This is a genomic window from Pseudomonas sp. KBN10P06128, from assembly GCF_037574945.1.
Lineage (GTDB): Bacteria > Pseudomonadota > Gammaproteobacteria > Pseudomonadales > Pseudomonadaceae > Pseudomonas > Pseudomonas aeruginosa.
Genome location: NZ_JBBELR010000001.1, coordinates 1 through 458,156, shown reverse-complemented (window position 1 = coordinate 458,156; position 458,156 = coordinate 1). Strand labels below are relative to the sequence as shown.

Annotated in this window: 406 protein-coding genes, 1 tRNA gene and 6 pseudogenes (1 of these 413 running past the window's edge); 194 read left to right on the top strand and 219 right to left on the bottom strand. The window is 65.7% G+C overall.

Annotation, left to right across the window (positions count from 1 at the left end; all coding sequences use genetic code 11):
• On the top strand, positions 1-900 hold the 3' portion of the coding sequence (locus VQ065_RS02070) for a glycerophosphodiester phosphodiesterase (protein ID WP_003084425.1). It extends 252 nt beyond the left edge of the window; the window shows 900 of its 1,152 coding nt (coding positions 253-1,152); its start codon lies beyond the left edge, outside the window; it ends in the stop codon at positions 898-900.
• 36 nt (positions 901-936) lie between these two features.
• Here the strand turns inward: VQ065_RS02070 and VQ065_RS02065 are convergent, their stop codons facing one another.
• Entirely contained in the window at positions 937-1,299 is a 363-nt protein-coding gene (locus tag VQ065_RS02065; protein ID WP_003084423.1) for a hypothetical protein, read from the bottom strand.
• A gap of 191 nt (positions 1,300-1,490) precedes the next feature.
• Here VQ065_RS02065 and VQ065_RS02060 point away from each other — a divergent pair, with 191 nt between their 5' ends.
• Genes VQ065_RS02060 through VQ065_RS02050 form a run of 3 tightly spaced genes read left to right on the top strand, consistent with a single transcriptional unit; the run spans position 1,491 to position 5,080 of the window.
• Positions 1,491-2,876, top strand: a complete 1,386-nt coding sequence (locus VQ065_RS02060) for a DUF2868 domain-containing protein (RefSeq protein ID WP_023094310.1) — start codon at positions 1,491-1,493, stop codon at positions 2,874-2,876.
• Complete coding sequence (locus VQ065_RS02055; RefSeq protein ID WP_003110589.1) at positions 2,869-4,248, top strand: GTPase/DUF3482 domain-containing protein; 1,380 nt, start codon at positions 2,869-2,871, stop codon at positions 4,246-4,248. Before VQ065_RS02060 ends, VQ065_RS02055 begins: the two co-directional genes overlap by 8 nt.
• A gap of 34 nt (positions 4,249-4,282) precedes the next feature.
• Entirely contained in the window at positions 4,283-5,080 is a 798-nt protein-coding gene (locus VQ065_RS02050) for an FkbM family methyltransferase (protein WP_003084414.1), read from the top strand.
• 26 nt (positions 5,081-5,106) lie between these two features.
• Here VQ065_RS02050 and VQ065_RS02045 read toward each other — a convergent pair whose 3' ends face one another.
• From VQ065_RS02045 to VQ065_RS02035, 3 genes are all read right to left on the bottom strand, one after another.
• The gene (locus tag VQ065_RS02045; protein ID WP_003084412.1) at positions 5,107-5,901 is read right to left on the bottom strand and encodes a thymidylate synthase; all 795 of its coding nucleotides are present in this window, start codon (positions 5,899-5,901) and stop codon (positions 5,107-5,109) included.
• A gap of 205 nt (positions 5,902-6,106) precedes the next feature.
• The gene (gene lgt / locus VQ065_RS02040) at positions 6,107-6,907 is read right to left on the bottom strand and encodes a prolipoprotein diacylglyceryl transferase (protein WP_003084409.1); all 801 of its coding nucleotides are present in this window, start codon (positions 6,905-6,907) and stop codon (positions 6,107-6,109) included.
• Between the two features lie 9 nt (positions 6,908-6,916).
• Positions 6,917-7,720 (bottom strand): sulfite exporter TauE/SafE family protein, encoded by an 804-nt coding sequence (locus VQ065_RS02035; protein WP_003084408.1) that lies wholly within the window; start codon positions 7,718-7,720, stop codon positions 6,917-6,919.
• 121 nt (positions 7,721-7,841) lie between these two features.
• Here VQ065_RS02035 and VQ065_RS02030 point away from each other — a divergent pair, with 121 nt between their 5' ends.
• A complete protein-coding gene (locus VQ065_RS02030) occupies positions 7,842-8,597 on the top strand; it encodes an NRDE family protein (protein ID WP_003084407.1) in 756 nt (251 codons plus the stop codon).
• A 3-nt stretch (positions 8,598-8,600) separates the two neighbouring features.
• On the opposite strand, the gene VQ065_RS02025 is transcribed toward VQ065_RS02030, so the two are convergent.
• The 3 genes from VQ065_RS02025 to VQ065_RS02015 all read right to left on the bottom strand — a co-directional run bounded on the left by VQ065_RS02025 (position 8,601) and on the right by VQ065_RS02015 (position 12,538).
• Entirely contained in the window at positions 8,601-9,638 is a 1,038-nt protein-coding gene (locus VQ065_RS02025; RefSeq protein ID WP_003084406.1) for a sensor domain-containing diguanylate cyclase, read from the bottom strand.
• A 118-nt stretch (positions 9,639-9,756) separates the two neighbouring features.
• Positions 9,757-12,036: a phosphoenolpyruvate--protein phosphotransferase gene (gene ptsP, locus VQ065_RS02020; protein WP_340080334.1), complete on the bottom strand. Its 2,280-nt coding sequence runs from the start codon at positions 12,034-12,036 to the stop codon at positions 9,757-9,759.
• A 22-nt stretch (positions 12,037-12,058) separates the two neighbouring features.
• A complete protein-coding gene (locus tag VQ065_RS02015; protein WP_003084400.1) occupies positions 12,059-12,538 on the bottom strand; it encodes an RNA pyrophosphohydrolase in 480 nt (159 codons plus the stop codon).
• Between the two features lie 203 nt (positions 12,539-12,741).
• Here VQ065_RS02015 and VQ065_RS02010 point away from each other — a divergent pair, with 203 nt between their 5' ends.
• Positions 12,742-13,395, top strand: coding sequence for an HAD family hydrolase (locus VQ065_RS02010; protein WP_340080333.1), 654 nt, complete (start codon positions 12,742-12,744; stop codon positions 13,393-13,395).
• A gap of 49 nt (positions 13,396-13,444) precedes the next feature.
• On the top strand, positions 13,445-14,686 hold the full coding sequence (locus tag VQ065_RS02005; RefSeq protein ID WP_023092297.1) for an MFS transporter: 1,242 nt from the start codon (positions 13,445-13,447) through the stop codon (positions 14,684-14,686).
• Here the strand turns inward: VQ065_RS02005 and VQ065_RS02000 are convergent.
• The 4 genes from VQ065_RS02000 to ilvA form a co-directional block, all read right to left on the bottom strand.
• Positions 14,659-15,126, bottom strand: coding sequence for a DUF2269 family protein (locus tag VQ065_RS02000; protein WP_003084393.1), 468 nt, complete (start codon positions 15,124-15,126; stop codon positions 14,659-14,661). The genes VQ065_RS02005 and VQ065_RS02000 overlap by 28 nt on opposite strands.
• Positions 15,123-16,394, bottom strand: coding sequence for an SDR family oxidoreductase (locus tag VQ065_RS01995; protein WP_003084391.1), 1,272 nt, complete (start codon positions 16,392-16,394; stop codon positions 15,123-15,125). Before VQ065_RS01995 ends, VQ065_RS02000 begins: the two co-directional genes overlap by 4 nt.
• Positions 16,395-16,444: 50 nt before the next feature.
• Positions 16,445-16,912: a DUF2269 domain-containing protein gene (locus tag VQ065_RS01990; RefSeq protein ID WP_003084389.1), complete on the bottom strand. Its 468-nt coding sequence runs from the start codon at positions 16,910-16,912 to the stop codon at positions 16,445-16,447.
• Between the two features lie 119 nt (positions 16,913-17,031).
• Positions 17,032-18,570 (bottom strand): threonine ammonia-lyase, biosynthetic, encoded by a 1,539-nt coding sequence (ilvA, locus tag VQ065_RS01985; RefSeq protein WP_071534610.1) that lies wholly within the window; start codon positions 18,568-18,570, stop codon positions 17,032-17,034.
• Positions 18,571-18,804: 234 nt separating this feature from the next.
• Between ilvA and rpiA the strand changes: the two genes are divergently transcribed.
• Both rpiA and VQ065_RS01975 read left to right on the top strand, forming a co-directional pair.
• On the top strand, positions 18,805-19,476 hold the full coding sequence (gene rpiA / locus VQ065_RS01980; RefSeq protein WP_003084386.1) for a ribose-5-phosphate isomerase RpiA: 672 nt from the start codon (positions 18,805-18,807) through the stop codon (positions 19,474-19,476).
• Positions 19,477-19,598: 122 nt separating this feature from the next.
• A complete protein-coding gene (locus VQ065_RS01975) occupies positions 19,599-19,931 on the top strand; it encodes a YegP family protein (protein WP_003084383.1) in 333 nt (110 codons plus the stop codon).
• Between the two features lie 42 nt (positions 19,932-19,973).
• Here the strand turns inward: VQ065_RS01975 and VQ065_RS01970 are convergent, their stop codons facing one another.
• The gene (locus VQ065_RS01970; protein ID WP_003084381.1) at positions 19,974-20,699 is read right to left on the bottom strand and encodes a CatB-related O-acetyltransferase; all 726 of its coding nucleotides are present in this window, start codon (positions 20,697-20,699) and stop codon (positions 19,974-19,976) included.
• A gap of 289 nt (positions 20,700-20,988) precedes the next feature.
• Here VQ065_RS01970 and VQ065_RS01965 point away from each other — a divergent pair, with 289 nt between their 5' ends.
• Positions 20,989-22,932, top strand: coding sequence for an autotransporter outer membrane beta-barrel domain-containing protein (locus tag VQ065_RS01965; RefSeq protein ID WP_003084377.1), 1,944 nt, complete (start codon positions 20,989-20,991; stop codon positions 22,930-22,932).
• Positions 22,933-22,970: 38 nt separating this feature from the next.
• On the opposite strand, the gene VQ065_RS01960 is transcribed toward VQ065_RS01965, so the two are convergent.
• A complete protein-coding gene (locus tag VQ065_RS01960) occupies positions 22,971-23,936 on the bottom strand; it encodes an SdiA-regulated domain-containing protein (RefSeq protein WP_004364984.1) in 966 nt (321 codons plus the stop codon).
• Positions 23,937-24,263: 327 nt separating this feature from the next.
• On the opposite strand from VQ065_RS01960, the gene VQ065_RS01955 reads away from it, so the two are divergent.
• The 6 genes from VQ065_RS01955 (at position 24,264) to aphB (ending at position 30,980) form a co-directional block, all read left to right on the top strand.
• Positions 24,264-25,313, top strand: coding sequence for an ABC transporter ATP-binding protein (locus VQ065_RS01955; RefSeq protein WP_003084371.1), 1,050 nt, complete (start codon positions 24,264-24,266; stop codon positions 25,311-25,313).
• A complete protein-coding gene (locus VQ065_RS01950) occupies positions 25,310-26,239 on the top strand; it encodes an ABC transporter permease (protein ID WP_003084369.1) in 930 nt (309 codons plus the stop codon). Before VQ065_RS01955 ends, VQ065_RS01950 begins: the two co-directional genes overlap by 4 nt.
• Positions 26,236-27,024 carry an ABC transporter permease gene (locus VQ065_RS01945; RefSeq protein WP_003084366.1) on the top strand — a complete coding sequence of 263 codons (789 nt, stop codon included), beginning with the start codon at positions 26,236-26,238 and terminating at the stop codon, positions 27,022-27,024. The genes VQ065_RS01950 and VQ065_RS01945 overlap by 4 nt, the downstream gene beginning before the upstream one ends.
• A 47-nt stretch (positions 27,025-27,071) precedes the next feature.
• A complete protein-coding gene (locus tag VQ065_RS01940; RefSeq protein ID WP_003084365.1) occupies positions 27,072-28,115 on the top strand; it encodes an ABC transporter substrate-binding protein in 1,044 nt (347 codons plus the stop codon).
• 420 nt (positions 28,116-28,535) lie between these two features.
• On the top strand, positions 28,536-29,930 hold the full coding sequence (locus tag VQ065_RS01935) for an APC family permease (RefSeq protein WP_003084361.1): 1,395 nt from the start codon (positions 28,536-28,538) through the stop codon (positions 29,928-29,930).
• A 15-nt stretch (positions 29,931-29,945) separates the two neighbouring features.
• Entirely contained in the window at positions 29,946-30,980 is a 1,035-nt protein-coding gene (gene aphB / locus VQ065_RS01930; protein WP_003084359.1) for an acetylpolyamine amidohydrolase AphB, read from the top strand.
• Positions 30,981-31,060: 80 nt separating this feature from the next.
• On the opposite strand, the gene VQ065_RS01925 is transcribed toward aphB, so the two are convergent.
• From VQ065_RS01925 to VQ065_RS01910, 4 genes are all read right to left on the bottom strand, one after another.
• Positions 31,061-31,411 carry a NirD/YgiW/YdeI family stress tolerance protein gene (locus VQ065_RS01925; protein ID WP_003084357.1) on the bottom strand — a complete coding sequence of 117 codons (351 nt, stop codon included), beginning with the start codon at positions 31,409-31,411 and terminating at the stop codon, positions 31,061-31,063.
• Between the two features lie 83 nt (positions 31,412-31,494).
• Positions 31,495-32,484 (bottom strand): SdiA-regulated domain-containing protein, encoded by a 990-nt coding sequence (locus VQ065_RS01920; RefSeq protein ID WP_023656935.1) that lies wholly within the window; start codon positions 32,482-32,484, stop codon positions 31,495-31,497.
• A 98-nt stretch (positions 32,485-32,582) separates the two neighbouring features.
• Positions 32,583-33,248 carry a fumarylacetoacetate hydrolase family protein gene (locus VQ065_RS01915; RefSeq protein ID WP_003084353.1) on the bottom strand — a complete coding sequence of 222 codons (666 nt, stop codon included), beginning with the start codon at positions 33,246-33,248 and terminating at the stop codon, positions 32,583-32,585.
• Between the two features lie 91 nt (positions 33,249-33,339).
• Positions 33,340-34,734, bottom strand: coding sequence for an FAD-binding oxidoreductase (locus VQ065_RS01910; RefSeq protein ID WP_003084351.1), 1,395 nt, complete (start codon positions 34,732-34,734; stop codon positions 33,340-33,342).
• A 203-nt stretch (positions 34,735-34,937) separates the two neighbouring features.
• Here VQ065_RS01910 and serA point away from each other — a divergent pair, with 203 nt between their 5' ends.
• Positions 34,938-36,167, top strand: coding sequence for a phosphoglycerate dehydrogenase (gene serA / locus VQ065_RS01905; RefSeq protein ID WP_003084348.1), 1,230 nt, complete (start codon positions 34,938-34,940; stop codon positions 36,165-36,167).
• Positions 36,168-36,224: 57 nt separating this feature from the next.
• On the opposite strand, the gene VQ065_RS01900 is transcribed toward serA, so the two are convergent.
• Positions 36,225-36,662, bottom strand: a complete 438-nt coding sequence (locus VQ065_RS01900; protein WP_003084345.1) for a DUF4399 domain-containing protein — start codon at positions 36,660-36,662, stop codon at positions 36,225-36,227.
• A 292-nt stretch (positions 36,663-36,954) separates the two neighbouring features.
• Between VQ065_RS01900 and VQ065_RS01895 the strand changes: the two genes are divergently transcribed.
• On the top strand, positions 36,955-37,725 hold the full coding sequence (locus VQ065_RS01895) for a cystine ABC transporter substrate-binding protein (protein ID WP_003084341.1): 771 nt from the start codon (positions 36,955-36,957) through the stop codon (positions 37,723-37,725).
• Positions 37,726-37,796: 71 nt separating this feature from the next.
• Positions 37,797-38,489: an amino acid ABC transporter permease gene (locus VQ065_RS01890; protein ID WP_003084339.1), complete on the top strand. Its 693-nt coding sequence runs from the start codon at positions 37,797-37,799 to the stop codon at positions 38,487-38,489.
• 4 nt (positions 38,490-38,493) lie between these two features.
• Here the strand turns inward: VQ065_RS01890 and VQ065_RS01885 are convergent, their stop codons facing one another.
• Positions 38,494-38,988: a DUF523 domain-containing protein gene (locus tag VQ065_RS01885; protein WP_003084333.1), complete on the bottom strand. Its 495-nt coding sequence runs from the start codon at positions 38,986-38,988 to the stop codon at positions 38,494-38,496.
• A 265-nt stretch (positions 38,989-39,253) separates the two neighbouring features.
• On the opposite strand from VQ065_RS01885, the gene VQ065_RS01880 reads away from it, so the two are divergent.
• Positions 39,254-39,808, top strand: coding sequence for a DUF6160 family protein (locus VQ065_RS01880; protein ID WP_003084327.1), 555 nt, complete (start codon positions 39,254-39,256; stop codon positions 39,806-39,808).
• A gap of 21 nt (positions 39,809-39,829) precedes the next feature.
• Here the strand turns inward: VQ065_RS01880 and VQ065_RS01875 are convergent, their stop codons facing one another.
• Positions 39,830-40,528: a 2OG-Fe(II) oxygenase gene (locus VQ065_RS01875; RefSeq protein WP_023656933.1), complete on the bottom strand. Its 699-nt coding sequence runs from the start codon at positions 40,526-40,528 to the stop codon at positions 39,830-39,832.
• A 48-nt stretch (positions 40,529-40,576) separates the two neighbouring features.
• Between VQ065_RS01875 and VQ065_RS01870 the strand changes: the two genes are divergently transcribed.
• Positions 40,577-41,329: a hypothetical protein gene (locus tag VQ065_RS01870; protein WP_003084320.1), complete on the top strand. Its 753-nt coding sequence runs from the start codon at positions 40,577-40,579 to the stop codon at positions 41,327-41,329.
• A 19-nt stretch (positions 41,330-41,348) separates the two neighbouring features.
• On the opposite strand, the gene VQ065_RS01865 is transcribed toward VQ065_RS01870, so the two are convergent.
• Positions 41,349-42,290 carry an alpha/beta hydrolase gene (locus VQ065_RS01865; RefSeq protein WP_003084318.1) on the bottom strand — a complete coding sequence of 314 codons (942 nt, stop codon included), beginning with the start codon at positions 42,288-42,290 and terminating at the stop codon, positions 41,349-41,351.
• Positions 42,291-42,366: 76 nt separating this feature from the next.
• On the opposite strand from VQ065_RS01865, the gene VQ065_RS01860 reads away from it, so the two are divergent.
• Together VQ065_RS01860 and VQ065_RS01855 are read left to right on the top strand one after the other, a co-directional pair.
• Positions 42,367-42,978: a DUF6436 domain-containing protein gene (locus tag VQ065_RS01860; RefSeq protein ID WP_023098425.1), complete on the top strand. Its 612-nt coding sequence runs from the start codon at positions 42,367-42,369 to the stop codon at positions 42,976-42,978.
• Positions 42,979-43,082: 104 nt separating this feature from the next.
• Positions 43,083-43,586, top strand: coding sequence for a hypothetical protein (locus tag VQ065_RS01855; RefSeq protein ID WP_003084314.1), 504 nt, complete (start codon positions 43,083-43,085; stop codon positions 43,584-43,586).
• On the opposite strand, the gene VQ065_RS01850 is transcribed toward VQ065_RS01855, so the two are convergent.
• A complete protein-coding gene (locus tag VQ065_RS01850) occupies positions 43,565-44,617 on the bottom strand; it encodes an AraC family transcriptional regulator (protein WP_003084312.1) in 1,053 nt (350 codons plus the stop codon). The genes VQ065_RS01855 and VQ065_RS01850 overlap by 22 nt on opposite strands.
• A gap of 110 nt (positions 44,618-44,727) precedes the next feature.
• Here VQ065_RS01850 and hacB point away from each other — a divergent pair, with 110 nt between their 5' ends.
• Positions 44,728-47,115 carry an N-acylhomoserine lactone acylase HacB gene (gene hacB / locus VQ065_RS01845; RefSeq protein WP_003084308.1) on the top strand — a complete coding sequence of 796 codons (2,388 nt, stop codon included), beginning with the start codon at positions 44,728-44,730 and terminating at the stop codon, positions 47,113-47,115.
• Positions 47,116-47,292: 177 nt separating this feature from the next.
• Here hacB and VQ065_RS01840 read toward each other — a convergent pair whose 3' ends face one another.
• The 8 genes from VQ065_RS01840 to VQ065_RS01805 all read right to left on the bottom strand — a co-directional run bounded on the left by VQ065_RS01840 (position 47,293) and on the right by VQ065_RS01805 (position 56,684).
• The gene (locus VQ065_RS01840; RefSeq protein ID WP_003084307.1) at positions 47,293-48,162 is read right to left on the bottom strand and encodes an ABC transporter permease subunit; all 870 of its coding nucleotides are present in this window, start codon (positions 48,160-48,162) and stop codon (positions 47,293-47,295) included.
• A gap of 82 nt (positions 48,163-48,244) precedes the next feature.
• A complete protein-coding gene (locus VQ065_RS01835; protein ID WP_003121722.1) occupies positions 48,245-49,126 on the bottom strand; it encodes an ABC transporter permease subunit in 882 nt (293 codons plus the stop codon).
• A 26-nt stretch (positions 49,127-49,152) separates the two neighbouring features.
• Positions 49,153-50,307 (bottom strand): polyamine ABC transporter ATP-binding protein, encoded by a 1,155-nt coding sequence (potA, locus tag VQ065_RS01830; protein ID WP_003084303.1) that lies wholly within the window; start codon positions 50,305-50,307, stop codon positions 49,153-49,155.
• Positions 50,308-50,361: 54 nt separating this feature from the next.
• A complete protein-coding gene (gene spuE, locus VQ065_RS01825) occupies positions 50,362-51,459 on the bottom strand; it encodes a spermidine-binding protein SpuE (RefSeq protein WP_003084301.1) in 1,098 nt (365 codons plus the stop codon).
• Between the two features lie 418 nt (positions 51,460-51,877).
• Complete coding sequence (spuD, locus tag VQ065_RS01820) at positions 51,878-52,981, bottom strand: putrescine-binding protein SpuD (protein WP_003084299.1); 1,104 nt, start codon at positions 52,979-52,981, stop codon at positions 51,878-51,880.
• Between the two features lie 115 nt (positions 52,982-53,096).
• Positions 53,097-54,467 carry a putrescine--pyruvate aminotransferase gene (spuC, locus tag VQ065_RS01815; protein WP_003084297.1) on the bottom strand — a complete coding sequence of 457 codons (1,371 nt, stop codon included), beginning with the start codon at positions 54,465-54,467 and terminating at the stop codon, positions 53,097-53,099.
• A 65-nt stretch (positions 54,468-54,532) separates the two neighbouring features.
• Positions 54,533-55,891 (bottom strand): glutamine synthetase family protein, encoded by a 1,359-nt coding sequence (locus VQ065_RS01810; RefSeq protein WP_003084290.1) that lies wholly within the window; start codon positions 55,889-55,891, stop codon positions 54,533-54,535.
• 40 nt (positions 55,892-55,931) lie between these two features.
• On the bottom strand, positions 55,932-56,684 hold the full coding sequence (locus tag VQ065_RS01805) for a gamma-glutamyl-gamma-aminobutyrate hydrolase family protein (protein ID WP_003084285.1): 753 nt from the start codon (positions 56,682-56,684) through the stop codon (positions 55,932-55,934).
• Between the two features lie 278 nt (positions 56,685-56,962).
• On the opposite strand from VQ065_RS01805, the gene VQ065_RS01800 reads away from it, so the two are divergent.
• From VQ065_RS01800 to aguA, 5 genes are all read left to right on the top strand, one after another.
• Positions 56,963-58,339, top strand: coding sequence for a glutamine synthetase family protein (locus tag VQ065_RS01800; protein ID WP_003112937.1), 1,377 nt, complete (start codon positions 56,963-56,965; stop codon positions 58,337-58,339).
• A 255-nt stretch (positions 58,340-58,594) separates the two neighbouring features.
• Positions 58,595-59,656: a polyamine ABC transporter substrate-binding protein gene (locus tag VQ065_RS01795; RefSeq protein ID WP_003084273.1), complete on the top strand. Its 1,062-nt coding sequence runs from the start codon at positions 58,595-58,597 to the stop codon at positions 59,654-59,656.
• Between the two features lie 60 nt (positions 59,657-59,716).
• Positions 59,717-60,382: a TetR/AcrR family transcriptional regulator gene (locus VQ065_RS01790; RefSeq protein WP_003084271.1), complete on the top strand. Its 666-nt coding sequence runs from the start codon at positions 59,717-59,719 to the stop codon at positions 60,380-60,382.
• 162 nt (positions 60,383-60,544) lie between these two features.
• The gene (aguB, locus tag VQ065_RS01785; RefSeq protein WP_003084270.1) at positions 60,545-61,423 is read left to right on the top strand and encodes an N-carbamoylputrescine amidase; all 879 of its coding nucleotides are present in this window, start codon (positions 60,545-60,547) and stop codon (positions 61,421-61,423) included.
• Positions 61,424-61,508: 85 nt separating this feature from the next.
• Complete coding sequence (gene aguA, locus VQ065_RS01780; protein WP_003084267.1) at positions 61,509-62,615, top strand: agmatine deiminase; 1,107 nt, start codon at positions 61,509-61,511, stop codon at positions 62,613-62,615.
• 134 nt (positions 62,616-62,749) lie between these two features.
• Here the strand turns inward: aguA and VQ065_RS01775 are convergent, their stop codons facing one another.
• From VQ065_RS01775 to desA, 6 genes are all read right to left on the bottom strand, one after another.
• A complete protein-coding gene (locus VQ065_RS01775) occupies positions 62,750-64,132 on the bottom strand; it encodes an OprD family porin (protein ID WP_003084265.1) in 1,383 nt (460 codons plus the stop codon).
• A gap of 614 nt (positions 64,133-64,746) precedes the next feature.
• Positions 64,747-65,718: a GGDEF domain-containing protein gene (locus tag VQ065_RS01770; protein ID WP_003084261.1), complete on the bottom strand. Its 972-nt coding sequence runs from the start codon at positions 65,716-65,718 to the stop codon at positions 64,747-64,749.
• Positions 65,719-65,830: 112 nt separating this feature from the next.
• The gene (locus tag VQ065_RS01765) at positions 65,831-66,793 is read right to left on the bottom strand and encodes a LysR family transcriptional regulator (protein ID WP_009315018.1); all 963 of its coding nucleotides are present in this window, start codon (positions 66,791-66,793) and stop codon (positions 65,831-65,833) included.
• A 52-nt stretch (positions 66,794-66,845) separates the two neighbouring features.
• Positions 66,846-67,802: an agmatinase gene (speB, locus tag VQ065_RS01760; protein ID WP_003084256.1), complete on the bottom strand. Its 957-nt coding sequence runs from the start codon at positions 67,800-67,802 to the stop codon at positions 66,846-66,848.
• 55 nt (positions 67,803-67,857) lie between these two features.
• Entirely contained in the window at positions 67,858-69,243 is a 1,386-nt protein-coding gene (locus VQ065_RS01755) for a sodium:solute symporter (RefSeq protein WP_003084254.1), read from the bottom strand.
• 228 nt (positions 69,244-69,471) lie between these two features.
• Positions 69,472-70,650: a delta-9 fatty acid desaturase DesA gene (desA, locus tag VQ065_RS01750; protein ID WP_340080330.1), complete on the bottom strand. Its 1,179-nt coding sequence runs from the start codon at positions 70,648-70,650 to the stop codon at positions 69,472-69,474.
• A 171-nt stretch (positions 70,651-70,821) separates the two neighbouring features.
• Between desA and VQ065_RS01745 the strand changes: the two genes are divergently transcribed.
• The 6 genes from VQ065_RS01745 (at position 70,822) to VQ065_RS01720 (ending at position 77,478) form a co-directional block, all read left to right on the top strand.
• Positions 70,822-73,104 carry a putative bifunctional diguanylate cyclase/phosphodiesterase gene (locus VQ065_RS01745; RefSeq protein ID WP_003084250.1) on the top strand — a complete coding sequence of 761 codons (2,283 nt, stop codon included), beginning with the start codon at positions 70,822-70,824 and terminating at the stop codon, positions 73,102-73,104.
• A gap of 163 nt (positions 73,105-73,267) precedes the next feature.
• A complete protein-coding gene (gene oscA, locus VQ065_RS01740) occupies positions 73,268-73,450 on the top strand; it encodes a sulfur starvation response protein OscA (protein ID WP_003084246.1) in 183 nt (60 codons plus the stop codon).
• 176 nt (positions 73,451-73,626) lie between these two features.
• Complete coding sequence (locus tag VQ065_RS01735) at positions 73,627-74,625, top strand: sulfate ABC transporter substrate-binding protein (protein WP_003084243.1); 999 nt, start codon at positions 73,627-73,629, stop codon at positions 74,623-74,625.
• A 161-nt stretch (positions 74,626-74,786) separates the two neighbouring features.
• Positions 74,787-75,605 (top strand): sulfate ABC transporter permease subunit CysT, encoded by an 819-nt coding sequence (gene cysT, locus VQ065_RS01730; RefSeq protein WP_003084241.1) that lies wholly within the window; start codon positions 74,787-74,789, stop codon positions 75,603-75,605.
• Positions 75,606-75,615: 10 nt separating this feature from the next.
• The gene (gene cysW, locus VQ065_RS01725; RefSeq protein ID WP_003084239.1) at positions 75,616-76,485 is read left to right on the top strand and encodes a sulfate ABC transporter permease subunit CysW; all 870 of its coding nucleotides are present in this window, start codon (positions 75,616-75,618) and stop codon (positions 76,483-76,485) included.
• 3 nt (positions 76,486-76,488) lie between these two features.
• Complete coding sequence (locus tag VQ065_RS01720; RefSeq protein WP_003084237.1) at positions 76,489-77,478, top strand: sulfate/molybdate ABC transporter ATP-binding protein; 990 nt, start codon at positions 76,489-76,491, stop codon at positions 77,476-77,478.
• Positions 77,479-77,491: 13 nt separating this feature from the next.
• On the opposite strand, the gene VQ065_RS01715 is transcribed toward VQ065_RS01720, so the two are convergent.
• Positions 77,492-78,190, bottom strand: a complete 699-nt coding sequence (locus VQ065_RS01715) for an ArsR/SmtB family transcription factor (protein ID WP_003112933.1) — start codon at positions 78,188-78,190, stop codon at positions 77,492-77,494.
• Between the two features lie 93 nt (positions 78,191-78,283).
• Between VQ065_RS01715 and VQ065_RS01710 the strand changes: the two genes are divergently transcribed.
• Positions 78,284-79,036 carry a sulfite exporter TauE/SafE family protein gene (locus VQ065_RS01710; RefSeq protein WP_014603496.1) on the top strand — a complete coding sequence of 251 codons (753 nt, stop codon included), beginning with the start codon at positions 78,284-78,286 and terminating at the stop codon, positions 79,034-79,036.
• 171 nt (positions 79,037-79,207) lie between these two features.
• The gene (locus VQ065_RS01705) at positions 79,208-79,966 is read left to right on the top strand and encodes a M48 family metallopeptidase (RefSeq protein ID WP_003084230.1); all 759 of its coding nucleotides are present in this window, start codon (positions 79,208-79,210) and stop codon (positions 79,964-79,966) included.
• A gap of 39 nt (positions 79,967-80,005) precedes the next feature.
• Here VQ065_RS01705 and VQ065_RS01700 read toward each other — a convergent pair whose 3' ends face one another.
• A complete protein-coding gene (locus tag VQ065_RS01700) occupies positions 80,006-80,521 on the bottom strand; it encodes an Mpo1 family 2-hydroxy fatty acid dioxygenase (protein WP_003084225.1) in 516 nt (171 codons plus the stop codon).
• Between the two features lie 75 nt (positions 80,522-80,596).
• Between VQ065_RS01700 and VQ065_RS01695 the strand changes: the two genes are divergently transcribed.
• The 4 genes from VQ065_RS01695 (at position 80,597) to VQ065_RS01680 (ending at position 84,521) form a co-directional block, all read left to right on the top strand.
• Positions 80,597-81,283 carry a Crp/Fnr family transcriptional regulator gene (locus VQ065_RS01695; RefSeq protein ID WP_003084223.1) on the top strand — a complete coding sequence of 229 codons (687 nt, stop codon included), beginning with the start codon at positions 80,597-80,599 and terminating at the stop codon, positions 81,281-81,283.
• Between the two features lie 108 nt (positions 81,284-81,391).
• Positions 81,392-82,162: a hypothetical protein gene (locus tag VQ065_RS01690; RefSeq protein ID WP_003084221.1), complete on the top strand. Its 771-nt coding sequence runs from the start codon at positions 81,392-81,394 to the stop codon at positions 82,160-82,162.
• A gap of 162 nt (positions 82,163-82,324) precedes the next feature.
• Positions 82,325-83,539, top strand: coding sequence for a cyanate transporter (locus tag VQ065_RS01685; RefSeq protein WP_023094307.1), 1,215 nt, complete (start codon positions 82,325-82,327; stop codon positions 83,537-83,539).
• A 49-nt stretch (positions 83,540-83,588) separates the two neighbouring features.
• Complete coding sequence (locus VQ065_RS01680) at positions 83,589-84,521, top strand: LysR family transcriptional regulator (protein ID WP_003084217.1); 933 nt, start codon at positions 83,589-83,591, stop codon at positions 84,519-84,521.
• Here the strand turns inward: VQ065_RS01680 and VQ065_RS01675 are convergent.
• From VQ065_RS01675 to VQ065_RS01665, 3 genes are read right to left on the bottom strand one after another with little or no spacing between them, the layout of a single operon-like run.
• Positions 84,518-84,802, bottom strand: coding sequence for an antibiotic biosynthesis monooxygenase family protein (locus VQ065_RS01675; protein WP_003084214.1), 285 nt, complete (start codon positions 84,800-84,802; stop codon positions 84,518-84,520). The genes VQ065_RS01680 and VQ065_RS01675 overlap by 4 nt on opposite strands.
• Before the next feature lie 33 nt (positions 84,803-84,835).
• Positions 84,836-85,243 (bottom strand): cupin domain-containing protein, encoded by a 408-nt coding sequence (locus tag VQ065_RS01670; protein ID WP_003084212.1) that lies wholly within the window; start codon positions 85,241-85,243, stop codon positions 84,836-84,838.
• An 11-nt stretch (positions 85,244-85,254) separates the two neighbouring features.
• Positions 85,255-85,692: a carboxymuconolactone decarboxylase family protein gene (locus tag VQ065_RS01665; protein WP_003084211.1), complete on the bottom strand. Its 438-nt coding sequence runs from the start codon at positions 85,690-85,692 to the stop codon at positions 85,255-85,257.
• A 126-nt stretch (positions 85,693-85,818) separates the two neighbouring features.
• Here VQ065_RS01665 and pdxR point away from each other — a divergent pair, with 126 nt between their 5' ends.
• Positions 85,819-87,240: a MocR-like pyridoxine biosynthesis transcription factor PdxR gene (gene pdxR, locus VQ065_RS01660; protein WP_003084208.1), complete on the top strand. Its 1,422-nt coding sequence runs from the start codon at positions 85,819-85,821 to the stop codon at positions 87,238-87,240.
• A gap of 170 nt (positions 87,241-87,410) precedes the next feature.
• Here pdxR and VQ065_RS01655 read toward each other — a convergent pair whose 3' ends face one another.
• The 3 genes from VQ065_RS01655 to gabD all read right to left on the bottom strand — a co-directional run bounded on the left by VQ065_RS01655 (position 87,411) and on the right by gabD (position 91,904).
• On the bottom strand, positions 87,411-88,610 hold the full coding sequence (locus tag VQ065_RS01655) for an HDOD domain-containing protein (RefSeq protein WP_003084206.1): 1,200 nt from the start codon (positions 88,608-88,610) through the stop codon (positions 87,411-87,413).
• Between the two features lie 317 nt (positions 88,611-88,927).
• Positions 88,928-90,208, bottom strand: a complete 1,281-nt coding sequence (gabT, locus tag VQ065_RS01650; protein ID WP_003084201.1) for a 4-aminobutyrate--2-oxoglutarate transaminase — start codon at positions 90,206-90,208, stop codon at positions 88,928-88,930.
• Between the two features lie 244 nt (positions 90,209-90,452).
• Positions 90,453-91,904 (bottom strand): NADP-dependent succinate-semialdehyde dehydrogenase, encoded by a 1,452-nt coding sequence (gene gabD, locus VQ065_RS01645; RefSeq protein WP_003084198.1) that lies wholly within the window; start codon positions 91,902-91,904, stop codon positions 90,453-90,455.
• Positions 91,905-92,636: 732 nt separating this feature from the next.
• On the opposite strand from gabD, the gene VQ065_RS01640 reads away from it, so the two are divergent.
• Positions 92,637-92,713: transfer RNA gene (locus VQ065_RS01640), tRNA-Arg, on the top strand.
• 293 nt (positions 92,714-93,006) lie between these two features.
• Here VQ065_RS01640 and VQ065_RS01635 read toward each other — a convergent pair.
• From VQ065_RS01635 to VQ065_RS01625, 3 genes are read right to left on the bottom strand one after another with little or no spacing between them, the layout of a single operon-like run.
• Positions 93,007-93,291 carry a hypothetical protein gene (locus tag VQ065_RS01635; protein ID WP_003084193.1) on the bottom strand — a complete coding sequence of 95 codons (285 nt, stop codon included), beginning with the start codon at positions 93,289-93,291 and terminating at the stop codon, positions 93,007-93,009.
• Between the two features lie 11 nt (positions 93,292-93,302).
• On the bottom strand, positions 93,303-94,463 hold the full coding sequence (locus VQ065_RS01630; protein WP_003084192.1) for an Arm DNA-binding domain-containing protein: 1,161 nt from the start codon (positions 94,461-94,463) through the stop codon (positions 93,303-93,305).
• The gene (locus VQ065_RS01625) at positions 94,456-94,689 is read right to left on the bottom strand and encodes a hypothetical protein (RefSeq protein ID WP_023103849.1); all 234 of its coding nucleotides are present in this window, start codon (positions 94,687-94,689) and stop codon (positions 94,456-94,458) included. The genes VQ065_RS01630 and VQ065_RS01625 overlap by 8 nt, the downstream gene beginning before the upstream one ends.
• 148 nt (positions 94,690-94,837) lie before the next feature.
• Here VQ065_RS01625 and VQ065_RS01620 point away from each other — a divergent pair, with 148 nt between their 5' ends.
• Positions 94,838-95,050 (top strand): helix-turn-helix domain-containing protein, encoded by a 213-nt coding sequence (locus VQ065_RS01620; protein ID WP_003292745.1) that lies wholly within the window; start codon positions 94,838-94,840, stop codon positions 95,048-95,050.
• Between the two features lie 17 nt (positions 95,051-95,067).
• Here the strand turns inward: VQ065_RS01620 and VQ065_RS01615 are convergent, their stop codons facing one another.
• From VQ065_RS01615 to VQ065_RS01605, 3 genes are all read right to left on the bottom strand, one after another.
• Positions 95,068-98,127 (bottom strand): tyrosine-type recombinase/integrase, encoded by a 3,060-nt coding sequence (locus VQ065_RS01615; protein WP_014603493.1) that lies wholly within the window; start codon positions 98,125-98,127, stop codon positions 95,068-95,070.
• A 68-nt stretch (positions 98,128-98,195) separates the two neighbouring features.
• Positions 98,196-100,643, bottom strand: coding sequence for a hypothetical protein (locus tag VQ065_RS01610; protein WP_003084184.1), 2,448 nt, complete (start codon positions 100,641-100,643; stop codon positions 98,196-98,198).
• Positions 100,640-101,107, bottom strand: a complete 468-nt coding sequence (locus VQ065_RS01605) for a hypothetical protein (RefSeq protein ID WP_071536258.1) — start codon at positions 101,105-101,107, stop codon at positions 100,640-100,642. Before VQ065_RS01605 ends, VQ065_RS01610 begins: the two co-directional genes overlap by 4 nt.
• 404 nt (positions 101,108-101,511) lie before the next feature.
• Between VQ065_RS01605 and VQ065_RS01600 the strand changes: the two genes are divergently transcribed.
• Positions 101,512-102,060: a hypothetical protein gene (locus VQ065_RS01600; protein ID WP_003084180.1), complete on the top strand. Its 549-nt coding sequence runs from the start codon at positions 101,512-101,514 to the stop codon at positions 102,058-102,060.
• A 121-nt stretch (positions 102,061-102,181) separates the two neighbouring features.
• On the opposite strand, the gene VQ065_RS01595 is transcribed toward VQ065_RS01600, so the two are convergent.
• The 3 genes from VQ065_RS01595 to VQ065_RS01585 all read right to left on the bottom strand — a co-directional run bounded on the left by VQ065_RS01595 (position 102,182) and on the right by VQ065_RS01585 (position 103,391).
• Positions 102,182-102,784, bottom strand: coding sequence for a DUF6088 family protein (locus VQ065_RS01595; protein WP_023103847.1), 603 nt, complete (start codon positions 102,782-102,784; stop codon positions 102,182-102,184).
• 2 nt (positions 102,785-102,786) lie between these two features.
• Positions 102,787-103,050 carry a BPSL0761 family protein gene (locus tag VQ065_RS01590; protein ID WP_003084177.1) on the bottom strand — a complete coding sequence of 88 codons (264 nt, stop codon included), beginning with the start codon at positions 103,048-103,050 and terminating at the stop codon, positions 102,787-102,789.
• A 158-nt stretch (positions 103,051-103,208) separates the two neighbouring features.
• On the bottom strand, positions 103,209-103,391 hold the full coding sequence (locus VQ065_RS01585) for a hypothetical protein (protein ID WP_023103846.1): 183 nt from the start codon (positions 103,389-103,391) through the stop codon (positions 103,209-103,211).
• Positions 103,392-103,807: 416 nt separating this feature from the next.
• On the opposite strand from VQ065_RS01585, the gene VQ065_RS01580 reads away from it, so the two are divergent.
• The 11 genes from VQ065_RS01580 to VQ065_RS01530 all read left to right on the top strand — a co-directional run bounded on the left by VQ065_RS01580 (position 103,808) and on the right by VQ065_RS01530 (position 117,556).
• Positions 103,808-104,089 (top strand): hypothetical protein, encoded by a 282-nt coding sequence (locus VQ065_RS01580; RefSeq protein ID WP_003084165.1) that lies wholly within the window; start codon positions 103,808-103,810, stop codon positions 104,087-104,089.
• Entirely contained in the window at positions 104,037-104,705 is a 669-nt protein-coding gene (locus VQ065_RS01575; protein WP_225526240.1) for a restriction endonuclease subunit S, read from the top strand. The genes VQ065_RS01580 and VQ065_RS01575 overlap by 53 nt, the downstream gene beginning before the upstream one ends.
• A 3-nt stretch (positions 104,706-104,708) precedes the next feature.
• On the top strand, positions 104,709-106,232 hold the full coding sequence (locus VQ065_RS01570) for a type I restriction-modification system subunit M (RefSeq protein WP_003084161.1): 1,524 nt from the start codon (positions 104,709-104,711) through the stop codon (positions 106,230-106,232).
• Positions 106,222-107,430 (top strand): restriction endonuclease subunit S, encoded by a 1,209-nt coding sequence (locus VQ065_RS01565; RefSeq protein WP_071536259.1) that lies wholly within the window; start codon positions 106,222-106,224, stop codon positions 107,428-107,430. The genes VQ065_RS01570 and VQ065_RS01565 overlap by 11 nt, the downstream gene beginning before the upstream one ends.
• Positions 107,430-108,266 carry an HAD family hydrolase gene (locus VQ065_RS01560; RefSeq protein ID WP_003084157.1) on the top strand — a complete coding sequence of 279 codons (837 nt, stop codon included), beginning with the start codon at positions 107,430-107,432 and terminating at the stop codon, positions 108,264-108,266. The genes VQ065_RS01565 and VQ065_RS01560 overlap by 1 nt, the downstream gene beginning before the upstream one ends.
• 1 nt (position 108,267) lies before the next feature.
• Complete coding sequence (locus tag VQ065_RS01555; RefSeq protein ID WP_003084155.1) at positions 108,268-109,272, top strand: virulence RhuM family protein; 1,005 nt, start codon at positions 108,268-108,270, stop codon at positions 109,270-109,272.
• 36 nt (positions 109,273-109,308) lie between these two features.
• A complete protein-coding gene (locus VQ065_RS01550; RefSeq protein ID WP_003084153.1) occupies positions 109,309-110,403 on the top strand; it encodes a PD-(D/E)XK nuclease family protein in 1,095 nt (364 codons plus the stop codon).
• Between the two features lie 82 nt (positions 110,404-110,485).
• The gene (locus tag VQ065_RS01545; RefSeq protein WP_003084152.1) at positions 110,486-112,021 is read left to right on the top strand and encodes an AAA family ATPase; all 1,536 of its coding nucleotides are present in this window, start codon (positions 110,486-110,488) and stop codon (positions 112,019-112,021) included.
• Entirely contained in the window at positions 112,012-113,511 is a 1,500-nt protein-coding gene (locus VQ065_RS01540) for a VWA domain-containing protein (protein WP_003084150.1), read from the top strand. Before VQ065_RS01545 ends, VQ065_RS01540 begins: the two co-directional genes overlap by 10 nt.
• On the top strand, positions 113,508-116,783 hold the full coding sequence (locus VQ065_RS01535) for a type I restriction endonuclease subunit R (RefSeq protein WP_003084148.1): 3,276 nt from the start codon (positions 113,508-113,510) through the stop codon (positions 116,781-116,783). Before VQ065_RS01540 ends, VQ065_RS01535 begins: the two co-directional genes overlap by 4 nt.
• Positions 116,780-117,556, top strand: a complete 777-nt coding sequence (locus VQ065_RS01530; protein WP_023103842.1) for a M48 family metallopeptidase — start codon at positions 116,780-116,782, stop codon at positions 117,554-117,556. Before VQ065_RS01535 ends, VQ065_RS01530 begins: the two co-directional genes overlap by 4 nt.
• A gap of 175 nt (positions 117,557-117,731) precedes the next feature.
• Here the strand turns inward: VQ065_RS01530 and VQ065_RS01525 are convergent, their stop codons facing one another.
• Positions 117,732-118,553: a hypothetical protein gene (locus VQ065_RS01525; RefSeq protein ID WP_003084143.1), complete on the bottom strand. Its 822-nt coding sequence runs from the start codon at positions 118,551-118,553 to the stop codon at positions 117,732-117,734.
• Between the two features lie 445 nt (positions 118,554-118,998).
• On the opposite strand from VQ065_RS01525, the gene VQ065_RS01520 reads away from it, so the two are divergent.
• Positions 118,999-119,232, top strand: a complete 234-nt coding sequence (locus VQ065_RS01520) for a helix-turn-helix domain-containing protein (protein ID WP_023103841.1) — start codon at positions 118,999-119,001, stop codon at positions 119,230-119,232.
• Between the two features lie 118 nt (positions 119,233-119,350).
• On the opposite strand, the gene VQ065_RS01515 is transcribed toward VQ065_RS01520, so the two are convergent.
• From VQ065_RS01515 to VQ065_RS01500, 4 genes are read right to left on the bottom strand one after another with little or no spacing between them, the layout of a single operon-like run.
• Positions 119,351-120,541 carry a Wadjet anti-phage system protein JetD domain-containing protein gene (locus VQ065_RS01515; protein ID WP_227342185.1) on the bottom strand — a complete coding sequence of 397 codons (1,191 nt, stop codon included), beginning with the start codon at positions 120,539-120,541 and terminating at the stop codon, positions 119,351-119,353.
• On the bottom strand, positions 120,492-123,797 hold the full coding sequence (locus VQ065_RS01510; RefSeq protein ID WP_023103839.1) for an ATP-binding protein: 3,306 nt from the start codon (positions 123,795-123,797) through the stop codon (positions 120,492-120,494). Before VQ065_RS01510 ends, VQ065_RS01515 begins: the two co-directional genes overlap by 50 nt.
• The gene (locus VQ065_RS01505; protein ID WP_014603489.1) at positions 123,794-124,543 is read right to left on the bottom strand and encodes a DUF4194 domain-containing protein; all 750 of its coding nucleotides are present in this window, start codon (positions 124,541-124,543) and stop codon (positions 123,794-123,796) included. Before VQ065_RS01505 ends, VQ065_RS01510 begins: the two co-directional genes overlap by 4 nt.
• Before the next feature lie 2 nt (positions 124,544-124,545).
• Complete coding sequence (locus VQ065_RS01500; RefSeq protein WP_071536260.1) at positions 124,546-126,045, bottom strand: DUF3375 domain-containing protein; 1,500 nt, start codon at positions 126,043-126,045, stop codon at positions 124,546-124,548.
• A gap of 644 nt (positions 126,046-126,689) precedes the next feature.
• On the opposite strand from VQ065_RS01500, the gene VQ065_RS01495 reads away from it, so the two are divergent.
• From VQ065_RS01495 to VQ065_RS01460, 8 genes and pseudogenes are all read left to right on the top strand, one after another.
• Positions 126,690-126,935, top strand: coding sequence for a hypothetical protein (locus tag VQ065_RS01495; protein ID WP_023103838.1), 246 nt, complete (start codon positions 126,690-126,692; stop codon positions 126,933-126,935).
• Positions 126,936-128,111: 1,176 nt separating this feature from the next.
• A protein-coding gene (locus VQ065_RS01490) for an IS3-like element IS222 family transposase (RefSeq protein WP_340080329.1) occupies positions 128,112-129,274 on the top strand; the annotation gives its coding sequence in 2 pieces (ribosomal slippage) (positions 128,112-128,367 and positions 128,367-129,274; 1,164 coding nt in all).
• Between the two features lie 677 nt (positions 129,275-129,951).
• Positions 129,952-130,470, top strand: coding sequence for an Hcp family type VI secretion system effector (locus tag VQ065_RS01485; RefSeq protein ID WP_003083317.1), 519 nt, complete (start codon positions 129,952-129,954; stop codon positions 130,468-130,470).
• A 179-nt stretch (positions 130,471-130,649) separates the two neighbouring features.
• Positions 130,650-133,709 (top strand): type VI secretion system Vgr family protein, encoded by a 3,060-nt coding sequence (locus tag VQ065_RS01480; protein WP_014603488.1) that lies wholly within the window; start codon positions 130,650-130,652, stop codon positions 133,707-133,709.
• A gap of 3 nt (positions 133,710-133,712) precedes the next feature.
• Positions 133,713-134,210 (top strand): hypothetical protein, encoded by a 498-nt coding sequence (locus VQ065_RS01475; RefSeq protein WP_003084126.1) that lies wholly within the window; start codon positions 133,713-133,715, stop codon positions 134,208-134,210.
• Entirely contained in the window at positions 134,207-136,357 is a 2,151-nt protein-coding gene (locus VQ065_RS01470; RefSeq protein WP_003084124.1) for a T6SS effector phospholipase Tle3 domain-containing protein, read from the top strand. Before VQ065_RS01475 ends, VQ065_RS01470 begins: the two co-directional genes overlap by 4 nt.
• Positions 136,357-137,949, top strand: coding sequence for a type VI lipase adapter Tla3 domain-containing protein (locus tag VQ065_RS01465; protein ID WP_023656924.1), 1,593 nt, complete (start codon positions 136,357-136,359; stop codon positions 137,947-137,949). Before VQ065_RS01470 ends, VQ065_RS01465 begins: the two co-directional genes overlap by 1 nt.
• Before the next feature lie 41 nt (positions 137,950-137,990).
• Positions 137,991-138,769 (top strand): annotated as a pseudogene (locus tag VQ065_RS01460) (IS3 family transposase); the annotation flags it as partial.
• 29 nt (positions 138,770-138,798) lie between these two features.
• On the opposite strand, the gene VQ065_RS01455 reads toward VQ065_RS01460, so the two are convergent.
• A protein-coding gene (locus tag VQ065_RS01455; RefSeq protein WP_087819173.1) for an IS3-like element ISPa32 family transposase occupies positions 138,799-139,937 on the bottom strand; the annotation gives its coding sequence in 2 pieces (ribosomal slippage) (positions 138,799-139,688 and positions 139,688-139,937; 1,140 coding nt in all).
• Between the two features lie 63 nt (positions 139,938-140,000).
• On the opposite strand from VQ065_RS01455, the pseudogene VQ065_RS01450 reads away from it, so the two are divergent.
• The 9 genes and pseudogenes from VQ065_RS01450 to VQ065_RS01410 all read left to right on the top strand — a co-directional run.
• Positions 140,001-140,375 (top strand): annotated as a pseudogene (locus VQ065_RS01450) (transposase); the annotation flags it as partial.
• 262 nt (positions 140,376-140,637) lie between these two features.
• Complete coding sequence (locus VQ065_RS01445; protein WP_003084116.1) at positions 140,638-141,570, top strand: hypothetical protein; 933 nt, start codon at positions 140,638-140,640, stop codon at positions 141,568-141,570.
• 163 nt (positions 141,571-141,733) lie between these two features.
• Entirely contained in the window at positions 141,734-142,420 is a 687-nt protein-coding gene (locus VQ065_RS01440; RefSeq protein ID WP_003106170.1) for a YoaK family protein, read from the top strand.
• Between the two features lie 120 nt (positions 142,421-142,540).
• Positions 142,541-144,031: a UbiD family decarboxylase HudA gene (gene hudA, locus VQ065_RS01435; RefSeq protein WP_003084112.1), complete on the top strand. Its 1,491-nt coding sequence runs from the start codon at positions 142,541-142,543 to the stop codon at positions 144,029-144,031.
• A gap of 40 nt (positions 144,032-144,071) precedes the next feature.
• Positions 144,072-144,548: a MarR family winged helix-turn-helix transcriptional regulator gene (locus VQ065_RS01430; RefSeq protein ID WP_003118626.1), complete on the top strand. Its 477-nt coding sequence runs from the start codon at positions 144,072-144,074 to the stop codon at positions 144,546-144,548.
• Between the two features lie 91 nt (positions 144,549-144,639).
• The gene (locus tag VQ065_RS01425) at positions 144,640-144,927 is read left to right on the top strand and encodes a hypothetical protein (protein ID WP_021263260.1); all 288 of its coding nucleotides are present in this window, start codon (positions 144,640-144,642) and stop codon (positions 144,925-144,927) included.
• A gap of 267 nt (positions 144,928-145,194) precedes the next feature.
• Positions 145,195-145,836, top strand: a complete 642-nt coding sequence (locus VQ065_RS01420; protein WP_003084105.1) for a suppressor of fused domain protein — start codon at positions 145,195-145,197, stop codon at positions 145,834-145,836.
• Positions 145,837-146,000: 164 nt separating this feature from the next.
• Positions 146,001-146,435, top strand: a complete 435-nt coding sequence (locus VQ065_RS01415; protein ID WP_003084101.1) for a CBS domain-containing protein — start codon at positions 146,001-146,003, stop codon at positions 146,433-146,435.
• 77 nt (positions 146,436-146,512) lie between these two features.
• A complete protein-coding gene (locus VQ065_RS01410; protein ID WP_003084100.1) occupies positions 146,513-146,959 on the top strand; it encodes a GNAT family N-acetyltransferase in 447 nt (148 codons plus the stop codon).
• On the opposite strand, the gene VQ065_RS01405 is transcribed toward VQ065_RS01410, so the two are convergent.
• Positions 146,956-147,822, bottom strand: coding sequence for a helix-turn-helix domain-containing protein (locus tag VQ065_RS01405; RefSeq protein ID WP_003084097.1), 867 nt, complete (start codon positions 147,820-147,822; stop codon positions 146,956-146,958). The genes VQ065_RS01410 and VQ065_RS01405 overlap by 4 nt on opposite strands.
• A 177-nt stretch (positions 147,823-147,999) precedes the next feature.
• Here VQ065_RS01405 and pobA point away from each other — a divergent pair, with 177 nt between their 5' ends.
• The 4 genes from pobA (at position 148,000) to VQ065_RS01385 (ending at position 152,278) form a co-directional block, all read left to right on the top strand.
• Complete coding sequence (gene pobA, locus VQ065_RS01400; RefSeq protein WP_003084095.1) at positions 148,000-149,184, top strand: 4-hydroxybenzoate 3-monooxygenase; 1,185 nt, start codon at positions 148,000-148,002, stop codon at positions 149,182-149,184.
• Between the two features lie 174 nt (positions 149,185-149,358).
• The gene (locus tag VQ065_RS01395) at positions 149,359-150,864 is read left to right on the top strand and encodes an MDR family MFS transporter (RefSeq protein WP_003084091.1); all 1,506 of its coding nucleotides are present in this window, start codon (positions 149,359-149,361) and stop codon (positions 150,862-150,864) included.
• 116 nt (positions 150,865-150,980) lie between these two features.
• Complete coding sequence (gene aroQ / locus VQ065_RS01390; protein ID WP_003084089.1) at positions 150,981-151,427, top strand: type II 3-dehydroquinate dehydratase; 447 nt, start codon at positions 150,981-150,983, stop codon at positions 151,425-151,427.
• Entirely contained in the window at positions 151,424-152,278 is an 855-nt protein-coding gene (locus tag VQ065_RS01385) for a shikimate dehydrogenase (protein ID WP_023098421.1), read from the top strand. The genes aroQ and VQ065_RS01385 overlap by 4 nt, the downstream gene beginning before the upstream one ends.
• A gap of 39 nt (positions 152,279-152,317) precedes the next feature.
• On the opposite strand, the gene VQ065_RS01380 is transcribed toward VQ065_RS01385, so the two are convergent.
• Both VQ065_RS01380 and quiC read right to left on the bottom strand, forming a co-directional pair.
• Positions 152,318-152,986, bottom strand: coding sequence for a TetR/AcrR family transcriptional regulator (locus VQ065_RS01380; RefSeq protein WP_003133062.1), 669 nt, complete (start codon positions 152,984-152,986; stop codon positions 152,318-152,320).
• 92 nt (positions 152,987-153,078) lie between these two features.
• Positions 153,079-154,983: a 3-dehydroshikimate dehydratase QuiC gene (quiC, locus tag VQ065_RS01375; RefSeq protein WP_003084086.1), complete on the bottom strand. Its 1,905-nt coding sequence runs from the start codon at positions 154,981-154,983 to the stop codon at positions 153,079-153,081.
• Between the two features lie 546 nt (positions 154,984-155,529).
• Between quiC and VQ065_RS01370 the strand changes: the two genes are divergently transcribed.
• The gene (locus tag VQ065_RS01370; protein ID WP_003084085.1) at positions 155,530-156,855 is read left to right on the top strand and encodes an MFS transporter; all 1,326 of its coding nucleotides are present in this window, start codon (positions 155,530-155,532) and stop codon (positions 156,853-156,855) included.
• Positions 156,856-156,920: 65 nt separating this feature from the next.
• The gene (locus VQ065_RS01365) at positions 156,921-158,171 is read left to right on the top strand and encodes an OprD family porin (protein ID WP_003084084.1); all 1,251 of its coding nucleotides are present in this window, start codon (positions 156,921-156,923) and stop codon (positions 158,169-158,171) included.
• 25 nt (positions 158,172-158,196) lie between these two features.
• Here VQ065_RS01365 and VQ065_RS01360 read toward each other — a convergent pair whose 3' ends face one another.
• The 4 genes from VQ065_RS01360 to VQ065_RS01345 all read right to left on the bottom strand — a co-directional run bounded on the left by VQ065_RS01360 (position 158,197) and on the right by VQ065_RS01345 (position 162,129).
• Positions 158,197-159,075, bottom strand: coding sequence for a DMT family transporter (locus VQ065_RS01360; RefSeq protein ID WP_003084083.1), 879 nt, complete (start codon positions 159,073-159,075; stop codon positions 158,197-158,199).
• Positions 159,076-159,224: 149 nt separating this feature from the next.
• Positions 159,225-160,040, bottom strand: a complete 816-nt coding sequence (locus tag VQ065_RS01355; protein ID WP_003084082.1) for a sugar phosphate isomerase/epimerase family protein — start codon at positions 160,038-160,040, stop codon at positions 159,225-159,227.
• 22 nt (positions 160,041-160,062) lie between these two features.
• Positions 160,063-161,106: a Gfo/Idh/MocA family protein gene (locus VQ065_RS01350; protein WP_003084081.1), complete on the bottom strand. Its 1,044-nt coding sequence runs from the start codon at positions 161,104-161,106 to the stop codon at positions 160,063-160,065.
• A 243-nt stretch (positions 161,107-161,349) separates the two neighbouring features.
• Positions 161,350-162,129, bottom strand: coding sequence for an IclR family transcriptional regulator (locus tag VQ065_RS01345; protein WP_003084079.1), 780 nt, complete (start codon positions 162,127-162,129; stop codon positions 161,350-161,352).
• A 305-nt stretch (positions 162,130-162,434) separates the two neighbouring features.
• On the opposite strand from VQ065_RS01345, the gene VQ065_RS01340 reads away from it, so the two are divergent.
• Positions 162,435-163,781 (top strand): MFS transporter, encoded by a 1,347-nt coding sequence (locus tag VQ065_RS01340; protein ID WP_003084077.1) that lies wholly within the window; start codon positions 162,435-162,437, stop codon positions 163,779-163,781.
• Positions 163,782-164,021: 240 nt separating this feature from the next.
• Here VQ065_RS01340 and VQ065_RS01335 read toward each other — a convergent pair whose 3' ends face one another.
• From VQ065_RS01335 to VQ065_RS01290, 10 genes are all read right to left on the bottom strand, one after another.
• Positions 164,022-164,855 (bottom strand): hypothetical protein, encoded by an 834-nt coding sequence (locus tag VQ065_RS01335; protein ID WP_003084075.1) that lies wholly within the window; start codon positions 164,853-164,855, stop codon positions 164,022-164,024.
• Between the two features lie 190 nt (positions 164,856-165,045).
• A complete protein-coding gene (locus VQ065_RS01330) occupies positions 165,046-165,987 on the bottom strand; it encodes a LysR family transcriptional regulator (RefSeq protein ID WP_003084073.1) in 942 nt (313 codons plus the stop codon).
• Positions 165,988-166,114: 127 nt separating this feature from the next.
• Positions 166,115-166,516 (bottom strand): 4-carboxymuconolactone decarboxylase, encoded by a 402-nt coding sequence (gene pcaC / locus VQ065_RS01325; protein WP_003084072.1) that lies wholly within the window; start codon positions 166,514-166,516, stop codon positions 166,115-166,117.
• A gap of 10 nt (positions 166,517-166,526) precedes the next feature.
• A complete protein-coding gene (gene pcaD / locus VQ065_RS01320; protein WP_003084070.1) occupies positions 166,527-167,318 on the bottom strand; it encodes a 3-oxoadipate enol-lactonase in 792 nt (263 codons plus the stop codon).
• Between the two features lie 14 nt (positions 167,319-167,332).
• The gene (locus VQ065_RS01315; protein WP_003110232.1) at positions 167,333-168,712 is read right to left on the bottom strand and encodes a 3-carboxy-cis,cis-muconate cycloisomerase; all 1,380 of its coding nucleotides are present in this window, start codon (positions 168,710-168,712) and stop codon (positions 167,333-167,335) included.
• Positions 168,713-168,734: 22 nt separating this feature from the next.
• Positions 168,735-170,033: an MFS family transporter gene (locus tag VQ065_RS01310; RefSeq protein WP_003084066.1), complete on the bottom strand. Its 1,299-nt coding sequence runs from the start codon at positions 170,031-170,033 to the stop codon at positions 168,735-168,737.
• A 149-nt stretch (positions 170,034-170,182) separates the two neighbouring features.
• The gene (gene pcaF / locus VQ065_RS01305) at positions 170,183-171,388 is read right to left on the bottom strand and encodes a 3-oxoadipyl-CoA thiolase (RefSeq protein ID WP_003084064.1); all 1,206 of its coding nucleotides are present in this window, start codon (positions 171,386-171,388) and stop codon (positions 170,183-170,185) included.
• Positions 171,385-172,167 (bottom strand): CoA-transferase subunit beta, encoded by a 783-nt coding sequence (locus tag VQ065_RS01300; RefSeq protein WP_003084062.1) that lies wholly within the window; start codon positions 172,165-172,167, stop codon positions 171,385-171,387. Before VQ065_RS01300 ends, pcaF begins: the two co-directional genes overlap by 4 nt.
• Positions 172,164-173,015, bottom strand: a complete 852-nt coding sequence (locus VQ065_RS01295) for a CoA transferase subunit A (protein WP_003084060.1) — start codon at positions 173,013-173,015, stop codon at positions 172,164-172,166. The genes VQ065_RS01300 and VQ065_RS01295 overlap by 4 nt, the downstream gene beginning before the upstream one ends.
• Before the next feature lie 150 nt (positions 173,016-173,165).
• Positions 173,166-173,705, bottom strand: a complete 540-nt coding sequence (locus tag VQ065_RS01290) for a helix-turn-helix domain-containing protein (RefSeq protein ID WP_003084057.1) — start codon at positions 173,703-173,705, stop codon at positions 173,166-173,168.
• A gap of 154 nt (positions 173,706-173,859) precedes the next feature.
• On the opposite strand from VQ065_RS01290, the gene VQ065_RS01285 reads away from it, so the two are divergent.
• Together VQ065_RS01285 and VQ065_RS01280 are read left to right on the top strand one after the other, a co-directional pair.
• Positions 173,860-174,642 carry an aldolase gene (locus tag VQ065_RS01285; protein WP_003084054.1) on the top strand — a complete coding sequence of 261 codons (783 nt, stop codon included), beginning with the start codon at positions 173,860-173,862 and terminating at the stop codon, positions 174,640-174,642.
• 59 nt (positions 174,643-174,701) lie between these two features.
• A complete protein-coding gene (locus VQ065_RS01280) occupies positions 174,702-175,583 on the top strand; it encodes a dihydrodipicolinate synthase family protein (RefSeq protein ID WP_003084052.1) in 882 nt (293 codons plus the stop codon).
• A gap of 77 nt (positions 175,584-175,660) precedes the next feature.
• Here VQ065_RS01280 and VQ065_RS01275 read toward each other — a convergent pair whose 3' ends face one another.
• The 4 genes from VQ065_RS01275 to VQ065_RS01260 form a co-directional block, all read right to left on the bottom strand.
• Positions 175,661-176,719, bottom strand: coding sequence for an ABC transporter substrate-binding protein (locus tag VQ065_RS01275; protein WP_003084049.1), 1,059 nt, complete (start codon positions 176,717-176,719; stop codon positions 175,661-175,663).
• 163 nt (positions 176,720-176,882) lie between these two features.
• Positions 176,883-178,265, bottom strand: coding sequence for an aspartate aminotransferase family protein (locus VQ065_RS01270; RefSeq protein WP_003084047.1), 1,383 nt, complete (start codon positions 178,263-178,265; stop codon positions 176,883-176,885).
• Between the two features lie 30 nt (positions 178,266-178,295).
• Positions 178,296-179,729 carry an APC family permease gene (locus tag VQ065_RS01265; RefSeq protein WP_003084045.1) on the bottom strand — a complete coding sequence of 478 codons (1,434 nt, stop codon included), beginning with the start codon at positions 179,727-179,729 and terminating at the stop codon, positions 178,296-178,298.
• A gap of 57 nt (positions 179,730-179,786) precedes the next feature.
• Entirely contained in the window at positions 179,787-181,277 is a 1,491-nt protein-coding gene (locus VQ065_RS01260; protein WP_003084042.1) for an aldehyde dehydrogenase, read from the bottom strand.
• 350 nt (positions 181,278-181,627) lie between these two features.
• Between VQ065_RS01260 and VQ065_RS01255 the strand changes: the two genes are divergently transcribed.
• Together VQ065_RS01255 and VQ065_RS01250 are read left to right on the top strand one after the other, a co-directional pair.
• Entirely contained in the window at positions 181,628-182,548 is a 921-nt protein-coding gene (locus VQ065_RS01255; protein WP_003084035.1) for a LysR substrate-binding domain-containing protein, read from the top strand.
• 337 nt (positions 182,549-182,885) lie between these two features.
• Positions 182,886-183,815 (top strand): LysR family transcriptional regulator, encoded by a 930-nt coding sequence (locus VQ065_RS01250; RefSeq protein ID WP_003084019.1) that lies wholly within the window; start codon positions 182,886-182,888, stop codon positions 183,813-183,815.
• A gap of 84 nt (positions 183,816-183,899) precedes the next feature.
• Here VQ065_RS01250 and madM read toward each other — a convergent pair whose 3' ends face one another.
• The 10 genes from madM to VQ065_RS01200 all read right to left on the bottom strand — a co-directional run bounded on the left by madM (position 183,900) and on the right by VQ065_RS01200 (position 191,965).
• Positions 183,900-184,664 carry a malonate transporter subunit MadM gene (madM, locus tag VQ065_RS01245; protein WP_003084016.1) on the bottom strand — a complete coding sequence of 255 codons (765 nt, stop codon included), beginning with the start codon at positions 184,662-184,664 and terminating at the stop codon, positions 183,900-183,902.
• Positions 184,665-184,669: 5 nt separating this feature from the next.
• On the bottom strand, positions 184,670-185,074 hold the full coding sequence (gene madL, locus VQ065_RS01240) for a malonate transporter subunit MadL (protein ID WP_003084010.1): 405 nt from the start codon (positions 185,072-185,074) through the stop codon (positions 184,670-184,672).
• 56 nt (positions 185,075-185,130) lie between these two features.
• Positions 185,131-186,063 (bottom strand): malonate decarboxylase subunit epsilon, encoded by a 933-nt coding sequence (gene mdcH / locus VQ065_RS01235; protein ID WP_014603485.1) that lies wholly within the window; start codon positions 186,061-186,063, stop codon positions 185,131-185,133.
• Positions 186,060-186,752 (bottom strand): malonate decarboxylase holo-ACP synthase, encoded by a 693-nt coding sequence (locus tag VQ065_RS01230; RefSeq protein ID WP_023098420.1) that lies wholly within the window; start codon positions 186,750-186,752, stop codon positions 186,060-186,062. The genes mdcH and VQ065_RS01230 overlap by 4 nt, the downstream gene beginning before the upstream one ends.
• Positions 186,753-186,767: 15 nt before the next feature.
• Positions 186,768-187,574, bottom strand: coding sequence for a biotin-independent malonate decarboxylase subunit gamma (gene mdcE, locus VQ065_RS01225; RefSeq protein ID WP_014603482.1), 807 nt, complete (start codon positions 187,572-187,574; stop codon positions 186,768-186,770).
• Positions 187,571-188,434: a biotin-independent malonate decarboxylase subunit beta gene (locus VQ065_RS01220; protein WP_003084003.1), complete on the bottom strand. Its 864-nt coding sequence runs from the start codon at positions 188,432-188,434 to the stop codon at positions 187,571-187,573. Before VQ065_RS01220 ends, mdcE begins: the two co-directional genes overlap by 4 nt.
• Positions 188,427-188,726: a malonate decarboxylase subunit delta gene (locus tag VQ065_RS01215; protein ID WP_003084001.1), complete on the bottom strand. Its 300-nt coding sequence runs from the start codon at positions 188,724-188,726 to the stop codon at positions 188,427-188,429. The genes VQ065_RS01220 and VQ065_RS01215 overlap by 8 nt, the downstream gene beginning before the upstream one ends.
• 1 nt (position 188,727) lies before the next feature.
• Positions 188,728-189,609 (bottom strand): triphosphoribosyl-dephospho-CoA synthase, encoded by an 882-nt coding sequence (locus VQ065_RS01210; protein WP_014603481.1) that lies wholly within the window; start codon positions 189,607-189,609, stop codon positions 188,728-188,730.
• Entirely contained in the window at positions 189,609-191,273 is a 1,665-nt protein-coding gene (gene mdcA, locus VQ065_RS01205; protein WP_003083990.1) for a malonate decarboxylase subunit alpha, read from the bottom strand. The genes VQ065_RS01210 and mdcA overlap by 1 nt, the downstream gene beginning before the upstream one ends.
• A gap of 110 nt (positions 191,274-191,383) precedes the next feature.
• Entirely contained in the window at positions 191,384-191,965 is a 582-nt protein-coding gene (locus tag VQ065_RS01200) for an alpha/beta hydrolase (protein WP_003106176.1), read from the bottom strand.
• Positions 191,966-192,180: 215 nt separating this feature from the next.
• Between VQ065_RS01200 and VQ065_RS01195 the strand changes: the two genes are divergently transcribed.
• A complete protein-coding gene (locus VQ065_RS01195) occupies positions 192,181-192,393 on the top strand; it encodes a DUF3079 domain-containing protein (protein WP_003111981.1) in 213 nt (70 codons plus the stop codon).
• A 180-nt stretch (positions 192,394-192,573) separates the two neighbouring features.
• Here VQ065_RS01195 and VQ065_RS01190 read toward each other — a convergent pair whose 3' ends face one another.
• The 9 genes from VQ065_RS01190 to VQ065_RS01150 all read right to left on the bottom strand — a co-directional run bounded on the left by VQ065_RS01190 (position 192,574) and on the right by VQ065_RS01150 (position 202,748).
• Entirely contained in the window at positions 192,574-192,975 is a 402-nt protein-coding gene (locus VQ065_RS01190) for an ExbD/TolR family protein (RefSeq protein WP_003083981.1), read from the bottom strand.
• 1 nt (position 192,976) lies between these two features.
• The gene (locus tag VQ065_RS01185) at positions 192,977-193,696 is read right to left on the bottom strand and encodes a MotA/TolQ/ExbB proton channel family protein (protein ID WP_003083979.1); all 720 of its coding nucleotides are present in this window, start codon (positions 193,694-193,696) and stop codon (positions 192,977-192,979) included.
• 28 nt (positions 193,697-193,724) lie between these two features.
• Complete coding sequence (locus VQ065_RS01180) at positions 193,725-194,537, bottom strand: energy transducer TonB (RefSeq protein ID WP_014603480.1); 813 nt, start codon at positions 194,535-194,537, stop codon at positions 193,725-193,727.
• 343 nt (positions 194,538-194,880) lie between these two features.
• Positions 194,881-196,317 (bottom strand): NAD(P)(+) transhydrogenase (Re/Si-specific) subunit beta, encoded by a 1,437-nt coding sequence (locus VQ065_RS01175; protein ID WP_003083975.1) that lies wholly within the window; start codon positions 196,315-196,317, stop codon positions 194,881-194,883.
• Positions 196,317-196,625 carry an NAD(P) transhydrogenase subunit alpha gene (locus tag VQ065_RS01170; RefSeq protein ID WP_003083974.1) on the bottom strand — a complete coding sequence of 103 codons (309 nt, stop codon included), beginning with the start codon at positions 196,623-196,625 and terminating at the stop codon, positions 196,317-196,319. The genes VQ065_RS01175 and VQ065_RS01170 overlap by 1 nt, the downstream gene beginning before the upstream one ends.
• Positions 196,626-196,700: 75 nt before the next feature.
• Positions 196,701-197,819, bottom strand: a complete 1,119-nt coding sequence (locus VQ065_RS01165) for a Re/Si-specific NAD(P)(+) transhydrogenase subunit alpha (RefSeq protein WP_003083972.1) — start codon at positions 197,817-197,819, stop codon at positions 196,701-196,703.
• A gap of 646 nt (positions 197,820-198,465) precedes the next feature.
• Positions 198,466-199,365: a TauD/TfdA dioxygenase family protein gene (locus tag VQ065_RS01160; RefSeq protein ID WP_014603479.1), complete on the bottom strand. Its 900-nt coding sequence runs from the start codon at positions 199,363-199,365 to the stop codon at positions 198,466-198,468.
• A gap of 67 nt (positions 199,366-199,432) precedes the next feature.
• Positions 199,433-200,335, bottom strand: a complete 903-nt coding sequence (locus tag VQ065_RS01155) for a TauD/TfdA dioxygenase family protein (protein WP_014603478.1) — start codon at positions 200,333-200,335, stop codon at positions 199,433-199,435.
• Positions 200,336-200,375: 40 nt separating this feature from the next.
• Complete coding sequence (locus VQ065_RS01150; protein ID WP_003083968.1) at positions 200,376-202,748, bottom strand: TonB-dependent receptor; 2,373 nt, start codon at positions 202,746-202,748, stop codon at positions 200,376-200,378.
• Positions 202,749-203,098: 350 nt separating this feature from the next.
• Between VQ065_RS01150 and VQ065_RS01145 the strand changes: the two genes are divergently transcribed.
• Positions 203,099-204,016, top strand: a complete 918-nt coding sequence (locus tag VQ065_RS01145; RefSeq protein ID WP_003083964.1) for a LysR family transcriptional regulator — start codon at positions 203,099-203,101, stop codon at positions 204,014-204,016.
• A 23-nt stretch (positions 204,017-204,039) separates the two neighbouring features.
• On the opposite strand, the gene VQ065_RS01140 is transcribed toward VQ065_RS01145, so the two are convergent.
• A complete protein-coding gene (locus VQ065_RS01140) occupies positions 204,040-204,765 on the bottom strand; it encodes an acid phosphatase (protein ID WP_003083962.1) in 726 nt (241 codons plus the stop codon).
• Positions 204,766-205,012: 247 nt separating this feature from the next.
• Here VQ065_RS01140 and VQ065_RS01135 point away from each other — a divergent pair, with 247 nt between their 5' ends.
• Complete coding sequence (locus VQ065_RS01135; protein WP_003083961.1) at positions 205,013-206,371, top strand: OprD family porin; 1,359 nt, start codon at positions 205,013-205,015, stop codon at positions 206,369-206,371.
• 37 nt (positions 206,372-206,408) lie between these two features.
• Here the strand turns inward: VQ065_RS01135 and VQ065_RS01130 are convergent, their stop codons facing one another.
• From VQ065_RS01130 to VQ065_RS01120, 3 genes are all read right to left on the bottom strand, one after another.
• Positions 206,409-207,290 carry an AEC family transporter gene (locus tag VQ065_RS01130; protein WP_003083960.1) on the bottom strand — a complete coding sequence of 294 codons (882 nt, stop codon included), beginning with the start codon at positions 207,288-207,290 and terminating at the stop codon, positions 206,409-206,411.
• Positions 207,287-208,102 (bottom strand): TauD/TfdA family dioxygenase, encoded by an 816-nt coding sequence (locus VQ065_RS01125; protein WP_003083959.1) that lies wholly within the window; start codon positions 208,100-208,102, stop codon positions 207,287-207,289. The genes VQ065_RS01130 and VQ065_RS01125 overlap by 4 nt, the downstream gene beginning before the upstream one ends.
• A 417-nt stretch (positions 208,103-208,519) precedes the next feature.
• Positions 208,520-209,581 carry an ABC transporter substrate-binding protein gene (locus VQ065_RS01120; RefSeq protein ID WP_003083958.1) on the bottom strand — a complete coding sequence of 354 codons (1,062 nt, stop codon included), beginning with the start codon at positions 209,579-209,581 and terminating at the stop codon, positions 208,520-208,522.
• A gap of 267 nt (positions 209,582-209,848) precedes the next feature.
• Between VQ065_RS01120 and VQ065_RS01115 the strand changes: the two genes are divergently transcribed.
• From VQ065_RS01115 to atsA, 3 genes are all read left to right on the top strand, one after another.
• Positions 209,849-211,465, top strand: coding sequence for an ABC transporter permease (locus VQ065_RS01115; RefSeq protein ID WP_003083957.1), 1,617 nt, complete (start codon positions 209,849-209,851; stop codon positions 211,463-211,465).
• The gene (locus tag VQ065_RS01110) at positions 211,462-212,301 is read left to right on the top strand and encodes an ABC transporter ATP-binding protein (protein WP_003083956.1); all 840 of its coding nucleotides are present in this window, start codon (positions 211,462-211,464) and stop codon (positions 212,299-212,301) included. Before VQ065_RS01115 ends, VQ065_RS01110 begins: the two co-directional genes overlap by 4 nt.
• Positions 212,302-212,388: 87 nt before the next feature.
• On the top strand, positions 212,389-213,999 hold the full coding sequence (gene atsA / locus VQ065_RS01105; RefSeq protein ID WP_003083954.1) for an arylsulfatase AtsA: 1,611 nt from the start codon (positions 212,389-212,391) through the stop codon (positions 213,997-213,999).
• Between the two features lie 99 nt (positions 214,000-214,098).
• On the opposite strand, the gene VQ065_RS01100 is transcribed toward atsA, so the two are convergent.
• Positions 214,099-214,851, bottom strand: a complete 753-nt coding sequence (locus VQ065_RS01100) for a 3-oxoacyl-ACP reductase family protein (protein ID WP_003083953.1) — start codon at positions 214,849-214,851, stop codon at positions 214,099-214,101.
• A 116-nt stretch (positions 214,852-214,967) separates the two neighbouring features.
• Here VQ065_RS01100 and VQ065_RS01095 point away from each other — a divergent pair, with 116 nt between their 5' ends.
• From VQ065_RS01095 to siaD, 13 genes are all read left to right on the top strand, one after another.
• Complete coding sequence (locus VQ065_RS01095; RefSeq protein WP_003083951.1) at positions 214,968-215,900, top strand: LysR family transcriptional regulator; 933 nt, start codon at positions 214,968-214,970, stop codon at positions 215,898-215,900.
• 178 nt (positions 215,901-216,078) lie between these two features.
• Positions 216,079-217,263, top strand: a complete 1,185-nt coding sequence (cttP, locus tag VQ065_RS01090; RefSeq protein WP_404936268.1) for a trichloroethylene chemotactic transducer CttP — start codon at positions 216,079-216,081, stop codon at positions 217,261-217,263.
• Positions 217,264-217,460: 197 nt separating this feature from the next.
• A complete protein-coding gene (locus tag VQ065_RS01085) occupies positions 217,461-217,826 on the top strand; it encodes a response regulator (RefSeq protein WP_003083943.1) in 366 nt (121 codons plus the stop codon).
• Between the two features lie 27 nt (positions 217,827-217,853).
• Entirely contained in the window at positions 217,854-219,782 is a 1,929-nt protein-coding gene (locus VQ065_RS01080) for a chemotaxis protein CheA (RefSeq protein WP_014603476.1), read from the top strand.
• The gene (locus tag VQ065_RS01075) at positions 219,769-220,254 is read left to right on the top strand and encodes a chemotaxis protein CheW (RefSeq protein ID WP_003083938.1); all 486 of its coding nucleotides are present in this window, start codon (positions 219,769-219,771) and stop codon (positions 220,252-220,254) included. The genes VQ065_RS01080 and VQ065_RS01075 overlap by 14 nt, the downstream gene beginning before the upstream one ends.
• 35 nt (positions 220,255-220,289) lie before the next feature.
• Complete coding sequence (aer2, locus tag VQ065_RS01070; protein ID WP_003123817.1) at positions 220,290-222,329, top strand: aerotaxis transducer Aer2; 2,040 nt, start codon at positions 220,290-220,292, stop codon at positions 222,327-222,329.
• Between the two features lie 69 nt (positions 222,330-222,398).
• Positions 222,399-223,241: a CheR family methyltransferase gene (locus VQ065_RS01065; protein ID WP_003083930.1), complete on the top strand. Its 843-nt coding sequence runs from the start codon at positions 222,399-222,401 to the stop codon at positions 223,239-223,241.
• A gap of 5 nt (positions 223,242-223,246) precedes the next feature.
• On the top strand, positions 223,247-223,849 hold the full coding sequence (gene cheD, locus VQ065_RS01060; protein WP_003083926.1) for a chemoreceptor glutamine deamidase CheD: 603 nt from the start codon (positions 223,247-223,249) through the stop codon (positions 223,847-223,849).
• Between the two features lie 19 nt (positions 223,850-223,868).
• The gene (locus VQ065_RS01055; RefSeq protein WP_003083922.1) at positions 223,869-224,918 is read left to right on the top strand and encodes a protein-glutamate methylesterase/protein-glutamine glutaminase; all 1,050 of its coding nucleotides are present in this window, start codon (positions 223,869-223,871) and stop codon (positions 224,916-224,918) included.
• A 262-nt stretch (positions 224,919-225,180) separates the two neighbouring features.
• On the top strand, positions 225,181-227,172 hold the full coding sequence (gene siaA / locus VQ065_RS01050) for a biofilm regulation protein phosphatase SiaA (RefSeq protein WP_003083920.1): 1,992 nt from the start codon (positions 225,181-225,183) through the stop codon (positions 227,170-227,172).
• A gap of 8 nt (positions 227,173-227,180) precedes the next feature.
• The gene (gene siaB, locus VQ065_RS01045; RefSeq protein ID WP_003083916.1) at positions 227,181-227,723 is read left to right on the top strand and encodes a biofilm formation regulator kinase SiaB; all 543 of its coding nucleotides are present in this window, start codon (positions 227,181-227,183) and stop codon (positions 227,721-227,723) included.
• 26 nt (positions 227,724-227,749) lie between these two features.
• Positions 227,750-228,130: a biofilm formation regulator SiaD modulator protein SiaC gene (gene siaC, locus VQ065_RS01040; RefSeq protein ID WP_003083913.1), complete on the top strand. Its 381-nt coding sequence runs from the start codon at positions 227,750-227,752 to the stop codon at positions 228,128-228,130.
• A gap of 6 nt (positions 228,131-228,136) precedes the next feature.
• The gene (siaD, locus tag VQ065_RS01035; protein WP_003083910.1) at positions 228,137-228,964 is read left to right on the top strand and encodes a biofilm formation regulator diguanylate cyclase SiaD; all 828 of its coding nucleotides are present in this window, start codon (positions 228,137-228,139) and stop codon (positions 228,962-228,964) included.
• A gap of 6 nt (positions 228,965-228,970) precedes the next feature.
• Here siaD and VQ065_RS01030 read toward each other — a convergent pair whose 3' ends face one another.
• The 4 genes from VQ065_RS01030 to VQ065_RS01015 form a co-directional block, all read right to left on the bottom strand.
• The gene (locus VQ065_RS01030) at positions 228,971-229,561 is read right to left on the bottom strand and encodes an IMPACT family protein (RefSeq protein WP_003083907.1); all 591 of its coding nucleotides are present in this window, start codon (positions 229,559-229,561) and stop codon (positions 228,971-228,973) included.
• A gap of 5 nt (positions 229,562-229,566) precedes the next feature.
• A complete protein-coding gene (locus VQ065_RS01025; protein ID WP_003083903.1) occupies positions 229,567-230,232 on the bottom strand; it encodes a TetR/AcrR family transcriptional regulator in 666 nt (221 codons plus the stop codon).
• A gap of 92 nt (positions 230,233-230,324) precedes the next feature.
• Complete coding sequence (locus tag VQ065_RS01020) at positions 230,325-231,731, bottom strand: uracil-xanthine permease family protein (RefSeq protein ID WP_003083900.1); 1,407 nt, start codon at positions 231,729-231,731, stop codon at positions 230,325-230,327.
• A 241-nt stretch (positions 231,732-231,972) separates the two neighbouring features.
• On the bottom strand, positions 231,973-232,809 hold the full coding sequence (locus VQ065_RS01015) for an outer membrane protein OmpK (RefSeq protein WP_003083898.1): 837 nt from the start codon (positions 232,807-232,809) through the stop codon (positions 231,973-231,975).
• Positions 232,810-232,877: 68 nt separating this feature from the next.
• Between VQ065_RS01015 and VQ065_RS01010 the strand changes: the two genes are divergently transcribed.
• The gene (locus VQ065_RS01010) at positions 232,878-233,135 is read left to right on the top strand and encodes a hypothetical protein (protein ID WP_123788637.1); all 258 of its coding nucleotides are present in this window, start codon (positions 232,878-232,880) and stop codon (positions 233,133-233,135) included.
• A gap of 345 nt (positions 233,136-233,480) precedes the next feature.
• Here VQ065_RS01010 and VQ065_RS01005 read toward each other — a convergent pair whose 3' ends face one another.
• Positions 233,481-235,097 carry a gamma-glutamyltransferase family protein gene (locus VQ065_RS01005; protein ID WP_014603475.1) on the bottom strand — a complete coding sequence of 539 codons (1,617 nt, stop codon included), beginning with the start codon at positions 235,095-235,097 and terminating at the stop codon, positions 233,481-233,483.
• Between the two features lie 77 nt (positions 235,098-235,174).
• On the opposite strand from VQ065_RS01005, the gene VQ065_RS01000 reads away from it, so the two are divergent.
• On the top strand, positions 235,175-235,972 hold the full coding sequence (locus tag VQ065_RS01000) for an AraC family transcriptional regulator (protein WP_003083886.1): 798 nt from the start codon (positions 235,175-235,177) through the stop codon (positions 235,970-235,972).
• A gap of 28 nt (positions 235,973-236,000) precedes the next feature.
• On the opposite strand, the gene VQ065_RS00995 is transcribed toward VQ065_RS01000, so the two are convergent.
• From VQ065_RS00995 to VQ065_RS00920, 16 genes are all read right to left on the bottom strand, one after another.
• Positions 236,001-237,335, bottom strand: coding sequence for an OprD family porin (locus tag VQ065_RS00995; protein WP_003083884.1), 1,335 nt, complete (start codon positions 237,333-237,335; stop codon positions 236,001-236,003).
• Between the two features lie 586 nt (positions 237,336-237,921).
• A complete protein-coding gene (locus VQ065_RS00990; RefSeq protein WP_003083879.1) occupies positions 237,922-238,107 on the bottom strand; it encodes a hypothetical protein in 186 nt (61 codons plus the stop codon).
• Positions 238,108-238,222: 115 nt separating this feature from the next.
• Positions 238,223-239,161: a LysR family transcriptional regulator gene (locus VQ065_RS00985; protein ID WP_003083876.1), complete on the bottom strand. Its 939-nt coding sequence runs from the start codon at positions 239,159-239,161 to the stop codon at positions 238,223-238,225.
• 198 nt (positions 239,162-239,359) lie between these two features.
• A complete protein-coding gene (triC, locus tag VQ065_RS00980; RefSeq protein ID WP_003083874.1) occupies positions 239,360-242,407 on the bottom strand; it encodes a triclosan efflux RND transporter permease subunit TriC in 3,048 nt (1,015 codons plus the stop codon).
• A complete protein-coding gene (gene triB / locus VQ065_RS00975) occupies positions 242,404-243,474 on the bottom strand; it encodes a triclosan efflux RND transporter adaptor protein TriB (protein WP_003083872.1) in 1,071 nt (356 codons plus the stop codon). The genes triC and triB overlap by 4 nt, the downstream gene beginning before the upstream one ends.
• Complete coding sequence (gene triA, locus VQ065_RS00970) at positions 243,471-244,622, bottom strand: triclosan efflux RND transporter adaptor protein TriA (RefSeq protein ID WP_003128363.1); 1,152 nt, start codon at positions 244,620-244,622, stop codon at positions 243,471-243,473. The genes triB and triA overlap by 4 nt, the downstream gene beginning before the upstream one ends.
• Before the next feature lie 152 nt (positions 244,623-244,774).
• Positions 244,775-245,614, bottom strand: a complete 840-nt coding sequence (locus VQ065_RS00965) for an IclR family transcriptional regulator domain-containing protein (protein WP_003083866.1) — start codon at positions 245,612-245,614, stop codon at positions 244,775-244,777.
• 215 nt (positions 245,615-245,829) lie between these two features.
• Positions 245,830-246,435, bottom strand: a complete 606-nt coding sequence (pcaG, locus tag VQ065_RS00960) for a protocatechuate 3,4-dioxygenase subunit alpha (protein WP_014603473.1) — start codon at positions 246,433-246,435, stop codon at positions 245,830-245,832.
• A gap of 10 nt (positions 246,436-246,445) precedes the next feature.
• Positions 246,446-247,165, bottom strand: coding sequence for a protocatechuate 3,4-dioxygenase subunit beta (gene pcaH, locus VQ065_RS00955; protein WP_003102187.1), 720 nt, complete (start codon positions 247,163-247,165; stop codon positions 246,446-246,448).
• Positions 247,166-247,299: 134 nt separating this feature from the next.
• Positions 247,300-248,217 (bottom strand): pca operon transcription factor PcaQ, encoded by a 918-nt coding sequence (pcaQ, locus tag VQ065_RS00950; protein ID WP_003083859.1) that lies wholly within the window; start codon positions 248,215-248,217, stop codon positions 247,300-247,302.
• 272 nt (positions 248,218-248,489) lie between these two features.
• Positions 248,490-250,877 carry a TonB-dependent siderophore receptor gene (locus VQ065_RS00945; protein ID WP_003083856.1) on the bottom strand — a complete coding sequence of 796 codons (2,388 nt, stop codon included), beginning with the start codon at positions 250,875-250,877 and terminating at the stop codon, positions 248,490-248,492.
• Between the two features lie 146 nt (positions 250,878-251,023).
• Positions 251,024-252,019 carry a FecR family protein gene (locus tag VQ065_RS00940; protein WP_023098419.1) on the bottom strand — a complete coding sequence of 332 codons (996 nt, stop codon included), beginning with the start codon at positions 252,017-252,019 and terminating at the stop codon, positions 251,024-251,026.
• Complete coding sequence (locus tag VQ065_RS00935) at positions 252,016-252,561, bottom strand: RNA polymerase sigma factor (RefSeq protein ID WP_003112642.1); 546 nt, start codon at positions 252,559-252,561, stop codon at positions 252,016-252,018. The genes VQ065_RS00940 and VQ065_RS00935 overlap by 4 nt, the downstream gene beginning before the upstream one ends.
• A gap of 196 nt (positions 252,562-252,757) precedes the next feature.
• Complete coding sequence (locus VQ065_RS00930; protein ID WP_003083850.1) at positions 252,758-253,708, bottom strand: adenosine deaminase; 951 nt, start codon at positions 253,706-253,708, stop codon at positions 252,758-252,760.
• A 104-nt stretch (positions 253,709-253,812) separates the two neighbouring features.
• Positions 253,813-254,775: an isopenicillin N synthase family dioxygenase gene (locus tag VQ065_RS00925; protein WP_003083846.1), complete on the bottom strand. Its 963-nt coding sequence runs from the start codon at positions 254,773-254,775 to the stop codon at positions 253,813-253,815.
• A gap of 72 nt (positions 254,776-254,847) precedes the next feature.
• Positions 254,848-255,945, bottom strand: coding sequence for a BMP family ABC transporter substrate-binding protein (locus tag VQ065_RS00920; protein ID WP_003083844.1), 1,098 nt, complete (start codon positions 255,943-255,945; stop codon positions 254,848-254,850).
• 238 nt (positions 255,946-256,183) lie between these two features.
• Here VQ065_RS00920 and VQ065_RS00915 point away from each other — a divergent pair, with 238 nt between their 5' ends.
• The 3 genes from VQ065_RS00915 to VQ065_RS00905 all read left to right on the top strand — a co-directional run bounded on the left by VQ065_RS00915 (position 256,184) and on the right by VQ065_RS00905 (position 258,361).
• A complete protein-coding gene (locus tag VQ065_RS00915) occupies positions 256,184-256,702 on the top strand; it encodes a nucleoside 2-deoxyribosyltransferase (protein ID WP_003083842.1) in 519 nt (172 codons plus the stop codon).
• 149 nt (positions 256,703-256,851) lie between these two features.
• Positions 256,852-257,478, top strand: a complete 627-nt coding sequence (locus tag VQ065_RS00910; protein ID WP_003083840.1) for a nucleoside 2-deoxyribosyltransferase — start codon at positions 256,852-256,854, stop codon at positions 257,476-257,478.
• Positions 257,479-257,512: 34 nt separating this feature from the next.
• Positions 257,513-258,361 (top strand): nucleoside-specific channel-forming Tsx family protein, encoded by an 849-nt coding sequence (locus VQ065_RS00905; RefSeq protein ID WP_003083838.1) that lies wholly within the window; start codon positions 257,513-257,515, stop codon positions 258,359-258,361.
• 36 nt (positions 258,362-258,397) lie between these two features.
• On the opposite strand, the gene VQ065_RS00900 is transcribed toward VQ065_RS00905, so the two are convergent.
• Positions 258,398-259,450: a nucleoside hydrolase gene (locus tag VQ065_RS00900; RefSeq protein WP_003083836.1), complete on the bottom strand. Its 1,053-nt coding sequence runs from the start codon at positions 259,448-259,450 to the stop codon at positions 258,398-258,400.
• A gap of 106 nt (positions 259,451-259,556) precedes the next feature.
• Positions 259,557-260,906 carry an 8-oxoguanine deaminase gene (locus tag VQ065_RS00895; protein WP_003083834.1) on the bottom strand — a complete coding sequence of 450 codons (1,350 nt, stop codon included), beginning with the start codon at positions 260,904-260,906 and terminating at the stop codon, positions 259,557-259,559.
• Between the two features lie 454 nt (positions 260,907-261,360).
• Here VQ065_RS00895 and ppk2 point away from each other — a divergent pair, with 454 nt between their 5' ends.
• A complete protein-coding gene (ppk2, locus tag VQ065_RS00890; RefSeq protein ID WP_003128346.1) occupies positions 261,361-262,257 on the top strand; it encodes a polyphosphate kinase 2 in 897 nt (298 codons plus the stop codon).
• 79 nt (positions 262,258-262,336) lie between these two features.
• Here ppk2 and ahpF read toward each other — a convergent pair whose 3' ends face one another.
• From ahpF to VQ065_RS00865, 5 genes are all read right to left on the bottom strand, one after another.
• Positions 262,337-263,902, bottom strand: a complete 1,566-nt coding sequence (ahpF, locus tag VQ065_RS00885) for an alkyl hydroperoxide reductase subunit F (protein WP_003083830.1) — start codon at positions 263,900-263,902, stop codon at positions 262,337-262,339.
• Positions 263,903-264,046: 144 nt separating this feature from the next.
• Positions 264,047-264,610, bottom strand: a complete 564-nt coding sequence (gene ahpC / locus VQ065_RS00880; RefSeq protein WP_003083828.1) for an alkyl hydroperoxide reductase subunit C — start codon at positions 264,608-264,610, stop codon at positions 264,047-264,049.
• A gap of 164 nt (positions 264,611-264,774) precedes the next feature.
• Complete coding sequence (locus VQ065_RS00875) at positions 264,775-265,701, bottom strand: ABC transporter permease (RefSeq protein ID WP_003083821.1); 927 nt, start codon at positions 265,699-265,701, stop codon at positions 264,775-264,777.
• 22 nt (positions 265,702-265,723) lie between these two features.
• The gene (locus tag VQ065_RS00870; RefSeq protein ID WP_003083816.1) at positions 265,724-266,821 is read right to left on the bottom strand and encodes an ABC transporter permease; all 1,098 of its coding nucleotides are present in this window, start codon (positions 266,819-266,821) and stop codon (positions 265,724-265,726) included.
• The gene (locus VQ065_RS00865; RefSeq protein ID WP_014603469.1) at positions 266,821-268,392 is read right to left on the bottom strand and encodes an ABC transporter ATP-binding protein; all 1,572 of its coding nucleotides are present in this window, start codon (positions 268,390-268,392) and stop codon (positions 266,821-266,823) included. The genes VQ065_RS00870 and VQ065_RS00865 overlap by 1 nt, the downstream gene beginning before the upstream one ends.
• Positions 268,393-269,502: 1,110 nt before the next feature.
• Between VQ065_RS00865 and guaD the strand changes: the two genes are divergently transcribed.
• Positions 269,503-270,873, top strand: a complete 1,371-nt coding sequence (gene guaD, locus VQ065_RS00860) for a guanine deaminase (protein WP_003128340.1) — start codon at positions 269,503-269,505, stop codon at positions 270,871-270,873.
• 113 nt (positions 270,874-270,986) lie between these two features.
• Here the strand turns inward: guaD and bauR are convergent, their stop codons facing one another.
• Positions 270,987-271,904 (bottom strand): HTH-type transcriptional activator BauR, encoded by a 918-nt coding sequence (gene bauR, locus VQ065_RS00855; protein WP_003083805.1) that lies wholly within the window; start codon positions 271,902-271,904, stop codon positions 270,987-270,989.
• 134 nt (positions 271,905-272,038) lie between these two features.
• Here bauR and bauA point away from each other — a divergent pair, with 134 nt between their 5' ends.
• From bauA to gabP, 4 genes are all read left to right on the top strand, one after another.
• A complete protein-coding gene (gene bauA, locus VQ065_RS00850) occupies positions 272,039-273,385 on the top strand; it encodes a beta-alanine--pyruvate aminotransferase (RefSeq protein WP_003083801.1) in 1,347 nt (448 codons plus the stop codon).
• Positions 273,385-273,672, top strand: coding sequence for a beta-alanine degradation protein BauB (bauB, locus tag VQ065_RS00845; RefSeq protein WP_003083790.1), 288 nt, complete (start codon positions 273,385-273,387; stop codon positions 273,670-273,672). Before bauA ends, bauB begins: the two co-directional genes overlap by 1 nt.
• 83 nt (positions 273,673-273,755) lie before the next feature.
• On the top strand, positions 273,756-275,249 hold the full coding sequence (locus VQ065_RS00840) for a CoA-acylating methylmalonate-semialdehyde dehydrogenase (protein ID WP_003083788.1): 1,494 nt from the start codon (positions 273,756-273,758) through the stop codon (positions 275,247-275,249).
• A gap of 168 nt (positions 275,250-275,417) precedes the next feature.
• Positions 275,418-276,845, top strand: a complete 1,428-nt coding sequence (gene gabP / locus VQ065_RS00835) for a GABA permease (RefSeq protein WP_003083784.1) — start codon at positions 275,418-275,420, stop codon at positions 276,843-276,845.
• 81 nt (positions 276,846-276,926) lie between these two features.
• On the opposite strand, the gene VQ065_RS00830 is transcribed toward gabP, so the two are convergent.
• Together VQ065_RS00830 and VQ065_RS00825 are read right to left on the bottom strand one after the other, a co-directional pair.
• The gene (locus tag VQ065_RS00830) at positions 276,927-277,268 is read right to left on the bottom strand and encodes a zinc ribbon domain-containing protein YjdM (RefSeq protein ID WP_014603467.1); all 342 of its coding nucleotides are present in this window, start codon (positions 277,266-277,268) and stop codon (positions 276,927-276,929) included.
• A 72-nt stretch (positions 277,269-277,340) separates the two neighbouring features.
• Positions 277,341-277,841: an LEA type 2 family protein gene (locus tag VQ065_RS00825; RefSeq protein ID WP_003083778.1), complete on the bottom strand. Its 501-nt coding sequence runs from the start codon at positions 277,839-277,841 to the stop codon at positions 277,341-277,343.
• A gap of 100 nt (positions 277,842-277,941) precedes the next feature.
• On the opposite strand from VQ065_RS00825, the gene VQ065_RS00820 reads away from it, so the two are divergent.
• The 4 genes from VQ065_RS00820 to VQ065_RS00805 all read left to right on the top strand — a co-directional run bounded on the left by VQ065_RS00820 (position 277,942) and on the right by VQ065_RS00805 (position 280,451).
• On the top strand, positions 277,942-278,562 hold the full coding sequence (locus tag VQ065_RS00820; RefSeq protein WP_003101226.1) for a hypothetical protein: 621 nt from the start codon (positions 277,942-277,944) through the stop codon (positions 278,560-278,562).
• Between the two features lie 175 nt (positions 278,563-278,737).
• Positions 278,738-278,965: a CopG family ribbon-helix-helix protein gene (locus tag VQ065_RS00815; protein ID WP_003083775.1), complete on the top strand. Its 228-nt coding sequence runs from the start codon at positions 278,738-278,740 to the stop codon at positions 278,963-278,965.
• On the top strand, positions 278,962-279,243 hold the full coding sequence (gene parE, locus VQ065_RS00810) for a type II toxin-antitoxin system toxin ParE (RefSeq protein WP_003083773.1): 282 nt from the start codon (positions 278,962-278,964) through the stop codon (positions 279,241-279,243). Before VQ065_RS00815 ends, parE begins: the two co-directional genes overlap by 4 nt.
• 299 nt (positions 279,244-279,542) lie before the next feature.
• Positions 279,543-280,451: a LysR family transcriptional regulator gene (locus VQ065_RS00805; protein WP_003083769.1), complete on the top strand. Its 909-nt coding sequence runs from the start codon at positions 279,543-279,545 to the stop codon at positions 280,449-280,451.
• Positions 280,452-280,482: 31 nt separating this feature from the next.
• On the opposite strand, the gene VQ065_RS00800 is transcribed toward VQ065_RS00805, so the two are convergent.
• The 7 genes from VQ065_RS00800 to VQ065_RS00770 all read right to left on the bottom strand — a co-directional run bounded on the left by VQ065_RS00800 (position 280,483) and on the right by VQ065_RS00770 (position 286,292).
• Positions 280,483-280,893: an aegerolysin family protein gene (locus VQ065_RS00800; protein ID WP_003110659.1), complete on the bottom strand. Its 411-nt coding sequence runs from the start codon at positions 280,891-280,893 to the stop codon at positions 280,483-280,485.
• 179 nt (positions 280,894-281,072) lie between these two features.
• Positions 281,073-281,807, bottom strand: coding sequence for a GntR family transcriptional regulator (locus VQ065_RS00795; protein ID WP_003083764.1), 735 nt, complete (start codon positions 281,805-281,807; stop codon positions 281,073-281,075).
• 100 nt (positions 281,808-281,907) lie between these two features.
• Positions 281,908-282,594 (bottom strand): FadR/GntR family transcriptional regulator, encoded by a 687-nt coding sequence (locus VQ065_RS00790; RefSeq protein WP_003083762.1) that lies wholly within the window; start codon positions 282,592-282,594, stop codon positions 281,908-281,910.
• Between the two features lie 48 nt (positions 282,595-282,642).
• Entirely contained in the window at positions 282,643-283,992 is a 1,350-nt protein-coding gene (locus VQ065_RS00785; RefSeq protein ID WP_003137006.1) for a C4-dicarboxylate transporter DctA, read from the bottom strand.
• A 229-nt stretch (positions 283,993-284,221) separates the two neighbouring features.
• Positions 284,222-284,809 carry a 2-hydroxychromene-2-carboxylate isomerase gene (locus tag VQ065_RS00780; protein ID WP_003083757.1) on the bottom strand — a complete coding sequence of 196 codons (588 nt, stop codon included), beginning with the start codon at positions 284,807-284,809 and terminating at the stop codon, positions 284,222-284,224.
• Between the two features lie 24 nt (positions 284,810-284,833).
• Entirely contained in the window at positions 284,834-285,562 is a 729-nt protein-coding gene (locus tag VQ065_RS00775) for an SDR family oxidoreductase (RefSeq protein ID WP_003083755.1), read from the bottom strand.
• 256 nt (positions 285,563-285,818) lie between these two features.
• Positions 285,819-286,292, bottom strand: coding sequence for a winged helix-turn-helix transcriptional regulator (locus VQ065_RS00770; RefSeq protein ID WP_003083753.1), 474 nt, complete (start codon positions 286,290-286,292; stop codon positions 285,819-285,821).
• Positions 286,293-286,423: 131 nt separating this feature from the next.
• Here VQ065_RS00770 and VQ065_RS00765 point away from each other — a divergent pair, with 131 nt between their 5' ends.
• The gene (locus tag VQ065_RS00765; RefSeq protein ID WP_003083750.1) at positions 286,424-286,876 is read left to right on the top strand and encodes a GNAT family N-acetyltransferase; all 453 of its coding nucleotides are present in this window, start codon (positions 286,424-286,426) and stop codon (positions 286,874-286,876) included.
• 39 nt (positions 286,877-286,915) lie between these two features.
• Here VQ065_RS00765 and senC read toward each other — a convergent pair whose 3' ends face one another.
• The 5 genes from senC to VQ065_RS00740 form a co-directional block, all read right to left on the bottom strand.
• Positions 286,916-287,551 carry a cytochrome c oxidase copper chaperone SenC gene (gene senC / locus VQ065_RS00760; RefSeq protein WP_003083748.1) on the bottom strand — a complete coding sequence of 212 codons (636 nt, stop codon included), beginning with the start codon at positions 287,549-287,551 and terminating at the stop codon, positions 286,916-286,918.
• A 25-nt stretch (positions 287,552-287,576) separates the two neighbouring features.
• Positions 287,577-288,491 carry a heme o synthase gene (gene cyoE, locus VQ065_RS00755; RefSeq protein ID WP_003083746.1) on the bottom strand — a complete coding sequence of 305 codons (915 nt, stop codon included), beginning with the start codon at positions 288,489-288,491 and terminating at the stop codon, positions 287,577-287,579.
• 25 nt (positions 288,492-288,516) lie between these two features.
• Positions 288,517-289,590: a COX15/CtaA family protein gene (locus VQ065_RS00750; protein WP_003083742.1), complete on the bottom strand. Its 1,074-nt coding sequence runs from the start codon at positions 289,588-289,590 to the stop codon at positions 288,517-288,519.
• A gap of 64 nt (positions 289,591-289,654) precedes the next feature.
• On the bottom strand, positions 289,655-290,233 hold the full coding sequence (locus VQ065_RS00745) for a hypothetical protein (RefSeq protein WP_003083738.1): 579 nt from the start codon (positions 290,231-290,233) through the stop codon (positions 289,655-289,657).
• On the bottom strand, positions 290,208-291,002 hold the full coding sequence (locus VQ065_RS00740; RefSeq protein ID WP_023098417.1) for an SURF1 family protein: 795 nt from the start codon (positions 291,000-291,002) through the stop codon (positions 290,208-290,210). The genes VQ065_RS00745 and VQ065_RS00740 overlap by 26 nt, the downstream gene beginning before the upstream one ends.
• 15 nt (positions 291,003-291,017) lie before the next feature.
• On the opposite strand from VQ065_RS00740, the gene VQ065_RS00735 reads away from it, so the two are divergent.
• Positions 291,018-291,227 (top strand): twin transmembrane helix small protein, encoded by a 210-nt coding sequence (locus VQ065_RS00735; RefSeq protein WP_003083732.1) that lies wholly within the window; start codon positions 291,018-291,020, stop codon positions 291,225-291,227.
• A gap of 15 nt (positions 291,228-291,242) precedes the next feature.
• Here VQ065_RS00735 and VQ065_RS00730 read toward each other — a convergent pair whose 3' ends face one another.
• From VQ065_RS00730 to coxB, 4 genes are read right to left on the bottom strand one after another with little or no spacing between them, the layout of a single operon-like run.
• Positions 291,243-292,130, bottom strand: a complete 888-nt coding sequence (locus VQ065_RS00730; RefSeq protein ID WP_003083728.1) for a cytochrome c oxidase subunit 3 — start codon at positions 292,128-292,130, stop codon at positions 291,243-291,245.
• A gap of 10 nt (positions 292,131-292,140) precedes the next feature.
• Positions 292,141-292,695, bottom strand: a complete 555-nt coding sequence (locus VQ065_RS00725; RefSeq protein ID WP_003083725.1) for a cytochrome c oxidase assembly protein — start codon at positions 292,693-292,695, stop codon at positions 292,141-292,143.
• 10 nt (positions 292,696-292,705) lie between these two features.
• Positions 292,706-294,298, bottom strand: a complete 1,593-nt coding sequence (ctaD, locus tag VQ065_RS00720) for a cytochrome c oxidase subunit I (protein WP_003083723.1) — start codon at positions 294,296-294,298, stop codon at positions 292,706-292,708.
• Between the two features lie 9 nt (positions 294,299-294,307).
• Complete coding sequence (gene coxB, locus VQ065_RS00715) at positions 294,308-295,432, bottom strand: cytochrome c oxidase subunit II (protein WP_003101203.1); 1,125 nt, start codon at positions 295,430-295,432, stop codon at positions 294,308-294,310.
• 371 nt (positions 295,433-295,803) lie between these two features.
• On the opposite strand from coxB, the gene VQ065_RS00710 reads away from it, so the two are divergent.
• On the top strand, positions 295,804-296,442 hold the full coding sequence (locus tag VQ065_RS00710; protein ID WP_003083705.1) for a hypothetical protein: 639 nt from the start codon (positions 295,804-295,806) through the stop codon (positions 296,440-296,442).
• On the opposite strand, the gene VQ065_RS00705 is transcribed toward VQ065_RS00710, so the two are convergent.
• The 9 genes from VQ065_RS00705 to vgrG1b form a co-directional block, all read right to left on the bottom strand.
• Positions 296,429-298,000 (bottom strand): SulP family inorganic anion transporter, encoded by a 1,572-nt coding sequence (locus tag VQ065_RS00705; RefSeq protein WP_003083703.1) that lies wholly within the window; start codon positions 297,998-298,000, stop codon positions 296,429-296,431. The two genes, VQ065_RS00710 and VQ065_RS00705, sit on opposite strands and share 14 nt — an antisense overlap.
• A 210-nt stretch (positions 298,001-298,210) precedes the next feature.
• The gene (locus tag VQ065_RS00700) at positions 298,211-298,939 is read right to left on the bottom strand and encodes a carbonic anhydrase (RefSeq protein WP_003083701.1); all 729 of its coding nucleotides are present in this window, start codon (positions 298,937-298,939) and stop codon (positions 298,211-298,213) included.
• A gap of 375 nt (positions 298,940-299,314) precedes the next feature.
• On the bottom strand, positions 299,315-300,562 hold the full coding sequence (locus VQ065_RS00695; RefSeq protein ID WP_023098416.1) for a TIGR02270 family protein: 1,248 nt from the start codon (positions 300,560-300,562) through the stop codon (positions 299,315-299,317).
• Positions 300,544-301,464, bottom strand: a complete 921-nt coding sequence (tsi7, locus tag VQ065_RS00690) for a type IV secretion system immunity protein Tsi7 (protein WP_003083699.1) — start codon at positions 301,462-301,464, stop codon at positions 300,544-300,546. The genes VQ065_RS00695 and tsi7 overlap by 19 nt, the downstream gene beginning before the upstream one ends.
• 21 nt (positions 301,465-301,485) lie before the next feature.
• A complete protein-coding gene (gene tse7 / locus VQ065_RS00685) occupies positions 301,486-302,646 on the bottom strand; it encodes a type VI secretion system effector Dnase Tse7 (RefSeq protein WP_003083698.1) in 1,161 nt (386 codons plus the stop codon).
• On the bottom strand, positions 302,646-303,683 hold the full coding sequence (locus tag VQ065_RS00680; RefSeq protein WP_003083697.1) for a 3-oxoacyl-ACP synthase: 1,038 nt from the start codon (positions 303,681-303,683) through the stop codon (positions 302,646-302,648). The genes tse7 and VQ065_RS00680 overlap by 1 nt, the downstream gene beginning before the upstream one ends.
• Positions 303,680-304,792 (bottom strand): DUF2169 family type VI secretion system accessory protein, encoded by a 1,113-nt coding sequence (locus tag VQ065_RS00675; RefSeq protein WP_003083696.1) that lies wholly within the window; start codon positions 304,790-304,792, stop codon positions 303,680-303,682. Before VQ065_RS00675 ends, VQ065_RS00680 begins: the two co-directional genes overlap by 4 nt.
• A gap of 16 nt (positions 304,793-304,808) precedes the next feature.
• Positions 304,809-305,258 carry a DUF6484 domain-containing protein gene (locus tag VQ065_RS00670; protein WP_003083695.1) on the bottom strand — a complete coding sequence of 150 codons (450 nt, stop codon included), beginning with the start codon at positions 305,256-305,258 and terminating at the stop codon, positions 304,809-304,811.
• 27 nt (positions 305,259-305,285) lie between these two features.
• The gene (gene vgrG1b, locus VQ065_RS00665) at positions 305,286-307,511 is read right to left on the bottom strand and encodes a type VI secretion system spike protein VgrG1b (protein WP_014603464.1); all 2,226 of its coding nucleotides are present in this window, start codon (positions 307,509-307,511) and stop codon (positions 305,286-305,288) included.
• 253 nt (positions 307,512-307,764) lie between these two features.
• Here vgrG1b and eagT6 point away from each other — a divergent pair, with 253 nt between their 5' ends.
• From eagT6 to VQ065_RS00645, 4 genes are read left to right on the top strand one after another with little or no spacing between them, the layout of a single operon-like run.
• Complete coding sequence (gene eagT6 / locus VQ065_RS00660; RefSeq protein ID WP_003083692.1) at positions 307,765-308,199, top strand: type VI secretion system effector EagT6; 435 nt, start codon at positions 307,765-307,767, stop codon at positions 308,197-308,199.
• A gap of 15 nt (positions 308,200-308,214) precedes the next feature.
• Positions 308,215-309,597, top strand: coding sequence for a T6SS effector (p)ppApp synthetase Tas1 (gene tas1, locus VQ065_RS00655; protein WP_003083691.1), 1,383 nt, complete (start codon positions 308,215-308,217; stop codon positions 309,595-309,597).
• A complete protein-coding gene (gene tis1 / locus VQ065_RS00650; protein WP_003083689.1) occupies positions 309,587-309,820 on the top strand; it encodes a T6SS immunity factor Tis1 in 234 nt (77 codons plus the stop codon). Before tas1 ends, tis1 begins: the two co-directional genes overlap by 11 nt.
• Positions 309,821-309,832: 12 nt before the next feature.
• Positions 309,833-310,117: an immunity protein Tsi6 family protein gene (locus tag VQ065_RS00645; protein ID WP_003111794.1), complete on the top strand. Its 285-nt coding sequence runs from the start codon at positions 309,833-309,835 to the stop codon at positions 310,115-310,117.
• A gap of 114 nt (positions 310,118-310,231) precedes the next feature.
• Here the strand turns inward: VQ065_RS00645 and vgrG1a are convergent, their stop codons facing one another.
• The 10 genes from vgrG1a to tssA all read right to left on the bottom strand — a co-directional run bounded on the left by vgrG1a (position 310,232) and on the right by tssA (position 323,015).
• A complete protein-coding gene (vgrG1a, locus tag VQ065_RS00640; protein ID WP_073660211.1) occupies positions 310,232-312,163 on the bottom strand; it encodes a type VI secretion system spike protein VgrG1a in 1,932 nt (643 codons plus the stop codon).
• 46 nt (positions 312,164-312,209) lie between these two features.
• Positions 312,210-314,918, bottom strand: coding sequence for a type VI secretion system ATPase TssH (tssH, locus tag VQ065_RS00635; RefSeq protein ID WP_003083682.1), 2,709 nt, complete (start codon positions 314,916-314,918; stop codon positions 312,210-312,212).
• Entirely contained in the window at positions 314,911-315,957 is a 1,047-nt protein-coding gene (tssG, locus tag VQ065_RS00630; protein ID WP_003083679.1) for a type VI secretion system baseplate subunit TssG, read from the bottom strand. The genes tssH and tssG overlap by 8 nt, the downstream gene beginning before the upstream one ends.
• Positions 315,921-317,780 carry a type VI secretion system baseplate subunit TssF gene (gene tssF / locus VQ065_RS00625; RefSeq protein ID WP_003083676.1) on the bottom strand — a complete coding sequence of 620 codons (1,860 nt, stop codon included), beginning with the start codon at positions 317,778-317,780 and terminating at the stop codon, positions 315,921-315,923. Before tssF ends, tssG begins: the two co-directional genes overlap by 37 nt.
• Complete coding sequence (gene tssE, locus VQ065_RS00620) at positions 317,777-318,286, bottom strand: type VI secretion system baseplate subunit TssE (protein WP_003083674.1); 510 nt, start codon at positions 318,284-318,286, stop codon at positions 317,777-317,779. The genes tssF and tssE overlap by 4 nt, the downstream gene beginning before the upstream one ends.
• 1 nt (position 318,287) lies before the next feature.
• Positions 318,288-319,133 (bottom strand): type VI secretion system accessory protein TagJ, encoded by an 846-nt coding sequence (tagJ, locus tag VQ065_RS00615; protein WP_003119488.1) that lies wholly within the window; start codon positions 319,131-319,133, stop codon positions 318,288-318,290.
• A 167-nt stretch (positions 319,134-319,300) separates the two neighbouring features.
• Positions 319,301-319,789 carry a type VI secretion system receptor/chaperone Hcp gene (hcp, locus tag VQ065_RS00610; protein ID WP_003083670.1) on the bottom strand — a complete coding sequence of 163 codons (489 nt, stop codon included), beginning with the start codon at positions 319,787-319,789 and terminating at the stop codon, positions 319,301-319,303.
• A gap of 75 nt (positions 319,790-319,864) precedes the next feature.
• Positions 319,865-321,361 carry a type VI secretion system contractile sheath large subunit gene (gene tssC / locus VQ065_RS00605; RefSeq protein ID WP_003083668.1) on the bottom strand — a complete coding sequence of 499 codons (1,497 nt, stop codon included), beginning with the start codon at positions 321,359-321,361 and terminating at the stop codon, positions 319,865-319,867.
• A 12-nt stretch (positions 321,362-321,373) separates the two neighbouring features.
• Complete coding sequence (gene tssB / locus VQ065_RS00600) at positions 321,374-321,892, bottom strand: type VI secretion system contractile sheath small subunit (RefSeq protein WP_003083666.1); 519 nt, start codon at positions 321,890-321,892, stop codon at positions 321,374-321,376.
• A gap of 88 nt (positions 321,893-321,980) precedes the next feature.
• Complete coding sequence (gene tssA / locus VQ065_RS00595) at positions 321,981-323,015, bottom strand: type VI secretion system protein TssA (RefSeq protein ID WP_003083664.1); 1,035 nt, start codon at positions 323,013-323,015, stop codon at positions 321,981-321,983.
• A 367-nt stretch (positions 323,016-323,382) separates the two neighbouring features.
• Between tssA and tagH the strand changes: the two genes are divergently transcribed.
• The 12 genes from tagH (at position 323,383) to tagQ (ending at position 340,720) form a co-directional block, all read left to right on the top strand.
• On the top strand, positions 323,383-324,858 hold the full coding sequence (gene tagH / locus VQ065_RS00590) for a type VI secretion system-associated FHA domain protein TagH (protein ID WP_034021140.1): 1,476 nt from the start codon (positions 323,383-323,385) through the stop codon (positions 324,856-324,858).
• Positions 324,859-324,902: 44 nt separating this feature from the next.
• The gene (tssJ, locus tag VQ065_RS00585; protein WP_003083660.1) at positions 324,903-325,367 is read left to right on the top strand and encodes a type VI secretion system lipoprotein TssJ; all 465 of its coding nucleotides are present in this window, start codon (positions 324,903-324,905) and stop codon (positions 325,365-325,367) included.
• A 15-nt stretch (positions 325,368-325,382) separates the two neighbouring features.
• Positions 325,383-326,717: a type VI secretion system baseplate subunit TssK gene (gene tssK / locus VQ065_RS00580; RefSeq protein ID WP_003115052.1), complete on the top strand. Its 1,335-nt coding sequence runs from the start codon at positions 325,383-325,385 to the stop codon at positions 326,715-326,717.
• Between the two features lie 6 nt (positions 326,718-326,723).
• Positions 326,724-328,073 (top strand): DotU family type VI secretion system protein, encoded by a 1,350-nt coding sequence (locus tag VQ065_RS00575; protein ID WP_014603461.1) that lies wholly within the window; start codon positions 326,724-326,726, stop codon positions 328,071-328,073.
• Positions 328,070-331,603, top strand: coding sequence for a type VI secretion system membrane subunit TssM (gene tssM / locus VQ065_RS00570; RefSeq protein WP_003083648.1), 3,534 nt, complete (start codon positions 328,070-328,072; stop codon positions 331,601-331,603). The genes VQ065_RS00575 and tssM overlap by 4 nt, the downstream gene beginning before the upstream one ends.
• Positions 331,600-332,280, top strand: coding sequence for a type VI secretion system-associated protein TagF (tagF, locus tag VQ065_RS00565; RefSeq protein ID WP_003083642.1), 681 nt, complete (start codon positions 331,600-331,602; stop codon positions 332,278-332,280). Before tssM ends, tagF begins: the two co-directional genes overlap by 4 nt.
• Positions 332,281-332,289: 9 nt before the next feature.
• Complete coding sequence (gene pppA / locus VQ065_RS00560; RefSeq protein ID WP_003083639.1) at positions 332,290-333,018, top strand: serine/threonine phosphatase PppA; 729 nt, start codon at positions 332,290-332,292, stop codon at positions 333,016-333,018.
• A gap of 7 nt (positions 333,019-333,025) precedes the next feature.
• The gene (gene ppkA, locus VQ065_RS00555) at positions 333,026-336,124 is read left to right on the top strand and encodes a serine/threonine protein kinase PpkA (protein WP_014603460.1); all 3,099 of its coding nucleotides are present in this window, start codon (positions 333,026-333,028) and stop codon (positions 336,122-336,124) included.
• Complete coding sequence (tagT, locus tag VQ065_RS00550; protein WP_003136959.1) at positions 336,121-336,840, top strand: type IV secretion associated ABC transporter ATP-binding protein TagT; 720 nt, start codon at positions 336,121-336,123, stop codon at positions 336,838-336,840. The genes ppkA and tagT overlap by 4 nt, the downstream gene beginning before the upstream one ends.
• Entirely contained in the window at positions 336,840-338,039 is a 1,200-nt protein-coding gene (gene tagS / locus VQ065_RS00545) for a type IV secretion associated ABC transporter permease TagS (RefSeq protein WP_003083634.1), read from the top strand. The genes tagT and tagS overlap by 1 nt, the downstream gene beginning before the upstream one ends.
• Positions 338,032-339,744 (top strand): type VI secretion system-associated regulator TagR, encoded by a 1,713-nt coding sequence (gene tagR / locus VQ065_RS00540; RefSeq protein ID WP_003083632.1) that lies wholly within the window; start codon positions 338,032-338,034, stop codon positions 339,742-339,744. The genes tagS and tagR overlap by 8 nt, the downstream gene beginning before the upstream one ends.
• 61 nt (positions 339,745-339,805) lie before the next feature.
• Positions 339,806-340,720, top strand: coding sequence for a type VI secretion system-associated lipoprotein TagQ (gene tagQ, locus VQ065_RS00535; protein ID WP_003083630.1), 915 nt, complete (start codon positions 339,806-339,808; stop codon positions 340,718-340,720).
• 229 nt (positions 340,721-340,949) lie between these two features.
• On the opposite strand, the gene VQ065_RS00530 is transcribed toward tagQ, so the two are convergent.
• The 3 genes from VQ065_RS00530 to prlC form a co-directional block, all read right to left on the bottom strand.
• Complete coding sequence (locus tag VQ065_RS00530) at positions 340,950-342,008, bottom strand: PA0069 family radical SAM protein (RefSeq protein ID WP_003083628.1); 1,059 nt, start codon at positions 342,006-342,008, stop codon at positions 340,950-340,952.
• An 88-nt stretch (positions 342,009-342,096) separates the two neighbouring features.
• Positions 342,097-342,372 carry a YheV family putative zinc ribbon protein gene (locus VQ065_RS00525; protein WP_003083624.1) on the bottom strand — a complete coding sequence of 92 codons (276 nt, stop codon included), beginning with the start codon at positions 342,370-342,372 and terminating at the stop codon, positions 342,097-342,099.
• Positions 342,369-344,414: an oligopeptidase A gene (prlC, locus tag VQ065_RS00520; protein WP_003083621.1), complete on the bottom strand. Its 2,046-nt coding sequence runs from the start codon at positions 344,412-344,414 to the stop codon at positions 342,369-342,371. The genes VQ065_RS00525 and prlC overlap by 4 nt, the downstream gene beginning before the upstream one ends.
• A gap of 77 nt (positions 344,415-344,491) precedes the next feature.
• Between prlC and VQ065_RS00515 the strand changes: the two genes are divergently transcribed.
• The 3 genes from VQ065_RS00515 to VQ065_RS00505 are packed head-to-tail and all read left to right on the top strand — an operon-like array spanning position 344,492 to position 346,708.
• Entirely contained in the window at positions 344,492-345,034 is a 543-nt protein-coding gene (locus VQ065_RS00515) for a gamma carbonic anhydrase family protein (protein ID WP_003083618.1), read from the top strand.
• On the top strand, positions 345,027-345,692 hold the full coding sequence (locus VQ065_RS00510; RefSeq protein WP_003083616.1) for an HAD family hydrolase: 666 nt from the start codon (positions 345,027-345,029) through the stop codon (positions 345,690-345,692). The genes VQ065_RS00515 and VQ065_RS00510 overlap by 8 nt, the downstream gene beginning before the upstream one ends.
• A 32-nt stretch (positions 345,693-345,724) precedes the next feature.
• Positions 345,725-346,708: a hypothetical protein gene (locus VQ065_RS00505; RefSeq protein ID WP_003114660.1), complete on the top strand. Its 984-nt coding sequence runs from the start codon at positions 345,725-345,727 to the stop codon at positions 346,706-346,708.
• Between the two features lie 7 nt (positions 346,709-346,715).
• On the opposite strand, the gene VQ065_RS00500 is transcribed toward VQ065_RS00505, so the two are convergent.
• Positions 346,716-347,843, bottom strand: a complete 1,128-nt coding sequence (locus tag VQ065_RS00500; RefSeq protein ID WP_003118564.1) for an aminopeptidase — start codon at positions 347,841-347,843, stop codon at positions 346,716-346,718.
• Positions 347,844-347,934: 91 nt separating this feature from the next.
• On the opposite strand from VQ065_RS00500, the gene VQ065_RS00495 reads away from it, so the two are divergent.
• Together VQ065_RS00495 and VQ065_RS00490 are read left to right on the top strand one after the other, a co-directional pair.
• Positions 347,935-348,351, top strand: coding sequence for a PA0061/PA0062 family lipoprotein (locus VQ065_RS00495; RefSeq protein ID WP_003083614.1), 417 nt, complete (start codon positions 347,935-347,937; stop codon positions 348,349-348,351).
• Between the two features lie 56 nt (positions 348,352-348,407).
• Positions 348,408-348,845: a PA0061/PA0062 family lipoprotein gene (locus VQ065_RS00490; RefSeq protein ID WP_003083612.1), complete on the top strand. Its 438-nt coding sequence runs from the start codon at positions 348,408-348,410 to the stop codon at positions 348,843-348,845.
• A gap of 11 nt (positions 348,846-348,856) precedes the next feature.
• Here VQ065_RS00490 and VQ065_RS00485 read toward each other — a convergent pair whose 3' ends face one another.
• The 4 genes from VQ065_RS00485 to VQ065_RS00470 all read right to left on the bottom strand — a co-directional run bounded on the left by VQ065_RS00485 (position 348,857) and on the right by VQ065_RS00470 (position 351,394).
• Positions 348,857-349,090 (bottom strand): DUF1161 domain-containing protein, encoded by a 234-nt coding sequence (locus VQ065_RS00485; RefSeq protein WP_003083610.1) that lies wholly within the window; start codon positions 349,088-349,090, stop codon positions 348,857-348,859.
• 110 nt (positions 349,091-349,200) lie between these two features.
• Positions 349,201-349,656, bottom strand: a complete 456-nt coding sequence (locus tag VQ065_RS00480) for an OsmC family protein (RefSeq protein ID WP_003118563.1) — start codon at positions 349,654-349,656, stop codon at positions 349,201-349,203.
• 83 nt (positions 349,657-349,739) lie between these two features.
• The gene (gene dsbM, locus VQ065_RS00475; RefSeq protein WP_003083601.1) at positions 349,740-350,444 is read right to left on the bottom strand and encodes a disulfide reductase DsbM; all 705 of its coding nucleotides are present in this window, start codon (positions 350,442-350,444) and stop codon (positions 349,740-349,742) included.
• Positions 350,445-350,506: 62 nt separating this feature from the next.
• Positions 350,507-351,394, bottom strand: a complete 888-nt coding sequence (locus VQ065_RS00470; RefSeq protein ID WP_003083599.1) for an MBL fold metallo-hydrolase — start codon at positions 351,392-351,394, stop codon at positions 350,507-350,509.
• 107 nt (positions 351,395-351,501) lie between these two features.
• Between VQ065_RS00470 and osaR the strand changes: the two genes are divergently transcribed.
• From osaR to VQ065_RS00450, 4 genes are all read left to right on the top strand, one after another.
• The gene (gene osaR, locus VQ065_RS00465; RefSeq protein WP_003083596.1) at positions 351,502-352,422 is read left to right on the top strand and encodes an oxidative stress response transcriptional regulator OsaR; all 921 of its coding nucleotides are present in this window, start codon (positions 351,502-351,504) and stop codon (positions 352,420-352,422) included.
• Positions 352,423-352,487: 65 nt separating this feature from the next.
• Positions 352,488-352,994, top strand: coding sequence for a DUF1993 domain-containing protein (locus VQ065_RS00460; RefSeq protein WP_003083593.1), 507 nt, complete (start codon positions 352,488-352,490; stop codon positions 352,992-352,994).
• Positions 352,995-353,032: 38 nt separating this feature from the next.
• The gene (locus VQ065_RS00455) at positions 353,033-353,581 is read left to right on the top strand and encodes an RNA 2'-phosphotransferase (protein ID WP_003083590.1); all 549 of its coding nucleotides are present in this window, start codon (positions 353,033-353,035) and stop codon (positions 353,579-353,581) included.
• 207 nt (positions 353,582-353,788) lie between these two features.
• Positions 353,789-354,217, top strand: coding sequence for a cupin domain-containing protein (locus tag VQ065_RS00450; RefSeq protein WP_003083588.1), 429 nt, complete (start codon positions 353,789-353,791; stop codon positions 354,215-354,217).
• Positions 354,218-354,269: 52 nt separating this feature from the next.
• Here the strand turns inward: VQ065_RS00450 and asnB are convergent, their stop codons facing one another.
• The 3 genes from asnB to VQ065_RS00435 all read right to left on the bottom strand — a co-directional run bounded on the left by asnB (position 354,270) and on the right by VQ065_RS00435 (position 357,064).
• Positions 354,270-356,102, bottom strand: coding sequence for an asparagine synthase (glutamine-hydrolyzing) (asnB, locus tag VQ065_RS00445; RefSeq protein ID WP_003083586.1), 1,833 nt, complete (start codon positions 356,100-356,102; stop codon positions 354,270-354,272).
• 622 nt (positions 356,103-356,724) lie between these two features.
• A complete protein-coding gene (locus tag VQ065_RS00440; RefSeq protein ID WP_003083584.1) occupies positions 356,725-356,862 on the bottom strand; it encodes a PA0050 family protein in 138 nt (45 codons plus the stop codon).
• A gap of 61 nt (positions 356,863-356,923) precedes the next feature.
• Entirely contained in the window at positions 356,924-357,064 is a 141-nt protein-coding gene (locus VQ065_RS00435; RefSeq protein ID WP_003083582.1) for a PA0050 family protein, read from the bottom strand.
• A gap of 609 nt (positions 357,065-357,673) precedes the next feature.
• Here VQ065_RS00435 and VQ065_RS00430 point away from each other — a divergent pair.
• Positions 357,674-359,335: a hypothetical protein gene (locus tag VQ065_RS00430; protein ID WP_014603458.1), complete on the top strand. Its 1,662-nt coding sequence runs from the start codon at positions 357,674-357,676 to the stop codon at positions 359,333-359,335.
• A gap of 281 nt (positions 359,336-359,616) precedes the next feature.
• Complete coding sequence (locus VQ065_RS00425; RefSeq protein WP_003083575.1) at positions 359,617-360,000, top strand: helix-turn-helix domain-containing protein; 384 nt, start codon at positions 359,617-359,619, stop codon at positions 359,998-360,000.
• Positions 360,001-360,014: 14 nt separating this feature from the next.
• Here the strand turns inward: VQ065_RS00425 and VQ065_RS00420 are convergent, their stop codons facing one another.
• From VQ065_RS00420 to exoT, 4 genes are all read right to left on the bottom strand, one after another.
• Positions 360,015-360,680 carry a DUF799 domain-containing protein gene (locus VQ065_RS00420; protein WP_003083573.1) on the bottom strand — a complete coding sequence of 222 codons (666 nt, stop codon included), beginning with the start codon at positions 360,678-360,680 and terminating at the stop codon, positions 360,015-360,017.
• Positions 360,677-361,030 (bottom strand): DUF4810 domain-containing protein, encoded by a 354-nt coding sequence (locus VQ065_RS00415; protein ID WP_003083569.1) that lies wholly within the window; start codon positions 361,028-361,030, stop codon positions 360,677-360,679. The genes VQ065_RS00420 and VQ065_RS00415 overlap by 4 nt, the downstream gene beginning before the upstream one ends.
• A gap of 30 nt (positions 361,031-361,060) precedes the next feature.
• Positions 361,061-361,747 carry a CsgG/HfaB family protein gene (locus VQ065_RS00410; RefSeq protein WP_003083559.1) on the bottom strand — a complete coding sequence of 229 codons (687 nt, stop codon included), beginning with the start codon at positions 361,745-361,747 and terminating at the stop codon, positions 361,061-361,063.
• Between the two features lie 495 nt (positions 361,748-362,242).
• Positions 362,243-363,616, bottom strand: a complete 1,374-nt coding sequence (gene exoT / locus VQ065_RS00405; RefSeq protein ID WP_003083555.1) for a T3SS effector bifunctional cytotoxin exoenzyme T — start codon at positions 363,614-363,616, stop codon at positions 362,243-362,245.
• Positions 363,617-363,779: 163 nt separating this feature from the next.
• On the opposite strand from exoT, the pseudogene VQ065_RS00400 reads away from it, so the two are divergent.
• Positions 363,780-365,188: pseudogene (locus tag VQ065_RS00400) on the top strand (MgtC/SapB family protein).
• Positions 365,189-365,452: 264 nt separating this feature from the next.
• On the opposite strand, the gene VQ065_RS00395 reads toward VQ065_RS00400, so the two are convergent.
• Positions 365,453-365,848, bottom strand: coding sequence for a hypothetical protein (locus tag VQ065_RS00395; protein ID WP_003083536.1), 396 nt, complete (start codon positions 365,846-365,848; stop codon positions 365,453-365,455).
• A gap of 179 nt (positions 365,849-366,027) precedes the next feature.
• A pseudogene (locus VQ065_RS00390) lies at positions 366,028-366,225 on the bottom strand (transposase); the annotation flags it as partial.
• 266 nt (positions 366,226-366,491) lie between these two features.
• On the opposite strand from VQ065_RS00390, the gene VQ065_RS00385 reads away from it, so the two are divergent.
• A protein-coding gene (locus tag VQ065_RS00385; RefSeq protein ID WP_086937300.1) for an IS3-like element IS222 family transposase occupies positions 366,492-367,654 on the top strand; the annotation gives its coding sequence in 2 pieces (ribosomal slippage) (positions 366,492-366,747 and positions 366,747-367,654; 1,164 coding nt in all).
• A 1,407-nt stretch (positions 367,655-369,061) separates the two neighbouring features.
• Here the strand turns inward: VQ065_RS00385 and VQ065_RS00375 are convergent.
• The 8 genes and pseudogenes from VQ065_RS00375 to trpI form a co-directional block, all read right to left on the bottom strand.
• Positions 369,062-371,137, bottom strand: a pseudogene (locus tag VQ065_RS00375) (DUF637 domain-containing protein); the annotation flags it as partial.
• Between the two features lie 241 nt (positions 371,138-371,378).
• On the bottom strand, positions 371,379-371,732 hold the full coding sequence (locus tag VQ065_RS00370) for a hypothetical protein (RefSeq protein ID WP_223193934.1): 354 nt from the start codon (positions 371,730-371,732) through the stop codon (positions 371,379-371,381).
• A 316-nt stretch (positions 371,733-372,048) separates the two neighbouring features.
• Complete coding sequence (locus tag VQ065_RS00365) at positions 372,049-372,450, bottom strand: DUF6911 family protein (protein WP_123788640.1); 402 nt, start codon at positions 372,448-372,450, stop codon at positions 372,049-372,051.
• Entirely contained in the window at positions 372,447-384,062 is an 11,616-nt protein-coding gene (locus VQ065_RS00360; RefSeq protein WP_034024234.1) for a two-partner secretion domain-containing protein, read from the bottom strand. The genes VQ065_RS00365 and VQ065_RS00360 overlap by 4 nt, the downstream gene beginning before the upstream one ends.
• 112 nt (positions 384,063-384,174) lie before the next feature.
• Positions 384,175-385,863 (bottom strand): two-partner secretion system transporter TpsB2, encoded by a 1,689-nt coding sequence (gene tpsB2, locus VQ065_RS00355; protein WP_014603455.1) that lies wholly within the window; start codon positions 385,861-385,863, stop codon positions 384,175-384,177.
• Between the two features lie 297 nt (positions 385,864-386,160).
• Complete coding sequence (locus tag VQ065_RS00350) at positions 386,161-386,388, bottom strand: DUF1161 domain-containing protein (protein ID WP_003097347.1); 228 nt, start codon at positions 386,386-386,388, stop codon at positions 386,161-386,163.
• Positions 386,389-386,571: 183 nt separating this feature from the next.
• Complete coding sequence (locus VQ065_RS00345; protein WP_003097345.1) at positions 386,572-386,787, bottom strand: dodecin; 216 nt, start codon at positions 386,785-386,787, stop codon at positions 386,572-386,574.
• Positions 386,788-386,887: 100 nt separating this feature from the next.
• Complete coding sequence (trpI, locus tag VQ065_RS00340; protein WP_003097343.1) at positions 386,888-387,775, bottom strand: trpBA operon transcriptional activator TrpI; 888 nt, start codon at positions 387,773-387,775, stop codon at positions 386,888-386,890.
• A gap of 103 nt (positions 387,776-387,878) precedes the next feature.
• On the opposite strand from trpI, the gene trpB reads away from it, so the two are divergent.
• The 4 genes from trpB (at position 387,879) to VQ065_RS00320 (ending at position 391,072) form a co-directional block, all read left to right on the top strand.
• Complete coding sequence (gene trpB / locus VQ065_RS00335) at positions 387,879-389,087, top strand: tryptophan synthase subunit beta (RefSeq protein ID WP_340080320.1); 1,209 nt, start codon at positions 387,879-387,881, stop codon at positions 389,085-389,087.
• Positions 389,084-389,890 (top strand): tryptophan synthase subunit alpha, encoded by an 807-nt coding sequence (gene trpA / locus VQ065_RS00330; RefSeq protein ID WP_003097337.1) that lies wholly within the window; start codon positions 389,084-389,086, stop codon positions 389,888-389,890. Before trpB ends, trpA begins: the two co-directional genes overlap by 4 nt.
• Before the next feature lie 185 nt (positions 389,891-390,075).
• Complete coding sequence (locus tag VQ065_RS00325; RefSeq protein ID WP_003111192.1) at positions 390,076-390,699, top strand: response regulator transcription factor; 624 nt, start codon at positions 390,076-390,078, stop codon at positions 390,697-390,699.
• Positions 390,700-390,706: 7 nt separating this feature from the next.
• Positions 390,707-391,072 (top strand): Hpt domain-containing protein, encoded by a 366-nt coding sequence (locus tag VQ065_RS00320; protein ID WP_003097330.1) that lies wholly within the window; start codon positions 390,707-390,709, stop codon positions 391,070-391,072.
• Here VQ065_RS00320 and VQ065_RS00315 read toward each other — a convergent pair.
• Both VQ065_RS00315 and VQ065_RS00310 read right to left on the bottom strand, forming a co-directional pair.
• Positions 391,051-391,428, bottom strand: a complete 378-nt coding sequence (locus VQ065_RS00315) for a DOPA 4,5-dioxygenase family protein (protein ID WP_003097328.1) — start codon at positions 391,426-391,428, stop codon at positions 391,051-391,053. The two genes, VQ065_RS00320 and VQ065_RS00315, sit on opposite strands and share 22 nt — an antisense overlap.
• 10 nt (positions 391,429-391,438) lie before the next feature.
• Positions 391,439-392,353, bottom strand: coding sequence for a choline sulfate utilization transcriptional regulator (locus VQ065_RS00310; protein ID WP_003122286.1), 915 nt, complete (start codon positions 392,351-392,353; stop codon positions 391,439-391,441).
• A 112-nt stretch (positions 392,354-392,465) separates the two neighbouring features.
• Between VQ065_RS00310 and betC the strand changes: the two genes are divergently transcribed.
• Genes betC through VQ065_RS00295 form a run of 3 tightly spaced genes read left to right on the top strand, consistent with a single transcriptional unit; the run spans position 392,466 to position 396,475 of the window.
• Positions 392,466-393,977, top strand: coding sequence for a choline-sulfatase (betC, locus tag VQ065_RS00305; protein WP_003097323.1), 1,512 nt, complete (start codon positions 392,466-392,468; stop codon positions 393,975-393,977).
• A gap of 16 nt (positions 393,978-393,993) precedes the next feature.
• On the top strand, positions 393,994-394,917 hold the full coding sequence (locus tag VQ065_RS00300; protein WP_003097322.1) for a choline ABC transporter substrate-binding protein: 924 nt from the start codon (positions 393,994-393,996) through the stop codon (positions 394,915-394,917).
• A 4-nt stretch (positions 394,918-394,921) separates the two neighbouring features.
• Positions 394,922-396,475, top strand: a complete 1,554-nt coding sequence (locus VQ065_RS00295) for a SulP family inorganic anion transporter (protein ID WP_003097320.1) — start codon at positions 394,922-394,924, stop codon at positions 396,473-396,475.
• Positions 396,476-396,478: 3 nt separating this feature from the next.
• Here VQ065_RS00295 and VQ065_RS00290 read toward each other — a convergent pair whose 3' ends face one another.
• From VQ065_RS00290 to hemF, 5 genes are all read right to left on the bottom strand, one after another.
• A complete protein-coding gene (locus tag VQ065_RS00290; RefSeq protein ID WP_003097318.1) occupies positions 396,479-397,081 on the bottom strand; it encodes a hypothetical protein in 603 nt (200 codons plus the stop codon).
• Positions 397,078-398,364 carry a peptidylprolyl isomerase gene (locus VQ065_RS00285; RefSeq protein WP_003097317.1) on the bottom strand — a complete coding sequence of 429 codons (1,287 nt, stop codon included), beginning with the start codon at positions 398,362-398,364 and terminating at the stop codon, positions 397,078-397,080. The genes VQ065_RS00290 and VQ065_RS00285 overlap by 4 nt, the downstream gene beginning before the upstream one ends.
• Positions 398,345-399,331, bottom strand: coding sequence for a phospholipase (locus VQ065_RS00280; protein WP_003097316.1), 987 nt, complete (start codon positions 399,329-399,331; stop codon positions 398,345-398,347). Before VQ065_RS00280 ends, VQ065_RS00285 begins: the two co-directional genes overlap by 20 nt.
• A gap of 110 nt (positions 399,332-399,441) precedes the next feature.
• Positions 399,442-400,266, bottom strand: coding sequence for a shikimate dehydrogenase (aroE, locus tag VQ065_RS00275; RefSeq protein WP_003097314.1), 825 nt, complete (start codon positions 400,264-400,266; stop codon positions 399,442-399,444).
• Between the two features lie 57 nt (positions 400,267-400,323).
• The gene (gene hemF, locus VQ065_RS00270; protein ID WP_003097311.1) at positions 400,324-401,241 is read right to left on the bottom strand and encodes an oxygen-dependent coproporphyrinogen oxidase; all 918 of its coding nucleotides are present in this window, start codon (positions 401,239-401,241) and stop codon (positions 400,324-400,326) included.
• 190 nt (positions 401,242-401,431) lie between these two features.
• Between hemF and VQ065_RS00265 the strand changes: the two genes are divergently transcribed.
• Positions 401,432-402,409: an NADPH:quinone reductase gene (locus tag VQ065_RS00265; RefSeq protein WP_003097303.1), complete on the top strand. Its 978-nt coding sequence runs from the start codon at positions 401,432-401,434 to the stop codon at positions 402,407-402,409.
• 9 nt (positions 402,410-402,418) lie between these two features.
• Here VQ065_RS00265 and VQ065_RS00260 read toward each other — a convergent pair whose 3' ends face one another.
• From VQ065_RS00260 to VQ065_RS00250, 3 genes are all read right to left on the bottom strand, one after another.
• Positions 402,419-402,976: an L-threonylcarbamoyladenylate synthase gene (locus tag VQ065_RS00260; RefSeq protein ID WP_003097300.1), complete on the bottom strand. Its 558-nt coding sequence runs from the start codon at positions 402,974-402,976 to the stop codon at positions 402,419-402,421.
• A gap of 40 nt (positions 402,977-403,016) precedes the next feature.
• Positions 403,017-404,105, bottom strand: a complete 1,089-nt coding sequence (gene dprA / locus VQ065_RS00255; protein ID WP_014602326.1) for a DNA-processing protein DprA — start codon at positions 404,103-404,105, stop codon at positions 403,017-403,019.
• Positions 404,106-404,239: 134 nt separating this feature from the next.
• The gene (locus VQ065_RS00250) at positions 404,240-405,265 is read right to left on the bottom strand and encodes a LysM peptidoglycan-binding domain-containing protein (protein ID WP_003097294.1); all 1,026 of its coding nucleotides are present in this window, start codon (positions 405,263-405,265) and stop codon (positions 404,240-404,242) included.
• Between the two features lie 138 nt (positions 405,266-405,403).
• On the opposite strand from VQ065_RS00250, the gene def reads away from it, so the two are divergent.
• The 6 genes from def (at position 405,404) to VQ065_RS00220 (ending at position 410,663) form a co-directional block, all read left to right on the top strand.
• Positions 405,404-405,910 carry a peptide deformylase gene (gene def, locus VQ065_RS00245; protein WP_003097293.1) on the top strand — a complete coding sequence of 169 codons (507 nt, stop codon included), beginning with the start codon at positions 405,404-405,406 and terminating at the stop codon, positions 405,908-405,910.
• 54 nt (positions 405,911-405,964) lie between these two features.
• On the top strand, positions 405,965-406,909 hold the full coding sequence (gene fmt / locus VQ065_RS00240) for a methionyl-tRNA formyltransferase (protein WP_023098410.1): 945 nt from the start codon (positions 405,965-405,967) through the stop codon (positions 406,907-406,909).
• Complete coding sequence (gene rsmB, locus VQ065_RS00235; RefSeq protein ID WP_014603454.1) at positions 406,906-408,210, top strand: 16S rRNA (cytosine(967)-C(5))-methyltransferase RsmB; 1,305 nt, start codon at positions 406,906-406,908, stop codon at positions 408,208-408,210. Before fmt ends, rsmB begins: the two co-directional genes overlap by 4 nt.
• Before the next feature lie 26 nt (positions 408,211-408,236).
• Positions 408,237-409,610, top strand: coding sequence for a Trk system potassium transporter TrkA (gene trkA / locus VQ065_RS00230; protein ID WP_003097289.1), 1,374 nt, complete (start codon positions 408,237-408,239; stop codon positions 409,608-409,610).
• Positions 409,611-409,758: 148 nt separating this feature from the next.
• Positions 409,759-410,076 carry a tetratricopeptide repeat protein gene (locus VQ065_RS00225; protein ID WP_003097288.1) on the top strand — a complete coding sequence of 106 codons (318 nt, stop codon included), beginning with the start codon at positions 409,759-409,761 and terminating at the stop codon, positions 410,074-410,076.
• Positions 410,077-410,390: 314 nt separating this feature from the next.
• Positions 410,391-410,663 carry a hypothetical protein gene (locus VQ065_RS00220; protein ID WP_009316072.1) on the top strand — a complete coding sequence of 91 codons (273 nt, stop codon included), beginning with the start codon at positions 410,391-410,393 and terminating at the stop codon, positions 410,661-410,663.
• Between the two features lie 61 nt (positions 410,664-410,724).
• On the opposite strand, the gene VQ065_RS00215 is transcribed toward VQ065_RS00220, so the two are convergent.
• The 4 genes from VQ065_RS00215 to VQ065_RS00200 form a co-directional block, all read right to left on the bottom strand.
• The gene (locus VQ065_RS00215) at positions 410,725-411,378 is read right to left on the bottom strand and encodes a 7-cyano-7-deazaguanine/7-aminomethyl-7-deazaguanine transporter (protein WP_003097286.1); all 654 of its coding nucleotides are present in this window, start codon (positions 411,376-411,378) and stop codon (positions 410,725-410,727) included.
• Positions 411,379-411,524: 146 nt separating this feature from the next.
• The gene (locus VQ065_RS00210) at positions 411,525-411,791 is read right to left on the bottom strand and encodes a PilZ domain-containing protein (RefSeq protein ID WP_003114645.1); all 267 of its coding nucleotides are present in this window, start codon (positions 411,789-411,791) and stop codon (positions 411,525-411,527) included.
• Between the two features lie 84 nt (positions 411,792-411,875).
• Positions 411,876-412,763 (bottom strand): lysophospholipid acyltransferase, encoded by an 888-nt coding sequence (locus tag VQ065_RS00205; protein WP_003097282.1) that lies wholly within the window; start codon positions 412,761-412,763, stop codon positions 411,876-411,878.
• Positions 412,764-412,907: 144 nt separating this feature from the next.
• Positions 412,908-413,459 carry a DNA-3-methyladenine glycosylase I gene (locus tag VQ065_RS00200; RefSeq protein ID WP_003097280.1) on the bottom strand — a complete coding sequence of 184 codons (552 nt, stop codon included), beginning with the start codon at positions 413,457-413,459 and terminating at the stop codon, positions 412,908-412,910.
• Between the two features lie 104 nt (positions 413,460-413,563).
• Here VQ065_RS00200 and glyQ point away from each other — a divergent pair, with 104 nt between their 5' ends.
• Together glyQ and glyS are read left to right on the top strand one after the other, a co-directional pair.
• Positions 413,564-414,511: a glycine--tRNA ligase subunit alpha gene (gene glyQ / locus VQ065_RS00195; RefSeq protein ID WP_003097276.1), complete on the top strand. Its 948-nt coding sequence runs from the start codon at positions 413,564-413,566 to the stop codon at positions 414,509-414,511.
• The gene (gene glyS, locus VQ065_RS00190) at positions 414,511-416,565 is read left to right on the top strand and encodes a glycine--tRNA ligase subunit beta (protein ID WP_030047954.1); all 2,055 of its coding nucleotides are present in this window, start codon (positions 414,511-414,513) and stop codon (positions 416,563-416,565) included. Before glyQ ends, glyS begins: the two co-directional genes overlap by 1 nt.
• A 56-nt stretch (positions 416,566-416,621) precedes the next feature.
• Here the strand turns inward: glyS and VQ065_RS00185 are convergent, their stop codons facing one another.
• Entirely contained in the window at positions 416,622-418,328 is a 1,707-nt protein-coding gene (locus VQ065_RS00185; RefSeq protein ID WP_003097272.1) for a di-heme-cytochrome C peroxidase, read from the bottom strand.
• 331 nt (positions 418,329-418,659) lie between these two features.
• Here VQ065_RS00185 and gmhB point away from each other — a divergent pair, with 331 nt between their 5' ends.
• Positions 418,660-419,196 (top strand): D-glycero-beta-D-manno-heptose 1,7-bisphosphate 7-phosphatase, encoded by a 537-nt coding sequence (gene gmhB / locus VQ065_RS00180; protein WP_023092222.1) that lies wholly within the window; start codon positions 418,660-418,662, stop codon positions 419,194-419,196.
• Positions 419,197-419,207: 11 nt separating this feature from the next.
• A complete protein-coding gene (locus tag VQ065_RS00175) occupies positions 419,208-419,981 on the top strand; it encodes a lysophospholipid acyltransferase family protein (RefSeq protein WP_003097269.1) in 774 nt (257 codons plus the stop codon).
• A 379-nt stretch (positions 419,982-420,360) separates the two neighbouring features.
• Here VQ065_RS00175 and gyrB read toward each other — a convergent pair whose 3' ends face one another.
• The 4 genes and pseudogenes from gyrB to dnaA all read right to left on the bottom strand — a co-directional run bounded on the left by gyrB (position 420,361) and on the right by dnaA (position 426,573).
• Positions 420,361-422,781, bottom strand: a complete 2,421-nt coding sequence (gyrB, locus tag VQ065_RS00170) for a DNA topoisomerase (ATP-hydrolyzing) subunit B (RefSeq protein WP_003097268.1) — start codon at positions 422,779-422,781, stop codon at positions 420,361-420,363.
• A 3-nt stretch (positions 422,782-422,784) separates the two neighbouring features.
• A pseudogene (gene recF / locus VQ065_RS00165) lies at positions 422,785-423,887 on the bottom strand (DNA replication/repair protein RecF).
• 9 nt (positions 423,888-423,896) lie between these two features.
• Positions 423,897-425,000: a DNA polymerase III subunit beta gene (gene dnaN, locus VQ065_RS00160; protein ID WP_003097262.1), complete on the bottom strand. Its 1,104-nt coding sequence runs from the start codon at positions 424,998-425,000 to the stop codon at positions 423,897-423,899.
• A 28-nt stretch (positions 425,001-425,028) separates the two neighbouring features.
• Entirely contained in the window at positions 425,029-426,573 is a 1,545-nt protein-coding gene (gene dnaA / locus VQ065_RS00155) for a chromosomal replication initiator protein DnaA (protein WP_003109151.1), read from the bottom strand.
• A 525-nt stretch (positions 426,574-427,098) separates the two neighbouring features.
• Between dnaA and rpmH the strand changes: the two genes are divergently transcribed.
• From rpmH to VQ065_RS00035, 24 genes are all read left to right on the top strand, one after another.
• The gene (gene rpmH, locus VQ065_RS00150; RefSeq protein WP_003100258.1) at positions 427,099-427,233 is read left to right on the top strand and encodes a 50S ribosomal protein L34; all 135 of its coding nucleotides are present in this window, start codon (positions 427,099-427,101) and stop codon (positions 427,231-427,233) included.
• Between the two features lie 14 nt (positions 427,234-427,247).
• Positions 427,248-427,655 (top strand): ribonuclease P protein component, encoded by a 408-nt coding sequence (rnpA, locus tag VQ065_RS00145; protein WP_014604144.1) that lies wholly within the window; start codon positions 427,248-427,250, stop codon positions 427,653-427,655.
• Positions 427,656-427,895: 240 nt separating this feature from the next.
• Positions 427,896-429,632, top strand: coding sequence for a membrane protein insertase YidC (gene yidC / locus VQ065_RS00140; protein WP_003097255.1), 1,737 nt, complete (start codon positions 427,896-427,898; stop codon positions 429,630-429,632).
• A 70-nt stretch (positions 429,633-429,702) separates the two neighbouring features.
• Complete coding sequence (gene mnmE, locus VQ065_RS00135) at positions 429,703-431,070, top strand: tRNA uridine-5-carboxymethylaminomethyl(34) synthesis GTPase MnmE (protein WP_003097253.1); 1,368 nt, start codon at positions 429,703-429,705, stop codon at positions 431,068-431,070.
• A 494-nt stretch (positions 431,071-431,564) separates the two neighbouring features.
• Positions 431,565-431,789, top strand: coding sequence for a hypothetical protein (locus tag VQ065_RS00130; protein WP_003097251.1), 225 nt, complete (start codon positions 431,565-431,567; stop codon positions 431,787-431,789).
• A 473-nt stretch (positions 431,790-432,262) separates the two neighbouring features.
• Positions 432,263-434,155, top strand: a complete 1,893-nt coding sequence (gene mnmG / locus VQ065_RS00125) for a tRNA uridine-5-carboxymethylaminomethyl(34) synthesis enzyme MnmG (RefSeq protein ID WP_003100244.1) — start codon at positions 432,263-432,265, stop codon at positions 434,153-434,155.
• Positions 434,155-434,799: a 16S rRNA (guanine(527)-N(7))-methyltransferase RsmG gene (gene rsmG / locus VQ065_RS00120; RefSeq protein WP_003097245.1), complete on the top strand. Its 645-nt coding sequence runs from the start codon at positions 434,155-434,157 to the stop codon at positions 434,797-434,799. Before mnmG ends, rsmG begins: the two co-directional genes overlap by 1 nt.
• 18 nt (positions 434,800-434,817) lie before the next feature.
• Positions 434,818-435,606, top strand: coding sequence for a chromosome partitioning protein Soj (gene soj / locus VQ065_RS00115; RefSeq protein WP_003097243.1), 789 nt, complete (start codon positions 434,818-434,820; stop codon positions 435,604-435,606).
• Positions 435,607-435,615: 9 nt separating this feature from the next.
• Positions 435,616-436,488, top strand: coding sequence for a ParB/RepB/Spo0J family partition protein (locus tag VQ065_RS00110; RefSeq protein ID WP_003097241.1), 873 nt, complete (start codon positions 435,616-435,618; stop codon positions 436,486-436,488).
• Between the two features lie 163 nt (positions 436,489-436,651).
• Positions 436,652-437,032 (top strand): F0F1 ATP synthase subunit I, encoded by a 381-nt coding sequence (locus tag VQ065_RS00105; RefSeq protein ID WP_003097239.1) that lies wholly within the window; start codon positions 436,652-436,654, stop codon positions 437,030-437,032.
• 16 nt (positions 437,033-437,048) lie between these two features.
• Positions 437,049-437,918, top strand: coding sequence for a F0F1 ATP synthase subunit A (atpB, locus tag VQ065_RS00100; protein ID WP_003097238.1), 870 nt, complete (start codon positions 437,049-437,051; stop codon positions 437,916-437,918).
• Between the two features lie 49 nt (positions 437,919-437,967).
• Positions 437,968-438,225 carry a F0F1 ATP synthase subunit C gene (gene atpE / locus VQ065_RS00095; RefSeq protein WP_003097235.1) on the top strand — a complete coding sequence of 86 codons (258 nt, stop codon included), beginning with the start codon at positions 437,968-437,970 and terminating at the stop codon, positions 438,223-438,225.
• Positions 438,226-438,282: 57 nt separating this feature from the next.
• Positions 438,283-438,753 (top strand): F0F1 ATP synthase subunit B, encoded by a 471-nt coding sequence (locus VQ065_RS00090; RefSeq protein WP_003100235.1) that lies wholly within the window; start codon positions 438,283-438,285, stop codon positions 438,751-438,753.
• An 11-nt stretch (positions 438,754-438,764) separates the two neighbouring features.
• A complete protein-coding gene (locus tag VQ065_RS00085) occupies positions 438,765-439,301 on the top strand; it encodes a F0F1 ATP synthase subunit delta (protein WP_003097135.1) in 537 nt (178 codons plus the stop codon).
• Positions 439,302-439,319: 18 nt separating this feature from the next.
• A complete protein-coding gene (gene atpA / locus VQ065_RS00080) occupies positions 439,320-440,864 on the top strand; it encodes a F0F1 ATP synthase subunit alpha (RefSeq protein WP_003097134.1) in 1,545 nt (514 codons plus the stop codon).
• Positions 440,865-440,914: 50 nt separating this feature from the next.
• Positions 440,915-441,775, top strand: coding sequence for a F0F1 ATP synthase subunit gamma (gene atpG / locus VQ065_RS00075; RefSeq protein ID WP_003097132.1), 861 nt, complete (start codon positions 440,915-440,917; stop codon positions 441,773-441,775).
• Positions 441,776-441,805: 30 nt separating this feature from the next.
• Complete coding sequence (atpD, locus tag VQ065_RS00070; RefSeq protein ID WP_003097130.1) at positions 441,806-443,182, top strand: F0F1 ATP synthase subunit beta; 1,377 nt, start codon at positions 441,806-441,808, stop codon at positions 443,180-443,182.
• A 41-nt stretch (positions 443,183-443,223) separates the two neighbouring features.
• Positions 443,224-443,649, top strand: a complete 426-nt coding sequence (locus VQ065_RS00065; RefSeq protein WP_003097128.1) for a F0F1 ATP synthase subunit epsilon — start codon at positions 443,224-443,226, stop codon at positions 443,647-443,649.
• Positions 443,650-443,769: 120 nt separating this feature from the next.
• A complete protein-coding gene (gene glmU, locus VQ065_RS00060) occupies positions 443,770-445,134 on the top strand; it encodes a bifunctional UDP-N-acetylglucosamine diphosphorylase/glucosamine-1-phosphate N-acetyltransferase GlmU (protein ID WP_003097126.1) in 1,365 nt (454 codons plus the stop codon).
• A 13-nt stretch (positions 445,135-445,147) separates the two neighbouring features.
• Positions 445,148-445,657 (top strand): M23 family metallopeptidase, encoded by a 510-nt coding sequence (locus tag VQ065_RS00055; RefSeq protein WP_003097125.1) that lies wholly within the window; start codon positions 445,148-445,150, stop codon positions 445,655-445,657.
• 67 nt (positions 445,658-445,724) lie between these two features.
• Entirely contained in the window at positions 445,725-446,498 is a 774-nt protein-coding gene (locus VQ065_RS00050) for a DeoR/GlpR family DNA-binding transcription regulator (RefSeq protein WP_003097123.1), read from the top strand.
• 15 nt (positions 446,499-446,513) lie between these two features.
• Positions 446,514-448,349 (top strand): glutamine--fructose-6-phosphate transaminase (isomerizing), encoded by a 1,836-nt coding sequence (gene glmS, locus VQ065_RS00045; RefSeq protein ID WP_003097120.1) that lies wholly within the window; start codon positions 446,514-446,516, stop codon positions 448,347-448,349.
• A gap of 265 nt (positions 448,350-448,614) precedes the next feature.
• The gene (locus tag VQ065_RS00040; protein ID WP_023098923.1) at positions 448,615-449,526 is read left to right on the top strand and encodes a TnsA endonuclease N-terminal domain-containing protein; all 912 of its coding nucleotides are present in this window, start codon (positions 448,615-448,617) and stop codon (positions 449,524-449,526) included.
• Between the two features lie 31 nt (positions 449,527-449,557).
• Positions 449,558-450,088 carry a hypothetical protein gene (locus tag VQ065_RS00035; protein ID WP_153570782.1) on the top strand — a complete coding sequence of 177 codons (531 nt, stop codon included), beginning with the start codon at positions 449,558-449,560 and terminating at the stop codon, positions 450,086-450,088.
• Here VQ065_RS00035 and VQ065_RS00030 read toward each other — a convergent pair.
• Positions 450,063-451,225, bottom strand: a protein-coding gene (locus VQ065_RS00030) for an IS3-like element IS222 family transposase (protein ID WP_100814929.1) whose coding sequence is annotated in 2 segments (ribosomal slippage) — positions 450,063-450,970 and positions 450,970-451,225 — 1,164 coding nt in all. Because the reading frame shifts where the segments join, the coding sequence is not laid out codon by codon here. The two genes, VQ065_RS00035 and VQ065_RS00030, sit on opposite strands and share 26 nt — an antisense overlap.
• A 447-nt stretch (positions 451,226-451,672) precedes the next feature.
• Between VQ065_RS00030 and VQ065_RS00025 the strand changes: the two genes are divergently transcribed.
• Positions 451,673-452,689 (top strand): hypothetical protein, encoded by a 1,017-nt coding sequence (locus VQ065_RS00025; RefSeq protein WP_023098921.1) that lies wholly within the window; start codon positions 451,673-451,675, stop codon positions 452,687-452,689.
• On the opposite strand, the gene VQ065_RS00020 is transcribed toward VQ065_RS00025, so the two are convergent.
• The 4 genes from VQ065_RS00020 to VQ065_RS00005 form a co-directional block, all read right to left on the bottom strand.
• A complete protein-coding gene (locus tag VQ065_RS00020; protein ID WP_023098920.1) occupies positions 452,686-453,048 on the bottom strand; it encodes a hypothetical protein in 363 nt (120 codons plus the stop codon). The genes VQ065_RS00025 and VQ065_RS00020 overlap by 4 nt on opposite strands.
• A gap of 186 nt (positions 453,049-453,234) precedes the next feature.
• On the bottom strand, positions 453,235-456,045 hold the full coding sequence (locus tag VQ065_RS00015; protein ID WP_003097112.1) for a DEAD/DEAH box helicase: 2,811 nt from the start codon (positions 456,043-456,045) through the stop codon (positions 453,235-453,237).
• On the bottom strand, positions 456,042-456,806 hold the full coding sequence (locus VQ065_RS00010) for a hypothetical protein (protein ID WP_003097111.1): 765 nt from the start codon (positions 456,804-456,806) through the stop codon (positions 456,042-456,044). Before VQ065_RS00010 ends, VQ065_RS00015 begins: the two co-directional genes overlap by 4 nt.
• Before the next feature lie 430 nt (positions 456,807-457,236).
• The coding region (locus VQ065_RS00005) for an MFS transporter (RefSeq protein WP_340080318.1) at positions 457,237-458,156 on the bottom strand (920 nt) is incomplete at its 5' end.

The following is a 458,156-nucleotide window of genomic DNA, read 5'->3' as shown; positions in this document are numbered from 1 at the left end:
TACGTCGAGCCGGACCTGGTGATGACCCGCGACGGCAAGCTGGTCGCCCGCCACGACAACGAGCTGGGCCTGACCACCGATGTCGCCCAGCACCCGGAATTCGCCGACCGCAAGCGCACGCAGAAAGTCGACGGAGTGGAACTCACCGGCTGGTTCAGCGAAGACTTCACCCTCGCCGAACTGAAGACCCTGCGCGCCATCGAGCGCATCCCCACGATCCGCCCGGGCAATGCGCGCCTGGACGGCACCTTCGAGATCCCCACCCTGCAGGAGATCATCGACCTGGTGAAAAGCCTGCAAATCAGCCAGCAACGCACCATCGGCCTGTACCCCGAGATCAAGCACGGCACCCACTTCCAGCGCCTCGGCCTGGCCATGGAACGCCCGCTGGTGAAGACCCTGCACCGCAACGGCTACCTCGGTCCGCGCGCGCCGGTATTCATCCAGTCCTTCGAGGTGAACAACCTGAAGGAACTCAAGCGCCTCACCGGCATCCGCCTGGTCCAGCTCTACGGCAGCGGCCAGCCCTACGACCAGCAGGCCAGCGGCGGCAGCCTGACCTACGCCGAGATGGCCACCGCCAAGGGCCTGCGCCAGGTGGCGCGCTACGCCTACGGGGTCGGTCCGGACAAGAGCTACGTGATTCCCCGCGATGCCAACGGCAACCTCGGCCAGCCGACCCGCTTCGTCGGCGACGCCCACGCCGCCGGGCTGAAGGTGCATCCCTACACCTTCCGCGCGGAAAACAGCTTCCTTCCGGCGGAGTTCCGCAGCGCCGACGGCAACCCGCAGTCGCGCGGCGACCTGGCCGGCGAGATCAGGGCCTACCTCGACGCCGGCATCGACGGCCTGTTCAGCGACCAGCCGGACGTCGCCGTGCGCCTGCGCGAGCAGCGCTGACGCAGCCCGACCGGCGCTCGTACGCGGGCGCCGGCCTCATGGACACTCGATGTAGCCGTCGAAGGGCTGTGCCTTGCCCTTCTCCAGCGCCTGCCGCCTGATGTTCCGGCAGATCCGCCGATCGCGCTCGTGCATGGCGTCGATCGACGGGTTGCCGGTGGGTTCCACGCCCTTGTGGTCCTTGACGCCAAAGGTCACCAAGGGCTGCTCCGGCTCCACCCGGAAGCGCGACGGCGTTTCCTTCTCCTCCTTGCGCGACGGCGGATCCGCCGCCAGGGTCGGCAACTGGTCGGCCTGCACGCCATAGCGTTGCAGCAAGGAGCCATCGGGCAACTCGTCGGCCAGCGCGCCCGCCATCCCCAGCAACAGCGCCAGGGGGTATCGGCGTACTACCTTCATCTCAGTGTTCCTCTCGCTACCGGCGCCGAACGCTTTCGCCACGGCGCCAGTCAAAATCCCACACCCCGCCGCCAGCCGGCTGGCAAGCCAGCATGAGCCGCCGGGGCGCTTTTTGCTATGTTTGGCGCTGATCAGACGCCGTTGGCCGGGCACGATTCACGCTCGGCAGGGAAATCGACACAGGAGGTGACTTGAGTCACACGACGCATCCCGGCCTCGACGCCCTCTGGCTGACCGAGGCCGTTCGCCTGCGCGAGGAGCAGGCCGGTCCGCTGGAAGACAGCGAGGCGCTTCGCCAGGCGCTGGCCCAGGGCGGTTCCCTGCCGCGCCGTATTCTCACCCGCGCCCACTGGCTGGGCCGCCGCGAGGGCCTGCTGGACGCCCAGCGGACCTGGCGCCAGGGTTCGCGGCTGGCGCTGGCCCTGCTGCTGGTGCTGGCCCTGGCCAGCGGCGCCGGACTGGCCTTCGCCGCGCTTGGCGACGGCCAGCGCCCGGTCAACGTGTTCTGGGCGCTGGCCAGCCTCCTCGGCCTGCACCTGCTGACCCTGCTCGGCTGGGCCCTCGGCCTGCTCGCCGGCGGCGAGGCCGCGGGCGCGCTCGGCCGGCTCTGGCTGTGGCTCAGCGGCAAGCTGGCGCGCGATGCCCGCGCCGCGCACCTGGCGCCGGCGCTATTGGTCCTGCTCGGCCGGCGCCGGCTGGCGCGCTGGGGCCTCGGCGCGCTGGTCCACGGGCTCTGGCTGCTCGGCCTGCTGACCGCGCTGGCCATGCTCCTCGGCCTGCTGGCGACCCGCCGCTACGGTTTCGTCTGGGAAACCACCATTCTCGGCAGCGATACCTTCATCGCCCTTACCCAGGCGCTCGGCGCCCTGCCGGCGTTGCTTGGCTTCCCGTTGCCGGACGCCGAGCTGATCCGCGCCAGCGGCGACGCCGCCCTGGCCAGCGAAGCCGCGCGGCACGCCTGGGCCGGCTGGCTGGTAGGCGTACTGCTGGTCTATGGGGTCCTGCCGCGCGCGCTGCTCGGTCTGTTCTGCCTGTGGCGCTGGAAACGCGGCCTGGCCGACCTCGACCTGGACCTCGACGACCCAGGCTACAGCCTGCTGCGCGAACGCTTGATGCCGGCCAGCGAACGCCTCGGCGTCAGCGACGCGGCGCCGGACTGGCTACCGGAGCCGCAGGGCGGCCAGTCCGGCCAGGAAGCCGCCGGAGCGGTGCTGGTGGCGGTGGAGCTGGACGATCGCCGGCCCTGGCCGCCGAAGCTCGCCGAAGGCGTCGCCGACGCCGGCATCCTCGACGACGGCCAGCAGCGCCGTCGCCTGCTCGAACAACTGACCCGCTACCCGCCGGCGCGCCTGGCCATCGCCTGCGACCCGCGTCGCTCGCCGGACCGCGGCACCCTGGCACTGCTCGGCGAACTCGCCCGCTGCGCCGCCAGCACCCGCATCTGGCTGCTCCAGGCTCCGCCCGGCGAAGCGCTCGACAGCGACCGCCTGGGTGACTGGCACGCCGCCCTGGAACGCCTGCAACTGCCGCACGGCGAGACCTCGCCGCTGGCCTGGCTGGAGACCGGCCATGACTGAGCCGCTGATCCTGGCCGTGGTCGGCCACACCAATACCGGCAAGACCTCGCTGCTGCGCACCCTGACCCGCGACCGCGGATTCGGCGAAGTCTCCCATCGCCCCAGCACCACCCGCCACGTCGAGGGCGCCAGGCTGTCGGTGGACGGCGAAGCGCTGCTGGAACTCTACGACACGCCCGGCCTGGAAGACGCCATCGCCCTGCTCGACTACCTGGACGCCCTGGAGCGCCCCGGCGAGCGTCTCGATGGCCCGGAACGCATGGCGCGGTTGCTGGACAGCAACGAAGCGCGCGGGCGTTTCGAACAGGAAGCCAAGGTGGTCCGCCAGTTGCTCGCCTCCGACGCCGGGCTCTACGTGATCGACGCCCGCGAACCGGTGCTGGCCAAGTATCGCGACGAACTGGCGGTGCTCGCCGGCTGCGGCCGGCCGCTGCTGCCGGTGCTGAACTTCGTCGCCAGCCCGCAGCATCGCGAGGAGGAGTGGCGCACCGCCCTCGCTCGCCTGGGCCTGCACGCCCTGGTGCGTTTCGACAGCGTGGCGCCGCCGCTAGACGGCGAACGGCGCCTCTACGAGAGCCTGGCGCTGCTGCTGGAGCGCGCCCGGCCGCAACTCGACCGGCTGATCGCCGACCATGAGACCCAGGCCGCCGCGCGCCTGCGCGCCGGGCAACGGCTGATCGCCGAATTGCTGGTCGACGTCGCCGCCTGTCGGCGCCTGGTGCCCGGCGGCGAAAGCGCCGTGCAGGAAGCCACCCGCGACCTGCACCAGCAGGTGCGCAAGCGCGAGCAGGCCTGCGTGGAAGCGTTGCTGCGGCTCTACGCCTTCGCCAGGGACGACGCCCGCGCCGCCGACCTGCCGCTGCTCGACGGCCGCTGGGGCGACGATCTGTTCAATCCGGAGACCCTGCGCCAACTCGGTATCCGCCTCGGCGGCGGGGTTGCGGCCGGTGCCGCGGCCGGCGCCGGCATCGACCTGCTGGTGGGCGGCGTCACCCTTGGCGCCGCCGCCGCCCTCGGCGCTCTCGCTGGCGGCGCCTGGCAGACCGTCGGGCACTACGGTTCGCGCCTGCTCGGCAAGCTCAAGGGCGCCCGCGAGCTGACCGTCAACGACGCCGTGCTGCGCTTGCTTGCGCTGCGCCAACGGCAGCTCCTGGCAGCCCTGCAAACGCGCGGCCACGCGGCGATCGAGGCGATCCGCCTGGAGACCCCGGAGGACAAGCAGTGGCGCGAAGGCAAGCTGCCGGAAGCACTGCGCAAGGCGCGCGCGCATCCGGAGTGGTCGTCGCTGAACGGCAGGCGGGTGGGCGGCAGCGACCGCCAGGAACAGATCGACGCGCTGGCCGAATTGCTGGAGAGCGGACGCGGGGAATGACAGACTGGGCGACGATCGCCCAAGAGGTAGGCCCATGCCCTTCGTTTCCTACGCGCAGAACCTGGAAGACGTCCGACTCTGGCGGGCCCTGAAACTCTTCCCCAGGGGGTTCTACATCGACGTCGGCGCCAACCACCCGCGGATCGACTCGGTCACCCTGGCGTTCTACGAGCGCGGCTGGCGCGGCATCAACATCGAACCGCTGCCCCACCTGCACCGCGAGCTGGAGCGGGAACGGCCGGAAGACCTCAACCTGAACCTCGCCATTGGCGAGCGCGAAGGCCGCGCCACGCTCTACGAGATGGCCGCCTCGGGTCTCTCCACCCTGGACCCCGAGCTAGCCCGCCAGCGCCAGGCCGAGGGCTGCACGGCCACTCCGCGCGAAGTGATGGTCAGCACCCTGGACGCGATCTGCGCGGCCCATGTCGAAGGGCCGATCCACTTCCTCAAGATCGACGTCGAAGGGCTGGAAGGCGCGGTGCTCCGCGGCCTCGACCTGAACCGCTGGCGCCCGTGGCTGATCCTCGCGGAAACTCCGTTCGACCACGACCCCGAGTGGAAAGCGCCGCTGCTCGCCGCGGGCTACCGTTTCGTCCACTTCGACGGCCTTAACGGCTATTACCTGGCGGAGGAACAGGCCCGCCTGGAAGGCGCCTTCGCGCTACCGCCGAACCTGCTGGACGACTTCCAGCTCTGCCATGGCCACGCCATGAGCCATCCGGTCGCACCGCTGGAGCAGGCCCTGGAGCAGGCGCTGCAACGCGCAGAAGATGCGGAGCGGGCTTTGCGGGACTGGCGCGCGCTTCCCTGGTACCGCCGCCTGTTCGGTTGAGCGGAGCCGACGGCTCCGCCGAAGGGTCAGACCGCGACCGGTGCCTTGATGTGCGGATGGGCCTCGTAGCCGACCAGCTCGAAGTCCTCGAAGCGGAAGTCGAACAGATCCTTCACCTCGGGATTCAGCTTCATGCTCGGCAACGGCAGCGGCTCGCGGGTCAACTGCAGGTCGGCCTGCTCCAGGTGGTTGGCGTACAGGTGGCAATCGCCGCCGGTCCAGATGAACTCGCCCGGCTGCAGGCCGGCGACCTGCGCCACCATCAGGGTCAGCAGGGCATAGCTGGCGATGTTGAAGGGTACGCCGAGGAAGATGTCCGCCGAACGCTGGTAGAGCTGGCAGCTGAGCTTGCCGTCGGCGACGTAGAACTGGAACAGCGCGTGGCAGGGCGGCAGGGCCATCTCGTCGATCAGCGCCGGGTTCCAGGCGGAGACGATCAGCCGGCGCGAGTCCGGATTCTTCTTCAGCATCGCCATCAGGTGGGCGATCTGGTCGATGTGGCGGCCGTCCGGCGCCGGCCAGGAGCGCCACTGGTAGCCATACACCGGGCCGAGGTCGCCGTTCTCGTCGGCCCACTCGTCCCAGATCGAGACGCCGTGCTCCTTGAGGTAGGCGATATTGGTGGAGCCCTTGAGGAACCACAGCAGCTCGTGGACGATCGACTTGAGGTGGCACTTCTTGGTGGTCACCAGGGGGAAGCCCGCGGCCAGGTCGAAGCGCATCTGGTGGCCGAACACGCTATAGGTGCCGGTGCCGGTGCGGTCGCTCTTGAAGGTGCCGTGCTCGCGCACGTGGCGCATCAGGTCGAGGTACTGTTTCATCGGAGGCTCGGATCGATATCGGTGCGGCGCCGACGTGGCGGCTCCCACCGAGGGATGACAGAAGGATGGCCAAGTCTACGGCGACGGGGCCGGCATCGCCAGTTCGGCGCGACCGGCGCAAGCCATGCGCGCCCTGGCGCGGAAAGCCGGCTGCCCGGAGCGGATGACGCCTGCGACGTTATCCGCCCCGGGCACGAAAAGCGGCTCAGGCCGCCTTCGGCTGCGCCGCGTCGCGGCGGTAGGCCCAGACCATCAGGGCAATGCCGGCCAGCACCATCGGTACGCAGAGCACCTGGCCCATGGTCAGCCACCCCCAGGCGAGGTAGCCGAGCTGGGCATCCGGCACGCGGACGAACTCGACGACGAAGCGGAAGATCCCGTAGCACAGCACGAACAGGCCGGAGACCGAGGCGGTCGGCCGGGGCTTGCGGGTGAACAGCCAGAGGATGACGAACAGCGCCACGCCTTCCAGGGCGAACTGGTACAGCTGCGAGGGATGCCGCGGCAGCGGGCCACCGTTGGGGAAGACCATGGCCCAGGGCACATCGCTGACCTTGCCCCACAGCTCCGAGTTGATGAAGTTGCCGATGCGCCCGGCGCCCAGGCCGATGGGCACCAGCGGGGCGATGAAGTCCATCAGCTGGAAGAAGCTCTTGCCATGGCGCTTGCCGAACCACCAGACCGCCAGCATCACGCCGAGCAGGCCGCCATGGAAGGACATGCCGCCTTTCCAGACCTCGAAGATCAGCGTCGGGTTGGCGATGTACTCGTCCAGGTTGTAGAACAGCACGTAGCCCAGGCGGCCACCGAGGATCACGCCGCAGGCGACCCAGAAGACCAGGTCGGAAAGGCGCTCCTTGGTCCAGGTCGGGTCGAAGCGCTTCATCCGGCGCGACGCCAGCAGCCAGGCGCCGCCGATCCCGATCAGGTACATCAGCCCGTACCAGTGGATCTTCAGCGGGCCGACGGCCAGCGCAACCGGATCGATCTGGGGATACGTCAGCATCGATAACTCCTACGACAGAAAAGCGAGATCGGGGGTCAGGAAACTTATGCCCACGCTGAACAGCAGCAGGGCGAACAGTCGCTTGAGTACGCGCGGCGACAAACGATGCGCCAGACGCGCGCCGAAGCGGGCGAACAGCATACTGGTGGCGGCGATGCCGACCAACGCCGGCAGATAGACGTAGCCCAGGCTCCACTCCGGCAACTGCGGGTTGTGCCAGCCGACCGCGATGAACGACAGGGCGCCGGAAATGGCGATAGGCAGGCCACAGGCCGAGGAAGTCGCCACCGCCTGCTGCATCGGCACGCTGCGCCAACTGAGGAAAGGCACGGTCAGCGAACCGCCGCCGATGCCGAAGATCGCCGAGGCCCAGCCGATCACCGCGCCGGCCAGGGTCAGGCCGCCCTTGCCGGGCACCTCGCGATTGCCCTTGGGCTTGAGGTCGAGGACCATCTGCAAAGCGACCAGGATGGCGAACACCCCGATTATCTTCTGTAACAGCGGCCCCTTGATCTGCGCCGCGGTCAGCGCGCCGAGGGCGCTGCCGACGAGGATGCCGAGGGTCATCCAGGCGAACACCGGCCAGCGCACCGCGCCGCGCCGATGGTGTTCGAGAATGGAATTGATCGAAGTGAAGACGATGGTCGCCAGGGAGGTGCCGACCGCCATCTGGGTCAGGACGTCGCCGCCGAAACCGTGCGCGGTGAAGCTGAAGACCAGCGCCGGGACGATGATCAGGCCGCCGCCGACGCCGAACAGTCCGGCCAGCACGCCGGCACAGGCGCCCAGCACGATATAGAGGAGAAACTCCATGCACGCCCCCGTTGGAAAGCCGGCATGGTAACGGAATTGCGCGCCGCGCGGCAGGCGTCGTGCTTGAACGGCGATGGCGGATGCCTTTAGCCTGACGGCCAGCCCATCCCAAGGATCGCGCATGTGCCTGATCGTCTTCGCCTGGCAACCGGGGCACGCCCTGCCGCTGCTGGTCGCCGCCAACCGTGACGAATTCTATGCCCGCCCGAGCCTGCCGCTGGCGGCCTGGGAGGACGCCGAGGGGGTATTCGCCGGACGCGACCTGGAGGCCGGCGGCACCTGGCTGGGGCTCGGCCCGGCCGGCCGTTTCGCCGCCCTGACCAACGTCCGCGATCCGTCGCAGGCTCTCGGCAAGCGCTCCCGTGGCGAACTGGTGGCGGACTTCCTGCGCGGCGGCGGCAACCCGGCCGACTACCTGGCGCAGGTCGCCGGGCGCGCTGCGGACTATTCCGGCTTCAACCTGCTCATTGGCGATCGCCATCAGCTCTGGCACTACAACCCCCGCGTAGGGCCACCGCGCCTGCTGCCGGCGGGGGTCTACGGGCTGTCCAACGCGGCCCTCGATACGCCCTGGCCGAAGCTGCTCAAGGCTCGCGCCGCCCTCGCCGAGCGGCTTGCCGAGCCGCATCCGCAGGCCCTGCTGGAGCTGCTGGCCGACGCAGCGCCGGCCGCCGACAGCCAGTTGCCGGATACCGGCGTGGGTCTGGCCACGGAACGTCTGCTCTCCAGCGTGTTCATCGCCAGCCCGAGCTACGGCACTCGCGCCAGCAGCGTCGTACGGGTACACGCCGACGGCACGCGGGAGATGATCGAGCGCAGCTTCGGGCCGTCCGGCGCCCGGCTCGGCGAGGTCAGCCTGGTGCTGCCGCCAGGCTGACCTTCAGCAACAGGCCACGCAATCGCGACGCTGCTTGGCCCGATAGAGGGCGTCGTCCACCCGGCACAGCAGCAGGTCGAGGGTCTCGCCATCGTTCAGCACGCCGACGCCGAAGCTGGCGGTCAACCGCTCGCCCATCTCGAAGGACTGCGAGCGAACCCGCTGGCGCAGGCGTTCGGCCAAGGCCGCCGCAGCCTCCAGGCCGGTTTCCGGAAGCAGCAGGATGAACTCCTCGCCGCCCCAGCGCGCCAGCACGTCGACCTCGCGCAGCTCGCTGGCGACCAGGCGGCCGAAGGCGACCAGCACGCGATCGCCGGTGGAGTGGCCGAACAGGTCGTTGATCCGCTTGAAGTGATCGACATCGATCATCACCAGTGCCGTCGCGCGTCCATGGCGCTGCCGGCGCATCCATTCATGGTGCAGGCACTGCTCGAACTTGCGCCGGTTGTACAGCTCGGTGAGCGGATCGATTTCGCTCAGGCGCTGGGCCTCGGCCATCTTCGAGGCCAGCGCCTGGTTGACCCGGTGCAGCGCCTCGGTGCGCTCGGCCACCAGGTCCTCGAGACGCCGGTTCCAGTCGAACAGTTCCTCGTTGCGCTGCTGCAACTCCAGCTCGACCAGCTTGCGCTGATGGATCTCGTGGTGCGCACCGATCATCCGCCGTGGCTCGCCGCGCTCGTCGAACTCGACGAAACGCCCGCGATCGCTGATCCACAGGTAATCCCCGCTGTAGGTGCGGCAGCGGTATTCCTCGCAGTATTCCGGGCTTTCGCCGTCGAGGTAGGCCTGGAAGCTGGCCATCACCCGCGGATAGTCCTCGGGATGGATGATGTTCTTCCAGGTCTCCACGCTCTCCGGCAGGCTATGTGGCGGATAGCCGAGCATCAGGTACCAGCCGGCGCTGCGGCTGACCTGGTTGGTCGCGATGTTCCAGTCCCAGATCCCGTCGCTGACGATCTCCAGGGCATATCGCAGGGTTTTCTCAAGGTCTTCGCGTGACAGCGGAAGAAGACCTGGCGGCTTCGACGCCCGTTCGTCCATTTTGCGGCAATCCCTCGCACGTTCGACTGGCCAGTGGCCTCTACCGAATGGCAGGCAGTCTATACGCTTGCGGGGAAAGCGTAAGCGCCGCACGACGAAGCGTCCGGCGCGCGGGAAATCAGGGCTGGACGGTAGCCGCCGGGTTGATCACGCGACCCAGGCCGAGGTTGCGCAACGCCAGGTGCAGCGAGCTGTGGATGACCTGCGGGTTGTCGAAGGTGAGCAACTGGCCGAGCAGGTCCCGGGCCTTGTCCAGGGTGATCTGGCGCAGCAGCCACTTCACCTTGGGCAGGTTGGTGGCGTTCATCGACAGGCTGTCGAAGCCCATCGCCATCAGCAGCACGGCAGCCGCGGGATCGCCGGCCATCTCGCCGCAGATGCTCACCGGCTTGCCTTCCAGGTGGGCATCGTCGACCACCTTCTTCAACGCATGCAGCACGGCCGGATGCATGTAGTCGTAGAGGTCGGCGACCCGCGGATTGTTGCGGTCGACCGCCAGCAGGTACTGGGTCAGGTCGTTCGAACCGACCGAAAGGAAGTCGACCTGGCGGGCCAGCTCGCGGGTCTGGTACACGGCGGCGGGAATCTCGACCATCATGCCGATGGGCGGCATGGCGATGTCCACGCCCTCGTCGCGCACCTCGCCCCAGGCGCGGTGGATCAGGTGCAGGGCCTCTTCCAGCTCGTGGGTGCCGGAGATCATCGGCAGCAGGATGCGCAGGTTGTCCAGTCCTTCGCTGGCCTTGAGCATGGCGCGGGTCTGGACCAGGAAGATCTCCGGGTGGTCGAGGGTGACGCGGATGCCGCGCCAGCCGAGGAACGGGTTGTCTTCCTTGATCGGGAAGTAGGACAGCGCCTTGTCGCCGCCGATATCCAGGGTGCGCATGGTCACCGGCAGCGGGTGGAAGGCACTGAGCTGCTCGCGGTAGATCGCCAGCTGTTCCTTCTCGCTGGGGAAGCGGTCGTTGATCATGAACGGCACTTCGGTGCGGTACAGGCCCACGCCCTCGGCGCCACGCTCCTGGGCGCGGGCGACATCGGCGAGCAGGCCGGTGTTGACCCAGAGCGGCATGCGGTGGCCGTCGAGGGTCTCGCAGGGCAGCTCGCGCAGGGCCGCCAGGCCCTTGCTCAGCTCGCGCTCCTCGGCGACCACGTCGCTGTACTGGCGCACCAGCTCGGCGGAGGGGTTGGTGTAGACCTCGCCGTGGTAGCCATCGACGATCAGGTCGATGCCGTCGACCTTGGAGTACGGCAGGTCGACCGCCCCCATCACCGTGGGGATGCCCATGGCACGGGCGAGGATCGCCACGTGCGAGTTGCCCGAGCCGAGCACCGAGACCAGGCCAACCAGGCGCCCTTCCGGCACCTCGCCGAGCATCGCCGGCGACAGCTCCTCGCTGACGATGATGGTCTGTTCCGGGTAGGTCAGGTTCTGCTTGCGTTCTTCCTGGAGGTAGGCGAGCAGGCGGCGACCGATGTCCTTGACGTCGGAGGCGCGCTCGCGGAGATAGGCGTCGTCCATCAGCTCAAAGCGCTGCACGTGCTCCATCACCACCTGGCGCAGGGCGCCCTGGGCCCACTGGCCGGTACGGATGATGCGCTTGACCTCGTTGCCGATGGAGGCATCGTCGAGCATCATCAGGTAGACGTCGAACAGCGCGCGTTCTTCCTTGCGCAACTGGCTGGCGAGCTTGCTCGACAGCGCGCGCATGTCGGCGCGAACGCCCTCCAGGGCCTGCTTGAACAGGGCGATCTCGGCGTCGATGTCGTCGACCTGCTTGTCCGGCACCACTTCCAGGTCGGCCGGCGGCAACACCACCACCGCCTTGCCCACCCCGACCCCGGGGGCGCCGGGCACGCCGACGAACTTGGCTTCCTGGATGCCCTTGCCGAGCTTGCCCAGGCCGCGGATCGAACCGGTCGCCTCGGCATGCGCGATGACCCCGGCGAGCTGAGCGCTCATGGTGACGAGGAAGGCCTCCTCGCCTTCGTCGAACTGGCGGCGCTCCTTCTGCTGCACCACCAGCACCCCCATCACCCGCCGATGGTGGATGATCGGCGCGCCGAGGAACGACGCGTAGCGCTCCTCGCCGGTCTCGGCGAAATAGCGGTAGCGCGGGTGGGCGGCGGCGTTCTCCAGGTTGAGCGGCTCCTCGCGGGTGCCGACCAGGCCGACCAGGCCTTCGCTGGGGGCCATGCTGACCTTGCCGATGGAACGCTTGTTGAGGCCTTCGGTGGCCATCAGGACGAAACGCTGGGTCTCGGTGTCGAGCAGGTACACCGAGCAGACCTGGGTACCCATGGCTTCCTTGACCCGCTGCACGATGATGCCCAGCGCCGCCTTCAGATCCTTGGCGGAGTTCACTTCCTGGACGATCTTGCGCAGCGTGTTGAGCATGCTCGGGGCCTTGTCTCCGTGTTCAGTCCCGCGCCAGAAGGCGCGGGGCCAGTTCCTTCAGGGCGCGGCGGTAGACCTCGCGCTTGAAGGTCACCACCTGTCCCAGGGGGTACCAGTAACTCACCCAGCGCCAGCCGTCGAACTCGGGCTTGCTGGTGATATCCATGCGCACGCGCGCCTCGTCGGACATCAGCCGCAGCAGGAACCATTTCTGCTTCTGGCCGATGCACAGCGGCTGGCTGTGGGTCCGCACCAGGCGCTGCGGCAAACGGTAGCGCAGCCAGCCGCGGGTGCAGGCCAGGATGCGCACGTCCCCGGCCTCCAGCCCGACTTCTTCGTTCAATTCGCGATACAGCGCCTCTTCCGGCGTTTCGCGATCATTGATGCCTCCCTGCGGGAACTGCCAGGCTTCCTGATTGATACGCCGCGCCCACAGCACCTGCCCCGCCTCGTTGGCGAGAATGATGCCGACATTCGGGCGAAAACCATCGGAATCGATCACGCTGGGACATCCTCGAAATCGCATGTGCCCGCATTGTTCCATAAAGCTTGTGATAGCGGCAACGCGCGGCTTTGCGACTCGTGCGGGGAGGATACAGGGCCGGCAAAAGCCGGTAGGCTAGGGGTTTTCCCAAGGCCCGGTGGGAGCCTTCGCAAAAGGCTCTCGCGGCCCTCCCGCCACCCGCCAACCGATGGAGTCACCCCGTGCGTCTGGCCCTTTTCGATCTCGACAACACCCTGCTCGCCGGCGACAGCGACCATAGCTGGGGCGAATGGCTGTGCCAGCGCGGCCTGGTCGACGCCGCCGAATACCAGGCGCGCAACGACGCCTTCTATGCCGACTACGTGGCCGGCAAGCTCGACGTCCTTGCCTACCAGGCCTTCACCCAGGCGATCCTCGGTCGCACCGAGATGGCCCAGCTGGAAACCTGGCACCGCCAATTCATGCAGAAAGTGATCGAGCCGATCGTGCTGGCCAAGGGCGAGGCGCTGCTCGCCGAGCACCGCGCCGCCGGCGACCGGCTGGTGATCATCACCGCCACCAACCGCTTCGTCACCGGTCCGATCGCCGAACGACTCGGGGTGGAGACCCTGATTGCCACCGAGTGCGAGATGCGCGACGGCCGCTACACCGGGCAGACCTTCGACGTGCCCTGCTTCCAGGGCGGCAAGGTGGTTCGCCTGCAACGCTGGCTCGACGAGAACGGCCTGAACCTGGAAGGCGCCAGCTTCTATAGCGACTCGCTGAACGACCTGCCGCTGCTGGAGAAGGTCAGCCGGCCGGTGGCCGTCGACCCCGATCCGCGCCTGCGCGCCGAGGCGGAAAAACGCGGCTGGCCGATCATTTCCCTGCGTTGACCCACTGACAAGTGCGCCGTCCGACGGGCGGCGCCACGGCGGACCCAGGATGCCCCACACCGCCCCCACTCCCGGCTCGCTGCGGCCGGTCGTGATCGTCGCCCTGGTCACCGCGCTATGCCTGGCCGGCGATTCGATGCTTTATATCGCCCTGCCGATCTACTGGCACGAGGTCGGCCTGGAGGCGCTCTGGCAGGTCGGCGTGCTACTGTCGATCAACCGCCTGATCCGCCTGCCCTTCAATCCGCTGATCGGCCGCCTGTACAAGCACCTGGCACTGAAGACCGGCCTGCTCCTGGCGGTCGTCATCGGCGTGTTGAGCACCGCCGGCTACGGCCTGGCCAGCGGTTTCCTGGCCTGGGTGCTGCTGCGCGGACTGTGGGGGATCGGCTGGTCGTTCTTCCGCATCGGCGGGCTCTCGGCGGTGGTCTACTGCGCCGCCGACCACCAGCGCGGCCGCGCCATGGGCCTGTACAACGGCCTCTACCGCCTGGGCAGCCTGGTCGGCATGCTGCTCGGTGGGCTGCTGGTGCCGGTCCTCGGCCTGCCGGCGCTGGCGCTGTCCTTCGCGTTCCTGGCACTGCTCGGCCTGCCGCTGCTGGCGAAGGGTTTCGACCTGCCGGAGAGTCCCGCCGGACATGCGCGGACCTCCGCCGCAACGGCATCCACCAGCGTCGCCAGGCGCCCGCCGCCGCGCGGCCTGGTGATCCTCAGCGGCTTCGCCACCGCGCTCCTGATCCAGGGCGTACTCGCCGCCACCCTGAGCGCCCTGATCGCCCGCAGCTTCGGCACCGAGGTCAGCCTGCTCGGCCTGGCGCTCAGCGCCGCCGGCCTCTCCGGGATCATCCAGGCCCTGCGCTGGTCCTGGGAGCCCTGGCTGGCCGGGCGCTTCGGTGCCTGGTCGGATGGCCCGCGCGGGCGTCGGCGCTTCTACGTGGCGGCGCTACTGGTCGGCGCAATGGGCTTCGGCCTGCTTTCCAGCAGGCTGCCCATTCTCGCCTGGCTGGCCATCGCCCTGCTGGTGATGCTGGTCGCCACCGCCCTCACCACCCTGACCGACGCCCTCGCCGCCGACGTCGCCCGCGCCGGCGACGTGGTCGGCTTCATGACCCGCTACTCCATCGTCCAGGACCTCGGTGCCGCGCTGGGCCCGGCCCTGGCCTTCCTCCTGCTGGAGCGGCCCGGCGGCTTCGCCTGGTTGTACTGGGGCGGCTCCCTGGCGTTCCTGGTCCTGGCGTTGCTCTGGTTGCGCCGAGCGGACTCTCAGACCGGCTTGTTGACCATCAGGTAGAAGATGACCATGAAGGCGATGAAGGCCGGCCAGCCGAGGATGAACCAGGCGTTCATGTAGCGGTACGCCAGCGGTTCGATGGGCCGCGCCTCGCGCAAGGCCGCCTCGGCCATGTCGCGTACGCGGATCTGCAACCACACCACCGGTAGCCAGCAGAGCCCGGCGAACACGTAGAGGCCCAGGCTCCACAGCAACCAGCCCTGGGCCAGCGACCAGCCGGCGACATGCACCATGGCCAGGCCGCTGAGCGGCTGGAACACCGCGGTGGTGGCGATGAACAGCCAGTCGGCGGTGACCAGGTGGCGGAAGGTCACTGCGATCACCGGCAACTGCCCGCTGCGCCAGGCACGCAGGGCGTAGTAGGCCGACCCCAGGCCGGTGCCGAAAAGAATGGTCGAGGAAAGGATATGCAGGGTCTTCAGCAGCAGGTAAAGGTTCATCCACGGGCCTCCCTGGCTCTAGGTTCGTCGCCCAGCAGCCAGAGCGTGGCCACCATCAGCACGATGTTCTTGCCGACCGCCATGTAGGGGTCGTACCAGTAATGCGGCAGGATCAGGCTGATCGCCAGGCTGTAGCCAAGCATCAGCCAGAACTGCGCCAGCAGCGCGCGCCGACGCCAGCGGCGGAGCAGCAGGCCGACGCCGAGCGCGCCGTCGAGCAAGGCCCCGGCGATCACCGCCAGGCTCGCCGGCCAGCCGTGGATGCCGGCCTCGCCGAGGATCCGCAGGCCCCAGCCGTAACCCGGCCCCAGGCAGGCGACCAGGGTGCCCAGCCAGATCAGCACCAGGGCCGCCAGCATCAGCGGCCGCATCAGAGCCGCCAGGCTGCGTGCCGCCTGCGGCCAGCCGAGCAGCCGACTGGCCAGCGGCGCGCAACGATAGCCGCAGGCCTCATCGAGGAGTGCCGGGTCGGCCAGGTTGTCGTGGCGCACCAGCTTCAGCATCGATGGACTCAGTGTCCGCCAGCCAGCACGCCGGCCAAGCCCGCCCAACGCATCGAGAAGCGCCGCGGGCGGCACCACATAGCGGCCGCGCGGCCAACCCTGGGCGCGGCGCAGCTCGTCCAGCAGCTCGCCCTGGGTCAGCGCCTGCGGACCCACCAGCGGAATCACCTGCGCCCGCTCCGGCCAGCAGCGCAGCAAGGCCAGCACCGCGCCGACCAGGTCCTCGACATGCAGCGGTTGCAGGCGCGCGCGATTGTCCAGCAAGGGAATCAGCGGTAGCGGCGACAGGCGTTCCAGCCAGGCGCTGCTGGCGCCGCCCGGCCCCAGCAGCAGGGACGGGCGCAGCACCAGCGCCGGGATGCCCAGTTCCAGCAGGTGGCGGTCGGCCGCCGCCTTGCTGGCGAGGAAGGCCACGTCCGGGTGCGCACCGGCGCCCAGCGCGGAAATCTGCAGGACCTTCGCCCCATGGGCCGCAGCGAGGTCGAAGAGTGCTCGCGCGCCGCTGTCCTGGACGCGAGCCATGCTCGCCTCGTCGAGGCTCATGGTGCCGGCGGCGTTGATCAGCAGGTCGACCCCGGCGGGCCAGGCGAAGCTGTCCGGCCTTTCCGCAAGCCGCTCCAGGTCGAGCGCCAGCCAGCGTACGCCGGCAGGCGCATCGACCGGCGGGCGGCGCGCGGTGAGGAGCAGTTCGTGTCCGGCGGCGAGCAGCGCCGGGAGCAGGTGCCGCCCGACGAAACCTCCCGCGCCTACCAGCAGAATACGCATGCGTTCCTACAGAACCGGCGAAGGCCGGTGAAGTCCATTTCGTTGGCGTTTCAGAGCGGCTTGCTGACCATCAGTACCGCCACCGCGATGAAGCTGGCCGCACCGAGCAGGGCCATGACCAAGCCCACCTTGATCTCGCGCAGGGTCTGCTCGCCCAGCGCGGCCCCCGCCGTCTCGGCGGCGCCGGCCTGGTGCTGGACCCGCGCCAGGCGACCGGCGAGGACCAGCCAGAAGATGCAGCCGAGCAGATAGAGGCAGGCGCCGAACAGCAGCCAGCTCTGGCCCAACGGCCAGCCGGCCAGGTGCACCAGCCACCAGCCGCTGACCGGCAGGGCCAGCAGGCTGAGCCCCAGCAGCGGCCAGCCGATCAGGCGGACCCGCTTGAAACCGCGCGCGATCCGCGCCGCGTCGCCCGTCCGCCAGCTGCGCCAGGCGTAGAACGCCAGGCCGAGCAGGCCGCCGAACAGCAGCACGGTGGCGACTCCGTGGAGAATCTTGATCTGGAGAAAATGTTCCATCAGCGCATCCTTGTCCGTGTTCCCGGCCCGTTTGAGGGGCCGGGGGCGGGCTCAGTTCCCGAGGAAGGAGATCACCTGCCCGTGAAGCTTAGCAGCCCGTGTCGGCGAGCCGCCGCGGGTCAGCCGAGGAACAGCTGGTAGGCCGGGTTGGCGGTCTCGTCCCAGTACGGATAGCCGATCGCCTCCAGGGTCTGCGGGATCAGGTGGCGCTCGTCTTCCGGCACCTGCAACCCGGCCACCACCCGGCCGTCGGCCGCGCCATGGTTACGGTAGTGGAACATCGAGATGTTCCAGCGCCCGCCGAGCTTGGTGAGGAAGTTGAACAGCGCGCCGGGCCGCTCGGGGAATTCGAAGCGGAACACCATCTCGTCGCTGACTTTCACCGCATGACCGCCGACCATGTGGCGGATGTGCAGCTTGGCCAGTTCGTTGTCGGTCAGGTCGAGGACCGGGAAGCCCTTCTCGCGCAGATAGGCCACCAGCGCCTCGCGCGGGTCGTTTTCCGGGTGGGTCTGCACGCCGACGAAGATGTGCGCCTCGCTGCCGCTGTGGTAGCGATAGTTGAACTCGGTGATCTGGCGCTTGCCGACCGCCTCGCAGAAGGCCTTGAAGCTGCCCGGCCGCTCGGGAATGGTCACCGCGATGATCGCTTCGCGGCGCTCGCCCAGTTCGGCGCGTTCGGCGACATGCCGCAGGCGATCGAAGTTGACGTTGGCGCCGGAGTCGATCGCCACCAGGGTCTGCCCCTCGGCGCGCTCGCGCTCGACGTACTTCTTGATCCCGGCCACCGCCAGCGCGCCGGCCGGCTCGGTGATCGAGCGGGTGTCGTCGTAGATGTCCTTGATCGCCGCACAGATCTCGTCGGTGCTGACGGTGATCACTTCGTCGACGTGGTCCTTGCAGATGTCGAAGGTGTGCTGGCCGATCTGTGCCACCGCCACGCCGTCGGCGAACAGCCCGACCTGGCCCAGCACCACCCGCTCGCCGGCGGCCATGGCCGCCTGCAGGCAGTTCGACTCGTCCGGCTCGACGCCGATCACCTTGATCTCCGGACGCAGGTACTTGACGTAGGCGGCGATGCCGGCGACCAGTCCGCCACCGCCCACCGGGACGAAGATCGCATCGAGGCGGCCGGGCTGCTGGCGGAGGATCTCCATGGCCACGGTGCCCTGGCCGGCGATGGTGTCCGGATCGTCGTAGGGATGGACGAAGGTGTAGCCCTTCTCGTCGACCAGCTTCAGCGCGTGGGCCAGCGCCTCGGGGAAGGCGTCGCCGTGCAGCACCGCCTTGGCGCCGTGGGCGCGCACCGCCTGGACCTTGATCTCGGGGGTGGTCTTGGGCATCACGATGACCGCCCTGATCCCCTGCCGCTTGGCCGCCAGGGCCAGGCCCTGGGCGTGGTTGCCGGCCGAGGCGGCGATCACCCCGCGGGCCTTATCCTCCTCGGTGAGCTGCGCGACCTTGTTGTAGGCGCCGCGGATCTTGAAGGAAAACACCGGCTGCAGGTCCTCGCGCTTGAGCAGGACCTGGTTGCCGAGGCGTTCGGACAACTGGCGGGCGGGTTGCAGGGGCGTTTCCACCGCGACGTCGTAGACGCGCGAGGTGAGGATCTTCTTGACGTATTGTTCGAGCATCGGAGGCGGTTCGGCGGACTTCACGGAAGCCCGGAGTCTACTCCAGGCCCGCCGGGCGGACTACCGGCGCGCCGCAGGAAAACACCGCGACTGCCGGTCATCCGGGGCAAGACCGGAGGACGCCAGGCCGCTATAATTCGTCCCTTCGTATCGCAGCGGCACAGGACGTGCCGGAAACCCGCCGGGCCGCCCCGGCCGCGCGCACCCTCCGCCTGCGCCGCCGGGACGGCCGGCCAGGCAACCAGACAGGCACCCGGGATGAACCAGGATCAGCTCAAGCAGGCAGTGGCACAGGCCGCCGTCGACCACATTCTTCCGCACCTCGACAGCAAGAGCATCGTCGGCGTCGGCACAGGCTCCACCGCCAACTTCTTCATCGATGCCCTGGCCCGCCACAAGGCCGAGTTCGACGGCGCAGTGGCCAGTTCGGAGGCCACCGCCAAGCGCCTGAAGGAACATGGCATCCCGGTCTACGAGCTGAACACGGTCAGCGAGCTGGAGTTCTACGTCGACGGCGCCGACGAAAGCAACGAGCGCCTGGAGCTGATCAAGGGCGGCGGTGCCGCGCTGACCCGCGAGAAGATCGTCGCCGCGGTGGCCAAGACCTTCATCTGCATCGCCGATGCCAGCAAGCTGGTACCCATCCTCGGCCAGTTCCCGCTGCCGGTGGAGGTCATCCCGATGGCTCGCAGCCACGTCGCCCGCCAACTGGTGAAGCTCGGCGGCGATCCGGTCTACCGCGAAGGCGTGCTGACCGACAACGGCAATATCATCCTCGACGTGCACAACCTGCGCATCGACAGCCCGGTGGAACTGGAAGAGAAGATCAACGCCATCGTCGGCGTGGTCACCAACGGCCTGTTCGCCGCCCGCCCGGCCGACCTGCTGCTGCTCGGCACCGCCGACGGCGTCAAGACCCTCAAGGCCTGAGCCCGCTCGCCCCAGGCCGATGACCGGTGCGGGGCGACACTGCAACAAAAGTGGCTACGCTGTGTCTCAGCAGACGGCTGGTCCGTTGCGATCCGCCGCACCCCGTGAACAAGGAGCTAGACATGGCAGCCAAATTCCATCTGAAGAAAGCGAAAGACGGCCAGTTCCACTTCAACCTGCATGCCGCCAACGGCGAGATCATTCTCACCAGCGAACTGTACAAGGCCAAGGACTCGGCGCTCGGCGGCATCGAGTCGGTGCGCAAGAACTCCCAGCGCGACGGTGCCTTCGAGGTCAAGCCGGCCAACAACGGCAAGTTCCACTTCGTGCTCAAGGCCACCAATGGCCAGGTCGTCGGCCAGAGCCAGCTCTATGCCAGCCAGGCCAGCGCCGAAGCCGGCGTGCAGTCGGTGAAGCGCGCAGCGCCGGAAGCCGGCCTCAGCGACGAAAGCTGATCCAGCCCTGGCCGCCGTCGACGCCGGCGGCGGCTGCGGGCCTCAGGACAGCCATTCGATGGCGAACGGCTTGTGCCGGATGCGCAAGCGCCGCGCCTCCTGGCGCGCCTGCGGCGGCCGACGCTCCAGCGCCTCGACGCAGGCCTGCGGATCGTCCAGCGGCAATTCGCCGAGCACGTCCAGCGGCAACTCCCACCAGCGACTCGCCAGCAGTCGCTCGATCAGCTCCGGCGCGAAGCGATAGCGGAGCACCCGCGCCGGCGAACCCGCCACCACCGCGTAGGGCGGCACGTCGCGATTGACCAGCGATTGCGCGCCGATCACCGCGCCGGTGCCGATCTCCACCCCATCGAGGATCAGCGCGTCGCGCCCGATCCATACATCGTGGCCGATCCGCGCCGGGGTCGCTTCGCGCTCGGGCTGCAACGGCTTGCGCAACAGCTTCGGATTGGCGGTGAAGGCGTGGGTGCTCAGCCAGTGCATTGGATGCGAGCGGCGCGGCTGGCCGATCACCACCCCGGTGGCGATCGAGCAGAAGCGGCCGATGCTGGCCACCTCCAAGAACTCGCAGCCGCTGACCACGTCGGTATAGGCGCCGACCTCCAGTGCTGGCGAGTGGATCTTCGCCTTGCCCAGCTTCACGTTCGGCTCCAGCGTCACCTGCGTGCCGTCGCGCAGCGTCTCGACCCCGCTGGCCATGCGGCAACCGTGACGTGCCAGGGCCTTCTTCAGGCGACGGTTGAGCAGGGCTTCGCGGAAAATGTTCATGCGACGGGTATCCAGGAGATCGGCAGGGCGAGCACTGTAAATCGACCGCTCGCGGTTACCAAGCCCCGAAACGGGAAGTCACGCCCCAGTAGCGGCCATCGCCGGTAACACTACGTCCAGCACGAAGCTTCCTGCCCATCGCCAGGAGCGACGCTTCTTACAACCTGGCGACACCGCAGGTCGCCCAGGCGTCAATTCGTGCTCCAGGGACATGAAACGGTCCGCATCCTGCTTTCCGCGGCGCGAGCATCATTCGATGCACCATCGTACCGACACAGAGGAAAGTGCCGTGTTCAAACCATTAGCTGTCGCTGTAGGCCTGGGATGTGCTGCGCTGTCGTTGGGTGCCAACGCCTACCAATACGGGGAATACGCCGGGGAGACCCTGGAGCGCCTGATCACCGACTACCCGGGCCGCTATCGCGGCACCGCCAGCTTCGCCGGTGCCAGCGAACTGATGCAGTCGCGCCTGGGCTTCGGCTACCAGACCAGTCGCCAGGACTTCACCTGGGCCGGCAACCGCAGTTCGCAGAACGTCATCGCCTCGGCGCCCGGCAGCAGCGGGAAGTTCCTGGTACTCGGCGCGCACTACGACACCTACTACGGTCGCCCGACCCTGCAGGGCCTGGACGATAACGCCTCGGGCGCGGCGGTGCTCACCGAGATCGCCCGCAACCTCGGCGGCATCGCCCTGGAGAACGGCCTCGAGGTGGTCGGTTTCGGCGCCGAGGAGGAAGGCCTGCGCGGTTCGCGTGCCTACGTCGAGTCCCTCGACGCCAGCCAGCGCGCCAACCTGCAGGGAATGATCAACCTCGACAGCCTGGTCACCGGCGACAAGATGTACGCCCATGCCGGCTCCAACAGCGTGTCCAGCCCGGCCCTCGGCGCCTACCGCGAACAGATCCTGCGCATCGCCCGCGAGCTGGACATCCCGCTGTTCACCAACCCCGGCCTGAACGCCGAATACCCGGCGGGTACCGGCTGCTGCAGCGACGGCGAAAGCTTCAACGGGATGGACATCCCGGTGTTGTTCATCGAGGCGACCAACTGGGAACTGGGCGACCTGGACGGCTACGAGCAGACCGACAACCCGGCGATTCCCGGCGGCTCAACCTGGCACGACCCGGCCGAGGACAACAAGGAAGTACTGACCAACGCCCTCGGCCAGGAGCGCATCGAGCAACGCATGCGCGACTTTTCCCGCCTGCTGACGCGCCTGGTGCTGGAGCTGACCAACGCCGACCTGCTGGCCTCCACCGCCTCCGGCGGCGCCCTGGCGCGGCAGATGGAAGACCAGTTGCAGCGCCAGCACCAGGCACTGACCCGCCTGCACGACCGCCGCTGGCTGACCCTGCTCGGCAGCAACCGGCCGGTAGGCAGCTTCGACGGCGAGGTGGGCGCGGAGGGCGAGGTCTCGCCGGACAGCGGTTTCGACATGCCTGGCGATCCGGAGTCCAGGCGTGCCGGCGTGCATCTGCTCGGCGACTACCGCTACAGCGAGGCCCTGACCCTCGGCGGCAGCCTGGCCTTCCAGCGCAGCCGCGACAAGCTGGACCATGGCGGGCGCATCGAGGGCGACACCTGGCAGCTCGGCCTGTTCGGCCTGTACAACGACGGCGGTCCGGAATGGCTGGCCGGCGAGCTGAACCTCGGGCATACCCGCTACGACAGCAAGCGTTCGGTCTACCTCCAGGCCGCCGGCGGGCCGGTGCTGCTCGACCAGCGTCTGTCGGGCGACACCTCGGCCTGGCCCTGGGGCGCCCGGCTGGAAGGCGGCTATGACTTCAGCTTCGGCGAACTGCGGAGCGGGCCGCTGGCCGGTCTCGACTACATGCGCTACCGCATCGACGACTTCCGCGAGGACGAGGCCCTGCGTACCGCACTCGGCTACGAGAAGCAGGACTACGACTCGCTGGAGGCGAGCCTCGGATGGCGCCTGCGCGGCGAGCTGGCGCTGGGTGCGAGAATGCGCCTGCAACCCTACGCCAGCCTGCGCTGGGTCCGCGAGCTGGCGGACGGACGCCTGGAGGACATGGACCTGACCAGCCGCGGCGACGGGCGTGTCCGGGTCGCCGACATGGGCGGCGTGGACAAGGATTTCGGCCGCGCCCAGCTTGGCGCGCAACTGGCGATCACCGAGCAGCTCGGGGTCTTCGCCGAAGCCAACAGCCGCTTCGCCCACAGCGAAGGCAACCAGGCGGGCTATTCGCTCGGGGTGAACTGGCAGTTCTGAGCGGGCCAGGGGACGCTCCTGCCGTCCCCGCAGCCGCGTCAGGGCTGCGCCGGCTCGTCCTTGCTGAACACGTAGAACAGGTTCGGCTCGCTGACCAGGTAGAGCACGCCACGGTCGTCCATCGCCACGCCCTCGGCCTGCGGCACGCTGCGCTTCAGGCCGTGCATGCCGCGCAGCAGCGACAGGGTGCTGACCGGCTCGCCGTCGGTGTCCAGCTCGACTACCAGACGCGACTCGTCGGACAACGCCAGCAGGTGCCCGGTGCCCTCGTCGAACTGCAGGCTGGACAGGTCGCGGACGAACAGGCGCTTGTCGCGCCCGGGGTCGTCCACCACGTGCACGGCGAACGGTTTGTCCGCCTGGGTGTGGGGGAAACCGTGGATCTCGTAGATGCGCACCGGGTCGCGCTCCTTGGCGACGAACAGGCGCTTGCCCTCGGCGTCGTAGGCCAGCCCCTCGAAACCCTTGTTGCCGTTGAGGCCGATACCCAGCGAAAGCTGCTGGGCATCGGCAGCGTCGATGAAGCGCGTATCGTCCTCCAGGCGCACCTTGACCAGGCGTTGCTGGCGCTCGTCGGTGATCACGTAGACACCGCGGCTGATGTACTCGATGGCCTCGGCGTCGCCGAAGCCGGTCAGCGGGATGGTCCGCAGTACCTTGCCCTGCAAGGACAGCTCGATGATCTGCGCCGGCTGGTTGGTCACGGTGAACAGGGTGCGCCGGTCGGGATCGAAGGTCAGCGCGGAAACGTCGTCGTTCAACCCCTCGATGGGCTGCGCCTCGATCCGCACGCGGTAGTCCGGCAGCCATATCGAGCGCTCTTTCCAGGCATCGGCGTGACGCCACTCCTGGACAGCGAACCAGGCCCGGTCGAAGACGCGGAAGCTCTGGCCGAGAAGGACCAGCGCGGTCAGCGCGACCAGCAGGACGGCCAGCAGCAGACGGCGAGGCGTAAAAGCTCGGGACATGGAAAACGGCTCGGGAGTTTGGGCGTGGATAGTCATAGCATAGAGCCTGTACGCTGTATGGAAACGGGCTGCGCCCGACCTTTCCTACGCAAGCTACGGCTCCAGGCTGAAGCCAAGCTTAAAGTCAGCCAGCCGCCCGGGCGACTCGGACAGGTCCGAGTTTCCTGTCCGAAAGAGACGACAAGAGAGCATCCGCAGTCTTCTTCCAGCGCCACCAGATTGGCCTGTTCGATCCCTTATTGGCCGCATCTATCGTTCTGCGCCCGCGGCGCCCCGGTCATTATCGAACCGCAGCAGGTGAAGCGGGCCCCAGAAACCGCAAAACCTCAACAATAACAACTGCTTGACTGCATGGAATTCAGCATGACCAGCGCGATAGCCATCGAGCGGATCTGCATGGAATTCGGTACCCCCGGCCAAGGCCTGAAGGCCCTTGACGATGTGTCCCTGGATATCCACGCCAACGAATTCTTCACCCTCCTCGGCCCTTCCGGCTGCGGCAAGACCACCCTCCTCCGCCTCATCGCCGGTTTCGAACAACCCAGCTCCGGCAGCATCCGCCTCTATGGCGAACGCATGGAAGGCCTGCCGCCGTTCCGCCGCCCGGTCAACACGGTGTTCCAGAGTTATGCGCTGTTCCCGCACATGAGCGTCGCCGAGAACATCGGCTTCGGCCTGGAGATGCAGGGCCGCCCGCGCAGCGAGATCGACGCCACGGTGAGCCGCATGCTCGACCTGGTGAAGCTGCCGGAGGTCGGCAAGCGCCGCGCCGACCAGTTGTCCGGTGGCCAGCAGCAACGCATCGCCCTGGCCCGCGCGCTGGCCAGCCGGCCCAAGGTGCTGCTGCTCGACGAGTCGCTGTCGGCGCTGGACCTGAAGCTGCGCAAGGAAATGCAGATCGAGCTGAAGCGCCTGCAGCACGAGACCGGGATCACCTTCATCTTCGTCACCCACGACCAGGAGGAAGCGCTGACCATGTCCGACCGCATCGCGGTGATGAGCAAGGGCAAGGTGTTGCAGGTCGGCACACCCAGCGACATCTACGAGGCGCCGCTGAACCGGGCGGTCGCCGACTTCATCGGCGAAACCAACTTCCTCGAGGGCCAGGCCGACGCCGACGGCGTGCGCCTGGCGGACGGCCAGCGGCTGGCCGCGACGACCCCGGGCAGCGGCGCGGTGACCCTGGCGATCCGCCCGGAGCGCACCGAACTGGCCGCCGACGGCCAGTTGGAAGGCGTGCTGGAAAACGTCGTCTATGTCGGCACCGATACCGTCTACCACCTGAACGTGGCCGGCCAGCCGGGCTTCCGCGTGCGCCAGCAGAACCGCGACGGCGCACGCTGCCCGCACAGTCCGGGGGCGAAGGTGCGGGTGCGGGTTCCCGCCGCCGCCATCCGGGTGCTCGCCGAATGAGCGCCACCGGCCGACCTTCCGCGCAACAGTCGGCCGAACGCCGGCAACTGCGTCGGCGCCTGCTGCTGAGCAGCCCGGCGATGCTGATGCTGGTGCTGTTCCTGGTGATCCCGCTAGGCATCATGTTCGCCGTGTCGATCCAGCAGTCCGGCGACTACGGCGGGGTGAAGTGGGGCCAGCACAGCCTGGAGGCCTACCTCAATTTCCTCTGGGAACGCGACCTGGACGACAGCCTGGTGTTCAACGCCGACTACCTGGGCATCTTCCAGCGCTCGTTCTGGCTGTCGCTGCTGACCACCCTCGGCTGCCTGGCACTCGGCTTCCCCACCGCGCTGTACCTGGCGTTGCAGCCGGAACGCCGGCGCAACCTGCTGCTGTTCCTGGTCACCGTGCCGTTCTGGACCAACCTGCTGGTGCGGGTCTACGCCTGGATCCTGCTGCTGCGCAACGGCGGGCTGGTGGACGCCGGCCTGCAAGGCATCGGCCTGACCGACACCGGGCTGGGGCTGCTCTATACCGATAACGCGGTGATCATCGGCCTCCTTTATACCTACCTGCCGTTCATGGTGCTGCCGATCTACACCAGCCTGGAAAAGATGGACTGGCGCCTGGTGGAGGCGGCATTCGACCTCGGCGCCAACCGCTGGAAAGCGCTGCGCCGGGTGATCGTGCCGCTGGCGATGCCGGGGATAGTCGCCGGCTGCATCCTGGTATTCATCCCGGCCCTGGGCAGCTACATCATTCCGGAATTGCTCGGCGGCGGTAAGGCGCTGATGATCGGCAACCTGATCCAGCTGCAATTCGGTACCGCGCACAACTGGCCCTTCGGCGCCGCCCTTTCGTTCGCCCTGCTGGCCTTCGTCCTGCTGGCGATGCTGATCCACAACCTGCGCTTCCGGGCCAACGCCGGCGGAGGCCAGCCATGAACGGCCGCAATCCACTCTGGACCTTCAGCGGAGTGCGCCAGGCCGCCTGGCTGTTCTTCGCCTTCCTCTACATCCCGATCCTGGTGCTGGTAGCGCTCAGCTTCAACAGCGGCCAGTCGGCGACGCTCTGGGAGAGCTTCAGCCTGAAATGGTACGCGGTGGTGGCCAACGATCCGGAAATCCTCCGCGCGGCGAAGAACTCGCTGATCGTCGCCACCCTCGCCACCCTGGCCTCGACCGTCCTGGCCACCCTCGCCGCGCTGGGCATGCGTGGTCGCGCCTTCCGCGGACAGACCCTGATGAACGGCGTGCTCGGCCTGCCGCTGCTGGTGCCGGAGATCGTCACCGCGGTGGCGACCCTGATGTTCTTCTCCTTCATCGGCCTGAAGCTGTCGCTGTTCACCATCCTCATCGCCCACATCGTGTTCTGCATCCCCTTCGCCTACCTGCCGATCCGCGCCCGCCTGGAGGGCCTGGACCCGCGCCTGGCGGAGGCCGCCGCCGACCTCTACGCCTCGCCGTGGAAGGCCTTCTGGAAAATCACCCTGCCGCTGCTGATGCCCGGCGTGCTGTCCGGGGCGATGCTCGCGTTCATCATCTCGATGGACGATTTCGTCATCACCTATTTCGTCGCCGGCGCCGGCGCAACCACCCTGCCGGTGTACATCTTCAGCTCCATCCGCATGGGCATATCCCCGAAGATCAATGCGATTTCATCGATCATCCTCATGATTTCCATCGCCTTCGTCGCCCTGTCGTACTACCTCGGCCAACGCCGCCGCTGAGAATCTGCCTCCACGAAGAAAAAACAGAAGATCGCCAGGAGTCCACCATGACCTACCGCACACCGCTCACCCTGCTCTTCGCCGCCGGTCTAGCCCTGGGCGGCCAGGCTCGCGCCGAAGGCACCCTGCACTTCGCCAACTGGTCGGACTACTACCCGCCGGAGTTGCTGAAGAAGTTCGAGAAGGACACCGGGATCAAGGCCACCCTCGACGCCTACGACAGCAACGAGACGCTGCTGGCCAAGCTCAAGGCCGGTGGCGGCGCCTACGACGTGGTGGTGCCGTCGGACAGCTTCATAGAGATTTTCGTCAAGGAGGGGCTGCTGCAAAAGCTCGACAAGAGCCAGTTGCCGAGCCTGGGCAATCTGAAGGAAAACTTCCGGACCCTTGGCTTCGATCCCGGCCACGACTACAGCATTCCCTATCTCTGGGGCACCACCGGCTACAGCTACGATACGGCGAAGGTGCCGGGCGGCAGGCTGGAAGAAAGCTGGAAGCCGTTCTTCGAACCACCAGCCGAGCTGAAAGGCAAGGTGGTGGCGCTGAACTCCATCGAGGAACTGTTCATTCCCGCCACCTACTACCTCGGCATCGACGAATGCACCGAGGACGCCAGGGAAGCGCAGAAGGTCCTCGACCTGCTGCTCAGGCAAAAGCCGGCGCTGGCCATGTACAACAGCGACGGCACCATCGAGCGCATGGCCGCCGGCGAGGTCGCCATGCACCAGCAGTGGAACGGCGCCTTCCACCGCGCCCACGCCCAACGCGCCAGCCTCGAATACGTCTATCCGAAGGAAGGCATCCGGCTGTTCATCGACAACTTCGCGATTCCGCGCGACGCCAGCAACGTCAAGGAAGCCCACGTCTTCATCGACTGGATGATGCGCCCGGAGAACATCGCCGCCGCCTCCAACTTCGCCAAGTACAACAACGCCATCGTCGGCTCGGAGAAATTCATGGAGAAGGCACTGTTCGACGACCCGGCGATCAACACTCCGCAGGACAAGCTCGACCGCCTGAAGCCATTCAAGCTCTGCTCGCCGAAAGCCCTGGCGCTGCGCAGCAAGGTCTGGACCAAGCTTAAGAAATGATCGACGCGGCGCTGGCGGCCAGCTCGCGCCAGCGCTGGCCGGCCAGCCAGTTTGGCCATTTCGATCCCTTTTTGACCGTCTACAGGGTTCTCCCCGGCGAAACCGGATTGCTAGAGTCGAACCGCGCCCTCCTCGAGGGGTCGCCCGGAGCCGCGGAAACGGCGCCGGCAGAGCCCAAGGGAACCTCGCGACCGCGAGCTAGAAATCCAACAAGAACGCTTCCTGAGAACGCCATGAACACTATCGACGCCCCAACGCCCGTGCCCGCACACGCCGCGTGCCCTCTCGTCACTGCCATTTCCACCGACCCGGCGGAAACCCCAGCGGTTTTCCACTAGCCCGTCCATTCACCCGGCGCAGGAAAGGTCCGCCCAAGCGGCCGCCTGCGGGATCGATACGGCATTTCGCGAGGAGCGGAACATGGCCAGCGAACGCAACAACGGCATCCTCATCGGCGGCAAGCGCCCCGAGTACGTCCACAGCGCCCAGGGCACCGGCCTGCGGCGCATCCTCGGGCTTCCCGCCCTGGTCTTCTTCGGGCTGGTCTACATGGTTCCGCTGACCATGTTCACCACCTACGGGGTAGTCACCGAGATCACCGGCGGTCGTACCGCCAGCGCCTACCTGATCACCCTGGCGGCGATGCTCTTCACCGCCTTTTCCTACAGCTTCATGGTGAAGAAATATCCCATCGCCGGCTCGGCCTATTCCTATACCAGCCTCAGCTTCGGCCCCTGCGTCGGCTTCCTCGCCGGCTGGTCGCTGCTGCTCGACTACCTGTTCCTGCCGATGATCAACTACCTGCTCATCGGCCTGTTCCTCAACATCGCCTTCCCGATGGTGCCGGCCTGGGTCTTCGTGCTCACGGCGATCGGCCTGGTCACCGTACTCAACGTGATCGGCATCAGCTCGGTGGCCGGCATGAGCAACGTGATCGTCGGCGCCCAGTTCGTCTTCGCCGTGGTGTTCATCGCCATGGCGGTCAAGCACCTGGCCGGCATCCCCTCGCTGGACCTGAGCCTGCCCTTCGTCGGCGACGGCAGCCAGCCGGGCTTCGCCCCGTTGATGGCCGGCGCGGCGGTGCTGTGCCTGTCGTTCCTCGGCTTCGACGCGGTCTCGACCCTGGCCGAGGAAACCCGCGACCCGCAACGCGACATCCCGCGCGCCATCGTCATCACCACGGTCGGCGCCGGCCTGCTGTTCACCGTGCTGGCGGTCTTCAGCCAACTGGTGTTCCCCGGCAGCGTATTCCAGGACGCCGAGTCGGCGGCCAACGAAGTGATGCTGGCGGCCGGCGGCAAGTTCCTCGCCAGCTTCTTCACCGCCGCCTACGTCGCCGGCGCCGCCGGCTCGGCACTGGCCTCGCAGGCCTCGGTGTCGCGCATCCTCTACAGCATGGGCCGCGACGGCATCCTGCCGCGGCGCGTGTTCGGCAGCCTCTCGGAGCGCTTCAAGACGCCAGTGATCGCGATCCTGGTGGTCTCGGTGATTTCCCTGCTGGCGGTGGTCATCGACCTCACCACCCTGGCCTCGATGATCAGCTTCGGCGCGCTGGTGGCGTTCTCCGCGGTGAACCTGGCGGTGATCCGCAGCTACCTGCTGCTCGACGGCCGCCGCGCCCCGCGCGACCTGCTGCGCTACGGGCTGGTGCCGGCCATCGGCCTGGGCCTGACCCTGTGGCTGTGGACCAGCCTCTCGGCGCTGACCCTGGTGATCGGCCTGACCTGGTTCGCCGCCGGCCTCGCCTACCTGGCGTTGCATACCGGCGGTTTCCGCCGCAAGGCGCCGACCGTGACCTTCTCCGAACAGAACTGAGCCCGGGAGCCCGACATGCTGACCATCTACAGCGACGACCATCGCCTGCACCACGGCCGGCACGAACTGATCGGCGGCCAGTTCACCCCCTGCTTCGAAAAACCCAGCCGCGCCGACATGGTCCTCGACTGCGTGAAGGCCGTCGGCCTCGGCGAAGTCCGCGCACCGCGCGACTTCGGCCTGGAACCGATCCGCCGGGTGCACAGCGAGGGTTTCGTGCGTTTCCTGCAGAACGCCTGGCAGGACTGGCTGGCCACCGGCCGCAGCCACGACATGCTGCCGATCGCCTGGCCGACCCGGCGCCTGCGGCAGACGGAGCCGGACAACATCGACGGTCGCCTCGGCTACTACTCCTTCGACGCCGGCGCGCCGATCACCGCCGGGACCTGGCAGGCGATCACCAGTTCGGCCAACGTCGCTCTCAGCGGCCAGTCCGAACTCGCCAACGGCGCGCGCTCGGTATTTTCGCTCTGTCGCCCGCCGGGCCACCACGCCGCGGCCGACTACATGGGCGGCTATTGCTTCTTCAACAATGCCGCCATCGCCGCCCAGGCCTTCCTCGACCGGGGCGCCGGGCGGGTGGCAATCCTCGACGTCGACTACCACCATGGCAACGGCACCCAGGACATCTTCTACGACCGCGCCGATGTGCTGTTCACCTCGATCCACGGCGATCCGCGCTTCGAATACCCCTATTTCCTCGGCTACGCCGACGAGAAGGGCAACGGCGTCGGCACCGGCTACAACTTCAACTACCCACTGGCGGCCGGCAGCGACTGGGCGACCTGGAGCCAGGCGCTGCAGGCGGCGATCCGGCAGATCCAGGCCTATGCGGCGGACGTCCTGATCGTTTCCCTGGGGGTGGATACCTTCAAGGAGGACCCGATTTCCCAGTTCCGCCTGGACAGCCCCGACTACCTGCGCATGGGCGAAGCCATCGGCAAGCTCGGCCTGGCCACGCTGTTCGTGATGGAGGGAGGCTACGCGGTGGAGGAAATCGGGATCAACGCGGTGAACGTGCTACAGGGTTTCGAAGGGGTTCACCGGTAAGCCCACCCGCAACTTCGCCCGGTCGGAACGCGAAACGGCCCGCCTCCCGGAAGAGAGGCGGGCCGTTTCGATTCAGGGCCTTACTTGATCACTTCGACGAACTCGACGTCGATCTCGCGGCCGACCAGGTCGCGGTCGACTTCGCCGGTCAGCTTGACCCGGGTCTTGTCGTTGATTTCCATCGGCGGGAAGTCTTCGTCGTCGATCTCGACCTTCATGCTGCCGGTGGCGTCGCGGAACTCGTAGATGTCGCCCTTGATGCGCTTGACGATGGTGCCCTGGAGGACCACCGGGGTGTCGTCGGCAGCTTCCAGCGCGGCCTTCACCGTGGTGGTGGTCGGGGTAGCGCCCGGGCCGGTATAGCCGGCGGCCAGGGTGACGGTGGAGAACAGGCCGATGGCAGCGATGAGGGGCAGGTGACGAAGTTTCATGGGTAACGCCTCGTAGTTGGTTTCGATGGGTCCAGGCTACGAAGCCTTGCTGAAACCAGGCTTAATCGGCGCTTAAGCGAAGCTTAATCGGCATCGCTGGTGGCCAGGCGCTCGCCGCTCTTCTTGCGGAACACGTAGAACAGGTTCGGCTCGCTGACCATGTAGATGGTGCCCTCGTCGTCGATGGCCACCCCTTCGGCGCGCGGGATCTTGCTGTCCAGGCCGTTGAAGCCGCCGAGCAGGCTGATGAAGCTGACCGGCTCGCCCTTCTCGTCCAGCTCCAGCAGCAGATGCGATTCGGCCGACAGCACCAGCGTATGCCCGGTACGCGGGTCGACGCTGAGCGCCGAGACGTTGCGCATGTAAAGGTCGTCGCTCGGTAGCGCGGTCATCGCCCCGCTCAGGCTCGGCCCGCCGTCGCTCTTCCAGCTGAACAGGGTCATCGGATCGCGCTCCTTGCTCAGCAACAGACGCTGCTGGCGCGGATCCCAGGCAATGCCCTCGAAGCCCTTGTTCTTCTTGCCGATATTGCCCAGCGGGAATTCGGCCAGGCTCTTGGTGCTCAGCTCGGCGGTCTGCGGGTCGACATGGAAGATGGTCAGGGTATTGCGGCGCTCGTCGGTCACTGCGACGTTGCCGTTCTCCAGCACCGCCACGCCTTCGGGATTGCTCAGGCCGAGCAGCGGGATGGTGCGCAGCACGTCGCCGGTGAGCGACAGCTCCACCAGCAGCGGCCGCTTGCCGGTAACGGTGAACAGGGTCCTGGTTGCCGGGTTGTAGGCCAGGTCCGAGGTTTCGTCCTCTTCCAGGCCCTGCAACGGCTTGGCGTCGATCACCACCCGATAGCCCGGCAGCCAGATGCTTTCGTCGCGCAGCTGCTGGCTGGCCTGGCTTTCCTTCCACCACAGGCCGGCGCGATCGTCCCAATGCATGACGATGGTCAGCACCACGCCGACGAGCACGACGAACGCCGGCAGCAGCCAGCGGAAACGGGGAAGCTTGGAGGCAAGGGACATGGGCGAGGCTCGACTGTTTGGCCAGGTGTTTTCTTGGGCGTCGCCATGAAAGGGCATTGCCCCCAGCCTGTCAATCGAAGCGTCGGCCAGCCGACCGACAGTCGCTTCCGCTGCCGGCGCTAGGGAAGTCGGCCGCCCCCGGCGGCCGCAGCGGTTCAGAGCACGCGGGTCTCGAAACGGCTGGCGCCCGGCAATTCGAGCAGCAACTCGTCGCCGCTGTTCAGCGGCCCGACCCCGGACGGCGTGCCGGTCAGCACCACATCGCCGGCCTGTAGCGAGAAATGCCCGGCGATGTGCTGGATCAGCGGCACGATCGGATTGAGCATGTCGCGGCTGTTGCCGTCCTGGCGCACCTCGCCGTTGATGGTCAGGCGGATGCCGATGTCGGTCGGGTCGGGAAACTGGTCGGCGTTCACGAACGGCGACAGCACGCCGGCGCCATCGAAGCTCTTTGCCAGCTCCCAGGGCAGGCCCTTTTCCTTCAGTTTCGCCTGGACCTCGCGCAAGGTCAGGTCCAGCGCCGGCGCATAGCCGGAGATCGCGTCGAGGACCTCCTCGCGGCTCGGCTTGCGCGACAGCGGCTTGCCGATCAGCACGGCGATTTCCGCCTCGTAGTGTACCGAGCCGCGCTCCTGCGGCAGGCTCAGCCCGCCGCTCACCGGCACCACGCAGGAGCCGGGCTTGATGAACAGCAGCGGCTCGGTGGGAACCGGGTTGTTCAGTTCCTTGGCATGCTCGGCGTAGTTGCGCCCGACGCAGACCAGCTTGCCCAGGGGGAAGTGGATCGGGGTGCCGTCGATATATTGATGCTGGTAACTCATTTACCGACTCCTGAACGGGTGGAAAGGCATCCGTGGCGCCCGCCACAGACGAGAAGGGCCGGATGACCGGCCCTCTGCGTTGCGAAACCTGCTACTCGGCGAAGATCTTGCCGGGATTCATGATCCCGTTGGGGTCGAACACCGCCTTCAGTGCCTTCATATAGGCAATTTCGGTTTCCGAGCGGGTGTAGGTCAAGTAGTCGCGCTTGGTCATGCCCACGCCATGCTCGGCGGAAATCGAGCCGTTGTACTTCTCGACGGTCTCGAACACCCACTTGTTGACGGTCGCGCACCTGGCGAAGAACTCGTCCTTGCCGAGGTTTTCCGGCTTGAGGATGTTCAGGTGCAGGTTGCCGTCGCCGATGTGGCCGAACCACACCACCTCGAAGTCCGGGTAGTTGGCCTCGACGATGGCGTCGATGTCCTTGAGGAAGGCGGGCACCCGGGAAACCGTGACCGAGATGTCGTTCTTGTACGGCGTCCAGTGGGAGATGGTCTCGGAGATGTACTCGCGCAGCTTCCACAGGTTCTGCAACTGCTGCTCGCTCTGGCTCATCACCCCGTCCAGCACCCAGCCCTGCTCGACGCAGTGCTCGAAGGTGGCCAGCGCCTCGTTGGCGACTTCCTCGGTGGTCGCCTCGAACTCCAGCAGGGCGTAGAACGGGCAGTCGGTTTCGAACGCCCGTGGTACATCGCCACGGGCCAGGACCTTGGCCAGGGCCTTGTCGGAGAAGAACTCGAAGGCGGTCAGGTCGAGCTTGCTCTGGAAGGCATGCAGCACCGGCATGATCGAGTCGAAGTCGGGCGTGCCGAGGACCATAGCGGTGAGGTTCTTCGGCGTGCGCTCCAGGCGCATGGTCGCCTCGACCACGAAGCCCAGGGTACCTTCGGCGCCGATGAACAGCTGGCGCATGTCGTAGCCGGTGGCGTTCTTGATCAGGTCCTTGTTCAGCTCGAGCAGGTCGCCCTTGCCGGTGACGACCTTCATCCCGGCCACCCAGTTACGGGTCATGCCGTAGCGAATGACCTTGATCCCGCCGGCATTGGTGCCGATATTGCCGCCGATCTGGCTGGAACCGGAAGAAGCGAAGTCAACCGGGTAGTACAGGCCGTTTTCCTCGGCGAAGGTCTGCAGTTGCTTGGTAACCACGCCGGGCTGGCAGACCACGGTGCGGTCGAAGGCATTGAAGTCGAGGATCCGGTTCATGTAGTCGAAGGCCACCACGACTTCGCCGTTGGCCGCCACGGCCGCGGCGGAGAGCCCGGTACGGCCGCCCGACGGGACCAGACCGACCTTGTGCTGGTTGGCCCAGCGGACGATCGCCTGGACCTGCTCGACGCTCTTGGGGAACACGATGGCCAGCGGCGCAGGGGCGAAATGCTTGGTCCAGTCCTTGCCGTAGGCGTCCAGGGAGGCGGCGTCGTCGAGCAGCTTGCCAGGCTCGACCAGGGGCTTGAGCGATTCGATCAGGGCTTCGCGGGTCATTCGGGAACTCTCAAATGATTCATGGTCGCCCTGAGAACAACTCAGGTCGCAACCGGGCAAGGAAAAGGGAGAACATGCTAGCATACGCCCCCCGCGCTTAGTGCCTCTGGGCGCCGAGTTGCGGGTGCCGGCCAGCGCCGGCCGGACCCGCTTCGCGCAGTTCGCTTTCCAGCCACTTCCTCCGGGACAACAGGTTTACGCAGATGAGCAAGACCTCTCTCGACAAGAGCAAGATCAAGTTCCTTCTTCTCGAAGGTGTCCACCAGAACGCCGTGGACACGCTGAAGGCCGCCGGCTACACCAACATCGAGTACCTCAAGACCGCGCTTTCCGGCGATGAGCTGAAGGAAAGGATCGCCGATGCGCACTTCATCGGCATTCGCTCCCGCACCCAGCTGACCGAAGAGGTCTTCGACTGCGCGAAGAAACTGATCGCGGTCGGCTGCTTCTGCATCGGCACCAACCAGGTCGACCTCAACGCCGCTCGCGAACGCGGTATCGCCGTGTTCAACGCGCCCTACTCGAACACCCGCTCTGTGGCTGAGCTGGTACTGGCCGAGGCGATCCTGCTGCTGCGCGGCATCCCGGAAAAGAACGCTTCCTGCCATCGCGGCGGCTGGATCAAGAGCGCGGCGAACTCCTTCGAGATCCGTGGCAAGAAGCTCGGCATCGTCGGCTACGGTTCGATCGGCACCCAGCTCTCGGTACTCGCCGAGGCCCTGGGCATGCAGGTGTTCTTCTACGACACCGTGACCAAGCTGCCGCTGGGCAACGCGGTGCAGATCGGCAGCCTGCACGAGCTGCTGGGCATGTCCGACATCGTCTCGCTGCACGTTCCCGAACTGCCCTCCACCCAGTGGATGATCGGCGAGAAGGAAATCCGCGCGATGAAGAAGGGCGGCATCCTGATCAACGCCGCGCGCGGCACCGTGGTCGAGCTGGACCACCTGGCCGCCGCGATCAAGGATGAGCACCTGATCGGCGCCGCCATCGACGTGTTCCCGGTCGAGCCGAAATCCAACGACGAGGAATTCGCCAGCCCGCTGCGTGGCCTGGACCGGGTGATCCTGACCCCGCACATCGGCGGCTCCACCGCCGAGGCACAGGCCAACATCGGCCTGGAAGTGGCGGAGAAGCTGGTCAAGTACAGCGACAACGGCACCTCGGTGTCCTCGGTCAACTTCCCCGAAGTGGCCCTGCCGTCGCACCCGGGCAAGCACCGCCTGCTGCACATCCACGCCAACATCCCCGGCGTGATGAGCGAGATCAACAAGGTCTTCGCCGACAACGGCATCAACGTTTCCGGCCAGTACCTGCAAACCAACGATAAGGTCGGCTACGTGGTGATCGACGTCGACGCCGAGTACTCCGACCTGGCCCTGGAGAAACTCCAGCAGGTCAACGGCACCATCCGTAGCCGCGTGCTGTTCTAAGGCAGCGTCCGGCGGAAAGGAAAAAGGAGGCCCAGCGGCCTCCTTTTTTCGTTTCCGTCACTTGACGGTAACGGTGATCTTCTCCGACTCCACGGTCGGCTCCAGCGGCACGTGGTTCTTGTCGCCCACCAGCAGTTGCAGGGTGTGCTTGCCCGGCGGCAGGGTGATCTCGGTTTCGGTCTGGCCCTTGCCGAAGTGGCGGATGTTGTCGGTCATCGGCAGCGGCAGGTTCATCGCCGGCTGCTCCTTCAGGTCCACCAGCAGGTGATGGTGGCCGGTATCCGGCATGTCGACGCCGGCCGGCGCCACGCCCATGCCTTTCAGGCCGAATTTCACGGTGAAGGTCTTGTCGACGGTTGCACCATCGGCCGGCGTGATGAAATACACTTTCGCCCCTTCGGGCGCCTTCGTCCGGGGCAGGTCGGCAGCCATCAGGCTGGCGGATGCGCCGAACATCAGGGCGGCTAGACCGAGGCAAGGCAATGTCACTCTCATGGGAGTCTCCTGTTTTCACTTCCGTTAGCACCCGGGAAACGCCACTGGACGGAATTTCCCCGGCACTCTTCGTGCCTTCCGAATCAGGGAAAGGCATCGCTGGCACAGCGATTTCCACTGCGAAGCCCGTGTTAGAGCGGCGCTCGCGCACATAATCCGGGTCAATGCCCGCAACCCCTGGAAAGACCGCATGCAACCCAGTAGGTTCGCGATTGTCCAGGACGCGGGCCCGGCTAAGCTGAACGAACAGCATAGGCCCGACCGACGTTCATTCCCACCCGAGGAGTACTACATGCGATTTCTGCCCCGCCTGCTGATGCTGGTATCCCTGGCCGCTCCGCTGGCCCATGCCGAGCTGCTCGACGACGTCCACCAGCGCGGCGCCCTGCGCATCGCCCTGGAGGGCACCTATCCGCCGTTCAACTTCAAGCAGGGCGGCAAGCTCACCGGCTTCGAGACCGAACTGGGCGAACTGCTGGCCGCCGAGCTGGAGGTCAAGCCGGAATTCGTCACCACCGAATGGAGCGGCATCCTCGCCGGCCTGCAGAGCGGCAAGTACGACATCGCGCTGAACCAGGTCTCGGTGAACGAGCAGCGGCGCAAGGTCTTCGACTTCAGCGAGCCGTACACCATCTCCAGCGCCCAGTTGATCGTGCGCGCCGACGACACCCGCCAGTTCAGGTCGCTGGAAGACCTCAAGGGCCTCAAGCTCGGCGTCGGCCAGGGCACCAACTACGCCGACCTGGCGAAGTCGGTGGCCGGCGTCAACGTGCGCACCTATCCGGGCGCCCCGGAATACCTGCAGGACCTGGCCAGCAAACGCATCGACGCGGCGCTCAACGACCGCCTGCTGATCCCCTTCGCCATCCGCGAGGCCAAGCTGCCGGTCAAGCCCGGCGCGGCGGTGGGACCGGTGGCGAACATGGCGATTCCCTACCGGAAGAACAATCCGAAGTTCGGCGAGGCGCTGAATGCGGCGCTGGAGAAGATCAAGGCCGACGGCCGCTTCGCCAAGCTCTCGGAAAAGTGGTTCGGCCTGGACGTCAGCCAGCCGCCGAAGTGAGTTCTCGCCCGAACGGGGGAAGCGGCCGCGTCCGAGGGACGCGGCCGTCGTGTTTGTCGATGGAGGGTTGAATGAATTCGCTGCAGAAATTGCTCGAATGGCTCGCCAACCTGGTCGAGCTGCTCGGGATGGCCTGGCCCTTCCTGCTCCAGGGCGCGATGTATACCGTGCTGTTCGCCGCGGTATCGATGGTCCTGGGCCTGATCCTCGGCTTCAGCGTCGCGGTGGTCCGGGTGACCAAGGTGCCGGTGGTCTCGCAGATCGCCGCGGTCTACGTCAGCGCCTTCCGCGGGACGCCACTGCTGGTGCAGATCTTCGTCCTGTACTACGGGCTGCCGAGCGTCGGCATCGAGTTCACCCCGGTCACCGCGGGCATCCTGGCGCTGACCCTGAATGTCGCGGCCTATCTCTCGGAGTCCATGCGCGGGGCGATCCTCGGCATCGACAAGGGACAATGGGAAGCCGGGCTCTCGGTCGGCCTGACCTGGGGCCAGACCCTGTGGAACATCATCACTCCGCAGGCCCTGCGCCTGGCGGTGCCGAGCCTGTCGAACAGCCTGATCAGCCTGATCAAGGACACTTCGCTGATCTCCGTGATCACCGTGACCGAGCTGATGCTGGCGACCAAGGAGGTCATCGCCGAGACCTTCCAGCCGCTGCCGCTCTATCTCGCTGCCGCCGGGATCTACTGGCTGCTTTCGGCGCTCTTCGAGCGTGTGCAGAAAGCCCTGGAGAACCGCCTGACCGCGCCGCTGCGGCGCTGAGCGTTCAGCCGCCGGCGTCGAGGCCGGCCAGGCAGACCGCGGCGCGGTCCAGCTCGTCTTCGTTGAAGACCAGCACGCCCATGCGCTTGAGGGCGGCGGCGGTCACGCCCTCGCCGGCGACCCGGCTGCCGTTGAAGCGCCCGTCGTAGTTCTCCAGGTTGCCGCAGGAAGGACTGCGCGCCTTGAGCACGGCCATCCGGATGTCATGGCGGCGGACCAGCTCCACTGCCGCCTCCGCACCCAGCAGGAATGCTTCGCTGACATCCTCGCCGTCGACGGTGAAGACCCGGTTCAGCCGGTCCAGCACTTCGCCGCCCTGGCCGCCGGGGATCTCCGCTGGCGGGCGGGGCGTCGGCAGGCCGCCGGCGACCTCCGGGCAAAGGGCGACGATCCGCCCCTGCGCATGCCAGCGCGAGAGCAGGTCGAACGGGCCATGGCTGCCACCGTCGTAGCGCACCAGGTGGCCCAGCAGGCAACGGCTGACCAGAACCTTCTGCATGGATGCTCCACCCCTTTGACAGGCACACAGAGTAGCCTGCCGCTCACCGATGGTCACGCCCGGTAACAGTAGCCGGGAAGCACCGGGGAAACCCGCCCTCGACCCAACCGGAGTTAGGCCTCGCGGTAGCGCTCCAGCGCCCGTATGGCGGGGACCAGGGCTATTTCTTGCCGATCCTTAGGATAGAACTGCGGGCGGCCCATGGCGAACCTCCGCCGCCCCGAGCAGACTGGCTTCCCGCGCAACCGCGAAGGACCCGCCCGTCATGCTCCCGACCCGCTCGCTTCTACCGTTTTTCCTGGCCCCCGCGCTGCTCGCCAGCGCTGCCAGCCAGGCGGCCATGGAGGCCCTGGACAACGACAGTCTCAGCCAGGTCACCGGCCAGGCCGGCATCAGCCTGCGCCTGGACCTGCGCGCCGGCGCGGCCAGGGTCGCCTGGGTGGACGACGGCGGCAGCCTCTCGCTGCGCAACCTGGTGATCGACAACGGCTGCGTGAAGGCCGGCGACTGCCCGGACGGGCGCGGCGGCAACATCCCCCTGGGCGCCGCCCAGCTCGGCCTGAGCCTGCCGATCTTCGGCGTCGAGCAGCCGACCCTGGCACTGGACGTGACCACCGGCAGCGGCGGCGGGCAGCAACTGGCGATCAGCCTGCCGGACCTCGCCACCATCAACGACCAGTTGATCGCCAGCGGCCTGCCGGCGCAGCGCATCCGCCTGCGGGTGGCCAGCGACCTGTACATCGGCGACAACTCGATCGGCCGCATCGAACTGCGCGACATCACCGACCTGCGCGGCACGATCAAGGTCTGGGGTCACTGAGGCGGCGACCCCGCCGAGGGTTCAGGAGAGTTGCAGGAGGGATTCGTTGCGCCGGCGGAACCAGCCGGTCAGCGACAGCCGGTCGCGGCTGGCGGGCAGGACTTCGTGCTCGGTGCCGGCGGACATGAACACCACCAGGCTACCGCCCGTCGGCTGGATATCCACCTGCCGCTGCGGCAGGTGCAGGCGCAGCGCGCCGCCATGCTCGGGCAACCAGGCATCGTTGAGGTAGAGAACCGCGGAGACGGTGCGTGCGTCGTCGTCGCGGAAACGATCGACATGCTTCTGGTAATAGGCGCCCGGCGGGTACAGCGCGAAGTGGCACTCGAAATCCTCGAGGCCGAGGAACAGCGAGGCGTTGAGCGCCTGGCGCAAGCTGTCCATCACCCCCAGGTATTCGTCGCAGGCCGCGGATTCTCCGGGCTCCAGCCATTGCGTGAGGTCGCCGCGGATGCCTTCGCGGATCACCTGGCCGTCGCCGCGACCGATCGCCGCCGGGGTCAGGTCGCCCGCGACCGCACGGATGCGGCACTCTTCGGCCAATCTGGTGGTCAGACGCTCAGGCATGAAGATGCTCTGGTGCGACCAGCCCTGGTCGACCAGTTCATCGACGATGCGATGCAGGAGTGGATGATTGACGTTGATGTGCATTGTCCATTGTAGCGTGCCGCCCCGGTGTCTCGACAAGCGGTCCGCCGCATGTCGACAATAGCGCCCCATGGACGGCACCACCCGAACGACGAGGCTTTCGCCGCCAAAGGAGTATCAATGCGCGCTTTGCTCGCCTTCGCTTTACTGCTGGTTGGTCTGCCCGCCCTGGCCGACCCTTATCAACGCCTGTACCAGGCCGCTGGCTGGCCCGACCAGCGCGCGCATTTCAGCGATGCCCTGGACGCGGCGCAGAAGCGCTACCAGGACAAGCTGCCACCCGCGCTCTACCAGACCCTGGTGGACAACAGCAATCGCCGCTTCGCCCCGGCCGAAGTTGACCAGCGCGCCCTCAACGGCCTGCGCGAGAACCTGCCGGACAGCGCCAGCCCGCTGAATTTCTTCGAGTCGCCGCTGGGACGCAAGGTGGTCGCCGCCGAGGTGCTCGCCACCCGCCGCGACCAGTTGCTCCAGCACAGCAACGGCCTGCCGCGGCAGACCGCCAGCGAGCCACGCCGGGCCCTGGTCAAGCGCCTGGCCCAGGTCCTTCCGGCCCGAGAGGCCGGTGCGGAAGTCAGCCTGGCCCTGGCCGGGGTCGCCGCCGACAGCCTCAGCCAGATGCTTCCGGGCCTCCCCGGCCTGCTTGGCGGCGGACAGACCGGCCAGTTGCTGGAAGGCCAGCGCCAGCGCCTGGTGCAGCAGATCGGCGCGGACCTGGAGAACACCCTGCTGTATGTCTACCGCGATCTCTCCGACGCGGAACTCACCCAGTACGTGAACTTCGCCGAGTCGCCGGCCGGCCGCAGCTACTACCAGGCGGCCCTGGCCGCGCTGAAAGCCGGCCTGGCGGTGGACCAGGCGGTCGCCCCCTGATCGCCGCGGGGCCTGGAACTCAGGCCCCCAGCGCGTCGCTCAGGAAATCGAAATAGCGCCGCCGCAGCCCCTCGCTTTCGTTCGCCAGGTGATGGCGCGCCTCTTCCAGCAACAGTATCCGCGGCTCGTCGAATTTCTCCCGCAGCACCTTCAGGCCATGGCGCCAGTCCACCGTCTCGTCGGACTCGCCCTGCACCACCAGGGGGCTCAGGGCACGCCGAGGCGCCCGCTCGATGCGCGGCACCCAGCGGGTCAGCGCGCCGACCCAGGCGGTCGGCAGGGTGCGTGGCTGCAACGGATCGTGCTCGCGGAGGAAGTCGAGGAACTGCGGATCGCTGGAGTTCTCCGAGAAGCGCCGCGGGATCGAGTCGACGAAGGGGCTCAGCAGGCGGTAGCTGAGCTTCGACCAGCCCCAGGCGCGCGGGCGCACCAGCGGCGCCAGGAGAATCGTCTCGCCCAGCTCGGGACGTTCGCCGCCGTGCAGCAGGTAGTCCAGCAGGATCGCCCCACCAGTGCTTTGTCCGCAGAGGTGCCAGGGCGCCGCCAGGTCGAGTTCGGCAGCCTGGCCCAGCAGGCCCTTGAACACCGCCTGGTATTCGGCGAAGTCGCGGATGCTGGCCCGCTCGCCTTCGGACAGGCCATGCCCCGGCAGGTCGCAGGCGAGCACCGAGAAGCCCATGCCCAGCGCCCAGTCGACTACGTGCCGATACAGTCCCATGTGGTCGTAATAGCCATGCATCAGCAACAGGCTGCCGCGCGCCTCCGGCAGCAGCCAGGCCTGCACCGCCAGGCGGCGCCCGTCGACCGCCATGCTGCCGAGCCGCGCTTGCAGGCGCGGATGGCGGGAGCGCAGGTCCAGGCCGTAGTAGGCCTGGTAGGCGAGGACGGCGGCGTCCGCCTCGGCCGCGGCCAAGGGTCGCAGGTGCTGGCGCAGGTAATCGGGGTTGAAGGCTTCTGACATCGGCGGTTCCGGGCTGCAATCTATTCGTGGCCGGGCCACGGGCGAAACCCAGGGATATTCAGCTGCGCGCGAACACATGGCAAGCTTGGCACCCGTTTTCCGTGTGAATGCCATGACTCCCCGCCGCAAGACGCTCCTCGTCAGCCTGGTCGGCCTGCTCTGGGCCGGCGGCCTGCTCGCCGCCTACTGGTGGTTCGAGATCCGCTACATCCGCCCGTTCAGCGAGCAGACCACCCTGTTCTCCGGCGACAGCCTGCGCCTGCCGGCCGAGCTGGCCGGGCCGGGGGCGATCCGCCTGGTGCATTTCTGGGACCCGGCCTGCCCCTGCAACGTCGGCAACCAGCAGCACCTCGGCGAGCTGATCGAACGCTTCGCCGGCAAGGGCGTGGAGTTCCATGTCCTGCAGAAGCCTGGCAGCCAGGGCCGCCTGCCGGACAACCTGGTCGCCCTGCGCCCCCTCGCCGGTCTGCCCGGTTCCGAGCAGTTGCCGGCCAGCCCGGCCGTGGCGATCTGGGACCGCGACGGCCGCCTGGCCTACTTCGGCCCCTATAGCGAGGGCGCGGTATGCACCTCCAGCAACAGCTTCATCGAACCGATCCTCGAAGCGCTGCTGCAGGGACGTCCGGTGGATGCCACCCATACCCTCGCCGTGGGTTGCTACTGCCCCTGGACCCCGGAAAAAGGCTGACCTGGCTCAACACCGGGCCTTCCGGAGGGGGCGCCGGAAGGCGTAGCGGCTACACTGCCCGGGTCGGCCCACGAGGGGCCGTTGCCGAACCAAGGAGTCGCTGCATGTCCCTACGTCCCACCCTCGCCCTGCTCGCCCTCGTCAGCCTGCCGCTGATGGCCGCCCAGAACGACCCTCAGCCCAGCAGCAAGGAACTGATGAAGGAGCACCAGGCGCAGATCCAGAACGACCTGGCCGACGTCGACTACAAGCGCAAGCGCATCGTCGAGGCCAACATGAACCTCACCGACCAGGAAGGCGAGAAGTTCTGGCCGATCTACAACACCTACCGCACCGAGTCGGACAAGCTCAGCAAGGAAACCCTCAAGCTCCTGCTCGACTACGCCCAGGCCTACAACAGCGGCAACGTCAGCGACGACCAGGCGAGCACGCTGATCGAGCGTGTCGACGACCTCCAGGAGGACCGTCTGGAACTGCGCGACAAGTACGTCAAGCGCATCGCCAAGAACGTCTCGCCCAAGCGCGCCATGCGCTTCCTGCAGATCGAGATCCAGCTCGACGCCATCGCCACCCTGGAGATCGGCCGTCAGGTACCGCTGGTCGAGTAACCCTTTTCCCGCTTCGCCAGCCGCGCCCTGTATTGCTCCGGGGGCGCGGCGTGCCAGCGGCGAAAGGCCCGGTAGAACGGCGACAGCTCGGCGAACCCGCAAGCCTTGGCCACCTCGCGGATGGCGCGACCGGCCAACAGCATCTCGCTCGCCCGCTGCCGACGAACCTCATCGCGAACCTGCCGGAAACTCGCTCCGCCAGCGGCCAGCGCACGCTGCAAGGCGCCGCTGCCAAGACCCAGCTCCGCCGCGCACTGGCGCAAGCCATAGCCCTCCCCGAGGCGCAGCTCGATCAGGTAGCGCACGCGATTGAGCAAGCGGTTCTCGCTGAGTTCGCGGGTCTGTTCTTCCGCGTGGCGGGTCAGCACGCCATGCATGTCCGGATTGGCGTTGCGCGAAGGACGCCGCAGCAAGGCGGCGGAAAACACCAGGGCATCGTGCGGCCGCGAGAACAGCGGCAGCCTGCCGAACAACCGGCGGTGTTCGCCCAGCCGCGGCGGGGCTCGGTGGCGGAACTCGATGCGCTCGGCGACGAACTCGTCGTCGCTGATCAGCGCCAGCAGCTTGAGGAACAGCAGCATCAGGCATTCGATCTGCTGGCGCAGCGAGGCATAGCCCAGGTAGTTGATGTCGAGGATCAGCCTTGCCGTTTCCCCTTCGACCTCGAGGCGCGCGGCGAAACCGCCGGAGAGAATGTGCTGGAAACGCACGAAGCTGCGCAGCGCCTCCTCCAGGTCGCGCGCGGACAGCAGCAGGTAGCCGACCACATCGAGCAGGCGCGGCTTCATTGCCTCGCCCAGGTGCAGGCCGATGTCGGCATCGCCGGTCACCGCCGCCAGCTCGGTCCAGAACAACGGGGCGTTGTCATGCACCAGGCGGCCGCCCAGGGTCGGCGGCGGCAGCGGGATACGCCGGTAGACGCTGCGGTAGACGCGGGTGGGGTCGAGCCCGAGGGCGTCCAGGGCTTCATACAACAGACGCCGCAACGTGGCGGAATGGGTCAGGGGGCTGGTAGACGGGTCGTCCTGCATGGCGGCTCCTCGCGATTGACCAAAGACTTCCAGGGTCCGAGCATTCGGTCAATGCCGCGGGCCGGCGGCATCCGCAGAATGCTCGGCACTACAACAAGGAGAAAGGATCGATGAAACGCACCCTGACCGTGATCGCCGTGGCGGTCGCCGCCGCGGCTGCCGGCGGCGCCTGGTACCTCCATGCCAAGCAGCCGCTCCGCAACGGCTCGCTCGCCCTGGCCCACCTGCAGGCGCCGGTCGACGTGCGCTACGACGAGCGCGGGGTTCCGCACCTGTATGCGCAGAACCAGACCGACCTCTACCGCGCCCTCGGCTACGTGCACGCCCAGGACCGCCTGTTCCAGATGGAAATGCTGCGGCGCCTGGCGCGCGGCGAGCTGGCCGAAGTGCTCGGACCCAAGCTGGTGGATACCGACCGTCTGTTCCGCACTCTGCGCATCCGCGACCACGCCGCCGAATACAGCGCCCGCCAGGACAAGCAGTCGCAGCCCTGGAAAGTGCTGGAGGCCTACCTGGACGGGGTCAACCAGTTCCAGGAAAACAACCCGGCGCCGCTCGAATTCGATCTGCTGGGCATACCCAGGCGTCCCTTCACCCCCGAAGATACCCTGAGCATCGCCGGCTACATGGCCTACAGCTTCGCCGCCGCCTTCCGCACCGAGCCGGTGCTGACCTACATCCGCGACGAACTGGGCAGCGACTACCTGCGCATCTTCGATCTCGACTGGCATCCGCAGGGCGTGCTGACGCCCTCCGGCGCACTGGGCGCCGGCGACTGGAAGGACCTCGGCGCCCTCGCCCGTCTCAGCCAGCAGGCCCTGGAGGACGCCGGCCTGCCGCAGTTCGAGGGCAGCAACGCCTGGGTCGTCGCCGGCAGCCGCACCGCCAGCGGCAAGCCCCTGCTGGCCGGCGACCCGCATATCCGCTTCGCCGCGCCGGCGGTATGGTACGAGGCCCAGCTGAGCGCGCCCGGCTTCGAACTCTATGGCCACCACCAGGCGCTCAACCCCTTCGCCTCGCTGGGCCACAACCGTGCGTTCGGCTGGAGCCTGACGATGTTCCAGAACGACGACCTCGACCTGATCGCCGAGAAGGTCAACCCGGACAACCCCAACCAGGTCTGGTACCAGGGCAAATGGGTCGACCTGCAGAGCGAGGAGCAGGAAATCGCGGTCAAGGGCGCTGCGCCGGTGAAGCTCACCCTGCGCCGCTCGCCCCACGGTCCGATCGTCAACGACGCGCTCGGCGCCAGCTCCGGCAAGACCCCGATCGCCATGTGGTGGGCTTTCCTCGAGACCGAGAACCCGGTGCTCGACGCCTTCTACCAGCTGAATCGCGCCGATACCCTGGCCAAGGCCCGCGCGGCGGCCTCGAAGATCCATTCGCCAGGACTCAACCTGGTCTGGGCCAATGCCGCCGGCGATATCGGCTGGTGGGCCTCGGCGGCCCTGCCGAAGCGGCCGGAGGGAGTGAACCCGAGCTTCATCCTCGACGGCAGCAAGGGCGAGGCGGACAAGTCCGGCTTCTATCCGTTCGCCGACAACCCGCAGGAGGAAAACCCGGCGCGCGGCTACATCGTCTCCGCCAACTTCCAGCCGGTCCCGGCCAATGGCCGGCCGATTCCCGGCTACTACAACCTGGCGGACCGCGGCCAGTGGCTGGATACCCAACTGGCCGACCGCGGCACCAAATGGAACCTGGACAACAGCCGCGCGCTGCAACTCGGCAATCGCACCGGCTACGCGCCGCGCCTGCTCGCACCCTTGCTGCCGGTCCTGCGCGAGGTGGTCGACGACGCCGAAGGCAAGCGCCTGGTCGAGCAACTGGCGGCCTGGAAGGGCGACTACCCGGTCGACTCGACCGCCGCCACGCTGTTCAACCAGTTGCTGTTCCAGATTGCCGAGGGCGCCTTGCACGACGAACTGGGCGATGCCTTCTTCGACAGCCTGATCGCCACCCGCGCCATCGACAGCGCGCTGCCTCGGCTGGCTGGCGACGCCGACTCGCCCTGGTGGGACGACCGCCGCACAGAACGCCGGGAAACCCGCGCGGATATCGTCAGGGCCGCCTGGAACGCCTCCCTCGCGCATCTGCGCGGCACCCTCGGCAACGACCCGTCCGGCTGGCTGTGGGGCAAGGCGCATACCCTGACCCACGAGCACGCCCTGGGCCAGCAAGCGCTGCTCAAGCGCCTTCTCAACGTCGGTCCGTTCGCCGCCCCCGGCACCCACGAGGTACCGAACAACCTGTCGGCGAAGATCGGCCCGGCCCCCTGGGCGGTCACCTACGGTCCATCGACCCGGCGCCTGGTGGACTTCGCCGACCCGACCCACAGCCTCGGCATCAACCCGGTCGGGCAGAGCGGCGTGCCCTTCGACGGCCACTACGACGACCAGGCCGAGGCCTACATCGAGGGCCACTACCTGCCGCAGCACTACGAGGAAAACGAGGTGAAGGCTAACAGCAAGGGCGTGCTGGTGCTGGAACCGAAGCGCTGAGCCGGCCGGCGTGGGGTCGGGCGAGTAGCCGCATGGTGGTTGTCCGCCGGGTACAACGGGGTATCGGCGGATAACGCCTCGGGCGTCGCCCTACGGAGCGTAGCCAGGCATTTCCCGCCACCGACGCGCCAATGAAAAAGGCCACCCGCAGGTGGCCTTTTCTTTTCGGCGGAGGGCTCAGGCCGGGGTCGGCGAGCCTTTCTGCCAGTCGGTCGCGGTCTCTTCCATCGCCTGCTGGATCGCCCGGCGACGCCGCTCCTCGGCCTGGCGGGTGAAGTACCAGGCGAAGAAGGTGAACAGCGAAACGCTCAGCAGGATCAGGCTGGCCACCGCGTTGATCTCCGGCTTCACGCCCAGGCGTACCGCCGAGAACACTTCCATCGGCAAGGTGGTCGAGCCGGGTCCGGAGACGAAGCTGGCCAGTACCAGGTCGTCCAGCGACAGGGCGAAGGACATCATGCCGCCCGCCGCCAGCGAGGGCGCGATCATCGGGATGGTGATCAGCAGGAACACCTTCCAGGGCTTGGCGCCCAGGTCCATCGCCGCTTCCTCGATCGACAGGTCGAGTTCACGCAGGCGCGCCGACACCACCACCGCCACATAGGACGAGCAGAAGCTGGTGTGGGCGATCCAGATGGTCACGATACCCCGTTCCTGCGGCCAGCCGATCAGTTGCGCCATGGCCACGAACAACAGCAGCAGCGACAGGCCGGTGATCACTTCCGGCATCACCAGCGGCGCGGTGACCATGCCGCCGAACAGCGTACGACCGCGGAAGCGCGGGATGCGGGTGAGGACGAAGGCCGCCAGGGTGCCGAGGAGCACCGAGGAGAACGCCGTATAGAAGGCGATCTCCAGGGAGCGGCCGACCGAACTGACCAGTTGGGTGTTGTCCAGCAGGCCGACGTACCACTTCACCGACCAGCCGCCCCACACCGTCACCAGCTTGGAGGCGTTGAACGAATAGATCACCAGGATCAGCATCGGCAGGTAGATGAAGAGCAGGCCGACGATCAGCATGACGTTGGAGAAATTCCAGCGCTTCATACCTTGCCCTCCAGTTCTTTGGCCACGCTTCTGGATGGAGAGCCTGTTGAACGGGATACGGAGCGGGATACGCTGTGCTGGCTCATACCTTGCCCTCCAGTTCTTTGGCCTGGTTCTTGTTGAACAGGATGATCGGGATGATCAGGATCGCCAGCATTACCACCGCCAGGGCGGACGCCACCGGCCAGTCGCGGTTGTTGAAGAACTCCTGCCAGAGCACCTTGCCGATCATCAGGGTCTCGGGGCCGCCGAGCAGTTCCGGGATGACGAACTCGCCCACCGCCGGGATGAACACCAGCATGCAGCCGGCGATGATGCCGTTCTTCGACAGCGGCACGGTGATCTTCCAGAAGCTGGTGAAGTTGCGCGCGCCCAGGTCGGAAGCGGCCTCCAGCAGGCTCGGGTCGTGCTTCACCAGGTTGGCGTAGAGCGGCAGGATCATGAACGGCAGGTAGGAATAGACGATGCCGATGTACACCGCGATGTTGGTGTTGAGGATGGTCAGCGGCTCGCTGATGAGCCCCAGCCCCATCAGTACGCTGTTGAGCAGGCCGTTGTTGGAAAGGATGCCCATCCAGGCATAGACCCGGATCAGGATCGCCGTCCAGGTCGGCATCATGATCAGCAGCAGCAGGACGGTCTGCGAGGACTGGCTGGAGCGGGCGATGGCGTAGGCCATCGGGTAGCCCACCAGCAGGCAGATCAGGGTACTGATGAAGGCCATCTTCAGCGAGCCGAGGTAGGCATCGATGTAGAGCGGGTCATCGGTCAGCATCAGGTAGTTGCCGAGGTTGAGGAGCACCTGCAACTGCTGGTCCGCGTAGGCGAAGATCTCGGTGTAGGGCGGGATGGCTACGTCCGCTTCCGCCAGGCTGATCTTCAGCACGATGGCGAAGGGCAGCAGGAAGAACAGGAAGAGCCACAGGAACGGCACCCCGATGACCGCATGCCGCCCGGTGGGCATGCGCTTTTTCAGGCTGTTGGCGAATTTCATGACTGCAGTACCACGCCGCTGTCGTCGTACCAGCTGATGTACACCGACTGGTCCCAGGTCGGCCGGGCGACGTGGCGCTCGGCGTTGGCCATGAAGGCCTGGACGATCATCCCGGAGGCCAGCTTGATGTAGTACACCGAGTGGCCGCCAAGGTAGGCGATGTCGTAGACGGTGCCCTGGGCCCAGTTGTGCCCGGCGTGTTCCAGGTTGTCCGGCTTCTGCGCGCTGATCATCACTTTCTCCGGCCGCAGCGCGTAGGTGATGCGCTTGTCCTCGGCGCGGGTGCTGATGCCGTGGCCGATGTAGATCGGGTTCTCCAGCTGCGGGCAGGCGATCACCGCATGGTCCTGCACGTCCTCCACCAGCACGCCGTCGAACAGGTTGACGTTGCCGATGAACTCGCAGACCAGGCGGCTCGCCGGGGTCTCGTAGATGTCCATCGGGCTGCCGATCTGCTCGATGCAGCCCAGGTGCATGATGGCGATGCGCTGGGCCATGGTCATGGCCTCTTCCTGGTCGTGGGTCACCATCACGCAGGTCACGCCGACGCGCTCGATGATCTCCACCAGTTCCAGTTGCATCTGCGAGCGCAGCTTCTTGTCCAGCGCGCCCATCGGCTCGTCGAGCAGCAGCAGCTTCGGCCGCTTGGCCAGCGAACGGGCCAGGGCCACCCGCTGGCGCTGGCCGCCGGAGAGCTGGTGCGGCTTGCGCTTGGCGTACTGGGTCATGTGCACCAGCTTGAGCATCTCGGCCACGCGCTCGTCGATCTCGGCCTTGGGCAGGCCGTCCTGCTTGAGGCCGAAGGCGATGTTCTGCGCCACGCTCATGTGCGGGAACAGCGCATAGGACTGGAACATCATGTTGATCGGCCGCTCGTAGGGCGGCAGGTCGGTGATGTCCTGGCCATCGAGGAAGATCCGCCCCTCGGTGGGCCGCTCGAAACCGGCGAGCATGCGCAACAGGGTGGATTTACCCGAGCCGGAGCCGCCGAGCAGGGCGAAGATCTCGCCCTTGTTGATGGTCAGGGACACGGTGTCCACCGCCAGCGTCTCGTCGAACTGCTTGGTTACCCGGTCGATCTTTACCAGCACCTCTTTCGGCTGCTGGTTGCCCTCTAGGGCTTTCTTGTAGGCACCGGAGGCTATCGCCATTACCACAACTCCCAAGTCGTTGAGCCCGGTCACGCTACCGGGCGGAATTTGAACTTATTTGCCGGTCTTGATCCGGGTCCAGGTACGGGTCTGCAGGCGCAGCACCTTGGCCGGCAACACGGCGGAAACGTAGAGCTTGTCGAGCACGGCCTGCGGCGGATACACCTCCTCGCTGTCGCTGACGCTCTTGTCCATCAGCGGGCGGGCCCCCGGTATCGCGTTGGCGTAGCCGACATAGTCGCTGACCTTGGCGATCACCTCCGGACGCAGCAGGTAGTCGATGAACGCGTAGGCGTTATCGGCGGCCTTGGCATCGGCGGGAATCGCCATCAGGTCGAACCACAGGTTGGCGCCTTCCTTGGGAATCACGTACTGGATGTCGATGCCCTTGCCGGCCTCTTCGGCGCGGGCAGCGGCCTGGAAGACGTCCCCGGAATAGCCGAAGGCGACGCAGATGTTGCCGTTGGCCAGGTCGGAGATGTACTTGGAGGAGTGGAAGTAGCTGACGTAGGGGCGAACCTTGGTCAGGACTTCCTCGGCCTTCTTGTAGTCCTTCGGGTCGTGGGTGTTGGGGTCCAGCCCCAGGTAGTTGAGGGCGGCGGGCAGCATCTCGTCGCCGCTGTCCATGAAGGCTACGCCGCACTTGGCGAGCTTCTTCATGTTCTCCGGCTCGAAGAGGATGGCCCAGGAGTCGATCGGCTGGTCACCGAGGACTTCCTTGACCTTGGCCACGTTGTAACCGATGCCGTTGGTGCCCCACAGGTAGGGAACCGCGTACTGGTTGCCCGGGTCGCTGACCTCCAGCTGCTTGAGCAGCGCCGGATCGAGGTTCTTCCAGTTCGGCAGCTTGCTCTTGTCCAGCTTCTGGAAGGCACCGGCCTGGATCTGCTTGCCGAGGAAGTTGTTCGACGGCACCACGATGTCGTAACCGGAGTGGCCGGAGACCAGCTTGCCCTCGAGGGTCTCGTTGGAGTCGAAGACGTCGTAGCTGACGTCGATCCCGCTCTCCTTGGTGAAGTCCTTGAGGGTGGTGGGAGCGATGTAATCGGTCCAGTTATAGATGTGCAGGCTCTTCTTCTCCGCCTGCACGGGGCCCGCGATCGCCGTAGCCAGAGCGGCTACCAGCAGTGTCTTGCCAATGGAATGTTGCATGTCCGACTCCTGTTCCGGGCCTTTTCACGGCAGCACCCTGCCTGTTCGACCCGTGTTCTTCAAGTGCCGATGTAAGCCCAGATCACTCGGGTTTCATGACAACCCGACGATTCCGCCGGGAAACATGAGTGAGCTGGGTTCCCTACCGGCGTGTTGGTTTCAGGTTTTCCGGGCCCTCGGCCCCGGTGCGAGCGACACGACCGGCCCCGGCGCGGCAGATTGGCGCAGCGCCCATGGCAGCGTCTTCGTCGTCGATACTGCGTCCGGTCGTCGGGCCCCCAGGAGGAAGCGTCTGGACGAACGGGCAAAAGAGTCGAACCTCTTCGCAGGGGAGCGTGGCCGGAGGAAACCCGGCCGCGTTCCGGTTCTCTCGTGCCGGAGCGCCGGCGGCTTCAGGCGCCGCCGGGCTCCTCGCGGATCACTTGCCGGACTTGATCTTGGTCCAGCTGCGGGTCATCGCCCGCTGGGTCTTGGCCGGCAGGTCGGGGAAGGTATACAGCTTCTTCATGACCTCTTCGCTCGGGTAGATGCCCGGGTCGTTGCGGATCGCCTCGGACACCAGCGGGGTGGCCGCCGCGTTGCCGTTGGGGAACTGAACCACGTCGGTGATCTCGGCCATGATTTCCGGCTTCATCAGGAAGTTGACGAAGGCCAGGGCGCCCTCGGTGTTCTCGGCGTCCTTGGGAATGGCGACCATGTCGAAGAAGCTGCCGGCGCCTTCCTTGGGAATGTTGTACTTGACGGTGACCTTGTTCTTCGCCTCTTCGGCGCGGGACTTGGCCTGGTAGATGTCGCCGGAGTAGCCGATGGCGACGCAGATGTTGCCGTTGGCCAGGTCGGAAATGTACTTCGACGAGTGGAAGTAGGTGACGTAGGGACGGATCTTCAGGAACAGCTCTTCGGCCGCCTTGAGTTCCTTGGGATTGTCGGTGTCCGGCTTGTAGCCGAGATAGTGCAGGGCCGCCGGGAGAATCTCGGTCGGCGAGTCGAGGAAGCTGACGCCGCACTGCTTCAGCTTCTGGATGTTCTCCGGCTTGAATACCAGGTCCCAGGAATCCACCGGCGCATTGTCGCCGAAGGCCGCCTTGACCTTGTCCGGGTTGTAGCCGATGCCGATGGTGCCCCACATGTAGGGAATCGCATGCTCGTTGCCCGGGTCGCTGACTTCCAGGGTGTGCATCAGGTCCTTGTTCAGGTTCTTCCAGTTCGGCAGCTTGGACTTGTCGAGCTTCTGGTAGACCCCGGCCTTGATCTGCTTGGCGAGGAAGGAGTTGGACGGCACCACCACGTCGTACCCGGACTTGCCCGCCAGCAACTTGGCTTCCAGCACTTCGTTGCTGTCGTAGACGTCGTAGACGACCTTGATCCCGGTTTCCTTGGTGAACTTCTCCAGGGTGTCCGGCGCGATGTAGTCGGACCAGTTGTAGACGTGCAGTACCTTGTTGTCCGCAGCCTGCGCCATACCGGCCACAGAGCCCGCCAAGGTCAGGGCGAGCAGGGTCTTACCGAAACGTTTCATCATGCGGGGTAGCTCCATTTTTGTTGAAGTATCCGGGCGGTGGCGCAACCGATCGCGTCACCACCCGGTGAGCCTGGCCAACGCACTGGCGCAGTCTGGCAAAAGTCCGCTCAGGGACTCAAGCCAGGACGGCGGCGGCGGTCTGATCGAGGCACTTGCGCGCCAGGGTGATCAACTCATCGATCTGCGACGGATCGATCACCAGCGGCGGCGAGATAATCATAGTGTCGCCCACCGCGCGCATGATCAAACCGTTGCGGAAACAATGTTCCCGGCACAGCATCCCGACGCCCTTGTCGGTGAAACGCTCGCGGGTCTTCTTGTTCTTGACCAGCTCCAGGGCGGCGACCATGCCGACCCCGCGCGCTTCGCCCACCAACGGGTGGTCGGCCAGCTCCTGCCAGCGTTTCTGCAAATACGGTGCCGTTTCCGCCTTCACCTTCTCGATGATCTTCTCTTCGCGCAGGATGCGGATGTTCTCCAGGGCCACGGCGGCCGCCACCGGGTGACCGGAATAGGTGAAGCCGTGGTAGAACTCGCCGCCCTGGTTGAGCACTTCGACGATCTCGTCGCGCACCACCACCCCGCCCATGGGGATGTAGCCGGAGGTGAGGCCCTTGGCGATCGGCATCAGGTCCGGGGCGTTGCCGTAGTACTGGCTGCCGAACCACTCGCCGGTACGGCCGAAGCCGCAGATCACTTCGTCGGCGATGAACAGGATGTCGTACTTGGCGAGGATCTCGCGGATCTTCGGCCAGTAGGTGTCCGGCGGGACGATCACGCCGCCGGCGCCCTGGATCGGCTCGGCGATGAAGGCGGCGACGTTTTCCTCGCCCACTTCGAGAATCTTCTTCTCCAGCTGCTCGGCGGCCCAGACGCCGAATTCGTCCGGCGACATGTCGCCGCCCTCGCCGTACCAGTAGGGCTGGGCGATGTGGACGATGCCCGGGATGGGGAAATCACCCTGCTCATGCAACGCCTTCATGCCGCCCAGGCTGACGCCGGCGACGGTGGAGCCGTGGTAGCCGTTCCAGCGGCCGATCACCACTTTCTTCTGCGGCTGGCCCTTGGTCGCCCAATAGTGGCGGACCATACGCAGCACGGTGTCGTTGGCCTCGGAGCCGGAGCCGGTGAAGAACACGTGGTTCATGCCTTCCGGAGCGACGTCGGCGATCGCCTTGGCCAGCTCGACCACCGGCGGGTGGGCGGTCTGGAAGAACAGGTTGTAGAACGGCAACTCGCGCATCTGCCGGGTGGCGGCCTGGACCAGCTCCTCGCGGCCGTAGCCGACGTTGACGCACCAGAGGCCGGCCATCGCATCGAGGATCTTGTTGCCCTCGCTGTCCCAGATATAGACGCCTTCGGCCTTGGTGATGATCCGCGCGCCCTTCTCGTTCAACTGCTTGTAGTCGGTGAACGGCGGCAGATGGTGGTCGCGGCTCAACGCCTGCCACTCACGGGTCTTGGCGTTGGTGATTTGGCTGTTCATGTCACACCTCTTCTATTCAAGACTGTCCGGGAGCGGCGGACCACGCCGGCCGCCCCCGGTCAGGATCAAACGGAAAGCAGGAGGAATTCCCGCTCCCAGGAGCTGATTACCCGCTTGAAATTCTCGTGCTCCGCACGCTTCACCGCGACGTAGCCGCTGATGAACTTGCTGCCGAGATACTGCTCGAGGGGCTTGCAGTTCTCCATGCGCTCCAGCGCCGCTTCGATCGTCAGCGGCAGGCGCAGGTTGCGGCGTTCATAGCCGCGACCTTTGACCTGGGCGCTCGGCTTGATGCCTTCGACCATGCCGATGTAGCCGCACAGCAGGCTGGCAGCCAGCGCCAGGTAAGGGTTGGCGTCGGCGCCGGCGAGACGGTTCTCGACCCGGCGGTTCTCCGGGCTGGAGTCCGGCACGCGCAGGCCGACGGTACGGTTCTCTTCGCCCCACTCGACGTTCACCGGCGCCGAGGTATCGGGCAGGAAGCGGCGGAACGAGTTCACGTTGGGCGCGAACAGCGGCAGCACTTCCGGGATGAACTTCTGCAGGCCGCCGATATGGTGCAGGAACAGCTCGCTCATGGTGCCGTCGGCATTGGAGAAGATGTTCTTGCCGGTCTTCACGTCGACGATGCTCTGGTGCAGGTGCATCGCGCTGCCCGGCTCGCCGGTCATCGGCTTGGCCATGAAGGTCGCGGCGACGTTGTGCTTGAGCGCGGCCTCGCGCATGGTGCGCTTGAACACCAGGATCTGGTCGGCCAGGTCGAGGGCGTCGCCATGACGGAAGTTGATCTCCATCTGCGCGGTGCCTTCCTCGTGGATCAGCGTATCCAGGTCAAGGCCCTGGGCCTCGCACCAGTCGTACATGTCCTCGAACAGCGGGTCGAACTCGTTGGCGGCGTCGATGGAGAACGACTGACGCCCGGTTTCCTGGCGTCCGGAGCGGCCCACCGGGGCCTGCAACGGATAGTCGGGGTCGTCGCTGCGCTTGGTCAGGTAGAACTCCATCTCTGGCGCCACGATCGGCCGCCAGCCCTTGTCGGCATACATCTTCAACACGCGCTTGAGGATGTTGCGCGGCGACAGCTCGATGGGATTGCCGAGCTTGTCGAAGGTGTCGTGGATCACCATCGCGGTGGGCTCGATGGCCCAGGGGACGAGGAACACGGCATTCTCGTCCGGGCGGCAGACCATATCGATGTCGGCCGGGTCGAGCAGGTCGTAGTAAATGTCGTCTTCCACGTAGTCGCCGGTGACGGTCTGCAGCAGAACGCTCTCCGGCAGGCGCATGCCCTTTTCCGCGATGAATTTGTTGGTCGGCGAGATCTTGCCGCGGGCGATGCCTGTCAGATCGGAAATCAGGCATTCCACTTCGGTGATCTTGCGTTCCTTCAGCCAGCTGGTCAGCTGGTCTAACTTGGTAGTCATAAAGACCTCAGGGTTGAGAGTCCGGCCCCAACAGCCGGACTCAACGTTGCCCCGCCCTCTTGCCGCAGGCCTTACCGAAAGCCTGGAAGATAGCGAGATAGTTGGGGTTCGTCAGAACCTGCCACTCCGGGTGCCATTGCACACCAAGAGCGAAGGCTTTTGCACCTTCTACGGAGATGGCTTCGACCAACCCGTCAGGCGCCAGTGCTTCTACTCGAAGGCCCGGCGCCAGACGATCAACGCCCTGGCCATGGATGGAATTGACCTGGAACTCGCTCGGCAAGCCGATACCGGCGAGCACTCCGCCCGGCTGCACATGCATGGCATGGCGCGGCGCGTACTGAACCTCGAGCGGCTGGTCGGCCGGCTCGCGGTGGTCCATGAAGGTTCCGACCTCGTGCACCTTCTGGTGCAGGCTGCCGCCGAAAGCCACGTTCATTTCCTGGAAACCGCGGCAGATGCCGAGGACCGGAATGCCGGCGTCGATGGCGGCGCGGACCAGCGGCAGCGTGGTGGCGTCGCGGTCGGAGTCGTGGAGGGTGCCGGGCTCGCTCGCCGGTCCACTATAATGACGGGGCTCGACGTTCGACGGCGAGCCAGTGAAGAGCAAGCCGTCGACGCTGTCCAGCAGGGCTGCCTGGTCGATCGACTCGCCCAGCGCAGGAATGATCAGCGGGAGACCGCCAGCGCCGTTGACGACGGCACGCAGATATTTGTCGCCGGCAATGTGGTAGGGATGAAGACCGATCTGCTTGGTGCAGGCGGTGACGCCGATTAACGGCAGGCGAGACATGAGACACCCGTTGTTTGTAGATGTTATGGGGTTTGGCCGAGCTTAGCGTTGTTCATTTTTTTACACAATAGGCCTGTAAAAAATTGAACACGCACTCCTGAACACCCTTCGACGCGAGGTTTTTTTCGGCTTTTCGTCCGGCGAAAATGCCCTGAAAACGGCCTCAACGCCCCACAAGAGGGCGTTTTTGGCGGCTATTGACATCCCACAGGCTTTCGGATTGACTCATAGCCTACCCCCCGCATGATTGAAATTTTTAACAAAAAAGGTGTTGCATCATGTCGGTACCCCAGCGTGCCGTTCAGCTCACTGAACCGAGCGAGTTCCTCAAGGAACATCCCGAGGTCCAGTTCGTCGACCTCCTTATTGCAGACATGAATGGCGTGGTTCGCGGCAAGCGGATCGAACGCAACAGTCTGAACAAAGTCTTCGAAAAAGGTATCAATCTCCCCGCTTCCCTGTTCGCCCTCGATATCACCGGCTCCACCGTAGAGAGTACCGGCCTGGGTCTCGACATCGGCGACGCCGACCGGATCTGTTACCCGATCCCCGGCACCCTCTCCATGGAACCCTGGCAGAAGCGCCCGACCGCGCAGTTGCTGATGACCATGCACGAACTGGAAGGCGAGCCGTTCTTCGCCGACCCCCGCGAAGTCCTGCGCCAGGTGGTGGCCAGGTTCACCGAGATGGAACTGACCATCGTCGCCGCCTTCGAGCTGGAGTTCTACCTGATCGACCAGGAGAACGTGAACGGCCGGCCGCAGCCGCCACGCTCGCCGATCTCCGGCAAGCGTCCGCAGTCGGTGCAGGTGTACTCCATCGACGACCTCGACGAATACGTCGAGTGCCTCCAGGACATCATCGACGGCGCCCGCGCCCAGGGCATCCCGGCCGACGCCATCGTCGCCGAATCCGCACCGGCGCAGTTCGAGGTCAACCTCAACCACGTCAACGACGCCCTCAAGGCCTGCGACCACGCGGTGCTGCTCAAGCGCCTGGTCAAGAACATCGCCTACGACCACGAGATGGACACCACCTTCATGGCCAAGCCCTATCCGGGCCAGGCCGGGAACGGACTGCACGTGCATATCTCGCTGCTCGACAAGCACGGCAACAACATCTTCACCAGCGAGGATCCCGAGCAGAACGCCGCATTGCGCCATGCGATCGGCGGTGTGCTCGAGACCCTGCCGGCCTCCATGGCCTTCCTCTGCCCGAACGTCAACTCCTACCGCCGCTTCGGTTCGCAGTTCTACGTGCCGAACGCGCCGAGCTGGGGCCTGGACAACCGCACCGTGGCCCTGCGCGTGCCCACCGGCAGCCCGGACGCGGTGCGCCTGGAGCACCGCGTGGCCGGCGCCGACGCCAACCCCTACCTGCTACTGGCAGCGGTGCTGGCAGGCGTTCATCACGGGCTGACCAACAAGGTCGAGCCGGGCGCGCCGATCGAAGGCAACTCCTACGAGCAGATGGAGCCGAGCCTGCCGAACAACCTGCGCGACGCCCTGCGCGAGCTGGACGAAAGCGAGATCATGGCGAAGTACATCGACCCGAAGTACATCGACATCTTCGTCGCCTGCAAGGAAAGCGAGCTGGAGGAGTTCGAGCACTCGATCTCCGACCTCGAGTACAACTGGTACCTGCATACCGTCTGAGGTAGCGGTATCGGCGCGCCGGCTCCGGACCAGCGCCGTACGCAGCGAAATCCGGGGCGGTTTCGCAGACACTCAACGCGGGGGCGTCTGTGTCTGGGAAACCGCCCCGGTCCTTTTCTCGGAACCGGGAAATGTGCGCCACGGCACAGCCTGCCGCCACGCCTCCCGCCAGACTCGATGCTGGCCTGCATCAATGCCGCTGCCGCGTGGCTCCGGCACCATCGTCCGCTCCGTTCCGTCCAGCGAGAAGATTCCATGCCCCGCCTTTCCGTCCTGCTGTTCCTCGCCCTCGCACCCTGGCTGGCCCAAGCCGAGGAGACCCTGCGCGTCTACAACTGGAACGACTACATCGACCCGCAGGTGCTCGAGTCCTTCCAGAAGGACACCGGCATCCGCGTCGAATACCACACCTTCGCCACCGCCGAGGAACTGGACAAGGCGCTGCGCAGTGGCGAGGCGATCGACGTCGCCGTCCCCTCCCACGACACCCTGCCGGCCCTGCTGAAGGACAACCTGCTGCGGCCGCTGGACTTCACCCAGTTGCCCAACCGCAGCCATCTCGACCGTCAATTGCTGAGCAAACTGGCCGCGGTCGACCCTGACAACCGCCACGCCGTCCCCTATCTATGGGGTGCCGTAGGCCTGGCCATCAATACCCCGCAGGCCGAAGCCGCCTATGGCGGGCCGCTGCCCAACAGCTGGAGCCTGCTGTTCGACGCCAGCCAGAGCCAGCGCCTGAAAAGCTGCGGCATCAGCCTGCTGGACGCGCCGGACGAAACCCTGGCGATCCTCCTCAACTACCAGGGCCGCAACCTCGGTCGTACCGCTCCGAGCCAGGTACGCCGCGCCGCCGAGGCGCTGCACGGACTGCGACCGAACCTGCGCTACGTCGACAGCGAGCGCTACATCGCCGACCTCGAAGGCGGTCGCCTCTGCCTGGCCATGGCCTGGGTCGGCGACGCCCTGCGCGCGGCCAAGGCGGGCCAGCCGGTAAGTTTCGAGGTACCGCAGGAAGGCTCGGTGCTGTTCATCGACAACCTGGTGATTCCGGCCAGCGCCCAGCATCCACGACAGGCGCACCGCTTCATCGACTACCTGATGCAACCGAAGATCGCCGCACAGATCACCGCCGCCACCCTCTACCCCAGCGGCAACGCCGACGCCGCCGGCTTCCTCGATCCCGCCCTGCGCCAGCAACCCGGCCTGTATCCGGACCGCGACACCAGCCGCCGCCTGTTCGCCCTGGAAACGCCGCCGGAAAAACTCCGGCCGGTGGTCGACGAGATCTGGAAGGCCTTCCGCGGCGCCAGCCACTGAGCGGCTTGCCCCGGTCGCGTGAGCTGGCGTCCAATAGCCGCTCACGCCCGGAGACCCGCCATGCAGCCCACCTCGTCCATCCGCAAGCCCCGCGCCAGCAGCCAGGCCCGGATCGCCGCGATCCTCGACGCCGCTCGCGGCCTGCTCGCCGACGAAGGCATCGGCGGCCTGACCATCTATAGCGTGGCCGAACGCGCGGAAATGCCGCCATCGTCGGTCTACCACTTCTTCCCCAGCGTGCCGGCCCTGCTCCAGGGGCTGACCGGCGAGGTCCACGCCGCCTTCCGCGCGTGCCTCGAACAGCCGGTGGACCATGCAGGCCTGCGCTGCTGGCGCGACCTGTCGCGGATCGTCGAGGAGCGCATGCTGGCGGTCTACGCCCGCGACGCGGCGGCCCGCCAACTGATTCTCGCCAGCCACGGCCTGGCCGAAGTCACCCAGGCCGATCGCCAACATGACGTGCAACTCGGCCAGGCCATGCGCGCCCTGTTCGAGCGGCATTTCCTGCTGCCTCCGCTGCCGACCGATATCGAGATCTTCAGCCTGGCCATGGAGCTAGGCGATCGCGTCTACGCATTGTCGGTCCAGCGTCACGGGATCATCGACGCACGCCTGGCGGAAGAAGGCATGCGGGTGTTCGACGCCTACCTGGGGCTCTACCTGCCGCCGATCCTGGAAAAGCGTAGCGAACCATTAACCGGATTTATATCCGATTTAAATCGATAGAAAATCCATAAAACTCCCTTAAACCGCTTCACAGTCCGATTTTTATCGGATATAAATCCGCCCATCACTCGATCGGGCGCGACACCCCGTTCCCGCCCGCCCGACCCACAACCGGCCGCCGCCAAGCCCGGCAGCCATCCGAGCCAGCACACGAGGTGTTCCATGACCCGCAACGTCACCGTCGCCGCCACCCAGATGGCCTGCTCCTGGGATCGTCCGGCGAACATCGCCCGCGCCGAGAAACTGGTGCGCCAGGCCGCCGCCAGGGGTGCGCAGATCATCCTGATCCAGGAACTGTTCGAGACCCCCTACTTCTGCCAGAAGCCGAACCCGGACTACCTGCAGCTGGCCACCACGGTCGAGGAGAACGCCGCCATCGCCCACTTCCAGGCCCTCGCCCGGGAGTTGCAGGTGGTATTGCCGATCAGCTTCTTCGAACGCGCCGGGCGCGCCCGCTTCAACAGCATCGCGGTCATCGACGCCGATGGCGGCAACCTCGGGGTCTACCGCAAGAGCCACATCCCGGACGGCCCGGGCTACCACGAGAAGTACTATTTCAATCCGGGCGACACCGGCTTCAAGGTCTGGCAGACCCGCTACGCACGGATCGGCGTCGGTATCTGCTGGGACCAGTGGTTCCCCGAATCGGCGCGCAGCATGGCGTTGCTCGGCGCGGAACTCCTGTTCTACCCGACCGCCATCGGTAGCGAACCGCACGACGCCAGTATCAGCTCGCGCGATCACTGGCAGCGCGTGCAGCAAGGCCATGCCGGGGCCAACCTGATGCCGCTGGTGGCTTCCAACCGCATCGGCCGCGAGGAGCAGGACGGCTACGACATCACCTTCTATGGTTCTTCGTTCATCGCCGACCCGTTCGGCGAGAAAGTCGAGGAGCTGAACCACACCGAGGAAGGTATCCTTGTCCACACCTTCGACCTCGATGCGCTGGAGCGCACCCGCAGCGCCTGGGGCGTGTTCCGCGACCGCCGGCCGAACCTCTACGGTCCGCTGAAGACCCTGGACGGCTCGCTGGAGTCCTGAGGCCTCGGGAAACGATCCGCGCGGGGACGCCCCGCGCATTCCGCGCCGGCGTCCGCCGCGCATAGCAACGATTTCAGGAGCAGCGATGAGCAATCCGACCAGCACCCCACGCGCCGACGGCTTCCGCATGCCCGCCGAATGGGAACCCCACGAGCAGACCTGGATGGTCTGGCCGGAACGCCCGGACAACTGGCGCAACGGCGGCAAGCCGGCCCAGGCGGCCTTCACCGCGGTGGCCAAGGCCATCGCGCGCTTCGAGCCGGTCACCGTCTGCGCCAGCGCCGGGCAGTACGAGAACGCGCGCGCGCGCCTCGACGACGGCAACATCCGCGTCGTGGAAATCAGCAGCGACGATGCCTGGGTCCGCGACACCGGCCCAACCTTCGTCATCGACGACAAGGGCGATGTACGCGGCGTCGACTGGGGCTTCAACGCCTGGGGTGGCTTCGAAGGCGGCCTGTACTTCCCCTGGCAGCGCGACGACCAGGTGGCACGCAAGATCCTCGAGATCGAACGGCGCGCCCGCTACCGCACCGACGACTTCGTCCTCGAGGGCGGCTCGATCCACGTCGACGGCGAAGGCACGCTGATCACCACCGAGGAATGCCTGCTCAACCACAACCGCAACCCGCACCTGAGCCAGGCGGAGATCGAGCGGACCCTGCGCGACTACCTTGCGGTGGACAGCATCATCTGGCTGCCGAACGGCCTCTACAACGACGAGACCGACGGCCACGTCGACAACTTCTGCTGCTACGTGCGTCCCGGCGAGGTGCTGCTGGCCTGGACCGACGACCAGGACGACCCGAACTACCTGCGCTGCCAGGCCGCCCTCCGCGTGCTGGAAGAAAGCCGCGACGCCAAGGGACGCAAGCTGGTGGTGCACAAGATGCCGATCCCCGGCCCGCTGTACGCGACCCAGGAAGAGTGCGACGGCGTGGATATCGTCGAGGGCAGCCAGCCGCGCGATCCCTCCATTCGCCTGGCCGGCTCCTACGTGAACTTCCTGATCGTCAACGGCGGCATCGTCGCGCCAAGCTTCGACGATCCCAAGGACGCCGAGGCCAGGGCGATCCTCCAGCGGGTGTTCCCCGAGCACGAGGTGGTGATGGTCCCGGGGCGCGAGATCCTCCTCGGCGGCGGCAACATCCATTGCATCACCCAGCAGCAACCAGCGCCGCGCAAGGCCTGACGGGCATCCCCCAGGGCGGATGGCCAGCCGCGGCGCTGTTCGCGCTGGCCGGCACGGCACGCCGAGTGGCGCCCTGAATGAAAAAAGCCCGCGTCCTCCAGGAGGACGCGGGCTTTTTCCTGTCCGGCCGGAGCTTACAGCAGCGGCAGGGTGTAGCTGACGATCAGGCGGTTTTCGTCCTGGTCGCGCTGGTTGTTGCTCGAACCGGCGGCCGGCAGGCCGCTGCGGAAGGAGGCGTTCTTCCAGGTGAAGCCCAGGCCCTTGAAGGTGCCGTCCGGGATCACGTAGGCCAGGGAGATATCGCGTTCCCACTCGCTCTGGTCGCCGCGGGCGGTCTTGATCTTGTCGCCGCTCAGGTAAATGGTGTTGAAGGTCAGGCCCGGCACGCCGACGGTGGCGAAGTCGTAGCCGTAGCGGACCTGCCAGGTGCGCTCGCCGGCACGCTGGAACTTGCCGATCTGCACGTCGGTGATCAGGTACGCGGTGGAACCTTCGCCATCGCCACGGTTCAGGAACGGGAAGTCACTGTCGCCGTTGAGGATCTGGTAGCCGGCGCCGATGCTGTGGCCGCTGACGGTATAGGTGAAGAGGCCGCTGAAGGCGCGGTTGTCGACTTCGCCCTTGGTCACGCCGCTGCCGTAGTAGCCGCTGCTGACGTAGCCGTCGGCACGGCCGGAACGGCTGCCGTTCTTGCCGTCGGAGCTGCTGTCGAAGGCGCGCAGGTCGGTCTTCAGGACGCCCGGGCCAATCTGCCAGTTGTGGATCAGGCCGAGGAAGTGCTGCTTGTAGAAGTCGTCCAGGTTGCCGTAGTAGTACTGCAGGGTCAGGTCCTTGTTGACCTTGTAGTCGCCACCCGCGTAGTAGAACTTGTTGCTGTCGCGCGAGCTGGCGCTGCTGCCGTTGGCGCCGGCGATGCTCAGGCTGCGGTTGTCGGTGGAGTTACGGCCCTTGGAGTGCTCCAGTTGGCCGGCAACCAGGGTGAAGTCCTTGAGATCGGTCGAGGTGACCTGGCCGCCCTCGAAGGTGACCGGCAGCAGGCGGCCGTCGTTGTAGGTGACCACCGGCAGCTTCGGCTGCAGGGTGCCGTAGCGGAACTCGGTGTTGGATACCTTGGCCTTGGCGGTCAGGCCCAGGCTGGCGAAGTCGTGCACCGGCTCACCGTTGCTTTCCAGCGGGAACACGGTGCCCGGCTGGCGGTCCAGGCCGCTCTTGCCGGCACGGCCGCCGCCGTCCAGGCGCACGCCGAGCAGGCCCAGCGCGTCGACGCCGAAGCCGACGGTGCCCTGGGTGAAGCCCGACTGGTAATTCAGGATGAAGCCCTGGCCCCACTCTTCCTGCTTGCTCGGCGAGGCGGTGCCATTGCGGTTGTCGGTATTGATGTAGAAGTTGCGCAGGGTCAGCGATGCCTTGCTGTCCTCGATGAAACCGGCGGCGACCGCCTGTTGCGCCAGGGCACCGAGGGTACCGGCAGTGATGGCCAGGGCCAGTCGTGACTTGTTGATCTTGCGACTCTTCATTGGTCTTTTCCCCATTGGTATTGCTAATTGTCTTCCGGTCGGGGGAAGTGGAACGCGTGGGCCCGACCGGTCGTTGAAACACTGAGCGCCGTACCATCCCGGAAGATGGCGCGCGCGAAACTCGGCATTCGATGGATCAGGAAACGGCGCAACCCGCGACGATGGAACGACGGGGCAGGCAAGCAGGCAGGGAGGCAGCGAACGGAAGCGTGTGCATGGGTGTACTCGTGTCTTGTTATTGTGCGGCGGGTGTCTCGACCCACCGCCAGTGAAGGCAATTTGTAAGCCAATCTTTCCATCGGGCTCCGCCTTCGCGTCCTCTCGGGCTTCCTGCCCTTCTCCCGGCTGACGGGGCCGGAGGGTATCGGCAGAAAACCGCCTATTACAGCTTCCTTTCTGGCGAGTTACCGCCACGTTTCAGAAAATCGTTATCTCCTGCGCTTTATAGCGCGTGGGTAATAAACAGTAAAATATCCGCAATAAACCTAAAAAGAATTAATTATTCGCATTTAATAGCTTTAAGGAATATTGTACCGCAGCCGCAGCCTGCCGGTCGCCTCCCCAAAGAGGTATTCCGTGGCGCCGTCGACAAAACGGACACGTTTGCCCAGCGGTCAGCCCACGACGATGCAGTCCTTGCCCTGGCGCTTGGCCGAGTACATCGCGGCGTCGGCCCGGCTGTAGAGGGCACCGAGCCCCTCGTCATCAGCCTGGAGGACCGTCAGGCCCTGGCTGACGGTGATCCCGAAGCTTTGTTCGCCCTCCTGGAAGCGCAGGCGTTGCACCTCGCGCTGCAGGCGTTCGCCGATCTGTCGCGCGGTCTGCTCGTCGCAGCCGGGCAGCAGCACGGCGAACTCCTCGCCGCCGATCCGCCCGAACAGGTCGCCACGGCGCAACGCGGCACTGCCGCTCTGGGCGATACGCTGGAGGACCTGGTCGCCGACCTGGTGGCCGAAGCGGTCGTTGATCTTCTTGAAGTCATCGACGTCCAGCAGCAGGAACGCCAACGGTATCCCCTCGCGGCGACACTCCTTGAAGGCCGCCTCGGCACTGTCGAAGAAATAGCGACGGTTGCTGCTCTGGGTCAGCACGTCGGTGGTGGCCAACCGTTGCAGCTCGCTCTCCATGTGCTTCTTGTCGGTGATGTCCTCGGCGATACCCACCACCATCAGCGGCAGTCCCGCCTCGCCCTGGCGACTGACGAAGCACTTGTCGTTGAGCCAGCGGACCTCGCCGTCGCCGCGCACGATGCGGTATTCGCGTTGTTCCACGGCGCCACGTTCGAGCACCTGCAGCAGGCTGCTGTCGGCGTAGTCGAGGTCGTCCGGGTAGATGCTGTTGCGCCACTCCTCGTAGTCCGCCAGCAGCAGCGCCGCGGAACGGCCGAAGATTTTCTCGTAGGCGGGGCTGACGTAGACCATCCGCCGGTTCTGCCAGTCGTAGGCCCAGAGCACCGAGTTGACGCTGGCCAGCAAGGCGCTGAAGAGTTGCTCGCGCTCCTTCAGCCGGGCCACTTCGGCACGGCTGTGCAGCAAGGCCAGCGCGGCCTCCTGCGGGTCTTCGGGAATGCCGGTTAGGTCGTCCATGGATCGTCGCTCTGCTCGCGGAACGGGTTCGACCGCCAACTTAGCGCAGGGGTCGCGGCGATACAGAAATGCCCGCCGAACGGCAGGGAAAGGCTCCAGCCAGTGCGCTCGATCACAATTGCCGAGCGATGCCGTTCGTATTCGCCGGAGCCTGCACGCCCAATTGTTTCTGCGCCTCGAACAGCGAGCGCAGGAACAGGGTCAGGGTCGGTCGTTCTTCGTGTCCCTGGCGGGTAATGCAATGGAATTCCGAGTCGTAGGCCAGTTGCCGTGGCCGGATCGCCCGCATGCGCCCTTCGGCGACCCAGGTGGCGGCATAGTGCGTCGGCAGGTAGCCGATGTAGGTGCCGCTGAAGACCAGGGTAGCGATGGCCTCCATGGTGTAGGCGTCGGTTCCCTGGTTGAAGCGCAGGTCGTGCGGGCGGTGGTTTTCCGCCATGTAGCCGCGGCCGACATAGTCGGCCGCGCAGATCTCGCCCAGCGTCGGCTCGTCGTCCGCCCGGGCGAAGAAGGGGTGCGCGCTGCCGCAATAGAGGTTCTGCTCCTCGCGGAACAGGGGTTGGTAGTAGAGCCCGGACAACCGGTGGTGAAAGGCCCCCACCGCCAGTTGCAGGCGCTCTTCCAGCACCGCGTGTTCGAGTTCGTCGGGACGCCGCGTGTGCAGCTTGAGCAGCACCTCCGGGGCGCGCTGGCGAAACAGCCGGATGGCCAGCGGCAACGGCAGGCAATGCTGGCCGATGACGCCATCGACGCAGCCCAGGTGCAACGCCTCGCGATCGCGCCCGCCGAGGCCGCGGACCTGCTCGCGGAAACGGGCGATGTCGCTGAACAGGCCGAGCGCGGCGTCGTAGAGTTCCTGTCCCTCCTCGGTCAACTGGAAACCGCCATTGCCGCGCCGGCACAGGGAATAGCCCAGGCGCACCTCCAAGTCGCGCACCAGCACGCTCAGGCGCGACAGGCTGGTGTTCAGGCGCGCCTGGGCGGCAGTGAAGCCGCCGGCCTCGACGATGGCGCAGAAGGTGCGCAGCATGCGCAGGTCGATGTCGTTGAGGTTGCCCAGCATTCCCGCCCCCATGGCGTTCGGTCCGCCTTCGTTATAGCGCCAAAGCCGGGCCGGCGGAACGCCGTCAGGCGCTTCGCGCGGCCGACTCGGCAAGCAGGCAGAGCAGCTCGAACATTATGGTCGCCCCCACCAGCGCCGTGGCGCCGCCGACATCGAACGGCGGCGAGACTTCCACCACGTCGGCGCCGACCAGGTCCAGCCCGCGCAGGCCGCGGACCAGCTGCTGGGCCTGGAGGCTGGTCATGCCGCCGATCTCCGGGGTGCCGGTGCCGGGCGCGAAGGCCGGGTCGAGCACGTCGACGTCGAAACTCACATAGGTCGGCCCGGCGCCCACCACCCGCCGCGCTTCGGCCAGGGTCGCCTCGACGCCCAGTTCGACGAACTCCTCCATGTGGATCACGCGGATGCCGCACTCGCGGGCGAAAGCGTCGTCGTCCGGCGAATACACCGAGCCGCGGATGCCGATCTGCACCGTGCGCAGCGGATCGAGCAGGCCTTCCTCGATGGCTCGGCGGAATGGCGTGCCGTGGGTGTAGGGGTTGTCGCCGAAGTAGCGGTCGTTGGTATCGGAATGCGCATCGAAATGCACCATGCCCAGCGGCCGCTCGCGACCCAGGGCGCGAAAGATCGGCAGGGTCACCAGGTGGTCGCCACCGACCGACAGCGGCAGGGTACCGGCGGCATGGACCTGGCGATAGAAGCCTTCGATGCGGCGCAGCGAATCGAGCAGGTCGATGGGATTCACCGGCGCGTCGCCGAGATCGCCGACCCGCACCAGGTCGTAGGGCGCGATGCGGCTGACGTGATGCACCTTGCGCATCAGGCTGGACAGGTTGCGCACCTCGCGCGGGCCATGGCGGGCACCGGCGCGGTTGGTGGTGCCGCCGTCCCAGGGCACGCCGATCAGGCCGACCTGCAGCGCCGCCGGGTCGGTGAACGCCGGCAGGCGCATGAAGGTCGGGATACCGGCGAAGCGGGGAATCTCGGCGGCGTCGAGGGGCTGCGGATGGTCGTTCGACATGGAGCGTCTCCGTGTGGTGGGAAGAAAGCACCGGGCGCCGCCCGGCGCCGTGGGTTCATTCCGGCTGGGCTCGCAGGCTGGCGGCAGGACGGGTGGCCAGGCTGACCGCGACGAAGGTCGCCAGGCTGGCCAGCAGGCCGTAGACGATCGGCGAGTTGGCGAGCAGGCCGTCGCGGGCCATGCAGGCGATCACCGCCAGGCAACCGGCGACGATGCTGGCGATCGCTCCCTGCGGACTGGCCCGACGCCACAGCAGCGCGCCGACGATCGGCACCAGCAGGCCGCCGACCAGCAGGTTGTAGGCGATGCTCAGGGCCGCGATGACGTCGTTGACCAGGCACGCCAGGACCAGCATCGCCACCCCCATCAGCAGGGTGATGCAACGGCTCAGGCGGATGTCGCTGGTGGTACCGGGGCGCAGGAAGCGCGCATAGATGTCTTCCTGCAGCACGGTGGCCGCCGCCAGCAGGCACCCGCTGGCGGTGGACATGATCGCCGACAGTGCGGCCGCCACCTCCAGGCCGCGCAGGCCCGGCGCCAGTACCTCGCGGGTGATCTCGGCGTAGGCGTTCTCCGGCACCGCCAGGTCCGGCAGGAGGACCCGCGCCGCCGCGCCGATCAGCGCGCAGGCGGCGCCGTAGAGCATGCAGTAGACGCCGGCACCAAGCCCGGCGTAGCGCACCACCGTCTCGCTGCGCGCGGTGAACACCCGCTGCCAGATGTCCTGGCCGATCAGCGCGCCGAAGAAGTACAGGAGGAAGTAGGTGAGGATGGTATCCAGGCCGATGTGGCCGAGGTCGAAGAAGCCCGCCGGCAGCACCTCCTGCATGCGCGCCAGGCCACCGGCGCCGTCGATCGACAACGGCAGCAGGACCAGGAAGATACCGACGGTCTTGATCACGAACTGGATGATGTCGGTCAGCGTAAGGGACCACATGCCGCCGATCACCGAATAGACGATGACGATCCCGCCACCGCAGAGGATCGCCGGGATCCGCGGGATGCCGAATACCACCTCGGTGACCGAGCCGATGGCGATGGTCGCGGTGACCGCCACCATCAGGTCGTAGGCGACCATGACCACCCCGCCGATCAGGCGCGAGGAGGCCTGGTAGCGCTGCTCCAGCACCTGGGTCACGGTGAACACCCGCAGGCGCGCGATCTGCCGCGAGAACACCAGGCTGAGGACGATGATCCCCAGGCCGAGCATGAACACCAGCCACAAGCCGGACAGGCCGAACTGGTAGCCGAGCTTGACCGTACCGATGGTCGACGCGCCGCCGAGCACCACCGCGGCCATGGTTCCCAGGTAGAGGCCGGGGCCGAGGCGGCGTCCGGCGACGAGGAAATCGCTCTGGCTCTTCGCCTTGCGCATTCCGTACCAGCCCAGGCCCAGCATGGCCAGGGCGTAGACCAGCATGATCAGGTAATCCAGCAACATCGCCCGCGCTCCTTTTCTTGTTGTTCTGCGTGACGCCCGGCGTGGCGCCTGGGCACGCAGAAGATAGGCCGGGCGCCGCCCGGGCTGAATCCCGGATCGGGCAAGTCGACTTGCGGAGGAAGAGAAGTATCGGCGGGGCGTCGCATTGGCGACGCCGAAACGCAACGCGCCGGCAGGAGCCGGCGCGTTGCAGAGGCGGCTGACGCACCCGCGAGGGCGCGTCAGGCGTCAGGCGGGACGCAGCGAGTAGGTCTTCAGTTGCGCGGCGAACTCCTTCAACGACTGGATACCGCTGGCTTCCGCCTCATGCACCCAGTCCTTGATCGCCGCCAGCATGTCGTGGCCGTTGGCGCTGGTCTTGGCCCAGATCTGCTGCAACGCCAGGCGCTTCTCGTAGATCACCTTCAGCGCCTGGCTGTGGGCGAGCATCGAGTCGATGCGCACGTGGTGGCGGTCCTGCAGCAGGCTGGTCTCGCGCGACAGCAGGCGCTTGGCGCGGCGGAACAGGTGGCGCACCGACTCGTCGGCCTTGGCCACTTCCTGTTTGACCAGCGGCGCGATCACCAGCTTGCGGTACTGCGCCATGATCTGGAAGCGGTTGTTGAGGATCGCCATGGCGGTATCCATGTCCAGGCTGTGCTTGCCTTCGACCCGATGGGCGATCGGCGCAACCCGGGCGACCCTGGCCAGGCGCAGGAAACTGAACAGCTTGATCCAGGCCCAGCCCAGGTCGAATTCCCACTTCTTCACCGACAGCTTGGCCGAGTTCGGGTAGGTGTGGTGGTTGTTGTGCAGCTCTTCGCCACCGATGAGGATGCCCCAGGGCACCAGGTTGGTGGCGGCGTCGCGGCATTCGAAGTTGCGATAGCCGACCGCGTGGCCGAGGCCGTTGACCACGCCGGCGGCCCAGAACGGAATCCATGCCATCTGCACGGCCCAGACGGTCAGGCCAAGGGCGCCGAACAGGGCCAGGTCGATGAGCGCCATCAGCACCACGCCGCCGATCGGGAAGCGCGAGTAGAGATTGCGCTCGATCCAGTCGTCCGGGCAGTTCTTGCCGTAGATGCGCAGGGTGTCCTGGTTCTTCGCCTCGGCCTTGTACAGCTCCGCGCCTGCGCGCAGGACGGTGAACAGGCCCTTGTGCACCGGGCTGTGCGGATCCTCGACGGTCTCGCACTTGGCATGGTGCTTACGGTGGATCGCGGTCCATTCGCGCGTGTTCATCCCTGTGGTCAACCACAACCAGAAACGGAAGAAGTGCTGCAACGCAGGGTGCAGGTCGAGTGCACGGTGGGCGAAATAGCGATGCAGGTAGACGGTCACGCTGACGATGGTGATATGCGTCAGCACCAGGGTAACTGCCACCAGTTGCCAGGGCGACAGGTCGAGAAAACCGTTGAACCACATAGGCGGTACTGAACCTCGGGGGGATTTGGGAGTGATGAGGGCCTTGTCTGACAAAACCTGGGGGCATTATCACCAAGCGGCTGGGGATTACCATCCGTTCTTTTAGATATGAACAGGGCCGGATGGCCATCATTTATACTGCCCGGCCAATAATTGCCCACTGAAAATCCCATGAGCCCCCGCCTGAGTGCCCTTCGCCTGAGCCTGGCTTATCTCGCAATCGCCATCGCCTGGGCGTTCCTGAGCGATCATTTGTTACAAAACCAGGTCCAGGACCACGACCAGCTGGTGTTCTGGATGACCGCCAAGCGGCTGTTCTTCTTCGCCGCAACCGGCCTGCTCCTGTACCTCTACCTGGTACGCCAATTCCGCCGCAAGGCCCAGGCCTACGACGAACTGCACGGCAGCGAGCAGCGCCTGAACCGTGCCCTGGAAGCGGTGCGCGACGGTCTCTGGGATTGGGACCTGGTGACCGACCGGATGTTCGTCTCGCCGGGCTACGCCGCGCTGATCGGCCTCGCTCCGGAGGAACTCGGCGACCCCATCGAGACCTGGAAGAAGCGCCTGCACCCGGAAGAGTACGCCACCGTGCTGGAGGCCCACCGCAACCACCTGCAGGGCCTGACCGACAATCTCGACCACATCTACCGCCTGCGCCACAAGGACGGCGACTACCGCTGGATCCACTCGCGCGGCCGGGTCCTCCGCGACGCCCTGGGCAAGCCGCTGCACTACACCGGCGTGGCCCGCGACATCACCCTGCAGCGGCTCAAGGAAGACCACCTGCGCCAGGCCGCGGCGGTATTCGACAGCACCCGCGAGGGCGTTCTGGTCACCGATGCCCAGGCGGTGATCGTGCACGTCAACCCTTCCTTCGAGCGCATCACCGGCTACCGTTCCGAGGACGTGCTCGGCAAGACCCCGGCGATCCTCCGCTCCGGCCGCCAGGACCAAGCGTTCTACCAGCGCCTGTGGCTGGCCCTGCGCGAGCAGGACGTCTGGAGCGGAGAGATCTGGAACCGTCGCAAGAGCGGCGAGATCTACCCGCAGTGGCTGCACATCCGCGCGGTGCGCAACGACCAGGGCCAACTGACCCACTACGTCGGGGTGTTCTCCGACCTGAGCAGCATCAAGCGCTCGGAGAACGAGCTGGACTTCCTCGCCCACCACGACTCGCTGACCGGCCTGCCCAACCGCGTGCTGCTGCGCGAGCGCATCGAGCAGGCGCTGGAGAACGGCAAGGACCGGACGGTGGCCGGGGCCCTGCTGCTGATCGACCTCGACCACTTCAAGCACATCAACGACAGCCTCGGCCATACAACTGGCGACATGCTCCTCAAGGAGGTCAGCAAGCGCCTGCAACACCAGCTCGACGAGCGCTGCCTGCTGTCGCGACTGGGCGGCGACGAATTCGCCATCCTCGTCGAGAACGACGACCCGGAAGCCGTCGCGCGACTCTCGCAGCGCATCCTCGACGGTTTCAACGCGCCGTTCGACATCCACTGCCAGCCGATCTATATCAGCGCAAGCCTCGGTGTCAGCCTCTACCCGGAAGACGCCAGCGACGTCGACCACCTGATGCAACACGCCGACGCCGCGCTGTTCCAGGCCAAGGACAGCGGGCGTAACGCCTACGCCTTCTACACCCGCGTGCTGACCGCCCGGGCCCGCGCCCATGTCCAGGTGGAATCGGCCCTGCGCCATGCGCTGGAGCACGACGAACTGCGCGTCCACTACCAGCCGGTGCACGACCTGGCCAGCGGGCGGATCGTCGGCGTCGAGTCGCTGGTGCGCTGGCAGCATCCCGAGCGCGGCCTGGTGCCGCCAGGCGAGTTCGTCCCGGTGGCGGAGGAATGCGGGCTGATCGCCGCGCTGGACAACTGGGTGCTCAAGCGTGCCTGCCGGCAGATGCGCGAGTGGCAACAGCGCGGTGTCGAGCTGGAGTTCGTCGCGGTCAACGTCTCCAGCCGGCTGTTCAACCGCGGCGGCCTGGAAGAAAGGATCGCCAATGCCCTGGAAGAGTCCGGGCTGGAGCCCCGCTACCTGGAGCTGGAAGTCACCGAAAGCGCGGTGATGGAGGACTTCGAGCAGTCCCTCAACCTGCTCTGCCGCCTGCGTATCCTCGGCGTGAACCTGGCCATCGACGACTTCGGCACCGGCTATTCCTCGCTGATGCGCCTCAAGCGGCTGCCGGTGCACAAGCTGAAGATCGACCAGGGCTTCGTCGCCGGCCTGCCCGGCGCGGTGGACGACGCCGCGATCGCCCGGGCGATCGTTGCCCTGGCGCAAAGCATGGGCCTGCGGGTGGTTGCCGAGGGTATCGAGCACCAGGACCAGGCGCTGTTCCTGCGCGAACATGGCTGCGACTTCGGCCAAGGCTACTGGTACGGACGGCCGCAACCGGCGGAAGCGCTGCGCTTCGACCTGCCGCCCGTGGCGTTGCCGGAAGACTGAGCCTGGCGGCGAAGCCGGGCCGCTTCGCCGTCTTATAACCACTTTACCTATAAAGATTCTTAAACAATATTTTTAAGAATATTGCCCACTGCTTACTATGCGCCTCACGCCGCCTCCACTTCGTCGAGCAACGCGGCACCTCGAGCCACAGGAGCAGAGACCCATGAGCGCAACCCTCAGAAGCCTGGATGGCCAGGACGAAGCCACCATCCTGCGTGAAATCCAGAGTGCCCTGCGCGGCCTGCGCTTCGGCGCCGTCGAGATCACCGTGCACAACGGCCAGGTGGTGCAGATCGAGCGCAAGGAAAAATTCCGTCTGCAGCAACCGGCCGTCAAGCAGGCCTGAAGCACACGACCCGACTGGACCACCGGAGGCGTCTCGCCATGAACATCCGTTCGATACCCCATCCGCACCGGTACTGCAGCTGTCGGCCGCGAATGCGCGCCTGACGCCCCGTGTTCCCGTCGTTCCGCCAACACCCCATTAGAACAATCGAAACAGCACACACCTAGGAGCTGCACATGTCCCTTCGTCGTTTCGCCCTGGCCGCACTCGCCAGCGCCCTGGTCTCCGGCCCGGTTGCCGCAGCCACGCAACTGCTGAACGTTTCCTACGACCCGACCCGCGAGCTGTACCAGGCCTACAACGCGGCCTTCATCAAGCACTGGAAGGCCCAGGGCGGCGAGGACCTGACCGTCCAGCAGTCCCACGGCGGCTCCGGCAAGCAGGCCCGCGCGGTGATCGACGGGCTCAAGGCCGACGTGGTGACCCTGGCCCTGGCCGGCGACATCGACGAACTGCACAAGCTCGGCAAGCTGCTGCCGGCCGACTGGCAGGCACGCCTGCCGGACAACAGCACCCCCTACACCTCGACCATCGTGTTCCTGGTGCGCAAGGGCAACCCCAAGGGCATCAAGGACTGGGGCGACCTGACCAAGGAAGGCGTGGAAGTCATCACGCCGAACCCGAAGACCTCCGGCGGCGCGCGCTGGAACTTCCTCGCCGCCTGGGCCTGGGCGAAGAAGCAGTACGGCAGCGACGAGAAGGCCAAGGACTACGTGCAGGCGCTGTACAAGCACGTACCGGTACTCGACACCGGCGCCCGCGGCTCGACCATCACCTTCGTCAACAACCAGATCGGCGACGTGCTGCTGGCCTGGGAGAACGAGGCGTTCCTGGCGAAGAAGGAACAGGGCGGGGAAAACTTCGAGATCGTCGTACCCTCCATCTCCATCCTCGCCGAACCGCCGGTCGCGGTGGTCGACAAGGTGGTCGAGAAGAAAGGCACCCGCAAGGTCGCCGAGGCCTACCTGCAATACCTGTACAGCGAGGAAGGCCAGCGCATCGCCGCGCAGAACTTCTACCGGCCGCGCAACCAGAAGGTCGCCGCCGAGTTCGCCACGCAGTTCCCGAAACTGAACCTGGTCACCGTCGACTCCGATTTCGGCGGCTGGAAGACGGCCCAGCCGAAGTTCTTCAACGACGGGGGCATCTTCGACCAGATCTACCAGGCGCAATGATCGCGACGGCAGACCCGTCGCCCGAACCACGGCCCCTCTCCCAGACCCTCTCCCGGACGGGCGAGGGGGCTAGCAGGCCCGGTCCCGTACCGGGCCCACTGCCGGAAGGAACCGGCACCGGGAGAGCCACCAAGCGTTCCAACGCAGAGTAAGGACAGAACATGTCACGACGCATTTCCCCGGTCATACCCGGCTTCGGGCTGACCCTGGGATACACCCTGGTGTACCTCAGCCTGCTGGTCCTGATCCCGCTGGGGGCCATGTTCCTCAAGACCACCCAGCTCAGCTGGGAGCAATTCTGGGCCATCATCAGCGCGCCGCGGGTGCTCGCCGCGCTCAAGCTGAGCTTCGGCACCGCGCTCGCCGCCGCCGTGCTCAACGGCTTGATCGGCACGCTGCTGGCCTGGGTCCTGGTGCGCTACGAATTCCCCGGACGGAAGATCATCGATGCCATGATCGACCTGCCCTTCGCCCTGCCCACCGCCGTCGCCGGTATCGCCCTCACCGCGCTCTATGCGCCGGCCGGCCTGGTCGGCCAGTTCGCCAGCGACCTCGGCTTCAAGATCGCCTATACCCCCCTGGGGATCACCCTGGCGCTGACCTTCGTGACCCTGCCGTTCGTGGTCCGCACGGTGCAGCCGGTGCTCGCCGACATTCCCAAGGAAGTCGAGGAAGCCGCCGCCTGCCTCGGCGCCAGGCCGCTGCAGGTGTTCCGCCATATCCTCGTGCCGGCGCTGCTGCCGGCCTGGCTGACCGGTTTCGCCCTGGCCTTCGCCCGGGGCGTCGGCGAATACGGCTCGGTGATCTTCATCGCCGGCAACATGCCGATGAAGACCGAGATCCTGCCGCTGCTGATCATGGTCAAGCTGGACCAGTACGACTACACCGGCGCCACCGCCATCGGCGTGCTGATGCTGGTGGTGTCCTTCATCCTGCTGCTGCTGATCAACCTGCTGCAGCGCCGCATCGAAACCCCGTAAGGAGGGCGCCATGTCCAGTGCAAGCATTTCCGCTGCCACCGCCAGCGCCTCCCGCCGCGGCAACGCCGGCGGCCGCCTGGCCCTGATCGTCCTGGCCTGGCTGGTCTTCGCCCTGTTCCTCCTGCTGCCGCTCTACGTGGTCCTGAGCGAGGCGCTGAAGCAGGGTTTCGGCACCTTCTTCGAGGCGATCCTCGAACCCGACGCGCTGGCCGCGCTGAAGCTGACCCTGATCGCGGTGGCCATCTCGGTGCCGCTCAACCTGCTGTTCGGCGTCGCCGCCGCCTGGTGCGTGAGCAAGTTCGAGTTTCGCGGCAAGAGCATCCTGGTGACCCTGATCGACCTGCCGTTCTCGGTCTCGCCGGTGATCGCCGGCCTGATCTACGTGCTGTTGTTCGGCGCCCAGGGCTACTTCGGCGAATGGCTGAGCGACCACGACATCCAGATCGTCTTCGCGGTGCCCGGCATCGTCCTGGCGACCCTCTTCGTCACCGTGCCCTTCGTCGCCCGCGAACTGATCCCGCTGATGCAGGAACAGGGCACCCAGGAAGAGGAGGCCGCCCGCCTGCTCGGCGCCAACGGCTGGCAGATGTTCTGGCACGTGACCCTGCCGAACATCAAGTGGGGCCTGATCTACGGCGTGGTGCTCTGCACCGCCCGGGCGATGGGCGAGTTCGGCGCGGTGTCGGTGGTTTCCGGACACATCCGCGGCGTCACCAACACCCTGCCGCTGCACGTCGAGATCCTCTACAACGAATACAACCATGTCGCCGCCTTCAGCGTCGCCAGCCTGTTGCTGCTGATGGCGCTGGTCATCCTTCTGCTCAAGCAGTGGAGCGAATCCCGCATGTCCCGACTGAAAAGCAATGCTGACGAGGAATGAACCATGAGCATCGAAATCCGTAACGTCAGCAAGAACTTCAACGCCTTCAAGGCCCTGGACGACATCAACCTGGACATCCAGAGCGGCGAGCTGGTGGCCCTGCTCGGCCCCTCCGGGTGCGGCAAGACCACCCTGCTGCGGATCATCGCCGGGCTGGAAACCCCGGACGCCGGCAACATCGTGTTCCATGGCGAGGACGTCTCGCAGCACGACGTGCGCGACCGCAACGTCGGCTTCGTCTTCCAGCACTACGCGCTGTTCCGCCACATGACGGTGTTCGACAACGTCGCCTTCGGCCTGCGCATGAAGCCCAAGGGCGAGCGGCCGGGCGAGTCCGCGATCAAGGCCAAGGTCCACGAGCTGCTCAACATGGTGCAGCTCGACTGGCTCGCCGACCGCTATCCCGAGCAGCTCTCCGGTGGCCAGCGGCAGCGTATCGCCCTGGCCCGCGCGCTGGCGGTGGAGCCGAAGATCCTGCTCCTCGACGAACCCTTCGGCGCCCTCGACGCCAAGGTGCGCAAGGAGCTGCGCCGCTGGCTGGCGCGCCTGCACGAGGAGATCAACCTGACCTCGGTGTTCGTCACCCACGACCAGGAAGAGGCGATGGAAGTGGCCGACCGCATCGTGGTGATGAACAAGGGCGTGATCGAGCAGATCGGCTCGCCCGGCGAGGTTTACGAGAACCCGGCCAGCGATTTCGTCTACCACTTCCTCGGCGACTCCAACCGCCTGCAACTGGGCAACGACCAGCACCTGCTGTTCCGCCCCCACGAAGTGTCGCTGTCGCGTTCCGCGGTGGCCGAGCACCGCGCCGCCGAGGTCCGCGACATCCGTCCGCTGGGGGCGATCACCCGGGTAACGCTGAAGGTCGACGGCCAGGACGAACTGATCGAAGCCGAAGTGGTGAAGGACCACGACAGCCTGGCCGGCCTGGCCCGCGGCGAGACCCTCTACTTCAAGCCGAAGGCCTTCCAGCCGGTGGCCAATCTCTGATCCCGCGGCGGGTTCAGCCCGCCGTGCGCTCCGCCAGGCCGCGCAGTCCCGCGCGGCCCTTCGACGACACCTGCAACGCCCGCGAGCCGTCCTGCGGCCGCAACCAGCCCTGGCGCAGACAGGCCTCCAGCAACGCCGCCCCCAGCGCGCCGCCGAGGTGCGGCTTGCGTTCGCTCCAGTCGGGGCAGGCGCAGGCGAACTGCCGACGGCGGCGGCGGACCTCCGCCAGGTCGATCCCCAACCCGGCCAGCCCGGCCTCGCCGGTCGCGCTCAGGCGCAGCGTCCTGCCCTCCTGCTCGATCCAGCCGGCATCCAGCATCCGTGCGAACACACCGACCGCGAGTTCGCCGGCCAGGTGGTCGTAGCAGGTCCGCGCCTCGCGCAACGCCGACGGCGTGCCGTGGCTCGGCGGCAGGCTGCGCCGCTGCGGCTGCAGGGCCAGGGAGGCGCTGGCCAGCGCTTCCACCGCCTGTCCCACTTCGGGCCCGGCCAGGCGATAGAAGCGATTGCGCCCGCGCGCCTCCAGGCTCAGCACGCCGCCCTCGACCAGCCGTCCCAGGTGGCCGCTGGCGGAGGACGGCGAGACGCCCGCCAGCAGCGCCAGCTCGCTGGCCGGGCGGGCGCTGCCATCCATCAGTGCCCAGATCATCTGCGCGCGGCCGGGATCGGCGAGCAGCGCCGCCAGCGAACTGAAGCCGGGATTGAATTGCATGCTTCACCTCCGGATGAAACATTGCCTGTCGACGACGAGAGATACTGGCCGCCATCGCCCGTTCGCGCCAGCCCGAGACAAGGAAGAACCCGCATGTCCGTCGACCTCCACGCCCTGATCCCGCTGATCGCCCTCACCTTCCTTCTCGCTGGCTTCGTCAAGGGCGTGGTCGGCCTGGGCCTGCCGACGGTCTCGGTGGGCCTGCTCGGCCTGGCCATGCCGCCGATGCAGGCGGCGGCGCTGCTGATCGTACCGTCGATGGTGACCAACCTCTGGCAGCTCGCCTGCGGCCCGCGCTTCCTCGGCTTGATGAAGCGCCTGGCCGGCCTGCTGCTCGGGGTGGTCGTGGGCACCCTGCTGGTCGGCGCATGGCTCGGCGGCGACGCGCCAAGGCAGGCCACCGGCGTGCTCGGCCTGGCCCTGGCGGCCTACGCGCTGCTCGGCCTGGCCGCGATCCCGCTGCACCTGCCGGCACGCCACGAGCCCTGGGCCGGCCCGCTGGTCGGGCTGGCGACCGGCGCGCTGACCGCAGTCACCGGGGTTTTCGTGATTCCCGCGGTGCCCTACCTGGGAGCCCTAGGATTGCAGCGCGACGAACTGGTCCAGGCCCTCGGCCTGTCGTTCAGCGCCTCGACCCTGGCCCTGGCGGTCACTCTCGGCGTGCATGGCGACCTGCTCGAACCGCAGATGCTCGGTGCCTCGCTGCTGACCCTGGTCCCGGCGCTGGGCGGGATGCTCCTCGGCCAGTGGCTGCGCCAGCGGATCAGCGCGGCGCTGTTCAGGCGCTGCTTCTTCGTCGGTCTCCTGCTGCTCGGCGCCGACCTCGCCTGGCGCGGTTTCCACTGACGCCAGGGACGCATTGCGCACCCGCCAGGGCGGGCCTGCGGCCTTCGCGGGACTTCCGACGAACGGCACAAGCCGCTATCATCCGCCGCCGCGCGACCCCCACCGGGCGCGCGGCACCGGGCGGAACACGCCCGTCCGGCACGGAACGCCACCTATCGCAAGGAGCACACGATGAAGACCCGTCTTTCCCTTTCCGCCCTGGCCCTCGCCTGCGCCACCCTGGCCGGCTGCCAGAACCTGCCCCAGGGGGACCTCATGCAGCACGGCATGATGGCGGTGAAGGCTGCAACCCTGAGCGACGCCGAGGTCCGCCAGGTCGCCGACCAGGCCTGCGCCGAGTCCGACCAGCAGAACCGCATCGCCCCGGCCAACAGCAAGTACGGCCAGCGCCTGGACAAGATCGCCAAGGCCCTGGGCGACCAGATCGACGGCGTGCCGGTGAACTACAAGGTCTACCTCACCGAGGAGGTCAACGCCTGGGCCATGGCCAACGGCTGCATCCGCGTCTACAGCGGGCTCATGGAGCTGATGAGCGACAACGAGATCGAAGGCGTGCTCGGCCACGAGATGGGCCACGTCGCCCTCGGCCACACCCGCAAGGCCGCCCAGACCGCCTACGCGGCCGCCGCGGTGCGCGGCGCCGCCGGCGCCTCGAAGAGCGGCGCGCTGGCCGCCCTGTCCGGCTCCCAGCTGGGCGAACTCACCGAATCGCTGGTCAACGCGCAGTTCTCCCAGTCCCAGGAATCCGACGCCGACGATTTCTCCTACGAGCTACTGAAGAAGCGCGGAGTGAACACCCAGGGCCTGGTCACCGCCTTCGAGAAGCTGGCCAAGCTGGGCGGCGGCGACAGCAGCATGTTCGATTCGCACCCGGGCTCCCAGGCCCGCGCCGATCACATCCGCCAGCGCATCGCTGCGGATCGCAAGTAACGCTCCCGCCCCGGTCTCCCGCGCTCGCGGGAGACCTTCTCACGCCGCCCGCTTGTGCTCGCGAATGCAGGTCGGGCCGGCGCGCTCCTCGACCTCGCGCTGCACGTCGCCGCGCAGCCCCAGCAGAAAGGCCAGTTCCGCCAGCACGAAGAGCGGACCGACGATCAACCCGCTGAGATCGTCGACGAAGGCCGGCTTGCGCCCTTCGTAGTAATGACCGACGAACTGGATGATCCAGCCGACCACGAACAGGCCGACGCCCCAGCCCAGCCAGGCCGCGGTAGTCCCCGCCGCCAATTGCGCAGCGCCCCACACCGTCAGCGCCAGCAGCGCCGTCATGGCCGCGCCGAAGCGCAGGTCCAGGCGCAGGTAGAACAGCGCCGCGGCGAGCGCCAGCAGCAGCGCCGGAGACAGGCCGAACCCCAGCGCCGGCCGCGCCAGCAACACGGCGATGGAGAGGACGATCATCGGAATGCCGATGAAATGGCTGAAGATGTTGCGCCGGTCGCGGTGGTAGGCGGCGTATTGCGCAAGGTGATCGACTAGGGTTTTCATTGTTGTGGTCTCACGCCAGGGTTCTCGCATCATCGCGCCGCCCCGGTTTTCCACTCTGTCAGCTAGACGACAAACATGAACGAGCGTACCGACTACCGTTCGCAACTCCAGGCCGACCGCTGGTTCCAGGGTTTGCCGGAGGCCTTGCAGACGCACCTGCTGGCACTCGCCCAACCGCGCCAGTTGCCGCCGGGCCAGCGCCTGTTCGCCCGCGGCGACGCGCCCTGCGGACTGTACTGCGTGGTCGAGGGCGCGATCCGTATCAGCGCGGTCAGCGAGAACGGCAAGGAGGCGCTGCTGATCCTGGTGGAAGCACCGCACTGGTTCGGCGAGATCGCCCTGTTCGACGGCCAGGCGCGCACCCACGACGCCTACGCCGAAGGCCACACCCAGCTACTCCAGGTACCGCAGGCGGCGCTGCTCGAACTGCTTCGCCGCGAGCCGCATTACTGGCGCGACATGGCCCTGCTGATGAGCCACAAGCTGCGCCTGGCATTCATCGCCCTGGAAGAGATGGCCCTGCTGCCGGCCGCGCAACGCCTGGCGCGGCGCCTGCTGATGCTCGCCGAGGGCTACGACAACAGCCGCAGCCGGCAGGTCCTGCACCTGCCGCAGGAACAGCTGGCATTGATGCTGTCGCTGTCGCGGCAGACCACCAACCAGATCCTCAAGGACCTCGAAGCCCAGGGCATCCTCCAGCTCAGCTACGGCGGCATCGAGATCCTCGACCTCGCCGGCCTGCGCGCGGCCACCCACGGCTGAGCGCGAATCACACTTTCGAACGCTTGCAGGCGCGCCATGGCCGGCTACCGTGTGCAGGGCACCTGCCCTCGGTGCGGATATCCATAACGACAACAACAGGATCTCCCCATGCTCCGTCCCGCGCTTCCCGCTGTCCTCTGTCTTTGCTGCCTGTTGCTGGCGCTGCCGGCGCGTGCCGCCCTAGACGACCAGCAACGCGCCCTGCAACAACTGCAGGTCCAGGCCTGTCGCGCGGTGGGCAGCCTGTTGCTGCTGCGCGGCGAGGGCTTCCAGGAACAGCACGCGGCGCAACTGGAGAAGGATCTCGCCAGCCTCGACCGCGCGCTCGCCGCCGCCCCCGAGGGGGTGCTCCTGCGGCAAGGCGAAAGGGCGCTGGTGGCGCGCATCCGTGAAGGCGCGGCCTACGGCCCCCGCGAGGAGGACCTGCCCTGGCGCTACCCGCAGCAACTGAGCCGCGCCCTGCGTGACTTCCTCAACCTGGTGGAACGCCAGGTGCCGCCGCCCCCGCCAGGCCAGCCCCTGCCGCTCTGGCAGTTGCCGGTGCGGGTCGAGTACCTGTCCCTGCAATACCTGGCGCGCGCCTACCTGGGCGGGCTGGAGATTGCCCGCGAACAGCCCCGGGACTATCTCGGCCAGGACGAGAGCGTGCTGGTCCCGCTGATCGACCGGCGCATCGCCCTGCTGGTGGCGCAAAGCGCCAACCCGGCTGGACTGAAGAAACTGGAAAACCGCTGGGAGTACCTGAGCCAGGCCCTGCGCGACCTGAACAGCAAGAGCAGCGCGCTGGTCAGCGCTTCCGGCAGGCCCTGGGCGCCGATCATCGTCGACCGCCACGCGCGGGCCCTGAGCGAAAGCCTGATGCGCTTGAGTGCGGAGTGAGGCCACGCGCCGCACGGGGCGGATAACCTCGCCACTCGCCACGCTGCGCCAGCGTCCGCCCCGACTCCCTGGCCAGCGCATTTTTTCGAATCCGCCCTGCGGATTTTGATTTGCCGCCACGCCCTGGCGCAGGCGCAATGGTGCTCCCGAAAGGAGATCGCCATGCCCACTGCCACCCCACCCGGCCGCACCCTCTGGCTGATGGCCGCCATCGTCCTGGTCGGCCTCAACCTGCGGCCCTCCATGGCCGCCGTCGGCCCACTGCTGAACGCCATGCGCGGCGAGATCGCGCTCAGCTTCGGCGACGTCTCGCTGCTGACCGCCCTGCCGGTGCTGACCCTCGGCCTCGGCATGTTCTTCGGCCTGGGCATCGCCCGCCGCGTCGGCGAGTGGCGTTCGGTGGCCCTCGCCCTGCTGCTGATCGGCGCCGCCAGCGCCCTGCGCCTGGGCAGCCGAGGCCTGCCCGACCTGCTCGGCAGCGCCATGCTCGCCGGCCTCGGCATCGCCCTGATCCAGGCGCTGATGCCGGCCCTGATCAAGGCCCGTTTCGGCGCGCGCACGCCGCTCTGCATGGGGCTCTATGTCACCGCCATCATGGCTGGCGCGGCGCTGTCCGCCAGCGCCGCGCCGACCCTGGCGGAGCACGCCGGCTGGCGGCTCGGCCTCGGTGCCTGGGCGGCGCTCGCCGCGCTCGCGCTGCTGGCCTGGTGGCTGCAACCCGGCACCCGCCTGCGCCTGCCCGCCGCGCAGCCCGGCAGGAGCCTCCTGCGCTATCCGCGGACCTGGCTGCTGGTCCTGTTCTTCGGCCTCGGCACGGCCTGCTACACCTGCGTGCTGGCCTGGCTCGCGCCCTATTACCTGGAGCAGGGCTGGAGCGCCCAGGAATCCGGGCTGCTGCTCGGTTTCCTGACGGCCATGGAGGTGCTCTCCGGGTTGCTCGCGCCGGCCCTGGCCAGCCGCTCGCGGGATCGCCGCCCGGTGCTGGTCGGGCTAACGGCGCTGATGCTGGCCGGCTTCCTCGGCCTCGCCTGGGCGCCGGCCAGCCTGCCGCTGCTCTGGGCGCTGTGCCTCGGACTGGGCATCGGCGGGCTGTTCCCCATGGGCTTGATCGTCTGCCTCGACCACTTCGACGCGCCGCAACGCGCCGGTCAACTGGCTGCCCTGGTACAAGGCGCCGGCTACCTGATCGCCGGGGTCTCGCCGTGGATCGCCGGGCTGCTGCGCGACAGCCTCGGCAGCTTCACCGGCGCCTGGCTCGGACTGACCGCGGTGGCGGCGCTGCTGCTGGGACTGGGTCTGCGCTTCGACCCACGGCGCTATGCGGCACTGTTCGCCGAGCGGCAGGCGCGAGGCGTCGGCGCCGAAAGCTTGCGCTGAGGAAGGGGACGGGTTCTGATGGCGCTCCCGACGCCGTCAGGACGCCCCGATGCTGATCGCCAACGGCCTGCGCAAGGTCGACATGCAGGACCTGCTGGTCTTCCTCCAGGTCCACCAACGACAGAACCTCGTCGAGGTCGCCGAACACCTGAGCCTCAGCCCGTCGACGGTCAGCTACTGCCTGAAGAAGCTGCGCCAGGCCTTCGACGACGAGCTGTTCATCGCCACCCGCGGCGGCATGCAGCCGACCCACAAGAGTCGCGCCATGCTGCCCCATGTGGAGGAAATGCTTGCCCGCATAAACGCCTGTCACGCCGCCCAGGGCAGCTTCGACCCGCGTGGCGAGCCGCGTACCTTTACCCTCTGCGCGCCGGAATACGTCGAGCTGCTGATCCTTCCGGCACTCCTGCGACGGCTCGCCGCCAACGGCCCGAGGATCGGCCTGGACATCCGCCGCCTGGGTCCCGAACTGCCCACCGAAGCATTGCTCGACGGCCAGGTCGACCTGGTCTTCGACTTCGGTCCCGAGTACCACCGACCGGCACCGGAGCTACAGGCGCTCGCCCTGTTCAGCGACGAACTGCTCTGCGTGCAGGATCGTGCCCAGCCGCGCCACGAGCGCCTGGAACTGGACGAGTTCTGCCGGCGCCGCTTCGTCTTCCCGACCCCGCTCGACGCCAGCAACGCCAACCTGGTGGACACGTGGCTGCGACGCCAGGACCGCAGCCGCGAAGTCGCCGCGCGCGCCAACAGCTACGTCGCCGCCCTGCAACTGCTGTCGGGCAGCGACTTCGTGCTGATGCTGCCGCGACGTATCCACGCGCTGCTCGACGATGGCCGCCATCGCGCCTGCCTCGCACCGTCAGGGCTGCCGCCGTTCGCCCTGCACCTGTCATGGAGCCGTGCCGCCGACCAGGACCCGGCGAACCTCTGGCTGCGCGAACAGGTGCTGATCGTCTGCGCCGAGCTGGGTTTGCTCTAGCCTGCGTCATCCTGCACTTCGAGGCTCGCCGCCAGGGAGCGCCAGAGCACTTCGGCGAATACCTGCTGGATGCCGCCGGCCAGGTAGTCGAACATCTGCTGCGCTTCCCGCCACTGGCTGCACACCAGCCAGAGATCCGGCTCGAGGGCGTCCCTGCGCACCTGGTACTCCTGGCAACCCGGCGCCTCCAGCCCCGGTTCGACCAGTTGTTGCAGGCGCAGGCCAAGCCGTTCCGACTGACCGTTGCGCGCGCGAATACGGATGACCTGGCTGGCGCTCATGACGGACGCTCCTTCGGACGAACGAGCGACGCCTCAGTGGGCGCCGCGCTCCAGTGGCTTGAGGATCGGGTCGCCCTCCTTGAGCAACTCCCAGACCAGCAACTTGGCAGGCTTCATCGGATCGGGATTGCGTGCCAGCAGGTGCGGCACGTTCGCCGGCTCGTACCAGCTCTGGCCCACCGTGTAGGTCTCCACCGGGCCGCCTTCCAGTTGCGTCTGCACGGTGCCTTCGAGCACGTAGACGAACACCGAGCCGGGATGCACATGGGGCGCGGAGACCTGGCCGGGCTTGAACGACACCGTCAGCATCAACCCACGATGGCCGGGAATCTCGGCCAGGGCCTGGTCGCGCAGGGTTTCCACCTTCTCCGCAGCATGGGCGCTGGCCAGCGTCGGCAGCGCGGCGAGCAGCAGGCAGGCGATCGATCGATTGGCCTTCATCGCCGCCCACCTCACTCCGGTTGCATGCCCATGCCGACGCCGAAGCGGTTCCAGGCGTTGATGGCCGAGACCGCCAGGGTCAGTTCGGCGATCTCCTTGTCGTCGAAGTGCTCGCGCAGTTCGTCGAGCAGGCCGTGCGGCAACGGCCCCTGACTGAGGCGGGCGAGTTGCTCGGTCCAGGCCAGGGCGGCGCGCTCGCGCGGGGTGAAGTAGGGGGTTTCCTGCCAGACGCAGAGCGCTTGCAGACGCTGCTCGGTCTCGCCGGCCTTGCGCGCGTCGTTGGCATGCATGTTCACGCAGTAGGCGCAACCGTTGATCTGCGAAGTGCGCAGGTAGACCAGTTCGATCAGCGGGCGTTCCAGGCCGGCCTTGGCCAGGGCCTTTTCCAGGCCGAGCATGGCGGCATAGGCGTCGGGGGAGGCTTTGGCCCATTCGAGGCGGGTGGTCATGGCGAATCTCCTTGGCTGATTGGCAGCCGCGAGAGTGGAAAGCGGCGCGGCATGGGGTAACACTAAGCCTGCCTTTGGCTTCCACGAAGAGCCAATTACCAGAAATACCAGGTAGCCAATTTCGCCATGGAACTGCAACTGATCCTCGACGGCCGCCACGACCTGGTCGGCCAGCTCTATCGCCAGCTGCGCGACGCGATCCTCCACGGTCGCCTGGCCACCGGCGATCGCCTGCCAGCCACGCGCTACCTTGCCGAACGCCTGGAAGTGTCGCGCAAGACCGTCAGCGAAGCCTACGAGCGCCTCACCAGCGAGGGCTTCCTCGAAGGCCGGGTCGGCAGCGGCACCTTCGTCGCCCGCGGGCCCGCCGGGGAAGCGCCGCCGCAGCGCGCCGACGGTCCGCTGCGGCCGGCCGCGCGCTGGGCACGCATCGAACCGCAGTCCGGTCTGATGGACCAGCGAGCACCGCTCCGCTACAGCTTCGCCGGCGGCACGACCGACAAGCGCCGCTTTCCCTTCGATACCTGGCGTACCTGCGTGCTCCAGGCGCTACGCCTGCAACAGCGCTCGCCGGCGTTCTACAAGGAAACCGAAGGCGACCCCGAACTGCGCCTGGCGATCTCCCGCTACCTGGCGATCAACCGCGCCGTGCAGTGCGACTGGAACGCCCTGATGGTCACCCAGGGCGCCCAGCAGGGACTCGACCTGCTGGCCCGGGTGATGCTCGACCCCGGCGACCTGGCGGTGGTCGAGGAACCCGGTTATCCGCCGGCCCGCGCCAGCCTGCTGGCCACCGGCGCCGAGGTGCGCGGAGTGCCGGTGGACGCCGAGGGGCTGCGCGTCGACCTGCTGCCGGACAACGCCAAGCTGGTCTACGTCACCCCGTCGCACCAGTTCCCGCTGGGCATGCCGATGAGCCTGGAGCGGCGCCTGCAGTTGCTGGACTGGGCGCAGCGCCACCGGGCGCTGATCATCGAGGACGACTACGACAGCGAGTACCGCTTCGACGGGCGTTCGCTGGAGTCGCTGCGCAGCCTCGACCGGAACGGCCAGGTGGCCTACCTCGGGACCTTTTCCAAGACCCTCTTCCCCGAGCTGCGCCTCGGCTACCTGCTGCCGCCGGCAAGCCTGCGCGAAGCGGTGCTGGCGGCGCGCAAGCTGGTCGACCGGCACAGCGAGACCTTGCAGCAACGCGCCCTCGCGCTGTTCATCCAGCGCGGCGACTTCGCCCGCCATACGCGCCGCCTGCAACGCGAATACGCCCAGCGTCGCCGGCGCCTGCTGGGACGCCTGCACGGCGACCTGAGCCCCTGGCTCGAAGCGCTGCCGGCGGTGGCCGGGATCCACCTCGCGGCGCGCTGTCGCGAACCGCTGGATGTGCTGCGCATCGCCCGTCATTTGCGCCAGCAAGGCCTGGAGGTCGGCACCCTGCCGCCCTTCTACGCGGAAACCCCGGCACAGGCCGGCTTCCTCTTCGGCTTCGGCTGCATCGAACGGGACGACATCGACCCGGCGTTGGACCTGTTGCGCGCCGAGCTGCGGCGCTAGGCGCGCTTCCGCCCATCCACGGCCGGCAACTCGGCGGCGCGCAGGTAGGTGCCGATCTCCCCGGCCAGAGGCTCGATTGCAACCGCGCCCCATGCCCAGCGGCGCATGACGCACCGCGTTATCCGCCCTACTGGAGGCGCCGCCCCTTGCAAAGGCCCGGCGAGGACGGCTCAGGGCTGCAGCAGTTTCGCCAGTCGTTCGCCGTCCAGCCCGAGCATGCGGGCAGCCTTGCTCTCGGCCAGTTGCTCCGCGTCGTCCTCGGGCAGGCTGGCGGCCTGGGTCGCCAGGCTGAGGATCAGCTCTTCGCGGGAAAGCACGCCACCGAACTGGTACGCAGCAGCGATCAGCCGGCGCAGCTCCAGCGGCAGCCGCCAACGCGCCCGCAGGGCCGAGCCGAAGCTGGCGCCGAAACGCCCCAGCAGCTCGTCGAGGCGCGCCTCGTCCAGCGCGCCGCCGCCATCGCACCAATCCTGCAATGTCCGCAGCAGCGCCAGGTCGCCCAGGCGATGCAGCAGCCCTGCGGTATAGCAGCGCTCGACGTCCGCGCCGAGGGCGTCGGCCAGTTCCCAGGCGATGTCCGCGCAACGTTGCGAAAGATCCCAGAAGTGCATGGCGCGCTCGGCCAGCAGCGGCTCGCCGAGCTGGATGGCCCGCTGCAGACTGAAACCGAGCACCAGGTTCAGGCTGTGCCCGAGTCCCAGCCGCCGCAGGGCCTGGCCCAGGGTCTGGCAGGCCGGACCGACGTGCCGGGCGGCGCTGTTGGCGGCGGCGATCAGGCCAGCGGTGATCTGCGGGTCGCGACCGAACTCATCCTCCAGCACGCGCAGCGGATGCTCCTCGGCGCTCAGGCAACGATCGCTGGCGGCACGCACGTCGGCCAGCAACGGCGCCCCCTCCGCGGAGTCGCGCGCGCGTTCGAGGAAAGCCTCCAGGTTCTCGCCCGCGTCCCGCTCCGGCAGCGGACAGGCGACCACTTCGTCGCCCTTCAGCAACAACCCTCGCAGGCGTTGCATCAGGTTCTCGGCCTGGAACGGCTTCACCAGGTAGGCGGTCGGCGCCAGTGCCACGGCGGCGCGCACGCTGGCCTGGTCGGCGCGGTCGCTGATCAGGATGAACGGCTGCTCGGCGACCGAGCGGCGCAGGCGCGCTTCGCGCAGCAGCTCGAAGCCATCCACCTGCGGCAGGTTCAGCTCGGCCAGGATCAACGCGAAGCGCCGGCGCCGGCAATGCGCCAGCGCTTCTCCGCCATCGCCGCAGAGGACCAGCCGGGCATCGCAACGCACGCCGAGGACCAGTTGGCCAAGCAAGTCGCGACTCCAGGGGTCCGGGTCGGCAATCAGGATGACGGGGGCCTTTTTCGCGGCACTCATGGCGTTCCTCTTCGAACCTGGCGAACCGAGCGGGACGCACCAGGCATGACAGGCGGGCACAACACGGCCCGCGGGCACACAAGGGTATGACGGGCGAACACGGTGCGCCTCTAGGACCTGTCCTAATCGCCTCGAACGGTACGACCGGAGGAATGCGGGAGGATTCGTATGCGCCAGGCGCCCAAGGGTAACAGGGGAAAACCGTTCGTCGGGCGTTTCGCGGAAAACCCTGGCAGAAAAAAGAGGCTTCCGTTTCCGTGAAGCCTCTGAAAGAAAGGCCCGCGCGGGCCTCGGGGGTATCGCTTTGCCGGTGAAGCTTAAGCGAGTTCGTCGAAGCACTCGGCCAGGATGGCCAGGCCCTTCTCCAGTTGCGCGTCGGGGATGGTGACGGGCATGAGGAAGCGGATGACGTTGTAGTAGGTGCCGCAGGAGAGCAGGATCAGGCCCTTCTCGCGCGCACGGACGACGATCTTGCTGACCAGCTCGGCGGCCGGCTTGTGGGTATCGCCGCCCTCGAACAGCTCGATGGCCACCATCGAACCCAGGCCACGAACGTCGCCGATCACCTTGTGCTTGGCCTGGATCTCGCGCAGGCCGGCCTTGAGGCGCTCGCCGAGGGCTTGCGAACGTTCCAGCAGCTTCTCTTCCTCGAACACCTTCAGCACGGCCAGGGCCGCGGCGCAGGCGATCGGGCTGCCGGCATAGGTGCCGCCCAGGCCGCCGGGCGCGATGGCGTCCATGATCTCGGCCTTGCCGGCCACGCCGGAGATCGGGAAGCCGCCGCCGACCGACTTGGCAAAGGTGGTCAGGTCAGGAACGATGCCCAGTTGCTCGGTAGCGAAGAAGGTGCCGGTACGGCCGGCGCCGGTCTGCACTTCGTCGGCGATCAGCAGGATGCCGTGCTGGTCGCAAAGGGCGCGCAGGCGCTGCATGAAGGACTTGGAGTTGACGTAGAAGCCACCCTCGCCCTGCACCGGCTCGATGATGATCGCGGCGATGTCCTGGGGCTGGGCATCGTTCTTGAAGATGCGCTCGATGCTGGCGATGGAGTCGTCCTCGCTCACGCCGTGCAGTTCGCAGGGCGCCAGGGCGCGGAAGATGCCGCCCGGCATCAGGCCCATGCCGGCGGAGTACGGGACCACCTTGCCGGTCAGGCCCAGGGTCATCATGGTGCGGCCGTGGTAGGCGCCGGTGAAGGCGATCACGCCAGCGCGACCGGTGGCGGCGCGGGCGATCTTGACGGCGTTCTCGACGGCTTCGGAGCCGGAGGTGACCAGCAGGGTCTTCTTCGGGAAGTCGCCCGGCACGCGCTTGGCGATTTCCTCGGCCAGCTCGATGTAGGGTTCGTAGGCCAGCACCTGGAAGCAGGTGTGGGACAGCTTGCCCAGTTGCTCCTGGACCGCGGCGATCACCTTCGGATGCAGGTGGCCGGTGTTCAGCACGGCGATGCCGCCGGCGAAGTCGATGTACTCGCGGCCTTCCACGTCCCAGACGGTGGAGTTCTCGGCGCGCTCGGCGACGACCGGGTGGATCTGGCCCACGCCGCGGGGTACCGCGGCCTGGCGACGCTTCAGCAGGGATTCGTTGGTCTTGCTCATGGCTTCCTCAGTGGCCGCTCATCGGGTCGGCCGGGTCAAAGGATGAAGGCGGGAAGGAAGCTCCCCAAGGCAGCATGCGATGATCGACTGCCTCGGGACTTGCAGGCCCGCCAGGGCTCGGAGCCGCTTCGCGATCGGCGACCGCGACTCCCGGTTCGTCCGGTGCCACCACCGGCAACGTCGACACCGGACGGCGCAGCTCTTGCCTGCCGTCCGGCCCCTCCGGATGCGTTTCTCGCCGGACTCAGATACCGCCCAGGCAGAGGTACTTGATCTCGAGGTAGTCCTCGATCCCGTACTTGGAGCCTTCGCGGCCCAGGCCCGAGGCCTTGATGCCGCCGAACGGCGCCACTTCGTTGGAGATCAGGCCGGTGTTGATGCCGACCATGCCGTACTCCAGTTGCTCGGCGACGCGGAACACGCGGGCCAGGTCGCGGGCGTAGAAGTAGGACGCCAGGCCGAACTCGGTGTCGTTGGACATGGCGATGACCTCGGCCTCGTCCTTGAAGCGGAACACCGGCGCCAGCGGGCCGAAAGTCTCGTCCTTGGACACCAGGGCGTTCTTCGGCACGTCGACCAGGATGGTCGGCTCGAAGAAGGTGCCGCCGAGGGCGTGCGGCTTGCCGCCGGAAACCACCTTGGCGCCCTTGGAGACCGCGTCGGCGATGTGTTCCTCGACCTTGGTCACGGCCTTGGCGTCGATCAGCGGACCGGTGGTCACGCCGGCTTCCAGGCCGTTGCCGATGTTCAGCTTGGCCACGGCGGCCTTCAGCTTGTCGACGAAGGCGTCGTACACGCCGTCCTGCACGTACAGGCGGTTGGCGCAGACGCAGGTCTGGCCGTTGTTGCGGTACTTGGAAATCAGCGCGCCCTCGACGGCGGCGTCCAGGTCGGCGTCGTCGAACACGATGAACGGCGCGTTGCCGCCCAGCTCCAGGGACACCTTCTTGATGTCCTGGGCGCACTCGGCCATCAGTTGGCGGCCGATTTCGGTGGAACCGGTGAAGGTCAGCTTGCGCACGATCGGGTTGCTGGTCAGCTCGCCGCCGACTTCGCCGGCGCTACCGGTGACCACGCTGAACACGCCCTTCGGAATGCCGGCGCGCTCTGCCAGCTCGGCCAGGGCCAGGGCGGAATACGGGGTCTGCGAAGCAGGCTTGAGCACCATGGTACAGCCGGCGGCCAGGGCCGGGCCGGCCTTGCGGGTGATCATCGCCGAGGGGAAGTTCCACGGCGTGATGGCCGCGGTCACACCGATCGGCTGCTTGATCACGATGATGCGCTTGTCCGGCTGGTGGCCGGGAATGGTGTCGCCGTAGATGCGCTTGGCTTCTTCGCCGAACCATTCGAGGAAGGAGGCGGCGTAGGCGATCTCGCCCTTGGCCTCGGCCAGCGGCTTGCCCTGCTCGATGGTCATCAGGCGGGCCAGGTCGTCCTGGTTCTCGATCATCAGGTCGAACCAGCGGCGCAGCTTGTTGGCGCGCTCCTTGGCGGTCAGCGCGCGCCAGGCCGGCAGGGCCTTGTCGGCAGCCTCGATGGCGCGGCGGGTCTCGGCGGCGCCCATCTTCGGCACGCTGCCGATGATCTCGCCGGTGGCCGGGTTGTTCACCTTGATGGTCTGGCCGTTGTCGGCATCCACCCAGGCGCCATCGACGTAGGCTTGTTGACGGAACAGCTTGGCATCTTTGAGTTGCATGACCTGTCTCCTTCGAGGAATGCCGTGAGCAGCGGGTCTACCTCGACTACCCCGCGTGCCTGGTTGTCTGGTTCGGTTGTAACCGGAAAGTGTTGCCTGCTGGTTATTCGAAAGGGCCAGCGCCCCGGTGTTCCATTTCCTGCGCCCTGTGCCAGCGGCGTCGCCGTTACCGGCCGGCCACCGTGCGCAACGGGCGGACGCGGACGAACGCGACCGCCGACAGGCGTCGGGGAGGATACGAAAGACTCGTGCGGGAAAGGGATTGCGGACGAAACGCCACGCCGGCACCACGGCGGCCCGGCAGCGCGAAAGGCCGGACGAGCGACGGGCAGGTCAGAAAGAGGTCATTCCAGGGGCACGCGGCCGGCTGAACTGATGCCAATTCCCCGGTCTCCTGTTGTTGTGGCTTTGGGGGCGTTTGAAATCTCAAACGAATCCTAGGGCCACCACTGACAAAGGGCAATACCCCGTTCGATAAAATCAACGAAAGTCGGAAAATTCTGCTGCTTTGCTGAGCACATCCTCGACGGACGGTCGTTTTCGTTCGAAATCACGAACGTACGCACATGGAATGGACTCCCGCCGACGAGATGCGTATGATTGCTGCCTGCCGCGCGAGCCGCGGCGCTGCATCCGTAGCTCAGCTGGATAGAGTACTGCCCTCCGAAGGCAGTGATCATCGAGTTGAGAAGGGTGCAGGCTAGTGGTCAAATAGTTCGCCGCAACACATACGCACCTGTAGCTCAGCTGGATAGAGTATTGCCCTCCGAAGGCAAGGGTCGTGGGTTCGAATCCCGCCAGGTGCGCCATATCCTCTTGATTCAATGGCCTTTTTTCTAAGGCTTCGCCGCTTCCGCTACTGAATCGGTACCCTCCAGCAAAATTCCCTTGATGCCAGCCCTCAGGCTGCGATGAGCACTGCCCTCAGTGTCATATAGCGGCGGCTTTTCAGGCTGTGCCAATTCTGTGCCCAAAGCGTGCCGCATGGTGAGATGGCATGCCGGTTACTTCGCAGAGATTGAGTATTAGCCACAATCAGGCACAACTCCCAACCCATCTGAAAGCATCTAAGCAGAAGGGGCCTTTCGGCCCCTTCGTTGCTTCAGTTGTTGAGCATGCTCTCCAGTTTTTCAATCAGGAAGTCCAGCGGGCTGCGCCCCTCCAACCGTTTCTCGAAGACCTCATTACGGTGATAGGCGACCCAGGTATCGAGAGCCTGACGGTTATTCTTCTCGTAGCCGGAGCCAAGGATGCAGACCAGTTCATTGCCGTTGGGGCTTTCGAGGTAGTGGCTCATGGCAGAGGCTAAATGCTTCAAGTACTGGTGTTCACGAGCTTCCATCGCCGGATGCAGGTGCGTGACATTGCTGTGCTTGATCAGTTTCATGTAAGTACTCCTCACGCCTTCAAATTGGCTTGGATCAGATTGTCGAAGGCGCTTCCGTCACGTCGGGTCAAGTTAGGTACGTAGCGCGAGTAGACGCGGAACAGCATCTCTGTAGTTGTGTGGCCCATCTGCCGGGCAATCCACTCCGGGTTTTCGCCTGCAGCCAGCCAAAGGGTCGCAGCCGTATGGCGGGTCTGGTAAGGGCGTCGCTGGCGCAGTCCCAGATGACGAAGCAGCGGAAACCACACCCTGTTGTTGATGTTGCGGTACGAAAAAGGCGTACCTTCCCGAGAACAGAAGACGAACTGACCACTCCCCGTCTTCTTCTGCTGATCGAGCAGGGCCTTGTACACCGGGCCAGACATGTCGATTTCGCGTTGCGAGCCGTCATTCTTCGTGTAGTCGAGCCGGCCACCGACCCAAGTTTCGCGGATAAGGATTTGCCGCCTCTGAAAGTCGACGAATTTCCACTGCAGGCCGTCGACTTCTCCCGTGCGCATCCCGGTGAAGAAGCGCACTGTGTAGTAGTTGCGGAAGTCCTCGCGCACGGCACCGAGAATCTGCAGAACTTCATCCAGGGTGAACGGCTCCACATCGGTCTTGGGAACCTTCAGCGATTTGATGTTGAGGTACGGTGAAGTAAACTCGAACCGGTCAGCCGCCTCACTAAGGATCATGCGCAATGGCGTCATGATGTGGTTGATTCGCGTCGCTGACAGAGCCTGCCCCTTCAGCCCGGGAACTTTGCCGAGTGCCGAGCGGAAGGACAGGATTTCTGCCTTGGTGATGGCGCTGACCTCTTGCCTGCCGAATGTTGGTAGCAGGTATTTATCAAGGGTCTGACGTACCGTCGTTGTATGTGTGTCGCGCCACTCCACACGCTTTTCGTCGAACCAGCGTTCGGCGAAGTCCCTAAATGGTGGAGTCTTCAATATCGCGCAGCCAGCCCGCAGTCTTGCGAACTCCTGAACCTTGCTGCTTTGCGGAAAGTAAGTGGCATAGTCGAAGCTTCCCAGCGTGATTTCTGCCTCAATGCGTTCAAGGATTTTCTCCAGCTTTTTTCGGTTGGCCGGCGTATCAGGCAGCGTGGTTTGCTCACGGCAGCGTTTGTCCAGATAAGTGAAGTCGAAGAACAACTTCTCGTTGTCGGCACGGGCACGAATCTTACCCATGGCAAATGCCTCCGCCGGCCATAGGTATCAAACTGGAGGTGCGGGAATACTTCTGCATGTCCTTTTCGATAGCTTCCCAAATGAACAGGATCTTTCGACCACCAAACGGGCGGAAGTAATGGATGCCTTCGAGCAGTACCGAGTCCTTCAGGCGGTTACGGATGGTGCGCACGTCGTACTTCATACGCGTGGCCAGCTCCTCGGTGGTCAGATAGGTGTGAGACATAGCAATGCCCTCTCTGCTAAATTGAACGACAGCGGATTCTTATGAGCTCCTGAGAGCCCATAATGATCTCCTGCAGATCAATATAACGCTCATTTTGGGCTTTGCAAGCACAAAATGATCTCTAGAAGATCATTTTTGGGAGATTGAGATGGTCAAGTGCCATTTATCTCGCCTACTCGGTGAGCGGAAATTGAAGATAAGTGACGTGGTTAGGGACACGGGGATCAACCGCGGAACCCTCACGCGGCTCTATCACGAGACCGCGCAACGGGTGGAGCTCAAGGACTTGGAGACGATCTGCCAGTACCTGAACTGCCAGGTAGGGGATTTGCTGGAACTGCAGGATGATCCGGAGGGCTGAATGCCCTCCGGACTTTGTCAGCCACGGAAATGCCAGTCGATGGAGGCCATCAGCATCAAGTAGCGCAAGGCGGCGCCGGAGTGATGGTTCTGCCTTGCCTCACCCTTCAGCTCAAGCTTCGCCCTTATACCCAAATGTAGATTCGCTACATCGTTACTCTCCGGCGCGTGCTGACTGAACGACCGGCGAGTGCTCCCGAGCTGCTGACGCCAGTAGGACTTGGTCGTCTTCGGCTTGTTAGCGTCGTAGACGATCAGCTCGATAGATCGAGCCGGAATACCTATAGCACTCAGCAGCCACAGATAGTCCTGTGCATGGTCCTCGTCACGGTTACGCTGGAATCGCAGCGTGGTTTCAGTCATCCAACAGCGCTCAACAAAATCATCAATCACGCGCTGGGCGCGTTCGCTGTCGGGGCCTTCGAGCAGGTCGTAGAGGCGCTGCGCATACTCGGCCACAGCCTCACGCCCACCATGCTTTGGAGGCGAGGGCAACAGCGACAGATACGACGAACCTTCTGCATACAGAGCAGGTTGCAGCCTGTGTTTAGGGCTTGAGCTGCTTGCTCCCGGTCGCTGTTGCATATCGCGGATACAGCGTGCCCGCTCAAGCATCATTTCACGCGCCTCGGCAGAAAACTCGACCCAGTCGAGATTGACCGCTCGACCTGTCTGCTCGGCATATGAGGCATACGCCAGCATCGACTCGATAGCCAGAATTCGCCCAATCGCCCAGTTCTGCTCCACCTGTTCAGCCTGGCCTCGACTCGCCTTCTTCCGAGCACGCTTACGCTCCTTCAGGGGTCTAATGCGACCGATGATGTCGAGTAGCACGCCGCACTCAGCTGAAATGCCTTCACGGGGCTCAGTGCTCATGGTGGGTTGGCTTACCTCGGCTATCTTGGCGACGTTTGCGGCGTTGAATATCCAGTTCTGGGGATTCCATTGCCACATCATTGCCATGATCTGAGGCAGGCTATGGACGTAGTGCAACAGTGTGGTTTTTGGGCTGCCATGCCCGAGGATGGCACTGACAATATGGACGATTCGCCGGGTGGGGCCCTCTACAGGCAACATCGCCTTACGCAACCTGAGGTCATCTCTGAGCCAGCGAGTGGTAAGGGGCAGATCTTTGAAAACCAGCTCTGGTGATAGCGCATTCTGCGCACCCATCAACTTGAGCAAAAACCACGTGGCGCAGGAATGGCGCAGGTGATGGTAATGCAGGAACTCGGAACCCGTGACTGCTCGCATGCAGTCATGTAGAGCTGGGAACAGGCAGCTCTCGCTGACCCACTGAGTTCTCAGCTGTGGGATGCAGAACAGGAATTCCGACGTTGAATTTTGGCTTTCTTCCTGCTGCCGCTCTCGATACCAGTCGATCAGCAATGTGAGCTCATCGGGCTCAAGCAGCTCACGCAGCGGCAAACTCCGAACCGCATTCTGGGTTTTCAACCCACGCTGTGCATGGGGGCGAATGAGCAGGTCAACGGGCAGCTCTATTCTGGCCTGTTCATCTTTAGATAGCCTGCGCATATGCGATTGCCGAGCTTGAATATGCGCGCACTCCGCTGCTGAAAATTCGGGCAGATGCAAATCACGTAGGCGAAGCTTTAGAGCCTCGTTACGCCGCAATCCCAACCGGAACCCCAAGATCAACAAAAGCCTCGCAGCCGTCACCAGACGTGGCGTTCGCAGCTCAAGCCCGCATGTGCCGAGCGCCTGCATAACCAATTGGTACTGCTCCTCGCTGATAATGCGAGCATCTACCCTGGTCACACCTTTGCCGATGCCTAGGATTGAGTAGGGGCTGATTGTCGGGTAGTTGTAACGACGCTGCAGAAACGTGTGAAACTCCTGGACTGCCTTGGCCAGGGTGCGCCGTTTGCTATCTGTGGCCTGAGCATCCAGTGCGGATTCATACACAAGTTCGAGCGCGTCAATTTCGAGCTCGAAGATGCTTATGCCATCTAACCGAGAGGAAAGTGCTGCGCCTAGTACTTGGGTATATCGCTTTATCGTGCTTCGCCCAATACTGTGGCCGTATGCGGAGGCGCCACCCAGCATGTAGGCAAGCCAACTCTGGATTAGGCCGGGAAGTTCTCCATGAGACTCCGCTTGCAAAGGGCTCTCTATGGGCAGGTTGTCCCGGATCCGATCGCGCAGTTCCTCCAGCCATGCGGGTGGGTCAGGGTTATCCTCAGTTACATCCGAAACAGATTCATCGTCATAAGTCCCCGCAGGGTCCTCGAGATCATCTAGGCCGAGAATATTGCCCCAAGATGAGGGGCGCAGTGACTGCGAGACAAAACCCTTGCGGCATGCAAAATTCACCAGCACCTGCGGCAGCCGCAACTGCATTTGCATCCTTAGAAAATCAAACAGGTCGCTGGGATTCTCTGGATGATACTGTTCAGGTACCTCAACCTTCTTCAGGAATGCACAGACACAGCGCATGTGCCAATTTCTACGCTTTAGTTTGCCGGTGCTTTTTTGAACATCATCCACGCAGCGTATCAACAGAGCCAGCGTTGCCGGATCAGGGAACCACTGCCGAAATTCAGCGACGGCATTGCCGCGGATCGATAGCGGCAGACGTATCTCGGGAATTCCCGCTACCCAATCGATGCTGTCTGGCGTCGTGCTGAGCATGGCATTCAGCTGAGCCACATCGAGCAATCCGCCGTTGTAGGCCGCACTCATTAGTAGCAGACCAATGCGCTCATCCGTGCTGAGCGCATCGATATCCAGTTTCAGACCCTGCTGCAGGGCGTGAATCAGTTGGCTGCTGCGTTGAATTCGCTCAGCCGTGTAGACGTCAGGATTGATCGGGTTTGCTGCACGCCTGACGGCAATGGCTATTCGTGCCAGCGGAAATCCTGGGATTTGGTCCCGGACTCGCTGAGTGATGCTGCGCAGTACGTTGCGCAACGTGTGATTTGTGCCGAGCTGTGCCTCCAGTTCACGGACGTGCGTCGTCGAGATCCCGGATATGGCGCATTCACCCAACAGCCATTTGCCGAACGCCGTCCCGGACTTCTCGGCAATCGATTTCAGAAGCGCCCGCATCTCGGGCATCCATTCCGGCTCATGAGGCCGAGCCGACCAGATAACACTGCCCTGTTGATCGTTTAGACGGGGCAGATTCATTCTGTCACCCACTGGCTGCTTAGAGCCGACCAGCCAAGCTCCCTGAGTAGTGGGGTAATCCACTCATCTAGAACCTTGGCGTATACCGCAGGGCAGAACGTCGAATAGGCGTCCTGAGGCTCCTCACCCCTGAGCCAGTGCCCCATGAACGCAGCCAGCGCTTCTGAAGGACAGCCCCGCTCCGTGAGTTCCGTGCGGATGAATTTCCGGTGGGCATTGACTCGATGCGTGGTGTAGCCAGATACCAGCCCCATCTGGTCGTAGATATTGCCCGGGGTAATCTCAGCGCGGCGCACTCCAGCCTGGCCAATCTGCAGGAAAAACCCCCGCGACCACTGATGATCCTCCTCATCCTGTGGCAGATAACCAATGAATTGTCGGCTGATAGAAGCGCAATGCGCGAAGTAGCTTGTTATTTGCCGCCTCAACATCGGCGGCATGCAAATCAGCCGACTCATATGACGATCGCCAGAATCCTTGTCTGACAGCGCGCCCATGCCCAACACAGAATCAAACTCGCCGATGAGCATCAGAGGGTTGCGGACCGCCCTACAGGAAGTGACCAACATAAACATTTGCACTGTCCAGAGGGTGAAACAGTTGTGCCAAGCGACCATCTCGCTGAGACGCCCGTTCGTTTTCCTCCTCAAGACCCTGGCCATTGCACTGACATTGCTCTCAATGGTTGTAGGCAGCAGGCAATGAGTTGCTCCCAACCCACCCTGTTGGTCTGCATTTAGGTTGACATGTTCATATGCGAGACCAGCACAGGCATAAACCTGCGTCAGCACTCTTACCAGTGAGGTGGTGTAAATTTTGCGAAGGTGACAGGCATCGAGCTGCAGGTAATAGCGCGGGGTTTGCGCCGAGGGGATTTCAACGCCAGACAGCATGGATGCTGCTGCTACATCCTGAGTATCAGCGACTATCTGGTGGAACAAATAACTGCGCAATTTGGTTCGCGTATAGCGTCGGTCGTCTTCACCCAATTCCAGTAGCAGTGCTTTGATCTCGGCGTCCAGCTGCTCAGTTTGATACGTGAATACCTGGTTGGCAGAGCGAGGAAATGCCTTGAGCAGCTGCTTTACCAACCGGGCACTACCCGCAAGATCGGGCAATAGAATTCGCAGCAGCGAGACTCGGACACCCGAGGAGGCCTGCCAACGATCGTCGCCAGCGAGGTCTGGGCGTCTGACGACCATACTGAACTGCACCGAATCCCCGAGGATCAATGCCAGACCATCGGCGTCATCTGTCTCATCATCAACGATGGATAACTGGACGACCTGCGTCATCGACTGGCCCAGCCACAGACTGATATGCAGAGCAACTATTCCTTCCATTCTGAGCTGAATTCGAGCTAAATCTTTCGGGCAGGAAAGCTCTTGCAGGCACGAGTGGAATAGGTCGCTAGCGCCAAACAACAAATTCCGCAACTCCTTCAGCGTGAGCTGGTTATATGAAAACGGCAGGAACTGTCGGCTGCGGACAATATGCGCCTCGACATTTTGTTGGCCCAGCAGATCAGCAACATACGGCCGCTCAAAGCCGTCATCATCCAGTACCCAAATCTCGGTTGATGGGCTCATTTCTCCGGGCGCCAGATCACCTTCAACAGTATCCGTATGTCCCCCCAGAATGTCGTAGTGACCGGGTAGCTGGTCAGGATCATCGGGGTCACCCAAGACAAATCCGCGAGGATCCTCTGTGATGTAATGGATTAGATCTGGCTGGTCATCTTGCTTGCGTTTACCTCGATAACCGCCACCGCCACCACCAGTTCGCGGCGAATCGCCGTTGCAATAACGTACGAGCCGGGCGATAGCAGCAAAACTCTTGGCGTTACCTGAACTCGATTTACTAGGCAAAAAAACCCGGCAGCTCGCCACGAACTCTTCAGTAGTGCCCCAAATTTTTAGTTCGAGGGGAATTGTGAAGAACCGCAATCCGCAAAGTTTGCTTATCTCCAGGTAAACGCGGTATCGCTGATCTACGTGGCGATCTGTAGGGGTTTTCTGAGTTGCGACGAGCACCTGCGCGAGTAGCCGCTCGTAATCCTGTCCATTCTCGTAGTCTCTCAATATGTGCAGAAAAGAGGCATAGGGGAATCCAAAAATTTTTACACCTCGCTGGCTGACAGGATTCCTTGCCGACATTTTGTTTCCCATCCAAAACTGCTCGCCTAAAAGCACTCGGATATTGGGTTGGCGGGATAGGGAAATGAGCCATCTGCAGGCCTCATGCAAAACGACGTCATCAGCGCTATCAAGACCAATGGGCAGGCCAACACTGCATGCGCGGAGCACTCGTAGGAGCTGATCAATCGCACGTGGCAAGTCAATGAGTTCAGGATGAGCACCAAGCAGATTGAGGATTTCGCCGATAACTCGAGGTGACTGCCCCTGCTCCGAGGCGAGGTTAAGCAGAATTTCACGCTTGCTCATTTCTCACCCCCACAGCCCTTAAGCGGTTTTACTCCGATCAGCCGAGATAGATGGGCGTGGCTGCGATATTCGTGAGGCCACTGCTCCGCTGCAGATTCTATATGCGCATATAAATCGCGTACCTGCTGTGGCGTAATCTGAGCCAGGGCAGGCGCAACTAGGCGCTCAATCAGCACGAGTTGGTAGGCGCAATCCTTGATTCGCCCCCTCGACCATTCAATGCACTGCACCGGTGTTTCTGGATCCATATATGTTTTTAGCCATCGATACAGCGTCGTCTGGCCGATACAGAGCGCATCCGGCCTACTGACGACCAACGGGTAGAGCATATTGATGCGCACGGCCATAGCCTTGGGGATCAGTGCCTCATCTGGAACCCCTACAGGAGCTAGATCCAGATCTCGCTCAATACGAGAAAATTCGGGATGCACTCCTTGGATGTCGCGTAATTTGATCGTCAACATGACGCCTCTCTCTAGTGATATGACTACTAGACAATGCGAGGCGCGAGCCCCCGATTAAGGCGAGAGAATTGGACTGTGACGAAATTTTTTGTTCGCTAATTGACGTGGTGACTGACCTCTTTGCCAACGGCCGCTTTTGCTAATTCCGCGCATGCGCGGAAAATCGCCGAACACACTGCAACGATGCCATCAAAGAAAGCACTGAAATTTCCGCGCATGCGCGGGTTTAGCTAGCAAATGGGCTTCGCTGAACCCGTAATCAGAAGGGCGCCGTACACGCCGAAGAAATGGAGCGATATCAAATCCCGACTGCATCAACCTGAAAATCAGGGGTAGTCCGACCGCACTCTGAATACGAGGTCAGGCAAAACTGTCTGACTACATCTCGTTTTAGGAGCACGCATATGGGTGATTGGAAGGCATGCATCGGAAAGATGAGCGACCGCGAAGTAGCGCGGCGCTTTGGTCTTGGAGCGAGCAGTGTCCGGCGCTACCGCCACTCAATTGGCATTCCTGAGTTTCACCCAGAAGACATTGAGCTGCCGACTGAGCTGATTGAGCAACTCGCTACAAGAACGAACTATCAACTGGCACAAGAATTCGGAGTTTCCATCAAGCGCATCAAGCGAAAGCGAGGTGAGCTGAGAATCCAGGAGCCCAAGACTGCCCGCGAACGCTTCAAACCCCTTGAGGACATCTGGACCAATGAAGCCATTGCCATGCTCGGGAAGATGCCGGATACCGAGGTCGCTGATCGTCTGGATATCAGCAACTTTCCAGTCAAAAAGAAACGTCACGAGCTTGGAATACAGGCATACAAACGTCCGTTACCAGAAATAACACCTGAAATTGCATCTGCGTTTGGTGTCGTTTCCGACGCCGAGCTTGCACGCCAGCTGGGTGTATCAGTGAATTACATCCGCAAAGCGCGGATCAAGGCGAGCCAGCAATAAAACGCAGACTCGCTTCAAAGCAGATAACACGGGCAGTCAGATCAGATGGCTGACTGCCAACTAACCACGAAGTTAGACTTTAAACCGAGTACGGACGGCCTCACCACCTGATGCGCAGGGCTCATTCAGCTAGCGCCACGCGCATCCATTTGGGCATATTGCAGTCCCACAAGGTGGCCAGCTCTCCGGGGTGGAGTGTTGCTTTAATCGCATCGATGCACTCCTGAGTAGCGCCATCTTTTCCGAGATAATGAAGAGCACTGATAGCCATCCCGACCCTGGTTCCTGCGCACTGCATGACCATCGGAGCAGCATGCACGAGCCTGATCTCGGCCTTCTCTATAAATAGAGATCGACTGGGGCCGCTGGTGTAATAGATAGGTATGACCGGTATCTGTGTGCTTAGCCCGAATCGCCTCACTGCATCAGCACCGTGAATCTGCAGCCTCCAGCGACTCTGCCTGGCAATCAGACTCAGCAAGTCCCAAGGCCCAGGACGACGAACCCGGCCGGTGTATTGGCTGGTTTTCGGCCGCATGTAGATGCCACGGTACACGCGCACAAGCTCACCGCGAAGAACCAGTTGGGCGACTGCCTTGGAGATGGCCGAGCTCGAACCAAGCTCAGCAAGACACCTGATGCTGAAAGGCCTCCCCCTGGGCAGACGCTTAACACGCTGCGTGACGAGGTGAGATACCGACTGTTCAGAGTGGGAGCGGGGCATCGCTATTGTGTCGAATCCAGCGAAGAGCAGAGCAGTGGCTGGTGGAAGGCGATCACTCGTTGTCGGTATTCGTCTTCAAGCGCTTCGTTTACCAGGCATTCCTCAAGGCGTCCCAGCGAGAAAACCTGGGCCGTAGAGGGATAGTGCCTGAGCAGGCTTTTCGCATAGCTGCGGATATCCTGCGGTAACCCCGTATGACGAGATAGCTCACGCAGAAACTCCTCAGTTTTGATGATGGCGCGGGTTCTTTCATAAGGAAGGGTCATTCTCGCTATCTCCTGATCATGAACTCAAAGACCCGGGCTGCTGACTCGCCAGCGCCCGCCACCAAGCACGCAGTTAGCGTGTAATGCCAACCAGTGTTTGCCGAGCAGAAAACTGCGAAGCCTGCAGTCTTGGGAGATCCCATGCAGACCAATCCGGGTCAGTGTGCACGATCATGGCTGCGCTCAGTCTTGGCCTCCTGCCGTTCCATCCACTTGGCCAGGCCCCATATCGTGGTTCCCAGCGCCAGCAGCAGCCAAAGCAACCATTGCGGAATTTGATATTGGGCGCTCAGCCAGAGGCCTGTACCACCACAAAGCATCACCACGAAAAACCATCTCATCAGCGTGCGTCCCCGATTACTTACGAGACACACGGTAACTCGATGTTCCGCTGCGCTAACGCAGATGCAGCAAATTTCGTCAGATCCCAGGCTGGGAAATGAGGACGGCACGCTTGCGGGTATGGCGCTGCTTTGCGTGCCCCGAGTCATCTCGCTGTGGGTGAGGGGGATCGGGCCGCACGCTAACGACTAGGTCAGACGAGGCGACGGCAAAAGCGGAAAGAAGAGGACGCACCGCTGACCCAAGCAAGAACTCCATAGAGATCCTACTGCATAAAAATATTGACGGCAGCAGCAAGCTAGGCGATATTGATCTCGCCTCATCTCAGTACGAGCTGTACGGAGAGAAAAATGAGGTGCGGCAGGTTGCAGCCTGCCGCGATTGCAATAACTGACCCGTTAGGAGAGCTAAAGCTATGAAACTGTACCAAATCGCCTATGACCTGCGTAAGCAGCGTAACTACCAAGGCCTGTATGACCGCATCAAAGCCTATGGCACTTGGTGCCACGCCCTGGAGTCCACCTGGATCATCGCCACGCAACAGTCTGCAGCCCAGGTTAGAGATAACCTCCGGTCCGCAATGGACGCTGACGACGGCCTGCTGGTGACCCGGCTGCAGGGAGACGCCGCCTGGTTTGGGCTGGATGCCGAAAAAACTCAGTGGCTACAAAATCAGTATCAGCGCTGCGAAGCCTGATGAACGCCTGCGCCAAGGATGGCGCTTCTACCCAGAGTTACTTATGCCAAACCCGTCATTCAAATTGAGCGATGTGGCCGATGTCCGTTCCGGATACACCTTCCGCGGCGCGTTGGAGCATGACCCTGCTGGTGATATCCGTGTTCTGCAGATCAAGGATCTGCGTCAAAGCTCGGCCATTGAGCCGGACACGCTAACGGCCATCAGCTGGGATGCGCGCACCTCACCGCCGCTGCTCCAATCAGGCGACATCGCGGTGATCGCCCGTGGCGATAACAACAAGGCTGCTCTCTTCACGGGGCAGCAACCGGTTGTTGCCACCAGCCAGTTCTTTATTGTCAGCACAAAAAAACAGGATGTCTTACCCGAATACCTGTGCTGGCTCATCAATCTGCCTCAAAGCCAGCGAAGCCTTGAGCGCAGCGGCAGTGCGATTCAGGCCATCAGCAAAGCGTCCTTGCTGGATATGAGGATTCCCCTTCCGCCACTCGCCACTCAGCAGAAGCTGATTGCTCTGCAAGCGCTATGGGACGAAGAGGATGAGCTGATCGCACGCCTGCAAACCAACAGAGAGCAAATGCTGCAAGGCATTTACCAGCACCTTATTAAGGATTGAGCCATGAGCGACAAAGTAAACCAGGACGACATCAACAAGGCGCTGTGGGCTGCCTGCGATACCTTCCGCGGCACCATCAGTGCGGACACCTATAAAGATTTCATCCTCACCATGCTGTTCCTCAAGTACATCAGCGATGTCTGGCAGGACCACTACGACAGCTACAGGATGGAATACGGCGATGAGCCGGAACTGATCGAGGAGATGCTCAAGAACGAGCGTTTCGTGTTACCGCGCAATGCCAGCTTCTATGCCCTTTACGATCGACGTTATGAGCCGGGCAATGGCGAGCGCATCGATCAGGCACTGCATTCCATCGAGGAAGCTAATGGCACCAAGCTCAAGGATGCCGGCAAGAGCGTGTTCCAGGACATCTCCTTCAACACCGACAAGCTGGGCGAGGAGAAGCAGAAGAACACCATCCTGCGCCACCTGCTCGAAGACTTCGCCCGTGAAGAGCTCGACCTCAAACCATCCCGCGTCGGCAGCCTGGACGTGATTGGCAACGCCTACGAGTACCTGATCAAAAACTTCGCCGCCAGCGGCGGGCAGAAAGCTGGTGAGTTCTACACCCCACCGGAAGTTTCCGAGCTAATCGCCGAGCTGCTCGACCCGCAACCGGGCGACAGCATCTGCGACCCGGCCTGCGGCTCGGCATCGCTGCTGATGAAGTGCGGGCGCAAGGTGCGCGAGCATCACAACAGCAAGCAATACGCCCTCTACGGCCAGGAAGCCATCGGCTCCACTTGGTCGCTGGCGAAGATGAACATGTTTCTCCACGGCGAGGACAACCACAAGATTGAGTGGGGTGACACCCTGCGTAACCCCAAGCTGCTCGATACCAATGGGCAACTGCTGAAATTCGATATCGTCACCGCCAACCCGCCTTTCTCACTCGACAAGTGGGGCCATGACGAAGCCGAGCACGATCAGTTTGGGCGCTTCAAACGCGGCATTCCGCCGAAAACCAAAGGTGACTTCGCCTTTATCCTGCACATGATCGAAACCCTGAAGGCCAAGACCGGGCGCATGGCAGTGATCGTGCCTCACGGCGTGCTGTTCCGCGGCTCCAGCGAGGGCAAGATTCGCCAGAAGTTGATCGAAGAAAATCTGCTGGATGCCGTGATCGGCCTACCGGAGAAGCTCTTCTACGGCACCGGCATCCCCGCTGCGATCTTGGTTTTCAGCAAAGCCAAGACTGATGAAAACGTGCTGTTTATCGACGCCAGTCGTGATTTTAAATCCGGTAAAAACCAAAACGTGCTGGGTGAAGAGCAGATTAATAATATCCTGCTCACCTACCGCCATCGCATCAATTCGGACAAATATAGCCATCGCGCCAGTCTACAAGAAATCCGCGACAACGATTACAACCTGAATATCCCACGCTATGTGGATACATTTGAGGAAGAAAAAGAAGTCAACCTGATGGCTGTTCGTAAAGAGCGCGCGCAACTTAAAGCAAAGTTAGCGGAACTGGAAATCGCCATGGACACTTACCTAAGGGAGCTGGGTTATGATGCCTGAAGGGTGGAGAAATGAGCGATTCGGAAACATAGCCACCTTTAGAAATGGCCTCAACTTTACACGAGGTGATACTGGTGAGGCGGTTAAAATAGTCGGAGTTAAAGATTTTAAAGATCTCTCTGAGCTGAGGAGCACTACGGACCTTGAGGTTATTAGAATTTCTTCAAACTTGAGTCCCGATGACCTGCTGCAGGATGGGGATCTGTTGTTTGTCCGGTCGAACGGCAATAAAGACCTCATAGGAAGGTGCCTCTACTTCTCCAAGGTTAGCGAACGCTTATCGTTCTCTGGGTTTACTATTCGCGGCAGAGTTAATAAAGATAAAATTTATCCTGAGTATGCCTCATTTCTGACTAGATCAGAAATGATTAAGAGGCAGTTCTCCGAAAGCGGCGGAGGTACAAATATCTCCAACCTCAGCCAGCAAATTTTGGGTGATATTGCCTTTAGATTGCCGCCTCTTGCCGAGCAAAAAAAGATCGCTGAAATTTTATCCACTTGGGATCAAGCCATAACGACTAGTGAGCAGCTACTCGAAAACAACAAACAGCAGAAGAAATCGCTGATACAACAACTTTTGAGTGGCAAGAAACGCCTGCCTGGCTTTTCGACGAAATGGCGAGATATTAGGCTTGGTGAGGCCTTCCAAGAGCGCGTGGAAATTGGATTTATCAAGCTACCTTTGCTCTCAATTACCGCGGAGGAAGGGGTTATTGACCGTGATGAAACTGGCCGCAAGGACACATCAAAATCCGACAAATCTAAGTATCTGCGCATCTGCCCCGGCGATATCGGCTACAACACCATGCGTATGTGGCAGGGCGTTTCTGGGCTTTCAACGCTGGAGGGGTTGGTTAGCCCTGCCTATACCGTCTTGACCCCGAAACCAGAAGTTGATCCGCTGTTTGCCTCTTACTTGTTCAAGCTGCCAGCCCTTGTGCATGCCTTTTATCGACACTCTCAAGGCCTGGTCTCAGATACTTGGAATCTTAAGTACTCTAATTTTGCGAAGATAAAATGGAGTATTCCGGGCGTTGAGGAGCAGAAGGCCATTGCAGCTGTACTGGCCAGCGCTGATCGCGAAATAGAAATCCTTCGACTGCAGCTCGCCGGCCTTAAGCAGGAAAGGAAAGCTCTAATGCAGCAGCTACTCACTGGCAAGCGCCGTGTAAAGGTAGATGAACCGGAGGTTGCCTAATGGCCAAGAAGCACGTCCCCTTTGTGATCGCCTATGACTTCGACGGCACCCTGTCGCCCGGCAATATGCAGGAGTATGACTTTGTGCCAGCACTGGGCATTAAGCCTGCCGATTTTTGGCGCGAGGCCAAGGCGATGGCCCAGGAGCAGCAGGCGGACGAAATTCTGGCTTATATGCGGTTAATGATCGAGCGTGCGAACACCGCCAAGGTCTCGGTGCGTAAAAAGAACTTTGCCGATTTCGGCGCACATATCCAGCTATTTCCGGGTGTCCAGGACTGGTTCAAACGCATCTCCGAATATGGTCGCACCAAAGGGGTCAAGGTCGAGCACTTCATCATCTCGTCAGGGCTGCGCGAGATGATCGAGGGCACCCCGATCAACAAGTACTTCACTCGCGTCTATGCCTCGGGTTTTATGTACGACCATAACGATGTCGCGCACTGGCCAGCCTTGGCGGTGAACTACACCACCAAGACCCAGTATCTGTTCCGCATCAACAAGGGCAGCCTGGATGTGCACGATAACTCGGTGATCAACAAGTTCGTCGAACCCGCCGAGCGGCCTGTGCCGTTCAGCAATATGGTGTTTATCGGCGACGGCGAGACCGACATCCCCTCCATGCGCCTGGTCAAGAACCAGGGTGGCCACTCTATTGCTGTCTACGGCAAAGGCAAACGCGGTGCCCGGGACAAAGCGCTCAAGCTGGTTAAGGAGGGGCGCACCAATTTGGCGACTACCGCCGACTACACCGATGGCTCGGCTATCGACCGCGCCGTAAAGGCGATGATCGACAAGGTGGTTGCAGACCGCACCATTGCGGAGGCGAACGGCTGATATGGCAAGTGGCGACCTGATTCTCTACAGCACGGACGATGGTCTGGCGCAGTTCACCCTGCGCGAAATGGATGGTCAGGTCTGGCTGACGCAACTGGAAATGGCCGAGCTGTACCAGACCACCAAGCAGAATATCGGCAAGCATATCCAGGCCATCATCGCTGATGGGGAGCTGGCTGAAGGGGCAGTTGTAAACCAGAAGTTTACTACTGCCGCCGATGGCAAAGACTACCTCACCCACCTCTACGCTCTGCCGATGATCATCGCCGTGGGCTACCGGGTGCGCTCAACTCGTGGCACCCAGTTTCGTCAGTGGGCCACCCGCACCTTGGGTGAGTACCTGCAGAAGGGCTTCGTGATGGACGACGCCCGCTTGAAGGAGCCCCGCTGGGACTACTTCGATGAGCTGCTCAAGCGCATCCGTGACATACGGGCCTCGGAGAAGCGCTTCTACCAAAAGGTACGTGATCTCTTCACTCTGGCCGAGGATTACCGCGCCAATGAGCAGGACACCGCCCGCTTGTTTGCCGAAGTGCAGAACAAGCTGTTCTTCGCCGTTACCGGCCACACCGCCGCCGAGCTGATAGTGCAGCGCGCCGATGCCAGCGCACCCAATATGAACCTGCTTAGTTTCAAGGGCGACCGGGTGCGCAAGGCCGATGTTGTGGTGGCCAAGAACTACCTGAATGCCGAGGAACTAGACCAGCTCAATCGCTTGGTCGGCATGTTCCTCGACTTCGCCGAGCTGCGCGCCGAGCAGCGTAAGCACTTGATGCTCGCCGATTGGCGGCAATACATCGACAGCTTCATGGCCTTCAACGAACAACCGCTGCTACGCACAGCCGGCAGCGTCAGCCATGAGCAGATGAAACAGCTGGCGCATGAGCGTTATGAGCAATTCGATCAAAACCGCCGACACGCCGAAGCCCTGGCCGCTGATGCTCAAGAACTGGCAGAGCTGGAGCGCCTGGAAAAGCGCCTGAGTGCTAAGAAGAAATCCAAGTAATCGGGTTACCCGCTCGCTCAATCATGGAGTTACATCATGGATCTGGAACAACTGCGCACGCTGCTAACCAAGGCCGAGCGCTTTTATCAGCCTGAGCGAGAGCCGAGTATTTTTGCCTTGGGTGGGCGCGGCTACTACGAAAACCCCACCACTGATTTGCTGGCGTTCTTCCTCAATCCAGCGCAGGTGCATGGACTGGAAGAGTGCTTCCTCACTGCGCTGCTGAGTTGCCTGCCCAATACCTCAACACTGACGCCTAGTTTGCGAGCGGCTCCCCAGCGCGAGGTGGTCACCCATAACAGCAACCGAATCGACCTAGTGCTCCCAGGTGATGGATGGGATCTGCTCTTGGAAAACAAGATTTTCCACGGACAAGTGAACCCCTTTACCGACTATGAAGCCTTCGCTCAAAGCAAACTCAACGATGGTGAACGCCAGCTGTTTTATGCCGTGCTCTCACCATCAGGCAAAAGCGTGCGGGCCGCATGGCATGGTCTGAGTTATGCGCAATTTATTGAAGCTGCACGTCAGCAACTGGCTCAGCGCATGCTGACTCATCCTGTAGATAAGTGGCAGGTGTTTGCTCGCGATTTCCTGCTGCACCTGGAAAACATCACTGTGGAGAAGGCCATGGACGCCAAAGCTGTCAACTTTGTTATCGAGCACCTGCATCAAATCAACAAGCTGACGCGCCTCAAGGATCAGGTCATTGATGCCCTCGACGCTAAGGTGCTCGACAAGCTCGATGCCGAGGTGCCCGGCTATGCGCGTTATACCCGGCGGCACAATTGGAAGAATGGCCCCGCACTGCGTTATGCCTCCGACAACTGGAAAACGTGGTCTGACGTTGTGCTCTACCTGAGCGGTGCCAACAGCACGATGATGCCATCGGTACGGGTATACCTGTGTGATGTTGATGAGACGCTGCAAGAGCAGGGCCGAAAGCTCTTCACGGGCAACGAAACCAAAGTATGGAGTGAGGGGAAGAACAACAGCATCCTGGGTTTTAGCTGGGTGCTGGATCACTTTGATGAAGAGGAAGTGCTTGGCCTGATCGTTGAGAAAATGAAGCTGCTGATGACTTTCGAAAACGGAATACGTGCGCAAGTCGGTCAGCACACTGAGGCTTAATTACATTGTCTGTCAGATTACCTGGCGGCTTTTGACCATGTGGTAGCCATGAGGGCTGCCGAGTGATTGCAAGGAGTTGGATGTGGGTTTGCAAAAGCGTATCGGGGATTTGGTCGCCAGCGTAAGCGCGGGCATGTTTGAGCGTGAAGAGATCATCGCGGTATCCCTGCTGGGAGCACTCTGCGGGCAGAATACATTTTTATACGGGCCACCCGGCACGGCCAAGAGTCTGATTTCTCGCCGTATAGCCTGCGCCTTTGAGCAGCCAACCTATTTCGAATACCTGATGAACCGCTTCAGCACACCTGAAGAGGTGTTTGGCCCTGTGTCCATAAAAGCGCTGAAAGAAGATCGCTACATTCGCAAAACAGATAGTTATCTGCCCAAGGCCGATTTCGCCTTCCTTGATGAAATCTGGAAGTCCAGCCCAGCTATTTTGAATACCCTGCTGACGTTGATTAACGAGCATGTGTTCCGTAATGGTGAAGCCATTGAGAAAGCCCCACTCAAGGCCCTGATTGCTGCATCCAACGAAACGCCAGATGCCAATCAAGGCCTAGAAGCCTTGTATGACCGCTTTATTGTGAGGCTGATGGTGGGGCCCATTCGTGAAGCCCAGCACTTCGATCAGCTACTTAATAGCAAACCGACCGAAGCCAAAATCGACATCCCCTCGGCTCAACAGGTGAAGTCCAGCGAATGGGATGAATGGATGACCCAATTGCATCAGGTCAAGCTGTCTGCTGAGACGCTAACCATCATTCACTTGATCCGCGAACAGCTGGAGCAGCAATACGAAACGCTCAAGGTTTATGTCTCCGACCGCCGCTGGCAGCGCGCAGCGATGCTTATGAAGGCAGCAGCCTTTTTTAATGATCGCAAGGAAACCAACCATAGTGACGCCTTGCTGCTGCAGCACTGCCTGTGGACTCATGAAGAAAATCGTCAGGCTGTCTGGGATATCGTTGCGGAGGCGGTAAAGGCCTGTGGGTTTGATAGTGGTATAGATTTGGCTGCACTGGATAAAGAGAAAGACGCACTAGACAAGGAGATAAAGAAGGAGCTTTTCCATTCTGCTGATATTTACAAAACGGTAAAGCTCTCCAACAAGGATTTCTTTCAATGCAAAGGTACCTTCAAGCCCAAAAATAGCTACTACAGCAACTACGAAAAAGCATTTGAGATATTCATCGCAAAAGATAGACTCAAGATAAAAGACGAGTTCCACCCGCTAGACAATAAAGGTAATGAACAAAAAAGTGTTAAGTGCAAATTTGACGGACAAGGAACCTGTCAGATCACCTTATCTAACGGCCACGTGGATTACCTGAGCATTAAGTTCACGCCTGAAGTTCTTTTTCACAAAGGCGACAGAAAGGAAGATATTAACATACGATTAATCACCTCCCTTTCCTCTTCGGTGAGTGAAATTCGCGAGAAGCTCTCTTTCACTCTGAAAAAAGTAGAGAAAAAATTTAAAGCCTACGAGACTAAGCTGAGCTCGCCTTTTGTGCCGGCAGATAAGATCTCTCTAGCAATTTCGGGAATAGCACTACAAATCGAAGGTTTGCAACTTCGTATCAAAGACTGCGAACGGCTGGAAGAATTATGCCGCTAGATCTACTGGCTAGTGCTGCCAAGGATGTTAGCGATAATGCTCAGCGTATCTTCGCGTCGCTATTAAGGAACTCTGATTCGGCTGCAGATTACGTAGCAGAGAGGATTCGGCTGTGGCAGCTGGCCTCGGCTGAAGAGCTGAAAGCTGAGTTCCCCTTTGCGCTATATGAGCAGCAGCTATCGGACTGGCAAACCCGGAACCAGTCTCCCCCTGTTTCGAGTGCAGAACTGGCAGCAGCTGTTGCGGAGTATGTTGCGCTCTGTCGTGTAGCCAAACTGCCGGACAATCAATCTTTTTGGCAGCGTGAGCTAGCAGCGGTGACGGCCTCTCAAACAGTTACCAAAAAACGTCAGGCCGATAGCACCGTAAGTGCCCGCCTTTTGCGAGACGAATGGCAAAAGGCGCTAGATAAAGCGCGGGCCGACTGGGAGCTTGAGCGCATATCCATGCTGCGCCGGCAGTTCATGGAGGAGCTCGAGGTATTTCTGCAGTTACTGCAACAGCTTCAACAGCAGTTGGAAATGCTGGGGTTGGACCCGGGTATATTCCTTGACCTGTCCAAAGGCAATTTCTCTGCACAAGAGATCGAGCGCTTTAAGCGGTGGGCTAACTACTTGGCCAATGATCCGGGTGTTCGGTCGCTATGTGATTTGCTGGGCAAGCTACGCCAGCTGGAGTTATCCGAGCGTATCGAGCGAGCCCAGGTGCGCTATACGCAAGACATTGAGTTACCGGATATCAATTCGCGAGAAGAGATCATCGGCATTCGCCTAGGGCGTGACATCGAGCATGTGCTGCCCAGCGAGTTGGCACTTCTGGCTGACCCCGAAACGTCCATTCTTTTCGACCTCAAGTATGTCGAGTCACGCCTGATGTGTTTTGACATGCAGGGCATTCAGCGCGTGCAGCAACATCACCAAAAAGAAGAGCTGCGTAGCGTTGAAGAGGCAGCTAAACAAGGGCCAATGGTGATCTGTGTCGACACCAGCGGCTCTATGAGCGGTATGCCTGAGACGGTTGCCAAAGCCGTGGCGCTCTTCATTGCAGGCAAGGCCAGGCAGCAAAAGCGAGCATGCTATTTGATTAATTTTTCCACCGGCATCGAGACGCTTGATCTTGGCGACGACTTTGGTATGGAGGCATTGATCAAGTTTCTGGGCATGTCCTTTCACGGCGGTACGGATGCGATCCCGGCATTGGATCATGCGTTGGGTGTGATGAAAAGCGAAGCCTATGAACGAGCAGACCTGTTGATGATTTCAGACTTCATCATGGCTAGCTTGCCAGAGCATTTACGCCAGCAAATTGAGCAGCAGCGTACTCATGGCAACCGCTTCTATTCCCTGGTCGTAGGCGATTGCTTTATGACTCAGCGTTTAACCAGCCTTTTTGATCATGAATGGGTCTATGACCCACACAGCAGCCAGATTCATGAGCTGATTGGTTTTCAGCGAAAACTGGATGGCCGCCCGGAGAATCACAGCGCATGACACCAACACCGAAATTTCAGGAGGAGTACAGCGCAAAGCTTCCTGCTCTGGCACTGCTCTGCAACCTCGGCTGGGAATTCATGTCACCCGAGCACGCTCTGGCTGCGCGGGCCGGTAAGAGCGATGAAGTGGTGCTGCGTGATGTGCTGCGTGAGCAGCTGAGTAAGCGGCGCTTCCTGTTTGGAGGCGGTGAGTACCCGCTTTCCGCAAAAGCTATCGACAACCTGATCAGTGAAGTGTGCAGCCCTGCACTCAATGAAGGATTGATGGCTGCAAACGAACGGCTCTATAACCATCTGCTGTATGGCATCTCGGTGACGGAGTTCGTGGATGGTAAAAAGGCCAGCCCAACCGTGGCGCTGATCGACTGGCACAATCCAGCCAACAACAGTTTTATCTTCACTGAAGAATTTCGCGTGCTCCGCAGCGGCGGTGTGGAAGCGCGCAGGCCGGATATCGTTTGCTTCGTCAATGGCATTCCTCTGGTCGTAATCGAGGCCAAGCGCCCGGATGGCAATGCACAAAAAGGCCCGACAATCGACGAAGGCGTTTCGCAAAGCCTGCGCAACCAGCGCCATGACGAAATTCCCAAACTGTTCGCCTATAGCCAGCTACTGCTGTCGATCAATGGCAGCGATGGGCGCTATGCCACCTGCGGCACGCCAGCTAAGTTCTGGGCGGCCTGGCGCGAAGAGGATATCTCTACCTCTGAGTTGTACACGCTAAAGAATCGCCAACTGACTGGTGTGCAGAAGGCGGCAATTTTCAGCCATCGCCCAGCGGCTGATCTGCACTGGTACGAAAACCTGATCGCTGGCGGCGAGCTCGCACTGACAGGCCAAGATCAGTTGCTCATTAGCCTATTGTCCCCAGCCAGGCTGCTGGAGATGACTCGTTTCTTCACCTTGTTCGACAAGAAGGCCGGCAAGATCGTCGCGCGTTACCAACAGGTTTTCGGCATCAAACGGCTGATTGAACGGATCAATCAGAAACGCAAAGACGGCGGTCGTGAAAGTGGTGTCATCTGGCATACAACCGGCTCGGGCAAATCATTCACCATGGTTTTTCTGAGCAAGGCGCTGATCCTGCATGACTCTCTCAAGCAGTGCCGCATTGTGGTGGTCACCGACCGGGTTGACCTGGAAAGCCAGCTGAGCAAAACGTTTGCCTCGGGCGGCGAACTGGCTGGCAAGAAGGATCGCGAGGCTGCCATGGCCACTTCCGGCACGCGCTTGGCTGAGCAAATCGGTAAGGGCAACGAGCGCATCATTTTCTCGCTGATCCAGAAGTTCAACAGCGCTACCAAGCTGCCACAGTGCGTGAACACCAGTGCCGACATCATCGTGCTTATCGATGAGGGTCATCGTAGCCAAGGCGGTGAAAACCATATCCGCATGAAGCAGGCGCTGCCCAATGCGGCCTTTGTCGCGTTTACCGGCACACCGCTGCTCAAGGACGATAAGACGACGAACAAGTTTGGCCCCATCGTGCATGCCTACACCATGCAGCGCGCAGTGGAGGATCAGGCTGTGACACCGTTGCTCTATGAAGAGCGGATACCTGATCTGGATGTAAATGCGCGCGCCATCGACAGTTGGTTTGAGCGAATCACTGAAGGGCTAAACGAGCAGCAGAAAGCCGACCTCAAGCGCAAGTTCGCCAAGAAGGGGCAAATCTATAGCGCGGATGACCGTATTCGCCTGATAGCTCTAGATATTGCTAACCACTTCGTGAAGAACATCGACGAGGGGCTAAAGGGTCAGTTGGCCTGCGACAGCAAGGCCTCGGCAATCAAATACAAGCAGTACCTGGATGAGGCAGGCTTGTTCGAGAGCGCCGTTGTGATGAGCCCGCCGGATAGCCGTGAGGGCAACACCGATGTGGATGAGGCGGCCTCACCCGAGGTAACCCAGTGGTGGAAGAAAAACGTCGGCAGCACGGATGAGCAGACTTACACCAAGCAATTGATCGAGCGATTCGACAAGGATGACTCACTCAAGCTCCTGATTGTGGTGGACAAGCTGCTGACGGGATTCGATGAGCCGAAAAACACCGTGCTCTACATCGACAAGCCACTTAAGGAGCACAACCTGATCCAGGCGATTGCTCGGGTAAACCGTCTGCATCCACTAAAGAAGTTTGGCTTGCTGATCGACTACAGGGGCATCCTTTCCGAGCTGGATACCACGATCCAAAAGTATCAGGATCTGGCCTCGCGCACCCAGGGCGGCTATGACATCAATGACATCGCTGGCCTCTACAACCAGATGAGCAGCGAGTACAAACGGCTACCCCAGCTGCATAAGAACCTCTGGGCGATATTCTCCGATGTGAAAAACAAAGGTGACATCGAACAGCTGCGCCAAGTACTGGTGCCTAGGATGCAAGAGCGCGATGGTGAGCTGGTTGATGTGAATCTCAAGGTACGCGACGACTTCTATGAAGCGCTGACCGAGTTCGCTACCTGCCTAAAGGTCGCTTTGCAGTCAGCATCCTTCTTCGAGGACACCAGCTTTAGCGATGCCGACAGAGCTCATTACAAGGAAACTCTTAAACAGTTCTCCAGTCTGCGCCAACTCGCCAAACAAGATGCCGGTGAAACGGTGAACTACGACCAGTATGCCGAGCAGGTACGCAAGCTGCTGGATAAGCATGTGGTAGGCGTCGAGGTGAAAGACCCCGTTGGGGTTTATGAAGTCGGCAAGATGGGGCAGCAAAAGCCTGAACAGTGGAGCGAGGAAAAGACGCGCAACGAAACAGACATCATCAAGACCCGTGTCAGCAAGATGATTGAGCAGGAGTTGCGTGATGACCCCTACGCCCAAGAGGCGTTCTCCAAACTGCTGCGCCAGGCCATCGAAGAGGCGGCAAAGCTATTTGACCACCCGCTCAAGCAATACCTGCTATTCCACGAATTTGAGCAGAAGGTGCAGGCCCGCAAGCTCGATGAGCTGCCAGATGCTTTTGCAGGTAACCGGCATGCCCAGGCGTACTTCGGCATTTTCAAGAAGAGCCTTCCTGAGGCCTTGATTTCAGCTGATGAACATGCACAGGAGCACTGGGTAAAACTGGCTTTCAGCCTGGATGAAATGGTCACGACCTCAGTGGCTGAGCACTCAATCAACCCACAAAATATCGAAAGCGATATTCGTAAGAAGCTACTGCCGCTGCTCTTCAAGGAGTGCAAAGCGGTGGGTGCTGGCATGGATCAGGCGAAGGCCATAGTTGAGTGGGTGGTCCAAATCACGCGAGTAGGCTTGTCGGGCTTATGAGTGTACCCATCGTCATCAGCGCTCCACCTGCCTCCGCAGTGTCGAGCTGGCTGAGCTTCCACTATGCTGATGAGTTGATACAGGTTGAAAGGGCGCGAAGGGCTCGCGATGTTGCACGCATTCTGATCAAGGTCGATCCAGACTGCCGCGTGCGCGTCAGTGCGCCAGATGGGGCCAGCGATGAACAGGTATTGGCCGCGCTGAAACGACGCGGTCGCTGGATCTACGAGCAGCTTCGTGAGTTCCGAACTCAGCTAATGCACGTTCGCCCGCGGCAGTACATCAGCGGGGAAAGCCACTACTACTTGGGCAAGCAGTATGTGCTCAAGGTGATTGAGGCGCCTGATGAGATACAGCAGGTGCGTTTGTTGCGGGGCAAGCTTGAGGTTTCTGTTCGAGTCAGGTCGGCAGAGAAGATCCGCGAACTCCTTTACGCCTGGTACAAAGCTCGCGCCCGTGAGGTTTTTGATCGACGTCTAGATGCTGTCTTGCAACAAGCCCTTTGGGTTGCAGCCAAGCCGCCACTGCGCATCCTAAGCATGCAAACACAGTGGGGTAGTTGTTCACCTGCGGGCCGTATCACGCTCAATCCCCACTTGGTTAAAGCATCCCGCGAATGCATCGACTATGTGATCTTGCATGAGCTTTGTCACATCGCCGAACACAACCACAGTGAGCGGTTCTACCGCCTTATGCAGCAGGTCATGCCGCATTGGGAAAAGACAAAAAAACGTCTGGACGGTATGGCGGCTGCCTTGCTGAACGGAGGCTGAACATCGTTTGATTAGCGCGCGCTTGCCAAAACGCTTGATAGCCAAGGATTAGCTGCCTTGTTTTGACTGTTCCACCAGCAGCGTGAAATCGAAAACGCTGGGCCCCGCAGAAAAGCTCAGAGGGTACCCCTGTCCAGCGTAAAGCTGGGCAGGGGAATCTATCCGGGTAAAGGTTTTACGGGTTGCCTGCCATCTGGCGGGCATAATAACGATCGCTGAGGTCTTTATTAGGATCAGCCTTGAGCCAGCGCTCGGGCTTGGTGCAGTCCATGCAGGTCAGTGTTTTCTTGTCAGGGCTAAGACTATACAGGTGGGCCTTGGGGCCAGTTCCAATCTTCAGCCCAGCTTCCGAAACTTCGAACCCAGGAACCTCGTGCCCCAAACGATCCATGGTCTCAAATTTGAACGACCAGCTTTTGATCTGGCTTTTGCGCCAGATGGTCATGATGGTCAAAGGGTCTTGTTCCGTTGTGCGCTGATAGACCCAATCGCCTTCATAGGGAGTTAGCTTCGGAGCTTCTAGATCCCGCATCCCCTGCTGCAAGGCTTTCTCCTGTATTTTGGCAAGCTCGGCATTTAATTGCTCCTCGTCCCTCCTGGCCTGATCTTTGAGCATCTGGTCTACGTCATAAGGCCCTTTGGGGTCATATTTCCAAACCGTATCGTCCTTGATGCGAAGAATCTTGCAGTTGAGGCAGTCAAGGCTTTGCTCGTCCACATTACGCTTCATGGCCAAGCGTTCGGAACTATTTACGTCGTCAAGAAGAAGCTTTCCATCTTTGACAGAGACGGTCATTTTGACAAGCGGCTTGATGCGGCCAGTACCTAGCTCCTGCCCAATGAGCTCAGCTTCATTGCCATGGATATTAAGGACTAGCTCAACTTTGCTATTCGACGGATTCTTAGCGCGATAGCTGCCTGTGAAATCCTCGCCCCCGCAACCGGCGAGGAGAGTGCCAGCAACGACTGTTGCCGCTAGTTTAATTATGAAACGCATATCATCTTTCCAGTAAGTTTGTCTTGTAATGCCCGTATTGAGGCGCGATCCATTTGCGGAAGGAAATGGGTGAAGACCTTTTGGTCGCGCTACTTCTGGCCCTATCGCTACAACCAGGGCTTGTAAGTGTTGGGGGCATTGGTTTGGGACGGACTACTTTCTGAGCGGCAGGGCATCGTAAAAATGCTGCTCTCGGACTCAATGAGCATCCCTTGCTGATGGTTCGATCCGCTTACGTGATTGGCGGATGCAAAGCGCGCACTCCTTGCGAATAAGGTAAAGCCGACCCACCATGCCAAGCGCTACCATGTAAACGAGAGTCGGCCTGCGAGGCGACCGATGATGGCTTCAGGTTACGAAGCGGTGTTTTAGCAAATTCACAGTATATTGTGAAGACCACAGATGGCTCGACCCAGATAGTCCTCTCTTTTAAGGGAGGGCTTCCGTGGAGGTCGGATTGGCGTTCGGTAAAGTCTTGCGCAGGCGGCGTGTCGCAGCAGGATTTACCCAGGAACAATTGGCCCATGAGGCAGAATTGCAGCGTAATTACGTCAGCCTGATGGAGCGGGGCGTCAACCAGCCAACCATTACCACCTTGCTCAAGCTAGCCATCCCCCTGGGCTGCACCGCAGCTGAGATCGTCGACGAGGTGGAAAGACTCGTTGCAGACCAACGCTGAAAACCGGCCGCCTAAAGCGATCAACGTTGGAAATGTCAGAGAAGGCATATCTGAAGGCTGTGGTTTAAGGGTAGGCGGTCTCAGGATTACAGGGCTATTGATCCCACCGCCAGCCGCTCTATACAGGGATCTTTCGAGCCCACTGCTCGATAGCGCGCTCAACTTGTTCCTTTGGCAGGTACTCCTGCTCAAGACGTCCTCGTTCTTGCACCAGCAGATACCGATAGAAGTCCGCTTCGTCAGCCAGCAAACCAGGTGGGGCCGAATCCAGAGCTTTGGTCGGCTCGACGACTGCGCTCACCGGTGAGTACTGTTCAAACAGCTCTTGCTCCATCAATAGTGCTTCGACTGCTGGTTGATGGAGTCTCGCTCGCGCCAGCATCAGCAAGCCCCAGGTATCCATATCGCCCCAGTATGCGATCTGTTTCCCGGCCAGGTGCGCGGACGCTAGCCACTGCAAATCGAGTCCTGAGCCCAGCACAGCCAGGGTGTCCGGTAATTTCTCAGGCAGCAAGTGAATGCATTGCTCATTTTCCACCACGAGCAATCGCGAACCGGGAAGTGGGGTTTCGGCCAGTTCCGCAGTGGTGAGTCTGAGCCGCTTGAAGGGCAACAGCTCAGGCTGAAGGGGAACGACCAGAACCCAGTGGCTGCTTTCTTCAAAGGCATCCAGAAAAGTCGTCAGGCCTTGCTCGGACGCCGCGCCTTCGAAACGCTCGTCGAGGAGCCGGGTCAGCAAGCTGGCGTTACGCTCGAAAAACTTGGTGTCTACGCCGTGCTCGGCAAGCAGGCGCAGTGGACGGCCTCGGGCACAGCCTGGCGACAAGCGGGTGGCGAGTTGCGCCGTGGCGACGACTTCTTCAGACGGCTTCGTCAACCACAGGCTGCGTTGAGCCACGAGCAGCGCATGAAAGGCACTGTCTACCTGCTCGACCAGATATTCGAGTTGAGCGTACTCCCGGCTGACCGTTGGATCATTGGCCGCGGCAATCCATTCGGAGGGACTACGCAAGTGCCAGCGCATCGGCAAGGAAATTGGGGCCAGCCCAGCTCGATAGCTGACTGACTCCCAGTCGACCTTCCCCACTTTCACGCTCCGCCAGTTCTCCACATGCTGGAGCACCGCATGGATGTTTTCAGCGAAGACTCGTGCCGAAGGCTTACCGATGTTGAAGCATTGCGGCCAGCTGCCGGGATTGAGCAAGCGTTCCAAGCGTACGCTGGAGCGCTGCCATTGTTTGGCCAGGCTGCGACTGATGTCAGTGGGCGACTTCATGCATGGCCTTGATGCGCTGTTGATGATGCTCATCCAAAGCTTCCCAGCTCAGGGAAACCAGACTGGATTCCACGCCGCGCCGATGAACGACGACGGCCGAACGCGTATGGTGGCGCAACAGGCGCATTTCCTTGTTGGGCGTGATGAAGACAGCATGCAGGCCGAATTCCCTCAGCGCTGCGATGATCCGACCGGCAACCGCATGGGAGCTGCGCGAGAACGCCTCGTCGAGCACGATGGTGCCGAACAACGGCCGGCTGCTGCCGTCGGGACAGAGCGCATAGCTGAGGGAAGCGGTCAGCACATAGGAGGCGATGATCTCTTTCTCGCCACCACTACCCCCCTGAGAACCTGTTCGGGTTTCGATGACACTCTTGCTTTCTCGATCAATCACTGAGACCGCGAACTCCAGGCGGAAGCGCGGATCCAGAAGCGCTTTGGCGCCCTGATTCCTGTTGTGCTCGCAGGCATCTTTGAGCAGTCCAACGAGCTCCTGTAATGCCTTGTAATGGCTCTCGCCTTCATCATCGATGAAACGCGCCGAGTTCAGTTGGCGCTGAGCCTGTTGCAAGGTGCGCAGGCTTGCATGGATGACCTTTGTCGCAACCAAGCGCAGATAGCGCCCGGGCTGAAAGTCAACACGCTGCATCGTACTGTTCAGGTCATCCAGACGCTCCTCGATCACCGAGACTTCATGGTCGATATAGCTAAGTAGCTGGGTGACGCCGTCATCCGAGGAACGATTGAGGTATTCCAGGAAGCGCTTGAGTTTCTCGGGCAGGGCTTCCTCGGTCAGCACACGTAGACGCTCCAGATACTTTGGTACGTCCACCAGCTCTCGCCCGACCTCTGACAGCGCACCAGTGTCAACCTTCAGGGCGTCGGACATACGTTTGGCAAGCTCGGATTTCTGATCGCCCAGTTTCTCACCCAGCGCTTTGAGCTGCCCTTGAAGCTCATGCGTATGCTTGCGCTCCAGCTCGACAATATCGCCGAGGTCAGCAGCGCTCAGCGTCGGGAAGTGCGCTAGCGCCAACTCACGTTGCGTATCGCTCAGCCCCTTTTCGGCGCCGCGATAAGCCTTACGGGTAGCGGATGCGGCCTGCTCGAACTGAATTTTCAACTGACCGCACTGCTCGATAAGTTGTTGCCTCTGTCGATCCAGAGAGTCCAGCAATGCCTCAGCTTCATCCAGCTCAGACTTGATAAGGGCGAGGTCAGAGTCGGGGCGTGTCAGGGTGTCCAGCTGAGCACGCAGCGACTCCAGCTGACGCTCGGCGCCCGGCAGATCAATCTCCTCGAACTGCAGTTCTTCGACGCGCTGCAGCAGCGAAGCTTGATCCTCCAACTTGCGGACATCGCCCTGGGCAGCATCCAAGGCCAGCTTGGCAGGCGCGAGCTGTTCATTGACCTCGCGAATTTGTTCAGTCAGGAAGGCCAGACGGTCGCGGTTATCGAAGCCGGTCAGCCAGTCTTCATCGAGGCGCTTCTGGTCCTGCTTGTCGAAGAAGCGCTCTTTGCCCGACATCAGCCCCTGGGCCGTCATGGCGTAAGGGGTATGACGCAATTGCTCTGTGCTTTCCACGCAATGTCGGTCGTTGTCCGCCAGTAGAACCTTTACAGCTTCTCGGTACGGATGCTCCTTGAAAGTCAGCTTGCGGGTATAACCATCGTCAAAGAACACTGGCCGCGATGACGGCTCCTTGACCTCCAACAAGCGCACATGCAAGCGGTTGTGTCGTTGGTTCACCCAGCGCAATGCAGCCTCGGACGAGCCCTGCGGCACCAGGATACGCAGCCGGTGGCTACCGATTGCCCGCTCGATGGCCCCCCGCCAAGCCAGCTCCTCGGGCTTGACCTGCACCAGTTCGGCGACGAAAGGAAGGGCCGATTCATCGACGCAAAGCGCCTGCGCCAGATCACCTCGAAAAGCATGAAAATGCCCAGGCAGGTTCGAGCCGGGCCGTCGCTCAACCTCGGCACGCTCATGCTGCAAGCTCTGCAGGCGGCCATCGAGTTCTTTCTGGACGATGCCTGCATCGAACGCCTTTTGCCGTGCCTCAGTAATTTGCTCGGCCAGTACTTCCAGGCGTGCCGTGATCTGCTGCTGATTTTCCTCGAGCGCAGCGGCTGATAACTCCACCACGAGTCCTAGCCCTTTGGCCAAACGCTGGTACTGCTCGGCTTTCAGGCGCCGTTTATCAAACTCCCGAACCCAATCCGCGATGCGCGCGCGCAATAGATCTATCTCTGCACCGCCTACTCGCAGGTAGCGCTGACGATGCTGATCGACCACGCCCTTCTGGATATCAAACTGTCCCCTGCATTGCTCCTGATTCAGTTCGGCCTGTTTTTGCGCCTTCTCAAGCCTGTTGGTTTCAGCCAACCACAGGCGATACCCCTGTTCGGCGAACCAGACCGGAAGAATGCCTTCGAGCGTCTGTTTATCGTGTAACTGTTGCTGCAAGGCCTTGTAACGCTCCCAGCCATCGGCGACCGGTTGCAATGAGCGCTGCTGCTTTCTAGCGGTTTCCAGCTCTCGGTGAATGTCCGTTAGATCATCGAAGCTGCTTGCGACCTCGGCAGCCCGCTCGAAGGCAGAGCGATCATCCAGCACCAACTCTCGAAAGATCTCATCAATACTGTTGAGCTGCTTCAGGCCGGCAGCGCGGTTGAGCAAGGTGAAGGCGTTTTCACCCACTTCGAAGTAATCCCTTAGCCTAGCTAAGAAAGCTTTCTTGCTGGGATAAGGCCAGATACCCGTCCCATCCTTCTCCATCTGACGCAGCGCCCGCATGCCACCTGCGTGATGCTGGCTCAGCCAATGCTCCAGCGTCTGCTCGGGGGACTCGCTTAAAAGCCAAAGTTTTTTCAGATCGGACGCCGAGGAGCTTGTGCCCTCGAACCAGAGCACAGCACCCAGTCGAACCTGCGTACCATCACGCTCGAGCGTGGCGGCAATGGCGGTGACCGTCTTACCCTGGCGAGCGATATGAGATTGCTCCACACCCCCGTCCCCTGGGCCGGTTACTCCCCGCACATAGGACACCAGATCCCGGTCACTTTCATGTCCACCCGTGGAGGCCAGGTTGTAGCGCGGATTGGCGCACAGCAAGGTCATCAGTGCGTCCACCAGCGTCGTTTTACCGCTACCCGTTGGGCCAATCACGGCGGTGCCTGAGGGATCGATCTCGGCACGGTGATAGCCCTGAAAGCCGCCCCAGTTATAGAGTTCGATGCTGCTGAGAATGAAGGTCTCGCTGTCACGCCAGAGTAGTGCTTGCTTCACGCCTCATCCTCCTCAGCACCAGCAACCGGAGTAGCCGCGCCCTCCACCTGCTCGCGCAGCCATGCCACCAGAGCCTGCAGGTTCTCCGGGTTGGCCAAGTGGGTAATGATGGGGCGGATGATGACGCGATCATGGGCGTCCAGAGCCGACACCAAACCATGACCCTTGAGCTGATCCAGCAGCGTGATAATACGATTGCGCTCCTTCGCCTCACTGCCCAGTTCGCCCAGGTAAACCTGCAGTTGGGGAATCAGCTCATCAACCGCTACCAGTGCCTGACTGGCGCCCGTACCGCTTTCCTGTTCGTATGCGATGAAATGCTGCCGCAGAATGGCTATCAGCAGAGACTGCTCCAGATTCAGCCTTTGCCGACGCACGAGGGGGTGCGACCAGTCATCCTCCTCGGCCACCTCGCCCTGGCGAACGATAACAAACACCAGCCCCCGAACCTCGTCGACTCCCATGGCCAGGTCGAGCGGCTCCAGGATTCTGTCGACCGCCTCGATATTGGAAAGTGCTGAGCGATACAGGTTGGGCTTGTGGCTTTCTTCCAGCAGCCCGTACTTGAGCATTTCCTGTACGGCCTCACGTACCCGTTGCGGCGTCCGGCGTTCATCGACCTGTACAGCGGCGCTCATGACAGGCTGTTCATCATCCATGCTGTCATCCAACGCCATGGGCTCCACCGTCAGATCCGTTTCGTCGGCGCCAGAGGCGCCTGCAATTCGATCGAAGATCCCTGCCATGCTCACAATTCCCAATCGATGCCCTTGAGTGCCTCGTGGTCGAGTCCGACATAAGGCAGATTGAAGCGCCAGCGTTGCTCATCCTCCTCAACTAGCTCCACAAGCTGACGCTCCTCTTTCAGCACCTCGATGCCTGCCTCACGCGCCATCGCCAACCAGAGCGCAAAGGTTTCCAGGTCGTGATCAGGTGGAAGCAAAGACGCAAGCTCCCCGAGACTCACAGGGCGCCCCTGCTCCACCAGCACAGCCAGGGTGTCATGAATCAGCGTTTCACGATCCAGCCCGTCGAAAGCATCCCAGAAGTCGTCATCAATCTGTTCCAACCCCGCAGGCTTTAAACTCAGATCCAGCTCGCCCGTGTCATCGTCACCCAGGGTCTTGAAGCGAAGACGCTCTATTGCCGGGACACCGGTAATGGCTACGCCAACCGGCGGTAAACGAACAGGCTTACGGCGCTCTGACTGACGTTGCCAGTCGACGCTGAGCGCTAGATTGAAGAAGTCGCTAAGTAACTGTCCGACGCGATGATGCTCGGCGGCCAACCCCGTCTTCATGAAGCCGCGAACATCACGCTCGCTTCGGGCGCGCGCTTGGAGCACAGCCTGCGACTCCCGAACCAGGCGTAACGCCAACCAACGCAGCTCACGTTGCTGGGGACGATTCAGAGCCTTTGGAACCGCTGGATGACGAAGGATGGTGCGCAAGCGCTCACGCATGGCCTCCAGCTCAGCGGACTGCCTCAGTTGCTGCTGGAAGCTTTCAAAGACACGCCCTTCCGGTGTGTTGAGTAGGGCATCTTGCCCATCCAATAACCGATCGACGATCTCTCCACGGTGAGACTGCTCGCTGATGATGGAGTGTCGAAGGGCGCGATCCGCCTCGCGCCAAGAGTCTTCAACTCGTCGAAAGTCCGCGCGCAGGCTGGTGGCGAGGTTATATATCTCGCGTATGCCCTCTATCGCCTGCGCTTCATCCAGCACGATGACGTGGCCAGCTTCTACCTGCGCTAGCTCGTGCTCCAAATGCTGGATTCGGCGGCGCAGGCTGGCAATACGGCCAGTTGGGCTGGGGTTCAGACCCGTTTCCAGGTTTTCGATCTCGCGCTGGACCACCGACAGGCGAGATGCCGTGGAGGTCATGATCCGACTATCCAGCGAGTCAACGAACTGGATGGCGGACTCCAACGCGTCGGTTGCGTAGATATGGCCCTCTCGCTCTACGACAAGGCGCCGCTTGATCCATTCACGAAGTTCACGGCCTGCTTGGAGATGCGTTGCATCCGGGTCGATCTCGTAAAGCTCCTGGCTGGCATAAGCAGCCAGCATTTCGGACAGCGCTTGCAGCGCATCCTCCATGGGGATCCCATCGTGCGCCCGTTCGAACAGAGTGCGCAGGCAACCCAATACGAGCGGAGCACGACGCGAGGCGAGCAAAAGCCACGCGGGGTGCTGGCTGCGGGCAGATACATAGCGTTCTGAACGCTGTTGCGCGCTTTCTTCCATGACGGCCACATTGACAAGAGTTGTCTGAGAGCGAGCTTACCAAGCTAACCCGCTGCCTCATGATACGTATTTGTCCTGGCGGGTGGGCTTCGTTTGATGGTCCGCAGGAGCTGCGTCGTTCGAAATAAAGTGAGTGAAAGGCTAGGCCAGTCGAGGTTTAACGATTTATTCCGGGGACGCACGCTGGATATTGGCGATTTGGCGGAGGGATCTGTCGTCACGAGGGTGTATTTGGCTAGTTCGGCGAAGAGATCCCTGTGAGCGTATGTGGCAGCTCAGTGGTTTTTGCGGGACTGCCACTGGCATCCTGCGGCAAGCCAGCGCAGCCACGGTGGCTATAGAGCGAAGTCTCGATGACCTATCAGTGAGCTGCTGGTGGATTAGCTGGGTGCGGCATGGGGATAGTGAATTTCCCCGGTGGTATTGCGGGATTTTCAGCTCAACAACGGCGGTGGTAGTTGGCAGGCCTGGGGCGAGTTCAAGTGCCAGAAGCTGCTGCTAGAGATGAGGGGCGGCGTCGTTATAGCGCTCTGAGCTCAGGAGCTTTTTGCTATTCTGTCGACCTGTGCTGCGGGAGTTCGCTGGCAACGACTCGCCGTTGCTTCCCCCTGCGGACACCCATCCAACCGTTTCCTGGGGTCACGATGCGGAATCATGTAGTGATTGAGGACTGGGAAGGCGACGGTGCTATTCGCCTACCCGACGACGTTCTGCAGGAGATGGGCGTCGACGTTGGGGACACGCTCTACCTCCTTGAGGAATATGTGGGTACAACCCGCTGTCTGGTGCTGAGTAAGTCACCGCGCATTCCTGATCGCGTGGATGAGCTGGTTGGCCACTGGGAGTCGTTTGGCAAGGTCTCCGCCGAGATAAACGCCAAGGACGAGTGAGCTAGCTGCCGCACTAACCTCGACGCATCTTGCACGGCCTTGGCCCCTGCAAGGGTAGAGTCTTCCACCAGAAAAGTACCGCTAACGTTGGGGCCTGCGCACTCCTGGGTTGCCTATATGTAAAGCAACAGCAGAGGGCAACAAAACGGGTTTGTGTGGACGCGGGGAAGCCCAAAGCGGCAGGCCTTACTGATAGTGTTAGTACCTATGACCATGCTGGGCTAAGTCGCTGTCCGTAGGCCGCCAGGCGCTTGTCAAAATTCAGGTTCGGTGAGAAGGCAGCAGGACGAGCTAGGGGCTGGCTAGGTGTCAAAATCGCTGGGGCCCATTTCGTTTTTTGTGCCCTAGATAACCACCCTTAGATACCACTAAGAGCTATAAACTGCAGACGGCGACATAAGGCCAAGGCCTTGCAGGACGGTACTTAGAGGCATTTTTGAACCTTTGCCGCCAACCTAAATATCTGTACCGCATTGCCCTCCGAAGGCAGGGGTCGTGGGTTCGAATCCCGCCGGATGCGCCATACAAATCAAGCACTTACCAAAAGTCATTAGCCACAAGCCACCTCTCATGGGTGCATGGTGGGTGCAGTAAGCCTAAAGGAAAGCCCCGTCCTGAATCGCTCAGGCGGGGCTTTTTTATGCCGGCCAGCTCAAATGTCTGTCGTCAGTTCCAGCAGGGCAACCGGGTGGTCTGCGTCGCTCCCGGTAAGTTCGATCCCCTGGCGATTGGTCAGGCAAGGTGGGATTTTCCTCACTTCCCCCATTGGCGGTTGTGAGATAGCGCCGCGTTAGCCCATGGCTCAGTTCGGAGCCATCGCTGGTCGCGCCAAGGGGCGCACTTGAAATGCGCCCCTTCCCGGTAACGCGATCAACGTTAGTCCACCGTTAGCCAACGTTGCTCCAACGTTAATGCCCGAGGCCGTAACTCAGCGGGGTCGCCGTCTCCACAAAATTGCGGCCACGGTCGCGCGATCATCTCCTGAGAAATCAGGGCATGTTCACTACGAATATTTTGTAGTGGCGGCTTCAGCCGGTGGCTGGAGTGAGAGTTTTACGAGACTCTCGTAATACCCCGAATCTGGGGGATTTTGTGCGTCCGAAATTCGGACTGTAGTGGTCTACTGATCCCGGACACCGATTTAGGCGAGAATCCTCGCCGTGAGAGAGGTGTCTGATGAGCAAGCAACGACGTACGTTTTCCGCCGAGTTCAAACGAGAGGCCGCGGCCCTGGTGTTGGACCAAGGCTACAGCCATATCGACGCCTGCCGTTCGCTGGGGGTGGTGGATTCGGCCTTGCGCCGTTGGGTGAAGCAGCTCGAGGCGGAGCGCCAGGGTGTGACCCCGAAGAGCAAGGCGTTGACGCCTGAGCAGCAAAAGATCCAGGAGCTGGAAGCCCGGATCAACCGATTGGAGCGGGAGAAAGCGATATTAAAAAAGGCTACCGCTCTCTTGATGTCGGACGAACTCGATCGTACGCGCTGATAGACCAGTTGAGTGAGCAGGAGTCGGTGGAAGTGGTCTGTTCAGCTTTCGATGTGGCGCGGTCTTGCTACTACGTCCACCGTCTTCGACGGCGGCGTGTCGATGCTCGCCGCGTGGCGCTACGCAGCCAAGTCAACCAGTTGTTCAGCCAGAGTCGGGGCTCGGCCGGCAGCCGCAGCATTCTGGGCATGCTGCGCGAAGAGGGCGTGACCATCGGCCGTTTCCGAGTGCGTCGGTTGATGCGTGAGCTGGGCCTGGTCAGCAAGCAACCGGGCTCGCACGCCTACAAACAGGCCACGGTTGAGCGGCCGGATATCCCGAATCGGCTGAACCGCGAATTCGCGACCGAGCATCCCAATCAGGTGTGGTGTGGCGACATCACCTACGTCTGGGCGCAAGGCCGTTGGCACTACCTGGCCGCGGTGCTGGATCTGCATACCCGGCGGGTGATCGGCTGGGCGTTCTCGGCCAAGCCGGATGCCGAACTGGTGATCAAGGCCCTGGACATGGCCTACGAACAGCGCGGCAAGCCACAGCAGGTGCTGTTCCATTCAGACCAGGGCAGCCAGTACGCCAGCCGCCTGTTTCGGCAACGGCTCTGGCGCTATCGGATGCAGCAGAGCATGAGTCGCCGAGGGAATTGCTGGGATAACTCGCCGATGGAGCGCCTGTTCCGCAGGCTGAAGTCGGAGTGGGTCCCGTCAACGGGTTACCTGACGGCGCAGGAGGCCCAACGGGACATCAGTCATTACTTGATGCACCGCTACAACTGGATCAGGCCGCATCAATTCAACGACGGGTTACCACCTGCGGTGGCCGAAGAAAAACTCAACCCACTGTCCGGGATGGGTTGACCACTACAGACGCACAAAACACCGACTGACGACGAATTTCGTCCGCAGTCAAAAGGACGTTTTGCGTACTTTTGAAGCCGGGTTTTCAAATGCGGGATATTCCCGTATTTGCGCTTGAACGCAGCGAGCCTTTGCCTGCAATGCAGGAGATCCAAAACCGGCGATTTGCCGGTTTTGAGGTCGGACTATCCGACTTCAAGCCGGCCACCCGCATTTGAACGGCGGTTCGCCCCCATTGGGGGAATACCGGCTGAGGGAGAGGTCACGCATACGGTGGAAAGGTGAGCTTGTACCGGCTGGGCTTGGTGAACGTTTGGACAATCAGACTACGCGTGCTGAAGCGTTGTTTGGATAGGGGCAGAGGCAGAAAATACTCCAACCATTCAGCCTCACAATCCAAAAGCCATTGTGCAACTTTTTGGTTGATAACGTTGTGGATAGAACGCTAGGGAACAAATACCCAAAGGGCTCCGAGAGAGTGCGCAACTTTTTGCAAGCGGTGCGCAAAAAGTTGCGCAATTTTCAGTGTTCTTCCCATGAGAATCGCCAGCGAGTTTTTGGCTTCCCCCAATAACGCCTTGATGGAAAAGAGTTTCAAGACTAGTGGCACGGTTCTTGTCTAGCACCGATGTCCCCGGCATATCGCCTGGGCACTTTCAACGACAAGGAACGTATCCATGGCAACCCCCGCCTATATGTCCATCACCGGCACCAAGCAGGGCCTGATCACCGCCGGCGCCTTCACTGAGGACTCGGTCGGCAACACCTACCAGGAAGGCCACGAGGACCAGGTGATGGTCCAGGGCTTCAACCACGAAGTGATCATCCCGCGCGACCCGCAGTCCGGCCAGCCGACCGGCCAGCGCGTGCACAAGCCGGTGGTCATCACCAAGGTCTTCGACAAGGCCTCGCCGCTGCTGCTGGCCGCCCTGACCTCCGGCGAGCGCCTGACCAAGGTCGAGATCCAGTGGTACCGCACCTCCGCCGCCGGCACCCAGGAGCACTACTACACCACCGTCCTGGAAGACGCGATCATCGTCGACATCAAGGACTACATGCATAACTGCCAGGACCCGGGCAACGCCCACTTCACCCACCTGGAAGACGTGCACTTCACCTACCGCAAGATCACCTGGACCCACGAAGTCTCCGGCACCTCCGGCTCCGACGACTGGCGCTCGCCGGTCGCAGGGTGAGTTGACAGGCACACCGGTCGTACACCTGTACGGCCGGTTCTCCGTCGAGCCGAAAATGTCCGCTACTTCGCGAAATAGACACCGAGCCAAGACTTTCGGCAGCGGCTGAGCAAGAGTAACGTGGCTTGCTCCTCCAATGGATTGGAAAGGAACTGCCCACCCGGAACAGGGAACGATCCATGCGTCAAAGAGACCTGAAATTCACCTTCGTCGTTGGCGAAGGGAACCTTGCGTTCGATGTCGTCGAGTTCGAACTGGAAGAAGCGCTCTGCGAGCCTTTCCGCCTGAACCTGAAGCTGGCCAGCGACAAGAACGCCATCGATTTCAAGCAGGTACTCGACCAGCCGGGCACCTTCACCCTCTGGGAGGACGGCCGTCCGGCCCGCTACGTCCATGGCATCGTCAGCCACTTCACCCAGGGCAGCTCGGGTTTTCGCCGGACCCGCTACGAACTGCTGCTGGAACCGCAGTTGGCGCGCCTGGAGCTGTGCTGCAACTGGCGGATCTTCCAGGAGAAGAGTGTTCCGGAGATTCTCCAGGCGCTGCTCAAGGAGCACCGGGTGCTCGACTACGAACAGCGTATCTACCACGAGCACCTGCCACGCGAATACTGCGTGCAGGCCGGCGACAGCGATCACTACCTGCACGACCGGCTGGCCTTCGAGGAAGGCCTGGTCTACTACTTCCGCTTCGACGAACACCGCCACACCCTGGTCTGCAGCGACCGGCTCTACGTCCAGGAGCGTATCGCCGGCGGCCCGGTACTGTTCAGCGCCCAGCCGGAGGGCGACAACCCGCAGCCGGTGCTTCATTCTTTCCGCTACAGCGAAAATGTTCGTACGGCTCGACAGACCCAGCGGGACTACAGCTTCAAGCGCCCGACCTACGACCAGGAGCATCATCTCGCTGGCGAGGCGCTCGAGCATCAGGGCTCGTCCTACGAGCGCTACGACTACCCCGGTCGCTACAAGCAGAGCGGCGCCGGCCGGCCTTTCAGCGAAAGCCGCCTAAGAGGGCACCGGCGCGATGCGCGGGTGGCATCGGTCAGCGGCGACGACCCGCGGCTGATCCCGGGCCACGCCTTTGCCCTGGAAGGTCATCCGCGTGCCGACTTCAACGCCTGGTGGCGGCCGGTGCGGGTGGTCCATCGCGGCACCCAGTATGCCGGCCAGGAGGAAGAGTCCGCCGACGCCCCTCTGGGGGTGAGCTACGACCTGCGCGCCGAACTGGTGCCCGAGGACGTCGAATGGCGTCCCGCACCGCTGCCTCGGCCGCGTATCGATGGTCCGCAGATCGCGACGGTAGTCGGCCCGGCAGGGGAAGAGATCCATTGCGACGAGTGGGGGCGGGTGAAAGTCCAGTTCCCCTGGGATCGCGAGGGACGTCACGATGAGTTCAGTACCTGCTGGATACGGGTCGCGCAGAACTGGGCAGGTGCCGACTGGGGGCACATGGCGATCCCGCGGATTGGCCAGGAGGTGATCGTCGATTACCTGGACGGCGACTGCGACCAGCCGATCGTCACCGGGCGTACCTACCGGGCGACCAACCGGCCGCCCTACGCGCTGCCCGACCACAAGATCCTCAGCACCATCAAGAGCAAGGAGTACAAGGGCAGCCGGGCCAACGAGCTGCGCATCGACGACACCACGGCGCAGATCAGTGCGGCGCTGATGAGCGACCACGGTGCCAGCGCGCTGCGCCTGGGCTACCTGACCCATCCTCGGCCCGAAGGCGGCAAGCCGCGCGGCGAGGGCTTCGAACTGCGCACCGACGAACATGGCGCGGTGCGTGCGGCCAGGGGCCTGCTGCTGAGCACCGAGGAGCAGCTCAGGGCCGGCGCCGGCCATCTCGACCGAGGCGTCGTGGTGCAGGTGCTGGAGGCGGCGTTGGAGCTGGCCCGCGAGCTGGGCGACTACGCCGGGGAGCACCAGGGCGTGGGGCACGACGCTGCGCCGCAGCAAACCCTCCAGGAAGCCGTGCGCGACCTCGGCCACGGTGCCAACGACGAGTCCGGCAAGAGCAACGGAGGCAAGCCGGCGATCGCCTTGAGCGGTCCGGCAGGGATCGCCGCGGCGACGCCGGCGAGCCTGACCCTGGCCGCCGGCGAGCACGTCGACAGCGTGGCCCGGCAGAACCAGCAGGTGACCGCCGGGCAGAAGGTGGTGATCAACGCCGGCAGCGACATCGGCCTGTTCGCCCAGGGCGGCGAGCTGCGCCAGATCACCCACCAGGGGCCGATGCTGCTGCAGGCGCAGAAGAACGACATCCGCCTGGAGGCCGAGCAGAGCGTGGAGGTCAGCGCCAGCCAGCAGCACGTGCTGGTCACCGCGAAGGAGCACATCACCCTGATGTGCGGCGGCGCCTACCTGACCCTCAAGGGCGGCAACATCGAGCTGGGCATGCCCGGCAACTTCGTGGTCAAGGCGGCGAAGCACAGTCATGTCGGCGCGGCCAGCCTGGAAGCCGAGCTGCCGCAGTTCGAGGTGGGCGAGACGCAGCGGCGGTTCGTCCTCAAGCAACTGGACGGGCAGACGGCCATGCCCAACGTGCCCTATACCATCACCATGGCCAACGGCGAGGTCATCGAGGGCGTCACCGACGCCGAAGGCGCCACCCAGCTGCTGCAGAAGGATGCGATGAACATCGCCAAGGTCGATATGAAACACACGAAATCGCCCGCCTCCGCAGTTGCCGGGATAGCAGCGGCGGTTGGCGCGGCGGTTGCAGTCGGCAAGCTCCTGAGTGGCCCCGACGCCGAGGCCGGACGTGCTCTCAGCGAAGGGGAAATCAGCCTGGCGAAAGACGTATTCGGCGACTCCATCGACTATTCCACGGTCCGCCTGCGCGACGAGGACTATGTCCCCTGGCAGGGCAAGGACTACGTGATGGCGCCGAACGGCCACATCTACTTCGGCGAGGAGTTGCGCGGCGTGGCGGACTGGAGCCTGGAGAGCCTGCAGCGCCAGGGCCTGTTCATCCACGAAATGACCCATGTCTGGCAGCACCAGCATGGCGTCAACGTCCTTCTGGTGGGGGCCTACCAGCAAGCCAGGCAGTTTCTCCTAGGCGACCAGTACGCCTACCGGTTGGAGCCGGGAAAGACGTTGAAGGACTACAACATCGAACAGCAGGGAGACATCGTTCGAGATTATTTCCTCGAGAAGAACGAGTTCGGGGAAGCCTCTGCGAACAGCAGGTTCGCTGGCGTACTGAAAAACTTCCCAACGGGATACTGACCAATGAAACGCAAGACCTTGCTCATTGCCTGCCTGTTCGGCCTGGGAAGCGTCCAGGCCCTGGCCGTTTCCAAACTGCCACCGCAGATCCCGGTGCACGCCGGCTCCGGGCGCGTGACCCTGGATCTACGCCCCTTGCTGGCGGAAACCAACGACGTCGAGATCACCCGTGTTTCGGTATGTCGGCGGGTCGGCAGCCATTGCCAGGAAACGCTGTGGCGGATCGAGCTCCCGCCCGGGTGGCGTGCCGGGGAGATCGAGGTCTTCGGCGACTATCCCGGCTCCAGCGTGCTCCTGCGCCGGCCGGAGCGCTTGCAGCCAGATGGGAGCTACAACGCATTCATTCATTTCAACGAGCGTAGCCGTCGGCACCGGCAAACGGTTTCCAGCATTGCCGTCGAATTCTGCCTGGCCGGCGAACCTGGCAACTGGATGCTGCTCGACGAAGCGACCTGCCTGGCACGACGCAACGCCGAGGAGCGGCAAGGAGAGAAGCCATGAACGATAGGGTTCGGTCGAGGACGATCGTCTCTGCCCAGTCCATCACCTTGCCCAAGGGCGGCGACGTGCACCTGGTGCCGCCTCCGCCCAAGCCTTGCGTGACCATCGTGGTGCATGGCGTCAACGATCTCGCGGGTTGCTACGAACGGATCGAGCGAGGGCTCTGCCAGGGGCTCAACGAACGCCTGGACATGCCGCCGACCTTGCCCGGCGGGCAGGCCAATCCCGGCTACCTGACGCCGGCGGGCTACAGCCTGCCGGCGGACGACGAAGGCAAGGCGGAGAACCCCGACGCCGTCTACTACCGGCGCAAGTTCGCCAGTGGCGCCGGCGGGGCCGCCGTACGCAGCGTAGTCGTACCTTTCTACTGGGGCTTCCGCGAGGAAGAGCAATACATCAACAAGACCGCGGCCCACGGCGAATGGCTGGACCGCAACGGCAACCGGCTGGACAAGTCCGGCACCAAGGAAGGCGGGCAGTTCGTCAATGCCACCACCAACCTGCCGGACATGTGGGGCCAGGGTTTCAACGGCAAGCTGTTCGGTTTCATCTCGCTGGACTGGTTCGGCGGCACCATGACCCATCCGCTGTTTTCGGCGGCAGGGCGCAAGTACATGGTCCTTGCGGCCATGCGCCTGGCCATGTTGATCAAGATCATCCGCAAGCGTTACCCGGACGACACCATCAATGTCGTCGGGCACAGCCAGGGCACCCTGTTGACCCTGCTGGCACATGCCTTCCTCAAGGATGACGGCGTGGCGCCGGCGGACGGGGTGATCATGCTCAACTCACCCTACGGCCTGTTCGAACCCCTCAACGAGAAGCTCCAGGGCTGGAGCAGCCAGCAGACCAGAGAGGCGCGGCTGGCCACGCTCAAAGGCATCCTCGAGTTCATCTGCGGCCGGCGCCATCCGGTCCCCGCGCTGAGCAGCGTCGCGTTGCGCAACTGCCAAGGCTACGGCGCGATAGGCGGTCCCGGCTGGGTGGGTGGCCTGGGCTGCCAGACGACCATCGACGGGGAACGGCTCAGCTTCGATGAGCGCGACAATCGCGGCAGTGTCTACCTGTATTTCACGCCCCAGGACCAGACGGTGGGACTTGCCAACGTCCAGGGTATCGGCTGGCGCGGCATTGCTGAGCAGGTCAAGGGGCTCCCGGGAAGGACCGGGCTGCCGCAGGGTTTTCACCAGCGCATCTTCACCGTACGCAAGCGCAATGGCGAGAAGGAAAAGATCGGCGGGCACGCCCCTCCCCATGTCTACCCTCTTCTGCTGGCCGGCGAGAAGACCTGGGAAGACACCGGGCTGGGCGGCAAGGACAGATTCGGCCGGGCGAACTTCGACCAGGGCGACAGCGTGCTGCTGACCGCGCCGCGTCTGCCGTTGCCGACGGAAGCGCGATTCGATTTCGACGGAACCGTCACGGCGCCGGGAGAGAACTCCGCCAGCGGCGTCTATCAGGTGCGCGATACCCTCGATCCGATCGACGCCGCCATCGGCGTAAGCAACGGCGGCTGGAAGGAAAAGGACAGCGGGCATGCCGTCGCGCAACAGGTGGACACCGCGCTGGCGTACCGCTACGGGCGCGACACGCGCAGCGTGGAGAGGGCGTTGAACGAAGGCAAGGAACTGGCCCGGCAGACCCATGTGTTTTCCGCTCGTGAACTGGGCACCGGCATGGTTCTGGTCACCCGCGCGGAAACTCCCTACGAGGCCCGGCTGCGCCTGCAGACGGCGGAGGGCCATCTGGAGCCCTTGTCGTTCCACTCGGCCATACCCAACAACCCGGAGCATAACCGGCGGGTACTGGCCTATGACCTGGCCATCGGGGCCGGGGACAGCGTGGATGATGTGGTTTTCTATCAGTATCTGTGTCGGGTGGCGGATTGGCGGTTGGATTGGAAGGCTAAGGACAAGGGGCTAAATGGCCAAGCAAATGACGAAATACATATTCCGAGCGAAGAGGTGCAAGCGTTGTATCACGCGGAAGAGCCTAAAAATAGCGAGCTAATAGACGCCACTGTAGTCTACCGCAAGAGTGGCAAACTCCCTGTGACAGTAGGAGACAGCCTGCCTTCCTTGGTGGCGACACAAACCATCGAAGACCGCTATTACAGCCGGCCGGTGCGTTTTGGAGGAGCGAGCTGATGCGTTTGACGTTCTCAACACTCTCTCTCGTCGGTTTGCTTTTGAGCAGTTCTGCTGGGTATGCCGCCGAGTCACTTTTGTCTTCGATGCGTTGTTTCGTTAATCCAGCGACGTCCGTTACCGCTTACACCCCGGCCAAGGAGGCCGCCATGTCCGCTGATGCTTATCACGCTCCGAAAACTTCGCCGCGCCTGGAAACCCTGGATGTGCTCAGCATAGGCATGAGCCTGGATGTGTTTCGCCAGGGCCAGGTATGGAAGGCCTTGCAGGAGCAGAATGCGGTGCAGGCCGAGGCCTTGCATGTCGGCAGCATCCTGCCGATGGACCCGAAGAAGTATCCGACGTCTGCGGATGACAAGGATATGGCGTATGAAAAGCGCCAAGCGGACGCCCTGGAACTGGGGCTGAAAAACTTTCTGGAGAAATGGCCGATACCAACGGTGACGGTGGTGCGTAGTTGGGATCCGAGCACTCCTAACCTACGCTTCACTCCGGAGGAGACGCGGGAAAGCCTGTCAGTAAAAGTCAATGATCTCCGTGTTCCGGCTGGACTGCATTGGCATCGGATTGCCAATTTGCAGGATGGCATTATCTGTAACGATACGCCTGAAGGAGTACTGGAGGCGTTGTTCAGTTTGTTCGAACGCAACCCAGACTTGCCAGCAGTGTTGGTGTACGCCAACGAAGGCTTCAATATGGCCGGTTCCTTATCGAGTCGGGATGTACCTTTAAAATCATTAGGGGGAGGTTCTGGCCCACGTGTACCGGGGACCTTGACAGACACCATGGTCGCCCTGATCGTCGGCCGCCCCGAGCGGGTCGACTGGCTACGCCAGTTCGCCCCCTACACCAAGGTCAACGAAAACCGGATCGACCCCGAGTTCCGTGGCTGGGGCTGGCGCAAGCCACCGGTTGAGTTCCGCCCCACGCCGTTCATTCCCCAGCCCTGGACCGAGCGGGCTCTGGAGCAGTGGGATGCGTTGCCGGTGCTGGCCAGGCTGCATCGGCCGGTGAGTGTGCCGCTGACCCGCCCGGATACCGGCGAACGGCTCAAGCGCGAAGCTCTCACCGCACAACTGGCCGCTGCCTGGAAGACGGCCAGTGCCGGGCTCAGGCCGGCGCCCGCCCGGCTGTTCTACGACGGCGGGTTGAACGCCACGCCGCTGGCCGAACTCACCCCGGCGCTGGGCGCCGCGCAGAGTTCGCTGGACCTGCTGGACTCGCGGGAAAGCTACGACCTGACCCAGCGCCTGGGCGACACCGGCGCGGCCTCGCCCTTCGTTGGCATCGCCCTGGCGACCATGGCCAGCTACCTCAACAGCGACAGCAGCATGGTGATGCCGTTGCGGCGCAAGGACCAGGCGACCCTGATCGGCATCAGCTCGCCGACGCCGGGGAAGAAGCCCGCTCACGACCCGTTCGGCGTCGACCTGCTGCCGCAGACCGCCAGCGGCGACGGTCCGCCGCCATCGGCCGACCCGGTGGCGCCCGCCAGTCGGCTCACGACCCGGTTGCCGCCCGGCGAAGACTATGCCCTGGAAGAGTTCCTGAGCAGCCTCAAACCCAGCACCGACTGGCAGGACGATTTGTAGGTCGATGGTGTCCCGCGCCAGATGGAGTTTTCGTCAGATGACAAGGACAGGTGACCTACAAGCAGGCCCAGGTGCGGTATGGCATCCAGGGCCGGTCGACGGTTCTGGTATGGTTGCGCAAGCATGGTCGGCAGGATTGGAGCCAAGGGGCGTCGATTCGGGCCGAGAAGAGTTGCGCGATGTCTGACCCCAAAACGCTCACTCCAGAGCAGCGGATCAAAGAGCTTGAGCAGCAGCTTGAGTTGATGAGCCAGAAGGCTCAGTTCTTCGAGACCGTCGTCGATGTCCTGAAAAATGATTACGGTGTATCGGTCGTAAAAAAGCGATCCGGCAAGTCCTCTCGCAAGGTCAAGTCGCAGGACTGAGCATTGCCAGGGCTTGTCAGTTTCTTGGCATGAGCCGACAGGCTTACTACAAGCGCAATCGAGCTGCTGATAGCAAAGCACGCCAGGCAGATCGGGTTGTCGAATTTGTTCAACAAATCCGGATACGTCAGCCACGACTAGGCGCACGAAAGCTGCACTATCTGCTGCATTGCCAGCCTGATAGGCGGCTCCAAATTGGCCGAGACCGACTATTTCAGGTCCTGGGAGAGCGCCGTTTGCTGGTGTTGCCCAAGCGGGCGTATCACAAGACAACACAAAGCTTTCATCGCTTCTACCGCCATCCGAACCTACTCAAGTCAGGCCCGAACCAGGTTGTCCCGTCAGGACCGGAGCATGTTTGGGCGGCGGACATTACTTACCTGCCAGCCAGTAGCGGCCCGCTGTACCTAAGCCTGGTAACGGATGCGTATTCCAGAAAAATTGTTGGCCACCATTGACCTGCCCCCAGTTTTAGTACCGCTGCCTAGTTAGTAGGCCCTGGGGTTGATATTAATTTTTCCTGCTTCAGTTGCTGCTGGCGAGTTCGCCAACTTGCAGCAAATTCTGCCGGGGTGAGATTGCCAATCGCGCTGTGCGGTCGGTGTTCGTTGTAATCCCGCCGCCAGGCCGCAATGCGGATTCTCGCTTCGGCCAGCGAACAGAACCAGTGCTCATTGAGGCATTCGTCCCGGAACTTACCGTTGAACGACTCGATGAAGGCATTCTGCGTGGGCTTACCAGGCTGAATCAGCTTCAGCTTGATGTCGCGCTGATAGGCCCATTGATCGAGTGCCTTGCCGGTGAACTCGGGCCCCTGGTCGGTGCGGATCGCTTTCGGGTAGCCGCGAAACCGCGCCATCTCGTCCAGCGCCCGTGTGACACGAAAGCCGCTGATACCGTGCTCCACCAGGATGCCGACCGACTCCTTGGTGAAGTCATCGACCACCGTCAGGCATTTGATCCGTCGCCCGGTGCTCAGTGCATCGAAGACGAAGTCCATCGACCAGACCTGGTTTGGTGCGCTCGGCAAACTCAGACGTTCGTGCTCCACCGCGACGCCATGGCGGCGGCGCCGCCGTTTCACCATCAAGCCGGCAGCGCGGTACAGGCGATAGATCCGCTTGTGGTTGACCTGCACGCCAGCACGCCGCAGCAGGATGTGCAGGCGGCGATAGCCAAAGCGCCGGCGCTCTTGGGCCAGTTCCACCAGTTGGGCTTGCAGCTCGGTGTTTTGCACACTGGCTCGCGGCTGGTAGCGCAACACCGAGCGGGACAGCCCGATCAACTGACAGGCACGACGCTCGGAGATGCCGGTTCGCGCCTGCATCTCCTGCACCGCCTCCCGCCGTGCTGTCGGGCTTACCCTTTTCCCCGGGCGACCACTTTCAGCGACTCGATGTCGAGGTGGGCCTCGGCGAGCAACTTCTTCAATCGGCTGTTTTCCAGTTCAAGATCCTTCAACCGTTTGGCGTCCGCCACGGTCATACCGCCAAACTTGGCCCGCCAGGTGTAGAACGAGGCATCACTGAAGCCGTGTCGGCGACACAGTTCCTTCACCGGCACACCGGCCTCCGCCTGCTTGAGGAAGTCGAGAATCTGCTCTTCGGTAAAACGCTTTTTCACTGCCGTCTCCTGCTCGGAAAACGGACTCTACTAAGTTTGACGTGGTACTGAAATCGGGGGGCAGGTCACCATGTGCATGAAAGCCTGCATGCCAAGTCAGTTGCACAAGCCTTTAGGCAGGCCCTACGCAAACGGCAGCGTCGCCAGTCACTGGTCCACCACTCGGATCGCGGTATTCAATATTGCTCGGCGCTGTATCAGTCACTGCATGCACGGCATGGCGTCCAGTGCTCGATGACTGACGGATATGACTGCTACCAGAACGCGCTAGCTGAGCGCATCAACGGGATCCTCAAAACAGAGCTGCTGCTGAGTAGCCCTGAAAATCTGGAGCAGACAAGGAAGATGGTTGCTGAAGCCGTGCAGATCTACAACACAGAGCGGCCTCACATGGCCCTGAAAAACAAAACGCCCGATGCGGTGCATCGGGCGTTTTGAGGCCTATCGGCCTACCTGAGCAGGTGTAAACCTATTTCAGGACTAGACAAGACCTGCCTCGCCGCCACCCGCTCCGCCGAGCAGCGCCTGTCCCTCGCCGCGAGACCAGAGCAACCGATCCTGTCCGGCCGGGAATGGCACTCAAGGCCGGGGCCAGATGGAGGGTCGATCGGCGGATAGTTCCTCGGGGCTGGCCGTTTCACGTCTATAGTTCTGCATGCTCGGATGCCGTTCCTACCAGGACTCCCACAGGAGCAACAGGATGCGCTCATGGCATGGCGTAGTCACGAAAATCGCCAAGCAAGGCAAGGGCGCCGTGGTCAAGAATCGACTCGGCCCGGAAGAGCTTCTGGTGCCCTTCACAGTGAGTACGCTCGTCGAGGTCGACCTGGACGCAAGGATCTACGGAACGGATGTGGACGACACGCCCTGGGCGGAGGGCGACGAACGAAAGGAGGTGCTGGTCGGTACCGAAGTAGAACTGCTGACCGATACGGATACCTTTCCTACCCATGCGTCCCAGGTGCTCAGCGCCAATTTCCGTTTCGCCCTCGACATCGTCAAGGGAGGGCTCAGCGGCCCGGTCAGGAAAGGGGCGGTCCTGGTCATCTACCACGACTTCCAGCAGGAGATCCGGAGAGGCGACTCCGGCAGCGCCTTCGCGGAGGCGGTCGTCGCCTATGCTCGGAACAAGCTCTACAAGCCGGCCTTCGCGATCAAGGCCGATACCAACTACGCCCAGTTGGTTCGGGATCTAGGCAAGGTTGCCGCGGAGAGCGGCGAACAGTACTTCATCGATACGATCCTCATCGCCACCCACGGCACGGCTGGCCAACTCTGGCTGGGCAACCCCCACGGCGATAGCACCGCGGACGTCATGGCCCGGCGTGTCCAGGGCAAGCAGTTCGTCGAGCCCCAGGCCTTTGGTGCGACCCTTCTCGAACTGTTCGGCAAGGAACTGGCCATCGCCCTCTACGGGTGCGACTTCGCCGGGGACGAGGACGGAGAAGCGGCGGCCCTCGAGCTGCGCATCGCCGCCAACGCGAGAGCGGTCTACGCCGGCAAGGGCACGGTGTATCTCAATGCCAGCAAAGAGGGTCGTTCCACGGTGACCTGCAGCAAGGCGATGGTGGTCTACCGGACCGACAAGATCGAGGTACTGGGTGGAAACCAGGTACCGGTATTCGATATCTGAGGCCCCGCCCCGCACTGTCATTGCCGATTGCCCAGGATCTTCGGCCCCAGACGCTCCGCCTCGCCCCTGGCCTTTTCCCTGGGGAGAGCCTTAAGATCGGGAGTCCGCACTGGGGCGGACCTTCTCTTCCTGCGGGTGGTTTCTCCGGATGCTTCCAGACAGCATGGTGGGTAGCAGCGCGCGGCGCCTTCGTTTGCGGCGGACGCGCGGGCGTGTCGGGCTCGGCCTGGTGGCCGGGCTGTCGGTACTGGCAGGCATGACCGACGCCATCGGTTTCCTCGCCACCGGCGACTTCGTTTCCTTCATGAGCGGCAACACCACGCGCCTGGCGGTATCGCTGGGCGAGGGCGACTTCGGCGGGCTGGTGCGGCTGAGCGTCGCCCTGGCCAGTTTCGTCGTCGGCAACGCGCTGGGAGTGATACTGGCGCGCTTCAGCGGGCGCCGGGCGGCGCCGATCCTGGTCTGCTGCGCGATGCTGCTGGCGTTGTCGGCGGTCTGGCCATTCGACTGGAACGTGCCGGCGCTGGTCGCCGCGATCCTCGCCATGGGCATGCTCAACGCCGTGGTCGAGCAGGTCAACGGCCTGCCCATCGGCCTGACCTACGTCACCGGCGCCCTCTCCCGCTTCGGCCGCGGCCTCGGCCGCTGGCTGCTGGGCGAGCGGCGCAACGGCTGGCGGGTGCAACTGGTGCCCTGGAGCGGCATGTGCGTCGGCGCGGTGCTCGGCGCCCTGCTGGAACAGCAACTGGGCCTCGCGGCGATGGCGGCGAGCGCAGCGCTGGCGGCTCTTCTCGCGTTGCTGGCGCTGGTGATTCCGCGGCCATGGCAGATGGACTATATGGTGCGTTGAGCGGCCACTGAGGGGTTTGCCGCGTGCCACGCCCCCCGAAACGGAGCGCAGCACTTCTTGACCTCGCCTGGAACCCCTCAACAGGATGCGTGCACATGCACTTATATGGAATGGCAGCCGATGTACCGCAGCGCCCTGGATTTCCGCCACTTCGTCGACCACCTGCGTCGCCAGGGCGACCTGGTGGACGTGCACACCGAGGTCGACGCCAACCTGGAGATCGGCGCCATCACCCGCCGGGTCTACGAACGCCGCGCACCCGCCCCGCTGTTTCACAACATCCGCGACAGCCTGCCCGGCGCGCGGGTACTGGGCGCGCCGGCCGGCCTGCGCGCCGACAGGGCCCGCGCCCATTCGCGCCTGGCGCTGCATTTCGGCCTGCCGGAACACAGCGGGCCACGGGACATCGTGGCCACGCTGCGCGCCGCGATGCGCGCGGAACCTATCGCGCCGCGCCGGCTGGAGCGCGGGCCGGTGCAGGAAAACGTCTGGCTCGGCGAGCAGGTGGACCTGACCCGCTTCCCGGTCCCCTTGCTCCATGAGCAGGACGGCGGCCGCTATTTCGGCACCTACGGTTTCCACGTGGTACAGACGCCGGACGGCAGTTGGGACAGCTGGTCGGTGGGCCGGCTGATGCTGGTGGACCGCAACACCCTGGCGGGTCCGACCATTCCCACCCAGCACATCGGCATCATCCGCGAGCAGTGGCGCCGCCAGGGCAAGCCAACGCCCTGGGCGATGGCCCTCGGCGCACCGCCGGCGGCACTCGCGGCGGCCGGTATGCCGTTGCCGGAGGGGGTCAGCGAAGCCGGCTACGTGGGCGCCCTGGTCGGCGAGCCGGTGGAGGTGGTGCGCACGCAGACCAACGGCCTGTGGGTTCCGGCCAATGCCGAGATCGTCCTGGAGGGCGAGATCAGCCTCGACGAAACCGCGCTGGAAGGCCCGATGGGCGAATACCACGGTTATTCCTTCCCCACCGGCAAGCCGCAGCCGCTGTTCCACGTCCATGCGCTGAGCTTCCGCGACCAGCCGATCCTGCCGATCTGCGTCGCCGGCACGCCACCGGAGGAAAACCACACCATCTGGGGCACCATGATTTCCGCGCAACTGCTGGACGTGGCGCAGAACGCCGGACTGCCGGTGGACATGGTCTGGTGCTCCTACGAGGCGGCGACCTGCTGGGCCGTGCTGTCGATCGACGTGCAGCGCCTGGCGGCCCTGGGCACCGACGCCGCGGCCTTCGCCGTACGGGTCGCCGAGACCGTCTTCGGCTCGCATGCCGGGCACCTGGTGCCGAAGCTGATCCTGGTCGGCAACGACATCGACGTCACCGAGATCGACCAGGTGGTATGGGCGCTGGCGACCCGCGCGCATCCGCTGCACGACCATTTCGCCTTCCCGCAGATCCGTGACTTCCCGATGGTTCCCTACCTCGATGCCGAGGACAAGGCACGAGGCAGCGGCGGTCGGCTGGTGATCAACTGCCTGTACCCGGAACAGTTCGCCGGGCAAATGCGTGCCGCTACGGCGTCGTTCCGCCACGCCTATCCGACGGCGCTGCGCAGGCGAGTCGAAGAACGCTGGAGCGACTACGGATTCGCCGACGCCTGAGCGCTACAATCCCCGCCCTGGCGAAAGAGGATCGAGGAAGGTGACCGGGCCAATGACCGAGACGAACGCACTGGGGCTGCCCCAAGGCCCGCTGTACCTGATGACGGAGATCGTCCGCCAGCGCGAACGGCAACTCACCGCCCTGCTTGCCCCTCTCGAACTGGGGCTGCATGAATGGCGTGCGTTGCGGATCATCCACGCCTTCGACGGTGACGTGCCGATGAGCGTGCTCATCGAGCACTCGCAGACCGACCGCACCGCGCTGGGCCGGACCATCGAACGGCTGGTGCGGCGCGGCTGGGTCAGCCGCCTGCCGGACCCGGACGACGGTCGCGCCGTGCTGGTGCGCCGCAGCCCCGCGGCACAGGCGGTGTTCGAGCAGGCCCTGGCACAGGTCGCAGGGCTCGACGAAAGGCTGCTGGCGGCTCTCGGCGCCGGCCCGGAAGAAGAGGCGCTGACCCTCGCCCTGGGCAAGTTGCTGCGGGCCTTCGACGGGCTTTCCCGCGTGACGCAATAGCCTTTCGAGGGCATCTCCGGGTTTGCGAAGCAACTCTCATCCCGGTCATGGACTGACCATCCGGCCCCCTATTTGCTGGCCGATTGATAGCATGGGCGGCCTTCGCAAGCCCATTCGACCCGCAATGCCACGACACCCGCACACCACCCTGCTCCTCTGCCTTTGCCTGATCCTGCCCGGTTGCGAGAGCGGCCGCAGCTACAGCCTTTCCGACGGCGCGCCGGCCACGGGCATCCGCATCCAGCGCGACGACCGCTCGCCGTTGCAGCGCCTGCGGGACTGCGAACGCCAGGGTTGCAGCGAGCGGCAGAAGATCGACCCGTTCACCCCCGATCCTGACTACCTGCGCGCGGAAGGCCACTTCCCGCTGCCCTGGTAAGCTTCCCTCTTCGCCCGTTCCCGACGGGCTTTTTTCCGTTCCCGACAGATACCCTCAGCTGCCCTCAGCGATTTCCTACGCACCAAGAAGGAAAGCCTCTCGCCTCTCTCGGAACGAGCCGATTTCTCGGCAGTCGCCGTTCGCATTCCATTGGTCACCCAACGGCAACGAGGATCGGCCATGACTGGATTGCCCTCGCATGGCAACGGACGCGCCCCCGGCGCCTGCCCATGTCCGGCCCTACCCGCCCCACTCCGAGGACTGAAGATGAACGACTACATCGCCCGGCTGCGCGAGAAATACGACGACCATTTCGGCTGTGCGCCGAGCATCGTCCTGGACTGCCGTGACTTCTGGAGGCACTGCGTGACGGCACCGGAAATGGCGGTGTTCGGCTACCGCCTGGAAAGCAGCCGGCGCCCGCACCACGTGGTGATCACCGCGGGGATGAGCCAGGCACGGATGCACTTCGCGCCCTATATGGGCAGCGCGCGCTGGTCCAGCGAGCTGATCTGCTACCTTGACGTCCTCGGCGGTGAGGACCTGCGCCACCTGCAGTGGCTCGCCGGCCTGCCGTTCCACGAACGCCTGGCCCTCGGCCACGGACACAGCGTGGCATTCGGTTTCCCGCTCTACGAGCACAGCCTGCTGCGTCACTTCCTTCTCCTGCCGACCCCGCTGGGCGAAGATGCCGCCCTGTTCGACGGTTTCGACCTGTCCGCCCATCCGGTCGACCTGCTCTGGGTCGTGCCGCTGACCGAGCAGGAATACCAGGTGAAAGTGAACAAGCATCTGGAAGGCATCGCCGAAGTGCTGAACGACGCCGGACATCCGCTCAGCCTCGACCGGCATCGCCATTGCTACGTCACCGGCCAACGTCCGGAAGGGTTCGAGCGGATACTGCATTAGGTCGCCGGGCAACCGGAGCAAGAGGCCCGTCGCCAGGCCCTACCTTCGTCGGGGAAGCCGGCGATGACGTTTTTCAATCGGTTCGATGCCGTTTTCCCCGCTTGCCGATCCGCTCGCCGTCTACGATTCTTGCTGGACGTGAGAACGGCTCCGGAGGGGCGCGCATGAAAACCGTGGCACAACTGTTGAACGCCAAGCAGAACCAGCAGGTGTACACCATCGGACCGGACGAGATGGTGCTCGACGCCCTGCGCCTGATGGCGGAAAAGAACATCGGCGCGCTGCTGGTGGTGAACCATGGCGAGGTGGTCGGGGTGGTCAGCGAGCGCGACTATGCGCGCAAGATGGTCCTCAAGGGCCGTTCGTCCATCGGTACGCCGATCAGCGCGATCATGAGCGCGCCGGTGGTCAGCGTGGACTCGAAGCAGAGCGTCGACACCTGCATGAACCTGATGACCGATCGCCACCTGCGCCACCTGCCGGTCGTGGAAGACGGCCAGTTGCTCGGCCTGCTGTCCATCGGCGACCTGGTCAAGGCGGCGATCGCCGAGCAGGCCGAGCTGATCCAGCAACTGGAACAGTACATCCGCGGCGACTGAAGCGTACATGCCGGCCCTGCCCTTTTCCCGCCGGCTCACGCGATAATCCGCGGCTGTTCCCGTTGCGAGCCGCCGCCATGTCCTCTCCGCCGAAGATCCGCCGCTACATTCCCGCCGACCGCGATGCCACCCTCGCCATCTGGCTGGAGGCCTCGCGCGTCGGCCACGGTTTCCTCGGCGAAGCCGAGTTGCAGAAGCAGAAGGCACTGGTTCGCGATCATTATCTGGATGCCTCGGAAACCTGGCTGGCGCTGGACGGCGATACGCCGCTGGGCTTCATCGGCCTGCTCGATGCCTTCATCGGCGGCCTGTTCGTCGCCCCGACGGCCCACGGGCGCGGGATCGGCCGGCAACTGGTGGAGCACGCGGCAACCCTGAAGGGCGCGCTGGAGGTCGAGGTCTACGCCGCCAACCGCGAGGCGCTGGGGTTCTACGCGCGCTGCGGCTTCGTCGAGAGCGGCCGACGCCCGCGCGACGACGAGGGGCGCGCGCTGGAGATCGTCCAGTTGCGCCGCGAACACTAGTCGCCCTTACGGAAAACGCTCGGCGAGACGCCGCTCAGGCGCTTGAAGAAACGGGTGAAGTAGGCCGGCTCGCTGAAGCCGAGGCGGTCGGCGATCTCGTTCACCGTCATCGCCGTGTAGACCAGGTCGCGCTTGGCCTCCAGCAGCAGGCGCTGGTGCACGATGCCCAGTGCGGTCTGCCCGCTGAGGCGGCGCGCCACGCCGTTCAGGTGTGCCGGGGAGATGCCCAGGCGACGCGCGTACTCGTCGATTCCCAGGTGCTCGCGGAAATGCCGCTCGACCAGTTGCGAAAAGGCCGATAGGTATTCCTGACCACGACCCGGCCGTGCCTCCGCCCGCCGGACCATCACCTGCCGCCCCAGCCACACCGCCAGCACGCCGATCAGCGACTGCAACAACAGCTCGCGCGCCGGCGCAGCGCCGGCGTACTCGCCGTCTATGGCGTCGAACAGCGTGTCGATATAGCGCCGGTCCGCGCCCACCGGGTACAGCCCCGGCGCTTCCAGCGCCTGGCGCTGCGCGCCGAGGTGCGCCTGCAAGCGGGCCAGCAACGGTGCGGCGAGCGTCAGCACGTAGCCGTCGATGCGCTCGGAGAACTGGAAGCCATGGATGCACAACGGCGGTACGAACTGGATGGAGGGCTGCTCGACGCGAGTCGGCTCGCCCTCGACCTGGAGCTGCGCCCAGCCCTTGCGCACGTAGAGCAACTGAGCGAGATCGGCATGCCGGTGCGGCTTGATCTCCCAGTCGTGCAGGCGACTGCGGGCGGGGATCGACTCGCAGTGCAGCAGGTCCGGGGTCGGCCATTCGAGGGGCGCGCCGTAGAGCTTGAACACCGGGACGTCGCGGGTGGAATCCGTCATCGAGCCCTCCGAGCGAAATGGCCGATTGCCGAACAGACTTTATAAAAGTCCAGAAATAGATCGGCAATTTGCCTTCTATAGCACCCCACGGCAAACAAAAATACAGCCACCTCCAGACAAGATCAGCGCCGGCGCATGCGCCGCCGGCCAGCCATAACAGCGAGAGGGCTATCCGCAATGAAGACTCAAGTCGCCATCATCGGCGCCGGTCCGTCCGGCCTCCTGCTCGGCCAGTTGCTGCACAAGGCCGGCATCGACAACGTGATCCTCGAACGCCAGACCCCGGACTACGTGCTCGGCCGCATCCGCGCCGGCGTGCTGGAACAGGGTATGGTCGACCTGCTGCGCGAGGCCGGCGTCGACCGGCGCATGGCGCGCGACGGGCTGGTCCACGAAGGCGTGGAGATCGCCTTCGCCGGGCAGCGCCGGCGCATCGACCTGAAGCGCCTGAGCGGCGGCAAGACGGTGACGGTCTACGGCCAGACCGAGGTCACCCGCGACCTCATGGAAGCCCGCGAAGCCTGCGGCGCCACTACCGTCTACCAGGCCGCCGAGGTGCGCCTGCACGACCTGCAAGGTGAGCGCCCCTACGTGACCTTCGAACGCGACGGCGAACGGCTGCGCCTGGATTGCGACTACATCGCCGGCTGCGATGGCTTCCACGGCATCTCGCGGCAATCGATCCCGGCGGAACGGCTGAAGGTCTTCGAGCGGGTCTATCCGTTCGGCTGGCTCGGCCTGCTCGCCGACACCCCGCCGGTCAGCCACGAACTGATCTACGCCAACCATCCGCGCGGCTTCGCCCTGTGCAGCCAGCGTTCGGCGACCCGCAGCCGCTACTACGTACAGGTGCCATTGACAGAGAAGGTCGAGGACTGGTCCGACGAGCGCTTCTGGACGGAACTGAAAGCGCGCCTCCCGGCCGAGGTGGCGGAGAAACTGGTGACCGGTCCTTCGCTGGAGAAGAGCATCGCGCCGCTGCGCAGCTTCGTGGTCGAGCCGATGCAGCATGGCCGGCTGTTCCTCGCCGGCGACGCCGCGCACATCGTGCCGCCCACCGGCGCCAAGGGACTGAACCTGGCGGCCAGCGACGTCAGCACGCTCTACCGGCTGCTGCTGAAGGCCTACCGCGAAGGGCGGGGCGAACTGCTGGAACGCTACTCGGCAATCTGCCTGCGGCGGATCTGGAAGGCCGAACGCTTCTCCTGGTGGATGACTTCGGTGCTGCATCGCTTCCCCGACACCGACGCGTTCAGCCAGCGCATCCAGCAGACCGAACTGGAGTACTACCTGGGCTCCGAGGCGGGCCTGGCGACCATCGCCGAGAACTATGTCGGCCTGCCCTACGAGGAAATCGAGTAGGCCGCGCCACCCCGGCGCAACGCCGGGGCACCGTTCCCAAGGCGGGACGCAACGTTGGCGCAGGCGAATATCGACGAAAGACGACCCTCGGATCGATATTCCCCGGCACCTGTCCTACCCCAGGCGCAGTATGATGCCCGCTGCCTTCGCGTTCCGTCCGCCCCAGGTGCCGTCTTGTCCGATCTCGCCCAGAACCCGCCCGCCGTCCGTACCGTCCTCGCCGGCCTGATGCTGTCGATCTTCCTCAGCGCCCTCGACCAGACCATCGTCGCCGTCTCCCTGCCGGCGATCTCGGCCGACTTCGCCGACCTCGACCTGCTGGCCTGGGTGATCTCGGCCTACATGGTGGCGATGACCGTATCGATGCCGATCTACGGCAAGCTCGGCGACCTCTACGGCCGCCGCCGTCTGATGCTCTTCGCCATCGTCGTGTTCACCGCCGCCTCGCTGCTTTGCGGGCTCGCGCAGAGCATGGGCCAACTGGTGCTGGCGCGAGTGCTGCAAGGGGTCGGCGCGGGCGGGCTGATGGCGGTGAGCCAGGCGATCATCGGCGACATCGTCCCGCCGCGCGAGCGCGGCCGCTACCAGGGTTACTTCAGCAGCATGTACGCCATCGCCAGCGTCGCCGGCCCGGTGCTCGGCGGCCTGCTCACCGAGTACCTGTCGTGGCGCTGGGTGTTCTGGATCAACCTGCCGATCGGCCTTCTCGCGCTGGCCATCTCGCGGCGGACCCTGGTCGGCCTGCCGGTGCCGCGCCGGCAACCGGTGATCGACTACCTGGGCATCGTGCTGATGGTGGTGGGCCTCACCGCGCTGCTCCTGGCCATCACCCAGATCGGCCAGGGCGCAGCCTGGAGCGACCCGGCGCTGCTCGGCCTGTTCGCCCTGGCGGCGCTCGCCCTGCTGCTGTTCGTCGCCCAGGAGCGGCGCTTCCGCGAACCGCTGGTGCCGATGCAACTGTTCGCCGTCCGCGCCGCCACCCTCAGTTGGCTGGTTGCGTTCTTCGCCAGCTTCCAGGCCATCTCGCTGACCGTGCTGGTGCCGCTGCGCTACCAGAGCGTTACCGGCGCCGGCGCCGACAGCGCCGCGCTGCATTTGCTGCCGCTGGTCATGGGCCTGCCGCTGGGCGCGTACTGCTGCGGGCGGCTGACCGCCAGCCTGGGACGCTACAAGCCGCTGATCCTGCTCGGCGCCGTCCTGTTGCCCTGCGGCATCGCCGGCCTGGCCCTGGTCCCGGTCGGCGACCACTGGCTGTCCGGGCTGTGCATGCTGCTCACCGGGATCGCCATCGGTACCCAGTTCCCGACCAGCCTGGTGGCCGCGCAGAACGCCGTGGAGCAACGCCACATCGGCGTCGCCACCAGCAACGCGACGCTGTTCCGCTCCCTCGGCGGGGCGGTCGGGGTGGCGCTGATGTCGGCGATCCTGCTAGCCCTGCTCAAGCACCTGCGGATCGGCGGCGGGCTCGACCAGGGCTTTTCCGAGAGCGCCCTGCTGAGCAGCCTGGACGCCGCCAGCGGGCCGGCCCGGGTGATCCTCCAGCATGTCCTCGCGGATGCCTTCAAGGTGCTCTTCCTGGTCAACGCGGCGGTGGCGCTGCTCGGCCTGGCGGTGGCCTCGGCACTGCCCGACATGACCCTGCGCGGCCGCGGCGCGACGCAACCGGCGGCAGGCGAGTGAGCGGACGCCGATAATCGAACGCTTTCGTCCCGTTGGCGACGGCGTCCGGTTTACAAAAGTAACCGTTCGGTACATTTTCCCGGCATCGATGACATCATTGCTGTGGAGGCTGCGCCATGACGCGCACGGTATTGGTCCTGAACGGCCCCAACCTGAATCTGCTCGGCACCCGCGAGCCGCAGACCTACGGCCGGCGGACCCTGGGCGAAATCGCCGCCGAATGCGCGGCCTTCGCCGAAACGCGCGGCTTCGCCGTGGACTTCCGCCAGACCAACCAGGAAGGCCAACTGCTCGACTGGATCCACCAGGCCCGCGGCCGGGTCGCCGGCATCGTCATCAACCCCGCCGCCTGGACCCACACCTCGGTGGCGCTGCGCGACGCCCTGGCCGCGGTGGAACTGCCGGTGGTCGAAGTGCACCTGTCCAACGTCCACCAGCGCGAAGCGTTCCGCCACCACTCCTACGTCTCGCCGGTGGCGCTGGGGGTGATCTGCGGATTCGGCAGCCTCGGCTACCGCCTGGCCCTGGAACATTTCGCCGAGCGTTTCGAGGCGGCCGCATGAGCGCGCCGCGATCGGTTCTCGCCGGCCTGATCGGTGCCGGCATCCAGGCGTCGCGGACCCCTGCCCTGCACGAGCGCGAGGGCGACGCCCAGGGCATCCGCTATCTGTACCGGCTGATCGATCTCGACCCGCTGGGCAAGTCGGCGGACGACCTGGAGTTCCTGCTCGCCGCCGCCAGCGACCTCGGCTTCACCGGGCTGAACGTCACCTTCCCCTGCAAGCAGGCGATCATCCCCCTGCTCGACGAACTCTCCGCCGAGGCGCGCGGCATCGGCGCGGTGAACACCGTGGTGCTGCGCGATGGCCGGCGCATCGGCCACAACACCGACTGCCTGGGCTTCGCCGAGGGCTTTCGGCGCGGCCTGGCCGACGCGCCGCGCCAGCGCGTGGTGCAGATGGGCGCGGGCGGCGCCGGCGCGGCAGTGGCCCACGCGCTGCTCGCCGAGGGCGTCGAGCGGCTGGTCCTGTTCGACGTCGACCCGGCGCGGGCCCAGGCCCTCGCGGACAACCTCAACCAGCACTTCGGCGCGCCACGAGCGCTCGCCGGCAGCGACCTGGCCGGCGCCCTGGGCGACGCCCAGGGATTGGTCAACACCACCCCGGTGGGCATGGCCAAGCTGCCCGGCATGCCGGTGCCGGCGGAACTGTTGCGCGCCGACCTGTGGGTCGCCGAGGTGATCTACTTTCCGCTGGAAACCGAGCTGCTGCGCCAGGCCCGCGCCCTCGGCTGCCGCACACTGGACGGCGGCACCATGGCGGTGTTCCAGGCGGTGAAGGCATTCGAACTGTTCAGCGGAGTAGAGGCTGACGCCGCGCGCATGCAGGCGCACTTCGCCAGCATGGGCGACTGAATGGCCCCCCTCTCCCGCCAAGGGGAGAGGGGACGGCAGTCAAGCACGGATGTAGCGCAATACCGCCTCGCCGATCATCCGCCGATGCCGCTGGCGAACCTCGGCGTCGTGCAGGTCGGTGCGGAAGATCCGCGACACGGTGTAGCGATTGGACACCCGGTAGAAGCAGAACGAACTGATCAGCATGTGCACGTCGAGCGCCTCCAGCCCGGCGCGGAACACCCCTTCCGCTTCGCCGCGGCGGAGAATCTCGGCGATGCTCTGGACGATCGAGCTGTTGACGCTCTGCACCAGCTCGCTGCTGGCGATGTGCTCGCCCTTGTGGATGTTCTCGATGCTGATGATGCGCACGAAATCCACGTGCCGGTCGTGGTAGTCGAAGCTGAACTCCACCAGCTTCTCCATCGCCTTGGCCGGCGGCAGCGCGCCCAGCCGCAGGGTGCCCTCGATACCGCGGATGTCGCTGTAGAGCTTCTCCAGCACGGCCTGGTAAAGCTGCTCCTTGCTGCCGAAGTAGTAATAGATCATCCGCTTCGAGGTATGCGTGCGCTCGGCGATGGCGTCGACCCGCGCACCCGAGAGGCCCTGGGCGACGAACTCGTCGATGGCGGCGCGGAGGATGTCCTGGCGGGTCTTCTCGGGATTGTTCTTGCGTCCCTTGCCGCGCGGAGCGGATTCCTCCACGAGGGCGGGATCAGGCTTGGACATCGGTGACTCACTCGTGGCCGGCGGGAATTGCGGCCGATTATGCGGGGCCCGCCCGGCTGTAGGAAGAGCAGCTGCCGGAGCCCCGACAATTCTCACAGCTTGGCCCGGCGCACACCCCGCCGCGCTTGCGCCATCGCCGCCAGGCGCACCGGCACGTTGGCCGCGCCGTAGCCGGCGTAGCCGTGGCGGCGCTGGAGGATCTCGAAGAAGAAACGCTCCTCGAACGGCTCGGTGAACACATGGAACAGCTCGCCGCCCTGGGCGTCGCGGTCGTAGAGGACGTTGTAGTAGGCCAGTTCGCTGAGGAACTCGTCGTCGAAGTCGAAGCGCGCGGCGAGGTCGTCGTAATAGTTCAGCGGGATTTCCAGCAGTGCGACCCCGGCCTCCTTGGCCTGGGCCACGGCGGCGAAGATGTCGGCGCAATCGAAGGCGATGTGGTGCACGCCGGAACCGCGATAGCTGGACAGCGATCGGGCGATGGCGGTGTTGCGGTCCTCGGAAATGTTCAGCGGCAGGCGCACGCTGCCGCAGGGGCTACGCACGGCACGGCTGGTGACCAGGCCATAGGGGTCGGGCAGCACCACCTCGTCATCGGCGCCGAAGTCGAACAGGCTCTTGTAGAACAGCACCCAGCTGTCCAGGCCTTCGGCGGGCAGCGCCAGGGCCACGTGGTCGACGCGTCGCAGGCCGAGGCCGGAGGTGTCGGCGTCGTTCGTCACGAAGTCGCTGTCGTAGATGCTGCGGCCCTCGGTGTGCCGGTCGACCAGATACAGCAGGCTGCCGTCGAGGGCGCGCACCGCCGGGATTTCCCGCTCGTTGGGGCCGAGCAGTCCGCGGTACGGCTGGCCTCCGTACGCACGAGCGCGCCCCAGCGCCTGGCCGGCGTCACGCACGCGCAGCGCGGTGGCGCACAAGGACGGTCCATGGGCCTCGAAGAAACCGTGGGCGAAGGAATAGGGCTCGGCGTTCAGTACCAGGTTGATGTCGCCCTGGCGCAACAGGCTGACATTCTTCGAACGGTGCTCGCCGGCCCTGACGAAGCCCAGTCGCTGCAACCACTGGCCAAGGCGCGCGCCGAGCGTCTCGTCGACGGCGAACTCGAGGAACTCGATGCCGTCGCAGAGGCTCGCCGGCGGCGGCGCGAACAGCTCGTCCACCGCCACGTGCGGCATCTGGCGTTGCAGGCGCTCGCGGGTCTTCTCCTCGAGGTAGAGCAGCGAGCGCAGGCCGTCGACGGCGTTGGCGCGGGTCGGCGCGGCGCGGAAGCCGTCGTTGAAGACCTCCAGCGACAGCGGACCGCGATAGCCGGACGCGACGACCGGCGCGAGGAAGCCTGCCAGGTCGAAGCCGCCCTGACCCGGGAAGCAGCGGAAGTGCCGGCTCCATTCCAGCACGTCCATTGCCAGCAACGGCGCGTCGGCCATCTGCACGAAGAAGATCTTTTCCCCGGGAAGATCGGCGATGCCGCGCGGATCGCCGTCCAGCGAAAGGGTATGGAAGCTGTCGAGGATCAGCCCGAGGTTCGCCTGGTCGGCCCGCCGCACCAGGTCCCAGGCCTGCTCCCAGGTGTTCACCTGGCGCCCCCAGGCCAGCGCCTCGTAGCCGATGCGCAGGCCGCGGACGGCGGCGCGCTCGGCCAGCAGCCGGAGGTCATCGGCCAGCAGCGCCGGTTCGCCGAGGGCATCGGCAGCGACGTTGCTGCACACCAGCACCAGGTCGGTGCCGAGTTCCTGCATCAGGTCGAACTTGCGTTCGGCGCGCTCCAGGTTTCGCCCCAGGCGTTCCCGGCGGCAGCCCTCGAAGTCGCGGAACGGCTGGAACAGCAGGATCTCCAGGCCCAGGTCGGCACACAGCCGGCGTACGTCGCGCGGGCTGCCGTCGTAATGAAGCAGGTCGTTCTCGAAGATTTCCACCCCGTCGAAACCGGCAGCGGCGATGGCCTCGAGCTTTTCCGGCAGGGTGCCGCTCAGGGATACGGTGGCGATCGAACGCTGCATGCTTCGACTCCTCAATGCGCCCTACGGCGCCTGGCGCCGCGCGAGGGCCGGCGGCGGAACGGCGGAGGCGCGGATAGCCCGCGCGGGATGCGCCGGGAAGCCACTTCGGGTCGCTGAGACCGCTCGCCCGGCAAGCCGATTATTGGTTTGCGCCAACTGACGGGCAACGCAAAATGTACGAACTGGTTAGTATTCCGTTCGAATATCGAACGGAAGCACGATTATCGAATTGACGCTTTTTCGACCAATCGCGCACCATCGCAGCCACCCGTGCAGGCCGTCCCGATCTGCCGGAAGCGCTCCGCGCTTCTTCCCCGGGCACCTGCGCAACCCACGCGACATAACAATTTCAAGAATCGGGTACCCGCTCATGTCCATCGCCGACCTCTCCGTCCGCCCTCCATCCCGTCCGCTCGCCGCTCGCCCGGCCCGACCGCCCCTGGCCCGCTGACACCGGCGCGGCCCCTGGCCCGCCTGCGTGCAACCCAGAACGACAAATCCAGGCCGGGCGCCCAGGCGCCGGCCGCCGAAAGGATGGCCCCGTCAATGATCCACTCTTCCAGCTCTCGACTGCTCGCCGCCGACGCCCCGCGGGAATCCCGCGGCGGCAGGATCCGCAACGCCTTCGCCGTCGGCCGGACGCGCTGGGGCATGCTCGCCCTGGTGTTCTTCGCCACCACCCTGAACTACATCGATCGCGCCGCCCTCGGCGTGATGCAGCCGATCCTGGCCGAGAAGATGAGCTGGACGGCGATGGACTACGCCAACATCAACTTCTGGTTCCAGGTCGGCTACGCCATCGGCTTCATCCTCCAGGGCCGCTTCATCGACAAGGTCGGGGTCAAGCGCGCGTTCTTCCTCGCCGTGCTGCTCTGGAGCCTGGCCACCGGCGCCCACGGCCTGGCGACCTCGGCGGCGGGCTTCATGGTCTGCCGCTTCATCCTCGGCCTGACCGAGGCGGCCAACTACCCGGCCTGCGTGAAGACCACCCGCCTGTGGTTCCCCGCCGGGGAACGGGCGGTGGCCACCGGCATCTTCAACGCCGGCACCAATGTCGGCGCGATGGTCACCCCGGCCCTGTTGCCGCTGATCCTCGGCGTCTGGGGCTGGCAGGCGGCGTTCCTCTGCATGTCGGCGCTGGGCCTGGTCTGGCTGGTGTTCTGGTGGCGCAACTACTACAACCCCGAGGAGCATCCGCGGGTGAAGCAGAGCGAGCTGGAATACATCCAGCAGCAGCAGGAGCCGCCCGCCACCCGCGTGCCCTTCTCGCAGATTCTCCGCCGCCGCGGCACCTGGGCCTTCGCCCTGGCCTACTCGATCACCGCGCCGGTGTTCTGGTTCTACCTCTACTGGCTGCCGCCGTTCCTCAACCAGCAGTACGGCCTGGGCATCAGCGTGACGCAGATGGGCATCCCGCTGATCCTGATCTGGTTGACCGCCGACTTCGGCAGCGTCGGCGGCGGCATCCTTTCGTCCTGGCTGATCGGCCGCGGCATGCCGGCGATCCGCGCGCGCCTGCTGTCGATGCTGCTGTTCGCCTGCACCATCGTCGGCGTGGTGTTCGCCGCCAACGCCAGCGGCCTGTGGATCGCCGTGCTGGCCATCGCCCTGGCGGTCGGCGCACACCAGGCGTGGACGGCGAACATCTGGAGCCTGGTGATGGACTACACGCCCAAGCACCTGATGAGCACGGTGTTCGGCTTCGGCGGCATGTGCGCGGCGCTGGGCGGGATGTTCATGACCCAGATCGTCGGCGGCGTACTAACCGCGACGAACAACAACTACGCGGTGCTTTTCACCATGATCCCGGCGATGTACTTCATCGCCCTGACCTGGCTGTACTTCATGGCCCCGCGCCGGATCGAAGCCTGAGTCCAAGCGCCCGGCGCTCGCCGGGCGCCTCCCTGCCTAGAGAACAAGAACGAAGGGACACTCCCATGTCGCACCCGAGCCACGTCCGCGCGCTCTGCGCTTCCCTCTGCCTGGGCGCCGGCCTGCCAGTCCATGCCGGGCAAGGTTTCCTCGAAGATGCCAAGGCCAGCCTCACCGCGCGCAATTTCCACCTGCACCGCAACTTCGTCGGCGATGCCAGCCAGGGCAAGGCCGAGGAGTGGACGCAGAGCTTCATCCTCGACGCCCGCTCCGGCTTCACCCAGGGCAGCGTCGGCTTCGGCCTCGATGTCCTCGGTCTCTACAGCCTGAAGCTGGATGGCGGCAAGGGAACGGCCGGCACCCAACTGCTGCCAACCCACGACGACGGCCGCCCGGCCGACGACTTCGGACGCCTGGCGGTGGCCGGCAAGCTGCGCGTGTCGAACAGCGAACTGAAGATCGGCGAATGGATGCCGGTGCTGCCGATCCTCCGCTCCGACGATGGCCGCTCGCTGCCGCAGACCTTCCGCGGCGGCCAGCTCAGCGCCAACGAGATCGCCGGCCTGACCCTCTACGCCGGCCAGTTCCGCGGCAACAGCCCGCGCAACGACGCAAGCATGCAGGACATGTCGCTGTTCGGCCTGCCAGCCGCCACTTCCGACCGCTTCGATTTCGCCGGCGGCGAATATCGCTTCAATGGCGAACGCAGCCTGCTCGGCCTGTGGAACGCCGAGCTGAAGGACATCTACCGCCAACAGTACCTGCAACTGCAACACAGCCAGCCGCTCGGCGACTGGCTGCTGGGCGCCAACCTCGGCGGCTTCCGTGGCCGCGACGCTGGCAGCGCGCGCGCCGGCAAGCTCGATAACCGCACCGTTTCCGCGCTGTTCTCCGCGCGCTACGGGCTGCATACCCTCTATCTCGGCTTGCAGAAGGTCAGTGGCGACGATGGCTGGATGCGGGTCAACGGCACCAGCGGCGGAACCCTGGCCAACGACAGCTACAACGCCAGCTACGACAATCCCGGCGAGCGCTCCTGGCAACTGCGCTACGACTTCGACTTCGTTGGCCTCGGCCTACCCGGCCTGACCTTCATGACCCGCTACCTGCATGGCGACCATGTGCGCCTGGCCGGAGTCACCGACGACGGCAGCGAATGGGGACGCGAGAGCGAGCTGGGCTACACGCTGCAGAGCGGCGCCTTCAAGCGTCTCAACGTCCGCTGGCGCAACTCCAGCCAGCGCCGCGACTGGGGCAGCAATACCCGCTTCGACGAGAACCGGCTGATCGTCAGCTATCCGCTGAGCCTGTTGTGAAGCCTACGCGCCGACCCCGTTGCGTTCAGCGGCCACGGCGCCAGGCGACCACCAGGCCGCTGGCGCAGATGACGAGGATGCCGAGCAGCGACCAGGCGTCCGGCACGTGGCCGAACACCAGCAGGCCGAGCAGGCCGGCGAAGATGATCTGGCCATAGCTGAACGGCGCCAGGGTCGCCGGCGGCGCATGGCGGAAGGCCTGGGTCAGCAGCAGGTGGCCGCCCATGCCGCAACCGCCCAGGGCGATCATCATCAGGCCGTGGAGAAGACTTGGGGTCTGCCAGAAGAACGGCACCAGCAGGCTCATGATGAGCGTGTTGAAGATGCCGGCGAGGAAGTTGCTGGTGGTCGGGCTGTCGCTGTTGGCGAGCATCCGCGTGAGCAGTTGGTAGAGCCCGAAGCACAGCGCCGAGCCGAGCGGGAACAACGCCGCCGGGGTGAACAGCGCGCCACCGGGACGCACGATGAAGAGCACGCCGATGAAGCCGGTGAGCACCGCCAGCCATTGGCCGAGGCTGACCTTCTCCTTCAGCAGCGGCACGGATAACGCGGTCACCAGCAGCGGTGCCAGGAAGTTCACCGCGGTCGCCTCGGCCAAGGGCAGGTAGCGCAGGCCGGTGGTGAAGAACAGGCTGGTGCCGATCAGGCACAGCGCCCGCGCCAACTGCATGAGCGGACGGCGGCTGCGGATCACCGCGAGGCCGTTGCGCGGCACGAACACGGCGACCATCAACAGGGTGTGCACCAGGTAGCGGGCCCAGACCACCATGACGATCGGGTAGAAACCGGAAAGGAACTTGGACAACCCGTCGTGGCTGGCGAACAGGAACACCGCGGCACAGATCAGCAGGATGCCGCGCAGGGTCTGGTCGCTGGCGGGCAGCGGGGAGGTGGATGCGTTCATCGGAGGGTCCGGGCACCAGGGCAAATCGATAGCAGGCTATTTATTCTGACGGTACCCGCCATCGAGGAAAGAAACGATCGGCTTCAACGTTTGGAAACTATAGAACCCCGTTCCATTATGCAAACGGGCAACCTGCCTGCGCGGTGGCGCTACAGGCGGGCGAGCAGCGCCCGGGTCCGCTCGATCGCCAGCCGCGCCCGCTCCGCGCCATCCACGCCGCGCGCGAGCAGATCCAGCGCGGGCACCTCCAGGCTCAGCGGCAGGTTCTCCGGCAAGGCGCGCAGCAGCGCCAGCAGATCGAGCCCGCCATCGCCAGGGAAGCGCCGTTCCTCGCGGGCCTGGCGAAGGATTTCGTCCATCGACGTCGGACGCGGCCCGACGACATCGCAGAGTTGCGCGTAGCCCAGGCGCGCAGGCGGGATCGCCCGCAGGTCTTCCAGGCTGCTGGCCGAGCGGTCGAAATGGAAGGCGTCCAGCAACAGGCCGGCGTTATCCCGCGCCGCCGCCTCGACCACCCGCGCGGCCTGCCGCAGGTCGCGGATCCCGGTCCAGGGCATGAACTCCAGGTGCGGGTCGAGGCCGAGCGGCCGCGCCAGGTCGCACAACGCGGCGAAATTGTCCGCGCTGCGCCGTTCGTCGTCATCGTTGCCGGCCACCAGCACATAGCGCGCGCCGAACTCGGCGCCGACCTCCAGCACCGCGGCGAACTCGCCGACGCGGGTGTCCGGACGCAGGCGCAGGATCTCCACGTCCAGCGTGCGCACTCCGCTGTCGCGCAGCCGCGCCAGGGTCCGCCGGCGCAGGCCGGCATCGGCCAGCAGCGGATAGTGGTGCTCTTCCACGGTGGCCGGCACCAGGCGCAGGCCGACATGACTGTAGCCGGCGCGGGCGGCAGCCTCGACCATGTCCGGGGGCGACAGCTCGAGCACGGTGAGCGCCGCCAGGGAAAGAATCCTCGATTCCATGCACTACCTCATCGTCAGCGGTTCAGAAACTGGCCGGCGCGCAGGCCCGGCCACTGCGCGCGGCCTCGCGAACCGCCTCGACCAGCGCCAGGGTGCGAGCGGCGTCGGTGGCATCCATCAATGGCGCTTCCTCGCCCCGCGCGACCCGGACGAAGTGCTCTAGCTGGCGTTGCAGGGGATCGCCTGTCGCCACGGCCTCCTCGCTGGCCGCCAGCGGGTCGTGCCAGCCCTGCCGGGCCTCGGCGTAGCGCCAGCGGCGGAGCTGGGGAAGGCTCAGGGCACCCTCGGTGCCGGCCAGCAGGTAGCAGGGTTGCTCGGCCTGGCGCGGATAGACCGGGTTCTCCCCGGCTGCCAGCTCCCAGCTCCAGGGCGCCGCCGCAGCGTCGCAACCGGTCAGGCTGCCCAGGGCGCCATTGGCGAAGCGCAGGAGCAGCGCGATGTTGTCTTCGTTGGGCAGGCCACGGATAGCGTTGCCGGCCAGCGCCCGCACCTCCCGCACTTCCCCGCACAGGTAGCGGAGCAGGTCGAGGTCATGGATCAGGTTGGTCAGCAACATTCCCGCGCCGGGCTCGCGACGCCAGGCCACCTCGAAATAACTGTCGGGCTTCTTCAACTGCCAGAGCGCGGTGACCGACAGCAACCGACCGAGCGCGCCCTCGGCGATCAATTGGCGCGCCCGCACGACCAGCGGATTGTGCCGACGATGGTGACCGACCAGCAGCGGAACGCCAGATCGCCGGGCGACGGCGACCAGCTCGCTCACTTCGTCGAGCTGCACGCCGACCGGTTTTTCCAGCAGCAGCGGCACCCCGGCGGCGAGGCAGTCGAGGGCGGTGGCGACATGCAGGTTGTTCGGATTGGCGACGATCGCCGCTTGCGGCCGGGCTTCTTCCAGCAACCTCCGATGATCGCCGAACCAGGGCACGCCGGCGTCCGCGGCGAACGCCTGACCCTGAGGATCGGCCACCGCACACAGGCGCGCGCCGGCGATTCGCTGCAAGCGATGGTAATGCTGGCGGCCCATATTGCCGGCGCCGATGAGGGCGATGCGAAGCGGTGCGTCCAAGGCGGTCCCCAATCGTTGTTTTCTTGTTCGTCTCAGGATTCCAGAACGTCGTTCCAGATTTAACGAAGGAGATTATTTGAACGAGGAGTTGGCCCCGCGCAAGAGCGCTTCGAGACGGCAGCGCCGCCAGGACCTCCATGGAAGTGCGGAAAGGCCCGCTGCATGCGGGCTCCGTGGCAGGCAAGAAAGCGTTCGCTATTCGAACGCCGATGTCGAGAAAGGACTGGGGCCGGGCCGGATGGCTCAGCGGAACAGCTCGGACGCCTGGCTGGCGTGGGACAGGTCCTGCGCCGCGGCCAGGAGCAGGGGCGCCAGTTCGTGCATGCGCGCCTCGCCGAAGCGTGCGCTCGGCCCGGCCACGCTGAGCACGCCGAGAGCCCGTCCGTCCTCGGGGTGGCACACCAGTGCGGCCATCGCCGCCATGCCCGGCGCCGAGCATTCGATCTGCCAGGCATAGCCGTGCTCGCGGGCGCGCTTCAGGTAACGCAGCAGCTCGCTCCTGGAGCGCGGCGCGTTGGGACCGAAGTCCCGCGCCGCCCCTACGCCCTGGCGCTCCACCAGCGCCAGCGCCGCCTTGTCACTCAGGCTGGCCAGCCAGGCGTGCCCGGATGCGGTGTAGAACAGCGGCGCCTCGCGCCCCATGTCGGGGTCGTAGCGTAGCCCGGAGGTGGCGCCCTGGGACTTGGCGATCCAGGTCTGGCGATCGCCTTCGATCACCCCCAGGCGCACCAGTTCGCCGGTCTCCCGGGCGAGCCCGTCGAGCACCGGCTGGACCAGATCGACCACCCCGCTGGACGCGAGGAAGCGGAAGCCCAGCGCGGCCAGGCGGGTGCTGAGGCGGTAGCGGCTGGTGTCGTCGTCCTGGCGCACGTAGCCGAGCCGGATCAGCTCGGCGAGCATGCGGTGCGCGGCGCTCTTGGGGATATCCAGGCGGTCCGCCAGTTGTTGCAGGGGCAGGCCGCGGGCATCGCTGGCGAGGAGTTCGAGCAAGCCGAGGGCGCGTTCGATGAGGCTACCGGCCATGGAAGGACGTTCCTGAGTCGAGGGAAGGCAGGATTCTAGAATCTGGTTCCGGATTTTCACAGCCTGGCGAAGGTCGAGATTTCACAGGGTTCCGTTCGATCAGCGAACCGATAAACGATTATCGGATTGCCACTCCCCATGGCCCTCCGTAATGTGTCTGCACCCCGGCAGGCCGAGCGCCTCCGCTACAAAAACAACAGGGGAATCCCGACATGCCGCAGCACGCCTTGCCTTCCGCCGCCTGCACCTGAGCCACGCGTCCGACCCTCGTCCCACGCCCTCACTCTCGCCGCGGAATCCGTCCCATGAACAGCTCCAGCCTGCCCGCCGTCGAACGACTCGACGTGCAAGCCTTCATCAATGCCCAGCCGCTTTCACCGTACCAATGGCGGATCGTCCTGCTGTGCTTCCTGATCGTCTTCCTCGATGGCCTCGACACCGCCGCGATGGGCTTCATCGCGCCGGCGCTGACCCAGGACTGGGGCATCGACCGCGCCAGCCTCGGTCCGGTAATGAGCGCCGCGCTGATCGGCATGGTCTTCGGCGCCCTCGGTTCCGGACCGCTGGCCGACCGCTACGGACGCAAGCTGGTATTGGTCGCGGCGGTCTTCCTCTTCGGCCTGTTCAGCCTGGCCTCGGCCTACAGCACCAACGTCGAGCAACTGCTGGCGCTGCGCTTCCTCACCGGCCTCGGCCTCGGCGCGGCGATGCCCAACGCCACCACCCTGCTTTCCGAATACACCCCCGAGCGCCTCAAGTCGCTGCTGGTGACCAGCATGTTCTGTGGCTTCAACCTGGGCATGGCCTGCGGCGGATTCGTCTCGGCGAAGCTGATCCCGCTGTTCGGCTGGCACAGCCTGCTGCTGCTCGGCGGCCTGCTGCCGCTGGTCCTGGCGGTAGTCCTGCTGTTCCGCCTGCCGGAATCGGCGCGCTACCTGGTGGTCCGCAACCGCGGCAGCGAGCGGGTACGCCAGGTGCTGGCCCCCATCGCCCCGGCGCAGGTGGCGCTGGCACGGAGTTTCCACGTCCCCGAGCAGCAGACGGTGCAGGCCCGCAACGTGTTCGCGGTGATCTTTTCCGGTACCTACAGCGCCGGCACCTTGCTGCTCTGGCTGACCTACTTCATGGGCCTGGTGATCGTCTACCTGCTCACCAGCTGGCTGCCGACCCTGATGCGCGATAGCGGGGCGAGCCTGGAGCAGGCGGCGTTCATCGGCGCGCTGTTCCAGTTCGGCGGGGTGCTCAGCGCCGTAGCGGTGGGCTGGGCGATGGATCGCTTCAACCCGCACAAGGTGATCGGCCTGTTCTACCTGCTGGCGGGGGTGTTCGCCTGGTGCGTCGGCCAGAGCCTCGGCCAGGTCACCCTGCTGGCGACCCTGGTGCTGCTGGCCGGCATGTGCATCAACGGCGCGCAGTCGGCGATGCCGTCGCTGGCGGCGCGCTTCTATCCGACCCAGGGGCGGGCCACGGGGGTCTCCTGGATGCTCGGTATCGGCCGCTTCGGCGCCATCCTCGGCGCCTGGATCGGCGCCACCTTGCTGGGCCTGGGCTGGAACTTCGAACAGGTGCTGACCGCCCTGGTGCTGCCGGCTGCACTGGCCACCGCCGCGGTGCTGCTGAAGGGGTTGGTCAGTCACGCGGATGCGGGGTGAAACTGCCCCATCGCGTAGGACGCATAACCGCTTGCGGTTATCCGCCGCCGGGCGTCGGTGTATCGGCGGATAACGCCGGTGGCGTTATTCGCCCCACCCCAGGGCTGCGACATCGCGTAGGGCGCATAACCGCTCGCGGTTATCCGCCGCCGGGTTTCGGTGTATCGGCGGATAACGCCGGTGGCGTTATTCGCCCCACCCCAGGGTTGGCGGCATCGCGTAGGGCGACGGCGCATCGCCTCAGAAGGTGAATTCCATGTTCAACGTCGGCGTAGAGGTTCGGCTGCCGGTGCCGCCGTCGACGCCGAACTTGTTGTGCCAATACTCGTAGCCGACGCCGAGCCACAGGTTCGGCTGGCGCTTGTCGCCTGGCAGGGCGGCGACCATCAGGGCGGTGCGGACCAGGGTTTCCGCCGCGGTGTCCTTGTCGTTGTAGTCCTCGCCCTTCTCTCCCACGTAGTTGACGAAGCCCTGGAACTTCGCCGCACGGTTGCCGACCTTGAACGGCCGCATCCAGGTCAGGTTGAGCATGTAGGTGGTGTCGAAGGTGTGGTCGGGATGGCGCGCGCCGGGCACGCCGAAGTGGTTCTTCTCGCGGTAGTAGAGCAGGCTCAGGTCGAGCACGCCGGGACCGTTGAACTTGAGGGTCGGGCCGAACACCAGGGCGCGCTTCTTGGCCGAAGCCAGGTTGTTGTTGCGGCTGGCGTCGAAGCCCAGGGTGAAGGCGTAGTCCTTGACCAGGCCGGTGCCCAGCGGCCGGTCGAACACCCGCGAGGCGTAGAGCTGGTGGCGGTAGACCGCATAGACCTCGCTGCCACCGTGGTCGGTGCCCTTGCGCGAGTCGCGGCTGTCGGAAAGGAACACATCGAGATTGAAGAAATTGCTGCCGTAGCGATAGCCGTCGGCGTGGGTGAAGCTGTAGATGCGCTTGGCGAACTTGTCCGGGTTGTTCGGGTTGGTGAATTGCTGGCCGTAGCGGAAACCGACGCTGTTGCTCATCCATTCCAGCGCCATGCTCTCCCCGGCGCCGACGAGCGCGATCAGGGCGGCGGCGCCCTGCATCATCTTCTTCATGCTGTGTGTCCTGCTGGTTGCTTGTTGTTCTTGTGGCGACTCAGCCCCCGGTTTCGCGCCGGGGTCGCGGGGCAGTATCGGCACTTCGCCGCGCTGACCAAAGAACAGAATATCGAACATACCGATGCCGAAACGGCATCAGCGAACGAGCAAGCTCGGGCAAGCCGTCTGGCATCGGCGCGAGCGCCGCTCAGGCCTCGTTCAGGCGCGCTTCCTCGCGCTCGCGCAGGCGCACTTCCTCGGCGATCTGCCGGGCCAGGGCGTCCACCGCCACCGGCAGGTAGCGGCCGGTGCGCACGTAGAGGCCGAGGTCGCTGTGGATGCCGCCATTGTCTTTCAGCGGCAGGAAGCGCAGCTCGCCCTGGGCGATGTCGGCCTCGATCCCCAGGCGGGTCTGGAAGGCGACGCCGAGCCCGCGCCGCGCCAGTTGTCGCGACAGCTCCAGGGAGCTGCTCTCCAGCACCGCCCGGCGCGGTTCGCGCAAACGGCGCTGGAGCGGCGCCAGCAGGTGATGGATGGACAGCTCGCTCTTGGCCATGATCAGGCCATGTTCGACGCAATCGGCGAAGGCGATGGCCTGGTGTCGCGCCAACGGGTGCTGCGGGGAGACGATGGCACCGAGGCGGAAATGGCCGACGCTGACCTGTTGCAGGTCGGCGCTGCGCGGCAGGGCGAAGGCCAGGCCGAGGTCGACCGCGCCGCTGCTCACCGCCTCGGGTATCGCCTGGGAACCGAGCAGGGTGACGCCGACGGTGATGTCCGGGTAGCGTTCGCGCATCGCCTTGAGCACGCAGGGCAGCAGGTCGCTGGTCACCGCCTCGATGGTGGCGATCTCCACATGGCCGGTGCGCAGGCCCTGCAGCGCGTCCAGTTCGGAACGCACGCGCTCCATGTCCTGCAGGACCACGGTGACGTGGCGCGCGAAGATCTCCCCGGCTCCGGTCAGGCGCAGGCCGCCGGGCAGGCGGTCGAACAGCGGCGCGCCGATCTCGTCCTCCAGCTTGAGGATCTGCCGGTTCACCGCCGACGAGGCGACGTTCAGGCGTCGCGCGGCTTCGCGGATCGAATGGCAGCGGCGCACCATGTCGAAGTAGTGGATCGCGGGCGCGTGGATATGCAGCTTGCGGCTCATGGCGGACCGAAGGGATGACGGAGCTGTCGACCTTCCGGGAAACGCCGGCGAATGGCAAGGGGAAGCGCCGCCTCGGCGGATAACGCCTGCGACGCCATTCGCCCTACCGATAGCCCCGCCCGGCGGCCTACCGGGACGCCTGCTGCGACTCCACGCCAAGCTCGTCCCACACCGATTCGGCCAGGTGGAAGGTCGCGTTGGCCGCGGGAATGCCGCAGTAGATGGCGCTCTGCATGATCACTTCCTTGATCTCGTCGCGGCTCACCCCGTTGTTCTTCGCCGCGCGCAGATGCAGCTTGAGTTCCTCGTTGCGGTTCATGCCGATCAGCATGGCGATGGTGACCAGGCTGCGGGTGTGTCGCGGCAGCCCCGGACGGGTCCAGATGTCGCCCCAGGCGTGGCGGGTGATCATCTCCTGGAACTCTTCGTTGAACGGCGTCAGGTTGGCCAGGCTGCGCTCGACGTGGGCGTCGCCGAGCACCGCGCGGCGCACTTGCATGCCGGCTTCGTAGCGTTGTTTCTCGTCCATCGGCGGTTCCTCAGGCGGACAGCAGGAAATCGACCAGGCGGCGGCTGAAGGCGTCGCCCGCTTCGACGTTGGACAGGTGCGCGGCGGCGAACTCGACCAACTGCGCGTCGGCGATGCGCGCCTGCATGAAGCGGGCGTTGTCCGGAGTGGTCACGGCATCGTGGCTGCCGGCGACGATCAGCGTCGGCGCCTGGACCAGCCCGAGCTGCTCACGGAAATCAGCGTCGCGTACCGCAGCGCAGTTGGCCGCGTAGCCCTGCGGCGAGGTGGCCGCGAGCATCGCGACGATGCGCTCGACCTGCGCCGGCTCGCGCTCGGCGAAGCCCGCGGTGAACCAGCGCGCCACCGAGGCGTCGCGCAGGTCGCGCATGGCCTGCTCGCCGCCTTTCAGGACGGTATCGATGCGGGTGTTCCAGACCTCGTCGCTGGCGATCTTCGCCGCAGTGTTGCACAGCACCAGCCGGCCGAGCCGCTCGCCGGCGTGGATGCCCAGCCACTGACCGATCAGGCCGCCCATGGATAGCCCGCAGAAATGCACGCGCGGCAGCTCGAGGGCATCGAGCAGGGCAAGCACGTCGGCGCCGAGCTGGCCGATGGCGTACGGTCCGGGGGTGACCAGCGAGGCGCCGTGGCCGCGGGTGTCGTAGCGCAGCACGCGGAAGTGGGCGGTGAGTGCGGGGATCTGCGTGTCCCACATGCCCAGGTCGGTGCCCAGCGAGTTTGACAACAGCAGGACCGGCGCGCCGGCCGGTCCTTCCAGGGAGTAGTTCAGGTCGCCGTCGGCGAGGCGTACGGTTGGCACGAAGGGATCTCCAGTCAGGCGGGATGGGGTTCGAAGCCCAGGGCATGATGTTCGGCGAGCGCGCGCTCGACCCAGGCGCGGGCCTGGCCGAGGTAATGGGCGGGATCGAGCAGGCGGTCCAGTTCGTCGCCGGACAACTCGGCGCTCACTCGCGCCTCTTCGCCGAGCACCGCGCGCAACTCGCGGCGCTGCTCGACGGCGCGGCGGCAGCACTGTTCCACCAGATGGTGCGCGGCTTCGCGGCCGATACGACGGGCCAGGGCGATGCTCACCGCCTCGGCGAGCACCAGGCCGTGGGTCAGGCCAAGGTTGCGGCGCATCCGCTGGGCGTCCACCTCCAGGCCTTCGAGCAGGCCGATCGCCTGTTGCAGCGCGCCGGAAACCAGGCAACAGAGTTCCGGCAGGGTTTCCCACTCGGCGTGCCAGAGACCGAGGCTGCGCTCGTGTTCCTGCGGCATCGCCGCGAACAGGGTCGAGACCAGCCCCGGCGCACGGGTGGCGGCGGCGATCAGCACCGCGCTGCTCACCGGGTTGCGCTTGTGCGGCATGGTCGAGGAACCGCCGCGCCCGGCGCCGGCCGGCTCGAAGACCTCGCCGGCCTCGGTCTGCATCAGCAGGCTGACATCGCGACCGAACTTGCCGAGGCTACCGGCCACCAGGCCGAGCACGCTGGCGAACTCCACCAGGCGGTCACGCTGGGTGTGCCAGGGTTGTTCGGGCAAAGCCAGGCCCAGCTCCTCGGCCAGCGCCGCGGCCACCGGCAGGGCCTGTTCGCCGAGCGCGGCGAGCGTCCCCGAGGCGCCGCCGAATTGCAGCACCAGCAGGCGCGGGCGCAACTCGCGCAGGCGTTGGCGGTGCCGGGTCAAGGCGCCGAGCAGGCCGGCGAACTTCATGCCCAGGGTCACCGGGGTGGCGTGCTGCAACCAGGTGCGCCCGGCCAGCGGCGTGTCGGCATGCCGTTCGGCCTGGTCCGCCAGGACCTCGGCAAGACGTTGCAGATCCTGCTCGAGCAAGGCCAGCGCGCGGCGCAGTTGCAGCACCAGGCCGCTGTCCATGGCGTCCTGGCTGGTGGCGCCGAGATGCACGTAGCGCTCGGCCTCGGCGTCGCCAGCCGCCACCTGGCGGCCCAGCGCCTTGACCAGCGGGATCGCCGAGTTGCCGGCAGTGGCGACCGCCTCGGCCAGCGCCAGCGGGTCGTACAGTTCGGCGCGGCAGGCCGCCTCGATCGGCGCCACCGCCGTCGCGGGAACCACCCCGGTGCGCGCCTCGGCGCGGGCCAGGGCGGCCTCGAAGTCGAGCATGCCTTGCAGGCGGCCGCGGTCGGAGAACACCGCGCGCATCGGCGCCGCCGTGAAATAGGCATCGAACAACTGGTTGGCGGGTACGTCGCTCATCGGTTTTCCTTTTCCCGGCCCGTCAGGGCTCGTCGTTCAGGTAGCTGACCTTGCGCAGGTCCGGCAGGCTCACGCAGACCAGCAGCGCCAGCAGGCACATGGCTGAAACATACCAGTAGAAGACGTTCTCCATCCCTACCGACTTCAGCCCCAGGGCGACGTACTCGGCCGAGCCGCCGAAGATCGCGTTGCCCACCGCGTAGGACACTCCGACGCCGAGGGCGCGCACCTCCGGCGGGAACATCTCGGCCTTGATCAGGCCGCTGATGGAGGTGTACAGGCTGACGATGGCCAGCGCCAGGATGATCAGGAAGAAGGCCATGTAGGGACTGCTCACGGTCTTCAGCGCGAGCAGGATCGGCAAGGTGCAGAGTGTGCCCAGGGTGCCGAACCAGAGCATCGAGGTCTTGCGCCCGATGCGATCGGAAAGCATGCCGAACAGCGGTTGCATCAGCATGTACGCGAACAGGGCGAAGGTCATCACCGCGCTGGCGGTCTTGGCGCTCATCCCGGCGGTGTTGACCAGGTACTTCTGCATGTAGGTGGTGAAGGTGTAGAAGATCAGCGAGCCGCCGGCGGTGAAACCGAGCACGGTGAAGAAGGCCCGCTTGTGCTTGAACAGCTCGGCGAAGGTGCCGGATTCCTTGCGCGCCAGGGTCGACTTCGAAGCGGTCTCGTTCAGCGAGCGCCGCAACCAGAGGGCGATCACCGCGGTGATCGCGCCGATCACGAAGGGAATCCGCCAGCCCCAGGCACGCAGTTCGTCTTCGCTCAGCAACTGCTGCAGGATCACCACCACCAGCACCGCCAGCAACTGTCCGCCGATCAGGGTGACGTACTGGAACGAGGCGAAGAAGCCGCGCTGGCCCTTGAGCGCCACCTCGCTCATGTAGGTCGCGCTGGTGCCGTACTCGCCGCCCACCGACAGGCCCTGGAACATCCGCGCCAGCAACAGCAGCGCCGGCGCCAGGGTGCCGATGCTGGCGTAGGTGGGCATGCAGGCGATCGCCAGGGAGCCGGCGCACATCATCACCACCGAGATCAGCATGGCGGTCTTGCGCCCGTGCTTGTCGGCGATGCGGCCGAACATCCAGCCGCCGATGGGGCGCATGAGGAAGCCGGCGGCGAAGACCCCGGCGGTGTTCAGCAACTGCACCGTGGGGTTGTCGGAGGGGAAGAAGGCCGGTGCGAAGTAGATCGCGCAGAAGGCGTAGACGTAGAAGTCGAACCATTCCACGAGGTTGCCGGAGGAGGCGCCGACGATGGCGAAGATGCGCTTGCGGCGTTCTTCGTTGCTGTACTGGTGAACAGGGGCAGTCATGCTGTTGTTCTCTCGACAGGGTCCGTTTCATCCTGACCGTGCGACGGAGCGTCCTGTTCCGCTGCACACGCGCCGCGCCGCCGCCGAACCATGGGCAGCGCCGCGCGACGCGCGCTCTTGATACCCGGCGGGCGACCCGGTTGTGCCAGTCAGACCCGCTCGATGGCCAGCGCCAGGCCTTGGCCGACGCCTACGCACATGGTCGCCAGGCCGCGCCGGCCGCCGCTCTTCTCAAGTTGATGGAGCGCGGTGAGGACCAGCCGCGCACCGCTCATCCCCAGCGGGTGGCCGAGGGCGATGGCACCGCCGTTCGGGTTGACCTTCTCACTGTCGTCGGCCACACCCAGTTCGCGCAGGCAGGCCAGGCCCTGGCTGGCGAAGGCTTCGTTGAGTTCGATCACGTCGAAGGCGTCGATCGCCAGGTCCAGGCGCCGCAGCAGCTTGCGCACCGCCGGCACCGGGCCGATGCCCATGATCCGCGGGGCGACGCCGGCGCTGGCCATGCCCAGCACCCGCGCGCGCGGAGTCAGGCCGTGCTTCTCCACTGCCTCGGCGGAGGCCAGGACCAGCGCGGCGGCGCCGTCGTTGACCCCGGACGCGTTGCCGGCGGTGACGGTCTTCTCCGGCCCGTTGACCGGCTTGAGCCGGGCCAGCGCCTCCAGGGTGGTGTCGGGACGCGGATGCTCGTCGTGCTCGACCAGGGTGTCGCCCTTGCGCCCGCGAATCGTCACCGGGACGATTTCCTCGGCGAAGAAACCGGCCGCCTGCGCCCTGCCGGCGCGCTGCTGGCTGCGCAGGGCGAAGGCATCCTGGTCGGCACGCGACACGCGATAGTCGTCGGCGACGTTGTCGGCGGTCTGCGGCATCGGGTCGATGCCGTACTGCTCCTTCATCAGCGGGTTGACGAAGCGCCAGCCGATGGTGGTGTCCTCGATCTTCTGGCCACGCCCGAAGGCGCTATCGGCCTTGCCCATCACGTACGGCGCGCGCGACATCGATTCGACGCCGCCGGCGATGGCCAGCTCCATCTCGCCGCAGGCGATGGCGCGGAACGCCGTGCCGATGGCGTCCATCCCCGAGGCGCAGAGGCGGTTGAGGGTGACGCCGGGCACGCTCTCCGGCAAACCGGCCAGCAGCAGCGCCATGCGCGCCACGTTACGGTTGTCCTCGCCGGCCTGGTTGGCGCAGCCGAGGAACACCTCGTCCAACGCCGACCAGTCGACCCCCGGGTTGCGCTCGACCAGGGCCTTCAGCGGCACCGCCGCGAGGTCGTCGGCGCGCACCGCGGAAAGACTGCCGCCGAAACGGCCGATCGGCGTGCGCACGGCATCGCAGATGAATACCTCGCGGCTCATTCGTCGCTCCCCTTCTGTCCATGGGCGGCCGCGGTGCGCGCCTCGAGGTCGCGCAGCGCGGCGAGTTCGACCTCGCTCGGCGCGGGCGTCTCGGCGACCCGCTCGGCGAAGCGGATCGCCCAGCCGGTGGCCTCGACCACCTGCTCGCGGGTCACGCCCGGATGCAGCGAAGTGACCACGAACTCGTTGCTGCCGGCTTCCGGCTCCATGATGCACAGGTCGGTGATGATCGCCACCGGTCCTTTGCCCGGCAGGCCCAGGCGCTGGCGCGAGTCGCCGCCCTCGCCATGGCCGACCGAGGTGACGAAGGCCAGCTTGTCGACGAAGGTGCGGTGCGACTGCTTGAGGATGATCAGCACTTCCTTGGCGCTGCCGGCGATTTCCGGCGCGCCGCCGGCTCCCGGCAGGCGCACCTTGGGCTGGCGGTAGTCGCCGATCACGGTGGTGTTGATGTTGCCGAAGCGGTCGACCTGGGCCGCGCCGAGGAAGCCGACGTCGATCCGTCCGCCCTGCAGCCAGTAGCGGAAGATCTCGCCGGTGGGGACCACGGTATCGGCGGTCTCGGCCAACTCGCCGTCGCCGATGGACAGTGGCAGGACGCTAGGCTTGGCGCCGATCGGGCCGGACTCGTAGATCAGCACGACGTCCGGCGAGGAAGTCAGGCGCGCCAGGTTGGCGGCCTTCGACGGCAGGCCGATGCCGACGAAGCACACCGCGCCGTTGTGCAGGCGGCGAGCGGCGGCCACGGTCATCATCTCGTTGGTGCTGTAGCTGCTCATCGCTTGCCCTCCGCGAGCTTGGCCTGGAAGGCGCCGAAATCCTCGGTCCCCCGGATGTATTCGTCGATCCACGCGGTGAAGCTTTCGCGGTCGCGGGCGATCGGGTCCCAGTCCTGGTAGAAGCGGTTGTCGCGCTCGTAGTAGCCGTGGGCATAGGACGGATGCGCGCCGCCGGGCACCAGGCACACGGCGCTGAGCGCCCAGCTCGGCAGGACGCAGGCGTTCATCGGGGCGTCCAGTTCGTCGACGATCTCCTCGACGGTGACGATGCAGCGCTTCGCCGCCAGGGCCGCTTCCTTCTGCACACCGAGGATGCCCCAGAGCAGCACGTTGCCCTTGCGGTCGGCCTTCTGCGCGTGGATCACGCTGACGTCCGGACGCACCGAGGGCACCGCCGCCAGCACTTCGCCGGTGAACGGGCAGGTGACGCTGCGGATCAGCGGGTTGACCTTCGGCAGGTCGGAGCCGGCGTAGGCGCGCAGCACCGCGAAGGGCAGCCCGGAGGCGCCGGCGACATAGGCGTTGGCGAGGTCGGCGTGGCTGTGTTCCTCGATCTCCAGCGGTTGCGGCCAGCCCTTCTCCACCGCGTCGCGCAGGCGGTGCAGCGAACCGACGCCGGGGTTGCCGCCCCAGGAGAACACCAGCTTCTTCGCGCAGCCTGCACCGATCAGCAGGTCGTAGACCAGGTCGGGAGTCATGCGGATCAGCGTCAGGTCTTTCCTGCCCTGGCGGATCAGCTCATGGCCGGCGGCCGTCGGGATCAGGTGAGTGAAGCCTTCGAGGGCGACGCTGTCGCCATCGTGGACGAAGCGTCGCACCGCTTCGCGCAGGGAGAGGATTTCAGCCATCGGTCGGGTCTCGTCTTGTTGTGCGCTGCCTGGACGGCACGTGACGAGAACCTTACGCCGGGGTCCGAGGGCTCACAATCCGATAATCGATTAACAGTTCGATAATCGAACAGAACGTTAGCAAGCATCCGATCGACCGAAGCCGTCGCCTCATTCGTCGCTGTGGATCACCACCAGCAACTCCGCCTGGGTCTCCCCCAGGGAGCGGATGCGGTGCGGCTTCTGTGCGTTGAAATGCAGAGCGTCGCCGCGCTCGAGGATGATCCGCTGGTTCATGAAGTCGACCTCGACCTGACCCTCATGGACGAAGATGAACTCTTCACCGAGGTGCTCCTTGAACGTCGAGTGACTGAAATCGCGCGGCGGGTGGACGATGAACGGCAACAGCGCGCGGGCGCCGATCTGCTGCGCGAGGGAGGCGTAGGCCGGGCCGTCGTCGCCGCTGGACAGCGACTTGCGCTGGTCGCGGCGAACGATGCTGTAGCCGTCGACACCGTCGCTTTCCTCGGAGAACAGCTCCTCCACCTGCACGTTCAACGCCTTCGCCAGCTTCAGCGCGGCGGCAATGGACGGCGTGTTCAGCCCGCGCTCGACCTTGGACAGGTAGCTCTTGGTCAGGCCGGTCTTGTCGGCCAGGGTCTCCAGCGTGACCCCGAGTTTTTTTCTCAGCAATTTCAAGCGCATGGACATTGAGGACAGCCTTCTCCCGATGGCGATGAAACTTTTCTCTTGCTAATGACACTTTGTGTCATATAACTTGATCCGTGTCATTTACAGCCGGGTCGTTGCGTGGCGCGCAACTGCCTGGCGTTTCCCCCGACTCGCTCCGTCAAAGGAACCTCGCATGGCTACGACACTGGAATTACCCAAGGATCAACTGATCCAGCACGCGCTGAAGCAGATGAAAAGCAGCCTCGGCGATAATACGTGGACTGACCGGCAAAAGCTGGCCCTGACCTGCAGGATTCTCTTCGAGGCCGGCCACGACTCCGGGCTCGCCGGGCAGATCACCTCGCGCGGCCCGGAGGCGGGGACCTACTACACCCAGCAACTGGGCCTGGGCTTCGACGAGATCAGCGCCGGCAACCTGCTGCTGGTCGACGAAGACCTCAACGTCCTCCACGGGCACGGCATGGCGAATCCGGCCAATCGCTTCCACAGCTGGGTCTACCGCGCCCGCCCGGACGTCAATTGCATCATCCACACCCACCCGCTGCACATCGCCGCGCTGTCGACCCTGGAAGTACCGCTGCAGGTCTCGCACATGGACCTTTGCCCGCTATACGACGACTGCGCCTTCCTCAAGGACTGGCCGGGCGTGCCGGTAGGCAACGAGGAAGGCGAGATCATCTCCGCCGCCCTCGGCGACAAGCGCGCCATCCTGCTTTCCCACCACGGCCTGCTGGCCACCGGTGCGAGCATCGAGGAGGCCTGCGTGATCGCGGTGCTGCTCGAGCGCGCGGCGAAGATGCAGTTGCTGGCGATGGCCGCCGGGGAGATCAAGCCGATCCCGCCGGCCCTGGCGCGCGAGGCCCACGACTGGATCTCCACCCCGAAGCGCCACGGCGCCGCATTCAACTACTACGCCCGGCGCTGCCTGCCGCGCAACAGCGACTGCCTGAGCTGAACGACCTTTCCCACCAGGTCCGTCCTGGCATTTCCCACTCAATGTCACGGGTACATCCAATGTCCGCATCCATTCACGGCATCATCGGCTACACCATCACCCCCTTCGCCGCCGACGGCGGTCTCGACCTGCCGGCCCTCGGCCGCTCCATCGAGCGCCTGATCGACGGCGGCGTGCACGCCATCGCCCCGCTCGGCAGCACCGGCGAAGGCGCCTACCTGAGCGACCCGGAATGGGACGAGGTGGTCGACTTCACCCTGAAGACCGTCGCCCATCGGGTGCCGACCATCGTCAGCGTCTCCGACCTGACCACCGCCAAGACCGTGCGCCGCGCGCAGTTCGCCGAATCCCTCGGCGCCGAGGCGGTGATGGTCCTGCCGATCTCCTACTGGAAGCTCAACGAGGCGGAAGTGTTCCAGCACTACCGCGCGGTGGGCGAAACCATCGGCGTGCCGGTGATGCTCTACAACAACCCGGGCACCAGCGGCATCGACATGTCGGTGGAACTGATCCTGCGCATCGTCCGCGAAGTGGACAACGTGACCATGGTCAAGGAGAGCACCGGCGACATCCAGCGCATGCACAAGCTGCGCCTGCTCGGCGAAGGCCGGGTGCCCTTCTACAACGGCTGCAACCCGCTGGCGCTGGAGGCCTTCGTGGCCGGCGCGAAAGGCTGGTGCAGCGCCGCGCCGAACCTGATCCCGACGCTCAACGGCCAGCTCTACCAGGCGGTGCTCGACGGCGACCTGGAGAAGGCCCGCGCGCTGTTCTACCGGCAGTTGCCGCTGCTCGACTTCATCCTCCGCCGGGGCCTGCCGACCACCATCAAGGCCGGCCTGGGCCTCTCCGGCCTGGAGGTGGGGGCGCCGCGCCTTCCGGTGCAGGCGCTGGATACCGAGGGCTGTCGGTATCTGCAGGGGTTGTTGGAAGAGCTGCGCTGATCACCCCGTCAGCGCTTTGACCCGACGGGCCCGGACGACTTGGGGCCCGTCGTTTTTTTTGCCGACGCGCAGCGCGTTCAGCGCGCCGCCCAGGCATTGAAACGCTGTTCCAGCTCCTCGCCGTGGTCCACCCAGAACTCGGCATCCACCGCCCGCGCGCCTTCGAGGTTGGCCGGCGCGGTCGGCAGCGCCTCCTGCACCGTCTTCGGCAGCAACGCCAGGGTGCCCTTGTGTACCGGCCCGTAGGGGATCTGCTCGGAGAACACCTTCTGCGTCTGCGGCTGGCTGGCGAAGGCGATGAATTTCTCCGCCAGCGCCTTGTTCGGCGTGCCCTTCACCACCGCCCAGTACTCCGGATCGTAGAGACTGCCGGGCCAGACGATGGCCAGTTTCACCCCCTCCTTCTGCGCAGCGGCGATGCGCCCGTTGTAGGCCGCGCTCATCACCACGTCGCCGGCCGCCAGCCATTGCGGCGGCTGGGCGCCGGCCTCCCACCACTGGATGTTCGGCTTGAGCTGGTCGAGCTTGGCGAAGGCGCGGCCGACCCCCTCCGGGGTGGCGAGTACCTTGTAGAGGTCCTCCGCCTTCACCCCGTCGGCCAGCAGCGCCACTTCCAGGGTGTACTTGGCGCCCTTGCGCAGGCCGCGCTTGCCGGGGAACTCGCGGACGTTCCAGAAATCCGCCCAGGACTGCGGCGCCCTGGCCAGCTTCGTCGAGTCGTAGGCCATCACCATCGACCAGACGTAGGTGGCCACCCCGCACTCGCTGAAAGTACCGGGGACGAACTGCGCGGGGTCGCCGAAACGCGCCGGGTCGAGGCGTTCGAACAGCCCCTCGTCGCAGCCGCGGAGCAGTTCGGGGCTCTCCACCTCGACCACGTCCCAGCTGACCTTGCCGACGTCGACCATGGCCTTCACCTTGGCCATTTCGCCGTTGTATTCGCCGGCGACCACCTGCCCGCCGCCGCTTCGCTCGAAGGGTTTGAAATAGGCCTGTTCCTGGGCGGCCTTGGTCGCGCCGCCGAAGGAGATCACCGTCAGGCTCTGGCTCTGCGCCTGGGCCGCCGCGGCGAACGCCAGGCCGAACAGGGACAACCGGGAAAACACGTGTGCGCACTGGTGCAAGGACTTGTACATGGAACACTCCCACAGCCGATTGGCATTGTTGTGATGTTGCTGAGGCAGTTGCCGGCCAGAGGCCGAAACGGTTCCGCGCGCGGTCGCCAGGCGCCGCGTCGTCGTTATGGGGGGACGCTCCGTGTCGCAGGCGACCCGGCCGAGGCCGGGCCACCGGGGCGCGTCAGAGCACGCCGATCTCGCGCGCGGTGCGATCCACCGCGATACGGGTCTTGTCGATCAGTTCGTCGATCTCGGCACGCCCGGCCACCAGCGCCGGGGCCATGATCATGCGGCCGAGGGTGGAGCGGATGATCACGCCCTCCTCGAAGCCGATGGTGCGGCAGCGCCAGGCCAGGTCGTTCTCGTTGGCGAAGCGCTTGCGGGTCGCCTTGTCCTCGGCGAACTGCAGCGCGGCGACGAAGCCGGCGCCCTGGACCTCGCCGACCAGCGGATGGTCGCCGAAGACCTCGCGCAGGCAGCGTTGCAGGTAGGGTCCGGTCTCCTCCCTGACCCGCGTGACCACGCCCTCGTCGCGCAGCGCCTTGAGGTTGGCGATGGCCACCGCCGCCGCCACCGGGTGGCCGGAATAGGTCAGGCCGTGGGCGAACACCCCGCCCTGCTCCACCAGCACCTCGGCGATGCGCTTGCCGAGTACCAGGCCGCCCATGGGGATGTAGCCGGACGTCAGGCCCTTGGCGATGGACAGGGTGTCCGGCTGGAAACCGAAGTGTTCGTGGGCGAACCATTCGCCGGTGCGGCCGAAGCCGCCGATCACTTCGTCGGCGCACAGCAGCACGTCGTACTGCCGGCAGATGCGCTGGATCTCCGGCCAATAGCTTTGCGGCGGGAAGATCATGCCGCCGGCGCCCTGGAAGGGCTCGGCGACGAAGGCGGCGACGTTCTCCGCGCCCAGTTCGAGGATCCTCTCCTCCAGTTGCAGCGCCGCGCGGCGACCGAACTCGGCCGGGCTCAGCTCGCCGCCGTTGGCGTACCAGTAGGGTTCGTCGATGTGGGCGAAGTCCGGCAGCATGCCGCCCATCTCGTGCATGAACTTCATCCCGCCGAGCGCGGTGCTGCCCAGGGTCGAGCCGTGGTAGCCGTTCCAGCGGCCGATCATGATCTTCTTCTGCGGCTTGCCGAGGATCTGCCAGTAGCGCCGCACGGTACGGATCAGCACCTCGTTGGCCTCGGAGCCGGAGTTGGTGTAGATCGCGTGGCTGTAGTGGTCCGGCAGCAGGCTGAAGAGCATCTCGGAAAGCTCCACCACCGCCGGGTGGGTGGTGTGGAAGAACATGTTGTAGTACGGCAGTTGTTCCAGCTGGCGGCTGGCGGCGGCGGCGAGGTCCTGGCGGCCGTAGCCGAGGTTGGTGCACCAGAGGCCGGACATGCCGTCCAGGTAGCGCTTGCCGTCGTTGTCCCAGAGCTGCAGGCCATCGCCGCGGACCATCACCCGCGGGCCTTCGCGGTTCAGCGCCTTCTGGTCGAGGAAGGCGTGGATGTGGTGCGCGGCGTCCAGTTGCTGGTAGTCGCGGGTGTCGCGCTGCGGGTTGAGCTGAGCGGTCATCGTCTGTGTTCTCCTTGTTCCCTTGGCGCGTCAGGCCGAAGGGGATTGCAGGGGATCGAGGGCGACGGACTTGCCCTGGGCAGTCTCACCGGCCGTCTCGAGCGGTTCGGGTACGAAGAGGGGCTTGCGCATCACGCCCTTGATCCACACCACCGCCACCAGCGAGACCACGCCCAGCACCACGCCGGCGCTGGCGAAGATCCGTCCGGTCATTTCCGGGGTCGGCGAGACGTGGACCACCGCGTAGATCATCCCGGCGATGCCGAACAGTTGCGGCAGCGGGTAGAACGGCGTGCGGAACGGACGGGCGATGTGCGGATAGCGACGGCGCAGGGCCAGCACGTCGACGTGGGCGATGATGTAGGCCAGCAGCCAGGCCAGCGCGGCGGCGAGCAGCAGCAGGTTGATCGAGTCCGGGTCCTGGCCGAGGATCAGGATCGGCAGGCCGGTGATCGCGGCGACGAACAGCACCGCCACCCAGGGCGTGCGCGCCCGCCGGCTGAGCTGCTTGAATTGCGGGAAGGCCTGACCGTTCTGTGCCATCCCGTAGAGCATCCGCGGGATCGCCGCCAGCGACGAGTTGAGGGTGCTGCAGGTGGCGGTGATCGCGGCGATCACCAGGAACAGCTGGCCGTACTCGCCGAACACACGGTTGGCGAAGAGGAAGTGCGGCAGCGGGTCGCCGGCCAGTTCCGCCTGCGGGATGCACAGCAGCGCACCGAAGCAGTAGAGGGCGATGGTCAGGAAAATGATGCTCAGGCCGAGGATCATCGAACGCGGGATATTGCGCTCCGGACGCCGCGTCTCCTCCACCAGCGGGCAGACGAACTCGGCGCCGACGAAGCCCCACACGGCCATCGCGGTGAGCGCCAGGGCGCTTACCCCGAGCGGGTTCCAGCCGCTCGCCAGGGCGGTCTGCGCGGAAGCGTGGTCGCTGCTCACCGCACCCAGGCCGAGCACCAGCAGGACGATCATCATCAGCAGCGCCAGGGCGCTCTGCAGGCGCGCGAAGATGTCGATGCCGAGCAGGTTGAGCAGGGTGAACAGGCCGAGCACGCCGTAGGCCACCAGCATCGGCGGCAGCGCGCCGGGGTAGACCTTGCCGATGATCAGGTCGAGCAGCAGCAGTTCCGCCGAGAGGGCGAACATCGCCACCACCACGTAGCCGGAAAAGGTCGCCAGGATCGCCGGGAAATGCCCGATGGCCACCTCGGTGTAGCTGCTAAGGCTACCGGCGCGGGGAATCATCAGGGCCAGCTCGGAAAAGGAAAAGGCGTAGCTCAGCGCCAGCAGGTAGGCCACTCCCAGCGGCACGATGAAGCCCAGGCCGGCTGTCCCGGCGCCTTGCAGCATCAGTACCATCACGCCCTGGGAAACCACCAGGCCGATGGCCACCGCCAGCAGCGGTCCCAGCCCGAGCACGCGGCGCAGGGCCGGCTCACGCACGTTCGGCGTGTCGTTCATTCGATCGTCCTCTTGTTGTCGTTATCGGCATCGAGTCGTGTCGCGTCCGTCGCGTCTTCAGCGCAACTGGAACCAGGTCGTCTTCAACTGGGTGTACTTGTCGAAGGAATGCAGCGACAGGTCGCGACCGAAGCCGGACTGCTTGCCGCCGCCGAAAGGCACCGCGACGTCCAGCGCGTCCACGGTATTCACCGACACCGTTCCGGCATTCAAGCGCCGCGCCACCCGGTGCGCACGGTGCAGGTCGTCGCTCCACAGCGAGGCGGCGAGGCCGTAGCGGCTGTCGTTGGCCAGGCGGATGGCCTCGTCCTCGGAGTCGAAGGCGCTGATCGCCAGCACCGGACCGAAGATTTCCTCGCGGGCCAGCTGCATGTCCGGGCGTACGTCGCCGAACAGGGTCGGTTCGATGAAGTTGTCCGAACCGTTGATCGTCAACTGGCGACCACCGCCGAGCAGGGTCGCGCCCTCGCCTTGCGCCCGCTCGATGGCGGCGAGGATCCCGGCGGTCTGCCGGCGGTCGACGATGGCGCCGGCGCGACTGGCCGGGTCCAGCGGATCGCCCGGCTGCCAGTCGCGGGCCTTGGCCAGCAGGCGCTCGACGAACTCGTCGTGGATCGAACGCTCCACCAGCAAGCGCGAGTTCGCCGAACAGACCTCGCCCTGGTTGAAGAAGATGCCGAAGGCGGCCTTCTCCGCCGCCAGGTCGAGATCGCGGCAATCGGCGAACACCAGGTTCGGACTCTTGCCGCCGCACTCCAGCCAGACCTGCTTGAGGTTGGATTGCGCGGAATACTGCATGAAGTACTTGCCGACCTCGGTGGAGCCGGTGAACACCAGTGCGTCCACCTCCGGGTGCAGGCCGAGGGCCTTGCCGGCCTGCTCGCCGAGGCCCGGCACCACGTTCAGCACGCCTTCCGGCACCCCCGCCTCCAGGGCCAGCTCGGCCAGGCGCAGGGCGGAGAACGGCGACTGCTCGGCCGGCTTGAGCACCACCGAGTTGCCGGCGGCCAGGGCCGGGGCGAGCTTCCAGGCGGCCATGTCGAGCGGGAAGTTCCACGGCACCACCGCGCCGATCACCCCCAGCGGCACGCGGGTAATGGTGGCCAGGGCCTGCTGGGCGGTCGGCGCGACCTGGTCGTAGAGCTTGTCGAGGCTTTCCGCATACCAGGCGAAGACGTGGGCGGCGCCGGGCACATCGATGTTCCAGGCGTCCATCACCGGCTTGCCCATGTTCAGCGAGTCGAGCAGCGCCAGCTCTTCGCGATGGGCCAGCATCAGCTCGGCCAGGCGCAGCAGCACGCGCTTGCGCTCGACCGGGGCGAGACGCGCCCAGGGGCCTTCGTCGAAGGCGCGGCGGGCGGCGGCCACTGCCGCGTCGACGTCGGCCGCATCGCAGGCCGCGACCCGCGCCAGCAGGCGATTGCTCGCCGGATCGATGGCGTCGAAGGTAGCGCCGCTGGCGGCCGGACGCTGGCGGCCGCCGATCAGGGCCTGGTCGATGAAGCGCTGTGTCGCGGCGCGCCGTTGCCAATCGCTGAGTTCGAACACCCCACCTTCTCCTTGTTATCTCGCCGGTCTGCGCCGGTCGTGGTTCTGCACGCATGGCCCGGACCGCCGGGAGGCGGACCGCTGTCCATGGGGTCGATGGGGAAGGATGGTCGCGCAAGCCGCGGCGAAGGAAAATTATTAAAAATGTCCTCGGGACATAAGAAAAAGCTGGCCAGGCGTGCCCCGGCAAAGTGCGTCGTGCTGGGTTATCGTGCAGGCGGGCAATCGTCGTCGCGGCCAGCGCCGCGACGCTCGGCAGCGGCCTGCAACTTGCTTGCAGCGCGGCGGACACAACAATCGAGGCGCGCACGCCCGGCCCGGGGAGGATGATGCGCCGATGAGGTCTTGCAGTGGCGTCCTATACCTTGCGGCAACTCAAGTATTTCGTGACCACCGTGGAATGCGGCAGCGTGGCCGAGGCCTCGCGCAAGCTGTACATCGCCCAGCCGTCGATCTCCACGGCGGTGAAGGGTCTGGAGGAAAGCTTCGGCGTGCAGCTGTTCATCCGCCACCACGCCCAGGGCGTGTCGCTGACCCCCGCCGGCGCGCGCTTCTACCGCAAGGCCCAGGAGCTGCTGCGGATGGCCCACGAGTTCGAGCAGAACGCCCTGGCCGACAACGACGTGATCGCCGGGCAGATCGACATCGGCTGCTTCGAGACGGTCGCCCCGCTCTACCTGCCGGGCCTGATCGCCGGCTTTCGCCAGGCCTATCCGGGGGTGGAGATCCGCATACGCGACGGCGAGCAGCAGGAACTGGTGCAAGGCCTCACCTCGGGGCGCTTCGACCTGGCCTTCCTCTACGAGCACGACCTCGACTCGACCATCGAGACCGAGCCGCTGATGCCGCCGCAACGACCCCACGCGCTGCTCCCCGAAGGGCACCGCTTCGCCGGGCAGGCGCAGGTGTCGCTGCGCGACCTGTGCCTGGAACCGATGATCCTGCTCGACGTGCAGCCCAGCCGCACCTATTTCGTCAGCCTGTTCGAAGAACTCGGCCTGACGCCGAACATCGCCTTCAGCTCGCCGTCCATCGAGATGGTGCGCGGCATGGTCGGCCAGGGCTTCGGCTTCTCCCTGCTGGTCACCCGCCCGCATTCGGAATGCACCTACGACGGCAAGAAGGTGGTCATGGTCGACCTCGCCGAGCCGGTGTCCACCTCCGGGCTCGCCGCCGCCTGGCTGAAGCGCGCGCAACTGACCAAGCCGGCACGATTGTTCGTCGACTACTGCCGGGAGCAACTGGGCAAGCTCGCCGAGCGCCGGCACTGATCCTCAGCTTTCCGACATTCCAAGAGGAATTTTCTTCCTGACAAAGACGAATCCGATGACTGTGGCAAAAAGCCTCCGTTGCTAGGGTGGCCGGCGCTCCGGACCACCCCGGTCCGGCAGGTCACCGGCAGCAAGGGCACCATCCGCTGAGTTCCGTTAGCCTATCGGCGGCTCAGGCTGCCGAAGCGGGATTCCATCCGGTCAGTGCAACTCCGCCTTCCCCAAGGCGTTTCCAGGCCGTCATGCTCCGCCACGCGCTAGGACATGACGGCCCTTTTTACCCCTCCCGCGCCGCCTCAGGCACAATCCCCCGACGCCACCGGCCAGGGGAACGCGGATGCTGATCGACGAAGAAATCACCCTCAAGAAGCTGGAAACCTTCCTCGCCTTCATGCGCACCGGCAACCTGGCGCGCGCGGCGGCGGAACTGGGCACCAGCAACGTCAGCGTGCACCGCGCCATCCACTCGCTGGAAAGCGCCCTGCGCTGCCCGCTGTTCAAGCACGAGGGACGCAACCTGACCCCGCTGGAAAGCGCCTACGTGCTCGAGGAGCGCGCGCAGAAGCTGGTCCAGGAGGTACTCGACACGGTGCGCCTGACCCGCGAGGCGGCCGGCTTCTCCGCCGAGCGCTTCAAGCTCGGCGCGCTCTATTCGCTGACGGTGAAGACCGTGCCGCAACTGATCATGGGCCTCAAGCTGCGACGCAGCGCGCTGAATATCGACCTGATCCTCGGCTCCAACGTCGACCTGTTCTACCAGCTGAAGAACATGGAGCTGGACGCCATCCTGGTGTCGCTCAACGACAGCGTCAGCGATCCCGACTGCGAGCACCTGCCGCTGTTCTCCGATGACATTTTCCTCGCCGTGCCGGTGGACTCGCCCTACGCCAGGCTCGCCGAGATCGATCTCAGCACCCTGCGCGACACGCCCTTCGTCACGCTCACCCAGGGCTTCGCCACCCATCAGGACGGCACCCGGGTGTTCCAGCAGGCCGGCTTCGAACCGCAGATCGCCATGCAGGTGAACGACATCTTCACCCTCCTCAGCATGGTCAGCTCGGGGGTCGGCCATGCGCTGCTGCCCAAACGCATCGAGGCGGTCTACGAGAACCGCGTGCGGCTGATCCCGCTGCAACCGCGCTATCGCCTGCAGCAGCACATCGGCGTGGTGTTCCTCAAGGCCAAGGAGCGCGACCCGAACCTGCTGGCGTTGCTCGCGGAGTGCCGGATGTACAGCCTGCGCCTGGAGCAGGAGGCGGCGGGATAGCGGACGGAAGTCCACATTGCCGCTGGCCCGCTGCCCTCTCCCCAACCCTCGCCCTTCAGGGAGAGGGAGCCCGGACCAGCCCGCTCACCCAACCAGGCCGCGCACGCTGAAATACAGCAGCGACGGCCCCAGCAGGCAACCGATGGCGGTATAGAACGCCGCGGTCAGGCAACCGTAGGGCACCAGCTTCGGGTCGGTGGCGGCGAGGCCGCCGGCGACGCCGCTGGAGGTGCCCATGAGACCACCGAAGATCACCGCCGTACGTGGATTGTTCAGGCCGATGTAGGGCGCGACGAAAGGCGTCAGGACCATCACCAGGATCGCCTTCACCAACCCGGCGGCGATGCTCAGCGCCATCACCTCGGAACTGGCCCCCAGGGCGGCGCCGGTCACCGGTCCGACGATGTAGGTGACCGCGCCGGCGCCGATGGTGGTCAGGCTGACCGCATCGGTGTAGCCGAACGCCATGGCCACCGCGACCCCGGCGACGAACGACGAACCGACCCCGAGGAACAGCGACACCACCCCGGAAACCCCTGCCCGACGCAGTTCCTCGACATTCACCCCGAAGGCCGTGGCGACGATGGCGAAGTCGCGCAGCATGGCGCCGCCCAGCAGGCCGATACCGGACATCAGGGGCACGTCCACCAATCCTTTCTGCCCGCCGGTGGCGACGCCGCCGACGTAGGACAGCACCAGGCCGAGGAAGATCGCGATCGCCGAGCCGTGCAGGCGCCCGCGGGTGAGGCGCGCCGACAACCAGTAGGACACCGCCATGGTCACGCCGATGATGGCGAAGCCGCTGATCAGGCCGTAGCCATTGATGACTTTGTTCAGGGACTCGAACATGGCGCTCACCCCTGCACGCTGGTGCGCGGTTTCAACGGCGGGGCGCCTTCGGCTTTCTTCCGGCCGAAGCGGTCGAGCAGCGGGACCAGGGCGAAGGCCACGGCGACCGCGGCGATGCCGGCGAGGATAGCGGCCGGCCCGCCGCTCAGCGCGCCGAGGACATTCTGCTGGGCGGCCATGGCGACCACGATGGGAATGTAGACCGCGCTCCAGAACTCCACGCCCTGCTCGGTCTTCGCCGAGAGCAGGCCACGCTTGCCCAGGTAGCTGCCGACGAAGATCAGCAGCAGCATGGCGATGCCGACACCACCGACGTTGGCCGGCACGCCGAGCAGCACGCCAAGGATCTCGCCGATGAACAGCCCGGCGAGGGTACACAGAGACAGCAGTGCGACACCGTAGATAATCATTATTGTTGTCCTCGGTTGCGGATCGATGTTGTTGTTTTTATGCCTCGAACGAACGCTTATCGGGTTCTCTTTTCCTCCTCGCGCAACAGCGCGTCCAGGGTATCCGCCCGGGAGCCTTCGAAGGCCGGCGTGGCGCAGCCGAACAGAGGCCGCGCCAGCCCGCTGAGGATCCGTCCCGGCGGCAGCTCGAGATGCAGGCGGGCACCGCGCTCGTAGGCGCTGCGCAATGTCGCCAGCCACTCGACGCGGCGCGCCATGTTGCCGGCGAGATCGTCGGCCAGCGCGGCCGGTTCGGCGACCAGGCGCGCCCGGCTGCTGCTCAGGTAGGGCACGCGCGGCCGATGCAGGTGGATGCCGGCGAAGGCTTCGGCCAGGCGCGCGGCCGGTTCGTCGAGCAGCGCACAGTGCGACGGTACGCTCACCGTCAGGCGCTTCGCCGCGCTGGCACCCGCGGCACGGGCGCGTTCGGCGAGGGCGGCCAGCGCCGCTTCGCTGCCGGCCACCACCAGTTGCCGCTCGGCGTTGACGTTGGCCAGGTAGAGCGGCGGGTGCTCGCGCCGCACCGCCAGGATCAGCGCTTCCAGTTGCGCCTGTTCGAGACCGAGGATGGCGCTCATCCCGTAGCCCTCGGGCCAGGCGGCCTGCATCAGTTCGCCGCGCAGCGCCACCAGACGCAGCGCGTCGTCGAAGTCCAGCGCACCGGCTACCACCGCCGCCGGATAGGCGCCGATGGACAGCCCGGCGACCAGCCCCGGCCGATGCCCGCGCGTCTCCAGCAGGCGGCTGGCGGCGACCCCGGCGATCAGCAGGCACAACTGCACCGCGCGGGTGCCGCGCAAGGCCTCGGCGCTCTCCAGTTCGGCCGGCGCCTGGCCGAGACAGTCCGCCGCCTGCTCCAGGCAGGCGCGCACCGGCGGTTCGTCGGGCAAGGCCGCGAGCATGCCGGGACGTTGGGCACCCTGGCCGGGATAGGCGAACAGCACGCTCATGCCTCGACCTCCGCGACCCGCCAGGGGTCTTCCAGCAACAGCGGCGCCTCGCTGCCTTTCGCCAGCACCCGGGACCGACCCTCGGCCCATTCGCGCAGGGCCACGCCGCCCGCCGGGGTCTGCAGTTGCAGGTCGATCCGACAGGGACACTGCTCGAAGCGTTGCAGCAGGCGTAGCGCGTCATCGCGCGGGAACGGGCGCGGGGTGCGCAGCAGCAGGTCGAGGTCGCTGTCCGGATGCAGCACGGCGACCCCGCTGGCCAGCTCGAAACCGGCGCCGCCGGTCACGCCCCAGGCCAGTCCCAGCGCGTTCAGCGGCGCACGCAGGTCGCGCAAGGCACGCCAGGCCGGCAGATCGCGCAGCATCGCCGGCTCGCGCTGGCCCAGCGCTTCCGGGCGCAAGCGCCGGGTGATTGCCGCCAACGGCATCCAGCCGGCCCAGCGCTGCTCCCGCGCCAGGCCGCGCACGCCGATGGCCACCCGCGCAGGATCTGCCGGCGCACGGCGCACCACCACCGGCCAGCCGGCCTTCAGTGCCGCGCAGACCCAGGCCGGAGCATTCTCCGGCAGATGCGCCGGCGCCATGCCCAGGAGCAGGTCGTGGGGCTCCGGCGCTGCCCAGCGGCGCATCGGATCAGGAGCGAGCCGTCGCCGGCTGGAGCCCCGCTGTGAGCTGTTCGCGATGACCACGGCTCGCTCCTGAATTCACCACTGCTCGCGCAGCAGCCGGCGCACCCGCGCCGACGCCTCGCGGTTGGCCGCGCCGAGGCGGCCGCCGAGGTCGCGCGGGCCGCCGAGAATATCGGCCAGGGCCTCGCCCAGGCAGGTGCGGACCCGCACCAGGTCCGCCGTCGACGGCACCTCGACGGTCTCCACCGGAAGGGTCCTCCAGAGCAGGCCGAGCGACGCGTAGCTGTCGATGTCGTAGGCCATCGGCGGCACCTTCGCCGCCAACGCCTCCAGTTCCTCGACGCTGCGCAGGGTGATCCGCGCGGCGGCGGCCTTGCCCATGGCGTGGACCATCACCCCCGGATCGTGCAAGGCGATCAGGCGGTTGGCCTGGTAGCCGTGGGCGAGGAACGCACCGGACATCGCCTTGCCCACCAGCAGGCCGATCAGCGGATGCCCGGCGAGCCGGGCGCGGGCGTAGGCATCCACCGCCCCGGCCAGCGCCTGGTGGATACCCAGGGCCTCCTCGCGGCGGCCGTAGGCCTGGCTCGGCACGTCGACGATGGCCAGCAGCGCGCGCTTGCGCGGCGTCTCGCGGTCGGCCTCCAGCGCCTCGTCGACGGCGGCGGCCAGGCCCCAGCCCTCGAGCAGCCCGACCTCGCCCTGGCGAGCGCGCGGGAACGGATTGTCGGGATCGGGCACGACGGCCAGGAAACGCACCGGGTAGCCGTCCAGCTCGGCATCGGCGACGCGCAACGAAGCAGGATCGCCGGGACGAGGCGCGAGGCTACCGGCCAGCGCCTGGAACCAGGCCAGGCCACGGGAAGTGAACGGTTGGCTCATGTTGCATCTCCTTGGCCCAGCCCCTGGTACAGCCGGCGCACGCCGGCGGCATCCGGTTGCTCGGCGGTATCGAGGTCGCCCAGCCGCCGCAGGTAATCCTCGGCGCGGCGGCAGCGCGGCCGTGCCGGCAGGCCCTTGGCGAAATACGCGAGTACCGAGGTGCGTACCTCATCGAGGTCGTCGGCCAGGTAGGCGTCGGCGAGACCGCTGGCGAAGCGCTGCTCGCCGCCGGTGAGGCTCCAGATGAACGGCCGGTCGCGCGAGTCGTATTCAGCGATGCCGGCCTCCTGTTCGATCACCTGCGGACCGTTCAATCCGAGGCGCGCCTCGCGGGTCACCAGCACGTAGCTGCACAGCCCGGCGGCGATGGACATGCCGCCGAAGCAGCCGACCGGCCCGGCGATCACCGCCACCACCGGCTGGTAGCGCTGCAGATCGACGATGGCCGCCTGGATCTCGGCGATCGCCGCCAGTCCGAGGTTGGCTTCCTGCAGGCGCACGCCACCGGTTTCCAGCAACAGCAGGGCCCGGGTCGGAACGCCGTTGCGGTTGTCCTCGGCGGCCAGCTCCAGCGCGCCGGCGATCTTCGCTCCGCTGACTTCGCCAAGGCTGCCGCCCTGGAAGGCCCCTTCGATGGCGGCGAGCACCGCCGGCTGGCCGTCGAGCAGGCCACGGGCGACCACTACCCCATCGTCGGCCTGGGGCACGATGCCCTGTCGTTCCAGCCAGGGTGACTGCACGCCGGCGAAGGGGTCGAGCAACTCGCGGAAGCTGCCCGCGTCGAGCAGGGCACGGGCGCGTTGGCGCGCTCCCAGTTCGGTGAAGCTGCGCAGCGCCAGCAGGCGGGCGACGTCAGTCATGGCCAGCCTCCTCCAGTGCCTGCTCCAGGCGCAGGCGGACCACCCCGGGAGTGGCGCCGAAATCGTGGATGCGGATCGACGCGGCCGGCGCCGTGGACGCCGCGAAGACCCGCGCGAAGAGTTGTTGCCAGCGCGGGCCGCTGCCGTTCACCGAGGTCACCACCTGGATGCTCAGCGCGCCTCCGGCGGCCGGCTCGAGCAGCACCTCCAGGTCGCCGGAGCCGACGCAGCCGGCCAGGGCGCGACCGCGCGCCGGAGCGCCGGCGGGAAATTCGAAGGTCAGGGTTTCCATCTCAGAGACTCCCAGCCCACCCACCGGACACGGCGGGCAGGCGATCGAGGAAAAGACAGGCGGCCAGCAGGTCGGCGGCGCCGCCGGGCGAAGCGTTCAGCGCCAGCAGGCGGCGGTCCAGCTCGCACAGGCGGCGACGCCCGGCGAGACTGGCGCTGCCGCCGGCGGCGAGCACCGCGCGGGCGCCATCCTGCATCGCGGCGAGGCCGACGCGGCCGGCGCGGTGCAGCACGCAGGTATCGTCGAGGACGCTCATGATCGCCAGCAGCGCATCGAGCCTGGCGTTCTGCTCGCCAGCGCCGCCTTCGCGGCTGCGCCATAGCTGCGGCAGGCCGTGGCGCACTGCGCGGGGGAAGCCGAGACGCGCCTCCTCGCGGGCGCCGCCGACGCCGTAGCGCCGACGGACGCGCTCGCCGTGGCTGTCGCCGATGGTGGCCGCCGGATCGTCGAGCAGGGCGATGCGTCCTGCGCGCGCGGCCACTTCGCCGGCCTGCGTGCGGCGCGGTTGGAGAGCGGTGGCCGCGACCAGCAGGCCGAGCGCCCAGATCGCTCCGCGATGGGTGTTCACGCCTTCGGTGGTACGCAGCATCGCCGCCTCGCCGTCGCGCCCCAGTTGGCCAAGGACGCCGCGCAGGCGCGCATCGATGCGCCCATGCCGCTGGGCGGCGTCGGCCATTTCCTTGAAACACGGCCACAGGCTCAGCGCCGAGGCCTGCATCAGGCCCAGGTGCAGGTCGGCATGCGCGCCATTGCCGCGACGGTCCACCAGGGCCGGTTTGGGCGACAGTTCGGCTTCGTCGATGAGGGCGTCCACCGCCAGGTCGGCCAGGCATTCGCCGAGGTCGGCGCGCAGCGTCGCCGCGAGGTTCGCGATGGCGTTCATCACCAGCTCCTGAAACGCGCCGGCGGCTGGTACAGCCCGCCGGACCACTCGACCAGCTCGGCGATGCTCTTCGCCGCCAGCAGCTCGCGCGAGGCGTCGGTGCGGCGGATGCCGAGGTCCTCGGGCAGCGCGATCAGCCCTTCGCGGCGCATCCGCTGGGTCTCGCGCGGATCGTGGCGCAGGCCGATCGGACTGATCCCCGCCACCGCGGCGATCATCGCCTGGCGTTCCTCCAGCGAGCGCGCCTTGTACAGGTAGGCGATGCCTTCCTCGGTGAGCACATGGGTGACGTCGTCGCCATAGATCATCACCGGCGCCAGCGGCATGCCGGTCTGGCGCGCCACCTCCAGCGCGTCGAGACGCTCGACGAAGGTCGGCTTGCCGCCGTCCTGGAAGGTCTCGACCATCTGCACCACCAGCTTCCTGCCGCGCTCCAGCAAGGCCTCGGGTTCGCCCCGCATGTCCAGCCAGGCCGCCGTCGAGTGGCGCCGGCCGCGCGGGTCGTGGCCCATGTTCGGGGCGCCGCCGAAGCCGGCCAGGCGTCCGCGGGTGACGGTGGAGGAATGGCCGTCGCCGTCGACCTGGAGGGTGGCGCCGATGAACAGGTCTACCGCGTACTGCCCGGCCAGTTGGCAGAACATCCGGTTGGAACGCAGCGAGCCGTCGCGACCGGTGAAGAACACGTCGGGACGCTGGGCGATGTAGCCCTCCATGCCCAGCTCGGTGCCGAAGCAGTGCACGCTCTCGACCCAGCCGCTCTCGATGGCGGGGATAAGGGTCGGGTGCGGGTTGAGGGTCCAGTGCCGGCAGATCTTGCCCTTCAGGCCGAGGGACTCGCCGTAGGTCGGCAGGATCAGCTCGATGGCCGCGGTGTTGAAGCCGATGCCGTGGTTCAGCGACTGCACGTTGTGCCGTTGGTAGATGCCGCGGATCGCCATCATCGCCATCAGCACGTGGACCGGCTTGATGTGGCGCGGGTCGCGGGTGAACAGCGGCTCGATGTAGAACGGCTGGTCGGCCTCGACCACGAAGTCCACCCAGGACGCCGGGATGTCCACTCGCGGCAGGTCGCGCGGGTCGTCGACGATACGGTTGACCTGGACGATGACGATGCCGTCGCTGAACGCGGTGGGCTCCACCAGCGCCGGGGTGTCTTCGGTGCTCGGCCCGGTGTACACGTTGCCTTCGCGGTCGGCGACGAAACCGGCGACCAGTGCGACGTTGGGGATCAGGTCGACCACCAGCCGCGCGTACAGCTCGATGTAGGTGTGGATCGCGCCGATCTCCAGCAGGCCGTCTTCGAGCAACTGGCCGATGCGCAGGCTCTGCGGGCCGGAGAAGGAGAAGTCGAGCTTGCGCGCGATGCCCAGTTCGAACAGGTCGAGATGCTCCGGACGACCGACGCTGGGCATGATCATGTGCAGGTCGTGCAGCTTGCCGGGATCGACCCGCGCCAGCGAACGGGAGAGGAAGTCCGCCTGCTTCTGGTTGTTGCCTTCCAGCACCACCCGATCGCCCGGCGCGATCAGCGCCTCCAGCGCGGCGACTAGGCGTTCGCGCGGCAGCACCGCGCCGTCGGCCAGGCCGCGCACGCGCTCGAGGCGCCGCTGCTTTTCCTGGCGGCGCCGCGACCACTGCGGCGGGGGAGAGATCGGTGTCGTCATGTCGGCTCCAGGTTTCACGCTGTCGTGAGGAGCCACGTTAGGCAGGCCGCCAGGCCTGTTCAATCAAGCCGGGCGACGAACCGTTACGCCAAGGTTAACGATCTGGAGGATCAGGCGCGGCGACGGGCCTGGCTGTCGATCAGGTACTGCAAGCGGAACAGGTGACGGTAGCCGGCCTCCCAGGCGCCGTGGCCGGACTTCACGTTGATGTGCCCGGCCTCGGGCAGGATCACCGTCTCCGCGCCCCAGGCGCGGGCCAGGTGCATGGCGCGCTGCGGGCTGCAGGCCTGGTCGTTGTCGGAACCCACCAGCACGCTGGGGAACGGCAACGGCTCGCGGCTGATCGGCGCGAAGTTGCGCAGCGCCTCGGCGCAGCTCTCGCGCTCGACGTCGGCCGGCGCCACCAGCAGGGCGCCGCGTACCTGGTCGCGCACCCGGCGCTCGGCCTGGGCCGCCCACAGCGCCACTGTCACACAACCCAGGCTGTGCGCGATCAGCACCACCGGCCCGGGCTGGCGGCGGATCTCGGCGTCCAGCTCGGCGATCCAGTCGGCGCGCAGCGGGGTGATCCAGTCCTGTTGCTCGACCCGTGAGGCATTGGGCAGCGCGCGCTGCCAGTGACTTTGCCAATGGGCGTCTTCCGAGCCGTACCAACCGGGCACCAACACATAACGGACGCGTTCGCTGTGCATGGAGATCCCTCCAGAAAAATTCATCACCAGGGAAGTGTAAGGGCGCAGTCTTTTTTCTCTAAGGAATAAAAAGCAATTTTAATATTCTATTAATTCATATGAGCCAATCGAGTTGATCCAGCGCAAGCCGAAGCCACTTTTCCGCGGCAACGCCTGGGCGACGCATGCCATCGGCGGTATACCTGAGCGCAGGCATCAGGTATCGGGACAGGATCATGGCCAAGAAATTTCCCCTCCATCCCAGCCACCCGGAGCGCATCTGCTGGGGTTGCGACCGCTATTGCTCGGCGGAATCTATGGGCTGCGGCAACGGCGCCAGCCGCACCCAGCATCCCAGCGAACTGTTCGGCGAGGACTGGGCCGGTGAATGGGAAGTCGAAGGAACGGAGGACGCCAAGGAGCAGGAGGCGCCGGCACGCCAGGCCTGAGCGCCCAGGCGTGGGACGTGCACGCGATGGACAGGGTGCGCGACGCCTTCGCGAGCCCGGCCTCGGCGGACACGCCCGAGGAGCGTCCATCCGGAATAAAAAAGACCGCTCTCCCCTGCCCGGATCGGAGCGGTCGAAACCGTTGCCCGCCCGGCCTGCGCCGGACGGCGTGGATTCGCTTCAGCGTGCGGTGATCACCGCCAGCCTGGTGATCCCGGCGCGCTCGATGGAAGCCATGGCCTTCGCCACCTGGCCGTAGTTCACCCCTTCGTCGGCCTGCAACTGCACGCGGATCTCGGCGTCCTTCGCCTTGGCCGCGGCCAGGTTGCTCTCCAGCAGCTCCGGCTGGATCTCGTCCTTGTTGACGAACAGCTTGCCGGCGCCATCGATGCTCACCACCAGGGGATCCTTCTGCTCCGGCGGGGCCACCGATTCGGTCTTCGGCAGGTTGATCGGGATCGAGTTGGTCAGCAGCGGCGCGGTGACGATGAACACCACCAGCAGCACCAGCATCACGTCGACCAGCGGGGTGACGTTGATTTCGGAAAGGACTTCGTCGCTGTCCTGGGTCGAGAAGGCCATGTCAGGACGCCTCCTTCACGTTGCGCGAGGGGTTGCCGGCCTGGCGCGCGGCGGAGGGATGGACGATGACGCGGAACGCGCTCTTCTGCGCCAGGCTGTAGAAGTCGTGGGCGAAGTCGTCGAGGTCGGCGGCGGTCAGCTTCAGGCGCCGCAGGAAGTAGTTGTAGACCAGCACCGCCGGCACCGCGACGGCGATTCCCACGCCGGTGGCGATCAGCGCGCTGCCGATCGGCCCGGCCACGGTCTCCAGGCTCGCCGAGCCGGCCGCGCTGATCCCCTTGAGCGCCTCCATGATGCCCCAGACGGTGCCGAACAGACCGATGAAGGGCGAGGTCGAGCCGATCGAGGCGAGCACCGCCAGGCCCGACTCCAGGGAACGCCGCTCGCGCTGGATCTGCTGGCGCAGGGCGCGTTCGAGACGGTCCTGGTGGTTGATCGACTGGGCCAGGTCGGGCTGGCCGTTGTCCTGCACCTGGATCGCGGCGAAGCCGGCCTGGGCCACGCGGGCGCCGGCGCCCTGCTTGTCCTGCGCCTGCTCGCCGGCGGAGTCGAGGCTGGTGGCGCTCCAGAACTGCTTCTGGAACTGGCGGTCCTGGCGCTTCTGCCGGGCGAACTGCACGCCCTTGACCAGGGCCAGGCCCCAGGTGACCACGGAAAAGCCGACCAGCAGCCAGATGACGGCGCCTTCGACGGATTCGAGCGGGGTGGTTAACAGACTCATGACGGATGCTCCTCGTGACGCTGCAGATTCAGTTCAACTTGAAATCGATCGGTACGCTGACCCAGCCGTCCTCGGCCTTGTCGCCGCGCTTGGCGGGAACGAAGGACCAGCGCTTGACCGCTTTCACCGCGGCCTGGTCGAGGGCTTCGCGACCGCTCGACTTCTGCACCTGGATCTCGCTCGGGCTGCCGCTGGCGAGGACATGCACCCGCAACAGCACGGTGCCCTCCCAGCCGCGGCGCATGGCCAGGGCGGGGTATTCCGGCGCCGGGTTGTGCAGGTAGCCGGCGTTCGCCGACGGCGGCGTCAACGGCGCCGGAGCAGCGACCGGCGCCGGCGGGGTGGGTGGCGCGGCGGGTTGCGGCGGCGCGGGCGGAGCCGGCTCGACGGCCTTCGGCGCCGGCTTGGGCCGGGGTTGCGGCTTGGGCTTGGGTTTCGGCTTGGGCACCGGCTTCGGCGGCGGCGGCTTCACCGCGTTCTCGTCGACCACCGGCGGTGGCGGTTCCTCGACCACTGGCGGCAACGGCTCGGGCGGCGGCGGTTCCACCACCGGCGGCGCCGGGGCGGTGAACTCGATGGTCATCGGCGGCACCTGTGGCGGCACCTCGGGCAGCGCCGGGGTTCTCTGCTGGCTCAGCCAATGGATCACCGCTCCGTGCAGGGTCAGGGCGAACAGGACCAGCAGGATCGTCTCGCGCCGGCTGAGCACGCGACCCTGTGCCGGGTTGTGGCGAACCAGGTGCAACGCCTGGCGAACCGGCCGACCGAGCGCCACCAGGTCGCCGCCGGGCGTCTCGCGCCAGGGCTGCGTGCGGGCATCGACGGGCTGAGGGGTTGCCATGGAAAAGCTCCTTGCACTGACGAACTCGATGGCCGCTCAGGTCCGTGCTGGAGTCCTAGCGGCGCAGGGAGTTGCATGATTGGCAAGGAGGCTTAGCGCCTGAAGTAATTATTTTTGTTATGGAAATAACTTCTGGAGCTATGGGTTTCGCCCATGTCGCCACAGGCCGCGTGGTTGGCGGGCTACAGCGATCCGACGAAAAACCCATGCCTTGCGGGCATGAAAAATATTCCTGAAAGGCTGGTGTTTTCGCCGTTGGAAGCGGCGGAGAACGCTGCGCGGGCAACCCGCGAAAACGAAAAACCCCGGCCTGGGCCGGGGTTCTGGTGGATTCAGCGGGGAATCACTCCACCGCCTTGACCATGTCTTCGATGACCTTCTTGGCGTCGCCGAACACCATCATGGTCTTGTCCAGGTAGAACAGCTCGTTGTCCAGGCCGGCGTAGCCGCTGGCCATGGAGCGCTTGTTGACGATCACGGTCTTGGCCTTGTAGGCCTCGAGGATCGGCATGCCGGCGATGGGCGACTTCGGATCGTTCTTCGCCGCCGGGTTGACCACGTCGTTGGCGCCGAGCACCAGGACCACGTCGGTCTGGCCGAACTCGGAGTTGATGTCCTCCATCTCGAACACCTGCTCGTAGGGCACCTCGGCCTCGGCCAGCAGCACGTTCATGTGCCCCGGCATGCGCCCGGCGACCGGGTGGATGGCGAACTTCACGGTGACCCCGCGATGGGTCAGCTTCTCCGCCAGTTCCATCAGCGCGTGCTGGGCGCGGGCCACCGCCAGGCCGTAGCCGGGGACGATGATCACGCTGTCGGCGTTGGTCAGCAGGAACGAGGCATCGTCGGCCGAACCGGACTTCACCGGACGCTGCTCCTTGGAGCCCGCCGGGCCGCCGGCGTCGGCTTCGGCGCCGAAGCCGCCGAGGATGACGTTGAAGAACGAGCGGTTCATCGCCTTGCACATGATGTAGGAGAGGATCGCGCCCGAGGAGCCGACCAGCGAGCCGGCGATGATCAGCATCGAGTTGTTCAGCGAGAAGCCGATCCCCGCCGCGGCCCAGCCGGAATAGGAGTTGAGCATCGACACCACCACCGGCATGTCGGCGCCGCCGATGGGGATGATGATCAGCACGCCGAGGACGAAGGCCAGCGCCAGCATCACGGCGAAGGCGGTGAGGTTGCCGGTGAACATGAACACCAGGCCCAGGCCGAGGGTCGCCAGGCCGAGCACCAGGTTCAGCAGGTGCTGCCCGGAGAACTGTACCGGGGTGCCCTGGAACAGGCGGAACTTGTACTTGCCGGAAAGCTTGCCGAAGGCGATCACCGAACCGGAGAAGGTGATGGCGCCGATGGCCGCGCCGAGGAACAGCTCCAGGCGGTTGCCGGTGGGAATGGTGTCGCCCAGGTGCGCGACGATCCCCAGCGACTGCGGCTCGACCACCGCGGCGATGGCGATGAACACCGCGGCCAGGCCGATCATGCTGTGCATGAAGGCGACCAGCTCGGGCATCTTGGTCATCTCGACGCGCTTGGCCATGATCGAGCCGGCGGTACCGCCGACCAGCAGGCCGACGACGATGTAGCCGACGCCGGTGGTGGCGATCTCCGCGCCCAGCTTGAACACCAGGCCGACGGTGGTGGCCACGGCGATGGCCATGCCGACCATGCCGAAGAGGTTGCCGCGGCGCGAGGTGGTCGGGTGCGACAGGCCTTTCAGGGCCTGGATGAAGCAGACCGAGGCGATGAGGTACAGGAGGGTGACCAGGTTCATGCTCATCAGTGGCCCCCCGCCTTCGGCGCTTTCTTCTTGAACATTTCCAGCATGCGCCGGGTGACCAGGAAGCCACCGAACACATTGACCGCGGCCAAGGCCACGGCGAGGGTGCCCATGGCCTTGCCCAGCGGGGTCACGGTCAGGGCGGCGGCGAGCATGGCGCCGACGATGACGATCGCGGAAATCGCGTTGGTCACCGCCATCAGCGGGGTGTGCAAGGCAGGGGTGACGTTCCATACCACGTGGTAGCCGACGTACACGGCCAGCACGAAGATGATCAGGTTGTAGATCCCGTCAGAAATGATATCCATCGTTTTCACCGGTCTTCAGGGCGCAGGCGCGAGGCGTGCGCATTTATCGTTATCGAAGCTTCCCGACGCAGCGGCTCAGCCGTTCTTGCGCACCGCCTGGCCGTCGCGGCACATCAGGCAGGCGGCGACGATGTCGTCCTCGAGGTTCACGCTGAAGCCTTCGGCGTTCAGGGTGAGCTTGAGGAAGTCGAGGATGTTGCGCGCGTATAGCGCCGAGGCGTCCGCCGGTACCAGCGCGGCCAGGTTGCTGTGGCCGACGATGGTCACGCCGTGCCGGACCACGACCTGGTCGGCCTCGGTCAGCGGGCAGTTGCCGCCCTGGGCGGCGGCCAGGTCGATGACCACCGAGCCCGGCTTCATCTCCGCCACGGTCGCCTCGTGCAGCAGCGTCGGCGCCTTGCGGCCGGGGATCAGCGCGGTAGTGATGACGATGTCCGACTGCTTGGCGCGCTCGTGCACGGCCTTGGCCTGGCGCTCCATCCACGAGGCCGGCATCGGCCGCGCATAGCCGCCGACGCCTTCGGCGCACTCGCGCTCTTCATCGGTCTCGTAGGGCACGTCGACGAACTTGGCGCCGAGCGACTCGATCTGCTCCTTCACCGCCGGACGCACGTCGGAAGCTTCGATCACCGCGCCCAGGCGCTTGGCCGTGGCGATCGCCTGCAGGCCGGCGACGCCGGCGCCGAGGATCAGCACGCGGGCGGCCTTCACGGTGCCGGCGGCGGTCATCAGCATCGGCATGAAGCGCGGGTAGTGGTTGGCGGCGAGCATCACCGCCTTGTAGCCGGCGATGTTGGCCTGCGAGGAGAGCACGTCCAGGCTCTGCGCCCGCGAGGTACGCGGCGCAGCCTCGAGGGCGAAGGCGGTGATGCCGCGCTCGGCCATGCGGGCGATGTTCTCGTTGTCGAAGGGGTTGAGCATGCCGACCAGCACGGCGCCGCTTTTCATCTGGGCCAGCTCGGCGGCGCTGGGCGCGACCACCTTCAGCACCAGGTCGGCGCCGAAGGCCTCGGCGGCGCTGCCGATCGTCGCGCCGGCGGCTTCATAGGCACTGTCCGGCTGGCTGGCGTTGACGCCGGCGCCGCTCTGGACGATCACCTGGTGGCCTTGGCCGATCAGCTTCTTGACGGTTTCCGGGGTGGCGGAAACCCGCGTCTCACCGGCATGGGTCTCGAGGGGGACACCGATCTGCACTCACGAATCTCCTGCGTGATTGTCGAGTAGTCCGGGGCACTGCGGATGGCGCACCGGCTGCGGAGGTCTAGCTCACATACCGCGATTCGCGAACGAACCTTGGCGCGGCATTGTGCAATCGAGCCGAAAAGCCTTCAACAAGTTCTGAAGGCATACGACAGAGAAACTACAAGTCATAAACCGACCAACAATTCCCGCCCATCGCCGCCGGGCGCGTCCTGACTGGCGTGCAGCCTATCCGGGGAAGCCCGCGCGAGAATATGACATCCCTGCCGTGAATGACCGGCTATCAGGTCAAGCCGCTACGGCTTCGACGGGAAAATATCCTGCCAGCGCCGCGGAATGCCGGGGTAATTAATGTTTTTAATACGCTGTATCAGCAATCCCTGATGCCTGGCCAAAGTAGCAAAGCAAAACTTTGACTACAAAGTCAGGATCGCCTTTCCATGGGCGCTGCAGGCCAGCTCGTTAGACCAAAGGCGAATTGCCCTATGGGCAGGATAGACGCGGAGAAATGGCAGAACTGCGACAGCATGTCGCAGTTCTGCTAGCTATTCGCCGGAACGGAAGGGGCTCGCCAGAGCGGCGCGCAGCGACCTACGCTGGTCGGCAACGGAAGAGCCGGCGCACGCTGGGGGACGCCGGTTCAGAACGGACGGCTGCCCGCCAGGCTGATGCGCTTCAGGCGCCGCCGCTCGCTGGCCGGGAAGGCGTTGCGCGCATGCAGTACGGCCTGGTTGTCCCACCAGACGATGTCGCCCACCGACCAGGCGTGGCTGTAGCTCAGTTCCGGGCGCGCCAGATGTTCGCGCAGGCGACCGATCAGCACCTGGCCCCGCGCGGGGTCGTAGCCGGGAATCTCCACCTCGGTGTGGGCGCTGAGGAACAGTACGCGCCGGCCGCTTTCCGGGTGGGTGCGTACCAGTGGGTGCTCGCTGCCCTGGATCGGTTCGATGCCCGGCGTGCGGTAGGTGGCGAAACCGCCGCCGTAGCCGCCCTCGCGCAGGCGGATGAAGGGGTTGTAGTTGATCAGGCGCAGGCCATCGATCTCGCGCCGGGTCGCCTCGTCGAGGCTCTCGTAGGCGCGCGCCAGGTTGGTGAAGCGCGTCTCGCCGCCACTGGACGGCACCTCCAGTGCGTAGAGGAACGAGCCGGAGGACGGCACCGGCGTCCATTGGTGGTCGATGTGTGCCGGCAGGGCGAAGTTGCCCAGTTCGCCGTCGCCGGTGTTGGCCACCTTGACGATCTCCGGCACCTTGCCGTCGCCACCCGAGGACAGCACCGGGATGTCCGCCGGCGGCTGGAACACCGAGCCGAACAGGGTGGCGAAGCGCAAGTACTGCTCATCGTCGAGGTGCTGCTGGCGGAACACCAGGATGTGGTGCTCGCGCAGCGCCTGCTTGAGCGCCAGGACCTGCTCCGGCGCCAGCGGCCGGCGCGCGTCGAGGCCACGGACTTCGGCGCCCAGCGGCGCCTCCAGGGGGGTGATGCGGAATGCCTCGGCGACCTCGGGTTCGGGTTGCCGGGCGGTGGCGGATTGACTCATGTAAGGGGTCCTCGCGGGTTCGTTCTGCCTGTGGTCGCCCTCCCCGGCGAGGAGAGGGCCGGGTCCGTCATGCCTTCCGGATCGTCCGGCTGCGTTGTCCGTCGATGCCTACCGGCACGTCGCCGCCAAGGGTCACCCGGCGCACCACGCGCGGCTGGTCGCCGTAGTCGTCGATCGCGTAGTGCTGGGTCGCGCGGTTGTCCCAGATCGCCACGTCGCCGGCCTGCCAGCGCCAGCGCACGGTGTTCTCCAGGCGCGTGACGTGTCCCTGCAGCACCGCGAAGAGGTGCGCCGAGTCATGCTGCGAAAGACCCTTCAGGCGTTTCACGAAGTGGCCGAGGAGCAGCGTCCGCTCGCCGCTTTGCGGATGCACGCGGACCACCGGGTGCTCGGTCTCGTAGACGGTCGAGGTGAACACCTTGCGGTAGTTCTCCAACTGCTCCACCGAGGCGCTGGGCTTGACCCCGGCGTAGTCGTACTCGTTGCTGTGCACCGCCCAGAGCCGGTCGGCCAGCTCGCGCAGCTCCGCCGGCAGGTCGGCGTAGGCGCTCGCCGTGTTGGCCCAGACGGTGTCGCCGCCGGACTCCGGGGCCACCACGCTGCGCAGGATCGAGGCCTTCGGGTAGGCCTCGACGAAGGTCACGTCGGTATGCCAGGAGTTGGCCCGGCGGCCTTCGGCGCCATCCAGCTCGAGGAGGAAGCGGGTGCCTTCGCGGGACGGCACGGTGGGGTGGGCGACCGGTTCGCCGAGCAAGTGGGCGAAGGCCTCCTGGGTCTGGTCGTCGAGATGGCTCTGGTCCCGGAAGAAGATCACCTTGTGGCGTACCAGGGCGGCCTGGATCGCCTCGACGGTGGCGGCGTCCAGTTCGCCGGACAGGGTCACGCCGCGAATCTCCGCGCCGATCCGTCCGGCGACCGGCTGGATGTCGAGCCGTACCGGCGTGGCGAGGGCTTGTGCTGCATTGCTCATGTCATGTTCCTCATGCGTGGGGTACTGCGTGGGTGAAGGCTCAGAAGTCGTAGCGCAGCGATACGCCGAGCGTGCGCGGCTGCCCCACCGATGCGGTGTAGGAGCCGTTGATGCTGGCGAAGGCGCTCAGGTAGTAGTCCTTGTCGAAGGCGTTCTTCAGCCATACCGAGGTGTCCAGTTGGCCGTCGCCGAGATCGCTGCGCAGACCGGCGGCGAGGTTCACCAGGGCGTAGCCGTCGATCTTCGAAAGGTCGGAGTTGTCCAGCGTGCCCTCGGCGGCGGAGCGGTAGGCGTAGCTGGCGCTGACGTAGGGTTGGAAGCGGTCGTCGAGGCGCCACTGGTATTCGCCATTGAGATTGGCGATCCATTTCGAGGCGCCGACCACGCGCTGCCCGCTGAGGTCGCAACTGCTCGGCGCGCCGGGCCGGGTGCTGACTTCCGCAGGGCACGGGGCATCCTTGAACGACAGGTAGGTGACGTCGTTATAGGAGCCGTTGAAGTTCAGGGTCAGGCCGCGCAACGGCAGCGCGGTGGCCTCGAACTCCAGACCACGCGAGCGCACGCTGCCGGCGTTGGCCAGCACCTGCACCAACTGGGTCGAGCCCGGCGCCTGGTACAGGGTGGTGGCCTGGTAGCCGTGGATGCCGGTCCAGAACAGGTTGGCGTTGAGCAGCAGGCGCCGGTCGAAGAGCGTGCTCTTCAGGCCCAGCTCGGCGTCGTTGGCGCGCTCCGGTCCGACCAGCAGCGAATCGGCGCCGGCGCTCGGTGCGCTGCCCACCGCCAGGTTGACCCCGCCGGACTTCTCGCCGTGGGACAGGCTGGCGTAGCCGAGCAGGTCGTCGCTGAACTGGTAGCTGAGGCTGAGCAACGCCGAAGGGGCGAAGTTGTACTGGCTGAGATCGCCGGAATCGTAGGCGCCGAGCTGGCCGTTGCGCACCGCCGCGCCGACCCCGCCGACCGCCGCGCCGCCCAGCGGAGCGAAGCGCTCGACCTTGGCGTTCTTCTCCTCGTAGGTACCGCGCAGGCCGGCGGTGAAGTCCAGGCGTTCGCTGAGGTGCCAGGTGCCCTGGGCGAACAGCGCGAAGCTGTCGGTCTCGATCTTGCCGTTGGCCTTCGAGTAGGTGTCGTTCAGCGCGCCGAGATTGGCGCCGAGCAGGTACAGGTCGGCCAACGGTCCGTAGGAGGTGAAGGTCTTGTTGCCGAGGTTCTGCCTGAACGCGTAGGCGCCCACCACGTAGTCGAAGGCACCGCCGGTGGGCGAGGCCAGGCGGATCTCCTGGGAGAACTGCCGGTCGTGCACTTCCACCCCGGTGTCGTTGATCGCAGAGACGTTCAGTTGCTCGTCGTTGGCCGGGGTGAAGTGCCAGTAGCGGTAGGCGCTGATGGAGGTCAGGCGGTAGCCGCCGGCGAGGTTCCAGTTGGCCTCCAGCGAGCTGCCGCCCTGGTGCACGCTGACGTGCTGGCGGCCGTTGATGTTGACCTTCTTGCGCTGCGGATCGCGCAACGGCGAAGCGCCGACCAGCGCGGCGCGCTGCCAGAAACGCTCGGCGGCGCCGTAGACCACCATGCTGCCGTTGCTCGAATCCTCCTCGTTGTAGTCGGCGATCCAGCGCAGGCTGAAGTCCTCGTTCGGCTCGAACAGCAATTGCCCGCGCGCGCCCTGGCGCTCGCCGCCGTTGAGATAGTTGTCGTCGTGGATGTTCTTGATGTAGCCGTCGTCGCGGGTGCGATAGGCCGAGAGGCGTCCGGCGAGGGTTTCGCCGAGCGGCCCGGAAACCGTGCCGCGGCCCTGGAAGTAGCCGTCCTGCCCGCCGGAGACCTCGACGGTGCGCTCGGTAGTGAAGGTCGGCGCGCGGGTGCTGATGTTCAGCACCCCGGCGGTGGTGTTCTTGCCGAACAGAGTGCCCTGCGGACCGCGCAGCAGCTCCAGTTGCTCGATGTCCAGCAGGTCGAACACGGCCATTCCCGGCCGCCCCAGGTAGACGTTGTCGAGGTAGATCCCGGCGCTGCCTTCCAGGCCGTCGCTGGCGGGGTTGTTGCCGATGCCGCGCACGGCGACGCTCGACTGCCGCGCATGGATGTAGGCGACATTGACGCTGGGCAGCACCTGCTGCAGGTCCTGCACCCGGGAGATGCGCTGGGCCTCGAGAGTCTCGCCACCGAGCACGGTGATCGGCGTCGGTACCTTCTGCGAATCCTCCTCGCGGCGACGCGCGGTGACGGTAACCTTGCCCAGGGCCGTATCGGCCTTGGCCGGTGCGCTGCCGGCCAGCGGCGGCGCCTCCTCGGCGGGCGCGGGAGCATCGGCGGCACTGGCCGGCAACGCACCGCCGAGGGCGAGCAGCAGGGCCAGGGCGTAGTCGGAGCCGCCGGGCGGCGTTCGGCGGAGCGGCAAGCGGTAGTGATACTTCATCGTGAATGTCCTCGGTTCCGGCACAGCCGGACGCAGGCAGCAGGCGGCCATGCCGCGCAAGGCAGCGATCTGGCGAAAGGTTCGAAGGGGGGCCGGCGGACGGCTCAGCCCCGGGCGACTGTCAGGGACGACAGCCGCCGGCGACGCGGAAGGGCATTCGGAACGGCGGAGGTGGCGCGGCAAAGGCACGGTGGACCATGTTCAGCTCCTGGGGTCTATCTATGCTTATTACTAAATCGCATATTTTTCTAATTTGTTCTTTGTTGACGGAATAAGAGCTTGCATTTAAAACCAGCACATCCCGAACGGCAAATGCCTTTGTCCAATATTTCCAATGCCGGTAAAGCATCATGGATCTGCGCCAACTGCGTTACTTCATCGCCCTCGCCGAACACCGCAGTTTCGTCCGCGCGGCGGACGCCATGGGCATCACCCAGCCGGCCTTCAGCCGCAGCATCCAGGGCCTGGAGCAGGAGCTTGGCTGCCAGTTGGTGGACCGTGGCAGCAAGGACCTGCGCCCGACGCCGGAAGGCCAGGTGGTGCTGCAACACGCGCTGAGCCTGGTGCAGGGGTCGGCCAACCTGATCCACGAGATCGCCCAGTTGAACAAGCTGGATGCCGGCGAGCTGCGCTTCGGCAGCGGGCCGGCGCCGGCCCAGCAACTGGTGCCGGACGCGGTGGCCGACTTCATCAACCGCCACCCGCGGGTGCAGATCAGCCTGGACGTGGACAACTGGGAAAAGCTCAGCCGCGCCCTGCTCCGCGAAGAGATCGAATTCTTCGTCGCCGACATCCGCGACTTCGAGGCCGACCCGAACTTCCAGACGCGCCCGCTGACCCCGCGCCGCGGCCAGTTCTTCTGCCGTCCGCAACATCCGCTGCTGGGCAAGGACAGCCTGTCCACCAACGACCTGTTCAACTACCCGTTGGCCTCGACCCTGATTCCCCCGGGCATCCGCAAGCTGCTGGCGAACCTCAGCGGCAAGATCGACTTCGCCGCCAACATCCGCTGCGAGAACATGCACGCGCTGATCCGCATCGTCCGCCAGACCGACGCCATCGGCATCGCCAGCGACGAGACCCTGCGCCCCTACCTGCAGCGCGGCGAACTGCAACCGCTACAGTGGCGCAACCTGCCGCAGAACCTGGATAGCCTCAGCGCCCGCTGCGGCATCATCAGCCGCAGCGGCTACCGGCTTTCGGCGGCGGCCAAGGCGATGATCGAGACGCTGGTGGAACTGGACCAGGCGCAACACGCGGCGGCCTGAGCCGCCGCGCGGTTTCCCTTCCTCTACTGGAGTTTCGGCAACCCCAGCGCGCCGCGCAGCTCCTCGCGCACCGCGGCAAAGTCGGCGGCCACCGCCGGATCGGCCAGCAGGCTCGCCACCAGCGCCGCGGCGGCGGTCTGCCCGCCTTCCAGGTCGCTGGGGAAGTGCACGCCGGCCAGCACCCGGCTCTGCGCATGCTCCTCGGCGCGGGCGAAGAACGCATCGTGATGCTCCGGCACCAGCATGCTCAGCAGCGAGGCCTTGAAGTAGCTGTCCATGGTGTGGCCGCTGGGATAGGACTCCCCCTCCGGCGGCGGCAGCACCGGCTTCACCTTCGGTGTCACTTCGTAGGGACGCGGGCGGGCGAAGTGCTTCTTCGCCGGCATCAGCACCTCGACCAGGTTTTCCTGGGCGCGGTTGAAGAAGCTCCGGGTCAGCGGCAGGCGTTCCTTGTCGAACGACGCGCCCAGCAGGTCGCCGGCGAAGGGGAAGACGTTGTCCTCCCACTGGTCGTGGGCGCGCACCCGGCGTACCTGTTCGGGCGTGCGCAGGCGTTGCGCCTCCAGCACCGCGCCGAGATCGGCGACGGCCGCAGCCGAGTCCGCCGCCGGCGGCGGCGGGAGGTAGTCGGCCAGGCGCGGTGGGTGGGCCAGCGGATAGGGCGCGGCGGCGGTCTCCCCGAGACAAGACAGCGGTGCGAGCAGCGAAAGGCAGAGCAAGAGCGAAGGGCATAGGGTCTTGTTGTTCATGAAGCGTATTCCCTGAGGCGAGGTTGCATCGGGAGCCGAGGCTCCCACCCACGGCCGTTGCGGATGACGGCCGACGCCACACTCTCCGTCGGTGACTTCCGAAATGCTTGACCCGGCCTGCCGTTGCACATGCCAGCCCCTGCCAATGGCAGGCCCCGGCAAAAGCCGAGGCAGGGAAACACAAGCGGCCTGCGGAGCGACTTCCGAGACTGCGCCCACCTGGCACTCAGGTGGGAGAAAACAATAAATGCAAAATCTCAGACGCGCTGTATTCGCCGGCCTGGTCGCCGGCACGCTTTCCGAAGGGGCGGCCGCGACGGCCGGGGATGGGGGCTTCGTCGAGGACAGCGAACTGCAGTTCCTCGCCCGCACCTACTACTTCAACCGCGACTACCGCGACAGCCCGAACAACGCCGGGCGCAACCGCTTCAAGCCCAGGAGCGAGCGCAACGGCTACCGCGAGGAAACCACCCAGGGCCTGCGCCTCCAGTTCGCCTCCGGCTACACGCCGGGCAGCCTCGGCTTCGGCCTCGACGCCCATGCCATGCTCGGCCTGCAACTGGACAGCGGCGGCGGCCGCACCGGCACCGGCAACCTGCCGGTCGGCGCCGACGGCCATCCCGACCATCGCTACGGCAAGGTCGGCGGCGCCCTCAGGCTACGCCACGGCGAAACCCGCCTGAAGTACGGCCAGACCACCACCAGCGCGCCGGTGTTCGCCGCCAGCAGCAACCGCACGCTGGCCGGCATGGCCTACGGCCTGCTGCTGGAGGATCGCTCGTTCGACGGGCTGCTGCTCGAGGGCGGGCGCTTCACCGCCGCCTCCGGCCCCGGCGAATCCAAGGTCCGTGGCGACATCAGCACCGTCTACGGACGCCTCGGCGCCTATCCGGTGCGCCTCGACGCGGTCGGCTTCCTCGGCGGTCAATGGCAGGCCACGGAGCGGCTGCAACTGTCGCTCTACGCCTCGCGCTTCGACGACATCTGGCAGCAGGCCTATTTCGGCGCCAGCCATCGCCAGCCGCTGGGCGGGGAGCGCGCGCTGCGGGTCGACCTCGACGCCTACCGCACCCGCGATAGCGGCCAGAGCCGCTTCGGCCGCATCGACACCCTGGCCAGCTCCCTGGCCCTGGGCTACGAACAGGGGCCGCAGCGCATCACCCTGGCCTACCAGCGTGTCCATGGCGAGCAGCCGTTCGACTACATGGCCTTCGGCGACGGGCGCTCCAGCGCGTCCATGGTACTGGCCAACTCGGTGGGCTACTCCGACTTCAACGGACCGGGCGAGCGTTCCTGGCAATTACGCTATGACCTGGACCTCGGCGCGCTCGGCCTGCCTGGGCTCAGCCTGCATGCGCTGCATGCCCGCGGCCGTGCCGGGGCCAGCGCCAGCAGTGCCGCCGAGAGCATCTACGCCGGACTCTACGGGCGTGACGGGCGGCACCGGGAAAGCGACCTCGGCTTCGCCTATCGGGTCAAGGCGGGCCCCCTCGCCGGCCTCGCGCTGCGCGCCTCGCAGGCCTGGCACCGGGGCAACGCGAGCTATCTCGACGGCGACATCGACGAAACCCGGCTGGTCGTCGATTACTCCCGCTCGATCTGGTGACGCCCCGGGCCGCCCCGCGAGGCGGCCCGGATCGTCCTCACGCGCGCGGCAGCAACTGGATGAACAAAGGCGTGGAGAGCAGCACCAGCAGCGTGGTGATCAGCACCATGCCTGCCACTTCGTTCACCGGGCCGTCGTAACGCTTGGCCAACAGGTAGGTGAGCACCGCGGTCGGCATCCCGCACTGGATGGCGAAGGTGCCCGCCGCCACCGCCTCCATGCCCAGGCCGGCAGCGATCCCATAGCCGACCGCGAAACCGCCCCAGACCCGCACCAGAGACAGCAGCAACGGCCGCCAGGTCTCGTGCAGGCGCAGACCGGCCAGCGACAGGCCGAGCATCACCAGCATCAGCGGCACGGTAATCCCGCCCAGCAGGCGGGTCACATCGCGCAACGGCGGCGGCAGGCTCCAGCCCAGGGCGATCAGGCCCAGCGCCACGGCCAGGGCATAGATCATCGGGTTGCGCAGGATGCTCGCCGGGGTGATATCGCCCGAAGCGAACCAGACGCCGAGCGTCGCGTGACCCACCTGGATCAGGGTGGAGAACGCCACCGCATACACCAGCGCCTCCTCGCCGAAGGCCAGGTAGGCGATGGGGATGCCCATGTTCCCGGAGTTCGGCAGCATGATCGACGGCAGGTAGCGCCGCACCGGCATCCGCAGCAGGCGCAGGGAGACCAGGCCCAGCAGGGCGAACGCCAGCACCGCCAGCGCGGTGGCGAGGAACACCCCGGCCACCATGCCAATGGACAGGCCGGGGCGGTCCAGCGACGACAGCAGCAGGCAGGGAAAGCCGACGTTGGCCACCAGGAACACCAGCGCGCGGGTATCCACCGGCCCGGCGGAACGGCTCCAGGCGAAACCGATGCCGGTGCAGATCAGGATCGGCAGCACCACCGCGACGAACTGGGCGATCACAACCCCACCTTGAAGCCCAGTTCCAGCTCCGCTCGCAGGCGGCCGTGGCCGTCGAAGTTGAGCCGGCGCATCTCGCGCAGTTCGTTGGCGCAGAAGGCAGTGCGCCCGTGCAACACCGCGGTGTTGTCGAGCACCAGGATTTCCCCCGGCTCGAGCTTGATCCGCAGTTGGCAGGCCGGATCCTCGAGCGCCGCCACCAGTTCGGCGAAGGCCTCCACCGCCACAGGGTGCTCGACCACCTCGGCCGCCCCGTCGTTCTGCCGGAACTTGATGCGCAGCGCCTCGCCGTTCAGGCGGAACACCGGCTGGGTGCTGCTCTGGTGCTTGCGCACGATGGTCAGGGCGTCGCCGCGCAGCAGGCCGAGATGCTTGGTCGGCATGCGCCGGCGCAGGCGCTCGAAGGCCAGTCCGGCGCTGGCCAGCAGAGTCTCCCCGCCCTCCCGGGCGTTGCGCACGCATTGCAGGCTGCACAATTGCTCCGGGGTGTCGAGGAAAGCGCCGTCGGTGTGCAGCTTGTGCTCCAGCGGCGTGGAGCCGAGGTAGCCGCTGACATACCGCGCATTGCTGATCGGCACGATGCCGTCGGCGTCGGCGCGCGGGTGGGGGGCGGCGCGGCCGAACAACTCCTTGAGCGCGAGAAGTTCCTGCCTGTCTTCGCCCTGTTCGCTGCGCAACAGCAGGAAACCAAACTCGTTGAGGGTCCGGATGATCGCCGATTGTTCCTGGCGGGATAACTTCACCAGCGTTCTCACCGAAACTTTCACACGTTCGAGATCGAGTGTCGCGTCGAACAATTTGCTATCGAGATTCATATGACCGCTCTCCTCCGAAAGAAAATCAGGAATGCCGCCGACGCGCAGGGCGAGGCCCGGCGCTGGCGCCGCGCTGTCGTAGTGATGGGCAGGCTAGATGCGGGACGCGGCGGTTCGCCGCGAGATACTTGGAGTTGTTTCCGGGGAGGGTCGGGAGAATTGTCGGAAGGGAAAACTGGAAGAATTGGCAGTGCCAATTTTGTATCTGAATATATGGGGCGATTAACGAACGAAATGATCGCGGAATAACCTGCGGATTACCCGCGTGAAACTTTCATGACGCGATATACGCAGAATCCCCGACCAACGGCTGGATACTTCGCTCGATCCAGTCATTGGTTGGGTCGGTGCAAGAATTTCGAAACATATTACAAATTGCTACGAAACGGCGCCGCCTCGGCCGTCCCCGGCTCGGCGTCACTCCGCCGCCTGCGCCACGGCCTTGGCCTTCGCCAGCTTGCCGGCCGCCTCCAGCAGTTCCGGCGCGGCCCACTGCTCGGCGCTGAATTCGCGACGGATCAGGCCGAAACGCTTGGCCGCCTGGATCGAAGCATCCAGCCGGCCAAGGAAATCGGCGTCCAGGCGCGGCGACAGGGCGTCGCCCAGCTTGCGGCCACGGTACTCGCTCTGCAGGATCACCACCGGGTAGCTGGCCTGCTTCGACACCAGTTCGATGTAGGCGTCGCGGTTCTCCTCGCGGGCCAGCCAGTCCTGGGCCTGCAACTGCACCTTGAGCAGCCGCTCGGTGATGTCCGGATGGGCATCGACGAAAGCCCCGGAGCCGACCAGCAGCGCCTGCAGGGTGCCGGCGCCGTCCAGGTCGCGGGTGCTCAGCGGAATTTCCGCGAGCCCGCGGTCGCGCAGGGCGAACAGCCCGGCCAGGCCCCAGGTGGCATCGATCTGCCTGGCTGCGAGGGCGGACAGGGCGGCGCTGAAGTCGAGGTTGATCACCTTCAGGTCCTTCTCGCTGAGACCGACGCTGGCCAGGGCATTGTCGAACGACAGCTGGCTGGCGGTGCCACGGAAGATGCCTACGCGCTTGCCCTTGAGATCCTCCAGGGTCTTGATCCCGGAGCCCGGCTGCACGCCGAGATAGTGGTTGACCCCTCGCGCGGTAGCGGCCAGCAGACGGCTGTCCAGGCCTCCGGACTTGCCGATGATCGCCGCCAGGTCGCCGAGGTAGGCGAAGTCCACCTGGCCGTTGGCGAACGCTTCGTTGACCACCGGGCCGGCGCCCTTGAAGAAGCTCCATTTCACCGCGATGCCGTCGTTGGCGAATTCCTTCTCCAGCAACTGCCGGGTGTAGAGCACGTCGACCACGCCGCCGCCCGAGTGCGAACTGCCGGCGCTGACGTCCGGCACCGCGATGCGGATTTCCTTCGGCGGAGCGGCGCTCGCCAGCGGCACGTAGGCACCGAGCAGGCCGGCGAGGACAGGCGCGGCGAACAGACCGAGCAGGGAAGACGTAAGCGCTTTCATGGGGCGGCTCCTTGGAACGGGAAGAGAGGGATTCCCGCCGGGAGCGGGTGAGCGGCTAGCTATGCACAGCGGCGCCTCGAAAATAAATAATAAAAATTCATTTTTTTATAACCATAAGCAGTATGACAGGCCACACGGGGCCTCTCCGCGTCATATGCAGCCAGAGCATGGAAAATATTCTCCAAATGCATTTGCCGCTGCCTGGCGCCTTTCTTTAAATGACCCTTCTTAGCGAAAAAATGCATTGATTTGGCGATTTATATTCCCATGAAGAATATCGATAAAACCCTTTCGCCCGCCTGGAGCCGGCCCCTGCCGCGCCTGGCGCCGCCGCCCTCCGCGGCTTTCGCCCGGCGCCTGGGGGACAGCCTGCTGCCCTGGTTGCTGCCCCTCGGGCTGGCGCTGCTGTGGTGGGTCGCCAGCCATCGCCACTGGATGTCGGCCCAGGTGCTGCCAACTCCCGAGCTGGTCTGGCAGAGCGCCCGCGAGTTGCTCGCCGGCGAACTCTGGAGCGAATTGGCGATCAGCCTGCGGCGCCTGGCCTGGGGCCTGCTCGCCGGGATCGCCAGCGGCGCCGCGCTAGGCGCCTGGCTGGGCTTCAGTCCGCGTGCCGAGCGCCTGGTCTTCCCCACCTTCAGCGCCCTCGCGCAGATCCCCACGCTGGCCTGGATCCCGCTGTTCATGCTGTTCTTCGGCATCGGCGAACTGCTCAAGCTGGTGGTGCTGGTGAAAGCGGTCGTGGTGCCGGTGACCATCCATACCCTGGTCGGCGTGCGCGACGCCCAGCCCAAGCTGCGCGAAGCCGCCGCGGTGCTGCGCCTGCCGCCACGCCTGCTGGTCTGGCGGCTGATCCTGCCGGCGGCGCTGCCGGCCTTCCTCACCGGGCTGCGCCTGGCCCTGGCGCAGGGCTGGACCTCGCTGCTGGCGGTCGAGCTGCTGGCTTCCAGCGAGGGCATCGGCTACCTGATGGTGCAGGGCCGGCAACTGTTCATGCTCGACATCGTGTTCGTCTGCATCCTCGTCATCGGCCTGGTCGGGGTGGGCATGGACCGCGCCATCCAGTGGCTCGACCACCGCCTGCTGCACTGGCCGCAAGCCGCCACCGGCGAATTCCGCCGGCGCCCGCCGGGACGCGGCTGGCAGCGCCTGCAGGTCTGGCTGCCGCCGCTGGCGCTGCTGCTCCTGTGGCAGTCGGCGAGCAGCGCCGAATGGGTCGATCCGGCGATCCTCGCCAGCCCTCTGGAAGTGGCGCGGGCGACCTGGAGCGGAGCGCTCGACGGCAGCCTGCCGGGCGCCCTGTTCGACAGCCTGAAGCGCACGCTCGGCGGCCTCCTGCTGGGCGGCGGCCTGGGTTTCCTCGGCGGCCTGCTGCTCGGCCTGTGGCGCCCGGCGGAACGCTTCTTCGGCCCCACTTTCGCGGCACTGCGGCAGGTGGCGATCTTCGCCTGGGTGCCGCTGCTCACCGCCTGGTTCGGCCTGGGCGAACCGGCCAAGCTGACGTTCGTCGCAATCGCCGCCTTCTTCCCGCTGCTGCTGGCCACCCAGCGCGGCATCGCCAGCCTGCCGCCGAGCCTCGGCGAGGCGGCCCGGGTGCTGCGCCTGGGTCCCTGGCGACGGCTGCTCCGGCTGGTCCTGCCGGGTGCCGCCCCGTCGGTGTTCGCCGGCCTGCGCCTGGCGCTGATCTACGCCTGGCTGGGAACCATCGGCGCCGAGTACTTCATGCCCTCCGACGGCGGCATCGGCAGCCTGATGATCGGCGCCCAGCAACTGTTCCGCATGGACCTGATCGGTGCCGGCATGCTCCTGGTCGGCCTCACCGGCGCCCTGCTCAATGCCCTCGGCCAACGCATCGAAGCGCGCGCCACGCGCTGGAGACACGCATGAACGCACTCACCGCGCCCGCCACGGGCACCCCGCTGGTCAGCTTCCGCCAGGTGCGCAAGCACTTCGCCGTGGACGGCCGGCGACTGGAAGCGATCCAGCAGTTCGACCTGGAGATCGGCGAGGGCGAGTTCATTGCCATCGTCGGCGCCAGTGGCTGCGGCAAGTCGACCCTGCTGCGCCTGCTGATCGGCCTGGACCGCGACTACGACGGCGAGATCCGCGTCGACGGCCGGCCAATCGCCGGCATCGGCGGCGAACGCGGCATCGTGTTCCAGGAGCACCGCCTGTTCCCCTGGCTGACGGTGCAGCAGAACGTCGCCCTCGGCCTGGTCAACGAAGCCCTTGGCGAAACCGACAAGGCGGCGCGGATCGACGAATACATCCGCCTGGTCGGCCTGCACGGCTTCGAGCGTGCCTACCCGCACCAGTTGTCCGGCGGCATGGCCCAGCGCGTGGCGATCGCCCGCGGCCTGGTGGCCAGCCCGCGCCTGCTGCTGCTCGACGAGCCGTTCAGCGCCCTCGACGCACTGACCCGCCAGCAGTTGCAGGAAGAGTTGCTGGCGATCCGTCGGCGCACCCGCATCACCACCCTGCTGGTCACCCACGACGTCGAGGAGGCGCTCTACCTGGCCGACCGGGTGGTGGTGATGGAGCCGCGCCCGGGGCGGATCAGGCGGGTGGTCGAGGTGGACCTGACGCACCCGCGCGAGCGCGGTGGCTTCGACTTCCTGCGCCAGCGCGAAGCGCTGCTGCACGAACTGACCGCCGACGGCGAGTACGTCGCGCCGCCGCCGCGACGGGTGGAAAACCTGCCCTTCGAATTCCTCGCTTGCTGAAAAGCCCCTTGCCCTGGCCCTTTCCCCCTGCGGGAAGGGCGGGGGCGAGGGCCCCACCCTCTCCTCCCATCCAGACGAGACCCGCGCATGAGCAAACGCCCCAACTTCCTGGTGATCGTCGCCGACGACCTGGGCTTCTCCGATATCGGCGCCTTCGGCGGCGAGATCGCCACGCCGAACCTCGACGCCCTGGCCATCGCCGGCCTGCGCCTGACCGACTTCCACACCGCCTCGACCTGCTCGCCGACCCGCTCGATGCTGCTCACCGGCACCGACCACCACATCGCCGGGATCGGCACCATGGCCGAGGCGCTGACCCCGGAACTGGCAGGCAAGCCGGGTTACGAAGGGCATCTCAACGAGCGCGTGGTGGCGCTGCCGGAGCTGCTCCGCGAGGCCGGCTACCAGACCCTCATGGCCGGCAAGTGGCACCTCGGTCTGAAGCCGGAACAGACGCCCCATGCACGCGGTTTCGAGCGTTCCTTCTCGCTGCTGCCGGGCGCCGCCAACCACTACGGCTTCGAGCCTCCCTACGACGAAAGCACTCCGCGCATCCTCAAGGGCACGCCGGCGCTCTACGTGGAAGACGAGCGCTACCTCGACACGCTGCCGGAGGGTTTCTATTCCTCCGATGCCTTCGGCGACAAGCTGCTGCACTACCTCAAGGAGCGCGACCAGAGCCGGCCGTTCTTCGCCTACCTGCCGTTCTCCGCGCCGCACTGGCCGCTACAGGCGCCGCAGGAGATCGTCGAGAAGTACCGCGGCCGCTATGACGCCGGCCCAGAGGCGCTGCGCCAGGAACGCCTGGCCCGGCTCAAGGAGCTGGGCCTGGTGGAGGCGGACGTCGAAGCCCATCCGGTGCTCGCCCTGAGCCGCGAGTGGGAAGCCCTGAACGACGAGGAACGGGCGAAGTCGGCGCGGGCGATGGAGGTCTACGCGGCGATGGTCGAGCGCATGGACTGGAACATCGGCAGGGTCGTGGACTACCTGCGCCGGCAGGGCGAGCTGGACAACACCTTCGTCCTGTTCATGTCCGACAACGGCGCCGAAGGCGCCCTGCTGGAGGCGTTCCCGAAATTCGGCCCGGACCTGCTGGGCTTTCTCGACCGGCACTACGACAACAGCCTGGAAAACATCGGCCGCGCCAATTCCTACGTCTGGTATGGCCCGCGCTGGGCCCAGGCGGCCACCGCGCCGTCGCGCCTGTACAAGGCGTTCACCACCCAGGGCGGCATTCGCGTGCCAGCGCTGGTGCGCTACCCGCGGCTAAGCCGGCAGGGCGCGATCAGCCATGCCTTCGCCACGGTGATGGACGTCACCCCGACCCTCCTCGACCTCGCCGGTGTCCGCCACCCAGGCAAGCGCTGGCGCGGCCGCGAGATCGCCGAACCGCGCGGCAGGTCGTGGCTGGGCTGGCTTTCCGGCGAGACCGAGGCGGCCCACGACGAGAACACCGTGACCGGCTGGGAGCTGTTCGGCATGCGTGCGATCCGCCAGGGCGACTGGAAGGCGGTGTACCTGCCGGCCCCGGTGGGTCCGGCCACCTGGCAGCTCTACGACCTGGCCCGCGACCCGGGCGAGATCCACGACCTCGCTGACAGCCAGCCGGGCAAGCTGGCGGAGCTGATCGAGCATTGGAAGCGCTACGTCAGCGAGACCGGTGTCGTAGAGGGGGCTTCGCCTTTCCTGGTGCGATAAGCGGAACCTCTCCCCTCGCCCTCTCCCTTCAGGAGGGAACGTCTGGCCATAAGGTCGGGGAGAGGGGCTACTTCGCCGGGCGGAACGAGGCGCCCCGGGTCAGGCCGAGAAACCGCCATCGATGGTCAGGCTGGCCCCGGTGATGTAGGCCGCTTCCGGCCCGGCCAGGTAGGCGACGAAGCTGGCGATTTCCTCGCTGCGGGCGTAGCGCGGCAGCGCCATCAGGCCCTTGAGGGTCTCGGCGAAGTCGCCGTCGTCCGGGTTCATGTCGGTATCCACCGGACCCGGCTGCACGTTGTTCACCGTGATCCCGCGCGGGCCGAGGTCGCGGGCCAGGCCCTTGGTCAGGCCGACCAGCGCCGACTTGCTCATCGCGTAGGTGGCGCCGCCGGCGAACGGCATGCGCTCGGCATTGGTGCTGCCGATGCTGATCACCCGCCCGCCGTCGCCCATGTGCTTGACCGCCGCCTGGGTGGCGACGAAGACGCTGCGCACGTTGATCGCCAGGGTCCGCTCGAAGTCGGCCAGCGGCAGCTCTTCCACCGAACCGAGGGCGAGGACAGCGGCGTTGTTGACCAGGATGTCGATGCGTCCGAAGCGAGCCGCCGCTTCGTCGACGGCGGCGACGAGCGCCGCCGCGTCGGCGCTATCGGCATGCAGGGCCAGGATGCTGGCTCCGGCGCCTTCGAGTTCGGCCGCCAGGGCCCGGGACTTGTCCGCCGAGCTGACGTAGGTGAAGGCGACGCTGGCGCCTTCGGCGGCCAGCCGGCGAACGATGGCAGCGCCGATGCCGCGGGAACCGCCCTGGACGAAGGCGACTTTGCCGGCGAGGGATGCAGAGGATACGGACATGGAAATCTCCATCGGAGTGGATAGACAGGCCCCGAGTTTCCGCCGTCCATTGCAGACCTGGTAGCGGGTAATCGCTATATTCAGCCGATACCAATGGTTTATGCGGGCCCTTTCCCATGGAAACCCTCAGCAACATCCAGTGCTTCGTCCGCAGCGCCGAGGCCGGCAGCTTCGCCGAGGCCGCCAGGCGCCTGGGCCTGACGCCGGCCGGGGTGGGCAAGAACGTCGCCCGCCTGGAAAGCAACCTCGGCGTGCGCCTGTTCCAGCGCAGCACCCGGCGCCTGACCCTGACCGAAGCCGGGGAGCGTTTCCTACAAGAGGTCGGCGGCAGCCTGGAGGGCATCCAGACCGCTCTCGCCAACGTCTCCAGCGTCGGCAACCAACCCAGCGGCACGTTGAAGGTCAGCATGGGGCTGGCCTTCGGCCGCGACTACATCCTGCCGCTGCTCGGCGAGTTCCTCGAACGCTATCCCGACATCGTGCCCGACTGGCATTTCGACAATCGCCAGGTCGACCTCATCGGCGAAGGCTTCGACGCCGCCATCGGCGGCGGTTTCGAACTGCCTCCCGGGGTGGTGGCGCGCAACCTGACGCCGGGCCACCTGATCCTCCTCGCCTCGCCCGCCTACCTCCGCGACAAGCCGCCGATCCGCCATCCAGGCGACCTGGGCGGCTTCGACGGGATCCGCATCCGCTCGCCGCAGACCGGCCGCGTGCGCTCCTGGCCGCTGCGCCGGCGCAACGGCGAGGAGGCGCCGATCGAGCTGCGCGAACGCATGACCATGAGCGACCCGGAAGCCACCTGCGAGGTCGCCGCCATGGGCCTGGGCATCACCCTGGTATGCATGCAGCACGCCTATGCCTACCTGGAGTCCGGCGCCCTGGTGCGGGTCCTGCCGGACTGGTACGTCGACGCCGGCAACACCAGCCTCTACTACGCGGCGAACAAGCTGCTACCGGCCAAGACCCGGGTCTTCGTCGACTTCGTCGTCGACTACTTCCGCCGCCAGGACCTGGCCCGGCGCTTCTCCGCCTTCCCAACCGGCTAGCGCCAGCCATCCGTCGCTTCGGCAACCGGGAAAAGGCCCTGGCACCGGCCTCGCCGGAAAAACGGCAGTTTGACATTACCGATTGGGACTCTAGTTTTAGAAAACGCCGCCGACGAGCTTGGAAGGTGTCTTCCGCACGGTCCCGGGACCACCTGGAAGCCCTGCTCCGATCCGGCACATGGAGTGCAGCATGCGCGAGTCCCTCGGTGTTTCGTTACCATCCCGGCCCCTGCTACTGAAGCTGGGCCTGCTTTCCCTACCCTGGGCGTTGTGCGCCGGGCTGCATGCCGTCGGCCTCGGCGTCTGGCTGGCCCTGGCGCTCGGTTGGTTCGCCAGCCTGGCCATGCTCTTCCTCCTCCTGCGCGACCCTCGGCAAGCGGTAGCGAATGCCAGCCCGCAGGCGGATGCCGCTTCGCCGGCCTGGAGCGCGGCGCAACGGGCGCTCGCCGACGAAACCGCGCAACTGGACGGCCACGCCCGGCAGATCGATGAACTGCTGCATTCGGCGATCCGCCAGCTCAGCGACAGCTTCCACGGCCTCGCCGAACGCATCGATACCCAGCGCGGCCTGTCCCATTCACTGATCGAGCGCTACGACGGGCGCGGCCAGGTCGACGAAGGCATCAACTTCCAGGACTTCGTCAGGACCACCCAGCAGACCCTCAGCCTGTTCGTCGAGGCTACCCTGGAAACCAGCCGGACCTCGCAGCAACTGGTGGAACGCATGGACCAGGTGCGCCTGAAGATCACCGAGATCCTGCAGTCGACCCAGGACATGGACGCCATCGCCAAGCAGACCAACCTGCTCGCCCTCAACGCCGCCATCGAGGCCGCCCGAGCCGGCGAGAGCGGCCGCGGCTTCGCCGTGGTCGCCGATGAGGTGCGCGCGCTGTCGACCCGCTCCACGGAGTTTTCCGCCGCCATCCGCAAGCACGTCGACGTGGTCCACCACGAGATCCAGGACGCCGAGAGCGCGATCTCGCAACTGGCCGACAAGGACATGTCCTTCGCCCTCGATTCCAAGCAGAAGATCCAGGGCATGCTCGATGACCTGGAGGCGATGAACCGGCACACCCTGAAGGTCATCCACGAACTGGACCGGCTCTCGCTGGAAGTCGGCCAGGGCGTCGATGCGGCGGTCACCGCCCTGCAATTCCAGGACATGGGCAGCCAGTTGCTCGGCCAGATGCGCAAGCACCATGCGCGTCTTGGCGCCTTCGCCCTCGGCCTCGGCGCGCTGGAGGCGCGGCCGCGCCAGGAATGGCCCGAACGGGTCGCGCGGGAGGTCGAGGAACTGCGCCGGCCCTTGCCCAGCCCGGTGAGCCAGAACAGCGTCAACGTGGGCGAAGTGGAATTGTTCTGAGGGGTATCGATAGCCAATCCGTCTAACCGGATAACTATCCGACGAGAAACCGGCGCCAATAATTGAAATCCACCGGACATTGTCTTTACTGGAACTAGCAAAGGGCCATCAGAGCCCTCCGTCACAGCCACCTGGCACACACCACCTTCGCCGCCGAACTTGGCGCTGCGGTAGGGACACCGTGAGGACGCAAGACCATGGGCAAACCGATTCTGATCGTCGACGACTCGGCGTCTATCCGCCAGATGCTGAGCTTCACCCTGAAGTCCGCCGGCTACGAGGTGGACGAGGCCGCGGACGGCAAGGAAGGCCTCGGCAAGGCCCAGAGCAAGAGCTACAGCCTGGTGTTCACCGACCAGAACATGCCGAACATGGACGGCCTGTCGCTGATCCGCAGCCTGCGTAACCTGGCCGGCTACCGCAGCGTGCCGATCCTCATGCTGACCACCGAATCGAGCGACGCGATGAAGCAGCAGGGACGCAGCGCCGGCGCCACCGGCTGGCTGGTGAAGCCGTTCGACCCGCCGAAACTGCTCGAAGTGACACGCAAGGTCCTGCCCTGATTCCCGTTCCCCCGCGGGGGAGGTCCCATGCCCCAGGATATGAGCCAGTTTCTCCAGGTGTTCTTCGAGGAAACCGAGGAACACCTGGCCACCCTCGAACTCCTCCTGATCGGTCTCGACCTGGACCGGCCGGACAGCGAGACGCTGCACGGCATCTTCCGCGCCGCGCATTCGATCAAGGGTTCCAGCGGAATGTTCGGTTTCGACGACATCACCGCCGTCACCCACGAACTGGAGACCCTGCTCGACCGCATCCGCTGCGGCCAGATGGGCCTGCGGCCGGACATGATCAGCTCCTTCCTCGAAGCCCGCGACGTACTGCAGCGCCTGCTCGACGCCCATCGCAGCGGTCGTCCCGACCCCGGGGTGCCGTTGCTGGAGACGGTCGAGCGGCTGCGCGGCTGGCTGCGGGCGCCGGAGCAGGAAGCGGCGGAGGAAGGCTTCGGCCTGTTCGACGACGCGCCCACCAGTCCCGCCAGGGAAACCGCGGACGACGATGCCTTCGGCTTCTTCGACGAAGGCCCGGGCGCTCCGGAACGAGCGGCCGCGCCGGAAGCGTTCGGGCTCTTCGACGAGGCGCCCGGCGCACCGGCCGCGAGCGAAGCGTTCGGCCTCTTCGATGACGCGCCGGGCTCCCCGCCTACGGAGGAACGCGCCTTCGGCCTGTTCGACGGCGCCCCCGGCAGCCCCGCCGCGCCCAGCGCGCCCGCGCAAGCCGTCGCCGCGCCGGCCAGGGGCGCAGTCGCGCCGGTGCGTGGCGACGGCGAGTCCGGCTCGATCCGGGTCAGCGTGGAAAAGATCGACAGCCTGATCAACCTGGTCGGCGAACTGGTGATCACCCAGGCCATGCTCGGCCAGCTCGGCGAGCAGCTCGATCCGAGCCACCACGAGCGCTTGCAGCACGCCCTGGCCCAGCTCGAACACAACACCCGCGACCTGCAGGAATCGGTGATGTCGATCCGCATGCTGCCGATCAACTTCATCTTCAGCCGCTTCCCCAGGCTGGTGCGCGACACCGCCACGCGCCTGGGCAAGCAGGTCGAGCTGCACCTGCACGGCGAGCACACCGAACTGGACAAGAGCGTGATCGAGAAACTCAGCGATCCGCTCACCCACATCGTCCGCAACAGCATCGACCACGGCATCGAAACACCCGCCGAACGCCTCGCCGCCGGCAAGCCGGCGAGCGGCACGGTGAAGCTCGCCGCCAGCCACCAGGGCGGCAGCGTGGTGGTGGAGGTTTCCGACGACGGTCGCGGCCTGTCGCGTCCGCGCATCCTCGCCAAGGCCCGCGAGCGCAACCTGCCGGTGCATGACGGGATGAGCGACGCCGAGGTCTGGCAACTGGTGTTCATGCCCGGCTTCTCCACCGCCGAGACGGTTACCGAGCTGTCCGGACGCGGCGTCGGCATGGACGTGGTGAAGCGCAACATCGGTGCCATGGGCGGGCGCATCGACATCGACTCGGCGCCCGGCATGGGCACTCGCATCGGCATCCGCCTGCCGCTGACCCTGGCGATCCTCGACGGCCTGATCGTCGCCGTCGAAGCGGTCAACTACGTGATTCCGCTGACTTACATCGTCGAGTCGCTGCAGGCGCGCAGCGACGACGTGCGCGGCCTCGGCGGCGAAGACAACGCGATGATCCGCGTACGCGGCGAGTACCTGCCGCTGTTCAGCCTGCACGAGCTGTTGCGCATCGGCGGCGAAGCGCCGGCGCCGGAGCAGGGCATCGTGGTGATCCTCGAGTCCGAGGGGCGCAGCTTCGCCCTGCAGGTGGACGAGCTGGTCGGCCAGCAGCAGGTGGTGATCAAGAGCCTGGAACAGAATTTCCGCCGCGTGGAGGGTATCGCCGGCGCCACCATCATGGGCGACGGCAGCGTCGCCCTGATTCTCGACGTCGATGCGCTGCCACGCCTGGCGGCGCGGGAGGACACCGCCGATGAACGGCACTGAGGCAAGCCAGGCGAACGGCCCGGCGCAGGAATACCTGACCTTCACCCTGGGCCGCGAGGAGTACGCCATCGACATCCTCCGCGTGCAGGAGATCCGCGGCTACGACCAGGTCACCGCGATCGCCAACGCGCCGCCCTTCATCAAGGGCGTGATCAACCTGCGCGGGGCGATCGTGCCGATCGTCGACCTGCGCATCAAGTTCCACCTCGCCGAGGTCACCTACGACCCGTTCACCGTGGTGATCATCCTCAACATCGGCCGGCGCATCGTCGGCGTGGTGGTGGACTCGGTATCCGACGTGATCGCCCTGGGCGGCGACGCGATCAGGCCGCCGCCGGAGTTCGGCGCCAGCTTCGACACCGAATACCTGCTCGGCCTGGCCACCGCGGGCGAGCGCATGTTGATCCTGGTGGACATCGAAAGACTGATGACCAGCCGCGAAATGGCGCTGGTCGACGAAGCCGCGGCCTGAGCGGCGCCAACGAGGGATAGGCAGGGGATATCGAAATGGGTCTGTTCAATGCACATGCGGTGGCGCAGCAACGCGCCGACCGGATCGCCACGCTCCTCCAGTCGTTCGCCGACGGCCAGCTCGACACCGCCGTCGGCGAGGCCCCGGCGCCCGGCTACGAGCGTCTCTACGACAGCCTGCGGGCGCTGCAGCGGCAGCTGCGCGAACAACGCGCCGAACTCCAGCAGGTGGAAAGCCTGGAGGCGGGGCTGGCGGAGATGAGCCGCCAGCACGAAGCCGGCTGGATCGACCAGACGATTCCCGCCGAACGCCTGGAAGGTCGCGCGGCGCGCATCGCCAAGGGCGTCAACGAACTGGTGGCCGCGCACATCGCGGTGAAGATGAAGGTGGTCAGCGTGGTCACCGCCTACGGCCAGGGCAACTTCGAGCCGCTGATGGACCGCCTGCCGGGCAAGAAGGCGCAGATCACCGAAGCCATCGACGGCGTTCGCGAGCGCCTGCGCGGGGCCGCCGAGGCGACCTCGGCGCAACTGGCCACGGCGGCCTACAACGCGCGGATCAAGAGCGCGCTGGACAACGTCTCGGCCAACGTGATGATCGCCGACAACGACCTCAACATCATCTACATGAACCGCACCGTCAGCGAGATGCTCGGCCGCGCCGAAGCGGATATCCGCAAGCAACTGCCGAACTTCGACGCCGGCCGCCTGATGGGCGCCAACATCGACGTGTTCCACAAGAACCCGGCGCACCAGCGGCACCTGCTGGCCAACCTCACCGGCGTGCACAAGGCCGAGCTCAACCTCGGCGGCCGGCGCTTCTCCCTCGACGTGGTGCCAGTGTTCAACGACGCCAACGAACGCCTCGGCTCCGCCGTGCAATGGACCGACCGCACCGAGGAACACCGCGCCGAGCAGGAAGTCTCGCAACTGGTGCAGGCGGCGGCCGCCGGCGACTTCAGCAAGCGCGTCGAGGAGGCCGGCAAGGAAGGCTTCTTCCTCAGGCTGGCGAAGGACCTGAACAGCCTGGTGGATACCGCCGACCGCGGCTTGCGCGACGTCTCGCGGATGCTCGGGGCGCTGGCCCAGGGCGACCTCACCCAGCGCATCGAGGCCGACTACCAGGGCACCTTCGGCCAGCTCAAGGACTTCTCCAACGAGACCGCGCTGAGCCTGTCGCGGATGCTCGGGCAGATTCGCGAGGCCGCCGACACCATCAACACCGCCGCCAGCGAGATCGCCAGCGGCAACGCCGAACTGTCGGCGCGCACCGAGCAGCAGGCGTCGAGCCTGGAGGAAACCGCCTCGAGCATGGAAGAACTGACCAGCACGGTGAAGCTCAACGCCGAGAATGCCCGCCAGGCCAACTCGCTGGCGGCCAATGCCTCGGAAGTGGCGACCCAGGGCGGCACCGTGGTGCAGAAGGTGGTCAGCACCATGTCCTCGATCAACGAGTCGGCGCGCAAGATCGCCGACATCATCGGGGTGATTGACGGCATCGCCTTCCAGACCAACATCCTCGCCCTCAACGCCGCGGTCGAGGCAGCCCGCGCCGGCGAGCAGGGCCGCGGCTTCGCGGTGGTCGCCGGGGAAGTGCGCACCCTCGCCCAGCGTTCCGCCGCCGCGGCCAAGGAGATCAAGACGCTGATCTCCGACTCGGTGGACAAGGTGGAGAACGGCAACACCCTGGTGGCCCAGGCCGGACAGACCATGAGCGACATCGTGGTGGCGATCCGCCGGGTCACCGACATCATGTCGGAGATCGCCGCCGCCTCCGCCGAGCAGAGCACCGGCATCGAAGAGGTGAACAGCGCGGTCTCGCAGATGGACGACATGACCCAGCAGAACGCCGCGCTGGTGGAGGAAGCCGCGGCCGCCGCCGAGGCCATGCAGGAGCAGGCGGGCCTGCTCAACCAGTCGGTGGCGGTGTTCAGGCTGGACACTCCGCCGAGCGTGGTCCAGCTCGCCAGCGCGCGGCCGTCCGCGCCACGCCCCAGCGCGCCGGCGCCGCTGGCCCGCAGCGGCATGGCGCGGGCCAGCAAGGCGCGCAAGGAAGACGGCTGGGAAGAGTTCTGAGACCACGCCGCGCCTCCGCCAGGCGGAGGGCGGCAAGCCCTTAGGGTCGACCAGGGAAACCCGACGCCAATGCCCACCTCCACGCCTTCGCCGGTGTTCGGCAACCAGGAGTTCCACTACACCCGCGAGGACTTCCAGCAAGTACGCGAGCGGCTCTACCGGCTGACCGGCATCAGCCTGGCCGAGAGCAAGGCGCAACTGGTCTATAGCCGCCTCTCGCGGCGCCTGCGCCTGCTGCGGCTCGGCAGCTTCGCCGAATATTTCACCCACCTCGACCGCGAGCCGGGCGAGCAGCAGTTGTTCGTCAACGCGCTGACCACCAACCTCACCGCATTCTTCCGCGAACGCCACCACTTCCCCCTGCTCGCCGACCTCGCCCGCCGCCAGTTGCAGCGGCATCGCCCGCTGCGCATCTGGTCGGCGGCGGCGAGCACCGGCGAGGAACCCTATTCGATCGCCATCACCCTGGTGGAGGCGCTGGGCAGCTTCGATCCGCCGGTGAAGATCGTCGCCTCGGACATCGACACCGGGGTGCTCGACTGCGCCCGCCTGGGCGTCTATCCGCTGGAACGCCTGGAGCAGATGCCGGCGCCGCTGAAGAAACGCTTCTTCCTCCGTGGCACCGGGCCCAACGCCGGCAAGGCGCGGGTGGTGGAGGAACTGCGGCAACTGGTGGAGTTCCGCCAGATCAACCTGCTGGAAGCGGACTGGTCGATCGCCGGAGAACTCGACGCGATCTTCTGCCGCAACGTGATGATCTACTTCGACAAGCCGACCCAGACCCGCCTGCTGGAACGCATGGTGGCCCTGCTGCGGCCGGAGGGCCTGTTCTTCGCCGGGCATTCGGAGAACTTCGTCCACGCCAGCCACCTGGTGCGGCCCGTCGGCCAGACCGTCTACAGCCCGGCCTGATCGCGATGAATCTCCAGGCCCGGGAAGGCGCGCCGCTGAACCGCTACTACGATCCGTACTTCGCCTGCGATGCGGTGAAGCTGTTGCCCGGCGAGTACTTCGCCAGCGGCGAAGACCTGGTGATCGTCACCGTGCTCGGCTCCTGCGTCTCGGTGTGCCTGCGCGACCCGCTCAACGGCATCGCCGGGATGAACCACTTCATGCTCCCCGAGCGCGGCCTCGGCGGCGACCCGGCCTCGCCGTCGGCGCGCTACGGCAGCCACGCCATGGAACTGCTGATCAACCGCATGCTGGCCCTCGGCGCCAGACGCGAGCGCCTGCAGGCCAAGGTCTTCGGCGGCGGCTCGGTACTGCGCCAGATCAGCGCCGCCATCGGCCAGCGCAACGTCGAGTTCACCCTCGACTACCTGGCCACCGAGCGTATCCCGCTGCTCGCCAGCGACGTGCTGGAGGCCTTCCCGCGCAAGATCTACTTCTTCCCGCGCAATGGCCGGGTCCTGGTGAAGTCCCTGGTGGAGCTGAAGAACGACACCGTGCTGCAGCGTGAACGCGACTACCGCCGCCGTATCGATCGCAACGCGGACGGCGGCCCCATCGACCTGTTCTGACTCTCCGGGAGAGCCCGCCATGCCCATCAGTGTCCTGGTCGTCGACGATTCCGCCCTGATCCGCAGCCTGCTCAAGGAGATCATCCAGGCCGACCCGGAGCTACGCCTGGTCGGCTGTGCGCCGGACGCCTTCGTCGCCCGCGACCTGATCAAGCAGCACGCGCCGGACGTGATCAGCCTCGACGTGGAAATGCCGCGGATGGACGGCCTGACCTTCCTCGACAAGCTGATGAAGGCGCGGCCGACCCCGGTGCTGATGATCTCCTCGCTCACCGAGCGCGGTTCCGAAGCCACCCTGCGCGCGCTGGAACTGGGCGCGGTGGACTTCATCGCCAAGCCCCGGCTGGGCATCGCCGAAGGCATGCAGGCCTATGCCGAGGAAATCCGCGCCAAGCTCAAGACCGTCGCCCGCGCCCGCCTGCGCCGCCGTGCGGCGGACGCGCCGGCGCCGCCGGAAAGCGCAGCGCCGCTGCTCAGCACCGAGAAGATCATCGCCCTCGGCGCCTCCACCGGCGGCACCGAGGCGCTCAAGGAAGTGCTGCTCGGCCTGCCGGCGCACAGTCCCGGGGTGGTCATCACCCAGCACATGCCTCCCGGCTTCACCCGCAGCTTCGCCGAGCGCCTGGATCGCCTGACCCGGCTCAGCGTCAGCGAAGCGCGCGACGGCGACCGCATACTGCCCGGCCACGCCCTGGTCGCGCCGGGCGACCACCACATGGAGGTGCAGCGCTCCGGCGCCAACTACGTGGTGCGTTTGAACCGCCAGGCGCAGGTCAACGGCCACCGCCCGGCAGTGGACGTGATGTTCGAGTCGCTGGCTCGCTGCGCCGGGCGCAACCTGCTCGCCGGCCTGCTCACCGGCATGGGCAAGGACGGCGCGCGCGGGCTCCTGGCGATCCGCCAGGCCGGCGGCTACACCCTGGCCCAGGACGAGGCTACCTGCGTGGTCTACGGCATGCCCCGCGAAGCGGTGGAACTGGGCGCCGCGGAAGACGTGCTGCCGCTCGAACGGATCGCCGCCGCGCTGCTCCAGCAAGCCGCCCGGCGCGGCAGCGGCAACCGCCTCTGAGCGGGATCCTGGCCGGCCCGCTGCGCTTTTTCGCCGCCCCCCGCAACCTCCCCCGCCGAGACCCCGCCGACGACAGGCCCGAACCACGGGCCTTTGCCTGCTCGCCATCATTGTGACGTCAAATTAATGGCGAAATAAAACCAAATTACGTTGCCTGAAATAATGCACATCTGCACAATTGGCCCTTTCGCCAAAAGTTCGACACACGCTTTCGATCCATGATTTCGGCCGCGGGCCGGGCGAGAAACTGATAGGGATAGCCATGGCGGCGAACTGGGGGTTGCGCGGCAAATCGGTGGTGGCGCTGTTGCTGGCCTGTGCCCTGGCACTGGTCCCGGCGGTGCTGCTGGGCTGGCGCGCGATGGACGACATCCGTACGCACTTCGGCCTGGCCTACGCGAAGAACTTCACCCTGCTGCACCGGCAGAAGATCCTCGCCCCGGTCTCCCGCGAACTGGCGTTGTCGCGCCGTTTCGCCGAATCGGTGGTGACCCGCGACTGGCTGCTGAAGGAAGACGACCCGGCGCGCCGCGCGCTGTTCTTCCGCGAGGCCGAGGGCTACCGCGGCGACTTCCGCGACCACGCCTACTTCATCATCGCCAGCGGCTCCCAGCACTACTACTTCAACGACGGCAGCCAACCCTACAGCGAACGGCCGCGCTACACCCTGGAGGCCGGCGACCCGGAAGACGCCTGGTACTTCAATACCCTGCGCAACAGCGCCGCCTACAACATCAACGTCAATGTCGACAGCAAGTTGAACCTGACCAAGGTCTGGTTCAACCTGGTGATCCGCGACCAGGGCCGGCCCATCGGCCTGGCCGGCAGCGGCCTGGACCTGAGCGGCTTCCTCGACGACTTCATCATCGCCCGCGAGCCGGGCGTGACGCCGATGATCGTCGGCGACGACGGCGCCATCCAGGCCCACCCGGACCGCCGCCTGATCGCCTACAGCTCCGCCGCCGGCGGCGCCAGCGAACGCCACCGGGTGTTCGACCTGCTCGACCAGCCGGAACAGCGCGACGCCCTGCGCGAGGCCATGCGCCTGGCCCGCGCCAAGGCCGGCTCGGTGCACTGCCTGTGGGCCGGCCTCGACGGCCGCCAGCAACTCTTCGCCGTGGCCTACATTCCCCAACTGCGCTGGTACGTGCTCACCGCCGTCGACCTGCACGCCGCCCAGGTCCTCGACAACCGCTGGCTTTGGCCGCTGGCGGGCACGTTCCTGCTGTTGCTGGTGGCCCTGCTGCTGGGCTTCGCCTATGCCGTCGAGCGCCTGCTGTTGCGCCCCCTGCGCAGCCTCAAGCGCTCGGCCAAGGCGATCGCCGCCGGGCGCTACGACACGCCGCTGCCGCTGGCGCGCCAGGACGAGATCGGCTCGCTGTCGAAGGCCTTCGCCAGCATGGCCGACCAGGTCCGCCGGCACACCGCCGAGCTGGAAGACAAGGTCCAGGAGCGCACCCAGGCGCTGGAGGAAGCCAACCGCGAGATGGCCGCCGCGCAGAAGAAGATCGGCGACAGCCTCGACTATGCCAGCCTGATCCAGCGCGCGATCCTCCCCGACCGCCAGCTCAGCGCCACGCTCGGTGAGCATCACTTCATCCTGTGGAAACCGCGCGACGTGGTCGGCGGCGACTTCTACGTGTACCGCGAGCAGGCCGACGGCTACCTGATCGGCGTGGTCGACTGCGCCGGTCACGGCGTGCCCGGCGCGCTGATGACCATGCTCGCCCGCGCCGCCATCGACCACGCCATCGAGGCGGTGGGCAGCCGCGACCCGGCGGCGATCCTCGGCGAGACCGACCAGGCGATGCGCAGCATGCTCAGCCAGGAGCAGATCCCCCAGGCGCTGGCCACCAACATGGATGCCGGGCTGGTCTGGGTCGACCGCCGGCGCCGCCAGCTGGCCTTCGCCGGGGCGAAGATCTCGCTGTACGCCAGCGACGGCGAGGAGGTCCAGGAACTCAAGGGCGCGCGCCGGGCGATCGGCGACAAGCGCCGTGGCGACTACCGCAACATCGAGGTACCGCTGGCGCCGGGCTGGACCTTCTACCTGAGCACCGACGGTTTCCTCGACCAGGCCGGCGGCGAACACGGCTTCGGCTTCGGCAGCCGGCGCTTCGCCGACATGCTCCGCGACCACGCGCGGCAGCCGCTCCCCGAGCAGGCCGAGGCCTTCGTGGCGACGCTCGCCGAGTACCAGGGCGAGCACCCGCAACGCGACGACATCACCATCCTGTCCTTCCGATTCGATTAGGGGCACCCATGGAAACGCTAGACCTGCTGGCCATGCGTGAAAGCTACACCCGCCAACGCATCCTGCTCTGCTTCAACGGACCGATCTCGCGCAGCCTGATCGAGGAGATAGGCCACGCGCTGCGCAACTACCTGCACGCCGAACAGGCCAAGCCGAGCGAAGCGATGGACGTCTTCGCGGTGTACATCGAGATGACCCAGAACATCCGCCACTACGCCAATCTCAAGGGCTACGGCGAACACGAGGCGGCGGCCACGGTAGCCATCGCCCGCAACGAGGACGGCCACTACGTGGTGTCCGCCGGCAACCTGGTGGAGCGCGACGACGGCCAGAGCCTGGTGCGCAGCATCCAGGCCATCGCCAACCTCGACAAGGCCGCCCTCAAGGCCGCCTACAAGGAGCAGCTACGCCGCCCGCGCGACAGCGGCTGCGCCAGCGGAGCCGGTCTCGGCCTGCTGGACATCGCCCGCAAGTCCAGCGAACCACTGGCCGCATCGCTGAAGGAACAGCCCGACGGGCGCGCCTTCTTCAGCCTGCGCGCCGTGATCTGACCCCGTGTTTTAGGAAGAACACCATCATGAGTGACCTGCACATACCCGGCACCCAGTCCACGCCCGCCATCCAGGGCGACTGGCAGGCCGGACGCCTGTCCATGCAAGGCGATTCCTACCCGGAAAACTCCTATGAACTGTTCGGCCAGGTGATCGACTGGGTCGAGCGCTTCCTCGCCGACGGGCAGCGGCCGCTGGAACTGGACCTGCGCCTGCTGTACCTGAACACCAGTTCGATCAAGGCCATGATGGACATCCTCGACCTGCTCGAAGAGGCCCACCAGGGCGGTCGCCCGGTCAGCCTGCGCTGGCACTACGACCGGCGCAACGAACGGGTCGCCGAGCTGGCCGAGGAGTTCCGCGAGGATTGCAGCTTCCCCTTCGCAATCCAGGCCCACGACGAGTAGCCGACGATGAGCCGCGAACGCGAACTGGACGCCTGGATCGACGGCCTGCTGGCCGATCCGCAGTTCCACGGACATCCGCTGCACCAGGCGCTGGCCCGCCTGCGCCAGCAATCGCTGGAGCAACTGGTGCGGCTGGAGCGCATCGCCCGGATCTCCGACGGTTTCCAGTCGATGGCGCGGGAGCAGAACCTGTCGCTGTCCGAGCGCTACCACAAGCAACTGCGGCGCCTGGAAAAGGTGGCGCGGATCTCCGACCGCTACCAGCAGATGATGCGCGACCTCAACCTGGCGCTGAAGGAAGCCTCGATCCGCGACCCGCTGACCGGCCTGCCCAACCGACGCATGCTGCTGGAGCGCCTCAGGGAGGAGAACGAACGCTCCCAGCGCCACGGCCAGAGCTACGTGCTGGCGATGCTCGACGTGGACTTCTTCAAGCAGGTCAACGATACCTGGGGCCACGACAGCGGCGACCGGGTGCTGGTGGAAATCGCCCGGGCCATGGAGTCCGAGCTGCGCGAATACGACCTCTGCGGCCGCTGGGGCGGCGAGGAATTCCTCCTGCTGCTGCCGCAGACCCGCCTGCAGGACGCCGGCCCGGTACTCGAGCGGGTGCGCGACAGCGTACGGACCCTGGCGGTACGCGTCGGCACCGAGGCGCTGAGCGTCACCGCCAGCGTCGGCGTCACCGAACACCGCATCGGCGAAACCTATTCGCAGACCGTCAATCGCGCCGACGCCGCACTGCTCGACGCCAAGCGCAGCGGCCGCGACAAATGCGTGTTCGCCGCGCTCCCGCCGCTTCCTGCCCCTTCCCGCCCGGCTCCAGCGCGCTGAGCCTCCTCAGGCGTCCAGCCGCTGCGGCCGCACCTGGCCTCGGCTGAGGTCCACCAGCAGCGCCTGAAGCGCCTCGAAGCGCGCCACCGGCAACTCCAGGGTCAGGACGACGCCGTCGGCGCCGTAGTCTTCCGCCGCCACGCTGGCGCCCAGCGCCAGGCTGCGCGCCTTGAGCAGCGCGTGGTCGGCGAAGGCACAGGCGAAACGCACCCGGCAGCGCTCGACCAGCTCGCTGCGCGGCGCCTGCTGCAGGCACTTGGCCGCGCCGCCGCCATAGGCGCGGGCGAGGCCGCCGGTGCCGAGCTTGATGCCACCGAACCAGCGGCTGACCAGCACCGCCACGCAGTCCATGTCCTGTCCCTCGATGGCCGCCAGGATCGGCCGCCCGGCGCTGCCGCCGGGTTCGCCGTCGTCGCTGAAGCGGTACTGCGCGCCGCACTTCCAGGCCCAGCAGTTGTGTCCGGCGGAAGCGTCGCGGTGGGCGGCGATGAACGCCTGCGCCTCGTCCTCGTCGGCCACCGGCGCGGCGACGGTGTGGAAACGGCTCTTGCGGATTTCCTCGCGGTATTCGGCGAGGCCTTGCAGGGTGCTCGGCATCGCGTTCAGGCCGCCGGCGGGGTCAGTCCGCAGCCCTTGAGGATGATCCGCACCAGGTTGTCGGCGGCGGCGGCGAAGTCCTGCCTGGACATGCGCTTGCGGCCGGTGACCAGGCCGATCTGGCTGGCGAAGTCGGCGTAGTGCTGGGTGCTGCCCCAGAGCAGGAAGATCAGGTGCACGGGATCCACCGGGTCCATCCGGCCGGCGGCGATCCAGGCCTCGAATACCGCGGCGCGGCCGCGGAACCAGCTGCGGTAGTCCTGGTTGAAATGCGCGGTGAGGCACTCGCCGCCGCTGATGATCTCCATGGCGAAGATCCGCGAGGCCAGCGGGTAGCGGCGGGAGAACTCCATCTTGGCGCGGATGTAGCGGGCCAGCGCCTCGGCCGGATCGTCGTCGACGCCGAGGGTGTTGAAGGTACTGTCCCAGAGTTCGAGGATGTTGCTCAGCACCGCCGTGTAGAGGCCCAGCTTGTTGCCGAAGTAGTAGTGCAGGTTGGCCTTGGGCAGGCCGACGTTCTGCGCGATGGTGTTCATGCTGGTGCCCTTGAAGCCGTGGCGGGCGAACTCCTCCTCGGCCGCGGCGAGGATCGCCTCCTCGTTCTTCTGGCGGATGCGCCCGGCCGGCTTGTCGCGGGCGGCCGGGTCGTGGGCGGGCACTGTCAGGGTCATGCGCAGGTTTCCATCGGCGTGATCCCCGCGTTGATACCCCAGCCCGGCCGCGGGACACAAGCCAGGCGCGGAAAAATTTGCAAACGCCCGTATCAACCCAGCGGCTTGCGCCAGCGCGCCAGGGCGCCGCCCTTCGCGCTGGCCTGCGCCGCTTCGGCAACGCGCTCCTCGGGCAGCAGCAGGTTGAGCAGGATGGCGGTGATGCCGCCGCTGGTGATCGCCGAGTCGAACAGGGTCTTCACCACCGCCGGCATCTGGTCGAGCAGGGTCGGCTGCGCGGCCACGCCGAGGCCGACGCCGAACGAGGCGGCGATGATCAGCACGCTGCGGCGGTCCATCGCGGTCTGGCCGAGAATGCGGATGCCGGCGGCGGCGACGCTGCCGAACATCACCAGGGTGGCGCCGCCGAGCACCGGCTTGGGGATCTGCTGGAGGATCGCGCCGATCCAGGGGAACAGGCCGAGCGCCAGCAACACGCCGCCGATATAGATCCCGACGTGCCGGCTGGCCACCCCGGTGAGCTGGATCACCCCGTTGTTCTGCGCGAAGGTGGTGTTCGGGAAGGCGCTGAAGGTGGCTGCCAGCAGGCAACTGACGCCGTCGCCGAGCACTCCGCCGCGCAACCGCTGCAGATACGCCGGCCCCTCCAGGGGCTGCCGCGAGAGCATGCAGTTGGCGGTCAGGTCGCCGACCGTCTCGATGCTGCTGATCAGGTAGATCAGCGCCACCGGCAGGAAGGCCATCCAGTCGAAGGCGAAGCCGAAGCGGAACGGCTGCGGCAGGCTGACCAGCGGCAGCTCGGGCAACGCCCGCGGAACGAACAGGCCGGTCGCCCAGGCCGCCAGGGTACCCAGCGCCAGGCCGATGACGATGGCGGCCAGGCGCAGCCAGGGCAGGCGCGAGCGGTTCAGCAGGACGATGCTCAGCAGCACCAGCGCGCCCAGCGCGAGATTGGCCGGTGCGCCGAAGTCCGTGGCCCCGGCTCCGCCGCCGAGGTCGGTGATGCCGACCTTGATCAGGCTGACGCCGATCAGGGTGATGACGATGCCGGTGACCAGCGGCGTGATCACCCGGCGAAGATGGCCGAGGAAACGACTGAGGACGATCTGCACGAAGGCGCCGAAGAAGCACACGCCGAAGATCATCGCGAGGATCTCCTCGGGACCGCCGCCGCGCTGCTTCACCAGCATCCCGGCGGCCAGCACGGCGCCGAGGAAGGCGAAGCTGGTGCCTTGCAGGCAGATCATCCCGGCGCCGATGCCGAACGGCCGGCGCGCCTGGATCAGGGTGCCGGCGCCGGAAACCATCAGCGCCATGCTGATCAGGTATGGCAGGTGCTCGCCGAGGCCGAGCAGCGAGCCGATCACCAGCGGCGGAGTGACGATACCGACGAAGCTGGCCAGCACGTGCTGTAGCGCGGCAAGGAAGGCGGGAAGCGGGCGCGGCCGGTCGTCGAGGCCGTAGATGAGGTCGTTGGGGCGTTGGTCTTCGCTATGCATCGGGCCGTCTCAAGTGGCGCTCCTCGGACAGGAGGAGGATGCACGGCTTCTGCAAAAAGCTGTCCAGGTGATCAGCTTATTCCTGCCGCTCAGGCTGCAGGACGCGCCCGGCGTGGGTCGAGCGAACAACGGGAGGCAAACGCAAGGACCACGGAGGCGACCGTCGCGCACCGTGCCGATGCACGGCGCGCAATGACGGGGCGCGCTGGCGGGGCCCGGCCGGCAGCCCCGCGCGACGGACTCAGAAGTGGTACTTGACCAGGAAGCTGGCGGTGTTCTGGTCGGTGGTGAAGTACTGCGAGTCCTTCACGCCGTACTTGTCGGACCAGTAGTCGTACTCCAGGCCCACGTACAGGTGCTTCGCCTCGTAGCCGAGGGCCTTGCCCAGGTCGTACTTGACCTGTGGGTTGAAGTGCAGGTTGGCGTGGTAGTCGCTCTGGTTGCGGCGGCTGGTGCTGGCGCTCTTGTTGTTGATCACCCAGTCCATGTAGCCGTCGATGAGGATGTCGGAGTTGCCCACCGGAATGGTGTAGGACCACACCGGGGTGATCTGCCAGGCGCCGGCGCGCACGCGGTTGCCGTCGGGCTTGCGGTAGTAGAAGTTGAGCTGGAAGTAGTCGAAGCCGGGGATCGCCAGGTCGAAGCCCGGGCCGAGCAGGTAGGCCTCGGTGTCGCCTTCGCCGAACTCGTAAGTGCCGGCCAGCAGCACGTCCTTCACCGGGCCGAAGGAGAGGTCCGCTCCGGTGAGCTTGCCGAAGCTCAGGCGCGGAGTGATCTCGCCGTAGTAGGTGTTCTTGCCGTTGCTGGCGTCTTCCTTGCCGTTGTAGTTGATCTGGTCGAAGAAGATGAACAGGTCGCCCCAGGTCCAGCCGCTGGCATGTTCCAGGGTGAAGGTCTGCTGGATCGGCGGGTTGATCTTGAAGTTCTTGCCGTAGAGGTAGGTCAGGCTCTCGTTGTGCCAGAGCAGCGGCCCCGAGTCGGTCTCGTGGGTCGGCGTCATGTCATGGTCTTCGGCGACAGCCTGGCCTGCGGCCAGCAGCCCCCCGGCTAGCATCACGGTGGCGAGTGTGCGGCTCATTGAAACGCTCCTGGAGTGAATAGCTTTTTTTCTAGTGGGCGAACCTGTCCGAGCGGTCAGGCCTCGCCATGGATAGCAAGAACGAAGCCAAGACGGCGCGGGCGCTTCGCCGGGTTTCCAACGGCGAAGGGAACACCTGTTTTTTCAGTGTTCTGGACAAAGGCGGCGAAATGCCTCCAACCTCTCTACGACGGCAAAAACCTGACCCCAAGGACAGTTTCTGCCTTGCGCTGGTGCATGGTCGGGAGGGGCGTGCTCGACTTTGGGATGGCAGCGCGAAGAAAACTGGATACACAAAAGCGTTTTGTGACAAAAAGAATCAGTAGGATTTTGTACACAAAACACTGCGTGGTATTTCTACACATCACCGCCCCGGCGTTCGGGCGAGAAGCGGCGCGGATGATGCCAGAGACGGCGGGCGGAATTCATCCCCGAATGGGGTTTTTCGTCGGGTTTCAGGACGCCCGGACGTAAATTCGCCAGGGCCTGGGAGACTCCGGTGGCATGACATCCAGAAAGCGCTCTCGATGTCGCGTAGCGGAGCGCGCTCGAGTACGGGTCGCCTGGCAGCCTATGCCTGCCGGGACTTCTTGCTTCGCCATCCGCAGGGCGGATACGCCTTGGGCATTATCCGCCGGACAGGTCTCCCCGCCTCACCCACATGGGTCCCCTCACCACACCGCGATCTGCGAATCGGTGCGCGGCTCGGTGCCGCCACAGAGCACGCCGCTGGCCGGGTCACGCAGGACGATCTGGCCGCGCCCGTAGCTGGTCGAGTCGTAGGCGATCTCCACCTGGTGCCCACGCTGCGCCAGCTCCGCCGCCAGCGCGCGCGGCGCGGCATGTTCGATGCCGACGCGCAGCCCGCCCAGCCACTGCCAGCGCGGCGCGTCGAGGGCAGCCTGGGGGTTGAGGCCGAAGTCCACCAGGTTCATCACCATCTGCACGTGGCCCTGCGGCTGCATATAGGCGCCCATCACGCCGAACGGGCCGAGCGGCACGCCGTCCTTGCTGAGGAAACCGGGAATGATGGTGTGGAAGGTCTGCTTGCCCGGCTCCAGGCAATTCACGTGGTCCGGATCGAGGCTGAACTCGGCGCCGCGGTTCTGCAAGGCGATGCCGGTGCCGGGCACCACCACGCCGGAGCCGAAGCCGTGGTAGTTGCTCTGGATGAACGAGACCAGATTGCCCTCCTCGTCGCCACAGGCCAGGTACACCGTGCCGCCCGGCCTCGGCTGGCCGGGGCTGGGATCGAGCGCGCGCTCGCCGATCAGCGCACGGCGGCTGGCGGCGTAGTCCTCGTGCAGCAGTTCCTCGACCGAGACCCGCATCGACTGCGGCTGGCTGATGTAGTGCAGCCCGTCGACGTACGCCAGCTTCATCGCCTCCAGTTGGCGATGCCAGGTCCGCGCGCAGTCGCGCTCGCCGAATTCGAAGCCCTTGAGGATGTTCAGGGTCATCAGGGCGATCAGGCCCTGGCCGCTCGGCGGAATCTCCCAGACGTCATAGCCACGGTAGTTCAGCGAGATCGGTTCGACCCACTTCGCCTGGTAGCCGGCCAGGTCCTCCGCGCGCAGGTAGCCGCCGCTGCGTTCGGCGTGGCCGACGATGGCCCTGGCCAGCTCGCCGCGATAGAAGCTTTCGCACTGGCTGCGCGCCAGCTCGTCCAGGGTGTCGGCCTGGCCCGGCTGGCGGAACACCTCGCCGGCGCGCGGCGCCCGGCCGTCGATGAGGAACTCGTCGAACCAGGCCCGCAGCTCGGGCCGCTGCGGCAACGCCGCGCGGAACTTGTCCAGGCCGCTCTGCCACAGGCGGGCGATCACCGGTGAGACCGGAAAGCCATCGCGGGCCAGCTCGATCGCCGGCCACAGCAGTTGTTCGAACGGCAATTTGCCGAAGCGCCGCGACAGTTCGGCCCAGGCCGCCGGACAGCCCGGCACGGTGACCGGCGTCCAGCCGTACAGCGGCATCCGCTCGTGGCCGGCGGCGCGCACCCGCTCGCGATCGAGCAGGCCCGGCGCGCGCCCGCTGGCGTCCAGGCCGTGCAGGCGGCCGCGGGTCCAGACCAGGGCGAAGGCGTCGCCGCCGATCCCGCAGCCGGTCGGCTCGACCACCGTCAGCGCGGCGGCGGTGGCGATCGCCGCGTCGATGGCGTTGCCGCCACGGCGCAATATCTCCAGCCCGACCTGCGCCGCCTGCGGCTGCGAGGTGGCGACCATGCCGCGGCGGGCATGGACCGGCGAACGTTGCGAGGCGTAGGGAAGCGCGTGGGCGGAGAAGTCGAGCATCGGCGTGGGCTCCGGGAAACTTGAGGCGGCAGGTTAGCCCTGCCAGACTCTGCCGACTAGCGACACGACGCCAAGTCATGACGATGAACGGACAGCCTGCGGAACTGCACCGCCCGATTCCCACCCTCGCCCGCCTGCCACGGCCGGTCTACGCGCGCGCCGAAAGCCTGCGCGCCGGCTCCTGGACCTCGCGCCACCGGCACGCCTGGGTGCAGCTTTCCTACGCCATCAGCGGCGTGCTCGGCGTGCATACCGCCGAGGGCAGCTTCTTCGCCCCGCCGCAGCGGGCGATCTGGATTCCGGCGCAACTGGAACACGAGGTGGTCACCTCCACCCGCGCCGAGATGCGCAGCCTGTACATCCGTGGCGACGCCTGTGCCTGGGCGCCGACGCGCTGCCGGGTGCTGGAGGTGACGCCGCTGGCGCGCGAGCTGATCAAGAGTTTCTGCGAGTTGCCGGTGGACTACCCGGAGGGCGACAGCGCCGAATCGCGGCTGGTGCAGGTGCTGCTGGACCAGTTGCGGCTGCTGCCGGAGGTCGCCTTCTCCCTGCCGATGCCGCGCGAGCCGCGCCTGCTGCGGCTGTGCCAGGCACTGATCGACGAACCGACCCAGAGCCTGACCATGGGCGACTGGGCGCAGCGCCTGGGCACCTCGGAAAAGACCCTGTCGCGCCTGTTCCAGCGCGAGACCGGGATGAACTACCGGCTCTGGCGCCAACGCCAGCGCCTGCTCGCCTCGCTCAACGCGCTGGAGGCCGGCGACAGCGTCACCGGCGCCGCCCTGGACAGCGGCTACGACTCGACCTCGGCCTACATCGCCGCCTTCAAGGGACTCTTCGGCTTCACTCCCGGCGAACTGTTCCGCCAGCGCTGAGCCCGGCGAAGGGCCCAGCGCGCGGGGCTCAGAACACGTCGATGGGGTAGTCGACGATCACCCGGTATTCGTCGATGTCGTTGTCCACCGCGCTGTAGCCGCCGGTGCCGCGGTGGGTGGCCCAGCGCAGGCGCAGCGAGAGGTCCTTGGCCGGACCGCCCTGGACCACGTACTGCAGGTCGAGGTCGCGTTCCCAGTGCTTGGCGTTCTTGCCGTCGGCGCTGTACCAGCCGCCGTAGCCGGGGCTGTCCGGATCGACCCGGGTCAGGTCCAGCTTGCCGCGCGAGTACGAGGCCGAGGCGCTCAGGCCGGGCAGGCCGAGGGCGACGAAGTCGTAGTCGTATTGCAGCTTCCAGGACTTCTCGTTGGGACCGTTGAAGTCGGAATACTGCTGCGAGTTGTCGAGGAAGATGCTGTCGCCCTGGTTGATGTAGTCGAACGGCGTGTTGCCGTTGACCTTCTGCAGCACCGCGGTGACGGTGTGCTGCTTGTAGCCGACCGCGAAATGCAGGCTGTAGGTGTTGTTGTCGATCCGGCCGAGCAGCGAGTCGCCGCTGTCGACGGTCTTGTAGTAGTGCGCGCCGGGGTTCAGCGACCAGTTGTCGTCGATCTCGTAGGTGTAGTCGACGTCGGCGTAGTACTGCTTCCAGACGTTCTGCAGTTCGGCGGCGTACAAGCTGCTGGTGAAGCCCTCGATGCCGCCCCAGGTGCCGCCCAGCCAGCTGAGATGATGGCTGTCGCGGTCGCTCGGCAGTTCGCCGTAGTACGAGCCGAGGCGGCGGTGGCCGCTCTGGTTGTAGTACTTGGTGAAACTGACCTGGCCAGCCGTGAGGGTCAGGTCCTCGAAACTGTTGTTGGTCAGGCTCACGCCGCGGAAGGTCTGCGGCAGCATGCGCGACTCGCCGCCGGCGACCACCGGGTTGCTGAGGAACTGGTCGCCCAGCTTCAGCTCGGTGTCGAAGGCGCGGATCTTCAGCGCCGCCCCGCCACTGGAGAACTCATCGGGCGCCTTGCCGGACTCGTAGCCTTCCTTGCTCGGCGCGGTGATCGGCAGGATGCTGGTGCCGCCGGTACCGCCGCCGCCGTCGAGCTTCAGCCCGAGCATGCCGTAGGCGTCGACGCCGAAGCCGACCACGCCGGGCGTGTAGCCGGACTGAAAGGTGGCGATGAAGCCTTGCGCCCATTCCTTGCTGTCGTGCCCGGAAGCGTGCCGGCGGTCATGGTTGAAGTAGTAGTTGCGGGTCAGCAATTGGAGGCTGGAGCCTTCGATGAAGCCTTCTTTGGCTTCCCCCTCATCGGCCCAGGCGGCGGACGCGGTGCACAGCGCCAGCGCCATCGGCGTCAAGGCGAACAGATTCCTCATTGCGGTTGCTCCTTCTTACAGCGTGGTGAAATCCGGCAAGGCCGGAAAGCGTGTTGTGGTGTCGTTCCCGGCGACGCTTCTGCTGGCCTCGCGCGGGCGATCGCTCCCATGGGGCGCCCAGCCGGGCGCAACCCGAAAAAAAAGGCCGCTGGTATCAGCGGCCTTGAGAAGACGTCGAATAGGAGCAATCAAAGTTCGGCGTCGGGAAGTCTTGCCAGTGTATTTCCGGACACTGGAAACCGGCTGGAACACAGTCGGACTCTTCTATTGAAAGTCTCTTCGACTCATCGGGCTTTAGGCTTTCCACGTCCCGCTCTTGCATGGCGAGATCGATGAAGACAGAACGAATATCGTCGACAGCCAGCGACAATTATCCATTGAGCTGGCGCGATTATATTTTTTTGCCACTATCGGAAAAACCCGATATCCAACGAAAGTCTTTTACATATTCTGCAAGAATTCTCCGAACGGTCAGGAAGGCAAAAAAAACGCCGCATATCATATGCGGCGCAAGGACAGGGTACCCAGGCTCACGCTTCCCGAGTACCCGGGGGAAGCCATGGCGCGGCTGGCGCCATGCGCTAGATCAGGAGTCGCTGCGGGCCCCGGCCTGCGCGGCGGAAGCGGAAAGTTCCTGCTGGTGCTCGATGGCCTGCTGGTTGGCGTCGACCATGCGGTTGGTCATCAGCGAGGACTCTTCGGCGAAACCGGCCTGGGAAAATGCGAGGGAAAACAGACTGAGTATGGCGGCAGCAAGGATCTGGCGATTCATGGCGGGTCTCCGATGACACCCTGTTCACTTGGGACAGGCGCCATATTAGTTAACCGCCATGCTCGGAAAAATAGCCAAACAGACGAGAGAGTATTACCTCAATAACAACAATCCTTCACTGTGCCCAGTAACTTGAACTTTGCATGGTGGTTTCGTCGCGGGCGAATGCCTGGGGAAGTTCCTGTTGCAACAGATCGACCCAGGTGCGGATCTTCGCGTCCAGGTAACGCCGCGAGGGATACAGCGCATAGATGGTCCGCTCGTGCATGGCATGGCCGGGCAACACCCGTAGCAGCTCGCCGTTGCGCAGCGCCGCGGCCGCCACGTAGCTGGGCAGCAGGGCGATGCCGAGGTCGGCCTTGGCCGCCTGGGCCATGACCTCGGCGACATTGACCATGAAGGTGTTCTGCGGGCTGACGGTGCGCTCGCCCTGCTCGTCGGCGAAGATCCAGCCCTCCGGGTAGGCCGGATCCTGCAGGCGCAGGCAGACGTGGCGCTCCAGGTCGTCCACCGAGCGCGGCACGCCGTGCTGTTGCAGGTAGCCGGGACTGGCGCAGAGTACGCTGTGGATGCTGCCCAGGCGCTGGGCGACGAACTCCGAGTCGGGCAACTGGCGCTCGCCGGTGATCAGCACGTCCTGGCCTTCCTCGAGCATGTCCGGGTTGCGCTGGGACAGGGTCAGCTCGATCACCACGTCGGGGAACAGTGCGCCGTAGCGGGCGATCATCGGCACCAGGTGATGCTGGCCCATGCCCATCAGCGACTGCACGCGCAAGCGGCCGCAGGGGCGGATGTGCGCGCCGGCGGCTTCGGCCTCGGCGACCTCGATGTCCTCGAGGATCCCACGGCACCGCTCCAGGTAGCGCTCGCCGGCCTCGGTCAGGGCCAGGCGCCGGGTGGTGCGGTGCAGCAGGCGCGTCTGCAGGTGCGCCTCCAGGTCGGAGATCAGCCGCGATACCTGCGCGGTGGACAGGTCCAGGGCCTGGGCGGCGGAAGTGAAGCTGCCGCTGTCCACCACCCTGGCGAACACGCGCATGCCTTGCAATGTGTCCACTATTACCTCGGTTGCAAAACAGATTCGTAAATTGGTCGGATTTTCCCTGGCGCCGGGCTGCCTATACTGGCCGCCGTCGCCGTAGCAACGCCGGGCATACCCTGCCCGGCGTCGGGGCGGATGGCCCACCCGCCGTCCGCTCTCCTTCCCCCCGCACAGACTCTGCTACGGCGGCGCCCCCTTCCCCTTCCGCCGCGCTCAGCGTCCCGGTTCCGGAATCCGGTACCAGGCGACGTACAGCGCCGGCAGGAAGATCAGCGTGAGCAGCGTGGCGGCAACGATGCCGCCGATCATCGCATAGGCCATCGGCCCCCAGAACACTTCGCGGGCGATGGGGATCATCCCCAGGCTGGCCGCCGCCGCCGTCAGCAGGATCGGCCGGGTGCGGTGGTGGGTGGCTTCCAGCACGGCCTCCCAGGGCGTCTTGCCGTCCTTCTCGAAGGCATCGATCTGGGTCACCAGGATCACCGAGTTGCGGATGATGATGCCGATCAGCGCGAGAATCCCGAGGATCGCCACGAAGCCCATCGGCGTGCCGGTCGGCAGCAACGCCGCGACCACCCCGATCAGCCCCAACGGCGCGACGCTGGCCACCAGGAACAGCTTCTGCACGCTCTGCAACTGGATCATCAGGAAGGTCGCCATGAGGAACAGCATCAGCGGCACCACCTTGGCGATCGGGCCCTCGGCCTTGCCGCTCTCCTCCACCGTGCCGCCCACTTCGATCCGGTAGTTCGCCGGCAGGCCGTCGGCGAAGCGCTTGACCTCCGGCGCCAGCCGGGCGACCAGGTCGGTGGGCTGGATCTCGCCGCGCAGCGACGCCTTCACCGTGATCGTCGGCTTGCGGTCGCGGCGCCACACCAGCGGCTGCTCCAGCTCGTAGCTGACCTTGGCGAACGCCTTGAGCGGGATCGAGGTGCCGCTGGGCGTGACGATCTGCAGGCTCTCCAGGGTCTCCAGCGAGCCGCGCTCGCTATCCTCGGCGCGGCCGATGACGTTCACCAGGTAGATGTCGTCGCGCACCTGGGTCACCGCGCTGCCGGTCACCACGCTGTTCATGATCTGCGCCACGTCCTCGGAGGACAGCCCGAGCTGGCGCGCCTTGTCCTGGGCGATGTCGATCTTGAGCATCTTCCCGGGCTCGTTCCAGTCGTAGACGATATCGCCGATGTTCGGGTTGCCGTCGAGCACGCCGGCCAGGCCCATGGCGTACTCGCGGACCTTGTCGATCTGCGGTCCGCTGACCCGGTACTGGATCGGCCGTCCCACCGGCGGCCCCATCTCCAGCGGCTGCACGTAGGTGCTGATGCCGACGTAGTCCTTGCGCAAGCGATCGCGCAAGCGTGCGGCGACGCGCTCGCGGGCCTCCAGGTCCTTGGTGACGATCACCAGTTGGCCATAGAAGTTGTTCTGCAACTGCTGGTCCAGCGGCAGGTAGAAGCGGATCGCGCCTTCGCCGACGTAGGCGCTCCAGTGGTCGATGTCCTCGTCGTCCTTCAGCGTCGCTTCCAGGCGGTCCATCACCGCCCTGGTCTCGTGGATGCTGCTGTTTTGCGGCAGGTTGAGGTCGACCAGCAGTTCCGGACGGTCGGAAGACGGGAAGAACTGGTGCTGGACGAACTTCATCAGGAACAGCGACACGCCGAACAGCAGCGCGGTGAGGAAGATGGTCGTCCAGCGCCGGCGCATCGCCAGGTGCAGCAGGCTGTCGAAACGCTCGGCGATGCGCCCCTTCTTCTGCTCCGACTTGTGCTTGAGAGTCTTCGGCAGGATGTGCACGGCGATCACCGGGGCGAACAGCACCGCGACGATCCACGACAGCAGCAGGGCCACGGCGATCACCGCGAACAGGGTGAAGGTGTACTCGCCGGCGGAGCTGGCGTTGAGCCCGATGGGCACGAAGCCGGCCACCGTCACCAGGGTCCCGGTGAGCATCGGGAAGGCCGTCGAGGTGTAGGCGTAGGTCGCCGAGTCGTGCAGCGAGTCGCCCAGTTCGAGGCGCGTGATCATCATCTCCACGGTGATCATGGCATCGTCCACCAGCAGGCCGAGGGCGATGATCAGCGCGCCGAGGGAAACCCGCTGCATGGTGATGTCGGTGTATTCCATGAACACGAAGACCATCGCCAGCACCAGCGGGATCGAGCAGGCCACCACCAGCCCGGCGCGCAGGCCGAGGCTGACGAAGCTGACGATGAGGACGATCACCACCGCCTCGAACAGCGCCTGGGTGAAACCGCCGACCGCCTTCTTCACCACCTGGGCCTGGTTCGACACCTGGTGCACGCCGACCCCGACCGGCAGTTCGCCGGTGATCTCCTGCATGCGCGCATTGAGCGCCTCGCCGAACTCGAGGATATTGCCGCCCTCCTTCATCGCCACCGCCAGGCCGATGGCCGGCTCGCCCTTGTAGCGGAACAGCGAGGTCGGCGGGTCGACGAAATCGCGGCTGATGCTGGCCAGGTCGGACAGCCGGTAGAAACGATCGTTGACCCGCAGGTTGACCGCCTGCAGGTCCTTTTCCGAACGGAAGTTGCCGGAGGTGCGCACCGAGATGCGCTCGGGGCCGGCCTCGACCACGCCGGACGGGGTCACCGCGTTCTGCGCTTGCAGGCTCTGCACGACCTGGCGCTGGTCGAGACCGAGGGCGGCCAGCTTGCGGGTGGAGAAGTTGAGGTAGATGACCTCGTTCTGCGCACCGATCATCTGCACCTTGCCCAGGTCTTTCACCGAGCGGATGTCCAGGCGCACCTTCTCCACGTAGTCGCGCAGCTGGCGGAAGTCCAGGCCGTCGGCGGTGAAGGCGTAGACGCTGCCGAACACGTCGCCGAACTCGTCGTTGAAACCCGGTCCCTGGATGCCTTGGGGGAATTCGCCCTGGATGTCGGATATCTTCTTGCGCACCTGGTACCAGATATCCGGGATGTCGCCGGCCTTGGTGGTGTCCTTGAGGTAGACGAAGACCGTCGATTCGCCGGGTCGCGTGTAGCTCTTCACGTAATCCAGCGAGTCCAGCTCCTCGAGCTTCTTCTCGATGCGGTCGGTGACCTGCTCCAGGGTGTCGTCCACCGTGGCGCCCGGCCAGCGGGTCTGGATGACCATGGTCTTGATGGCGAACGAGGGATCCTCCTCGCGCCCCAGGTTGAGGTAGGAGAACACGCCCATCACCAGCGATACCGCCATCAGGTACCAGACCAGGGACTGGTGGCGCAGGGCCCAGTCCGACAGGTTGAAACCGCCCTTCATCGCGCATCCTCGTCGAGTTTGATCTTCTGGCCGGGCTTGAGGCTGTTGACTCCGGCGCGGACCACCCGGTCGCCGTCGGCCAGGCCCTGTCCGATCACCACCTGGCGTTCGTCGCGGCTGAGCACCTGTACCTCGCGCAGGGCCACGCTGGACTGTTTCCCATCGACGACCCAGACCTGGGTCTTGCCGTCGCGCTCCAGCAGCACGCTGGCCGGCAGCACACTGCGCACGCTACCGGCGCTGCTCAGCTGGACCTGGATGGTCGAGCCGAGGCGGAACGCCTCCGGCGTCTGCGCCAGGCTCAGGCGCACGCGACGGGTGCGGGTCGAGGCGTCGGCCTGCGGACCCAGCTCGCGGATGCTGCCGGTGGTCCTGGCCTGCGGGTCGAGCTGGGCGCTGACCAGGAAGCGCGCGTCGGCCGGCAGGCTCTCGGCGACCTCGGTGGGCAGGTCGAAGACCGCCTCGCGCACCTCGGGCCGGGCCAGGGTGACCACCGCCTGGCCGGCGCTGACCACTTGCCCGGCCTCGGCGTGCCAGGTGGTGATGACGCCGTCGAAATCGGTCACCAGGCGCGTGTAGGAAAGCTGGTCCCTGGCCTGCTGCACCGCCGCTTTGGCCTGGTCGAAGCTGGCCTGGCTGGTCTTCAGGCGGGTCCGCGCATCGTCCAGGCGCGCCTGGGCGGTGACGCTGCGGGCGAACAGTTCTTCCTGGCGCCGGGCATTGGCCTGGGCGTCGATCAACTGCGCCTCGGCGCTGGCCAGGTCGCCCTGGCTGGCGCGCAACTGGTTCTGCTGGTCGGTGGGGTCGAGGGTTGCCAGCAGCGCGCCCTTGCCGACGAAGTCACCGACGTCGAACAGGCGCGAGGCGATCCGTCCGTTGGTGCGGAAGCCGAGCACGCTCTCGTAGCGCGCCTGGATGCTCCCGGCGAAGCGACCGAGGTCGTCGTTCTTCAGGGTCTTCACGGTCACCGTCAGCACCGGCCGCGGCGGTGCCGGCGGCGGCTCGTCGCCGCAGCCGGAGAGGAGCAGGGCGAAGCCGAACAGGCCGGCGAGGGAAAACGGCTTCATGGCTGGCCTCCGCCCACGGCGTCGCGGCTGGCGGTGCTCTGGGTCGGCTGCGGCGGCTGGGCCACCTCGACCACCTGGCCCGGATGGAGCAGTTGGCCGCCCACCGTGACCACTGTCTGGCCCGCCTCCAGGCCACCGTCGATGACCACCTTCTCGCTGGCGTAGCGTGCCACCCGCACCGGTTGCAGGCGCACCTTGCTTTCCTGATCGAGCAACCAGACCGCCGGCTGCTCGCCGTCCTTGGACAGCGCCGACCAGGGCAGCACCACGCTGTGCGCGGCCGGCGCGGCGACGCTGGCGTTGACCACGCTGCCGAGGCTCATTTCCGCCGGCACCGAGTCGAGGCCGACCTTGACCTTCAGCGTACCGCTGCGCTCGTCCACCGTCGGGGTGATCTCGCGGACCTTGCCGCTGGCGGTGACTTCCGGCTTGCCGAGCAGGCTGACGGTGATCCGCTGGCCGTCGACATCGTGGCTGAACAACGACTCGTAGACGTTGAACACCGCGTCGCGCTCGCCGTCGCGGGCCAGGGTGAAGATCGGCACGGTGGCCTGCACCACCTGGCCGACCTCGGCCTGGCGGGCGGTGATGACCCCGGCGTCGGAGGCACGCAGCTCGGTATAGGAAAGCAGGTCGCGGGCGTTGGCCAACTGCGCCTGGGCGGCCTTCAGCGAACTCTGCGCGCTGCGCACCGAGGCCAGCGCCTGGTCGTACTCGCTCTGGCTGGTGTAGCCCTTGGGCAGCAGCGCCTTCTGCCGCTGGTAGTTGAGGTCGGCGAGCTTCGACTGCGCCTGCTGCGCGGCGACCGCCGCCTGGGCGTTCTCCACGTTGCTGCGCTGGTCCTGCGGGTCGAGCCGCGCCAGCACCTGGCCAGCCGCGACGTGGTCGCCGACATCGACCAGGCGCTCGACGATCTTGCCGCCGACACGGAACGACTGGTCGGCCTGTACCCGTGCCTGGATGTCGCCGGTGATCGAGGTGGCCGAGGCGAACTCGGCCATCTTCACCGTCTGCGCCAGCACACGGACGTGTTCCTCGGCGGGCGGCTCGGCGCCGCAACCGACAAGCAGGCTGGCGCACAGGATGGCGGGCAGCGCCATCCGCGACCAGCGACCTTTGGAATGAAAAGCGCCTCTGGCGTCTGACATGCCTTCCCCTTCGCGATCCATACAGATACCGGCCGATCCGGCCGGAAACTCCCAGAATTGGCAGGGATTCTAGCCGCGTCCCCAAGGATTGCGACTATCAGATGGAAGCGGGGGTTCCTTTTCCAAACTTGTGGAGGGGATCGCCTCCGGCGTCAGGTGAACAGGCGCGCGCTCAGCTCGCGGCTGGCCTCCAGCAGCAAAGGCAGGAAACGGCTTTCCAGTTCGGCGCGGGAGACCCGCCCGGCATGGGTGCCGACGTTCAGCGCGGCGAGCACGTGGCCGGCGGAGTCGCGTACCGGCACCGCCAGCGAGCGCAGGCCGACTTCCAGCTCCTGGTCGACGATGCACCAGCCCTGGCGACGAATCTCCACCAGGCACGGCAGCAGGGTCTCGGGGGTATACAGGGTACGGCTGGTCTTGGCCTGCATCTCCACTCCGCCGAAGTAGGCGTGCAGCGCGTCGTCGTCCAGCGCGGCGAGGAGGATGCGGCCCATCGAGGTGCAATAGGCGGGCAGCCGGCTGCCGACGTTGAGGTCCACCGAAATCAGCCGCTGGGGAGTGGCCGAACGGGCGATGTAGAGCACGTCGTCGCCCTCCAGGGTGGCCATCGAACAGGCTTCGTGGAGCTGTTCGCTGAGGCGGTCGAGGATCGGCTGCGCAGTGATCGCCAGCGGCGTCGACGACAGGTAGGCGTGACCGAGGGTGAGCACCTTCGGCAACAGCGAGTAGGTGCGCCCGTCGGTGGTGGCGTAGCCAAGCTGCATCAGCGTGTGCAGGCAGCGACGCACGGCGGCGCGGGGTATCTCGGTGCGGTGGCTGATCTGGGCGATGGTCAGGTGCCGCTTGCGCTCCTGGAACGCATGGATCACCGCCAGGCCACGGGCCAGCGAGGTCATGAAGTTGGGATCGCCGGTGAAGGCCTCGATGCGCTTGGCTGGCGAAAGGACGGTCGGCGGCGCCAGGGTGGCGGGGTGTTCCGGGAGTTCGCTCATGGACGTTCGGGCTCGGGTCACGGAAAGGCTCGCCGATTATCGGACACTCGTTCGATCATCGCAATTGACCGGAGCGCCTCCGACTGTAGTACTGTCGGGGCTACCCATCGCCCTCCGGGAGTAATGTCAGGTACCCATCGGCGGGTTCTGGGTACGCCCTTGCCGCTCCGGCAAGGGCGCCCTTCCTTCCCGCGCGTCCCGCGCGATCGATGCGCCTAGAAGTCGAAGAACACCGTCTCGTTGTCGCCCTGGATGCGGATGTCGAAACGGTAGGCGAGCTGTCCGTCCACTTCGCAGCGCCGCGCGAGCAGGGTGTCGCGACGCGGCGCCTGCTCGATCAGGTTGAGCACCGGACAGGCGGCGTTGGCCTCGGCCTCGTCATCGAAGTACAGCCGGGTCTGCAAGTGGATGTTGATGCCGCGGGCGAACAGCGAGACGTTGATGTGCGGCGCCATCGGCACGCCCTGGGCGTTACGCACCCCCCCCGGCTTGACCGTGTGCAGGGTCCACTCGCCGGCATCGAAGGTGGTGGCGGTGCGGCCGAAGCTGTTGAACGGTCGCTCCGGATCGTAGCGCTCCTGGTAGCGGCCTTCGCTGTCGGCCTGCCAGAACTCCAGGAACGAGTCGCGCACCAGGTGGCCGTTGCCGTCGTAGACGTGGCCGAGCAGGAGGATGTGCTGGCCCGGCGCGTCTTCGCGGGCCATGCGGTTCCAGATCTCCAGGTCGCGGGTCGGGTTGCCGGCGGCGGCCAGCGCCAGGCCGATGTGGACGTAGGGACCGGCGGTCTGGGAAGGGGTTTCCCGCAGCAGTTCGTGGCTCATGGTCGGCTCCTCAGGCGTTTTCGAAGAAGGTCTTGCGCTGCCCGCGCAGGACGATGTCGAAGCGGTAGGCCAGGCAATCCATCGGGTTGGCCATGCTCATGTCGAGCCGGCCGATCAGGCTCTGCGCCGCCTCCGGGTCGGCAAGGGTGCGGATGATCGGGCACTTGGGGATCAGCGGGTCGCCCTCGAAGTACATCTGGGTGACCAGCCGCGCGGCGATCGCCGGGCCGCTGACGGACACGTGGATGTGCGCCGGGCGCCAGTCGTTGGGGCCGTTGCGCCAGGGATAGGGCCCGGGCTTGATGGTGCGGAAGTAATAGTGGCCCTCGCTGTCGGTGAGGGTCCGGCCGACGCCGCCGAAGTTCGGGTCGAGCGGCGCCAGGTAGCGGTCGTTCTTGTGCCGGTAGCGCCCGCCGGCGTTGGCCTGCCACATCTCCACCAGGGTGTGCGGGACCGGCTTGCCGTACTGGTCGAAGACCCGGCCGAACATGATGATGCGCTCGCCCTGGGGCAGGCCGCCGTGGTCGAAGTTGAGCAGCAGGTCGTTGTCGTGACGGCCGAGCCTGAGGTGGGAGAAGTCCGGCCCGCTGGTTTCCGAGAGCGATTGCGGGATGCTCACCAGTGCCTGGCTCGGCGAGCGCGGCACGGAGGTCTTGTAGTCGGGGGTCAGGGCTTTGGGGTGCCAGTTTCGGTCACGGATGACGAAACGACGGCTTTCGGCGTCGTGCATGTCGAGCTCCTGTTATTCGCGTTATCGGTCGCCAGGCTTGTGGATTCAGGCATGGAAAACGAAGTCTTGCGCAGGAGGCGGGACGGGGACAGTGAATTATCCGGCCCCATACATAACCATTTGGTTATGCTTTATCAGTGCAACTCGGCGGCCACCTCGCGCAACACCGCGCTGAACCATTGCGCCCCCAGTGGCAACGGCAAGGCCGCGTTGTGGCACAGCCCGACCGAACCGCCCGGTTCGCGGATACCCAGGTCCAGCTCGGCCAGCTCGCCATTGCCGACGTCCAGGCGCACGGCATCGCGCGGCGCCACCCAGATCGCCTCGCTGCGCAACACATAGCTGCGGCTGAGGGTCGGCGAGAGGGTTTCCAGGCGCTGTCCGGCGAGCGGGATGCCCCATTGCACGAACAGGCTGTCGGCGTGGCGGCGGATGGTGGTGCCGGCCAGCGGCAGCACCAGTGGGAATTCGGCCAGCCGCTGCAGGTCGCCGAGGGGCGCGGCGAGCAAGGGGTGGCCGGGACGCACCACCAGCATCATCGACTCGCTGTACAGGTGCTCGAAGGTCAGGCCCTGGATGTCCGGGCTATCGGTCATCCGCCCGACCACCAGGTCCAGCTCGCCGACCTTCAGTTGCGCCAGCAGGTAGGCGCTGGGGCCGGTGGCGACGCTGACCACCAGCGCACCGTGGCGCCGGTGCAGGCGCCGGATCACCTCGGGCACCACCAGGCTCTCCACCGTCGACAGCACGCCGACCCGCACCGTCTCGACCTGCGCCTCGTGGCCGCGCAGGGTGTTCACTCCGTCGCGCAGGGCCTGCACGCAGGGGCCGGCATAGCGCAGGAAGGTCACCCCCGCCTCGGTCAGCTCGGCGCCGGCCTTGCTCCGTTCGAACAGCCGCGCGCCGAGGATTTCCTCCAGTTCCTTGAGGGTCTTGGAGATCGCCGGCTGCGACACCGCCACGGCGTCCGCCGCCTTGGCGAAGCTGCGCTGGCGGGCGACTTCGAGGAAGCAGGCGAGGTGGCGGAACTTGATGCGGTTGTCGAGGTTCATGGGGTGGCCGTGGCGGCGAGTGGTGCGGGCATGGTACCCAACGGGCAGGTTGGGGACGAGGTGGCGTGCGATGAGATCGCGCCCTGGCGCTGCTCCGCGTCCCTCTCCCTGAAGGGAGAAGGCACTGGATGGAGCATCGTCGAACGGAACGATTCACCGATCCTGCGCCGGGCAGCACCGCGGCAGCCCTTCTCCCTGCCTGGCCAGAGGGCGGGAGAGGCCTCCCATCGTCCAGGAGGACGCCAGGAACCCCGCCAGGAACGAGCGCCGACTCAGAACTCCACCGTCGTCGACAGCTGGAACTGCCGAGGCTCGCCCATCGCCACGTACAGGCGATTGGCACTGGACGGGTAGTAGGTGCGGTCGAACAGGTTCTTCACGTTGAGCTGGAACTTCACGCCGTGTCCGCCGAAGCGGGTGTCGTAGCTGGCGAAGGCATCGGCCACGGTGTAGGACGGCAGGTCGAAGGAATTGGCCGGGTCGCCCGGGCGCTTGCCGACGTAGCGCGCGCCGCCGCCCAGGCGCAGGCGGTCGCCGCCGAAGAGCTGGCCGAGTTCGTAGACCGCCGACAGCGACGCGGTGTTGCGCGCCACGTTCTGCAGGCGCTTGCCCTCCAGGGTCGGGTCCTCGGTGACTTCCGCGGCGAGCCAGGCGTAGCTGCCGATCAGGCTCCAGCGTTCGCTGAGCTGGCCGGTGAGGTCCAGCTCCAGGCCGCGCGAGCGGACCCGGCCGGCGGCGCGCACGCTGCTGTTGCCGGCACCGTCCAGTTCGTTGACCAGCACGTTCTTCTTGCGGATGTCGAACAGCGCCAGGGTGCCGCTGAGACGCCCCGGCACATCCAGCTTGGCGCCCAGCTCCCAGGAGGTCGCCTCCTCCGGCAGGATCGCCGAATCGATGGTCTCGCCGGTGCTCAGCGGGGCGATGGTCGAGTTCGGCTTGAACGAGCGCGTGTAGCTGCCGTACAGCGAAACCTCGTCGCTCAGGCGGTAGACCAGGCCGCCGCGCGGCACCCATTTCTGCCCGTTGATATCGGTGTTGGCGTTGAACGGCCGGCCGCGCCCGGCGAGCTGGTCGTAGATCTGGTAGCGCGCGCCGCCGACCAGGATCCAGCGTTCGTCCAGGTGGATCGAGTCCTGGAAATACAGCGAGTCGCTGCGCAGCTTGTCGGTCTGGTCGCTGTCGCCGGCGACCACCCGGGTCGACGGCACCACCTGGCCATAGGCCGGGTCGAGGTAGTCGAAGCGGCTGGTCTTGCTGTCGCGCAGCAGGTCGGCGCGGAAGATCTTGCGCTTCTCGTGGTCCATGCCGAATTGCAGGTCATGTTGCATCCCGGCCAGTTGCAGCGTTCCGCTCAGGCCGAGGGTGGCGAAGCTGTCGCTGCTGACCGCGCCGTGGGTGCCGTCCATGCGCCGGGTCAGGGTGCCGTCGGCATTCACGGCCATCACCCGGGCCTGGTTGTCGTCGTAGGTCTCGCGACTGTAGCCGTAGCCGAAGTGGGCCTTCCAGGTGTCGTCGAGCTGCCGTTCGAGATCCAGGCGGGTCAGCTCGGAACGGCCCTCGGTGATGTTGAAGGGCTCGTCCAGGCGCCGGCTGCGCGGGATGTCCAGCGGGCGGTTGGTACGCGGGTCGATGGCCGTGCCACGGTCGAACGGCGTGGTGAACTCGCGGTGCTCGTAGCTCAGGTTGACCGTCGTGTCCTCGCCGTACCAGGCCAGCGAGGGCGCCACCAGCGTCTCGCGGCTCTTGCCGAAGTCGCGCCAGTAATCCTCGTCCTCATGATCGAGGATCATCCGGTAGGCCAGTCCGCTGTCGCCCAGCGGGCCGGTGGAGTCGAGCTGGCCGCCGCTGCCGTTGCGCCCGTGGGCGTAGGCCGAGCCACGCAGGGTCAGGGCGTTGGCTTGTTGCAGTTGCGGCTTCTTGCTCACCACGTTGACCACCCCGCCCGGGTCCTGGATGCCATAGAGCAGGGATGCAGGCCCCTTCAGCACCTCGACGTGGCCGGCGGTGGCGGTGAAATTGCGGCCCTGCACCGAGGGCATGCCGTCGCGCATGATCGAGCCGTCGCGGTTGTCGCCGAAGCCGCGTTTCATCACCGCGTCCTGGGTACCGCCGAGGGTGTTGGCCTGGGTGATGCCGCTGATGTTGCCCAGCGCGTCGTCAAGGTTGCGCGGGCGCTGGTCCTGCAGCGCCTGTGCCGGGACCACGCTGATCGCCTGGGGGATTTCCAGTAGCGGCGCATCGCCGCGGCTGATCGAGGCGTTGGCCGCCGGCCGGTAGCCCTGCGCCGGGGCGGCGGCGGACACCGTCGTGGCATCGAGGTCGAGCGCGCCGCTGGCGGGGATCGGTTCCAGGGTCAGGGTGCGCTCGTCGATCCGCCGCGCGCGCAGGCCGCTGCCCTGCAGCAGGCGTTGCAGCGCCTCCTCCGCGTCCAGCGAACCGTGCAATGCCGGGGCGGTCGCCTGCGGCGGCAGCTCGGCGGTGTAGAGCAGCGTCTGCCCGCTGGCCCGGCTGAACGCGTTGAGCGCCTGGGCCAGCGGCGCGGCAGCCTGGCTGAAGCGGTAGCGAACCGCCTCGGCGGCCTGCACGGTGGCGGCGAGACAGCCGAGGCTGAGGAACAGGGCGGGGAGAGTACGCAGGGCGAAGCGCGGGAAGGGGGTCATGGGTTGCTCGTGTCGGTCGCTTTTCTAATGCGAATCAATCGCGGTCATGAGCACTACACGAAGCGGCGCCGGCTTTACCTCACCCCGCAGCGCAAAAAAATTCTTCGCCGGGAAAAATTCCTGCGCCAAACGGAGCGGGGCCGCCTTCAGCGAATCACCACCAGGCGTCCGAACAGGATCTGCTGGCGATAGCCGAGCACCGCCTGCAGCGACTTCAGCGCGGCTTCGGGATCGTCGCTGCGGAAGCTGCCGCTGACCGGCTGGCGGCCGAGCGCGTCGTCGAGCAGGAGAATGCGTCCGGGGTAGTAGCGAGCGAGTTCGTCGAGCACTTCCGCCAGCGGCCGCCGGTAGAAGCTCAGCCAGCCCTGGCGCCAGGCCAGCGCGGCGGCGGCGTCGATGGCCACGGGCCGGCCCAGCCTGCCGTCGGCGAAGCCGACCTGCTGGCCGGCGCCCAGCACTTCCTCGGCGGCGCCCGCGCCCGTGCCGGCGCTCACCGCGACCCGCCCTTGCAGCACGGTGACGCGGGTCTCCCCGGCGCCGCGACGGACCTCGAACTCGGTGCCCAGTACCCGCGCCCGGCCTTCGCCGGCCTCGACCACGAATGGCAGCGTGTCGCGCTTCACCCGCAACGCGGCGGCGCCGCGCAGCAGTTCGACCCGCCGCTGGCCGCCGTCGATACGCACGCGCACCGCGCTGCCGGCGTCCAGGCTCAGGTAGGAGCCATCGGCCAGCTTCCATTCGGCGACCTGTCTCGGCGCGGCGACATAGTCGGCACGCCAGTCCTGCAGCCAGTCGCCGGGCTGCCACCAGCCGCCCAGCCAGAGCATCGCCAGCAGGCAGGCGACGCTGGCCAGCGGGTAGGCCCAGCGCCGCGGGTTGCGCGACGCTCGGCGCGGCCGCAGGTAGGCTTCCAGGGCATCGGCCTCTTCGATGGCCAGGCGGCTCGCCGGTATTTCCGTCAGGCGCCAGAGCGCCTCGGCGCGAGCATAGGCCTCGGCATGCGCCGGCCGCTGCGCCAGCCAGTCCTCGAAGGCCCGCCGGGTCGCCGCATCCGGCGTACCGCGCAGGCGCACCAGCCAGGCCTGGGCGGTCTGCTCGAGGACGGGATCGTAGGGCGCGGCGTCGCTATCGGGTCGGGTCATGGCTGGGCGCTCCTTGCCTGCTCGCCGGCCGGGCCGGCCAGGCTCGCCTTGCAGGCGTCGAGGGCGCGCATCATATGTTTTTCCACGGCGCTTTGGGAAAGCTGCATGGCCTGGGCGATCTCCGCGTAGGTGCGGCCGTGGATGCGATTGAGCAGGAAAATCCGCCGGGTCCGCTCGGGCAGGCCGCGCAAGGCGGCCTCGACCCGGCGCCACTGGTCGCCGGCCTCGAGCGCCTGCTCGGGACCGACCGGCTCGCCCTGGCGCTGCTCCGGCAGCCAATCGTCCAGTTGCCGTTGCCGCGATCCTTCGCCACGCAAGTGGTCGATGGCCAGGTTGCGCGCGCTGCGCAGGAGGTAGCTGCCAAGCTCCTCCACCGGGGCGGCCGGGCGCCGCCAGAAGCGCAGGAACAGTTCCTGGACCAGGTCGGCGGCGGTCGCCCGGCAGCCGACCCAGCGGCTGACCAGGCTTTCCATGCGCTGGCGCTGGGCCAGGAAGGCCTTGAGCAGATCCGCGCGGCGCGCCGCCTCGCCGTCTGCCGGCAAGGCATCCGGGCGCGGGCCGGAGGGAAGGTCGCGGTCGGGCATCGGTGATGGGACGGCTGCACGAAAGCCGGCGCCGGGGCGGCGCCATGGGAATGCTGAGCAGCCCGCAAATGATAATGCTTATCATCAATACCGAGAAGCCGGCGACGACGAAACGCCTTGCGGGTCGCGCGCCGGGTTGCCCGGCGCGCCGCCCTCACTTCACCAGGCGCGCATCCAGGCTGTTCTGCGCCAGGCGCCTGGCCTGCTCCTCGGTCATTCCCAGGCTCTGCTGCAAGGCATGGAAGTTCTCGGTGACATAGCCGCCGAAGTAGGCCGGGTCATCGGAGTTCACCGTCACCTTCACGCCGCGTTCGAGCATGTCGAGGATGGTGTGCTGGCTCATGTCGTCGAACACGCAGAGCTTGGTGTTGGACAGCGGGCAGACGGTCAGCGGGATCTGTTCGTCGATCAGCCGCCGCATCAGCCGCTCGTCCTCGAAGGCGCGCACGCCGTGGTCGATGCGCTCGACCTTGAGCAGGTCGAGGGCTTCCCAGATGTACTCGGGCGGCCCCTCTTCGCCGGCATGGGCGACGGTGAGGAAGCCTTCGCTGCGGGCGCGGTCGAAGACCCGCTGGAACTTGCTCGGCGGATGCCCGACTTCCGAGCTGTCGAGGCCGACGGCGATGAAGGCGTCGCGGAACGGCAGCGCCTGGTCGAGGGTTTTCTGCGCCTGTTCCTCGCTGAGGTGGCGGAGGAAGCTGAGGATCAGCCCATGGCGGATGCCCAGCAGCTTCTCGCCGTCCTGCAGCGCGGCGCGGATGCCGGCGAGCACCACCTCGAAGGGAATGCCGCGATCGGTGTGGGTCTGCGGGTCGAAGAACGGCTCGACGTGGACGACGTTCTGCGCCTTGCACTTCTGCAGGTAGGCCCAGGTCAGGTCGTAGAAGTCCTGCTCGGTGCGCAGCACGTCGGCGCCGGCGTAGTAGAGGTCGAGGAATTCCTGCAGGTTGTTGAAGGCGTAGGCCTTGCGCAGGGTCTCGACGTCGTTCCAGGGCAGGGCGATGCGGTTGCGCTCGGCGAGGGCGAACAGCAGCTCCGGCTCCAGGGTACCTTCCAGGTGCAGGTGCAGTTCGGCCTTGGGCAAGGCGTTGAGCCATTCGTACATGGGGTGGGTTCTCGATCAGGCTGGTCTTTGCCGGCAAGTTTAACCTGTCCCGGGAGTCAGGCCCGAGGGAAACCCGCGAGCCGCTCCCGCGCGCGACGGGCGGCTCAGGCCGTTTCGCCGCGCCGATAGGCATAGGTCTGCGCGAAGCGCGAGGTCAGCCACTCGCCACAGGTGGTCGGCGGATACTTCGGCGGGTTGTCCGCGTCGAAGCAGCCCGGCAGGCAGCGGATCTCGGTGTCCATGTGCGGTTCGGCGAAGAACGGCATGGAGTAGCGATGCACCCCGCGCGGGCTGATCACCCGGTGCGGGGTCGAGCGGTAACGGTCGTTGCTCCAGCGCGCCATCATGTCGCCGATGTTGACCACGAAGGTGCCGTCGATGGGCGGCGCGTCGATCCATTCGCCCTGGCGGTTCTGCACTTGCAGGCCACCGGCGGCGTCCTGGTAGAGCAGGGTCACGCAGCCGTAGTCGGTGTGCGCGCCGGCGCCGGGCTGGTCGGTGCTCTGCCGGGCGGCGGCCGGCGGATAGTGGATCAGGCGGAATACGCTGACCGGCTGCTCGAAGCGGCGGTCGAAGAAGTCCTCCTCGATCCCCAGGGCGATGGCCAGGGCGCGCAGCACGGTACGGGCCAGCGCCAGCATGTCGACATAGTGTCCTTCCAGCAGGGCCTCCCAACCGGGCAGGTCGGGGTGTCGGTTGGGCCCGTAGAAGGACTTGCCGGCGCGCACGTCGGGATGCTCCGCCGGCAGGTGCAGGGCCATGTCGAAGGTCTCCTTGAAGTCGCTGGGCAACGCCGGGTCGAGCTGCTCGGTGGCGATCGCGCCATAGCCGCGATGGTTGCGGCTACGGGTGATATCGATCTTCAGCTTCTCTTCGACGGGCAGCGCGAAGAACTCCCGCGCCGCCGCCAGCAGGGCTTCGAAGCGCGCGGCCGGCAACGGGTGTCCGGCGATGTAGAAGAAGCCCCACTCGCGGCAGGCCTGGTCGATCCGCCGCGCCACGTCGTTCCAGGCGCCACGGTCGGCGCCGTAGAGCGGGGCGATGTCGATGATGGGTAGACGGTCCAATCGCGCTCTCCTCGATGGGCCCTGTACGGAAAGTGCCTGCGCTCGGCGACTTTTTCCATACAAGGCCAGGGCTCACTTCGGCAGGTCGGCCTTGATGCCTTCCACGTAATAGTTCATCGACGCCAGGTCGGCATTGGTCGCGCTGACGCCGGCGGCGAAACGCTCCTTGCCGGACTGGTCGCGGATCGGCCCGGTGAAGGGGTGGAAGGCTCCGCTGCGGATCGACTCGATCAGCCTGCCCGCCTCTTCCCGCACCGGCGCCGGCAGCACCTCCTGGTTCAGCGGCAGGACCACCGTACTCTCGGCCAAGCCGCCCCAGAAGTCCTCGGCTTTCCAGGTGCCGTCCATCACCGCCTGGGCCGAGCGGATATAGTGCGGGCCCCAGTCGTTGACGATCGAGGTGAGCACGGTCTTCGGACCGAAGTGCTGCATGTCCGAGGCGTAGCCCACGGCGTACACCCCGCGACGCTCGGCGGCCTGGATCGGCGCCGGGCTATCGGTGTGCTGGAACACCACGTCGACGCCCTGGTCGATCAGCGCGTTGGCCGCGTCGGCCTCCTTGCCCGGATCGAACCAGGTGCTCACCCACATCACCTTGAGTTCGGCCTGCGGGTCGTATTTGTCCAGCGCCAGTTGGATCGCATTGATGTCGCGGATCACCTCGGGAATCGGAAACGAGGCGATGTAGCCGATCTTGTGGCTGCGGGTCATCTTCGCCGCGAGGAAGCCGCCGACGTAGCGTCCCTCGTAGGAGCGCGACAGGTAGGTGCCGAGGTTCCTGTCGCGCTTGTAGCCGGTGGCGTGCTCGAAGGTCACCTTGGGAAACTGCCGGGCCACCTTGGCGGTGGGGTTCATGTAGCCGAAGGAGGTGGTGAAGACCAGGCCGTAGCCGTCTTTCGCCAGGTTGCGGATAACCCGCTCGGCGTCGGCGCCCTCGGCGACGTTCTCGACGAAGCTGGTCTTCACCTTGTCGCCGAAGTGCTCCACCAGTTCGCGGCGGCCCAGTTCGTGCTGGTAGGTCCAGCCGTGGTCGCCGACCGGGCCGACATAGACGAAGCCGATCTTCAGCGGTTCGGCGGCCTCGGCGGCGAGAGCGCAGGCGCCGAGGCCGAGGACGGCGGCAAGGCGGCGCAGGACGGACATGCGGGATTGCGTGCGACGGTGTTTCATGGATGGGCGTGCTCCGGTGAGTGCAGGGTTGGCCATCGGGCGTGGCTTCGCGTTCAGCCCGCCCGCCGATGCAATTACCTGACCACCCGGACAACTCCGCTCAAGCCCGCGCTTCTGCGTGCCGCGCCATGCCGGCGCGGCTGCAGGACGGTGCAGCGCGCCATCGCTTGGTGCATGCCGGCGCCGCCACGATGGCGCTACCATGGGCGCTGGCTTTCCGTAACAAGGCACGCACGCGATGACCGCGATCTACCTGGCCGGGCCGGACGTCTTCCGCCCCGACGCCGAAGCCCATGGCGAAACCCTCAAGGCGCTCTGCGCCGAGTTCGGTTTCCTCGGCCTCTACCCGCTCGACCACGCCCTGCCCGCCGACATCCGCGAGCCGGCCGCACAGGCCGCCTGGATCTACCGCGCCAATGTCGGCCTGATCGAGCGCGCCGACTGCGTGCTGGCCAACCTCGAACCGTTCCGCGGCAGCGAGCCGGACAGCGGCACCGCCTTCGAAGTGGGCTACGCCCTGGCCCTGGGCAAGCCGGTATATGCCTACCTCAGCGATGCCGGCGCCTACGCCGAGCGCCTCGCCCGGCTGGCGCCGGAATGGCTCGGCGAGCACCCCGGCGAGGACCGCGACGGATGGCAACTGGAGGGTTTCGGCCTGCCATTGAACCTGATGCTGGCGGTGCCTTCGCGGCTGGTCGCCGGCGGCCCGCGCGAGGCCCTGCGACGCCTCGCCGAGGAACTCGGCGGGAACGCCTGAAGCGCCCGCGCCGAGCGCCGGAAGAAGCACGCGAGCCGCCGCCTATCTGCTGACAGGTAGGCGCCGCCTGGCATGTCGCTTGCTGCCCATAATCCCCGGACAACAACGGCCCCCGCGCGGGGCGTCCGGCATCCTGGGGGGAGCACCCGATGAGCCGATCCAACGGTTCCAGCAGCCGTCGTACCTTCTTGCGCCTGGCGGCCCTGCTGCTGCCCGCCGGCGCCCTGCTCGGCAGCCTGCCGGGCGTACGCGCCGCGGCCAGACCGCGGAAACTCTATCTGGCCGGTCCCGACGTGTTCCGCGCCGACGCCGTCGCCCACGGCGAAGCGCTCAAGGCACTGTGCGCACGCTACGGCTTCGAAGGCCTCTACCCGCTGGACAACGCGCTGCCGAAACAGCTCGCCGAGCCGCGCGAACAGGCGGCCTGGATCTACCGCGCCAACATCGGCCTGATCGAACGCGCCGACGCGGTGCTGGCCAACCTGAACTTCTTCCGCGGCGCCGAGCCGGACAGCGGCACCGCCTTCGAGGTCGGCTACGCCACCGCTCTCGGCAAGCCGGTCTATGGCTACGTCGACGACGCCGGCAGCTACGCCGAGCGGATCCGCCGGCACGCCCCGGAGCTGGTCGGCGAGGATCCGACCCGCGACCGCGACGGCATGGCCCTGGAAGAGTTCGGCCTGCCGCTCAACCTGATGCTGGCGGTGCCCGGCAGGATCGTCGTCGGCGACGCCGAGCAGGCTCTCCGGCAACTCGCCGGGCAATCCCGCGGCTGAGTCCGACCCGTCCCACTCCAGGCAAGGACTTCCCATGCGCAAAGCCCTGCTGTGCTGTGCCGCCCCGCTGTGCGCGGCCGCCGCCTTCGGCGCCGAAAACAACGACGAGAACGCCGCCCGCGAAGGGCTCTGGAACAACCTGCACGTCTACCGCGCGTTCAACCAGCGCGGCGGCCCCTACCTGACCGACGACAGCTACCTGGAATGGGAGTTCGGCGGCCGCAAGGGGGTGCTCGACCTGTACGGCTACATCGACTACAAGAACCTCTTCGACGACGCCAGCTCGGACGTACCCGACGGCGAGAACTGGTTCGTCGACATCGAGCCGCGTCTCTCCATCGACCGCCTGCTCGGCCGCGACTTCTCCATCGGCCCGATCCGCGAATGGTTCGTCGCCTTCGACTACTACTACGCCGACGCGCGCCAGGGACCGGGGCTGAACGTGCTGTGGTCGGGCATCGGCACCAACACCGAGCTGCCCTGGCTGGGTACGGTGGGGCTCAATCTCTACGCGCGCTACATCGACAAGAACTACGGCGCGTCCAACGAGAACGCCTGGGACGGCTACGTCGCCCACATGAACTGGTTCAAGCCGCTGGCGCAGTTCGGCGGCAAGCGCTTCATCGCCTTCCAGGGCTTCTTCGACTACGAGTTCGGCTCGAAGCTGCCCGACAAGGACGATGCCTTCGAGCGCGAATACCGTACCGATAACGGCTTCCAGGCCTACCTCGGGCTCTGGTATCACACCGAACACTGGAAGTTCGGCTACGGCGCCAAGGTCTACCGCAACATGACCCAGTGGCGCGACGGCGAGCAACTGGACGGACGCCGCACCGACTCCAGCGGGATCGGCCACTACTTCAACGTCGGCTACGCGTTCTGAGCGCGGCGCCCACGCCGGGCGCCGCGGGAAGCCCGCTCAGGGCAGGCGGGCGATACGCTCGGTGAGCAGGTCGAAGAACCCCTGGGCATCGCCCTCGTTGATCCACTCGACGTTGGCCGGCTGCTTGAGGCCGCCGTACCAGTCGGCCACGGTCTGGCCGAAGGTGATGCCCTCGCGGCTGTCGACCTGCACGTTGATCCGCTTGCCCTTGAACAGCGAGGGCTTGAGCAGGTAGGCGACCACCGTGGCGTCGTGCACCGGGCCGCCCTTCAGGCCGTAGTACTTGATGTCGTACTGGACGTAGGCGTCGAGGATGTCGGCGACGGTCTTGCCGGCTCGGTTGCCGAGGTTGCGCAGCTTGGCGATGCGCTCGGGGCTGGTGAGGATCTTGTGGGTCACGTCGAGCGGCAGCATGGTGATCGGCGCCCCGCTCTTGAGCACGATTTCCGCCGCGTGGGGGTCGGCGAAGATATTGAATTCGGCGGCCGGGGTGATGTTGCCGCCGTTGAAGTGGGCGCCGCCCATGATCACGATCTCGCGGATGCCCTTGACGATGTCCGGGGCCTGGGTCAGGGCCAGCGCGAGGTTGGTCTCCGGGCCGAGCATGGCCAGGGTCACGCTCTTCTCCGGCGCCGCGCGCAGGGTACGGATCAGGTAGTCCACCGCGTTGCCTTCGGCCAGCGGCTGCTTCGGCTCATGCACCTCGACGCCGGTGATGCCTTCGCTGCCGTGTACGTCGGCGGCGTAGATCGGCGTGCGCAGCAGCGGCCGCGGGGCGCCGGCGTAGACCGGGATATCCGGGCGCTTGCCCCACTCGCGGGCCAGCCGGGCGTTGCGCGCGGTCTTTGCCAGCGGCACGTTGCCGGCGACGGTGGTCAGCGCCTGGATCTTCAGCTCCTTCGGCGAGGCCATGGCGAACAGCAGGGCGATCACGTCGTCGGCGCCCGGGTCGGTGTCGATGATCAGGGTCCGCGGCGATTGCGCCGCCGCCGTTTCGGCAGCGGACAGAGGAAGGCTGGCGGGCATCAGCAGGGAGAGTCCTAGCAGAAGGCTGCAAAAGCGATTGCGGGGGCGGGCGGCGCGGGACATGGTCGGCTCCTGGTGGGGGATGCCGAAGTCTAGCCGGTTGCAGGCCAGGCGCCGACCTATGCGAACCGACAGAGGAAGCCTGGCGCCTCCTCCGTCGGCGCCCGCCTCACCCGGCGATCAGGGCGCTCGCCGCCTCGCGGTGGCGGGCGATCAGGGCGGCCAGGTCGAGCCCTTCCACGGCACCGTCGACCACTCGCCAGGCGCCGCCGACCATTACCCGGTCGGCACGGTCGGCAGCGCATAGCAGCAGCGCCGAGAGCGGGTCGTGGCTACCCGAGAAGCGCAGCTCGTCGAGCTTGAACAAGGCCAGGTCGGCCTGCTTGCCGGGGGCCAGCTCGCCGATGTCGCTGCGTCCGAGCAGGCGTGCCGAGCCACGGGTGGCCCAGCCCAGGGCGAGTTCCGGGGTGATCCGCTCGGCGCCGTAGCGCAGGCGTTGCAGGTACAGGGCCTGGCGCGCCTCGAGGATCATGTTCGAGGCGTCGTTGGAGGCCGAACCATCGACTCCCAGGCCAATCGGCGCGCCGGCCGCCTCCAGCTCCACGGTCGGGCAGATGCCCGAGGCCAGGCGCATGTTCGAACTCGGGCAATGGCAGATACCGGTGCCCGCCTCGCCGAGCCGGCGGATCTCCTCGGCGTTGAAGTGGATGCCGTGGGCCAGCCAGGTGCGCGGGCCGAGCCAGCCGACGCTGTCCAGGTAGTCCACGGTGCGCAGGCCGAAGCGCTGCAGGCAGAAGTCTTCCTCGTCGAGGGTCTCCGCCAGGTGGGTGTGCAGGCGTACGTCATGGCGCGCCGCCAGTTCGGCGCTGGCGCGCATGATCTCCGGAGTCACCGAGAACGGCGAGCAGGGCGCCAGGGCGATCTGCACCCGGGCGCCTTCGCCGCGCTGGTGGTAGCGAGCGATCAGTCGCTCGCTGTCGGCGAGGATGGTCTCGGCTTCCTGCACCGTCTGCTGCGGCGGCAAGCCGCCGTCCTTCTCGCCGAGGCTCATCGAGCCGCGGGTGAGCATGGCGCGCATGCCCAGTTCCTCGACCACCCCGGCCTGCACGTCGATGGCCTGTTCGAGGCCGCCGGGGAACAGGTAGTGGTGGTCGGCGGCAGTGGTGCAGCCGGACAGCAGCAGCTCGGCCAGCGCCACCTTGGTGGCCAGTTCGAGCTTCTCCGGGGTCAGCCGCGCCCAGACCGGATAGAGGGTCTTCAGCCAGGGGAACAGCGGCTGGTTGACCACCGGCGCCCAGGCGCGGGTAAGGGTCTGGTAGAAGTGGTGATGGGTGTTGATGAGTCCCGGCAAGACCACGTGCCGGCTGGCGTCGAACTGGCTGGCGCAGGGCTGCGCGGGCTGCTGGCCGGCGCCGAGCAGCTCGACGATGCGGCCGTCTTCGACGACCAGGCCGCCGGCGGCGTCGAGACCGTTGGCGGTGAAGATGGCGAGGGGGTTGCGAATCCAGGTGCGGGACATGTGCGGACCTTCGTCGGATCGGCGGGCCGGCGCGAACGCTGCCGGCCCTCGGTTGATGAGAGCCAGCTCAGTGTTCACCCTGTCTGCTGATCCAGGTCCGCGGGGCGACGGGACGCCGCGCGCGTGGCGATATCCTACAAGGGATTGTCGGAGAGGTGTAAGGCTTTCCTCCCGGCGGCAGCCGGGCGCGGTTTGATGGGGGTCAACGGACGACCTCCGGCAGGGGCATAGAGTGGGGGACTGCATAGCTGAAAACGTAGAACGGAAGGAGCCCCGCATGAGCGAAGAACCCACTGTCACTCCCCCCTCCCCCGAGCAACCCGCCGCGCAGCCGGCCAAGCCGGCCCGGCCAGCCGCCCGCCGCGCCCCACGCAAGCCGGCGACCCGCCGCCCGCGGGTGGCCAGCCCGGCGCAGAAAGCCCGCGAGGAGATCCAGGCGATCAGCCAGAAGCCGGTGGCCCTGCAGGTCGCCAGCGCGCCCCACGGCAGCAGCGAGGACAGCACCTCGGCGAGCCTGCCGGCGAACTATCCCTATCACACGCGGATGCGCCGTAACGAGTACGAGAAAGCCAAGCACGACCTGCAGATCGAACTGCTCAAGGTGCAGAGCTGGGTGAAGGAGACCGGCCAGCGCGTGGTGGTCCTGTTCGAAGGCCGCGACGCCGCCGGCAAGGGCGGTACCATCAAGCGCTTCATGGAGCACCTGAACCCGCGCGGCGCGCGGATCGTAGCCCTGGAGAAACCCTCCTCCCAGGAGCAGGGCCAGTGGTATTTCCAGCGCTACATCCAGCACCTGCCCACCGCCGGCGAGATGGTCTTCTTCGACCGCTCCTGGTACAACCGCGCCGGCGTCGAGCGGGTCATGGGCTTCTGTTCGCCACTGCAATACCTGGAGTTCATGCGCCAGGCCCCCGAGCTGGAGCGCATGCTGAGCAACAGCGGCATCCTGCTGTTCAAGTACTGGTTCTCGGTGAGCCGCGAGGAGCAACTGCGGCGCTTCATCTCGCGCCGCGACGATCCGCTCAAGCACTGGAAGCTGTCGCCCATCGACATCAAGTCTCTGGACAAATGGGACGACTACACCGCCGCCAAGCAGGCGATGTTCTTCCATACCGACACCGCCGACGCGCCGTGGACGGTCATCAAGTCCGACGACAAGAAGCGCGCGCGACTCAACTGCATCCGCCACTTCCTGCACTCGCTGGACTACCCGGACAAGGACCGGCGCATCGCCCATGAGCCGGACCCGTTGCTGGTGGGGCCGGCCTCGCGGGTGATCGAGGAGGACGAGAAGGTCTACGCCGAGGCGGCCGCCGCGCCGGGCCACGCGAACCTGGATATCCCGGCCTGAGGCGGGCGGTCGCGCCAACGAAAACGCCCGGGGCGCTTTCGCGCTCCGGGCGTCCCTGGTTCGACGGTCGCTGGCCGGGTCACTCCGGCGCGGAGGTCCGGATCAGGTGGTCGAAGGCGCTCAGCGAAGCCTTGGCGCCCTCGCCCACGGCGATCACGATCTGCTTGTACGGCACCGTGGTCACGTCGCCGGCGGCGAAGATGCCGGGCAGCGAGGTCTCGCCACGGGCGTCGACGATGATCTCGCCACGCGGCGACAGCTCGACGCTACCCTTGAGCCACTCGGTGTTGGGCAGCAGACCGATCTGCACGAAGATGCCTTCCAGCTCGATCGACTTGAACTCCTCGGAGTTGCGGTCCTTGTACACCAGGCCGGTGACCTTCTGGCCGTCGCCCTTCACTTCGCTGGTCAGGGCACTGGTGATCACCTCGACGTTCGGCAGGCTGTAGAGCTTGCGTTGCAGCACGGCATCGGCGCGCAACTTGCTGTCGAATTCCAGCAGGGTCACATGGGCGACGATGCCGGCCAGGTCGATGGCCGCCTCGACGCCAGAGTTGCCGCCGCCGATCACCGCCACGCGCTTGCCCTTGAACAGCGGGCCGTCGCAGTGCGGGCAGAAGCACACGCCCTTGGCCTTGTATTCCTGCTCGCCGGGCACGCCCATTTCGCGCCAGCGAGCGCCGGTGGCGAGGATCAGGGTCTTGGCCTTGAGGCTGCCGCCGCTCTCGAACTGCACCTCGTGCAACTCGCCGGTGTTCTTCGCCGGAACCAGCTTGCTGGCGCGCTGCAGGTTCATGATGTCGACCTCGTAGTGACGCACGTGCTCTTCCAGCGCCCGCGCCAGCTTCGGCCCTTCGGTCTCCTGCACCGAGATGAAGTTCTCGATGGCCATGGTGTCCAGCACCTGGCCGCCGAAGCGCTCGGCGGCGACGCCGGTGCGAATGCCCTTGCGCGCGGCGTAGATCGCCGCCGCGGCTCCGGCCGGGCCACCGCCGACCACCAGCACGTCGAAGGCGTCGCGGGCGGTCAGCTTCTCGGCGTCGCGGGCGGCGGCGCCGGTGTCGATCTTGGCGAGGATCTCTTCCACGCCCATGCGGCCCTGGCCGAAGACTTCGCCGTTGAGGTAGATGCTCGGCACCGACATGATCTGGCGCGCCTCGACCTCATCCTGGAACAGCGCGCCGTCGATGGCGACGTGACGGATGTTCGGGTTGAGCACGGCCATCAGGTTCAGCGCCTGGACCACGTCCGGGCAGTTCTGGCAGGACAGCGAGAAGTAGGTTTCGAACTCGAAGGTGCCCTCGATGCCCTTGACCTGCTCGATCACGTCCGCGTCGAGCTTGGAGGGGTGGCCGCCTACCTGCAGCAGGGCCAGCACCAGCGAGGTGAATTCGTGGCCCATGGGGATACCGGCGAAGCGCAGGCCGATGTCCGCACCGGGGCGGTTCAGCGAGAACGACGGTTTGCGCGCATCGCTGCCGTCGGTCTTCAGGGTGATCTTGTCGGTCAGGCCGACGATGTCTTGCAGCAGGCCCAGCAGCTCGCGGGATTTGTCGCTGTCATCGAGGGACGCGACGATCTCGAACGGCTGGCTGACCTTTTCCAGGTAGGCCTTCAACTGGGTTTTAAGATTGGCGTCCAACATGGTTCAGCTCCTCGAAATTCGGGCAAACGTATCCCCGGCGGATGGGACATCCGCCCTGCACGGCGCGTTGGCTGGGTGAAGGGCGGACGATCCGCGAGGGATCGTCCGCCGGAGAGGCTGGCGGCGAATGCCGCCGGCGCGGTCTTAGATCTTGCCGACCAGGTCCAGGGACGGAGCGAGGGTCTTCTCCCCTTCCTTCCACTTGGCCGGGCAGACTTCGCCCGGGTGGGCGGCGGTGTACTGGGCGGCCTTCAGCTTGCGCACGGTCTCGCCGACGTCACGGGCGATCTCGTTGGAGTGGATCTCGACGGTCTTGATCACGCCTTCCGGGTTGATCACGAAGGTACCGCGCAGGGCCAGGCCTTCTTCCGGGATGTGCACGCCGAAGGCGTTGGTCAGCTGGTGGGTCGGGTCGCCGATCAGCGGGAACTGGGCCTTGCCGACGGCCGGGGAGGTTTCGTGCCAGACCTTGTGCGAGAAGTGGGTGTCGGTGGTCACGATGTAGACCTCGGCACCGGCTTTCTGGAACTCGCCGTAGTTGTTGGCGGCGTCTTCGATCTCGGTCGGGCAGTTGAAGGTGAAGGCAGCCGGCATGAAGATCAGGACCGACCACTTGCCCTTCAGGGATTCCTCGGTCACCTCGATGAACTTGCCGTTGTGGAAAGCGTTGACCTTGAACGGTTGGACTTGAGTGTTGATCAGGGACATCAGTCGTTCCTCTCTCAGTTGAATGGGGTGTTTCAAATCGACTGGGAGAATCTTAACGGGGTTCGGCAAAAATGCCCCATTGATTTAGGCCATCAGTGAAATTATCTAAATCTATCGAAGAATATATAAATAGTTAAAACAACTAATCGAAGAACCTGCCCTCGTCAGTGCCCGGCCTTCCACGGCTGGCCCAGGGAAACCGGGGCATACAGCCGGGTGCGCAGGGCATCGCGGGAGAGCAGGACCAGCACCAGGATGGTCGCCGCATAGGGCAGCATCGCCAGCAGGTTGGCCGGAATCGACAGCCCGATCCCCTGGGCCACCAGGTGCAGGATGCTGGCCAGGCCGAACAACCAGGCACCGAGCAGCACGCGGAACACCCGCCAACTGGCGAAGACCACCAGCGCCAGGGCGATCCAGCCACGTCCGGCGGTCATGTTCTCCGCCCACATCGGCGTGTAGGCCAGCGACAGGTAGGCACCGGCCAGGCCGGCCATGGCGCCGCCGAAGAGCACCGCCAGGGTGCGCACGCGCAGCACCGGAAGGCCCATCGCGCTGGCCGCGTCGGGGTTCTCGCCGACCGCCTGGAGAACCAGCCCGGCGCGGCTGCGCAGGAGCATCCAGGCGACCGCGGCGAACAGCGCCAGGCTCAGGTAGACCAGCGCGTCCTGGGCGAACAGCATGCGCCCGAGCAGCGGCAACTCGCCCAGCACCGGCAGCGCCAGCGGGGCGAACCCTTGCAGCGGCTTGCCGACCCAGGCGGCGCCGACGAACGACGACAGGCCGACGCCGAAGATGGTCAGCGCCAGGCCGCAGGCCACCTGGTTGGCGTTCAGGTACAGGGCGACCCCGGCGAACAGCGCCGCCAGCAGCATGCCGGCGAGCACCGCGAGGAGCACGCCGAGCCACAGGCTGCCGCTGGAGAAGGCGACCATGAAGCCGATCACCGCGCCGAACAGCATCATCCCCTCCTGGCCCAGGTTGAGCACCCCGCTTCTCTCGCAGACCAGTTCGCCCAGCGCCACCAGCAGCAGCGGAGTACCGGTGCGGACCATGGCGAACAGCAGGTTGTCGAGCAGATCGATATCCATCGTGGTTCCTCGGCGGTTCGGCTCAGGCCAGGGCGTCGCGCAGCGCCGGGCGCTTGCGCCAGCGTCCGTGCAAACGTGGGCGGTAGAGGATCAGCACGTCGCAGGCGAGGAGGAAGAACAGCATCATCCCCTGGAACAGCCCGGTCAGCGCCAACGGCAGGTTGAGGCTCATCTGCGCGGCCTCGCCGCCGAGGTAGAGCAACGCCATCAGCAGGCTGGCGCAGAGGATGCCGAAGGGATTGAGACGGCCGAGGAAGGCCACGGTGATCGCCGCATAGCCGTAGCCCGGCGAGACCTGCGGCACCAGTTGGCCGATCGGCCCGGCGACCTCGCAGACGCCGGCCAGACCTGCCAGCGCGCCGGAGAACAGCAGCACGAACCAGACCAGGCGCTTCTCGCGGAAACCGACGAAACCGGCGGCGCGGCGGTCGAGGCCGAGCACGCGGACCTGGAAACCGAGGAAGCTGCGCTGCGCCAGCACCCAGACCGCCGCCAGCGCCAGCAGGCCGAACAATGCGCCAAGGTGCACCCGGCTGTCCTCGAACAGCGCCGGCAGGCGGCTGGCCTCGCCGAACAGCGCCGACTGCGGGAAGTTGAAGCCATCCGGGTCCTTCAACGGCCCGTGCACGCCGTACAGCAGCAGGTTCAGCGCGATGTAGTTGAGCATGATGGTGGTCAGGATCTCGTTGGCGTTGAAGCGCGTTCGCAGCCAGGCGGCGAACCCGGCCCAGAGCGCCCCGGCAGCGGTGCCGGCGAGCAGCACCCAGGCCAGTGCCCAGCGGCTCTGCCAGTCGAGCAACTGGATCGCCACCGCGCTGCCGGCCAGGGCGCCGACCAGCAACTGGCCCTCCGCGCCGATGTTCCACACGCGCGCCTGGTAGGCCAGCGCCAGGCCGAGGGCACAGAGCAGGATCGGCATGGCCTTGACCAGCAGCTCGCCGAGCCCATAGAGGTCGCTGACCGGCTGTACCAGCACGGTATGCAGGGTCTGCCACGGATCGTGGCCGAGACAGGCGAACAGCAGCGCGCCGCAGACCAGGGTCAGCAGCCCCGCCAGCAGCGGAGAGGCCAGCAGCATCCAGCGTGACTGTCGGCCGCGCGGTTCCAGGGACAACAGCATCACAGGCTCCCTTGGGCAACGGCGCCGGCGACTGCCGCCGGCGCCTCGAATTGACCGGCCATCCAGCCGCCGACCTGCTGCGGCGAAGCGCTCGCGGTGGCGACCGCCGGGCACAGCCGACCCGAACACAGCGCGGCGATGCGGTCGCTGAGCAGGAACAGCTCGTCGAGGTCCTCGGAGACCACCAGGATCGCCGTACCGGCATCGCGCAAGGCGATCAGCGCGCGGTGGATCAGCGCCGCCGCGCCGACGTCCACGCCCCAGGTGGGATGCGCCGCCACCAGCAGGCGCGGGGCCTGGAGGATCTCGCGGCCGAGGATGAACTTCTGCAGGTTGCCGCCGGAAAGGCTGCGTGCCGGCGCCCCGGCACCCGGGGCCTTCACGGCGAAACGGCGGATGATCTCCTCGGCCAGCGCCAGCACCTTGCGCCGCCGGACCAACCCGCGCCTCACCAGGCCCTGCTGGAAGGCGGTGAGCAGCGCATTGTCCGCCAGGCTCATCTCCGGCACCGCGCCGTGCCCCAGCCGCTCGGCGGGCACGAAGGCCTGGCCGGCGCGGCGCCGCGCATCCGGCGCCAGGTGCGCGCCGGCGCAGCCGCCGAGGCGGATGCGCTCGGCCTGGGCGCGCGGCAGGCGCACTTCGCCGCTGAGCAGGGCAAGCAACTCGTCCTGGCCGTTGCCGGCGACCCCGGCGATACCGAGGATCTCGCCGCTGCGCACCTCCAGGTCGAGGCCGGCGAAGGACACGCCGAAGGGGTCCGGGTTGCGCCAGTGCAGGTCGCGCACCTGGAGGAAAGGCGCGCCGCCGGTGACCTTCGGATACTCCGCCGCCAGGCCCTCGGCGTCGCCCACCATCAGCCGCGCCAGCTCGAGATCGGAACATTGCGCCGGCACGCACTGTCCGGCCACCCGTCCGCCGCGCAGCACCGTGGCGCGCTGGCAGAGCGCACGGACCTCGGCCAGCTTGTGGCTGATGAAGAGGACACTGCAACCCTCCTCCGCAAGACGGCGCAGGGTGACGAAGAGATCCTCGGCCTCGCGCGGGGTCAGCACCGAGGTCGGCTCGTCGAGGATCAGCAGGCGGATGTCCTGCATCAGGCAGCGCACGATTTCCACCCGCTGGCGCTCGCCGATGGACAGCCCATGGACCAGCCGGCGAGGCTCCAGCGGCATGCCGTAGCGCTGCGACACCTCGCGAATACGCGCCTCCAACCGGCGCGGGCTGCCCGCCTCGGCGCCGAGGGCGAGCGCGATGTTCTCCGCCACGCTGAGCGTCTCGAACAGGGAGAAATGCTGGAACACCATGCCGATCCCCAGCGCCCGGGCGCGAGCCGGGTCGCGCACCTGCACCGGCTCGCCCTGCCAGCGGATCTCGCCGGCATCGGGACGGGTCACGCCGTAGATGATCTTCATCAGCGTGCTCTTGCCGGCGCCGTTCTCACCGAGCAGGGCGTGGATCTCGCCGGCGTCGATGCACAGGTCGATGCGGTCGTTGGCCAGGCAACCCGGATAGCGCTTGCTGATCCCGCGCAGTTCGAGGCGCGGCGGCGCGAAGGAGGTAGGTGCGGACATGGCGGACCCGGTCGGTTGCTCGACGATGCCACGGCCGGTGCAAATACCTGGCCAGGAGGTCAGGAAAGCCCTGGAACGCGGCTTGCGCCGGGAGCCAAGGGCCAGGCTGCCGCGCCGAGCGGCACCAAGCCGGAGCACGCCTGGGACGCCGCGGCACATTTGCGGGCAACCCTGCGGCGCACCCGCGTGAGCATTTGTCGCAAAACAGTCATCACCACCTTGCTCACAGAGTTATCCACAGCGTGTCGGGAGCCCATCCGGGACCTTGGGAAGCCTCCCGCTCCGACCGTCCCGGCAATTTTCGCAACATCGGCGCTGGACAGAAAACAGCCAACCCGGCAGGTCATGAGCACGACCTGGCAAGGCATTTTCTCCAACACTTTGCCAACAGCTTTATCCACAAGATATCGACAGCCGTTCGGAGGAACCCGGCAGAACGACCTCTCCCGGCCAAGCCATGGCTCGGCCGAATCCCTGGGGCAGCCCCGGCGGCCCGCTTCCGGCACAGTTTGCCAACAGCTTTTCCACAGGAAACCCGCGGAACGGGAATGCCCGTGAAAATGTCTCCAGGACTTCCTCTTTAGACGCCAGGAAGCCCATGAATACTGGGTTTTCCGGCTTTCCAGGAAAGTCCGCGGCGATCGACGGAAGCATGCTCGGCGGCGCCATGGGTGGATCCGCTGTCCACAGTTTCGCGATGCACCGTCGTGGCGCATTCCACAGCGCTTTTTCCCTGGCTCTTTCGCCAATCGGGAGAAATCCTGCGGCCCCGTCCAATGCCTTTCCCCCGACCGCCGAAGGCATTTTTTCAACGGGGAATGCGAACAGCTTTTCCACAGACAAACCCACAGAAGCGCCAGTTGCCGACCGGGCATTTCGCAAGGCGGATTCAAGGTGCCGGAACGCTTTCCGCGGATCGCCTGCCGGAAGCCAGATGGGCACATCCCGCAATGGCTCGTGCAATCTTGCCGCACACGCGCTACACACAGACTTATCCACAGCATGCGCACAGTGCATAATGGCGGAAGCGAGATCACGCGCCAAAGACGGGATATTTCCGTCGATTTCCCGGACTAAAGAGGCGAAAGCGCCGTTCCGGCAGCAGAGGAGATGAACGATGCAGTACCTGCTGGCAACTTCGTCCCCCCACTTATCCTGCACTCCGACCACGGCGGGAGCGCGATGAGCAGTTCAGCCCATCGCGGGCGGATCCTGCATTTCCTCGGCGACCCGGCGAAGCTCGGCGACAAGGCCTGGGAGTATTTCGAGGACGGCCTGCTGTGGATCGAACACGGCCACGTGCGCGCGCTCGATCACGCAGCCTACCTGCTGCCACAACTGCCCGCCGACCTGCCGCTGGAGGAACATCCGCAGCGCCTGCTGCTGCCCGGCTTCGTCGACTGCCATGTGCATTACCCGCAACTCGGAGTGATCGCCTCCTACGGCACCCAACTGCTGGACTGGCTGGAAACCCACACCTTTCCCGCCGAGCAGCGCTTTGCCGATGCCGGCTACGCCGCCGCCCAGGCCGAGCTGTTCCTCGACGAACTGCTGCGCCACGGCACCACTACCGCGCTGGTGTTCGGCACGGTCCATGCGGTATCCGCCGAGGCATTCTTCCAGGCCGCGCAGAAGCGCCGCCTGCGGATGATCGCCGGCAAGGTTCTGATGGACCGCAACGCGCCGCCGGCGCTGTGCGATACCGCGGCCAGTGGCTACGCCGAGAGCCGCGCGCTGATCGAGCGCTGGCACGGCAACGGGCGCCTGCAATACGCGGTCACCCCGCGCTTCGCGCCGACCTCCTCGCCCGAGCAACTGGCCGCGGCGGCGCGCCTGCTGGACGAGTATCCCGGCGTCTACCTGCACACCCATCTTTCGGAGAACCTCAAGGAAGTCGCCTGGGTCGGCGAGCTGTTTCCCCAGGCGCAGGACTACCTGGACGTCTATCATCGCGCCGGCCTGGTCGGCGAACGCAGCGTGTTCGCCCATGGCATCCATCTCTCCGAACGCGAATGCCGCTGCCTGGCGCACAAGAACGCGGCGCTGGCGCACTGTCCCAGTTCCAACCTGTTCATCGGCTCCGGCCTGTTCGACCTTGGCCGCGCCCAGCAATACGGCATCCGCGTCGGCATCGGTAGCGACGTCGGCGGCGGCACCAGCCTGTCGCTGCTGGCCAACCTCGCCGACGCCTACAAGATCCAGCAATTGCGCGGCACCAGCCTCGATCCGTTCCAGGCGCTCTACCTGGCCACCCTCGGCGGCGCCAGGGCGCTCGACCTGGACGGCCTGGTCGGTAACTTCCTGCCCGGCCGCGAGGCCGACTTCGTCGCTCTCGACCTGGCCGCCACGCCGATGATCGCCCAGCGCATGGAGCATGCGCGCGGCCTGGCCGATACCCTGTTCGTGCTGAACACCCTGGGCGACGACCGCGCGGTGGCGGAGACCTGGGTGATGGGGGAGCGGCGCCATGCGAAGGGGTGAGAGCCTCTTTCCCGCATTGGCTCGGCCCGTCGCTGCATGCCACCTCCTCGCGCTGTTAGAGAAAAGGCACCGTTCGGCGGACGGCCGAAGCTCGCGTCACTCAATCCGCGCCCTCACGACACCGCCACCGCCTCCAGGAACCGTTCCAGCACCAGGTTCGGCCGGCGTCCCTTGCGGGTCACGATGGTCAGCGCGATGGCGTAGTGGAAACGCTCCGGCAGCAGGGGCCGCAGCATCCCGGCGGCGACCCAGTCGGCGGCGTAGTGCGACGGCAGGTAGCCGATGAAGTTGCCGGTCAGGATCAGGAACGCCATGCCCTCGCGGTCCGAGGCGCTGGCACTGTTGTTCAGTTCCTGGTGGCGCGCCTGGGCTTCGGCGGGCAGGCGGTAGCTGGGCGCCACGGCGTCCGCGGCGAGCACCTCGTCCACCGCGATATCGCCGTCGGCGCGCTCGAACAGTGCGTGGCCGCGGCTGCAATAGAGCTGCGCGTGCTCGTCATACAGCGGCAGGTACTCGAGCCCCGACAGCGGACTGATCAACGGCACCACGCCGACATGCAGGTGGCCGTCGAGCACGCCCAGTTCGATCTCGTTGGGGGTGGTCATGCCGATGTTGATCCGCACCTGCGGTCCCTGCCCCTTGAGCGCGCTGAGAGCGTGGGTGATGCGCATCTGCGGCAGGGTCACCAGGTTGTTGATGATGCCGATGTTGAGTTCGCCGCGCAGGTGCTGGTGCAGGTCGTTGACCTCGGCGCGGAACCCCTCCAGCGCCGCCAGCAGGGTCTGGGTCGCGCGATAGACCTCGCGGCCCTCGTCGGTCAGGGCGAAGCCGGCGCGGCCGCGCTGGCACAGGCGCATGCCCAGGCGCTTCTCCAGGTCGCCCATGTGCAGGCTGATCGCCGAGCGGCTGAGGCCGAGAGTGCTCTCGGCGGCGGAGAAACTGCCGCACTCGACGATGGTCTTGAAGATGCGCAGCAGGCGGATATCGAAATCGCTGACCTGGCCGAGCGACGGGTTGCGGGATTTGGCCATTATTGTTTTACCCAGTCGAAACTAAACGTTAGAAGAATAAGCTTTATCTAACCTTTCGTCAGGGCCAAGCTTGATCCAACGCTCCGCCGCCGCGTGCGCGGAACCTTCCAACAAGAAAGCCCGAGGATCGAACGATGAACCAGCCGCTCAACGTGGCCCCGCCGGTTTCCAGCGAACTCAACCTGCGCGCCCACTGGATGCCCTTCTCCGCCAACCGCAACTTCCAGAAGGACCCGCGGATCATCGTCGCCGCCGAAGGCAGCTGGCTGACCGACGACAAGGGCCGCAAGGTCTACGACAGCCTGTCCGGCCTGTGGACCTGCGGCGCCGGCCACTCGCGCAAGGAAATCCAGGAGGCGGTGGCTCGCCAGCTCGGCACCCTCGACTACTCGCCGGGCTTCCAGTACGGCCATCCGCTGTCCTTCCAGTTGGCCGAGAAGATCGCCGGGTTGCTGCCAGGCGAACTGAACCACGTGTTCTTCACCGGTTCCGGCTCCGAGTGCGCCGACACCTCGATCAAGATGGCCCGCGCCTACTGGCGCCTGAAAGGCCAGCCGCAGAAGACCAAGCTGATCGGCCGCGCCCGCGGCTACCACGGGGTCAACGTCGCCGGCACCAGCCTCGGCGGGATCGGCGGCAACCGCAAGATGTTCGGCCAGTTGATGGACGTCGACCACCTGCCGCACACCCTGCAACCGGGCATGGCGTTCACCCGCGGGATGGCCCAGACCGGCGGCGTCGAGCTGGCCAACGAGCTGCTCAAGCTGATCGAGCTGCACGACGCCTCGAACATCGCCGCGGTGATCGTCGAGCCGATGTCCGGCTCCGCCGGCGTACTGGTACCGCCGGTCGGCTACCTGCAGCGCCTGCGCGAGATCTGCGACCAGCACAACATCCTGCTGATCTTCGACGAGGTGATCACCGCCTTCGGCCGCCTGGGCACCTACAGCGGCGCCGAGTACTTCGGCGTCACCCCGGACCTGATGAACGTCGCCAAGCAGGTCACCAACGGCGCCGTGCCGATGGGCGCGGTGATCGCCAGCAGCGAGATCTACGACACCTTCATGAACCAGGCGCTGCCCGAGCACGCGGTGGAGTTCAGCCACGGCTACACCTACTCCGCGCACCCGGTCGCCTGCGCCGCCGGCCTCGCCGCGCTGGACATCCTGGCCAGGGACAACCTGGTGCAGCAGTCCGCCGAGCTGGCGCCGCACTTCGAGAAGGGCCTGCACGGCCTGCAAGGCGCGAAGAACGTCATCGACATCCGCAACTGCGGCCTGGCCGGCGCGATCCAGATCGCCCCGCGCGACGGCGATCCGACCGTGCGTCCGTTCGAGGCCGGCATGAAGCTCTGGCAACAGGGTTTCTACGTGCGCTTCGGCGGCGATACCCTGCAATTCGGCCCGACCTTCAACGCCAGGCCGGAAGAGCTGGACCGCCTGTTCGACGCGGTCGGCGAAGCGCTCAACGGCATCGCCTGATGAGCGGCCGCCCGCAAGCCGTACCCACCGTGCAGGTGGACAACGCCGAGGTGATCGTGACCGAATGGCGCTTCGCCCCCGGCGCGGAAACCGGGCGCCACCGCCACGGCCACGACTATGTGGTGGTACCGCTGACCGACGGCACGCTGCTGCTGGAAACCCCAGAGGGCGACCGTCACGCGCCGCTGGTCGCCGGACAGGCCTACTTCCGCAAGGCCGGCGTCGAGCACAACGTGATCAACGCCAGCGCACACGAAGTGGTCTTCGTCGAGACCGAGATCAAGTAATCCGCACCCGCTCCCCAGGGAGCGGGTAAAGGGAAAGGGCCACGGCCCTTTCGTCACCCCTAGCGAAGAGAGAACAAGACAAGATGGGCACCCTCCACCACCTGATCAACGGCGAAATGGTCGCCGACAACGGCCGCAGCGCCGACGTCTTCAACCCCTCCACCGGCGAAGCCATCCACAAGGTCCCGCTGGCCGACGGCAAGACCCTGCAGAAAGCCATCGATGCCGCCAAGGCCGCTTTCCCGGCCTGGCGCAACACCCCGCCGGCCAAGCGTGCACAGGTGCTGTACCGCTTCAAGCAACTGCTGGAGCAGAACGAGGCGCGGATTTCCAAGCTGATCAGCGAAGAGCACGGCAAGACCCTGGAAGACGCCGCCGGCGAACTCAAGCGCGGCATCGAGAACGTCGAGTACGCCTGCGCCGCCCCGGAAATCCTCAAGGGCGAGTACAGCCGCAACGTCGGCCCGAACATCGACGCCTGGAGCGACTTCCAGCCGATCGGCGTGGTCGCCGGGATCACCCCGTTCAACTTCCCGGCGATGGTGCCGCTGTGGATGTACCCGCTGGCCATCGCCTGCGGCAACACCTTCATCCTCAAGCCCTCCGAGCGCGACCCCAGCTCCACCCTGCTGATCGCCGAGCTGTTCCACGAAGCCGGCCTGCCGAAGGGCGTGCTGAACGTGGTGCACGGCGACAAGGAAGCCGTGGACGGCCTGCTCCAGGCGCCGGAAGTGAAAGCCATCAGCTTCGTCGGCTCGACCCCCATCGCCGAATACATCTATGCCGAGGGCACCAAGCGCGGCAAGCGCGTGCAGGCCCTGGGCGGCGCGAAGAACCATGCGGTGCTGATGCCCGACGCCGACCTCGACAACGCCGTCAGCGCGCTGATGGGTGCCGCCTACGGCTCCTGCGGCGAGCGCTGCATGGCGATCTCGGTGGCGGTATGCGTCGGCGACCAGGTGGCCGACGCGCTGATCGCCAAGCTGGTTCCGCAGATCAAGGCGCTGAAGATCGGCGCCGGCACTTCCTGCGGCCTCGACATGGGCCCGCTGGTCACTGCCGCCGCGCAGGCCAAGGTCACCGGCTACATCGACAGCGGCGTGGCCCAGGGTGCGGAGCTGGTGGTGGACGGCCGCGGCTACCAGGTCGCCGGCCACGAGAACGGCTTCTTCCTCGGCGGCAGCCTGTTCGACCGGGTGACCCCGGAAATGACCATCTACAAGGAAGAGATCTTCGGCCCGGTGCTGTGCGTGGTTCGCGTCAACAGCCTGGAAGAGGCCATGCAGTTGATCAACGACCACGAATACGGCAACGGCACCTGCATCTTCACTCGCGACGGCGAGGCCGCCCGCCTGTTCTGCGACGAGATCGAGGTCGGCATGGTCGGCGTCAACGTCCCGCTGCCGGTGCCGGTGGCCTACCACAGCTTCGGCGGCTGGAAGCGCTCGCTGTTCGGCGACCTCCACGCCTACGGCCCGGACGGCGTGCGCTTCTACACCCGGCGCAAGGCCATCACCCAGCGCTGGCCGCAGCGGGCCAGCCACGAGGCCTCGCAATTCGCCTTCCCCAGCCTCTGAAGGCTGACGACAACAGGCATGGTCGGTAACGACCATGCCTTTTTTCTTTTTCCGCAATCAGGAGTCCGCAACGTTCCACCGCCGTGAAACCTCACCCACGGCCGCACCCATGGCGTCGCCCACAAGGCGGCCCAGACCTTGCCCAAGAACAATTAAAGGGTCTCAACGATGTCCAAAGTCGTACTGGCTTCACAACTGCCGAACAAGCGCAACGCCTCGCTCGCGCCCGGCCTGAAACAACGCCACGTCACCATGCTGTCGATCGCCGGGGTGATCGGCGCCGGCCTGTTCGTCGGCTCCGGCCATGCCATCGCCGCCGCCGGCCCGGCCGCCCTGCTCGCCTACCTGATCGCCGGCACCCTGGTGGTGCTGGTCATGCGCATGCTCGGCGAAATGGCGGTCGCCTCCCCCGATACCGGTTCCTTCTCCACCTACGCCGATCGCTCCATCGGCCGCTGGGCCGGTTTCACCATCGGCTGGCTCTACTGGTGGTTCTGGGTGCTGGTGATCCCCCTCGAAGCGATCGCCGCCGCGGCCATCCTCAACGCCTGGTTCCCGGCCATCGACACCTGGATCTTCGCCCTCGCGGTGACCTTCCTGCTCACCGTCACCAACCTCTTCAGCGTGGCCCGCTACGGCGAGTTCGAATTCTGGTTCGCGCTGCTCAAGGTGATCGCCATCATCGCCTTCATCGTGCTCGGCGCGGTGGCCATCGTCGGCGGCCTGCCGGAACGCGAGGTCAGCGGCCTGTCCAGCCTGATGGCGAGCCACGGCGGCTTCGTGCCGAACGGCTACGGCGCGGTGCTCGGCGCCCTGCTGACGACCATGTTCAGCTTCATGGGCACCGAGATCGTCACCATCGCCGCCGCCGAGTCCAAGGACCCGGCGAAGCAGATCACCCGCGCCACCAACTCGGTGATCTGGCGGATCGGCCTGTTCTACCTGGTGTCGATCTTCATCGTGATCTCCATCGTGCCGTGGAACGACCCGCTGCTGATCCAGGTCGGCTCCTACCAGCGCGCCCTGGAGCTGCTGGACATCCCGCACGCCAAGCTGATCGTCGACCTGGTGGTACTGGTCGCCGTGGCCAGTTGCCTGAACTCGGCGATCTACACCTCGTCGCGGATGGTCTTCTCCCTGGCCAAGCGCGGCGACGCCCCGAGCGTGCTCAAGCTGACCAACACCGCCCACGTACCACGCCCGGCGGTGCTGGCCAGCACCGCGGTGGGCTTCCTCACCACCATCGTCAACTACTTCGCGCCGGAGAAGGTCTTCACCTTCCTCCTCGCCAGCTCCGGCGCCGTGGCGCTACTGGTGTACCTGGTGATCGCCGTGGCCCAGTTGCGCATGCGCAAGCAATTGCAGGCCAGCGGCCAGCCCATCGAGTTCCGCATGTGGCTATATCCCTGGCTGACCTGGGCGGTGATCCTGTTCATCGTCGCCGCGCTGAGCATCATGCTGATCATGCCGGAGCACCGTCACGAGGTGTTCGCCACCGCTCTGCTGACGATCTTCACCGTCTGCCTCGGGCTGCTCAACGCGCGACGCAAACCGCGCCTCGGCGAGGACTACGCCGGGAAGACGGCGCGGGTCTGAGTCCACCACCGGGGGAAGAACCCAGACAGCCCTCCAAAGAAAAGCCCGGCCAATGGCCGGGCTTCTTCAGGCAAGGTCGCCTCAGACCTTCCTGACGAATTCCGATTTCAGCTTCATCGCGCCAATGCCGTCGATCTTGCAATCGATGTCGTGGTCGCCGTCCACCAGGCGGATGTTCTTCACCTTGGTGCCGACCTTCACCACCAGCGAGGAGCCTTTCACTTTCAGGTCCTTGATCACGGTGATGGTATCGCCGTCCTGGAGAACGTTGCCCACCGAATCCTTGATCACCTTGCCATCATCGGACGCCGTAGCGGCCTCGTTCGGCGACCATTCATGGGCGCACTCCGGGCAGACCAGCAGCGCACCATCCTCGTAGGTGTATTCGGAGTTGCATTGGGGACAGGACGGCAGCGTGCTCACGGCATTCTCTCTTCAGCAGGGGGACGAAAACCGCAGATTATATAGGGTTTCTCGCTCCCCTGCCGAACCGCCTCAGAGCCCCTTGGTCTTCGGCGCGCCGACGGCCGGCCCGGAGAAGTCGAGGGTGCCCTTTTCGCTGAAGCGCACGGTGCCGAACAGGCCTCCGGCGAGCTTGCCCTTCACCACGTAGGGCATGCCCTGGATCGGAGCGTTGTTGCTCAGGCCCCAGGCCTGGCGGAAGGCGGAAAAGGCGGAGACGGTCAGCGGCACACTCACCACCCGCTCGCCGAAGCGCGGCACCTCGCCGGTCTGGTCGCTGACGCCGCTGGCCAGGGGCTGGCCGTTGACGTCGAGGTCGAGGGCGATGCCGTTGTATTCGATCGGCTCGTCGTTGGGGTTCTGTACCCGCAGCTTGACCATGAAGCGCATCTCCATGCCTTGCCCCGGCAGGGGTTCCAGGCCGACCAGGTCGATACGCAACGGATCGCGCTGGCCGAAGGTGCTGCAGGCGCTCAACAGGACGCCCAGGCACAGGGCCGGCAGCAGGCGGCCGAGGTTCGCAGGCAGGCGCATGGGTTCTCCTCCTTGGGTCGAATGTGCGCCCATGGTGCCACAGCCGCTAGAATTCGCCGCGCAGCCGATCCGGCTGCGCCAATGGACAAAGGACATGCCCATGCCTACACGCGTTCTGCGCGGCCTCGTCGCCGCCCTCCCACTGTTCCTCGCCGCCTGCTCGGACTCCGCTCCGTCCAGCGAGGAGATCGCCCGCCTGCTCGCCGAGCGCGGCTTCGACAAACCCGCCTGCGCCAGCTCCACCCTGTTCAAGACCTTCCCGGTGACGCTCTCCGACAGCTTCTCCGGCCCCGGCCCGGCGAAAGGCAACGCTGCGGTCTACGACGCGCTGGTCGGCGTCGGCCTGCTGCGCCGCGACGGCGATTCCTACGACCTCACGCCCGCCGGCCGCGAGGACTACAAGCCCGAGTCGAAGGCCTTCTGCTACAGCAGCGGCTTCGACGTCAGCGTCCGTTCGGTGGACCCCGCCAAGCCCGACGACTACGGCCCGGCCGTGGAAAAGGGCTGGTTGGTCACCGTCGAGGTCAAGCCACGCGAAGTGAAGGACTGGGCGAAGAACCCCGAGGTGCTCAAGCAGGCCAGCCTGACCACCCTGCAACAGATCACCCAACCGCAGGTCGGCCAGGTCTCGCTGGTCAAGCCACGCGGCGAGGAAGGCTACAAGCTCGTCAACACCCGCTTCTCGCCCAGGCAGGGCTTCCACTTCAACCAGGCCTGGTAATCCCGCGCCACCCTTCCGCCCGCCCCGCTCGGGGCGGGCTCCTCATTCAACCCACTGATCGATAAAGGTTTTTTCGTCGGACGAAACAGCCTGGCGATTGCTCGCCCGAGGGCTTTCGTATACATTAGTTTTCACTGTAAACACCGTATACAACGAAAACGAAGCTGATCAGAAAATGAGCACCGTAGTCTCGTTCCGCGCCGATGACGCCCTGGTCGCGGCCCTCGATGAACTGGCCCGCGCCACCCACCGCGACCGCCCGTATCACCTGCGGCAGGCGCTCGCGCAGTACCTGGAAAGGCAGCAGTGGCAGGTCGCTGCCATCGATGAAGGCTTGGCCGATGCCAATGCCGGTCGCCTGCTGGAACACACCGAGATCGAGAAGCGCTGGGGGCTGCAATGAGCCTGAAGTGGACCCGCAAGGCGGCCGCCGACCTGGACGCCATCTACGACCATTACGTCGTGCTGATCGGCCCGGAAAAAGCCCTGAAAGCCGTCCAGGACATCGTCGAGCAGGTGAAACCGCTGCAGCAGGTAGCCAACCAGGGGGCAGGGCGGCCCAGCGAGGTGCCAGGCGTACGCACCCTGACCCTGGAGCGCTGGCCGTTCAGCGCCCCTTTTCGGGTAAAAGGCAAGGAAATCCAGATTTTGCGCATCGACAGGGTCGAAATTACCCCCTAAAAGTGGTCACACGGTTACAAGATGTTTCAAAACGAATATTTACCTTGACTTGTACGTAGTTACTTATTTCGGACAAAACATCCATAACTCACAAGAAATGGACATTTTTCGACCAGACAAATGAGAGCGACCAACTTGCGACCACTGCAACCTGATTAGTTCTTTAACTGACTTATGCTTCGCTCCCATACGCATCCGTATTTTTCCGAAACCCGACGACCTCGCCCGCTGGGCATGCTTTCTCGCGCTTTTTCCGGTGATTTTTCCCCAGGCGCAGTCTCCCGCAAGGAGGAACCGGCATGGATTCGCTGAAAGGCATGGCGATCTTCGCCACTGTGGTGGACAAGGGCTCGATGGCAGCCGCGGCCCAGAGCCTGGGCATGACCCCTTCGGCAGTCAGCCAGCAGATCCGCAAGCTGGAGAGCCGCGCCCAGGTCACTTTGCTGCATCGCACCACCCGCCGGCTGACCCTGACCGAGGCCGGCGAGGCGTTCTATCGCAGTTGCGCGCAGATGCTGGCGATCGCCGAGGAAGCCGAGCGGCGGCTTGGCGAATGGCGCGATGCGCCGGTGGGCGAGTTGCGCCTGGCGGCGCCGGTGGGGTTCTCCGGCACGCTGATCACCCAGGCGCTGAAACCGTTGCTGGAGAACCACCGCCAGTTGCGCCTGCAACTGTTCTTCCAGGACGAGCGCATCGATCTGGTCGCCGAGCGCATCGACCTGGCGATCCGCGTCGGCAATCTCGCCGACTCCAGCCTGGTGGCGCGCCACCTCGGCGACTGGAGCAGCGTGCTCTGCGCGGCGCCGGCCTATTTGCGCCAGCGGGCGCCCATCAACCGTCCGGAGCAGTTGACCGAGGTCGACTGGATTTCCCTGAACACTTCGAACCACCTCAACCACCTGACGCTCAGCGGGCCGGGCGGGGAAGTCTGCAAACTGCGCCTGGAGCCACGGGTGGCCGCCAACGGGATGCTCGCGGTGCGTCAGTTCACCCTCGACGGACTCGGCGTGTCCTACCAGCCGCTGCCGGAGGTACGCGACGCGCTGAACGACGGGCGCCTGCAACAGCTATTGCCGGAGTGGAGGATTCCCGGGCTCGGCATCTATGCGGTGACGCCACGGCGAGAGGCCCAGCCGGCCAAGGTGAAGGTCGCCATCGAGGCGCTGCGGCGAGCGTTCGCCACGGACGGGGATGAGCGCTGGAGCTGACCGACGGACTGCCGGCCAGCTCCAGGTACCGTCAGGAGAAGCGGCCGAGGGTCAGGGTGACCTCGCCGATGTCCGTGCCCGTGGCGTTGCCGCCGCTGGTGATGCCGGCATAGTCCGCCGATGCCGGCGTGAAGCCCCAGGTGTTGGTGGCGCCGGATTTCCACGGGTCATCCCAGCTGAAGGTGCCCATCTTGGTGTTGCCGTCGTAGCAGTCGAAGCTGCCCTGGGTGCCGGACGAAGCGTTCTCCCGTCCGCAGGAGGCGATCCATTGCGGGCTGCCGGCCTGCACGTTCATGCTGCTGACTTCCTCGGTGGAAATCTCGTCGTCCTTGTTGGTGTAGCGGTAGAACTTGCCCCATTGCAAGGTGGCGTTGCGGATGCCCACCGTGCCGATGGATTTGGATACCACGACCTTCACTGCGATCCATTCTGCGTATGCCATGTCGATCTCCGTTAACCATGCGTTCACAGCTTCCTGTAGGACGTCACGGACAGGACCGGGCGCTCACAACGGACCCTTGGCTACTTCGACCAGCACGGCGCCATCCCTGACCCGCTTCACTATAGGCTGGCCACCAGCCACCACCGCCTGCCAGATCTGGTAGGCGGCGGCCGGGGAGGTCAGGCCCTCCGGCGTTTTTCCCCGCGAGGGGCCTTCATGCCAAATGCCTCGCGCAGGTCGGTGGTGGGTGGCGGCAGGAAGCGCATGCGGGCGAACAGGCCTCGCAGGTAAGCGTCCATCAGCGCAGCCGCCGCCGCGCTGTCGCCGTCCTCCAGGGCATCGAGCAGGGCGCGCTGCGCGGCGCAGGCCTCGGCGGTATAGACCGCCCCCTTGTTCAGCGCGATGTCCAGCGAGGCGCGTGCCACCAGGCCACGGACGAAACCCTGCAGCAAGGGATTCTCGGTCAGTTCGGCCAGGCGCAGGTGGAAGCGCCCGGCGAGACGGATCAGCCCGGCGCTGTCGCGGGCCGCGAGGCAAGCCTGCTCCTCGTCGACCAGCGCCCGTAGCTCGGCAAGGGCGGCGGGATCCACCCCCGCGGGCAGTTGCCGCACCACTTCGCTTTCCACCAGCAGGCGCGCGTCCAGCACCTGCCGCGCCTGGCGCTCGTCCGGGCGGGCAACGCTGGCGACTTCCTTCGGCGGCATCACCACCGCGCCGTCCTCGGCGAGACGGGTGAGGGCACGCTGGATGGTGCCGTTACTGACCCGGAAGATCTGCCCGAGGGTTTCCTTGCTCAGCTTGGCGGCCGGCGCCAGGCGCTTTTCCAGGATTGCCGTGTAGATGCTTTCGTAGACGAAATGGCTGGTGGGGCGCAGCGCGGCGCCCTGCTGGGTACGTGCGTCGAATCCGACCATGTTCACACCTGTCGAGTCGTGCTTGTGGGCCTTCGTAGGCCGCGGACGAAAGCCGTCCGGGCGCCGCGACGGTCCCGGGTTGGAACCCTGGCGCGGGCGATCAGACCTGCGGCAAGCGCAGGTCGATGTTCAGGCGCGCGCCTTCGTTGAGGATGTGCTGGCGCATCGCCTGGCTCGCCCGCTCGCTGTCGTGCTGGCGGATCGCGCGGAGGATGGCGTCGTGTTCCTGGAGGATCTCCTCGGCGTATTCCGGCTGGCGGCGCACCAGGTTGTCGCTGCGTTCCAGGGCGCTGCCGATCTGTTCGGAAACGCTGAGGAAGATCGGGTTCGAGGTGAGCTTCACCAGGCGCCGGTGGAAGGCCGTGTAGGCCTCAACCAGAGCCTGCGGGTCGCCATCCTCGACCGCTTCGCGCAGGTCCAGCAGCAACAGCCGCAGTTCGCTGATCTCCGCCGCCCCGGCGCTCTGCGCGACGATGCCGACGATGAACGGCTCCAGCGCATAGCGCAGTTGCAGGACGTCTTCCATGGTCGCCTCGCCGGGCGCCGCGACCTCGCGCAGCGGCTCGCTGCGTTCGAGGACCATCACGCCCTTGCCCGGCAGCGAACGGACCACGCCCAGGGTCTCCAGGACCATGATCGCCTCGCGCAGGCTCGGCCGGCTGATTTCCATCTGCTCAGCCAGCTCGCGCTGGCCGGGCAACATCTGGCCGGCGACCCAGCGACCCTGCTCGATGGTGTCGAGCAGGCGCTGGGCAACCGCGTTGACCAGCTTGGACGAAGAAAACATGTCGCCTCCCTTTACTTGCCAATCGGACGTGCAACGCGCCTCGGCGCGTCAGCCATGCAGCTTGCCTTCCCCGGCCACCGCGCTGCGCTTGAGCGGCTCGCCGTCGGCCTTGGCCGGCGCCTCCAGGCGCCCGTCGAGTATGGCCTGCGCGCGCGGCATATCGATGTCGTTTTCCCAGCGGGCGATGGTCACGGTGGCCACGCAGTTGCCGATCAGGTTGGTCAGCGCGCGACCGATGCCCATGAACCAGTCCACCGAAAGCACCAGCACCAGGCCGGCCACCGGGATCGCCGGCACCGCGGTGAGGGTGGCGGCGAGGATCACCAGGGCCGAGCCGGGAATGCCGTGGGCGCCCTTGGAGGTCACCAGCGAAACCAGCAGGATGGTGACCAGGTCGGTCATCGCCAGCGGCGTGCCGGTGACGTGGGCGATGAACACCACCGCCAGGGTCAGGTAGATCGAGAATCCATCGAGGTTGAACGAGTAGCCGGTGGGAATCACCAGGCCTACCGTGGAGCTGCGGATGCCCATGTGCTCGAGCTTGCGCATCACCTGCGGCAGCACCGCGTCGGAGGAGGCGGTGCCCATCACGATCATCAGCTCTTCGCGGAAGTAGCGCAGGAACGGCAGCATGCGCACCCCGGAGAGACGCAGGACGCTACCGAGCACCGCCATGACGAAGACCAGGCAGGTGGCGTAGAACACCAGCACCAGCGCGCCCAGGTGGCTGAGCGAGTCGACGCCGTAGCGGGCGGTGGTGAAGGCCACCGCGCCGAACACGCCGAGCGGTGCCAGGCGCACGATCATGCCCATGATGCGGAACACGATGTGGCTGAATTCGTTGATCAGGCGGGCCACGCCGCTGGCCTGCTCGCCGACCAGGTTCAGGGCGCTGCCGAACAGCACGGAGAACAGCAGGACCTGGAGGATGTCGTTCTCGGCGAAGGCGCTGAACACAGAGGTCGGGATCAGGCCCATGAGGAATGCCACGGGGCCATGGATTTCCTGGGTGCGCCCGGTATACAGGGCGACGTCGCCGGCGGGCAGTTCGTTGAGATGGATGTTGGCGCCGCTGCCCAGGCCCAGGCTGTAGGCGACCACCAGGCCGAGGACCAGGGCGATGGTGGTGAGGATTTCGAAGTAGATCACCGACTTCAGGCCGATGCGGCCGACCTTCTTCAGGTCGCCGGCGCCGGAGATGCCGTTGACCACCACGCAGAAGACGATCAGTGCGATGAGCATCTTGATCAGCTTGATGAAGCCATCGCCCAGCGGCTTCATCTGCACGGCCAGGTCGGGAATGCCGACCCCGCAGATGACGCCTATCACCAGGCCAATCACGACTTGCAGGAATATCGAGCGGGAACAGCGCTTGATGAACATCGCAGGAGTCTCCATTCGGCGCTTTCATCGGGCCTCGCGGAGGCGGGCGATGAACGCATTTTTATTGTGGTATTACCGGTCTGACCAGTTCAGCCTATACGCAAAGAAGTCGGCCTGACAAGCCGCTATCGGCGGGCGCGACGAATGGCCAGGAACCGCGGCACGCGCGGGCCGCAGCCGGGAGAAGGGCGCTCGGATGGCGCAAGGCGGCGGGCCAGAGCGGCTCGCCGCGGGGAAGGGGAGGTCAGCCGGCAAGGGCCTCGGCGACGAAATCGAGGCGATCCTGGCCGAAGAACAACTGGTCGCCGACGAAGAAGCTGGGCGCGCCGAAGACGCCGCGCCGCACCGCCTCTTCGGTGGTCGCCTTGAGCCCCTCCTTGACCTGCTCGTCGCCAACCAGGCGGAGGAACTCATCCGGATCGAACCCGGCCTCCGCCAACACCTGGGCGACCACCTCGGGCTTGCCGAGGTTCTGCTGTCGTACCCACAACGCTTCGAACACCGCTTTCAGGTAGGGATGGAACCCTTCGCCGCCGAGATAGCCCTGGGCGCCGCGCATCAGCGTCAGGGTGTTGATCGGGAAGGCCGGGTTGAAGGCCAGCGGCACGCCGTAGCGTTTCGCATAGCGCGCCAGGTCGTGGAGGGTGTAGCGCCCCTTGGCCGGCACCTCGATCGGCGAATGGTTGCCGGTGGCCTTGAACACGCCGCCCAGCAGCATCGGCCGCCAGGCGATGCTCGCGCCATGGGCGGCGGCGATGCGCGGCAGTTGGGTCCAGGCGAGGTAGGTGGTGGGACTGCCGAAGTCGAAGAAGAACTCGATTTGCTTGCTCATGCGTGGCTCTTTCCGTGGCGGGGATCAGAAGGTTTCCATCCAGGGGCGCAGGTCCAGTTCGTGTACCCAGCAGTCGCGCGGCTGGCAGTGGATCTGCCAGTAGGTCTCGGCGATGTGCTCGGGATCGAGGATGCCGTCCTGCTCCTTGCGCTTGTACAGCTCGGGCAGGGTTTCGCGGATGAAGTCGGTGTCGATGGCGCCGTCGATGATCGGGTGGGCGACGTGGATGCCCTTCGGCCCCAGCTCGCGCGCCATACTCTGGGCCAGGGCACGCAGGGCAAACTTGGCGCCGGAGAACGCGGCGAAATGCGCGCGTCCGCGCAGCGAGGCGGTGGCGCCAGTGAAGATGATCGTTCCGCGCTGCCGCGGCAGCATCACCCGCGCCGCCTCGCGGCCGGTGAGGAAGCCGCCGAAGGCGGCCATCTCCCAGACCTTGCGATAGACCCGTTCGGTGGTTTCGGTGATCGGGAACCAGACGTTGGCGCCGACGTTGAAGATCACCGCCTCCAGCGCACCGACCTCACCCTCGATGCGGGCGAAGAGGTCGATCACCTGCTGCTCCTGGCGTGCGTCGCAGCCGCAGGCCAGGGCCTCGCCGCCTTGGTCGCGGATGGCCTGCACCAGCGGCTCCAGCTTCTCCGCGTTGCGCCGGGCGACGCACGCCACGTAGCCCTCGCGGGCGAACCGCCGGGCGATGGCGCCACCGGTGGCGTCGCCGGCGCCCATTACCAGAACCGCTTTGCGCTGGGTCATTGCAGAGGCCTCTCTTGTTAGTTCTTTTTTAGAACCCAATAGAGACGATAGTTAGTTCTTAAAAGGAACTTGTCAACTGGCAAGGCCTCGAGTGATATCCGCGCACCAATTACTCTGCCTGTCCTGGCCTGCCCGGCACGTCCTCTCCCTGAAGAGAGGGGACCGGTCGGCGGAGCCTGGTACGACAGCGTCCTTCCTGCCGTAACGCCATCGGCGTTTATCCGCCGATTCGCGTCGGCGGCCAGGCCTGGAACGCTCAGCCGCGCCGCAGCAGGCGCCCCTTCCAGAACAGCCCCTCGCGTACCGTCACGTCCCGCGCGTGCAGCGGCTCACCGCATTCGGAACAGACCAGCACGCCATGCATGTGCTGGCCGCAATGCTTGTGCACATGCTCGAGTGGCGGCCCCTCGACGCCGGCGAGGTGGCGGTCGCCCCAGTTCACCAGGGAAAGGATGGCCGGGTACAGTTCCATCCCTTTCTCGGTAAGCCGGTATTCCTCGCGCAGCGGCCGTTCCTGGTAGGGCACCTTGGCCAGTATCTCCGCTTCGACAAGGCGCTTGAGGCGGTCGGCGAGGACGTGGCGGGTCACGCCGAGGCTGCGCTCGAAGTCGTCGAAACGGCGCACGCCGAGAAAGCAGTCGCGCAATACCAATAGGGTCCAGCGATCGCCGAGGATCGCCAGCACCCGCGCCAGCGAACAGGGTTGTTCGCTCAGTTCTTCCCAACGCATGAGACACCTCCAGCCGTTCGGCAAAGGATAGCCGCGTGGGTTCTGAAACGAAACCGACCGGCCACGCCTTTCCAGCGGCCCGCCGCCCATGGCATAACCGCGTTCCTGTCCCCTGTCCCGGAATCCCGACCATGTCGCTCGACTGGACCTGCAAGCACCACGCCGACCTCACCCTGAAGGAACTCTACGCACTGCTGCAATTGCGCACCGAGGTCTTCGTGGTGGAACAGAAATGCCCCTACCAGGAAGTCGACGGCCTCGACCTGGTCGGCGATACCCATCACCTGATGGCCTGGCGCGACGGCCAGTTGCTCGCCTACCTGCGCCTGCTGGACCCGGTTCGCCACGAGGGCCAGGTGGTGATCGGCCGAGTGGTCAGTTCCTCGGCCGCGCGCGGCCAGGGGCTCGGTCACCAGTTGATGGAACGCGCGCTGCAGGCGGCGGAGCGCCTCTGGCTGGATACCCCGGTGTACCTCTCGGCCCAGGCCCACCTGCAGGCCTACTACGGCCGCTATGGCTTCGTCGCGGTCACCGAGGTCTACCTGGAAGACGACATCCCGCACATCGGCATGCGCCGGGCCTGAGGCCCGGAGCGCCGCGGACGGTGGGGGGAGGGAAGGGAATCAGGCCTGCGGCTTGAGCACGCCGGGCAGTTGGGCTTCCAGCTTGGCGTTGTTCAGCGGCGCGCGGATGAAGCCGTGCTGCTCGCCGTCCGGACCGATGATCACCAGGTTGCCGCTGTGGTCGACGGTGTAGTTGGGCTTGCTGGTGTCGGCGGGGATGTAGGGGATGCTCATGGCGTTGGCCAGCTTCTGGATGTTCTCCGGAGTACCGGTGAGCCCCTGGAAGCCGGCGTTGAAGTAGCCCAGGTATTGCTTGATCTGCTGCGGCGTGTCGCGGTTCGGATCGACGCTGACGAATACCACCTGCAGGTCGTCGCGCACCTCCTGCGGCAGCTTGCCCTGCAATTCGCGGAGCTGGGCGAGGGTGGTCGGGCAGACATCGGGGCAGAAGGTGTAGCCGAAGAACAGCAGGTGCCAGCGACCCTTGAGACTGGCGGTGCTGACCGCCTGGCCGTCCTGGTTGGTGAACTCCAGCGCCGGCACCTTGCGCGTCTGCGGCAGGATCACGATGCCGGCGTCGAGCAGCACAGTGGGATCGGCCTGGCGCTGGGCGGTGAGCACCTTGTGCACGGTGAGGCCGAGGACCAGGGCGACCAGGGCGACGAGGACGAGGACGGTCTTGTTGACTCGAGTCATGGGTGGGCAAGGCTCTAGAGTGGGATCAGAGAAGCAGCTTCAGCGGCAGATAGTGGTCCACCAGCAGCGCCATGAACAGCAGGAACAGGTAGACGATAGAGTACTTGAAGGTCTTTATCGCCGCATGTGGCCGGCTGTCACAGTAGAGCGCCCAGGCCCAGTCGAGGAAGCGCGCGCCCAGGGCCAGGGCGCAGAGCAGGTAGACCAGCCCGCTCATGTGGATGACGAACGGCATCAGGCTCACCGCGAACAGCACCAGGGTATAGAGCAGGATGTGCAGCTTGGTGTAGCGCTCGCCGTGGGTCACCGGCAGCATCGGGATGTCGGCCTTGGCGTATTCGTCCTTGCGGTGGATGCATAGCGCCCAGAAGTGCGGTGGGGTCCAGGCGAAGATGATCAGTACCAGCAACAGCGGCTCGGCGCTCAGGTGGCCGGTGATGGCGACCCAGCCGAGCAGCGGCGGCGCCGCCCCGGCGAGCCCGCCGATGACGATGTTCTGCGGCGTGGCGCGCTTCAGGAAGCCGGTGTAGAGCGCCGCATAGCCGAGCAGCGAGGCGAGGGTCAGCCAGGCCGTCAGCGGGTTGGTGAAGGCCAGCAGCACGGCCATCCCGGCCAGCGCCAGGAGCAGCGCGAAGCCCAGCGCCATGCTCGGCGACACCCGGCCCTCGGCCAGCGGCCGCTTGTGGGTCCGCGCCATGATCGAGTCGATGCGCCGGTCCACCACATGGTTGACCGCCGCCGCCGCGCCGGCACAAAGGCCGATGCCGAGGTTGCCGAAGATCAGCACCTGCCAGGGCACGAATCCATCCAGCGGCGCCTTGGTGGCGAGCAGCATGCCGATCAGCGAGGTGATCAGCATCAGCACCACGACCTTGGGCTTGGTCAGTTCGAGGAAGTCGCGCCAGGTCGGCTGGCTGTGGCGATCGATGACGGTGGCCATATCCTTACCTCCATCCTTCTGTCTGTCAGGCGGCCTTCAGCCGCGAACCTTGCGCCGGCGGCAGCGTGCGGCGCACGCGCTGCGGCGACGGTGCCGGCGCGCGGACGCTGGCCGGCGCGCGCAGGCGATAGTTGACCAGCACCAGGCTGAGCAGCAGCAGGGCGCCACCGCCGTTGTGCGCCACCGCCACCGGCAGCGGCAGGTGCAGCAGCACGTTGCTGATGCCCAGGCCGATCTGCAGCGACAGGCCGAGCAGCATCAGCGCGGTCGGCCAGACCAGGCCGCTGCGCTGCAGGCGCCAGGCGAGCAGCAGGAGGACCAGGGTCACGCACAGCGCGCCGATCCGGTGGGTCATGTGGATCGCCGTGCGCGCGTCGCTGTCGAGCTGGCCGCCGAGGTAGTTGGGGCCGATGTGCTGGGTCAGGTGGAAGCCGTTGGCGAAGTCCATCCGCGGCCACCACTCGCCATGGCAGGTGGGCAGGTCGATGCAGGCCACCGCCGCATAGTTGCTGCTGACCCAGCCGCCGAGGGCGATCTGGCCGATCACCAGGAGCAGGGCCAGCCCCGCCAGTCCGCGGGTCGCCGCCGGGTAGCGCCGCGCCGCGAAGCGTCCGGAGAGGCGCAGGGCGAGGAGAAAGAGCAGCGCCAGGGTGGTGAAGCCGCCGAGCAGATGGGCGGTGACCACCTGCGGCCAGAGCTTGAGGGTCACCGTCCACATGCCGAAAGCGGCCTGCGCGATCACCACCGCGAGCAGCAGCAGCGGCAGCTTCAGCGGTTGGCTGTCGCGCCCGCGGCGGACCAGCGCATGCAACGCCAGGCCAAGGATGAGCAGGCCGAGGGCGCCGGCGAAATAGCGGTGGATCATCTCGTTCCAGCCCTTCTGTGCCTCCACCGGGGCGTCGGGGAAGTGCAGTTCGGCGTGGGCCAGTTGCGCCTCGCTCAGCGGCACGTGGACGAAGCCGTAGCAGCCTGGCCAGTCCGGACAGCCGAGGCCGGCGTGGGTCAGCCGGGTATAGGCGCCGAGCAGGACCACCACGGCGGCCAGCAGGGTCGCCAGCACGGCGACGGTGAAACCGGGTTTGCGGGTTGCGCCTGACATTCGCGGGCCCCTTTTTCTTGTCGTTCTGTCCTCATCGGGCCGGGAACCGCGCCGGCCACGCCGATCAACCGATATGCGAGAGCTTGAGCAGCAGTTGCACGTCCTTCAGCAACTTCTTGCCGTTGGCCTTGGCGTCGTAGCGCAGCACCAGGTTGCCGTGCGGGTCGACCACCCACAGCAGCGGCCGCTCGCCGCCGCCGGCCTTGTCGTACAGGGCCGGGTCCAGGCCGTAGCGCTGCAGGCGCGGGTAGTCCTGCCTCACCAGGTTGGCGAAGTCCGCCGGCAGCTCGCCGCTGGCGGCCAGGGCGTGGCCGGCGCGCGAGGCTTCGCGGCCGAGGGCGATGTTGATCTGGCGGGCCAGGTAGACCAGTTGCTGGCAGTCCTCGCCGCAAGTGCCCGGCGCGGTCACCAGCAGTTGCCACTGCTCGCCCTGGCTGCGTCCCTGCACGCCGAGGTCGGCGGGGGTCTGGCCGTTGCCGATCAGCGCGCCGCTGTAGCTGCGCCCCTGCGGCACCCAGAAATTCCATTTGTACATGGCGCTGGCGAGCAGCATCGGCCCCACCACCAGGCCGATGATCGCCAGCAGTTGCAGGCGGCCACGGGCGCGGCGCGGACGTTCAGGCATCGGAATCGCGAGACTCATGGTTTTTCTCCCGTGCGCGGCGCACACCGAGGTAGAGGTAGAGGGCGAGCAGGGCCGTCGCCAGGGCGAACCACTGCACGGCGTAGCCGGTGTGCCGCTCCGGCGGCATCGAGACCAGGGGCCAGTCGGTGTCGAAGCTGGCGTCGCCCGGTTCCAGGCGGATTTCCCAGGGCAGCCCGGCGCGACCGAAGGCCTGCCACAGCGCCGGGATGTCGAGCTGGGTCACCAGGCGCGGCCAGCCGCCGGCCGGCGCGTCGGCCAGGTGCAGGCCGCCGGGTGGCGGCAGGTAGGTCCAGGCATCGAGCAGGAGGACGCGGTCGGGGGTTTCCAGCGCCGGCGGCGAGCGTCGATCGCTCCAGGCGACCCAGCCGCGGTTGACCAGCAGCCAAAGGCCGCTGGCCTGATCGTAGAAGGGTTGCAGCACCTCGACCCCGGCCTGTCCGTTGCGCAGCCGGTTATCCAGCAGCAGCGTATGCCGCTGGTCGAAGCGGCCGTGCAGGCGCACGCGGACGTACGCCGGGTCGCGCAGTCCCTCTAGCTGCCCGGGCGACACCGGCTCGGCGCCGCGCCGGGCCTCGTAGCTGGCCAGCAGGGCGCGCTTCTCGTCGGCCCGCTGCAACTGCCAGGTGCCCAGCCAGAGCAGCACCGGCAGCAGACCGAGGACCACCAGGGTCGGCAGCAGGCCGGGGCGGAACGCGCCACGCATGCTGCGTCTGTCATTGCGTCCGGCCTCCCCGAGGCGCTGGCTATACTGCATGAATCCCCCCATCGCCGGAGTCCCACCATGTTGAAAGTGGCGATCGTCCTGCTACTGCTGGCTACCCTGGTGAGCCTGTTCAGCGGCCTGTTCTTCCTGGTCAAGGACCAGGGCCATGGTTCCCGCGTGGTCAATTCGCTGACCGTCCGCGTGGTGCTCGCCGCGACGACCCTGGCGCTGGTCGCCTGGGGCTTCTACAGCGGCGAGCTGAACAGCCACGCGCCCTGGCATTTCTGATTCCCCCGGTGGCGGTCAGATCACGTAGACGAAGATGAACAGGCCGATCCAGACCACATCGACGAAGTGCCAGTACCAACTGGCGGCCTCGAAGCCGAAGTGGTGCTCGGCATCGAAGTGACCGCGCAGGATGCGGATCAGCATGATGCTGAGGATCAGCGCGCCGAGGGTCACGTGGGCGCCGTGGAAGCCGGTGAGCATGAAGAAGGTCGAGCCGTAGATACCGGCGCCGAGGGTCAGGCCCAGCTCGTTGTAGGCGTGCACGTACTCCTCGGCCTGCAGGATCAGGAAGGCGATCCCAAGCAGCACGGTCAACGCCAGCCAGGCCTTGAGCGGGCCGCGCTTGTTCTTCTTCAGGGCGTGGTGGGCGAAGGTCACGGTGAAGCTGGAGGTGACCAGCAGGATGGTGTTGATCAGCGGCAGCTTCCACGGCTCGATCACCGCGCTCGGCGGCGGGAACAGCTTCGGGTCCGGGGTCTGCAGCAGCGGCCAGCTGTACTGGAAGTTCGGCCAGAGCATGTGCGCCACGCCCTTGGCACCCTCGCCGCCGAGCCAGGGACCGGCGAAGTGGCGGACGTAGAACAGCGCGCCGAAGAAGGCGGCGAAGAACATCACCTCGGAGAAGATGAACCAGCTCATGCCCCAGCGGAACGAGCGGTCCATCTGCGCGCTGTAGAGTCCGGCGCGGCTCTCGCGGATGACGTTGCCGAACCAGCCGAACAGCATGTAGGCGATGATCAGCCCGCCGACGAAGAAGATCCACGGGCCATGGGATTCCTTGTGGCCGGCGGTGAGGTCGTTGAACCAGGTACCCAGGCCGAACACCGTCACCAGCAGGCCGATGCTGGCGATGATCGGCCACTTGCTCTGGGCGGGGACGTAATAGTGTTCGTGGCTTGCCATGTTGTTCTCCTTATCGTCCCGCAACCGGTACGGGCGGCTTCCGCGCAGTGATATCGAAGAGGGTGTAGGCCAGCGTCACGTGCCGCACATCCTTGGGCAGATCGCGGTCGACGATGAAGCGCACCGGCATCTCGATGCTCTCGCCGGGTTGCAGCACCTGCTGGGTGAAACAGAAGCATTCGGTCTTGTGGAAGTAGGCGGCGGCCTCGGCCGGGGCGATGCTCGGGATGGCCTGCGCGGTCATTGGCTTGTCGCTCGGGTTGCGCGCGTAGAACACCATCTGGTTCACCGCGCCGGGATGCACCACCAACTGGTCGCCGGCGGAGCGGAACTCCCAGACCATGTCGATATTGTTCGAGGTCATGAACTGCACCTTCACCTCGCGCCCGACATCCACCTGCTGTTCGCCGCTGTAGGCGCTGCCGGCGGTCTTGCCGTTGATCCCCAGGGCGCGGCACATCACGTCGTAGAGCGGCACCAGGGCGAAGCCGAAGGCGAACATCAGCACGGTCACCAGCAGCAGGCGGCCGACCAGGCGGCGGGTATCGACCTTGGCATCGCTCATGGCGCGCTCCTCACTTGACCTCGGGCGGGGTGCTGAAGGTGTGGTAGGGCGCCGGCGAGGGGATGCTCCACTCCAGGCCCTCGGCGCCGTCCCAGGGCTTGGCAGGGGCCGGCTTGCCGCCGCGGATGCACTTGATGACGATGAACAGGAACAGCAGCTGGGTGGTGCCGAACATGAAGGCGCCGATCGACGAAACCATGTTGAAGTCGGCGAACTGCAGGTTGTAGTCGGGGATCCGTCGCGGCATGCCGGCGAGGCCGACGAAGTGCATCGGGAAGAACGCCAGGTTCATGCCGATGAAGCTCATCCAGAAGTGCAGCTTGCCGAGGGTCTCGTCGTACATGTGGCCGGTCCACTTCGGCAGCCAGTAGTAAGCCGAGGCGAAGATGCCGAAGATCGCGCCGGGCACCAGCACGTAGTGGAAGTGGGCGACCACGAAGTAGGTGTCGTGGTACTGGAAGTCCGCCGGGGCGATCGCCAGCATCAGTCCGGAGAAGCCGCCGATGGTGAACAGGATGACGAAGGCCACGGCGAACAGCATCGGCGTCTCGAAGGTCAGCGAACCCTCCCACATGGTGGTCACCCAGTTGAACACCTTCACCCCGGTGGGCACCGCGATCAGCATGGTGGCGTACATGAAGAACAGCTCGCCGGTGACCGGGATGCCGACCACGAACATGTGGTGCGCCCAGACCACGAAGGAGAGGAAGGCGATGCTGGCGGTGGCGTAGACCATCGAGGTGTAGCCGAACAGCGGCTTGCGCGCGAAGGTCGGGATGATCGCACTGACCGCACCGAAGGCGGGCAGGATCATGATGTACACCTCGGGGTGGCCGAAGAACCAGAACACGTGCTGGAACAGCACCGGGTCGCCGCCGCCGGCGGCGCTGAAGAAGCTGGTGCCGAAGTGGATGTCCATCAGCATCATGGTCACCACGCCGGCCAGCACCGGCATCACCGCGATCAACAGGAACGCGGTGATCAGCCAGGTCCAGACGAACAGCGGCATCTTCATCAGGGTCATGCCCGGGGCGCGCAGGTTGAGGATGGTGGCGATCACGTTGATCGCGCCCATGATCGAGCTGATCCCGGCCAGGTGGATGGCGAAGATGAAGAAGGTCACGCTGTGCGGGGCGAAGGTGGTCGACAGCGGCGCGTAGAAGGTCCAGCCGAAGTTGGGGCCGCCGCCGGGCATGAACAGGGTGCTGACCAGCAGGCCGAAGGCCGCCGGCAGCAGCCAGAAGCTGAAGTTGTTCATCCGCGGCAGGGCCATGTCCGGCGCGCCGATCATCAGCGGGATCATCCAGTTGGCCAGGCCGACGAAGGCCGGCATCACCGCGCCGAAGACCATGATCAGGCCGTGCATGGTGGTCATCTGGTTGAAGAACGCCGGCTCGACGATCTGCAGGCCGGGCTGGAACAGCTCGGCGCGGATCACCATGGCCATCGAGCCGCCGAGCAGGAACATCATGAAGCTGAACCACAGGTAGAGGGTGCCGATGTCCTTGTGGTTGGTCGTCAGCACCCAGCGCATCAGGCCCTTGGCCGGTCCGTGGTGGTGGTCGCCGGCATGGTGGTCGGGCGTATCGATCACAGCACTCATGGCGGTCTCCTATTGTTGTTTCTGCTTGTAGGCGACGACGTCTTTCGGGGTGACCATGTCGCCATCGTCGTTGCCCCAGGCGTTGCGCTCGTAGGTGATCACCGCGGCCAGGTCGACCTCGTTGAGCTGCTTGCCGAAGGCCGCCATGGCGGTGCCGGGCACGCCGTTGAAGACCACTTCCAGGTGGTGCTCCTTGGGCCCGGTGACGATCTTCGAGCCCTTCAGCGCCGGGAACATCGGCGGCATGCCCTGGCCTTCGGCCTGGTGGCAGGCGGCGCAGATGGTGTGGTAGACCTTGTCGCCGCGCGCGACCAACTCTTCCTTGGTCCACTCCTTGCTGGTCAGTTCCTTGACCTTCGCCGCCTCTTCCTTGCGCTTGGCCAGCCACTGGTCGAACTCGGCCTTGGGCTTGACATCGACCACGATCGGCATGAAGCCGTGGTCCTTGCCGCACAGCTCGGCGCACTGGCCGCGGTAGATGCCGGGCTCGTCGACCTTGGTCCAGGCCTCGTTGACGAAGCCGGGGATGGCGTCGCGCTTGACCGCGAAGGCCGGCACCCACCAGGAATGGATCACGTCGCTGGAGGTGATCAGGAAGCGCACCTTGGTGCCCACCGGCAGCACCAGCGGCTCGTCCACCTCCAGCAGGTAATGCTCGTCCTTCGCCTGCCGGTTGTGGATCTGGTCCTGCGGGGTGGCCAGGTTGCTGAAGTACTCGACGTCCTGGCCCAGGTACTTGTACTGCCACTTCCACTGGTAGCCGGTGACCTGCACGTCCAGCTCCGGCTCGGAAGTGTCGTAGATGTGGATCAGGGTGCGGGTGGCGGGCACCGCCATCACCACCAAAATCACGAACGGCACCACCGTCCAGAGGATTTCCACCGTGGTGCTCTCGTGGAAATGCGCCGGCTGCTGGCCGGTGGAGCGGCGGTGGACGATCATCGACCAGAACATCGCGCCGAAGACCAGCACGCCGATCACCACGCAGATCCAGAAGATGGTCATGTGCAGGTCGAAGACGGACCGGCTCACCTCGGTAGCGCCCGGGGCCATGTTGACCGTCCAGGCGGCATTCGCCTGGCTGATCGCCGAGAGCAAAAGGAAGCCCATCCAGACTCGTGGATGTCGCAGCATTCGGGTTCCCCTTATCGTTGTTTTTATCCCGCCGGCAGACGCCAACGGCCAAGGGGTGGACCGCCAAGACAACGAACTTTGACCGTCGCACCTCGGCACACAGCAAGGCAGGCCGGGTTCATCAGGTTCAGCATTCGAGTGGGAGTATAGACAGCGGCTGCGACATAACAACGCAGCGTAAAAACGTCGCTGGAAAGTGCCGATTCTTCTCTAAAAGCCGCGAGCGGCGTGGCTTTGCAGGCGAATGGTGGCCGCCTGATATATCATCCTCGCATAACCACGAAGCGATTATGACAATCGCGTCTTAGCCAGCGCGCGCCGCCGGCTATGTTTCTCCTCTTCTTCACCATCCCCGTTGTATGGGAGAACCCATGAACACCGCCGCCCTCCGTGAACTCATCCAGCAGGCGCACCTCAGCGAAGCCCGCCACGGTCACCTGGCTGATCTGATAGCCAGCCGCCTGCCCCGCCTGCATCGCACCATCCAGCCGCAAGGCGAGAACACGGAAGACATACTCACCCGCTTCGTCCACGCCTATGTCGAACAGGTACCGGACCTGCTCGACGCCGCCAACAGCGTGGCCCGCGAAGCCGGCATCGAGGAACGGATCAAGCCGGTGCTGAAGGTCGCCGAGCAGTTCTTCCTCACCCCGCCGGCGTTGCTCGCCGGCCACGACGGCCTCGACGCCCTGCTCGACGAAGCCTACCTGGCGCACCGCCTGGTGGAAGAAGTGAACGACCGCTACATCGCCCACTTCGGCCAGGCGCTGATCCCGCTGGACACCACCGTGGCCAACCTGGTGGCCCACCAGTTGATCGGCGAGCCGTTCGCCAACCGGCTGGACGAAGCCGTCCACCATGCGGTGGAGAACATGCTCGACGCCACCACCTTCGACGCCGACTCGGCCCGCGCCTACCGCGAGAACCTGAAGAACCCGCGGGTGGTCGCCGCCTGGCAGCAGTGGCCGTGCCTGTCGAAGCAGCTCGGGGTGGAGCTCAGCCTGGGCTGACCGCCCCGCCATTGCGCGCGCCGCCCAACCCGACGCTGCCGCGCAGGCGCCCTTCCAGGCGACGCTTCAAGGCGCGCGGTTCGATCACCAGGCGCGAGCCCTGCACCGGTGCCATCCGCCCCCAGTCCTCGAGCAGCTCCATGCAGGCATGGTCGACATAGCTGAGGTTATCCATCGGTACGTGCAGGGTGGTGCCCGGCTTGACCTCGTCGAGCACCCGCGACAGCGCCGGCACCTTGAGGAAAGTCGCGGCGCCGCTCAGGCGCAGCTCGGCTTCATGCTCGCCGGTGTAGCGCAGGGCGATCTTCAGCCGCGCCGCCTTCAGCACCAGCTTCAGCAGGGTCAGGGCGAAGCCCACCAGCACGCCGGTCAGCAGGTCGGTGAAGACGATGGCCAGGGCGGTGGCCGCGTACACCAGCATCGGCATCCGGCCGTAGCGAGAGAGGTTGCCGAGGGCCTTGAAATCGACCAGCTTGACCCCGGTATAGACCAGCACCCCGGCCAGGCTCGCCACCGGAATCTGCCGCAGCAGGCTGCCGAGCAGGAGGACGAAGGCGAGCAACCAGAGGCCGTGGAAGATCGCCGAGGCGCGGGTTCGCGCACCGGCGTTGACGTTGGCCGAGCTGCGTACGATCACCCCGGTCATCGGCAGCGCGCCGAGCAGGCCGCAGAGCATGTTGCCGACCCCCTGGGCGGACAACTCGCGATCCATGTCCGAGCGCGGGCCGTCGTGCAGGCGATCCACCGCCGCCGCCGAGAGCAGGGTCTCCGCACTGGCGATGAAGGCCACCACCACCGCCGCCAGCAGCAGGGAGGGATCGGCCAGGGCCAGCAGGTCGGCCGGGCGTAGCCAGTCGATGGCCTCGCCGAGGTTGGCCGGTACCTCGACCCGCCGCACGTCCAGCGCCAGCCAGAGGCTGGCCAGGGTCGCCAGGCTCACGCCGAGCAGCGCGCCAGGTAGGAAGCGCAGGCGTTGCGGACGCAGCTTGTCCCAGCCCCACATCACCGCGATGGTGCCCAGCCCGAGCAGCGCCGCGTCGAGGCCGCTGTCCATGCCCAGCGAACCGAGCGCGGCGAACGCCGCCTGGGGGAATGCCAGCAGGTTGTCGAGGCCGGACGCCTTGGGCGCCAGGTCGAGCATCACGTGCAATTGCGAAAGGACGATGAGGATGCCGATGCCGGCGAGCATCCCGTATACCACCGCCGGCGAGGTGACCCGGAACCAGCAGCCCAGGCGCAGCCGCCCGGCGAGCAGCTGGATGGCGCCGGCGAGCAGCAGGATCGGCCCGAGCATGGCCACCCCGTAGGTACGCACCAGTTCGAAGACCAGCACCGCGAGGCCGGCCGCCGGGCCGCTGACCTGTAGCGGCGAGCCGGCCAGGAAGCCGACCACCAGGCCACCGACGATGCCGGTGAGCAGGCCCTTGGCCGGCGGCATCCCGGAGGCGATGGCGATGCCCATGCACAGCGGCAGGGCGACGAGGAACACCACCACGGAGGCCATCAGGTCCCGCGGCAACGTGTCCCGGAGGGACGGAAACACCTTTGAAACATGCATGGCACAGTTCTCCTGCGAATTTTTTCCACGACGAGGGAGCGACGCCAGGACCAGGCCCGGCGCCGGTTGTGTGTGCGCAGTGTGTTTTTTCTTGTAATAGCGACCCGTTCAGCCCCGGAACGGGGCTTCCCAGAGGTCGTCCATGGCAGGAACGGCGAAAGGTGACGCGAAAACGCTGTTGTTATCCGGCGGCCCGCACGGCCGCCGCTATCACGAGTTCAGGTAGCGCGGCGCGGGCGTGGCCATCGGCACCGGATGCTCGCCGTCGAGGGGCAGGAAGCGACCCTGCTTGGCGTCGTAGGCGCGGATCTGCGCACTCTCGATGTCGTACACCCAGCCGTGGATGAACAGTTGCCCGCTGGCCAGGCGCGAGGCCACCGAGGGGTGGGTGCGCAGGTGATCGAGCTGGGCCACCACGTTCTCTTCGGTGAGCACTCCGAGGGTGTCGTGGCTGGCGCCGCAGTCGCAGTTGTCCGCCACCACCGTGCGTGCCACCTCGGCGTGCCGCAGCCAGGCCTTGACCGTCGGCATGCGTTCCAGGGTCTGCGGGTCGAGCACGGCGCGCATCGCCCCGCAGTCGGAGTGGCCGCAGACGATGATGTGGTGCACGCCCAGCGCCAGCACGGCGTATTCGATGGCGGTGGAGACGCCGCCGTTCATCTGCCCGTAGGGCGGCACCACGTTGCCGACGTTGCGGGTGACGAACAGGTCGCCGGGGGAACTCTGGGTGATCAGCTCGGGAACGATGCGCGAATCCGCGCAGGTGATGAACATCGCCCGCGGCCGCTGGCTATTGGCGAGCTTCTTGAACAGCGCCTGCTGCTCGGGAAAGACCTCCCGGCGGAAATGCTGGAATCCATCGACAATCCTTTTCAATGCGTCGTCAGCGCTTTCCTGCTCTGGAGAATCGGACTTAACGCCCCGCATACGGTCTGGCATGGTTCGGAACCTCGATGAATGGATCGATTGAATTTTCCCACGTCTGCCGACGCTTTCCCCATAGGAAAAAGGCACAACAAACGCAGAGCGACCTACGTGACCGGCCGGTCACTTCTGGTGCTCAACGCTAATGCCCGAAGCTTAACCATAAATTAAAAAATCCCTCTATCTCGCACGTTGTCAGCTTTTTTCACGATATTTCCAGAGGATGTCGACAGGCTATCATGGCAAACGAGTGGCATTTCCATTCGCCCCGCATAAGTGGTGAAAGGTTTCAGTCAACCGGTTGGCTACGTGCAGGGAAATTCGTCGAATGGGAAAATCCGGCGCACCGCGCCAGCGGCCATGACCTGACCGCCCGGCGCCAGCCAGCTATCAGAACAGGTCCAGTTGGCGGCGCACCGGCGCACCAGTGGGGAACAGCGGCAGGTTCGGCACGAAGCGCGCCAGCAGGCACGCCGCAGCCATTCGCTGGCGTTGCTGGCCGTCACGCAGGACCTGGCGGCAGCGCGCCTCGCCCAGAGGTTCGCCGAGCAGGTAGGCGCGCCCGGCGACGAAGCGCGCGCCGTGGTCCCGCCACCAGGCGGTAACCCGCGCCGCGTCCGGCCAGGTGAGGTTCTCATCGTCGTCGAGGGCGACGTCTTCGTCGTCGGGATCGTCGTTGGGGCCAGGGTCGTAGTCGGGCAAGGCCTCCAGCTCCAGGTCGAGCAGCGCCAGGTCGGCGCCGGTGATCAGGCTGAAGGCCTCGCCGGCGACCCGCGCCAGACTCTCGTCGCGCATCTGCTGGATCAGCCAGGGCACCGCCACCGGATCGCCGAACAGGCCGGTGGCCTGGATGCCGATCCGCCGCGTGTCCGCCGCCTGCATCAGTTGGCGAATCCAGGCCATGCTGGTGTCGCGCGGCTGCCAGGCGAGCAGCACCATGGTCGCCGGCAGCTGGAACGGGCCGGGCTGCCCGGCGAACGCACGCAATGGCCCCAACGCCTCCTCGTCGCCCATCTGCGCGGTGGCCCAGTTGGCCCAGAAGCGCAGGCTCGGGTCATCGTGGGCGCGATAGGCGCGGATATTCGCCATCAGGTCGCGCCGACGCAGCTCGCCGGCGGTGCGCGCGGCGCGCGCCAGCACCGCCGGGTCGGCGTGGCCAAGGGCGGACAGCAGCGCCGGCCCCGGGTCATGCCGGTGCATGCCGCAGGCGGCCAGGCCAATGGCGCGGAACAGCGGCTCGGGCGAGGCCAGCAGGCGCTCCACCCAGGGCCGCGCCTGGTCCCAGTCGAGCCAGCCGAGGGCTGCGGCGAAACCGCGCCGGGCTTCCGGAGACGCCGCAAGACAGGCGCGCATCCGTCCGATCAACGCATCGTCTCCTGCCTGCATGGCCAGCACCGCGAGGGCGAACGCCTCGCCCTGGGCGTGCGCGTCGAGTTGCTCGAGCAGGGCGTCATGGCCGGCCTGGCCGGCGATCGCCAGGCCGTCCAGGTGCGCCTCGATGCGCTGATCGAGCTCGGCGAGCTCCTCCAGGTCGTAATGGGGCGCACGCACGGCGTAGTCGCGGAGCAGGGCAAGGAAGGCGGCTTCCTCGGCGTGCTGGTCGACGATCGCTGCGATGCTCAATCTATGCGCGTCCATTGCTGGCCGTCGAAGCTGAAGATGTCTTTCGCGGCGATGCTCCACAACACGCCGTCGGCAGCGCTAAGGTGGAAGCAGCGTTGGGGTTGCTCATCACCGAAGTCCACCTCCTTGAGATGGCCACCGACCAGCGTATAGACCGCCGTTGCGCTCGACACGTAGAGTGCGCCGTCGAACCACGCGAGGCTCCACAAGTCTTCATCGACATCGTCCTGGGCGATGATCTCCCAGTGGTCGTTGCGTCCACGCAGCAGCGTTCCCGCCTGTCCACAGGCGTAAACCGAGCCATCTTCCGCGCAGCAGATCGCCGTCAGGATCAAGTTCGTCGGGCTCTCCCGGGGCTGCCAGCGCTTGCCGTCGTACTGCCAGATCTCCCCGTCCCAGCCGACGGCATAGATTTCCCTGGCACCGAAGCCGCCGATGGCCTCGAATCCGACCACCGCTTCGCTGCCTGCCGGAGGCCGAGCGCCGCTGTCGATGGCACGCCAGTCGTTCTCGTCGAAGCGCCGGTAGACCTGTCGATCCATCCCGCAGGCATAGGCCACCCCGTCGATACAGGCAACGCCGCGCATATTGCCCCGGCCACCGATGGCATCGTCGCCGTCGGGCAACTGCTCTTCATGGATGTCGCCGGAGCCCATGCAGAATACCTGGCCCCGAGCGCCCAGAAACAATGCTTGTTCCACTGGCTCGTGCACTACCGTGGCCGACACGATCTCCCAGGGCAGCATGTCGTCATCCTCGCCAGCAACACACCAGGTTCCGCAGTCCCACTCCGTGACATAGCTGTGCGCTATGTTCTGCTCCTGGATCTCGTCGGATACCGAGGCCACGTACGCCAGGTCCTGATAGCGGACGACGCCGGTGATGTTCGAGAAAATCGGCGAGAGTTTCTTCAACATTTCAATCTCCTGTAACGGTCACTAGCGGACTCGACTCCTCGTGGCGCCAAGACGCGCATTGCGGGTCTTTATCGCCTGCGTCGCAGCCGTGACGTCGGTCTGGCCGGTTTCAACGGCCTTGATGGGTGTTCTGGCGTTGATTCCGCACTGCTTGTGATAGTTGTCGAGCTGAGCGGACAGACATTCCTTCGAGCATTTCGACTGCGGAAAGACCTTGCCCATGGCAGCCATGGATTGACGTTTCGCCGTTCCGTAGGTGGTCTTCTTCGCGGAGATGGAGCTGCCATTGGACAATTGCAGGGTTCCACTGCGCGACTTCGCGGCAGCGGCGCTCTGGAACGTGTGCATGAGGCCGTGGGTACCCACGTTCTGATTGACGCCCTCCGCGCAGACGCAAGGAGCCTTGTTCTCCGAATAGTTGGATATCCCCTTGAGGGGTACCGAGCCTTTTCCACCACGTCCCTTGTCGTGCAAGGCGCTGGCCTCGATCAGGTGGTGAGCGGTCTGCTGCGGGCAGCAACTGTTCGGCTTGTACGGTTGCAGGGCACACCGGCGCGCGGTCAGGCATTTTCGGGCAGCGACCTTGTCTGCCAGTCGGTCAGCTTCGTTGCTGGTCTTCTTGCCGGAAGGCTTGCCCGCGCCAAGGCCAGCGCAGGCATCCTTGCTGCCATGCGGCTTGAAGTCAGCGCAATCCTTCTTCTCCTTCTTCACTTCATTGCTGCACGGTCCACCACCAGCATCGACGGTGGCCTGGTCGAGGTAGGGCCAGACCGGCGTATTGCCAGGAAAGGACGCGTGGTTGTGGGTGGTCAGGTCGAGGTGGCGAACCACGTTCTTGCTTTCGAACTTGACGTTCATCGACCAGGAGGTGAAGTACACCTTGCCCTTGATCTTGCTGGTGACGATGCCCTTCTTCGGCGCCCGCCCCGGCTCGTCGCCGTAGCTGGTCTTGTAGTAGCTCTTGTTCTTCAGCATCACCTCCTTGCGGGTGATGCGAATGGTCCGGGTGCCTTTGGTGGTGTCCTTGGACAGGCCGGTATTGGGGTAGGGGATCGGTACCCCCAACGGCGTCGGCGGCGCCTGCGGCGGGGTGAAGCAGACATCCGGGAAGGCCGCGATGGACTTGCCGCTCGCCGCCTTGCAGGAGATCTCCATGTTGTTGGCGTACACCTCGTTGGCCATCAGGCAGCCCTCACCCGTCGATAGCTGAGCAGCGCGGCGGCGCGTTCGCCGGCATCGTTGCCCAGGTGGCAGAACACGTTCGGCCCGTCGCCGTAGCCCTTGCGCGAAGCGGCCAGGGCCACGGCGAGCAACGCCGGACCGATGGCGGCGCCGCATTCGCCGATGCAGTCGGCGGGGTGCCAGAGGTCGAACTTCGGCTTGAGCACGCGCAGGTTGCGACTCAGGGTCAGCGAGGCCTCCTTGAAGTAGTACTGCTCGCCGGAAATGTCGGTGAGCCGGTAGTCCATCTGCTCCAGGCCGCAGCCAGCCTCGGCGAGGGCGGCGCGCACGGCCTGGGTCAGGCCGTCGGCGCGCAACGGCAGGTCCTCGCTCTCCACCGTGGCCTTCTCGATGCCGAAGCCGAGGCCGATGCAGAGCAGCTGCGGCGCCTCCTCGTGGAGCGGCGCGGCGACCAGCACGGCGGCGGCGCCCTCGCCGGGAATGAAGCCGTTGGAGTTCTGGCTGGTCAGCAGCCGCTCGCGGGCCTCGTAGGCGGCCAGGGTCGGGCCGCTGACGAAGGAGTCGACGCCGGCCACCAGGACCTGCCGGCAGCCGCCCTGGATCAGCTTGCGCGCGTTGAGCAGGGCCACCGCGCCACCGACCCGGCCACGGGCGATGAGTGCCGAGGAGGGATGGAAGCGTCGTCCCAGCTCGCCTTCCAGGTCACGCAGGAAAGACTCGTCGAGCCCCGCGCAGCGTCCGGGACGGTCGCCCTCGGCGACGCAGAGCAGCAGCGGCAGCTCCGTGCAATCGAGTTCGGGCTGGCCGCGCAAGGCCTCGTCGATGGCTCGCGCAACCATCTTCAGCAGCTTGGCGCGGCCGCGCCAGGGCTGCTCCAGCGGCACGCTGGCGGCAAGCAACCATTCGCCGCCCTGGTCGATGAAACGGGTTTCCTGGAAGTTGTCCAGGGCGCAGCGGATCGCCGCGCAGCTGGCCGGCGCGCTGAGGCCGACCGCGCTGACCATGCCGGAGGCGACGATGCTCAGGACCTGGCTCATGCCTCGTCCTCCTCGGCCTGGCGGCTGCGTACCAGTGCGGCAAGCGAGGGGTAGTAGTCCTTGCCCAGCTCGCGGGCGCGCCACCAGGCGGCGGACTTGCTGCCGACCAGCACCTGGGCGACCTCGAACAGGTTGCGCTTCAACGGCCGGCGAATGCGCCAGGTGACTTCCACGCGACGGGCGTCGCAGTCCACCAGCAGGGTATCGATCCGTGCCTGCGCGGTTTCGTGGCCACCCTTTTTCAGGAAGAAGGTCACCGGCACCTCCCTGCGCGGCACGCGGAAGGCCGCGCGCTCCTCGCCGGTGAGGTTGAGCAGCAGGACCTCCTCGCCGCCGCGCAGATGGTCGGTCCACTGGTCGGCCGGCGCGGACTGGAAGTAACGCTCGTCGAAATCGGCGGGCAGGAACGGGAAGCGCTCGGCCAGCCAGGCGTCGTCGTAGCGGCCGGCAAAGCCGACCCGGGCCTGCCAGTGGCGACCGAGCGGGCCGAGCGCCATCGGCGTGAAGCGGCCGTGGGGGCTGTCCACCGGCTCGCCGAGTTTTTCCGTGGCCGGCATCGGCGTGCCGACGATCTCGGCGGTGTCGGCGCTGCGCGGAAACCAGCCACATCCGGCCGGATTGGCCATGTAGCAATCCATGAAATCAGGGTTGTCCGGCGAGGCATGGCTGCCGCCGAAGGCACTGGCGTAGGAAATGTCCTGGCGCTGGAACGGCTGCGCGACGCCCGCGCCGGCACCGAGCAATCCCGGTTCCCACTGGCGCGGCCCATGCACCGTCAGCGCCTTGCTCACCCGGCCGACGCGGATGCCCGCGGTCAACTGCTGTACCGGCCGCCCGCCGGGCGCCTGGGCGCTGCCCAGCACCAGCACATCGCAGAACGGCTTGAAGGGAACGAACTCGCACTCCCGGCGCGGCGCGGAAAGCCCCGGCTCGCCATAGAATTCATCGACCATCAGCAGCGCCTGCTGCTCGTCCAGCAGGCGCGCCTCGCGACCGTCCAGCGGCAGGTCGAAACTGCCCTTGGCGATCACCACCAGCGACTCCCGGCCTTCGGCGTCGAGCCCCTGGTTGTAGGCGGCGGCCAGCGGGGTGGCGTTCAACAGTTCCATGTCGGGCCCGCCGCGCTCAGTTGATCTGCACCGAACCGCCCTTGATCCGGTTGACCCCGGTGGAGCGGCTGGAAAGATAGGCGCCACGGATGATCACCTTGCCGGCGCGGGTCAGGGTGATGCTGGCCTTGCCGCAGCGCAGGACGATCTCGCGTTCGGCGCTGAACTCCAGGCGTTCGCCGTCCAGCCGGGCGGACGCTTCCTGCGGCAGGCGCTGGATACGCCCGATCACCAGTGGCTGGCGCGGGTCGCCGGCGACGAACAGCAAAGCCACCTGGGCGCCGATATCGGCGCGACTGAGCTGGGTGGTGGTGGCCGCCGCCAGGCCGTGCTCGCTCGGGCAACCGGGATAGGCGACCACCGGAGCGGCGGCGTCCGGCACGTCGAGGAGGACGCCGATGACCACGCCGTCCAGGCGCGCGGGAAGGGCCGTCGTGGCCCCAGGTAGATGGATCTCGACACTCATGCGCTGACTCCCTGGCTCTGCGCCGCTTCAGTTCTGGAGGATCTTGCGTCCCTTCACCACCACGTTCTTGTCGGCCTTGACGTTGATCGCCCCGGATCCGTCGATGGTGATGTTCTTGCCGCTGATGACGATGCTGCCGTCCTTCTTCATGCGGATGCTGGCGGCACCGGTGACCAGGGTGATCGAGTCGCCGGCGTTGAGCGTGAAGCTCTTGCCCACGTCCAGGCTATCGTCCTTGCCCACCGAGGTATCGCGGCCCTGGCCGACGCTGCGCGACTCGTTCTTGCCGATGCTGGTGCTCTGGTTGCCGCCTATGTCGATGGTCTCGTTGGCGCCCACCGACTCGCTGCGGTCGGCGCCGATGCTGATCGTCTCGTTGTTGCCCACCGACTCGCTACGGTTCGCGCCGATGCTGATGGTCTCGTCGTTGCCGACGTCCTCGGTGCGATTGGCACCGATGCTGATCTTCTCGTTGCTGCCGACCTTCTCGGTGCGGTCGACGCCGATGCTGATGGTCTCGTTGCTGCCGACGTCCTCGGTGCGGTTCGCGCCGATACTGATCTTCTCGTTGTTGCCGACCTTCTCGGTGCGGTCGACGCCGATGGTTATGGTCTCGTTGTTGTCCACGGTCTCGGTGCGATCGTGCTTCACATGCACCGTCTCGTCGTGGTCGATGGTCTTGGTCCGGTCGTGGCCGACCCAGTGGCTCTCGTCGTTCTCGACCTCGATGTCCTGGTTCTTCTCGGCATGGATGAACAACTGCTCGGCGCCCTTCTTGTCCTCCATGCGGATCTCGTTGAAGTTGGCCGGCGTTCCGCCCTTGCTCGAACGGCTCTTGGTGCCGCTCTGGGTGGCGTTCGCCGGCAGCTCGTAGGGCACCGTCTGCTCGGCGTTGTAGACCCGCCCGGTGATGATCGGCCGGTCCGGGTCGCCTTCGAGGAAGCTGACGATCACTTCCTGGCCGATTCGCGGGATCTGCACCGAGCCCCAGTTCTTCCCGGCCCAGGCCTGCGAGACGCGCATCCAGCAGGAGCTGTTCTCGTTGGACTGGTCGTGGCGGTCCCAGTGGAAATGCACCTTGACCCGGCCATACTGGTCGGTCCAGATCTCCTCGCCCTTGGGCCCGACCACCACCGCGGTCTGCGGGCCACGGACGATCGGCAGCGGAGTGGTCGGCAAGGGGCGGTAGGCCTGGCCGGCATCGATGCAGTCCAGCTCGCTTTCGAACTGCGCGCCCACCCCGCCGCCGCCGGTCTCGTAGAGTTCCTGGACCACCCGGTACTCGGCGCCGACCACCAGGTACTCGCGGTTCTGGTCCTCGCGCGGGTAGCCGCTGAGCTTGAACAGGTGGCCCGAACCCAGGCCGCGGGCGCGGCCGCGCAGGCGCACCCGTTCGTAGCGCGCCTGCAAGGCTTCGATACGGGTCCGCGCGTACTGCTCGCCGTCCTGGCTCTGCACGTATTCGCCGGGGTAGTCGTACAGCGGGTAGTCGGCCGCCGCGTGCGAGCGGGCGATGTTCGAACGCACCTCCAGGCGCGCGCCGGGACGCTGGAAGTCGTAGTCGTTGAGGCTCAGTGAGCCGGACTGCACCTCGCGCGCCATGTGCCAGTCGTAGAAATGGTCGCGCTCGCGCTGCTCCAGGGTCGGCGGGTAGTAGGGCACGCTGGCGTAGTTCGGCGGGCTCTGGTGCGCGCCATAGGCGTCGGAGAGCACCAGGATGTGCCGATTCCGCTCGTGGCGGAACCAGTAGTAGATGCCTTCCTGCTCCATCAGCCGGCTGACGAAGTCGAAACTGGTCTCGCGGTACTGCACGCAGTATTCCCACTCGCGGTAGGAGCGGCTCAGGGCGTCCTCGAAGTCGGAGAAGCCGAGGTCGCGGAACACCTGCTTGATGATGTCCGGGACCTTCTGGTTCTGGAAGATGCGGCAGTCGGAGGTGCGCGTCAGCAGCCACAGCCAGGGGCGCAGGGTGACCTGGTAGCTGGCGAACTGGCCGTTGCCGGAGCCCTGGCTGCAGGCGGCGACGATGCCGTGGAAATGCCGCCGGCTGCCGTCGTGCAGTTCCAGCGCCAGGCTGGCCGGCTTGCCCAGCAGCCCGTCGAGTGGCAGGTCGGGGTTTTCCGAGATCAGTTCCAGCTCGTAGGCGAACGGCCGGCCGAGCTCTTCGCGACCCTCCATTCGCTGCAATTGCAGGACCTCCGCGCCGAGCGGACTGTCGACCCGGACCAGGCGGGTCTGTTGCGCAAGTGCCATGAAATCATCCTTGATCCACGTCCATCACTGGCGCCGTTGGAGCGGCACCACCCAAGCAGCATAGGCGCGGATGCGGTGGAAAGGGGAGATGCGTGACACAGATTCCGACGAGCGCCCCGACCGACGGCGAACAGGCAGAAGGCCATCACGAAAGGCCGCTTCGGGCCAGGAAAGCCTTGATTCGCGAGCAACATTCCGTAAAGCTTTTGTCCAGCAATGACTCACTCAGAATCCTAGGGAAGGGGTTAACACAGTGACGCTCTATCGCCTCCACGAAGCCGATCTCGAGATTCCCGATGCCTGGCAGGACCAGAGCATCAACATCTTCAAGCTCCCCGCCAGCGGCCCCGCCCGCGAAGCCAGTTTCGTCATCAGCCGCGACGCCAGCCAGGGCGACGCGCCGTTCGCCGACTATGTCGCCCGCCAACTGGAAAACGCCGAGAAGCAATTGCCCGGCTTCAAGCTGCACAAGCGCTGGGACATCAACATCCACGGCCACGCCGCCGTGCTCCTCGACTACCAGTGGCAGCGCGAGGGCCGCGACCTGATGCTGCGCCAGGTATTCATCGAGCGCCGCCCGGCGGTGCTGATCACCACCCTGACCACCACCCCGGCTGACCTGCCGCACCACGAGCCGGCCTGGAAGCAGGCGATGCAGACCCTGGTCCCGCGCCCGACCCCTAGCTGATCCGAGTACCGACGCATGGATGCGCAAGCCGCCGCCCGACTGGGCGATGAGATAGCCCACGGTTTCGGTGTCGCCGCGATGGTCGCCGGAGCCGTGGCCGGAGCCCTGATCGGCGCCGCCGTGGTCGCCGCCACCGCCGCCACCGGCGGCCTGGCCGCGGTGATCCTGGCCGGTTCGATCGCCGCCGGCGGGCTGTCGATGTTCCAGATCGTCAAGGGCCTGACCACCATCTTCGAGCTACCCGAGCCGACCACCGGGGTGCTCATACGCGGCAGCTTCAACGTCTACGTGAACAGTCGCAACGCGATGCGCGCCGGCGACGACGTCTCCGCCACCTGCAGCGGCCTGCCGCTGAACCATCCGCTGTGGCCGTTCCCGGTGCTGATCGCCGAAGGCAGCGCCACCGTGTACATCAACGGCAAGCCGGCGGCGCGCCTGCAGAGCAAGATGGTCTGCGGCGCGCACATCAAGACCGGCAGCCAGAACACCTTCATCGGCGGCCCCACCGAGCGGGTGGCCTTCGTCCTCGACCTGGAGGAATGGCTGCACACCGGCCTCGAGGCGCTGGGCCTGGCGGCCCTAGCCGGCGGCCTGCTGCTGGCGGCGATGGCCGGGGTCGCGGCGCTGGTTGGAGTGGTCGCCATCGGCGGCCTGATGATGGGCGGCATGGCCCTGCTCGGCGACCTCGGCGACCGCCTCGGTCCCGGCTACCGCGACCTGTTCCAGGGCGTGGCCGGCATGGCGCTGCTGGGCTTCGGACCGAAGATGGCACGGCTCGGCAACGCACCCAAGGGCGCGCCGAAGACCCAGGTGCCGAAAGGCTTCGAGAAGGTCTATGGCAAGGCGCCGGCAGCCAAGGCCGAGATCGACGCGGTGGCCGACGGACTGGCGGCGAAGCACGGCGGCAGGGTCGCCAAGGCACCGATCAAGTCGCGCGAACGCGCCATGCAGAAGATCAACAACGACTACAAGGGCGATCCGACCAAGATCAAGGATCTGGCCCGCAACACCATCATCGTCGAAGGCGACAAGGTGAACACCGTTGCCGCCGAGCTGGCCAACCGCGGCGCCAAGGTCAAGGTGATCGACGGCAACGCCGACCCGCTCGGCTACAGCGGGGTGAACTCGACGATGAACACCAAGGCCGGGATACCCGGCGAGATCCAGGTCAACTCGCCGGAGATGATCTACGCCAAGGAGTCGGAGGACATGGCTCGCATCCTCCTCGGCAACGACACCTACGACGCGGTGGCGGCCAAGGCCGGCGTACCCGGAGGGCAGGGCCACAAGTACTATGAGGACTGGCGGGTACTGGATCCGAAGTCCCCGGAGGCCCAGGCCATCGCAGAGAAGAGCCGGGCGTACTACGACGCAGTGAGGAAAGGCAATGGCAATTGAAAAGGGCGAAGCGTTCGCCAGGCGCGATATCTACATCGACTACGACTTCGAAGACGTCACCTACCGCTGGGACCATCGGCAGGGCACGATCCACGTGCGCTTCTACGGCGAAGCCGAATCCCCCGAGCCGGTTGAGCACGACAACCGCCTGTTCAACGATGCGCTGCGTTTCGGCCGGGAAATCACCCGCGAGGAGTACGAGACGGGCTTTCCCAAGGGCTGAAGCGGCGCAGCCATGTCCCCCGTGAACTATGTCGAACGCGCCCTGGCGCTGGTCGCCGAGCGGCTGGCCCGGCATCCGCAATGCGGGATGCTGCTCTCCGTGGAAAAGCAGTTGCTGTACCTGAAAGCCGTGCTGCTCGACCGCAGCCTGGACCGTTCCGCGTTGCACCGGCTGAGCTTCGGCGGCATCGCCGGGAAAGAGTTCGAGGAGACCGACCCGGAACTCGCCAGGGCCCTCAAGGACGCATTCTACGTCGGCATACGCACTGGCCGCGGCCTGAAGGTCGACCTACCCTGAGCGCAACACCATCGGTCTTGAGCGACCGCCGCTTCTGCCTGGCGAGGACATGCGCGAATCGTCAATGCTCCCGCGGCGTCCTGCCCGAGGGCGGGCGGCCAGGATGCCGCCGCCTCAGCCCTTCGCCGGCGGCGGAAACATCGCCTGTACCTGGCCGTCGATGGTGCCCTGCACGCCCTTGCCCTTGGCGTCGACCTCGCTGGCACCGCCGGAATTGAGGTCGAGGCGGCCGCCGGTGTCGATGTTGCCGTTGCCGCTGGCGTAGAGGTTGAAGGCGCTGCCGGAGATATTGATGGTGCCGTCGGCGTTGAACTCCACCACGCTCTTGCCGCAGACCAGGCGGATCTGCGCGCCGGCCTCGATCAGGTAGGTGCCGGTGACGCTGTCGCTCTTCGCCCCGCCCACCAACAGGGTGTCGTTGAGCTTCACCGCGCGGGTGCGGTTGTTGCCGATGCGCGCCAGCTCGTCGTGGCCGATGCTCTTGTTGCGGTCGTGGCCGACCGACAGCGAGGCATCGTTCTCGACCAGGTTGTCCTGGTTGCGCTCGGCGTGGATGTACAACTGCTCGGCGCCCTTCTTGTCCTCCATGCGGATCTCGTTGAAGTTGGCCGGCGTGCCGCCCTTGCTCGAACGGCTCTTCATCCCGCTCTGGGTGGCGTTCGCCGGCAGCTCGTAGGGCACCGTCTGCTCGGCGTTGTAGACCCGCCCGGTGATGATCGGCCGGTCCGGGTCGCCTTCGAGGAAGCTGACGATCACTTCCTGGCCGATCCGCGGGATCTGCATCGAACCCCAGTTCTTCCCGGCCCAGGCCTGGGACACGCGAATCCAGCAGGAGCTGTTCTCGTTCGACTGGTCGTGGCGATCCCAGTGGAAATGCACCTTGACCCGGCCGTATTGGTCGGTCCAGATCTCCTCGCCCTTGGGACCGACCACCACCGCGGTCTGCGGACCGCGCACCACCGGCACCGGGGTCTGCGGCAGGAGGCGGAACGACTGGCTGGCGTCCATGCAGTCCAGCTCGCTCTCGAACTGCGAGCCGGCGCCGCCGCTGCCGGTTTCGTAGAGTTCCTGGACCACCCGGTATTCGGCGCCGACCACCAGGTACTCGCGGTTCTGGTCATCGCGCGGATAGCCGCTCAGGCGGAACAGGTGTCCGGCGCCGATCCCACGCACCACGCCGCGCAGGCGCACGCGCTCGTGCTGCGCCTGGATCGCCTCGATGCGGTTGCGCGCGTACTGCTCGCCGTCCTGGCTCTGCACGTATTCGCCGGGATAGTCGTACAGCGGGTAGTCGGCCGCCGCGTGCGGCCGGGCGATGTTCGAACGCACCTCCAGGCGCGCGCCGGGGCGCTGGAAGTCGTAGTCGTTGAGGGTCAGCGAACCGGGCTGGACCTCGCGCGCCATCTGCCAGTCGAAGAAGTGGTCGCGCTCGCGATGGCCGAGGGTCGGCGGGTAGTACGGCACGCTGGCGTAGCCACCCGGGCTGCGATGCGCGCCGTAGGCGTCGGAGAGCACCAGGATGTGGCGCTTCTGCTCATGGCGGAACCAGTAGTAGATGCCCTCCTGTTCCATCAGCCGGCTGATGAAGTCGAAGCTGGTCTCGCGGTACTGCACGCAGTATTCCCACTCGCGGTAGGGGCGCGTGAGGGCATCCTCGAAATCGGAAAAGCCGAGGTCGCGGAACACCTGCTTGATGATCTCCGGCACGCTCTGGTTCTGGAAGATGCGGCAGTCCGAGGTGCGCGTCAGCAGCCACGGCCAGGGCCGCAGGGTGGCCTGGTAGCCGGCGAACTGGCCGTGCCCGGCCACCTGGCTACAGCGCGCGACGATACCGTGAAAGAAGCGCCGGCTGCCGCCGGGCAGCTCCAGCGACAGGCTCATCGGCTTGCCGAGCAACTGCTCCAGCGGCAGGTTGGGATTTTCCGATACCAGGTGCAGCTCGTAGGCGAACAGCCGTCCCAGTTCCTCGCGTCCCTCCATGCGCTGCAACAGCAGCACGTCCGGCCCCAGCGGGCAATCCACCTGGACCAGGCGGGTCAGTTGCATCAATCCCATCGACGGTTCCTTCTACTGCTCTGCGTGTCGCCGGTTGTCACTCGGCCTCGGCGAAGTCGTAGTGGAACTGGTTGTCGCGGCTACTGATACGTACCCCGGCCAACGGCTTGCCTTCGAGCATGCGGGTGAGGAACTCGCGGCTCATGTCCGGCAACAGCGTGTTGGTGAGGATCGCGTCGATCATCCGGCCGCCGCTCTCGGTCTCGGTGCAGCGCGAGACGATCAGCTCGACGACGCCCTCGTCGAACTCGAACGGCACCTTGTGGGTCGCCTCCACGCGCTTCTTGATCCGCCCCAGTTGCAGGCGCGAGATGGCCTTGAGCATGTCGTCGCTGAGCGGGTAGTAGGGGATGGTCACCAGGCGGCCGAGCAGCGCCGGCGGGAAGATCTTCAGCAGCGGTTCGCGCAGCGACTTGGCGATGGCTTCCGGCTCGGGCATCAGTTCCGGATCGGCGCAGAGGCTGGCGATCATCTCGGTGCCGGCGTTGGTGGTGAGCAGGATCAGGGTGTTCTTGAAGTCGATCACCCGGCCTTCGCCGTCCTCCATCACGCCCTTGTCGAAGACCTGGAAGAAGATCTCGTGGACATCCGGGTGGGCCTTCTCCACCTCATCCAGCAGCACCACGCTGTAGGGCTTGCGGCGTACCGCCTCGGTCAGCACGCCGCCCTCGCCGTAGCCGATGTAGCCGGGCGGGGCGCCCTTGAGGGTGGAGACGGTGTGGGCTTCCTGGAACTCGCTCATGTTGATGGTGATGACGTTCTGCTCGCCGCCGTACATGGCCTCGGCCAGCGCCAGCGCGGTCTCGGTCTTGCCCACCCCGGAGGTGCCGGCGAGCATGAACACGCCGATCGGCTTGCTCGGGTTGTCGAGGCCGGCGCGGGAAGTCTGGATGCGCTTGGCGATCATCTCCAGCGCGTGGTCCTGGCCGATGATGCGCTTCTTCAGGTGCCGGTCGAGGTTGAGCACGGTGTCGATCTCGTTGCGCGCCATGCGGCCGACCGGGATGCCGGTCCAGTCGGCGACCACCGAGGCCACCGCCTGGTAGTCCACGGTCGGCAGGATCAGCGGCTCTTCGCCCTGCAACGCGCTCAGTTGCGCCTGCAGTTCGGCCAGCCGCGCATGCAGCGCCTGGCGCTGTTCCTCGTCGAGACGCGCCTCGCCTTCGCCCAGCGGCGCGCCGCCGGCGTCCACCGCTTCGGCGGCGGCACGCAGACGGGCGCGGGTCTCCAGCAGTTCGTCGACCAGGCGTTTTTCCTCGGCCCAGCGCTGCTCCAGGGCGGCCAGGCGCTCGCGCTCCTCGGCCAGCAGGGTCTCGGCGTTGCGCTGGCGTTCGGCGGTGGCGACGCCGATGGCGCTCTCGCGGCGGATGATCGCCAGCTCGGTTTCCAGCGCCTCGATGCGCCGGCGGCTATCGTCGACCTCGGCCGGCACCGCGTGCAGGCTGATGGCGGTGCGCGCGCAGGCGGTATCCAGCAGGCTCACCGACTTGTCCGGCAGTTGGCGCGCCGGGATGTAGCGGTGCGACAGCCGGACCGCCGCCTCCAGCGCCTCGTCGAGGATCTGCACCTGGTGGTGCTTCTCCATGGTCGACGCGACGCCGCGCATCATCAGGATGGCCTTGTGCTCGGACGGCTCGTCCACCTGCACCACCTGGAAACGCCGGGTCAGCGCCGGGTCCTTCTCGATGTGCTTCTTGTACTCGGCCCAGGTGGTCGCCGCCACGGTGCGCAGGGTGCCGCGCGCCAGGGCCGGCTTGAGCAGGTTGGCGGCGTCGCCGGTGCCGGCCGCGCCACCGGCGCCGACCAGGGTGTGGGCTTCGTCGATGAACAGGATGATCGGCTTCTCGGAACTCTGCACGTCTTCGATCACCTGGCGCAGGCGCTGCTCGAACTCGCCCTTCATGCTCGCCCCGGCCTGCAGCAGGCCGACGTCGAGGGCGCGCAGTTCGACGTCCTTCAGCGCCGGCGGGACGTCGCCGGCGACGATGCGCAGGGCGAAGCCTTCCACCACCGCGGTCTTGCCGACGCCGGCCTCGCCGGTGAGGATCGGGTTGTTCTGCCGGCGGCGCATGAGGATGTCCACCAACTGGCGGATCTCCTCGTCACGCCCGACGATGGGGTCGAGCTTGCCGCTGCGGGCCTGCTCGGTGAGGTCCACGGTAAAGCGCTTGAGCGCCTCCTGCTTGCCCATCGCGCTCGGCGCCAGGGCGCCGCTGGCCTCGCCCGGGGCGGCGCCGGCGTTGAAGCCGTCGCTGGCCGACAGGCCGTTCTCCGGCGAGGCGCCGACGTACTCGTCGAAGCGCTCGGTGAGCGCCTCGACCTTGAGCTTGGCGAATTCCGCCGACAGCCCGGTGAGGGCATGGCGCAGGCTCAGCGTCTTGAGGATGCCGATCACCAGGTAGCCGGTGCGCACCTGGCTCTCGCCGAACATCAGGCTGCCATAGACCCAGCCGCGCTCCACCGCTTCCTCGACATGGGAGGACAGGTCGGTGATCGAGGTCGAGCCGCGCGGCAGGCGGTCGAGGGCCTCGGTCAGGTCCTTGGCCAGGCGCGCCGGGTCGATCCCGGACTGGCGGACGATCTGGTGCAGGTCCGAGTCCGGCAACTGGAGGATCTGGTGGAACCAGTGCACCAGCTCGACATAGGGATTGCCGCGCAGCTTGCAGAATACCGTGGCGGCCTCGATGGCCTTGTAGGCCAGGCTGTTCAGCTTGCCGAACAGCGCAACGCGACTGATCTCACTCATGTTCCTTCTCCTTGTGCTCGTGCGGCCGCGCAGTGGCGTACTGGCGGGCCAGCAGTAGATCCCTGGCGTCCTGGCCGGGATCGCCCAGCCAGGTGTTGAAACCGAGCCGCCCGCCGCCCTGCAGGCCCAGCGGGGGTACTTCGTGGCGTTGCAGGACCAGGTTGACGTCCCAGTCCAGCTCCTCGCCCAGGTATTCGGCGACCCAGGCGGCCAGCTCGACGAAGTGGTCGCCGTCGGGCAGGAAGCGCTGGTATTGATCGAGGTCCAGCGGCCCCAGGCGCAGGCGGAACTTGTGCTGGCGGTCCCAGACGTGGGTGCCCAGGCAGACGTCCATGCCCAGGCTCGTCGAGTCGACGCCGAGGCGGCTGCGCTCGGGCAGCTCCAGCCATTGGCCGACGTATTCCTCGACCGCCACCGGGACCTCGAAATACTCCGCGAGGATCACCCGCAGGCCGTCCGGGTAGCGGGTCTGCGCGGCGAGGTGGCCGGTGTAGTAGTAGCGCGCGGTGTCCGCCAGCGGCTCGCGCCCCCGCAGGCTCGGCATGCCGCGCCCGGAGAGCGCGGCGAGGCGCGCCGACCAGTAGTCGTCGTCGATCCGGTCGTGGCTGATCTCCGGCCGCGCCTCCGCCCAGGCCCGGTAGAACAGGGTCAGCAGGCGGTGGTGGAAGACGTCCATGAAGCGCTTGAAGGTCGCGTCGTTGACGTTGCGCTGGCGTTCCCGGGCGTATTCGGTGAGGTGCAGCGGCAGCGGCCCGTTGGGGCCGGTGAGGCCGAAGAAGAACTGGTCCAGGCGCGGCGTCGCGGCGGTGCCGGTGTGGCTCACCGAGGCCAGGGTCGAAGGCGCGAAGGTACAGTCGGGCTTCTGCCCGAGGCGCAGCGGATCGTCCGCCAGCCGCACCGAATGACCGAGGCGCGGCAGTTGCGGCGACTCGCACTCGATGCGCCGCAGCGCCTGGAAGAAGTCATAGTCCCAGGGCGCCGCCGCCATCCCGGCGAGCAGGTTCAGAGGTTCGGACGGCTGCCCGGCTTCGCCTGCCATCTCATCACCTCGCCCCGTTCGCCGGTGCGCAGCACCGTCTCGGTAAAGCTGTTGATCGACACGTAGCGTGCCAGGAAGCGCTCGAACACGGCGCCGAGGAGGAACACCCCGGTGCCGCGGAACGCGTTCTCGTCGAAGTCCAGGGTGATCTCCAGGCCACGGCCGAAGACGATCGGCCCGGGCATCGGCAGGCGCCGCGTGCAAGGCTTGCTGCTGACCTCGCGCAGGCCCTCGATCTGCAGTTGCAGCGCCGGATCGCCGCTGTCGCCGTAGAGCCGCAGCAGCTCGCGCAGGGCGGCGGCGCCCTGGCCGCGCTCGGCCAACGACAGGTAGTTCAGCGACAGCTGGCTGATCAGCCGCCAGGCGCTGGCATCGTGGGCACGGCTGGCGCGCGGCCGGCTCGGTCCGGCGAGGCAGCGCACCTGCATGACCGGCGCGCTGTCCTCCAGGGTGAAGTCGCTCTTGTGCGCGCCGATCGGCATGAACAGCGGCAGGTCGCGGTTGGTGCACAGCGCGGCGATGCCGAGCTGGCGCAGGTCGTGGCGATAGGGCGCCTGGTTGGCGTCGACCAGGGCGACGAAGGTCTCGCTGCCGACGTAGGTCGAGCGCGGGCCCTTGCGCCGCTGCTTGCTGGACAGCACGCGCGGTTCGCGACGCACGCTGAAGTAGGCCTGCTCGCGGCCGTAGCGCGCCGGGTCGCGCACCGCGTAGAACGGTTGGAAGGGTTGCTCCGGACCGCTGCCGTGGCCGCTCACCTGTTGCAGCGAATGCACCTCGAAATCCAGCGGACGGGTGCGGTCGACGATCACATGATGCTCGTTGACCCGGTCGGACAGGTGGATGCGGTCGCAGCGGCGCGGGAACAGGTTGATCGCCGGGGTGCAGAACGGCACCAGTTGCTCCGCGTCCACCGTGCCCTCCAGGCGCTGGTCGTGCTTGCCGAACAGCACGACCAGTTCCAGCTCCTCGCCGTGGCATCGACGCAGGGCGCGGTTCAGGCCGGAGAACTCGACGAACAGGAAGCGCGCCGGCAGGGCGAAGTATTCCTGCAGCAGGCGGTAGCCCTGGAACGCCCGCGGCACCACCGGCAGCAGCGCGTCCTCGTCGTCGAAGCCGCGCGCACGCAGGCTGCTCGTCGGCAGGCGTTCGACCCAGGCATTGTCCGGGGCGCGGACGAACACCGCGCAGGCGTTGCCGAGCAATTGTTCGTAGAGGCGGTAGGGTTGTTCGTCGGCGCCGTGCAGGTAGAGCGGCAGGGCGTCCAGCGACAGGCTGTCGAACGGGATACCGGCGCCGCTGCGCAGGCGGATGCGCAGGCCGGCCTTGGCCCGCGGCTCGCTGGCGGCGAGGCGGCCGAGCACCGCGGCGGGATTGCCGAAGTAGTCGGCCTGGGCCACTTCCAGCGGCCACAGGGTCACCGGGTGGGCGGTGCGGTATTCGCAGGCGGTCTGGTCATCGGGGCCGAGCTGGCCGCGCAGGGAGGCCCCGCGCTCGACGCTGAAGCCGCTGCTCAGGGCGCCTTCGTTGGGGTCCGGGCGCAGCTGCACCACGGTCATCGACGGAGTCGGCGCCAGGTAGTGCGGGTAGGCGATTTCCAGCAGGTTGTGGGTGAAGGTCGGGTACTCCGCGTCGAGCTTCAGCTGGACCCGCGCGGTGAGATAGGCGAAACCTTCCAGCAGGCGCTCGACGTAGGGGTCGGCGCACTCGAAGCCGGACAGCGACAGGCGCCCGGCGATCTTCGGGAACTCCTCGGCGAACTCCGCGGCGCTTTCGCGGATGTGTTGCAATTCCTGGTTGTAGTACTCGAGCAGGCGCGGGTTCATGTACGCCTCCGCTCGCCCTGGGCGACGCGCACGTGGCCGGTCTCCAGGTCCAGGTTGGTGGTCAGCAGCAGGCGCAGCGGCGCCGGTTCGGCCCAGAGATCACCCTCGATCTCGAAGCTCAGGGCGTTGTGGTCCATCTCGCCGGGCAGCAGTTGCGCGCGCACCCGCAGCGAAGAACGGATGATGCGCGGCTCGAAGGTGGCGATGGTCTCGGTGAGCAGCGCCTCGATGGCATGCACGTCGACGCTCGACGCGGTGTGCCCGGCCAGCGCCGGCAGCCCGTAGTTGAGCACCGAGTTGCCGGCCGGCATCCGTGCGGCGGGGCCGGGGTCGAACAGCGAGGTGGTGTTGAACAGCCACGCCAGGTCGCGCAGCACCGAGGCCTTCAGCTGGCTCAGGGTCAGCACCCGGCGCTCCGCGGCTTCCTTGAGGTTGCCCGGCTCGTCGTCGGTGAGGCGGTCGAGCAGCGACGGCTGCAGGCGCTCCTGGAGGGTCAGTTCGGCCATGTCAGGCGTCCGTCGGCTCGAAGTCCAGCTCACGCAGGTCGAACAGCGCGGTCTCGCCGGCATCGGTGACGAACAGCCGCTGGCCGACCGGCAGGCCGCTGTCCAGCCATTCGGTCTTGCGCCCCAGGCGCGCGGCGTCGTCTCCGTGCTCGACGGTTTCCGCGTAGCGCGCCGGCAGCAGCGCGACGGTGGCGCCGCCGTTGGCCAGGGTCAGTTCGGCCGGCAGCCAGACCAGGTCGCGCAGGTCGCTCGGCGCCTCGACCTTGAGGCTGCGCAGGTTGCTCATCGGCAACCAGGCATAGCGACCGTTGACGATTACCTCGAGCACCGGACCGAGGCGCGTGTCGGCATCCGCCAGCCAGGCGAACGGCGCCTCGCCGATCCGCCCGGGCACCGCCGGCGCGGCGTCGAAGGCCTGCTCGCGCAGGGCCTGGGCGGCCTCGCCGTGGCCTTCGGCATCCAGGCTCAGGGCCTGCAACAGCGGCGCGATCCATTCCGCCGGCTGGCCGAGGATCACCGGCGTCAGGCGCCCGGCGAACACCTCGCGGCGCAGCGCCTCGCAGTCGATGGCGGTGGAGTAGGTCTGTACCATCGGCAGCGCCGAGGCATCCAGTTCGCCGACCACCTTGAGCTGGTTCTGCGCCCGCGCCCACTGGCCCATCACGGCCAGCAGCTGGAACAGGAAGATCCGCAGGGTGGCGTTCGACGGCTGGCTGCGCACCTGTTCCTGCAAGGCTTTCAAGGCATCGTCCAGGCGCCCGGCGCGCAACAGTTCTTCGGCGATCATCGCGATACTTCCCTGTAGCCGGGAGCCCAGGCGCCCGGATGCGAATGAAGGGTCGGCCATGGCGCCCGGCGGACGCGACGGACGACCCGGTGGAATTCAGTACCTCCGGCAGGAGGTCGGGCGGACGAGGTCCGCGGCGCGCCGCGCGCGCCTTCGGCACCCGGCATGGCGGGCGCTCGCACCGGCCACGGCATGGCCTGGCCACGCCATGACCGGCAGCCGGCTCATCAGGCCTGCACGTTCTGGCGGATGTTCCAGCCGTACTTGACCGGACCGCCGTCCTTCGCGCCATCCGCCTTCTGCGGCTGGTAGTCGACCTGGACCTGGGCGAAGTTCAGGGTCACGTTCTCGGTCAGGCGATCCTCGCCACCGCTGCCGCCGGTGCTCACCGAGGACACCAGGACTTCCTTCAGGGTGATGATCAGGTACTCGACCTGGTTCTCGCCGCCGGCCTTGCGGATGGTCAGCTTCGCCTGCGGATAGTGCTTGCCGCTGGAGCAGGCCATCATCAGGTTGGGCGTGGACTTGTCGATGTACTTGGTGAACGACAGGTCCTGCACGTTGACCTTGCCGGCGCCGCCGCCACCGCCCATGTGCATCGACCCGGACTGGGACATGCCCCAGCTCCATGCCAGCACGTCGATTTCCTCGGCGTGAGTCTTGTCCTTGGACTCACCCTTGACGTCGCCGATCTTGATGAACATATCAACAGCCATCTTTCCTCCCGTGTGGCTCGCGCCACTACGCTATGCAAGCGCCCGCCACCATGGCAGGCGCTGTCGTTGAATGCCTCAGGCCTCTTTGGCCGAAGGCAGCTTGGATACCAGGCGTAGCGATACCGTCAGTCCCTCGAGCTGGTAGTGCGGGCGAAGGAAGAACTTCGAGTTGTAGTAACCCGGATTGCCTTCGACTTCCTCCACCACCACTTCGGCCGCCGCCAGCGGGTGCTGGGCCTTGGTGGTCTCGGTGGAGTGGGCGGGGTCGCCGTCGACATAGTTGAGGATCCAGTCCTGCAGCCAGCGCTGCATCTCGTCCTTCTCCTTGAAGGAACCGATCTTGTCGCGAACGATGCACTTCAGGTAATGGGCGAAGCGGCAGCTGGCGAACAGGTAGGGCAGGCGCGCCGCCAGGTTGGCGTTGGCGGTGGCGTCCGGATCGTCGTACTCGGCGGGTTTCTGCAGCGACTGCGCGCCGATGAAGGCGGCGAAGTCGGTGTTCTTCTTGTGCAGCAGCGGCATGAAGCCGTTCTTCGCCAGCTCCGCCTCGCGGCGGTCGGAAATGGCGATCTCGGTCGGGCACTTCATGTCCACGCCGCCGTCGTCGGTGGGGAAGGTGTGCGCCGGCAGGCCCTGCACCTCGCCGCCGGACTCGACGCCGCGGATCCGCGAGCACCAGCCGTAGAGCTTGAAGGAGCGGTTGATGTTGACCGCCATCGCGTAGGCCGAGTTGGCCCAGGCGTACTTGCTGCTGTCGGCGCCGTCGGTTTCTTCCTCGAAGGCGAACTCTTCCACCGGATCGGTCTTCGCCCCGTAGGGCAGGCGCGCCAGGAAGCGCGGCATGGTCAGGCCGATGTAGCGGGAGTCCTCGGACTCGCGCAGCGAACGCCAGCCGGCGTATTCCGGGGTGGTGAAGATCTTGGTCAGGTCGCGCGGGTTGGACAGTTCCTGCCAGGAACCCATGCCCATCACCGTCGGCGAGGCGGCGGAGATGAACGGCGCATGCATGGCGGCGGAGATCTTCGCCATCTCGCCGAGCAGCTCGACGTCCGGCGGCGACTGGTCGAAGTAGTAGTCGCCGACCAGGCAGCCATAGGGCTCGCCGCCGAACTGGCCGTATTCCTCTTCGTAGAGCTTCTTGAAGATCGGGCTCTGGTCCCAGGTGGTGCCCTTGAATTTCTTCAGGGTCTTGTGCAGCTCCGGCTTGGAGATGTTCAGCACACGGATCTTCAGTTGCTCGTCGGTCTCGGTGTTGTTGACCAGGTAGTGCAGGCCGCGCCAGGCGCTTTCCAGTTGCTGGAAGTCGGCGTGGTGCATGATCAGGTTGACCTGCGCGGTGAGCTTGGCGTCAAGCGCCGCGATGATCGACTCGATCGACTTGATCGCGTCGTTGGAGATCAGGCTGGTCTGCTCCAGGGCGTGCTCGGCGAGGGTCCGCACGGCGGTCTCCACCGCTTCGCGGGCGCGCTCGGTCTTGGGCTTGAACTCCTGCAGCAGCAGGCTGGCGAACTCGCTGGTCTGCTCGGTGGTGGTCTGGCCCTGGGCCAGGTTCTCGGTGCTCAATTCGGCCATGCTGGAATCCTCTTACGCCTGCGGCTCGTCGTCTTTGGGCTTCGGCGCGCTGGCCAGGGCCTGAAGCAGGGCCGGGTCCTTGATCGCCTTCATGATCATTTCCTCGGCGCCGGTCTTGCCGTCCATGTAGGTCAGCAGGTTGGCCAGTTGGGTACGCGCCTCGAGCAGCTTGTTCAGCGAATCGACCTTGCGCGCCACCGCGGCGGGGCTGAAGTCGTCCATGCTCTCGAAGGTGATGTCCAGGCTCAGGTTGCCTTCGCCGGTCAGCACGTTCGGTACGTTGAAGGCCACCCGCGGCTTCATCGCCTTCAGCCGGGCATCGAAGTTGTCCACGTCGATCTCCAGGAACTTGCGGTCGGCGACCGCCGCCTGGGGTTCGGCGGGCTTGCCGGCGAGGTCGGCCATGACGCCCATGACGAAGGGCAGCTGGACCTTCTTCTCGGCACCGTACAGCTCCACGTCGTACTCGATCTGCACGCGTGGCGCCCGGTTCCTGGCGATGAACTTCTGACTGCTGGTAGTGCTTCCCATCTTGTTTCTCCCTCGCGCGACGGCGGTTGTTAGCGCCGTCGGAATCGCCCCGGCGGCTTGCAGCGTTGGCCCGGACGGCCGCTAGGCGTTACTCGCTTTCCGGGCCTCGCAGGGTTTCGAACTGGGAAATCCCATCGGGGATGAGATTCCTCACGATTTCGGCGAAGTCGGCCGTCACCAGTGTCTTGGCGCGCTTGAGCAGCACCGGCACCGGACTCGACGGCTCGTGGCGAACGTAATACTCGAGCAGGCGATCGAGCTGGCGCAGGACGTCTTCGCGGTTGGCGATCTCGCCGCTGGCTCGCGGTGCCGGCGCGGCGACGGCTGCGACAGGCGCGGCACCCACCTGCTCGTCGGCGACCGCCTCGGCACCCGGCGCCAAGGACTCGCCGGCGCCCTGCGGGCCGTACAGGTCGAACACCTGGAGGGCCTGGCGCAGCAGTTGACGAAGGGGACCGAGGTCGAGTCCCTGGGCCGAGCCGACCCGTTCGGCGACGCCGCTCTCGATGGCCAGGGCATGTTCCTGGGCGCCATCCAGGGCGCGCCGGGTGGCGGCCAGCGCATCGGCGTCGGCATCGGCGAAGGCGCCGGCGATCTGCTCGGGACTCAGGGTCTCGCTGGCGAAGCGTTGCAGCCCGGCGGCGTTCAGCGCGGCGCGCAGGTTGACCGGGCCGAACGCCCGCGAGCGCACCAGCGGGATCGCCCAGACCAGTTGCAGCAGCGGTTCGGCGACCAGGCCGGTGAGGGCGTTGATACGGAAGGTGGGGTCGTTGTCGTCATCGGCGTCGAGCAACGGATAGACGCCGTCCCAGTACTGGCCGAGCAGCTCGCGGACCAGCAGCAGGCCTTCGGCGAGCCCGTCCAGGCCGTCGAGGGCGACGTTGCTCTGCAGCAGCAGGTTGGCTACCCGCAGGTCCTTGCTACGGCCGAACAGTTCGCTGGCCAGCGCGCGTACGCGCGGCCACTCCGGCGGCTCGGCGGGCAGCACGGCATCGCCCATCTGGCGCTCGGGTTGGCCCTGGGCGATGCGTTCGAGTTCGAGGAACGCGGCGTCGTACTCCAGATCGTCGCCACAGGGCGAGTCCGGGGATACGGCGGCCAGCAAAACGGGTACATCCAGCACGGTGACGATCTCCCTATCATCGGAGCCGCTGCGCGGCCCTCACCTTCGCTTGTAAGATCCACTCCGTCGGATCTTGTAGGAGCCATTGATGAATATCGGATGACTCGAAAGGTTGGCAAAATTCTTGAGGCATGCCGCAAGGCTTGTCAAGGAAGGCACAACGCCACTAGTTGCATGACACCGCAGATCGGACAAATCTTTAAAAGACGTAGGATTAGTCTTTTATAATCCGGTACCACCCGATGTGTCTTCCCGAGGCGACGAAACGCCGGAAAGCCGTCGGGCCAGCCTGGATGCGAACCGAAATCCCTCGGGCACGGGGGTGAGCGCCTGGAAGAGCCGGGCGCTGGCAATGCAAGGAGTAGCAATGCCGCTGCGATTGACCATCACCAGCTACCACAAGCTGACCCCCGGTCAGTGTTCGGAAAAGGTACTGGACCAGGGACAGCTGACCATCGGTCGGGGCCCGGACAACGACTGGGTCCTGCCGGACCCGGAGCGCCTGGTCTCCAGCCGCCACTGCACCATCCTCAACCGCGACGGGGTGTACTACCTCACCGACACCAGCACCAACGGCGTGCTGCTGGTCAATGCCGGGCACCGCCTGCGCCGCGGCAACAGCGAGCCGCTGCAGGACGGCGAGACCGTCCGCCTCGGCGAATACGACATCCTCGTCCAGCTCGGCCATGACATCGCCCTGCCCGGCAGCGGCAATCCGCAGACCGATCCGTTCACCAGCTTCGACGCCCTGATGAGCCGGCAGGCCGCCGGATCGGCGCCTGCCTTCGCCGAACCGGCGCCCACCCCGCACCCTGCGGTGACGGCGCATTTCCAGGGCGGCTCGCCGCTGGACACCAAGCCCGACCTGTTCGACTTCCTCACCCCGCCGCCGCCCGGCGCGGCGCCGCGTCCGGACCATGTACCGGCCGAACAGCACGACTTCCGCCCGCCGGAACCGGTGATCCCGCTGCCCCCCGCGACCACCCCGGCGCCACCGCCCGCTGGCGGCGCACCGCTGATTCCGGCCGACTGGGACCCGTTCGCCGAACTGCTCGGCAACACGCCCGCGCCAAGCGCCACGCCCGTCGTCCAGCCGCAGCCAGCGGCCGAACCGACGCCGCTGGCGATGCCCTTCGCCGACCCGGGGATCACCCAACAGCCACAGCCACAGCCACAGCCACAGCCACAGCCACAGCCACAGCCAGCCAGCGTGGCGGCGCCGACGCCACCGGCAAGCGCCGCCGCGACGGCCGGCGGCGACCTGCTGCAGGCGTTCCTGCGCGGCGCCGGCATGACCCAGTTGAAGGTCGACCCGGCCGGCGCCGAAGCGCAGATGGAAGCCATCGGCCGCAGCTATCGCGGCCTGGTGGAAGGACTGGTGGACGTGCTGCGCGCGCGGGCCAGCCTGAAGGGCGAGTTCCGCATGGCGCAGACCATGATCCAGCCGGTGCAGAACAACCCGCTGAAGTTCGCGCCGAACGTCGACGAAGCCATGCTGCTCCTGCTGCGCCGCGACAACCAGGCGTTCATGGCGCCGGATCGCGCGGTGGCCGACAGCTTCGAAGACCTCAAGGCGCACCAGCTGGCGGTGATGGCCGGCGTGCAGGCCGCCATCCGCCACCTCCTGGCGCGCTTCGAACCGGCCGCGCTGGAAGCCCGCTTCGGCAAGCCGGCCGGGCTTTCCGGCCTGCTGCCGGGGGCCCGCCAGGCACAGAACTGGGACAGTTTCACCGAGCTGTACGCGAAGATCCTGCGCGAGGCGGAGGACGACTTCCAGGAGCTTTTCGGCCGCGAATTCAGCCGCGCCTACGAGGAACACAGCGCTCGACTACGGCGTTCCTGACGCCAACGAACACCAGGAGAAACAACGTCAATGAGGACGACACCATGCAGAAACTGATCGTCGCGCTGTTCGGGCTGCTGCTCGCCGCCTGTTCGTCCAGCCCGCCGGAAACCCCGCCGACCCGGGTGGTGATCTGGCTCCACGCCGCACCGAACCTCAACCCGTCCGCCGCCGGCCAGGCGGCGCCGCTGCGCCTGCGGCTGTACGAGCTGAAGAAAGACACCGCGTTCGGCCGCGCCGACTACTTCGCCCTCACCGACAACGCCCAGTCGACCCTCGGTGGCGACCTGGTGGAGCAGGACGAGTTCCTCCTGCGTCCGGGCGAGGAACGGCGCATCGAACGCACGCTCGACGAGCAGACCCGCCAGCTCGGTTTCGTCGCCGCCTACCGCGACCTCGACCGCGCCACCTGGCGCCAGGTCCTCGACGTGCCGGGGCAACGCACCAGCCATCTCGACATCACGCTCGGCGCGCAGGCCATCGGCATCGTCGCGCGTCCCGCGCCCTGAACCTTCGGAGTCCCTATGTCCTGGAATAACCGCGTGGTGTGGTCCGAAGGCATGTTCCTGCGGCCACAGCATTTCCAGCAGCACGACCGCTACCTGGAAACCCTGGTGGATGGCCGCTGCCGCTCGCTCCTGGCGGGCGGCTGGGGCTTTTCCGAGCTGAAGCTGGACGATGCCCTGCTGACCCAGGGCAAGCTGGCCATCGTCAGCGCCCGCGGCGTGCTGCCGGATGGTACGCCGTTCAACATCCCCGCCGACGATCCGGCGCCGGCGCCGCTGAATGTCGAGGAAAGCCTGCGCGATGGCATCGTCTACCTCGGCCTGCCGCTGAAGCGCGTCGGCACCCGCGACACGGTAGAGGAGGGCGAGGCCCTCGGCGGCGCCCGCTACGTCAGCCAGGTGCAGGAAGTGCGCGACGACAATGCCGCCTTCGAGAGCCGCGCCCCGGTGGCCCTGGGCAGCCAGGCGTTCCGCCTGCTGACCGAGCGCGACGGCCTCGGCGAATACGCCGCGGTGGGCGTCGCGCGGGTCCGCGAGAAGCGCGCGGACCAGGCCCTGAGCCTGGACGAGGACTACCTGCCGCCGGTACTCGACATTGCCGCCGCGCCGCCCCTGGCGTCCTTCGCCAAGGAGCTGCTGGGCCTGCTCCACCAGCGCGGCGAAGCCCTCGCCGGGCGGGTGGTGGCCTCCAGCGCCGGGGGCGCCTCGGAAATCGCCGACTTCCTGCTGCTGCAACTGGTCAACCGCGCCGAGGCCCTCACCGGTCACCTGTCCCGCGTGCGCCCGCTGCACCCGCAGGAGCTGTACCGCGAACTGGTGGCCCTGGCCGGCGAGTTCTGCACCTTCACCGCCAGCCAGCGGCGTCCCGAGGAGTACCCTGTGTACAACCACGACGACCTGGCCGCCAGCTTCGCCCCGGTGATGCTCGCCCTGCGCCAGGCGCTGGCGACGGTGATCGACGCCAAGGCGATCGCCATCCCGATCGTCGAGAAGGCCTACGGCGTGCACGTCGCGATGCTCAGCGACCGCAGCCTGATCGACAACGCCAGCTTCGTCCTGGTGGTGCGCGCCGACGTCCCCGGCGAGAGCCTGCGCGGGCACTTCCCGCAGCAGGCCAAGGTCGGCTCGGTGGAGCACATCCGCGACCTGGTCAACCTGCAACTGCCGGGTATCGGCCTGCTGCCGATGCCGGTGGCGCCGCGGCAGATCCCCTACCACGCCGGCTCCACCTATTTCGAACTGGACCGCGGCAGCGCGCATTGGAAGCAGCTGACGCACTCCGGCGGCTTCGCCTTCCACATCGCCGGCCAGTTCCCCGGGCTGAACCTGGCCTTCTGGGCCATTCGAGGATAAGCAACGATGCCTCCCATCGACGATCCCTTCGGCACCCCGGCCGGCGGCGGCAACGGAAGCCCGCCCGACGACCGCACCATGATCATGCCGCGTCCCGGCGGCCGCGCCCCGGAACCGGCCGCCGGCCCCCGTGGCGGCGATCCCTACACGCCGCCGCCGATGGCCAGCCTGGCGCCGCTGAGCGGCCGCGGCGACGGCCTCAACCCGCTGGAGCAGGCCGCCGGCCCACTGCTGGCGATGCTCACCCGCCTGCGCAACACCATCGCCCATCCGGCGCCGGCCAGCCTGCGCGCGCAACTGCTCGGCTACCTGCGCCAGTTCGAGGAGAAGGCACGCCAGGCCGGCGTGGCGCCGGACGAAGTGATGCTGGCGCGCTACGTGCTCTGCACCGCCCTCGACGAAGCGGTGCTCAGCACGCCGTGGGGCAGCACCAGCGACTGGGGCAAGCAGAGCCTGCTGATCACCCTGCACAACGAGGCCTGGGGCGGCGAGAAGGTCTTCCAGTTGCTCGAACACTGCCTGCAGAACCCGCACCAGCGCCTGCACCTGCTGGAGCTGCTGTACCTGTGCACCAGCCTCGGCTTCGAAGGCCGCTACCGGGTCATGCACGACGGCCGCAGCCAACTGGAGGCGCTGCGCGAGCGCACCGCGGCGGTGATCCGCAGCACCCGCGGCGAGTACGAGCACGAACTGTCGCCGCACTGGCGCGGCCTCAGCGTGATGCGCGACCGCCTTTCGCAATACCTGCCGCCGTGGGTCGGTATCGCCATCGGCCTGGCCTTGCTGCTGGCCTTGCTATTCGGCCTGCGGATGAAGCTGGCCGCCGACGCCGAGCCGGTGTTCAAGCGCATCCACGCCATCGGCGAGATCCCGGTGCAGGCCATCGACCGCCCGGCGGTGCAGCCGCGGGTGATCGAACGGCCACGCCTGGCGCGCTTCCTCGCCGACGACATCAAGGCCCAGCGAGTGGCGGTGGAGGACGCCGTCGACCGCTCGGTGGTGACCATCCGCGGCGACGAGCTGTTCGCCAGCGCCAGCGCCAGCGTGCGCGACGAGTTCCAGCCGCTGCTGCTGCGCATCGCCGACGCCCTGCGCAAGGTCAAGGGCCAGGTGCTGGTCACCGGCCATAGCGACAACCGGCCGATCGCCACGCTGCGCTACCCGTCCAACTGGAAACTGTCCCAGGCCCGCGCCCAGGAGGTCGCCGACCTGCTCGGCGCGACCACCGGCGACGCCGGCCGCTTCACCGCCGAAGGGCGCAGCGACACCGAGCCGGTGGCGACCAATGCCAGCGCCGAAGGCCGCGCACGCAACCGCCGGGTGGAAATCACCGTATTCGCGGAGGGCGCGCAATGAAAGGCTTCCTCAACTTCTTCGCGCGCTGGGTGGTGCCGGTGCTCGGCCTGCTCGCCCTGAGCCTGATCATCTGGTTCCTCGGCCCGCTGCTGCGCCTGGGCAACTACGAACCGTTGGCCTCGGCGACCAGCCGCTGGGTGCTGATCGTCCTGCTGTTCCTGGTCTGGATCGGCTTCCGCGTGCTGCGCATCGTGCAGGCCCGGCGCAACGCGGCGAAGGTCATGCAGAGTCTCGCCGAGGTCAGCGCGCCGGACGCCGCCAGCGTCGCCACCGCCGAAGAGCTGGCGACCCTCAAGCAACGCATGGACGAGGCCCTGGCCCTGCTCAAGCGGGCCAAGCTGGGCGGCAGCGAGCGGCGCAACCTGTACGAGTTGCCCTGGTACGTGATCATCGGCCCGCCCGGTTCGGGCAAGACCACCGCGCTGATGAATTCCGGCCTGGACTTCCCGCTCGCCGCACAGATGGGCGCCGGGGCGATCCGCGGGGTCGGCGGCACGCGCAACTGCGACTGGTGGTTCACCGACGAAGCGGTGCTGCTGGACACCGCCGGCCGCTATACCACCCAGGACAGCCACGCCCAGGTGGACAAGGCCGCCTGGCTGGGCTTCCTCGACCTACTCAAGACCCAGCGCAAGCGCCGCCCCATCGATGGCGCGTTCATCGCCATCAGCCTTTCCGACCTGCTGCTGGGCAGCGACGCCGAGCGCGCCGCCCATGCCCAGGCGATCCGCGCACGCATCCAGGAGCTGTACCAGCAGCTCGGGGTGCGCTTCCCGATCTACGTGATGCTGACCAAGTTCGACCTGGTGCCGGGCTTCATGGAGTTCTTCGACAGCCTGAACCGCGAGGAACGCGCGCAGGTCTGGGGGATGACCTTCGCCCTCGACGACGGCAAGAGCGCGGAAGGCCCGCTGGCGGTGTTCGACAGCGAATTCGCCCTGCTCGAACAGCGTCTCACCGCGCGCCTGGTGGAACGCCTGCAGCAGGAGCGCGACCCGGCGCGGCGCGACCTGGTCTACGGCTTCCCGCAGCAATTCGCCGCCCTGCGCGAATGCCTCGGCGAGTTCCTCAACGGCGTGTTCAAGCCCAACCCCTACGAGGAACGCCCGCTGTTGCGCGGCCTGTACTTCACCAGCGGAACCCAGGAAGGCAGTCCGATCGACCGCCTGATCGGCAGCATGGCGCAGTCGATGAACCTCGACCGCCAGCACCTGGCGCGGCAGACCGGAACCGGGCGCAGCTACTTCATCGAGCGGCTGTTCCGCGAAGTGGCGTTCGGCGAACGCGGCCTGGTCGGCACCAACCCGAAGGTCGAGCGCCGCCGCAAGTGGCTGACCATCGGCGCGCTGAGCGCCACCGCGCTGGTGGTGCTGGCGGTGACGGCGGTATGGATCGCCAGCTACCGCGCCAACCAGAGCTACATCGCCGCGGTCGACCAGCGCGTCGACCCGCTGGCGCGCGGCATCGAGTCGCTGAGCCCGGCCCAGCGCGACGTCCTGGCCGTACTGCCACAGCTCAACGCGGTGCAGAATCTCGCCGGCGACGCGCCGAGCTGGGCCGAAGGCTACGGGCTGTACCAGGGCGACATGCTCGGCGAGGAGTCCGCCAGCGTCTACCGCAAGCTGCTGATCGCGGTGTTCGCCCCGCGCCTGGTGACCCGCATCGAGGAACAGTTGCGCTCCGGCGGCAGCAGCGATTTCCTCTACGAGGGCCTGAAGGCCTACCTGATGCTCGGCAGCCCGGACCATTACGACGCCGACTTCATCAAGGCCTGGATCAGCCTCGACTGGGAACGCAACCTGCCGCGCGACCTCTCGCCGGAACAGCGCCAGGCGCTGCACGCGCACCTCGACGCGTTGCTCGAACGACGGCCGCCGTCGGCGCGCCTGGACCAGGACCTGGTCGAGGACCTGCGCCGCCAGTTGCAGCAACTGCCGGTGGCGCAGCGGGTCTACGACCGGGTCAAGCGGCAGAGGCTGCCCAAGGACGTGCCCGACTTCCGCATCAGCGACGCCGCCGGCCGCGACGCGCCGCTGGTGTTCGCGCGCAAGAGCGGCAAGCCGCTCACCGACCCGCTCAGCGGCTTCTTCACCTACCGCGGCTATCGCGAGGTGTTCCTCACCGCCAGCCTCAGCCAGGCCGGCACCATCGCCGAGGAACAGTGGGTGCTCGGGCGCGACCTGAACGATGCCGGCGATGCCGCCAACCTGGCCCTCGACGTGCGTCGCCTGTACTTCCAGGACTACCTGCGGCAATGGGACGACCTGCTCGCCGACCTCACCGTGGTGCCGATCACCAACGTCACCCAGGCCGCCGACGTGCTGCGCATTCTCTCCGGGCCGACCTCGCCGTTCCGCAAGCTGCTCGAGGCGGTGGCCCGCGAGACCGACCTGCAGAAGGGCGACCGGCTGGTCGCCGCGCAAGTGAAGAAGGCCGCCGACGGCACCGTGGACAAGCTCAAGCAGCGCCTCGGCTCGCTGGTCGGCCAGGAGGAGGAGCAAGGCGCCCGCGAACAGCCGCAGCAGGCCGACAGCGACCCGATCAGCGCCCACTTCGCCGAACTCAACAGCCTGGTCAGCAAGGGCGAGGGCGGCAACGAGCCGGCGCCGATCGACAGCCTGCTGGAGGACATGAACGCGCTCTACGTACAGGTCAGCGCCATGGCCGGAGCCAGCGGCGACTCGCTGCTCGGCGACGCCAAGAACCAGGTGGCAGCCGCCGCCTCGCGCGTTGCCCTCAGCGCCGAGCGCCAGCCGCCGGTGGTCCAGGGACTGGTGAAGAACGTGGTCAACTCCACCACCAGCAGCATGATGGGCAGCGTGCGCAACCAGCTCAACGCGGCCTGGATCAGCGACGTGGTCAGCGTCTACCGGCAGTCCCTGGCCGGGCGCTACCCGATCGCCGCCGGCAGCTCGCGCGACGCCACCCTGGAAGACTTCGGCCACTTCTTCGGTGCCGGTGGGGTGATGGACAGCTACTTCCGCCAGTACCTGCAACCCTACGTCGACACCTCCGCCAGCACCTGGCGCTGGCAGCCCGGCGCGGCGCAGAAGCTCGGCATCAACCCCGGCGTGCTGCACACCTTCCAGCGCGCGGCAGCGATCCGCGACGCCTTCTTCCGCTCCGGCGGCATGCAGCCGGCGGTGCGCTTCGAACTCAAGCCGGTGACCATGGACGCGGCGATCAGCCAGTTCATCCTCGACCTCGACGGCCAGCAGCTGACCTACGACCACGGCCCCAGCCGCCCGGTGGCGATGCAGTGGCCGAGCGCCAACGGCCTCGGCGTGGTCCGCCTGACGGTGACGCCGCCGCCCAGCAGCGGCCGTTCCGGCCTGACCCTGGAGGGCCCCTGGGCCTGGTTCCGCCTGCTCGACCAGTCGGACCTGGAACGCGGCAACTCGCCGGACCGCTTCACCCTGCGGCTGCGCATCGACGGCTCCAGCATCGCCTGCGAGCTGCGCGCCAGCAGCGCCTTCAACCCCTTCAAGAGCCGGGTCGTGTCCGGCTTCAGCCTCCCGGAGCGCCTTTGAACAGCGTCGGTTTCTACGGCAAGCTGGCCGGCCGCGGCGATTTCGTCAGCCGCGGCCTGCCGAACACCTTCGTCGAACCCTGGGACGCCTGGCTGGCCAGCGGCATGCGCGCCAGCCAGGACGAACTCGGCGCGGCCTGGCTCGACGCCTACCTGACCAGCCCGCTGTGGCGCTTCGCCATCGCCCCCGGCCTGCTCGGCGGCGAAGCGGTGGCCGGGGTGGTGATGCCGAGCATCGACCGGGTCGGTCGCTATTTCCCGCTGACCGTCGCCTGCCTGCTGCCGGCGAACGCCGACCTCGGCGGGCTGGTCGGCGGCGACGACGGCTGGTTCGAGCAGGTCGAGAGCCTGCTGCTCTCCACCCTCGAACCGGAGGCCGAGGTCGAGGCCTTCGAGCAGGCGGTGGCGCAGCTCCCGGCCCCTCCCTGCGGACCGCGCATCGAACAATCGCTGATCAGCGGCAACCTGCTGCGCAGCGAAGCGGTGACCCCGGCGCAGCGCCTCGCCGCGCTGGCCCAGCATGCCTGCGACGGCGCCAGCCACTGGTGGGGACGCGGCTCGGCACGGATCTCCGCCGGCCTGATGCGCTACCAGGGCCTGCCGCCGGCGCCGGCGTTCGGACGATTCCTCACCGGAGAGGGCGAGGTGATCCCGCTCTTTCCCGGCATACCCGGTTAAGGACAACTGATGGTGCCCAACTCAGTCAGCTACTACAGGTCGGCCAGCTACAGCCACGTCGGCATGGTCCGCAAGGTCAACGAAGACGCCAGTCTCGACGCCCCCGAGTCGGGACTCTGGGTGGTCGCCGACGGCATGGGCGGCCACGCCGCCGGCGACTTCGTCAGCAGCCTGATCGTCGATACCCTGCGGCGCATCCCGGCGGCCTCCTCGCTACCGGCCTACGTCGGCGCGTTGCGCACCGGCCTCGCCCAGGTCAACGAGCGGGTTCGCCAGGAGGCCGGCCTGCGTGGCGTCAGCGTGATGGGCAGCACCCTGGTACTGCTCGCCGCGCGCGGCAACCAGGCGAGCTGCCTGTGGGCCGGCGACAGCCGCCTGTACCGCCTGCGCGGCGGCGTGCTGGAAGCCATCTCGCGGGACCACAGCTACGTCCAGGAGCTGCTCGACAACGCATTGATCAGCGAGGAAGAGGCGCGCCACCATCCGCGCGCCAACGTGGTCACCCGCGCGGTCGGCGTGCACGAGCAACTGGAACTGTCGGAAGCCGCGCTGCACGTGCTGCCCGGCGACAGCTTCCTGCTCTGCAGCGACGGCCTCAACAAGACCGCCGACGACAGCGAACTGCGCGACGTGCTCAGCCACAGCGATCCCTATGCGGTGGTCCGCAGCCTGGTCCACCTGGGCCTGACCCGCGGCGCCCCGGACAACATCACGGCCCTGGTGGTCAGGGCCTTCTGAGACGGACATGGACATAGAACTTCCGGGATTCGACATCGAACGCGAGCTGGGCGAAGGCGCCATGGCCACGGTCTACCTGGCCACCCAGCGCTCGCTGCAGCGCAAGGTGGCGCTGAAGGTGATGGCCGCGGCGCTGGCCGCCGACCCGAGCTTCGCCGAACGCTTCCTGCGCGAAGGTCGGACCCTGGCGCGGCTGTCGCACCCGAACACGGTGACCATCCACGACATCGGCAACGTCGGCAGTTGCTACTACATGGCCATGGAATACCTGCCCAACGGCACGCTCAAGGAGCGCATCCAGCAGGGCCTCGATCCCGAGCTGGGCCTGGTCTACGTACGGCAGGTGGCCGCCGCGCTCGGCTACGCGCACTCCCAGGGCCTGGTGCATCGAGACGTGAAGCCGGCCAATATCCTGTTCCGCGCCGACGGCACCGCGGTGCTCTCGGACTTCGGCATCGCCAAGTCGATCGAGGACAATACCCAGTTCACCCAGGTCGGCTTCGCCGTCGGCACCCCCAGCTACATGAGCCCGGAGCAGGCCCGCGGGCAGGAGATCGACGGCCGCGCCGACCTCTACGCGCTGGGCGTGGTGCTCTACGAGATCCTCACCGGCAAGCTGCCCTACAACGGCAAGGACTCGCTCTCCACCGCCCTGGCCCACCTCACCGAGCCGCTGCCGGAACTGCCGATCGAGCAGGGCCGCTACCAGGACATCCTGCGCCAGTTGCTGGCCAAGGACCCGGCCGAGCGCTTCCCCACCGCCGGCGCGTTGATCGCCGCCCTCGACCGCCTGGCGCCGAGCGCCCTGGAAGCCACCCAGATCCGTCCGCTGGCGACGCCGCAGGGCTCGCCGCGAGCGAGCAACCCGCCGCCGGCCGAACCCGCGCCCCTGCCGCCCGCCGACCTCGGCGGCCTGCAACCGGTGTCGATCCAGTTGCCGCCGGTCACGCCCAGCGCCGGCGGCGCCACGCCGCCTCCGCCTCCGCCGTCGCAAGCGGCGAAACCGCCATCGCCCCCGCCGCCTCCGTTGCCGCCGGCGAAGCCACGTGCCGGCGGCAGCCGCACGCCGTTGATCGCCGCCGCCGCGGCCGCCGTGCTCCTGGCGATCGGCGGCGGCGCCTGGTGGCTGCTGGGCTCGGGCGACGCGCCGAGCGCTGCCGATCCAGCGCCGCTGGGACAGACGCCGGCGGACAAGCCGCAGCAGCAGACCCCGGTGGCCGATGCCGAACAGGACGGCGGCGAGCGTCCGCTGCTGATGCCAGGCAAGAAGACGCTGTTCCAGCGCGTCCTGACCAAACCCGGCGCGGCCATCTCCGCCGAGGCTGGCGGCCCGCCCCGGGCCGGCGCGGTGCCGGCCTTCTCGGTGCTCTACGTGTACGCCCGCAAGCAGGTCGGCGGCAGCCCCTGGCTGCGCGTCGGCGCCTCCAGCAACGGCGAGGGCGACGGCTGGCTGCCGGCCAGCGCGGTGAGCGACTGGAAGCAGAGCCTGGTGCTGAAGTTCACCGAACGCTCCGGCCGCGCGCCGGTGATGTTCCTCAACAGCGCCGAGCAGGTCGAACGCCTGCTCGGCGATACCCGCGCGGCGCGCGACACCCTGACCCAGGCGGTGGACCACAAGGGCGATCCGCAGGTGGTCGCGGTCGAGCCCAACGACCGGGCGATCCCCCAGGACCAGTTCTACCTGCTGCCGATCTTCGACTCGAAGGAGAGCTTCGACGCCGACGGCCAGCCGGCGCAGTTGCTGGAGGTCGCTTCGATCGACCCCGGCGGCAGCGCCACGGCACCCCAGGCGCCGGGCCAGGCCGGGCGGGGCGGCGCCAGCGGCGCGGCGAGCGACACCTTCCGCACCGGCATCGTCCTGGTGGTGGACACCTCGGTGTCGATGCAGCCCTACATCGACCGCGTGCGCGAGGTGATCGACGGCCTGCAGCGGCAGATCGGCGAGCGCGGCGACCTGGACAAGGTCAGCTTCGGCCTGGTCGGCTTCCGCAACAACACCGACAAGACCCCCGGCCTGGAATACGTCAGCAAGACCCTGGTGCCGCTGCAACCGGGCAACGACGCGCAGCGCTTCGCCGAGTTGAGCAGCCAGGTGCGCGCCACCGACGTCTCCAGCCACTCGTTCAACGAAGACGCCTTCGCCGGGATCATGCAGGCGGTCGACGAAATGGACTGGTCGCCCTACGCCGGGCGCGTGGTGCTGCTGGTCACCGACGCCGGCGCGCTGCGCAAGAACGACCCGCTCGGGCGCACCCAGATGAACGAGGCCGAGGTCCGCCAGGCGGCGCTGCGCAAGGGCGTGAAGATCTATGCGCTGCACCTGCGCACCCCGGCCGGGAAGAACAACCACGGCTACGCCGAGCAGCAGTACCGCAGCCTCACCGCCGACGCCAACCCGAAGATCGCCGACCTCTACATCCCGGTGGCCGGCGGCGAGGTGAACGCCTTCGGCAACACGGTGAAGGAGATCGGCACGGTGTTCGCCGACCTGGTCCACGACGCCGGCAACCGCAAGCCGCAGGCGCCGCGCTTCGACGCCGCGCCAAGCGTGGCGAGCAAGTCGGCGGCCATCGGCTACGCCATGCAGATGGAATTCCTCGGTCGCCGCGACCCGGTGCGCGCGCCGCAGGTCGTCACCGCCTGGACCGCCGACCGTGACCTGACCAACCCGGCGCTGCCGGCGTTCCAGGTCTGCGTGCTGCTGAGCAAGCTGCAACTCAACGAACTGCAACAGTCGCTGAAACTGATCGTCGACGCGGCCAAGCGCACCCAGACCTCGCCCAAGGACTTCTTCCAGGAAATCGCCAGCGCCAGCGCCTACATGAGCCGCGACCCGGCGCAACTGGTGAAGGGCAGCAACCTGGCGCAGAGCGGCGTGCTCGGCGAATACCTGGAAGGCCTGCCGTACCGCAGCAAGTCGCTGAACATGACCCAGGACCTCTGGCTGTCGCTGAGCGTCGCCGAGCAGCAGGACTTCATCGACGAACTGGAGTCGAAGATCCGCCTCTACGAAACCTTCCACAACGACGTCGCCAACTGGGTCCGGTTCGGCGACGCCGACGCCGGCGACGCGCTGTACCGCGTGCCGCTGTCGACGCTGCCATGATCCTGCGCCTGCACGAGGTCGCCCGCAGCCACGGCGCCGGTCGCCAGCGCTACCGCCTGCGGGTGCCGGCGCTGGAATTGCGCGCGGGTCGCCAGCTGGCCATCGTCGGCCCCAGCGGCTGCGGCAAGAGCACCCTGCTCGACCTGCTGGCGCTGGCCCTGGCGCCGGACCCGGGCGGGCGCTTCGAATTCCTCGCCGGGGAACGCCCACAGGACATCGCCGCGCTCTGGCGCGACGGCCGCCAGGACCGCTTGGCGGCGCTGCGCCGGCAGCACTGCGGCTACGTGCTGCAAAGCGGCGGGTTGCTCGAGTTCCTCGATGTGCGGCGCAACATCGGACTGCCCTGCGCATTGCTCGGCGCCCCGTCCGCCGAGCGCGTGCAGGCGCTGGCCGAGCGGCTGGAAATCGGCGACCAGCTGGACAAGAAACCGGCGGCGCTGTCGGTCGGCCAGCGCCAGCGGGTCGCCATCGCCCGCGCCCTGGCGCATGCGCCGCGCCTGTTGCTGGCCGACGAGCCGACCGCGGCGCTCGACCCGCTGAACGCCGAACGGGTGATGCGCCTGCTGGTGGAACAGGCCCGCGAGCGCGGCGCCTGCACCGTGGTCGCCACCCACGACGAGCGCCTGGCCCGCGCCGCCGGACTCGAAGTCCTGGCCATCCGCTGGCAACGCGAGGCCGACGACAGCGTCGGCGCCTGCCTCGAGGACGTCGGCTGATGCGCGCCGGCCTGCTGCTCTCGCTGGCCTGGGCCGACTATCGCGGCGAGGCGCGCCTGTCGCTCTGCGCGATCTTCGCCCTGGCGGCGGTGATCACCCCGCTGCTGGTGCTGTTCGGCCTCAAGTACGGCCTGGTCAGCACCCTCACCGAGCGGCTGGAGCGCGCGCCTTCTGTGCGCGAGATCATTCCGGTCGGCGGCGCCCGCTACCGTGCCGAGGACATCGCCGCCCTGGCCGCACGCGCGGACGTCGCCTTCGCCGTGCCGCGCACCCGGCAGATCGCCGCCACCGCCGACCTCAGCGGCGGCGGCGAGACCGCCCTGAGCGTCGAGATGATTCCCAGCGCCGCTGGCGACCCGCTGCTGGCCGGCCTGCCGCAACCCGACCGGCCGACCCGCGTGGTGCTCAGCCACGGCGCCGCGGAAAAACTCGGCGCCCAGCCTGGCGAGCGCATCGTCGCGCGCATCGGCCGGCGCATGGATGGCCAGGCACAGAGCCAGCGCCTGGAGCTGGAAGTGCTCGCGGTGCTGCCGCAGGAGCGTTTCGCCCGCGACGCGCTGTTCGCCCCGCTGGCCCTGCTGGAAGCCGCCGAGGACTATCGCGACGGTCGCGCGGTGGCCGCCTACGGCTGGCCGGGGAAGGCCGGCGAGACCCCGCGCGCACGCATCTACCCGGGCTTCCGCCTGTACGCCCGCGACCTCGATGCGGTGGAAGGGCTGCGCCGGCACTTCGTCGCGAGTGGCGTGGAAGTCGCCACCCAGGCCGAGGCCATCGCCCAGGTGCGCAGCCTCAGCCGCAACCTCGGCCTGGTGTTCTGGATCGTCGCCGCGCTGGCCATCGGCGGTGCCTTCGCGGCCATCGCCGCCAGCAGCCTGGCCGCCGTCGAACGCAAGCGCCGCGCCCTGGCGGTGCTGCGTCTGCTGGGCTTCCCGACCGCCGCGCTGGTCGGCTTCGTCATGCTCCTGGCGCTGTTCAGCGCCGTCTTCGGCCTGTTCCTCGCCGGGCTGCTGTACGCCGCCACGGCCGGCGCGCTGAACCACCTGTTCGACAACCAGAGCGGCGAGTTCGTCTGCCGCCTGCTGCCCAGCCACTACCTGACGGCGCTGCTCGCCACGCTGCTGTGCAGCGTCCTGGCCGCCGCCAGCGGCGGCTGGCGCGCGGCGCGGATCGAAGCCGCAGAGGGATTACGCGATGTTTGAGAAAGCCATTCTTCCGCTCGCCCTCGGCGCCTGCCTGGCATTTGCCGCGCCGGCCTGGGCCGAAGGCGACTCGCCGGACAATCCCAAGCCGCTGGCCGACGACGTCGCCCTGCCGCTGCCGTGTGGCGGCGAGATGGTCTTCCGGCATGTCTACGTACTCGCCGAAGGCGCCCTCGACGATCGCGAGGTCAACCTCGGCTACGCCTTCAACGAAGGCGAGGCGGGCTACCAGCAGTCGTTCATCTCCGGCTACCGGCGCGACTACGTGAACGGCCAGTTCAGCCTCGCCGACCTGGCACCGGCCTGGCAGCAGAAGCTCTCCGCCAGCCTGCCGAAGCCTGCCGCCGGCACCCCGCTGAAGCCGATGCTGTACTTCATCGGCAAGTACGAGGTGACCGCCCGCCAGTACGCCGCAGTGATGAGCCAGGCGGCCGCGCTCTCCGGCCAGGGCGAAGCGCCGGCCTGCGACGTGCCGGGCGGGATGGCCGCGCGGCTGCCCAAGGTCGACCTCTCGCGCTTCGACGCCGAACGCTTCGGCGCGGTGTACAGCGCCTGGCTGCTGAAGAACCACCCGGATCTGCTGCCGGTCAGCGGCCGCGGCAAGAATCCCGAGGACGGCGGCATCGGCTTCGTCCGCCTGCCCACCGAGGTCGAGTGGGAGTTCGCCGCGCGCGGCGGCCAGGCGGTCAGCCGCCAGGAACTGGAAGGCCGGCTGTTCCCGCGCAAGGTCGAGGGCAGCGACCAGGAAGGCCCGCTGGGCGACTGGGCGGTGTACAACCAGGTCGCCGGCGGTACCGGCCAGGCCGCGCGACTGTTGCCGGTAGGGATGAAGCGGCCGAACCCGCTGGGCCTGTTCGACGTGATCGGCAATGCCGCGGAGATGGTCCAGGAGTCCTTCCAACTGGTCCACGCCGGACGCCGGCAGGGCACATATGGCGGTTTCGTGGTGAAGGGCGGGAACTATCTCGAAGGCGAGATGACTCTATTCACCGGGATGCGCCGCGAATACCCGCTGTTCGCCGCCGACGGCAGCGAACAGCGCAACGAGACCACCGGTTTCCGCGTCGCCATCGGCGCGCTGTCCGCGCCGCGCTCGCGCTATCCCGAGCTGTTCGCCCAATGGCAGAAGGAAGGCCGACTAGCGGCATTGACCGATGCCATCGATGACGCTCAAGATCCCACCAAGCAATTGGACGGAATCATTGCCGCCACCCGCGACCCGCAGATGCAGGCGCAGTTGGCCCAGATAAACGAGGAACTCAAGCGTAACGTTTCGTTGATCGCCCGGCAGCGCGAAGAGGCCGCCGGAAACCTGATACAGTCGGCGGCACTGGTCGCCGAGACGATCAACAACTACAACATACGCCTGACCAACCTCAAGAAGGACAGGGAGAAAGCCGTGGCAGCCAGGGATCAGGCGACCGCCCAGCTCTATGCCGGCGCCATCGCCAACGGGCGCAGCGCCCTCGATGGCGCATTGGCCATCTACATCGACAACCTCGCCACCGGCACCCGTTACACCGACGCGGTGATCCAGGCGCAGTTCCAGCGCATCCAGGAAGAACTCAATCGCAACCCGGTTCTGGGCAAGAGCCTGGTCAAGCGCGCGACCCTGTTCGTCAAACACGTCGGAGATTATCGCCAGCAGCACCGGGCCGAGCCGGAGGCGGTATTGAAGGAATTGCTCGCGTCCAGCGGGCGTTGAAGGAGTTCCGTCCGGCACCTCTCGGCAGCCGGGCGGTTCATCAAACCAGGAGTGAGATGCAATGAGCCAACCCAGCGAAAACCGTTTGATCACCTCGGCGCGCTACGCGCTCTGCCTGTTGACCGCCAGCGGCGTGCTGCTCAGCGGCTGCGCCAGCAGCGGCGTCGGCTCGGTCGCACAGACCACCCGCGCGGAATACTACCCGTCCTGCTACGAGCCGGTGTCGCACCTGCGCAGCACCGATAACGCGGTGCGCAACTCGGCCATCACCGGCGCCATCACCGGCGGCCTGCTGGGCGGCCTGGCCGGCGGCCTGGCCAGCGACGAGAACCGCGGCCGCAATGCCGCCCTCGCTGCCGCAGGCGGCGCCCTGGCCGGCGGCGCGGCGGGCTACTACATGGAGAAACAGAAGCAGATCAGCGACGACCGCGCGCGCATCGGCTCCTACGCTACCGACGTCGACCGCAGCACCGTCGAGATCAACCGTAGCGTGGCCTACGCCAAGTCGGCGCAAAGCTGCTACCAGAGCCAGTTCAAGGCCCTGCTCGACGGCCGCAAGAACAAGTCGATCAACGAAGCCGAAGGGCGCAAGCGCCTGGCCGAGATCGTCAGCGGCCTGCAGGAGACCAACGCCCTGCTGGTCGCCGCCAACGGCCGTGCCGGCGAGAACATCAACAACTACACCCAGGCCTACGAGAAAGACCTGCAGCAGGTCGGCGTACCGCGCACCGAAGTGACCAAGGTCGCCGAGGCCGAGAACCGCGCCAGCACTACGAAAGGCGGCAGCAAGCCCAAGACCGGCAGCAATCCCAAGGTGCCGAAGGAAGCGGTCGCCACCGAGCAGACCATCCGCAAGGCCCAGGACGCGCAAAGCGAAGGCAACAAGGTGGCCTCCCGGGGCCAAGGCATGATCCAGGAAGTCTGCAACAGCCCGGACATGGGCGACTGGGCACCGCCGAGCTGCGCCAAGGCCTGATCGGCCTCGTTACCAGCACGAACGCGACGGCGACCTTCGGGTCGCCGTTTCGTTGATGGGCCTGGCGCGCTGACCCGGCCGACCTGAAGGGCGAGCGTTCGCCGGGACGGCTGCTTCCGACGTTTCCGGCTTCCCGGCGGCAGCGGTTCTTCCCGCAGGGCGGATATCGCCACCGGCACGCTCCGCCGCTACTCCGCCCTATACGAAATGCTGCGCCGCGGGGAAAACGCTAGAACAACGCCATCTGCGCCCCCGGCACGGCGAACCGGCTGCAATCCAGCCCGAAGCCCTCGCGGCGGTCCAGCCCGAGGCGCTTCATCGCCACCGCGAAACGCTGCGCCAGCAGGTCGGCGAACGGTCCCTGGCCGCGAAAGCGGTGGCCGAAGCGGCTGTCGTAGACCTCGCCGCCACGGCATTGGCGGACCAGGCTCATCACATGCTCGGCGCGTTGCGGGTAGTGCGCCGCCAGCCATTCCTCGAACAGCGGGCCGACTTCGCGCGGCAGGCGCAGGAGCATGTACGCGGCGCTGCGCGCGCCGGCGTCCCGCGCCGCCTGGAGCAGGCGCTCCAGCTCCATGTCGTTGACCATCGGGATCATCGGCGAGCAGAGCACGCCCACCGGGATGCCGTTGCCGCTGAGCGTGCGGATCGCCCGCAGTCGCGCCGAGGGCGCCGCCGCGCGCGGTTCGAGAATGCGCTTCAGCTCGTCGTCGAGGGTGGTCAGGCTGATCATCACCGCCACCAGGTTCTGCTCCGCCAGTTCGCGCAGCAGGTCGAGGTCGCGAAGGATCAGCGAGCCCTTGGTGACGATGGTCAGCGGGTGACGGAAGCGCAGCAGCACCTCCAGCACCTGGCGGGTCAGGCGGCGTTCGCGTTCCAGCGGCTGGTAGGGGTCGGTATTGGCACCCAGGTTGATCGGCGCGCAGCGATAGCCGGGCTTGCTCAGTTCCTGCTCCAGCGCGCTGGCGACGTTGCTCTTGGCGATCAACCGGGTCTCGAAATCGATCCCCGGCGAAAGGTCCCAATAGGCATGGCTGGGCCGCGCATAGCAGTAGATGCAGCCATGCTCGCAACCACGGTAGGGATTGATCGAGCGATCGAAAGGGAGGTCCGGCGACTGGTTGCGGGAGATCACCGTGCGGGCGATCTCCTCGCGCACCTCGGTGAGCTGGATCGGCGGCACGTCCTGCTCCCAGCCATCGTCGAAGGCCTCGCTGTGGGTCGGGGCGAAGCGGTTGAGGGGGTTGCTGGCGGTACCGCGACCGCGCGGGGGCAGGGGAGCGCTCATGAGGGGAACCCGGCGAAATACTGTATATGGATACAGTATCGCACCGGGCCCCGACCCACAGCCATCGCCGCCGGTCGGCGGCGAGCGGTCAGGCGTCGGGCTTCTTCTTCAGCTTGGGATTGGGGAAGAACTGCACCGACTGCACCTTCGGGTTGGCCGGCTTCGGCGCGTTCTGGTTGACCCGCGTACCCAGCTCCTTCGGGATCGACTGACCCTGGGCGTTGAGCGTGTCGGCGTAGCCACAGGCCACGCATTCGCGGTGCGGCACGCCGTCCTCTTCCCACATCTGGATCTTGTCCTGTTCGCTGCACGCCGGGCAGACCGCCCCGGCGATGAAGCGCTTCCTGGTGATCGCCGGGCTCATGCGGCCTCCCCGACCAGCCCGGAGTGACGCAGCAGGGCGTCGATGGACGGCTCGCGACCGCGGAAATCGACGAACAACAGCATCGGCTCGCGGGAGCCGCCGCGGGCCAGGATCGCCTCGCGGAAGGCACGCCCGGTATCGGGGTTGAACACGCCTTCTTCCTCGAAACGCGAGAAGGCATCGGCGGACAGCACCTCGGCCCACTTGTAGCTGTAGTAACCGGCCGCGTAGCCGCCGGCGAAGATGTGCGCGAAGCTGTTGGCGAAGCGGTTGTACGCCGGCGGACGCATCACCGCCACTTCGTCGCGGATGCCCTCGAGCACCTGCAGCACGCTACGGCCGTCGCCGTGGGTGGCGTGCAGCTCGAAGTCGAAGAGGGAGAACTCCAGCTGGCGGACCATCATCATCCCGGACTGGAAGTTCTTCGCCGCCAGCATCTTCTCCAGCAGGTCCTGCGGCAGCGCCTCGCCGGTCTCGTAGTGGGCGGAGATCAGCGCCAGGCCTTCCGGCTCCCAGCACCAGTTCTCCATGAACTGGCTGGGCAGCTCGACGGCGTCCCAGGCCACCCCGTTGATCCCGGAGGCGGCGGCATGCTCGACGCGGGTCAGCAGGTGGTGCAGGCCATGGCCGAACTCGTGGAACAGGGTAGTGACCTCGTCGTGGGTCAGCAGCGCCGGCTTGCCGTTCACCGCCGGGGTGAAGTTGCACACCAGGTAGGCCACCGGGTCGATCAGCCGGCCCTGGGCGTCGCGCCGGCGGTCGCGGGCGCCGTCCATCCAGGCACCGCCGCGCTTGTTGGCGCGGGCATAGAGGTCGAAGTAGAAGCGGCCGACGTGCTCGCCGTTCTCGAGGATCTCGAACAGGCGTACGTCGGCGTGCCAGCGTTCGAAATCGTGCAGTTCGCGGATCTGGATGCCGTAGAGGCGCTCGACGATGGCGAACAGGCCGGAAAGCACCTTGTCCACCGGGAAGTAGGCACGCAGCGCCTCCTGGGACACGCTGTAGCGCGCCTCGCGGAGTTTCTCGGCGTAGTAGCCGGCGTCCCAGCTCTGCAATTCGGTGCAGCCCTGCTCGGCGGCGTAGGCGCGCAGCTGCTCCAGGTCGCGGGCGGCGAACGGCTTGCTGCGCACCGCCAGGTCGCGGAGGAAGCTGAGCACCTGGTCGCTGGACTCGGCCATCTTGGTCGCCAGCGACAGCTCGGCGTAGTTGGCGAAGCCGAGCAGGCCGGCCAGCTCCTGGCGCAGGTCGAGGATCTCTTCCATCACCGGACCGTTGTCGTTCTGCCCAGCGTTAGGGCCCTGGTCGGAGGCGCGGGTGCAGTAGGCGGCGTATACCTCTTCGCGCAGGGCGCGGTCATCGGCATAGGTCATCACCGCGTAGTAGCTGGGGAACTCCAGGCTGATCAGCCAGCCGTCCAGGCCCTTGGCCTCGGCGGCCTGCTTCATCTGGGCCTTGGCCGAATCGGTCAGGCCGGCCAGCGCGGCTTCGTCGGTGACATGCTTGGTCCAGGCCTGGGTGGCGTCGAGCAGCTGGTTGGAGAAACGGCTACCCAGCTCGGACAGGCGCGACTGCACCTCGGCGTAGCGCTTCTGCTTGTCCGCCGGCAAGTCGATGCCGGACAGGCGGAAGTCGCGCAGGGCATGTTCGAGGATGGTTTTCTGGGCCACGTCGAAGCCGGCCGCCTCGGGGCTCTTCGCCAGCGCCTCGTAGGCCTCGAACAGGGCGCGGTTCTGCCCCAGCTCGGTGGAGTAGGCCGACAGCTCCGGCAGGCAGGCCTCGTAGGCCTCGCGCAGCTCGGCGCTGTTGCACACCGCGTTGAGGTGGCTGACCGGACTCCAGGCGGCGCCCAGACGGTCGTTGAGTTCGTCCATCGCCAGCACCAGGCCCTTCCAGGTCGGCTGCTCGCGCTGGGTTTCCAGCAGGCGGGCGATGGCGGCGCGGTTATCGGCGAGGATCCGCTCGATGGCCGGCTTCACGTGTTCCGGGCGAATGGAGGAGAAAGGCGGCAGGTCGTAGGCCTGCAGAAGGGGATTCGCGCTCACGTTGGCAACCTTGGCTAAGGAAATACCCGACCATCTTAAATACAATCGGCGGCATCCGCAGCCTGAGGAAAACTATCGTGACCATTCGTTCCTACCAGGGCAAAACGCCACTGCTCGGCGAGCGGGTCTTCGTCGATCCCTCGGCCGTGCTCGTCGGCGACATCGAGATCGGCGCCGACAGCTCGGTCTGGCCGCTGGTGGTGATCCGTGGCGACATGCACCGCATCCGCATCGGCCAGCGCAGCAGCATCCAGGACGGCAGCGTGCTGCACATCACCCACGCCGGCCCCTTCAACCCGGACGGTTTTCCGCTGAGCATCGGCGACGAAGTGACCGTCGGGCACAAGGTCCTGCTGCACGGTTGCAGCATCGGCAACCGGGTGCTGGTGGGGATGGGCTCGATCGTCATGGACGGCGCGGTGATCGAGGACGAAGTGATCCTCGGCGCCGGCAGCCTGGTGCCGCCGGGCAAGGTGCTGGAGAGCGGCTTCCTCTACGTCGGCAGTCCGGCGAAGAAGGCCCGTCCGCTGAGCGACAAGGAGCGCGGCTTCTTCGCCTACACCGCCGGCAACTACGTGAAGCTCAAGGACCTGCACATCGCCGAGGACTACCATGCGTGACGCCGCGCTGCGCTACCCGAACATCCTCTTCGATCTCGACGGCACCCTCACCGACCCGCGCGAGGGCATCACCCGCTCGGTGCAGTTCGCCCTCGCCCGCCTGGGCATCGACGAGCCGGACCTGGCGCGCCTGGAACACTTCATCGGCCCCCCGCTGTTGCAGTGCTTCATGCAGACCTACGGCTTCGACGAAGCGCGCGCCTGGGAGGCGGTGAACCACTACCGCGAGCGCTTCAGGGTCACCGGTCTCTACGAGAACCGCGTGTTCGACGGCATTCCCGAGCTGCTCGAAGCCCTGGTCGGACGCGGCCACACGCTCTACGTCGCGACCAGCAAGCCCGGCGTGTTCGCCCACGAGATCGCCCGCCACTTCGCCTTCGACCGTCATTTCAAGGCGATCTACGGCAGCGAGCTGGACGGCACCCGCACGCACAAGGACGAACTGATCCGCCATCTGCTCGACAGCGAAGGCCTGGCAGCGGAGCATTGCCTGATGATCGGCGACCGCATGCACGACCTGCTCGGCGCCAGTCGCAACGGTGTCGCCTGCATCGGCGTCGGCTACGGCTTCGGCAGCGAAGACGAACTGCGCGCGCACCAGCCGACCCATTACTGCGCCGACCTCGCCGCCCTGCGGCAGGTGTTGGAATCCCACTGACCCATGCTCCGTTTCAGACAAGGACGCCTGACATGACCGACAATCCCTTCGCCACCCCCACCGCCCCGGTGCAGCCGCCGGCCAGAGAGGTGCCCGCCACCACCCAGCCCTATGCGTTCATCGCGGTGCTGGCGCTGGTCACCTGCCTGTCCTTCGCCGTGAGCCTGGGCATCCAGTGGTACAACGACATCGGCGAGATCCGCCAGCGTTTCTCCGAGCACCTGCAACTGATGGCGCCGCACTGGTTCACCGGCCTGGTGTTCTACGCGGCGGCCAACCTGCTGGTGCTGCATGCCTACCGCGAGAAGCGGCAGCTCGTCGAGTTCCGCCCGCTGGCGCTGCTGCTGATCGGCTACGGTCTGCTCAACCTGGTCTGCGGCATGCTCGCCGGGATCGGCCTGGCGCCGCTGACGCTGCCGTTCTACCAGTGGGTGACGGCGCAATCCAGCTACGGCGTCTGGCTGATGGCGTTCAACGAAGCGATGAGCTGGGTCTACCTGCTCCTGGGCAGCCTGCTGCCGTTGGGGCTGGTGCTGCTCGGCAGCCGGGTGAACTCGCCGCGCCTGGCCGAAGGGGAAGAAGCCCGCGTCGCTGCCTGGCAGGTCGCCCTGGGCGCCGCGCTGTGTTTCGCCACGCTGTGTTTCAAGCTGATGCAGTTCCTTCCCTACGCCCTGCTGCGCTACGACGAGCCTTGGCTATACGGCCTGTACCTGAGCGGCGTGGCGCTGCCCGCGGCGCTGCTCTTCGGCGCCGTCTGCACGCGCCTGCCGGCGCGCCTGCAACGCTTCGCCGCCGGCCGCGCGCTGCTGCTCGCGGTGGTCGCCATGCTGCTCTGGAGCGTCGCGCTGCTGGCGGTCGGCGGGGGGCTGGCGCTGCTGATGATCCTCGGCCTGGCGCCCGCTGGCATCGGCTATACGCTGCTGGTGGCGCTGCTCGGCGTCGGCCTGTTGGCGCTGCTCTGGCCGATCGGCCGGCTGGCCACGCGCTGGTGCTACGCCGACCAGCTCGCCGCCTGAGCAGGCGTCAGGGCGCTGCGGCGGCCAGCCGCTGCAACGCCGCCTGGCGCTCCGCCAGGGGGAGCTGGCCAAGGGCACGGACCCGCGCATAGAACGCCGGCCAGTTGCCGCCGACCTGGCGGAACAGCACGGCGAACGCCGCCACCCATTGGTCGTAGAGGCCGAAGGGAAGCAGCTTGGCATTGTTGAACGGCGCGTCGATCCAGGCCTTGAACGGCGACTCGCCGCCCCATTCGCGCTGGCTCAGCGCCGCGTACTCACGGCGCAGGCGCTGGAATTCGGCAGCCTTGCCGGCACGCTTGGCGGCATCGTCCAACGGCCCGGCATAGAGTGCTTCGAGGCGCGCACGACTGGCCAGGACCAGCGCGGTGAACTGCTCGCGGCGCTTCTCCTCGCGGCCGTCCGCCGGCGGCAGTCCACGATACTCGCGCCACTGGCGGGTGCCTTCCTGTTCGACGAAGGTGGCGAAGGATTCGTTGAAGGCGGTGTCGTCGCGCAGGTAGAACTTCTGGTGCGCCAGTTCGTGGAAGATCAAGGTCGCCAGCCGTTCGTCGTCCCAGCGCAGCATGCTGCTGAGGATCGGATCGTCGAACCAGCCGAGCGTCGAGTAGGCCTGCACCCCGCCGACGTAGACGTCGTCGCCGAGCGCCCGCTGGCGCGCCGCCTCGGCGCGCGCGGCGGCCTCGCTGTAGTAGCCGCGGTAGGCCACGCAGCCGGCGATGGGGAAGCAATGGGTGACCGGCTGCAGCGACAGCTCCGGGGTGGCGAACACGTTCCATACCACGTAGGGCCGGCCGATATCGGCGTACAGGCGATAGCTGCGGTTGTCCGGCAGGCCGAGGCGTTCGCTGGCGAATTGCCGGGCCTTTTCCGCCTTCGCCAGGCGTTCGCGCAAGCGCGCGTCGCGCTGCGGGTCGGCGATCACCGCGGCGGCCGGCTCGCGGGCGCGCAGCAGGGCGAACTGGCCGCTGGCCAGTTGCCCGTAGTAGGAGACGGTCGAGCAACCGCTCAGCGCCAACAGCGCCAGGCAGGGAACCCAACGGGGCAGTCGAAGGTCAGCAAGCGGATGGCGAAGGCGGCGTGGCATGGGCGGAACATAGCACAGCACGCGGACCGCCCGCCGCCCTACCAGCACCGGTCCGCGATCCGGCGAGGCGGAGGAACGCAAGGCGTTTTTCCAAGGCGCGACGGATGGCGGCCGGGTTAAAGGAGCTTCGGAGTCTTCTATGCGTACGCTGCTGCTTGCCGGTGGCCTGCTCGTCCTGAGCGGCTGCTCACTGCTGATGCCCACCCCCGACCCGAACCGCGCCTGGGTCGACCTCGATACCCAGCCCGACGCCGATCTCGCCGCCGTGGAAGTCGACGACAAGAGCTGGGACCGCACGCGCTACTTCGAGGTCGATCCCGGCACCCGCGAACTCACGGTGCGCTACCAGTTCACCGTCGACCCGACCAACATCGGCCCCGTGGACAGCCCGCTCTGGCGCGATTGCCAGCTCAACCTCAAGTTCAAGGACTTCAGCGCCGGCCAGCGCTACCGCCTGGAGGCCGGGCACATCGGCTTCCGTCCCTGGGCGAAGCTCTACGACCAGGACAACAGGGAACTGGCGCGCGGCCGCGAGGGGCGCTGCGCGAAGGTCTGAACGGCGCAAGGCGAGGGCGCTATGCTAGGAGCTGAACGCCCTCCGGAGCCCGCCCCATGCGTCCACTCACCCGTCTCGTCCCGCTCGCGCTGCTGCTCCTCGCCGGCTGCGCCGGACCGCTGCCGCAGCCGGACCCGCAGATGGCCTGGGTCGAGCTGCGCAGCGCGCCGGCCAACACCCTGCTGGCCGAGCGCCTGGACGGCGAGCGGTTGAGCGACGGGCGCTACTTCCAGGTCACTCCGGGACGCCATGTGCTGGAGGTGCGCTTCCAGTACGAACTCTATGGCGGTTCCGGCGGCGGGGGCGGCGGCTTCGGCGAGCCGGTGCAGATCAACTGCTACCAGCAGGTGGTCTATGACGGCTTCGAGGCGGGCCGGCGCTATCGCCTGGAGGTGCGCCCGCAATTGCGCAGGGCGCTGGCGCTACTGAGCGACGAGCGTGGCGAGGTGGTCGCCCGTTCGAACTTCCAGACCAGCCGCTGCCCGCCGTACTGAAACGCAGCGGCTCAGTCGTCGTTCTTCTGGTAGATGATCTTCTTGGTGCCGTTCTCGCAACTGCCGACCACCATGTTCGGGTCGCTGACTTCGTCGTTGCGCACGATCTCCAGGGTGTAGGAGGTCACCCCGGCCGACTGGATCTTGGTCTCGATCTCCGCCTTGAGTTCCTCGCACGGCTTCGGCGCGGCCAGCGCCGTGGCGCTGAACAGCAAGGCGGCAATCCCCAGCCCGATGGTTTTCATGACCCGTCACTCCTCGTCGATGCCTGGCAGCCGAGTGCTGCGCAGCGCATCCTGCCGCATTCGACTGCGGCAGGCCAGGGCCAGTTCGCCGGGCTGGGGAAGCGTTCCGCTCAGCCGTCGAGGCTGGCGTCCAGGCTGATCTTCGCGTTGAGCACCTTGGATACCGGGCAACCGGCCTTGGCCTTGTTGGCGATCTGCTCGAAGGTCTGCGCGTCCGCCCCCGGCACGCGCGCCCTGAGCACCAGGTGCACGGCAGTGATGGCGAAACCGTCGGACTGCTTGTCGAGGGTGACCTCGGCGCGGGTCTCGATACGTTCGGCGGTCAGGCCGGCCTCACCGAGCATCATCGACAGGGCCATGCTGAAGCAGCCGGCGTGGGCCGCGCCGATCAGCTCTTCCGGGTTGGTTCCCGGTGCGCCCTCGAAGCGGGTATTGAAGCCATAGGGGTTGTCCTTGAGCGCGCCGCTTTCAGTGGAAAGGGTGCCCTTGCCGTCTTTCAGGCCGCCTTGCCAGACCGCCGATGCCGTCTTCTTCATGTCGACTCCTCCGGAGCTGTGGATGGACATCCGCTCGCGTCGGCGAGCGGGCATGTCTACATGGGAGGACGACGCAGCCGGACAAGTTCAGTCCGCTTGCGCGGCGGCGGGATTCAGGCGCAACCGTCGATGCGGCAGAGCGGCGCCGCGGCCCCGCCCACGGCACCGCTGCCGCCGGCAAGGCGCAGCTGCGTTTCGAGGAAAGCCCGCCAGTCGTCCGGCTGGCCGAGGTAGCGCCCGGTGTCGAGCACCTGCAGGCGGCCGTCGCGCGCCAGGGCGAAGGTCGGGAAGCCAGCGGCGCCGAGACGGTTCATCAGCCGCCGACTGTCGGCGAAGTGCGCGCGCAGCGGCTCGCCGGAGCAGGCGTCGAACGCCTCGGCGAAGCCCTCGCCAAGCCCCAGTTCGGCACCCAGCTCGAGCAGCACCGGACGCTCGGCGATACGCCGGCCCTCGACGTAGTGGGCACGCTGGATCCGCGCCAGCATCGCCGCGCCGAGGCCGTCGAGCGCTTCGGCGGCAAGCACGGCGGCGGTCGGCGGGGCCGAGTCGAATACCGCGCTGGTGTCGCGCAGCAGGCCGTCGAAGTAGTCCTTGCCGAACGGCTGGCCGGTCAGTTGGGCGATCCGCAGGTCATGGGGCATCACGTAGTGGCGCAGGCCGGCGCCGACCGGCTGGCGGTTGGCATCGGTCATCATGCCGCCGCCATGCAGGCGTACGTCCAGACCCGTCACCTCGCAGGCGGCGGCGAGCAGCGGCGAGGCGCCGTAGCACCAGCCGCAGAGCGGATCGTAGAGGTAATGCAGGGTGAGGTCGTTCATCTCGGTCTCCACGAGACGCCCCGCAGGGGACGCCTCGATCAGCGGCTATCGGCGGGCGCGGCTCAGGGCCACTGCATCTCGCCCTTGAGCACCTTGGCGCTCAGCTCCAGGCCTTCCTCGCCCGGCAGGTTCGGGTAGCGGCGCTTCATCGCCTCGACCAGCGCGGCGGAATCCCTGGCCTTGGGCAGTTCGGCTTCCAGGGCCTTCAGGTAGTCACGGGTGAAGCGCACGCCGTCCAGGCCCTTCGGCTCCTCGCCGGTGAAATGGCCGGGCACCACGCGCCGCGGTTGCAGCGCCTCGATCCGGTCGAGCATCGCCACCCAGGCCTGGCGCGAGGCCTGGGTCTGGGTATCGGCGGTCCAGACGTGCGAACCGGATTCCACCAGCACGCCACCAACCACCGTCTTCAGCGACGGAATCCACAGCACCGTGCGGTCCGGGCTCGGCCCCTTCAGGTCGACCACCTTCAGGGCATGGCCTTCCAGCTTCAACTGGTCGCCCTTCAGCGGCTCCGGCACCACCAGCGACGTCGGCGCGTTGTCCTTGAGGATCGGCCCCCAGTAGGCCAGCTTGGCGTCCTTGGTCGCCTGGATGTGTGCGACGGTCTGCGCCGTCGCGAGGATCTTCGCCTCGGGGAAGGCGGCCTTCAGCACGTCGAGGCCGAAGTAGAAGTCCGGGTCGCCGTGGCTGATGTAGATAGTGCTGAGGGTCTTGCCGCTGGCCTGGATACGCTTGACCAGTTGCTCGGCGTCGGCGCGGGAGAACTGCGCGTCGATCAGCATCGCCTCGCGCTGGCCCACCAGCAGTTCCGAGGACACGGCGAAGATCGCCTTCTCGCCGGGGTTGTAGACCTCCAGCCGCAGCGGTTCGGCGCTGGCGGCGAAGACGCCGGCGGCACCCAGCAGGGCGGCGGCGGCGAACAGGGAACGAAGCAATCCATGGCGCGACATGAGCGGTTCTCCAGGCAGTGGGATCAGAGGCTTGCCATGTTAGTTGCTTGAAAGCGCGCAAAAAGCCCCGCAATAATCACAACTTTGTTGCATGGATCGAGCGAATTATGGACCGCCTGACCGCCACCCGCGTCTTCGTCGAGGTCATCGACAGCGGCAGCCAGACCGCCGCCGCCGAGCGTCTGGACATGTCCCGGGCGATGGTCTCGCGCTACCTCGCCGAGTTGGAGGAGTGGGTCGGCGCACGCCTGCTGCACCGCAGCACCCGCCGCCTGAGCCTGACCGACGCCGGCGCGGAGCTGTTGCCGCAGTGCCGCGAGATGCTCGCCGTGGCCGACGCCATGCAGGCCACCGGCCAGACCCGCCGCGACAGCCCGCGCGGCACCCTGCGCATCACCAGCAGCCTGTCCTTCGCCCAGGCCTGGCTGACCCGTGCCGCCGCCGCCTTCGTCGAGCGCTACCCGGGCACCGCCATCGACCTGCAGGTCAACAGCCAGGTGGTCAACCTGGTGGAGGAGCGCATCGACCTGGCCCTGCGCATCGCCAACCAGCTCGACCCCAACCTGATCGCCCGCCGCCTCGGCGAATGCCGCTCGGTGATCTGCGCCGCGCCGGACTACCTGCGCCGCCACGGCACCCCGCGGCGCCCGGAGGACCTGGCGCTGCACAACTGCCTGACCTACTCCTACTTCGGCCGCAGTCTCTGGCAGTTCGAGCGCGACGGCGAGCCGACCAGCGTGCCGGTGGGTGGCAGTCTCAGCGCCAACGAATCCACCGTGCTGCTGGAGGCCGCCGCCGCCGGTGCCGGGATCAGCCAGCAGCCGCTGTACTCGGCAGCCCCGCTGATCCGTAGCGGACGCCTGGTGGCGCTGCTGCCGGAGTGGTCGCCGCAGGTGCTCGGCATCCACGCGGTGTACGCCTCGCGCCGGCAGATGCCGCCGGCGCTGCGGGCGCTGCTGGACTTCCTGGTCGAACGGATGGCGGCCGATCCGCACTGGGACGAGGCGGGCCCCCTGGCGCTGGCGTGAAAGCCGGGTAGACTGCTGGACGCGCCGCCTTCGACGCACCTTTATCCCCTGTCTGGAGCACGTCCATGTCCCTGTCGATCTACCAGGCTTCGATCCCGACCTTCCTGCGCACCCTCGGCAACCTCTCGGCGATCCTGAAGAAAGCCGCCGCCCACGCCGAAGCGAAGAACATCGATCCGCGCATCTTCATCGACGCCCGGCTGGCGCCGGACATGTTCCCCCTGGCGCGCCAGGTGCAGATCGCCAGCGACGCCGCCAAGGGCGCCGGCGCGCGGCTGGCCGGGCTGGAAGTGCCGAGCTACGCGGATACGGAAACCACCTTCGACGAACTCCAGGCACGCATCGCCCGCACCGTCGAGTTCCTCGAGGGCATCCGCGAGGAACAACTGGACGGCGCCGAAGAGCGCAACGTGACCCTCAAGGTGCGCGGCCAGGAGATCAGCTTCAACGGCCGCGACTTCCTCTTCGGCTTCGCCCTGCCCAACTTCTTCTTCCACGTCACCACCGCCTACGCCATCCTCCGCCACAACGGCGTCGAACTGGGCAAGATGGACTTCCTCGGCGGCGCCTGAGGCTCCCGCGCCGGGATGGCACGCACAAGGACCATGGAATGGATCGGAAAACCCTCGACGACACCAGCAAGTTCCTCAGCTATGTCCTTCGCCACCAGCCCGAGGCCATCGGCCTGACGCTGGACGGCGAAGGCTGGGCCGACATCGACGCCCTGATCGCCGGCGCGGCGCGGGACGGCCGCGCCCTCGACCGCGTGCTGCTCGGCGCGGTGGTCGAGAACAACGACAAGAAGCGCTTCGCCCTCTCCGCCGATGGCCAGCGCATCCGCGCCGTGCAAGGCCACTCGCATGCCGCGGTGGCCATCGCCTACGCCCCCGCGGTCCCGCCCGCAGTGCTCTACCACGGCACCGCCAGCCGCTTCCTCGACTCCATCCGCGAGCGCGGCCTGGTTCCCGGCAGCCGCCACCACGTCCATCTCTCCGCCCGCCGCGCCACCGCCCTGGAAGTCGGCCGCCGCTACGGCAACCCGGTTCTGCTGGAAATCGACGCGCGCGACATGCACCTGGCCGGGCACCTATTCCACCAGGCGGAGAACGGCGTCTGGCTGACCGAGCGGGTACCCGTGCGGTTCATCCGCGAGGCTTGAGAAGGCATCGCCTCTCATCGGGAAGCCGTAGGGCGCATAACGCGCAGCGTTATCCGCCGATACGCCGAGGCTAAAGGAGGAAGCCGCCGCCTGCGATGAACCAACCGCCCCCTTGATGGCCCGCTGCCGCCTAGCAGAAGCGGCAGTGGAGCAGGCGGTGAAAGCCGGCTTGACTGAGGAAAAATACCGACAAGCGCAGGACGCCCGATGGACCTTCGTCCCAGCCACGTGCATGTGTTCCCACCCAGCCGCGACCTCCCGGCCGCAACCAGTCCGCACCGCGAAACCCTGCTGCGCAGCGGCTGCGCCTGGAACGGCTCGCTCTACCTCGGCTATCCCCTCGGCCAGCCGCAGCTCACCGTGCAGCGCCTGAGCCTGGCCGCCCACGAACGCCTGGACTGGCAGGTCCATCCGATGCCCAGCGCGCTCTACGTGCTCAAGGGCGAACTGCGCCTGGAGACCCGCGACGGTGCCCAGAGCACGCGGGTGCTGGAAGGCGAGGCGGCGGGTTGCCTGATGAACATCATCCATCGCCTGATAGCCGGGGCCGAACCGGTGGAAGCCCTGCTGTTCCATGCCGGCGTGGAAGGCATGCCGGTGGGGCTCGGCGAACGCGGCGAAATGCCCGACGCCTGAAGACGCCGGCGGGCCGGACAGCAGCCCGGGCCCGCCACGCCCCGCATCACGCTCAGGCGGAGAGCCCGTACAACCTGAGCCAGCCTTCCAGCGCCAGCGCGGTCTCCAGGTTGTGGCGGCTCACCTGGGTGTTGAAGTACCCCTCCGGATGCTCCAGTTCGGCGGCCAGGAACTCCCGCGAAACGATGCCGAACACCGGGTTCGCCGCGTCCTCCAGCAAGCGCCGCACGCTCCCGCGCAGGAAACGCTCGTAGCCGAGGTTGGCAGAAGTCGGATAAGGGCTCTTGCGGCGCTTGAGCACGGCTTCCGGGACATAGTCGGCGCAGGCCCGCTTGAGCAGCCACTTCTCCTCGCCGTCCCGGCTCTTGATCGACCAGGGCACGTTGTAGACGTACTCCACCAGTTCATGGTCGGTGTAGGGCACCCGCACCTCCAGGCCGTTGCACATGCTCAGGCGATCCTTGCGTTCGAGCAGCAGCACCATCCAGCGCTTCAGGTGCAGGTGGCTGAACTCGCGCATCCGCCGCTCCTCCGGGCTGTCGCCGGCCAGGTGTTCGACCTGGCGCAGCCCATCGTCGTAGCTGGCCTGCTGGTACTGGAGGAGATCGCAGCGGCGGTTGAAACCGGCGTCGATGAAGCCGGCCGGCAAATGCACCCTGGAGGCCCAGGGGAAGCGCGCCGCAGCCACCGCCTGCGGATCGCGGAACCAGCCGTAGCCACCGAACAGCTCGTCGGCGCCTTCGCCGGAGATGGCCACCGTGGAATGCCGGCGGATCTCGCCGAACATCAGGTGCAGCGAGGTATCCATGTCGCCGAAGGTGAAAGGTACGTCCTTGGCCCGGAATACCTCTTCGCGCGCTCGTTCGCAGACCAGTTCGGCATTGTCGATGAGCACGGTGCGATGACGGCTGCCGATGTACTGCGCGGCCAGCAGGGCGAACGGCTGGTCCTGGTCGGGACGCAGGTCGTCGCTGCGGAACTGCTCGGCCTGACCGACGAAGTCCACCGAGAATGAATTGATGTCGCCGCCGTGCTCCGCCTTCGCGATGCGCTGGGCGATGCCGGTCAGGGCGGTCGAATCGAGCCCACCCGATAGCAGCGAACACACCGGAACGTCGGCGTGCAATTGCGACCCCAGGGCGCGGGTGACCAGTTCGCGGGTGCGCTGCACGGTGCTCTGCAGGTCGTCGGCATGCTCCTGGCGGCGCACCTCCCAGTAGCGGCGTAACTTCGCCTGGGAATTGGGACGCCAGGACAGCAGGTGGCCGGGCAGCAGTTCCTGGACCTCGCGGAACGGCGTCTGCGAAGTGCCCCGGGACAGCGTCAGGAGGTCGACCAGGCCGACCGCGTCGAGCCTGGCGGCGAATTCCGGATGCGCCAGGATGGACTTGATCTCCGAGCCGAACAGCAGTCCCTCGCGGTGCCGCGCGTAATACAGCGGCTTGATGCCCAAGCGGTCGCGCACCAGCAGCAGGTGGCCGTCGCGGCCGTCGAAGACGGCGAAGGCGAACATCCCGGTCAGGTACTCGCAACAACGCTCGCCCCATTGCAGATAGGCGTGCAGGACCACCTCGGTATCGCTGCGGGTGCGGAACTCGTGTCCGGCCCGGCGCAACCGCTCGCGCAGGGCATCGTGGTTGTACACCTCGCCGGTGTAGACGAGGGTGACCTCCTGGCCGGTGGGAAAGCGATAGGACATCGGCTGCACGCCGCCGCTGAGGTCGATGACCGCCAGCCGCCGGTGACCCAGCAGGGCGTTGCGGTGCTTCCAGATGCCCTCGGCATCCGGCCCGCGCAAGGCGAGCGTATCGGTCATGGCGAAGATCGCCGGAAATTCGTCGTCGAGCTTGCGCGTGTAATCCACCCAACCCGCGAGACCGCACATAGGGAAACTCCTCTAATTGATGTTTTATCGGGAAATTCATCCAGAGAACATGCTGAAAACATCCGTGCGGCCGGCCAGATTGCCGGCGTACGAATGCTTCGCCCAAGGCGGTCGATGTATGAACTTTTCGAGGACCTGAAGATAAGCAGTTTCGGCAGGCCTGCGCCCAAGGAAGGCCAATGATAGAACAGGAAAAAACGTGGCCGAGTTAATTAATATCTATCTAAATCTGGTAGCTGTTTTTAAAAAAACAAAGGAAAAACAATAATCTACAAAATTAATGAAACATCCTGAAACATCATTACGCGGCTCTACAACCAGATATTACAGGGTCGTTCACGGCTCTTTCCAAAGACTTAGAAAGCAAACTCAATTAAACTTATAATTGCTTTACGGCAATCATATGTATAGCCAACTAAGCAAATGACTACAACAAACTCAGATCGTACAACTATTGAATATAAGAGTTGTCCACCGACGCTGATTTCGTGGCAACGTTCGACGCGACGATGGACGAGCGGGAAAAGTAGGGCGGCGCGGGGAATGGAGAATTAAAGCAGGCAACTTCGAGCGATCCATCCGGAAGCGGGCCCGCTGCACCGGGCCCGCCAGACGACCTACCTCAAGGGCATTCGCAGGTCGACGGACCGAACACCGGCCCGCTGCACGGGTCCTCGGACGGGCCGAAAACCGGGCACGCGGCCTGGGCGGTAAGAGAGAAGCCACAGAGCAGGAACACAGCCAACAGTACTTTCTTCATTTGCAACCTCCTGGTTGGTAATCGAACGCTCCCTGTCCCTGGTCGAGGGTACAGTCGGTCATCACGGGCACTCGCAGACGGTCGGTCCCAGCACCGGGCCCGCGCAGGGATCTTCCCCCGGCCCGAGCACCGCGCAGTCCGCCTGCGCCGTCAGCGAGAACATCCACAGCAGCAGCGAAGCCGCCAGCATCTTCCTTTTCATCTGACCTCCTTGGTCGAAACAGCGATCAACGATCCGTGTCCTTCTCCGAAAACAAGGGCATTTGCCTGCAGAAGGACCGAACGCCCGTCCGCTCGCGGCGCACCGCAAGACTCGCCGGCGAGCCGCCGGACCCCGGAGAGCAAAGACCAGCCCGAGCGAACGCGCCAGTGCGGTGGATTGCCGCAGCGCCAGCGAAAGTACCGGGGCAGGGGGCTTCGGCACCGGTTCGCCATCAACTTTTCCTATCCCCGGCGGCCACATAAATTCGTTGGACGCACCGCGCCGGCGCCTCCAAGAATGCCGCACGGGTGCGAAGTCCGGCCGTGCACCCACCGACGCCCCACAACAGCAAGAACAACGATCGGTGCATCCATGGCAAAGGACCTGACTTTCCCAGACGCCTCCGCGTCGTCCCGCAACCCTCCCTCCGCGCGCCTCCGTCTACCGGCGACACGCGCCCCCTAGCACCGCCCTCCCGTCCGCCACCGCAGCAACCCGCGACGCACCTTGCGTCGGTCCCGGCCCCCGCCGCCGGCGGGCGCCGCTCGCCCGCGCTCCGCCCGCCGCACCGATCGACCCATGAACCGAACAAGAACAGGAGTCCACCCGATGCGCTACGCCCGTCACGCAAGCCGATACTCCCTCTTCGCCCTGGCCGTCTCGGCGGCCCTGCTGCCCGGCGCCGGCTGGGCCGCCAACGGCGACCTCGCCGGCGCCCGCACGCCGCCCAGCGTCGCCTGTTCCTGGGACCGCGAGGCAGCGTTGTCCTACGAGGAGCGCCGGCTCGACACGCCGCTGCCGTTCAGCGGCGCCAACGTCGTCACCCACGACCAGACGCCGCTGGCCGAGCGCATCGTCAAGGGCGCCGGCTTCGACGGCTTCGAACCGGCCTTCGCCAAGCGCCTGTGCGCCGCCGATGGCCGCACCCCGGTCACCAGCTACGCCAAGGCACTGAAGCTGGTCACCGAAGAGGGCCGCGCGCTGTGGCGCGCCGCCGTCGACCGGGCCCAGGGGCGCCGTGCCATTCCCGCCGGCGCGCTGCCGGCCAGCGATGACCGCATGCTCTACTGGACGCGCCTCTACATGACCCGCACCCTGCGCCAGTGGGCGCCATCCTTCCACCTCGGCAAGGCCCAGGCCCAGGCGCTGCAATGGCGCTTCGAACGCGCCTCGCGCGGACAGTTGGACATCGACCTGCCGCGCCGCTACGCCGCCGACGGCTCGCGCTACCGGCGGATGATCATCAGCGGCTTCGACGTCTTCACCCTGGGCACTCCCGGGACGGCGAACACCGGCCTGCGCAACGGCAACCCCTCGGGCGCCACCGCCCTTGCGCTGGACGGCCGCGAGTTCAGGCTGGCCGACGGCAGCCTGCTGCGTATCGAGGCCTACCTGTTGCCGGTCAGCTACGACCCGTTCAACCGCGGCATGCAGGAAGACACCCTGGGCCCCTGGTTCCGCCCCGGCCCGCGCCGGGTCGACGCCTCCATCACCATCAGCCAGGGCGGCGCCAACCAGTTCTGGCTGGAGGCCTGGAACGGCCGCTTCCACGGCTCCTCCGCCGGCAACGACGGCATCGTCTACTGCCCCGCCGACAGCGCTTTGCCCAACTACGTGCTTCCCCTGGGCAGCGTGACCAATCCCGGCACCGCACCGATTTCCCTGCGGGGCTCCGGCTGCAATATCAACCCGCCGCGCCGCTGGCTCGGCTACGACAGCGCCAGCCGCTGGCGGCAGAACCTGCCGGCGCAGTTCTCCAAGGCCTCGCTACCGGTCCGCCAGTTGCTCGCCGCCGATACCTGGCGCGGCATCGAGCGGCCGCCGGGCGCTACCAGCCAGGCCGCGGAAGGCTTCGACGTCACCTGGCACACCAACTACGACTTCTTCCCCGATTGCGCCAACCCGCGCACCGAAAACGTGCCGACCAACGGGGTGATGAACGCCATGCCCGATCCCTCCCTGGTGCTCCCGCCGAACCGACGGATCTGCGCGCGCAACGGCGGTGGCGGCGACTACCTGTCCAACGAGAGCGCCTACCGCAACACGGTGCTGCGCGACGCGTTCCGCCTGGAGATTCCCGCCGGGCACATCCATGTCCCGGTGATGAACAACTACTACACCGGCGTACCGGCGAGCGGCGGCGGCGCGCGCAACGACAACGCCATCAGCGACGCCCGCTACGAGGCCTACCGCAGCGCCATCGTGGCGCAGACCCGGGCGCTGCTGGTGGGCGTCGGCAACGCCCTGGCGCAGGGGGCGCAAGCGGACTAGTCCTCGCCAGGCGTAAGGCCCTCGCGATCTATCGCTTCGCCGCAGAGCCGAACTGCCGCCGACGCAGGCCAACGGGACGGTAGCCCGTCGCTTCAGCCTCTACTGAATCGAAAAAGGCGGCACGTGGGGAAACCTCGGACTCACCACCCGGAGCTTTCCCAGGCCCGCGCCGGAACGGTAGGGCAGAGTCGAAGAGTGCGAACGCCGATGATGGAGACAACCGCCATCGCCCGCATCACCGGGGCGGTGGCAAGGATTTCCCCTGACTTGGAGAGTTTTCCATGAGCTTCGCGCAGAATCTCCTACGCCTACGCCAGCAGAACGCCCTGACCCAACGGCAGATGGCCGAGCGACTGGGCATCACCGTGAGCCAGTTGCGGCACTTCGAAACCAAGGGCGGGCACCCGTCGCTGGTGGTGCTGCAAACCATCGCCGGACGTTTCGCGGTGCCCCTCGACTGGCTGGTCTGCGAGCGCAGCGAGCGGCAGGCGCTACCGGAAGACCTGCGCCTGCAGTTCGAGGCCATCGGCCGCCTGCGGCTGGACGAGCGGCGCGCCATCCGGGCGTTGCTCGACGACCTGATCCGCCAGTACATGGCCAAGCGCAACGCAGCGGCCAAGCCCCTCCCGGCGGCTTGCGCCGAGGCCACGGAAACGTCCCCGTAGCCCCGGCGCACGGCTCAGTCGCTGCCGTACCTCGGCGAGCGCGGGCCGTACAACAGTCCGCCCGGCTGGCCGGCCGAGAGCAGGCGCGCACTGGTCATCCCGGCGATCGGATAACCGGCGTCCTCCACCGAACTGTTGATGATCTGCTTGACCGCCGCGGTGATCAGCATGCCCACCAGGCCGCCGTTGTTGCCGCCGTTGCCTTCCTCGCTGGAGGCGGTCGCCGAGCCGGTCCACAGGGTGGTGCCGGATCGCAGGTCGACCAGCTTGGCGCTGGCGGTGACGATGGTCGCGCTGCTGATCACCATGTAGCGCGTGCCGTAGTCGCTCACCGTGACGTACAGCGCCGCGTCGGCGCCATAGATCTCGCGCAGCTTGGCCGGGGACACCTGGTGCACGTCGCCGGCGCTGGTCAGGCCGTTCTGGCGGAAGGTCTCGTCGGCCAGCGCCACCGGCACCACGTAGTAGCCGGCCTCGGCCAGCGGGAAGGTGACCTGCGAGAGCATGCTGTAGGTCGCCTTCACGTCGGGCGACTCGTTCAGCGGCGGCAGGACCAGGATCGAGCGCGGCTTGGCCTGCTTGAACGCCGAGTAATCGACGCTCTTGGTCGGCGCGCAGCCGCCGAGCAGGGCCAGCAGGGTGAAACCGGCCACCAGGCCGGACAGTCGGGCGAGTTTCAACGGGCACCTCCACGGGCGTTGTTCAGGAGGAAGTCCATGTAGGTCGCCGACTCGGGAAACAGCGCCTTCTCGGTCTCGAACTCGCGGACCATCTGGTCGTCCTTGCCGATGCTGGAATAGAGCAGCCCCAGCTGGGCGTGGTAGCCCGGCGGCACCGCGCCGTTCTTCGCCCGGATCTTCTCGAGGTCGGCTTCCAGCGCCTGCGCCTGGGCCTCCTTGGATTCACCCTTGAAGTATTCGTGGACCTGGGCCTGGTAGCCCTCCCACTGGTACAGCGTCTTCGGTCCGCTGCACCCGGCCAGCGCCATGCTCCCCAGCAGCGCCGCCGTCCATGTGATCGTCTTGCTCATGTGTGCCGTGATTCCCTGGTTTCTGGTGGATTATTGGTTCTGTGGCTTCCAGGCGCCGCTATCGACCGCGTTGACCAACTTGTTCACCGCCTCGCGCATGGCCAGGTCGAGGACCTTGCCGTTGAGGGTCGAGTCGTAGCTGGCGGTGCCGCCGAAGCCGATCACCTCGCGGTTGGACAGGGCGTACTCGCCAGCGCCCTGGGTCGAATAGACGACCTCCGAGGTAGAGATGTTGACGATGTTCAACGCCACCTTGGCGTAGGCGATCTGCGACTTGCCGCGGCCGAGGATGCCGAACAGCTGGCGGTCGCCGACTTCCTTGCGGCCGAACTCGGTGACATCGCCGGTCACCACGTAGTCGGCACCCTTCAGGCGCTGGGCCTGGCCCTTGATCGCCGCTTCCTGCTGGATCTCGCTCATGTTGTCGCGGTCCAGCACGTTGAAGCGATTGGTCTGCTGCAGGTGGGTGATGAGAATGGTCTTGGCCTGGCCGCCGAGGCGGTCGACGCCATCGGAAAAGATCCCGCGCATGTAGCTGGAGCGGTTGTCGAACTTGCCTACCGCAATCGGCGAACGCACGCCGCTGTAGGGTCGGTTGACGCTCTCGACCTGCTGTACCGGCAACGCGGTGGAGGTCTCGGTGGCGCAGCCCGCCAGGCCGGCCAGGGTGGCGACGGCGAGGAGCGGCAGTAGTGCTTTGTTGGCGCTGTGACTCATGGGGTTCTCCTGGAAAAAAACGCTATCGACGCGGAGCGGCTTCTAGCCGACCCGTGTGCGGAAAAGAGGGCGTAGTGAAAATCGAGGAAGGCCAGGCGGCACGGCGGCGCGCCAAGGCGAGGAGCGAAATGGGGTGGCCACGTTTTCTTTCCTTGAAATACGAATGCGTCGATCAACCGGCGCTCCCGGCCGGCCTTGGAAATCCGAAAGAATCGTGCGGGAAGCGATGCACGAACCGTATGAGCCATCAATAGGCCATCCCGGTGGGCGGCAAAGTTACCACAGTTATTCCGATCGTTTCGTTATGCAGGAAGCATACTCGGAGAATTCTGACTGCGTCTCGTTCGCAGGATCGAGGTGGGACGCCGGGCACCGGTGTCCGCCACCCACCGGTGGCAGCCAGGCAGGCCTCCTTGCCGCCCATTGCGCCCGACGCTGTACGGCGCAAATGAAAACGGACACCCCTTGGGAGTGTCCGTCTCTGCCGTCGACCGGTCAGGCCAGGTCGAGGCCGCGCATTCTCAGGCGCAGGTCCTGTTCCTGGGGCTTGCCTGAACGATCCGTCCCGGTTGCCAGGTCCAGGGCATCGAGCAGTCCCTCGCTGTGGCCGCTCCGTTCCCCCAGCGTGGCCTCTTCGAGCACCCGACGGGTCACACCCTGCCCATCCTTGGCGCTGAGCAGGACGCGCATGTCGGTCCCCTTGTCGTAGAGGATCTCCTGCTCATCGCCCTCGATCGATATCTCGCTGACATCGATCCCGGATCTGCCGAACAGGGTGGTTATCGTGCCCAGGCCCGCGAAGCTCCTGGCAACGCTGGGGTCCCGGGAGGTGGAGAGATAGCCGGCGTCGTGGCCGACCTGGCCCTCTTTCACCGCCTCGAAGGCATCCCTGCCCTGGGTGCCGCGGAAGGTCTTCACGACCTGTTCAGCCGGTCCGCTCTTTTCGAACGCGGCAGACATGCCCCGGTCGATCAACGCCTGGCCCGCATCCAGCTCCCGTCCCTGACGCAGGGACCGATTCAGGTGCTGGTACTCGCCGTTGGTATAGAGACCGAGCGCCATCACCTCGGCATCGCTGTACGGTCCGTCCGGGTGTTCGCCGAGGTACTGCTCCGCCTCCAGCCCGAAGTGCTCCACCAGGCCATCCGCCAGCGCCTTGTCGACAGGCTCGCCCTTTACCTCGCTCTCTACCGCGTGGCGCAACAGGGCGACCTTGTCCATTACCGCATGCAGTTGGACGGCGATTTCGCGCAGTTGCTCCGGGCTTGCGCTGAGTACATGCTGGCTGGCGGCACCGCCCGCGGTCCCCCACTGTTGCAGCGCGATCCCCCCAACGCTCTGTTCGAGCAGGCGGGCAGCCTGGGTACGGGAAGCTTCGATCAGGCTGCCATCGCGAATCCCGACCAGGGCGGTGGCCAGCGAGCGCAGAGCGCCGTCGCCGCTGGCCAGGCGCGTGTGATCCTTCGCCAGTCTCTCCGCTGTCAAAGTCGCCAGCTCGCTCGCCTTGCCAAGTCCGCCCAAGGTCAGGGGCAGTGCCTTTTGCAGCATCATCTGCTTGATCTCGGCGGCAGAGAGACTGGCGGCAGGCGGCGCGTCCTGACGGGAGAGCGGCGCCTGGGTGGCGGCGTGGGCACGGCTCCCCAGCAGTTTGCCCAGCCACTCGATGATCGCCACGAAGGGACGCGCGAGGGCAGCCCCCAGGCGGGAGAGCAGGCCCTCGCCCTTCGGTGCTTCCTGGCGCTGGGCCAGTTGTTGCGCCTCCCGGGGAGTGGCCACCTGGCGGGCCTCGACCTGTCCCAGGCGCCCGGCCACGGCCTGGCTCAACTCAGCCACGAAAGACGGGTTCTGCTGAGATGATTGAATATGCATGATGATTGACGTCTCCTGATGTTTCCCCGCCAGTCTAGGAACGAGGCGCCCCTCCGCCTATCAGGATTGGCCGTGGTTTTTTTACTGTTGGCGGCCGTCGGAGCACGCGGAAAGAGAACCGTCAGCGGCCGAAAAACAGCGGACTTTCCCTACGCCAGCTCCCGTGCGCCTACACCGGGGCGGAGAACCCGATGGATACCGGCGGCAGCGCCGGCCTCATGGCGGACGGCGTACCACCGCGCAGGCACCTCGGGGTCGTCTGCTGCTATGGTGCGCACAGGCACGTCGCCATCTCTCTCCCGGCGAATGGAATCGAGCATGACGCTTTCCCTGGATCTGTTGTTGAGCCTGTGCACGGCCCTGGCCATCGGCCTCCTGATCGGCGCCGAGCGCGGCTGGCAGGAGCGCGACCACGAAGATGCGCGGCAGATCGCCGGAATCCGCACCTTCAGCCTGGCCGGCCTGCTCGGCGGCTTCGCCACCCTGCTCGCGGGCGAACTGGGCAGCGCGGTCTGGGTAGCCTTGCTGCTGGCCCTCGCGGCGCTGGCCGTGGCCGGCTACGTGAGCGATGTCAGGCGTGGCGGCGACCAGGGCATGACCACCGAGATCGCCCTACTGATGACCTTCCTCCTCGGCAGCCTCGCCCTCACCGAACAGCGCCTGCTGGCTGCCGCCGGCGGCATCGTGCTGACCCTGCTGCTGAGCCTCAAGGACAAGCTCCACGCCCTGCTGAAGCGCCTGACCGCCGAGGAGCTATCGGGCACCCTCAAGCTGCTGTTCATTTCCGTGGTCCTGCTGCCGGTGCTGCCCAACCAGGGCTATGGTCCCTGGGCGTTCTTCAATCCCTACCTGACCTGGTGGATGGTGGTGCTGATCGCCGCCCTCGGTTTCTCCGCCTACCTGGCCATCCGCCTGATCGGCTCGCGCAAGGGCCTGTTGCTGACCGCGGTGCTCGGCGGCCTGGTGTCCTCCACGGTGATGACCCTGACCCTGGCGCGCCTGCGCGAGCGCATGCCCGACGCCCTGTTGGCGTGCGCCCTGCTGGCGACCTCGGCGCTGATGTTCCCGCGCATCCTCGTCGAGATCGGCGCGATCCACCCGGCCTTGCTGAAGGAACTGGCCCTGCCATTCGCCGCCACCACCCTCGTCTACCTTGGCGGCACGCTGTTCCACGCCCTGCGCGGCGGCCGCGCCAGCCAGGAGGCGCCCGACGAGCCAGGCCTGCGCAACCCCTTCGAACTGCTCCCGGCCCTGCGCTTCGCCGCCCTGCTGAGCGCGATCCTGCTGTTGGTGGAGGTCGGCCGGCGGCTGTTCGGCGATGCCGGCATCTACGCGGTCGCGCTGCTCTCCGGCCTCGCCGACGTCGACGCGATCACCCTGTCCCTGGCCCGCGCGGCGCAGGGCGAACTCGATCCAGGCGTGGCCAGCCGCGGCATCGCCCTTGCCGCCCTGAGCAACAGCCTGGTCAAGGCCGGCCTGGTCGTGCTGGTGGGCGGCAAGCGGCTGGCCCTGCAAACGCTGCCCTTCAGCCTGGCGGGGCTGCTGGTAGGAGCGCTGCTGATCCTGCTGTGAGGCGCCGGGGAAAGCTCGGAGCGCCGCTGGACGAAAGCGACGACAACCGCCTGGCGCCCCGCATCAACCTGCGCGGCTACTGGCTGCAACGGCCGGGTTTCGAGGACCGGACCAGGACCCGGGTGAGGCAGGGCGGCCTGGCGATCACGGCGGAGCGAGGGGAGGGGACGCCTCCGCGTTGGACTGAGGCGTCTCTGCGAGGTCGGAGACAAGGCGGTGGCTGGCTGAGCCAATCGCCCTTTGCCGCGTGAAGGGCGCCCGGAACTAGCGGCACTCACCCCGCGCGGTCGCATCGACCACCCTGCCCGAGGCGTCGGCAAAGAACTCGTAGATGCAGGTGTAATAGCCGCTCTGGTTGGCCGTGCCGGTCTTCTGGTTCAGGACCGAGCTGTTGGGCGTATTGCCATGGCCCTGCTCGTAGTAGGTGTAGTCGTAGTCGTGGCTATAGTTCTCGTACTCCTTCCACACGTACTTCTGCCTGGCGGCATCCCCCGTCACACGTTCCGGCTCGCCGAAGCGCTTGATCACGTCCTGGATCGGCAAGCCGATCCAGGACTGCGCATCGCTACGCGCGCGACTGCCATAGGCCTCCATGACGCACCCCGACACGCTGATCGCAAGGGCCGCCAGGGCGGTGAGTCTCAGAGCCAGTACCGGCATATGTGCTTCTCCTTCCATGGCGGTCTGCCTACGCGGCATCCCGCTCCCTTTGCGCGGGTCGGTGTGCTGCGAATGGTAGGGGGCCGGGGCCCGCCCGTTCAACGGGAGACGGCGGTTTCCGGTGTACTAGTACATTGGGGCGCTGTGGGACGGGGCAGTAGAAAGGAGGGCCGGCAAGCCGCCAGGAGCAGATGGATATGGGTGGCCATTCGGCAAAATGCATGGAGCTTGTTATCGAAGGCATCCTCGAGGTCTTGAGGATCGGAGAGGTAGCGTTGGTAGTCCTCGTCCTCGGCGAATACCACTTGCCGATTGTGTCCCCGCTGGACCACGTGAAGCGGATAATTCGGTAAAACCACTCGCCCTTGCCTAGGCATCGCGGAGCCTCCTTACGGCGGCTGCGCTGGAGCCTCCTTGCTTAGAAAACTAGAGTAGGGAAAATAAATCTGTCCCCTTTGTTCTCTTGCCTAGGCATCGCGGAGCCTCCTTACGGCGTCTGCGCTGGAGCCTCCCTGCTTAGAAAATTAGAGTAGGGAAAATAAATCTGTCCCCTTTATGGTCCCACACCCAGTTGCAGGTGTAGTGGTCTACTGATCCCGGACACCGATTTAGGCGAGAATCCTCGCCGTGAGAGAGGTGTCTGATGAGCAAGCAACGACGTACGTTTTCCGCCGAGTTCAAACGAGAGGCCGCGGCCCTGGTGTTGGACCAAGGCTACAGCCATATCGACGCCTGCCGTTCGCTGGGGGTGGTGGATTCGGCCTTGCGCCGTTGGGTGAAGCAGCTCGAGGCGGAGCGCCAGGGTGTGACCCCGAAGAGCAAGGCGTTGACGCCTGAGCAGCAAAAGATCCAGGAGCTGGAAGCCCGGATCAACCGATTGGAGCGGGAGAAAGCGATATTAAAAAAGGCTACCGCTCTCTTGATGTCGGACGAACTCGATCGTACGCGCTGATAGACCAGTTGAGTGAGCAGGAGTCGGTGGAAGTGGTCTGTTCAGCTTTCGATGTGGCGCGGTCTTGCTACTACGTCCACCGTCTTCGACGGCGGCGTGTCGATGCTCGCCGCGTGGCGCTACGCAGCCAAGTCAACCAGTTGTTCAGCCAGAGTCGGGGCTCGGCCGGCAGCCGCAGCATTCTGGGCATGCTGCGCGAAGAGGGCGTGACCATCGGCCGTTTCCGAGTGCGTCGGTTGATGCGTGAGCTGGGCCTGGTCAGCAAGCAACCGGGCTCGCACGCCTACAAACAGGCCACGGTTGAGCGGCCGGATATCCCGAATCGGCTGAACCGCGAATTCGCGACCGAGCATCCCAATCAGGTGTGGTGTGGCGACATCACCTACGTCTGGGCGCAAGGCCGTTGGCACTACCTGGCCGCGGTGCTGGATCTGCATACCCGGCGGGTGATCGGCTGGGCGTTCTCGGCCAAGCCGGATGCCGAACTGGTGATCAAGGCCCTGGACATGGCCTACGAACAGCGCGGCAAGCCACAGCAGGTGCTGTTCCATTCAGACCAGGGCAGCCAGTACGCCAGCCGCCTGTTTCGGCAACGGCTCTGGCGCTATCGGATGCAGCAGAGCATGAGTCGCCGAGGGAATTGCTGGGATAACTCGCCGATGGAGCGCCTGTTCCGCAGTCTGAAGTCGGAGTGGGTCCCGTCAACGGGTTACCTGACGGCGCAGGAGGCCCAACGGGACATCAGTCATTACTTGATGCACCGCTACAACTGGATCAGGCCGCATCAATTCAACGACGGGTTACCACCTGCGGTGGCCGAAGAAAAACTCAACCCACTGTCCGGGATGGGTTGACCACTACAAGGTGCAGTTGGTCCTTGTGGGGCGAGTCGGAAACAGGCAACACATGCGTTGCCCCGGCGAGCGACCCGCCAGGGATAACAGGGCCGGGGGTTCAGGACTCTGCGGATGTGGCGACAGGGAGGTCTTGCACGGTGCTCTTCTTCTAAATCGAAAATGTAAATTGTTAAAGAGCAAGGAATTACTGAACGGGGAAACCTACCTTTTAGTTTTAGAGTGCCAAGAATAAACCCACCCACTTATGGTAGCAACAAATTATTCTCCGGGAAAGAATAAATAACAATAATCTCTTAAATTATTACTCCAATATTCCCTCAGTTTAACCAGAAAAGATTTATCATATATTTTAAAATAAATATACTCTATAGCGTGCAGATCACTATAAAAAACCAAAAACTCCAGCCCGTCAACGGAAAATTTCTCTACTCCAGAATAGCACTCTACAAGCTCAAGGTTAAATTTCGAAATAAATTCAGACTTAACATTTAAAGATAGAGGGGCGGGAGATTTAAACTCCCACCCATCCTCTGAAAAACTAACATCTGTCCCGATAGGTAATGCAAAAGCCACCGAATATCTAGCCACAAGTATTCACTCCCATATGCTTACAGGTATTTTATCTAATCCGGCCTTCTTTGCTGCCTCCGTTCGATGATGTCCATCTTGAATTTCAAGGCGCCCGGTTTTTGGATTACGCCAAACGTCTACTGGTTTTTCTTGATCAAATCCGTTCTCCTTAATGCTTTTCACAATCCTTTTAATCTGCGAGCCTGACATTTCGGCCTTAGTCTGAGTAGGAATTAGATTCCTTGGGTCTTCCTGTAAAAGTTTTGACTTAAGCTCCTGTTTAGTGCTTTCAGAAAACTTCTTCTCCAGAGCTTCCAACGCCTCTTTAGACAGCTTACCACCTGCCTTCTCAATAGCTGCTGCCTTCCCCCCAGGCGTTGGATAAAGTACGTCGACGGCTATCGCAGCATATTCTTCCCAGGACTCCGGCTCGAACAACGTTTCTCTCAGGCTCGCAGGAGAAAATTCACTATTCAGAAACTGAACCACTTTCGGGTTCAAATCCGAAACGCTTTTGGCTTCGCCACTGGCTATTTTTTGCAGCTCAGCAAGCACTATCTCCGGCTCAAGATCAGCATACTTGCCTTGTTCATGAAGCGCACTCATTCCTCTTTTCAGTCGACTCAGAGCGTCCCGGTGAACCTGCTGATTGTAGGCCGTTGCGTTCTTGGCAATCTCTGCCCCTTTCGCAACATCTCCATCAACTACAGTAGCAGCAAGAAGACCTGTTAGCTGTGAGGCCATAAGCTCTAGCTTTTCTTCGCCACCGGCCATGTTAGACAGCACATTGACAAGCGCTTCGTTAGCCCCTGCTGCCATAGCTCCAGTTTTGAAGTCTCCACCTGTTGCTTGGGCGAGCAATCCTCCCATCAAGGCATGCGCCATAATTTTTTGCGGAGAGCCAGAATCAAACTTTCCATCAGCCCAATCACCGATGAGATTGAACCCAGCAGCCATAGCCAAGTTTGTTGCTTGACCGGCCATTGCATCACCTAAGTTGTCTGCAAAACTTCCACCAAACGCGGCAGTTTGAATACCCGCTTGAGAGAGACCTTGAATGATAGAATAGGTGGCGAACCCACCTAGACCACTCATAGTGCTCAGGTCAAATCCTTTAGTGACTTTATTGACGTTGTCGGTGCTTACACCAAACATCTCATCCAGTTGCGGACTGACCAAATAAGCTGTCGCACCCGCAACGGCATATCCCTTCAAAGCATTGGAGCTCGTCGCAAACTTCAGCCCCTTTCCGAAGTCACCGCCATTGTTTATGGTCCCAGTCGCAAGATTGCTGGCCATTGCGCCATAAACGGGCCCCAGGTAAGCAGCCGCAACGATGGCAATGGCCAGTGACGGCGCAGCCCCCAACCCCGAGTTGCTGTACTTCCAGCTATCGTGCACCTCCTGCACCATGCGCCAGTCCACATCCCCGCGCTGCTCGGCCTCCTTCAGCCACGCCAGTTGCGGATCCGCCTGCACCATCGCGTCGATGGTCTGGCTCACGGTCTTCTGGTCGATATGCTTGAGGTCGATCTTCAGCCCTTCCACGGCCTTGATCGCCAGATTCCCCTGGGCGACGATCTGGCTCTGGCGCACGGTTTCGTCGGTCTGGCCCTTGCCCTTCGACGACTGCCACGCCAGGTCGCCCTTGCTCTTCTCGTGGCTCTCCTGGTGCAGGTCCTTCACCGCCTCGAAGGTCACCGCGCCGCCGCTGACGATGGCCAGGTCGTTCCCTGATTCCAGCTTCGCGCCCTGGTAGGTCTGGTCGCCGCCGCTGAGCAGGGTGAGGTCGCCGCCGCTGCTGATCTGGCTGCCCACCGCCTTGACGTCGGTGACTTCGTCGCGCCGGGTTTCCTTGCGGCCGAAGTCGCCTTTCTTCTTCTTGTCGTACAGGTAGTAGTTGCTGTCGTTGGCGGCCAGCAGTTCCAGCTTGTCGCCGGCCACCAGGTAGGCCTCGTCGCCGGCGCTGGCCTGGCTCGCGATCAGGCGCAGGTCCTGTCCGGCATTGATCGCCAGATCGCCGCCGGCGTCCACGCGGGTGCCTTGCTGGGCGACCTTGTCTTCCTGGTAGGTGACCTTCCTGGTCTTGCTGTAGGCATGCTCCTCGTTCGCCGCCGCCGCCAGGGTCACGTCACGCCCGGCGGAGAGGGCGATGTCGCGGCGCGCTTCGAGGGCGCTGGCCACTGCGCTGAGGTCGCGCCCGGCGCTGACGTTCAGGTCCCGCCCGGCACTGACTTCGGCGCCGAGCTGGGTCACGCTCTGTAGCCGCGACGTGTTCCAGCGGGTCTGGCCCTGGCGGTCCTCGACGGCGGCGACGGTGACGTCGCGTCCGGCGTCGAGGCTGAGGTCGCCGCGGCTCTGCAGCACCCCGCCGAGGTTGGCGATGTCGCGTCCGGCCTGGACGTTCAGGCTGTTCGCCGCCTCCACCCGCGCGGCGCTGTCGGCGAAGCTGCGCTCCCAGGTGCGGCCGTCGAGCGCGCTGTCGTAGCGGGTCACGCTGCGTTCGTTGATCACGTCGCCGGTCAGCGCGGTGAGGCTCACGTCGCGCCCGGCGATGACCCCGCCCTGGCGGTTGCGGATCGAGTCGCCGGCGAGCAGGTCGAGGCGCTTGCCGGCCTCGATCAGGCCGCTGTTGTCGAGGTTGTCGGCTGTCGCCGAGAGGTCGTTCCGCGCGCGCAGGGTGCCGACGTTATGCAGGTCGCCGCCGCTCACCAGCTTCACGTCGCGGCCCTGGATCAGCGCACCGTTGGGTGCCAGCCGACCCTCCGCCTGGGCCAGGTAGACCACCGGCGCGAGGACCTTCTCGCCGTTCACCTCGACCTCTTCCAGCCACACGATGTCGTGGGTCAGCGCCGCCATCTGCTCCGCGCTCAGGCCCACACCCAGTTGCAGGTGCAGTTGGTCCTTGTGGGGCGAGTCGGAAACAGGCAACGCATGCGTTGCCCCGGCGAGCGACCCGCCAGGGATAACGGGGCCGGGGGTTCAGGACTCTGCGGATGTGGCGACAGTGAGGTCTTGCACGGTGCTCTTCTTCTAAATCGAAAATGTAAATTGTTAAAGAGCAAGGAATTAATGAACGGGGAAAACCTACCTGCCTTTTAGCTTTAGAGTAGCAAAAATAAATCTGTCTCCTTCATCTCATTACAGAGACTCAATCGGCTTGAATAAATCTCTTCCAACCTAATAAGGCTCTCTCAAAATCATCAAGCGCAATAGCGGCGGAGCAATCCTCATCATACAAGGAATATATTCTTGCCATTCCATTTCTCAACTCAACACCCCAGCTATCACGACTCCAGTCAGGACATTCAATAGCACCACGCCTTATCTGATTGACCCTAGACAATCCTTCATCTAACCAAGCTATGGAGCTTTCATATTTCTGCCCCCCATGATCGACAAATAAACATGCTAATAGGTCTATGCCATCATCACTTAAAACATCAGATTGGCAGCTAGGCTCTTTATTCTCACCTTCCCCAGTCCAAAAGTATCTAATCTTCATTTAACCCTTTCACCTATAATTTCGGATAAACCGTAGTCTTTGAAAAAAAGGACAAAAAAAGGGGACGACAAAAAAAGGGGACAGATTTATTTTTACCACTCTAATTTCAGCGACTGCCCCCACGCTGAAACACTCAAAGCGGATAACTCGCTAAACCATGCGCCCTTACCTAGGCATCGCGGAGCCTCCTTACGGCGTCTGCGCTGGAGCCTCCCTGCTTAGAAAATTAGAGTAGGGGAAATAAACCCATTCCCTTTATTCCCTTTATTCCCTTTATTCCCTTTATTCCCTTTATTATTTCATTTACGTTGAAACATTAAACCCACACATCAGAAGACACTTTCCTCTCTAGCAAAAATTTTTTGAAACAATTACATATCAACCCAAAATTTTCTGTCACTGCCGCCATAGGATATGCCTCGCCTAAAATATAAGTAAATCCATTACCTTCACCAGCCCCTCTTAACGTGAAAACCTCATGCTCACCATCTTCAGCATGCTGGCTAAGCATAACTATAAATCGTCCATTCTCTGCATGAAGCGCCACTTCATAAGCGCCAATCTCAGGTTCCGGCTTAACTCTTAGAACCAACACCCCCGAACTGTGGCGAAGTTTAGAAAGCGCTTCCAGAACTTCTTCTTCGTCAGGATCAGACATCACCGGAAATTGAGTTCTTTTAGCCCCAGGAGCAATCAAATACCCACCAAGAACAATCATATTTTTTTCTCTCTAATTGACTTCATTCCTACCTCCCAGTAATACGTCTTCGGCAAACCTGTAATATCATCCTTGGCTTGAATAGTTAAAGATTTCAAACCAGACTTGCTAGCTGCCGCAGCAATATCACCTCTGCAGTATCCACAAACATCCTTACCTACTACGTTCATGGTCATATCGGAGCCTACCGTTTTACCTTCATTAAATGCCTTCTGAATAACGCCAATCTCTGCATGAGCATCCGCCATATTCCCATTCGGATGAGGCGTCCCCTTAGCCGCTATCTTTGCGTCCACTCGATCGGCAATCAAGGTCGGTTGGTTGGGATTCGCCTGGGCTGCTGGTCTAGCCGTCTGGTTAACATCCGTAAATACTGAGTTACCGATTCGCCCCTCAGCAGTTACAACAGGAGTCGCTCCCTTTGCACCCCACAACCCAAATCTACCCAACCCCGCAACAATCCCAAGGCCGGCAGCTTCCGCAACCATGGCCTCGCCCCAGGCCTTGATGAACTCATTCGCTGGCTGTACGCCATCGAAGCCCTGTCCCTGGGCCAGATCACGTTGCGCCTGGGTGATCTCCTCGGCTGTCGCGCCGTTCTTGCGCATGTACTCGGTCAAGGAACTCGCTGCTTGACCGTAGCTGATCAAGCCCGGCGGAGTTCCGCCGCCAAGGAAGTTGTTTTCCGTTGCATTCTTCCCGCCTGCGGCCCCGGCAATGGCTCCTCCGCTGCTCCCATCGACAACGGAGCCTGCCAATCCGCCGGCCAGGCTGGCCAGCGCGGTGATGGTCTGCTTCTGCGCTTCGTTCAGCGTCGCGCTATCACGGGTTCCGTACAGTCGCTCGCTGATCACCTGCGCCGCCAGTTCGCTCCCCGCCGCTCCTGCGCCCCCCGCAGCAGCCGAATTGCCCTGGGCCTGCGCAACCACCGCGCCAAGAACCGCGTGGGCCATGATCCGCGCCGTGTCATTGTCGCCTGCCACCTGCTTGATCACGCCCGCCACATAGGGCGAGGAAGCTCCCGCCAACGCCGAGCCAATGTCGCCGCCGGCCAGCCCTTGCAAGGCTGCGGTCACCGCCTGGGCGGCCTTCTGGTAGTCGCCTCCGGTGCCGTACTTGCCCATGATGTCCTGGTAGGCATTCGTGCCCAGAAGCGCTTTGCGGTAGTCCTCGACTTGCCGCTCGCTGGCGCCGGCGTCCGGCGCGGAGATACCCCGCGCTTCCAGTTCGGCCCGCGCCGCCTTGTCGGCGTCGAGTTGGCCCTGCGTCCGCAGGATATCCATGGCCTGGGTGCCGATCTCGCCGATCAGTTGGACCTGCTGCAGACGCTTCTGCTCTTTCTCCTTGTCGAAGATCGGACTGACGCTATCGTTGGCGCGGCTCGGGTCACGGCTGAGCGTCGCCACATCCTGTTGCTGGCGCGCCGGATCGCGAACCTCCAGGGTGCCTTCGGATATCGCCGAACCCGTGGTACCGCTGGCACTATCGCCGTGGTTGTAGGCAATGAGCATGCCGCTAGGCATGTTGCTGACGAACGCACCGGCGCCATCGTTGGCGCTGCTGACACTGACACTCTGAAGTTGGCTCTTGTACTCGGCCTTGTTACGGATCTCGCTCCAGCCCAGGGAGCCTGTGCTCAGGCGATTCTTCTCGGCTTCGGCGGTGCTGGCGATCACGCTGCCATCCAGCTGCGTGTGCTTGCCCACCTCCACCTGGAAGCCGCCCTTGCCGGCGAACAGCCCGGTCTGCTCCTGCACGCTGTCGTACTTCGAATGCAGCTTGCTCTGGCTGAGACTCAAGTTGGCGCCGCCACCCTGGCCAACGATAGCCAAACTCGCCCCACCACCGACGTTCTTCTGCTTGGAATCGTAGTAATCGCGATCCTGCAGGCTTTGCAGGGTAAGGTCACGACCCACTTTCGCCAGGATGCTTTCACCATTGACCTGCGCCCCTTTCAGCGTGGTGTCGCGCCCGCTGACCAAGCTGGCCTTCTGGCCCGCGTCCAGGGTGGTTTCGGTCCAGGTGGTGCCGTTGCCGATTTCCTTGCCGGCGCCCTTGTTGGCGTTGGCGAAAATGCTGATGCCAGCCTCGCCCGAACCAACGCCGACGCTTACCCCGACAGCGCCGCCGCTGCTCTTGTTCTTGCCATCGAGCTTCTGCGTATTGGCCGCGGCTTCCAGCACGACGTCGCGGTTGGCGATCAGTTGGAGGTCCTTGCCAGCCTGCAGCTTGCTGCCTTGCACGCGCAAGTCGCCGTCTTCGCCGACAGCCCCGGAACCCGTGGCGATAATGTTCAGGTTGCCACCGGCGGTGAGCGTGCTTCCCTGGCTGATCTGCTGCTCCTGGCGCTGCCGAGAGCTGGACTTCTGCGAGCCCAGCGAAGCGCTGATGCCGACGAACTGCGCGCTGTTCTCGCCCGTCATGCCGCCGTTCTGCTGAGCTGCCTGCCAGGCCTGGACGCCGCTCAAGCCGGCCTTGATCCCCTGCAACGCGGAAAGGCGACTGTCGTCTTCGTTCCTGGCCTGCTTGGCATTCTGGTAGGTGGCGTCGATTGCGCTACCGACCGTTCCCGACAAGGCCAGCGTCAAGCCGCTCTTGCTGGTCTTGCGGGTCTGCTCGCTGACGTTCTGGTTGTCGGCAGCGAGAATGCTCACGTTCTGCCCGACGAGGTTGATGTCCTTGCCGGCCACCACATCCGAAGCCGTGATAGACAGGTTCTTGCCCGCCCGCATGTCGACATCGCCGAGCACACTGCCGATGGTGCTGCCCTGGTTGACGACGGTACGGGTGTCCTGCGTCGAGGCATTCTTCGCCGTGCCGAGCGTGATGCCGATCCCTCCGGAACTCATCAGGCCGGACTTCTTCTTCGACTCGCTGCGATGCGACTCCGACGTCTCCGCCACGCTGTCGATGATGATGTCGTTGCCGGCACGCAGCGCAGTCTTCCCGGTAGAAACCACATTGCTGGCGGCCACCGAGATGTCCCTTCTCGCCTGCACCACGGTGGTATCGCCACTCAACGTGGCGCCCTGAACGCTGGTGTAGGAAGAGGACTGGGCGTTGGCCTTGCTGGTGGATGACAGCCCCAGGCCTCCGGACTTGGATTTCGCGGACGCGCTGGAGTAGCTGTTCGCAGCTGCCGTGAGGTTCACGTCGCGCCCCGCCACGACCGTCAGCTCGCCCTTCATGCTGGAGGCGGAAGAGGCCTCGACGTTGACGTCACGCTTAGCGACCAGTTCCGCCCCTTGTCCCGCCTGGATCGACGACGACACCACGGTACTGGTTTCGCTCTCGCTCATCCGGCTACTGCTGCGCCCGAACGAGCCTTTTTTCTTCTTCGCGTAGTAGGAATAGCTTTCGTCGTGAGCCGCCAGCAGATTGAGGTCGTTGCCGGCGTACAAATAGGCCTCGTTGCTGGCCTTCGCCTGACTGGCAACGAAGGTCACGTCATTGCCGCCTTGCACGCTGAGATCGCCGCCGGCGCTGACCACGGTCGATTGGTGTTCCACCCGATCGTTCTTCGCCGTCACCTTCTTGCCGGTGGCGAAGCTGTGCTCCTCGTTCGCCGCCGCCGCCAGGGTCACGTCGCGCCCGGCGGAGAGGGCGATGTCGCGGCGCGCTTCGAGGGCGCTGGCCACTGCGCTGAGGTCGCGCCCGGCGCTGACGTTCAGGTCCCGCCCGGCGCTGACTTCGGCGCCGAGCTGGGTCACGCTCTGTAGCCGCGACGTGTTCCAGCGGGTCTGGCCCTGGCGATCCTCGATGGCGGCGACGGTGACGTCGCGTCCGGCGTCGAGGCTGAGGTCGCCGCGGCTCTGCAGCACCCCGCCGAGGTTGGCGATGTCGCGTCCGGCCTGGACGTTCAGGCTGTTCGCCGCCTCCACCCGCGCGGCGCTGTCGGCGAAGCTGCGCTCCCAGGTGCGGCCGTCGAGCGCGCTGTCGTAGCGGGTCACGCTGCGTTCGTTGATCACGTCGCCGGTCAGCGCGGTGAGGCTCACGTCGCGCCCGGCGATGACCCCGCCCTGGCGGTTGCGGATCGAGTCGCCGGCGAGCAGGTCGAGGCGCTTGCCGGCCTCGATCAGGCCGCTGTTGTCGAGGTTGTCGGCTGTCGCCGAGAGGTCGTTCCGCGCGCGCAGGGTGCCGACGTTATGCAGGTCGCCGCCGCTCACCAGCTTCACGTCGCGGCCCTGGATCAGCGCACCGCTGGGCGCCAGCCGACCCTCCGCCTGGGCCAGGTAGACCACCGGCGCGAGGACCTTCTCGCCGTTCACCTCGACCTCTTCCAGCCACACGATGTCGTGGGTCAGCGCCGCCATCTGCTCCGCGCTCAAACCTACGCCCAGTTGCAGCTGGAGCTTGTCCTTGTAAGCGATGGCGTTGTCCATCAGGTAGCGGAACAGAGCCTCGTCGCTGCTCAGCCCGTCGATGTAGCGCTGGCCGGTGCGCGCCACCACCGCGTCGCGGATCAGCCGCTGCTCGTAGAGACCGTCACCGAGGCGCTTCTTGCTATCGTCCGGGTTCATGCCCAGGCCGCTGAGCAAGTAGTCCGAGTTGAGGAACTGCTTCAGTTCGGTGAGCGCCGGGTTGGTCTCGATCAGGTACTTGTGGCTGGCGCTCGGCGTGGCGTTGCCGGGCACGCCCTGGACCCGGGCGACGCCCGGCAGGCTACCGCCGAGCGCGCTGCCGCCCTGACCCTGGACGTTGGCCGCGCCAGCCAGGCCATCGACTCGCACGCCCTGGCCCTGCCAGGTACCGGCGACGTTGCCGGCGCCTTGCTGGCCGACCGAGACGCCGCTACCGCCCTGGGTGCGGTCGGCGCCGGCACCGAGCGCGGCGCTGCCATTGCCGTCCTCGGCGAAGCGCGAGCTGAGACGGAACAGGCCGTTGTCGCCCTGGGGCAGGCTGAAGCCGGGCAGGGTAACCGGGTTGACCTGGCGCCGCGCCAGGTCGGGCGGCAGTTGCGAGGTCAGCGGCACGACCACCGAAACCCCGCTGCCGCCCACCGCGCTGTCGCCCACCTGGCGGCCGCTGCCGACGAAGGTGTAGCCGGGGCGGGTGACGCCGTTGTCGATGCGCGTGCTGGCATTGACCGTGACGTCGCCGGCGGCCTGGATCACCGCTGCGTAGGACTGGTCGCCACTGCTGATCGGGGTCGGCCCCTTGCTCGGGAATTCGTACTCGAAGGACCAGTCGCTGAGGATCGCGTTGAGCGCGGCGGGGATCTCGCCCGCGCGCGCCGGGTCGAAATTGGCGCTCTGGTACCAGTAGAGGTTGGTGAAGTTGCGCGACTTCTGGTCGATGCCGCCGATATCGCCGCCGCGAGCGGTACGCAGCACGCGGATGGTTTCCAGCTCGCCGGTTTCCAGGCCCTGGTTGTCGAGGACTTCGAGGTTGGCGGTGAGGTTGCCGCCGCTGCCGATCAGGCTGGAAAGGTTGTTCAGGGTGCCGCCGTCGATGGCGAAGTCGCCTCCGGCCAGCAGTTGCCCCATGGCGCTGCTGGCGGTGACCTCGGTCTTGTCGCGCTGGGTGATGGTCCAGATGGCGTTGCGCTTGCCGCTGCAGTCGCCCGCGTTGACGCCTTCGATGCAGGCGGTCTGCTCCATCTTCGCGGTGTACAGGCCCGACTTGCTTTCCAGCACGGCGCGACGGTTCTCGATCAGGCTGGCACGCAGGCTGAAGTCCTTGCCGCTCTCGATCACCCCGGAAAGGTTGCGCAGGCTGGCGGCACGGTTGCCGGCATCGTCGCGGGCGATATCCAGCCTGCCGAGGCTGTACACATCCCCGTAGAGGTTGGTGATGTCGCCGGCGCGCAGGGTCATGTCGGCGCCACTGAACAGCAACCCGCGCTCGTTGAGCAGGGCGGGCGCGTTCAATCGCAGGTTGCCGCCGCCGCCCAGGGTGCCGTAGTTGTTCAGGCTCGCGGCGCTGGCCACGAGGTCGCCGGCGGCGGTGATCCGCCCACGGTTGACCAGCAGGTTGCCGGCGCCAAGCGTGACATTGGCGCCGCCGGCGAGGCTGGCGGCATTGCCGAGGTCGAGGCTGGCGGCGTTCAGGGCGAAGTCGCCGAGGCTGGTGGCGCGGCCGTTGCCACGGTAGCCGCCGCTCAGGTCGAGTCGCAAGCTGCCGTCGCTGGCCAGCAGGCCGTCGTTGCTCCAGTCGCCGCCGCGGCCAGTGAAGGACTGCACCGCCAGCAGCTTGCCGTCGGCCGTCTGGCGGAAGGTGCCGATGTCCAGGTTCAGCCGTCCGGCTTGCAGCACGCTGCTGTTGGTCCATTCGCTGGCGCGGATGTCCAGCAGGCCATTGGTGGTCAGTTCGCCGCCGGCGCGGATCACCTGCCCGGAATCCAGGCCGAAGGTGCCGTTGCCGGTGTGGAGGATGCGCCCACCGGCGTTGGCCAGGCTGCCCAGTTGCAGGTCGAGGTCCTGGTTGGCGCTTTCCAGCACGCCGTAGGCGTTGTTCAGGCCGCCAGCGACCAGCCGCGTGCTGCCGCTGCGGCCAAGGGCGCGCAGGCTGCCGCCGCTGTTGTCGATCGCGGCGGCGCGCAGCTGCAGCTCGCTCTCGCTTTCCAACTGGCCGAAGCGGTTGGCCAGCGCGCCGGCCAGGCTGAAGTCGATGCGCCCGGCGCCGACCTTGCCGCCCTGGCCCGCCGCCGCGCCCTGGTTGAGGAAGCGCTGGCCGTCGAGACTGAGCAGGCCGCTGGCGTAGAGGCCGCCGCCCTGGTTGTCGAAGTCGGCGGTGACGATGCGGTTGTCGCCGCCCAGCGCCGAGAGATGGCCCTGCTGGTTGCGTACGCCTTGCCCGGCGCGAATCTCCAGCGACTGCGCCTGGGTAACGCCGGCGCTGTTGTCGAACAACCCGGTGACCAGCTTCAGCCAACCCTTGGCGCTGTTGAGCACGCCGCCGGCGCCGTTGTCGAGGCTGCCGCTCTGCAGGTCGAGGTTGCCGGCCCGGCTGTCCAGGCGGCCGCCCTGGTTGTCCAGCGCGCCGCCGATACGCAGCCGGTTGTCGCCCTGGGCCTGGAGCGTGCCCTGGCGGTTGTCCAGGCTGCCGGCCTGCACCTCGAGGGCGCCGGCCTGGCTGAAGATCAGGCCGTCCTGCTGGTTGCGCAGGGCGCCGCCGCCCAGGCGCAGGCTCATGTCGGCCTGGCCGGCGAGGGTGCCGGAGGCGCTGTTGTCGAGGCTGCCGGCGCTGATCTCCAGCAGCCCCTGGCTGACCAGCTTGCCGCCGCGGTTGTCGACGCTGGCGCTGCGCAGCAGCAGGTCGCCGCCGCTGGCCAGGCGCGCCGCGCCGGTGTTGACCAGGGCGCCGCCGAGGATGGCGTCGAGCCGGCCCTGGCTGATCAACTGGCCGTCGCTGTTATCCAGGCTGGCGCCCTTGAGCAGCAGGCTGCCGCCGTTGATCCGGCCGCCGGCGTTGTTCAGCAGCGTATCGTCGCGCTCGAAGCTCAGCGCGCGCTGCGCCGAGACCAGGCCGCCCTGGCCGTTGTCCAGCTTCCCGGCGATGCTCAGGGTCACGTCGCTTTCGCCGGAGACGATGCCCTGGGCGTTATCCAGGCTGGCGGCGTCGATCCGTTGCGCGCCCTTGCTGACCAGCGCGCCCTGGCCGTGGTTGTCCAACGCGCCGCCGAGGCTGATGGCCAGCTCGCCGTCCTTGCTCGAAAGGGTGCCGCCGGCGCTGTTGTCCAGGCTCCCGCCTGTCACCGTCAGGCCCTGCCATCCGGAGAGCAGGCCGGCGCCGGCGTTGCCCAGCGCGTCGGCGTCCAGGCGCAGTTTCCCGGCGCTGATGATGCGCCCCTGCTGGCCGTTGTCGATGCGCCTGGCCAGCAGCTCGAAGCCCTGCTGGCTGGAAATCTCGCCGCCCTGGCGGTTGTCGAGGACGTTCAGCCTCTCGATGCTCAGCGGGCCGCGGGCACTGATCAGGCCGCCCTGGTTGTCCAGGTCGCCGCCCCGCAGGTCGAGACTGACGCCGCGCTCGCCGATCAGCCGGCCCTGGCGTTGCACCAGGCGCTCGACCGTCAGGCGCAGGTCGCCCCGGGCGGAGATTTCGCCGCCGTCGGCGGAATCGACGCGCCCTGCCGTCAGTTCCAGTTCGCCGTCGCTGGTGAGCAGGCCGCCACGGTTGTCCAGGTTGGCGGCGCTCAGGCGCAGCGACTGCTTGCCACTGAGAGCGCCGCCACGGTTGTCGAGGTCGGCGCTGCTGACGTCCAGCACGCCCTGGCTGATCAACTGGCCACCCTCGGCGTTGTCCAGCGCGCCAGTGACGACGCTCAGGCCGGCGTTGCCGGAGAGCAGGCCCTTGCCGCTGTTGTCCAGCGAGGCGCTGGCGAGCGTCAGGCGGGCGCCGGAGACGGTGCCTTCGGCGTGGTTGTCCAGCGCGCCATCGACGCGCAGGTCGATGCCGGCGCGGCTGGCCAGGGTGCCCTTGGCGCTGTTGTCCAGGCGAGCGGCCGCGATGTCCAGGCCGGCGGCGCCGGAGATCACCCCGCCCAGGCTGTTGTCCAGGGCCTGGGCGATGCGCAGGGTCAGGCTGTCGGCGCCGATCAGACGCCCGCCACGGTTGTCCAGGCTGGCGGCGGCGAGGGTGAAGGCGCGGTCGCTGGAGATTTCCCCGCCGGCGCCGTTGTCCACCGCGCCGAGCTGGCGCAGCAGCAGCGCGCCGGGCGTGGCGATCAGGCCGCCGTCGCGGTTGACCAGCGTGCCGCCATTGAGGTCGAGGGTGACGCCGGTTTCGCTGACCAGGACACCGCCTCCGCGCTGGTCGAGGCCTTTCAGGTTGGCGTCGAGCAAACCCTTGGCGCTGACCCGGCCCTGCTGGCCGTTGTCCAGTCGGGCGGCCACCAGGGTGATGCCGGCGTTGCTGCCGATGCCGCCGTTGCGGCTGTTGTCCAGCACGCCGGTGCGGATATCCACCGCGCCCTTGGCGCTGATCACGCCGGAACGGCTGTTGTCGAGGCTGGCGCCCTTCAGCGTCACGCCGGCATCGCTGAGCAGCCTGCCGCCCTGGTTGTCCAGCGCGGCCTGGCTGGTCAGCGCCAGCGCACCGGCGCTGGAGAAGGTTCCGCCACGGTTGTCCAGGCGCGCGGCGCGCGCCGTCAGGCTGCCTTCGCTGACCAGCGCGCCGCCCTGGTTGTCCAGCACGCCGCCGAGGCTCACGCTCAGGCTGTTCTGGCTGTCGAGCCGACCGCCGTCGCCGTTGAACAGTTCGCCGCCGTCCAGGCTCAGGCCGTCGCGCCCGGCCAGCACCCCCTTGGCCTGGTTCAGCAGGCGCTGCACGGTGAGGCGCAGGCCGCTGTCGCCGATGACCTTGCCGCCGCGGTTGTCCAGTTGCTCGCGGGCGTTCACGGCGACCTTCGAGGTGCTGGAAATCTCGCCGGCGCGGTTGTCGACCTGCCGCGCCTCGATAGCGATGCCGCCATTCGCGGCGATCAGCCCGGACTGGCTGTTGTCGAGCGTGTCGGCCGCGACCTTCAGGGTCTTTTCGCTGACCAGTTCGCCACCTTGCTGGGCCAGGCTGCCAAGCGTCGCCTGCAGGTCGCCCTTGGCGGCGATACGCCCTCCGGCGTTGCCGACGGCGTTCGCTGCGAGGTCCAGGCGGCCATCGCTGAGCAGCTTGCCACCCTGGTCGTTGCGCAGGCTGGCGACCTCCACGCGCACGCCAGCCTTGCCGCTGGCGCTGCCGCCGTCGCGGTTGTCGAAGGCGCCTCCCGTGGCGCTCAGGCCGGCGTCGGCCACCAGCACGCCGCCACGGTTGTCCAGGCTGGCGCCGTGGACGTTCAACTCGCTGCGGCTCGACAGCAGGCCGCCGGCGCGGTTGTCCAGTTGCCCCACCGTCACGCGCTGCGCGCCCTGGCTGAGCAGGTTGCCTTCATCGCGGTTGTCCAGCAGGCCGCCGAGGCTGACCTCCAGGCCGCCCCGGCTGCTCAGCGTGCCCTTGCCGCTGTTGTCCAGGCTGCGCGCCCGCAGGTCGAGGCGGTTGGCTGCGGAGAACAAGCCGAGGCGGTTGTCGATGGCACCGCTGGCGACCACCAGCAGGTCGTCGCCGATCAGCTTGCCGCCGCGATTGTCGAGGCTACCGACGCGGGCCTCGACGCGCTTGCCGGAGACTTCGCCGTCCCCCCGGTTGACCAGCGCCTGGGCGCTGACGCGGGTGGACTGCTGGCTGCCGAGCAGGCCTTGCTGGCCGTTGTCGAGCGTCGCCGCGCCGACCTCCAGGTCGTTCAGGCCGATCACCTGGCCGCCACGGTTGTCGAGATCGCCACGGGTCTTGACCACGGCGCGGTCCCGGCTCTGCAACAGGCCGTCCTGGCGGTTGTCCAGGCTGCTCGCCTCGACCCGCAGTTCGCCCTCGGCGAGCAGCTTGCCGCCACGGTTGTCCAGGTGCCCGCCGTCGACCCGGACGGTCGCCCCCTTCAGGCTGCCGCCCTGGTTGTCCAGCGCCTGGCTCGCCTTCGCTTCCAGCGCGCGGCTGGCCACCAGGCTGCCGGCGTTGCGCAGGGTGCCGCTGCGCAGCTCGAGGTCGCCGCGCGCGTTGCGCCGCTCGTCTGGCTCGACGCCGGCTTCGATCACCCCGGCGTTGTCGATATGCGCCGCCTCCAGCGCGATGCGTTCGCGCGCCGCCAGGCTCTGCCGGTTGACCAGTTCCTCCGCGCTGCGGATCTCGGCGCTGCCACCGGCGTAGGTCTTGCCGTTCAGCTCCACGGCCTGGGCCGCGATCTTCAGGTCGCCCTGGCTGGAGGCCTGGGCCAGGCTCAGCTTGCCGCTGGCGTCGATGCGGATGTCGCCGCCGCTGGCGGCCATGTCGCCGGCCAGCTTCACCCCCACGCCCTGCTCGGTGCCGACCAGGCGGATCGCCCCGGCGTACATCCCGCCCAGCGCCGAGCTGTCGATCGCCAGCTGTGGCTTCTCGCTGCCATCGGCGGCGCGCGGCGTGGCCTGCAGGCTGTCGGCCTGGACGTCGTTGCGGCCGGTGACGATGTTGAGGTTCTTCGCGTAGAGCTTGGCGTTGAGCTTGGCGCTGCGGGTGATCAGGTCGAACTGTTCGAGGTTGCCGACGTTCAGTTCGGCGCCTTCGACGACGATGTCGCCGCCATCCACCTGGAAGCGCTCCAGGCGCTGGCCGTCCATGATCGGCTTGCCGGTGGTGAGGGTCGCGCGCGGCGTGTTGATGAAGCCGCAGCCCTGGCAGGTGATGCCGTGCGGGTTGGCGACGATCACCCGCGCCGACTGCCCGGCCACCTCGGTGTAGCCGGCCAGGGTGCTGCGGTTGCCGCCAGTGACCTGGTTGAGGATCACCTGCGCCGCCTGGCCCTTGAGGTTGGGGTTGCCGAGGATGATCCCGCCGAGCTGGGTACCCTGGGTCTTGCCGGTGGCGTTGTTGAGGATCAGCCCGTTGGCGCCGACGTTGTAGTCGCGGAAATGGTTGTTCGACAGCCCGGCGCCGTTGGGCGTGGCGATATTGACGATGGGCACGCCGTTGCCCGCCTGGCCCAGGCCGGTGTTGCCGCCGGCGGCCTTGTCCAGCGCCAGCCCCGCCGCCGCGGCAACGATCGGGTTGAGGAACAGGATGCCGGCCAGGGACAGGGCGATGCACTGGTTCAGCGGGCTGCGGATGTCCATATCGTTACTCCTTGGCGGGTAGGGGCCCGGCGAGGTTAAGCAAGGTTTTCCAAGGAAAGGGCCTCGATGCAGGTAGGCGCTTTCCTAAAGCGTTCAGGAGGTCGCCGCGTCTTCAGAAGAACGCGTCGACCCGGAAATAGATCGGGTGCTCGCGCCGCTCGATGGCGCTGGGCCGCTCCAGCGAGCGGGCGAAGCCGACGCTGGCGGCGAAATAGCGGCCGCGGGCATCCAGTTCGATGGCGTTGCCGCTCATGCGCCCGCTGGCGCCGTCGTTGTAGCGGTCGTGGCGGATCACGCCGACGTCGTAGGCGAAGGCCACGCCGTATTCCTGCAGCCAGGGCCGCAGCGGCGCCCATTCCACCGCACGCCGCCAGCGCAACTGGTTGCGCCAGTAGCCGCCGCTGTCGCCGGTCAGGGTCTGGTCCTTGAAGCCGCGCACCGAGCTGTTGCCGCCGAGGCTGATGCGCTGCGGGCTGAACAGCACGTCCTCGCTCCTTTGCCCGGTGGCCAGGCTGTCGAAGCTGAAGCGCTCGCCCCATAGCTGGAACGGCTGCAGGTAGCTGAGGGTCAGGCTGTACTTGTCGTAGCGCGCATTCGGATCGCCCGCCTGCGGGTGGCCGCGACCCTGCGCGCCAAGGGCGCCGATGCCCTGCTGCCAGCCGAGGTCGAGGTTGACGAAACCGCTGCCGATCCGCCGGCCATGGTTGAAGCCGAGCTGGGTCTCGGTGATCCGCGTGCTCTGGTCTTCCAGGCGGGTGTCTTCGACATAGTTGTTGGTGCGCTGGTGGCTGAGCCCCAGGCTCATGGCGGTCTTGCTCACACCGTCGCGGTGCAGCACGCGTTCGGCGCGGAACTGGTGGCTGCGGCTGTCGCCATCGAGCTTGAAGGGGAAGCCGCTGGCCTCGTTGCGCGTGCGGTAGTCGCTCTGGCTGTAGCCGTAGGTGAAAGTCCACCAGCCCCAGGGCAGGCTGTAGAACAGGCTCTGGCTGTCGGAATGGCGCCAGCGGTCGGTCACCGCGTCGCGGTTGGCGCGCAGGTTGAGCTGGTCGGCCAGGCCCAGCGGGCTGTCCCAGTCCAGGCCCAGGCCCATCTGCTGCTCGCCGGTGCTGACGTCGCCGTCGTTGTTGCGCGTGGCGGAGACCCGCCAGGGCTTGTCGCGCTCGCCCTTGAGACGCACCCGACTGCCGCCGACCTCGCTGCCGGGCACCAGCTCCAGTTGCGCCTGGCGCGACGGCAGGCGGCTCAACTGGTCGACCAGTTGCTCCAGTTCGCGCAGGTCGAGCAGCTCGCCGGTCCTGCCCGGAAAGCTCATCGCCAGTTCGCGCGGGCTGGCCAGCGCGGAGCTGTCCAGGCCCTCCAGGCGGCCTTCGACGACGATGATACGCAGGGTCCCGGAGGCCAGGTCCTGCTGTGGCAGGTAGGCGCGGGTGGTAACGTAGCCGCGATCCAGGTAATGGTCGGTGACGGCCTTGAGCAGCGCATTGAGCTGGCCGACGCCCAGGCAGCGCCCCTGGTAGGGCGCCAGCAACTGGCGACGCGCGCTTTCGTCGAGGTGCCCGGCGCCTTCCAGCTCGATGCGGCGGATCTCGAAGCAGCGCTCGTCGTCGCCGGAGGCATCCGCAGCGGCGGGCGCTCCCTTGCCGGGCAGTTGCTGGAGTTCCTCCAGGCGCTTGCGCTGTTCGTCCAGCAGGCGCTGCTGGCGGTCGCGGATCAGGTCGCGGTCGCCGGGGGAGGTGAAGGGGGCGGCGCTGGCCATGAGCGGCAGGCACAGGAAGATAAAGGCCAGGCGATGGAGAGCCACGATTTCATTCCTTGAAATACAGAAAGGCGCGATGTTGGCCCAGCGGCTACAGCGGGTAAGCAGGAATATTCCGAAATCCGTCTTCCATGAGTCGGACAATCCGGAATTAAGGCACAAGGCCATCTGGGCGTGCCGAAAAACCTAACACAGACTTTTGGATTAATCCGTTAGATGGCACGCTTTCTCGACGAACTGCAACAAGACCCATCGTTGGCAGGGTACTCATCGCGGCAAAAAAGAAAGGGCCGGCTCCCATGGGAAAGCCGGCCCCGGATACTGCTCGTCGCAGGCGCTGCATCAGCCGCGCTGGTAGACGATTTCCTTGGTGCCGCCGTCGCAGGTGCCGACTACCTTCTTGTCGGTGACGCTGCCCTTGTCGACGATTTCCAGGGTGTAGGCCGGAACGCCGTTGGCCTTGATCTTCGCATCGATCTCGGCTTTCAGTTCCTCACAGGGCTTGGCGGCGAATGCGCTGCCCGCCACGGCAAACAGGCCGACTGCCAACATCAACTTCTTCATGAACACATTCCCTCGTTGCATGGATGAAGACCCGAACGGGTCAGGCTTGCCAAATGCGGCAAGGTTGAGACGAGCGCGCCGCCCATGGAGGCACGCCGCCCTCATAGCCTGTGCATGATCCGGCGAAGCGGAAAGACACGGCGGCCTTTCCAGGGCGCAGGCGATCGTGGACAGGTTTCCAGGGCGCCATCAGCTATTGGCGATACGGAACCCTACTTTCAGGGTCACCTGGTAATGGCCGACGGCGCCGTTCTCGATGTGCCCGCGGGTATCCACCACCTCGAACCATTCCAGATGCTGGATGCTCTTCGCCGCTTCGGCGAGGGCGTTGTTGATGGCGTCCTCGATGCTGGTCTTGGACGAGCCGACCAGTTCGATCTTCTTGTAGGTGTGGTGATTGGACATGAACTCTCTCCCCGGACGATGCCTGGTTCTTCGCGCCCGACGGGCGCCTCTGTTCAATGGACACTAGCCGAGCCGGAAAAGTGCAGCAAATCGCCAGCGCTCAGCCTGCCAACTGCTCCCGCAACCATTGCGCCAGGCGCCCGGCACGCGGATCGTGCAGGCGCGCCGGTACCCACAGAGCCAGGCGCGCATCGGTCTCGATGAAGCCCCAGGGCGCCGCCAGGCGGCCCGCGGCGAGATCGTCGCGGACCAGCGCCTCCGGGGCGATGGCCACGCCGAGGCCCGCCACCGCCGCTTCCAGCAGGTAGTAGAGATGCTCGAACCCCTGGCCATAGCGCAGCGCCTCCGCCGCCAGCCCCTGGCTCGCGGCCCAGGCCGGCCAGGCCTGGGGTCGCGAGGCGGTATGCAGCAGCGGCTCCTGCAACAGCCGCGCGGCGGGCGCCTGGGCCAGGCCGGTTTCCTGCGCCAGGCGCGGGCTGACCACCGGGCCCATGCGCTCGGGCGCCAGTTCGAAGACCTGCATGTCCGCCGGCCAGGGCGGCTCGGCGAACCAGAGCATGGCGTCCAGGCCGGGACGACGCGGATCGAACTCGCCCTCGCTGGTGGACAGTTGCAGGCGCAGGTCGGGGAGGGCACGGTTGAGCTGGTCCAGTCGCGGGATGAACCAGCGCGCCAGCAGGCTGCCGGGTACGCCGAGGACGAACGGGGCCTCGGCGGTCTGCCGGCGCAGCTCGGCACAGACGCCACGCAGTCGCTCGAACGCATCGCCGCAGACGTCACGCAGGCGAACGCCGGAATCGGTGAGTTTTACGCCGCGCCCATCCTTGCCGAACAGGGCCACCCCGAGATCGTCCTCGAGCAACCGCACCTGCCGGCTCACGGCGCCATGGGTAACGTGCAGTTCCTCGGCCGCCAGGCTGATGCTGTGCAACCGGGCAGCGGCTTCGAAAGCGCGCAGGGCATTCAGGGAAGGGAGGTCGCGGCTCATGGCTATTCGTGAGTTTTCCTGACGGGTTTGAGCAATCTTATCGGTTTCTTTTACCCGGCGGGGGGATTAGATTCTGCCCATACGTCATTTCCTGGAGCCCTCCATGACTTCCTATCGCAACGGCCCCGACGCCAAGGGCCTGTTCGGCCGCTTCGGCGGCCAGTACGTCGCCGAGACCCTGATGCCGCTGATCCTCGACCTCGCCCGCGAGTACGAGAAGGCCAAGGACGACCCGGCGTTCCAAGAGGAACTGGCCTACTTCCAGCGCGACTACGTCGGTCGGCCGAGCCCGCTGTACTTCGCCGAGCGCCTGACCGAGCACTGCGGCGGGGCGAAGATCTACCTCAAGCGCGAGGAGCTGAACCATACCGGCGCGCACAAGATCAACAACTGCATCGGCCAGATCCTCCTGGCCCGGCGCATGGGCAAGAAACGCATCATCGCCGAGACCGGCGCCGGCATGCACGGCGTGGCCACCGCCACTGTCGCCGCGCGTTTCGGCCTGCAGTGCGTGATCTACATGGGCACCACCGACACCGACCGGCAGCAGGCCAACGTCTTCCGCATGAAGCTGCTGGGCGCCGAGGTGATCCCGGTGACCGCCGGCACCGGTACCCTGAAGGACGCCATGAACGAGGCGCTGCGCGATTGGGTGACCAACGTCGATAGCACCTTCTACCTGATCGGCACGGTCGCCGGCCCGCATCCGTACCCGGCGATGGTCCGCGACTTCCAGGCGGTGATCGGCAAGGAAACCCGCGAGCAACTGGCCGAGAAGGAAGGGCGCCTGCCCGATTCGCTGGTCGCCTGCATCGGCGGCGGCTCCAACGCCATGGGCCTGTTCCACCCGTTCCTCGACGACGCCGGGGTGCAGATCGTCGGCGTGGAAGCCGCCGGCCACGGCATCGACACCGGCAAGCACGCGGCCAGCCTGAACGGCGGGGTTCCCGGCGTGCTGCACGGCAACCGCACCTTCCTGCTGCAGGATGCGGATGGCCAGATCATCGACGCACACTCCATCTCCGCCGGCCTCGACTATCCCGGCATCGGCCCGGAACACGCCTGGCTGCACGACACCGGCCGCGTCGAGTACACCTCGATCACCGACGACGAAGCCCTGGAGGCCTTCCACACCTGCTGCCGCCTCGAAGGCATCATCCCGGCACTGGAAAGCTCCCATGCCCTGGCCGAGGTCTTCAAGCGTGCGCCCAGCCTGCCCAAGGAGCACATCATGGTGGTGAACCTGTCCGGTCGCGGCGACAAGGACATGCAGACCGTCATGCACCACATGCAACAGGAGTCGAAAGCATGAGCCGCCTGCAGACCCGCTTCGCCCAGCTCAAGCAGGAAAACCGCGCCGCCCTGGTGACCTTCGTCACCGCCGGCGACCCGGACTACGCGTCTTCCCTGGAAATCCTCAAAGGCCTGCCGGCGGCCGGAGCCGACGTGATCGAACTGGGCATGCCGTTCACCGATCCGATGGCGGACGGCCCGGCCATCCAGTTGGCCAACATCCGCGCCCTCGACGGCGGCCAGACCCTGGCCAGGACGTTGCAGATGGTCCGCGAATTCCGCAGCGGCGACAGCGAGACACCCCTGGTGCTGATGGGCTACTTCAACCCGATCCACCACTACGGCGTCGAGCGCTTCATCGCCGAGGCGAAGGAGGTGGGGGTGGACGGCCTGATCGTGGTCGACCTGCCGCCGGAGCACAACGAAGACCTCTGCCACCCGGCCCAGGCCGCCGGCCTCGACTTCATCCGCCTGACCACCCCGACCACCGGCGACCAGCGCCTGCCGACGGTGCTCGAAGGCAGTTCCGGGTTTGTCTACTACGTGTCGGTGGCCGGCGTCACCGGCGCCAACGCGGCGACCCTGGAACACGTCGAGGAAGCGGTGGCGCGCCTGCGCCGGCATACCGACCTGCCGATCGGTATCGGCTTCGGCATCCGCAGCGCCGAACACGCCGCCGCGGTCGCGCGGTTGGCCGACGGCGTGGTGGTCGGCTCGGCGCTGATCGACCGGATCGCCAAGGCCCGCGACAATGCCCAGGCGGTCAAGGATGTCCTCGCCCTGTGCGGCGAGCTGGCCGAAGGCGTGCGCAACGCACGCTGACAGACCCTGACAGCGGCATTCGCCAGGCGCAGGCAACCCGCTGCGCCTGGCCTTGCGTTGCACGCTGCCAGAACCGTGAGGAAAAATTCACGGTCACTTTCAGAAACGTCTTATTGTCCGCCGACTCTGCCGAAGCCTTGAATAGCGCCTCACCCAAATAGCCAACGCATTCAAAGAAGGTTCGCATGAGTAAGGTGCTGATCGTCGATGATCATCCCGCTATCCGCCTGGCCGTGCGCTTGCTGTTCGAGCGCGACGGTTTCACCATCGTCGGCGAGGCCGACAACGGTGCCGAAGCCCTGCAGGTAGCCCGCAAGAAGTCTCCCGACCTGGCCATCCTGGACATCGGCATCCCCAAGATCGACGGTCTCGAAGTGATAGCCCGCCTGAAGTCCCTGAAGCTGGACACCAAGGTCCTGGTCCTGACCCGGCAGAATCCGGCGCAGTTCGCCCCGCGCTGCCTGCAGGCCGGCGCCATGGGCTTCGTCAGCAAAAGGGAAAACCTCTCCGAGCTGCTGCTCGCCGCCAAGGCCGTGCTGGCCGGCTACATCCACTTCCCCACCGGGGCGTTGCGCAGCATCAACCAGCAGAGCCGCGACAACGAGGCCCGCATGCTGGAAAGCCTTTCCGACCGCGAGATGACCGTGCTGCAGTACCTGGCCAACGGCAACACCAACAAGGCCATCGCCCAGCAGCTGTTCCTCAGCGAGAAAACCGTGAGCACCTACAAGTCACGCATCATGCTGAAACTCAACGCCCATTCCCTGGCCGGCCTGATCGATTTCGCCCGCCGCCACGAGCTGATCTGAGGATCCCATGCGAACGTTCGACCTGACCGCCGCCCTGGGCGACCGCGCCAACCAACCGGAAATCAGCCGCCTGCTCGTCGCGCAGCTGATGACCAGCAACAACGAAGACACCCGCAAGCTGCGGCGCGCCCAGGAGCGCGAGCAGACCCAGGAACTCAACGAGCTGGCGCACCGCCTGGCGGGCATGGCCTCGCTGATCCACGCCCACGCCGTGGAACGCGCCTGCCACCAGCTGGAGATCGCCTGCGGCGAAAGCTCCGTGCGCAAGCTCGCCGATGCCGTCGACGACCTGGTGACGGCACTGGGCGAGCTGCAATGCGAACTGCACGACTGGATGACGATGACCGCGCCTCAAGGCACGGCGAAGTCATAGCGTTGCGGGCCTTCGTCCAGGATCGACAGGTCCAGCGGGCGAATGGCTCCCATCCAGATGGCTCGGTCGCGATGGTCGAGCAGATCGTTGCCGGTGACCGGGTGGATGAACACCACCAGGTCCTGCCGATGGATGGCCAGCCAGGGCACCAGCTCGCCGAACACCTCGGGAGCGAATGCCAGCTGGCAGCTCCAGTCCGGATGCGGCCCTACCGGCCGCTCATGGATCCGCCCCATCTTCAGCGGAAAGCGCCGCGCCGCCTCTTCGCAAAGGGCGCGGGCTCGCTCGATGCTCTGCGCATCGAAATAGACGTGAGCATGGAAGCCCTGGATGCGGGGGGTGGAATACTCGTTCATCGTCACCTCTTCAAGCGCCGCCGGCCTGCAACTCGGCCTGCAGCCAGTCGACGAAACCGTCGACCAGCCGCTGGCGCCGCTTGCGCTCCGGCAATACCGCATAGTACCCGTATCGCGACAGGCAGCTCTCGCCAATGGGCCGGCAAAGCAGCCCCTGTTCGAGCAGGCCGTCGACCAGGTGGCGCCAGCCGATGGCCACGCCCTGGCCGGCGATGGCCGCCTGGATCAGCAAGGTGTAGTTGTCGAAGCTGAGCACCGCCGGAATCGGCTGCCGATCGATGGCCAACGCTTCGAACAACGCCGGCCAGTCGAACCAGCGGGCGTGCTGCGCCGGCTTCAGATGCAGCATCGGCAGGCGCGCCAGGTGCGCCTTGGCCAGCGGCAACTGCAATCCCTCGACCAGCCGCGGGCTACAGACCGGGAACACCTCCTCGCGAAACAGCCGGTGCGCTTCGCCGTGCTTGGAACGACCGTCGCCGAACAGGATCGCCACGTCGATATCGCCGCGCTGGCCGGCCAGGCCGCGCTCGCTGGTCACCAGGCTCACGTCCAAGTGCGGATGGGCCTGGTGGAAGCGCGGAAGGCGCGGCATCAGCCAGTAGGCAGCGAAGGCGTAGTCGGTGGCCACCTGGAGCACCTCGTGGCGCTGGCGCGCGCCCAGCGCGGCGATGCCGGCATCGATCGTCTCGAGGCCGGCGGCCACGTGGCGGAGCAGGAGCTGGCCGGCGTCGGTGAGCACGATGCCTCGATGGACGCGCTGGAACAGAGGGGTCGCCAGCTCCTTCTCCAGGCGTTTGATCTGCTGGCTGACCGCAGGCTGGGTGGTCCCCAGCTCCTCGGCGGCAGCGGTGAAGCTGAGCTGGCGGGCGGCGGACTCGAATACCCGGAGCAGGTCGAGGGACAGCGGCATGAGGCGTTCTCCCATAAGCCAGGCTTATCCAACGCATCCAGCCCCATGCGGTTTACCAGGGATTTCGATGCACTGATGATCGACGCAGCACTATCGCATAACCCAATCGCATGGGATAAGCCGCCCGATGAAGACCTCGCCGAACATCCTGTTCATCATGGCCGACCAGATGGCCGCGCCGCTGCTGCCGCTTCACGATCCGCGCTCGGTGCTGCGCATGCCTCACCTCTCGCGCCTCGCCGAACGGGCCGTGGTGTTCGACTCGGCGTACTGCAACAGCCCGCTCTGCGCGCCGTCGCGCTTCACCCTGGTCAGCGGTCGCTTGCCTACCCGCATCGGCGCCTGGGACAACGCCGCTGACTTCGCCGCCGATACCCCCACCTACGCCCACTACCTGCGCAACCTCGGCTATCGCACGGCGCTGTCGGGCAAGATGCACTTCTGCGGTCCCGACCAGTTGCACGGCTACGAGGAACGCCTGACCAGCGACATCTATCCGGCGGACTATGGCTGGGCGGTGAACTGGGACGAGCCGGAGGTGCGCCCGAGCTGGTACCACAACATGTCCTCGGTTTTGCAGGCCGGTCCCTGCGTGCGCACCAACCAGCTGGACTTCGACGAGGAGGTGGTGTTCAAGGCCCGCCAGTACCTCTACGACCATGTTCGCCAGCACGCCGGCCAGCCATTCTGCCTGACCGTGTCGATGACCCATCCGCACGACCCCTACAGCATCCCGGCGAGCTACTGGAATCTCTACCGCGACGAGGACATCCCGCTGCCGCGCCAGCGCTTCGCCCAGGAGGAGCAGGACCCTCATTCGCAACGCCTGCTGAAGGTCATCGACCTGTGGGACAAGCCGTTGCCCGAGGAGCGCATCCGCGCCGCCCGGCGTGCCTACTTCGGCGCCTGCAGCTACGTCGACGCGCAGATCGGTGCGCTGCTGGCGACCCTGGAGGAATGCGGGCTGGCCGACGACACCATCGTGGTGTTCTCCGGCGACCATGGCGACATGCTCGGCGAGCGCGGCCTCTGGTACAAGATGCACTGGTTCGAGATGGCCGCGCGCGTGCCGCTGCTGGTCCATGCGCCGGCGCGCTTCGCGCCGCGCCGCATCGGCGCTTCGGTATCCACCGTGGACCTGCTGCCGACCCTGGTGGAGCTGGCCGGCGGCCAGGTCGATCCACGCCTGCCGCTGGAAGGCCGCTCGCTGCTGCCGCACCTGCGCGACGGCAGCGGGCATGACGAGGTGATCGGCGAATACACCGCCGAGGGCACCCTCAGCCCGCTGATGATGATCCGCCGCGGCGACTACAAGTTCATCTACTCCGAGCAGGACCCCTGCCTGCTCTACGACCTGCGCAACGACCCGCAGGAGCGCGAGAACCTCGCCGCCAGTCCGGCCCATCGCGGAACGTTCGAGGCGTTCCTCGACGAGGCCCGGCGACGCTGGGACATCCCCGCGATCACCCGCGCCGTACTCGACAGCCAGCGCCGCCGACGCCTGGTGGCCGCCGCGCTGGCGCGAGGGCGGCTGGCCAGCTGGGACCACCAGCCGTGGGTCGACGCCAGCCAGCAGTACATGCGCAACCATATCGACCTGGACGATCTCGAGCGCCGCGCGCGCTTCCCGCAACCCTGAGCACGAGGGCACTTCCATGAACCGGCTTCCCACCTGCCTGCTGGCCGCCACCCTGTTCCTGGGCAGCGCCTCGCTATACGCCGAAGACCCCGCCTGTGCCCGCGTCAGGCTGGCCGATCCAGGCTGGAGCGATATCGCGGTGACCAACGCCACCGCCGCGTTTCTCCTGGAAAGCCTCGGCTACCAGGTGAAGATCGATACCCTGTCGGTGCCGATCATCTATGGCGGCCTGCGCGACGGCCAGGTGGACGCCTTCCTCGGCGGCTGGATGCCCGCGCACCAGGACTATCACGACAAGTTCGTCGCCAGCGGCCAGGTCGAACGCCTCGCTCGCAACCTCGATGGCACCCGCTTCACCCTGGCGGTGCCGCGCTACGTCTGGGACGCCGGCGTACACCGCTTCGAAGACCTCGCCGCGCAAGGGCAACGCTTCAACCGCAAGCTGTACGGGATCGGCTCCGGCGCGCCGGCCAATCAGTCGATCCAGAAGATGATCGACGCCAACCAGTTCGGCCTCGGCGACTGGAAGCTGGTGGAGTCCAGCGAGCAGGCGATGCTCGCCGAACTCGGCCGGGCCGAGAAGCGCCAGCGCTGGCTGGTGTTCCTCGGCTGGACGCCGCACCCGATGAACATCCGCCATGACCTGCGCTACCTGGAAGGCGGTGAGCAGTACTTCGGCGACCGCGGCCAGGTCTACACCCTGGCACGCAAGGGCTACGCCGCGCAGTGCCCGAACCCGGCGCGGCTGCTGGCCAACCTGCGCTTCGACCTGGATATGGAGAACCGCCTGATGAGTGACGCGCTGGAAGGCACGGCGACTCCGGCCTCGGCGACCCGCGCCTGGCTCAAGGCCAACCCGCGGGTGCTCGAGGCCTGGCTGCAAGGGGTGACCAGCCGCGACGGCGGCGACGCCCTGGCCGCGGTTCGCGGCCAGCCATAGCGCCATGTGGACGCGCCTGCTGCCGTTCCTCGCCTGGCTACCGGGGCTACGCCGGGGCACGCTCAGGCGCGAGGCCTGGGTCGGCCTGAATGGCGCGATCCTGGCACTGCCGCAATCGATGGCCTATGCGCTGATCGCCGGCCTGCCAGCGGAGTACGGCCTGTACGCGGCGATGCTGCCAGTGGCGATCGCCTGCCTGTGGGGCTCGTCGCGCTACCTGGTGAGCGGTCCCACCGCGGCGATCTCGGTGCTGCTGTTCAGTTCGGTGGCCCCCCTGGCGCCGCTGGGCAGCCCGCAATACGTCCAGGCCGTGCTGCTGCTGACCTTTCTCGCCGGCGCCTTCCAGTGGCTGCTCGGCGTCCTGCGCGTCGGGTCGCTGGTCAATTTCGTCTCGCATTCGGTGATGCTCGGCTTCACCCTTGGCGCGGCGCTGCTGATCGTCCTCGGCCAACTGCCCTATCTTCTCGGCCTGGCCGCGAGCGGGGAGGGCGCAGCGCCGGGAAACGGCTGGCGGCTGCTGGCGCGGTTCGCCGAGTTCGATGGCCCATCGCTGCTGGTGGGCGGCTTCAGCTTCGCGCTCAGCCTGCTGGTCAGGCGCCTGCGACCGCGCTGGCCGGCCCTGCTGCTTGGCTTGCTGGGCGGTGCCACGCTGGTCTGGGCGCTACCCGGGACCTTCGCCTCGGTAGCCCATGTGCAGGCCTTATCGAGTGCACTGCCGGGTTGGAATCCGCTGGTCTTCGATTCCCGATCGATCCTCGACCTGTTACCTGCGGCGGTGGCCTGCGGCATGCTCGGGCTGGTCACCAGCCTGTCGATCGCCCGCGCCCTGGCCGCGCGCCAGGGAGACGCGTTCGATGCCAACCAGGAGGTCCGCGCCCAGGGTCTGTCGAACCTGCTCGGGCCTTGGCTGTCGGCGAGCCTGTCGGCGGGTTCCTTCACCCGCTCCGGGCTCAATCTGGAAGCTGGTGCGCGCTCCCCGCTGGCGGGTGCGTTTTCGGCGCTCTGGGTGGCCCTGCTGGCCGTGCTCGGTGCGCGCCTGATCGAACATGTACCGTTGCCGGCGATGGCCGCAGGCATCCTGCTGATCGCCTGGGGCCTGATCGACCGCCCGGCGCTCCGTGCGCTCTACCGCAGCGGCCGCGCCGAATGCCTGGTGGCCGGCCTAACCGCCCTGGCCACGCTGCTGTTGCCGCTGCAGAACGCCATCTACGCGGGAGTGCTGGCGTCGCTGTTCTTCTACCTGCGGCGCACCTCGACACCACGCGTACTGCGCCAGCGCAACGACGAGGAAGAAGTGCTACGCATCGAAGGCTCGATCTTCTTCGGCGCCTGCGACTACCTGCAACGCCTCATGCGCCAATGTGACAGGCCACGGCTGGTGCTGGACGCCCGCCAGGTGAACTTCATCGACTTCGCCGGCGCAGTGCTGTTGCAGCAGGAAGCCCGCCGCCTGCACGCCGAGGGACGCCGCCTGGTATTGCGCCACGCTCGCCCGCAGGTCCGCGAAGCGCTGGGCCGGCAGGCCGACGAAGGCTGCCGCCTGCACTACGAAGGCTGACGCTCAGGGCGCCGCCGGCGATGTCGGTGCGCTGTCGCCGGGCAGCAGTTGCGGCGATTCCCGCTGCAGCTTGTCGCGCATCATCTCCAACTGTCCAAGGGCGGCGCGAGCCTCGTCGATTTCCTCGGCGCTGCGCTCGCCACCCTGTTCGGCCGCCTCGATCCGCGCGCGGATTTCCGGGATCTGCTGTACGCCGCTGGTGTAGGCCTGTACCAGTTCGCGGGTCTGTCGTTCCTCGAAGGCCTGGTACTGCTTCGGATCGGCCAGCTCCTGCGCCGTCGCGCCCTGGCGTGGTTGCAGGCCGCCGAGCGGCGGGCTGCGCGGGTCGCCCTCGTCGCGCAGCATCTGCATGAACTGGATCGCCTGCTCGCGATCCAGTTCCGCCGCCGGCGGCTTCGCCTCGTACGCCGGTGCCACCGCTTGCGATCGTACCGGCGCCAGCGGCGGCGGACGGTCGTCGACCGCGGGCAGCGCCGCAAGCGTCCTGGCTGGCGGCGGAGAAGACGAGGAAGCGGCCATATCGGCGGGCGCCAGCAACACGCCGGCGCAGGCCAGGGCGATCGCCAGCCCGCTGCAGCCGAGGGCAACGCCGAGCCAGCGCTTCACAGGCCTTCCACCCTGGCGCCGGCCAGCAGGTTGCGCAGGCGCGTCTCGAACTGTGCTGCCAGTTGCTCGCGCGCCACCGCCTGGTTCACCTCGAAGCGCACGCTGCGGTCGTCGAGGGGCAACTGGCGATCCTCGCGGCTACGCACCCGGACGATCTCGAACGCGCCGTCGATGCGCATCGGCTGGGAAACCGTATCGGCCTTCTGGATCAGCGCAGTCTTGCGCAGCAGGTCGAGCCGGCCGTCCTGGGGCCGTATCAGGCCTAGGTCGCCGGGCGGGTCGCGGTCCCTGTCGTCGGCCAGGGAATAGCGGCGTACCGCCTCGTCGAAGGCCAGGCCGTTGCGCAACTCGGCGTAGACCTTGTCCGCGCTCGCCTGGTCGGCCAGGCGGATATGCGCCGCCTGCACCTGCGCGACGTTGCGGTAACGCTCCAGGTTGCGCCGATAGTAGGCCTCGGCGTCCTTGTCACTGACCTTGCCGGCGAGTTCCCGCAGCGCATCGGACTCATGGTGGAAATCACTGTAGAGGCCGATCTGGTGCAGATAGCGATGGCGCACCAGCTTGTCCCGCACCAGGGTCCTCACGCCCTGCCGCTCTGCCGGGCCGAAGCCGTCCCGGGCCAGGCGGTACCAGAGGTAGTCGCGGCGGATGCGGGTCTGGACCTGGCGCGCCAGGTAGGCGAGGTTGCCCTGTTGCAATTCCACCTGGCCCTGGACGTTGTCGCCTTCGTACAGCGATAGCAGGTCGAGGACCTGTGCCGGCTGGCCGGGAAACTGCCAGCCGATCAGCTCGACCCCGGCCGCCTCGCGGCGCTGCGTCTCATCCAGCAGCAGGCTGTTTTCCACCAGGCCGCGGCTCCTCGGCGCCAGCACCTCGCGCAAACGCTCCGCGCTCAGGGCCCGGGGCTGGCGCAGGTATGGCCCGAGGTCTTCGCGGTAGCGCCTGCCGTATACCTGTTCGAGCAGGTTGCCGGCCTCGATCTCCACGCTGGCGTCGAGATCGGCGCGGCTCTGCGCGGTGAGCTGGTCTTCCACCGCGCGCGCCAGCAGGCGGTTTTCCACCAGGCCACGGCGCAACTGCTGCGGGTCGGTGTTGAACTTGACCCGCGACAGGGCTTGCTCGAGCAGGTCGACGCTTTTCCCCGGCAGCACCTCGCCGTCGATCCGCAGATCCTGCGGCGCGTTGGCGGGGACGCCATGGGCGCTCCACGCCAGCAGCCCGAGGGCGACCCCGCACAGTGCGCGACGCCAGCCCCGAGCGCGGTCAGAGAGCAGTCTGTGCATCGAAGCTGTTGGCGCCCTTGGTCAGTACGGTGACGGTCAGGGCGATGGACTCGGGAATAAGCTCCTTCGCCACCCGCAGGCGCGTCTCGTAGCTGGTGTCGTAGAGCGGCTCGGGACGCGCGTAGGCGACCTGGCCGGTCTGGGTGAGCAGGTCGCGGATGCTCTTGCTCGGATCGTAGCGCCCCACCAGGTTGGCCACCGCCGCCGGGTCGTTGAGCTTCTCGCTGGCGTAGTGGTCGTCGACCCAGCCTTCCCAGCTGGAATGGCCGTTGGCCGAGGTGATCCACACATGGTGCGGCTGGGCCACGTCGCCGGTGGCGTGCAGGGCATAGCCGATGGTCTGCAGCGAAGGTGCGGCGCGGAACTGCTCGAACCAGTAGGTGGCGAGGTTGTCGATCGGCTGGAAGGCGGCGGTCTGGAAGTCGCCGTAGTGCTCCTGCCAGTCCGAGCGGGTGCCCTGGCGGTAGTGCGCCTCGGTGGTGTCGAAGTCCTCGCGCTTCAGCTCGCGGTTGTAGAGATAGACCATGGCGTACCAGTCGACGTCGGCGATGCCGCCGTCGACCTTGTGGTAGCGGTAGTCGTAGCCGCCGTGGGGGTTGCCATGGGAGTCGCCGTCCCGGGCCAGGTTGAGGAAGTGCCAGTACGAGGTGTAGTTGACGATGCCCGAAGCCGCGCCCCACAGCGGCGCGTGTTCGTAGCCGACCCACCAGCCCCCGAGACGGGTGTCCTTGAAGTCGTCCACGTCGAAGGCCGCCTGGCCGAGGATCTCCCCGGCCTGCGCCTCGCTGCCGGCGGCGCTCACGTAGAACCGGTAGGCCTGACGCATCTCCTCGGTGGCGTAGGAGGAGTTCATGAAGGCCAGGGCGTCCTTGACGATGTTCTTATGGGTCGGTTGCGACCAGGCGTTGGCCTGGCTGGCGATGGCGCAGATGCAGAGACCGGCGGCCAGGCGGGCGAAGGTTTTCATCGGCAGCGCTCGAGAGTGAGTGAAGCCTGAAGTCTTAACCCGGTTTTGTGATTCCTACATGTCAGATGGAAACCGATTTGAGACGTACGTCTCAAATGCTGCCTGACAACTCAGACAGTTGCCAATTGCCGGCGCAGCGTCTCCAACACCGGCGCCGAGGCAGGACGCACGCCACGCCAGAGGAAGAATGCCTCGGCGGCCTGCTCCACCAGCATGCCCAGGCCATCCAGGGTACGCGCCGCACCGCGTTCGGCGGCCCAGCGGTTGAAGGCGGTCGGTTCCTTGGCATACATCATGTCGTAGCAGACGGTACGGCCGGGCTCGATCACGCTCTGCGCCAGCGGCGGCACGTCGCCGGCAAGACTGGCCGAGGTGCCGTTGACGACCAGGTCGAAAGGCCCTTCGACCTCGGCGAAACCGCAGCCGCGCACCGCGCCGAGATCGGCGAACCGCTCGGCCAGATCCACGGCCTTCCGCGCCGTGCGGTTGGCGATCAGCAACTCCGCCGGGCACTCGCCGAGGAAGGGTTCGAGCACCCCGCGCACCGCACCGCCGGCGCCGAGCAGGAGAACCCGCTTGCCGCGCAGCTCGACCCCGGCGTTCGCCGTCAGGTCCCGCAGCAAGCCCGCGCCGTCGGTGTTGTCGCCGCGCAGGCGACCGTCGGCCAGGCGGATCAGGGTGTTCACCGCCCCGGCCCGGGTGGCCCGCTCGCTCAATTCGTCCACCAGACGATAGGCCTCTTCCTTGAACGGCACGGTGACATTGGCGCCCTTGCCCTGCTCGAAGAAGCGCCGGGCGAACCCGGGGAAATCGTCCAGCGGCGCCAGCTGCGCGTCATAGACCAGCGCCTCGCCGGTCTGCTCGGCGAACAGGCGGTGGATCAGCGGCGACTTGCTGTGGCCGATGGGGTTGCCGAATACGCAATAGCGGTCCATGGGTCGTTCCTTTGCCGGGGTGGGACGGGACGAGCGGACTCGTCCCCTGCGGGCGGGTCAGGGCTGGCCGGCGAGCCAATCGCGGTCGGCGAGGAAATACTCGGTCAGGCGCGCTTCCTCGCTGCCCGGCTCGGGTTTCCAGTCATAGCCCCAGCGCACCTGCGGCGGCAACGACATCAGGATCGATTCGGTACGGCCGCCGGACTGCAGGCCGAACAGGGTGCCACGATCGAAGACCAGGTTGAACTCCACGTAGCGACCGCGACGATAGGCCTGGAACTCTCGCTGCCGTTCATCGAACGGCGTGTGCTTGCGGCGCTGGACGATCGGCAGGTAGGCGTCGATATAGGCGTCGCCGATAGCGCGGATGAAGGCGAAGCAGGTGTCGAAGTCCCACTGGTTGAGGTCGTCGAAGAACAGGCCGCCGATGCCGCGCGGCTCGTTGCGGTGCTTGAGATGGAAGTAGCGGTCGCACCATTCCTTGTAGCGCGGGTAGACGTCCGCGCCGAACGGCGCGCAGGCGTCGCGAGCGACCCGGTGCCAATGCACGCAGTCTTCCTCGTGGGCGTAGTAGGGGGTCAGGTCGAAGCCGCCGCCGAACCACCAGACCGGCTCCTCGCCTTCCTTCTCGGCGCAGAAGAAACGCACGTTGGCATGGGAAGTCGGCACGTGGGGGTTTTCCGGATGGATCACCAGCGACACGCCGAGCGCCTGGAAACCGCGCCCGGCCAGTTCCGGCCGATGGGCGCTGGCCGAGGGCGGCAGGCTATCGCCGAAGACGTGGGAAAAATTCACCCCGCCCTTCTCGATCAATGCGCCGTCGCCGATTACCCGCGTCCGTCCGCCGCCACCGGCCGGACGCTCCCAGGCGTCCTCGGCGAAGCGGGCCTTGCCGTCCTCCGCCTCGAGGGCGGCGCAGATGCGGTCTTGCAGGTCGAGCAGGTAGGTTTTGACAGCGGCGATACGGTCGGTCACGGAGTTCACCTTGGAGCGGGGAGGCCGCGCGGGGCGCGGGCTGGCGACGAAACGAGGGCGCAAGCATACCACCCTGGATGGGTAGCCGGCGCTTGACGGCCGTCAAGGGGAAGGCTTGGATGAAGGCCTTTACCCAGGGTCGCCCACCCGGCGCGACCGTCCGAAACCCTGACGAAGCAGGAGTTCCAGCATGGCCAAGCGCATCCAGTTCGCTGCCTACGGCGGCCCCGAAGTCCTCGAATACCGCGACTACCAACCCGCCGAGCCGGGCCCCCGGGAAGTCCGCGTGCGCAATCGCGCCATTGGCCTGAACTTCATCGACACCTACTACCGTAGCGGCCTCTATCCAGCCCCCGGCTTCCCTTCGGGGCTGGGTAGCGAAGGGGCCGGCGAGGTCGAGGCGGTGGGCAGCGAAGTGACCCGTTTCAAGGTCGGCGACCGCGTCGCCTACGCCACCGGCCCGCTGGGCGCCTACAGCGAACTGCATGTGCTGGCGGAGGAGAAGCTGGTCCACCTGCCCGACGGCATCGACTTCGAACAGGCCGCCGCGGTGATGCTCAAGGGGCTCACCACCCAATACCTGCTGCGCCAGACCTACGAACTGCGGGGCGGCGAAACCATTCTCTTCCATGCCGCCGCGGGCGGCGTGGGCCTGTTCGCCTGCCAATGGGCCAAGGCCCTTGGAGTGCAACTGATCGGCACCGTCAGCTCGCCGGAAAAGGCGCGCCTGGCCAGGCAGCACGGTGCCTGGGAGACCATCGACTACAGCCACGAGAACGTGGCGCGGCGGGTGCTCGAACTGACCGACGGGAAGAAGTGCCCGGTGGTCTACGACTCGGTGGGCAAGGATACCTGGGAAACCTCGCTGGACTGCGTGGCGCCGCGCGGCTTGCTGGTCAGCTTCGGCAACGCCTCGGGGCCGGTGACCGGGGTCAACCTCGGCATCCTCTCGCAGAAGGGTTCGCTGTACGTGACCCGGCCGACCCTGGGCAGCTACGCCGATACCCCGGAAAAACTCCAGGCGATGGCCGACGAGCTGTTCGGCCTGATCGAGCGCGGCGACATCCGCATCGAGATCAACCAGCGCTTCGCCCTGGCCGAAGCAGCCAGGGCGCATACCGAACTGGCCGCACGGCGAACCACGGGCTCGACCGTACTGTTGCCCTGAAGCGCGTACTCAGGCCGGGCGGATGACCTGTCCGGTCACCAGGTCGCGGATCAGGCTGGGGTTGCGGCGCCCGCCAAGGGCGCCGCCGAGGATAGCGTCCAGCTCGTCGTGGAAGTATTGCTCCACCCGCAGCCGCGTGCGCGCCGCCGGGCGCCCGGCCGGATTGGCCGAGGTGGAGATCAGCGGACCGGTGAGATGGCACAGTTCCTGTACCAGGGGATGGTCGGTGACCCGCACGGCGACGCTGTCGTGGACGCCGGTGACCCACTCCGGCAGGCGCTCCTGGTGCGGCACCAGCCAGGTGTTCGGCCCCGGCCAGGTACCGGCCAGGCGGTCCAGCCAGACGTCCGGCAGGTCTTCGAGAAGGAAGTCGAGCTGGTGGATGTTCGCCGCCACCACGATCAGGCCCTTTTCCACCGGCCGCGCCTTCAGCGCCAGCAGGCGATACACCGCATCCTCGTTCCACGGGTCGCAGCCGAGCCCCCATACCGCCTCGGTGGGATAGGCGATCACGCCGCCCTCGCGGACGACCCGGGCGGCGCATTGCGCACGAAAGCTGCTGATCATCGACTCACTCCAGCGGACAGGGTGCGCGAAGTGTACGGTTTCAGCCGGAGCGATGCACCCAGGTGCCGGCCTCGCAGGCGACCCGGCCGTCGAGTTCCAGTTCGCTGAGCGTCGCCAGCACGTCGGGCAGCGTCATGCCGCTGGCGGCGGCCAGGCCTTCGCTGGTGTAGGGCGCGGCGCGCAGCAGCGCCAGCAAAGGGTGGGGCAGGGGCTGCGCCGGCGCTTCCGCTGGCTCCGCCTGCGCCCAGCCGCGCAGTGCTTCGAGCACGTGCCCGACGCTTTCCACCAGCAGCGCGCCATCGCGAATCAGCTGGTGGCAGCCACGTGCGCCGGGATGGTGGATGGAGCCCGGGATGGCGTACACCTCGCGACCCTGTTCCGCCGCCAGCCGCGCGGTGATCAGCGAGCCGCTGGCGGGACTTGCCTCGACCACCAGCACACCCAGCGAGAGTCCGCTGATGATGCGGTTGCGCCGGGGAAAGTTTGCCGGCAGCGGCGGGCTGTCCAGCGGCAGTTCCGAAACCAGCGCGCCGCCACCCTCGACGATGCGCCGCGCCAGCGCCTCGTGGCGGCGCGGATAGAGCCTGCGCAGGCCGGTGCCGAGGACTGCCACGGTCGCGCCGCCAACCTCCAGCGCGCCCTCGTGGGCGGCGCCATCGATTCCCAGGGCCAGCCCGCTGGTGATGGCGAAGCCGCCCTGCGCCAGGCTGCGCGCAAAGCTCCGGGCGGTGCCCAGCCCGGCGGGGCTGGCGCGGCGGCTGCCGACCATCGCCAGTTGCGGCCGTTCCAGAGTCTCCGGAGCGCCTTCGACGTACAGCAGCGGCGGGGCATCGGCGACTTCGGCGAGCAGTGCCGGGTATCCCGGGTCATCCCACATCAGCAGGTGCCTGCGCGGACCTTCCAGCCAGCGCAGGGCTTCACCCGCCGCTTCCCGCACCGCCGGGCTGCGCCGCGCGGCAGCGGCCTCGGCAGGCACTCCCAGGGTGCGCCAGGCGCCGGCTGGCGCGGCAAGCGCGGAAGAGGCCGAACCGAAGGCCTCGATCAAGCGCAGGAAGCGCATGGGTCCCAGTTCGGGCAGGCCATGCAGACGCAGCCGTGCTTCCAGTTCGGCTGGAGAATGGTTCTTCATCGCGACTCATCCATAGCAGGCAGGTCCATCGCTGACAGGAAGAGGGGAAGGGTCCGGCTTCCATCCTGGAAACCGTCGTATGAAATTTCCTTCCCCCAGAAACGCGAAACCCCCGCCGAGGCGGGGGTTTCGAGTCAGGGATTCTGCACCCTGTCGGTTACCGAGAGCGGCCTGCTGGCCATCAGAACCAGGGCGTAGCTCAGCTTCTTGTAGGTACGGAACACCATCAGCAGGCCGGCGCGTTCGTCGGGAATCTTCACCGACTCACCGGTAACGCGGTCGCGCACCGTCTCGCCGACCTTGTAGATCGCCAGCACGTTGCCCTCGGCCAGCCCGTCGCGCTGGCCACGGTTCAGGGTGACCACGTCGAACTGGCCGATCTGGGTCACGCCGCGCGGTACGTCGATGATTTCGCCCTTCACCTCGCGGCTCGGCTCGCCGGGCATGAAGGTGGAATTCACCGCACGCTCCTCGGTGGGGAACAGGCGGTCGCCCAGGCGCACTTCCTGGGTGGTGCGGGTCAGCGCCAGGGTCGCGACGTCGCCTTCGGTGGCTACCACCTCGCCGCCGCCGATGTCGTCGGCGTTGATGCCGAGGACTTCCTTGGTCTTCGGATCGATGTAGACCTTGCCCTGGCGGAAGATGCCATAGGCCGGCTGGCCGTCGGCGAACTTGCCGCGGGCGTAGATGCGGTCGCCGGTGCCGCTGACGATCCGCTCGGCGTTGCCGGCGACGATGTACGGCGCGCTGGTGAAGGTCTTCTCGTCATCGACGATGCGGTTGGCCAGCAGGAAGCTGTTGATCTTGTCCAGCGGGATGGTCGGGATGGCCTCGGCGATCGGCGTGCTGCGGATCTTCGGCGACAGCTTGATGGTCCCGCGCGATTCGCCACGGTTCAGCACCAGGCGCGGCTGGCCATCGACGTAGACCAGGCTGAGGGTGTCGCCGGGGTAGATCAGGTGGGGATTCTGGATCTGCGGGTTGGCGTGCCAGAGTTCCGGCCACTTCCATGGCTGGCGGAGGAATTTCCCCGAGATGTCCCACAGGGTATCGCCCCTGACCACCGTGTAGCGGTCCGGATGCCCTTCCCTGAGGTCGACCTGGGCCTGCGCCAGACCGCTCGCGGCAAGGAGCAGAAGGGCGACTAGTGATTTCCTCATGCAGTGAATCCCTTTATCATGTCGACATACGCGAAACGCCCGAAGCCCGCGAGAAACGCGGTCTGAAGCCGTTTTCAAGCTGCGCGCCATCTTAGCAGCGGATTTTCAATCGATTCCACAAGTGCATCACAAACGCATATGGCCATCCTGAACATTCTCGAATTCCCCGATCCGCGCCTGCGGACCATCGCCAAACCGGTGGAGGTGGTCGACGACGCGGTGCGCCAGCTGATCGACGACATGTTCGAAACCATGTACGAAGCCCCGGGCATCGGCCTCGCCGCGACCCAGGTGAACGTGCACAAGCGCATCGTGGTCATGGACCTCAGCGAAGACAAGTCCGAGCCGAGGGTATTCATCAACCCCGAGTTCGAACCGCTGACCGAGGAAATGGACCAGTACCAGGAAGGCTGCCTGTCGGTACCCGGCTTCTACGAGAACGTGGACCGACCGCAGAAGGTCCGGATCAAGGCCCTCGACCGCGACGGCAACCCCTTCGAGGAGGTCGCCGAAGGCCTGCTGGCGGTATGCATCCAGCACGAATGCGACCACCTCAACGGCAAGCTGTTCGTCGACTACCTGTCCACCCTCAAGCGCGACCGCATCCGCAAGAAGCTGGAAAAGCAGCATCGACAGCAGGCGTGACCCCATCCCCCAAAGGCTTGCCCCGGCAAGCCTTTTTCTTTTAGCGAGCCCCGCATGAGCCAAGCATTGCGCATCGTCTTCGCCGGAACCCCGGAATTCGCCGCCGAGCATCTCAAGGCCCTGCTCGACACCCCACATCGGATCGTCGCCGTCTACACCCAGCCCGACCGGCCGGCCGGCCGCGGGCAGAAACTGATGCCCAGCGCGGTGAAGAGCCTGGCCCTGGAGCATGGCCTACCGGTCATGCAGCCGCAGAGCCTGCGCAATGCCGAGGCCCAGGCGGAGCTGGCGGCGCTGCGCGCGGACCTGATGGTGGTGGTCGCCTATGGCCTGATCCTGCCCCAGGCGGTACTCGATATCCCGCGCCTGGGCTGCATCAACAGCCACGCCTCGCTGCTGCCGCGCTGGCGCGGCGCCGCGCCGATCCAGCGCGCGGTGGAAGCCGGCGACGCGGAGAGCGGCGTCACCGTGATGCAGATGGAAGCCGGGCTCGACACTGGCCCGATGCTGCTCAAGGTGAGCACGCCGATTTCCGCCGCGGACACCGGCGGCAGCCTGCACGACCGGCTCGCCGCGCTCGGCCCGAAAGCGGTGGTCGAAGCCATCGCCGGCCTGGTCGCCGGCACCCTGCATGGCGAGGTCCAGGACGACGCCCTGGCCACCTACGCGCACAAGCTGAACAAGGACGAGGCACGCCTCGACTGGAGCCGTCCGGCCGTCGAACTGGAGCGCCAGGTCCGTGCCTTCACCCCCTGGCCGGTCTGCCACACCAGCCTCGCCGATGCGCCGCTGAAAGTCCTCGGTGCCAGCCTGGGGCAGGGCAGCGGGGCGCCCGGAACCATCCTTGAGGCCAGCCGCGACGGCCTGCTGGTCGCCTGCGGCGAAGGCGCCCTGCGCCTGACCCGCCTGCAAGTGCCGGGCGGCAAGCCACTGGCCTTCGCCGACCTCTACAACAGCCGTCGCGAGCAATTCGCCACCGGCCAGGTGCTCGGCCAATGAACCCGCGTCTCGCCGCCTGCCAGGCGCTGGCCGCGGTGCTCGCCGGACGCGCCTCGCTGTCTGGCGCGTTGCCGCCGCAACTGGACAAGGTCGCCCCGCGCGATCGCGGCCTGACCCAGGAGCTGGCCTTCGGCGCGGCGCGCTGGCAACCGCGCCTGCAGGCCCTGGCCGCGCGCCTGTTGCAGAAGCCGTTCAAGGCCGCCGACACCGATATCCACGCCCTGCTGCTGATCGGCCTCTACCAGTTGCTCTACACGCGGATTCCGCCGCACGCCGCGATCGGCGAGACCGTCGGCTGCGCCGACAAGCTGAAGAAGGGCTGGGCCAAGGGCGTGCTCAACGCCGTGCTGCGCCGCGCGCAGCGCGAAGGCGAGACGCTGCTGGCCGAGGTCGACCGCGATCCCTCGGCGCGCCTGGGCCATCCGCGCTGGCTGCTGAAAGCGCTCAAGCAGGCCTGGCCGGAGCAACTCGACGCGCTCTGCGCGGCGAACAACGCACACCCGCCGATGACCTTGCGGGTCAATCGGCGCCATGGCGAGCGCGATGCCTACCTGGCCGAACTTGCCGAAGCCGGGATCGAGGCCCGCGCCTGCGACTACAGCCGCGACGGCATCCAGCTCGCCGCGCCGTGCGACGTACGCGAACTACCGGGCTTCGCGGAGGGCCGCGTCAGCGTCCAGGACGAAGCCGCGCAACTGGCCGCCGAGCTGCTCGAAAGCGCGCCCGGCCAGCGTGTCCTCGACGCCTGCTGTGCGCCTGGCGGCAAGACCTGCCACCTGCTGGAAACCCAACCGGGACTGGCCGAAGTGGTCGCCGTCGACCTCGAGGAGAGCCGCCTGGTAAGGGTTCGGGAAAACCTCCAGCGGCTCGGCCTGCAAGCCAGCCTGGTCGCCGCCGACGCCAGGGCCACCGGGGAGTGGTGGGACGGCAAACCGTTCCAGCGCATCCTCCTCGACGCGCCGTGCTCGGCCACCGGGGTGATCCGCCGCCACCCGGACATCAAGCTGGCGCGCAAGCCGGAAGACATCGCCGCCCTGGCGCACCTGCAAGGTGAATTGCTCGACGCACTGTGGCCTACCCTGGAAGTCGGCGGCGTGCTGCTCTATGCCACCTGTTCGGTGATGCCGGCAGAAAACAGCGACAGCATCGCCGCCTTCCTTGCCCGTACGCCCGGCGCCCGCGAACTGGACCTTCCCGGCCCCTGGGGCATGAAACAGCCCCACGGCCGCCAGTTGTTGCCGCAGGTGGAAGGCCACGATGGCTTCTACTATGCCAAGCTGATCAAGATATCCGCCCGTTGATCGAAACCTGACGAGCCGTTCCTGCCATGAAAATCATCATCCTAGGTGCCGGCCAGGTCGGCGGCACACTGGCCGAGCACCTGGCCAGCGAAGCCAACGACATCACCGTGGTCGACACCGACGGCGACCGCCTGCGCGACCTCGGCGACCGCCTCGACATCCGCACCGTGCAAGGCAAGGCCTCGTTCCCCACGGTGCTGCGCCAGGCCGGCGCCGACGACGCCGACATGCTGGTGGCGGTGACCAATAGCGACGAGACCAACATGGTCGCCTGCCAGGTCGCCTACACCCTGTTCAATACCCCGACCAAGATCGCCCGCGTCCGCGAGCCGGCCTACCTGACCCGTACCGGCCTGTTCGACAACGAGGCGATCCCGGTGGACGTGCTGATCAGTCCGGAGCAGGTGGTCACCAACTACATCAAGCGCCTGATCGAACATCCCGGCGCGTTGCAGGTGATCGACTTCGCCGAAGGCAAGGCGCAACTGGTCGGCATCAAGGCCTACTACGGCGGCCCTCTGGTAGGGCAGGAGCTGCGCCAGTTGCGCGAGCACATGCCGAACGTGGATACCCGCGTCGCCGCGATCTACCGCCGCAACCGGCCGATCATTCCCCAGGGCGACACGGTGATCGAGGCCGACGACGAAGTCTTCTTCATCGCCGCCAAGGCCCATATCCGCGCGGTAATGGGCGAGATGCGCAGGCTCGACGACAGCTACAAGCGGATCATCATCGCCGGCGGCGGCAATGTCGGCGAGCGCCTGGCCGAGGCCATCGAGAGCCGCTACCAGGTGAAGATCATCGAGCGCAGCCCGCTGCGCTGCCGGCACCTCTCGGATACCCTGGACAGCACCATCGTGCTCAACGGCAGCGCTTCCGACCGCGACCTGCTGCTGGAGGAGAACATCGGCGAGACCGACGTGTTCCTCGCCCTGACCAACGACGACGAGGCCAACATCATGTCCTCGCTGCTGGCCAAGCGGCTCGGCGCGAGCAAGGTGATGACCCTGATCAACAACCCGGCCTATGTCGACCTGGTGCAAGGCGGCGAGATCGACATCGCCATCAGCCCGCAACTGGCGACCATTGGCACCCTGTTGGCCCACGTTCGCCGCGGCGACATCGAGAGCGTACACTCGCTGCGCCGCGGCGCAGCCGAAGCGATCGAGGTGGTGGCCCATGGCGACGCCAAGTCGAGCAAGGTGATCGGTCGCTCGATCAACGATATCAAGCTGCCGCCGGGCACCACCATCGGCGCGCTGGTGCGCGACGAGGAAGTGCTGATCGCCCACGGCGACACCCACATCGAGAGCGGCGACCACGTGCTGCTGTTCCTGGTCGACAAGAAATACATCCGCGACGTCGAGCGACTGTTCCAGGCCGGCCTGACGTTCTTCTGAGGCACGCCCTATCGCGAACGGCGATAGGGCTTCGGCCTACGAACACGAAGGGGCCGCGTGCCTCCTTCGCAACGGCCGAAGCCCCCTGTTCCGTGCAAAGCCTGGCCGGAGCCGGGCACAATGGCCGACATCGTTGGAAGAGGGCAGGATGATGATCGAAGGTCTGGAAAAGATGCTGGCCAAAGGCGTGGACAATGCGCTGCTGCGCTTCGGCCTGGGCAAGGGCTACCTGGACGCGGGCGACGCCGAACGCGCGACGGAACACCTCCAGCGTTGCGTAGAGCAGGACCCGAAGTATTCCGCTGGCTGGAAACTGCTGGGCAAGGCGCGCCAGGCTGCCGGCGATCTCGCGGGCGCCCGGCAGGCCTGGGAGCAAGGCCTGGCAGCTGCCGCGACGCATGGCGACAAGCAGGCCGAAAAGGAAATGACGGTGTTCCTGCGCAAGCTCGACAGGGCGAGAACCTGAGCGTCCGGCCGAGGCTCGCGCTTCCCCGGCCAGGACGGAGTACAGCGCGTTCTCTCCACCCGTAGGCCGGAGTTCCGGCAGACGGGTCGGGCGTCCTCATCCAGCGCTGGCGGAACGGTTCGAGCACGCCCCGACGACACTTTTACAAAGACCTGTTCCACACATTCGTAGGCAACTTCTGTCAACGATGTAGCCTGCATCCCGAACGCCCAACACCCCATTGAGCGACCGCTGCCGGCCCTCTAGCTTCGACTCATCGCTTCGGTCCAAGCCCGAACGCGACACCCGACTTCAACTACTTTTCCGGAGCCAACATGTCGAAGCACGAGCGTTCAGTCCCGTCCTATGTCGAATACCCATACGAGCAAGCGATCCTCTACGTTCACCGGAACGCCTCTGCCAATGAGTTGCTCGAATCCGTACAGGAGCGCCTGAGGGCTCTCCTCGGTCTCCTCCATGCCTTGGAAAGGATCGAAGTGCGGACAGGGCAGGGCGTTCCCATTCAGCGCGTGGCGCACATCCTGGTCACGCTCGGCGGCGATGCCCTGACGCTGCTCACGGCCGCGCACCGGGCTACCACCTCCTGAACGAAGAAGGGCGCAACGGTCACGGCCGTTGCGCCCTTCCTCCAGATTGCCTCGATGAGCCTCAAGCGTTGCTCTGCGGCCGCCCCGGCAGCATCTTCAGGATGCCATTGAGTAGCATGCCGTAGAGCGGCACGAACAGCAGAAGGCTGATACTCAGCTTCACTCCGTAGTCCACCGTGGCGATTTCCACCCAGTGTTGCGCCATGAACGGATTGTCGCTGCGCCAGAACGCCACGAAGAAGAAGGTGAAGGTGTCCAGCAGGTTGCCGAGGATGGTCGAGGCGACTGGCGCGGTCCACCAGTGCCGGGAACGACGGAGGCGATCGAATACCTGGATGTCGAGGATCTGTCCGAGCACATAGGCGAGGAAGCTTGCCAGGGAGATCCGTGCGACGAAGGTGTTGAACTCCAGCAGCGCGGAGAAACCACGGAACGCCGCTTCCTGGAACAACACCGAGACCACGTAGGAGGCGATCAACGCCGGGATCATGACCCGGGCGATGACCAGCCGGGCAGGGCCCTTGCCCAGCAGGCGCACGGTGAGGTCGGTTGCCAGGAAGATGAACGGAAAGCTGAAGGCGCCCCAGGTGGTGTGCCAGCCAAACAGGGTGATCGGCAACTGCACCAGGTAGTTGCTGGCGATGATGATGAAGATGTGGAAGGCGATCAGGCCGGCCAGGGTGCCGCGCCAGGCCGCCGGAGAAGAGGCTGACATGTACTGTCCTTTTTGCGCGATGGGGTGAGGGAACCCATGCCCGGCACCATGCCGAGCGGCGCGCATTCTAGCCGATAACCGGCAGCGGTTTCGCCCACTCTGTGATCAGTGGCTCATGCCTGGGGTTCCACGTGGAACATCACCGTTCAGGCTTCGCTGAGAAAGCGCAGGCCGACGCCTTCCGCATCGACTCGCACGACTTCCATCTGCAGGATCGGCGCGTCGATCGGCAGATCCTGTACCTGGCCAGTAACGACACTGCCTGTTGGGAGCTGGGTCAGATCCGGGTGTTTGACATAGACCCCGGTGTCGGAGAGGTCGCGTGTCTGCGCCATCAGCTCGCCAAATAACGGGTGACTGATACGGATTCGGCACTTGAGCGGGGTTCGTGGGTATTGTCGTTGATTATCCATCGAGTCCCTCGGGACCTGCGGAGGAGGCGGCAGAGCTGAGCATAGTACCCGGATATGAAAAAGGCGTCTTCCGACGCCCTTTCCTCAGTACCATTTTTTCTCGCCATCCGGGCGGTTCTTGAAGCGCTTCATGCTCCACATGTACTGGCTGGGATAGGCTCGTACATACTTCGCCAACTCGCGGCTCATGGCTGCTACAGACACTTCCAGGTCCTTGTCGTACATGTCCGCCGGAGCCGCTTCGAGGATCACCTTGTAACCGCTACCATCGGGCAGGCGCACCGCATGGAAGAACACTCCACGCGCCTTGCCGCGTGAAAGCAACTGCGGGACGAACTTGCTGATCAATGCAGTGGTGCCCAGGTAGGGCACGAAGAGCCCAGCGGTACGCGCGGGCTCGGGGTCGGCGGGAATCCCTACGCAACCGCCTTTCTTCACTTCCTTGATGACACTGAGGATACCCTCCGGAGTGGAAGGTGCGACGCGATTGCCCAATTGCACGCGTTGCTTCTTCAGCAACTCGTCCACTGCCTTCAGCTTGGGCGGACGATAGAAGATGATCGGCTTGGCGTAAGAGCAATAGAAGTGGTTGAGTACTTCCCAGTTTCCCAGGTGACTGGTAATGCCGACCAGGCCATCGCCGGAAGCCAGCGCTTCCTCCAGCACTTCCATGCCTTCGACCTCGCGGATGTACCTCAGCGACTTTTCAGGCGGCCAGATCCAGGCACAGGCACTTTCGGTGAGGGTACGGCCAATATCCATCAGGCTTTGTCCGACCAGCTTTTCCAGTTCGGTTTCGGACAACTCGGGGAAGCACTTGGACAGGTTGATCCGCACTACCTCGCGGGATCGATTCGGCAATTTCCACATCAGCCAGCCTATGCCGGCCCCGACGCCTTGCACGGCACGCCAGGGCAATAGCGCGAACAGGCGTAGGGCCCCCACCACCAGGGCACCTTTGAATTTCTCCACGAAACACTCCTCGCTCGACTCGAACGCGCATTGTACGCCAGGAAGAAGGGCGAGGGCGGCAGCCAAGGAAGCGGGGCGACCAGCTATGCTACGCGCCGATGTTCCACGTGGAACATCCGAACGCATCCATCAGGGAGCGCCCGGCTAGCCGACGAGTTGGGCGTAACGGTCGCAGTCCTGGGTATGGTCCATGACCATGCCGCTGGCCTGCATGAAGGCGTAGCAGATGGTCGGCCCGACGAAGTTGAAGCCGGCCTTGCGCAGCGCCTTGCTCATGGCCTCGGCTTCCGGGGTAATCGCCGGCACCTCGGCACGACCAGCGAAATGGTTGATCTTCGGCTGGCCGCCGACGAAGGACCAGAGGAACCCAGCCGGGTCATCCAGCTCCAGCCAGGCCTGGGCGTTCTGCCGCGCAGCGTTGAGCTTGGCCCGATTGCGAATGATGCCGGGGTCGAGCATCAGTTCGTCGATCTCAGCGTCGCTCATCTGTGCCACCCGCTGCACGTCGAAGCCGAACAGCACCTCGCGGTAGCGCTCGCGCTTCTTCAGCACGGTGATCCAGGACAACCCGGCCTGGAAGCCCTCCAGCAGCAGAAGTTCGAACAGCGCGTCGGGATCGCGCTGCGGCACACCCCACTCCTCGTCGTGGTAGGCCATGTAGAGAGGATCGTCGTTGCACCAGAAGCAGCGTGGCATAAGGCTTTCCGTGGTTTTGAAGGGATCGGGGGGACGGGCGAGGCGGCGCGGGAATCGGGTATACTTCCGCGTTTTGTATCGAAGCCTCAGCACAGGTGAATTTCGTGAGCCAGACTACGCCCGCCGTGCGCACCTTCCAAGACCTGATTCTCGCCCTGCAGAACTACTGGGCCGAGCAGGGCTGCGTGGTGCTGCAGCCCTACGACATGGAAGTGGGCGCCGGCACCTTCCACACCGCCACCTTCCTCCGCGCCATTGGCCCGGAGACCTGGAACGCCGCCTACGTCCAGCCGAGCCGCCGCCCCACCGACGGCCGCTACGGCGAGAACCCCAACCGCCTGCAGCACTACTACCAGTTTCAGGTGGTCCTGAAGCCGAACCCGGAGAACTTCCAGGAGCTGTATCTCGGCTCGCTGAAAGCCATCGGCATCGACCCGCTGGTCCACGACATCCGCTTCGTCGAGGACAACTGGGAGTCGCCGACCCTCGGCGCCTGGGGCCTGGGTTGGGAAATCTGGCTGAACGGCATGGAAGTCACCCAGTTCACCTACTTCCAGCAGGTCGGCGGCATCGAGTGCTATCCGGTCACCGGCGAGATCACCTACGGCCTGGAGCGCCTGGCCATGTACCTGCAGGGCGTGGACTCGGTCTACGACCTGGTCTGGACCGACGGCCCGTTCGGCAAGGTCACCTATGGCGACGTGTTCCACCAGAACGAGGTGGAGCAATCCACTTTCAACTTCGAGCACGCCAACGTGCCGAAACTGTTCGAACTGTTCGACTTCTACGAAAGCGAAGCCAACCGCCTGATCGCGCTGGAGCTGCCGTTGCCGACCTACGAGATGGTCCTCAAGGCTTCGCATACCTTCAACCTGCTGGATGCGCGGCGCGCCATCTCGGTCACCGAGCGCCAGCGCTACATCCTTCGCGTGCGTACCCTGGCCCGCGCCGTGGCGCAGAGCTACCTGCAGGCCCGCGCGCGCCTCGGCTTCCCCATGGCCACCCCCGAATTGCGTGACGAAGTACTGGCCAAGCTGAAGGAGGCCGAATGATGAGCGCCAAGGATTTCCTGGTCGAACTGGGCACCGAAGAGCTGCCGCCAAAAGCCCTCAACAGCCTCGGCGAAGCCTTCCTCAGCGGTATCGAGAAGGGCCTCAAGGCTGCCGGTCTGAGCTATGCCGCTGCGCGTTTCTATGCGGCGCCGCGCCGTCTCGCCGTGCTGGTCGAGCAACTCGCCGTGCAGCAGCCCGACCGTACCGTCAACCTAGACGGTCCGCCGCTACAGGCCGCCTTCGACGCCAGCGGTAACCCGACCCAGGCCGCCCTGGGCTTCGCCAAGAAGTGCGGCGTGGATCTGCAGCATATCGACAAGAGCGGTCCGAAGCTGCGCTTCAGCCAGACCATCGCCGGCCAACCGGCCGCCGGCCTGCTGCCGGGCATCGTCGAGGCCTCGTTGAACGAACTGCCGATTCCCAAGCGGATGCGCTGGGCAGCTCGCCGCGAGGAGTTCGTGCGTCCGACCCAATGGCTGGTGATGCTGTTCGGCGACGATGTGGTCGAGTGCGAGATCCTCGCCCAGAAAGCCGGGCGCGAATCCCGTGGCCACCGCTTCCACAATCCGGACAATGTGCGTATTTCCAGCCCGGCAGCGTATCTGGAAGACCTGCGCGGCGCTCATGTGCTGGCCGATTTCGCCGAGCGCCGCGAGCTGATCGCCAAGCGCGTGGCCGAACTGGCCGCCGAGCAACAGGGCAGCGCCATCGTGCCGCCGAGCCTGCTCGACGAAGTGACTGCACTGGTCGAGTGGCCGGTGCCGCTGGTCTGCTCCTTCGAGGAGCGCTTCCTCGAGGTCCCGCAGGAAGCCCTGATCACCACCATGCAGGACAACCAGAAATACTTCTGCCTGCTGGACGCCAACGGCAAGCTGCTGCCTCGCTTCATCACCGTCGCCAACGTCGAGAGCAAGGCGCCGGAGAACATCGTCAGCGGTAACGAGAAGGTGGTTCGCCCGCGCCTCACCGACGCCGAGTTCTTCTTCAAGCAGGACAAGAAGCAGCCGCTCGAAAGCTTCAATGAGCGCCTGCGCAACGTAGTGTTCCAGGCCCAGCTCGGCACCGTGTTCGAGAAGGCCCAGCGCGTCTCCGGCCTGGCCGCCTACATCGCCGAACGTATAGGCGGCAATGCGCAGAACGCCGCGCGCGCCGGCATCCTGTCCAAGTGTGACCTGGCGACCGAGATGGTCGGCGAGTTCCCCGAAATGCAGGGCATCGCCGGCTACTACTACGCCACCCACGGCGGCGAAGCGGAAGACGTCGCCCTGGCCCTCAACGAGCAGTACATGCCGCGCGGCGCCGGCGCCGAGCTACCCTCGACCCTGACCGGCGCCGCCGTGGCGGTGGCCGACAAGCTCGATACCCTGGTCGGTATCTTCGGCATCGGCATGCTTCCCACCGGCAGCAAGGACCCCTACGCGCTGCGCCGCGCTGCGCTGGGCGTGCTGCGCATCCTCATCGAGAAGCAGCTCGACCTGGACCTGGTAGCCGCGGTCAACGCCGCCGTCGAGCAATACGGCGACAAGGTCAAGGCCGCCGGCCTGGCCGAGCAGGTGCTGGACTTCGTGTTCGACCGCCTGCGCGCGCGCTACGAGGACGAAGGCGTGGACGTGGCCGTGTACCAGTCGGTGCGCGCGCTCAAGCCAAGCTCGCCGCTGGACTTCGACCAGCGCGTACAGGCCGTCCAGGCCTTCCGCCAGTTGCCTGAAGCCGAGGCCCTGGCCGCGGCGAACAAACGGGTGTCGAATATTCTCGCCAAGTCCGAGGACGAGGTTCCGCCGAACGTGGATGCCAGCCTGCTGGTGGAAGCCGCCGAGAAGGCCCTGGGCAGCGCCGTGGCGAACGCCGAAAGCGAAGTCGCGCCGCTGGCAGCGGCACGCGACTATCGCGCCGCGCTGGCCCGCCTGGCGGCCTTGCGCGAGCCGGTGGATACGTTCTTCGCCGATGTGATGGTCAATGTCGACGACGCGGCGGTGCGCGCCAACCGCTATGCGCTGCTGGCCAAGCTGCGCGGGTCGTTCCTCGGGGTGGCGGACATCTCGCTGCTCGGCTGAGCCAGTCCCGCCTCGAAGAAAAGGCCCGGCGTCCTCGCGACACCGGGCCTTTTTCACTACAGGACCTTCAGATACTCCAGCAGCGCGCGCTTCTCCTCGGCCGACAGGCTGGTGCCGTACTCATGGCCGCAGCGGCTGTTGCCGGAATCACGCTGCTCGCAGCCGGTGGTCTTCAGCACATAGCTGCCGAATTGGGTCTGCTGGGCGGCGAGGCCGACCTTGTCCACGTCGTAGGCCGAGCCCACCGGGAAGGATTCCACCCGCTCCGCGGCCGGCTTCAGCAACTCTTCCAGGGTCGGCACCGAGCCGTTGTGCAGGTACGGCGCCGCCGCCCAGATCCCCTGCAGGACCCGCGACTCGTAGGGGTAGGGGTCGGCCTGGGTACGCACCGGCTTCTGGAAGGCGGTCAGCAGTTGCCGGGTTTCGTCGGTCATCACGCTTTCCGGCTTGACCGCCGCCGCCTTGGCATCGTGCTTCTCACCGAGGATCGGCACGAAGTGCTGCAGGATCGAACCGGCCACCGCTACGGCGAGTACATCGAAGGCTCCGTCGGTCGCCTTCAGCGGCTGGCCGAACGGCATCCGCGCGCCCTCCATCACGCCGGTCTGCACCTGGCCATCGAGGATGGCGTGCTGGCGGCTGTCGCTGCCGACGTCCCTCAGCGGAGTGTCCCAAAGCACCAGGTCCTTGATCCGGATGCCGTGGCACTCCACGCAGCCACCCCCGTCGGTCTTGCGGGCGAAGATCAGCGCGCCTTTCCTGGCCAGGTGCTTGTCCACCGCCCAGGGCCACTTCGGCGGGCCGATCTTCTTGATCAGCTCCTCCAGCTTGCCCAACCCGTGGAAGTTGGCCGAGTTGACCTTCAGGTAGTCCATGCCCAGCAGGTGGAACTTGCTCTTCTGCGGGTGGAAGGTGGCGAACACCCCGTAGACCTCGCCGACATTGCGCGCCAGGCCGAGCAGGTCGTTGCCGTTGGCGGCGAAGCCGGGCCACTGGGTCTTGTTCTGCCGCGCCGCGTTCCACAGGAACGGGTAGCGCACCGGCGCATCCGCCGCCTTGATGTTGTCGGGAATCAGATAGGGCGGCGCGGTGCCGATATCCAGCCCGGTAAGGCGGTTGAAGATCATCGATACCGCGTCCAGTCGCGCCGGTCCCCAGGTGTCCTTGGGTAGCGCGCGCTCGATCAGCGTGTGATAGGGCTCGTACCATTCCTTCACCGCCGCGAGCAGGGCGTCACGCGCACCGGGAGGCGGATTGGCCCCGAGGATCTGCTTGGCGAAGGCGTCGAAGGCGGCGTCATCGCTGGTCAGCGGTCCCACGGCCCGATCAAGGTCGGCGAGGAATGCCTGGAAGTCGACGATCGCCGGACCGCCGTCGATCCGATAGGCCGTGCCCTTCACCTCGATCTGCCGGGTATGGCAGGCCGAACAGGTCATGCCGACCATCTGCCGGGCGCCCGTGCCGGCTACGGTGAAGCCCACCGGCAGGCCTTCCGCGGGCGCCTTGGGATTGGGCAAATAGCCGTAGCGGGCCAGGCTGTCGGCGAGGAAAGGCGTTCCATCCGGCTGTCGCAACGCCTTGAGCCAGGGCAGGGGCATCACCTGCGAGCCCTGGTCGCGGCTGTAGAAGTCCTGGCGGTGGCTTTCGGTCCATTCCTTGCCCTGGTCGAGCATGACCGGAGCGGCCGCCAGGGCGGCGGAAGAAAGAGCCAGGGAAACGAGGGACAAGCTTGAAAGGTGCAGTGTCTTTTTCAGGCGTTTCACGGTTACCGTCCTTGGGAACGGGCAGACGCCCCGGAACTCCCCGTCGTCATGCCCGCTCCACCTGTGGTGGAAACACGGCCGGTCGGCCGTGCTGGCATGCGATAGGCGCTTACTGCGTTACTCCGGTGATCCACCCGCCAAGGGGTTCGCACGTACTCCGAGACACCCACTGCTGCGTGCCAAATGACTCCCTGGCCTGGGATTGCCATTCCATTGCCATTATTGAATCTAGTACAGATTGTCCAGCGTAGGGGGCTCGTCGATCCATCCGCGATGCTCCGGCTGGCTGAGGTAGAATCGATCCTTTCCGTTCATGGCCAACTGCGCATCGATGTCCCGTTCCCTGCTGATTCTCGACCGCGATGGAGTCATCAACCTCGACTCCGACGATTACATCAAGACCCTCGACGAGTGGATCCCCATCCCCAGCTCGATCGAGGCCATCGCCCGCCTGAGCAAGGCCGGCTGGACCGTCGCGGTGGCTACCAACCAGTCCGGCATCGCCCGTGGCTATTACGACCTGGCAGTGCTCGAGGCCATGCATGCGCGCTTGCGCGAACTGGTCGCGGAGCAGGGCGGCGAGGTCGGCCTCATCGTCTATTGTCCGCATGGACCGGACGACGGTTGCGACTGCCGCAAGCCGAAGCCGGGTATGCTGCGGCAGATCGGCGAGCACTACGGGGTCGATCTGTCGGGTATCTGGTTCGTCGGCGACAGCATCGGTGACCTGGAGGCGGCGCGGGCCGTCGATTGTCAGCCGGTGTTGGTAAAGACCGGAAAAGGTGTACGTACGCTGGGCAAGCCCTTGCCAGAGGGCACCCTGATATTCGACGATCTGGCGGCAGTCGCCAGCGCATTACTTCAGTAAGGTCAGAATACATGTCGACAGTGCAGGCCATCAGAACCATCCTCTTTTACCTGCTGCTGTCCGCCAGCGCGTTCGTCTGGGGCACCCTCAGCTTCTTCATCGCGCCGATCCTGCCGTTCCGCGCCCGCTACCGCTTCGTGGTACAGAACTGGTGCCGCTTCGCGATCTGGCTGACCCGCGTGGTCGCCGGCATCCGCTACGAGGTGCGCGGACTGGAGAACATCCCGGAAAAGCCCTGCGTGATCCTCTCCAAGCACCAGAGCACCTGGGAAACCTTCTTCCTCTCCGGCTTCTTCGAGCCACTCAGCCAGGTACTCAAGCGCGAGCTGCTCTACGTGCCGTTCTTCGGCTGGGCCCTGGCCCTGCTCAAGCCCATCGCCATCGACCGCAGCCAGCCGAAGCTGGCCCTCAAGCAACTGGCCAAGCAGGGCGACGAGTGCCTGAAGAAAGGCGCCTGGGTGCTGATCTTCCCGGAAGGCACGCGTATTCCGGTGGGGCAGATGGGCAAGTTCTCCCGCGGCGGCACCGCCCTGGCGGTCAACGCCGGGCTACCGGTACTGCCGATCGCCCACAACGCCGGGCAGTATTGGCCCAAGGCCGGCTGGGCCAAGTACCCGGGCACCATCCAGGTGGTGATCGGCCCGGCGATGCACGCCGAAGGCGAAGGCCCGCGCGCCATCGCCGAGCTAAACCAGCGCGCCGAGGCCTGGGTCAGCGAGACCATGGCCGAGATCAGCCCCATCCAGCAGCGGGTCAGCCATCCGGAGCCGTCGGTGGTCTCGTGAAGGGCCGCAAAGCCCCCTGCAAGGCGCACTGTGCGCCGATTCGATAAAAGAAGCCCCGCCATAGCGGGGCTTCTTGTTTTCACGCGAGGCGCAAAGCAAGGCCGGCTGGCAACGATCGACCGAACCGACCGGCGACCGCTGCCCACAGAAGCGGTGCCACGCCGCCAGGAGGCCTGGGTCCAGGGTCCAGGGTCCAGGGTCCAGGGTCCAGGGTCCAGGGTCCAGGGTCCAGGGTCCAGGGTGCCAATGCTGGCGAGCAACCGGGGGCTCGGCCACACCTTGGCAAGGCACTCCTGGCGCCCGTATCCAGGCTACCTGGCGCAAAAAGAAAACCCCGGCGCCAGGCCGGGGTTTCTATGAGGGTCGGTCTGCCGACCTGTCACACGTCCAGGTTCGACACCGCCAGCGCGTTGCTTTCGATGAAGTCGCGGCGCGGCTCCACAGCATCGCCCATCAGGGTGTTGAAGATCTGGTCGGCAGCGATGGCGTCCTCGATGGTCACCTTGAGCATGCGCCGGACGTTCGGATCCATGGTGGTTTCCCACAGCTGCTCAGGGTTCATCTCGCCCAACCCCTTGTATCGCTGGATGCTGTGGCGCTTGGTACCTTCGGCCATCAGCCAGTCCAGGCCGTCCTTGAAGGCGCTGATCGGGCGCTTGCGCTCACCCTTCTGCACGTAGGCGCCGTCTTCCAGCAGGCTGTTCAGCTGGTCGCCGAGCAGCGACACCGAGCGGTAGTCATTGCTGGCGAAGAAGTCACGGTTGAAGGTGACGTAGCTGGACAGGCCGTGGGCCACCAGTTCCACCTCGGGCAGCCACAGGTGGCGCTCGCGGTCTTCGCGCAGGCTGGCCTTGTAGGTCAGGCCAGACTTCTCGGCGGCGGTCAGGCGCGCCTGGAACTTCTCCAACCAGCCCTGCATGGCCGACTCGTTAGCCAGGTCGTCCACCGACACGGTAGGCAGGTAGATGAAGTGCTCGGTCAGCTCCTGGGGGTACAGGCGCGACAGGCGCTTGAGGGTGGCGATCACCCCGCGATACTCGTTGACCAGTTTCTCCAGCGCCGCCCCAGACAGGCCCGGAGCGTGCTCGTTGACGTGCAGGCTGGCGTCTTCCAGGGCCGACTGGGTCATGTACTCTTCCATGGCCTGGTCGTCCTTGATGTACTGCTCCTGCTTGCCGCGCTTGACCTTGTACAACGGGGGCTGGGCGATGTAGATGTAGCCACGCTCGATCAGCTCGGGCATCTGGCGGAAGAAGAAGGTCAACAGCAGGGTGCGGATGTGCGAACCGTCGACGTCAGCATCGGTCATGATGATGATGTTGTGGTAGCGCAGCTTGTCGATGTTGTACTCCTCGCGGCCGATGCCACAGCCCAGGGCGGTGATCAGCGTACCGACCTCCTGGGAGGAGAGCATCTTGTCGAAGCGCGCCTTTTCGACGTTGAGGATCTTGCCCTTGAGCGGCAGGATCGCCTGGGTCCGGCGATTGCGGCCCTGCTTGGCGGAACCGCCCGCGGAGTCACCCTCCACGATGTACAGTTCGGAGAGCGCCGGGTCCTTTTCCTGGCAATCGGCCAGCTTGCCGGGCAGGCCGGCGATGTCCAGCGCGCCCTTGCGGCGGGTCATCTCGCGCGCCTTGCGTGCGGCCTCGCGGGCACGGGCGGCGTCGATCATCTTGCCGACCACGGCCTTGGCTTCGTTGGGATTCTCCAGCAGGAAGTCGGCGAAGTACTTGCCCATCTCCTGTTCCACCGCGGTCTTCACCTCGGAGGAGACCAGCTTGTCCTTGGTCTGCGAGCTGAACTTCGGGTCCGGTACCTTCACCGAGATGATCGCGGTGAGGCCTTCGCGGGCATCGTCGCCGGTGGTGGCGATCTTGAATTTCTTCGCCAGGCCTTCGGCCTCGATGTAGTTGTTCAGGTTACGCGTCAGCGCCGAACGGAAACCGGCGAGGTGGGTGCCGCCATCACGCTGCGGGATGTTGTTGGTGAAGCAGAGCAGGTTCTCGTTGAAGCTGTCGTTCCACTGCAAGGCGACTTCCACACCCACGCCGTCCTCTTCACGCTGGACGTTGAAGTGGAATACCTCGTTCACCGCGGTCTTGTTGGTGTTCAGGTACTCGACGAAGGCCTTCAGACCGCCTTCGTACTTGAACAGCTCCTCCTTGCCGGTACGCTCGTCGCGCAGCAGGATGCCGACGCCGGAGTTGAGGAAGGACAGTTCGCGGATGCGCTTGGCCAGGATGTCCCAACTGAAGTGGATGTTGCTGAAGGTCTCCGGGGACGGCTTGAAGTGAACTTCGGTACCGGAGCCATCGGTCTCGCCCACTTCGCGCAGTGGGAACTGCGGAACGCCGTGGTGGTAGACCTGTTCCCAGACCTTGTTGTGGCGACGGATGGTCAGGCGCAGCTCATGGGACAGCGCGTTCACCACCGAGACGCCCACACCGTGCAAGCCGCCGGACACTTTGTAGGTGTTGTCATCGAACTTGCCGCCGGCGTGAAGGACGGTCATGATCACTTCCGCCGCAGAAACCCCTTCTTCCTTGTGGATATCCACCGGAATACCGCGTCCATTGTCGCGGACAGTGATCGACTCATCCGTATGGATGGTGATGCTGATTTCGCTGCAGTAACCGGCCAGCGCTTCGTCGATGGAGTTATCCACCACCTCGAACACCATGTGGTGCAGACCGGTGCCATCGTCGGTGTCGCCGATGTACATGCCGGGGCGCTTGCGTACGGCATCCAGCCCCTTCAGCACCTTGATGCTGGAAGAGTCGTACGTGTTGTTCTCGCTCATGCTTCACTCCCGATGGTCGTGGTCTGAGAGACTTTTCCATGTTCCACGTGGAACATGGATACCGGCGTATCCGTGCGCCAGCCGTCTTTCAATAGTTGCGGGTCCACGCAGGTGATGAATACCTGGCAACCCAAATCTTCAAGCAAGCGGCAAAGAGCCATTCGATGCTGCTCATCCAATTCCGAGGGCAGGTCGTCCACCAGGTAGACGCACTGTCCGCGCTTGGCGCGATTGATCAGATGGCCTTGGGCGATGCGCAGGGCGCATACCACCAGCTTCTGCTGACCGCGCGAGAGAATCTCCGCGGCGTTATGACCTGCCAACCGTATGCGAAGATCCGCACGCTGCGGTCCCGCCTGGGTGTGGCCCATCTGCTGGTCGCGCAACAGGCTGGAAGCCAGAACCTCCAGGAGGTCCCGGTCCTTGTCCCAGCCTCGGTAGTAGCTAAGGGTCAGGTCATCCAGTGAAACCAATTCGGCGAGTGTTTCCTCGAATACCGGTTTCAACGCCTGGATATAGCTTCTGCGGTAGGCATCGATCTCATCGCTGGCCAGGCTCAATTCCCGGTCCCAGGCCGCTTGCGACGCGGGGTCCAGTTTACCATGCCGGAGCCAGGAGTTCCGCTGGCGCAGCGCCTTCTGCAGGCGCTGCCAGACGGGCAGAAACCGAGGTTCCACGTGGAACACTCCCCAATCGAGGAACTGTCGCCGGATCTTCGGCGCTCCCTCGAGCAACCGAAAGCTGTCCGGGTTGATCAGTTGCAGGGGGAGAGTTTCCGCCAATTGAGCCGCACTCCGGGCGTTCTGCCCATCGATGCGGATGGTGAACTCGCCCTGGCGCTCACGGGAAATCCCCAGGTTGCTGGCGATGCCGTTGGCCAACATCACCTGGCCGAATACGGTGCAGGCCGCTTCCTCATACTGGATCACCGGCTGCAAGCGCGCACTGCGGAATGAACGCGCCAGGCCCAGCAGGTGGATGGCTTCGAGCACACTGGTCTTGCCGCTGCCATTATCGCCGTAGAGGATGTTGATGCGAGGGGAGGGGGAGAGGGTCACCGGGTGCAGGTTGCGCACCGCGGTGACCGAAACGCGGGTCAGGGACATTCAGTGTGATTAGAGGCGCATCGGCATGACGACATAGGCAGAATCGTCATTGTCGGCCTCGTGGACCAGGGCGCTGCTGTTGGAATCGGAAAGGATGAAGCGGACCTGCTCGGTACCGATCACACCCAGCACGTCGAGCAGGTAACTGACGTTGAAGCCGATCTCCAGGTTGCCGCCGTTGTACTCGACCTGCACTTCTTCCTCGGCCTCTTCCTGCTCCGGGTTGTTCGCCTGGATTTTCAGCAAACCGTTGGAAAGCTGCAGGCGAATGCCGCGGTACTTCTCGTTGGAGAGGATCGCGGTACGGCTGAAGGCTTCGCGCAGTTGCTGGCGGTCACCGACCACCAGCTTGTCGCCACCGCGCGGCAGTACACGCTCGTAGTCCGGGAACTTGCCGTCCACCAGCTTCGAAGTGAAGGTGAATTCGCCAGTGGTGGCACGGATATGGTGCTGGCCCAGGACGATGCCGACTTCGCCGTCCTGCTCGGTGAGCAGACGAGCCAGTTCGAGGATGCCTTTGCGCGGCACGATCACCTGGTGGCGGTCCTGCGACGGGATCTGCGCATCCAGCGAGCACATGGCCAGTCGGTGGCCGTCGGTGGCGACGGAGCGCAGGGTGCCGCCGTTCACTTCCAGCAGCATGCCGTTGAGGTAGTAACGCACGTCCTGCTGGGCCATGGCGAAGCTGGTGCGGTCGATCAGGCGACGCAGCTTGCTCTGGGCAATGCTGAAGTTCAGCGAGCCGGGACCTTCCTCTACGGTGGGGAAATCGTTGGCCGGCAGGGTGGACAGGGTGAAGCGGCTACGCCCGGCCTTCACCAGGAGTTTCTGCTCTTCGACACGGATGTCGATCAGCACGTCGTTCGGCAGGCTCTTGCAGATGTCCATCAGCTTGCGCGCCGGTACGGTGATCTCGCCGGGTTCGGCGGCATCTTCCAGTACCACGCGACCAACCAGCTCGACCTCGAGGTCGGTGCCGGTCAGCGACAGTTGCTGGCCTTCGACCACCAGCAGGACGTTGGAGAGAACCGGCAATGTCTGGCGGCGTTCCACGACGCCGGCGACCAGTTGCAGCGGTTTCAACAGGGCTTCGCGTTGAATGGTGAAATGCATGGTCTAGTCCCTTGCCTCGTGGGCTGCGTCAGGTTGTCAGGGTACGCAGCAGGTTCTTGTAGTCCTCGCGGATATCCGCGTCGGATTCCCTAAGTTGAGCGATCTTACGACAGGCGTGCAACACCGTGGTGTGATCCCGACCGCCGAAGGCCACGCCGATCTCCGGCAGGCTGTGGTTGGTCAGCTCCTTGGAGAGCGCCATGGCCACCTGGCGCGGGCGCGCCACCGAACGCGAACGCCGCTTGGACAACAGATCGGATATCTTGATCTTGTAGTACTCGGCGACGGTGCGCTGGATGTTGTCGATGCTGACCAGCTTGTCCTGAAGGGCCAACAAGTCCTTCAGCGACTCGCGAATCAGCTCGATGGTGATCGGCCGGCCCATGAAGTGCGAGTGGGCGATCACCCGCTTCAGCGCACCTTCCAGTTCACGCACGTTGGAACGGATGCGCTGGGCGATGAAGAAGGCCGCGTCGTGCGGCAGCTCGATCTTCGCCTGCTCGGCCTTCTTCATCAGGATCGCCACCCGGGTTTCCAGTTCCGGCGGCTCGACGGCCACCGTCAGGCCCCAGCCGAAGCGGGACTTCAGCCGCTCTTCCAGGCCTTCGATTTCCTTCGGATAGCGGTCGCTGGTGAGGATCACCTGCTGGCCGCCTTCGAGAAGGGCGTTGAAGGTGTGGAAGAACTCCTCCTGGGAGCGCTCCTTACGGGCGAAGAACTGGATGTCGTCGATCAACAGTGCGTCCACCGAGCGGTAGAAGCGCTTGAATTCGTTGATGGCGTTGAGCTGCAAGGCCTTCACCATGTCCGCGACGAAACGTTCCGAATGCAGGTAAACCACCTTGGCGTTCGGGTTCTTCTTCAGCAGGTGGTTGCCCACCGCATGCATCAGGTGGGTCTTGCCCAGGCCGACGCCACCGTAGAGGAACAGCGGGTTGTAGCCGTGCTTGAGGTTGTCCGCCACCTGCCAGGCGGCGGCGCGGGCCAACTGGTTGGACTTGCCCTCGACGAAGTTCTCGAAGGTGAAGGTACGGTTGAGATAGCTGGTGTGCTTCAGCGCGCCTTCGACCTGGACGTTGCGCTCGGTGCGTACCGCAGGTGCGGCTCCGGCCGGCATAGCGGCGGCCAGCGGATCGATGCTGGGCTCTTCCGGCTCGTAGGGGTCGCTCGACACGCTGGGAGCCGTCGTCACTGGCGGCAGCTCTTCACGTGGCACCACCACGGGCGCGGCCGATACCGGCTGCACTGGCGCCGGCGGCGGAGCAACCGGAGGCGGGGGAGCCACGTGGGTCTGCGATGGGACGATGGCGGCGCGCGGCGTACGGCTACGCTTGCTGCCTATTAATAAGGAAAGGGCGGGCAACTGACCCTCGCCGCGTTCACCGAGCAGTTCCAGAAGCCGACCGAGGTATTTCTCGTTCACCCAATCGAGGACGAAACGGTTGGGTGCATACACACGCAATTCGTCGCCTTCGGCTTCGACCTGCAAGGGACGGATCCAGGTGTTGAATTGTTGGGACGGCAGCTCATCGCGGAGAAGATCCACGCACTGCTGCCAAAGTTCCACGGACACGGATATCCCCCAAAGATTGGAAAGGCGGCACAACGAAATAAGCGCCTATTGTAGCCGGACGGGCCGGACTTATCCACATGCCGATGCGCTGAGGCCCCAAGCAAATCAAGACCTTAATAAAAGCAGGCAGGCCGACGGACGGTCGTCCTGTACTTTGTGGATAACCCTTGCTTTGAAGGGGGTACATCCCTGCGCACAGCCGTGTGGAAAAAACCGCTGTGGATAACCATCTCGTTCATCCCCAGGCTTCGCTCAGGAAGGAAACAGCCTCGACACCGGTTCTCGACAACCTTTTGCCTGCCGGAGAAACACGCAGTTGCTGGGCTTCGTCGAGTTATGCACAGAAAAGCGCCGTCCCAAGAGCATTAACCGTTTCTATCCTTTAAAAGAAAAATGACTTCCTTGTATCTATCTATTACGTCATCGCTGGTTGGAAATTGACCTGCCCGTTCGATTTCACTAGAATCGCCGGTCTCTTTAAACGGGGTCACTGCGACCTCAAGTCGTCAACCCAGGTACCGAATCATGAAACGTACTTTCCAACCCAGCACCCTCAAGCGCGCTCGCGTCCACGGTTTCCGCGCCCGTATGGCCACCAAGAACGGCCGTCAGGTTCTGTCGCGTCGTCGCGCCAAAGGCCGTAAGCGTCTGACCGTCTGATTTATCCGGTACGGGTGGTGAGTCGGGACTTCGACCGGGACAAGCGTCTACTGACAACCCGGCAATTCAGCGCAGTCTTCGACTCTCCGACCGGCAAGGTCCCCGGCAAGCACGTCCTGCTGCTGGCGCGCGAGAACGGTCTCGATCACCCCCGCCTGGGCCTGGTGATCGGCAAGAAGAACGTCAAGCTCGCCGTCCAGCGCAATCGCCTCAAACGCCTGATCCGCGAATCGTTCCGCCATAACCAGGAAACCCTGGCTGGCTGGGATATCGTGGTGATCGCGCGCAAAGGCCTGGGCGAACTGGAAAATCCGGAGCTGCACCAGCAGTTCGGCAAGCTCTGGAAACGCCTGTTGCGCAATCGACCTCGCACGGAAAGCCCTGCTGACGCCCCTGGCGTGGCCGACGGTACTCATGCATAGGTCGATGCCCGCGCATCCCGATCCCTGTAGTGTCATCCCCCCTTCGATGACCCGGCACCGTCGTTCCCAGCCAAGTTGTACTTCCCTAGCGTACGAGGCTATCGCGCAGCATGGCCCGCGACGCAATGGTCGCCCGAGTGCGGTTTCCTCCACTCGGCTCCATCACTGGCAATCCCGTAGCCGCGATCTGCTACTGTCAGTTTCCTTCAAGCACCGCCCTTTCTCGATGGCCGAGTAACCATGGACATTCAACGCTCGATTCTCATCGTCGCCCTTGCAGTCGTGTCCTACCTGCTGGTTCTCCAGTGGAACAAGGATTACGGTCAGCCTGAGCTGCCCGCCGCCAGCGCTTCGATGAACACCACGCAAGGCCTGCCGGACACTCCGTCCGCCTCGGGCACCAGCAGTGACGTTCCCACTGCCCAGAGCAGCGCGGCCGGCAGCGAAGCCGCCGACAAGCCGGTTGCGGTCAGCGACAAGCTGATCCAGGTGAAGACCGACGTCCTCGACCTGGCCATCGATCCCCGTGGCGGCGATATCGTCCAGCTCGGCCTGTTGCAGTATCCGCGCCGCCTGGACCGTCCGGACGTGCCGTTCCCGCTGTTCGACAACGGTCGCGAACGTACCTACCTGGCGCAGAGCGGCCTCACCGGTGCCGACGGCCCGGACGCCAGCAGCGCCGGCCGCCCGCTGTTCCACAGTGCGCAGAGCAGCTACCAGTTGGCCGACGGCCAGAACGAACTGGTCGTGGACCTGAGCTTCAGCCACGACGGTGTCAACTACATCAAGCGCTTCACCTTCCACCGTGGCCTGAAAGCCGATTGCTCGGACAAGGAAAAGGCCCAGAAGAAGATCGAGTGCATCAATGAAAACGCCTATCAGGTCGGCGTCAGCTACCTGATCGACAACCAGAGCGGCAAGACCTGGAGCGGCAACCTGTTCGCCCAGCTCAAGCGCGACGGCAGCGCCGACCCGTCCTCGACCACCGCCACCGGGGTGTCCACCTACCTCGGCGCCGCGGTCTGGACCCCGGATTCGCCGTACAAGAAGATCTCCACCAAGGACATGGACAAGGAACAGTTCAAGGAGTCCGTGCAGGGGGGCTGGGTCGCCTGGCTGCAACACTACTTCGTGACCGCCTGGGTTCCGACCAAGGGCGAGCAGCACCAGGTCATGACCCGCAAGGACGGCCAGGGCAACTACATCGTCGGTTTCACCGGCCCGACCCTGAGCGTTCCGGCGGGTAGCAAGGTGGAAACCGACCTGACCCTGTATGCCGGCCCGAAGCTCCAGAAGCACCTGAAGGAACTCTCCCCGGGCCTGGAACTGACCGTCGACTACGGTTTCCTCTGGTTCATCGCACAGCCGATCTTCTGGCTGCTGCAACATATCCACAGCCTGATCGGCAACTGGGGCTGGTCGATCATCGCCCTGACCGTCCTGATCAAGCTGGCCTTCTTCCCGTTGTCCGCCGCCAGCTACCGTTCGATGGCGCGCATGCGCGCGGTGTCGCCGAAGATGCAGGCGATCAAGGAACAGCACGGCGACGATCGGCAGAAGATGTCCCAGGCGATGATGGAGCTGTACAAGAAGGAGAAGATCAATCCGCTGGGCGGCTGCCTGCCGATCCTGGTCCAGATGCCGGTCTTCCTCTCCCTCTACTGGGTACTCCTGGAAAGCGTGGAAATGCGCCAGGCGCCGTGGCTCGGCTGGATCACCGACCTGTCGGTGAAGGATCCGTTCTTCATCCTGCCGATCGTCATGGGCGGCACCATGCTGATCCAGCAGATGCTCAACCCGACCCCGCCGGACCCGATGCAGGCCAAGGTGATGAAGCTGATGCCGATCATCTTCACCTTCTTCTTCCTCTGGTTCCCAGCCGGTCTGGTGCTGTACTGGGTAGTCAACAACTGCCTGTCGATCGCACAGCAGTGGTACATTACCCGCAAGATCGAGGCAGCCGCGAAGACCGCCTGACGTCTATCGCGAAAACTGTCCACAACAAGACGCCCCCTCGAGGGGCGTCTTGCTATCCGGAGATATCCACATGCAAGCCGCCACCGAAACCATCGTCGCGATAGCTACTGCCCAGGGCCGCGGCGGCGTGGGAATCGTCCGCGTCTCCGGACCTCTCGCCGGACAGATGGCCGTGGCCGTGAGCGGACGCCAGCTGAAAGCCCGGCATGCGCATTACGGACCGTTCCTCGATGCCGGTGGGCAGGTGATCGACGAAGGCCTGTCACTGTATTTCCCCGGCCCGAACTCGTTCACCGGCGAAGACGTACTCGAACTGCAGGGGCACGGCGGCCCCGTGGTACTCGACCTGCTGGTGCAGCGTTGTCTGGAACTGGGTGCCCGCCAGGCGCGACCGGGCGAGTTCAGCGAGCGTGCGTTCCTCAACGACAAGCTCGACCTGGCCCAGGCCGAAGCCATCGCCGATCTGATCGAGGCCAGCTCGGAGCAGGCCGCGCGCAATGCATTGCGTTCCCTGCAGGGCGAATTCTCGCGCCGGGTACATGCATTGACCGAGCAACTGATTTCCCTGCGCATCTATGTCGAAGCCGCCATAGACTTCCCCGAGGAAGAAATCGACTTCCTCGCCGATGGCCATGTACTGGGGCTTCTGGAAAAAGTACGCACAGAATTATCCACAGTGCAGCGCGAAGCTTCCCAAGGCGCCCTGCTGCGCGACGGCATGACCGTGGTCATCGCCGGACGACCGAATGCCGGCAAGTCCAGCCTGCTGAATGCCCTGGCCGGTCGCGAGGCGGCCATCGTCACGGACATAGCCGGCACCACCCGCGATGTACTGCGCGAACATATCCACATCGATGGCATGCCCCTGCATGTGGTGGACACCGCAGGCCTGCGGGATACCGAGGACCATGTGGAAAAGATCGGCGTGGAACGTGCGCTGAAAGCCATCGGCGAAGCCGATCGCGTGCTGCTGGTGGTGGACGCCACCGCCCCGGAAGCAGCGGACCCGTTTTCCCTATGGCCGGAGTTTCTCGACCAGCGACCGGAACCGGGCAAGGTCACCCTGATCCGCAACAAGGCGGATTTGTCCACAGAGTCCATTGGCCTCGAGGAAAGCGCGGACGGCCACGTCACCATCACCCTCTCGGCGCGCACCAGCGCCGGCCTGGAGCTGCTGCGCGAACATCTAAAGGCCTGCATGGGCTTCGAACAGACCGCGGAAAGCGGTTTCAGCGCCCGCCGGCGCCACCTGGAGGCGCTGCGCCAGGCTGGCCAGGCGCTGGAGCATGGCCACAGCCAACTTATCCACAATGGCGCAGGCGAGCTGCTGGCCGAGGATCTGCGCCAGGCCCAGCAGCACCTGGGTGAAATCACCGGCGCATTCACCCCCGACGACCTGCTGGGTCGCATCTTCTCGAGTTTCTGCATCGGCAAGTAATGGGGCTCGGCCCACGCCGAGTTGTGGATAACCAGGGCAAGGTTCGCTCCGGTTCTGCGTACTTTCCTTTCACTGTTCCCCTTGCCGCCGGCACTCAACCACGCAGGCATGGATTGCCGGCGCGCCGCTTCGTCCCGGAGAAAACCATCTGCACCGATGTCGGTCTGCGTGGGTTGGATATCCACCTGGGAGAGGTTTATGCACAGGCACCGCGCTCCGATCCGGCGTCCGCGAAGGCGCTGCGCTGTGGTCAATCTCTACCTGCCCGCCCCTCTCGAACGGCGTATCTATCCCATTGTCTCGCCTGGCGCTATCGCCACACGCCGGGACGTTCCGTGCGCGCAAGACAACCCGGTAAGCGATTTACCCACAAGCCTGGAAGAGATTCTGCGAAAAGAGCTGTGGCAGACCCTGGACTCCGTCGATACCGGCCAGGCGCGGCCCTCGCCTTCGGCTCCCAAGACGTCCCAGGGCGAGCACTCGGACACTACAACATGGAGATCGTAGCCAACCTGGCGGTATGGCTCGGCGGCGAATGCCATGTCGGACAGATGATCGACTGGTTCGGCAGTTACGACCGCACTAGCGGGCTCAGTGCTCGGCTACTGCTGCGCAAACCCGCTAACGAGGGCTCCGAGCGGGATTTCCAGGTCTCCGCCAAGCGCCGCTTCGAGCGCCTGTCGTCATCCATCGATACGCTGGAAAGCGGCAACGACTGAGCCTTTCCCACGCCTTTCCATCTCCTTCTTCCTACCTGGCTGCGGTCCTGCCGCGGCCCGGATACGCTCGCCTGAAACCTGTGGAAAACCCCAGGGACAGGAGGGTAGATAAACCCGCCGAAGCTCTGTGCATAACTCCACATGTTGATAACGAGCCATTCCATCCACAGCTAAAAAACGCTTATCAACAGGGCCCAGATAGGGTTTGGGACAGCCTTATCATTCGCTACAGGCTATGTCTTTACTGGGCTCGACGTACTTATCAACAGAAAAGCCGCTGCCAAGTAATAAACACAAGTTCTAAAAAGATATAAACATTCCTTTCCTTTTATTTTTTGTAAGCCCGCCGAGCCATTTTGCTCCCTCGATCTGGATTGGCTATTTTTTGTCCAGGAGTCTTCATTCAGGTTCGCTAAATCCTTATACTGTCCGGCTTTCCTGAATTCCTGCTTCTGAACAGGCCGAGGTGCGCGGTGGATTTCCCTACCCGTTTTGACGTAATCGTGATCGGCGGTGGCCATGCAGGCACCGAAGCCGCACTCGCGGCTGCGCGCATGGGTGTGAAAACCCTGCTGTTGACCCACAATGTGGAAACCCTGGGGCAGATGAGCTGCAACCCCGCCATCGGCGGCATCGGCAAGAGCCATCTGGTCAAGGAAATCGACGCCCTTGGCGGCGCCATGGCCGAAGCCACCGACAAGGGCGGTATCCAGTTCCGCATCCTTAACAGCCGCAAGGGGCCGGCAGTGCGCGCCACTCGTGCACAAGCCGATCGCGTGCTCTATAAGGCCGCTATCCGCCATACACTGGAAAACCAGCCGAACCTGTGGATATTCCAGCAGGCCTGCGACGACCTGATCGTCGAGCAGGATCAGGTTCGCGGCGTAGTGACCCAGATGGGACTGCGCTTCCATGCCGACAATGTGGTCCTGACTACCGGCACCTTCCTCGGCGGACTTATCCACATCGGCTTGGAGAACTACTCCGGCGGACGCGCCGGCGACCCGCCGTCCATCGCTCTGGCGCGTCGTCTGCGTGAATTGCCGCTGCGGGTCGGCCGTCTGAAGACCGGCACGCCGCCGCGGATCGACGGGCGCAGCGTGGACTTCTCGGTGATGACCGAGCAGCCGGGCGACACGCCGATCCCGGTGATGTCCTTCCTCGGTTCGAAGGAACAGCATCCCGAGCAGGTCAGTTGCTGGATCACCCATACCAACGCCCGGACCCACGAGATCATCGCCGCCAATCTCGATCGTTCGCCGATGTATTCCGGTGTGATCGAAGGCATCGGCCCGCGCTACTGCCCTTCGATCGAAGACAAGATCCATCGCTTCGCCGACAAGGAAAGCCACCAGGTCTTCCTCGAGCCGGAAGGCCTGACGACCCACGAGCTGTATCCCAACGGCATTTCCACGTCCCTGCCGTTCGACGTGCAACTGCAGATCGTGCGTTCCATCCGTGGCATGGAAAACGCCCACATCGTGCGGCCGGGCTATGCGATCGAGTACGACTTCTTCGATCCCCGCGATCTCAGGTACAGCCTGGAGACCAAGGTCATCGGCGGCCTGTTCTTCGCCGGCCAGATCAACGGCACCACCGGCTACGAGGAAGCAGGCGCCCAGGGCCTGCTGGCCGGCGCCAATGCTGCGTTGCGTTCGCAAGGCAAGGACAGCTGGTGCCCGCGCCGCGACGAGGCCTACATCGGCGTGCTGGTGGACGACCTGATCACGCTCGGCACCCAGGAGCCGTACCGCATGTTCACCTCGCGGGCGGAATACCGCCTGATCCTCCGCGAGGACAACGCCGACCTGCGTCTCACCGAGAAGGGACGCGAGCTGGGCCTTGTCGACGATCGGCGCTGGGCTGCCTTCGAAGCCAAGCGCGAAGGTATCGAACGCGAGGAACAGCGGCTGAAGAGCACCTGGGTGCGGCCGAATACCCCGCAGGGCGACGCCATCGCCGAGCGCTTCGGTACGCCGCTGACCCATGAATACAACCTGCTCAACCTGCTGAGCCGCCCCGAGATCGATTACGCCGGCCTGGTGGAGATCACCGGCGACGCTGTGGATAACCCCCAGGTGGCCGAGCAGGTGGAGATTCGCACCAAGTACGCCGGCTACATCGACCGCCAGCAGGAGGAAATCGCCCGGCTGCGCGCCAGCGAAGATACCCGCCTGCCTGTGGATATCGATTACCTGGGGATTTCCGGCCTGTCGAAGGAAATCCAGAACAAGCTGAACCAGGCCCGTCCGGAAACCCTCGGACAGGCTTCGCGAATCCCCGGCGTCACGCCGGCTGCGATTTCGCTGTTGTTGATCCACCTGAAGAAGCGTGCCTCTGGCCGCCAACTGGAGCAGAGCGCTTGATGTCTGCGGTAACCCAACACCACGCCGACGAACTCGCGCGCGGTGCTGACGAGCTAGGCGTCGCCCTCGACGCCGACAAGCAACGCCAGCTGCTGGCCTACTTGGCCCTGCTGATCAAATGGAACAAGGCCTACAACCTGACCGCCGTACGCGACCCGGACGAGATGGTTTCGCGCCACCTGCTCGACAGCCTGAGCATCGTGCCTTATGCCGAGGCTGGGGATAACTGGCTGGATGTCGGCAGCGGCGGCGGCATGCCCGGCGTGCCGCTGGCCATCCTGTTCCCGCAAAAGCGCCTGACCCTGCTCGACAGCAACGGCAAGAAAACCCGCTTCCTGACCCAGGTGAAGCTCGAGCTGAAGCTGGCCAACCTCGAAGTCGTGCACAGCCGGGTGGAAGCCTTCCGTCCCGAGAGCCCCTTCGATGGCATCGTTTCCCGCGCTTTCAGCAGCCTGGAGGACTTCGCCAACTGGACCCGCCACCTCGGTGGCCAGGAAACCCGCTGGCTGGCGATGAAGGGCGTGCATCCGAACGAAGAGCTGGCGGCACTCCCGGCGGATTTCCGGGTCGAAGCCGAGCACGCGCTGGCGGTACCCGGTTGCCAAGGTCAGCGGCATCTGCTGATACTGCGGCGCACAGCATGAGGGGGAACAGGGATAACCATGGCTAAGGTATTCGCGATCGCCAACCAGAAAGGCGGTGTCGGCAAGACCACGACCTGTATCAACCTCGCGGCCTCCCTCGTGGCGACCAAGCGCCGCGTCCTCCTGCTGGACCTGGATCCCCAGGGCAACGCCACCACCGGCAGCGGCATCGACAAGCACAACCTGGAGCACTCCATCTACGACGTGCTCACCGGCGAGTGCAACCTCGCCGAGGCCATGCAGTTCTCCGAACACGGCGGCTACCAGTTGTTGCCGGCCAACCGCGACCTGACCGCCGCGGAAGTGGTGCTGCTGGAAATGGACATGAAGGAAAATCGCCTGCGCAACGCGCTGGCGCCGATCCGCGAGAACTACGACTACATCCTCATCGACTGCCCGCCGTCGCTGTCGATGCTCACCGTCAACGCGCTGACCGCCGCCGACGGCGTGATCATCCCCATGCAGTGCGAGTACTACGCGCTGGAGGGGCTGACCGACCTGATGAACAGCATCCAGCGCATCGGCCAGTTGCTCAACCCGACGCTGAAGATCGAGGGGCTGTTGCGGACCATGTACGATCCGCGCATCAGCTTGACCAACGATGTCTCCGCGCAGTTGCAGGAGCATTTCGGCGACACCCTCTACAGCACCGTCATCCCGCGTAACGTGCGCCTCGCCGAAGCCCCCAGCTTCGGCATGCCGGCGCTGGTTTACGACAAGCAATCCCGCGGCGCCATCGCCTACCTGGCGCTGGCCGGCGAGCTGGTCCGCCGCCAGCGCGCCAAAGGCCGCGCCGCAACCGCATAAGGAACCCGCATGGCAGCCAAGAAACGTGGACTGGGACGCGGGCTCGATGCCCTGCTGGGCGGCTCGAGTCCCGCCAAACTGCAGGAAGAAGCCGTACAGGCCGACCGCCGCGAGTTGCAGCAGATCCCCCTCGACCTGATGCAGCGCGGCAAGTACCAGCCGCGTCGCGACATGGACCCTCAGGCGCTGGAGGAACTGGCGCAGTCGATCAAGGCCCAGGGCGTGATGCAGCCCATCGTGGTACGGCCGATCGCCAATGGCCGCTACGAGATCATCGCCGGCGAGCGGCGCTGGCGGGCCTGCCAGCAGGCCGGACTGGAAAAGATCCCGGCGCTGGTGCGCGACGTGCCGGACGAAGCGGCCATCGCCATGGCGCTGATCGAGAACATCCAGCGCGAGGACCTCAACCCGATCGAGGAAGCCGCTGCCCTGCAGCGCTTGCAGCAGGAGTTCCAGCTGACCCAGCAGCAGGTCGCGGAAGCGGTCGGCAAGTCGCGCGCGACCATTACCAACCTGCTGCGCCTGATCGGCCTGCCGGAAGAGATCAAGACCCTGCTTTCCCATGGCGACCTGGAGATGGGCCATGCCCGTGCGCTCCTCGGTCTGCCGGCAGAACGGCAGGTGGAAGGGGCGCGACATGTTGTCGCACATGGGCTGACCGTACGTCAGACCGAAGCCCTGGTTCGGCAGTGGACGCATGCCCCGGGCAAGCCTGCGGGACCGGTCAAGAGCGACCCGGACATCGCCCGCCTGGAACAGCGCCTGGCCGAGCGCCTGGGCGCTTCGGTGCAGATCCGGCATGGTCAGAAGGGCAAGGGACAGCTGGTCATCCGCTACAGCTCCCTGGATGAACTGCAGGGCGTTCTCGCCCACATCCGTTGACACACTTTGGGTTGTAGCGGGTAGTCGGAAATCACTACCAGCCAGTTGAACAGGGGGGACTCCCCCCCTATACTCTGCGCGCTATTTTGTGGGCACTTTTTATGCCAAGTCGTTGATTTGGCAGTGCCGACACCAGAAGACTGAGAGCGCGATGGAGTCCCGCATGCCAAGTCGCCTGCCGGCATTCAGATTGCTGCTCGTCCAACTGGTAGTAGTGCTTGTTGCTGCGATCTCCCTGTGGATTTCTTGGGGACCGGTAGCCGGATATTCCGGACTGCTGGGAGGGATGATCGCCTGGTTGCCGAATTGTTATTTCGCCTACAAGGCGTTCCGTTTCAGCGGAGCGCGGGCTGCCCGGGAAATCGTTCGCTCTTTCTATGCGGGCGAAGCCGGGAAACTGATTCTGACGGCGGTGCTCTTCGCACTGGCGTTCGCAGGCGTGAAGCCACTGATGGCGCCGGCTCTGTTCGGTGTCTATCTGCTGACCCTGATGGTCAGCTGGTGCGCACCCCTGCTGATGGGAAAAACATTTACAAGACCTTAGAGCGATTGAGGCAAACATGGCAGCAGAAACCGCTTCGGGTTACATCCAGCACCACTTGCAGAACCTGACCTTCGGGCGTCTGCCTAATGGTGATTGGGGGTTCGCCCACACCGCCGAGCAAGCCAAGGAAATGGGCTTCTGGGCATTCCACGTAGACACCCTGGGCTGGTCGGTACTGCTCGGCGTGGTGTTCCTGTTCATCTTCCGCCTGGCGGCCAAGAAGGCCACCAGCGGCCAGCCGGGTGGACTGCAGAACTTCGTCGAGGTGATGGTCGAGTTCGTCGACACCAGCGTCAAGGACACCTTCCACGGGCGCAACCCGTTGATCGCGCCCCTGGCCCTGACCGTGTTCGTCTGGATCTTCCTGCTCAACCTGATCGACCTGGTACCGGTGGACTACCTGCCGATGCTGGCCGCGAAGATCACCGGCGACGAGCACCTGTTCTTCCGCGCGGTGGCCACCACCGACCCGAACGCCACCCTCGGCCTGTCGATCTCGGTGTTCGCCCTGATCATCTTCTACAGCATCAAGGTCAAGGGCATCGGCGGCTTCCTCGGTGAACTGACCCTGCACCCCTTCAGCAGCAAGAACATCGTCGTTCAGATCCTGCTGATTCCGGTGAACTTCCTGCTCGAGTTCGTGACCCTGATCGCCAAGCCGGTTTCGCTGGCGCTGCGTCTGTTCGGCAACATGTATGCCGGCGAACTGATCTTCATTCTGATCGCCGTCATGTTCGGTAGCGGAATGTTCCTGCTGAGTGCCCTGGGCGTAGCCCTGAACTGGGCGTGGGCTGTGTTCCACATCCTGATCATCACCCTGCAGGCCTTCATCTTCATGATGCTGACCATCGTCTACCTGTCGATGGCGCACGAAGACAACCATTAATCGATTCGCTTCAACCTTTAACCAACACGACAAAAAGTCGGGAGGAAAAATGGAAACTGTAGTTGGACTGACTGCTATCGCCGTTGCTCTGCTGATTGGCCTGGGTGCCCTGGGTACCGCCATCGGTTTCGGTCTGCTGGGTGGCAAGTTCCTGGAAGGCGCAGCTCGTCAGCCTGAAATGGTTCCGATGCTGCAGGTGAAAATGTTCATCGTCGCCGGCCTGCTGGACGCCGTGACCATGATCGGTGTGGGTATCGCCCTGTTCTTCACCTTCGCGAATCCCTTCGTTGGTCAAATCGCCGGCTAATCACTCGAATCATTCGATTTGAGTGTTTGACGGACAACGAACGAGCGAGGTGTTGGCGTGAACATTAATGCAACCCTGATTGGCCAGTCCGTTGCGTTCTTCATCTTTGTGCTGTTCTGCATGAAGTTCGTGTGGCCTCCGGTCATCGCGGCTCTGCAAGAGCGTCAGAAGAAGATCGCTGACGGCCTGGACGCTGCCAACCGCGCGGCTCGTGATCTGGAGCTGGCTCATGAGAAAGCGGGCCAGCAACTGCGCGAAGCCAAGGCTCAGGCAGCCGAAATCGTCGAACAGGCGAAGAAACGCGCTAACCAGATCGTCGATGAAGCCCGCGACCAGGCCCGTACCGAAGGCGAACGCCTGAAGGCCCAGGCCCAAGCGGAAATCGAACAGGAACTGAACAGCGTCAAGGACGCCCTGCGTGCCCAAGTGGGTGCCCTGGCCGTCACCGGCGCAGAGAAGATCCTGGGTGCTTCGATCGACGCAAACGCGCACGAGCAGCTGGTTTCCAAACTGGCAGCCGAGATCTAAGCGAGGGCGCTATGGCAGAACTGACCACGTTGGCTCGTCCCTACGCAAAGGCGGCTTTCGAGTACGCCCAGGCTCATCAGCAACTGGCCGATTGGTCGGCTGCGCTGGGTGTGCTGGCCGCAGTGTCGCAGGACGACACCGTGCGCCAGCTGCTCAAAGAGCCTCAGCTGACCTCTTCGGCCAAGGCCCAGAGCCTGATCGATGTGTGCGGCGACAAGCTGAATGCACCAGCCCAGAACTTCGTCCGGACTGTGGCTGAGAACAAGCGGCTCGAACTGCTGCCGACCATCGCTGAGATGTACGAGCAGTTGAAGGCCGAGCAGGAAAAGTCGGTCGAGGTAGAAGTCACCAGTGCCTTCACCTTGAGCAAAGAACAGCAGGACAAACTCGCCAAGGCTCTCAGCGCCCGGCTCAGTCGCGAAGTGCGGCTACATGCGTCGGAAGACGCGAGCCTGATCGGCGGCGTGATCATTCGCGCCGGTGACTTGGTAATCGATGGCTCGGTGCGCGGCAAGCTCGCGAAACTGGCCGAAGCGTTGAAATCTTGAGTTTGAAGGGGCAGCGGCATGCAGCAACTCAATCCTTCCGAAATTAGTGAAATCATCAAGGGGCGCATCGAGAAACTCGACGTCGCCTCCCAAGCACGAAACGAAGGCACCATCGTCAGCGTGTCCGACGGTATCGTGCGCATCTACGGTCTGGCCGACGTCATGTACGGCGAGATGATCGAGTTCCCGGGCGGCGTCTACGGTATGGCGCTGAACCTGGAGCAGGATTCCGTGGGGGCCGTGGTCCTGGGTGAATACCAGGGCCTCGCCGAAGGCATGAACGCCAAGTGCACCGGGCGCATCCTGGAGGTTCCGGTCGGTCCGGAACTGCTGGGTCGCGTAGTCGACGCACTGGGCAATCCGATCGACGGCAAAGGCCCGATCGACGCCAAGGCCACCGACGCGGTCGAGAAGGTCGCTCCGGGCGTGATCTGGCGTAAGTCGGTAGACCAGCCGGTACAGACCGGCTACAAGTCGGTCGACGCCATGATCCCGGTAGGCCGTGGCCAGCGCGAGCTGATCATCGGCGACCGCCAGATCGGCAAGACCGCCCTCGCGGTCGACGCCATCATCAACCAGAAAGACAGCGGCATTAAGTGCGTCTACGTGGCCATCGGCCAGAAGCAGTCCACTATCGCCAACGTCGTACGCAAGCTGGAAGAGAACGGCGCCCTGGCCAACACCATCGTGGTCGCCGCCAGCGCTTCCGAGTCCGCCGCCCTGCAATACCTGGCGCCGTACTCCGGTTGCACCATGGGCGAATACTTCCGTGATCGCGGTGAAGACGCCCTGATCGTCTACGACGACCTGTCCAAGCAGGCCGTGGCTTATCGCCAGATCTCCCTGCTGCTGCGCCGTCCGCCGGGCCGCGAAGCCTACCCGGGCGACGTGTTCTATCTCCACAGCCGTCTGCTGGAGCGCGCTTCCCGCGTTTCCGAAGAGTATGTCGAGAAGTTCACCAACGGCGCCGTGACCGGCAAGACCGGCTCGCTGACCGCGCTGCCGATCATCGAGACCCAGGCCGGCGACGTTTCCGCGTTCGTTCCGACCAACGTGATCTCGATCACCGACGGCCAGATCTTCCTGGAATCCGCCATGTTCAACTCGGGTATCCGTCCGGCCGTCAACGCCGGTATCTCGGTATCCCGCGTAGGTGGCGCGGCCCAGACCAAGATCATCAAGAAGCTGTCCGGCGGCATTCGTACCGCTCTGGCCCAGTACCGTGAACTGGCGGCCTTCGCCCAGTTCGCCTCGGACCTGGACGAAGCGACCCGCAAGCAGCTGGAGCATGGTCAGCGCGTTACCGAGCTGATGAAGCAGAAGCAGTACGCGCCGATGTCGATCGCCGAGATGTCGCTGTCCCTGTATGCCGCCGAGCGTGGCTTCCTGCAGGACGTCGAAATCGCCAAGGTCGGTAGCTTCGAGCAGGCGTTGATCTCCTACTTCCAGCGCGAGCATGCCGCTCTGCTGGCGAAGATCAACGAGAAAGGTGACTTCAACGACGAAATCGACGCGGGCATCAAGGCCGGCATCGAGAAGTTCAAGGCCACCCAAACCTGGTAAGCCGCAGCGGGAGCCGCGAGGCTCCCGCCTGCTAACCCGATAGGTGTCAAATGGCAGGCGCAAAAGAGATTCGCAGCAAGATTGCGAGCATCAAAAGCACGCAAAAGATCACCAATGCCATGGAAAAAGTGGCGGTGAGCAAGATGCGCAAGGCACAAATGCGCATGGCGGCCGGCCGTCCCTACGCGGAGCGTATTCGCCAGGTGATCGGCCATCTGGCCAACGCCAACCCGGAATACCGTCACCCGTTCATGGTCGAGCGTGAAGTCAAGCGCGTCGGCTACATCGTGGTGAGCAGTGACCGTGGTCTGTGCGGCGGTCTGAACATCAACCTGTTCAAGTCCCTCGTCAAGGACATGAGCGGCTACCGCGAGCAAGGGGCGGAAATCGACCTTTGCGTGATCGGTAGCAAGGGCGCTTCGTTCTTCCGCAGTTTCGGCGGCAACGTCGTGGCAGCTATCAGCCACCTCGGCGAAGAGCCTTCGATCAACGACCTGATCGGCAGTGTCAAGGTGATGCTCGACGCATACCTCGAAGGCCGTATCGATCGCCTGTTCGTGGTCTCCAACAAGTTCGTCAACACCATGACCCAGAAGCCGACCGTGGAACAGCTGATTCCGCTGGTGGCCGATGACGATCAGGAGCTGAAGCACCACTGGGACTATCTCTACGAACCCGACGCCAAGTCGCTCCTCGACGGGCTGCTGGTGCGTTACGTGGAATCCCAGGTGTACCAGGCCGTGGTTGAGAACAACGCCTGTGAGCAGGCGGCCCGGATGATTGCAATGAAGAACGCTACCGACAACGCCGGCGAGCTGATCAGCGATTTGCAGCTGATCTACAACAAGGCGCGTCAGGCGGCGATCACCCAGGAAATCTCGGAAATCGTCGGCGGCGCTGCCGCGGTGTAAGAACAGGTTCAAAATTCAGAGGAACCAGACATGAGTAGCGGACGTATCGTTCAAATCATCGGCGCCGTGATCGACGTGGAATTCCCGCGCGATGCCGTGCCGAGCATCTATGAAGCCCTGAAGGTTCAGGGCGTTGAAACCACCCTGGAAGTCCAGCAGCAGCTGGGCGACGGCGTGGTTCGTTCCATTGCGATGGGTTCCACCGAAGGCCTCAAGCGTGGCCTGAACGTGGACAGCACTGGTGCTGCCATCTCCGTGCCGGTCGGTAAAGCGACCCTGGGCCGGATCATGGACGTACTGGGCAACCCGATCGACGAAGCCGGCCCCATCGGCGAAGAAGAGCGCTGGGGCATCCACCGCGAAGCTCCGTCCTATGCCGACCAGGCTGGCGGCAACGAGCTGCTGGAAACCGGCATCAAGGTGATCGACCTGGTCTGCCCGTTCGCCAAGGGCGGCAAGGTAGGCCTGTTCGGCGGCGCCGGCGTGGGCAAGACCGTCAACATGATGGAACTGATCCGTAACATCGCCATCGAGCACAGCGGTTATTCCGTGTTCGCGGGTGTGGGCGAGCGTACTCGTGAGGGTAACGACTTCTACCACGAGATGAAGGACTCCAACGTACTGGACAAGGTAGCCCTGGTATACGGCCAGATGAACGAGCCGCCGGGCAACCGTCTGCGCGTCGCACTGACCGGCCTGACCATGGCCGAGAAGTTCCGTGACGAAGGCCGTGACGTTCTGTTGTTCATCGACAACATCTACCGTTACACCCTCGCCGGTACCGAAGTGTCCGCACTGCTGGGCCGTATGCCGTCCGCGGTGGGTTATCAGCCGACCCTGGCCGAAGAGATGGGCGTTCTGCAGGAGCGCATCACCTCCACCAAGAAAGGCTCGATCACCTCGATCCAGGCCGTATACGTTCCCGCGGACGACCTCACCGACCCGTCCCCGGCGACCACCTTCGCCCACCTGGACGCGACCGTCGTACTGTCCCGTGACATCGCCTCGCTGGGTATCTACCCCGCGGTCGACCCGCTGGACTCGACCTCCCGTCAGCTCGATCCGCTGGTGATCGGCCAGGATCACTACGACACCGCTCGCGGCGTCCAGTATGTTCTGCAGCGCTACAAGGAGCTGAAGGACATCATCGCGATCCTGGGCATGGACGAACTGTCCGAAGCCGACAAGCTGCTGGTGGCGCGCGCTCGTAAGATCCAGCGCTTCCTGTCCCAGCCGTTCTTCGTAGCGGAAGTCTTCACCGGCTCGCCGGGCAAGTACGTTTCCCTGAAGGACACCATCGCTGGCTTCAAGGGCATTCTCAACGGCGACTACGATCACCTGCCGGAGCAGGCGTTCTACATGGTCGGCGGTATCGAAGAAGCGGTCGAGAAAGCCAAAAAACTGTAATCCTGTGCGCCCGGCGACGGGCGCTCATGTGAGGCAAGCGTATGGCCATAACAGTCCATTGCGACATCGTCAGCGCCGAGGCGGAGATCTTCTCCGGCCTGGTCGAGATGGTTATCGCGCACGGCGCTCTGGGTGACCTGGGTATCGCCCCGGGCCACGCGCCGCTGATCACCGACCTGAAACCGGGCCCCATCCGCCTGGTCAAGCAGGGCGGCGAGCAGGAGGTGTACTACATCTCCGGCGGTTTCCTCGAAGTCCAGCCGAACATGGTCAAGGTCCTCGCCGACACCGTGGTTCGTGCCGGCGACCTCGACGAAGCGGCCGCCCAGGAAGCCCTGAAGGCTGCCGAAAAGGCGCTGCAGGGCAAGGGCGCCGAGTTCGACTACAGCGCCGCTGCCGCGCGTCTGGCCGAAGCCGCAGCCCAGCTGCGCACCGTCCAGCAACTGCGCAAGAAGTTCGGCGGCTGATTTCCAGCCGGTACTTCTAGCGGTGTCAGGGAAAAGGGTAGCCTGTGGGCTACCCTTTTTTCGTTTTGCATCTTCACTCACAGGTTTTGCCTGTGACCACCAGGAACGGTAGTCCAGTCCATGTCCCTTGAAATCGTGATTCTCGCCGCCGGCCAGGGCACCCGCATGCGTTCGGCCCTGCCCAAGGTCCTCCATCCCATTGCCGGCAAGCCGATGCTCGGCCACGTCATCGACTGCGCGCGCCAGTTGCAGCCGGAACGGATCTACGTGGTGATCGGCCACGGCGCGGATCTGGTGCGTGAGCGGATGGCCGCCGACGACCTGAATTTCGTGCTCCAGGCCGAACAGCTCGGTACGGGCCATGCGGTGGCCCAGGCCCTGCCGTTCCTCAGTGCAGACCAGGTGCTGATCCTCTACGGCGACGTGCCGCTGATCCAGCTGGACACCTTGCAGCGCCTGCTGGCGCAAGTCACCCCGGACCAGTTGTCGTTGCTCACCGTCGACATGCTCGACCCCACCGGCTACGGCCGCATCGTCCGTGACGATCAGGGCGCGGTGCAGGCCATCGTCGAGCACAAGGACGCGACCCCGGCGCAGCGCCAGATCGGCGAGATCAACACCGGCATCCTCGCGGTGCCGGGCAAGCGCCTTGCCGACTGGCTCGGCCGCCTGTCCAACGACAACGCCCAGGGCGAGTACTACCTGACCGACGTGATCGCCATGGCGGTCGGCGACGGCCTGATGGTAGCCAGCGCCCAACCGCTGGACGCGATGGAAGTGCAGGGCGTTAATGACCGCATGCAACAGGCCCAGCTGGAGCGTCACTACCAGCGCCTGCGCGCGGAGGAGCTGATGCGCCAGGGCGTGACCCTGCTCGATCCGCAGCGCCTGGATGTCCGTGGCGAAATCTCGGTCGGCCGCGACGTGCTGATCGACGTCAACGTGGTGCTGGAAGGCCGCGTGGTGATCGAGGACGACGTGCACATCGGACCGAACTGCGTGATTCGCGACAGCGTCCTGCGGCGTGGCGCGGTGATCAAGGCCAACAGCCACCTGGAAGGCGCGGAGCTGGGCGAGGGTAGCGATGCCGGTCCGTTCGCCCGCCTGCGTCCGGGCAGCGTGCTCGGCGCTCGGGCCCATGTCGGCAACTTCGTCGAACTGAAGAATGCCCGCCTGGGCGAGGGCAGCAAGGCCGGCCACCTGAGCTACCTGGGCGATGCCGAGCTGGGCGCCAACTGCAATATCGGCGCCGGCACCATCACCTGCAACTACGATGGCGCGAACAAATTCCGCACCGAGCTGGGCGACGATGTGTTCATCGGCTCGAACAACTCGCTGGTGGCGCCGCTGAAGATTGGCGATGGCGCGACGACCGCGGCCGGCTCCACCATCACCCATGAGGTTCCGGCGAAGAACCTGGCTTTCGGCCGCGCCCGGCAGAAGAACCTGGAAAACTGGAAGCGCCCGGAAAAAATCAAGAAGTAACGGAGCGGCACGGATGCCGAAGCCTGCGAAATGGATCGTGCTGGGGCTGCTCATAGCCGGGGCGGTGCTACCCGAATGGCCGCGGATACCCGTCGAAGGCGCCAGTGCCCGCGACTGGAATCCGCGAACCTTCTGGTTCGAGCCCTGGGGGCGCTCCGGAGTGCACAAGGGCATCGACATCTTCGCCCGCAGCGGCACCCCCGTACGCTCCGCCAGCTACGGCCTGGTGCTCTATCGCGGGGAGATCGCCCTCGGCGGCAAGGTCGTCCTGGTGCTGGCGCCCAAGTGGCGCCTGCATTACTACGCCCATCTCGATAGCCTCGACGCCTATCCGGGCCAGCCGGTCCTCGCCGGTTCCCGCCTGGGTGCGGTCGGAACCACCGGCAACGCGCGCGGCAAGCCGGCCCACCTGCACTACGCGATCATCACCTTGCTGCCCTATCCCTGGCTGGCCGACGCCAGCACCCAGGGTTGGAAGAAAATGTTCTACCTCGATCCCAATACGGTGCTGCCGAGCCGATGAAAAGTCATTGACGGGAATCGCCGGATAAGTTTTGATTCGCACACTTTTCTTTCGAAACGAAACTTAAGTGATCTCGAAACGTAATACGCCGCAACGTCGCCATGCCATCCTCGCGCTGCTTTCCGAGCAGGGCGAGGTCAGCGTGGACGCACTCGCCAAGCGCTTTTCCACCTCGGAAGTGACCATCCGCAAGGACCTCGCAGCCATGGAAAGCCACGGCCTGCTGTTGCGTCGCTACGGCGGTGCGGTGCCGATGCCGCAGGAACTGATCGGCGAAGCCGCACAGCCCGTCTCGCCCTACAAGCAGGCTATCGGTCGCGCCGCCGCGGCGCGCATCCGCGAGCATGCGCGGATCATCATCGACAGTGGCAGCACCACCGCGGCGATGATCCCCGAGCTTGGGCACAAGCCGGGCCTGGTGGTGATGACCAACTCGCTGAACGTGGTCAACGCCCTGCGCGAACTGGAGCACGAGCCGGTGCTGCTGATGACCGGGGGGACCTGGGATCCGCATTCCGAGTCGTTCCAGGGGCAGGTTGCCGAGCAGGTGCTGCGTTCCTATGACTTCGACCAACTATTCATCGGTGCCGACGGCATCGATCTCGAACGCGGGACGACCACGTTCAACGAATTGCTGGGCCTGAGCCGGGTGATGGCCGAGGTCGCCCGCGAGGTGATCGTCATGGCCGAGGCCGACAAGGTCGGTCGGCGCATTCCCAACCAGGAATTGCCCTGGAGCAGCATCCATACCCTGATTACCGACGAGCGCCTGGAACCTTCCGCGCGCGAACAGATAACCGCCCGGGGCGTCACGCTGATCTGCGCCCCGGTCGAGCCCTGAAAGGAGAAAGACCCCATGTGTGGAATCGTAGGCGCGATCGCCGAGCGCAACATCACCCCCATCCTCATCGAAGGCCTCAAGCGCCTCGAGTATCGCGGCTACGACAGCGCCGGCGTGGCGGTCTTCGATAACGAAGGCAGGCTGCAGCGCTGCCGCCGGGTCGGCAAGGTCGCCAGCCTGGAGGAAGGCCTGGCCGGTACGCCGCTGCTCGGCCGCCTGGGCATCGCCCATACCCGCTGGGCGACCCACGGCGCGCCAACCGAAGGCAACGCCCACCCGCATTTCTCCAGCGACGAACTGGCGGTGGTGCACAACGGCATCATCGAGAACCACGAACCTCTCCGTGAGCGGCTCAAGGGCCTGGGCTACGTGTTCACCTCGCAGACCGACACCGAGGTCATCGTCCACCTGCTGCATCACAAGCTGCAGTCCATCGGCGACCTGACCCTGGCGCTGAAGGACGCGGTCAAGGAATTGCACGGGGCCTATGGCCTGGCAGTGATCAGCGCGGCGCAGCCGGACCGCATCGTCGCCGCCCGCAGCGGCAGCCCGCTGGTGATCGGCCTCGGGCTTGGCGAGAACTTCCTCGCTTCCGACCAACTGGCGCTGCGCCAGGTGACCGACCGCTTCATCTACCTGGAAGAAGGCGATATCGCCGAGATCCGTCGCGACAGCGTGCGCCTGTGGGATGTCCAGGGCAACGACGTGCAGCGCGAGACCGTGCAGTACCACGAAGGCGCCGAAGCCGCCGACAAGGGCGAGTACCGGCACTTCATGCTCAAGGAAATCCACGAGCAGCCCAGCGTCGTGCAGCGCACCCTGGAAGGCCGCCTCGGGCAGAACCAGGTAATGGTGGAAAGCTTCGGCCCGCAGGCGGCGGAGCTGTTCGCCAAGGTTCGCAACGTGCAGATCGTCGCCTGCGGTACCAGCTACCACGCCGGCATGGTCGCCCGTTACTGGCTGGAAAGCCTGACCGGGATTCCCTGCCAGGTGGAGGTCGCCAGCGAGTTCCGCTACCGCAAGGTCGCGGTGCAGCCGGATTGCCTGTTCGTCACCATCTCCCAGTCCGGTGAGACCGCCGACACCCTGGCTGCCCTGCGCAACGCCAAGGAGCTGGGCTTCCTCTCCAGCGTGGCGATCTGCAACGTTGCCACCAGTTCGCTGGTGCGCGAATCCGACCTGACCCTGCTGACCCAGGCCGGCCCGGAAATCGGCGTGGCCTCGACCAAGGCCTTCACCACCCAGTTGGTCGCCCTGCTGCTGCTGACCCTGGGCATCGGCCAGGTGCAGAAGCGCCTGGCCGATGGCGTCGAAGCCGAGCTGGTGGACGAACTGCGTCGCCTGCCGACCCGGCTGGGCGAGGCGCTGGCGATGAACCGGACGGTGGAGAAGGTTTCCGAGCTGTTCGCCGAGAAGCACCACACCCTGTTCCTCGGCCGTGGCGCGCAGTTCCCGGTGGCCCTGGAAGGCGCGCTGAAGCTCAAGGAAATCTCCTATATCCATGCCGAAGCCTACCCGGCCGGCGAACTCAAGCATGGTCCGCTGGCGCTGGTGGACAGCGACATGCCGGTGGTTACCGTGGCGCCGAACAACGAGCTGGTGGAGAAGCTCAAGTCGAACCTGCAGGAAGTCCGCGCCCGCGGCGGCGAACTGGTGGTGTTCGCCGACGAAGGCGCGGGCATCGAGGCTGGCGAGGGCACCCATGTGGTGGGCATGCCGCACATCGGCGACGTGCTCTCGCCGATCCTTTACACCATCCCGTTGCAATTGCTCTCGTACCATGTCGCCGTGCTCAAGGGCACCGACGTCGACCAGCCGCGCAACCTGGCCAAGTCGGTCACCGTCGAGTAACGCTGGCCGCGTACCCGAGAAGCTGTCTGCAAAGAATAAAGGTTGTCACAAAAGAATAAAGATTGTCACAAGTTAATAAAGGTTGTCACAAGCTCTTGCCCCTACCGTACATCGGGGCAGGAGCAGGTCTGGCAGATTAGGATCAGAATCCTTTGGACCGCTGTGACTGTCGTCCTGGCTGCGCCCGCTCCTGACATCTCCAACGCCACGTCTACCCCAGTGCCGTACCGGTCGAGTGGGTCGCCCATTGATGAGCGACTCGATAATGACATCTGTACCAGCTGCATCAGTTAAGCCCGCGCGTTCCAAGCTGATGACTCAGCAGAAAATCGATAGGAGAATCAAATCTGGTCGTGGGAGCGGCGTGAAAGAATCCTATGAGCCCTGGATCAAGGTGTGGGATATCAAATCCAAAGGTGTCTCTCACCTTGTGTCAGGGGTGAAGGTACACCGCACTCATCACCTGATATCTAATGCCGAGCGCGACTACCTCACAGTTCTGGAGCACGAAAATTCCATTATTGATATCCGTGAGCAGTTTCCTCTGCTAACGCAAGCCGAAACCCAAGCAATTGCTAACAGCCTAAACTATCGCCATCCGGTCTATCCAGGAACTCAGATTCCAGTAGTAATGACGACCGACTTCCTGATCACATTTCTCGATTCATCGGGGGAAGTGAAAGTTGCTGCGCGCTCCGTAAAATATCGGAAAGAGTTTGAGGATGCCAATATTGGTGTGCAGAACAGGATGGCAGAGAAGCTAGCTATCGAGGAAAAGTATTGGGCGTCCAGGCAGATAGAATGGAAACTTGTGCTGCACGAAAACTTGTCAAAAGTTCGAATAGCGAACCTCACTATTCTCCGGACCTATGCGAGTATTCACCCATCGTTACCTACCGAAAAAAACATTGGTAACTTATTCGGTTTTTTGAGTAAGTGTGAAACCGATCAAGTGCCACTGAAGGCTCTATTGGATCAAGCTTCGAAAAATATCTATATAGACTATATGGGTGTAAAAAGTCTTTTCCATCATCTGCTATGGAATGGCCGCTTGCAGATGGACCTAACTTCAAAGGTGATCAGCTTATCTCAGCCGCTACATGTATGGATTGGTCAATACTCTCCGGCTGTTATAGCTCCAATCGAGGTGTCCGCCAATGCTAAATCTGCGAGTTAACTGCATAGTTTCGCCAGGTGAGGGATCTAACTTGCTTGAGCAGTCTGTTAGGGTTTTGGGTATTAGTGAAGATTTTGTATGGGTGATTAAGCTGTGCATAAATCCGACCAAGCCTTGGCGGATTGAAAGGTCAATTCTTCTCGAAGAGATCGATTCCGGTGCGGCTGCTCTAAATTCTGAAATGGTTCCCATGCACCTGCTCAGAAGTGATGATCAAATAAGCGATAATGAAAAGCGGAGCAGAGACAGGAACTGGGATCTAATTCGTGACTTAGTGGAAGGCCAAGCACCTTTAGACATTCTGACTACCAATTTCGGCGCTCTCATTTCGACTCATGCAAAGAGAGTGGGGGTAGATCGTAAGCAGATCTACCGACTTCTTTATCGTTATTGGAGCATGGGGCAGTCTCGTAATGCGTTCCTGTGGAATACCAGTACCTGTGGCGGCCCCGGAAAGGAGAAAAACCGGGCGTCCGGCATCATTCCTGGACGGCCGCCTAAGTATCGTGGAGTAATAGTTAGTGGTGATGTAGTGGTCAACCCATCCCGGACAGTGGGTTGAGTTTTTCTTCGGCCACCGCAGGTGATAACCCGTCGTTGAATTGATGCGGCCTGATCCAGTTGTAGCGGTGCATCAAGTAATGACTGATGTCCCGTTGGGCCTCCTGCGCCGTCAGGTAACCCGTTGACGGGACCCACTCCGACTTCAGACTGCGGAACAGGCGCTCCATCGGCGAGTTATCCCAGCAATTCCCCCGACGGCTCATGCTCTGCTGCATCCGATAGCGCCAGAGCCGTTGCCGAAACAGGCGGCTGGCGTACTGGCTGCCCTGGTCTGAATGGAACAGCACCTGCTGTGGCCTGCCGCGCTGTTCGTAGGCCATGTCCAGGGCCTTGATCACCAGTTCGGCATCCGGCTTGGCCGAGAACGCCCAGCCGATCACCCGCCGGGTATGCAGATCCAGCACCGCGGCCAGGTAGTGCCAACGGCCTTGCGCCCAGACGTAGGTGATGTCGCCACACCACACCTGATTGGGATGCTCGGTCGCGAATTCGCGGTTCAGCCGATTCGGGATATCCGGCCGCTCAACCGTGGCCTGTTTGTAGGCGTGCGAGCCCGGTTGCTTGCTGACCAGGCCCAGCTCACGCATCAACCGACGCACTCGGAAACGGCCGATGGTCACGCCCTCTTCGCGCAGCATGCCCAGAATGCTGCGGCTGCCGGCCGAGCCCCGACTCTGGCTGAACAACTGGTTGACTTGGCTGCGTAGCGCCACGCGGCGAGCATCGACACGCCGCCGTCGAAGACGGTGGACGTAGTAGCAAGACCGCGCCACATCGAAAGCTGAACAGACCACTTCCACCGACTCCTGCTCACTCAACTGGTCTATCAGCGCGTACGATCGAGTTCGTCCGACATCAAGAGAGCGGTAGCCTTTTTTAATATCGCTTTCTCCCGCTCCAACCGGTTGATCCGGGCTTCCAGCTCCTGGATCTTTTGCTGCTCAGGCGTCAACGCCTTGCTCTTCGGGGTCACACCCTGGCGCTCCGCCTCGAGCTGCTTCACCCAACGGCGCAAGGCCGAATCCACCACCCCCAGCGAACGGCAGGCGTCGATATGGCTGTAGCCTTGGTCCAACACCAGGGCCGCGGCCTCTCGTTTGAACTCGGCGGAAAACGTACGTCGTTGCTTGCTCATCAGACACCTCTCTCACGGCGAGGATTCTCGCCTAAATCGGTGTCCGGGATCAGTAGACCACTACAGATTGGCACTCGCTCCGCAAAAATGCCTGAGACTCAGCTTTCTCAGTTTCGAAACCTGTATGTCGGCATGTCGCGACCTACCAGCTTTCTGTGCTTGGCAGTCAATGCGGAACGGGTTTCAGAAGAGTGTAAAACGGCACTGACCGATCAAGGGTGGGCCATTACCCATTTGCGGTAGCAGGCCACGCGGTTGTCATGGCACCTCTGATTGGCCTTAGTTTAAGGCATGGAGGTGCCTACGAAACCCGGAGCGATTCAGTTAGCCGGACGGTCTGGCTCGAAGGGGTCTGTCCCGTAGACAGAGCCTAGTGTAGCGGTCTGTGATATCAGTAGGCCATCCAGTAAACTCCAAGGCGATCTCAACCCCCCTCGGAGAAACAGAATGGAGCTCACCTTTAAAGAAGGATCACTTGAAGCCGGATTGGAGGAGACTTTTCGTCAAATCCAAGTACTGCAAAACAAGGTGAATGGCACGGATGTCATCCGGCTGCAGAGAGAGGAAATTGCCAGCCTCTTTCAAATTGTGCACGAGCACGTTCTGCCGGCCTATGCGGGTAAGCAGCTCCTGTTGCATGGGGGGCGGCCTGCACGATCCTTTGATACCGAGCTACAGCGTCTATGGGCCCTGGCACTATCCGAATTCATCAATCACTTCCGACCTCGTCTTCCATCGTTTCTGAATCAAATCATGGCTGTTCAGGAGGATGGAGGCGAAGCACAGCTGCAGAGCTTCATGAAAATGGTGCTTGAACGCATCACCATTCCCTTGCTGAACGGCTACGAGCAACCAGGTGACGATCTTTTCCTGCTGATTCTGGACTCGGTGGTGCATCTTGAAGGTAAGAGTTTGTCGGATCACATCGCTGACACCCTTGAAACTCCCCAGCAAACCCAGGCATCGGTCTATGCCATCTGCGGCCTGCTACTACAGGCCCAGAAAGCTGCGGAGGCCGGCAAAATTGACATCGCGTACTCCTACCTGATTGACGCGAACTATCTGCTCGGGATGCGTAAGGCGTCAGATTTCATCATGCAGCGGTTCGACACAATTGCGGACACCAGGAAAGCCAAGGCCAATGCCCGGAAAAAGCACTCGAACGCAGCCCAAGTGAACTTGGGCAAAAAGAGGGTCACCGAGCTCTACTACAGCCTGCGCGGCACAGGGCCTCTTTTGACGCTGACGCCCTGGAAGAGTGCCAATATCGCGACAGATAAGATCATGGAGGTGATAGATCGGGAAGGTGATCCCAAGATCACAATCTCAGAACTAACGACTCGCAAGATCTGCAGGGAGATGATGAAGCAGGAGGAGAAGGAGCGTAAGCGCCAGGGGGTTGTCGTCACGGCAAGCTATCGCCTGCCGGACGGCTCCACCCTGACGGTTACTCCTGAGGATTAGCAGTCATCGTCAGCGTTGCTAGAACCTGGGTCGGAGATGATCAGGCACCAGTTTTCGGTCTCCGCCGTTCCGACCAGGCGATATGCGTCGTACTGGTCGGGCCCCAAATAGGTTGGGTAGCCCCGGCGTGTCAGTGCGTTGACTGCTCTCGTGTTCGCTTCCATCCCGCCAGGCTTACGGGTGTATGCACACACTACAGTGTATGCCTGATCCACGATCTGCTGGTGATGGGGCTCAAGTGCGTAATAGACGCTGTCGCTGTTGATGGCGTCGCCTTCGTTATCGCCATACGGGCGTGGGATGCTGTCCAGTTGCTGGAGTACAAAGCAAGCATCGTCGAGGGTTGGTGGTGGGTACATTTTGGATCTCCATCGTTGGTTTGGTGTGGCTATCCTGCACTCCTGTTTCACCAGTATCGATCTGTCTGCTAGCAGAGGTACCATCCGAGATGAGAGCAGTTGATGAGGTTTCGATGCTCCACTCCATCCCTATACGCTTGGCCCTGCCCCCCTAACCAAGGCGATCAACGACGTGACTAAGCGGGGCTATTCAATTGGAATCAGCAAGTCGTCGAATTCTGTATCGCCGCTTCTAGCGCCCAACGCAGTCTCAATCGTCTTAGCCATTTTCGACCAGTCTGTGGCAGCTGCCTTTTCGCTTCCGAACTTACTAAGTTTCCCGAGAGCTCTAAGAATCCATGGTAGGAAATTGGCCACAACACCATTAATGAACGATACGAACTCCTCGAACATCGTCTCAACCGTGTCCGGCTTAGCTGCGGATTTCTTGCTGCGCAGCCCTTCAAAGACCTGGCGTAAGTCCATGCGCAATAGTAAGTTGTTTAGCATCTCTTCGATGTTTTCAGTCTTAACCACGTTTCTGTGGTTAACTCCGGAGAAGATTTTTTTTAACGTCTCATTCGACTGCTCGGGGACGTCGTTGAACCGCTCCAGAAGCTCACTGTAGAGCCCCGCGCCAGTTTCGAAGGACTCCTCGGACAGAAATTCCACCATTAGCCGACATGTTCCGGGTGAGAAGCCGCTGAGGTTGGCAGCTTGGCCAAATTCCGTGAGTCTGATTGGGCTGTTCATGACTGCCATTGCACCGCCAGCCTCCTGATCGTCTAAAATTGTGCTGACGGTCTCCGACAAGATTCGACGTACGTTTTGCTTGCCATCGGTATGCCCAGCGTAAGAGGCCTCCGTCAATACTGACACGATATCTTCAGTGTCGGGATGCTCTCCGATACACGCGAGCAGTTGCGCACTGATTGTTGCCTCCAGCAGTTTCTGCCCTTGGATTGGGGTCTCGTCCCACTCCCCCCCAAGCGTCGACTGGAGCGGTGAGGATGCAAACATGACTTCTTCCAAGCTACGTTTGTTTCGCTGCCCCCGCTTCAAGGATGGGGGCCCCATCAAGTTTTCGAAGAGAATCGTATCGCCTTCAGAAAAGGCACCCGCTCTACCGCAACGGCCCGCAATGTTACGGAAAGTCATCGACTTCATTACCCGACCATCATCACGCATGCTGCTGAGCCAGTGAGCGACGATAGTCCATCGGAACGGAAGGTCAGCACCTTCAGCGAGTGTGGTGGTTGCGCATACAACTGACAGAGCGCGTGCACGAGTTAATTTTTCTATATCGCGTCGCACATCAAAGGGCAGAGATGCGTTGTGGTACGACACTCCATACCGAAGACACTCGGCTAAGAAGTTCAAGTAAGGGTAGCGGTCAAGGATGTTGGCTGCGGTCTTTAGAACGTCGTCATTCTCAACCTCCTCTCGGCCTTCCAGCAACTCACGGGCAAGTAGCCGTGTGTCCAGCTTTCTTGGGCACACGATCAGGCCGGGCGAGCCTAGTCGAATCACAAGATCTCGTGCTATTGCACCAACATTGGCGGCCGCACTCTTCTCATTAGCATTCGCGAACCGCGCCGGTTTTATCTTCCCCGGAAGTCTGACTTTGATCGGTTCTGACACGGCCGAAGTGGCTAGCTCGTTCGAGGGACGGAGCGCGTCGTTCCCATGGATCCAGTACATATCCCCGTTCGCGAGGCACATGGCTAATCGGCGTGCTGTAGGTCGCCAGCCAATTTGATGCAGGTCGATTTCTTGCACGCCAAGCCATGTACAGACGCGTTGCGGCTCAGTCAACACAGCTGACAACCCAATGATCCGAAGCTTTGGATTGTTTCGCTGAAGCAGCCGAAGTCTTGAAACCAAGCCTTCCACCCGAGCACCCCGAGATCCATTCTCAAGAATATGGATCTCGTCGAAGATGACTGTACGCAGTCGGTCAAGGTTTTCACCAGTACGAAGCCAACCGTCAAACCGTTCAGGGGTAGCGACGACAACCTCATTCTCGGCGAAGCTGTTTAAAGCCTCAGATTGGAAACCGCCAAACATGGAAACAACAGGGACCTCATCGCCAAAGCATTTCCGAAGCGAATCCTTCACCTGCTCCCCAATGGCAACATACGGAGCGACATAGACACACAAACTTTCATCCGCTAAATCGGCAGCCATACACGCTTCAGCGACGAATGTCTTCCCAGTGCTTGTTGGAAGCGTTAATAGGGTGTTGCGTCTATGCTTAGCAATACGTTTCTTGCTCAGAAGAATGTGCTGCGGGGGCAGTAGGGTCACCATGCCAGCTTTGATGGATTGCAGGATAAACCATCTCGGAATTTCGGGAGCGTCGTCTAGAAGATTAACGGTTGCTAATCGTCTCGCTTGGTTAGCTGCCATCCGCCCACCCAGCAAGAGTGCATACTCCGCCATGGTTCCTGCCTTTGCAGCCTCAGTAAAGAGCTCGAGCGCATTTTCGAACGCTTCGGTACGTCTCCGCTTGTTAGAGTGACGCAAGGCGCGGTACCACCAGGAACGAAACTCGTTGAAATTCACATCGAGCGAACGGTATCGAACGTATTTACTGGATGGGTCGCATATCGCTGCGACCATACGGAACACTAAGCTTTCCTTGAGATAACCTGAGGACACATCAGAAAGCGCAGCGCGTGCACTGGGAAAATTGCCATGCATAGCAAAGGCAAGCGCGGCATGGAACGACAAGTCATCAAGATCAGCAACGTTCGGTGGATTTGTTTCACGTCGCAGGTTTTGTGCCGTTGATTGCAAGATCCGAGCTGCTGCGACAAGAGGCTGCGCTTTGCTCTCGTCATCAAGTGCCTCAAGTACCTCCACTCCTACGCGAACTTGGAATGCACTGATGCACTTGAGTGCCGTCGCTACATCGAATGGGTCTGCGGTCGGCAACACTGGCTCAACCCCTCTGGCCTTTGCTGCGGAGGAAGCAGCACTTTCGAGGAATCTGACAGAGTCAGGGAGGCCGTTCATGGCATCGTACTTCCGTTATTTGAAAGATGCACAAGGCACTGAGTCAGCTTGCTGATCGCGATGCTCCAAGGCTCAATAGTTTGCTTGCCCCAGCCTTGTTGTTCAATCTTCACGGCGACATTGTCCAGCGCGTCAACAGCCGCCTGATCACCGACAGCACGGTCGTGCACCAGCGTGGGCAGCAATTTAATGCCTTTACAGTCCTTCGCCTCTGGCATGAAAAGATTACCAACTCGCTCAAGCGCATCGTCATCGAACTCGTGAACCTCCATCAGGTAACCCTGTAGCCAGTTAAATCTCTGACCTAACGACCCAGCGACCGTTGTTTTCCCCAAAAGCTTGTCGTAGTCGTCAATTAGTGCGGTCGCGTAGGTCAGCGCGGCGGCGCCAGTAGTCTTAATCTCCATGATGTAAAGGCAGTCCTTGCTCTTGTCGCCTCCTGGATCCAGGTGGACGATGGTGATGTCCAGCCCCGTCGGGGCGCCATTTTGAAGCGGAGTTAGGGCTCCCATCAGCGCCACCGTGTACCCGTTGCCCTTTCCGCGTAATCCTGACTTATGAGCGACCTTGTACGATAGAAATTCGCCAAGGTTGCCCTTTCGGCCGGTAGTGAGCTTCGTGATTTTCGGTGGCCAGATTTTGGTCGCCTTCGCGAGCTCGGTATGAATCCACTGGTAGAACGCCCCGCAATCGGGATCACCTCGGAAAAGCTGAATCTGCCATCCATTGGATGAAGTCGAGGGCAATTTAGTGAAGGCCATCGGTATCTCATTCCCTGTTCTAGCACACGGCCTCTGCTGCATGAGTGAGGCCTTTCGCCACTATGTTAGCGCAGCGTGTTGGTGCTGAGTCGATTTTGTATCAGGGACAATTCGGCATCTGAGTCAAAATGCGACCATCGCCGACTCGATCTAGTCAGCTATCCAAGGAAGATACCATCATAAAATTTTGGCTTTTTGACCCCGTCCACCTTTGCTCCTTTTCATCTGATCCTGAGTTGTGACAACCTTTATTCTTTGAAAAATCATGCGACTCTTTGTAAAAGCCGATTTTGTGACAGCCTTTTCCCGCCCCAGACGCGTCGGTATTTTTCTAGATGGCAAGATTTTCAAGGGGTGTTGTGACAACCTTTATTCTTTTGACACAGAAGCCGGGGCAGGCATGCGGCCCCGGTGATCGCGGCGCTCGCCGTCAATCGCGCAACGGCAGCGCCTCGTCGCTCCTGCGGCTGGCGAACCAGTCCAGCACGGTGAGCCAGGCGCCGATCCCCAGGCCGATGCCCAATACCCACAGGGTGGCGGGCGGCCCCCTCAGCTCCAGCAGTCGCACAGCCAGGGGCACGCTGGCGAGAATAGCGATGTTGTTGAACGTCTCGGCGAACGACAGCACCATGCCCTTGTCCGGCCCGGAGCGCGAGGCGAGTACCACCGTGCCCGCCGGCGCGCCCAGGCCCAGCGCGGCGCCCCAGGCGCCCAGGCAGCAGAGTGCCACGGGCAACGGTAGCGGCAGGAGCATGAAGGTCGACATCGATAGCACCAGGAGCGCCAGCACCAGCAGGAGCATGTCTTCGTCGCGCTTCAGATAACGTTGCAGGTAACCCGCGGCGAGGTTGCCCACGGCCAGGCCCACGCCGAAGGCGGCGATGCTGACGCCTATCTGCGCGGTGCTGAAGCCGTAGCGCTGGCGCAGCACCTCTCCCGAGAGAAGCAGGCCGGCGACCCCGGTGCCGTTCCAGGCCCCCTTGGCGATCAGTGGCCTGAGGATGCTCCATTGCCTGCACCAGCCCAGCGCGTGGCCCTCGGCGCGCGGTGCCACGGCTTGCACGGGAAGGCGCTGGCGCGCCATCAGGAAGACCAGCACGCAACCGCACGAGACCATCAGGAAGGGCGTCGCCCAGCCGAAGAAGTCCGAGAGGAGGCCGGCCAGTGCCGGGCCGGCGGCAATGCCGAGGGTCATGCCGAGCATCACCTGGCCCATGGCACCGGCCTGTCTTTGCGGGGCGACCACCTCCGCGACCAGGGCGAAGGTGGTCGGAATGATGATTGCCGAGGCGATGCCCCCGATTACCCGCAGGACAACGGCAATTTCCAGGGTCGGGGCGATGACGATGG

Coding starts and splice junctions, on each gene's coding strand:
- cysT (WP_003084241.1), top strand. CDS start 74,787: ATGTCACGACGCATTTCCCCGGTCATACCCGGCTTCGGGCTGACCCTG.
- rsmG (WP_003097245.1), top strand. CDS start 434,155: ATGTCTGCGGTAACCCAACACCACGCCGACGAACTCGCGCGCGGTGCT.
- VQ065_RS01330 (WP_003084073.1), bottom strand. CDS start 165,987: ATGAGCCGCAAGCTGCATATCCACGCGCCCGCGATCCACTACTTCGAC.
- cttP (WP_404936268.1), top strand. CDS start 216,079: ATGGAGTGCAGCATGCGCGAGTCCCTCGGTGTTTCGTTACCATCCCGG.
- VQ065_RS01615 (WP_014603493.1), bottom strand. CDS start 98,127: ATGCCCGAGATGCGGGCGCTTCTGAAATCGATTGCCGAGAAGTCCGGG.
- VQ065_RS00265 (WP_003097303.1), top strand. CDS start 401,432: ATGGCCAAGCGCATCCAGTTCGCTGCCTACGGCGGCCCCGAAGTCCTC.
- VQ065_RS00210 (WP_003114645.1), bottom strand. CDS start 411,791: ATGGATAATCAACGACAATACCCACGAACCCCGCTCAAGTGCCGAATC.
- siaB (WP_003083916.1), top strand. CDS start 227,181: ATGGAAACGCTAGACCTGCTGGCCATGCGTGAAAGCTACACCCGCCAA.
- tsi7 (WP_003083699.1), bottom strand. CDS start 301,464: ATGTTGAAGAAACTCTCGCCGATTTTCTCGAACATCACCGGCGTCGTC.
- gabP (WP_003083784.1), top strand. CDS start 275,418: ATGTCCAAAGTCGTACTGGCTTCACAACTGCCGAACAAGCGCAACGCC.
- VQ065_RS01585 (WP_023103846.1), bottom strand. CDS start 103,391: ATGAGATGGTTTTTCGTGGTGATGCTTTGTGGTGGTACAGGCCTCTGG.
- VQ065_RS01570 (WP_003084161.1), top strand. CDS start 104,709: ATGAGCGACAAAGTAAACCAGGACGACATCAACAAGGCGCTGTGGGCT.
- VQ065_RS01445 (WP_003084116.1), top strand. CDS start 140,638: ATGCGCTCATGGCATGGCGTAGTCACGAAAATCGCCAAGCAAGGCAAG.
- VQ065_RS00455 (WP_003083590.1), top strand. CDS start 353,033: ATGGATCGGAAAACCCTCGACGACACCAGCAAGTTCCTCAGCTATGTC.
- VQ065_RS01370 (WP_003084085.1), top strand. CDS start 155,530: ATGATCCACTCTTCCAGCTCTCGACTGCTCGCCGCCGACGCCCCGCGG.
- VQ065_RS02025 (WP_003084406.1), bottom strand. CDS start 9,638: ATGGACGAACGGGCGTCGAAGCCGCCAGGTCTTCTTCCGCTGTCACGC.
- tssE (WP_003083674.1), bottom strand. CDS start 318,286: ATGGCCGAACTGACCCTCCAGGAGCGCCTGCAGCCGTCGCTGCTCGAC.
- VQ065_RS01360 (WP_003084083.1), bottom strand. CDS start 159,075: ATGAACGCATCCACCTCCCCGCTGCCCGCCAGCGACCAGACCCTGCGC.
- ppkA (WP_014603460.1), top strand. CDS start 333,026: ATGGACATAGAACTTCCGGGATTCGACATCGAACGCGAGCTGGGCGAA.
- VQ065_RS01270 (WP_003084047.1), bottom strand. CDS start 178,265: ATGACCGCTCAGCTCAACCCGCAGCGCGACACCCGCGACTACCAGCAA.
- VQ065_RS01810 (WP_003084290.1), bottom strand. CDS start 55,891: ATGACTACCAAGTTAGACCAGCTGACCAGCTGGCTGAAGGAACGCAAG.
- VQ065_RS01525 (WP_003084143.1), bottom strand. CDS start 118,553: ATGCGTTTCATAATTAAACTAGCGGCAACAGTCGTTGCTGGCACTCTC.
- VQ065_RS01530 (WP_023103842.1), top strand. CDS start 116,780: ATGAGTGTACCCATCGTCATCAGCGCTCCACCTGCCTCCGCAGTGTCG.
- VQ065_RS00220 (WP_009316072.1), top strand. CDS start 410,391: ATGTCGAAGCACGAGCGTTCAGTCCCGTCCTATGTCGAATACCCATAC.
- parE (WP_003083773.1), top strand. CDS start 278,962: ATGAGCCTGAAGTGGACCCGCAAGGCGGCCGCCGACCTGGACGCCATC.
- VQ065_RS00730 (WP_003083728.1), bottom strand. CDS start 292,130: ATGGCAAGCCACGAACACTATTACGTCCCCGCCCAGAGCAAGTGGCCG.
- VQ065_RS01185 (WP_003083979.1), bottom strand. CDS start 193,696: ATGAGTCTGTTAACCACCCCGCTCGAATCCGTCGAAGGCGCCGTCATC.
- VQ065_RS01470 (WP_003084124.1), top strand. CDS start 134,207: ATGAACGATAGGGTTCGGTCGAGGACGATCGTCTCTGCCCAGTCCATC.
- VQ065_RS01010 (WP_123788637.1), top strand. CDS start 232,878: ATGGATAGCAAGAACGAAGCCAAGACGGCGCGGGCGCTTCGCCGGGTT.
- VQ065_RS00175 (WP_003097269.1), top strand. CDS start 419,208: ATGTCGACAGTGCAGGCCATCAGAACCATCCTCTTTTACCTGCTGCTG.
- VQ065_RS00700 (WP_003083701.1), bottom strand. CDS start 298,939: ATGCCAGACCGTATGCGGGGCGTTAAGTCCGATTCTCCAGAGCAGGAA.
- VQ065_RS00055 (WP_003097125.1), top strand. CDS start 445,148: ATGCCGAAGCCTGCGAAATGGATCGTGCTGGGGCTGCTCATAGCCGGG.
- ctaD (WP_003083723.1), bottom strand. CDS start 294,298: ATGAGTGCTGTGATCGATACGCCCGACCACCATGCCGGCGACCACCAC.
- VQ065_RS00815 (WP_003083775.1), top strand. CDS start 278,738: ATGAGCACCGTAGTCTCGTTCCGCGCCGATGACGCCCTGGTCGCGGCC.
- VQ065_RS01870 (WP_003084320.1), top strand. CDS start 40,577: ATGCGCGCTTTGCTCGCCTTCGCTTTACTGCTGGTTGGTCTGCCCGCC.
- exoT (WP_003083555.1), bottom strand. CDS start 363,616: ATGCATATTCAATCATCTCAGCAGAACCCGTCTTTCGTGGCTGAGTTG.
- VQ065_RS01550 (WP_003084153.1), top strand. CDS start 109,309: ATGGATCTGGAACAACTGCGCACGCTGCTAACCAAGGCCGAGCGCTTT.
- VQ065_RS00260 (WP_003097300.1), bottom strand. CDS start 402,976: ATGATCAGCAGCTTTCGTGCGCAATGCGCCGCCCGGGTCGTCCGCGAG.
- madL (WP_003084010.1), bottom strand. CDS start 185,074: ATGATTATCTACGGTGTCGCACTGCTGTCTCTGTGTACCCTCGCCGGG.
- VQ065_RS00785 (WP_003137006.1), bottom strand. CDS start 283,992: ATGGAGACTCCTGCGATGTTCATCAAGCGCTGTTCCCGCTCGATATTC.
- VQ065_RS00940 (WP_023098419.1), bottom strand. CDS start 252,019: ATGACCCGACCCGATAGCGACGCCGCGCCCTACGATCCCGTCCTCGAG.
- VQ065_RS01405 (WP_003084097.1), bottom strand. CDS start 147,822: ATGACGGATTCCACCCGCGACGTCCCGGTGTTCAAGCTCTACGGCGCG.
- vgrG1a (WP_073660211.1), bottom strand. CDS start 312,163: ATGCAACTGACCCGCCTGGTCCAGGTGGATTGCCCGCTGGGGCCGGAC.
- trpA (WP_003097337.1), top strand. CDS start 389,084: ATGAGCCGCCTGCAGACCCGCTTCGCCCAGCTCAAGCAGGAAAACCGC.
- mnmE (WP_003097253.1), top strand. CDS start 429,703: ATGCAAGCCGCCACCGAAACCATCGTCGCGATAGCTACTGCCCAGGGC.
- VQ065_RS01190 (WP_003083981.1), bottom strand. CDS start 192,975: ATGGCCTTCTCGACCCAGGACAGCGACGAAGTCCTTTCCGAAATCAAC.
- VQ065_RS01875 (WP_023656933.1), bottom strand. CDS start 40,528: ATGGGGCGCTATTGTCGACATGCGGCGGACCGCTTGTCGAGACACCGG.
- VQ065_RS01700 (WP_003084225.1), bottom strand. CDS start 80,521: ATGAAAACCCTAGTCGATCACCTTGCGCAATACGCCGCCTACCACCGC.
- trpB (WP_340080320.1), top strand. CDS start 387,879: ATGACTTCCTATCGCAACGGCCCCGACGCCAAGGGCCTGTTCGGCCGC.
- VQ065_RS01885 (WP_003084333.1), bottom strand. CDS start 38,988: ATGCAGAAGGTTCTGGTCAGCCGTTGCCTGCTGGGCCACCTGGTGCGC.
- glmU (WP_003097126.1), top strand. CDS start 443,770: ATGTCCCTTGAAATCGTGATTCTCGCCGCCGGCCAGGGCACCCGCATG.
- VQ065_RS01855 (WP_003084314.1), top strand. CDS start 43,083: ATGTCCCTACGTCCCACCCTCGCCCTGCTCGCCCTCGTCAGCCTGCCG.
- VQ065_RS01485 (WP_003083317.1), top strand. CDS start 129,952: ATGGCAACCCCCGCCTATATGTCCATCACCGGCACCAAGCAGGGCCTG.
- VQ065_RS01975 (WP_003084383.1), top strand. CDS start 19,599: ATGGCAGCCAAATTCCATCTGAAGAAAGCGAAAGACGGCCAGTTCCAC.
- VQ065_RS01675 (WP_003084214.1), bottom strand. CDS start 84,802: ATGAGCGCCAGCCAGGTCATCCGTATTCGCGCGCGCAACGGTCAGTCG.
- VQ065_RS00900 (WP_003083836.1), bottom strand. CDS start 259,450: ATGTCCCGCGCCGCCCGCCCCCGCAATCGCTTTTGCAGCCTTCTGCTA.
- VQ065_RS00435 (WP_003083582.1), bottom strand. CDS start 357,064: ATGAAAAGGAAGATGCTGGCGGCTTCGCTGCTGCTGTGGATGTTCTCG.
- cheD (WP_003083926.1), top strand. CDS start 223,247: ATGAATCTCCAGGCCCGGGAAGGCGCGCCGCTGAACCGCTACTACGAT.
- pcaC (WP_003084072.1), bottom strand. CDS start 166,516: ATGGACGAGAAACAACGCTACGAAGCCGGCATGCAAGTGCGCCGCGCG.
- siaC (WP_003083913.1), top strand. CDS start 227,750: ATGAGTGACCTGCACATACCCGGCACCCAGTCCACGCCCGCCATCCAG.
- VQ065_RS01765 (WP_009315018.1), bottom strand. CDS start 66,793: ATGGGGGCGGGAATGCTGGGCAACCTCAACGACATCGACCTGCGCATG.
- VQ065_RS01595 (WP_023103847.1), bottom strand. CDS start 102,784: ATGCCCCGCTCCCACTCTGAACAGTCGGTATCTCACCTCGTCACGCAG.
- VQ065_RS01075 (WP_003083938.1), top strand. CDS start 219,769: ATGAACGGCACTGAGGCAAGCCAGGCGAACGGCCCGGCGCAGGAATAC.
- cyoE (WP_003083746.1), bottom strand. CDS start 288,491: ATGGCCACCGTCATCGATCGCCACAGCCAGCCGACCTGGCGCGACTTC.
- VQ065_RS00225 (WP_003097288.1), top strand. CDS start 409,759: ATGATGATCGAAGGTCTGGAAAAGATGCTGGCCAAAGGCGTGGACAAT.
- dsbM (WP_003083601.1), bottom strand. CDS start 350,444: ATGAACGACCTCACCCTGCATTACCTCTACGATCCGCTCTGCGGCTGG.
- mdcE (WP_014603482.1), bottom strand. CDS start 187,574: ATGAGCCAACCGTTCACTTCCCGTGGCCTGGCCTGGTTCCAGGCGCTG.
- VQ065_RS00105 (WP_003097239.1), top strand. CDS start 436,652: ATGCCAAGTCGCCTGCCGGCATTCAGATTGCTGCTCGTCCAACTGGTA.
- VQ065_RS01900 (WP_003084345.1), bottom strand. CDS start 36,662: ATGAGAGTGACATTGCCTTGCCTCGGTCTAGCCGCCCTGATGTTCGGC.
- spuD (WP_003084299.1), bottom strand. CDS start 52,981: ATGATGAAACGTTTCGGTAAGACCCTGCTCGCCCTGACCTTGGCGGGC.
- VQ065_RS00765 (WP_003083750.1), top strand. CDS start 286,424: ATGTCGCTCGACTGGACCTGCAAGCACCACGCCGACCTCACCCTGAAG.
- VQ065_RS01635 (WP_003084193.1), bottom strand. CDS start 93,291: ATGAAACTGATCAAGCACAGCAATGTCACGCACCTGCATCCGGCGATG.
- VQ065_RS01890 (WP_003084339.1), top strand. CDS start 37,797: ATGAATTCGCTGCAGAAATTGCTCGAATGGCTCGCCAACCTGGTCGAG.
- VQ065_RS01310 (WP_003084066.1), bottom strand. CDS start 170,033: ATGACTGCCCCTGTTCACCAGTACAGCAACGAAGAACGCCGCAAGCGC.
- VQ065_RS01790 (WP_003084271.1), top strand. CDS start 59,717: ATGCAGCCCACCTCGTCCATCCGCAAGCCCCGCGCCAGCAGCCAGGCC.
- VQ065_RS01150 (WP_003083968.1), bottom strand. CDS start 202,748: ATGAAGTATCACTACCGCTTGCCGCTCCGCCGAACGCCGCCCGGCGGC.
- VQ065_RS01535 (WP_003084148.1), top strand. CDS start 113,508: ATGACACCAACACCGAAATTTCAGGAGGAGTACAGCGCAAAGCTTCCT.
- atpE (WP_003097235.1), top strand. CDS start 437,968: ATGGAAACTGTAGTTGGACTGACTGCTATCGCCGTTGCTCTGCTGATT.
- VQ065_RS00750 (WP_003083742.1), bottom strand. CDS start 289,590: ATGTCAGGCGCAACCCGCAAACCCGGTTTCACCGTCGCCGTGCTGGCG.
- VQ065_RS01340 (WP_003084077.1), top strand. CDS start 162,435: ATGAACAGCTCCAGCCTGCCCGCCGTCGAACGACTCGACGTGCAAGCC.
- VQ065_RS01840 (WP_003084307.1), bottom strand. CDS start 48,162: ATGAAGCGCTGGAATTTCTCCAACGTCATGCTGATCGTCGGCCTGCTC.
- atpB (WP_003097238.1), top strand. CDS start 437,049: ATGGCAGCAGAAACCGCTTCGGGTTACATCCAGCACCACTTGCAGAAC.
- VQ065_RS01795 (WP_003084273.1), top strand. CDS start 58,595: ATGCCCCGCCTTTCCGTCCTGCTGTTCCTCGCCCTCGCACCCTGGCTG.
- VQ065_RS01475 (WP_003084126.1), top strand. CDS start 133,713: ATGAAACGCAAGACCTTGCTCATTGCCTGCCTGTTCGGCCTGGGAAGC.
- pcaG (WP_014603473.1), bottom strand. CDS start 246,435: ATGAGCCACGAACTGCTGCGGGAAACCCCTTCCCAGACCGCCGGTCCC.
- VQ065_RS00015 (WP_003097112.1), bottom strand. CDS start 456,045: ATGAACGGCCTCCCTGACTCTGTCAGATTCCTCGAAAGTGCTGCTTCC.
- osaR (WP_003083596.1), top strand. CDS start 351,502: ATGGACCGCCTGACCGCCACCCGCGTCTTCGTCGAGGTCATCGACAGC.
- tagH (WP_034021140.1), top strand. CDS start 323,383: ATGCCGCTGCGATTGACCATCACCAGCTACCACAAGCTGACCCCCGGT.
- VQ065_RS01935 (WP_003084361.1), top strand. CDS start 28,536: ATGGCCAGCGAACGCAACAACGGCATCCTCATCGGCGGCAAGCGCCCC.
- VQ065_RS00800 (WP_003110659.1), bottom strand. CDS start 280,893: ATGGCATACGCAGAATGGATCGCAGTGAAGGTCGTGGTATCCAAATCC.
- VQ065_RS01155 (WP_014603478.1), bottom strand. CDS start 200,335: ATGAGCAATGCAGCACAAGCCCTCGCCACGCCGGTACGGCTCGACATC.
- VQ065_RS00130 (WP_003097251.1), top strand. CDS start 431,565: ATGGAGATCGTAGCCAACCTGGCGGTATGGCTCGGCGGCGAATGCCAT.
- dnaN (WP_003097262.1), bottom strand. CDS start 425,000: ATGCATTTCACCATTCAACGCGAAGCCCTGTTGAAACCGCTGCAACTG.
- VQ065_RS00840 (WP_003083788.1), top strand. CDS start 273,756: ATGGGCACCCTCCACCACCTGATCAACGGCGAAATGGTCGCCGACAAC.
- VQ065_RS01925 (WP_003084357.1), bottom strand. CDS start 31,411: ATGAAACTTCGTCACCTGCCCCTCATCGCTGCCATCGGCCTGTTCTCC.
- VQ065_RS01195 (WP_003111981.1), top strand. CDS start 192,181: ATGGCCAAGAAATTTCCCCTCCATCCCAGCCACCCGGAGCGCATCTGC.
- VQ065_RS01805 (WP_003084285.1), bottom strand. CDS start 56,684: ATGTCTCGCCTGCCGTTAATCGGCGTCACCGCCTGCACCAAGCAGATC.
- ahpF (WP_003083830.1), bottom strand. CDS start 263,902: ATGTTGGACGCCAATCTTAAAACCCAGTTGAAGGCCTACCTGGAAAAG.
- VQ065_RS00425 (WP_003083575.1), top strand. CDS start 359,617: ATGAGCTTCGCGCAGAATCTCCTACGCCTACGCCAGCAGAACGCCCTG.
- VQ065_RS01800 (WP_003112937.1), top strand. CDS start 56,963: ATGTCGGTACCCCAGCGTGCCGTTCAGCTCACTGAACCGAGCGAGTTC.
- gyrB (WP_003097268.1), bottom strand. CDS start 422,781: ATGAGCGAGAACAACACGTACGACTCTTCCAGCATCAAGGTGCTGAAG.
- soj (WP_003097243.1), top strand. CDS start 434,818: ATGGCTAAGGTATTCGCGATCGCCAACCAGAAAGGCGGTGTCGGCAAG.
- VQ065_RS01005 (WP_014603475.1), bottom strand. CDS start 235,097: ATGCTCGACTTCTCCGCCCACGCGCTTCCCTACGCCTCGCAACGTTCG.
- hudA (WP_003084112.1), top strand. CDS start 142,541: ATGTACCGCAGCGCCCTGGATTTCCGCCACTTCGTCGACCACCTGCGT.
- trpI (WP_003097343.1), bottom strand. CDS start 387,775: ATGAGCCGCGACCTCCCTTCCCTGAATGCCCTGCGCGCTTTCGAAGCC.
- VQ065_RS01950 (WP_003084369.1), top strand. CDS start 25,310: ATGAGCGCCACCGGCCGACCTTCCGCGCAACAGTCGGCCGAACGCCGG.
- VQ065_RS01110 (WP_003083956.1), top strand. CDS start 211,462: ATGAACGCACTCACCGCGCCCGCCACGGGCACCCCGCTGGTCAGCTTC.
- VQ065_RS01600 (WP_003084180.1), top strand. CDS start 101,512: ATGGGTGATTGGAAGGCATGCATCGGAAAGATGAGCGACCGCGAAGTA.
- tssF (WP_003083676.1), bottom strand. CDS start 317,780: ATGAACCCGCGCCTGCTCGAGTACTACAACCAGGAATTGCAACACATC.
- VQ065_RS01335 (WP_003084075.1), bottom strand. CDS start 164,855: ATGAAGAAGATGATGCAGGGCGCCGCCGCCCTGATCGCGCTCGTCGGC.
- VQ065_RS00410 (WP_003083559.1), bottom strand. CDS start 361,747: ATGAGTCACAGCGCCAACAAAGCACTACTGCCGCTCCTCGCCGTCGCC.
- pcaF (WP_003084064.1), bottom strand. CDS start 171,388: ATGAGCCGCGAGGTATTCATCTGCGATGCCGTGCGCACGCCGATCGGC.
- asnB (WP_003083586.1), bottom strand. CDS start 356,102: ATGTGCGGTCTCGCGGGTTGGGTGGATTACACGCGCAAGCTCGACGAC.
- tssG (WP_003083679.1), bottom strand. CDS start 315,957: ATGGCAGGCGAAGCCGGGCAGCCGTCCGAACCTCTGAACCTGCTCGCC.
- VQ065_RS01630 (WP_003084192.1), bottom strand. CDS start 94,463: ATGGGTAAGATTCGTGCCCGTGCCGACAACGAGAAGTTGTTCTTCGAC.
- VQ065_RS01605 (WP_071536258.1), bottom strand. CDS start 101,107: ATGTTGACGATCAAATTACGCGACATCCAAGGAGTGCATCCCGAATTT.
- VQ065_RS01505 (WP_014603489.1), bottom strand. CDS start 124,543: ATGGCAGGGATCTTCGATCGAATTGCAGGCGCCTCTGGCGCCGACGAA.
- aguB (WP_003084270.1), top strand. CDS start 60,545: ATGACCCGCAACGTCACCGTCGCCGCCACCCAGATGGCCTGCTCCTGG.
- VQ065_RS00735 (WP_003083732.1), top strand. CDS start 291,018: ATGTTGAAAGTGGCGATCGTCCTGCTACTGCTGGCTACCCTGGTGAGC.
- tagQ (WP_003083630.1), top strand. CDS start 339,806: ATGAGCCAACCCAGCGAAAACCGTTTGATCACCTCGGCGCGCTACGCG.
- triC (WP_003083874.1), bottom strand. CDS start 242,407: ATGAAGGGCGGTTTCAACCTGTCGGACTGGGCCCTGCGCCACCAGTCC.
- VQ065_RS01480 (WP_014603488.1), top strand. CDS start 130,650: ATGCGTCAAAGAGACCTGAAATTCACCTTCGTCGTTGGCGAAGGGAAC.
- VQ065_RS00995 (WP_003083884.1), bottom strand. CDS start 237,335: ATGAGGAATCTGTTCGCCTTGACGCCGATGGCGCTGGCGCTGTGCACC.
- VQ065_RS01705 (WP_003084230.1), top strand. CDS start 79,208: ATGAAGACCCGTCTTTCCCTTTCCGCCCTGGCCCTCGCCTGCGCCACC.
- VQ065_RS01770 (WP_003084261.1), bottom strand. CDS start 65,718: ATGGACGACCTAACCGGCATTCCCGAAGACCCGCAGGAGGCCGCGCTG.
- VQ065_RS01115 (WP_003083957.1), top strand. CDS start 209,849: ATGAAGAATATCGATAAAACCCTTTCGCCCGCCTGGAGCCGGCCCCTG.
- siaD (WP_003083910.1), top strand. CDS start 228,137: ATGAGCCGCGAACGCGAACTGGACGCCTGGATCGACGGCCTGCTGGCC.
- VQ065_RS00525 (WP_003083624.1), bottom strand. CDS start 342,372: ATGAGCCCGGCGATCACCAGGAAGCGCTTCATCGCCGGGGCGGTCTGC.
- dprA (WP_014602326.1), bottom strand. CDS start 404,105: ATGAAGAACCATTCTCCAGCCGAACTGGAAGCACGGCTGCGTCTGCAT.
- VQ065_RS01385 (WP_023098421.1), top strand. CDS start 151,424: ATGAGCGCGCCGCGATCGGTTCTCGCCGGCCTGATCGGTGCCGGCATC.
- VQ065_RS01685 (WP_023094307.1), top strand. CDS start 82,325: ATGCCCACTGCCACCCCACCCGGCCGCACCCTCTGGCTGATGGCCGCC.
- VQ065_RS01465 (WP_023656924.1), top strand. CDS start 136,357: ATGCGTTTGACGTTCTCAACACTCTCTCTCGTCGGTTTGCTTTTGAGC.
- VQ065_RS01735 (WP_003084243.1), top strand. CDS start 73,627: ATGTCCCTTCGTCGTTTCGCCCTGGCCGCACTCGCCAGCGCCCTGGTC.
- VQ065_RS01690 (WP_003084221.1), top strand. CDS start 81,392: ATGCTCCGTCCCGCGCTTCCCGCTGTCCTCTGTCTTTGCTGCCTGTTG.
- VQ065_RS00710 (WP_003083705.1), top strand. CDS start 295,804: ATGAACACCGCCGCCCTCCGTGAACTCATCCAGCAGGCGCACCTCAGC.
- VQ065_RS01095 (WP_003083951.1), top strand. CDS start 214,968: ATGGAAACCCTCAGCAACATCCAGTGCTTCGTCCGCAGCGCCGAGGCC.
- madM (WP_003084016.1), bottom strand. CDS start 184,664: ATGTTCGAGTCCCTGAACAAAGTCATCAATGGCTACGGCCTGATCAGC.
- VQ065_RS00865 (WP_014603469.1), bottom strand. CDS start 268,392: ATGTCCGCACCTACCTCCTTCGCGCCGCCGCGCCTCGAACTGCGCGGG.
- VQ065_RS01995 (WP_003084391.1), bottom strand. CDS start 16,394: ATGCGTATTCTGCTGGTAGGCGCGGGAGGTTTCGTCGGGCGGCACCTG.
- VQ065_RS01180 (WP_014603480.1), bottom strand. CDS start 194,537: ATGGCAACCCCTCAGCCCGTCGATGCCCGCACGCAGCCCTGGCGCGAG.
- aphB (WP_003084359.1), top strand. CDS start 29,946: ATGCTGACCATCTACAGCGACGACCATCGCCTGCACCACGGCCGGCAC.
- gabD (WP_003084198.1), bottom strand. CDS start 91,904: ATGCAACTCAAAGATGCCAAGCTGTTCCGTCAACAAGCCTACGTCGAT.
- VQ065_RS01910 (WP_003084351.1), bottom strand. CDS start 34,734: ATGACCCGCGAAGCCCTGATCGAATCGCTCAAGCCCCTGGTCGAGCCT.
- pcaQ (WP_003083859.1), bottom strand. CDS start 248,217: ATGAACCTCGACAACCGCATCAAGTTCCGCCACCTCGCCTGCTTCCTC.
- VQ065_RS01055 (WP_003083922.1), top strand. CDS start 223,869: ATGCCCATCAGTGTCCTGGTCGTCGACGATTCCGCCCTGATCCGCAGC.
- VQ065_RS01775 (WP_003084265.1), bottom strand. CDS start 64,132: ATGAAGAGTCGCAAGATCAACAAGTCACGACTGGCCCTGGCCATCACT.
- VQ065_RS01850 (WP_003084312.1), bottom strand. CDS start 44,617: ATGCAGGACGACCCGTCTACCAGCCCCCTGACCCATTCCGCCACGTTG.
- tssB (WP_003083666.1), bottom strand. CDS start 321,892: ATGGGAAGCACTACCAGCAGTCAGAAGTTCATCGCCAGGAACCGGGCG.
- guaD (WP_003128340.1), top strand. CDS start 269,503: ATGAACGATGCAGTACCTGCTGGCAACTTCGTCCCCCCACTTATCCTG.
- mdcA (WP_003083990.1), bottom strand. CDS start 191,273: ATGACGACACCGATCTCTCCCCCGCCGCAGTGGTCGCGGCGCCGCCAG.
- VQ065_RS00775 (WP_003083755.1), bottom strand. CDS start 285,562: ATGACCCAGCGCAAAGCGGTTCTGGTAATGGGCGCCGGCGACGCCACC.
- VQ065_RS00440 (WP_003083584.1), bottom strand. CDS start 356,862: ATGAAGAAAGTACTGTTGGCTGTGTTCCTGCTCTGTGGCTTCTCTCTT.
- VQ065_RS00415 (WP_003083569.1), bottom strand. CDS start 361,030: ATGAGCAAGACGATCACATGGACGGCGGCGCTGCTGGGGAGCATGGCG.
- VQ065_RS00675 (WP_003083696.1), bottom strand. CDS start 304,792: ATGGAACTGTTGAACGCCACCCCGCTGGCCGCCGCCTACAACCAGGGG.
- VQ065_RS01665 (WP_003084211.1), bottom strand. CDS start 85,692: ATGACCACCCGCCTCGAATGGGCCAAAGCCTCCCCCGACGCCTATGCC.
- VQ065_RS01290 (WP_003084057.1), bottom strand. CDS start 173,705: ATGTCCATGCGCTTGAAATTGCTGAGAAAAAAACTCGGGGTCACGCTG.
- VQ065_RS01315 (WP_003110232.1), bottom strand. CDS start 168,712: ATGAGCGACGTACCCGCCAACCAGTTGTTCGATGCCTATTTCACGGCG.
- VQ065_RS00695 (WP_023098416.1), bottom strand. CDS start 300,562: ATGGACGCGCATAGATTGAGCATCGCAGCGATCGTCGACCAGCACGCC.
- VQ065_RS01085 (WP_003083943.1), top strand. CDS start 217,461: ATGGGCAAACCGATTCTGATCGTCGACGACTCGGCGTCTATCCGCCAG.
- VQ065_RS01565 (WP_071536259.1), top strand. CDS start 106,222: ATGATGCCTGAAGGGTGGAGAAATGAGCGATTCGGAAACATAGCCACC.
- lgt (WP_003084409.1), bottom strand. CDS start 6,907: ATGCTGACGTATCCCCAGATCGATCCGGTTGCGCTGGCCGTCGGCCCG.
- bauB (WP_003083790.1), top strand. CDS start 273,385: ATGAGCGGCCGCCCGCAAGCCGTACCCACCGTGCAGGTGGACAACGCC.
- VQ065_RS01620 (WP_003292745.1), top strand. CDS start 94,838: ATGGTCAAGTGCCATTTATCTCGCCTACTCGGTGAGCGGAAATTGAAG.
- VQ065_RS00320 (WP_003097330.1), top strand. CDS start 390,707: ATGCGAACGTTCGACCTGACCGCCGCCCTGGGCGACCGCGCCAACCAA.
- VQ065_RS01920 (WP_023656935.1), bottom strand. CDS start 32,484: ATGCCCTTTCATGGCGACGCCCAAGAAAACACCTGGCCAAACAGTCGA.
- atpG (WP_003097132.1), top strand. CDS start 440,915: ATGGCAGGCGCAAAAGAGATTCGCAGCAAGATTGCGAGCATCAAAAGC.
- VQ065_RS00470 (WP_003083599.1), bottom strand. CDS start 351,394: ATGTCGCGCCATGGATTGCTTCGTTCCCTGTTCGCCGCCGCCGCCCTG.
- fmt (WP_023098410.1), top strand. CDS start 405,965: ATGAGCCAAGCATTGCGCATCGTCTTCGCCGGAACCCCGGAATTCGCC.
- VQ065_RS00365 (WP_123788640.1), bottom strand. CDS start 372,450: ATGATTGTTCTTGGTGGGTATTTGATTGCTCCTGGGGCTAAAAGAACT.
- VQ065_RS01495 (WP_023103838.1), top strand. CDS start 126,690: ATGCGGAATCATGTAGTGATTGAGGACTGGGAAGGCGACGGTGCTATT.
- VQ065_RS01015 (WP_003083898.1), bottom strand. CDS start 232,809: ATGAGCCGCACACTCGCCACCGTGATGCTAGCCGGGGGGCTGCTGGCC.
- pppA (WP_003083639.1), top strand. CDS start 332,290: ATGGTGCCCAACTCAGTCAGCTACTACAGGTCGGCCAGCTACAGCCAC.
- VQ065_RS01960 (WP_004364984.1), bottom strand. CDS start 23,936: ATGACTATCCACGCCCAAACTCCCGAGCCGTTTTCCATGTCCCGAGCT.
- VQ065_RS02000 (WP_003084393.1), bottom strand. CDS start 15,126: ATGAACCTTTACCTGCTGCTGAAGACCCTGCATATCCTTTCCTCGACC.
- VQ065_RS00895 (WP_003083834.1), bottom strand. CDS start 260,906: ATGTCCCGCACCTGGATTCGCAACCCCCTCGCCATCTTCACCGCCAAC.
- VQ065_RS00930 (WP_003083850.1), bottom strand. CDS start 253,708: ATGTACGAATGGCTCAACGCCTTGCCCAAGGCCGAACTGCACCTGCAC.
- siaA (WP_003083920.1), top strand. CDS start 225,181: ATGGCGGCGAACTGGGGGTTGCGCGGCAAATCGGTGGTGGCGCTGTTG.
- VQ065_RS00820 (WP_003101226.1), top strand. CDS start 277,942: ATGCCTACACGCGTTCTGCGCGGCCTCGTCGCCGCCCTCCCACTGTTC.
- spuE (WP_003084301.1), bottom strand. CDS start 51,459: ATGCAACATTCCATTGGCAAGACACTGCTGGTAGCCGCTCTGGCTACG.
- VQ065_RS01945 (WP_003084366.1), top strand. CDS start 26,236: ATGAACGGCCGCAATCCACTCTGGACCTTCAGCGGAGTGCGCCAGGCC.
- VQ065_RS02045 (WP_003084412.1), bottom strand. CDS start 5,901: ATGAAACAGTACCTCGACCTGATGCGCCACGTGCGCGAGCACGGCACC.
- VQ065_RS00990 (WP_003083879.1), bottom strand. CDS start 238,107: ATGAATCGCCAGATCCTTGCTGCCGCCATACTCAGTCTGTTTTCCCTC.
- VQ065_RS02065 (WP_003084423.1), bottom strand. CDS start 1,299: ATGAAGGTAGTACGCCGATACCCCCTGGCGCTGTTGCTGGGGATGGCG.
- VQ065_RS01275 (WP_003084049.1), bottom strand. CDS start 176,719: ATGTACAAGTCCTTGCACCAGTGCGCACACGTGTTTTCCCGGTTGTCC.
- speB (WP_003084256.1), bottom strand. CDS start 67,802: ATGTCGAACGACCATCCGCAGCCCCTCGACGCCGCCGAGATTCCCCGC.
- VQ065_RS01560 (WP_003084157.1), top strand. CDS start 107,430: ATGGCCAAGAAGCACGTCCCCTTTGTGATCGCCTATGACTTCGACGGC.
- VQ065_RS00460 (WP_003083593.1), top strand. CDS start 352,488: ATGTCCCTGTCGATCTACCAGGCTTCGATCCCGACCTTCCTGCGCACC.
- VQ065_RS01355 (WP_003084082.1), bottom strand. CDS start 160,040: ATGGAATCGAGGATTCTTTCCCTGGCGGCGCTCACCGTGCTCGAGCTG.
- VQ065_RS01295 (WP_003084060.1), bottom strand. CDS start 173,015: ATGGCTGAAATCCTCTCCCTGCGCGAAGCGGTGCGACGCTTCGTCCAC.
- VQ065_RS01880 (WP_003084327.1), top strand. CDS start 39,254: ATGCTCCCGACCCGCTCGCTTCTACCGTTTTTCCTGGCCCCCGCGCTG.
- VQ065_RS01000 (WP_003083886.1), top strand. CDS start 235,175: ATGACGATGAACGGACAGCCTGCGGAACTGCACCGCCCGATTCCCACC.
- VQ065_RS00805 (WP_003083769.1), top strand. CDS start 279,543: ATGGATTCGCTGAAAGGCATGGCGATCTTCGCCACTGTGGTGGACAAG.
- VQ065_RS01250 (WP_003084019.1), top strand. CDS start 182,886: ATGCTGATCGACGAAGAAATCACCCTCAAGAAGCTGGAAACCTTCCTC.
- VQ065_RS02005 (WP_023092297.1), top strand. CDS start 13,445: ATGCCCCACACCGCCCCCACTCCCGGCTCGCTGCGGCCGGTCGTGATC.
- VQ065_RS01715 (WP_003112933.1), bottom strand. CDS start 78,190: ATGCAATTCAATCCCGGCTTCAGTTCGCTGGCGGCGCTGCTCGCCGAT.
- triA (WP_003128363.1), bottom strand. CDS start 244,622: ATGTCAGACGCCAGAGGCGCTTTTCATTCCAAAGGTCGCTGGTCGCGG.
- potA (WP_003084303.1), bottom strand. CDS start 50,307: ATGGCGATAGCCTCCGGTGCCTACAAGAAAGCCCTAGAGGGCAACCAG.
- pobA (WP_003084095.1), top strand. CDS start 148,000: ATGAAGACTCAAGTCGCCATCATCGGCGCCGGTCCGTCCGGCCTCCTG.
- VQ065_RS01575 (WP_225526240.1), top strand. CDS start 104,037: ATGCCGAAAAAACTCAGTGGCTACAAAATCAGTATCAGCGCTGCGAAG.
- pcaH (WP_003102187.1), bottom strand. CDS start 247,165: ATGCACGACGCCGAAAGCCGTCGTTTCGTCATCCGTGACCGAAACTGG.
- VQ065_RS00645 (WP_003111794.1), top strand. CDS start 309,833: ATGTCCCCCGTGAACTATGTCGAACGCGCCCTGGCGCTGGTCGCCGAG.
- VQ065_RS01865 (WP_003084318.1), bottom strand. CDS start 42,290: ATGTCAGAAGCCTTCAACCCCGATTACCTGCGCCAGCACCTGCGACCC.
- VQ065_RS01080 (WP_014603476.1), top strand. CDS start 217,854: ATGCCCCAGGATATGAGCCAGTTTCTCCAGGTGTTCTTCGAGGAAACC.
- VQ065_RS00310 (WP_003122286.1), bottom strand. CDS start 392,353: ATGGGAGAACGCCTCATGCCGCTGTCCCTCGACCTGCTCCGGGTATTC.
- hcp (WP_003083670.1), bottom strand. CDS start 319,789: ATGGCTGTTGATATGTTCATCAAGATCGGCGACGTCAAGGGTGAGTCC.
- VQ065_RS00250 (WP_003097294.1), bottom strand. CDS start 405,265: ATGAGGAAATCACTAGTCGCCCTTCTGCTCCTTGCCGCGAGCGGTCTG.
- VQ065_RS00345 (WP_003097345.1), bottom strand. CDS start 386,787: ATGTCCAATCACCACACCTACAAGAAGATCGAACTGGTCGGCTCGTCC.
- VQ065_RS00920 (WP_003083844.1), bottom strand. CDS start 255,945: ATGAAACACCGTCGCACGCAATCCCGCATGTCCGTCCTGCGCCGCCTT.
- triB (WP_003083872.1), bottom strand. CDS start 243,474: ATGAAGCCGTTTTCCCTCGCCGGCCTGTTCGGCTTCGCCCTGCTCCTC.
- pdxR (WP_003084208.1), top strand. CDS start 85,819: ATGGAACTGCAACTGATCCTCGACGGCCGCCACGACCTGGTCGGCCAG.
- VQ065_RS01125 (WP_003083959.1), bottom strand. CDS start 208,102: ATGAATCTCGATAGCAAATTGTTCGACGCGACACTCGATCTCGAACGT.
- VQ065_RS00040 (WP_023098923.1), top strand. CDS start 448,615: ATGACATCTGTACCAGCTGCATCAGTTAAGCCCGCGCGTTCCAAGCTG.
- rpiA (WP_003084386.1), top strand. CDS start 18,805: ATGAACCAGGATCAGCTCAAGCAGGCAGTGGCACAGGCCGCCGTCGAC.
- VQ065_RS00020 (WP_023098920.1), bottom strand. CDS start 453,048: ATGTACCCACCACCAACCCTCGACGATGCTTGCTTTGTACTCCAGCAA.
- tssH (WP_003083682.1), bottom strand. CDS start 314,918: ATGAGTGAGATCAGTCGCGTTGCGCTGTTCGGCAAGCTGAACAGCCTG.
- VQ065_RS00705 (WP_003083703.1), bottom strand. CDS start 298,000: ATGCATGTTTCAAAGGTGTTTCCGTCCCTCCGGGACACGTTGCCGCGG.
- tagR (WP_003083632.1), top strand. CDS start 338,032: ATGTTTGAGAAAGCCATTCTTCCGCTCGCCCTCGGCGCCTGCCTGGCA.
- VQ065_RS01940 (WP_003084365.1), top strand. CDS start 27,072: ATGACCTACCGCACACCGCTCACCCTGCTCTTCGCCGCCGGTCTAGCC.
- VQ065_RS01135 (WP_003083961.1), top strand. CDS start 205,013: ATGCAAAATCTCAGACGCGCTGTATTCGCCGGCCTGGTCGCCGGCACG.
- VQ065_RS02035 (WP_003084408.1), bottom strand. CDS start 7,720: ATGGAGTTTCTCCTCTATATCGTGCTGGGCGCCTGTGCCGGCGTGCTG.
- coxB (WP_003101203.1), bottom strand. CDS start 295,432: ATGCTGCGACATCCACGAGTCTGGATGGGCTTCCTTTTGCTCTCGGCG.
- VQ065_RS01695 (WP_003084223.1), top strand. CDS start 80,597: ATGAACGAGCGTACCGACTACCGTTCGCAACTCCAGGCCGACCGCTGG.
- tssC (WP_003083668.1), bottom strand. CDS start 321,361: ATGGCCGAATTGAGCACCGAGAACCTGGCCCAGGGCCAGACCACCACC.
- VQ065_RS00825 (WP_003083778.1), bottom strand. CDS start 277,841: ATGCGCCTGCCTGCGAACCTCGGCCGCCTGCTGCCGGCCCTGTGCCTG.
- tagT (WP_003136959.1), top strand. CDS start 336,121: ATGATCCTGCGCCTGCACGAGGTCGCCCGCAGCCACGGCGCCGGTCGC.
- VQ065_RS01265 (WP_003084045.1), bottom strand. CDS start 179,729: ATGAACGACACGCCGAACGTGCGTGAGCCGGCCCTGCGCCGCGTGCTC.
- VQ065_RS01895 (WP_003084341.1), top strand. CDS start 36,955: ATGCGATTTCTGCCCCGCCTGCTGATGCTGGTATCCCTGGCCGCTCCG.
- VQ065_RS00065 (WP_003097128.1), top strand. CDS start 443,224: ATGGCCATAACAGTCCATTGCGACATCGTCAGCGCCGAGGCGGAGATC.
- VQ065_RS01170 (WP_003083974.1), bottom strand. CDS start 196,625: ATGGATATCATTTCTGACGGGATCTACAACCTGATCATCTTCGTGCTG.
- VQ065_RS01120 (WP_003083958.1), bottom strand. CDS start 209,581: ATGAAAGCGCTTACGTCTTCCCTGCTCGGTCTGTTCGCCGCGCCTGTC.
- trkA (WP_003097289.1), top strand. CDS start 408,237: ATGAAAATCATCATCCTAGGTGCCGGCCAGGTCGGCGGCACACTGGCC.
- tssJ (WP_003083660.1), top strand. CDS start 324,903: ATGCAGAAACTGATCGTCGCGCTGTTCGGGCTGCTGCTCGCCGCCTGT.
- atsA (WP_003083954.1), top strand. CDS start 212,389: ATGAGCAAACGCCCCAACTTCCTGGTGATCGTCGCCGACGACCTGGGC.
- VQ065_RS01655 (WP_003084206.1), bottom strand. CDS start 88,610: ATGAGTGCCGCGAAAAAGGCCCCCGTCATCCTGATTGCCGACCCGGAC.
- VQ065_RS01755 (WP_003084254.1), bottom strand. CDS start 69,243: ATGTTGCTGGATTACCTGATCATGCTGGTCTACGCCCTGGCCATGCTG.
- VQ065_RS00360 (WP_034024234.1), bottom strand. CDS start 384,062: ATGGACATCCGCAGCCCGCTGAACCAGTGCATCGCCCTGTCCCTGGCC.
- VQ065_RS01990 (WP_003084389.1), bottom strand. CDS start 16,912: ATGGAACATTTTCTCCAGATCAAGATTCTCCACGGAGTCGCCACCGTG.
- VQ065_RS01720 (WP_003084237.1), top strand. CDS start 76,489: ATGAGCATCGAAATCCGTAACGTCAGCAAGAACTTCAACGCCTTCAAG.
- VQ065_RS00480 (WP_003118563.1), bottom strand. CDS start 349,656: ATGTCCATCCACAGCTCCGGAGGAGTCGACATGAAGAAGACGGCATCG.
- VQ065_RS00780 (WP_003083757.1), bottom strand. CDS start 284,809: ATGAGCAAGCAAATCGAGTTCTTCTTCGACTTCGGCAGTCCCACCACC.
- desA (WP_340080330.1), bottom strand. CDS start 70,650: ATGTGGTTCAACGGTTTTCTCGACCTGTCGCCCTGGCAACTGGTGGCA.
- VQ065_RS02050 (WP_003084414.1), top strand. CDS start 4,283: ATGCCCTTCGTTTCCTACGCGCAGAACCTGGAAGACGTCCGACTCTGG.
- tssM (WP_003083648.1), top strand. CDS start 328,070: ATGAAAGGCTTCCTCAACTTCTTCGCGCGCTGGGTGGTGCCGGTGCTC.
- VQ065_RS01020 (WP_003083900.1), bottom strand. CDS start 231,731: ATGCATAGCGAAGACCAACGCCCCAACGACCTCATCTACGGCCTCGAC.
- VQ065_RS01345 (WP_003084079.1), bottom strand. CDS start 162,129: ATGGCCGGTAGCCTCATCGAACGCGCCCTCGGCTTGCTCGAACTCCTC.
- VQ065_RS00430 (WP_014603458.1), top strand. CDS start 357,674: ATGCGCTACGCCCGTCACGCAAGCCGATACTCCCTCTTCGCCCTGGCC.
- VQ065_RS01145 (WP_003083964.1), top strand. CDS start 203,099: ATGGATCTGCGCCAACTGCGTTACTTCATCGCCCTCGCCGAACACCGC.
- VQ065_RS01175 (WP_003083975.1), bottom strand. CDS start 196,317: ATGAGCATGAACCTGGTCACCCTCCTGTACCTCATCGCCTCGGTCTGC.
- VQ065_RS01670 (WP_003084212.1), bottom strand. CDS start 85,243: ATGAAGGCCAATCGATCGATCGCCTGCCTGCTGCTCGCCGCGCTGCCG.
- VQ065_RS01200 (WP_003106176.1), bottom strand. CDS start 191,965: ATGCACAGCGAACGCGTCCGTTATGTGTTGGTGCCCGGTTGGTACGGC.
- VQ065_RS00530 (WP_003083628.1), bottom strand. CDS start 342,008: ATGAGCGCTCCCCTGCCCCCGCGCGGTCGCGGTACCGCCAGCAACCCC.
- VQ065_RS01625 (WP_023103849.1), bottom strand. CDS start 94,689: ATGTCTCACACCTATCTGACCACCGAGGAGCTGGCCACGCGTATGAAG.
- VQ065_RS01540 (WP_003084150.1), top strand. CDS start 112,012: ATGCCGCTAGATCTACTGGCTAGTGCTGCCAAGGATGTTAGCGATAAT.
- VQ065_RS00325 (WP_003111192.1), top strand. CDS start 390,076: ATGAGTAAGGTGCTGATCGTCGATGATCATCCCGCTATCCGCCTGGCC.
- VQ065_RS00285 (WP_003097317.1), bottom strand. CDS start 398,364: ATGCACAGACTGCTCTCTGACCGCGCTCGGGGCTGGCGTCGCGCACTG.
- VQ065_RS02030 (WP_003084407.1), top strand. CDS start 7,842: ATGTGCCTGATCGTCTTCGCCTGGCAACCGGGGCACGCCCTGCCGCTG.
- VQ065_RS01025 (WP_003083903.1), bottom strand. CDS start 230,232: ATGACCCTGACAGTGCCCGCCCACGACCCGGCCGCCCGCGACAAGCCG.
- VQ065_RS00965 (WP_003083866.1), bottom strand. CDS start 245,614: ATGAGCGAACTCCCGGAACACCCCGCCACCCTGGCGCCGCCGACCGTC.
- VQ065_RS01500 (WP_071536260.1), bottom strand. CDS start 126,045: ATGGAAGAAAGCGCGCAACAGCGTTCAGAACGCTATGTATCTGCCCGC.
- VQ065_RS00450 (WP_003083588.1), top strand. CDS start 353,789: ATGGACCTTCGTCCCAGCCACGTGCATGTGTTCCCACCCAGCCGCGAC.
- VQ065_RS00085 (WP_003097135.1), top strand. CDS start 438,765: ATGGCAGAACTGACCACGTTGGCTCGTCCCTACGCAAAGGCGGCTTTC.
- VQ065_RS00295 (WP_003097320.1), top strand. CDS start 394,922: ATGTGGACGCGCCTGCTGCCGTTCCTCGCCTGGCTACCGGGGCTACGC.
- gmhB (WP_023092222.1), top strand. CDS start 418,660: ATGTCCCGTTCCCTGCTGATTCTCGACCGCGATGGAGTCATCAACCTC.
- VQ065_RS00495 (WP_003083614.1), top strand. CDS start 347,935: ATGCGTACGCTGCTGCTTGCCGGTGGCCTGCTCGTCCTGAGCGGCTGC.
- VQ065_RS00680 (WP_003083697.1), bottom strand. CDS start 303,683: ATGAGCCAGGTCCTGAGCATCGTCGCCTCCGGCATGGTCAGCGCGGTC.
- VQ065_RS00745 (WP_003083738.1), bottom strand. CDS start 290,233: ATGAGTCTCGCGATTCCGATGCCTGAACGTCCGCGCCGCGCCCGTGGC.
- aguA (WP_003084267.1), top strand. CDS start 61,509: ATGAGCAATCCGACCAGCACCCCACGCGCCGACGGCTTCCGCATGCCC.
- atpD (WP_003097130.1), top strand. CDS start 441,806: ATGAGTAGCGGACGTATCGTTCAAATCATCGGCGCCGTGATCGACGTG.
- VQ065_RS01210 (WP_014603481.1), bottom strand. CDS start 189,609: ATGAACGCCATCGCGAACCTCGCGGCGACGCTGCGCGCCGACCTCGGC.
- VQ065_RS01365 (WP_003084084.1), top strand. CDS start 156,921: ATGTCGCACCCGAGCCACGTCCGCGCGCTCTGCGCTTCCCTCTGCCTG.
- VQ065_RS00315 (WP_003097328.1), bottom strand. CDS start 391,428: ATGAACGAGTATTCCACCCCCCGCATCCAGGGCTTCCATGCTCACGTC.
- yidC (WP_003097255.1), top strand. CDS start 427,896: ATGGACATTCAACGCTCGATTCTCATCGTCGCCCTTGCAGTCGTGTCC.
- tse7 (WP_003083698.1), bottom strand. CDS start 302,646: ATGGCCAACGAGGTGTACGCCAACAACATGGAGATCTCCTGCAAGGCG.
- VQ065_RS01065 (WP_003083930.1), top strand. CDS start 222,399: ATGCCCACCTCCACGCCTTCGCCGGTGTTCGGCAACCAGGAGTTCCAC.
- VQ065_RS00770 (WP_003083753.1), bottom strand. CDS start 286,292: ATGCGTTGGGAAGAACTGAGCGAACAACCCTGTTCGCTGGCGCGGGTG.
- VQ065_RS01610 (WP_003084184.1), bottom strand. CDS start 100,643: ATGAGCAAGCGTGAAATTCTGCTTAACCTCGCCTCGGAGCAGGGGCAG.
- VQ065_RS00945 (WP_003083856.1), bottom strand. CDS start 250,877: ATGACCCCCTTCCCGCGCTTCGCCCTGCGTACTCTCCCCGCCCTGTTC.
- VQ065_RS00910 (WP_003083840.1), top strand. CDS start 256,852: ATGAGCCGATCCAACGGTTCCAGCAGCCGTCGTACCTTCTTGCGCCTG.
- VQ065_RS01415 (WP_003084101.1), top strand. CDS start 146,001: ATGAAAACCGTGGCACAACTGTTGAACGCCAAGCAGAACCAGCAGGTG.
- tssK (WP_003115052.1), top strand. CDS start 325,383: ATGTCCTGGAATAACCGCGTGGTGTGGTCCGAAGGCATGTTCCTGCGG.
- VQ065_RS00915 (WP_003083842.1), top strand. CDS start 256,184: ATGACCGCGATCTACCTGGCCGGGCCGGACGTCTTCCGCCCCGACGCC.
- VQ065_RS01745 (WP_003084250.1), top strand. CDS start 70,822: ATGAGCCCCCGCCTGAGTGCCCTTCGCCTGAGCCTGGCTTATCTCGCA.
- VQ065_RS00795 (WP_003083764.1), bottom strand. CDS start 281,807: ATGGTCGGATTCGACGCACGTACCCAGCAGGGCGCCGCGCTGCGCCCC.
- VQ065_RS01970 (WP_003084381.1), bottom strand. CDS start 20,699: ATGAACATTTTCCGCGAAGCCCTGCTCAACCGTCGCCTGAAGAAGGCC.
- spuC (WP_003084297.1), bottom strand. CDS start 54,467: ATGAACAGCCAAATCACCAACGCCAAGACCCGTGAGTGGCAGGCGTTG.
- VQ065_RS00010 (WP_003097111.1), bottom strand. CDS start 456,806: ATGGCCTTCACTAAATTGCCCTCGACTTCATCCAATGGATGGCAGATT.
- VQ065_RS01215 (WP_003084001.1), bottom strand. CDS start 188,726: ATGGAAACCCTGACCTTCGAATTTCCCGCCGGCGCTCCGGCGCGCGGT.
- VQ065_RS00725 (WP_003083725.1), bottom strand. CDS start 292,695: ATGAGCGATGCCAAGGTCGATACCCGCCGCCTGGTCGGCCGCCTGCTG.
- VQ065_RS00505 (WP_003114660.1), top strand. CDS start 345,725: ATGACCGACAATCCCTTCGCCACCCCCACCGCCCCGGTGCAGCCGCCG.
- VQ065_RS01915 (WP_003084353.1), bottom strand. CDS start 33,248: ATGAGTTACCAGCATCAATATATCGACGGCACCCCGATCCACTTCCCC.
- VQ065_RS00485 (WP_003083610.1), bottom strand. CDS start 349,090: ATGAAAACCATCGGGCTGGGGATTGCCGCCTTGCTGTTCAGCGCCACG.
- aroE (WP_003097314.1), bottom strand. CDS start 400,266: ATGGACCGCTATTGCGTATTCGGCAACCCCATCGGCCACAGCAAGTCG.
- VQ065_RS01030 (WP_003083907.1), bottom strand. CDS start 229,561: ATGCCGAGCACCCTGCAAGGCCTCGCCGAATACCGCGAGGAAATCCGC.
- VQ065_RS01860 (WP_023098425.1), top strand. CDS start 42,367: ATGGCAAGCTTGGCACCCGTTTTCCGTGTGAATGCCATGACTCCCCGC.
- VQ065_RS01300 (WP_003084062.1), bottom strand. CDS start 172,167: ATGAGCAGCTACAGCACCAACGAGATGATGACCGTGGCCGCCGCTCGC.
- tis1 (WP_003083689.1), top strand. CDS start 309,587: ATGGCAATTGAAAAGGGCGAAGCGTTCGCCAGGCGCGATATCTACATC.
- VQ065_RS01160 (WP_014603479.1), bottom strand. CDS start 199,365: ATGAGTCAATCCGCCACCGCCCGGCAACCCGAACCCGAGGTCGCCGAG.
- VQ065_RS00370 (WP_223193934.1), bottom strand. CDS start 371,732: ATGAAGATTAGATACTTTTGGACTGGGGAAGGTGAGAATAAAGAGCCT.
- VQ065_RS01280 (WP_003084052.1), top strand. CDS start 174,702: ATGTCCGCATCCATTCACGGCATCATCGGCTACACCATCACCCCCTTC.
- VQ065_RS02055 (WP_003110589.1), top strand. CDS start 2,869: ATGACTGAGCCGCTGATCCTGGCCGTGGTCGGCCACACCAATACCGGC.
- bauA (WP_003083801.1), top strand. CDS start 272,039: ATGAACCAGCCGCTCAACGTGGCCCCGCCGGTTTCCAGCGAACTCAAC.
- aroQ (WP_003084089.1), top strand. CDS start 150,981: ATGACGCGCACGGTATTGGTCCTGAACGGCCCCAACCTGAATCTGCTC.
- betC (WP_003097323.1), top strand. CDS start 392,466: ATGAAGACCTCGCCGAACATCCTGTTCATCATGGCCGACCAGATGGCC.
- VQ065_RS01220 (WP_003084003.1), bottom strand. CDS start 188,434: ATGACTGACGTCGCCCGCCTGCTGGCGCTGCGCAGCTTCACCGAACTG.
- VQ065_RS00300 (WP_003097322.1), top strand. CDS start 393,994: ATGAACCGGCTTCCCACCTGCCTGCTGGCCGCCACCCTGTTCCTGGGC.
- VQ065_RS01590 (WP_003084177.1), bottom strand. CDS start 103,050: ATGACCCTTCCTTATGAAAGAACCCGCGCCATCATCAAAACTGAGGAG.
- rsmB (WP_014603454.1), top strand. CDS start 406,906: ATGAACCCGCGTCTCGCCGCCTGCCAGGCGCTGGCCGCGGTGCTCGCC.
- VQ065_RS00870 (WP_003083816.1), bottom strand. CDS start 266,821: ATGCTGTTGTCCCTGGAACCGCGCGGCCGACAGTCACGCTGGATGCTG.
- ptsP (WP_340080334.1), bottom strand. CDS start 12,036: ATGCTCAACACGCTGCGCAAGATCGTCCAGGAAGTGAACTCCGCCAAG.
- tas1 (WP_003083691.1), top strand. CDS start 308,215: ATGGATGCGCAAGCCGCCGCCCGACTGGGCGATGAGATAGCCCACGGT.
- gabT (WP_003084201.1), bottom strand. CDS start 90,208: ATGAGCAAGACCAACGAATCCCTGCTGAAGCGTCGCCAGGCCGCGGTA.
- serA (WP_003084348.1), top strand. CDS start 34,938: ATGAGCAAGACCTCTCTCGACAAGAGCAAGATCAAGTTCCTTCTTCTC.
- hacB (WP_003084308.1), top strand. CDS start 44,728: ATGAAACGCACCCTGACCGTGATCGCCGTGGCGGTCGCCGCCGCGGCT.
- senC (WP_003083748.1), bottom strand. CDS start 287,551: ATGACTCGAGTCAACAAGACCGTCCTCGTCCTCGTCGCCCTGGTCGCC.
- VQ065_RS00395 (WP_003083536.1), bottom strand. CDS start 365,848: ATGCCGGTACTGGCTCTGAGACTCACCGCCCTGGCGGCCCTTGCGATC.
- VQ065_RS01955 (WP_003084371.1), top strand. CDS start 24,264: ATGACCAGCGCGATAGCCATCGAGCGGATCTGCATGGAATTCGGTACC.
- VQ065_RS01410 (WP_003084100.1), top strand. CDS start 146,513: ATGTCCTCTCCGCCGAAGATCCGCCGCTACATTCCCGCCGACCGCGAT.
- tagJ (WP_003119488.1), bottom strand. CDS start 319,133: ATGGCCGACCCTTCATTCGCATCCGGGCGCCTGGGCTCCCGGCTACAG.
- VQ065_RS00790 (WP_003083762.1), bottom strand. CDS start 282,594: ATGTTTTCTTCGTCCAAGCTGGTCAACGCGGTTGCCCAGCGCCTGCTC.
- VQ065_RS01420 (WP_003084105.1), top strand. CDS start 145,195: ATGAACGACTACATCGCCCGGCTGCGCGAGAAATACGACGACCATTTC.
- VQ065_RS00280 (WP_003097316.1), bottom strand. CDS start 399,331: ATGAAAACCTTCGCCCGCCTGGCCGCCGGTCTCTGCATCTGCGCCATC.
- VQ065_RS01425 (WP_021263260.1), top strand. CDS start 144,640: ATGGGCGGCCTTCGCAAGCCCATTCGACCCGCAATGCCACGACACCCG.
- VQ065_RS01680 (WP_003084217.1), top strand. CDS start 83,589: ATGCTGATCGCCAACGGCCTGCGCAAGGTCGACATGCAGGACCTGCTG.
- tagS (WP_003083634.1), top strand. CDS start 336,840: ATGCGCGCCGGCCTGCTGCTCTCGCTGGCCTGGGCCGACTATCGCGGC.
- VQ065_RS01285 (WP_003084054.1), top strand. CDS start 173,860: ATGGCTACGACACTGGAATTACCCAAGGATCAACTGATCCAGCACGCG.
- glyS (WP_030047954.1), top strand. CDS start 414,511: ATGAGCGCCAAGGATTTCCTGGTCGAACTGGGCACCGAAGAGCTGCCG.
- VQ065_RS01380 (WP_003133062.1), bottom strand. CDS start 152,986: ATGTCCAAGCCTGATCCCGCCCTCGTGGAGGAATCCGCTCCGCGCGGC.
- VQ065_RS00670 (WP_003083695.1), bottom strand. CDS start 305,258: ATGAGTGTCGAGATCCATCTACCTGGGGCCACGACGGCCCTTCCCGCG.
- VQ065_RS00510 (WP_003083616.1), top strand. CDS start 345,027: ATGCGTGACGCCGCGCTGCGCTACCCGAACATCCTCTTCGATCTCGAC.
- bauR (WP_003083805.1), bottom strand. CDS start 271,904: ATGGCCAAATCCCGCAACCCGTCGCTCGGCCAGGTCAGCGATTTCGAT.
- VQ065_RS01440 (WP_003106170.1), top strand. CDS start 141,734: ATGGTGGGTAGCAGCGCGCGGCGCCTTCGTTTGCGGCGGACGCGCGGG.
- rpmH (WP_003100258.1), top strand. CDS start 427,099: ATGAAACGTACTTTCCAACCCAGCACCCTCAAGCGCGCTCGCGTCCAC.
- VQ065_RS00110 (WP_003097241.1), top strand. CDS start 435,616: ATGGCAGCCAAGAAACGTGGACTGGGACGCGGGCTCGATGCCCTGCTG.
- VQ065_RS01100 (WP_003083953.1), bottom strand. CDS start 214,851: ATGTCCGTATCCTCTGCATCCCTCGCCGGCAAAGTCGCCTTCGTCCAG.
- VQ065_RS00490 (WP_003083612.1), top strand. CDS start 348,408: ATGCGTCCACTCACCCGTCTCGTCCCGCTCGCGCTGCTGCTCCTCGCC.
- cysW (WP_003084239.1), top strand. CDS start 75,616: ATGTCCAGTGCAAGCATTTCCGCTGCCACCGCCAGCGCCTCCCGCCGC.
- quiC (WP_003084086.1), bottom strand. CDS start 154,983: ATGCAGCGTTCGATCGCCACCGTATCCCTGAGCGGCACCCTGCCGGAA.
- VQ065_RS00875 (WP_003083821.1), bottom strand. CDS start 265,701: ATGGATATCGATCTGCTCGACAACCTGCTGTTCGCCATGGTCCGCACC.
- aer2 (WP_003123817.1), top strand. CDS start 220,290: ATGGGTCTGTTCAATGCACATGCGGTGGCGCAGCAACGCGCCGACCGG.
- vgrG1b (WP_014603464.1), bottom strand. CDS start 307,511: ATGGCACTTGCGCAACAGACCCGCCTGGTCCGGGTCGACAGTCCGCTC.
- glmS (WP_003097120.1), top strand. CDS start 446,514: ATGTGTGGAATCGTAGGCGCGATCGCCGAGCGCAACATCACCCCCATC.
- VQ065_RS00215 (WP_003097286.1), bottom strand. CDS start 411,378: ATGTCAGCCTCTTCTCCGGCGGCCTGGCGCGGCACCCTGGCCGGCCTG.
- VQ065_RS01580 (WP_003084165.1), top strand. CDS start 103,808: ATGAAACTGTACCAAATCGCCTATGACCTGCGTAAGCAGCGTAACTAC.
- VQ065_RS00200 (WP_003097280.1), bottom strand. CDS start 413,459: ATGCCACGCTGCTTCTGGTGCAACGACGATCCTCTCTACATGGCCTAC.
- VQ065_RS00575 (WP_014603461.1), top strand. CDS start 326,724: ATGCCTCCCATCGACGATCCCTTCGGCACCCCGGCCGGCGGCGGCAAC.
- VQ065_RS00025 (WP_023098921.1), top strand. CDS start 451,673: ATGGAGCTCACCTTTAAAGAAGGATCACTTGAAGCCGGATTGGAGGAG.
- VQ065_RS01140 (WP_003083962.1), bottom strand. CDS start 204,765: ATGAACAACAAGACCCTATGCCCTTCGCTCTTGCTCTGCCTTTCGCTG.
- atpA (WP_003097134.1), top strand. CDS start 439,320: ATGCAGCAACTCAATCCTTCCGAAATTAGTGAAATCATCAAGGGGCGC.
- def (WP_003097293.1), top strand. CDS start 405,404: ATGGCCATCCTGAACATTCTCGAATTCCCCGATCCGCGCCTGCGGACC.
- oscA (WP_003084246.1), top strand. CDS start 73,268: ATGAGCGCAACCCTCAGAAGCCTGGATGGCCAGGACGAAGCCACCATC.
- VQ065_RS01710 (WP_014603496.1), top strand. CDS start 78,284: ATGTCCGTCGACCTCCACGCCCTGATCCCGCTGATCGCCCTCACCTTC.
- VQ065_RS01515 (WP_227342185.1), bottom strand. CDS start 120,541: ATGAGCATCATCAACAGCGCATCAAGGCCATGCATGAAGTCGCCCACT.
- VQ065_RS00905 (WP_003083838.1), top strand. CDS start 257,513: ATGCGCAAAGCCCTGCTGTGCTGTGCCGCCCCGCTGTGCGCGGCCGCC.
- mdcH (WP_014603485.1), bottom strand. CDS start 186,063: ATGAGCGTGCTGTTCGCCTATCCCGGCCAGGGTGCCCAACGTCCCGGC.
- VQ065_RS01835 (WP_003121722.1), bottom strand. CDS start 49,126: ATGCCCACCGGGCGGCATGCGGTCATCGGGGTGCCGTTCCTGTGGCTC.
- ahpC (WP_003083828.1), bottom strand. CDS start 264,610: ATGTCCCTGATCAACACTCAAGTCCAACCGTTCAAGGTCAACGCTTTC.
- VQ065_RS00740 (WP_023098417.1), bottom strand. CDS start 291,002: ATGGGGGGATTCATGCAGTATAGCCAGCGCCTCGGGGAGGCCGGACGC.
- VQ065_RS01555 (WP_003084155.1), top strand. CDS start 108,268: ATGGCAAGTGGCGACCTGATTCTCTACAGCACGGACGATGGTCTGGCG.